Genomic DNA, 459783 nt, shown 5'->3' on the forward strand with positions numbered 1-459783 from the left:
CTGTTCACCAGCTGGTCATCCACGGTTGTCGCCGCCGCAGTGCTTGCCGGCATGGCCGTCTCGGTCCTGCCGGAATCGGCACTCAGGAGCGGCATGAAGGTGTTGACGCAGAACGACGGCTTCCCACCGCTTCCGCCGGTTCAGATCGGCCTGATGAAGCGTCCCGGACTATCGACATCGCTGATGAATGCGATCACCGACCACATTTCGGCTTGTCTGGACAATATCACGCAGAGCGTCGTCGAGGATGACCTGGAAAGCGACGTGAAGGCCTTGCCGCGTCAATACCCGCGCCTGAGGGCCGGAAACATGATGCCGGGCTGGTAAGGGCTCGCCCCCGGGACAGCCGGATGTCTCAGAACTCGAACAGCGATCTGCGGACGGCCGCGAGCCATTCGGAGATGTAAACCAGCGCCTCGGCCTCGCCTTGCGACATAGCATAGCGAATGGTAGCGCCGCTCAGATAGAGAAAGATCCGGATCCGGGCCTTGAATTCAGCGTGATGCTCCTCGGCCACCAGATGGATTAGCGAATCATAGATGATCTGAGAAACGTTCTGCAGGTGCTGGCTGTTGAGTTCGCGAAGATCGGTATCGGCCATACCGGCCATCCAGACCGGCAGATAGATCGGGTCGTCTCGATAGGTCTGGTAGAAATTGACCACGGCCGCTTCAGCGAGATCCAGAGCCTGCGCCTGCGATGGAGCATTCGCGAACATATCGCGCGCCATGGACTGGACGCGCGTCGTGTGCCGGTCATGCAACGCACGGATGATCGCCGCCTTTTCCGGGAAGAATTGATAGAGGGAGCCGATTGGAACACGCGCCCTGACTGCAATATCAGTCATCCTGAGCTTCGTGACGCCCTGTTCGGCGACGAGCGCGGACGCCGCCTCGAGGATTTGGTCGAGACGCTGGATACTGCGCTCCTGTTGCGGCGTCTTACGCAACTGCAGGCGCCCGCTTGGCTTCTTGGTACTCATTGCCCCCACTCCGGAACCCGCCATCGCGTCAGTTCATCACTGCGCCGTCCGGTGCACCTAGACGATGTTCTATTCCCTTTCCTTTAAAAGGGAAGTTCGGAGTTTAGCGATAGCCAAAACAGCAAGAAACGCACAGACGAACCGCTTCGCTTGATAACAAAGCCGGCGCCTCGACTTGCATCGAGACGCCGGCTTGGTCTTGCTTCACTTGCGCTTCTTCGGGGCCGCGATCGTCGCCCCCGAAGGAGACTGTCATTCCCCGATCAGGCGAGATCGAACCGGTCTGCGTTCATCACCTTGGTCCAGGCCGCAACGAAGTCGTGCACGAACTTCTCCTTGTTGTCGTCCTGGGCGTAGACTTCCGCATAGGCACGCAGAACCGAGTTCGAGCCAAGAACCAGGTCCACGCGGGAAGCCGTGTACTTGGTCGCACCGCTCTTGCGATCGCGGATGTCATAGGAGTTGCTACCGGTCGGGACCCAAGTATAGGCCATGTCCGTCAGCGTGTTGAAGAAGTCGTTGGTCAGCGCACCGACACGGTCGGTGAACACGCCGTGCGCCGTGCCGCCGTAGTTGGTGCCGAGTACGCGCATGCCGCCGATGAGCACGGTCAGTTCCGGGGCGGTGAGCCCCATCAGTTGAGCGCGGTCGAGCAACATTTCTTCAGGGCTGACGACATAGTCCTTCTTCTGCCAGTTGCGGAAGCCATCGGCGAGCGGCTCGAGCACGGCGAAGCCGTCCGCATCCGTCTGCTCTGCGGTCGCATCGCCACGACCCGGCGCGAAAGGAACTTCGACGTCGAAGCCTGCCGCCTTTGCCGCCAGTTCGACACCGACATTGCCGGCCAGAACGATGACGTCGGCAAGACTTGCGCCGGTTTCAGACGCAATACCTTCGAGGACCGCCAGAACCTTGGCAAGGCGGGCGGGCTCATTGCCTTCCCAGTCCTTCTGCGGAGCGAGGCGGATGCGGGCACCGTTTGCACCGCCGCGCTTGTCAGAACCACGGAAGGTGCGGGCGCTGTCCCAGGCGGTGGAGACCATCTCGGCGATGGTCAGGCCGCTGTTGATGATCTTGGCCTTGACCGCGACGACGTCATAGTCCGTGCGGCCGGCCGGGATCGGATCCTGCCAGATCAGGTCTTCGGCCGGAACGTCCGGGCCGAAATAACGCGACTTCGGGCCGACGTCGCGGTGGGTCAGCTTGAACCAGGCGCGAGCGAAGGCGTCCGAGAAAGCCGCAAAGTCGTCCCTGAACTTCAGGGAGATCTCGCGATAGATCGGGTCGACCTTCAGCGCCATGTCCGCATCGGTCATCATCGGCATGACGCGGATCGAGGGATCCTCGACGTCGACCGGCTTGTCCTCATCGGCAATGGTGATCGGCGCCCACTGGGAGGCCCCCGCCGGGCTGTGCGTCAGTGTCCATTCATGCTTGAACAGCATCTCGAAGAAGCCGTTGTCCCACTTCGTCGGCTCGGCAGTCCAGGCGCCCTCGATGCCCGAGACGACGGTGTCGCGGCCGATGCCGCGGCCCTTGGTGTTCATCCAGCCAAGGCCCTGGAATTCCGGGGCGGCGGCTTCCGGATCGGGGCTGAGGTTGCGCGGGTCGCCGTTGCCGTGAGACTTGCCGATCGTGTGGCCGCCGGCGGTGAGCGCCACGGTTTCCTCGTCGTTCATGCCCATGCGGGCAAACGTCTCGCGCATCTGCGCGGCGGTCGCCAGCGGATCGGACTTGCCGTTGACGCCTTCGGGATTGACGTAGATGAGACCCATCTGCACGGCGGCGAGCGGGTTTTCGAGCGTGTCCGGCTTGGTCACGTCACCATAGCGACCGTCGCTCGGTGCCAGCCATTCCTTCTCGTCACCCCAGTAGGTGTCCTTTTCCGGATGCCAGATGTCCTCGCGGCCAAAGGCAAAGCCGAAGGTCTTCAGGCCGGCGACGTCGTAGGCCATGGTGCCGGCAAGCGCGATCAGGTCAGCCCAGGAAATCTTGTTGCCGTACTTCTTCTTGATCGGCCAGAGCAGGCGGCGACCCTTGTCGGTGTTGACATTGTCCGGCCAGGAATTGAGCGGGGCGAAGCGCTGGTTGCCGGTGTTGGCGCCGCCTCGGCCGTCGGTGACGCGGTAGGAGCCGGCGGCGTGCCAGGTGACGCGGGCCATCATGCCGACATAGGAGCCCCAGTCGGCCGGCCACCATTCCTGGCTGTCGAGCATCAGCGCGCGAAGGTCAGCCTTGAGCGCCTCGACGTCGAGCTTCTTCAGCTCTTCGCGATAGTTGAAATTCGGGCCCAGCGGGTTGGTCTTGGTATCGTGCTGATGCAGGATGTCGAGGTTCAGCGCATTTGGCCACCAGTCCATGACAGACTTGCCCATGGCGGTGTTGCCGCCGTGCATTACCGGACACTTACCGGTCGATTTCACGTGCTCGTTCATATTGGCCTCCTGTTTTTGGTAGTAACAAGTAATCTGGTGCCCACAATCGCCGAAAAGCCTCATAATTTCCAATTGTATTTCGTGAGATTTTCGATAGTATTTTCCTATCATGATTAGCATTCGTCAATTGCGCTATTTCGAGGCGCTCGCCACCACCCTGCACTTCGGACGGGCAGCCGAAATTGTCCATGTCAGCCAGCCGGCTCTGTCCGCCCAGATCATGGAAATGGAAAAACATCTCGGCGTGAAACTGCTGGAGCGCACGCGCGCCAGCACGCTTCTGACCGACAAGGGTCATGAGGTGTTGAAGCACGCGCGCACGGTGCTGGCCGCCGTCGATCGGCTGGAGGAAGCGGCGCGACAGTCGTCCGGCACGCTGGAAGGACTGCTGCGGCTCGGCATCATTCCGACGGTTGCGCCCTATCTCGTGCCGAAAGTGGTGCCTTATCTGCGGCGCGCCCATCCCCTGATCGAGATCGAACTGAAGGAGGCCGTGACCGACAGGCTGCTCGGCGACCTGGCTGAGGGACGGCTGGATGCCATCATCGCCGCGATCCCGATCGAGATGGACAGCGTCGTGGCCAAGAGCCTGTTCGTCGATCGCTTCTACATGGCGATGTCGGCCAATGACAGCGACGTCCTGCTCTCCCCCATGACCGAAACGGAAGTCGATCCCGAGCGGTTGCTGCTGTTGGAGGAAGGTCATTGCCTGCGCGACCAGGCACTCTCCGTCTGCAAGGCGGCGAGCAAGCGGAGCCTTATTAACTTCGGCGCCACGTCGATGACCACGCTGCTGCAGATGGTGTCGAACGATATGGGCATGACGCTGATCCCGGAACTGGCCATCGAGACGGAAACGGCGCGCACGCCGATCCGCATCGTGCCCTTCACGGAACCGGCGCCATCGCGCGAGATCGGCCTCGTCTGGCGCCGTTCGAGCCCGCGGCGGGCAGACATGGAAGCTCTGGCCGAGGCGATCATCGCCAGCCGCGGGACAGCGATCGCGACCCGGCCTGCAAATCCGCTGTCCGGCAATCCCCGGTTATAAGAAAATCACGGTCTTCTTAAAACGCGACCGGCACCGATCTGCCCATTTTTGGGCCGAGCACCCAAACGGTCGTCGAAGCGGGCGGGTGTCGTTGCGGCAGCGCCGAAAAGCAGCCTAAGGTCCGGCCTGACAATCAACCTTGGGAGGATACATGCGTTCAGCATCGGGTTCACAGCTGCCTTCCACACGGCTCAGCGCGATCGTCTGCGCCCTTGCCCTCTGCCTCGCCCCCTTTTCGCCGGCTTTTGCCGACGAGGCCGAGGTCGACCAGCAGATCGACAATCTGCTGGGGGATCATGCGACCTTCAAAAGTACAATTCTCGACCTGCAGGAACGCGTCGCCAACGGGGATTCCATCGCCTTTTCCGCCTTCGTCGACTACCCGATCACCGTGACCGTCAACGGTGAACGCCAGACGATACGGTCGGCGGAGGAGTTCGAGCCGCTCTATCACGACATCGTCACGCCGGAGATCGCCGATGTGATCGTCAGCCAGGATTACGGCAACCTGTTCGTCAACGGCGACGGCGTCATGTTCGGCGACGGCGAGGTGTGGATGAACGGCATCTGCCTCGATGATGCCTGTGGTGAGATCGAGGCCCGGATCGTCACCATCCAGGCCGCCGAATAGGCAGAAGTCGCGATGCATTGGAATGACAAAGGGCGGCGCGGATTTCCGCGCCGCCCTTTGTCTCGGTCTGATTTGCCTGTCGATCAGGCGAGATCGAGCACGATGCGGCCGTCGATCTTGCCTTCTTCCATGCGATGGAAGATGTCGTTGATGTTCTCGATCTTGTCCCAGGAGAAGTGCGCGGCGACCTTGCCTTCGCCGGCGAAGACCAGCGATTCCTCTAGATCCTGGCGGGTGCCGACGATCGAGCCGCGCACCGTGATGCGCTTCAACACAGTTTCGAACACCGGCAGCGAGATGAAGCCCGGCGGCAGGCCGACCAGAGCCATCGTGCCCTTGGAGCGCAGGAAGCCATAGGCCTGTTCCATCGCCTTCGGCGAGACCGCGGTGACGAGCGCACCATGCACGCCGCCGGTCGCCTTCTGCACCTGTTCGATGGCGTCCTTGGCCGTGCCGTCGACGACGACATCGGCGCCGAGATCCTTGGCGAGCTTCAGCTTGTCCTCATGGATGTCGGCGGCGACGACGTGCATGCCCATGGCCTTGGCATATTGCACCGCCATGTGGCCCAAGCCGCCGATGCCGGAGATGACCACCCATTCGCCGGGGCGCACTTCGGTTTCCTTGAGGCCCTTGTAGACGGTGACGCCGGCGCACAGCACGGGAGCGGCGGGACCGAATTCGAGGTTGTCCGGCAGGCGGCCGACGAAATCCGGGTCGGCAAGGCCATATTGGGCAAAAGTGCCGTTGACCGAATAGCCGGTGTTCTGCTGGCTGCCGCAGAGCGTTTCCCAGCCGGTGCGGCAAGGCGAGCAGCAGCCGCAGGCGGTGTGCAGCCACGGAACGCCGACACGATCGCCTTCCTTGATGCGGGTGACACCGGCACCGAGCTTGGCGACGTAGCCGACGCCCTCATGGCCAGGAATGAAGGGCGGGCTGGGCTTGACCGGCCAGTCGCCGTTGGCGGCATGCAGGTCGGTATGGCAGACGCCGGTGGCCTCATATTTGACCAGGATCTGGCCCGGACCCGGATCAGGGATCGCCCATTCCTCGATCGTCAACGGCTTGCCGAATTCACGGACGACGGCGGCTTTCATCATTCCAGCCATGCGGATCTCCTCTGCTGGTGTCAAAGACTGCGACCGTCGCAGTTTGTGGACGGCCAGTTTCACGCGCAGAATACACGCGGGAGACGACGCGGAATTGACACGCATCAATTCCAGAAACGCTATGCATGGACAGTCGTCGCACATCTGCGACACCTGACATGCGCCGCCGATGCTGCGTCGCAACGCTAGGCGAGATTTTTCTTCAGAAACGCGACGGTGCGCGACCAAGCGAGATCCGCCGCCGCCTTGTCGTAGCGGGCGGCCGAGGTATCGTTGTTGAAGGCGTGGTTCACGCCATCGTAGACAAAGATCTCGGCGGTCTTGCCGTTCGCCTCCAAGGCTGCCTTGTAGGCGTCGATCCCGGCATTGATGCGCTCGTCGAGGCCGGCATAGTGGAGCATCAACGGCGCCTTGATCTTCGGCACGTCCTCTGCCGGAACCTGGGAGCCGTAATAGGCGACGCCGGCCCCAAGCTCCGGCGAAGCGACCGCCATGCGGTTCACCATGCCACCGCCCCAGCAGAAGCCGATCGCGCCGACCTTGCCGGTGACCTTTTCATGACCGGCCAGAAAGACCCGCGTGGCCTCGCCGTTGGTGACCGCGACGCTCAGGTCGAGGGTCGAGAACATCTCGCGCGCCTGGTCCTCGTTTTCGGGTGTGCCGCCATTGGGCGAGAGGAAGTCGGGCGCCAGCGCGACGAAGCCTTCGAGCGCCATGCGCCGCGCCACGTCGCGGATATGCGGATTAAGGCCGCGGTTCTCATGGATGACGATCACGCCAGGCAGCTTGCCGGCAGCGTCCTTCGGGGCCGCCAGATAGCCTTTCATTTCGCCGCCAGCGCCCGGATAGGTGATATCTTCGGCCGTCAGCCGCGCATCGGTCTCCTCGACCAGGGCCGCCTTGGCGCCGCTAGCCGCCAGCATCGGCGCAATCGCGGCGGCGGCGGCACCGGACCCGGCCAGCAGGCCGAGCTTTTCCATGAAGCCGCGACGGTCGAGTGTCAGGTGGGTGTATTCGTCATAGGCTTTGATCATCGCCTGGGTGATCTTCGGCGTTTCCATAATGACCTCCATTCCGAGACGGGACAGCCGGCGCGTCAGATGCACAGGCAACCGTCAGGAAGAATAGGCCAGCTTGCTGTCCGCGCCACCACACAAGTCCGTTACCCGCCGCGCGTGGCCGGCGTCTTGAAGAGCACCAGCCGTATGACGAGGATGACGGAAACGGCGAGGAACATCAGCTTCACGCGCGAAACCCAGGGAAGAAGATCGGGAAGGAGTGCCGAGAGGCCAGGGCCGGGCGTGGCCGGCGGGAAGTAGAGAAGAAAGCTCGCGTTCTCGACGTAGTCGGCGATCCCATAGGCGAGCGGCAACAGGCAGAGCAGCCGGGCATGGCGCGCCTCGAGCCGGCGGCCATAGAGCACGGCGCCGGGGGCAAAACCGCGCATGAGCAGGCAGAGAGAAAGCGTGAGGGTGAGCGGCAGGACAAGGTCCGGGCCAAGATACATCAATTGCAGCAAGTCGCGCGCATCGCCCCTCGACGGATCGGCAAGCGCATATTGCAGACCAAGGACTGCATCGCTGTCGTAGCCGGACAGCCGGGCGTCGAGGAAGCCCCCTGCCCCGCTCAAGCGCTGGAATTCCGGATCAAGCCCGAAGAACATCCAGGCCAGAAGGGCGCCCGAGAGGGCGAGCAACAGCAGGATCACCTTGTTCGTACCCATATGCCGCTCCCCTGCATCGGTTGATCCTCACGCACCGCCCGGATAGTTCGGGCTTTCGCGGGTGATGGTCACGCCATGCGGATGGCTTTCGCGCAGGCCCGCCCCGGAGATGCGCACGAAGGTCGCCTTTTCCTGGAAATCCTTGATGTCCTTGCCGCCGACATAACCCATGGCAGCCTTGAGGCCGCCGGCGAGCTGATGCAGCACGGCAGAGACCGGGCCCTTGTAGGGAACCTGGCCTTCGATGCCTTCCGGAACGAGCTTCAGGGTGTCGCGCACTTCCGCCTGGAAGTATCGGTCGGCCGAACCGCGGGCCATGGCGCCCACCGAGCCCATGCCGCGATAGGCCTTGAAGGAACGGCCCTGGTAGAGATAGACCTCGCCCGGGCTTTCATCGGTACCGGCGAGCAGCGACCCGACCATGACGGCCGATGCGCCGGCGGCAATTGCCTTCGCCACGTCGCCGGAGAATTTCAGGCCGCCATCGGCGATGACCGGGATGCCGTGCTTGTTGGCTTCCTCGACGGCGGCCATGACGGCTGCGAGCTGCGGAACGCCGACGCCGGCGACGATACGGGTGGTGCAGATGGAGCCCGGGCCGATGCCGACCTTGACGCAGTCCGCACCGGCGTCGATCAGGGCGCGGGTGCCTTCACCGGTTGCGACATTGCCGGCGATGATGCGAACGAGATTCGACATCTTCTTCACCTCGGCCACAGCATCGAGAACCTTCTGGCTATGGCCGTGGGCGGTGTCCACGACGATGACGTCGACGCCGGCCTCGATCAAGCGTTCGGCCCGTTCGCGGCCGTCGTCGCCGGTCGAGATTGCGGCAGCGACCCGCAGGCGCCCCTGCGCATCCTTGGCGGCATGCGGATTGAGCTGCGACTTCTCGATGTCCTTGACGGTGATCAGGCCGACGCAGCGGCCTTCGTTGTCGACGACGACAAGCTTTTCGATGCGGTGCGAGTGCAGCAGGCGCTTGGCTTCCTGCTGGTCGACGCCGTCCTTGACCGTGATCAGGTTCTCGCGGGTCATCAGTTCGTAGATCTTCTGGCCCGGATCGGAGGCAAAACGGACGTCGCGGTTGGTCAGAATGCCGACGAGGCGACCCGGGCGGCTGGCGCCCTCGACCACCGGAATGCCGGAAATGCCATGGGCGCTCATCAGGGCCTTGGCCTCGGCGAGCGTCGCTTCCGGGCCGATGGTCACCGGATTGACGACCATGCCGCTCTCGAACTTCTTGACCTGACGGACTTCCTCGGCCTGCTCGATGGGGGTCAGGTTCCGATGAATGACGCCCATGCCGCCGGACTGCGCCATGGCGATGGCCAGGCGGCTTTCGGTGACCGTGTCCATGGCGGACGACAGGATCGGCAGCGAAAGGTCGATGTCCTTGGCGATGCGGGTGGAAATATTCGTCTGACCCGGCATGATTTCCGAGTGCCCCGGCTGAAGCAGAACATCGTCAAAGGTGAGCGCTTCCGCGCCGGTTGCCGAGATTACAATCCGTGCCATTGCCAATTCCTTCAGTTGAATAGGCAGAATCCGCCGGCAAAAAGGAAATTTTTCCCCGGGCGCTCCTGCATGAAATGCTTGGAAGTTGGCGAGGGCAGGTAACACGTTCATGACGGGAAGGGAATAGAAAAACGACGAGGACCGGTCTGGATCCCGCTCCTTGGCAGAATGCAGGGCCTCGAGGATGGCTCCTCCCCGTTCGAGAGGAGCCAGATCCCGATCAGATGTCGAACTGATAGCTCTTCGGCACGTAGCGATAGCCGGTATCGAGTTTCTCGACATAGCCGACGGCGGGGAAAGGCATGTGATAGCCGATGAAGGCCAGCTTGTCGGTGGCGATCATGTCGAACACCCGCTTGCGGGTTTCAGCCGCCGCCGCCTTGTCCATGTCGAACCTCACCTCCCAGTCCGGCCGCTGCAAGGACAGCACGAAATGGTTCGCCGTGTCGGCGGCGAGCACCAGCTGGCGACCTTCCGATTCCAGGCGATAAATCATGTGGCCGGGCGAATGGCCGAAGGCGGCCATGCCGGTGATGCCGCTCACCACGTCCCCGCCGTCGGCGATGAATGTCATCTTCTCTGCCAACGGCTTGACATTGGCGAGCACGCCCTTGTGGCCACCCTCGGCCGGGGTGCCGGCGCGGGCCGGATCGACCCAGAAATCATACTCCGCCTGGCCGGCGACATAGCGGGCATTCGGGAAGGCCGGCTCGCCGCCTTCCATCAGGCCGCCGATATGATCGCCATGCATGTGGGTGATGACGACGATCGTCACGTCCTCGCGCTTGTAGCCGGCGGCCGTCAGGCCTTCGACGAGCCGGCCGAGGCCATTGGCGCGCCCGCCTTCACCAAGACCGGTGTCGAACAGGATGACGTCGGAGCCGGTATTGACCAGTACCGGGGCAAAACTGTTGACGAAATTGTCTGCCGGCAGGAAGTTCGCCTGCAAGAGATCGCCGACGGTTTCCGGCGTCTGGTCCGTGCCGAAGATTTCCTGCGGCTGGCCGGAAGCGCGCGCGCCGTCCTTGACCACCACGACCTCGAAACTGCCGAGCTTGAAACGATGCGTTTCCGGCGGCATGGCATGGTCGATGCTCATCGCCGTATCGGCGCCTTGCGCGAAGGCCGCCCTTGTCATCAGCGATGGCGCCGCCAGCGCGAGGCCCGCGCCGCCCAGAAGTACCCGTCTGTTGATCCCGATCATCCTTATCTCCTCTTGTCCTGCCCGCTGCATCCGCGCCGTCGCGAATATCCGAGGGTGGAGATAGACGCAGCAAACGCCAGGGAAAGACCTTTCACCAAGACGTGATCTATGAAACGCAATGCCGCCAACGGCATTGGCAGGCGGCGGGCGAACCGCTAAACCAGCGCCGCAACCGCCGTGCCCGTTCGCCCATATCGGCCAGTAAGACGAAGCTCGATGAACCGCATCACGCCCCTCATCCTCGCCGTGGCCCTGTTCATGGAACAGATGGATTCCACCGTGATCGCCACTGCCCTGCCGGCCATCGCCGGCGATCTTGGCGTCGAGCCGATCACGCTGAAGCTGGCGCTCACCTCCTACATGGTGGCGCTGGCCATCTTCATTCCGGTGAGCGGCTGGATGGCCGACCGTTTCGGGGCCAAGAAAGTCTTCCGCATCGCCATTCTCGTCTTCGTCGCTGGCTCTATCCTCTGCGCGATCTCCGGCTCGCTCGCAGCCTTCGTCGCCGCGCGCTTCCTGCAGGGGATGGGCGGAGCGATGATGACCCCGGTCGGGCGCCTTGTGCTGCTGCGCACCACCAAGCGCAGCGAACTCGTCTCAGCCATGGCACTGCTGACCATCCCGGCTCTCGTCGGCCCGCTCACCGGCCCGCCGGTCGGCGGCTTCATCACCACTTATTTTTCGTGGCACTGGATCTTCCTGATCAACGTGCCGATCGGCTTTCTCGGCGTATGGCTCGCGACGATCTACCTTCCTCATGTGCCGCCGATCAAAACCCCGCCGATCGACATCAAGGGGTTCCTCTACACCGCAATCGCCGCCTCCGGCGTTGTGTTCGGCCTGTCGGTCATGAGCCTGCCGGCCCTTCCGATCGGGATTGGCTTGGGCGCGACCGTCGCCGGTCTGCTGGCCGCCGCCCTCTATCTGCGCCACGCACGGCGACACCCTGCCCCGCTGCTCGATCTCGGCCTCTTTCGTGATGTCGCCTTCCGCACCTCGGCGCTCAGCGGCTCGATCTTCCGCATCGCCGCCGGTGCCATTCCCTTCCTGATGCCGCTGATGTTGCAGCTCGGCTTCGGTATGACACCCTTCGGTTCCGGTCTTGTCACCTTCATTGGCGCGATCGGCGCTATCACCACCAAGGTGCTTGCCCGCCGGGTTTTTGCCGCAGCCGGCTTCCGCAGCGTCCTGATCATCGCGGCCATCACGGGCGCCGCGACCACCGCGGCAAATGCCTTCTTCACGCCGGCGTCACCCATTGTCGTGATCATGGGCTTCCTGCTGGCCGCCGGCTTCTGCCGGTCGTTCTTCTTCACCGGCATCAATTCTCTTGCTTATGCCGAGATTGACGACAATCAGGCGAGCCAGGCAACCTCGATGAGTTCGGTTCTGCAGCAGATCAGCCTGGCGCTCGGCGTGGCAGTCGCTGCCGCCATCCTCGAGTTCGAGCACGGCCTTTCACGGCCGGGCGCTGTCGCTTGGCGATTTCCACCTCGCCTTCGCGGTGGTGGCGGGGCTTTCGCTGCTTGCCGTGATCCCGTTCCTCGGCCTGGCACGCGATGCCGGTTCGGCCGTTTCTGGCCATGGCCGGTACTCCGAGATCAAGGAGAACATCCCGGTTAAGTAAGGCGCGGGCTACTCTTGCGCAGCCTCCCGCTCATCTTGAATCTCGGCATCTTGCGCCAAGGCATCGTCCGCCCCGGCCTCTCCCGCCTCGACCGGCTTGCGGCCCTTGAAGCCCTTGGCCAGCAGAAACATTTCGACCGATTCGGCGCGCGACGAGGCAGGCTTGATATGCACCACCTGACGAAAGTTCCGCTTCAACAGATTGAGCAGGTCCCGTTCCGTGCCGCCCTGGAAGGTCTTGGCGAGGAAATGGCCGCCCTCGGCCAGAACCTCGATGGCGAAATGGGCGGCCACCTCGCACAGATGCATGGTGCGAATATGGTCGGTCTTCTGGTGCCCGGTGGTCGGAGCCGCCATGTCGGAAATCACCACGTCCGGCGTGCCGCCGACCGCTTCGATCAGCAGACGCGGCGCCTCGGGATCAAGGAAGTCGAGCTGCAGGATCTTGACCCCCGGCAGCTGCGTCATCTCGAGGAAGTCGATCGCCGCGACACGGATGTCGTCGTCGGTCGAGCCGGTGACATTGGCGGCGATCTGCGACCAACTGCCCGGGGCTGCGCCCAGGTCGATGATGCGCCTGGCACCCTTGAGGATCTGGTGCTTCTCGTCGATTTCCAGCAGCTTGAAGGCAGCGCGCGCACGGTAACCCTCCAGCTTTGCCCGCTGAACGTAAGGGTCGTTGATGTGGCGCTCGATCCAGCGTCGGGACGAGGCTTTGAGCTTACCCTTCTTGACCTTCTGGCCAAGCTTGCGCCCGGTGCGATTGCCTCCGATCGGTGGCTTGGTCATGGTCAGCGCTCCCTGTCGTGCGACGGGCGGCGGCGATTGCGTCGCCAGACCCCGTCGTCGGCCATCATGTCGGTCAATAGTCCCTCGCGCAGCCCGCGATCGGCGACGCGCATGCGGTTGGATGGCCAGCGGCGGCGGATCGCCTCGAGAATAGCGCAGCCGGCCAGCACCAGGTCGGCACGATCCGGCCCGATGCAAGGATTGGCGGCGCGCCCGTCAAAGTCCCAGGAGAGGAGCTTCGCCTGCATGGCGGACACCTCGTCATCCGACAGCCAGAGGCCGTCGACCTTGCGTCGGTCGTAGCGCGGCAGATCGAGATGGACGCCGGCCAACGTCGTCACGGTGCCGGACGTGCCGATCAGATGGAAATCTTCCGGCGGACGTCCGTTCAGGTCCGACAGCGGGGGGCAGTCGAAGCGGGCCAGCATGGCCTCGACTTCCTGCGTCATCGCCTCGAAGATTTCTGGCGTCACATGCTGGCCACCATGGCGTTCCGACAGCGTAACGACGCCGACCGGCAGAGAGGTCCAGTGGGTAATGTGATTGGCAAGCCGGCTCGAACGGTTCTCGCCGATCGAGATCACGGCGATCTCGGACGAACCGCCGCCGATGTCGAACAACACGACGGAACGGGCGTCCCGCCCGACCAGCGACGAACAGCCGGACACGGCGAGCCGGGCCTCGGTCTCCCGGTTGATGATCTCCAGTTCAAGCCCGGTCTCGACCAGAACGCGCGAGAGGAATTCCTCGCCGTTTTCGGCCGAGCGACAGGCTTCGGTGGCGATCAGCCGCATGCGGCGGATGTCGCGGCCGGAGAGTTTGGCGGCACAGACCTTGAGCGCCTCGACGGCGCGGTCCATGGCCTCAGCCGAGAGGCGGCCCTGCGTGCCGAGCCCTTCCCCGAGCCTTACGATGCGCGAGAAAGCGTCGACGACACGGAACTGACCGGGACGGGTTGGCTGGGCGACCAGCAGGCGGCAATTGTTTGTGCCGAGGTCGAGCGCGGCATAAAGATCGTCCGGCCAGGGTTCGGCGCCTGGCTGGCGGAAACGCTCGCTCCCGCTTGCCCCCCTGCGGGCACCCTGCGCATGATGGTTATTGTGGCTGGAAGGCGCCGCCGGAGGTGCGGCCGCAGATTTCGCCGCCTGAGCCGGAGCGGCTGGCGCCAGCGGCCGTCCCTGCGGACCGCGTCCACCGCGATTGCGCCGGCGCTTTTTGCCGGGCTTGGCATCGCCGGACGAAGCGGCAGGACCGGTGGCGGCCAACGGAGGGGCATGGTCTGGTGCAGAAGGGGCCAGAACAGCAGACGTTCCTTGCATTGAACGACCGCGACGCCGCCGCTTTCGCTTGCGGGCCGGGCCTTCGGGCTCGTCGATATCGGGACGCCGCGGCACGGGCGGCTCGATCGCCGCCACATCCAAAGCCGAACCGGCGACGCCCGAATGCTTCGGAACGCCCTTTCTGGCCTTGCCGCGCCGGCGGGAACCTCCGCCTTTGCGCTTACCCGTCGACGCCCCCTCGCTTGACGGCTTGGAGCCGCGATCGGGGTCTGTCACTGAACTTTTCCGTTGCACCGCGCAAGGCCCGACAAGGGCATGCCGCTGGCGCCATGTTCGATTTTCGTTGAAGAAATAATATCAGTGCCCGGCATTTTAGCCAAACTGTTTTTCGATGGCAGCGAAAGGGCAAGCCGCATCTCCCCCGACCTCCTGCCGCGATTGCCCCCACTCGACCCAAGCGGGTCACGCCGTCGGCCCGAAGGGGCGTTCAACGCCTCGCTATTTTTTTTCGAAACAGGTATTTGCAAGTGCCCGGCTTTTGTTTATAAGCCCGCCTCACCGACGGGTCGCGCACTCACGTGATCCACTGCTGGGGAATAGTTCAACGGTAGAACGACGGACTCTGACTCCGTTAATCTTGGTTCGAATCCAGGTTCCCCAGCCAATTCCACTTTATCAATCGTATCAAAATGTTAGCCGTTTGCGAGATATCGCAACCGGAACAGTTTTCCGGCGCATTTCTTCCCCATGTGCGGGCCGCTTGGAGCTGTACCGCCTCAAGGAGCGCGGCCGGCTGACACACCGAAGACGAGGCCCCATCGAATATTCCCGATCGGGACGAATCGGGTAGACATTGGGCGCTGCCTCATCATATCGTCCCGATCGGTTCTTTTTCGTGCAATTGCTCCCAAGACGTGCTTAGATCATCCCGAAAGGGACGAAAATGAACATCGTGAACGACAGCGTCGACCTGGGACGATTGATCCGCACGGAACGCAAGCGCCAGCATTTGACGCAGGAGCAGCTCGCAGCACTGGCGGGTGTTGGCGTGCGGTTCGTGCGCGAGCTGGAGGGTGGCAAGGAGAGCTGCCGCGTCGGCTTGGCTTTCATGGTGATGCAGACACTTGGTCTCTCGGTGTCAGTAGCCGGTCGAGGTGCCAGCTGATGAGCCGGGCCCTCGACGTCTACCTGCATGACCAAAAGGCCGGGGTGCTGGAGCAGGCCGACGACGCTCGCCTGGCCTTCACCTACGACAGCGACTATCTCGCTGGTGATGGCCTACCGATTTCCATCTCGATGCCGACACGTGAGGAGGCCTATGACGATCCGATCGCCCGCCCCTATTTCTCAGGCTTGCTGCCGGATGAAAGGGCCCGTCGCAGGCTGGCATCAGCACTGGGCGTGTCGCATGAAAACGCCTTCGGCCTTCTGGAAATCATCGGTGGAGAGTGTGCCGGCGCGCTTTCGCTGATCAGACAGGGGCAATCCCTTCCAGATCCGTCTGTTGGCAGTCCTGAGCCGCTCGACGGCCGGCGCCTCGCAGAACTCATTGCCCTCCTTCGTGAGCGACCTTTGCTCGGTGGCGAGCAAGGCGTGCGCCTCTCCCTTGCCGGCGCTCAGGATAAGCTTGCCGTATGCGTGGTCGACGGCGAGATTACCCTTCCCCGAGATGGCCGCCCGACGACGCACATCCTGAAGCCTTTCATCGAGGGGCTTGAGGGGACCGTCGAGAACGAAGTCTTCTGCATGATGCTGGCCCGCCGTGTCGGGCTTGAAGCACCGGCCGTAGCCAAGGGTGGAGCGGGCAAGACCGACTTCTTCCTGATCGAGCGCTACGATCGCATTACCGACAGCAACGGACAAATCAGCAAGCTCCACCAGGAGGATTTCTGCCAGGCGCTCAGCGTGCCCCCGGAGCTGAAATATGAGGAGGAGGGTGGTCCCGGCGTCGCCCGATCACTGGAGCTCATACAAAGCGCCACCCAGCGTCCTGCTGCCGAACGGTTGCGCTTCCAGCGCATGCTGATCTTCCACTACCTGGTGGGCAACGCCGACGCGCACGCCAAGAACTACGCCCTGCTCTACGGCCACAGGTCACCGGATCTCGCGCCGCTCTATGACGTTGTCTGCACGGCCGCATACCCACGTCTCTCGCAGAGCTTGGCGATGAAGATCGGTGGAAGGTCCATCCCGGACACCATTCATCTCGAGCACTGGCACGCTCTCGTTCCCTCGACACAGGCGGCGCGTCGATTGCTTGCCGCGGAACTTGCGAGGATGGCAAGCACCATAGAAGCGGAAGCGGATCAGTTGCTCGAAGAGCTTCGCGAACGGGACATCTGGCATCCCATCCTGAGGACCGTCCGTAAGATCATTGGAACACGCGCAGCATTGATCCTGCGGGTGCTCGAAAAGGCGGCAGGCCAATAGCGCCGTTCCTTCGTCGGTTACGGGGTGAAGGGGAAGGGCCGGGTTCGAGAATTCGCATGACGAGTCCACTAAGCACTTCCCCAGCGCGGCCATGGAAGGCGACCAGCTTCACCTGGCGAAGGGGAACGGCAGCGTTCCTAGGGATCGGTCGGGTGATCGGCGCCCACAGAGGAACACTGCTGCCGCGTATTGGAAATGCGGTAGCCCACAGTTTCCGTGAAGCAAGGAGAGACTGCGACTAGAACGCTTCCCCTCCCCCTTGGACGGCACCTGAGCGATGCTCGCGCCGTCGGCGCCGATCAGCGCCGATCAGCGCCGACGGCGGAGCCTCTTGAAGCGAGAAGTGCCAACGCCATCACCAGGATTATCAAGCCAATGGACGTGCTCAGCATTTCATCGCATGCCGCCAGCGCTGCTGGCCTAGTTCAAGCGCTGTCAGTCCGCCATGGTCGCGGCCGGACGCGTTCTGGCCGCCTCACCAAATTTAGCTCCGAAACGGAGATAATTGCCGCTAGCGCTTAGCGCATCTGTCTATCGATCAACGTCTCCAGAGCCTGCACCGCCAGCGGATAGCCCTGAGCGCCCAGTCCGGCCATGACCGTTGTTGCCGTCATGGAAACGTAAGAGCGGTGATAGATCGACTCGCGCCTGTGCACGTTGCTGATGTGGAACTCGATGATGGGTCCCTTGAACATCTTGAGGGCATCGAGAAGGGCCAGAGAGGTGAAGGTGAAGGCGGCCGGATTGATGATGATGCCGGCACCTTCGTCGATCGCTTCGTGGACCCAGTCGATCAGCTTTTCCTCGCTGTTGGTCTGGCGGAATTCCACCGGGCGCTCGCCGGCAGCGTCGCGGCACAAAGCCTCCACTTCCGCGAGCGTCGTGGTCCCGTAGATCTCCGGTTCGCGCTTGCCCAGCCGGTTGAGGTTGGGTCCGTTCAGAATGTAGATCGGCTTCATGATCTCTCCCATCAGCCTTGGTATCCGAGAAGCCGCGGCAGCCAAAGAACGCTGTCCGGCACGAAGGTGATGAAGGCGAGGCACAGCACCATCCAGAATAGGAAGGGTGCGGCATCGACGATGATGCCCTTGATCGGCGCTCCGGAGATCTTCGCCACGATGAACAGCAGCAGCCCGTAGGGCGGCGTCACCAAACCCAGCATGATGTTGACGACGACGACTACGCCGAAGTGGACGAGGTCGATGCCGAGTGCCTGGGCCGCCGGGATGAAGACCGGCACGATGATCAGCAGAATGGCCGTGCCTTCCAAGATACAGCCAAGGATCAACAGGATGATGTTCACGAGGATCAGGAAGCCGGTCGGGCTCAGGTCCCAGGCCGTCAGCATGACGCGGATGCTGTCTGGGATATTCTCGATCGTGATGACGTAGTTGAAGACCAGGGCGCCGGCGATCAGCATGCCGATGGATGCCGTCGACTTGGCACTGGCGGCAAGCGACCCGTAGAAATCCCGGACGCTGATGCTGCGGTAGAGAAAGATCGAAATGATTAGCGCATAGGCTGCCGCGATGGCGGCCGCTTCAGTCGGCGTCGTTATGCCCGAATAGATGCAGCCCAGCAGCACGACCGGCATCATCAGGGCGGGGAAGGCCCGTAGCGTGATGCGCGGGATCTCACGCATCGGCACCGGCTCTTCCACCGGGAAGTTCCGGCGCCGGGCCGTGATCACCACCTGCACCATCTGCATTCCGGCCATCAGGAGGCCTGGCACCATGCCTGCGAGGAAGAGGTAGCCGATCGAAGCATCGGACACGAGCGAATAGAGGATCATCGGGATCGACGGCGGGATGATCGGCCCGACCACGGCAGTCACTGCAGTCAAGGCGGCCGCAAAACTCGGCGTATAGCGTCCCTCCCGCGTCATCATGGTCTGCATCATCTTGCCGCTGCCGGCCGCATCGGCGATGGCCGAACCGGACATGCCGGCGAAGATGATGCTCTGCACGATGTTGACCTGGGCGAGGCCACCGCGGAAGCGGCCGACGAGGACGTTGCAGAAATTCAGGAGGCGTTCGGTCATCGAGCCGACGTTCATGAATTCGGCAGCAAGGATGAAGAGCGGCACCGCCAGGATGACGTAGTTGGAATACATGCCGTTCAGAAACTGCTCGGCGACGATCCCCATGTCCGCCCCGACGAGCAGAAGGTAGAGGATCGAGCCGCTGATCATCGACAGGCCGATCGGCAGGCCGAGGAAGGCAAGGACGGTGATGACGATGAGGGTGATGGAGAAGGGACTTGCGAAATTCATACGCCCGAGCCTGCCTTGGTTGGATCGAAGATGTCCGGCGCATTCCCTCGGACGGCTTGGAAAGCAAGCCACAGGTAGCGGATGATCGTGGCGACCGCGAAGATGACGTAGATGGAGTAGAGGTAATCGAAGCGGATCTTCAGATAGGCCGTGCTTTCCACCTTCATGAAGGTGACGTAGTCGATCACGGCCGGCAGCGAGATGCCGAACAGGAAGATCAGGGCCGCTGCGCAGATGATCTGCATGATGCGGCGGCTGTTGTCGCTGGCACCGCCCCAGATCAGGTCGAAGCGGATTTCGTCCACCTCGCGCACGACGAATGCCGATCCGAAGAGCACGATCCAGATCCAAAGCGCCACGCTGACCTCATGGGTCCAGCCGATCGACATGTTCAGCGCATAGCGAAAGACAATCTGCAGGATGAAGACGATGAACATCGTCAGCAGCATCAGGCACAGGAGGTTTTCCGAGCGCCGTCGCAGCCATCCGCCGATGGCCATCAGTCTTTGAGGCATGTCCATTTCTCCAGGAGGCAGCGAGGCGGATCTGAAGATCCCGCCTCACCGCTCTTTACAGTCCACGAGCGATAGTGGCTGCGGCTTTAGAGAGCCGCCACTTTCTCCAGGATACCTTCAGGCCAGGACTTCGCCAGATCGGAGTTCAGGTACTTCTCCTGGGCGAACTTGCGGAAGGCTTCCAGGTCGGGCTCGTAGATGTCGAGGCCGGCGGCACGGAACTCCTCGAGCAGGGCCTTTTCCTGTGCGACATGCTTGTCTTCGCTGAACTTCATGGCCTTGTCGGCTGCCGCCTGGAAGGCCTGCTGCTGTTCCGGCGTCATCGCGGTCCAGGCCTCTTTGGAGATGACGAGAAGGTCATATCCGATCAGGTGGGATGTCAGGGCGATCTGCGACATGACCTCGTAGAACTTCATGTTCTTGACGTTTGGCAGCGGATTGTCCTGGCCGTCGATCGCTCCTGTCTGAAGCGCGGTATAGACTTCCGCATAGGCGACCGGCACCGGATTGGCGCCCAGAGCTTCGCCGAGGAACTGCCAGGCGTCACCACCCGGCATGCGCAGCTTGATCCCGGCCATATCCTGAGGCGTCATGATCTTCTTTTCCGACTTCAGTCCCACCTGCCGGGCACCGAAATAGGTCGGACCGAGGATGTGGACGCCGAGCTGGTCTTCAGCCATCTTCTTGAATTCGGCACCGACGTCGCTGTTGAAGAAGGCGCTCAGATGGGCGGCGTCCCGGAACAGGTAAGCCGAGGTCAGCACCGACCATTCCGGGATCTGCTTGGAAATGTCCTGGGGGGCGATATTGCCCATCTGCAGGTTGCCGCGCTGGATGGCGACGAACTCCGTTCCCTGCTTGAAGAGATTGCCGCCGTAGTAAGGCTCAAGAGTGAAAGCATCCTTGATGTCGTCGGCCAGCATCTTGGTCATCTCGGCGCGGATGTCCTGCTCCGAGAACACGGCCGAGAACTTGAGCGTCGGCTTGTCTTGGGCGAACGCCGGAACGTTAAATGCGGCTACAGCCAGCATGGTTGCACCGATGAGATAACGGCGTGTGAGATTGAAGTTCATGTTTTCTCCTCCTGTTGTTTCTGCATCATCCGTTGATCGGATAACGTCCTCCAGATCAATGGCCATTCCTCCGGACCAAGACTGTCGTCAGAATGTACGGAATGGTTCGTTTAGTCAATTGGCCATCAGCCTTCCCGCCTGCTGCGGCATTGATCCCTTTGCATGTGGGCTCAAGCGATTGGCACTCCTTCCGGCCTGATCTGTTTCTTCAGCGCCGCGATCCGGAATATTGCATTCGCGGCGCCATAGCCGAGATATCCACTGCGCTGAACGATCTCGAAAAAGAAGCCTTCCCCGTAGGTGCCGCTATAGAGCTGGAAATATTCGCCATGCTCGTCGCGGTCATAGAGGATGTTCTCGGCCTTCAGCCGCTCGGTCAGCTCCGGATCGAGGCCGAAACGGGCTTCGACGTCGCCATAGTAGTTTGGTGAGATCGGCAGCGCCTTGAAACCGTTGGCACGAAGGGCCGCGGCCGTGGCGAAGATGTCCTCCGTACGGAAGGCAATGTGCTGGATCCCGGACCCGAACGTTTCGGCGATGAAATGGCCGGCGAGCGTGCGCCGGTTCTCCGCGCCGTTCATCGTGATGCGCAACGTTCCCTCACCGTTCTGGATAACCTGGCTGCGCACCACGCCCGACGGATCGATGATGTCGACCATCGGCGACTTTTCGGTCTCGAAGATCGAGGTGTAGAACAGGAGCCAGGTCAGCATCTCCTCGTAGGCCACCGTCTGCGCCACATGGTCGACGGCCAGCAGACACGCCGGTTCCGGAGCGGCTTCATCTTGCGCAGGCGCAAAATCGATGTCCCAGATGCGGCCAAGGTCCGTCTTGGCATCGAGAAGATAGATCAGGGCACCACCGACGCCGCGGATAGCGGGAACCTCGACCTCGCCAGGCCGGACGGGCTGGCTGAAAGGCGCAGCGCCAAGCGCCACCGCACGCGCCATGGCCGCCGCCGCGTCCTCCACCTGCAGGGCCATTGCGTAAGCCGATGCACCGTGAACGGCATAGGCGCTGCTGGCGAAGCCGACCTCCTCCCGGTTGATGAGGATGCGGACCTCGCCCTGCTGGTAGACGCTGACATTCTTCGTTTTGTGGGTGGCCGTCTTCCGGAAACCCAGCGAATGCAACATGGCCCGCAGAGGCTCGACATCGACCTTGCCGACCGAAAACTCGATGAAGGCGACGCCGGCGACCGTCGCGCGGTCCGGCATCAAGGGCACCGTCAGGCTTGCAGCATCCGGTCTTCTCCGAACCTGGTCGCCCAGATAGACCAGAGAACGATGGCCGTCGGCGGCAATGGCCTTGGGCGAGCCGCCGCGGAACTGGTCGTTGAAGATCTCCAAAGAGAGATAGCCGTCATATCCGGTTGCAGCGACGGCCGCGACGAAGTCAGCGACCGGTAGATCGCCCTCGCCGGGCATGTTGCGGAAGTGCCTGCTCCAGTAAAGCAGGTCCATGTTGATCAAGGGCGCGTCGGCCAGCTGAACGATGAAAATCTTGTCCTTCGGCATGGATCGGATGGAGCCGATGTCGATCTTGCGGGCAAGCGTATGGAAGCTGTCGAGAATGAGGCCGACGTTGGGATGATCCGCGCGGCGGACGATCTCCCAGGCGTCACGATGGTCGAAGATGTGTCGTCCCCAGGCCAACGCCTCGTAGCCAACCTTCAAGCCGCGCCTTGCCGCCCTTTCCCCCAGTTCGTGGAAGTCCGCTGCGGCACGATCGATGCCGCCGAGCGAGACAGGCGAGACGTTGGAGCAGACGAGAACCAAATCCGTCCCCAGCTCCTGCATGATGTCGAACTTGCGTTCGGCGCGATCGAAGGTCCGCGACCGGTGCGGCTCCGGCATGCCTTCGAAATCCCGGAAGGGCTGGAACAGCGTGATCTCCAGTCCGCAATCTCGAACCATGCGTCCGACATCGCGCGGACTGCCGTCAAAGGCCAGAAAGTCGTTCTCGAAGATCTCGACGCCGTCGAACCCCGCCTTGGCGATTGCCTCCAGCTTTTCGGGAAGCTCGCCGCTGATAGAGACGGTCGCGATGGAGGTCTTCATGAGGCGGCTCCCGAGGCCAGCGCAGTCTGTGGCGGAGCCTGGGTCAGTTCGGCAAAATGGCGCCCCATCCGGTCCGAATCTGGCTTGATACCGGTGAAAAGTTCAAAGGCCTTTACTGCCTGGTAGACCGCCATCCCACCGCCATCGAGCACCCTGCATCCGCGACGCCCCGCCTCAGACAACAGTTCCGTGATCAGCGGGAAATAGACGATCTCGGCCACCCACAGGGACGAATGCAGCAGATCGGCAGGCAAAGGCAGACCGGGATATTTCACCATGCCGGTCGGGGTCGCATGGATCAGGCCCGAGGCTCCCGCCATGGCCACCGGCAGTTCGTCTCCGGCCTCAACGAGGGCATGAGGAAAGTGTCTTTGCATCGTCTCCGCCAGCCCGTCAGCGCGCGATTGATCCTGATCGAAAATGGTCAGCCTGGAGGCGCCTGACCGCAGAATGGCAAAGGCTGTCGCCGCGCCAGCCCCGCCTGCGCCGAGCTGGACGACAGCATCAAGGTCGGCTCCCGGCAGTCCGAGGCGGAAGCTCTCGGCAAATCCCCACCAGTCGGTGTTGTGCCCGTGCCGCCTGCCGTCGCGAAGAATGATGGTGTTGACGGCACCCAGAACCGTTGCTTCCTCCGACAGCGTGTCGAGGAGACCGAGAACCGCCTGCTTGCAGGGATGCGTCACGTTCAATCCACCGAAGCCTCGGGCTTCGGCATCGGCGATCACATCGGGAAGCTGATCCACACCGACCTGGATCTGGTCGAGATCCAGAAGTTCGTACCGGTAGTCGAACCCTTGCGCGCGGCCCTCCGCGACATGCATCGCCGGCGTCAACGATGCCTGAATTCCCCTGCCGATAAGGCCGGCGCAAAAGGATGTCTTTTGTGATTTCATTTCGTATTCGCCGATGCCAGGAGCGCGGAGGATCCTGGGCGGACGGCGCTCCTCCCGAACAACCGGCGGCATTCAGCACCGCGCCCAATGCAATAATGTACGAACTAGTTCGTGTCAATTCGGACGACCATTGAAACCTGTTCGCAAGCCTCTTAAGACGTAACCATTGAAGAGCGAGCCGGCATGGGCTCTGCAGACCGACGGCGGACGAGTGATTGTGAGAACACCTGTGGAGCGCGAAGGCCGAAAGAACGACCCGGAGAAAACGAAGGACGACATCCTCACCGTCGCGACGGAGGAGTTTTCGGAATACGGGCTGTCGGGCGGGCGCGTCGACGCCATCGCAGAGAAGACCCGCACTTCGAAGCGGATGATCTACTACTACTTCGGCAGCAAGGAAGGTCTTTACCTGGCGGTGCTGGAGAAGGCCTACCGGAAAATCCGGTCGCTCGAGGCGGATCTGGAGTTGGCCGACATGCCACCTGTGGATGCGCTGCGGACGCTGATTGCCAGCACCTTCGACCACGATGAGAACAATCCGGAATTCGTGCGGCTGGTGAGCATCGAGAACATTCACCACGCCAACCATATGAAGCGATCCACGGAGATCGGCGAACTCAACCTGTCAATCGTCAGGATGATCAGCGACATCCTGGAACGGGGTCGCCGCGAAGGCGTGTTCCGCCGCGAGGTCGATGCCATCGACCTGCACATGCTCGTCAGCGCCTTCTGCTTCTTCCGCGTCTCCAACAGGCACACCTTCGGCACCATCTTCCACCGCGACCTTTCGGAACCGGTCCTCTATGCGCGGCACAAGCAGATGATCGCCGATGCGGTCATCGCCTATGTGACGCACTCGCCGGAAGAGCCTGCAGCCATGCCTTCAAAGGCATAGCGGTCGATGGTAGCGGTCGATGGTAGAAGTGTGCCTGGGCAGATATCCAGGCACACGTTTCTCACAGTATTAGCCCGCGCGATTGATCTGCTGTCCGATCGAGGCCCGTCACCAGCGCCATATGCTTCACCGATTTTGGCCGACGACAGCGCGGTGAGAAGATTACGCACCATGGCGGAATTGACGCGGATGTTGTCCGCTTCCGTCGCCTGCCGCAGTCAACTCGAGATGAAGAATTGCGACGGGTCGAGACCGGATAGCGCCGAGGCGAGCGAGGCAGGATCGAGAAGGTCGGCCGCCACAGATGCTTCTGAGGGTGTTGCGAAAGACCGCAACGTAGGCGCCAAGCGGAAATGATTTCCGCTCCGGGGCGATGAGAGCAGACTGTCCACAGCACACCTACTCTAAAAGGTGCGCCAAGAAGCGTAAAGGAGCGCGACGAGCGCAGGTATGACCGCGTTCGTCGGTTTCGTGCTGTTACCCTCTCAATGCAATCCGAACAGTCCGAGCAGTTCCTCACGCTGTCGAACAAACCCGGTAGCGCTGCGATCGCGCGGTCTTGGAAGGTTGATGTCGATCAGTCGAGGTTGGGCAGCCTTCTCTCGGGGCAGGATCAGAATCCGGTCGGCGAGGAAGATCGCTTCTTCGAGATCGTGGGTCACGAGCACCGTCGTTACGTCCTCCTCCTTCCAGATCCGGGCCAGTTCCTGCTGCATGCCGATCTTGGTCATGGCGTCGAGTGCGCCCAGCGGTTCGTCGAGCAGGAGGATCTCGGGTTGGACGGCAAGTGCGCGGGCGATACCGACCCTTTGCGCCATGCCGCCTGAGAGCTGGCGCGGATAGGCTGTTTCAAAACCCTTGAGACCGACGAGGTCGACATAGCGCTTTGATATGAAGCGCGCCTCGTCACGGGACAGGCCTCTCGTCTCGAGGCCAAAGCCGATATTGTCGATGACCGTCAGCCAGGGCAGCAGACGCGGCTCCTGGAAGATGACCGCCCGCTCCGTGCCGACGCCGCGGACGCGACGTCCGTCGATCAGTACGTCGCCGGCATCGGCCTCTTCGAGGCCCGCCAGGATCCTGAGAAGCGTCGTCTTGCCGGAACCGCTGGCGCCGACGATCGCAAGGCTTTCACCGGAGCGGATGGCGAGGTTGAGATCTTTCAGGACCGGGAGCGGCTGTCCGTTGAGGTTGAAGGTCTTGGAGAGGTGACGGATCGTCACCTCTCCGCGAATGGTATCGGACTGAGCGATCGCCATCTGTCAGTTGCTCGCCGTTTCGGAGGAGTAGAGAATATCCTTGGCGGACAATTGGCCTTCCTTCAGCTTGCCTTCGCGCACCAGGACGTCGATCCAGAACTGCAGGTCGCGCTCGACCGCCTTGCCGCCCGGACGGACGCCGTAGCCGCGGAAGTACTGGGCGATATCCGGGTTCTCGCCGCGCTCGGCCAGCGCCTTGGCCAAGATTGCTCTCGTTTCTTCAGGATGTTCGCGGGCATAGTCCAGCGCCCGCGCCGACTGCTCGACGAAGACCTTGGCGGCTTCGGGTTGCTCTTCGATGAAATCCCGCCGCAGCACGATGAAGCCACCGGCGATCTCGCCTAGAACATCCGTGTCGTCGAAGATGGCGCGCAGCCCACCCTTCTGCTTGGCCGCGCCTTCGAAGGTCGTCTGCCAGTAACCGAAGGCCGAAACTTCGACCTGGCCCGAGCGCAGGACCTGTTCGAGCTGCGGCCCCGGGACGACGATCTGGTTGGCGGCGTCCGACGGCAGACCGACGGAGTGCAGTGCCTCGCGGATCGTATAGTCGAGATGGGCCCCAAGCGTGTTCACCGCGATGGTCTTGCCGGCGATGTCCTTGATGTCGCGGATGGGGCTGTCTTCCAACACGTAGAAGATCGACTGGACCTCGTCGTTGATGCCGTTCGACGGATAGGCCGCGACGAAGTCGTTGCCGCCGATGATTGAGTTGAGAACGGCGGACGTCGCCGCACTGCCGATTTCGACATCGCCCGAGGCAAGCGCGATGAGAGAAGCCGGACCGCCCGTGGCATAGCCGACGTTTTCGATGGTGATGCCGGTGCCGTCGAAATAGCCGAGTTCGGCGGCGAGCTCATGGGCGGACAATCCGCCCTGGCTGGAGAGATAGCGGAACTTCACGTCTTCGGCCGCGAATGCGGAGCCCGAAAGGGCAAGCGAGAGTGCGGCGAAAAAGAGGAGCTTGCGGGAGTGGAGTGTCATGGGAGTTTCCTTGGATGAGGGTGTGACGGGAGGGATCGGATGTCTTGTCAGGCCCAGCGGCACAGGCGCCGCTGCAGGAAGACGAGGGCGGCGTTGGCGGCGAGGCCAAGCAGCGCCAGGAGCAGGATCGCCGCGAACATCAGCGGGATCTGGAAGTTGTATTGCGCGTTCATCACCTGGAATCCGATGCCCTTGTTGGCGCCGATCATCTCGGCCGCGATGAGCAGCAGTAGCGCGGTCGTCGCCGAGAGGCGCAGACCAACGAAGATTGCGGGCATGGAGGCCGGCAGAACCACGCGGCTGAAGATCTGAAGCGACCCGGCGCCATAGGTTCGCGCCATCTCGATCAGTTTACGGTCCACCTCCTTCACACCGCCGATGGTCGACAAGAGGATCGGGAAGAGCGTTGCCCAGAAGATGACGAATACCTTCGAGGACTCCCCGAGACCAAGCAGGAGGATGAAGACCGGATAGAGTGCCAGCGCCGAAGTCTGGCGAAAGAACTGCAAGAGGGGATCGAGTGCCTGCTCCACTGCCCTCACCTGCCCCATGAAGAGCCCGAGCGGGATGCCGAGACCGACGGCCGCGACGAAGGCGATGCCTGAGCGTTGCAGGCTGATGGCGATGTCGTCGGCGAAAGCACCTGATGCAATCGCGTTCCACAAGGCACCGAGGATCTGGTCGAGCGGCGGAAAGATGGATGCATTGACCCAGCCCAAGGTGGAGGCTGCCTGCCAGAGGACCAGGAAAGCGATCACGAGGCCGTAGCGGGCGAGGACCTGCGCGATCACGCCCGTCGCGTTGCTCAGCCAGCGCGGTGCGGGCTCGGCATCGGGGGAAAGACGGAAGCCATAGGCTCTTGCGTGATGGATATCTTCATAGGACATGGCGGACCTCACTCGGCAGCCTGCACGACCGAGCGATCGGCGGCATAGCGGTTGACGGGGAACGGCAGGCCGAGATTTTCGCGCAGCGTCTGGCCCTCATAGGCCGTGCGGAACAGGCCGCGGCGCTGGAAGCTCGGGGATCACCAGATCGACGAAGTCATCAAGACCCGCCGGCAGCCATGGCGGCAGTATATTGAACCCGTCCGCGGCTTCGTTCTCGAACCATTCCTGCAGCGTATCGGCGATCTGCGCGGGCGTCCCGACGATGGTGAAGTGCCCGCGCGCCGATGCGACCCACTGATAGAGCTGGCGTATCGAGAAATTGTTCTCGTCGGCGATCTGGCGGATCAGCGCCTGGCGGCTCTTCATGCCCTCGGTCGGCGGGGCCGGCGGAAGGGGACCGTCAAGATCGTAACCCCGGAGGTCGAGCGTGCCGCCCGTGAGACCGTTGAGCAGGCCGATGCCGTCCTCTTCCAGGATCAGTGCGGTCAGGCGATCGTATTTCTCGCGCGCCTCCGCTTCAGTTCGACCGACGAAGGGCGAGACGCCGGGCATGATCAGGACGTGATCCGGATTGCGGCCGAGGCCACGGGCGCGGTTCTTGATGTCGCGGTAGAATTCCTGCGCCGTCTCGATGTGCTGGTGCGCGGTGAAGATCACCTCCGCCGTCGACGCGGCAAGGCCACGACCATCGTCGGACTGTCCGGCCTGGACGATCACCGGATGTCCCTGGCGCGAGCGCGAGACGTTCAGCGGGCCCTTGACCTGGAAGTGCTCGCCCCTGTGATCGGCATCATGCAGCTTGGCGGGATCGAAGAAGACGCCCGTTTCCTTGTCGCGGATGAAGGCATCGTCCTCGAAGCTGTTCCAGAGCGTCTTGACCACGTCCACATGCTCGGCGGCGCGCTTATAGCGGTCGGCATGCGGCAGTTGCGTCTCGCGATTGAAGTTCTGCGCCGTGGCGTCGCCCGTCGTGGTGACGACGTTCCATCCTGCGCGCCCGTCGGAAATGAGGTCGAGCGAGGCGAACTTGCGGGCGGTGTTGTAGGGCTCCTCGTAGGTCGTCGAAGCCGTCGCGATGAAGCCGAGATGGGTGGTGAAGGGAGCCAGCGCCGAAAACAGCGTGACCGGTTCGAACCCGGCGACCCGTGCATTGCCCCCTTCGCGTGCGCCGCCGAAGCCGACAGCGAGACCATCGGCGAGGAAATAGGCGTCGAACAGGCCCCTCTCTGCCGTCAGAGCCAACTGCTTGTGGAACTCGAAGCTGACCGCCCCGTCGGCCGGCTGATCCGGATGCCGCCAGGAGGCGATATGCTGCCCACCGCCGGGAAGGAATGCTCCTAGTCTGATCTTGCGTGTCATGGCTGGTCCTCTCTCGCTGCTGATCGAATAGGGACAGCCTATATTGTCTATATTTTTTATAGAGAAATGAGATTGCAAAGTTTCCGGGGTTTGGCGAAGGAATTTGCAAGGGCGCCGGCATTCAGAGGCATGCCGGACGCAGACCAGTGATTGGGGAAGCTTCGCCGGCCGGAACGGCCTCAAGCGGCTTGCACGCTTAATTCAGAAAAACTATGTAATATGGCCAAAACAACCTCAGGGCCCTCGGCCGGATCTCTCTGCAATGCTCACCAACAAAGGCAAGTATGGTCTGAAAGCGCTCGTCGACCTCGCGGGGCTGGAGCCGGGGCAGACGGCATTCGTGACCGACATCGCGACACGCAACAACATCCCGAAGAAATTTCTCGACACCATCCTGCTGGAACTGCGCAATAACGGCTTCCTGCGCTCGAAGAAGGGGCCGCACGGCGGCTATGCCCTCTCCAAACCTGCCGACGAGATCATGATCGGTCAGGTCATCCGCGCCCTCGACGGGCCACTGGCGCCGATCCGATGTGCCAGCAGAACGGCTTTCGAAGCCTGTGACGATTGCCGCGACCCGTCCTCCTGCCAGATCCGGATCTCTATGACCCGGGTTCGTGATGCGATGGCAGCCGTGCTGGACACGATGACACTCACCCAGTTCGTGGCGTCGGAACAGCCGGATCAGGATCTCATCGCCGGCGAGTGATCGCCCAGACAGCGCAGATGCGCCGTGTCGAGCGCGCGGCAAAGTCGGTCGATATGTCCGAGGTCTATCCGTGGATCGTCTACCTGAATGCCGTCGATGAAGGACGCGGTCTTGTGGATCATCGCGTCCAAAAGTTCGAGTTCGACTGCAACCGACGGATCCGTCGCAGCGGTCAGGGCCTTGACGCCAGCTTGCCCGCGCGCGGCTGCGGCTTTCAGAAAAGCCTCCATCAGACGGGCAAGACTCTCTGCATTTGAACCAAGCGAAAGAATGTAGTCGGGGTGCACGGTCAGATCCGACGCTGCTCGTTCATCGCGCAATGACACCCGGGCATGATCGAGAATTGCGGCCACCGGTGCAGAACCTACAGCAGATGCCAACACGACTTGCCAGTCCGTCGAGCCGGTCTCGATATCCGATCTAGCGGGCTCCAGAGCGAAGGCAAGACCTGACCGCACTAGCCTCGGTAGGCCGGCGCCTGCGCGCCGATCAGCGAACTCGAAGACATCACCTAGTACCACACGTCCGTAGATCGCTTTGCGCTGCTCGTTGGACCCACTGGTTCGGAGCAGTTCCAGAGCGACGAGATGCCGGAGAAGTCGCTCCGCCGCCGCCGCATTCCACGTCGCGAGCCGGCTGACGGCGTCCGCAACGATGAGGTTCGATATATCCGGTCCGCCGAAGCTCTCGGGAATGGACATGGCGAGAAGTCCGCTCGCGGGGAGCTGGGAGGCCTGGTCCGTCTCGCCGCTGGCGGGCGAGTGTCCCAAACGATCGAGCGCAGCCACGACATCGGCCTCCCGCGTCAGGGCCGGAGGCACCGGCCGTAATCGATCAGCCATCGATACCATGGATCAGTCTCCTCCGGGAGCCGGTCGTTTCAGGCGACAGAGTGGTATCTCCCGTTCTGGTACAGCAGGGAGTTCCCGCCACCGAGACGGATCGACAGCACTCTGCCGATCACGATCACATGGCTGTGCCTTTCGATTGCTTCCTCGACTTCGCAGTCAAGCGCTGCGACCGCATCTTCGAGCACGGGCGCACCGCTGGCAAGCCGCGTCCACTCGGCTCCCAGATAGCGCTCGGATCCCCGAAGGCCACCCACGCCGGCGAAACGATGGGCCACCTCCTGGTGGTCGGCACCGATCACGTTGACGGCGAAGTGGCCATAGCGCTCGACCACGGGCCAGGTTGAGGAGGATCTGTTGAGCGACACCAGCATGCGCGGCGGATCGACGGACAGCGCCGTGGCGGATGTGACGGTAGCACCGGAGCGCTCTTCACCTTCACCGGCCGTGATCACACTGACACCGCCACCCAGCGTCCGGAGAGCCTCCTTCAGGCCGGCCGGATCGGCGGGACGGTCGTAGACAGGGCGGATGCGTGGCCCGCTGAGCTCGCTCGCGACAAAAACGTTCATCTCATCTCTCCGTGCAGACTGGATCTGAACAATGGGTAGCAACCGTGGAACCCGCGCGGTAGACAAACATTTTTAATCTACATATATTTTATAGAAAATATACCCATCAGTATTGCCGCCAACCGGAAGGAAGACTGCCATGTTGAAGATCAGGATCTCCTCGCCGAAACTGCAGTCCCAATCCGAGCGCCCGGCACACCGGGTCGCGATCATCGGCGGCGGATATACCGGCGCCATCCTCGCCAAGCTTCTGGTCGAGCGCGGCCTGCACGACATAGACGACGTCACAGTCTTTGAGCCTCGGCACCGACTGGGATCCGGCCTCGCCTACGACGTCGAGGACATCGACGTTCGCCTCAATGTCGCGGCCCACAGGATGCGCGCGATCCCCGGTGCGCCGACAGCCTTTCTCGACTGGTTGCAGGCGAGCGGCACACTCACCGTCGATCCGCAAGCGGTCACCCCGGAAGGCATCTTCGCCCGCCGCCGCGATTTCGGGCGGTTCATGCAGGCACAACTGACGCCTCACCTGGACAGTGGAGCGATCCGTCACGTGCGGCAGACCGTTCGAGCTGTCGAACGGCTAAACGAGCAGTGGCGGATCACCGGCTCCGGAGGCGCTCTAGTCCTTGCCGACATCCTGATCCTCGCCACAGGACATCCGTGCGCATCGAAACCTGCCGCAATCGATAGGCTCGATCCTCTCACGGCAGTCCGTGTCACCGATGTCTTTGCGCCGGACGCCTTCGCTCGTATCGGCAGATCCGACCCAATCTTGATCGTGGGTTCGGGCCTGACCGCTCTCGATGCGCTCAGCCGACTGGAGGCGCTCGGCCACGACGGGAAGATCATGCTTGTGTCCCGCTCGGGTCACATGCCGAGACCCCATGCCGGCGGCGGCTTTTCTCCCTTCGGTGACTTTCGCGGCACGGATCTGACCTCCGCCCGGAAGCTCCTCGTAAAGGTGCGCGAGACGATCGCGGCAGCTAAAGAGCAGGGCATTCCCTGGCAATCCGTTTTCGATGCTCTACGGCAGCATGCGCAGGATCTCTGGCAGGGGCTGCCCTTGCACGAGCGGCAAAAGTTTCTGCACCGCCTGCGCCGCTGGTACGACGTCCACCGCCACCGAATGCCGCCGCAAGCAGCCGCGGTACTGGAAAGGGGGCAGGATATGGGGTGCTTCACCACGAAGAGCGGCGACCTCACATCCGTCATCCGGGACGGGGACGACCTGCTGGCAGCGTTCGAAACCCGCGACGGCCGGACCGAGTTCCGCTGTCGCCATATCCTTTTGGCCACAGGCCCGGACTTCCGCGACTATGCTGCGCACCAGCGGTTCCTGCTCGCGATGAAACGGGAAGGCCTGATCCAGTCGGACCCGCTCGGTCTGGGGCTGGCCTGCGACACCGCAGGTCGAGCCCTCTCCGCCGCAGGCACCCCGAATACCAGCCTCTTCATCGCCGGCCCGCCGGCCCGCCCGGCATTCGGGGAGCTTACTGGCGTGCCCGAGATTGCGACCCAGGCTGCGAATCTGGTGCGCAGGATCATCCGCTGTTGCGCCCGAGAGACGAGAACCATCATCGTCAGCAAATCGGGGTGAGTGGTGGGCGCCTGCTTTCGGGTAACCAATGAACGAGGTTGAATGACCGGTTTGAGGGTGCAAAGCTGCCGAGCCTTTTATGGCCGGCTCACCGCAAACTTGAGGTCCGAAAGCGGAAATTATTGCCGCTCGACCGTCCTGTTGAGTGATGCCCAGGCGCAATCGGCGACGGAGGAACCTTCGGGCGAAGACAGGGTATTCGTCATGGCCGTGCGCCACGAGGTCGAGAATCTGATCCGCCGCGGAAGCATCTTCTATTGGCGGCCGCGCATCCCGGCCGCTTCATCCACTGCCGTCCAGGCAGCGGTCTTTCACTCAGCCTTCACTGTTCCGACCATAAAGAGGCGCAGATCCTCGGTCGAAAGCTGAACACGCACCTGGCCGAGCTGAAGATAGATTCGAAGGAAGCGATGGCCAGCAAGCAGCAGCCCCAGATCCTGTTCGAACACGTACGGGATGAAGAAGCCGACAGGCTCGATGACATCAGCACGACGGCCAGGCGCAACGGGCGCGGTGGCGATGTCGTAGCACACGTCTTCCTATGAATCAGGTCTCATTGAGAATTCACTGCGCGACGAGGTGACCCTCGCCGATGTCGACGAGATGCGCCCGTTCCGGACCTTCGCCGACCTTCCACACCGGGCTGGGGATCTCTCCTGCCAAGCGCAAGCTGGGCGCCCGTTTGCGACGCGGGTCCGGAACAGGAACCGCTTCCAGCAGGCGCCTGGTATAGGGATGCTGAGGATGGCCGAAGAGCTGCGCGCGGGTTCCCATCTCCACGATCTGGCCGAGATACATTACGGCGACGCGGTCGGAAATGTTCTCCACCACCGCCATGTCATGGCTGATGAAGAGGTAGGTGACGCCGCTTTCCTTCTGCAGGTCGCGCAGCAGGTCCAGCACCTTCGCCTGGATCGAGACGTCCAGTGCCGCAACGCTTTCGTCGCAGACGATCAGCTTCGGCTTCAGCGCTAGGGCTCGGGCGATGCAGATGCGCTGGCGCTGGCCGCCGGAAAACTGGTGGGGGTAGCGATTGTAGACGCTCGGCGACATCTCGACGCGTTCCAGCAGTTCGTGCACGCGGGCCCTCTGTTCGGCAGGTGCTCCGATCCCATGGATCACCAGCGGCTCGCGGATCAGCTCGCCGACGGTCATGCGCGCATCGAGCGCCGCCATGGGGTCCTGGAAGACGATCTGGAGATCGCGGCGAATCGCCTTGCGCCCGGCAGCGTTGAGATCATGCATGGCCTGGCCGTTGATCTCTATGCGGCCAGCATGTGGCACGAGCCCGACCAGCGCCTTCGCCATTGTCGACTTGCCGCAGCCGGACTCGCCGACCAGCGACAGCGTCTCGCCCCGGAAAATCTCGAGCGAGACATGCTCGACCGCATGGACCCGGGCAGCAACGCGGCCAAGAAGACCCTGACGGATCGGGAAGTTCACCGAGACATCATCATAGCACACGAGCACGTCGCGGGTTTCCGGTTCCGGCCGTGATGCCCCGGTGCCGATGCGCGGCACGGCAGCAAGCAGGTCGCGCGTGTACTGTTCTTGTGGGGCATCGAAGAGTTCGACCGTCGACGCGGCCTCAACCATCTTGCCCTTGCGCATGACGATGACGCGGTCAGCCATCTCGGCAACGACGCCCATGTCATGGGTAATCAGGATGACGGCCGTTCCGAGTTCCTTCTGCAGGTCCCGCAGAAGATCGAGAACCTCACGCTGCACGGTCACGTCCAGCGCCGTGGTCGGTTCGTCCGCGATGAGGACGGCGGGGCGCAGCGCAATCGCCATGGCGATCATCACGCGCTGGCGCATGCCGCCTGAAAGCTCGTGCGGATATTGCTCGAGCCGCTTTTCGGGCTGGGACAGGCGTACCGCCTTGACCGCTTCGAGCGCTCGGGCTCTCGCCTGCGAAACCGATAGCGGCTCGTGCGCGCGGATCGCCTCGATCAACTGGCGGCCGATGCTCATGACGGGATTGAGCGCTGTCATCGGTTCCTGGAAAATCATGGCGAGGCGCGCGCCGCGCATCGCCTGCATCTTCTTCTCGGGTAGTGTGGTCAGTTCCGTTTCGCCGAAGCGGATGGAGCCGCCCGTCACCCGGACAGCGGGTGCAGGCAACAGCCCCATGCAGGCCAGCGACGTGATCGACTTGCCCGAGCCGCTTTCTCCCGCGATCGCAAGCGTTTCGCCTCGATGAAGCTCAAAGCTGAGCCCATCGACCAGCGGTATGAGCCCCTGGTCCGAGCGGGCAGAGACTTGCAGGTCGCGAACCGACAAGACCACGTCGGCTGTTGCATCGACCACGGGAGAAAGCATGGCTGCGGTCATTCGAAGACGGCCCTTGGGAAGTAGAAGCTGACCACGACGTTCGGCATGTCGACGATTTCGGAAATACGAAGATCGCCACAGGTCGAGACGAGCATGTAGGCATCGACCGGATCCATACTCTGCGTCGTTGCGAGAAGATCGACCATGTTTGCGACAGCGTCCCTGGCTGCGGCCCAAAGGTCAGGACCGATACCGGTTGTGACCTCATAGCCCTTGGCGTCGAGGTGGCGCGTGACCGGGCCTGGCGTCGTGAAGCGCGGGGTCTTCAGCGGCTGGTCCTTGATGAGGTCGAGCGTCAGCACGACGTCGAACGGGCTTTCGATCGCGGTACCGCACACCTCGCCATCGCCCTGGGCGGCGTGGGTATCGCCGACCGAGAACAGCGCACCATCGACCTCAACCGGCAGATAGAGCGTCGTTCCGGCAGAGAGGTCACGGATGTCGAGATTGCCGCCAACGCGTCGCGGCGGGACAACCGTATGGTGACCCTTTTCAGCCAGCGCATTGCCGATGGTGCCGGCAAAGGGCTTCAGCGGCACGCGGCCGTTCTTGCCGAACAGGGCTGGCTCCATGCTCGTCGCGTCGAACTTCCAGACATTGAGTGCCGATTCGGTGAACTGATCGGCCAGGAGACCGAAGCCGGGAATATTGGCCGTCCAGCCGAAGCCCGCGCCGTCGCGAAGCTGCGGGGTGAAGCTCTCGATGGTCACCTTGAGTACGTCGCCCGGCTTTGCGCCATCGACGTAGATCGGGCCGGAGACCGGGTTGATCTTGGCAAAATCCAGCGCCTTCACGTCCTCGACGGTGGACTGGGGGCCGAGTTGGCCCCCAGAACTGTCAAGGCACTGGAACAGGATCGTCTCGCCCGGTGCAGCCATCAATGCAGGGGCAAAGGAATTGTCCCAGCCGAAATGGTGCTGATGGGCATGGATCGTGTGGTTGCAGTGCTTGCACATGGCTGCTTCACTCCTTGATGAAGACGTAGTCGTAGTTGACCGGGATCGATACCGGATCCACGTAAAGGGCGTTTTCACCGCCCATGCGGGCAGACTTCATCGTGTAGCGCTGTTCGTTGAACACCGGCGCCCATGGCGCGTCTTCCATCACCTTCATGTAGATCTCGGACCACTTGGCGAGACGCTCGTCCGTCTTGGCCGGATCGACGATCGAATCCGCTTCGGCTGCGAGCTTGTCGAGATCCGCGTTGCAGTACTTTGCCCAGTTCCAGCCGCCTTCGACTGCACCGCTGCAACCCAGGATCGGACCGTAGAAGTTGGCCGGATCCGGGAAATCGGCGATCCACGCCATGCCGCCCGACCAGATCATCGGCGCGTTGCCGGCGCCGCCGGCCTCGATCACGTTGGCCTGCGCCAGCGACTTGATCGATGCATTGATGCCGATGGCCTTCAGGTCCTGCTGGATCGCCTGGGCAATACGCGGGTTCGGGTCGGTGTTCATGACGAACAGTTCGGTTTCGAAGCCGTCTGGGTAACCAGCTTCGGCCAGGAGCTTCTTCGCGTCTTCCTGATCGAACTTATAGCCGTCATAGCCCTTGGTGTAGCCCGGCATTGACGGCGGAAGCGGCTGGGTGGCGGGAACCGCGCGGCCGTTGATGACCTGGATGATGCGGTCCTTGTTGATCGCCATGTTGACGGCACGACGGACTTCAACCTTGTCGAACGGTGCCTTTGTCACGTTCATGGTGACATAGCCCGTGTGCAATTGGCCACCTTCGACCACGAGGCTTTTCTGCGCCTCGTCCTTCATCACTTCCACGAACTTGGCCGGCGGAATGCCGTCGCCCGGAATGTCGACTTCGCCGTTCTGGGCACGCAGCAGCGCGACGACCGGTTCCTGGCCGACTTCAACCGTGAAGCTGTCGAGGTAAGGCACACCCGAGATCCAGTAATCGGCGTTCTTCTCGAACACGAGGCGCTGGCCGAGCGTCCATTCGGCCAGCTTGAATGCACCGGTTCCGACCGGCTTCTTGCCGAAGTCTGCGCCGGCTTCCTCGACCGCTTCCTTCGGCACGACAAACGAGAAGTTGAGCGCCATGATGTGCAGGAATGTTGCGTCCGGGCGCGACAGCTTGAAGACGACGGTGCTCGCATCGGGGGCAGAAACGCCCGAAACCGTCTCTGCCTTGCCCTCCACGACCGCGTCATAACCGTCGATCATGGCGAAGAAGCCCTGGCCCGGCGACTGGGTGGCAGGATTGATCACGCGGTTGATCGAGTAGACGACATCGTCGGCGACGAGCGCGCGGCCGTTGTGGAACTTGACGCCCGGACGCAGCTTGAATGTGTAGGTCAGGCCGTCCTCGGAAATCTCATGGCTCTCGGCGAGGCCCGGACGCAAATTCGTCGTGCCGGGCTCGTAGTCCATCAGGCCATCGAAGACCGACTTGATCATCGACCAGTTCTGCCAGTCATAGCCGATCGCCGGATCGAGCGTTGCGACGTCGTCCTTGTAGGTCACGACCATGTTGCCGCCGTGCTTCGGCTCCTGCGCCTCAGCCGGGGCAAAGGCCGGCAGGGCCATTAGCGTTGCGAGGGCAGTTGAGAGGATAAGCTTCTTCATAGGCCTTACTCCTGTTGGTTGAGGGTTTCAGCGCAGCTTGATGCGCGGATCGATGAGCGGCGAAATCAGGTCGGCAATCAGGTTGCCGATGACGATGCCGCAGGCTGAGACGAGCGTGACGCCCATGATGATCGGGATGTCGACACGTTGGATCGCCTGCCAGGCCAATTGGCCGATGCCAGGCCAGCCAAAGACGCTCTCGACAACGACGATGCCGGACATGAAAAGGCCGATGTCGATGCCGATCATGGCGATGATCGGGAGGATCGCGTTGGGCAGTGCGTGTCCGAGGATGACCTTGCTGCGACCGAGGCCCTTGGCGCGCGCGGTGCGGATGAAATCGGCACGCAGCACATCGACCATCGAGGATCGCATGATGCGCGAGTACCAGCCTGAGCCAAGAATGCCGAGTGTCACTGCCGGTAGCACAAGATGGGCGAACGTGCCGTAGCCACCAATCGGAAACCAGCCAAGCTTCACCGCAAAGACAAAGAGCAGCAGCAGGGCGACAACGAATTGCGGCGCGGAGACCGTCAGGAAGCTTGTCAGCATCAGGCCATTGTCGATCGCCTTGCCGCGATTGAGCGCCGCGATGATGCCGAGCGGCAGGCCGATCAGAAGCTCGCAGCCAATCGCCGCCACGAGCAAGAGCAAGGTTGCCGGCAGGCGCGAAAACAGCAGTTCGGCGACTTCCGTCTTCTGCAGATAGGAGCGTCCGAAATCGCCCTGAACAAGGTTCCACAGATAGTTGCCGTACTGGACGAGGAACGGCTGGTCGAGGCCAAGCTGCTGGCGGATGCTTTCCACCGTCGCAGCCGTTGCAGAACGACCGGCGATCTGACGGACCGGGTCTGCCGGCAGCACGTAGAGCAGGACGAAGGTGATGAACGAGACGCCGAGCAGGATAAGCGCCGACTGAACGAGGCGTCTCACGATATAGGCAGCCATCAGTCACGCCCCTGTTGTGTGGGATCGAGGATGTCGCGCAGCGCGTCGCCGACCAGGTTGAAGGCGAGTGCAAGCAGCAGGATCGCCGCGCCCGGAATGAAGACGAGCCATGGGGCCGACTGGAAGTAGGTTTGGTTCTCGAAAATGATGTTGCCCCAGGATGGGATCGGCGGCTGAACGCCGATGCCGAGGAAGGACAAGGTCGCCTCCAGCAGCACAGTGGTCGAAATGCCGAGCGTGCCCCAGACGATCAGCGTCGGAATGAGATGGGGCAGGATGTGCTTGAAGAGAATGCGACCGTGACCGGCGCCGAGCGTCTTTTCCGCAGCGATATAGTCACGCTCGGCCAGCGACGAGGTTTGCGTGAAGATCACCCGGGCCGTCTGCACCCAGTTTACGAATGCGATGACCATCGCGACGATCCAGAGCGATGGGGAGAATATCGCTGCGAGGCAGATCGCAAGCAGGAGTGCCGGAAATGCCATCATCAGATCGGTGAAACGCATGAGCACCGCACCGATCACCCCACGGAAATAACCCGCGGTGACGCCCACAAGCGTGCCGATCAGCAAAGCAACTCCATTGGCAACGAGGCCAATCACCAGCGAGGTCTGCGCGCCGTACAGGATGCGCGAGAACAAGTCGCGACCAAGAAGATCCGTGCCGAACCAGAATGTCTCATTCGGCGGCAGCGGCGCGCCTTCGATCGTCAAGCCGTCAAAGAACTGCTCGTAGGGATCGAACGGCGCAAGCCACTTGGCGAAGACCGCGCCGCCGACGCAGATGACGGTGATCAGCAGCCCCAGGAGTGCCAGCTTGCGCCCAGCCAGTTGACGCAGCACGGACGGCCCGCTCTCCGGAACCACCAAGGGTTCAGGCGAGATCGATGTGTCTGCCATCGTCAGTGCCCCTCTCATTCGCATGGTTTGCCACGAGCCGCTCCGCGGCGGTTTCGATTGTCACACGCCACGCCATCGCGGTCTGGCGCAAAAGGTCATAGGCCTCGGCCTCGGTCTTGCCCTTCATCACAAAGATCATGACGGCGCGCACGATCGTCTGGCGCGCCGAGAGGCGGCTTTGCAGATCGGCAATCAGCGCCTCGGATGCATTGGCGCGATCGAAATTGCTGCGCGCGACGAGCAGAGCGGCGTAGACGCCATTGTCGCTCATCGGCTTGAGGATCTGCGCGTGGGCTCCCATTTCCATTGCCCACCTCAAGCGGCCCGGCGCTTCCGAGCCGATCAACGCGATCATCGGCATCGGCGATTGACCAGGTGCCCAAGGGAACTGCTCGTCGTGTCCCATGTCGGCATCGTAGAAGATGAAGTCCGCCTCGATCGCCTCAGCCGGAAGTTCCGGCCAAGCCTCGCGCACTTCCAGCCCGATCACGCCGAGCTGGCGAACAAGCCCGTGAACCGAGGGGTGTGGCCGGTGCAGGATCCAGGCTGTTGCCCCGCCGAGGTTTTCCGTCCTGATGCGCGTCATGACACCACCTTCAGCCGGTACCCCGTCTGCGCAGGCTGCGAACGGTGTGTCAGATAGGGATCGGCGCGCATCGCAGGCAGCCGCTTGATCTCTCGGAATCGACCGTTCTCAAGCCGCGCAATGATGGCAGGCTGGCGCGCGTGCAGATGAACAGGGTCGAGCGGCGTCGGGCGGCCGCTGCGAAGCGCCGTATGTAACAGCTCCGCCAAAGGGGAGCTCTTCTGCCCCCGGGCGGCCATGAAGCAGCAATGCCAGTTCATGCACGGACTGGCGCGCCATCTCGTGAAACGATCCGCCGATGCCGCCGTCGGGCTCGAACCAGGGACCGGCCGAGACCACCCCTTCGGCAGCGTCGCCGGCCGCCTCGATTTCGCATTCGGTGAAGTTGCACGAGAGCACGGTCAAGCCATCGGCGAATTCAGCCTCCTGCTTCAACTGGGCAAGCCGGGCCAAGAACGCATATGAGCTGTCGCCAACGAGCGAGTTCAGGATGAAATCCGGCTTCAACGCCCTGATGTCGCTGATGATGTGATCGAGTTCCGTGTCACCAATTGGAAGGTACCGGTCGCCCAGCACCTGTCCGCCCGCCGCTGCGATCTTCTCGCGGGCGATCTGTGCCATCTCCCACCCCCAGATATAGTTGGAGCCGACGAGATAGGCGCGAGTGCCGAGCGTGGGCAGCGCCCAGTCCAGAAGCGGCAGCAGATGCTGGTTGGGACAAGAGTGCATGTAGGCGACCCGCTCAGACGCCTCGAAGCCCTCGTAGGGCACCGGGTACCACAAAATCCCGTCAAAGCGCTCAAGCTCCGGAATGACCTCCTTGCGGCTTGCAGATGTGATGCAGCCGAAGATATGGCGTGCTTGAGAACCACGCAGGATTTCACGGCACAGCGGCGCATAGCGGTCGAGCCGTCCGTCCGGGTCGCGCTCGGTGACGCGGAAGGAAACGTCGAGGCTCGGATCGGCGTTCACTTCCTCCACGGCACGAAACACGCCGTCGCGGCTTGCACGGGACAACGCGGCATACATGCCGCTGCGTGAGAGAAGTACGCCTATATCTACGACCCGTTTCATCGAAGTTCCAATACAAAAAGCCCCGAGCGATGCGCGTTGTGGACGCGATCGAAACGGGGCTCAGGTGCCGACTATTTATTTCAATCTAGCCTCGGATATTCCAGATTGGAAGCTTAATTACGGGATGAAGCGGTGAAATCGCACAATTACTTCTCGCCCACCTCCTGTTGCGCAACAATTGTGCATCTGCTGCCTTTTTGCCCGATACGCTTTCAGGAAGTGCGAGGGGTCACGCGATCGAGCTCCGAAGAGTGCAGTCATGATTTATGCTCCGCGGAGCCGGCGTCCCGCCGCTCCGCCCATATTGTTCAGGCGGCGTTCTTTATTTCGGCGGCGGTGCTCGCGGCCATGACGGCGGCAAGTACGTTGCGCACCTCAGGCCTCATGTCCGGGTTAAGGCGATAACGCACCCACTGTGCGTCGCGTCGGTCGACCACCAGGCCGGCCTGCTTCAACGTCTGCATGTGCCGCGACATGCGGCTCTGCGTGGCATCGAGCCGCTTCATCAGTTCGCAGACACAATGTTCCGAGCCGTCCCAGAGGATCGAAACCGCCGCCAGCCGGGTCGGTTCGGCAAGAGCCATCAGTGGAGGAAGTATCATGCATCACCTTTTGCGCTTATGCGCATAGACACTTATGCCTGCGATGAGGATTTTGCAAGGCGGCAGGACCCGCCAAACGGCCTGCGGACGAGGTGTTCCAGGCGCGGCACCCCTAGGCGACTTGGGCCTTGCGCAAGGACAGCGTGGGAGTACCTGCTTGCGTGAATGGCAAAAATGGTGAAACTTTCGCGGGAGAAGCAAAGGAGGTTTTACCGATGCGTCCGCAAAATCACGACATTCCTCAATGGAAACTGGTGCTGTTTGCGCTGATCCTGCTTCTCGGTGTCGCCCAGATCGTGTTGATCTTCTACATGCAAGGGCATTGATCGGCGCAAGTGATCTGCCGCCTATGATTGCGACTTCCGACGGTGATTTGCGCCGAGAAGCCGTGCTAAACAGGTTCTCACACATAAGCCGGAGCCAACTCCCGGTGAATGCGTCGGCTCCGCTTTCGGCAAGGATCAACAGAGGAGGCTAAGTTCGCGGGTTCGGGGCTCGTCCGCGCCGGGTGAACACGCTCGGGCAACGTCCATCTGGGCCGAGGCTTTGCACCAATGGGCGATCAGGGCAGGATCGGTCGGCAGGGCTGAGACGTCTTCTCCGGCGAAGGCGAGGAAGGCCGCGAGGTTGAGGCCATTCACGCCAATCAGGACGGGTAGCCCCATCTCAAGTGCTTCGGCGATCACGGGAACCAGGCCTTTTCCCTCGGCCTCGCGCTTGCCAAACTTGTTGACGATCAGCACTTCTGCGCCCGGCAGTCGCTGTTGAACTGCGACCACCGTCTGCTCCAGCGCGCCGGAGTCGAGCGTGCATCCTCGGGCCAAATCGCCACGGTCCTCGCTGATCCGGACGATCGGTCCATCGGGCAGGATTACCAGGTCCATGTCGCATTTGCGCCGATCTGGGCGTTCGTGGTTTGACTGCACGGTCCCGGCCAGCCGGACCCCGTCAGTCGCCAGCAGGTGCGCCACTTCAGCGATCAGGGCATCAGTGCGACCGCGGCCCTGCAGGGTGACATAGGCAAGTTTCATGAAGCTTCCCCGAGACGAAGGCGCCGCCCGGACCCGTTCCGGGCGGCGTAGGGTCTGGTCAGAGCTCGACTTCCCACGACTTGTAGGACACCGCTGCCGAGGCCGGGGTCGCATCCGAGATTTTGCGGATATTGGCCCAGGTGTGCTTGTAGTTCGGCAGGATCAGTTCGTTCACGCCCGCATTCACGATATTGCCCTGCGCCCCGTTCGGCGCGCCGAAGATCATGAAGGTCTCGTTGCGTTTCGCGGTCGGCTCGGGGTAGGCCAGCGCCTGCGTGGCCCCCACATCGTTATGCACCTCGACCATATCGCCCGCCGTGATGCCCAGATCAGTCATGTCCTCGGGATTGATCTGGATGAAGGGCACAGGGAAGCGGTCCATCACGAACTCGTTGGCCTGATCGAGGAACCAGTTTTGCCAGTTCATGTTGGCGCGGCCGTTGTTGATCAGGAAGCGATGGTTGGCCTGTTGCTGGGCCTTGCCCGCCGCCTGCCAGCCGCGCCATTCGCCCATGCAGAACAGGGCCTTTTTGTCCTCTCGCCCGTGCCGGGTGAAGGCGCCGTCCTCATAGAGTCGATTGGTCCCGACAAGTTTGCCATCGGCAAAACCGGTCACTGGCTCCAGCACCCCGTCATTGCCCATGGCGCGCAGGCGGTCATAGGTGACTTCCGGGTTGCCCTTGTTGTAACCGTCCATGAAGGCGTCTTCTTCGGTGGCCCAGTCATAGCCCTTGAACTGGTCGGCGTATTCGGTGCGGCCCTCTTCGCGCAGCACCCGCTCCAGCGCCTGCGCCAATCCGGCGGCAATCATGCAGTCGGGCTTGGCCGAACCGGGCGCGTCCATGTACTTTTCCGTCAGGCGCAAACGGCGCTCGCCGTTCATCGAGGTCAGGTTCATCTCGCCCGATTCCACTGCGGGCAGGATGACATGTGCGGCCTGCCCGATCTGGCTGTGGATGATGTCCACATCCACCACGAACAGACCGCCCGCATTGATCGCGCCGACGATGGCATCGACCATCTCTTCGCGCGTTGCCCCGGCCCGGGCGTCCATGGCTTCCTTCACCATGTTGGACCGGCGGTTGTAGACGCGCTTGAACTCGGAGGCGTTCAGCGTGGTCTTGAAGTGGTCGTTGGCCCAGATGTGATGCACCTTGCCGCCGCCCGCGATGATCATCTGGTCGAGGTAGGGGGCCGGCCGCCCAACATGGGCGTCCGAGGGGCGATAGTAACCCTCCTGGTGCCCACCCAGGCGACAGCAACCGCCGCCTTCGCGGCCCACATTGCCCGTGGCGAGCGCGATGTTCAGCAGACTGCCGATGGCCCGGTAGTTGTCGTTGCCCCAGATGATACCCTTTTCATAGCCGGTCACGCATTTGCGGCGACTGCCGTCGTCCTTGGGCTTGGCGATCCATTCGGCAGCCTGGATGATCTGTGCCTCGGTCAGGCCGGTGGCGGCGGCCCCGTCGGCAAGGCTCATCTTGCAGGCGACGCGAGCAGCCTCGAACGACCCAAGCGAGGCCGGATAGGCGCTGTCAGCCGCCACAGCCACATCGCCCTGAAAGGTCGATTTGGCGATGAAGTCGGCATCGACCCAGCCCTGATCCACAATATAGGTGAAGAGCGTGTTGTGCAGCGCCACGTCGGACCCGGTGGTGATCGGCAGGTGCAGCACGTTTTCAGCGCCGGCGACTTGCTCACAGCTGTCCACCGTGACCGTGCGGCGCGGATCCGAGATGACCACCTTCGCCCCGTTCTGCATGCCCTTGACCATATGGTTCAGGAACAGATTGGTCTGGCATTCCATCGGGTTGGTGCCGACAAGGAAGATCGTGTCGGTCACCTCGTAGTCGGCGTAGTTGTAGTTCAACTCGTCCACGCCCATGTCGCGGCTGGAGTGGACCTCGGACATATAGGCCGGGCGGTTGTGGATGCGGCAATGCTTGACCTTCATCGACTCGAAGTAAAGCTTGCCGGTGCCCCAGGTGTTTTCATAGCCACCCGCCGATCCGCCGTGGTCGAACATCGAGACGTAGAGATCGTTCTCGTTGTCCTTGTCGATCACCCGGGCGGTGACGCGGGCGACCAGATCCAGCGCATCGTCCCAAGAGGTCGGCTGCCAGGTGCCGTAGCGCCAGACCATCGGATCCGTCAGGCGCTGTTTCTGGGTGCCGGTGACGTCGGAACGCCGGTTCTCCGCCATCCGCGCGCCGCGGATCGAGCCGAGGCCTGAATTCACCTGACAGTTCACATCGGGTTTGATGACCAGATGCACGTCTTTGCCGTTCTGCTTGACGACATTGTACATGGACGGCGCGTACCAGGCTTCGGTTTCGGCAGCCTGCTGCCTGGACAGGTCTTCGCCGATCCAGTTGCTGTCTGTCGAGCCCTGGGTCTTCAGCGGCCAGGTGTAGGCCTTGTAGCCGCAGCCGACAATGCAGTAGTGGCAAGTGACGTTGTGTTCCTTGGCGCCCGCGGGAATGATCGGCAGACGGTCAATATTGCGTTTGTAAGCCATGATCGCGCCCTCACCCTTGCAGCACGTTGGACAGACGGCCATAGATCAGCTCGTCCGCGCCTTCGGCATAGATATCGCCCTTGTCGTCCACCCGCAGGGCGAATTGGGGCAGGTTCTGCGTGGCGTGGCCCCAGACCTGCTGGCCCCCCTTCTCGCAGTCGAACCGGCTGTAGTGACCGGGACAGTTCAGGGTTTTGTCGGCGGCGTGGTAGCTCATGTAGAAACCCTTGTGCGGGCAAAGCACCGAATAGGCCACGACATCGCCGTCAGGGCCCGCGCCGCCCTCGACAGGGCTGCCAACTTTCAACAGGATGCCGGGGCTATCGGCATCAGGATAGCCGATGTCCATCGGCTCGTTGACCTTCAGGTCCGAAAGATTGGCGAGCTTGGTGGAGGGATAGTCCACCATCGCGCGCGCCTGCTGCGCCTGTGCCTGCCCTGAAGGCATCACAGTTGCCGCCGCAGCCCCTGCCACGCCGAGAACACCTCCGCGTAGGAACTGACGGCGGCCTGCATCGACCAACCGATTGCATTTCATGGTATCTCTCCTCCCTAGACCCCAATTGGCCCAAGGATAGAGGAGGGGCAGGAGGCGAGGCAACGGCCCAACGAGCCCCGCTGCGCTGCGGGAAGCCGTTATAATTGCGCACAAATTTCAGGCGTTCGGATTTCCGAACATGAAATGCCGCCTATAAGCCCAGCTTCTGCATCTTTTCCCACAGCGTCGTGCGCGACACCCGGAGCAGCCTTGCCGCCTCACCGACCTGCCCGCTGGTCCGATCCAGCGCCGCGACGATTTGTGCCCGTTCCGCTGCATCGCGCACCTCGGCCAGAGACCGCAGCGTCGCGTCCGCCGCGCGCTCGGGGAAAATGTCCGAGGTCAAGACCATCTCGCCTTCGGCCGCCTCGATCGCCCGCATCAGCCGGGCGCGCACTTCGCGTCCGTTGTCCGGCCAGTCATGCGACCGGAGGGCATCTTCGGCCGCGGCGGTGATACCGATCAACGGAACGGCCCGGCGGGCGTTGAGGCCGGGGAACAGTTGTGCCGCCAGCCAGACCGCATCATCGGGGCGGTCCGCCAGTGGGGGCACCACGACTTCATGCGATCGAAGCAGCGCGACAAGGTCGGATCGGAGGGCTTGCGCATCCTCGGCGGCCTGCGGCCCAGCCGTGGCGATTAGCCGAAAGGGTGGGGCCGCCAAGGCTGTCATCAGAACATCTTGCGCAGCAGGCGCCAGTCGCGCGATCCCGACGATGACCAGCGAGCCATCGCGAACCTGCTCTATCGCTCTTTGCAACTCCTCGGCCCCGACCGTGTCGCGCAGGGCATTGCAGACCAGGAACGGTGCGACCTTGCGGTCCGACAGATCATGCACGCGCCTTGCCAGCCGCATCTTGCCAAGACCCGAGCCCCCCCGGATCAGAAGTGCTGTTTCGCGTAGCGCCGCCTCGGCCACCTGGCGGTCCACGGCACGCGCCGCGGCGCTGATGCCGGTTTCCGGGGGCATATCCTGATCCGCCCGGGGCCGCATGACCGTGGCCAAACGTTTGAGGAAAGCACCGATCTCGAACGGCTTGGTGATGTAATCCGCAGCGCCCGAGCGGATCAGCCGCACCGCCTGAGCAACCCCGCCCTGCCCGGTGATGAACAGAAACGGCGGCGGATGGCCGGTGCTGGTCAATGTGTCGTAAAGCTCTTCTCCCGTGCCGTCGGGGAGACGAATATCGCAGACTACCGCGTCCAGCACCTTACGCGGCGTGCGGATGGCGGGCAGGGCACGGGCGACCCCTCGATGCCATTCCACCTCGGCCCCCTCCAGCGTCAGGCGCTGGACCAGGGATGCGCCCATGATCTTGTCATCCTCTACCAGCACGATCCGGCGTCCTTCAAGCATGGTCGCCCCCGTGTGACGGCAGATTGACCCGAATAACCGTCTGACCACCTATCCGGTCGTGGTGCAGCCTGCCGCCAAGCCCCGCCACGATGTCATGTACCAGCCGAAGACCGACCCCGCCCCCCGGTGGCAAGGGGCCAGAGGCCAAAAGGCGCGCAAGATCGGCCTCGCTCATCGCGGCGCCGGTGTTGCTCACCGAAATCGACAGCCCATCGCCGTCATTCTCCACGTTCAGACCAACCTGGCCATTCTCCCCCGCCGCCGCTCCGGCATTCAGAAGCAGGTTCAGCGCCACCTGCCGCACGGGGGCTGCGGGTTGGCCGGCCAGCAGCGCCGCCCCCGCCGCAACCCGCCAGTCCAGCACCTGGCCGCGACCGTAGGCCTCGGGTTCAAACAGCAGACGCAGGTCCTCGAAGTCTTCGGGGCGCAGGGGTTGCCCGGCACGGTCAAGCCGGTTCTGGTCAAGGATAGCCCGCGTCACGTCGCGCAGATGACCAAGGCCACGCTGCATCAGTTCTGCCGATTGGCGCACCACATCGGGCCGTTCGGCATAGGTGTGGATGGTGTCGGCGGCATTCAGCAGGCCGCCCAGCGGATTGTTGATCTCATGTGCCAACGACGACGAGAGCCGCCCCAGGCTGACGAAGCGCTCCCTATCGGCCAGCCGACGTTCGACTTCAGCCCGTTCCTCCACGGCCGTCGTCATGCGGTTATAGGTCTCGATCAACCTCGCCAACCCCGGATCGCCATGGGGGATCTCGGACGTGGGAAGGGGGCGTGGAGCGCCGCCCGACGCATCCATCGCCTGCACCAATGCTCCAACGGGGCGCAGGATGCGCGCCACGGCGAACCAGCCACCAAAGGCCAAAACCGCCGTTGCCAAGGCGTTGCCGAACAGAAGCCACAGGGTCACCTCACGCCGCTCGGCCAGCAGGTCGGTCACATCCAGTTCCGTGACGATGCCGCCAACGGTACGGCCCTGATATAGCAGGGGCGCGGCCACCCGCAGGACGGGATTACCGGTCATCCGCACAGCGTCCGGAGCGACCGCCCCGCTCTGGAAATCCCTTGCATCCCCGCCAACAGGTGCGCGGCGCGGATCGGTTGCGGCCAGTACGCGAGCACGCTCATCCGCCACCACGGTCAGCAGAAGACGCTGCCCTTCGCTTCCCGCTCGCGCGCGGTCGAGGATGTCGTAGACCTCCCAGACATCCTGCCGCAGGACCGATGGGCCAAGGGCGACGGAAAGGCCCTCGATATGCAGCCGCGCCGTCTCGGACAGCCGGTCGTCCTGCACACGGCCAAGGGTGGAAAGCACGCTTTGGCTGGCCACCAGACCCAACAGGACCATCAGCGCGGATGTAATCAAGGGCACACGCAATGTGACGGGAAGGTTCCCGAAGCGGGACAGAGGCTTCATCCGCCCCCCATAACCGTCATGCGCGCGGCGATGCCGTCAAAGAGCGATGGCTCGGCCGCCGTGACACCATCGAGATATAAAAGCCGCAACACCGTTTGGCCCTGATCCGTCTGATCAAGGCTCTTGAGCGCCGCCGCGCAGGCTATGGTCCCGGCCTCGGCCATGCGGTCACTGCGGGCGACAAAGGGTGGAAAACCAAGCTTTTCAGACCGGTCGATGATCTTGATCCGGGCCGTGAGATCAGGCTCGACGTTGTTCAAGACCTCCCAGACATAGCCATCGACGCTGCCTGACCGCGTCAACCCTCCCGCGACTGCGCGGACAACATTGCGGTGGCCATAGGTGAAAATCGCCCGGGAAAAGAACTTGTCCGGCGCCTCGCCCATACGGGCAATATCTGATGCAGTGACCAGAAAGCCCGAATTGCTGTCGGGGTCCGAAAAGGCATGCGTGCCGCCACGCAAATCGGTTAAGCTCGTTGCGGGGTCATCTTCAGCCACAATCAGATAGGATTGATAGAGCGGCTCGCCCCGCCAGACGGGCACCCCAAGAAGCGACAGTTCCGCCCGGTGTTGCAGGAAGGGATAACCGCAAGTCCAGGCCGCATCGACCGACCCATCCAGAAGCGCGCCCGTGATCTCCTGATAGGTGCGCCTCTGCACAAGCTCGATCTCCTGTCCCATCGCGGAAGCAAGCGCCCCACGCAGGGCGGAAATCACGGCGGCATCATTGTCCAGAAAGACCGGGGTCAGCGCAAAGCGGAACGGCTCGGCCGTCTGCGCCCGCACCAAGGGTGCCGCACAGACAGCAGCCCCCATCATGATCGCGCTCCGCCGCGTGAGCATGTCATTCCCCCTCGAACCCAAGAGGACAAGCTCTCCTCGGTTTTAGCCCATCAACGCAGATTGCCCCTTGCGGGTCAGCGCGTCAAATCGCAAATCGACGTTACTCAAATGAAGGCACCCTTGCGACAGAGCTGGGACCAGCTTCCCGTTAGTTTTCAGGACCAGTATCAGCGCAAAGCCGCCATCAGCCTGGTCGTCTTCCGACGGCAATCTTGGTGCCGGAAACGGAAATCATTTCCGCCCCTCCCCCGGTTGACTGAGGCTCAAAAGCCGGGGCGCAAAGGTGGCACCCACGGTCGCTCGCGCGGGAAAATATAGGGGAATCAAAGGCTACCTTGCTAATCCCTTGAAATCATGGAGAAATCCAGGCTACCCAGCCAATTCCATCTTTGCACATAGTTTCAGATAGTCAGCGGCAGGTATGCACCTCTGTGCGCACCCCTGAAAGTACCTCTCTGTCGGTGCAGAGCTTCACCTGAGAAGCCGCCAACACTCCCCGCACAAAGAATTGGTAACGGCGGCAGGAATTCTACTGCAGACCCGTTGGAAAGACCAGGAAAGTGCCGCGGGACGAATGTTTGAGGCCTTGTTTTGCGGCCGAATCCCGGCCTCTGGTGCACCTATCGTTTTTTTGGCGTGGGGGGCTCGGATTGGCACAGTTACACAAGGGTACGTCGTTTGACCGCTACCCCGAGATTTTCAGAACGGCGCAAGCCAGAGTGGCCCAGAAATCCGGGCCGGGGTTAAATGGTTCATCCCTGCGAATCCTGTCGTTCGGCTGCTCTGACGGCGATGAGATGGACACGATCCGCGCATACTTTCCAGATGCGCAGATTTTCGGCTGTGACATAGACCTCGACGCGGCGAAATCTCGTGATCGGCTGCCAGGCCGGGTGTTCCTGAGCACCCGCGACAATGTCCTCGAGCATGGGCCCTATGACGTCATTTTCGCTTGCTCTGTCCTGTGCCGGCACCCGTTGCCGCGGAACAAGACAGTGCCCGACCTTTTTCCGTTCACGGAGTTTGTCGACCTCGCCACATGGATCGACGACGCTCTGGCAAGGGATGGACTGTTCTGTCTCTACAACGGCAGCTATCTATTCGAGGAACTGCCATTTGCGAGTGCTTATCGCCCCATCCGCTCGGGGCTAATCAGTGAGAACGGATTTCTGTCGAAATGGCACTCGACAGGGCAGCAAGTGACCAGACGCGTCAAGAAGCATGGCAAGAACCAACACGTCATCCTGCGTAGCGACCTTCTTGCCGGTGACGCTAGCCTGCGCGACTGCATTTTCGAGCGTTGTCAGGGGATGCCGATCGAGGTCGCCATTCCTGAAGCGCAGCTTTTGCCGGGAAATGTGACGCCAACCGCTCTGCCGCTGAACTGGCAAGCTCGCATCGCGCGGTTTCTGAAGCTCCGACCTCGAAGCTAGAGACTCAGGCCCCGATTTGACAGACAGACCAATCCACGCAAAGTGGCGTCTGCACGTGGATTGGGGTAAGCATCTCTCATCGATGATGAGGCAATAGTGAAGCAGGCGGGCAGCAAGTCGATGCGGCTAGGGAAGCGGTGGGTTGCGATTGCCCTCGTCATTGCGGCAGCGGCCGCCTATGCCGCGATCGAGCGGCCGTGGGTGACCAGGCAGGCGACCGTGGCCACCGAGACGCTGGCGCCGGGCCCGGTCACGCAGGTGCTCGCGATCAACGGACGCATCGCCGCACTGAAGTCCGTGACCGTGCGTGCGGCCGTCTCCGCGCAGGCGATGGCGCTCTATGCCGACGAAGGCGAAAGGGTCGCCGCAGGCAAGGTGCTCGTGACGCTCGACACGGCACTGGCCGATGCGCAGGTCGAACAGGCGAAGGCCGCGCTGGAAGCGCAGCAGGCCAGGCAGCGCCAGGCGCAAGGAGCGCTCGGGCGGGCTCGCGCGCTCGGATCCATCGGTCCGCGTGCCGACCTTGAGGATGCCGCGCTCGCACTTGAAGGTGCACAGCAAGATACGGTGCGGTTCCAGGCCGCGCTCGACCAGGCCGAGAAACAGGTGGCCCAGTATACGATCAAAGCGCCGATCAGCGGCGTCGTGCTCGCGCGCGGCGTCGACCAGGGACAAATGGTCGATCCCCAGACCGAGCTCTTCGTCATTGCCGACATGAGCGCGCTGGTGGTCGAAACCGACATCGATGAACTCTACTCGGCCCATGTCCGGGAAGGCCTGAGGGCGCTGCTGAGGCCGATCGGGTCCAGCGTGGCAAGAGGCGGAAAGGTGGTCTTCGCCGCACCGACCGTGGACAGCGCGACCGGCGGACGCAAGATCAAGATCGCCTTCGACGACGCCGTCGACTTGCCGGTCGGCCTGACGGTCAACGTCAATGTCATCGTCAAGGAGGTCGATCGCGCGCTTTCATTGCCGCGAAGCGCGATCGTGACAGAAGGCGCGCAAAGCCATGTCGTCGTCATCGCCAATGGGATGGCGGAACGACGCGACATCCGCTTCGACGATTGGCCATCCGAGCGCGTGATCGTGACCGAGGGCCTCTACGCCGGCGATATCGTCATCCTCGAGCCGGCGGCAGTGAAGCCCGGCGAGAAGGTATCAGCAGAGTAGAACAATGCTTTACTCTTTCAAATTCGCCTGGCGATACCTCGCTTCGAGCAAATTACAAACGGCGCTTCTGGTGCTGGGCGTGGCGATCGGCGTCTTCGTGTTCGTCTTCATCAGCGCACTGATCGGTGGACTGGGCAGCTTCCTCGTCGACCGCACGGTCGGCAACATTTCGCACGTGACGGTTGAGGCACCCAGCCGCGACGCCCCGCTGCTGGTCACGGGCCCGGCCTCCGCCCACGCCGTCTTCCAGCGAGCGGTGGGACAGCGCGAAGTGCTGCGCACGGCGGACGCCTTCCTGCCCGCGATCGAGGCACTCCCCGGCATCAGGGCCACGTCGCCGCAGATTGTCGGCAATGGCTTCGTGATCCGCGGGCAATCGCGCGCGCCGGTGGCCATCACCGGCGTTGCGCCGGAAAAGGTCTCGACCATCGCCGATATAGCCGGCAACCTCGTTGCAGGAGAGGCGCTCCTTACGAATTCGACCGTCCTCATCGGTAAAACGCTCGCAGAAGACCTCGGCATCGGGGTAGGCCAGTCGATCAACCTGCAATCTGACCGGGACGTCGAGCGCGCGCTCATCGTGGCCGGCATCTTCTCCTTGGGTGTGGACGCGCTCGACGCCAGGGCCGCCTTCATCAGCCTGGCTGCGGCCCGCACGCTCTTCGATCTCGAACAGGGGATCAGCCGGATAGAGATCAAGCTCGAAGACCTGAATGGGGCGGACGCCTATGCCCTGAGGATCGCGGCCCTGACCGGGTTGAAGGCGACGCCGTGGACCGAGGGGAACGCCCAATTGCTCGACGGCCTGCGGGCCCAGGCAAACTCCGGAGACCTCATCAAGGCCTTTTCGCTCATCACGATCGTGATCGGCGTCGCCAGCGCCCTGCTATTGTCGACCTACCGCCGGCGTCCCGAAATCGGCATCATGCGCGCTTTCGGCGCGAGCCGCGTGTTCGTTGTGGCCGTTTTCGTGATCCAGGGCACGCTGATCGGGATCATAGGGGGCGTGGTCGGCGCAGGGCTTGGCTATCTGGCGCTTTCCCCCTTTCCCATCCCTGAGAACGCACCGCGCGGCGGCCTACCCATCGACGTTCGTCAGGGGGCTTACGGGCTGGCGATCCTGTTGACGACCATCGGCGCCATGGTCGCGTCCATCCTGCCCGCCAGGGCAGCGGCACGGGTGGATCCGGTCGAGGTGATTGGCCAATGAGCACGCTGGTCGAGGTTCGGGAACTGGTGAAGACATTCGGCGAGGGCGAGACCGCGACGCCCGTGCTGCGCGGCCTCGACATGATGCTGGCGGAAGGCGACCTCGTCGCCCTGCTCGGCCCCTCTGGCTCGGGCAAGAGCACGCTTCTTTCCATCCTCGGCACGCTCATGCGGCCCACATCGGGTCGCCATGTGATGCTCGGCGAAGACATGATCCGCGCACGCGATGCGGAACTGACGGAGTTTCGCAACCGGCACATAGGCTTCGTCTTCCAGTTCCACCACCTGCTTCCCGATTTCACTGCTCTCGAAAATGTCATATTTCCAACGGCCGTCGCCGCCGGCCGCGAAACCCACGCCGCCAGGGCGCGGGGCAAGGAATTGCTTCACCGGGTCGGCTTGGCGGATCGCATCGATTTCCGCGCGACACAGCTCTCCGGCGGGCAGAAGCAGCGCGTTGCGATCGCGCGGGCTCTGATGAACGGTCCTGAACTCGTTCTTGCGGACGAGCCGACCGGAAACCTCGATCGTGAATCGGCGAGCCGGGTCATGGCCTTGATCAGGGAGATCAACGAGGAAGAGCGGACGACATTTCTCATCTCCACTCATGACGAGAAAGTCGCCGCGGCCTGCAAGCGCCAGATACAGCTTAACGACGGAACCACCGTTGCCTTTGAATAGTCCGCTAGAGCCCCTGACCGGAACATGACCCTTCGGCAGAAGCCGTGGCCGATGCGCCGCCCCCGTCCGCGAGACGGATTGCTGGCGGCGGCTTGCGCGGTTATCAAGGTAAGGCTTCGCAAACGATGTCGCGGAAGGGTCTTGCCTTGAGTTGCATCTTCCTTCCATCTTTCGTCACCGACACACCAGGATCAAGCCAATGCCGCACCCCATGACCCGCCATCCCATCCTTCGTTTCCATGGCGCCGCCGGCACGGTGACCGGATCCTGCTTTTTGCTCGATCTCGGCCAGGCCAAGGTGCTGGTCGACTGCGGTATGTTCCAGGGGTCGAAGAGCGAAAAGGAGTTGAACTACCGCGAGTTCCCCTTTGACGCCTCCGAGATCAACGCGGTCATACTGACCCATGCGCATATCGATCACTCCGGTCTTTTGCCGAAGCTAAGCAAGGCCGGCTTCGACGGGCCGATCTTTGCCACGCGCGGCACGGTGGACCTGTGTTCGGTCATGCTGCCGGATTCGGCGCATATTCAGGAGACCGAGGTCGACCAGCTCAACCGCCGCAACCAGCGCCGTGGCCGAAACACTGTCGAGCCGATCTACGATGCCGGCGATGCAGCCCGCGCCGTAACGATGATGCGCTCGGTGCCGATGAAGACCTGGCAGCAAGCGGCACCCGGCCTGCGTTTCCGCTTCTGGAATGCCGGCCATTTGCTCGGCTCCACCTCGGTGGAGATCGAGATCGAGACGCGCGAGAAGGTGCTGCGGCTGCTGTTTTCCGGCGACATCGGCCCGAGCCACAAGCTGCTGCAATATGATCCGGAAGCGCCGCAGGATTTCGACTATGTGATCTGCGAGAGCACTTATGGCGACACCGATCGCGACATCATCGACGAGCGCGCCCGGCGCCATGCACTGGAAGCCGAGGTGCACATGGCGACCAAACCCAACGGCGCTTTGCTCATCCCGTCGTTTGCCGTCGAGCGCACCCAGGAACTGCTGGCCGACCTCGTGCAACTGATGCGCAGCGGCGCGATCGAGACCTGCCCCATCCTCATCGACTCGCCGCTCGCCACCCGTGCCAGCGAGATCTTCCACCGCCATGCGCGCGAGTTGGAGAACGGCAAGCTTCTGGTCGAGGCGATGGAAGCGAACAATGTGCGCTTCACCGAGACGGTCGAGCAGTCCAAGGCGATCGACAACATGCGCGGCTTCCACATCGTCATTGCCGCCTCCGGCATGTGCGAGGCCGGCCGCATCCGCCATCGGCTGAAGAACTGGTTGTGGCGGGAAGAGGGAACGGTGCTGCTCGTCGGCTACCAGGCCACTGGCACCCTCGGCCGGATCCTCCAGGACGGGGCCTCGACGGTGCGCATCCAGGGCGACGAAATCACCGTGCGCGCCCGCATCCGCGAACTCGACATCTATAGCGGCCACGCGGACGGACGAGAGCTGACCGAATGGGTCAGAAACCGTCAGCCGATCAGCGCTGGAACCTTCCTTGTCCATGGCGAAGAGGGTGCCCTGTCCGCGTTCAGCCAGCGTTTGTCGGCGTTCCTGCCGTCCGAACGCATCATCGTGCCACGCATCGACGGCGCCTTCGAGCTCACGGCCGAAGGGGCCATCGACATCTCCGAAAGCAAGCCACCGCGCATAGATCCTGCCCGCCCCGGTCACAAGGACTGGCACAACGACCTTCAGTCGCTGGTGCTCGACCTGCAGGACGAACTGGCAAAGGCAGGCGACGACAAGGCCCGCAACGTCATTTTGCGCCGCCTGCGCCGTGCGCTCGAGGAATAGGGGGAAGGCCCATCGGCTCCTTATCCGCTGGGCATCGGCCGGGTCAGCACGAAGGCCGCGCAGGCGACAAGGATCGCTCCGACCAGAAGCTTCAGCCACAGTTGCGGCGGACCGGCGAACCAGACGATCAGATAGCTTGCCGTCATCAGCGAAACGGAGGCGATCTTGGCATTGCGCGAGATCGCGCCTTGCCTTCGCCAGTCGATCAGCGGCTGGCCGTAGCGCGGATGGTCAAGCAGCCATTGTTCAAAGCGCGGCGAGGAGCGGGCAAAAAGGGCGGCGGCGAGGATCATGAACGGCGTCGTCGGCAAGACCGGCAGAAATACGCCGACCACGCCGATCCCGACCATCAGCCAACCGCCCGCCAGCAAAAGGATGCGCATCGCTTCTCTCCATCATCTCTCGGGATGCCGCCCGGACCAACTCGTCCGACCTACGCTTGATACAGGCAAACGGATCATAAAGCACCGCAGCGCGGCAGAACCGCGGCAAGATGCGGCAGTGCGCCTTGCCCGGTCCCGGCGGCATCCCTTTGGCCAAGCAGCAAAGGCGTCGCGACGCGCATTGGTAGCATGCGGCCGATCTGCCGCAGCCGCAAGCCGCAGCAGCGGCCAATCTCCTTCAACACCCTGAGACCCGCGTCCTCACATTTCTGCAACGCGGGCCGGAAAATCGCCGATTGCGGCAATTTTTCGTTTGCACAACAAGGGGCACGATTGCATGGTCCCGGTCTCTTCATCCATACGGAATTCAAGGAAAATGACTGCAGATACCATCGTGCTCGGCGCCGGCATTATCGGCGTTTCCACTGCCATTCATCTGGCACGTCGTGGAAGGTCGGTGGTTCTGGTCGATCGCCGCGGCGCCGGCGAGGAAACCTCCTTCGGCAATGCCGGCCTGATCCAGCGCGAAGGCGTCGTGCCCTACGGCTTTCCCCAGGACCTCGGCCTCATTCTGCGCTACGGCCTCAACAACCGGATCGACGCCCACTATCACCTGCGCGCCATGACGAAGCTGGTGCCGTTCCTGTCGCGCTACTGGTGGCATTCGAACCGGTCGCGCCACGAAGTCATCGCCCGTGTCTATGCGCCGCTGATCGAGAATTCGATCAGCGAGCACAAGGAACTGATCGAAGCCGCCGGCGCCGAGCACCTGATCCGCAAGGACGGCTGGGTCGAGGCCTTCCGCAGCAATGGCGTACGCGATGTCGAATTCGCCGAGGCCGAACGTCTGGCCCGAGAATACGGTATCAGCTACACGCGTCTCGACAAGGCGGAACTGGCCCAGACCGAACCGCATCTGAGCCGCGACTTCATCGGCGGCCTGAAGTGGAACGACCCTTGGTCCGTGCTCGACCCGCATGGGTTGACCGCAGCCTATCTCAAGTATTTCGAAAGCCTCGGCGGCCGCTTCGTCATTGGCGACGCGACCACGCTCGTGCCCCGCTCCAGCGGTGCCGGCTGGCAGGTGAAGACAGACGACGGTCCGGTCGAGGGCAAGGACGTCGTCGTCGCGCTCGGCCCCTGGTCGGAGGAGGTCACCCGCAAGCTCGGCTACCGGTTCCTGCTCGGCGTCAAGCGCGGCTACCACATGCACTATGCGCCGGCCGGCAAGGCCAGGCTGAACAACTGGATGATGGACAAGGAGCGCGGCTATTTCCTCGCGCCGATGAACAAGGGCATTCGGCTCACCACCGGCGCGGAGTTCGCCTATCGCGATGCGCCGAAGTCGCCGGTCCAGATCGATCGCGCCGAGCGGGTCGCCCGGACCATCTTCCCGCTCGCCGAGCGGCTTGATGCGGAGCCGTGGATGGGCGCGCGGCCCTGCACACCGGACATGATGCCGATCATCGGCAAGGCACCGCGCCACCAGGGCATGTGGCTCGCCTTCGGCCACGCCCATCATGGCCTCACCCTCGGCCCCGTCACCGGTCGCCTGATCGCCGAGGCGATGACGGGGGAAAAGCCCTTCCTCGACATGACGGCCTATCGACCCGAGCGATTCAATCCGTAAACGGTCTCGATCAACAGATTCCCTGCCCTTGGCCCGTGAGCGGGCCAAGGGCATCACGTCCGAAACCCCGCGGCAACATTGCCTGAGGCCACAGGGTGGAAATGCGGGAAGTTCGGTGCTAAGCTTGTTTTCGGTCATATGACCAATTTTGCCGCCCCTGCGGGCGGCAGACCGGACAATAAGCGATGCACATGATGCGTCACCGGTCGAGGGGTTCGCAGGCATTGGCAAGGCTATGGTACGCTTTTTGATCTACAACGCGAAGTCCGCCCACCGCTAGCGGTGCATCTTTGCGCGCGTGTCTTCACGCCCCCCAGGATCAAATAGACCTATTCCTTTATGACGGTGCCTCATGGACATTGAAAATTACGCACGAAAGTTCTTTGCGGAAAACCCCGATATCGAAGTGCTGGAAGCCTTCGTCATCGACGTCAACGGCGTTCCTCGCGGCAAGTGGATCCCGCGCGAACGGGCGCTCGATGTCCTGACCCAGGGCATGGCGATCCCGCGCTCGGTTTATGCACTTGACGTCTGGGGTCGTGACGTGCACGCGGCCGGCCTTGCAGAGGGCACCGGCGATCCGGACGGCATCTGCTTTCCCGTGCCCGGCACGTTGTCGCGCGTCACCTGGCTGACGCGCCCGACCGCCCAGGTTCTGCTTGCCATGCGCAATCAGGACGACACCGGTTTCTATGCCGATCCGCGCCAGGTGCTCGCCACGGTGCTGGAGCGCTACAAGAAGTTGAAGCTCACCCCGGTGGTGGCCACCGAACTCGAATTCTACCTGATCGACCCGGTGCGCTCGGCGCTCGATCCGGTGCGCCCGCCGAACACGCGTGACGGGCGCTGGCACACCGGCCAGACCCAGGTGCTGTCGATCTCCGAATTGCAGGACTTCGAGGAGGTGTTCTACGGCATCGCGGCAGCAGCGCGCGCCCAGAACGTGCCGGCCGACACGACGCTGCGCGAAAACGGCCCCGGCCAGTACGAGATCAACCTGAACCACGTGCCCGATGCACTCGCGGCGGCCGACTATGCGCTCCTGCTGAAGCGGATCGTCAAGGGTGTCGCGCGCTGCAATGACCTTGACGCCACGTTCATGGCCAAGCCCTACGGCATGCAGGCCGGCAGCGGCATGCATGTGCATTTCTCAATCCTCGACGAGGACGGCAAGAACATCTTTGTCGGCGGGGACGGCCCCTCCGATAAGTTGATGCATTCGGTCGGCGGACTGCTCGAAGCCATGGGCGACAGCATGGCGATCTTTGCCCCGCACCAGAACTCCTATCGCCGGCTGACCCCCTCGGAACACGCACCGACCTATGCGTCCTGGGGTTTCGACAACCGCTCGGCGGCCGTGCGTGTCATCACCGCCTCCAAGCCAGCGACCCGCATCGAACACCGTGTCGCCGGCGCCGATACCAACCCCTATCTGGTCATCGCCATGATTCTGTCGGCGGCGCTGGCCGGCATGAGGGAGAAGACCTCGCCCGGCGGGGCTATTTCCGGTGACGAGCACGCCGTAAACCACGAACCACTGCCGACCAACTGGGACTATGCGCTTCAGCGCTTCGCCAAGTCGAGCTTTGCCTATGCGGCGCTTGGGCCTCAGTATCGCGGGCTTTATGCGGCCTGCAAGCATCAGGAACTGGCGGAATTCGCGCTTCGCGTGACCGACGTCGAATATGACGCCTACATCAGGACGGTGTAACATGAGCGACAAGAACAGGACTTCCGACACCAATCCGGGCCATGCCCCTTCCTGGTATGCCCATTCTGCCAATGACAAAACGGTGCGCCCGAGCCTCGAAGGCGAACACATAGCCGATGTCTGCATCATCGGCGCCGGCTTCACCGGCATCTCCGCAGCGCTTCAGCTTGCGGAAAACGGCTACAAGGTGATTGTCCTCGAGGGCGAGCGCGTGGGCTTCGGCGCCTCGGGCCGCAATGGCGGGCAGATCGTCAACGGTTACAGCCGCGACCTCGAGACCATTGCCCGGCGCTACGGACCGGAGAAGGCGCAACGCCTCGGCGAAATGTCGCTGGAAGGCGGCCGGATCATCCGCGAGCGCGTGGCAAAGTACAATATCGCCTGCGACCTGGTGGACGGCGGCTTCTTCGCCGCCTTCACCGACAAGCAGGTGCGCGAAATGGCTCATGTGAAGGCCCATTGGGAAACGCACGGCCATACCGGTCTCGAAATGGTCTCCAAGGCCGAGGTCGGCAAATATGTGAAATCCGATCGTTATGTCGGCGGCATGATCGACAAGCTCGGCGGCCATATTCATCCGCTCAACCTCGTGCTCGGCGAAGCGGCCGCGGTCGAAAGCCTGGGCGGCAAGATCTTCGAACAGTCGCGCGTCACCGGCGTAGACATGGGCGCCAATCCCGTGGTGCGCACCGCCAAGGGCTCGGTCACTGCGAAATATGTACTGGTCTGCGGCAATGCCTATCTCGGCAACCTGCTGCCGAAGATCACCGACAAGATGATGCCGGTCTCCTCCCAGGTGATGGCGACCGAACCGCTCGATCCCGCGTTGATCGAGGAAATGCTGCCGGCCAATTATTGCGTCGAGGATGCCAACTACGTCCTGGACTACTACCGCCGCACCGCCGACAACCGGCTGCTCTATGGCGGCGGCATCGGCTATGGTGGTCACGATCCCGCCAATCTCACCGGCGTCATCCGCCCCAACATGCTGAAAACCTTCCCGCAGCTTGCCAATACCAAGATCGAGTTCGCCTGGAGCGGTAATTTCGCCCTGACGCTCACCCGCATCCCGCACATGGGCAAGCTTGCCGACAACGTCTATTTCTCGCATGGCGACAGCGGCCATGGCGTGACCACGACACACCTGCTCGGCAAGATCCTCGGCGAGGCGGTCACCGGCCATTCCGGCCGCTACGATGTCTGGTCGTCGCTGCAAGCCCTCCCCTTCCCCGGCGGTACGACCTTCCGCGTGCCCCTCACCATGCTCGGCGCCTGGTGGTACGGCATGCGCGACAAGCTCGGCGTCTAAGGAGAACTCCATGCGCACAGTCACCGTCGCCGCGACCCAGATGGCCTGCACCTGGGACATTCCCGGCAATATCGCCCGCGCCGAAAGCCTGATCCGCAAGGCAGCCGCCGAGGGCGCCCAGATCGTGCTGATCCAGGAGCTGTTCGAGGCCCCCTACTTCTGCCAGGACCAGATCGGCGATTTCTTCGACATGGCGAAGCCCTTCGAGAACAATCCGCTGATTGCGCATTGTTCCAGGCTCGCCGCCGAGCTGGATGTCGTTCTGCCGATCAGCTTCTTCGAGAAGGCCGGACAGACCTATTTCAACAGCGTGGCGATCATCGACGCCGATGGCGTTGTGCTCGGCCTCTACCGCAAGAGCCATATTCCCGATGGCCCCGGCTATACCGAGAAATACTATTTCTCGCCGGGCGATACCGGTTTTCGGGTCTGGCAGACGAAGCACGCCCGCATCGGCGTCGGCATCTGCTGGGACCAATGGTTCCCGGAAGCCGCCCGCGCCATGGCGCTCCAGGGCGCCGAACTGCTGTTCTATCCGACCGCGATCGGTTCTGAACCGCAAGACCCGACCATCGACAGCGCCGCCCACTGGCAGCGCGTCATGCAGGGCCATGCGGCGGCGAACATCATGCCGGTGATCGCATCCAACCGCATCGGCACGGAGCCGTGCCGCAAGGGCACGGAACTCACCTTCTACGGCTCTTCCTTCATCGCCGACCAGACCGGCGAAAAGGTCGCCGAGGCGGACCGGACGAGCGAAACGGTCCTCACCGCCACCTTCGACCTCGACGGCATCGCCCGCCAGCGCAGCAACTGGGGCCTCTTCCGCGACCGCCGGCCGGAGCTCTACACACCGCTCTTGACGATGGATGGGCGGGTTTAGGGCGAGCTTTGGGTTGAGCCCCCTCACCTGCAATTTCTAGCACTTGGCTTGCGCCAAGACGCTGAAATTGCTTCCTCTCCCACAAGGGGAGAGGAGACTTTCCGCCCTGCGCGACGCCCCGCCTCTCCCCTTGTGGAGAGGTTACAAAATCAAGATCTTAGCGCAGCTAAGCCGTAGATTTTGTTGGTGAGGGGGAAGCGAGTTCCGTGTACTGCACCACCAGCACATTGTCGACGAGGCTCATTCGCTCCTTGCGCATTGCCCCTCATCCGCCTGCCGGCACCTTCTCCCCGTTGTGACGGGGAGAAGGGACAAGCGGCACCGCCGTGGCCGTCCCCTCTCCCCGCTTGCGGGGGTCCGAAGGACGGGTCGAGACACGCGGCTCGACCCCGGTCGGGTCAGGGTGAGGGGCAGCCCGCCCCCTACCCCAGCCCCCGCATCGCATCCGCGACAATCCCCTCGACGCTCTGGTCGATATCGACCGTCACCACGCCCGGCTCGCCGGTCGGGATTTCGAGGGTGGCGAGTTGGCTGTCGAGCAGGGAGAGCGGCATGAAATGGCCGGTGCGGGCGCCCATGCGTTCGGTGAGCAGGTCGCGGGAACCGTGCAGATAGACGAAGGCCAGCGCGCCGCCGGTCGCGGCGCGCAGGCGCTCACGGTAGATATTCTTCAGCGCCGAGCATGAGACGACGATGCCCTCGCCGCGATCGAGCGATGCGGCCATTTCCGCGCCGATGATGTCGAGCCAGGGCCAGCGGTCGGCATCGGAAAGCGGCGTACCCATGGCCATCTTCTCGACATTGGCCGCCGGATGCAGCGCGTCGCCCTCGATGAAGGCGAGGCCCAGCCGTTCGGCGAGCAGCGCGCCGACCGAGGACTTGCCGCAACCGCTCACCCCCATGACGATGATTGCCGCAGGGCGGCTGGTCGAAGATTCCCGCAAGTGCGCGTGCTCCCGTTACGGCGACATGCCGCGAGCCGCGACCTTACCGGGCGGTGCCGTGATTTCAACCCGCGACAGCCGGCCATCCACGACGCGCGCCGCGAAGGTCCGAATGCAGCCCCCAGGCTTGGGCTTGGGCTTGGTCTTGGGAACCATGCCCTAGCCGGCGCGGATCCCCGCCGCGATCTTCTCCGCCATGGCGATGACAGGCGCATTGGTATTGCCACCGACCAGGGTCGGCATAACCGAGGCGTCGACGACGCGCAGGCCTTCGACACCGCGCACCTTGAGATGGGGATCGACGACCGAGGCCTCGTCGCCGCCCATGCGGCAGGTGCCGGCGGGGTGATAGATCGTCTCGGCCCGCGCCCGGATCGCCGCCTCCAGCTCGGCATCCGAGCTTCCGGTCGAGTAGAGTTCGCGGCCGCGATAGCGGGCGAGCGGGGCGGCCTCCATGATGTCGCGCATCAGCCGCGTGCCGGCGATCAGGCCGTCGAGGTCGCGGCGATCGGACAGATAGGCCGGATCGATCAGCGGCGCTGCCATCGGATCGGCGCTCTTCAGGCCGACGCGGCCGCGCGAATGGGGCCGAAGCAGGCAGACATGGCAGGAATAGCCGTAGCCCATGTGCATGCGCCGCGCGTGGTCGTCGACCATGGCGACGACGAAATGCAGCTGGATGTCCGGGCGGTCGAGCGCCGGATCGGTCTTGAGGAAGGCGCCGGACTCGGCAAAGGTCGAGCGCAGGAGCCCGGTCCCCTCGCGCTTCCATTCTCCCGCCGCCTTGGCCATGGCCCTGAGGCCGGTAAAGCCAATGCCGAGCAGGTCGGTGTCGGAGGAGCGATAGACGCTGGTATAGTCGAGATGGTCCTGCAGGTTGGCGCCGACCTCCGGGCGGTCGGCAACGACGGCAATGCCGTGGCGTCGCAGTTCGTCGGCGGGGCCGATGCCCGACAGCATGAGAAGCTGCGGCGATTGCAGCGCGCCGCTGGAGACCAGCACTTCGCGGGCGGCCAGCGCGGTATGCTCCTGCCGGCCGATGCGATAGGCGACGCCGGTGGCGCGGCCCTTGGTCGTGAGGATACGGCTCGCCCGCGCGCCGGTGACGACGGTGAGGTTCGGCCGGTCGAGATGATCGTGCAGATAGGCGGCCGCGGCCGAGCAGCGCTCGCCCTTTTTCGGCCCCTTCCAGAATTGCGTCGCCTGGTAGAGGCCGAGCCCCTCCTGGTCCTCGCTGTTGAAATCGTCATTGGCGCGAAAGCCGCGCGATACGCCCGCCTCGATGAAGGCCTTGTTGATTGGCCGGACCCAGTCGGCATTGGAGACCTGCAAGGGGCCGCCCGCACCATGCAACGCGGACGCGCCGCGCTCGTTGTCCTCGGATTTGAGGAAATGGGGCAGCATGTCGGCGAAGGACCAGCCCGTGCAGCCCTGAGCCGCCCAGTGGTCGTAGTCCGAGGCGTGGCCGCGCACGTAGAGCATGGCATTGATCAGGCTCGAGCCGCCGAGCCCGCGGCCGCGCGGCTGATAGGCGCGCCGGCCGTTGAGTTCCGGCTGCGGCTCGCTCTCGAAGCACCAGTTGGCCGAGCGCAGCCGCCCCGGCACGATGGCCGCAGCACCCGACGGCACCCGTAGCAACAGGTCGCGGCCGTTGCCGCCCGCTTCCAGCAGGCAGACCTTGACGGCCGGATCCTCGCTCAGCCGCGCAGCCAGCACCGAACCTGCCGAACCACCGCCGGCGATCACATAGTCGAACATGTCCGGCGCTCCTCCCAAAGCCACACAGCAGGCGAATGACGACACCCTCTGCCTTCGGAACGACAGCATCTGTCTTCCGTTTACGTAAACGTATTTCGCTCCTTGCTGCACCTCAAGAGGCTGGATCGCGTTTGACCGGACTTTTTCTGCAAGACCGCGCCGCGCGCGCAACGAAAAACCCCGCCGCTTGGCAAAGCGACGGGGTCCTCATCGGATGTGTCTTTAATCAGGCGGCCGGGACAGAAACCGGCGGCACCGGAATGCTGTTTTGCCGCCCGAACTCGTTAATGCCGAGCAGGAAATTGATCTGCGGCCGCGTCTTGACCAGATCGTCGATCGTGTAGCCGGAGAGAACGTCGAAGAAGGCGTTGAGCGCCTTGCGCAGGGCCGAATTGAGGCCGCAGCTGTCGATCAGCGGGCAATCGCTGTCGCCGTCATCCTCGAAACACTCCGCCATGGCGAAGCTGTCCTCGGTAACCTTTACCACGTCGAACAGAGTGATCTTGTCAGCCGGTCGTCCGAGGCGGATGCCGCCGTTGCGCCCGCGCACGGTCTCGACCAGCCCGGCTTTGGTCAACGGCTGGAGAATCTTGAACAGGAAGAGCTCGGAGACGCCATAGGCCTTGGCGATTTCCGGGATGCGGCTCAGATGCTCTTTGTTGGCTGCCGCATACATGAGCATGCGAACCGCGTAATTCGTCTGTTTTGTCAACCGCATGCGGATCTCCCTAAACTCGTCTTATCGCTCATATAGCGGATTTCGTAGTTTTGAACAATTCCAAAATACTCAAGTTCTCGCTTCCCCTGTCCACAACGGCCAGCGACCGCATTGACAGCACCGGGTAAATCATGAATATCTCGCTCAACAAATATAGTTACTCATGCAAGGAGATACCATGCTTCCGGTCAAATATCTGCGCTCCGCGCTCCTGGGCTCTGTCGTATTCGCCGCAACGGCCGGAATGGCCATGGCCGATGGAGAGGTCAACATCTATTCCTACCGCCAGCCGGAACTCATCCAGCCGGTGATCGATGCCTTCACCAAGGAGACGGGGATTGCCGCCAATGTCCTGTTCCTCGACAAGGGCCTGGTCGAGCGCATTTCCGCCGAGGGCGTCAATTCTCCGGCCGACGTGATCCTAACCGTCGACATCGGCCGCCTCGTCGAAGCCAAGGATGGCGGGGTCACTCAACCGCTCGAAAACGAGAGCATCAACCAGGACATTCCGGCGCAGTATCGCGATCCGGCCGGCGAATGGTTCGGGCTCACCACCCGCGGCCGCGTCATCTATGCCTCGAAGGAGCGCGTATCCGAAACGGCGATCACCTACGAGGAACTGGTCGAGCCCAAGTGGAAGGGCCGGATCTGCATGCGTGACGGACAGCATTCCTACAACATCGGACTGTTTGCCTCGATGGTCGCCCATCACGGCGCCGATTATACCGAGACGTGGCTGGCTGGCCTGAAGCAGAACCTGGCCCGCAAGCCCGACGGCAACGACCGTGGCCAAGCCAAGGCGATCATGTCCGGCGAATGCGACATCGCACTCGGCAATACCTATTACGTCGGCCTGATGATGACCAACGAGAAGGATCCGGAAGAAAAGGAATGGGCCGCCGCCACCAAGATTCTCTTCCCGAATGCGGCCGACCGCGGCACGCATGTCAACATTTCCGGCATGGCGCTCGCGAAGCATGCGCCGAACAAGGACAATGCGGTGAAGCTCATGGAGTTCCTGTCTTCGGGCAAGGCGCAGGAAATCTATGCCGAGCAGGTGTTCGAATATCCGGTCCTGCCGGGCGCCAAGGTCTCCGATGTCGTCGCCTCCTTCGGCGAGATCAAGCCGGACGCCCTGCCGCTCGTCGACATCGCCGCCAACCGCAAGACGGCCTCCGAACTGGTCGACAAGGTCGGCCTCAACGACGGCCCGACAAACTGATCGGCTGCTGACAAAGACACATACACGAACGGGCCCGATCAACATCGGGCCCGTTTGCTATTCCGTCTCAAGCTGCCCTCCCATGCGGCGAGAAGGCAGCTTGAATGGTGACGTGACTACTTCATCGTCGGGATGGAGAACTCGGCGCCATCCTTGATGCCCGAGGGCCAGCGCGAGGTGACCGTCTTGGTGCGAGTCCAGAACTTGATCGAGTCGGTGCCGTGCTGGTTGAGGTCGCCGAAGGACGAGGCCTTCCAGCCGCCGAAGGTGTGGTAGGCGAGCGGAACCGGGATCGGAACGTTGATGCCGACCATGCCGATGTTGATACGGCTGGTGAAGTCGCGGGCGGCATCGCCGTCGCGCGTGTAAATCGAGACGCCATTGCCGTATTCGTGCTTCATCGGCAGCGAGAGGGCTTCCTCGTAGTTCTTGGCGCGAACGACCGAGAGAACCGGCCCGAAGATTTCGGTCTTGTAGATGTCCATGTCGGGGGTGACGTCGTCGAACAGGCAGCCGCCGACGAAGTAGCCGTTTTCATAGCCCTGGAGCTTGAAGCCGCGACCGTCGACGACGAGCTTGGCGCCTTCCTCGATGCCGCGGTCGATCAGGCCGAGGATACGGGTCTGGGCTTCCTTGGTGACGACCGGGCCGAAATCGGCCTTCTCGTCATTATACGGGCCGATGCGCAGCTTCTCGACCATCGGGGCGAGCTTGGCGATCAGGCGATCGGCGGTTTCCTCGCCGACCGGAACGGCGACCGAGATCGCCATGCAGCGTTCGCCGGCCGAGCCGTAGCCCGCGCCGATGAGGGCGTTGGCAGCCTGGTCGAGATCGGCGTCCGGCATGATGATCATGTGGTTCTTGGCGCCGCCGAAGCACTGGGCGCGCTTGCCGTTCGCGGTCGCCGTCGCATAGACGTAGCGGGCGATCGGGGTCGAGCCGACGAAGGAGACGGCGCCGATGTCGGGATGGTTGAGGATCGCGTCGACCGCGCCCTTGTCACCATTGACGACGTTCAAGACGCCGGCCGGAAGACCGGCTTCGATCATCAGTTCGGCAAGGCGGATCGGCAGGGACGGGTCGCGCTCGGAGGGCTTGAGGATGAAGGCATTGCCGCAGGCGATCGCCGGGGCGAACATCCACATCGGGATCATGCCGGGGAAGTTGAACGGGGTGATGCCGGCGCCGATGCCGACCGGCTGGCGGATCGAATACATGTCGATGCCGGGGCCGGCGCCTTCGGTGAATTCGCTCTTGGACAGATGCGGGATGCCGATGACGAATTCGCAGACCTCGAGGCCGCGGATGATGTCGCCCTTGGCGTCCTCGATCGTCTTGCCGTGCTCCTTGGAGAGCATTTCGGCCAGTTCGTTCATGTTGTCGTTCAGCAGTTGGACGAATTTCATGAAGACGCGCGCGCGGCGCTGCGGATTGGTGTTGGCCCAAGCCGGCTGAGCCTCCTTGGCGTTCTGCACAGCGGCGTCGAGTTCGGCAACGCTTGCGAGCGCCACGGTCGCCTGGACCTCGCCGGTCGCCGGGTTGAAGACGTTGCTCGAGCGACCGCTCGTGCCGGCGACGTGCTTGCCGCCGATGTAATGGCCGATTTCACGCATGGATGTGCCTCCTCAGGGTCTTTTGACTGGGTTCAAGTATGCGCCTTGATTTGCACAACGCAACAGGATGTTTTACGTATCCGTTGTGCGGAAATTGAAGTTCAACGGATTGGCATTCCCCTCCCCAACCCCTCCCCACAAGGGGGAGGGGCTCGGCTCGCATCAGTTGGATCGCTTGAGCAAGGCCTTCAGATTTTTGAGGGGCGGTCCTTCAGTCCGGGACAGGACCATGGATTTGAACCAATTAGTCCATTGACTACGGTCAAGAGGTGCAGGGGTGCGACGCTCGGTGCGTCACTATCCTTCACGGGCGTCAGAGGATAGTGACGCCCGCGCTCTAGGCTGGGTCAAGCCCCTCCCCCTTGTGGGGAGGGGTTGGGGAGGGGAAGTGACACAAACACAGGAGGTCCCCCATGAACTGGGATGACGTACGCATGTTCCTCGCGGTGGCGCGATCGGGACAGATCCTTTCCGCCTCGCGCCGGCTCGGCATCAACCATGCCACGCTATCGCGCCGCATCAGCGCGCTGGAGGAATCGCTGAAGACCCGTCTCCTCATCCGTCGCACCAACGGCTGCGAGCTGACGCCGGAAGGCGAAGTGTTCAGCCGCGCGGCGGAACGCATGGAAACAGAAATGCTGGCCGCCCAGTCCGACATCGGCCGGGTGGACAGCGCGGTCGCCGGCACGGTCCGGATCGGCGCGCCGGACGGTTTTGGCGTCGCCTTCCTCGCCTCGCATCTCGGCACGCTGACCAGGCGCTATCCGGCCTTGAAGATCCAGCTCGTCCCCGTGCCGCGTGCCTTCTCACTGTCGCAACGTGAAGCCGACATCGCGATTACCGTCGAGCGGCCGGAACAGGGCCGCCTCATCTCGTCCAAGCTCACCGACTATACCCTCGGCCTCTACGGCTCGAAGGCCTATCTCACGGAAGCCGGCGCGCCCGACGACATCGAGGCGCTACGCGCGCACACGCTGATCGGCCATGTCGAGGATCTCGTCTATTCCGCCTCGCTGTCCTATACCGGCGAGGTCCTGCGCGGCTGGGAATCCTCCTTCGAGATTTCGTCGGCCATCGGCCAGACGGAGGCCGTGCGCTCCGGCGCCGGCATCGGCATCCTGCACGACTATATCGCCAGACAGCATCCGGAACTGGTCCGCGTCCTGCCCGAGATCACTATCCGCCGCGCCTATTGGACCACCTATCACGAGAGCGCGCGCGAACTGGTGCGCGTGCGCACCGTGGTGCAATTCCTGCAGGAACTGATCGACGCCAACCGTCGGATTTTTGTCTGACCCCTGTTTCTCCCACGTTGCTGCAGCCGCGCGAGCGGCCTATACAACGAAGCGCGGGCGCCAGGCGCCCTCGCCTTCCACATCGCCGACAAACAGAGGAACGACGCATGGCCCGCGCGCGACGCTCAACCGGAAAGCCCGGATCGGTCGGCGCGTTTTTCGCCAGCCTTCTCCTCACCCTAGCCGCCACCGGCCTCTCGGCCGTCCCGGCTTCGGCCCATGCGCTGGGCGGCGTGATGGGCGGTTTCGGCAGCGGTTTTGGCCATCCGCTGGCCGGCTTCGACCACTTCCTCGCCATGCTGGCGGTCGGGCTCTGGGGCGCGCAGATGGGCGGGCGTTCCGTCTGGACGCTGCCCGCGACCTTCCCGCTGATCATGTGCATCGGCGGTATTTTCGGCATGCTCGGCATCGGGCCCGGCGCCACTATCGAAACCGGCATCGCGCTGTCGCTGATCGTGCTCGGCGGGGCGATCGCCGCGCGCTGGATCGCCCCGGAATGGGCGGCGCTCATGATCGTTGCGGTCTTCGCCTTCTTCCATGGCTATCCGCACGGCCAGGAAGCGCCGCGCGCCGTCGACCCGGCCGCCTACACCGTCGGCTTTGTCGTCTCGACCGGCCTCATCCACATCCTCGGCATCGGCGTCGGATTTGGTCTCGGGCGCTTCTATCAGGGTAAGATCGTGCAGGCGCTCGGCCTCGTCATCGTCGCCTGCGGAGTCTATTTCCTCGTCACCTGATCGGACGTGCGACCCAACGCCTTCCGTGGGCTCAGGCTTCGGAACGGACGACCTTGCGGCCCGGCAAAAGCCCGAGCACCAGAGCACAGCCGGCGATGATGACCGCGCCGCCGACCAGTTGGACGACGGACAGCGGCTCGCCGAGGAAGACCGCGCCGACCAGAACGGCAATCGCGGTCACGGCAAATTCCACGCTGATCGCCCGCGTCGCGCCGATCGAGGCAACCAGGCCGAAATAGAGCACATAGGTCATGGCACTCATGACCACGGCGGCGATCAGCAGATAGCCATAGTCGATCAGCCGCGGAACGTCCGGAACAGGCACGACGAAGAGCAGCGGCAGGGTCATCAGCCCGCCCATCAGGAAGGCGCCGATCGTCACCTCCCAGGCGCCGGTGCCCTTCAGCCTGTGGCTGGCATAATTGCTGCCGAAGGCGGCGCAGATGCAGGCGAACAGTGCACCGGCACAGCCGAGCACGAAGGCCGCATCGACCGGCACCGCCGGAAAGCCGACCAGGAGCACGACGCCGACGAAACCGATCAACAGGCCGGCGAGACGTTCCGGCGTGATCCGCTCCAGCCCCCAGACCTGGCCGATCACCATGGCGAACATCGGAATGGTCGCGACGAGGATGGCCGCCATGGCCGTGCCGATCAGCGGCGTGGCATAGGAAAGCCCGATCAACTGCCCGGCCACGGTCGTTGCCCCGACCACGGCGAACGGCCACCAGCCGGCACGGAATTTCAGGCCACGTCCCGTCGCGCGCGCCAGGACGAACAGCGTGATCCCGGCGATGAAGGCCCGAAAGGTCACCGCGCCGACCCAGCCAAAGGCCGAGACGATCTTCAGCAGCAGCAGAAAGGACAGGCCCCAAGCGACAGCCAGGAACACATAGGCAGCAAGATCCTTGGGCTTCATCGAATGGCCTGAAAAATCCGCGGGGCGGAGGTGGAGGGCAAAGGGTAGGACGTAAGCTGACTATCGCCGGCGGAGGATTCGGTCAAGGTGGGGGGAGGAACGCGAATAGCCTTCAGGATACGGGCCAACGAAGTCCCCGAACAGATCCCGCCGTCAAAGGCGACCATGAACTCAATAACCGGGGAGTAATGAAGAGAAAAATGGTACGGTTGGGGGGTCTCGAACCTCCGACCTCAGGTGCCACAAACCTGCGCTCTAACCAACTGAGCTACAACCGCACATCAGGCGCGAACGACGCCTTGAGGGGTCACATACGGAGAGTTGGCGGCTTTTTCAAGCCTTTTTTGCACCAAACGAAAAAAGGCCGGGACAATGCGCCCCGGCCTCAAGTCCTTGGGAGGACATGCGTCTTTTAATCAGACGGCCTTGAAGGTCGACATCGCCTTTTCGGCGGCATCCTTGCCCGGCTTGGTGACGGTTTCGGCCAGCTTCTTGGCGGCTTCCTGCATGGTCTTGGCCTGTTCGACGGTGACTTCGGCCTGCTTGCGGATGAAGGAGGTCTGCAGTTCGACGAGTTCGGCAATCGACTTCACGCCGAGCAGTGCTTCCATGTGGGAAAACGACATTTCGGCATTGGTGCGCAGCGCGTCGATGGCCTTGAGGCCGAGTTCGACGGAGCCGGCCTGTGCTGTCTGAAGCGTGGTCTCGACGGTCTTCGTCGCATCTTCGGTCGCGGTCTTCATCTTGGCATAGGCGTCCTTCGACTGGGCTGCGCCCTTTTCGGCGAAGTCGCGGAGGGTTTCGGTGACCTTTGCCGGGTCGAATGCGGTTGCGGAGAAGGCGAATGCGTCCTTGGCGGAATTGGCAGCCATTTCAATGATCCTCTTTTTGTGCGGGTCAGCGATAGGCGGGCCCGGTTGTGTCTGATGACCACCATATAGCACCGGCTGTTGTGCATTGCAATATATTTGTGCAGTGCAGCATTCATTTTTTTGCATTTCCTGATTAACCCTACTGGGCGAAACAGGCCCGTCTTGCTGGACCCGAAGGCCATCCACAGCTATTAAAAATCTGTTAATTTGCCGATGGTGACGGCAATTGCTATGACAGGTTCCACGATGCCCGCTCCATACCCGTTCATCGATGTCGCAGTTCACGACAGCATCCGCCCGCGCTTTGCCCGGGGCGAGGCGCTTGTCGTGTTTTCGCCTGCGCTCGACCGGGTGCTCTGGGCCAATGGCGCCGGCGCGCAATTCTTCGGCAATAAATCGATCTACGACTTCCTTGAGGAAGGCCCTAACCGCGGCGATGTTACCTTCCGCCAGATCGAAGGCGTCGCCCGCCAACTCGGCGCGATCGGCGACAGCCGCTCGCTTTTGTTGCGGATAGCCTCGGGCTTCAAGCGCGTTCCCGTGACCGCCCATACGGAAATGCTCGAGATCCGTGGCGGCGAGCCCGTCATTCTGCTTTCGGTCCCGCCGATCGAGAAGCCCGGCAGCCTCGCCGAGCGCGCCGCCGAAATGCTGACCGGCATTGATGATCCCGATACCCATATGGCCGTGCTCGACGGCGAGGGTTTGGCCATCGTCGCCTCGGCGAAATTCGCGGCCCTCGGCATCACCCCACAGACCGCCCGCACCCTTGTCGCGCTGGCCGGCGCCGATGGCGACCATCTCGTCAAGCGGCCGATCCCGACCGGGCGCGGCTATCTGCCGGCCGCCATCGGCAAGCTGTCCGACGATCCGGCGCTGCATCTCCTGTTTGCCGTCGAAACCATCCTCGGCGACATGGACCCGATAGAACAGTTTGACACCGGCGAGCCGGTGGTGACCATCGCCGCTGTCCCCGCCGCCGACGAAAAGCAAGCCGTTGAAACGCCCATTTCCCCCGAGGCCGCGACGGTTGTCGCTGCCGGTGTCGTTGCCGCTGAAGCCAGCTTTGCCGATGTCGTCGAGGCGATCGGCACAATCGTGGAAGTCGACGCCGACGAGATCGAGGTGCTGGACGAAGCCGGCGCAGAGGTGACGGCCGAAGCCGGTTCGGACGAGGCCGAAACCCTGAGCGAGGCAACGCTTGCCGAAGCGACGGCAGAGGTGGTCGAAACCTTCGAGGAAAGGGTCGGCTCGCTCGCAGACACGGGAGCCCAGGCAGTCGCCGGCACCGACGACCTGTTGCCTGACGACCACCAGGCGGCAGAGCCCCCCTCTCGCAACGCCGAGCTTCCCGATCACCTATGAAACCATGGCAGGCCCCGCCACAGATCCGGCTCCCTCAACCGGCGGGGAAACCGTAGCGCCCCTCTCCGACGCTTCGCCCGAGCCGGCCGCTGAAATCCGCGAGGAGCCAGAACCGGCTCAGGTCGCTGCCGCACCGGCTGCACTGTCGAGCGACACCCCAACCGTGGCCTTCGCCTTTTCGCCGGATCGCCGCACCACGCGCTTCGTCTGGAAGATCGATGCCGAGGGCCAATTCTGCGACGTCTCCGGCGAATTCGCCGAGGCCGTCGGCCCGCATGCCGCAGACATCAACGGCGTTGCCTTCGCCGACCTCGCCACCCAATTCAACCTCGATCCCGATGGCAAGATCGGCGAACTGTTGAAGAAGCGCGACACCTGGTCGGGCAAGACGATCTACTGGCCGGTCGAGGGCACGACACGGATGGTGCCGGTCGATCTCGCGGCCCTGCCGACCTATACCCGCAGCCGCGATTTCGACGGTTTCCGCGGCTTCGGCATCGTCCGATTGGCCGATACCATCGAGGATCCGAAGCGCACCGGCCTCACCTTCGCCGAGCCGGCCTCGCCGAGCGAACCGCCGGCGTCGGAGACCAGCAAGACTGTGGCGACCGACAGGCCGGCCTTCTCCCTGATCGACGAGCTGTCGAGCGGCGAGCCAGCCGAGGATCAAACAGCGGATCAAGCCGGAGAGCCGGGAAGCACTGAAGTTACCGCGACCCTTGAAGAGACAGGAGCCGCCGAGCCTGCCGCTGCTATCAAAGATTTGCCCGAGAGCGGCGACCCTGAGATCTTCGAGCCGCTCGAACAAACGCCCGAGACCGCTCGCAGCCTAGCCACGGAGCCGCCGGCGCTGCAGATCGTCGAGACGCCCGGCCGGCGCCATTCCGACAAGGTGGTGCAGCTGCAGGAGCGTCGTGTCCGCAGCAAGGAGGGCCTGACGCCCGGCGAACAGGCCGCCTTCCTCGAAATCGCCCGTAAGCTCGATCCACAGGGCCTGCGCGAAAAGGCCACCGAGGCACTGAACGAAATCCGCCGGAACGAGGCTGCGGCCTCAGCGGAGGATGCCGCCGCTGAGGAAGCCGCCGAACCTGCCATCACCGAAGAGCCGGCAGCCGAAATCGAGACCGCCGAAGTCTCGCCCGGCACGACCGAGGCGGGCAGGGTCGACATAGTCGAAACGCCCGAAGCCGCGACCCAGGCGGAGAAGGCCGGCCAAGAACCTTTTGCCCCGGACGCGGAGCCCGCGAGTGCGCCGACGCCAGCAGTCGCTGCGGCCGGAGAATTCGCCACGCTGCGCCTGAAGCGCGACAATGCGCTGTCCGCCGAGATCGTCGACCTGATGCCGGTCGCGCTTTTGATCCATGTCGGCGACCGCCTGATCCACGCCAACCCGGAGTTCCTGGCGCTGACCGGCTATGCCTCGGTCGAGGAGCTCGACACCGCCGGCGGGCTCGACGTGCTGATCCAGCGGCAGGACCTGGAGGGCGCCAGCGAAGAGGCCGGCCGGGTGGTGATCGTGCGCGCCGACGACCAGTTGGTGCCGGTCACCGCGCGCCTGCAATCGGTCCGTTTCGAGCGGGCGACCGCGCTGATGCTGGCGCTGATCCCGGCAGGCAGCACGGCGCAGGGCGCGTCCGAAGAGGCGGCAGGGATGGCCGCTTCGACCGTCATTCCGCTCGCCGTCGCCGAACCGCAGGGTGAGGCCCGCGCCGAACATCGCGCCCGCCTGCAGGTCGAGGTCGATGAATTACGTTCTATCCTCGAGACCGCGACGGATGGCGTCGTCATCCTCGACGCCAATGGCGACATCCGCTCGATGAACCGGGCGGCCAGCGCCCTTTTCAACTTCGATGAGGCCGAAACCCGCGGCAAGCCCTTCGTCATGCTGTTTGCCCATGAAAGCCAAAAGTCGATCCTCGACTATCTCGGCGGCCTGTCGGGCCACGGCGTCGCAAGCGTCCTCAACGACGGCCGCGAGGTGATCGGCCGCGAGGCCTCGGGCGGTTTCCTGCCGCTGTTCATGACGATCGGCAAGCTCACCTCGTCGAACGGCTATTGCGCGGTGATCCGCGACATCACCCAGTGGAAGCGGACCGAGGAGGAACTGCGCAACGCCAAGCGCGCCGCCGAAACGGCCAATGCCCACAAGAGCGACTTTCTCGCCCGCGTCAGCCACGAGATCCGCACGCCGCTCAATGCGATCATCGGCTTTGCCGACATGATGGCCAACGAGCATTTCGGCACGCTCGGCCATCCGCGCTACGCCGAATATGCCAATGACATCGTGCGCTCCGGCCGCCACGTGCTCGACATCGTCAACGACCTGCTCGACATTTCCAAGATCGAAGCTGGCGAGATGGATCTCGACTTCACCGCCGTCGGACTGAACGAGACGGTGCAGGCGGCTGTGTCGATCATCCAGCCGCAAGCCAATGGCCAGCGCGTCATCATCCGCACCGCGCTCTCGCAGGCCGTACCGAATGTCGTCGCCGACATGCGGTCGATCAAGCAGATCGTCCTCAATATACTCGCCAACGCCATCCGATTCACACCGTCCGGCGGCCAGATCATCGTCTCGACCGCCTATGAGGCGAACGGAAGTGTGGTGTTGAGGATCCGCGACACCGGCATAGGCATGACGCGCACGGAATTGGAACAGGCGATGAAGCCCTTCCGCCAGGTGCAGACCGGCCCCACCCACCGTGGCGACGGCACCGGTCTCGGACTGCCGCTGACCAAGGCCATGGTCGACGCCAATCGCGCCAATTTCTCCATTTCTTCATCCCCGAACGAAGGCACGCTGGTCGAGATCACTTTCCCGTCGCAGCGCGTGCTGGCGGACTAAGCCGGCGAGGCCGGTCTGCGGGGCTAGGCCGGCAACACGGGCAACACTCTCTTCCCTCGCTGGCCTGTAAGCCATCGCGCCTCAAACGGGGTGGTGGAGCGGCCGGTTGCCGCCAGGGTCGGGAGGATACCTCGGCCCCGCCGCTCCACCTTTGCCATCCTTGCGGTACCGGAGGGACTCAAGGCGCCGCCGCGCGCCTCGGCCCGCATCCAACCGCAGACGGCTTATCGGTCGCGGCCGTGCCGGCTTGTGCGCGCAGCGAAGGTGCGGAGGATGAAGACGAGAACGATTGCACTCATGTCGATGATCCTTGCGGACGCGTTGAGCCGGGCTTGTCGCGGGAGGCTCCTATTGCCTGCAGGTTGTGGAGCCGATCAACGCAGGGATCAGCCGCGCATAAGCATTTGCGGCCGCGCATAACTCTTTGTTTGCCGGAATGATGGCGCGGAGCGGCGTGTCTGCCCCTGCCAGCGGGGCACCACCAGGCCAGGATAAGGCCGCGAATACGAAGTCTACTCCCAGCCACCCTCGCGCCGGTGTCGGCCGGGCGGCACACCGAAGCGGCGGCGGTAGGCGTTGATGAAGTTGGACAGCTGGCTGTAGCCCACCATCCAGGCAAGGTGCTTGAGAGGAATGTCCTGCCTTTCTAGGACCATGACGTGCGCCATCTTCATCCTTGCCTCGAGCAGGACCTCGAAGACGGTCATGCCGTAGAGCTGGCGAAAGCCCTGATTGAGCCGGCGTGGGGAGAGCTTCGCCTGTGCCGCAAGCGCCTCGAGGCTCGGCGGAGCCCGCAGGTCCGCCACCAGTTGCTGGTGGGCGTCACGCACGCGGACGAGATCCCGGACATTGAGCGCGAAGGAGCGCGGCGGGCTGCCGGAGAGATGATCCAACTGATGCGCCAGAAGTTCCAGCGCCTTGCTCTCGCGCCAGAGCGTACCCATGCTTCCCCGATAGACCGGGTGCAGGAGGTCGCTTGCAGCGCGTGCCACGGCCCTGTCGCTCTCCAGCAGATGCGAAACAGGCAGTTGGCCATCATCCAGCACCGCGCGGGCCAGTGGCGGAAGCCCGTCCCGCGAGGCGAGGTGCTCCAGCGCTTCGGCCTCCAGGAGCAGGGTGACGGCGCGCCAGGGCTCGCCGGCTTCCAAACGATAGGCGATCTCGCGCTCGGCCAGGCTCAGCACATAGGGACGGCCGGGACCACGCCAGATCTGCCGCTCATTGCCCTTGGCCTCGATCGCCCCGGCGCCGCCCAGCATGGTGCCGAACACCAAGGTGCCGGCGGGAGAATCGCCCAATGCCCTCAAGGTCCAGGCATGGCTCGAGGTGCCCTCGACACGATAGAGAGCGATGCCCGGTCGAACAGGCACACGCTCGATGAAGCCCGCGAAGGGACCGTCGTCGAAGGTGATACGGCCATCGGGATTGAAGCCCTGCGCTTCGCTTTCCGCCGCCGTTTCGGCAACCCACGCTAGTTCTTTCATCGGATGGCCTCTGCCTGAATGCGTGTCGAAAAGATCACGCCCGGCTCATCTATTTTTTGGGAATGCCTTGCTGTCAACCGACACGGACGAGACAACGCGCCGGACGAGAATAGTCTTCAAGCGCCAACTAATGCCATCATAGGTAGTTGTCGACCCGCGCCATCAAAGCGTGGGGCGCTCCAATCCGCTGCCAATCGGCGTCCGGCCGTTCCCTTCCCGCCCGGTTTCGGCTAGACACGGGCACGGTCGCGAGTGGCGCGGCTGCGGTCGAATGAGAAACCGACGGAGACGGAGCCTTGGCAGCGGAAGCGCGCACTGCGCAGAGAAGGGATTACGGCCCCGTGCGGCGAAGATTGCCGATTTCGGCGATCGCCGCGCTCGTCGTCTCGGCCCTCGTCGCTATGCCGATCGTCGCCATATTCCTAATCGGCCTGACCGGCGGCAGCGACAACTGGCAGCATATGATCACCAATGTCGTGCCGCGCGCCACCAGCCGCACCCTGCTGCTGCTGGCGCTGACAGGTGCGCTCACGGCCTCCATCGGGATTGTCAGCGCCTGGCTGGTCGCGTCCTGTGACTTTCCTTTTCGACGCCTTCTCTCGGTGGCGCTCGTCCTGCCGCTTGCCATTCCGTCCTACCTCGCAGCCTATGCCTTCGGCGAGTTCCTCGATTTTACCGGGCCGGTGCAGACAACATATCGCAGCCTCTTCGGCTTTCAGTCTGCACGCGACTACAGCTTTCCCGACGTTCGCTCGCTCGGCGGCGCGGTCCTGGTGATGACGGCGGTGCTCTATCCTTACGTCTATCTCGCCTGCCGCTCGATGTTCCTGATGCAGGGGCGCGCTGCGGCCGATGTGGCACGCACGCTCGGCGCTGGACCGTGGCGAGTGTTCACCCGCGTGCAGATCCCCATGGCAAGACCCGCCATCATGGTCGGGCTGACGCTGGTGATGATGGAAACGCTGAACGACATCGGCGCCGTCGAATATCTCGGCGTCCAGACCCTGACCTTCTCGATCTACGACACATGGCTCAACCGCGGCAGCCTGGCGGGCGCGGCGCAGATCGCCTCCGTGCTGCTCGTCTTCGTGGTTCTGCTCCTGTGGATCGAACGCCAGGCGCGACGCAGCCAGCGGTTTGCCAGCCACAAGACGACAGCCGTCACCATTGATGCCGTGCGCCTGAAGCTCAAGGGCTGGCGCGGCTGGGCTGCGGTCCTGGCCTGCGCCCTGCCGGTCCTTGTCGGCTTCGTCGTCCCCTTCGGCGTCCTCGCCGGCTTTGCATTCCGCCGCCTTGACGACTTTGCAGAGCCGCGCCTCCTCAAGGCACTCGGCCACTCGGTGACCGTCTCCTCGGCTGCGGCACTGCTTACCGTCGTCCTCGGCTTCGTGCTGGCCTACGCCGCCCGGACTGAAAGCTCGCGGCTGACCGCGGGCGCCAGGCGGCTTGCCTCGCTCGGCTACGGCATTCCCGGCACTGTACTGGGCATCGGCGTGCTGATCCCGCTCGCCCGGCTCGACAACTTCGTCGACGGCGCCCTGCGATCCTCGTTCGGCGTCTCCAGCGGGCTCCTGCTGTCCGGCACCGGCTTTGCCATCGTCTATGCCGCAACCGTGCGCTTCCTGACCATGGCGGAGGGCACGATCGACGCCGGCTTCCAGAAGCTCTCGCCACACCTCGACATGGCCGCGCGCACGCTCGGCCGCAATGCCCTGCAGACCTTCCGTCAGGTGCTCTTGCCGAACATGCGGCCAGCGGTACTGACCGCCGCCCTGCTGGTCTTCATCGAGACTTTGAAGGAACTGTCAGCGACCATCCTGCTGCGGCCCTTCAATTTCAATACGCTGGCGACGCTCGTCTACGAGGACGCCTCGCGTTCCAGGGTACAGGATGCTTCGGTCGCGGCCATCATCATCATCCTGGCGGGTTTGATCCCGGTGATCCTGGTATCGCGCTCGCTCGACCGCCCGCGCTGATCCGAAGAGACGCAAAAAAAGGGCGGCTTGCGCCGCCCTTGATAAATCATGCTGTCCAACTGGAGATAGGGTGGATCAACCTCATGTGTCCGGAACCGAAAGGCTCAAAGCCGCACTCTCATGGTGGGCCTCCAACTTGGTCAAGGTATGCCAAATGCGGCTTAACAAGTCGTTACCCAGAGTGACGAATGTCACCCCGGGTGGCGCATTCTTGGCTGATGCCGCGCTCCTCGGCACTGGTTCCATGCAACTTCAGGATTTCAGCTCGGCGAGATCGGCGAACAGGTCGAGCGCTTCCGGATTGGCCAGCGCCTCCTTGTTCTTCACCAGTCGTCCGTGCACCACGTCACGCACCGCCAGTTCGACGATCTTGCCAGACTTGGTGCGCGGAATGTCGGCGACCTGAATCACCTTGGCTGGTAAGTGGCGCGGCGAAGCGCCCGTGCGGATGCGGGTCTTGATCGCCTTGACGAGATCCTCGTCCAGCACGCGTTCGCCGGCAAGCCGGACGAACAGTACGACGCGCACGTCGTCGTCCCAGTCCTGGCCGATGCACAGCGCCTCGAGCACCTCTTCCATCTGTTCGACCTGATTGTAGATCTCCGCCGTGCCGATGCGCACGCCGCCTGGATTGAGGGTCGCGTCGGAGCGTCCGTGGATGATGATGCCGTCATGAGCGGTCCATTCGGCAAAGTCGCCATGGCACCAAACATTGTCGAAGCGCTCGAAATACGCGGCCCGATACTTGGCTCCTCCCTCGTCGTTCCAGAACATGATCGGCATGGATGGGAAGGCCCTGGTGCAGACAAGCTCGCCCTTCTCGCCGCGCACCGGCCGGCCCTCGTCGTCCCAGACGTCGATCGCCAGGCCGAGGCCCGGACCCTGGATCTCGCCGCGCCAGACGGGTTTCAGCGGATTGCCGAGAACGAAACAGGAGACAATGTCGGTACCGCCGGATATCGAGGCGAGATGGATGTCGGACTTTATGCCCTCGTAAACGAAGGAAAAACCCTCCGGCGAAAGCGGCGAGCCGGTCGAGGTCATCATCCGCAGTGACGACAGATCATGGGTGGTCTTCGGGGTGAAGCCACCCTTGCGCACGGCGTCGATATACTTGGCCGAGGTGCCGAAGAAAGCGAACTGCTCCTCCGCCGCATAGTCGAACAGGACATTGCCGTCAGGATGGAAGGGCGAGCCGTCATAGAGGCAGAGCGTTGCGCCGGAGGCCAGCCCCGAGACCAGCCAGTTCCACATCATCCAGCCGCAGGTGGTGAAATAGAAGAACCGCTCGCCCTTCTCCAGCCCGCAGTGGAAGCGCTGCTCCTTGAGATGCTGCAACAGCGTGCCGCCGGCCGAATGCACGATGCACTTCGGCACGCCCGTGGTGCCGGAGGAAAACAGGATGTAGAGCGGATGCGAAAACGGCAGCGGCTCGAAGGCGATCTCGCCGGCCTCGTAGGGAGCGACGAATTCGGCGAGCGTCTTTGCCCCCGGCACGGCTTCTGCAATCGCAGGTGCATCTCCGGCATAGGCAATGACGACCAGCGGAACGCCGAGCTTGGCAGCGACCGCCTTGACCTTTTCCGACGTATCCTGCCGCTTGCCGTTGTACCAGTAGCCGTCCACGGCGAGGAAGAGCTTCGGCTCGATCTGGCCGAAGCGGTCGAGCACGCCCTGTTCGCCGAAATCGGGCGAGCAGGACGACCAGATGGCGCCGATCGAAGCAGTGGCCAGCATTAGCGCCACGGTCTCGGGCATGTTCGGCACCATGGCGGCGACCCGGTCGCCCTTGCCGATGCCCATGGCGCGGAAAGCCTGCTGCAGGCGCGAAACGGCATGGTGCAGGCGATCCCACGACCAGCGGTCCTCGGCCTGGTCCTCGCCGCGGAAGATCATCGCATCGTCGTCGCCGCTCATTCTCAACAGGTTCTCGGCAAAGTTCAGCCGGGCATCGGGAAAGAACCGCGCCTCCAGCATGATGTCGCCGTTTTCCAAGAGCCGCTCGCCCTTCTCGCCCTTGACGCCGCAATAGTCCCAGACGGCCGACCAGAAGGCGGCGCGGTCGTCGACCGACCACCGATGAAATGCATCGTAGTCGCTGAAATCACGGCCCGTTCGCTCGCCGCACCATTGCATGAAGCGATACATCGGCGAGCGCTTGACCTGATCGTCGCTCGGCGCCCAAAGCGGCATGTCGTTTTGCATTCATTCCTCCTCGAAAATCCCTGCCTGTATAGCAGTTTGCGACGCAATATAAAGTCCCGGACAGGGCAGCACGTTTGCATGCCGACGCCAATTCCTATATCCGGCAGGATGGATTGGACCGGGCCGGTGCCCGGCCGAAGGAACCTGGTGTTGCCCATGCCCGACAAGCGCAGTACAGGCGATGAAGCCCGGCGCCGTCCCCCGGTCGCGCGGCGGATCCTGCGCGCGTCGCTTGTGGTTCTCGCCGTCCTGGCCTTGATCTTCCTCGTCTCGCGTGCCGCCGCCCCCTATCTCGTCTCCTCGACCCTTGTGCGCTCCGCGATCGAGCGGGCCGTTGCGGGATGGACAGGCCATGACGTGACGATGTCCGGCACCCCGGAGATCGCCTTCTGGCCGCAGCCACGTGTCTCGCTCAATGGCGTCACGATCAGCAAGCCCAGCGCCGATGGGCCAAAGGTGCTCGGACGGATAGAGAGACTGTCGGCGGCCTTCGGCCTTTACTCGGCCATGCGCGGCCGCCCGGAGTTCGACGAATTCCACCTGCTGCGGCCGCAGTTCCGTGTCGACCGCGACCGCAACGGCAGGCTCGACTGGGCAAACGAAGGATTGCTGAGCGCGGCCGTTCGCCAGGTCCAGGCCCGCGACGGCGGCCAGACGCTAGCCCCGGAACTGGACGCCGCTGTCGGTGCAATCACCATCGAGGATGGCACGCTCGAACTCATCGACGAGGTCTCCGGCCGGGTCATTTCCGCGCGTGGCATAGCGGCTGACATTGCCTGGCCGAAGCTGTCCGGCGCCCTGCAGGCGACGGCGCGCATCGATCTCGGCGGGCTGCCCGTCAGGCTCAACTTCTCGTCACGGCAACCTCTTCTTCTGTTCGGCGGCAAGGATGCAACGATCAGCGCGGCGCTTGACGCGACCGCGTTCGGGGCACGCTTCAACGGGATTGCCAATCTGGCCGAAAGCCCCCTTCGGACGGGCACGCTCACATTAAGCGCCAAGGACGTGACGGCGTTCAGGGACTGGAGCGGCATTCAGCTTGCCGGCCTCGACAGCCTGAAACAGGCGCAGCTTTCCGCCGATCTTACGCTGGTCGGCGAGGAACTGCGCCTCGAAGGACTGGAATTCGATGTCAATGACACTCACGGAACCGGCATTCTGTCGCTTTCGCGTCCACCCGGCGGAAAGCCCCGGGTCAGCGGTACGCTGGCCTTCGACCGGTTGAACATCACCCGGCTGCTGTCCGCCTTCTCCCTCGACCTTCCCTCGACGGATGATGCAAGCGACCAGATGGAACGTCCGCCGCGCCTGTTGCAATGGCTGGATTTCGACCTGACGCTGTCGGCCGATCGCGCCGACCTGCCCCCCTTCGAACTGGGCGACGTGGCTGCCAGCATCCTCGCAACCGGCAAGACGGCACAGTTCAACATTGCTGACGCGGCGTTTGAGGGCGGAGACCTGACTGCAAGCTTCATCGGAACCGGCAGCGGTTTCTCCCGCGGCGGCGATCTGACGCTGGCGATCCGGGATGCCGATTTCGCCGCCGTCGCCGACCATCTTGCAATCGCCGGCCCGGTACCGCGCGGCAAGGCTTCGGTGGATCTTGCGCTGAAGACCCGCGAGCCTGTCTGGGCGACAGGCCTTGCCGACATGTCCGGCACCTTCGCCTTCACTTCTCAGGGCGGCACACTGACCGGCGTCAATGTGGCAGCGATCCGCGATCTGGCCAGGACGCGTGCCTATTTCCAACTGAGCGCCGGCGGCCAAGGATCGATGCCCTATGACCGGCTCGACTACCGTGCACGCTTCGCGAACGGAACCGCCGAAGTGCTGGAGGCCCGCCTTGCCGGTCGCGACGAAACGCTGACGGTCTCCGGCGTCGTTCCCTATGCCGATAACGCGCTCGCGCTTTCCGCCGAACTTGCCGCCAGCGACCGGACAAGGGACGAGGACCTTCCGCCCCTGCGTTTCTTCATCGGCGGCGCCTGGCCGGACCCGGTGCTCTCCCCCATCTCCCTGCCGCCGGAAAATCACCTCGAATGAGGCGAAAGTCCGTTGGGCGAGCGACCGTCAGGCCGCCTGGGCCGCCACGTGCTCGTCTCGCTGACGCTGCAGTTCGCGCCGCTTGGTGGTGATCGAAGCGACAATGACGCCGATTGTCACGAGACCGATCAGGATCGAGCAAACCGCATTGATCTCTGGCGTGACGCCAAGTCTGACCTGACTGTAGATCTTGATTGGGAGCGTGGTTGCGCCCGGACCGGTGGTAAAGGACGCAATCACCAGGTCGTCGAGCGACAGCGTGAACGCCAACATCCAGCCCGACACGACAGCCGGCATGATCAGCGGCAGGGTGATCTTGAAGAAGGTCTTGACCGGCGGTGAACCGAGATCGAGCGCCGCTTCCTCAAGGCTCGTGTCGAAGGTCAAGAGCCTCGACTGCACGACGATCGCCACGTAGCACATGGTGAAGGTAGTGTGGGCGATGGTGACGGTCATCAGGCTGCGGTCGATGCCGAGCGATACGAACAGCAAGAGGAGCGAAAGGCCGGTAATGACCTCCGGCATGACCAGCGGCGCATAGACCATGCCGGAGAACAGCAGCCGGCCGGGGAAGCGGCCATAACGCACCAAAGCCAGCGCGGCGAGCGTGCCGAGCACCGTGCCGAAAGTCGCGCTGAGCAGGCCGACACGGGCCGTCACCCAGGCGGCGCTCATCAATCCCTCGTTGGACCACAACTGGGCATACCATTTCAGCGAGAAGCCGCCCCAGACCGTGACCAGTCTGGACTCGTTGAAGGAATAAATCACCAGGATGATGATCGGGATGTAGAGGAAGGCGAAGCCGAAGGTGAGGACGGTCGCGTCGAATTTGCCCGGTTTCATCGTTTCGCCCTCACACCTTCTGTTGTTGGTTCTGGAAGATGGCGATCGGCACGACCAGCAAGAGAAGCAGCAATACGGCCACGGCGGAGGCGAGCGGCCAGTCGCGATTGCTGAAGAATTCGGTCCACAGCGTCTTGCCGATCATCAGCGTCTCGGCGCCGCCGAGCAGGTCGGGGATGACGAATTCGCCGGTGATCGGGATGAAGCAGATCATCGAGCCGGCGATCACGCCCGGGATCGACAGCGGAAAGGTGATCCGCCAGAAAGCCTTCCATGGCGGGCAGCCGAGATCGCTCGCAGCCTCGAGCAGCGTGCCGTCCAGTTTTTCCAACGCCGCATAGAGCGGCAGGACCATGAAGGGCAGGTAGGAATAGACGATGCCGATGTAGACGGCGATGTCGGTGCGGTAGATCTGCACCTGCTCGTCGGGGCCGTAGAGGCCGATGGCCTGAAGCAGTAGCGTCAACAGCCCTTCCGGCTTCAGGATGCCGATCCAGGCATAGACGCGGATCAGGAACGAGGTCCAGAACGGCAGGATCACCAGCATCAGCAGCGTGGGGCGGATCGAGATCGGGGCGCGCGCCATGGAAAGCGCAATCGGATAACCGATCAGGAGCAGCAGGAAGGTCGAGATCACCGCAATCTTCAGCGACGACAGATAGGCGTTCATGTAGAGAGAATCTTCCGTCAGGAAGACGTAGTTTTCGAAGTCCAACCCGGAAAAGAATGTGCCGATTGACGACAGCCCCTCGAACACGGGCACATAGGGCGGCATGGCGATCGCCGTATCCGACAGCGAGATCTTCACAATGATGAAGAACGGCGCCATGAAGAACAGCACCATCCAGACATAGGGTATGAGCACCACCAGCCAGCGGGCCGGTGACGATGTCGGTGTCGGGGCTAACGTGGCTTCGCTCATCGTCTCGTCCTTCAGCGCGTCAGAACAAGGCCGGCATCGACCGGCCAGCTGAGCCAGACCTTGTCGTCCACGGTGATCGGTCGGTCGACAAGACGGTGGGTATTCGCTTGGGCGGCGCGGAAGGTGCTGCCATCCTCAAGCTTGACAATGAAGACCGAGAAGTCGCCGAGATAGCCGATGTCCCAGACCTCGCCGAAAAGCGCGTTGACCGCACTGTCGGCCGGGGGGGCACTACCGATGCGGACCTTCTCCGGCCGGATGGCGAAGGCCACAGCGGCGCCGGGTTCGGCCTTGCAGGACGGCTGGTCGACAACCACCTTCAAACCACTGTTGCAGATCACCGTCGCCAGATCGCCCTCGGCAACCTTCTCGACCGCCTCGAGCCTGCCCTCGACGATGTTGATGTCGCCGATGAAGTCGGCGACGTAGCGGCTGTTGGGTGCCTCGTAGATCTCAGCCGGCGTTGCCACCTGCATGATCTCGCCCTTTTCCATCACCGCGATGCGGTCGGACACGGTCATCGCCTCTTCCTGGTCATGGGTGACGATCAGGAAGGTGGTGCCCAGCGTCTGCTGGATGTCCATCAGTTCGAACTGGGTTTCCTCGCGCAGCTTGCGATCGAGCGCGCCGAGCGGCTCGTCGAGCAAAAGGACCTTCGGCCGCTTGGCGAGCGAGCGGGCGAGGGCCACGCGCTGGCGCTGGCCGCCGGAGAGTTGGTTCGGCTTGCGCTTGGCGAACTCCTCGAGTTTCACCAGCTTCAACATCTCGGCGACACGCGCATCGATCTCGTCCTTCGGCAGGCGATCCTGCTCAAGACCGAAGGCGATGTTCTTGGCCACCGTCATGTGCGGGAAGAGCGCATAGGACTGGAACATCATGTTGGTCGGCCGCCGATAGGGCGGCACGCCGGAAATATCATTGCCCTGCAGCAGGATCCGCCCCTCGGTCGGCTCCTCGAAACCGGCCAGCATGCGCATCAGCGTGGTCTTGCCACAGCCAGAGGGCCCGAGCAGAGAAAAGAACTCCCGCTCATAGATGTCGAGGGTGAGATCCTTGACAGCGGTGAAGTCGCCGAAGCGCTTCGTCACGTTCTCGAACCGGATGAAGGGGACCGATGCGGGATCGGTCCAGGGCGAGAATTTGCGTTTTACCGGTCCCAGAGATTTCGCCATCGCCCGATCCAAATGCCTATTGAAAATTTAGCTCAAATAAACCGGGCGCCCTCAAGGCGCCCGGTTTGTCATGATCGGGTCAGTTCCCGGTCTTGATCTGGGTCCAGACGCGGTTCAAGATTCGCTGTTCCTTCGGCCCATAGGGCGAGATGGTGAAGAGCTTCTTGACCGTTTCCGCATCCGGATAGACCGACGGGTTCTTGAAGACTTCCTCGTCGAGCAATGCCTGGGATGCAAGGTTGCCGTTGGCATACTGCACGTAGTTCGAGGCCTTGGCGATAACCTCCGGCTTCATCAGGAAGTTGATGAAGGCATGGGCTTCCTCGACGTTCTTGGCATCCGCCGGGATCGCCAGGTTGTCGAACCACATATAGGTGCCTTCCTTCGGGATCACATATTCAATCTCGACGTCGTTCTTGGCCTCCTCGGCGCGGGCCTTGGCCTGGAGAATGTCGCCCGACCAGCCGATCGTCATGCAGATATCGCCATTGGCGAGATCATCGATATAGGAGGAGGAATTGAAGGTCTTCACCGACGGGCGGATTTTCATGTAGACGTCACCGCCGGCCTCGAGATCAGCAGTGTCCTTGCTGTCCGGATCCTTGCCGATGTAGTTCATCGAAATGGCGAAGGTCTCATCCGAGGCGTCGAGAATATTGACGCCACAACCCTTGAGCTTTTCGGCATTCTCGGGCTTGAAGATCGCATCCCAGCTGTCGACCTTGAAGTCGTCGCCGAGCGCTGCCTTCACCTTGGCGACGTTATAGCCGATGCCCGTCGTACCCCACATGTAGTTGACGGCATATTCATTGCCCGGGTCGTACTTTGCCAGCCGCTCCATGATATCCGGCCACATGTTGGAAAGATTAGGCAGCTTGGATTTGTCCAGCTTCTGGAACACGCCAGCCTGAATCTGGCGGGCGAGGAACGGGCCGGTCGGCACGACCACGTCATAGCCCGAGCCGCCGGCAAGCAGCTTGGTTTCCACGATCTCGTTCGAGTCGAAAACGTCGTAGACAACCTTGATGCCCGTTTCCTTGGTGAAATCCGCGAGCACGGACTCGTCGATATAGTCGGACCAGTTGTAGACGTGAACCACGCCCTCGGCGCTGGCCGTCGAAGCCATCGCCAGAGTGACCATCGCGGCGGATGCAAGGAAGCGGATTGTTTTATTGCGCATTTTCTCTCCTGTTCCAGCCTCCGGGCACGTCGCCCGATCAGCTATTCCCTCAGTTTTTTTTAACAGAGTAGAAAGGAAATGGACGAGCGACAAGGGGTAATCTTCGCAGTCGCAAACGGTGCGGGACCTACTGAAAATCGAAGGCGGAGAGCCCCGTCACCATCTCGTCGAGGCCGAGCGGGCGTGTCACCGGCGGCTCGGCGCGGGCAAGGCATCCCTGCCTTTCGCACAGCCGGCAGGCGGTTCCGACCGCGACCGGGCCGAGCGTCGAACCCGCGACCACCTGGCCGTAGACCACCTCGTCGCGGTGGGCAATGTCGCAGGCGACCAGCAGCGCCGTGCGCCGCACCCGCTCGCTGAATCCGGCCTGTGGACCGTCGAGCGTGCGCGACAGGGTAAGAAAGCTGGTACCGTCCGGCATTTCGACGTGATCGACCAGCACCTGGCCCGGCTGGGCGAAGGCCGCATGGATATTGAGCTTGGGGCAGCCGCCGCCAAACTTGGCCTGGGGATAGCCCAGTGCACCGGCCCGGCGGAAACGGTGGCCGGCATTGTCGACCTCGAGCATGAAGAAGGGCACGCCCGAAGCCCCCGGCCGCTGCAGCATGGTCAATCGGTTGGCCGCCTGCTCATAGGACACGTTGAAGCGCGAACGCAGCATATCGATGTCATAGCGGGCCCGCTGCGCCGCCGAAAGAAAGGCGGCGTAGGGCATGATGACCGCATGCGCCGCATAGCGCGCCAGTTCGAAACGGCCGAGGCGCTTGGCCTCGCCGGTCGAAAAGGCCAGGCCCTCGAGCGCGGCGGCAATCTCCTCGCCGAAGGCCAGCAGGCTCGCCTCCATCGCCACTTCGCGCAACTGGTCGAAGGGCGACAGCCGTTCCGACAGGAAGAGTCGCATCGAATGCCGGTCGTAGCGGCGGCGCAGGTTGGGCATGGTGTGGATCGGCAGGGTGCGAACGACGATGCCATGCTTGGTCCTCAGCCAGGCCTTCAGCGCCGGCGCCAGGTCCTCGCCGGGCGACAGGCCGAGCGAGGCATGGAAGGCTTCCGCCGCATCCTCGATCCGCGCATGGAAATTCGGCCGCATCTCGAACCTTTCGCGCACCTCGTCGATCGGCAGGCGCGTGCCGGAGATCGAGGTCTCGTGGCCCTCGCGCGCCAGCAGTTCGGCAAGATCGGTCAGCCTTGCTGCCTGCTCGCGATAGGCGCGGTAGAGCTTGACGACGCCCGCCGCCGCATTGGGCGCGGCTTCCGCCACCTCGATCAACTCCTGGTCGCCCGGCACTTCGCCGGCCAGGAGCGGATCGGCGAACACCTCGCGCAGATGGCCGGCCATCCCGCCCGCCTCGCCCTGCAGCTCGTCGAGATCGACCTTGTAGACGGCGGCCAGTTTCAGTAGCAGCTGCACCGTCAGGGGACGCTGATTGCGCTCGATCAGATTGAGATAGGAGGGCGAGATTTCCAGCGCCTCGGCCATCGCCGTCTGGGTCAGCCCCAGCCCGTTGCGGATACGCCGCACCCTTGGGCCGGCAAAGATCTTGTTTTCCGCCATCTTGACACACCTTTTACAACCTTGGCCGACAATCGGACCAGCGACAACATTAACAATTTTTACAAATTTACAGTGCCCCAATGTCAAAGGCAAGACATGCTAACCTCTTTCCGGGGATCGATTTCCCCATTTATCTGGACGTTTTGTGCAGTGCGCTGTAAATCCAGTCACATCGAAAGCGAAACTTCTGCCAGCAAAAGGACAGTGGCTTCGTGAACCAGAGCAAGATGGAGTTTGCTATGACCGATTTTTACAACATCATCCCGTCCGCTCCCAAGGGCCGCTATGACGGCATCGAGCGCCCCTACACCGCAGAAGACGTCAAGCGTCTGCGCGGCTCGGTCGAAATCAAGTATTCGCTCGCAGAAATGGGCGCCAACCGCCTCTGGAAACTGATCAACGAAGAGCCCTTCATCAACGCGCTCGGCGCGCTCTCCGGCAACCAGGCCATGCAGATGGTCCGCGCCGGCCTGAAGGCCATCTACCTCTCCGGCTGGCAGGTCGCTGCCGACGCCAACACCGCATCGTCGATGTATCCCGACCAGTCGCTCTACCCGGCTAACGCCGCACCTGAGCTGGCCAAGCGCATCAACAAGACGCTGCAGCGCGCCGACCAGATTGAAACCTCGGAAGGCAAGGGCCTCTCGGTCGATACCTGGTTCGCCCCGATCGTCGCCGACGCAGAAGCCGGTTTCGGCGGCCCGCTGAACGCCTTCGAGATCATGAAGGCCTTCATCGAAGCCGGTGCTGCTGGCGTCCACTACGAAGATCAGCTCGCTTCGGAGAAGAAGTGCGGCCATCTCGGCGGCAAGGTTCTGATCCCGACGGCGGCCCACATCCGCAACCTCAACGCCGCGCGTCTCGCCGCCGACGTCATGGGCACGCCGACGCTCATCATCGCCCGCACCGACGCCGAAGCCGCCAAGCTTCTGACCTCGGACATCGACGAGCGCGACCAACCCTTCGTCGACTATGACGCCGGCCGCACCGCGGAAGGCTTCTACCAGGTCAAGAACGGCATCGAGCCCTGCATCGCCCGTGCGATCGCCTATGCACCGCATTGCGACATGATCTGGATGGAAACCTCCAAGCCGGACCTGGAACAGGCCCGCAAGTTCGCCGAAGCCGTGCACAAGGCCCATCCGGGCAAGAAGCTGGCCTATAACTGCTCGCCGTCGTTCAACTGGAAGAAGAACCTCGATGACGCGACGATCGCCAAGTACCAGAAGGAACTCGGCGCGATGGGCTACAAGTTCCAGTTCATCACGCTCGCCGGCTTCCACCAGCTGAACTACGGCATGTTCGAACTGGCCCGCGGCTACAAGGATCGCCAGATGGCGGCCTATTCCGAGCTGCAGCAGGCCGAATTCGCGGCGGAAGTCAACGGCTACACCGCCACCAAGCACCAGCGCGAAGTCGGCACCGGCTACTTCGACGCCGTCTCCATGGCGATCACCGGCGGCCAGTCCTCGACCACGGCGATGAAGGAATTGACCGAAACCGACCAGTTCAAGCCCGCAGCCGAGTAAGCCTAAGGGCCTGCCCCTCACCCTAGCCTTCTCCCCGCTCGCGGGGAGAAGGGACTGCCAATACCCTGGATCAACAATTCAAGAACCCCGCATATAAGAGGAGAAATGCCATGACCCCGCAGACCCGAGTTAAGGAACGCGCTGAAGAACAGGCTTCCGCCATGACTGCCGACCAGCAGGCCATGATCCGCATGGTGGCCAACGACCTGCATCGCCTCAACCAGTCGGTCATGAAGGCGGTTGACGCCGGCGTATCGGTCGAGCTCGTCCGCTCCGCCCGCCATCACGGCGGCGACGGCAACTGGGGCGACCTGTTGATCCCGGTCATCGTGACCCAGGGCAAGTAAAAAAGCTTTACGGACCATTCGGGGCGTCAAAACCCCGGGTCGGCTCCCGCGCAATGATCGCTGGCTTCGGGGGGAGCTTCACGCGGTCGCTGCGCGGGATTTTCGTTTTCAGGGGCTAGAGGGCTTTAGCGAGCAAGCCTTCCGCCAAGGTCCGGAAGGCATCCACGGCCTTGGGCAGTACATCTCCCGGATTGTCGCTTGCGGCGATCCAGAGGGCTGCGTTGAGGGCTGCGCCGCTCAAAAGCCGCGCTGCCGCTTCGGCGTCGACGGGCTTGATCGTGCCTTGCGCGATAAGGCGCTCCACGACCACGCGGGTCGCCTGCAGGCAGCTGCCCTGGCTCGGCCACCGCGAGGGATCGCCAAGCACAGCAGGTCCATCCAGCAGGACGATGCGCTGCACCTCAGGGTCGAGCGCCATTTCGATATAGGCTACCCCTTCGTCCAATAGGGCCTGCCAAGCGCTGTCTGCGCCTGCTCCGCGCTCCTGCGCGCGCGCCGCCATCTCGGAATCGATCTGATGGACCACAGCGGCCAGAAGGCCCTTCTTGTCCCCGAAGTTATGATAGAGGGCACCTCGGGTCAGGCCGGCCTTGGCGGTAAGCTCATCCATCGACGCCGCTGCATAGCCCTGCTCGGCAAAGGCCGCTCGAGCCGCCGCAATGAGCTTGGCGCGGTTTTCCTCCATGGTCTCACTGCGTCGTCTTGCCATGCTGATCCTTGATTTCAGATACGCACCGTATGCCAATTGACATACGAGACGTATGCGCGTATTTCACATACGCCTCGTATGAATAATGCTGTTCGCGCCGCCTGCCAAGCCTTCCCCGCAGCAAAAGAATGACTGGAGAACCCTGCATGACAAGACGCCAAGCCATCTTTCCCGCCAATCGACACGCGCTTTATGAGGAGCACGGCTATTCCGCGGCGATCCGTTCCGATGACCTGTTGTTTGTGTCGGGACAGGTGGGAAGCCGGTCCGATGGCACGCCGGAGCCCGACTTCTCCGCCCAGGTCGAGCTCGCCTTCAGCAACCTGGAAGCCACGCTCCATGCCGGCGGATGCAGCTTCGATGATATCGTCGATGTCACGACCTTTCATACCGATCCGGAAACACAGTTCCCGGCCATCATGGAGGTCAAGCAGCGCGTCTTCAACCAGCGACCCTATCCGAACTGGACGGCCATCGGCGTCAACTGGCTTGCCGGTTTCGATTTCGAGATCAAGGTGATCGCGCGCGTCCCGTCCGCGCAATAGTTCGCAACACCGTGGCGCCGACGGGGCTCGCGTCAACCGAGCCTCGGTCGCCTGCCGGCGACAAGATCCGCGTGCGCCTTCATCGGCTTGCGCATCCGTTCGACCTCCGCGCGGATTTCCCGCTGGTGGCGGATCGTCATTGCCCGTCACGATCCACAGGCGGATTGGCCGTTGTCCGACCCCGGCAAGGACACGCGCAGCGCCCCGATGGCGCCAGCATGCGGATCGGGCTTGCACCCGGCCCTCCAATGACGACGACAATCGGAGCCCGGCCAGCGCCGGTCACTCGACGTTCAGCACGGCCGGCTACCGGTCCGCCTGAACTCAACCGGCGAAGGCGAGAGCCAGTGCGGCAAGCGCTGCGGAGGCGCCGATGCTAAGGAGGGTGAAGCGGACAAGCCGGGCGCGGTCTTCGTCGCGCGTCCTAGCAATGGCGATCACCCGTGGCTTGCTGTTCTGTCTGTTCATCGGCGCTATCCTGTACACTGCCGTTGAGGAAAACAATGCCGTCTCATGGCGGCAATCCGGTTCAATATCATGTCACATCCAGCTAAGGATGCCGGCATCGAACCAGAATGATCCTGGCACGTTAACAATAGCTAAAATATGGCGGAAAGCTTGGGCAAATTGCGTTCGATCACGCGATCTTGTTGCTTTGCATCAGAGCGGTTGTCCCGTTGGGATCAGACGCTCTCGCCCGCCGCATGGCCCGACGCCCAGGCCCACTGGAAATTATATCCACCGAGCCAGCCGGTGACGTCGACACATTCGCCGATGAAATAGAGGCCGGGGACGGTTTTTGCCATCATGGTCTTCGAATCCAGCCCTGCCGTGTCGATCCCGCCGAGGGTCACTTCGGCCGTGCGATAGCCCTCTGAGCCTGCCGGCTTGATCGTCCATGCACGCAGGAAGTTCGCCGCAGCCTCCAGCGCCTTGTCCGAAAGATCGGCGAGCGGTTTTTCGAGGGCCAAGCGCTCGGCAACATATTGCGCCAGCCGCTTCGGCAGGTGCAGCGCCAGCACCGTCTGCACCGCCTGACGGCCATTCTCCTTCCTGGCCGCCTTCAGCACAGCGGCGAAATCGACATCCGGTTCGAGGGAAAGCGTGATCTCGTCCCCCTCGCGCCAATAGCTGGAGATCTGCAGGATGACCGGACCGGACAGGCCTCGGTGGGTGAACAGCAGGGCCTCGCGAAACGCTGTCTTGCCGTGGCGCACCTCGGCATTGACAGAAACACCGGAAAGCGGCGCAAGCTCGGCCAGCAGCACCGGATCAAGTGTCAGCGGCACCAGCCCAGGCCTCGTCTCCGTCAGCCGAAGGCCGAACTGTTCCGCGACCTTATAGGCAAAACCCGTCGCTCCCATTTTCGGGATCGATTTGCCGCCGGTGGCGATCACCACGGAAGCGGCTTGAATTTCTCCGTCCGTCGTCTGGAGGCGAAAGCCCCCCTCGCCCTTCTCGACAGCGGAAATCTCAACTCCGAGCCGCATGTCGACCCCGCCGGAGCGCATCTCGTCGAGCAGCATGCGGATAATGTCTCGGGCGCTGTCGTCGCAGAACAATTGGCCGAGTGTCTTCTCGTGCCAGGCGATCTTGTGTGTCTCGACCATGGCAATGAAGTCCGCCGGCGTAAAACGGGCGAGCGCCGACTTCATGAAGTGCGGATTGCCGGACAGATAGTTCTTCGGGCCAGCATGAATATTGGTGAAATTGCAGCGCCCGCCGCCGGAAATGCGGATCTTTTCGCCCGGCGCCCGGGCATGATCGACGAGCAAGACGGTGCGGCCGCGCTGGCCGGCAGTCAGCGCGCACATCATGCCGGCGGCGCCGGCCCCTATGATAGCAAGATCAAATATATGCGCCAATTCTTGGCCCCTGCGTCAAAGAAACACTGTTTTTTCGATCGATCAGTCAAAGTCAATGCCGTTCCCCCCTCGCCAAACGCCGAACTCGGGTTATGATGCCGCCATCAACAAACAAACGGTGAGACATGCCTCCGAAGAAGAATATGCTCAGACCCAAAGGCGCAGCTGCGAAAAAGGCGAGCATTCCTCCGGACCCAAAGTCCACCCGTGGCGTCAAGACGTGGAAAGAGGCGACCGCCTGGCTGCGCGCCCGCGGCATCGAGGACATCGAATGCATCACGCCGGACCTCGCCGGCGTGCCGCGCGGCAAGATGATGCCGACCTCCAAGTTCACCGGCGATTCCTCGCTGGCGCTACCGTCGGCGCTCTACCGCCACACGATTTCCGGCGAATATCCGGAAGAAACCGAGAACTTCCGCTATGAACCGCGCGACAGCGACCTGAAGCTGGTGCCGGATCTGTCGACGCTGTCGGTCGTCCCCTGGGAGACCGATCCGACCGCCCAGGTAATCTGCGACGTCGTCGGCTCCGATGGCCAGCAGGTTTCCTATACGCCCCGCAACGTCTTGAAGAACATTGTAAAGCTTTACGACGACAAAGGTTGGAAGCCAGTCGTCGCGCCGGAGATCGAGTTCTATCTCGTTGCGATGAACGACGACCCCGACTATCCGCTGCATCCGCCGAAGGGCCGCTCCGGCCGCTCCATCCTCGGCGGCCAGGGCTATTCGATCGCGGGCATCAACGAGTTCGACGAACTGATCGACGACATCTACCACTTCTCGGAAAAGCAGGGTCTTGAGATCGACACCCTGATCCACGAGGAGGGGCCGGCCCAACTCGAGATCAACCTTCGCCACGGCGACCCGGTCGAGCTTGCCGACCAGGTCTTCCTGTTCAAGCGCACGATCCGCGAGGCGGCGCTGAAACACGGCATCTACGCCACCTTCATGGCCAAGCCGATGCAGGGTCAGCCGGGCTCCGCCATGCACATCCACCAGTCGGTGATCGACGTGGAGACGGGCAAGAACATTTTCTCCGACCCGGATGGCTCGCCGTCGAAGGAGTTCTTCCACTTCATCGGCGGCATGCAGAAATATGTACCAAGCGCGCTGGTCATGCTCGCTCCATACGTAAACTCCTACCGGCGCCTGACCCCCAATATGGCGGCGCCCGTGAACAATGCCTGGGGCTATGACAACCGCACCACGGCCTTCCGTGTGCCGGTTTCCAATGCCGCTGCCCGTCGCGTCGAAAATCGCCTGCCGAGTTCGGATGCCAATTCCTATCTCGCGCTTGCGGCCTCTCTCGCCTGCGGCTACCTCGGCATCATCAAGGAGATCGAGCCGACGGCAGCCGCCGAGGGTTCGGCCAACGAAGGTTCCGTCGATCTGCCGCGCGGCCTGCTCGAAGCGGTGTCGTTGATGGAGAACGAGCCGGATTTCCTCGAAGTCTTCGGGCAGGAGTTCATCGGCATCTATGCCGGCGTCAAGCGCGGCGAATTCGAGACCTTCATGCAGGTCATCAGCCCGTGGGAACGCGAATTCCTGCTGCTGAACGTCTGAGGGAAGGGGTTCCATGACCTGGCAAAGCCCGATCGCTCCGGGGATCTCCTGGTATCAATCCACCGTGACCGAGCGGCCGGAATATCCGGCCCTCGACGGATCGAAGACGGTTGACGTCGCCATTGTCGGCGGCGGCTTCACCGGCTTGCAGGCCGCCTACAACCTCGCAAAGGCCGGCCTCTCGGTCGTCGTGATCGAGGGCTGCCGAATCGGCGACGGCGCATCCGGCCGCAATGGCGGGCAGATGGGCACCGGCCAGCGCTGGTATCCGGAAGAACTGGAGGCCGAACTCGGCTACGAGCGCTCCAAGGCGCTGTTCGACCTGGCCGAGAACGCCAAGAAATACCTGATGGCCTTCGCGGAGGAAAACGGCATCGACATGGAATTCATGCCGTGCCAGATGAACGTCTCCCACAAGCCGGGGCACGACAAGGAATACCAGCGCACGGCGGAGATCGCCGCAACGCGCTATGGCTATCCGCATCTCGCCTACATGGACGGCAAGGAAACCGCGGAACGCGTCGGCTCGCAGCGCTTCTTCTGCGGCGTGCGCGACAGCGGCACCGGCCATATCCATCCGCTGAAGCTGATCGTCGGGCTCGCCAGGGCGGCCAAGGCTGCGGGTGCGGACATCCATGAGATGACCAAGGCTTCGTCGATCCGCCAGTCCGGGGGCAAGACCCTGATCGACACGCCGACCGGCACGATCACCGCGAATAAGGTGCTGATCGCGACCAATGCCTATATCGGCAATCTCGAGCCTGTGACGGCCGCCCATGTCATGCCGATCCGCTCCTTCATCGGCGCGACGGTGCCGCTCGACAAGTTCCCCTCCGTCATCCCGGGCAAGGAATTGATCGCCGACTCGCGCTTCGTCGTGCGTTACTGGCGCCGTACGCGCGACGGAAGACTGCTGTTCGGCGGGCGCGAGGCCTATACCTCGGACACGCCGCGTGACATTTCCACCCATATCCGCAGGCAGATCGCCGAGATCTATCCGGAACTCAAGGATATCGAGATCACCCATGGCTGGGGCGGATCGGTCGGCATCACCATGCCGCGCAAGCCCTTCGCCCGCGAAGTCATGCCCGGCGTGATCTCGATCGGCGGCTATTCCGGCCACGGCGTCATGCTGTCCAACTATTGCGGCAAGCTCTATGCCGACATGGTGACGGGCAAGGGCCGCGAGCTCAACCATCTGCTCGACCTGAAAATCCCGCCCTTCCCCGGCGGTTCGCGCCTGCGCACGCCGCTTCTGTTCCTGGCCCTCACCTGGTACGCGCTGCGCGACCGCTTCTGATTTTTGCGCTGCGGGCAGGTTTTCGCACCTGCCCACTGGCTTTTTTAAATCGATTAGATTACATCTGGCTTCAGTGATTTCGATTGAGAGAAGCCTGAATGAGCAGCCAGATCATCCCCGTCGAGCCGTTTGACTATGTCGTCTTCGGCGGCACCGGCGATCTTGCGGAGCGCAAGCTCTTGCCCGCCCTTTATCACCGCCAGCTCGCCGGCCAGCTGACCGAGCCGACCCGCATCATCGGCGCCTCGCGCACGCCGATGACGCAGGAGGAATACTGCCACTTCGCAAAGAACGCGCTGAAAGAACACCTGAAACCTGGCGAATGGGCCGATGACGAGGTGGCGAAGTTCTGCGCCCGCATCCATTATGTCTCGGTCGACGCCAAGTCGCCGGAGGGCTGGGACAAGCTGAAGACGCTGCTCGACGAGGGCAAGGATCTGGTGCGCGCCTTCTACCTCGCGGTGTCGCCCTCGCTGTTCGGCGACATCGCCGACAAGATCCGCGACTTCCAGCTGATCACCCAGTCGACCCGCATCGTCGTCGAAAAGCCGATCGGCCGCGACCTCGCCTCGGCTGATATCCTCAACGACACGATCGGCAAGGTGTTCAAGGAAGAGCAGATCTTCCGCATCGACCACTATCTGGGCAAGGAGACGGTGCAGAACCTGATGGCGCTCAGGTTCGCCAATGCGCTCTACGAGCCCTTGTGGAACTCCGCGCATATCGACCATGTGCAGATCACGGTCGCCGAATCCGTTGGCCTTGAGGGCCGCGTCAGCTATTACGACAAGGCCGGCGCACTCAGGGACATGGTGCAGAACCACATCCTGCAGCTTCTCTGCCTGGTGGCAATGGAAGCACCCAATTCCATGGATGCGGAAAGCGTGCGCGACGAGAAGCTCAAAGTGCTGCGCTCACTGAAGCCGATCACCCCGGCCAATGTGGAAAAACTCACCGTGCGCGGCCAGTACAAGGCCGGCGCCTCGGCGGGCGGCCCGGTCAAGGGCTATGCGGAGGAACTCGAAGGCCCTTCCGACACGGAGACCTTTGTCGGCATCAAGGCCGAGATCGCCAACTGGCGCTGGGCCGGCGTTCCCTTCTATCTGCGCACCGGCAAACGGCTCGCCGCCCGCATGTCGGAGATCGTCATAGCCTTCAAGCCAATTCCGCACTCGATCTTCGACGATGCCGCCGGACGGATCGAAGCCAATATGCTGGTCATCCGCCTGCAGCCCGACGAGGGCGTCAAGCAGTGGCTGATGATCAAGGACCCCGGTCCGGGCGGCATGCGGCTTCGACACGTGTCGCTCGACATGAGCTTCGCCCAGGCCTTCGACGTGCGCAATGCGGACGCCTACGAGCGCCTGCTAATGGACGTCATCCGCTCGAACCAGACGCTGTTCATGCGCCGCGACGAAGTGGAGGCCGCATGGCGCTGGGTCGACCCGATCCTCACGAGCTGGGAGGAGACCGGCCAGAAGACGCAAGGCTATACCGCCGGCACCTGGGGTCCGAGCCAGGCGATCGCGCTGATCGAGCGCGACGGCCGGACCTGGCACGAAGCGGACTAGGACGGACGCCATGCCCCATGTGATGCACCAGTTCGAAAGCCGCACCGCCCTTGCCGAGGCTCTGGCCGAAAAATCTCGTCCGTCCTTCAGGCGGCGATCGCCTCGCGCGGCTCCGCCTCGCTGGCGGTCTCCGGCGGATCAACTCCGACGCTATTGTTCGAAACGCTCTCCAGCCGTGCGATCGCCTGGGACAGGGTCACGGTCACGCTGGTCGACGAGCGCTTCGTCGGGCCGGATCACGGCCGATCCAACCATCTGCTGGTGAGGACCCACCTGCTGCAGAACGCCGCCGCCAAAGCTACCTTCGTTCCCCTCTACCATCCGGTGGCGAGCGCCGAAGAGGCGGCCGCCCTAGCGACGGCAGAGATTGCCACCTTCGGCAAACCGTTCGACGTCACGATCCTCGGTATGGGCAATGACGGCCACACCGCCTCGTTCTTCCCCGGCGGAGACCATCTCGCCGAGGCGCTGGACGCGAGCGCCCCACGCCGGGTGATGACGATGGAAGCGGAAGGGGCCGGTGAGCCCCGCCTCACCCTCTCCTTCTCCGCCCTCTGCGACTCGCGCCTGCTGGTGCTTCACATCGAAGGCGTGGAGAAGAAGGCGGTTCTCGACAAGGCCCTGTCCGGTACCGACGAGGCCGAGATGCCGGTCCGCGCCGTGCTTGAACGGTCAAAGACCGCACCCGACATCTACTGGGCGCCCTGAGCCGCCCCACCGCTGCCGCCCCGATCGCGGGACGGCTACCGACACGCCCGCGGGAAGCGGGCTTTCAGCGCGTCGATCGAGCCTGAGCCGTCGCGCGCGTTTTGAAGGAGTGACATCCGATGTCCGCAGACAGCCGTATCGAAGCCATCACCCGCCGCATCATCGAGCGTTCCAGGCCGACCCGTGAAGTCTATCTCGACCGTGTCCGCGGCCAGATCGGCAAGGGCGTGCACCGCTCTACCCTGTCCTGCGGCAACCTCGCCCATGGCTTTGCCGCCTGTTCGGTCGGGGACAAGGCGACGCTGTCCGGCGACGTCGTGCCCAATCTCGGCATCATCACCTCCTACAACGACATGCTCTCGGCCCACCAGCCGTTCGAGACCTATCCGGCGCTGATCCGCGCCGCCGCGGCCGAAGCCGGCGGCGTGGCGCAGGTAGCGGGCGGCGTGCCGGCCATGTGCGACGGCGTCACCCAGGGCCAGCCGGGCATGGAGCTGTCGCTGTTCTCGCGCGACGTGATCGCCATGGCGGCCGGCATCGGCCTCAGCCACAACATGTTCGACGCGGCCGTCTTCCTCGGCGTGTGCGACAAGATCGTGCCCGGACTGGTGATCGCCGCGCTCACCTTCGGCCACCTGCCGTCGATCTTCGTTCCCGCCGGGCCGATGACCACGGGGCTTCCGAACGACGAGAAGTCGCGCATCCGCCAGCTCTATGCCGAGGGCAAGGTCGGCCGCGCCGAACTGCTGGAGGCCGAGTCCAAGTCCTATCACGGCCCCGGCACCTGCACCTTCTACGGCACCGCCAATTCCAACCAGATGCTGATGGAGATCATGGGCTTCCACATGCCCGGCGCCTCCTTCATCAACCCGAATACGCCGCTGCGCGACGCGCTGACCAGGGAAGCCACCAAACGGGCGCTCGCCATCACCGCCCAGGGCAATGACTTCACCCCGGCCGGCGAAATGGTCGACGAACGCTCGATCGTCAACGGCGTCGTCGGCCTGCATGCCACCGGCGGCTCGACCAACCACACCCTGCACCTGATCGCCATGGCCCGCGCCGCCGGCATCCAGCTGACTTGGCAGGACATTTCAGAAGCTCTCCGACATCGTACCGCTGATTGCCCGCGTCTACCCCAACGGGCTTGCCGACGTGAACCATTTCCACGCCGCCGGCGGCATGGGCTTCCTGATCAAGCAACTCCTGAAGGTCGGCTTCTTGCATGACGACGTGCGCACGGTCTATGGCCAGGGCCTTGCCGCCTATACGATCGATCCGAGGCTTGGGCCCGACGGCACCGTCGAGCGCCAGCCCTCGCCGGAAGAGAGTGCCGATCCCAAGGTTCTCGCCCGCATCGAGGCGCCGTTCCAGTCGAACGGCGGGCTCAAGATGCTGACCGGCAATCTCGGCAAGGCGGTGATCAAGATCTCCGCCGTCAAGCCGGAGCGCCAGGTGATCGAGGCCCCGGCCATCGTCTTCCACGACCAGCAGGCGCTGCAGGACGCCTTCAAGGCCGGCGAGCTCGACCGCGATTTCGTCGCCGTCGTACGCTTCCAGGGACCGAAGTCGAACGGCATGCCGGAGCTTCATCGCCTCACCCCGCCGCTCGGCGTCTTGCAGGACCGCGGCCACAAGGTGGCGCTCGTCACCGACGGCCGCATGTCCGGCGCGTCGGGCAAGATCCCGGCGGCGATCCACCTCACGCCCGAAGCCGTCGACGGCGGCGCCATCGCCCGCATCCAGGACGGCGACATGATCCGCCTCGACGCCATTGCCGGAACGCTGGAAGTGCTGGTCGACGCCGCCGAATTCGCCGCCCGCCCGGCCGTCGTCGCCGATCTCTCGGCCAACGAATTCGGCATGGGCCGCGAACTCTTCGCGCCGCTCCGCCGGGTGGCAGGACCGGCGGACGAGGGTGCCAGCGTGTTGTATTAGGTCGGCGCAAGCCCTCTCATGCTGAGGTGCCCTCGCGAAGCGAGGGCCTCGAAGCATCCGGCCTGCGGACACAATCCAGCGAAGACGCCAGCTGCACCGACTCCGAAACGCAAGAAGCCGGCCATCGAGATGACCGGCTTCCTATTTTCGGGCGCATGCCCCGTTCACATCATCGCCACGTATTTCGGCAGTTCGTTCATCTTTGGCACCACGATCAGCGTCTTCACCTGACCGCGTTTGAAGGCGTTGAGGAACTTGTTGTAGTCCGCGAAGACCACGCAGCCGGAGGAATCTCCCGGCACCCGCAGGAGATAGGTGTGGGTAAGGAAACCGTCGCGGCCGTACATCTTGGCATCGCCGACCGGGGTCATGCGGATCGCCTCGATGCCATGGAAGCGGCTCTCGCGCATCCGCAGGCTGTAGACGTTGGGCGGAGTGGCTCCGCGGTTCCTGACGTGGACAAAATTCGGATTGTCCCGATACTTGCCGCGGCCGGAGCTCGCCTTCAGCTTTTCGCCGTTTGGCATGTGGACGACGCCGGCGGAAATGTCATAGACGGCAACGCCCCGGCCCGGCAACTTGGGCTTGCGGGAGAAGAGCGAGGGGCGCTCTTCGTCGCTGTCGGTCAGCGAAGGGCGATCCGGCTTGGCATAGGCGAGCAGGGTCGCCGGCTTCTCGGCCTTGGCCTTGTTCTTTGCGCCGGCCTCGGGCTTTTCGGTGACGCGCGCCGGTGCGTTCGGGCGTGCGGACGGCAGCGGCACATCGTCGGGCAGCGCGCTATGGTCTTCCGCTTGCGGCTCGGACAGCAGTTCGACAAAGGGTTGCTCGCGCGGGTCCGTGCCGGGGTTCACGATTTCTTTGGCCGGTTGCGGCGCGGCATAGGCAAGGGCGGCCGGCGCGCTCACGAGCGCTTGCGCATCGTCCGAGAGTTTTGCGCCGGGTGCGAGGGCCGCGGGATTGATCGAGGCGGTATGGATCGGCGCGCCGGTTGCGGCGATGCGGTTCTCCTCCTGCGGACCGAGCCCGGCGATCGCCTTGGCATTGCGTGCGGCAACCGACTCGGCCAGCGCCAGGCGCAGCATGTCGCGGGCCTTGGGATCGCGGGAGGCGCGCTCGCGCCGCTCCAGCATGCGGTCACCCTTGTCGACGGCGGCCAGCGCCATGGAAGCCGGAAGCATCAGCAGCCCGATCCCATCGGTCGCCGCGACGGCTTCGGCGATGCGGAGCCGGGCGACCTCGGCCTGGCTGACGGGCGCGTGCCGGTCGGTACGCTTCAACGCCTTGCCGACGTCGGCAGGGCGCTCGACCAGAGCCATGGCAGGCGGGGCCAGCTTCGGTTCCGATGTCAGGGAATAGACGCTGGCGATCCCGGCCGTCACCCAAAGGATGGCGGCCAGACCGACGCCGATGGCGACGGGGCTCTTGGAGGCCTTGCGGCCTTTTCCGGATCGGGATTTGATACCAGCGGACGGTCTGTCCTTGGTGTTTGTCTCGGTCGAGAACGCCATACTCTCACTCGCTACCAGAGGCCGGACGGCCGGGCGGGGTTGATCGCCGCGGCCTTTACACATCCGGTGAGCCGAGAGATCCTCTGTCAGGACCTCCGCTATTCCGGATGTCCTAAACTATGAAGAATCTTGGTAACCAAGAAGTTTACGCCGCGTGATTCTTTTATCGCTGGCAGAAATGGCGAGAAAAAGGCAAAAACTGACAACTAGACGGCGCGCGTAAGGCCGCCGTCGACACGGATGTTCTGGCCGGTGATATAGCCGGCACCCTCGGAAGCGAGGAAGGCCACGGTCGCGGCGATCTCCTCGCTCTTGCCGTAACGCTGCATCGGCACGCTGCCGCGCCGTTCCTCGGTTGCCGGCAGGCTGTCGATCCAGCCCGGCAAGACGTTGTTCATGCGCACATTATCGGCCGCATAGGTGTCGGCGAAGATCTTGGTGAAGGCCGCAAGGCCGGCGCGAGCCACGGCGGAGGTCGGGAACATGGCGCTCGGCTCGAAGGCCCAGGCCGTTGAAATATTGATGATTGTTCCGGATTTCTGAGACTGCATGACAGGCGTCACCAGCCGCGTCGGGCGGATGACATTGAGCAAATAGGTATCGATACCCTTGTGCCAGTCCTCGTCGGTGATTTCGAGGATCTGGGCGCGCGGTCCATGGCCGGCGCTGTTGACAAGAACGTCGATGCGGCCGAAACGCTCCATGGTGCCGTCGACGAGATGCTTCAGATCGTCGTTCGACTGGTTCGAACCGGTCACACCGAAGCCGCCGAGTTCGGCCGCCAGTGCCTCACCCTTGCCTGAGGACGACAGGACCGCGACCTTGAAGCCATCGCTTGCGAGGCGTTTTGCCGCAGCCGCCCCCATGCCACTTCCGCCGGCGGTGATAATGGCGACTCTTTGTTCGGACATGACAAATTCCTTCTGCTGAATGAGGGCGGGAGGATTTCGCCGTTTGCCGGCAAAGTCGAGTCAGAAATACGAAAGGCCGGTGAAGCTTGCGCTCCGCCGGCCTTTAATGTCGTGCATGGACCGTGCTTCGCCCGCCCTACCAGGAGCGGACGTCGAGCACCCGGTCCCTATGGGCGGGATGGGTCGAGAAGACGAAGATCCGGTCGAGCTCCTTCTTCGTCAGCAGGCGCAGGAAGCGCACTTCCGCGGTGTTGTTGGCAAAGGCCTTCATCAGCAGGCAGCCGACCTTGGTGATGCGGGCGTCGGGAAGATCGAGATAGAATTGCTGGGGCAGGTTATACTGGGTGAGCAGGCCGAGGACCGCACCACTCATGGAAATCTTGATTACGTCGCAGCGCCGGGCGGCCATGTGCATGACGCCCTTCTCGGTATATTCGATGCGCGCCGCATTCATCGTATCCTCCATCGCGAACCGCGCCTCGCGGTCGTACATGAAGGATTCCTCGCGTTGCAGATAATGGCTGCCACCGACCGCCTGTCTCATCTGATGTCCCTGCCCCTGGTTTCCAGTTGTTATGGAAGAGAGCCTAGCAGGAGGGAATTTAACAGATGGTGTTTGCGCCCTGCCGCCCTGTGGACAAGGCGATCCCGTCTGCGGTCAGGGCAAACGGGATCTTAATTTTCGAAGGTCACTTCCTGTAGGTGTGGCCCGATTCATCGAACAGATGCAGCTTGGAACGGTCGGCGGCAAAACGCAGCTTCTCGCCCTTCTTGACATCGACGATGCCCGGAAGCTTGACGACGATCGCCTGGTCCTCGACGGGTCCCTCGACATAGAGCAGCGTTACCTCGCCGAGCGCCTCGACGATGCTGAGCGTGCCCTCAAACAGGAAATCTTCGCCGGTGGCGATGTCGAGATCCTCTGGGCGGACGCCGAAGCTCGCGACCTTGCCCACATCGCTGGCCGGCGTCTCGATGTCGACAAGGACCGAAGTCCCGTCCTTGAGCGTCAGGGTGGTGGGATTGCCGGCCGAGGCGATGGTGGTCGGCATGATGTTCATCGACGGCGAGCCGATGAACTGAGCGACGAAGAGATTGGCCGGGCGCTCGTAAAGCTCGAGTGGCGGACCGACCTGCTCGATCCGGCCGTCGGACAGGACGACGATGCGGTCGGCAAGCGTCATCGCCTCGACCTGGTCGTGGGTGACATAGATCATCGTCGTGTTCGGCATGGACTCGTTGAGCTTGGCGATCTCGATACGGGTCGCGACGCGCAATGCCGCATCGAGGTTGGACAGCGGTTCGTCGAACAGGAAAACTTTCGGATCGCGGCAGATGGCGCGCCCGATCGCCACGCGCTGGCGCTGGCCGCCGGAGAGCGCCTTGGGCAGGCGGTCGAGATAGGGCGTGAGTTGCAGGATGTCGGCGGCGCTCTTGACGCGGCGGTCGATCTCTTCCTTGCTCTCGCCGGCGATCCGCATGCCGAATGCCATGTTGTCGTAGACCGTCATATGCGGATAGAGCGCGTAGGTCTGGAATACCATGGCGATGCCACGCTTCGACGGCGGCACGTTGTTGACCACATGACCGTCGATGATCATCTCGCCAGCGGTAATATCCTCGAGACCGGCGATCATGCGCAAAAGCGTTGATTTTCCGCAGCCGGACGGGCCGACGAAGACGACGAACTCGCCCACCTCGATCGTCAGGTCGATGCCGTGCAGGACCTTCACCTGCCCGTAGCTCTTATGGATATCCTTGAGAACCAGGCCCGTCATCTCTTTCCTCCCAATCAGGCGTGACGCGCGAAATGTGCGCCCCAGGCCGGCAGTTCGACCGCGTGATCTTCAATCTTGCCCGAAAAACCGTGTCCGTCGAGTGGCTGCCAGGAACCTGCCGGCACCGACAGGCGGGCGGGTTCGGCGCTCATGTTGAAGACGCACAGAACCGTCTCGTTCGCGAGCGAACGGCTGTAGACCAGCGCGGTCTCGCCAACCTCGTGAAACTCCATACCACCCTTGACCAACGCCGGATGGGCACGACGGAAAGCGAGGAAGCGGCGATAGTGCTCGAGCACGGAGTGGGCCTTGCCTTCCTGAACGCTCACCGCATTGATCGTGTGCTCGACCGGGATCGGCAGCCATGTCTTCGGCGCGGTCGAGAAGCCAGCCTGCTGGGCAACATTGTCCCAGACCATCGGCGTGCGGCACCCGTCGCGCCCCTTGAACTCGGGCCAGAACTCGATGCCGTAGGGATCCTGAAGGTCCTCATAGGCAATGTCGGCTTCGGTCAGGCCCAGTTCCTCGCCCTGGTAGATGCAGACCGAGCCGCGCTGGGTCATGAGGATGGCCGCCATCTGCTTGGCAAAGGCTTTGCGGTCGCCGACATCGGCGCCCCAGCGGGTGACGTGGCGGACAACGTCGTGATTGGAGAAGGCCCAGCAGGCCCAGCCCTCGGGGGCGGCCGCAGCAAAGGCCTTCTGGGTCTCGGCCACGATCTTCGGCGTCAGCGGTTCGGGCGCCAGAAATTCAAAGGCATAGCACATCTGCATCTTGTCGTTGCCGGAGGTATATTGCCCGACGATTTCAAGACCGTACTGGCTGTCGCCCACCTCGCCGACGGCGGCGATCGCCGGGTATTCCTCCAGCACGGCGCGGAAGCGCTTCAGGAAGGCCAGGTTTTCCGGGCGGTTCTTGTCGTAGAGGTGTTCCTGGAAATTGTAGGGGTTCACGGCCGGTGCGGTCGATGCATTGCGCCGCTCGGGCGCAAGCGCCGGATTGTCGCGCAACAGCCTGTCGTGGAAATAGAAGTTGATCGTGTCGAGCCGGAAGCCGTCAACACCGCGATCGAGCCAGAAGCGTGTTGCGTCAAGCACGGCATTCTGGACCTGCGGATTGTGCATGTTGAGGTCCGGCTGCGACGTCAGGAAATTGTGCATGTAATACTGCATGCGGGTCGGGTCCCAGTGCCAGGCGGACCCGCCAAAGATCGACAGCCAGTTGTTGGGCGGCGTGCCGTCCGGCTTCGGGTCCGACCAGACATACCAGTCCGATCTGGGATTGATCCGGCTCGACCGGCTCTCGACGAACCAGGAGTGCTGGTCGGACGTGTGCGAAATGACCAGGTCGATCATCACCTTGAGGCCGAGGCGATGGGCGTCGGCGATCAAGGCATCGAAGTCGGCCACCGTGCCAAACATCGGATCGACGTCCGTATAGTTGGACACGTCATAGCCGAAATCCTTCATCGGCGAAGTGAAGAAGGGCGAGATCCAGATCGCGTCAGCGCCAAGGGCGGCGATATGCGGCAGGCGGGCGGTGATGCCCTTGAGGTCACCGATGCCGTCGCCGTTGGAGTCCTGGTAGGAGCGGGGGTAGATCTGATAGATCACCGCGCCGCGCCACCAGTCCTTGTCCGGCACAGAGGTCGATTGGGTCATTGCAGTCATTGTCAGTCCTTGTCGAATGCTCTCAGGCGATGCCAGGCCATCTCAACCGCCCTTGACCGAGCCGGCGAGCAGGCCGCGGACCAGGTAGCGTTGCAGGGTGAAGAAGACGAGCAGCGGAACGATGATGGTGATGAACGCCGAGGCGGTGAGGATTTCCCAATTGCCGCCGCGCGATCCAAGCAATTCGCGCAGGCGCCCGGTCAGGACGATCGTCTCCTCGCTGTTGCCGAGGAAGACGGTAGCGACGAGCAGGTCGTTCCAGGTCCAGAGGAACTGGAAAATCGCAAAGGAGGCGAGCGCCGGATAGGAAAGCGGCAGCACGATGCGGATGAAGATGGTGAAATCGTTGGCGCCATCAACGCGCGCCGATTCCATGATCTCACGCGGCAGGCCGGCGATGTAGTTGCGCAGCAGATAAATGGCGAGCGGCAGGCCGAAGCCCATATGGGCGAGCCAGATGCCCAGATAGGTCTTGGCCGGAACGCCGAAGAAGGCGCCGATCTTGTTGTACATCTGCAGGAGCGGGATGAGCGACATCTGCAGCGGCACGACAAGCAGGCCAACGATCAGGGCGAGAAGGAGCGCACGACCGGGGAATTTCATCCAGGCGAGCGCATAGGCGGCGAAGGCCGCGACCAGGATCGGAATGATCGTCGAGGGAATGGCTACCGTCAGCGAGTTGAGGAAGGACTGGCCGATCCCCTCGGCCGTCAACACCGTGCGATAGTTGTCCAGGGTGAACCGCGGCGGGATCTCTGCCGTGTAGAAGATACGCATGCCGCGCGTGTTCTCAAAACGAACCGCCGATTCGATGCGAAAGTCGCCGTTCTCCTCGACGGTCAGTTTGGCACCATCGCCCGCATCCACCGCCTGACCAGGCTCATAGGCTGCCGGGTCACGGCTCGACGTGCCGAAGGCGCTGACAAAGCCCTTGCCGCCCTCAAGGACGTTGCCGGAAATGACGAAGGCACCATCCTGCTCGACCTGCCCCTCGGCGGCCGGTGCGCGATAGATGACGTTCTGGGTCGAGGTCGAAAGGGCCGTCCACCAGCCGGAGGCGACAATCTGATCCTTGTCGCGGATCGCGGTAATGAACAGACCGGCCGTCGGGAGGGTCCACAGGATGACCAGAAGGGCGACCGTGATATGGACAAACCAGGTGAGTGGTGAGCGCGCGCTGCTCTTGTACATGTCAGCGTCCCTCCATTTCACGGCTGGCGTTGCGGATGTTCCAGATCATGATCGGGACGACGAGCACCATGATGACGATGGCGATCGCGGCGCCACGGCCGAAGTCGCCACCGCCGCGGAACATCCAGTCGAACATCATGTTGGCCAGCACCTGGGTGTTCCATTGGCCATTGGTCATGGCCAGCACGATGTCGAACACCTTGAGCACAAGAATGGTGATCGTGGTCCAGACCACCGCGATCGTGCCCCAGATCTGCGGCACCTTGATCTTCATGAAGATCTGCCAGGGATTTGCCCCGTCGATGACGGCCGCCTCGATCGTTTCCTCGGGAATGCCACGAAGTGCTGCAGAAAGCAGCACCATGGCAAAGCCCGTCTGGATCCAGATGAGGATCACCATCAGGAATAGATTGTTCCAGAACGGCAGCGCGATCCAGATCTGCGGCTGGCCGCCAAGGGCCACGACGACTGCATTCAGCAAGCCGATCTGTTCGCTTGCGGCATCGCGATAGTCGTAGACAAATTTCCAGATGACCGAGGCGCCAACAAACGAGATCGCCATCGGCATGAAGATCAGCGATTTGGCGATATTGCCCCACCAGATGCGGTCTGTGAGGGCGGCGATGATCAGCCCGAAGAGCGTCGAGGCCGCCGGCACTACGATCAGCCAGAGCATGTTGTTGAAGATCGACTCGCGGAATTCGCGGTCGAAGAACATCCAGCGGTAGTTCGAAAGACCGACAAAACGGGTGCCGGAGCGGTCGAAGAGCGAATAGGCGACGGAAGAAAAGACCGGATAGACCAGATATATGCCGAGCGACAGCAGCGCCGGGGCAAGGAACAGCCAGGGACGGATCAAAGCGGAGCGCCGCAGGTTCTGCGATGCCCTTGCCTGGTCGGAAATATTGGCGGGAAAGAGCCGGTCGAGCAGGAGATTGCTGCCGTAGAAATATCCGATTGCGCCGACCACGCCGAGAACGATCGTCAGCAGGGCATACAAGAGTTGTTCCACCTTAAACCCTCCCCGTCACGCGCGCTTGTCCCCGTCACCACATTGCCGGTGCGCGTCTCTTGATCACACCACGCGAGGCCTTGCGGCCCCGCGTGGATCCTTGTCAGTGATCCTACTTCAGGGCATCCCAGGACTTCTGGATCTCGGCCGTGACAGCGGCTGCGGGCTTGCCGCCGACATAGTCGACCATGCCGGTCCAGAACGCACCCGCGCCGATCTTGCCCGGCATCAGGTCGGAACCGTCGAAGCGGAAGGTGGTGGCGCTTGTCAGGATGGCGCCCTGCTTCTTCAGGGATTCATTGGCGTAGGCCTCGGGGTTTGCACCCTTGAACGGAGTGAGGAACCCGGATTGAGCCATCCAGATCTCGTGGGCAATCGGGGTCTGAAGGAACTCGATGAAGGCCTGGGCGGCGGGGCTATCCTTGGTGATGCCGAAAAGCGTGCCGGCGCCGAGGACGGGCTTGCCGAGATCCTTGCCTGCATAGGCCGGGAAATAAAAGAAGTCCGCGTCGGCACCCAGTTCCGTGCCTTCCGGGAAGAAGGACGGAATGAAGGAGGCCATTTTGTGCATGTAGCACTTGGGCGGCGAGGTGAAGAGCCCCTTCGGGCTGTCGCGGAAATCGGTGGAGGCAACACCGGCCTTTCCGCCGTCGGCGAACTTGTCAGTCGTGGCGAACCAGCCGAATTCCTCGATCGCGCCGATGACCGCCGGGTCATTGAATGGGATCTCGTTGGAGATCCACTTGTCGTAGGTCTCCGGATCGGCGGTGCGCAGCATCATGTCCTCGACCCAGTCGGTCGCCGGCCAGCCGGTCGCAGCGCCGGAACCAAGCCCGATGCACCAGGGGGTCTCTCCCTCGGCGACGATCTGCTCGGTCAGGGCCTTCAGATCTTCCAGGGTCTCCGGCACTTCATAGCCGGCGTCCTCGAAGTTTTCGGGAACGTACCAGACGAGCGATTTCAGGTCGGCCTTGTAGGGGAAGGCAAAAAAGGCCGTGTTGCCGTCCTTGCCCTTGTAGGATCCGAGATCCACCCAGGAGTCGCCGGCTGCGTAGTTTTCCCTCAGCCATTCCGCCGTCTCCGCTTTCATTGGGGCGAGGAACCCCTTGGCCGCGAGGTCGGCGGCAAGACCGGGCTGCGGGAAAACGGCGATATTGGCCGCGCTGCCGGCCTGGGTGTCAATGACGATCTGCTGTTCGAAACTGTCGGAGCCGGCATATTCGACCCTGGCGCCGGTGGCATCCTCGAAATAGGCCAGAACACTCAAGACCAGGTCGCGGTCGGGACCCAGCCAGGGACCGAAGACCGACAACGTCTGGCCCTTTAGGTCATGGGTATTCTTGAATTCCTCGAAGCTCGCCCAATTGAACTTGGCGTCCTCGCCCGGCTTGAACTTCAATTCGGCCGCACCCGCGGCACCGGCAAGAAGGGCGGCCGCTGCGACCGTCATCAGGAAAATTCTCTTCATGTGATTTACCTCCCATCACATAACGGACGAGCAAGCCCCGTCTCGCAGTTTGAAAGCCAGATTATTCAAAGCGCTTTGACACAAAGTCATCACATCGAGTGGGAAAGCGAGTCAAGCATAATTCAGGAATTGCCGCAAATGGTTGCAACACTGCGGTGAAGAAATCGGCACATGCAATTCATTCGACCAATTTCCTGTTTGTCGCAGCGCCCGCGGCTGCTAGACCAATCCAAGCGCTTTGAACGCCGACGAGGCGGCATCCTTGCCAGGCAGTCCCAAGCGGCATGGGAGGAGTGACGCCGTGAACCTGAAGCAATTGTCGGAATTGCTGGGCCTGTCGCAGACGACGATCAGCCGGGCGATCAACGGCTATCCGGAAGTGAGCGAAGAGACGCGCCAGCGCGTGCTGAAGGCCGCCAAGGAAACCGGCTATCGGCCGAACCGCGCGGCGCAGCGGCTGGCGACCGGCAAGGCCGGTTCGATCGGCCTCGTCATGCCGATCGAACCGAACGACAGTTCCGACCTGCATTTCGCCGAATTCCAGCGCGGGCTTGCCGAAGAGGCCCTCAGGCACGACTTCCATCTGGTCATCATGCCGGCCTCGCCGCGCGACGAGGAGCAGGCGATCCGCTGGCTGGTGGCGAGCGGCAGCGTCGACGGCTATTATCTCGCCTATATGCGGGAGAACGACCCGCGCATCGCCATGGCGAAGTCCCTGCCCGTACCTTTCATCGTGCACGGCCGGTCCTACGGCACGGACAATGACTTTCCGTATCTGGACGTCGACAACGAGGGCGCCTTTCGCGATGCGGCGCGGCTCCTGCTGCAACTCGGCCACCGGCGCTTCGCGCTGTTGAATGGTCCGGAGGAGTTCGACTTCGCCATCCGCCGCAGGATCGGCACCATGGCGGCGCTCCAGGAAAAGGGCATCGACCTGGACGCAGGCTCGATGCGCCATACGGCGATGACCGACGAAGAGGGGTTTCGCGGCATGGCGGCGCTGCTGGAGCGGCCTGATCGGCCGACAGCGGTGCTCTGCGCTTCGACCGTTCTGGCGCTTGGCGCGGTCAGGGCGATCAACAGGGCGGGACTGAAGCTCGGCGAGGACATATCGCTGATCGCCCATGACGACGTGCTGCCGCTGCTGAAACCCGAGAATTTCACCGTGCCGTTGACGACGACCCGCTCGTCGCTGCGCGCGGCCGGTATCCGCATCGCCCAGAGGCTGATCGCGGCGATCAAGCGGACAGAGCCGCAACCGCCGGCTCACGAACTCTGGACCGCCGACCTGGTGATCCGCGCCTCGACGGGCCCTGCGCCGAAATAGGTACGGGCGCCCCGCCCCATCGCAATCGGATGTGGAGCCGTCAGAACTTCGGTGCGGGTTTGCCGTTCGAGCGGTAGGCGGCAATCACCGTATTGGCCATGAGCATGGCGATGGTCATCGGCCCGACGCCGCCCGGTACCGGGCTGATCGCACCAGCGACGGGCGCGCATTCGGAAAAGGCCACGTCACCGACCAGCCGTGTCTTGCCCTCGCCCTTCTCCGGAGCCGGAACCCGGTTGATGCCTACGTCGATCACGGTCGCGCCGGGCTTGACCCAGTCGGCCTTGACCATTTCGGCGCGGCCCACGGCAGCCACGAGGATGTCGGCATTGCGGGCGAGTGCGGCCAAGTCGCGGCTCTTCGAATGGCCGATCGTCACCGTGGCATTGGCGGCGAGCAGGAGCTGCGCCATCGGCTTGCCGAACAGGTTGGAGCGGCCGATCACCAAAGCGTTGAGACCGGAGAGATCGCGGCCGCGGATCTGGCGCACCAGGATCATGGCGCCTGCCGGCGTGCAGGAGACGAGACCTGTCTCGGCGTCGCCAGTGGCGAGCTTGCCGGCATTGACGACATGCAGGCCGTCGACGTCCTTTTCCGGCAGGATCGACTGGATGATCGGCTCGGAGTTCAGATGTTTCGGCAGGGGAAGCTGGACAAGCACGCCGTCGACTTCCGGATCCGCGTTCAGTTCGGCGACGAGCGCCATCAGCGTTTCCTGGCTGGTTTCCTCGGGAAGCGTGTGCTGCACGGACTTGAAGCCGCACTGCTTGGCCATCCGGCTTTTCGAGGAGACATAAGCATGGCTTGCCGGATCGTCTCCAACGATCACCACCGCAAGGCCGGGCCGGCGCCCGGTCTCTCCTTCCAGCGTCGCTGCTGCTGTTGTCACCGCCTCGATTACGGAGGCGGCTGCCTGCTTGCCATCAATCACCGTTGTCACGATAGCATCCCTCGCTTGCGTTTCCCGGCAATATAGCCGCCGCGTCGGGCCAGCATTTTGCCTCTCACCGCCGTATGGTGTCAAAAGCATGGTATTTGCAAGGGGAAACCGCAGCTTCCTGTGGCCTCCCTTGGTCTAGCTTCATCTCCGCGGCGAAGCTGATGTTCAGGAATGGCGTCGGGCCAGTCCGCAGGCGGATCCTAGCCGCCAACATGGCGGGGCAGACCCATGATCTTGAAGCGCGCGACATGGCCAAGGAAGACCGGAATGCCGACGACATAGCGGTACCAGAGCCGCTTCGGCTCCAGCCACAGCCGATAGACCCATTCGCAGCGGATGTGTCGCATCCACAGCGGCGCACGCGGAACCTGACCGGAAACGAAGTCGAAGAGTGCGCCGACGCCGATCACGAGGCGGGCATGCTCCGGGCGAATGTTGCGGTCGATCCAGATCTCCTGCAGCGGAGTGCCGAGGGCGACCAGAAGAATGTCGACGCGGGCGGTCTCGACATCATCCAGCACACTTGCGCAATTCTGCTTGTCGAAGTAGCCGTCGACGATTTCCACGAACTCGTGCCAGGGTGCGTGCCTGCGGAAATTCTCCGCGGCGTTGGCGAGCACCTCCGGGCGCCCGCCGATCAGGCCGATCCGCCGGGGCACCTCCATGTAGCTCAGCATGGCCGGGATAAAATCCGTGCCGTTGAGGTTGGCGCGGAAGCGCTCGCCATTCAGGATTTGTGAAGCGAGATCGACGCCAATGCCGTCGGGCAGCAGGACTGTGCGTTTCAGCGCCTCGCGATACTGCGGATCGGACATCATCAGATTGGCATTATTGGCGTTGAGGAACGCCATGTGAATCTGGCCGAACGGCAAGGCCGCCAGTTGGTCGACATGGAACAGCGCGCTATCCCAGGTGAGGTCATAAAGGGGGATGCCGAAGAGCGGCAAGCGCGGTTCCGGCAAGGCTGAACTGGTCGACAGGCTCATGACCACCCCGGACGCATTGCCGCCGCGGAACGTGACGGGCCTTCCGGCCGCCGGACATTTTCGGGCGTGCCGGCAATGCCTGCCAACAAATCCGCGGAAAATGCCGGGCGCGAGAGGAAGGGGAATGGCAACAGCATGACACCACGCAACGCAAGGAATGATAGGTGACTTGTATCGGCAGGATATCAAATCGGAGTTAAGCGTAGGTCTCGCATTTATCCGCGCGGATATACAAGGGCTTAACCATGCCGTATCGAGGCGTTAGAAAGACGCTCACAGGGGCGGCAGGCAGACCCGCTGCCTGGTTTCGTTCCCCCCACCTGGAGCCGCGATGCGCCGAAGTGGACGCCGGCCCGATCTGGCCGTCTACTCGACCTTGTCGCCCTCGATCACCTTGACCGGCTTGCCGGGCGGTTTGGCATTCCCTGTGCTCGTGGCCCGGACATCCTCCTTCGACAGGTAGTCGAGCTGCTCGATGAGCACCTCTTCGACGAATCCCTCGCCAAGATGGGCGTTGATGTCGGCCTTGATCCTCCCGCGGAAGGCGGCAACATCAAAGGCGGCCATGTTCGCAATGTCGACCATCTTGTTGCCGATCAGCAGGGTGAACAGCTCGTCGGTCATCAGCTCGGTCAACGGCAGTTCGACGCCCTTGATCTTTTCCTTGTCCATCATGAAGGAGATGCGGCCAAGGAAATAGCCGCGCACGCTACCGTCGGCGATCATCGGGATAGTGATCGCCTCGCCGCGCACCAGTTCGAGCTTCGCCTTCCTGACGTCCTCTTCACTGACTTCAGCGGGGGCCGTCGCCATGTGTACGGAGAAATAGACCGCACCGAGCGTCACAAGGCAGACCCACAATCCGGCGGCCAGAATCTTGACCATCAGACCTCACTGTAGAGAAACTGTTCCTGGGAATAGGTGCCGTCACCGTCGGCCTCCTGCACGGCATTCTTCAGGAGATCGGCAACCGCACGCACCGCATTCATATGCGCCTCGACACGGCGGGCATTGATCGCCAGTTTCTTCTTAAGGCCCTGCATCTGCTCGACATAACCTACCGCCAGCTCGCGCGGATCGGTGTCGCGACACAGCATGGTCAGTTCATAGAGGCAACGGCTCTTGTGGGCATTCGAGACCTTGAGGTCGAATTCCGGGTCCTTGCCGATGCGCTGATTTTCATTGTCGATGATCATCTCGAGGCGCCCGAGCACCGTCTTGATCCGATAATCGCTATTGATGATTTCCATGGTATTGCCCCGGATGAGTGTTGTTATGCTGTCGTTTCATCGGTCTCGGAGACGCCGAGCGTACGACGCTCCAGGTCCGTCACCATGTTGAAAGCCATGCGCCGATCGGTTTCATCGGTGACAGCGTTGACGAGTTTGTCGCCACGTTTGCGGGCCAGTTCCTCCGCATACATCTGATCGGCAATGCCGACGCCCCCGCTTTCGGCGATCACACCGCCGATCTGCTCGGCCATCATGCTTTTCCAGATCTCGCCGGCATTGCCCTTGCCGTAAACGGCTTCGCTGTCGTCCGGCATCATCGATTTGACGAAATTCTGCAGGACGACCGCCTCGAAGTCGCGGTAAACCTTCGGGGTTGCGCCCGCGGCAGTCTTCTGCACATTGCCGAGGCCGGCATCAAAGGCGGCGCTGTTCAGCACCTCGATCGCAGCACCGAAGCCGGCGCCCTTCTCGGCGAGACTGGTCGCGGCGAAGGCCGCACGATTGGTCTTCAGTTTCTCCTGGGCTGCCGCCAGGACCATTGGATCTGCGGCGCGGACGACGTCGAGCACGAGATCGCTCGGAGGTGATATAGCCACGGTTCCTGTCTCCGGTACTTTGGTTAGGTGATGATTATCACTCGTGAACCTTGCTGGAGGCTGTCGTGGCGAACTTCATGTCGACCAGATCATAGATGGCGTCGTCGTCCGCCGCGCGATCCTCGAACACGCGGGCGTCCTTCATGTTCTCTTCCAGCCGGTCGCCCTTGGCGCGTTCGCGCAGTACCATGATCTCCTGGCCATGCTGGAGGCTGGCGAGTTGCTTGTCGGCATTGGACAGACGGTCGAAGCGATCGGCATAATTCTGGGCGAACAGCCGATGGACTGGTTCGAGCGAGCCGATCGCCTGCATGACGGAGGACATCGATGCGGCATTCTCCTCGCGGCGCTGCGCGGTGAACGCGAGGTCGCTCTCGGCCATGCGCTCCATGTGGCGCTGGACTGTCACGAGCCGCTTCAGCTTTTCTGATTTTTTCGTCGGACCCATGGGCGCTCCTTGAACATCGCATTCATTCAGGCGTCAGCCCAGGAAGATGCGGGGAAAGTTCTCGGCAAACTGCCGGACGATCACTGCGATGGAGAAATACACGAGAAACAGACCGCCCATCAGAAGGTAGGGCGTCGAGATGAAGTAGATCGGGATCTGTGGCGCGAGCTTGTTGATCAGACCGATCGAGAAGTTGAACATGATGCCGAAGATGATGAAGGGGCTGGCGAGCCGCAGCATCAGGAAGAAGGTCGCGCTCAGGGTATCGGTGAGCGTGATCAGCATCTTTTGCACGTCGGGAAATATCCCGAGCGGCATCAGCCCATAGGAATCGATCAAGGCCCGCAGGACGACATGGTGGAAGTCCAGCATGAAAAGCAGAAGTAGCCCGCCGAAGCTGATCATGTTGGTCAGCTGGTTCTCGGGCGTATCTTCAATCACGTCCGGGGCACCCGGCGAGTTAAACCCGATCGACATGGAAATGGCGGAGCCGGCAAATTGCAGGCCAAGCACATAGAACCGCGGGATGATCCCGTACATCGTGCCTACCAGCAATTCGCCGATGATCAGGTAGATATAGGCATAGTCGCTACCCGACACCTTAGGATAGATCGTATCCCACAACATCGGCAGGATGGCCATCGAGATCGCCGCCGCCATCAGGAGCCGGAACAAGACGGGGATACGCGCCGAGGAGAAGCCCGGAAGCACCATGAAGCAGGCGCCGATCCGGCAGAAGGCCACGAACATGGCCAGAACTGTCCCCTCGGGGTCGGTGATCATGAAATGGAGCCCAGGATCTTTATCTCGATGCCCTTGGCCAGTTCGACATGCGACAGGACCGGAAGCGTGGCGAACAGACGCTCGATAATCATGCGCACATAGGAGCGCGTTTCCGGCGAAGTGACAAGCACGAAAGGCAGGCCACGGTCCATGAATTCACGGATAACCTTGCTCGCTTGCTCGGAGAACTCCTCGAGGCTGCGGGGATCGATGTCGAACTCGACGATTTCGCCCTTGGCGTCGCGCTTCAGCGCCTGGTGGAAGACGAGGTCCCATTTCGAGCCGAGGCGCAGCACGCGCAGCACGCCGTTGTCGGTCAGGTCGCCGCAAAGCTGCTGGGCCATGCGGACGCGCACATGCTCGACGATCTGCTCGGTCTTCCTGACATGGGGGGCGAGTTCGGCCACCGCTTCGAGAATCAGGTGCAGGTTGCGGATCGAGACGCGCTCGGCGAGCAGCAGTTTCAGAACCGCCTGCAGACCCGAATAGGACATGTGCGACGAGCAGATCTCGTCGGCGAGCTTCTTGTATTCCGGATCGAGCCGGTCGATCAGGATCTTGACGTCCTTGTAGGACAGGAGCTGCGGCAGGTTGTTGCGGATCACCTCGCTCACATGGGTGAGAACAACCGACACATTGTCGATCGGGTGGAATCCCTCACGTTTGAGTTCCTCGGTGAAAGCCTCGAGAACAGAGACCGCCGGCATGCCGAAGGCCGGTTCGCGGATCTCGTCGCCCGGAACCTTGGGCTTGCGACCCGAGCCGGTGACGACCAGCACTTCGCCGACGCGCAGCTGATTGGAGGCGACCGTGGTGCCATGGATGCGGATCTGGTAGGATTTCTCCTGGATGGCAATGTCATCGGTGACCTTGATCTCGGGCACGACGAAGCCGTACTGACTGGCAAACTTCTTGCGCATCTTGCCGACACGGAAGGCGAGTTCCTGGTGCGCGCCCAGCAGACGGGTCGACACCAGCTTGCCGAGCGCCAGTTCGATCTCGGCGGTCTTGAGCACGGACTTGACCGAATCCTTCTCGGCTTCCTTGGTCTGGATGACCTTCTTTTCCTCCTGCTCGCGCTTGACCTTGTTCTCAGCTTCGATCTGGCGCGGAATGAACCAGCTGCCGAAGGCCATGATGCCGCCGAGCGCCAGGAAAGGCACCATCGGCAGGCCGGGCACGATCGAGAGGAGGACCATCAACGCAGCGGCAACCGACAGGGCGCGCGGATAGCCGCTCAGCTGATTGACGACGGCCTGGTCGGTCGAGCCGGGTGTGCCGCCGCGCGAGACCAGAAGACCGGCGGCGAGCGAAACGATCAGTGCCGGGATCTGGGAAACGATACCGTCGCCGACCGACAGCTTGACGAAAACATCGGCCGCCTCGCCGATTTCCATGCCGTGGCGAAAATAGCCGATGATGATGCCGCCGACGATGTTGATGGCGGTGATGAGGAGGCCGGCGATCGCATCGCCGCGGACAAACTTCGATGCACCGTCCATGGCGCCGAAGAAGGAACTTTCCTGCTCGAAGCTCGCGCCGGCGGAACTGCGCCTCCTTGTCGTCAATCATGCCGGCGGACAGGTCGGCGTCGATCGACATCTGCTTGCCGGGGATGGCATCGAGAGTAAAGCGGGCGCCGACTTCCGCGATGCGCGTGGCGCCCTTGGTAATGACGATGAAGTTGACCGTCACCAGAATCAGGAAGACGATCAGGCCGATCACGAAGTCGCCGGACATGACCAGGCTTGAGAAGCCCGCGATGACGCCACCTGCAGCGTCATGCCCCTGATTGCCGTTGGAGAGGATGACGCGGGTTGTCGCGATGTTGAGCGACAGGCGGATCATCGTCGAGATCAGCAGAATGGTCGGGAAGGACGAGAAGTCGAGCGGTCGCTGGATCCACAGCGCAACCATCAGGATCAGCACCGAAAAGGCGATCGAGAAAGCCAGGCCCATGTCGATCAGGAAGGGCGGAATGGGCAGGAAAAGAATGCTGAGGATGACGACGATGCCGAGGGCAAAGCCGATGTCACGACCCTGCGGGCTGACCTTCGGAATAATGATTGCAGATGGTTGCGCCATTTATCGTTCCGTCTCTTCATGAGAGGTCGGCCGCACGACAAGGACATGCGGCCATGTTCACGTCAGCGATAACGGGCGAAGCTTGCGCGAGGGTGGCACTATCAACAGACGGCCTGGGATCGACCGGGACCGGTCAGAAACCGGTCTGGACGCGCGAAAAGACCAGATTGGCAAACAGCGCGATCTGACCTCCGACAAAGGGAGCGCTGATGCCGATGGTCACCAGGATGGCGACGATCTTCGGCACGAAGGTCAGGGTCATTTCCTGAACCTGGGTAAGCGCCTGGACGAGCGCGATGGAGACGCCGACAATCATGGCAGCAAGCACGGCTGGTCCGGAAGCGACGAGCACGGTCCACACGGCTGCCTGCATGATGTCGAGAGCGTCTGCCTCATTCATAACGAACGAATCCCCGTACCGGAGGGAGAATCACCCCTCCGGCGATTGGTATCACCGGTTCAGCTGCCCGTCGATGCCGGTGTCGGGGCGCCAACGCGAACACCCACAACAATCGGGATTTCCACGCCAGCGGCAGTCGTCGCAACCATGGTATCGCTATAGACGCGTACGGAGGCAATGACGCCTGTCTTCGTCCCGTCAGCGCTGGTGATCGTCTGGCCGATGTAGTTCGATGCATTCGTCAACGCGTTGCCGGTGATCAATGTCTCGAGATTGGCGTTGGTCTGGATCGTCTGCTCGACCTGGGAGAAGGTGGCCAGCTGGGCGATCTGTTCGCTGGCATCCATCGGGTCGGTCGGATCCTGGTTCTTCATCTGGGCGATCAGCAGCTTCAGGAAGGAATTATAATCCAGGGAAGCGCTCGCGGAGGCGCCTGCCGCTGTGGAGGCGGCCCCGGTCGATGTCGTACGGGGGGCCGAGGTAACACCGTCTACCGCCATGGTGCGATCTCCTTGCGAATCTGTTCGACTGTGGCCGGGGTCATTTCCTGGCTGTTGAGGATCTCATCCTCGAGTGCGTAGAGGCCGCGGATCGCCTTGAGCGCATCGAAAGCGCGGCCGGACGAAACCATGCCGTCGACCCGTTTCAGCTCGGCAAGGATCTCCTCGTTTTCGAAGCAGGTGAGCAGCATGATGATCGACTTGCGGAACATCGTCATCGACTGTTCGCGCCCGTCGGGATTGATCAGCATCATCTGGGCGATAAAGTAGAGCTGGCGGAGCGGCGTCGTTGCCTGTTCCGGCTGCAGGACGTGGTTCTCCAAAAGGAAGGTCACGTCGTTGAGGAATTCCAGCGCAACCTTGCGGTCGACGCGCAGAACCGCTCCGTTGATGAAAATCCGTTCGCCCGACTTGAGCGAGATGCGCAAAGTGCTCTTCATTTCAGTCCATCCCTGATGATGGTGGTCACGTCGATAATGCCCTGGAAATTGGTGGATTGGCGCTTCCGAATCCGGTCGCATTCCTTCAGAATCCAGATGGCGATTGAGATCAGATTGGCGCGCAATTCGGCGTCCAGCTGATTGTCCGGCTGTTGCAGATCCTCGATGAAGCGGATCCAGACCCGGCGAGTATAGAAAAGCGCCTCGATGGCTTCCCGGGTGTATCCCTCCTGGTCGCGCGCGAGAGCGAGCAACTCGATGCACCGCGACAAGGCCTGCCGTTCACGATCCTTGGCGTCCGCGACGCCATCCTCCATGATTTCGGCATATGAAAACTGGTACATTCATTTGTCCTTCATTTTCATTAGATCCCTTTGATCATCAAAGGTAGTTGACAAGGCTCAGCGCTTGGATCTTCGCCGTCAATGTGTAGGAAGCCTCGACCAGGGACAGGAGGTTGTTCACCCGGGTCGAAGCCTCGTAGGCGTCGACCTCGATCTTGCTCGAGAGCGAGGTCTCGATGATGTCGATCTGCACCTGGAGGGATGCGCTGGCCTTGTCGATACGAGCCTCCGACAGGCCGAGCAGGGTCCGGGTGCTGTTGATGCCGTTGATCGCCCGACCCGTGTAGGAGATAGCCTGCGAGGTTACGACGCTACGGGCCCCGTCTGAAAGGTTGAGTGCCAGCAATTCCCTGGAGACAACCGCAGCAAGGGCGAAATAGCGCATGCCTTCGCTATTGGCGGAGGCCGAGGTCTGGACGGACTCGCTCTGGCTGATCCGACTGGTCATGACCTCGTCGGTCGCGCTGGACCAGTTCGTGTTCCAATCGGTGCCGGTGTACATTGGCTCGACAACATTGATGATGAAGTCTTCCATGCTCGGAGCCGCGCCACTGGCGGCGATATTCACGGTCTGGGGATCGGTCTGCGTGAACCCGAAATAGGAGGAGAAGGCAGCGTCGAAGGCCAACTTCGCGGGGGATGTGTCACCGTATTCCGTCATCGGCTGGACGTCGGTGTTGATGCCGGAGAACAGGTACTCGCCACCGATGGAGGTGTTCGCCATGCTGGTGAAGGTGGCCAGTGAATTGGAGATCGTCTGAATCCCCGTCTGGAGATTGTTGAGATTGGACGTTCCTGAAAGCGCAATCAGCGCCACGTTCATCTCTTCGGCCGCCTTTGCCATCTGGTCGAGCGCCTCTTGCGAGGCCTCCAGCCGCTGGGTGGAGACTGCGTTGTTGTTCTTGATCGCCTGGAGCCGAAGACTGTCCCTCGTCAGGTCGACCACCATAGACGTCGCACCGCCGATCTCGGCACCGATATCGGCATAGATACCGGACGTAACTTCCTGTTGGGCCTTGATCAATTCGTTCTGGGCCTGACGGATGGTAAGGCGCATCGAAGTCTGAATGGAGAGATTGGAAATGTTCGCTGTGGACATGAGTTATCGCACCATTGCCAGAACAGATTGGAACATCTCGTCTATCGTCGCGACGAGCTTGGCGGTCGCCTTATAGGATTGCTCCACGTCTAGAAGGAGCGAAAGCTCCTCATCGAGACTGACGCCGGTGCTTGACGAATAGGACTGGAAGGAGCGCTCATAGAGCGCCACCTTGTTGTCCGAGGCGGTGGTCGCCTTGGAGCGCAAGTCCTCCAGCCAGCCAATCGAGCCGCTGGCAAATGTCATGACGCTCATCGACGTCTTCAAATCGGCCGTCGCGTCGAACGTGCGGTCGGCATCGAGCTGATCCGAGTAGCGCACCAACAGGGCCGTGTAGCCGGATGCGTTGCTGGTGTTCCAGGTGTAGGCCGCGCCGTTGATCCCGCCATCGCGCAACAGCATCGGATTGCCACCCGAAGACGTTATGACCGCGGTCGAGACTCGAATACTGCCTGCCAGGCCGGGTTCGACAATACCCGAGGTTAGGGCCGTGCCGCCGGACCAAGTGAAGAGGCCGGGCATGTCTGCGGCTACGCCGAGCGGATCCGTCTCGGCGAAGGCCTCGATCAGGCCGCGCGCGACTTCATCGAGTTGCGTCTGGAAGGTGGGGGCGATTTCGTCGCGCAGTTGGAGAAGCGCGCTCAGCGAGCCGTCAGCACTGGTATTGCCGCCCTGACCCGGCTTGATTGCCACGCCATCGACAAAGATGGAATTGCCGGTCACCGTGGCGTCATAGGCCAGCGTCCGATTGAATGTAACTGTCCGCGGTATGGTCTCGAACAGGGTGGTGCCCTGGGTCGTGTAGATCACCATATCCCCGTTGCCGCGGGCGTTGGCCTCGATGCCGATGATCTGGGAGATGTCCTTCAGCAGCGTATCTCGGGTGTCGAGCGCATTGTGCGCATCGGCCCCGATCGCCATGGCCTTGACCACCGTCGTATTGACGACCTCAAATTCGGCGAGGAGGCGGTTCAGTTCGTCTACCTGGCTCTTGATCTCAGCGTCGGCATCGACGCGAACCTTCTGCACGGTCTTGGCTGCTTTGTTGAGCGAATTTGCCACATCCTGCGCATCCGTAACCACGGTCGCGGCAAGCGTGAATTCACCCGGCGAAGCCGCAAGGGCGTCCAGACTGTTCTGCAATTGGGCCAGATAGGTCGAGGGAGACAGCTCGTAGTCATTCCCGCCGAGAGCATTGGAAAGCGTCGTCAATCCCTTTAGCAGGGCCTCCTGGGCACTGGAGGCCGAGCTCGCACTGGTGAGCTGGCGCAGCAGGGCCATTTGCTGCGCGCGCTCCGTATTGACCATCGACGCACCGTAGATGGTGTTGGTAACGACAGGCGCACGCCGCACATAGTTTGCATTTCCGTTATTGGCAATATTCGTCGTGATGACGGAAGTCTGTTCCCCCGTATTCCTGAAAATATTCTGTGCCGTATTAAGTGCAGAAGTAAGCGACATGTGGCTGCCTTAACCTTTCGGTTATCTCTTCAGGTTGACCAGAACTTCCATCAATTCGGAGCCGGTCTGGAATACCTTGGAGTTCGCGGTGTAGTTACGCTGGGATTCGATCATTGCGGTCAGTTCTTCCGCCACATCGACATTGGAGTCTTCAAGGGCGCCGGAAATGATCGAGCCGAAGCCGCTGGTGCCGGCATAGCCCATGACGATGACGCCGGAGGAGTTGCTCTGGGTGTAGAGATTGCCGGCGACCGGGTTCAGGTTGTCCGGGCTTTGAACGCTGGCAAGCGCCACGCGGAAACGGGGGGTCAGGTCCCCGTTGTCGTAGACGACCGAGACCACGCCCCCGGCGTCGATCTCGTAGCCGACGACTTCCGAGGCCGCATTGCCGTTAATCTCGCCTTCCTCGACCGAGAAATCGGCCGCAAGCTGGGTCGAAATACCCGTGCTGATCTCCATGGAAGCCATATTGGCACCATCGACGACGAAAGCCGTCGTGGTCAGAGAGGTCGGCGAGACGATCTGACCGTTGGCATCGAAGGTGACGGCGGTCGGCGGTACGACTACGGTCGCGGGAGGACCTGCATAGTTCGCCGTCACAGACCAGGCATTCACGCCGGTCTTCGTGTAAGTAAACTCGATCAAGCGGCTGTTGCCCTGACTGTCGTAGGCGACAAGCGACGTGGCTTCTGAATCACCTACTGCGGTACTGGACGGCAGGTTGACATTGAGTGCGCCAGCCGTGGATGCCGTTGCCGAGATCGAGGCCGAAGAAAGGTTGATCGGCTCAAGGCCATTGAAGCCATTGACGACGATGGTCGGGTCAGCCGTCGAGGAGTATTCGTAGCCCATCAGCGTGTAGCCTGCCGAGTTCTTCAGCGTACCATCATCCTGGATGACGAAGGAGCCGGCACGCGTCAGGTAGTCGACGCCGTCAGAACCCTTGACGATAAAGAAGCCGTCGCCATTGATCGCCAGGTCCGTCGAGGACGTGGTGTAGCTGAATGTGCCCTGGCTGGAGATCGAATAGCGCACGTTCGTCTCGACACCGCCCGAGTTATAGGCGCCCGCCGTGGTCGGCAGGATCATCGAGGAGAACTGCACCGAGGCCTTCTTGTAGCCGACCGTGCTGGAGTTGGCGATGTTTTCAGCCACTGTGCCAAGGCGATTCGCCTGGGCGTTCATACCGGACACACCGGTTCGCATCGTTCCGTAAAGGCTCATAGAAAATCCCCGTTTTCGTAGTCATTGCAGAGAATAGGAGGCGGGCCTTGCGTGAAGCTGTCTGGAAATCGCGGGCCTTTCCGAATTCGTTCGGAGGCCCGCCCGCGCGAGGCCAGGAGCTGAGAAATCAGCTCCAGTCGATGCAGTAGCCAAGGAAGCGCTTGGAATCGACCGGGTCGAAGCCGAGCTTCTTGCGCAGCTTCTTGCGCAGCTTCGAGATGTGGCTCTCGACTACATTCTCCTCGACCTCTTCGTCGAAGATGCCGTAAATCGCATTGAAGATCTGGGTCTTGGAAACGCGACGCCCGCGGTTGATGACCAAATATTCGAGAATGCGACGCTCGCGGCGTGGCAGGGGGAAAATCTCGCCGGTAATTTCCGGATCGCGACCATCCGAGAACACCCGGATCGGGCCGATCTCGGTGTAATTGGTGATCGCCTTCAAGCGCCGGCGGATTGCCGCCGCCCGCGCCAGGATCTCCCTCGGATGAACCGGCTTCCTGACGACGTCATCAACGCCGCAGTCAAATAGCGCCAGCGTGGCCTCAAGAGAAGGCTGATCACTGACCGCGATTACCGGTGCCTGTGACCGGTCACGAATTGCGCGTGGCAACTCATGCGTGCATTCGCCCTGCCCCAGCAGGAAAGCCTCGACAGCTGCGATATCGGAATCGGCCGCCGTATTGACCCACTCGCCGAACTCGACCGGATCAAATCCGGTCGATGGAATCCCCTCACGTCCAAATAGTGAAGTGTACCCGTCTTTCACGAGCTCTCGCTCGTCTACCACTACGATCATTCGTCCGCCTCCGAATCAGTGTGGTGCCTCGATGCACTATCGGTACGAATTGAGCGAATCACGGACAACTAGATGATGTTAATGGTAGGTATTAACAGTTGATTAATATTTTGGTGGCGATTTGATCTATATCTTGTATGCCTGGGCAAATATAGACACAACTATCTTGCTGAAAAGTTAACATATGGTTAACGCCGCTCCCGCGCCGCCCAAACTTTTCCACATTCCAGACACAATGTGCAAATCAGCAGTTTGGTACTTGTCTAGTCCAAAATCTTGCTATTCACCGCAAAATGTTCGGGCATTGCGGGTCCATTTTCCATAGCCCGTTGCCACCAGATTGGAGATCACCCGGCAGACATATCTCTGCTGCGCCGGGTCATTGTTCGGCCCTGCATGATATCTCGCCACCGCCATCGTCCAGGTTTCGTGACGATCGTGCAGGTTGCGAAGAAAGCGCGCTGCATATTCGACATTGGCGCGCGGGTTGAACATGGCTTGCACCGAGGGGAAATTCTCCCCGTGGAAGTGCTGATTGATCTGCATGCAACCGACGTCGATCAATTTGGAGCCTTGCCGGCGCGCCTCGATGAAGGCATGCAGGGCCTCGGCTTCGCTATCGAAAAACATGGATTTCCCCTCCACGTTCATCGCGAAGGGCTGGAGTGATCCCTTCCGCCCCGTCTCCGTCAAACCAACAGAGTAGAGGATCCCTTCCGGGATCGCGTATTTCGCTGCTGCTGCCTGGATCTCGCTTTCGCAAGCGCCTGCGGACGCAGCAGCCTCAGATATAGACGTGGTCAGGACGAGTAGCACCAGCCCCACCAGTGGCCGCCTGTACCGCACTCGTGTCATCTGCCGTCTTCCCCGTACCATTGGCGCTATCAGTCTGCATCGTCGCCGTGCGGCGGTCTCCGCTTCCGTCTCCGCCCTGTGCATCACGCTGCGCCTGCTGGCCGGAAGACTGCCCCTGCGCATTGGCCTGGCTGCTGTCAGCCCGTTCCGCCGCGCCGGTGGCCATACTGACCTGGATCTGGTCGACCGCGAAACCATGTGCCCGCAGTGCCTTGAGCATGTCGCTCTGGTCGTCGCTCAACTGCTTGTAGGCCGCATGCGTCTCAACGGTGATCTGCACCGACAGTTCGTCGCCGCTCAGCCGAAGCGTTGCCGTGACATTGCCGAGCTCGATCGGACTCATCTGCAGCTTCAAGGTATTGACGACCTTGCCGGAACTCGACTGGCTGGCAGCATTGGCGAGTTCCGAGCCAGGCAGCATTGCGCTTGCCCACTCCCCATCACCCATCATGGCGGAGGTGATCGCGCCCGCATTGGTCGAGGCCGGCGCGATATAGCGGCGCGCGTCGAGGACAGCGACGGTCTGGCCGCCCTCCTTGGCCGAGCCAATATCATATTTGACTGTCTCGCCGTCGGACTGGCCGACACGCATCGAGAGCGCCTGACCCTTGCCGTCTGCCCGCACAAAGCGGAATGAACGATCGGCGTCAGCGTTCGGGGTACCCGGTTCGGACGCTTCGACAGAAGGAACACCAGCGCTTGCTTCGATACGAGATGCCCGCGCATCAACCGCGGACACAGCAACGGCTGCCTGATCACCCGCCGCAAGACGGCCAGCCATCGTGCGATCGCCACGCGGCCCGGTTGACGCCGCCTGGCCGGCGGATGCCGCATTGTTGGACAACATCGTCAGAACATCGCCGAGTTCGGATATCGTGCCTGCGGGTGTTGCTGCATTCTCCGCCTTGGCTGTCCTATCGGCATCGCCGGACTTGTCCGCCCGGTCGGCCTTCTCAGTCTTTGCCACCTGCGCATGCTTGACAACCTGCGCCAACTGGCCCGCGTCTAGCGTTTCGACCGCGGGCGCGTTGCCGGCAGTCAAGACCTGACGGGCAAGGGTTTTCGCGGTTCTGGTCGCAATCGCATCGGCCGGCTTTTCGCCCGCTACCTGGCCGGCGACAGAGCCACCCGCAGCATCCCCTGCTCTTGGGTGGGCGTGGGTCGCGCGAGCGAGATCAATCAACGGTCGCGGCGTCTTGGCGGCCTTCGTGTCCCCAGCCTGCACTTCAGATCCGCTCGGGGCGTCGGACACAAGAGTCAGGTCAGCCGCAGCATCATCCCGATTCTGCCGGTGGCGGCCGCTTTGGCCGGCATTCGACAGGGCGTCGTGGAAACCGTTTCCCGCCTTGGTCTCGCCTCGCTGCGCTTTCGCGTTCCCGGCCAGGGAAGCCTCTGGAGCCTTGATATTCTGGGCTGCTGCGGGGTCGATCATCAGTTTGTGCCTTCTTGCTTCAGCAGGTCGTCGATCGCATCCAGTTTCGAACGACCGGTATCAACGAAGGAGCGGAACTCCGGGTCCGGATCCTTCGCGCCTGCCGTCTTCAGCTCAGCCGGGCCAGGCTGTGTACCAGCAGGAACCGAAGGGGGTGCTGTCGGATCCTGCTGCACGTCCTCGGAGATCGCCTCGCCAACGGATTCGTCGTTAGAAGGCACCACATTCGGCTCGGAATCTTGCGCCGGGCTGATCGGCTCCGGCTTGCGCACAACCTCCTCGGCAATCGCGGCGGCAGCGTCGCGTAGCGCACGGTCCGAGGGCGAGAGGATCTCGTCGGGAATGGCGGCGATAGCCGCGATCGCAGCACCAACTTCATTGGTCGGAATACCCGCGAGCCCGCCATAGAGGTTGGCAAGTGCATCAGCCCCCTCGGCGGTGCCCGACAGGAGCTTCGACTTGTCCGCAGCCTGACGCGCGAGTTCGTTACGCCCCTTGATCGCCGCCTGACGCGCGATCCGCAGGTAGACCTCTCGCTGACGGTCATTGTCCATATAGGCCAGCGTCGCCGTTATCTCCGAGCCGTCGAAGGCCTCATGGTGCTCGACCACGAGTTGGACGAAGAGATCGGCGAACTGGCTGGCATAGGGCGAATGCAGGAAGCGGCGCGCATAGCGGTTGGCATAGGCGGAGGCCTTGTCGACCATGCCGCCCTCGACCGCAACGGCCAGCGAGCGGCGCAATGCCGCCTCCTCGACGATCGTTCCCGGCGCGGTCAACCGTGCCCAGTCATAGAATTCGAGCGCCTTGGCGGGATCTCGCGGGATCATCACATTACCGGCCACGAGCGCCAGATAGGGGGCGATCCTGGTGTCGCGGTATTCCGCCACCATGTCGCCGAGTGTGTTGGCGATCAACGTGCCCTTGCCCGATAGGTACTTGCGCAGCGCGTCGGTGACGCGATTGTCGAAATTGCCGTCAATGTCGCGCGCAACGAGAAACTCCAGCGTCGCTGGATTGCCCCCACTCATCGCGTAGATCAGGCTTGCATCGACATTGCGGGGGTCTGCGAAAATCGCAGGCGCGGCGCCACGTAGACGCTTGTCGATCGTTTCCAGCATGAAGCGCTGCATTTCCGCGGCCGAGTGATCGCCAAGCACGACCAAATCCTGCACGAACTGCAGCGAACGCAGCACCTTGTAGGGCTCGACGCGGTCCAGTTCCTCGGCCGGCGCCGTCCCGGTCCAGACAAGACCGAGGAGCGAGAGAGCCGGTATCAGCCGCTGCAAATTCAGGCGCCCCATGTGATTATCCCTGGTCCGCCTGAATCAAAATCTCGATACGGCGGTTGGCGTCGGCAAACGGATCATCGGGGATCTGCAGGCGGCGGTCGGCGAAGCCGGAAACCTGCTCGACGCGTCCCTCCGCAAGGCCGCCACGCAGGAGCATGTAATAGGCGCTGTGGGCGCGTGCCATGGACAGGCGCCAGTTGTCGTTTTCGTTCCCCTTGAAAGGCCGACCGTCGGTATGGCCGCGGATCACGATCGGGCCCTCGCGCTGCTGCAGCAGCTTGCCGATCCGCTCCATCGCCACGACGAGTTCCTTGCGCGGTACGGCCGACCCGACATTGAACATCGGCGCATCAGACTGGTCGGATATCGTGACCAGCAGGCCTCCTTCGGCGGGGCTGACGATCAGGCCTTCGGCGAGCTTCCCCGAGACGCCATTGATTTCCTTTGCGATCTCGGCCTTGAGCACTTCCGCGGCTCGTTCCTTGGCCTGGTACTCCTCCTCGGCCGTCTTCGGCGCGGAGCCGACCTCGGTCTCGGTCTCGGTCTTCGTTTGGTCGGATTTTTCGCTCTTGCCAAGAGGCGCAGCCTCCGAGAGCGGATCGGTCGGCTTTTCCGACCTCTCGCCGGACACAGCCAGAGCAAGTTCCTGCGCAGCCTCGTTGGGATCGAGGTTCTCGACCGTGGTGGGAGTCGTATCCTGTATTCCGGGCTTGCCCTTGGCCGACTGCACCTGTTGCGTCCAGAAATCCGGATCGAACGGGTCGCGATAGGCCTCGCCGCCTTCCGCGCCGGTCGATGGCCCGGAATCGGCTGCACCGCCCTCGCCCTTGGCGCTGACATTGGCCTGCTGGCCGACTTCCTGGGCGATCTCGGCGAGCACGGAATAGGGGTTTTCGAAGAAATCAGCCTCCGAATAGTTGGTCTGGTCGCCGGAAGACGCGGTCTGGTCCTCTCCGGTTGCAGCCGCTGCACCGACGGTCTCCTGCTCTTCTTCGACCTGAGAACGCTCCTGGTTCTGCTCGCCCTCGGCCTGATCGACGGGTTTGTCCAACCCCTTTTCAGTCGGCTTTTCGTCCGAGAGGCTGATCGGGTTGAAGTAGCTGGCGACCGAGGCCTTCGTCTCTTCATTGGCCGCATTGACGAGCCACATCACCAGAAAGAAGGCCATCATTGCCGTCATGAAGTCGGCATAGGCGATTTTCCAGGCTCCGCCGTGATGGTCGTCATGACCGCCGCCGCTGTGGCGCTTGATGATGACGATCTCGTTCTTTCCGTGGTGATGATTTTCGCTGTCGCTCATCCCAGGACTTTCTTCAGGCTAGCGGCGAATGCCGAAATGCGGGTAACCAGCACGGTACCGTCGAGTTCTGCCGAGAGATCGAGGTCCTCGTCTTCGATATGGCGCAACCTTTCGACAGCTTCGGGCATGTGAGTGAGCAACTGATCGAACAAGGCCCGCGGCCCCTTCAATGTAATCGTACCTGCCTCGCCGTCGGAGATCGCGGCCTTCAGCAGGTCGGCAAGATCGGCCACCGCCCTTGCCACGACTTCCTGCGACAGGAATGGGCCAAACGCCTCGGCGGCGCGCTCGCTGACGGCAAGCGCTATTTCAGCCGCTACGCGGTCAAGGCTTTCGGCGAGCCGACTTGCGGTTTCGCCCATCAGCCGGGCCTCCAGCGCCGCCATCGCCTCGTCGTGGGCAGCCTGCATTGCGGCACGCTCGGCGGCATGCCTTGCGCTCAGTTCGCCCGTTGCGGCCTCATGGCCGGCGGCATAAGCCTCGCGGCGTTCGGCCTCGACGTCAATCGGCTCCGGCTCAGGCATGCTGGGGAAATCGGTGTCGAAGCCGGTGTCATCGAGAGAAACGAAATCGCCCCCGATGGCGCCCGAAGGCGCGCCTGCGGGCACGGAAAAATCCTTGAGGTAGTGGGCGAGCGGCATGCTCATCGACGAACGACTCCCGTGGCGAGAACTGCCGACATCCTGTCGCGGCGACAAAAGAATGACCTGAAACACCTAAATATATTCGGAACGCGCATAGTCATCATGCCATCCAGTGCCGGCTTCAGATCCCAGGATTGTGTTAGAATGCGCCTGGCGAAAATGCCATTTGCCTCGTCCGAGACTAGAAGCCCAAACTTGTGCGAGGATGAAGGTTCTGGAACCGCGTAGCTGATTGCGGCCTTGCGCCCCATTTTCGGCGATCGCCGCAGTCGCGCCAAGGGCACGGCTCCTTCCCCCCCGCCGGTCAGTCAACCTACTTGAAGAGCATAAGGATGTTTTCAGCATTCGAGTTGGCGATCGAAAGGGCCTGGATGCCGAGCTGTTGTTGCGTCTGAAGGGCCTTCAAGCGGGTCAATTCCTCATTGAGGTCCGCGTCGACCAGACGCCCCACGCCCTTGTCGATCACATCCATCAGGTTATTAACGAAGCTGTCCTGCATCTCGATGCGGCTGGTGATGGCGCCGAGCGTGGCGGCAAAGTCGGTCAACTGGCCCAGCAGGTCATCGATGACGCTGAGCATATCGCCCAATTCCTCGGTCGTCGTATTGACGTCGATCTTGATTTCCATGGCGCCTGCTGGGGGAGTGCCCATGTCGAGCAGGAAATATTCACGCGGTGTGCCGGTGGTGGGCATGACAAGCAGGTCTGCGTCGATCGCCTTGGTCAGGAAGCCGCGGCTGCTGTCCCCTGTGTCGATCAGGACGGACGTTTGGGTGTCGAAGTCCAGCGTGGTGACCTTGACGCTGCCGTCCGCTCCGCGGACGAAGGACGATACCACCTGCTTGATGCCCAAAGCACCCGCAGTCGTATTGTAAAGCCAGTTTTCGCCCGAGAACGAGGCGGATTGGGCCGAGGAAATCAGCTGATTCTTCAGCTGCTTCATTTCCTCATTGATCTTTTCCTTGTCGACGCCCGGCTCGCTGGCCGCGACCAGCTTGGCCTTGATCGTCGACATGACGTCAATGACGTTGTCGAGGGCGGTGTAGGCGGTATCGACAGTGGCTGCACCAAGTCCGAGCGCGTCCGAAACGGTGGAGAGCGCCGCATTGTCCGAGCGCATGGTTGTGGCGATCGACCAGTAACCGGCGTTGTCGGCCGCGGTTTCGACGCGGTAGCCGGACGAGACCCGGCGTTGCGCCATTTCCAGATTGCTATCGATGGAACGAAGCGTCTGGAGCGCAGCCATTGCCGCAGCATTGGTCATAATACTGGTCATCTGATGCCTCTAAGCGTTTGAATTGGCACATCCGGTGCGAGACCGACTGTAACGAGAGGCATCATGCAGACCACAGCTGGCGCGGTCCTCGTCACCGTTAACAAATCGTTAACGGAAACAGTTAACAAACGCGGACGCAGAATGGCAAGGCGGTTTGATCGGAAAGGGCGCGTAAACGGAAAAGCCAAAAGCTTCGCGCAAGCCAGAAAGGAAAATCCGCGCCCCTTTGGCAGGGACGCGGATCTGTACCGAAGACATCTGACACGTCATCAGCGCGGGACGAAGTCGCCCCTAGCCAAGGGCGCCGCTTACTGACGGAAGAGTGTCAGGATGCTTTCGGAAGCGGTGTTGGCGATCGACAGGGCCTGGATGGCGAGCTGCTGTTGGGTCTGCAGCGCCTTGAGGCGGGTCGATTCCTCGTTCATGTCCGCATCAACCAGACGTCCGATGCCGGAGTCGATCGAATCGGTGAGCGAGGCGACGAAGTTTTCCTGCATGCCGATCCGCATCGCGATCGAGCCGAGATCCGCGGTCGCGCTGATCATCGCTTCCAGAGCCACGTCGGTCGCCTGCACCATGGTCGCAAGCTCTTCGTTGGTCAGAGCGGTGATATCCACGGTATCAAGCGAGGCCGGTGCGACGACGACTGTTGCCGGCGGGATCGGAGTTACATCCACGACCCAGCTTGCCGCCGCAGGAACAGTGCTTGTTGCAGCAATTTCCTGACCGGGCGCGGTGGTCGAATCAACGGCCTTGACCCAAACGCCCTGAACCTTCACGTAATCGGCCGCGGGCACGGTGGTGTTGGCATAATTGCCTTCAAAGGTGGCACCGTCCGCGATCAGGGCGTCGATCGTGTAGGCCATCACTGTGTACTTCTGGGTAACGCCGCTCACGTTGATGTCCAGCGTGATGGATGCAGGCGTTACATTGAAGATGCGGTCGAGAATGCCAAGGTCTCCGCCATCATCGAACAGGACGGTATTGGCGGTCAGATCATAGTTGATCTTCTTGACTGAAACCGAGCCGTCTTCGGAGCGGATGAAAGAGCCCACGACGCTCTTCTGAACCGTGCCGCCTGCCGCCGTCAGATCGGCCTTCATCCAGTTTTCGCCGGAGAAAGAGGCCGAGGACGCAATGCTGCGGAGTTGCTCCTGCAGCTGGGAAATCTCTGCCTGAATCTTTTTGCGGTCGACACCTTCTTCGGTTGCGGCGACCATCTTCGCCTTGATTTCCTTGACGACTTCCACGGCGCCTTCCATTGCGGCGTAGGCCGTGTCGACCTTGGCGGCACCGAGGCCGAGGGCGTCCTGTACGGCGGAAAGCGCCATGTTGTCGGAGCGCATGGTGGTCGCGATCGACCAATAGGCGGCGTTGTCGGAAGCGGTGCCGACGCGCAGGCCGGACGACACGCGCGCCTGGGTATCCTGCATCTTTGCATCGATCGAACGGAGGGTCTGGAGTGCAGCCATCGCTGCGTTATTGGTCAAAATGCTGGTCACGGTCGTGTCCCTTAATGGCTAGTTTTGGGGACATCCCGGTTCGTCCGGGAACGATGACTTGGCGTAATGCCCTTAACCATTTCTTCGTCTTGGTTAACTCATCGTTACATGAGCTCATCTAAACGCGCCATGGTTAACGCATGGTTAATGGTGGTTAACAAAAAAAGCCGCCCCGGAGGGCGGCTTTCAACTGTCCTGTATCGCGTCTTAACGGAAGAGCGAGAGGATGACTTCCGAAGAAGAGTTGGCGATCGACAGCGACTGGATGGCCAGCTGCTGCTGGGTCTGCAGTGCCTTGAGGCGGGTCGACTCTTCGTTCATGTCGGCATCGACCAGACGGCCGATACCCTTGTCGATCGAGTCGGTCAGCTTGGCGACGAATTCCTGCTGCATGTCGATGCGCATGCCGATCGAACCGAGGTCGGCAGCAGCGCTCGTCATGTCGGTCAGGGCAGCATCGACGCCGGAGATGAGCGCGTCGAGAGCCGCATTCGAGATGCCGACGATGTTGATGTCCTTGATCGAGGTCGGGGCTGCTACGTTGGTAGCCGGAGCGTTGCCCGTGTCCACACCGTAGTAGACGCCGGCTTCGTCATGCAGGGCTTCCTGGCCGGTGCCGGTGACATCGATTGCCTTGACCCAGTTCGTGTCGTCGACCTTGACGTAGAAGTCGGTACCGCCGACATCTGCCAGCTGCGTGGTGACGCCGCCAACCGTATTGGTCGTAAAGGTCGCGTTCAGGGCGATCAAGTCATCGACGGAATAGGCGGCCACGGTGGCTGGCGAAGATGCACCGTCCGTGTTGACCGAGAGCGTCACGCTCTTCTGCGAGACGTTGTAGGTCTTGTCGAGAATGCCGAGGTTACCACCCGAGGTGTCGAACAGAACGTTGTCGGTGGTCAGGGCGTAATCGACCTTCTTGACCGAAACGCTGCCGTCGTCTGAACGGACGAAGGAAGCGACGATCGACTTGGTGGTCGAGACGCTCAGGTCGGACTGCAGCCAGTTTTCGCCGGAGAAGGAGGCGGCCTGGGCGATCGAGGTCAGCTGATCCTTCAGCTGGGAGATTTCTTCCTGGATCTTCTTCTTGTCGACGCCGTCTTCCGTGGCGGCGACGAGCTTGGCCTTGATTTCCTTGACGACTTCGATGGCCGAATCCATACCGGCATAGGCGGTGTCGACCTTGGCGGCGCCGAGGCCGAGAGCGTCTTCAACAGCGGCCAGCGCCATGTTGTCCGAACGCATGGTGGTGGCGATCGACCAGTAGGCAGCGTTATCGGAAGCAGAACCGACGCGAAGGCCCGAGGAAACGCGTGCCTGTGTCTCTTCCATGCCGGAGGAGATCGAACGAAGGGTCGAAAGTGCAGCCATGGCTGCGACGTTGGTCAGAATGCTGGTCATGTTTTTGGGTGCCCCTTGAATGGCTATGTGAAATAGGGACATTCCGGCCTTTGCCGGGAGACGACGCACAGCGTCATGCCTGCTAACCCGTTAATAAATATGGTTAACTCGCCGTCTCGATAGGCCTAGCTAACGCCTGTTTGGTTAACGAAGACCTAAAGGGCCGAGGCAAAACGGTACAGCTCAAGATTTTATTTTGCAGCTTTCGCGCGCATGCGCGCGTGCCAGAACATGCTTAAAAAAAGATGAAGCCGCACCCGTTTCCAGGTGCGGCTTTTTTGACGCGGACCTATCGAGGTCCAGATCGAGGTCCGATTAACGGAACAGCGACAGGACGTTCTGCGAGTCGTTGTTGGCGATCGACAGAGCCTGGATGGCCAGCTGCTGCTGCGTCTGCAGTGCCTTGAGGCGGGTCGACTCTTCGTTCATGTCGGCGTCGACCAGGCGGCCGATACCCTTGTCGATCGATTCGCTCAGCTTCTTGACGAACTCTCCCTGCATGTCGATGCGCATGCCGATCGAGCCGAGGTCGGCGGCGGCGCTCGTCATGTCGGTCAGAGCCTTGTCGACGCCCGAAATCAGAGCGTCAAGCTGCGTGGAGGCCATACCAACGATGTTGATGTCCTTGATCGAGGTCGGGGCTGCTACGTTGGTGGCCGGAGCGTTGCCCGTGTCCACACCGTAGTAGACGCCGGCTTCGTCATGCAGGGCTTCCTGGCCGGTGCCGGTGACATCGGTTGCCTTGACCCAGTTGCTATCATCGACCTTGACGTAGAAGTCGGTACCGCCGACATCTGCCAGCTGCGTGGTGACGCCGCCAACCGTATTGGTCGTAAAGGTCGCGTTCTGGGCGATCAGTTCATCGACGGAATAGGCGGCCACGGTGGCTGCGGAAGATACACCGTCCGTGTTGACCGAGAGCGTCACGCTCTTCTGCGAGACGTTGTAGGTCTTGTCGAGGATGCCAAGGTTGTTGCCCGAGGTGTCGAACAGGACGTTATCGGTGGTCAGGGCGTAGTCGACCTTCTTGACCGAAACGCTGCCATCGTCGCCACGGACGAAGGAAGCGACGACAGACTTGGTGACGCCAGCGCCTACGTCGGCCTGCAGCCAGTTTTCGCCGGAGAAGGAGGCGGCCTGGGCGATCGAGGTCAGCTGATCCTTCAGCTGGGAGATTTCTTCCTGGATCTTGTTCTTGTCAACGCCGTCTTCGGTGGCGGCGACGAGCTTGGCCTTGATTTCCTTGACGACTTCGATGGCCGAATCCATACCGGCATAGGCGGTATCGACCTTGGCGGCGCCGAGGCCGAGAGCGTCGGAAACAGCCGAAAGAGCCATATTGTCCGAACGCATGGTGGTGGCGATCGACCAGTAGGCAGCGTTATCGGAAGCAGAACCGACGCGCAGGCCCGAGGAGATACGCGACTGCGTGTCTTCCATGCTGGAGGAGATCGAACGCAGCGTGGAAAGAGCCGCCATTGCGTTGGTGTTGGTGAGAATGCTCGACATTAATTTGTCCCTTAAAACAAGATACGAATGGGGACATACCGGTGTGTAAAAAACCGGTCAGCGACGGTGCGGCATCATGCCATTTGGTATTCTTTGTTGTTACCAGACCCGTCGTGCGAGGACCAAGGTCGCAGCCAAATCTTGCCAACAGCTTAACCGCGCCCGGCGCGGGAGCGCATTGCAAAGTCTATGGTAAACAAGGAGATAATGGTTAACGAAGCACGACTTCGCCGCTTCAGGCGAAGGAGCGCACCAGGCTGCCGACAAGCAGGTTCCAGCCGTCGATGAGGACGAAGAACAGGATCTTGAACGGCAGCGAGATCGAGGTCGGCGGCAGCATCATCATGCCCATGGCCATGGTGATCGTCGCGACCACCATGTCGATGACCAGGAAGGGCAGGACGATCAGGAAGCCAATCTCGAAGCCGCGGCGGATCTCAGACAACATGAAGGCCGGAACGAGTACGCGGTAATCGACTTTTTCGTCGACCACCGGGGTCTGGCCGCGCTCGTTGGCGATGTCAACGAAGAGCTTCAGGTCCTTGTCGCGGGTATTGGCGGCCATGAAGGTGCGGAAAGGCTCGGCGATTGCCTGAACGGCCTCCGCTTCGGTCATGCGGTTTTCCAGCAACGGCTGGACGCCGTCGCTCCAGGCACGGTCCATGGTCGGCGCCATGACATAGAAGGTCATGAACAGCGCAAGGCTGGTCAGGATCATGTTGGACGGCGTCGAGGCCAGCCCCATGCCGGAGCGCAGGATCGAGAACGCGATCACGAAGCGTGGAAAGCTGGTGACCATGATGAGGATGCCCGGCGCGACCGACAGAACCGTGAGCAGGCCGAAGGTGCGGATGATCCAGGCGGCGACCGAACCGTCGACAGGGGTATTGAACAGGTCGGTGGGCAATTGCTGCGCCACGGCCAGTCCCGGCACCATCATCATGACGGCGGCAAGAAGGAGGAATCGAATCATTCGATTACAAAAGTCCTGAACATCACCTTCGATACGCGCCCTTCGGAGCGAAGGTCAACACGCTCCTGGATGTCATCCTTCAGATATTGGAAGCCGCGCGGCCCCTCGATCTGCTGCAGCGAGACGGTGCGGAGATAAGCCAGGATATCCTGGTGAATGTCTTCGGCGATTTTCACGTCGGGAGCGCCGTTGAAAAGCAGCGCCACTTCGAGACGGATCCAGTTCTCGGTGGGATAGGCAAGATTGGTGGTGATCGGCTCAAGCTGGACGATACCGTTCGCCTCGGTGGAAATACGGGCAAGCCCCTCTTCCGCCTTGCCCGCGCCCTGAGTGCCGGCTGCCCTCTCGGCTGCGGCCGCCTTGTTCGCGTCCTCCACCGCCGTGATCTTCGGCGCAAGCATGGAGCCGATCACCCAGCCTCCTCCCCCGCCAACGAGCGTCAGGATGGCAATCGCCGCGATCAGCATCACGGTTGCCTTCTTGCCCTTGGTCTCTGTGCCTTCGACCTGTTCCATCTGCCCTGCCGTCCCTTCCAGCTTGCCGGTTACGCGTCAGATCGGCGAGAAGAGGTCGACGACCTGCTGGCCGACCGGTGGCTGCTGGACTTCCGTCAGGCGACCGCGACCACCATAGGAGATGCGCGCTTCGGCGATACGCTCGTAAGAGATCGTGTTGTCGGCATCGACGTCCTGCGGGCGAACGATACCGGCAACGTTGAGGATACGGATCTCGTGGTTGACGCGGACTTCCTGCGAGCCGCTGATCAGGAGATTGCCGTTCTCGAGAATGCCGGTGACGACGGCTGCGACGAGCAGCGTCAGCTTTTCCGAGCGCTCGGTCGCGCCCTTGCCCTTGGTGCTGGTGTCGGAGCCGGAACCAAGGTCGCCGCTGGTTTCCGGCGGCTTGTAGCCGAAGAAATTGGCGCTGGTCGACCAGTTCATACCGCTTGAATTGACCCGGCTTCGGTCGGTCTTGTTCTCGAACGATGCCTTGTCGTTGATCTGGATGTTGACGGTCAGAATGTCGCCCACGTTCAGGGCGCGAGCGTCCTTGAAAAGCGCCGACTGGCTGTCGCTCCACAACGAATAGCCGCTCGCCATTGCCCGCGGCTGTTTCGGGTAGAGAGCCATCTGCGGCGTCTGGCTGTAGCGCAGGCCGCTGCCGATCGGACTCATCGACGGTGCGTTGCCTATTTCCTTCAGGGTCTGGCTCTGGCATCCGGCGAGGAGAATCACGGCCAGCAGAGCCGGGGTACGCTTGATCATGACGGGTCCTTGGAAGTGTATGGATCGGCGGCGCTCGACATGATGGCCGCGACCATGGCTGCCTTTTCGGCTTCCATTTCGCTGAGGATGAGGCTCGATTGGCGCGCCGGCAGCTTCATGATGATCGCCGCCGCCAGGATCGGATCGACCTCCTGCAACTGGGGCGCCGCGGCATCCGCCTTCATCTTCTTGTAGATCTCGACGAGATTGCCCTCGGCCTGCTTCATGAAGGCATTGCGGCGGCCCAGCCAATCCTCGTATTCGGCGCGGCGCTCTTCAAGCACGGCGATGCGCTGGTCGACATCAGCCTGAAGCTTCTCCAGCTCCTGCTTCTGCAAAAGGTAGCGCTGGTCGCGCGCCGGATCGGCAATGCTGGTGCAGAATTGCTGGATCTCGGCTTGCGAGGCGCTACCGAGTACGGCCTGCTGTTCCTGAGCGCTACCCGAGGCGAGCGGCAGGACCGCGATGCCGGCGACCAAGGCAAGGTTGCGCAGGCGAAGCGTGAAGATGGACGGGGTCAGACTTGACTTCATTGCAGGACGAGCTCCGCTTGCAGGGCGCCGGCCGACTTGATGCCCTGAAGGATAGCTATGACGCCGTCTGGCTTGACGCCGATATTGTTGAGACCGCTGACGAGCGTGCGCAGGTCGGGACCCTCGACGATGGCGACATTGCCGCCTTCCTTCTGCGCCAGGATGTCGGTTTGTTCCTGGACCGCGGTGCGGCCGCGGGAAAACGGTTCGGGCTGGATGATCTGCGGTGTCTCGGTGACCTGGACGGTGAGCGTTCCATAACTGACGGCAACCTTCGAGACCCGGACCTCGGCACCGATGACGATCGTGCCGGTACGCTCGTTGATCACGACCTTCGCAGGCGAATCCGTCTCGACCATAAGGTTTTCGATGTCCGCCATCAGGCGGGCGAGATCGGCTGTGCGGGGCTTCTGCACGATTACTTCCTGGCTGTCGCGCGCCTCGGCAATCGGCGCGCCGAACGTTGCCTGGGCAAATGCGTTGACGGTGTCGGCGATGCGGATCGAGGTGGTGAAGTCAGGATTGCGCAGTTGCAGGACGAGATTGACCGAATCCTTGAACTTGGAGGGCAGTTCGCGCTCGATGATCGCACCGTTCGGCACGCGGCCGGAGGTGGTGATGCCTTCCTGAAGATTGGCCGCCTGGCCCTGGGCATTGAAGCCCGAAACGATCACCGACCCTTGCGCGACCGCATAGATCTGGCCGTCGGCGCCGGTGAGCGAGGTCATGACGAGCGTACCGCCACGCAGCGACGTAGCGTCGCCGAGCGAGCTCACGGTCGCATCGATGCGGCTGCCCGGGCTGGAAAAGGGCGGCAGCGTCGCCGTGACCATGACGGCGGCAACGTTCTTGGCATTAGACTGGCCGCCCTGCGTCGAGATACCGAGGTTCTGCAGCATGGCACGCATGGACTGTTCGGTGAACGGCGAAGAGCGCAGGCCATCGCCTGTGCCCTGCAGGCCGACAATCAGGCCATAACCGATCAGCTGGTTGTCACGTCCCGACTGCAGCGAGGCGATGTCCTTGATGCGCGAACCAGCGGCCTCTACACCGATCACAGGGCAGAGCAGCGCCGCAAGAACGACGAGTGCGATCCTGGACAAACGGAAAGTCTTCATTTCGCCATCACCTGTACTGTTCCGTCCGCCAGCACGGTGCCGGTGACGATCACGCCCGAATCAAGATTGCGGACCCTGATGACGTCGCCGACCGATGCGTCAGAAAGCGGCGTGCCGGAAGCGGAGATCGTCATGCTGCCGAGGGTGAAGGTCAGCCGGATATTGGCGCCGCGGTTGATCGCATAGGGCGGCCTGAGGCTTGCGACAGGAATTGTCCTGCCGGGCAAAAGCGTGCGCTTGGAGATCATACCATCGACCTCCGCGATCGACTGCGCATAGCCGCCGGCGAGGTTCGGGTTGGTGACCGCGACCTCCTCGAGTTGGGTGGCCGACAGGGCTTCGCCGGGGTAGATCGTCTGGGTCGGCACCACCGCAAAGCCCTGCGCATAGGCGGCGTCCGATGCGACCCACAGGGAAGCGGTGGCAGCCATAACGGCCGCCATGCTGGCCAGGTGTCTCTTCATCCGGCGAAACCTCATGTTTGCCTGCCTCCGTCCTTACTTCAGGTTCTTGCTGACGATCTGAGCCATTTCGTCGGCGGTCTGAATGACCTTGGAGTTCATCTCGTAGGCCCGCTGAGCCGAGATCATGTCGGTGATTTCCTTGACGGAATCGACGTTCGACAATTCCAGGTAGCCCTGCTTGATATAGGCGAAGCCAGGATCCTCCGGCGCAGCCACGATCGCCTCGCCCGACGCCGCCGTCTCGGCGAACAGATTGTCGCCAAGCGGCTTCAGACCGGCTTCATTGGCAAAGTTGGCGATCGTCAGCTGGCCGACATCGGTGTATTCCGCGCTGTTGCCGATGCGGACCTGGACCTGACCGGACCGCGAGACGATGACTTCGCTCGAATCCTGCGGAACGGTGATGCCAGGCACAACAGCATAACCGTCGATCGTGACCAACTGACCGTCGGCATTGGTGTTGAATGCGCCGGCCCGGCTGTAGAGCGTCGTACCATCCGGCGATTCGATCTGGAACCAGCCACGGCCGACGAGGGCCAGGTCGAGTTCGTTCGAAGTCTGCGCGAGTTCACCCTGCGTGTGGATGTTACGCACGGCCGCAGTCTGCACGCCGAGACCGATATTGGCGCCTTCGGGCACGATGGCCTGGTTGGCACGGTTCGGGACGCCCTGGGCGCGCTCGGTCTGGTAGAGCAGATCGGTAAACTCGGCCCGCGCACGCTTGTAGCCGGTCGTGTTAATGTTGGCGATGTTGTTGGCAATGACCTCAAGATTGGTCTGCTGGGCATCCATGCCCGTGGCTGCGATGGCGAGCGCTCTCATGTGTTCGTCCTCAAATCCGCTAGATCTGCATCTTCGTTATCTCGAGATAGGCCGAGACAATTTTGTCGCGCAGGGCAATCGCCGTCTGCAGCGACTGTTCCGCCGCGAGGACGGCATCGACGACCTCACGCGTATTGGCCTTTCCGGTAATCCCCTCGAAGGAGGTCACCTCCGCCTGCTTGATGTTCTGCATCGTCGAGGAAGCCATGTCGCCGAGCACGCTGGCGAAGCTGAGACCGTTAGCGCTTCCCGGCGTCGATCCGACGGTGGTGGTGGTCGAGGAGACGGCATCGGTGGCAAAGCTGCCAAGGCCAGAGACCTTGGAGAGCGAGCCGACGTTCTGGATTTGATCGATCATTGCGAGGCCTTCAGAAGTGAAATGGTCTGCGAAATCAGTTCGCGCGTCTGCTTGACGGTCTGGAGATTGGCTTCATAGGTGCGGTTCGCTTCCCGCATGTCGCCCATCTCGATCAGGATGTTGACGTTCGGCATCTTGACGACACCGTTCTCGTCGGCGGCCGGATGGCCCGGCTCGTATTCCTCGATGTAGTCGGAATTGTCGACGCCGATCGTCTTGACCTTCACCACGTCGGCACCGCTTGCCCGGTCAAGTTCTGTGCCAAACGTTACCGTCTTGCGGCGATAGGGGTCCGAACCGGGGGTGTCACCGGTCGAACGGGCGTTGGCGATATTTTCCGAAACGATACGCAGGCGGGTGGACTGGACTTCCAGTCCGCTGCCGGCGATCTTGAGGGCTGCACTCAAAGGATCTGTCATTTTATCTCTTCACCGTCATCAGCATCATGCGATGGAAGGAAGCGACGAGGTTCGTGTTGAGCTCGTGCTGCCGCTTGATTTCGCCGGTCTTGGTCAGTTCCTCGGCAATCGAAACCGAATTGCCGGATTCCTGCATGCCGATCTCGTCGTTGAGTTTCGCTTCCCGGACCGCGATATTAGAGTCGCTGAGGTCGCTCAGCGCCATGTGATTGGGATTGGTCCGCGCCATTTGTACAGTGGCCGTGGTATCCAGAACCGCGCTGAAAGGGGTGATGTCCTTGGCCAGGTATTTCGGGGTGTTGGCGTTGGCAATATTGCTCGCCACGACCTCCTGACGTACAGATAGCCACTCGGCCTGTCTGGCTGCCAATTCGAAAAGCTGGATAGGCTGCATTACTTTTCTCCGCCATTTTCTGTCCCGAACCTAGAACCGTAAACTTGCGTGGGACTTGCGGAGGGAAAGTCCGGGATTTCAAGCCAAGAACCGACGAGGAGGCATGCGGAGCTTATGTCGTTCAAGGACCGAATCGACGCTGGAGAACGGCTTGCGGACTCCCTGGAGCGGTTCCGGGGGCAAGATGTGGTGGTCATCGCCCTGCCGCGCGGTGGTGTCGATGTGGCGCTGCCGGTCGCCCGGCGTCTTGGTGCGCCAATGACCCTGTTATTGGTGCGCAAGATCGGCCTGCCCAGCCAGCCGGAACTCGCCATGGGCGCGATCGTCGACGGGGAAAAACCGATCACCGTCCGAAACGAGAGCGTGATCGGCTTTTCAGGTGTCGGGCAGGCTGAATTCGACGCCGTTGCCCGCGCCGAACTTGAAGAGATCCATCGCCGCAACAGGCTCTATCTCGGCGGACGCAAACCGGTCCCGATCGAAGGCCGCGTGGCAATCGTCGTGGATGACGGCATTGCCACCGGTGCGACCGTTCGGGCCGCCCTCAAGGGGCTGAAGACGCGGAAGCCGGCGAAGATCGTGCTGGCCGTGCCTGTCGCCTCCAAGGATTCCTTGCACATGCTGGAAGAGGACGTCGACGAGGTCGTCGCGCTCGAGCGGTTGAGTGCCCTCGGCGCGATCGGCTTCAGCTATCTGCAATTCCCCCAACTATCCGACGCAGACGTAATCGCGGCGCTCGATGAAGCGGAGAAGGCTGGCAGAAACGCGTGAACCGCGGCCTCAACGCATGGGGAATCAGTTGTTCTCATAGATCTCGCCCGTCGATGTGACGATCACCCACTTGCCTTCGCGCTGCTCGAGCGTGGCCACCCGGCTGTTGTCCGGCAGGATCGAGCCGACACGAACCATGTACATGCCCGAAGTGTCCTCGATAAGGGCACGGCCGTTGGCGACATGCAGCAGGCGAAAGCCGCTCTGCCCCGGGAAGGGCTGGGCTTCGGGCATCAGATCGGCCGCGGCGTCTTCCGCACCAAGCTTCGATACGGTGGCTGTCACCAGCGGATCGACTTGGGTGGCGGTCGATTCGCCGCCTTCGTCATCCTTGTCGACCATGGCAAGGGGAGAGACGCTGAAGACGTTGCGGCCCGGTCCTTCGGGAAGATCGCGCGTGCGCTCCCAGTCGGCGACCCTAATACCGAATTTCTCCTCGTTGAAGAACACATACCAGGGGAAGAAGGCGGCAGCGCAGGCAAGCGCCACACCCGTGGCGGCGAGGATACGGTCAGCCGTGAATATCCGTTTGCGGGCCTTGGGCTTCAGCGGCACTACAGGCTCGTCAGCGTCGAAATCTGTCACGATCAGCCTCTCGTTCTCAAAGCCGCAGCCGGCTGGTTACCACCTTGCGCGGCCTTGAGTGCGTTTGCCAAGTCGGCATAGGCATCGGCGGCCGGCCGCTCGCCGGGCGTCTGTTTCAGGACCTCATAGATCACCGGAACCTGCTTAATCGCCATGTCGAGGTCCGCATCGCTGCCGGGGCGATAGCCGCCGATAAGGCGAAGATCACGTGTTTCCTCGAAACGGTGAATGAGCGTCTTCAGGCGTGAGACGAGTTTCTCCTGCTCGCCGGTCCAGGCCTTGCGCGCCAGTCGCGAGATCGAGGCGAGCGGATTGATCGGCGGGTAGCGGCCCTCGTCGGCGAGACTGCGGTCGAGCACGATGTGCCCGTCGAGAATGCCGCGGGTGGAATCGGCGATCGGGTCGTTGTGATTGTCGCCGTCGACCAGGATAGAAATGATGGCGGTGATCGTACCGGTTCCCTCTTCGCCCGGACCGGCCCGTTCGAGCAGACGCGGCAGTTCGGTGAAGACGGAGGCAGGATAACCCCGTGCGATCGGCGGTTCGCCGGCAGCCGTCGCCACTTCGCGAATCGCATGGGCAAAGCGCGTGACGCTGTCGACGATGAACAGCACGTTCTCGCCGCGGTCGCGGAAATGCTCTGCGATGGTCATGGCAGTCAATGGCGCCATCTTGCGCAGCATCGGGCTTTCATCGCTCGTGGCGACGACAGCGACGGCCTTCGCCATGTTTGGCCCAAGGGTATCCTCGATGAATTCCCGCACTTCACGGCCACGTTCGCCGACCAGCGAGATCACCACCTTGTCAAAGGCATCGGCGCGCGCCAGCATCGACAGAAGCGTCGACTTGCCGACACCGGAGCCGGCGAAGATACCGAGGCGCTGGCCGAGGCAGAGCGGCGAAAAAATGTCGATAGCGCGCACCCCGGTGCGAAAGCCCTGCTCGACACGGCTGCGCGTCATCGAAGGCGGCGCACTGTTCGAAATGGCACGGCGAACCGCACCGGGTGCCAGAGCCGGCCCCCCGTCGATCGGATCACCGAGCGCATTGATGGTGCGCCCGCACCAGCTGTTGTCAGGGGCAATGCGGAAGGCGCCCTTGCGGATCACCACATCATGGATGCCGATCGGCTCACCCGGTTCGATCGGGCAGACATAGGCGAGATCCGGCTCGACCCGTACGACCTCACCGAGATGCACCCCAGTGCGGCTGCGATGGGCAACAAACTCCCCGAGACGCAGATGGCGCGAAAGGCCGTGCACCGTATAATGGCCGGCCGCGATCGTGCGAACGTGGCCGCCATGCGTGACGGAATATTCCGGATTGGCATAGCGGGCGGCAAGCCCGGCCATCTGGGTAAGCTTGGGAGACAGCACGGGCATCTGCGACATTTCTTCCGCCATGTATGGAGGGCTTCAGCTCAGGTTGGGGATCAGTTCGATCCGCCGAGAACCTTGATGGCATTGCTGAGCGAGGACTCGCTGTCGCGCATCAGCGAGCTGATGCTCTCGAAAGCTCGGTTCACCTGGATGAGCTGGGTCATCTCGCTGAGACCGTTGACATTGGAATTCTCGAGATAACCCTGCATGATGGAAATCTCTGGATTGTCCACAACGGGCTGGGGCTGGTCGACGGTCGAGACACCGCTGTTTTCGAAGCGGATGAAACCCTTGGAAATATCGGCCGTGAAAACGCCGATGGTCGCCACCTGGCGGTCGTCCTGCATCAGCTTGCCGTCGGCGCCGACGCTCGGCGGACCACCCGCGCGGTTCAGCTGGATCGGCGCACCGCCGGCGTCGAGCACCGGATAGCCGCGAACCGAAACCAGTTCGCCGGTCTCTTTCATGGTGAAGCGCCCGTCGCGAGTGAGCACCTGGCCGGCCGGTGTATCGATGGCGAACCATGCATCGCCCTTGATGGCGAAATCGAGTGTATTGCCGGTTTGCGCAAGTTCGCCATTCTTGGTCGACAGGTAGTCGTTGCCCTGGTTAACGAAAGCGATCTTCGCGTTGATGTCGTTCTGCGTCTTGCTCAGCACCTCGTCGAATTTGACCTCGGTGGAGCGGAAACCAACCGTATTGAGGTTGGCCATGTTGTCGGCGATGGTCGTCAGACGGCGTTCGAGCGCCATCTGCGAGGACAAGGATACGTATAATCCGGATTGCACTTAGCTGCCTCCGAGCTTCAGGGAATTGATGGAAATGAGAAGGTCCGGCGAGATGCCGTAACCCGAGGAGGAACCGAAGACCGCCAGCGGATCATAACTGTCCGAAGGATTTTCAAGCTCCCACAATGCGGTGAAGCGCTCCAGGAACCTGCCCGTCTTCTCGGCGTCCTGGAAATCCTCGATATCAAGCATGCGCTTGATAAAGTCGGCCTGCCGGTCGATATCCGCCGCTGCGAACTCATCGGGCAACTGCAGCGCAGTGCGCACCACCTTGGCCAGCGCCTCGTCGGCCAGGATGTCCATGGCGGAGTTGATTTTCGACGCATTGCGTTCGAAGTAGAGTGCCAGGCGGACCCCCGTATTGTCGTTGCCTGCCTCTTGCTCCAGCGTCTCGCGCATATAGAGATCCACCACACCCTGCTGGGCCTTGCCGAAGGACGTCGCGGCAGCACCCTGGGCTTCGAAATTGAGCGAGGTGGCGAGATTGGCGTAGCGATTGTCGGACAACTGATTGGCGAAGGCATCGTCGCGGGAGACACCTTCAGTCAGGACCTTCCGGATGAAGGCCTTGGCATAGGCCATGTCTTCCAGTCCGTGCGCTTTGAGCGCATAGTTATAGAGACGCGTGTCCGCCATGAAATCGTCGACTGACTTGATGTCGCCGATCTTCGACAAATAGTATTCGGTTTCGCGCGCCACGTCCGGTGCCTTGGCAACGCGCTCGATCGATTTGTCGATGTTCTGCGTAATCAGCTTGTAACTCGTGTAGGTCGTCGTCACGGTCGTTGCGCCTTTCGATATGGACAATCGGAAAATGCGTCCGTTATCGCTCTTCTTGCGGCAAAAGGCTTGCGCGAAGCTGTCTGTAGGTTCACAAACCGTCAACGCTTGGGGTTCAGCCTCACGCAAGGCAAGGCCCGTATCGCTTGTGCTGAAAAGCAACGTTCAGATGCGGGCACAATATGAATATCATCATCGGACTCGTGATTACCTTTGGCTGCGTCCTCGGCGGGTTCATGGCCATGGGCGGCCACCTCGACGTTCTCGTGCAGCCGTTTGAGCTCGTTATCATCGGCGGAGCCGGGCTCGGCGGCTTCATCATGGCCAACCCGATGAAAGTCGTAAAAGACTCGGGCAAGGCGCTGGTGGAGGCCTTCAAGCACTCGGTTCCCAAGGAGCGGGCCTATCTCGACGTTCTCGGCGTGCTTTATTCACTCATGCGCGACCTGCGAACCAAGTCGCGCAACGAGATCGAAGCTCATATCGACAATCCCGAGGAATCCTCGATCTTCCAGGCTGCCCCGACTGTCCTGAAGAACAAGGACCTGACGGCGTTCATCTGCGACTACGTCCGCCTCATCATCATCGGAAATGCCCGCAGCCATGAGATCGAGGCGCTGATGGATGAGGAAATCAACACCATCCTGCACGACAAGATGAAGCCGTACCACTCGATCGTCACCATGAGCGACGCCTTCCCGGCGATCGGTATCGTCGCGGCGGTTCTCGGTGTCATCAAGGCCATGGGCAAGATCAACGAATCACCGGAAGTGCTCGGCGGCCTGATCGGCGCCGCACTCGTCGGCACAATGCTCGGCATCGTGCTTTCCTACTCGGTAACCAGTCCAATCGCCGCTCAGATCAAGATCGTCCGCACCAAGCAGCATCGGCTCTACATCATCGTCAAGCAGACGCTGCTGGCATACATGAACGGCTCCGTGCCGCAGGTCGCTCTCGAATACGGCCGCAAGACCATCTCCTCTTACGAGCGGCCCTCGATCGATGCCGTCGAGCAGGAAATGATGAACCCGGGCGGTGAGAACAAGGCGGCATGACGATGACCGAGCTCGAGACCAAACCTGCGCCCGCCATAAAACACGATCTGCTGGCCCGTCTCACGGGGGCGCTCGGAGACCGCGAAACGGTCGCCAAGATCTGCGCCGATTTCGGTGAGCTTTATACCGTATTCCTGCCAGACATCTTGCAGAGCGAGACCGGTCTTGTGATGGAGGTCGCTTATGCCGGTCATGAGAGCGGCATGATGAGCGACCTGATCGCCGACCTCGGCGATAATGTCGTTTTGGCAGATATGCAGCTGCGAAACTGGTGTCCGCATTTCGTCCTGGCCTGTGGCAACAGCTTCGTCATTACGCTGATGGAAAACCTGCTGGGTGCCCTGCCCGAGACGATCGAAGAACCGATCCACCGCCCCCTGTCGCGCATCGAACTCGATTTGTCCGCCACGGTGTTCGACAAGATCGCCAATGTATTGCGCTCGGGCGTCAACGCGCCAGGCGGATTCGAACCGATGATCGAAAAGCCGCACAATGCAGAGGACCGCCCGAAGCCCGAAGCGGATTACGTCGATCAGTTCGCCGCAACCGTCAAGATGCGTATCGAACTCGGTACGGTTTCGTCCGAATTCTACCTCGTCGTGCCACAGAAGGCGTTGCTGAAGTCCGTGGTTACGGTGCCGAAGTCAAAGAACCAGATGTCGCGCAACAAGAAAGAATGGGCCGAACAGATTGCCGAGCAGGTGCGTCGCTCGCAGGTCACCCTGCAGGCGAAGATCCGTCTGCAGACCTTGACGCTGAACACCATTTCACGCCTTGCGGCCGGCGACGTCATCGCCTTCCACGACAAGGGCGAGGTGATGGTGGACGTCAGCGCCAACGGAAAGGAAATGTACCGCTGCGAATTCGGACGGGCGGGTGAACACTATACCGTCCGGGTCAAGGACAACATCAGCAGCGAAGACGAGATACTGAAGCATTTGATGGGCTAAGCCATTTGGACCTGCCTTGGCGGCAAGGCAGGTTGAGGCAAGTTTCAACGGGAATAATCAATCCATGGCTACGAAGAAGACACCCATTATCGAGGACGACGCCCTGGCAATGCCGGGCAGCGATACCGATTTCGACCAGGCGATCGACGACCTGCGAGGCGTTCTGAAGAATGATGCTCAAGGCACGTTGCCCGATATCGGTTCCGATTTCGGCGGCGGGATTGGTGACGACTTCGCCATGGGCGACGACAAGTCCGACCCGCTTTCGGCGTTCGAAAGCGATTTCGGCGGAGGCGCGCTCGACAGTCCGTCGACGGATTTTGGCGGCAGCGACGCTTTCGGGGGCGGCTCCCTCGGGGACACTTCGTTTGGCGATACATCCTTCGGTGCAGCACCGAGCGCGCCGTCCGAACCAGGCAGCGCACTCAACGCCAACCTCGACCTCATCATGGACATTCCGATCGAGGTGCAAATCGTCCTCGGGTCGAGCCGTATGCAGGTCTCCGGTCTGATGAATCTCGAGGAGGGAGCCATCATCGCTCTCGACAAGAAGATCGGCGAGCCCGTGGAGATCATGGTGAACGGTCGCCGCATCGCGCGGGGCGAGATCACCGTACTCGAGAATGATGACACGCGCTTCGGCGTCAAGCTGATTGAAGTAATGGGTACCAAGATGTCCTGACCCGGTTCCAGGGCCAGAGAGGAAAGACCATGATGGACTTTGACGATTTCGGCGGCTCCATGACGGCAAAACCGCTGTCCCAGGCCGACAAGGCCGCGGCTGTGCTGCTGGCCATGGGCAAGGGCGTGGCGGGAAAGCTGCTGAAATACTTCACACAGGCGGAATTGCAGACGATCATTGCCTCGGCCCAGACGCTGCGCACCATTCCGCCGGACGAACTGCAGGAACTCGTGAACGAGTTTGAGGATCTGTTCACCGAAGGAACGGGCCTCATGGACAATGCCAAGGCGATAGAGAGCATTCTCGAAGAAGGCCTCACCCCGGAAGAGGTTGACGGCCTGCTCGGTCGCCGTACCGCCTTCCAGGCATATGAATCCTCGATCTGGGATCGCTTGCAGGACGCAGACCCGGACTTCATCGCCAAATTCCTGATGCGCGAGCATCCCCAGACGGTCGCCTATATCCTGTCCATGCTTCCGTCCTCCTTCGGCGCCAAGGTGCTGTTGAAGCTGCCGGAAAGCCGGCGCGCCGACATCATGAACCGCACCGTCAACCTGAAGAACGTCAGCCCCAAGGCGGCGCAGATCATTGAGAACCGCGTTCACCAGCTGATCGCTGAGATCGATGCCGACCGGAACTCGATGGGTTCGTCGAAGGTGGCCGAACTGATGAACGAACTGGACAAGCCAGATGTGGATACCTTGCTCAGCTCGCTGGAATCGATCAGCAAGGAATCCGTCAACAAGGTTCGTCCGAAGATCTTCCTGTTCGAAGACCTGCTGGCCATGCCGCAGCGCAGCCGCGTCCTTCTGCTCAACGACATCTCCGGCGACATCCTCACGATGGCGCTGCGCGGTGCCTCGGCGGAAATCAAGGAATGCGTGCTCTCGGCGATCAGCCCGCGCGCGCGCCGCATGATCGAATCCGACCTCCAGACCGGAACTGCGGGCATAAATCCGCGCGAGATCGCGATTGCCCGGCGTGCCGTCGCGCAGGAAGCGATACGTCTCGCCAATGCAGGTCAGATCCAGCTCAAGGAAACCGAGGGCGACCAGCAGGCAGCCTGAAGCCAGACTGACTGTTGATAACTAGACGCTTGCTGCGCCCGCCGATTGAATGCCAATCGGCGGGCGTTTAGCGTCCAGCAAAGATCGGCGGAATTGCCCGACAACCCGATATGCCGGCCAAGACTGTGACCGTATTGACTTGGCCGGACCAGGCCACGGACGGACGATGGCATCCGCCCCTTGTCCGCGTTTCTGGCAAACAAGGAAAAAGCCGTGTCCGACGATCAGGACAAAGACAGCAAAACAGAAGACCCCACCGAAAAAAAGATGCAGGACGCGGTAGAGAAGGGTAACACCCCGATCTCGCGCGAGGTGCCCATCTTCGCTGGGGCGCTCGCCTTCTACCTGTACTTCGTCTTCTTCCTGCCCTCAGGCGTGTCGCGAATCGCCGAAACGCTGCGCGACCTGTTCGAGCAGCCTGACCAGTGGCGAATCGATTCGGCGACCGACGTCGTCTCACTGTTCAGCCATCTTGCCTGGGAAGCTGCCGCCCTCCTTTTTCCAGCTTTCGCGCTCATCATGCTGTTCGGGGTGGGATCGAACCTGCTGCAGCACGTGCCGAGTTTCGTACTTGAGCGAATCAGGCCGCAGGCCTCTCGGATCTCGCTTTCCAAGGGGTGGACGCGGTTATTCAGCGCCAACGGCCTCGTCGAATTCGGCAAGTCACTGTTCAAGATCGTCATCGTCTCGACCATCATGGTGTTTGCCCTGAAGTCGGAGTATTTCGCCACGCTCGACGCAATGTTCTCGGATCCGCAGGTGATCTTCGTCAAGTTCGCAGCGATCACGAAGAAGATCATGATCGTCATCCTGCTGGCCACCTTTGTGCTGGCAGTCGTCGACTTCTTCTGGACCCGGCATCACTGGTACACCCAGTTGCGCATGACCAAGCAGGAGATCAAGGACGAACACAAGCAGGCACAGGGCGACCCGATCATTAAAGCGCGCCAGCGTTCGATCGCGCGCGACCGCGCCCGCCGGCGCATGATCAGCAACGTGCCCCGCGCCACGCTTGTCATCACCAACCCCACTCACTATGCGGTCGCGCTGCGCTATGTCAGGGAAGAAAACGAGGCGCCGGTGGTGATCGCCAAGGGCCAGGATCTGGTTGCTCTGAAGATTCGCGAGATCGCTCGCGAGAACGATATCCCCATTTTTGAGGATCCGCCGCTTGCCCGCTCCATGTTTGCGCAAGTCTCGGTCGATAGTGTCATACCGTCGATATTTTACAAAGCCATCGCGGAACTCGTCCATCGGGTTTACGCCGCGAAGGCGCAGAAGAGACGGGTGCGCTAACTGCGATGAAAAAATGCCCCTACACAACTCAGCGTGAACGCATCGTGGCCGAGGCGATCAGCCCCGTTGCCACCGAATTGCGGTTGCTCGACGCGGCGGACCTGATTTCCCTATTGCGCTTCGAGCTCTACGGGAATATCGCCGATCTCGTCTCCTCGGCGGCCGAGCTCTATTTCCATCCAGGCACGGTCAATTTCGGTGCCGGAGGCGAATACCGGCTCGAATGGGGCAGTGTCCCGGAGGTCGTTCTCGACCTGGAGATCAAGCCCAAGGATGTGACGATCTATGCGCAACTCTCGCTTGCCAGCGAACATGCCGGCCTCGAGATCAATCATATCGCCTTCCAGCAACCGTCTGGTGATCCGGATGAGAACACCCGCTTGCTGGAGAGCAGGTTGCGTGAAGCCCGCTTCGTCAAGTCGCGAAGCGATCAGCTTTACTCCTGAACCAGGCGGCTTTGCTCAGGTGATGTAGCCGAGGCGGATCGCCTTGGCGATCGCCTGGATTCGGTTGACCGAATCGAGCTTGATCGTCGCCGATCCGAGATAGGCATTGACGGTGTGTGCCGAGAGCTTGAGGTGTCCGGCAATCTCATCGCTGGTGCGCCCGTCGCCCGCCAGTTGCAGGCAGGCGATCTCGCGCTCGCTCAAGGCTTCCGACGGCATCGCCCGGCGCTCGTCGAGTTGCACAATTTCCGTCATGATCTTGCAGCATCGCCCATGCACGTCGAGAATCACCTCGCCGGGAATGTCGACCGCCCCGGTTGTCGGAAACATCATATAACCATTGCCGACGGCACCGAGCCGCACCGGGAACGCAATTCCCGAATAGGCCAGCACGCGCGGCTCCAGTTGGACGACGAACGGCACGAAATCCGAAGCCTCGGCAAAGCTGTCGCTCTGCTCGGCGCTCCACAACACCGGCAGGACCGACGTCTCGATGTGGCTGAGCAATGTCTCGGCATAGGCGGCGATGAAGGGCTCACTGCCCATTCCGTGCGCCGCTGGCCAGTTCTCGTATTCCGCCACCAGGCGGCGCTTCGAGAGCATGCCGGCCCCTGTCATCCGCAGCACGGCGAAACCACGCGCATGAAGCGCACGCTGCAGCGAAATCAGTTTGGGGAAGATGTCCGAGCGGGACGTCACCTGGCGGGAGGTCGATACCTTCAGATCCTCCCTTACGGTTTCGAACGGCCCCTCCGGATAGATCATGCCTGCCCTTCCCTTTTTGCTAGACGAGATTGTTGCGGACCGCGTAGGCGATCGCCTCGGAACGCGTCTTGGTCGCCGTCTTGCGCATGACGCTGGTGATGTAGTTGTTGATGGTGTTGCGCGAGATGCCGAGGATAGTGGCGATTTCGTCGCTGGTCTTGCCCTCGGCGATCCAGAACAGGCATTCGAGTCTCGCGTTCGGTCAGTTCAAAGTCGCGATCGCTCTTCTGCGCCTTGCGCGTCGACAGGCTGACGCAATAGCCGGCGAGCACCCCGACTTCGCGCAACAGCTCGGGGGATAGGACAAAATCTTCCTCGAACAACAACATCAGGGCCAGTCGGGTGCGGCCGACACATACTGTCAGCGAACAATACTGCCGGCTGATGCCCGGCGGAACGTCCGCGTCGTCGGGGAGCAGGCCGAACTTCGGCTGCAGCACCGAGAGGCATTTTTCAAGCTCGGTCGAGCGCGAATAGGTCGCGGCGATTTCGCTCTCCAGCCTGCGAACCAGGTCGAAGGACCAGTTGGACGACACGACGAAATCGAGTCCGTGCTCCTGAACCAGATCGTAGCGTGCGAGGAGATAATAGGAGGCCCCGACATAGTCGCTCAGCACAGCAAGGCTCGCGCTCATGTAACCGGCCTGCGAAGCGACCGCCAGCCTACGGATCAGTTGATCCCGTGACGACAGCCGCGGCGCGGCGTCGATCGGCGATGCCGACGCCTTTCCGCTCCCGGCCGTATCGTCGGCTAGCTCCGCATTCATTCTGTTGCCCCCTCAAGGACGAAACGTTTCGATCGCGATGGTTCGCGCCAAACACCCGGATTTCTGCCCCCGAATGCCGCTTCGTTCGTTCTTGTCAGCTAACGAATCATAGCCATTCTAGAAGATAAAGAGCCAAAGATCACAATCTCGAATCAATGCGTCCCCAACTTGCAGAATTTGGCGCATTCATGGCGGAGCCGCCACACCGATCCGTCGCGCGAGATCCGTCCGCCCGGACGGGATGCTTTTCCACGCAAAGAAAAACCGCGCCGGGGGTCACCGACGCGGTCTTGATGATTTCTGGTTGCCTCAGGCTGCCTTGTCGATGGCCCACTTGCGGAGGATCTTGGCTGCGCGCTCTTCCGAGAGTTCCACCATGCGAGACAGGCGGCGCTCCGGGCCCTCCCTGACGCGACGGTTGAAGCCGCCGGCAGCATCGTCGTCCATCGACAAGAGATCGTCGGTGCTGTCGAAGCCGAAGTCTGCGCCGAAGCCATCCATAAGTGCTCCGCCTGCCGGCCCGGCCAGAGCCGGCGAGAAATCCGGCAGCTCGAGCCCTGCTTCCTCTTCGGAACCACCAGCAATCGCGGCGGTCCCGCCGCCCGCGGCGCGAACCATCGGACGGATGCCCATCCAGATGATCAGGAAGGCGACCGCGACAAAGGCCAGCGAGTTGATGATGCCACCCAGATTGCGGTTCAGGGTCTCCATCATGCCAGGGCCGGATGCGGATTCCTGGAGCAGCTGGTTCTCGAGAAAGTCCATGGCGGTCAGAGTCACCAAGTCACCACGATTGGTATCGAGACCGGCCGCTGAGGTGACGATCTTCTGCATTTCTGCGAGATAGGCGTCGATCTTGGCCTGGTCGGCCGGTTCGCCGACCATGGTCGCGATGCGGCCCTTGTTGACGACGACGGCCACGGAGATCCTTTCGACGGTGAAGCTGTTCTTTACAGTCGCGACCGTCTTGCTGTTGATCTCGTAGTTGGTCTGCTCTTCCTTCTTGTCCTGCTCGTCGGAGGACTGAGGCCCGGCCGTCGCGCCCGCGACGTCGCCCTGCGGAATATTCTGTTCGACAGTCGCGGCATTGTCGGACTGCTTGCTTTGCGACTTCTGGTTTTCCTTGGTGACGCGCACCGAGCGCTCGACGCGCGATTCGGGATCGTAGATGGTTTCCTGGATCTGCTGCGTATCGGTGTTCAGCTGAGCCGTGACCGACGAGCGGAAGTTATCCATGCCAAGGAAGGGCGCTAGCGCCTTGTCGATATTGGATTCGATCTCCTGCTGCACCGACTGCACCACGCCGAGCGAGCGGTTAGCAGCGCCGCCGCTCTCGTCGCCCGAGGCGAGAAGCTGGCCGGTCGAATCGAGGATCGTTACGTCCTCGACGTCGAGGCCGGGGACGGAAGAAGCAACCAGGTGGCGGATCGATGCGGCCGACTTGCGACCGGTCTCGGTCGAGGCGCGAACCATGATGGAGGCCGTCGGTCTCTGCTCGCCGCGGCGGAAATTGCCCACGTCGGGCATGACGATGTGAACGCGTGCCGCGGCAATGCCGCTGATCTGCTGGATGGTGCGGGCTACTTCCCCCTCGAGGGCGCGCACCCGGGTGACCTCCTGCATGAAGGAGGTGAGGCCAAGAGAACCGACATTGTCGAACAATTCGTAGCCGGCATTGGCGCTGTTGGGCAGCCCGCGTTCGGCGAGAAGCAGACGTGCCTTACTGGTCATGCCGACGGGGACCCTCAGGCTCTTGCCATCGGTCCCGAGCTCGAAATCGATGCCAGCCTCGGCAAGGGCAATGCTGACCTGATTGATATCCGTGGTTTCGAGACCGACGTAGAGCGTCTCGTAAGCCGGCTTGTTGACGAAAATCGCCGCAGCGATGATGAGAGCGAAAGAAACTACGCCGACACCTGCCATTGCCAGGAGCCGGGCCTGCCCCAGCGACGCCAAGTTCTTAGAGACTTGAAGTAATTGATTTAACAGATTCATTCTGTCTCGCACCGTCAACAAGAAGGGTCTCGGGGCTTTTGCCCCTGGCGCGACATTAGGAATCGAAACTTGTGCGAACGTTTCGTGGCGGGGGAAATGCCGGCTTCAGCGCGGCAAATCGTCCCGAACCTTCAAAGATCCTTCGCGGAGCGCTGGCGCGCCCGCTTAAAAGAAGTCGAAATCGCCGGCCGCCTTGCTGAGCGGCTGGGAATGGCCGTGGCGCAGGCCGGCTCCCAGCGCCTTCTGCATCTCGGCGAGCTTCACCAGACTGAGTGCCGTGCTCATGTCGACCATCCATTCAGACGGAATCGACCCGGTGATCGTATCGATGAATTCGGCCAGGCCACGGGTCTTCTGGACAGCGAGGTCCATACCCTGCAGCACCTTGACGCTTTCTGGATGCTCCAGCACGTCGGAGCCCCCGAGCTTCCAGCAGTTGCGGCTCGATGCGCTCGATCAGATAGGCGACATCGTGCAGTTCCGACACGATGCGCATCATGATTTCCGGTAGCGCCTCTTCCACGATGGCCGTCTCCGCTTTGTTTTCGTATGGCATCCGGATTCCAATACCTTAAAAAAATTCGATTGAGCTCTCGACGGGCTTCGTAACCGGAACGGGACGCTGTTCCAGCGCCACTGTCTTTTGGGTTTCCGCTCCCGTCAGCGGATACTGCCTTGCCCGGCCGCTGACCGGCCAGAATTCCAGTTTGCGGCCATGCTCTCCGCCTGTCGAAGAGCCCACCACCTTGATGCCTTCGTCGCGTAGAAACTTCATCGCAAAAGCGGCATTCTGTTCGCCGACGTTGGAGAACGTGGCAATCGTCTTGGCGCCGCCGAATACCTTGGCCTCCAGCCGATCGCGGCGAGCGCCCTTCTTCAGCAGCCCGTTGATCAGGAGTTCCATCAGATGGACCCCGTAGCGGGTAGCATCCCCGCCTCCGGATCCCGCGTTGGCCGCGCCGGGCAGCAGGAAATGGTTCATCCCGCCAACACCTGCAATCGGATCCCGCAAACAGGCAGCTACGCACGAACCCAGGATGGTGGACAAGAAAACGTTAGGATCGTTGACGACCTTGTACTCCCCCTGGATGATATGCACGCGCCTAGCTGCACTGTCGTCTGTCATTTCAGCGCTCCGAATACCGCCTCGATGGCGGCCTTCATCTTCTCGATAGTGAAAGGCTTGGCGAGAACATTGTTCGCACCGAGCTGGGCTGCCTTCTGCACCAACGCGCGGTCCCCTTGGGCGGTCAAGATGATGAAGGCTGCCTTTTTGGTGTTCGGGTTGGTGCGAACATGCTGCAGGAAGACCAGGCCGTCCATCTTCGGCATGTTGAAGTCGGAGATGACCAGATGATGGGGCTGTTGCTCCATGATCCTCATCCCCTGCTCGCCATCGCCGGCGGCGGTGATCTGCTTGAAGCCGAGCTGCGTCAAGGCGTCACTCAACAGCAGACGGCTCGTCACCTGATCATCGACGATCAGAACTTTTATTTTTTCGGCTAGAGACATTTATTCGATACCTTCTTTTCGGGCAGCAGTGAGTTTGAGAATTTCCTCGCCGATGGAACCAAGCGGCAATTGCAGTTCGACGGCGCCTAATTCATGGGCGACGCGGGGCATCCCATAGACTACGCAGGTCTTCTCGTTCTGACCGATCGTGCGCGCACCGGCGTGGCGCATCTTCAGCAGTCCGGAAGCCCCGTCGCGGCCCATGCCAGTCAGGATGACCCCCACAGCATTCCGACCCGCCAGTTCCGCAACCGAATCGAACAGCACGTCCACAGACGGACGATGCCCGTTCACCGGCGGTCGTTCGACCAGCCGGCAGCTCGGCGCGGAGGCGTTAACCACCTGCAGATGGCGGTCACCGCCCGGGGCGAGATAAATCTTGCCAATCTCAAGTCTGGCTCCGTCGGTCGCTTCCTCGACGACCGGGGCGCAGAGACGATTAAGGCGTTCCGCAAAACTTTTGGTAAACGTCGGCGGCATGTGTTGGGTGATGACCGTCGGCGGGCAATTGCGTGGAAACTTCTGCAGGACCGTGATCAACGCCTCGACGCCGCCGGTGGACGAACCGATGGCGACGATCTTGCGGCCGACGCGAAAATCGTTCGCCGGGATCGGCGCCGCGGAAGCGGACGGTGCTGCGGCGCTATAGCGATGCTGCGACCGCGCTGCGGCCTTGACCTTCTCCGCGAGATCTCCGAACGGCCGTGCATCCCCCGGAACCGGCTTGCCAACGCAATCGAAGGCGCCGATCTCCAGCGCGGCAAGGGTCGCTTCCGCGCCACGATGGGTCATGGTCGAGACCATGATCACCGGCATGGGCCTCAGCTTCATGATCTTGTCGAGAAATTCGAGCCCGTTCATGTTCGGCATCTCGATGTCGAGCGTCACGACATCGGGATTGAGCTGCTTGATTGCGGCACGCGCTTCCATCGCATCCCCGGCCTGGCCGACGACGGTGACTTCCGGGTCCGAATTAAGCACAGCCGTAATCAGGCCGCGCATGGTCGGGCTGTCATCGACGACGAGGACGCGGGCGGGGCTGCTCATGCGCGCGCTCCTGCGAACTTGCCGGTATAGCGGTATGTCGTGATACCGATATTGTCGAAATGGTTTTTCGCATCGCCCGAAACGCGCTCGGAATGGCCGATGTAGAGATGGCCGCCTTCCGGCAGCAGTCCGGCAAAACGGGTCCAGATGCGCTGCTGCGTCGGCTCGTCGAAATAGATCACGACGTTTCGACAGAAGATGACGTCAAAATTGCCCTTGAAGGGCCATTGCGACATCAGATTCAGTTCGTTGAAAGTGATCAGCTTCTTGACGCGATCATCGACCTGGAACTTGCGGCGACCATTGACGTCGACTTCCTTGAACCACTGCTTGCGCATGGCGGGGCTCACGGTCTCCAGTGCCGTCTCGTCGTAGCAGCCCGCCCTGGCGAGGGAGAGGATCTTCGGATCGATGTCGGTCGCGAGGATCTTGAAGTCATAGTCGGCAATGTTGGGCATCAGCGACAGGACGGTGAGCGCGATCGAATAGGGTTCCTGGCCGTCGGAACAGGCGGCCGACCAGATGCGCACGCGGCCGCCGCTCCTGGCCCGATTGAGGAGCCCAGGCAGTACATCCGACTTTAGGTGGTCGAAATGGTGATTCTCGCGGAAGAACCGGGTAAAGTTGGTGGTCAGGTGCGACAGCATCTCGCGCCGCTCCTGGGCCCCCTCAGGCGAGGCGACCAGGCTGCAATAGGCGCGGAATCCCGACAGGCCGAGATTGCGGATATGTTTCGACAGCCGGGAATAGACCAGCGAAGCCTTGGATTCGTTGAGCGAAATCCCTGCATCCGAATAGATCATCGCCGCGATTTCGTTGAGATCTCGGCGCGTCAGCGGGTATTCGCCGCTGGCCAGGACTTCGTCATCCGATTGGCGGGAAGATGTCTTGAGGGCAACCGTCATGCGGCCTCGCTTTCGGCGTCAGGGAACAGAGCACCAAGCTCGATGAGACAAATCATCCGCTTGTCGATCGCGAGAATGCCGCGGGCATATTGCTTCTCGAGGTCGGAGGTTACCTCCGGCGTCGGCTGTATGTTTTCATCGCTGACCGTCAGTATGTCGGATACGGCCTCAACCAGCAGGCCCACCACCTTCGCGCCGACCTGCGCGACGATGATCACATGGCGGGTCTGCGGTTCGACCGGCTTCATGCCGAGCCGGATCGAAAGGTTGACGATCGGTAGCACGGCGCCGCGCAGGTTGATGACGCCAATGACGTAGGGGGGCGAATGCGGCAGAGGAGTCGCGGGAGTCCAGCCACGGATCTCGCGGACCGACATGATGTTCACGCAAAACTCCTGATCGCCGATACGAAAGGCGATGAGCTCGCGCCCTCCTTCGATCAAGTTTTTCACCGCATACGACATGATACTAACCTGCTGCAGCTAACGAGATTTCCTGCTTGAGCGACTGACCGCGCGAGGCAGAGACGACCGCGTCGACGTCGAGGATGAGCGCGACGCGCCCGTCGCCCAGGATCGTCGCCGCAGCGATGCCGGGCACGTGGGTGTAGTTTGCCTCAAGACTCTTAATAACGACCTGACGCTGGCCCTGAATGGCATCCACCATCAAGGCGCGCTGGCCGCCGCCTTCGGATTCGACCAGAAGGGCGACGCCTTCCATCGGATTGGCCTGGGTGTTGCGGAAGTTGAGGATGCGTCCGACGTCAACCAGCGGGCAGAAGCTGTTGCGGATCGAAATGAGACGCTGGTTGGCGCCGAAGGAATGGATGTTCGCGGATTCCGGCTGCAGCGTCTCGACGATCGCGGTGAGCGGCACAACGAGTGTTTGGCCGGCAACCGTAACCACCATGCCGTCGAGGACAGCGAGCGTCAGCGGCAGGCTCATGGTGAAAGTCGAGCCAAGCCCGGGGCGGGACGTGATCGAAATACGACCACCGAGCGCCTGGATCGATCGCTTGACCACGTCCATGCCAACGCCGCGACCCGAGATGTCGGAAATCTTGTCGGCGGTCGAGAAACCAGGCGCGAAGATCAGGTTGTCGATTTCTTCGTCTGTCAGGTTTGCATCGGCCGCGATCAGTTCGTTGTCGATGGCCTTCTGCTTCACGCGCTCGCGGTTGATGCCGGCACCGTCGTCGACCAGTTCGATGACGATACGGCCGGAGCGATGCTTCGCCGTCAGTTTGATCGTGCCTTCCGGGTCCTTGCCGGCGGCAGTGCGCTTTTCGGGGCTTTCAATGCCGTGGTCGACGGCATTGCGGATCATGTGGGTGAGCGGTTCCGCAAGCTTGTCGATGACCGTCTTGTCGACTTCGGTGTTTTCACCTTCGGTGACCAGGCGGATCGACTTGCCGACCATGTCGGCCACTTCACGAACGATACGCGACATGCGCTGGAAGACCGGCTTCACTGGCTGCGCGCGGATCGCCATGACCGAGTCCTGGATCTCGCGCGTCAGTTGCTGCAGTTCCTCGAGGCCCATGTTGATCGACGAGGTGCCGTTGTTGTCGTTCTCGATGACGCTCTGCGACAGCATCGCCTGGTTGATGACGAGCTCGCCGACGAGGTTGATCAGCCGGTCGACGCGATCGAGGTCAACGCGGATCGTTTGGCCAGCGGCGGCATTATTCTGGGCGGCGGCTGCGGCAGCAGCAGCGGCTGCAGGCGTTTCCTTCTTCTCGTGCTTGGCAGCACCGGCGGCGAGCTTCACCACATTGCTGGCGGTCTCGGCCGCTTCTACGGCCTCTGCAACGGCATCGTCGCCTGGGCCGTCGAGGATCGACAGATCGAAGGGAACCGGGACCATCGGCGGCTCTTCGCCGGCCGGCGCTGCCACGGTTTCTTCATGCAGCTTGATCTCCAGGTCGCAATCCCACTCGGCGAATTCGAAGACCGAGTGGATGCCCTCCTCACCCTTTTCGGTGGCGATCTGGACCTTCCACGAGAAATAGGCGCCTTCCGGATCAATATCGTCGAGCGACGGCAGGCTATCCATGTCGCAGTGGATGCTCATCTCGCCGATGCGCGACAGGTCGCGCAGCAGGAGAGCGGCTTCGTTGCCCTTGGCGTAGAGTTCGCGCCGCGGCTTGAAGGAAACGTCAAAGGTCGGAGGAACGGTCGTCGCCTCGCCGCCGAAGTCGTCGTCGAAGGAGAACGGGATCGGCTGGAAACCGCTGTCGTCGCTCGGTGCGGGCGCAGCTGCAGCAGCGGCCGTCGGCTTCGGCGCCGAAGCAGGCGCGGCGGTGCCGGCCTGCGGCAGCTCGCCATTGGCCAGCGCCTCGAGCTCCTTCACGAGGCCGCTCGAGCGGGACGGATCGACGCTGCCGCCATCGCGCGAGGCGCTCACGAGATCGGCAAGAATGTCAGCCGACTTGAGCATGACCTTCATGACTTCCAGGCCGGGCTCGAGCTTGTTGGACCGAACGCAATCGAGAGTCGTTTCGAAGACGTGCGCGAAGGCCACCAGGTCGTCGAGACCGAAGGCACCCGCGCCGCCCTTGATCGAGTGCACGGCCCGGAACACGGCGTTGACAGTCTCCGGATCGCGATCTCCGTCATTCATTTTCAGAAGACCGGATTCCAGCTCGGCGAGTTGCTCCTCGCATTCCTGGAAGAAGATCTCTTTGATTTCGTTCATATCCATAGGAGAAAATCCCGGCTTAGGCGGTTACACGCTCGATGGCATCGATCAGTTTGGTCGGATCGAAAGGCTTGACAATCCAGCCGGTCGCGCCGGCCTGGCGGGCGCGGTTCTTCTTCTCCGCGTCGCTCTCCGTGGTCAGGACGAGGATCGGCACTGCGCGGTACTTTTCGTTGCGCCGGACACCTTCGATGAAGCCGAAACCGTCGAGGCGCGGCATGTTGATGTCGGTGACGATAACGTCCGGATTGCATTCCTCGAGGACTTCCAGGCCCTCGACACCGTCCTCGGCCTGGATGGTCTCGAAGCCCGCATTGTTGAGGGTGACCAGCAGCATGTTCCGGATTGTCCTGGAATCATCCACGGTAAGCACTTTTTTCTTCATTGCCTGATCTCCTTGGCGAGCAGATGATCTACGTTCACGCCTATCAATTGAAGTGTCTTGAGGAAGGCATCGGAAGCTTTGACATAGGTGAACGGCTTCTTGTCCGCTTCCCATGCCCTGGCCCCGGCTACCAGGATCTGCGCGCATTGCGCGCCGACGCGCTCGACACCCGAGGCATCGATCGCTACCGCGCCGCCGCGCAGGGACATGAGGTTGGCCTTTAGGTTGGAGGCCTCGTTCAGGTCGAGCACAGCGGACAGTTTCAAGCTCTTCTGTTCGCCCTTCTTTGCTGCCATCAGTTCTTTCCTTGTCTGGAGGGCCCGCCGCAATCCGACCGTTCCTTCCGAACGACGGAAACTTGATCCGTCTTCCCGAAGGTCGCATTGCCCGCCCCGCTACGTCCTGTGTATCTCAAGTTGGTAAACAATCCCCTCAACCTCCAAGGCCTGCAATCCGGACCGAAAATCCAAAACCGTCCTCGAAATCCGCCTCCCCCGACTCCGGTGGCATGGCGGTGACGGAGGGCTTTATCTGATGCTGTGCGGCCGGCTCAATCCGACGCTCGGGGCTCGCCGGCGGCGATCCACGCGCCTGACGCTCGAAATGGAATTCCCTGACCGTGCGCCCGAGCTCCAGGATCACCGTGTGGAGGTCATCCGATCCGTTGCTTGAGCGGCGCGCGAATTCGGCACTTTCGGCAATCTCGCCACCAAGGCCCAAGATAAGGCCCGAGATGGAGGCGAGTTCGCCGGCCTGACCGTCCGTAGCGCGTGCGATGTCGGACACCGTCTCGCTGATGCCGCCGACCTGGTTGACAATGTCGCCGATCGCCTTCTGGGTGCGCGCGACTATGTCCACGCCGGTGTCGACCTGCGACTTGGTGGTGGCCACCAGCGTCTTGATCTCGCGCGCGGCGTCGGCTGAGCGCTGGGCCAAGGCACGAACTTCTTGGGCGACGACCGCAAATCCGCGACCACTGTCGCCGGCACGCGCCGCCTCGATGCCGGCATTGAGCGCCAGGAGATTGGTCTGGAAGGCAATCTCGTCGATCGCACCGATGATCCGGCCGATCTGTTCGGCCGAGGCCTCGATGTCGGACATGGCGGTGATCGCCTTTCCGGCGACCGTGCCGCTCGCCTCGACCGCTTTCTGCGTCACCGAGACCTGTTCCTCCGCCAGCCGCGTTTTCGACGCGCTGTCGCGGACCCCCGCCGTCACGGCTTCGAGCGAACCGGTCGCTTCGCCGAGACGCACCGACTGGTTCTCCGCCCTGGCGGCATAGTCGTTTGCCGCGACCACGAATGCTCGTGTCCCTGTCTCGGCGATCTTCACCCTTTCCTCGGAGAGAATGAGGGCCGTTTGCATCTGCTCGAGCGCGCCGTTGAGCGTCTCGGCCAGATCGACATAGTGCTCGGGTACATCGTCCGAAATGCGGGCGGTGAGGTCACGCTCGGCAAGCGAACGGAACACCGGGCCAAAGATATCCACCACTTCCAGCCGGTCGCGATCCCGCTGCGCGGCGAGGTCGCGGTGGTGCTTCACCCGCAATTCGTTGAAGCGCAACGATACGGCGATTTCGACATCGACCATGACAAGCCGGACGAGCGCGCCGACGAGTTCGCCGATTTCGCGCTGGCGCTTGCGGTTGCCCGGCAGCAGTCCACGGCCGGCCAGATCGCCCATCACCGCCTGAAGCAGGTGTTCCATGACGACGGAGTGGCCGGCAATGTGCCAGCGGGGATCGAGCCCCATGCGGCTTTCGGCATCGGAAAGGACCTTGACGCGTTCGGCATAGAGGGCATCGAAGCGGGCGTCCGTCAGCACATCCCAATGGGAGGCGAGCAGGTCGTGAAGGCGCTCGAACTGGCGCTCGCTGGAAAAGTTACGCGCGGCATCGGGGAAGGTCTGCAGCCGCTGAAAGAAGTCGCGAAGCCCGGTCTTGAGGTTTGGCTCGAGAAGATGACGATACTGGCGCAGCAGATCGCAATCGGCCTCACCGAGGCCGGCAAAGCGCAGCCGGTCACGCAGGCTTCCCGCCTGTGCATTTGCCGTCCGATCTGCCGGCGAAACCTGCCCCACTGCCAATCCCCGCACCCAGCCGCTCCCTTACGGAAGGCGACCCGTTGAATTTCCCCAGGTATCTCGACGGGATTGCGGATTCGGAGCCTGTCAAAGGCGAGCTCAAAACCTATCCGCATCCACCGAAGGTTCTTCCCGGAACCACTTCAATGAATACCTCATACCGGATCGAAACCGGTACGGCGGGACGGCGTCATGCCCGACGGTAACCTGCCTTCAGCAGATCCCACTCCGACGTATGCATCAATCTTTATGGTTAATGTCTTGCTTGAAGGTTAATAAATCTTCAATCGCGCGCAAAGGCGCCCGAAAGACAACAGAAAAAGGGCAAGCTCTGCTCGTCTGGGTACGACAACCATTCTTGCTGGCGACGGGTCGGATAACCGCAGGCGCAATGCGCGGGAAGCGGCCGATGACCGGAACAAAGAAATGCCTTGTCCGTTCTCTCGCAGATGAAGGAGATGGGCTTTGGCAGCGCGGGCAATCTGGAGAGGCAATCTTGTCGTTGGTGAACTCGCCTGCCCGGTGGCGCTCTATTCGGCTGTCACCGCGCAGGAACGCGTCTCGTTCCACATAATCAACCGCGATACCGGCCATCGCGTGCGCCGGGAATATGTCGACGCCGACACGGGCCGCAGCGTCGATAATGAAGACCTGGTCAAGGGTTACGAGACCAGCGAGGGCCAGGCGATCATCCTGACCCCAGAGGAGATCCGCGACCTCGTGCCGGAGGCCGACAAAACACTCGTAATAGAAAGCTTCATTCCCTGCGACGAGGTCGACACGGTCTTCTTCGAACGTCCCTACTTCCTTGCTCCCGAAAACCGCCAGGCACTTGAGGTCTACGACCTCGTGCGCGAGGCGATGAAGGCGAAGGGCGTAGCCGCCCTGGTGCAGACCGTGCTGTTCCGTCGCGTACGATCGCTGTTGATCCGCCCGCACGGAAACGGGATGATCGCCACCACCCTCAACTTCGACTACGAAGTTCGCCCGGAAAAAGAGATCCTGGGAGGAATTTCTGCGGTCAAGATCGAGGGAGAGATGCTCGATCTTGCGCGCCACATCATTGAGACAAAGACCGGAGAATTCGATCCAGCCGAGTTCGAGGATCACTACGAGGAGGCCGTGATCGAGCTGATCAAAGCGAAGATTGCCGGCCGCAAGCCCAAAAGGTTGCCGAAGCGAAAGGCATCGAATGTCACCGACTTGATGGAGGCGCTGCGCAGGAGCGCCGGCGTGAGCAAGAACGTCAAGTCCGAAGGCACGGGGAAAGAGCCACAGATGCGGAGTTCCATTGCCAAGACAAAACAGAGCAAGAGCACGCCCAGACGAAAGGCCAGCTGATCCATGACGCTCGACCTCTATCGGAGAAAGCGGGATTTCAAGGCGACGCCGGAGCCCAAGGGCAAGGCCGGACGCCGCGGCGGCAACAGTTTTGTTATCCACAAGCATGCCGCCCGTCGGCTGCACTATGACTTGCGGCTGGCGATGGACGGCGTCTTGAAGAGCTGGGCAGTGACCCGGGGCCCGAGCCTGATTGCCGGCGAGAAACGCCTAGCCGTGCATGTCGAAGACCACCCGCTCGACTACGGCGACTTCGAAGGCACGATCCCCAAGGGCCACTACGGCGCGGGCAGCGTGATCGTCTGGGATCGCGGTACCTGGACGCCGATCGGCGACTTGAAGCGGGCCTATCGCAAGGGACACCTCGAGTTCGAACTTAAGGGAGAAAAGCTCTCCGGCCGCTGGCACCTCGTGCGAATGGCAGCCAAGGAGGGTGAAAGTCGCGAAAACTGGCTCTTCATAAAAGCCGACGATGACGCAGCCCGCAGCGACAAAGAGCCCGACATCCTCGAAGACCGGCCGGAGTCGGTGAAAACCGGCAGGATGATCGAGGAGATCGGGGACAATCCGTTGTCGGCGAAATCCAAGCGTTCTCCCGGAGGGGCCAAGGCGTCCAAAAACGCGGCATCCAAGAGCGCGGCCTCAGGCGAACCGGATCCGCCGCCGGCCCAGGAGATCGCGGCAGACAAGATCAAGAGCGCGGTACGTGATGAAAAACCGGACTTCGTAGAGCCGGCGCTCGCCACCCTGGTCAAGGCAGTGCCGAAGGGCAGTCGATGGCTGCATGAGATCAAGCTCGACGGTTATCGCATACAGGCTCACCTGGACAACAGAAACGTCAGGCTGCTGACGCGCACCGGGCTCGACTGGACGGCACGCTTCGGCACGCAAATCGTCGACGCGGTTCTCGCCCTCCCGGCCCGTCAAGCGATCATCGACGGTGAGATCGTGGTGGAGAGTGGTTCGGGGGCGAGCGATTTTTCGTTGCTGCAGGCCGATCTCGGTGAGGATCGCGGCGACCGCTTCGTCTTCTACGCCTTCGACCTGCTGTTTCTCGACGGCTTCGATCTGCGCGCCGCAGCCCTCTCCGAACGCAAGGGCGCACTGAAGCGATTGATGGAAGCCGCGGATGCGCGGCTGAAGTATAGTGAACATTTCGACGAGAGCGGCCACCTTGTGCTGAAGCATGCCTGCCGGCTGAGCCTCGAGGGAATCATCTCCAAGGTGGCGAATGCCCCCTATCGCTCGGGCCGCGGGCGCGACTGGGTCAAATCGAAGTGCTCGGCCCGCCAGGAAGTGGTGATCGGCGGCTATGTTCCCTCCTCGGTCTCCAAGAGCGCGATTGGCTCGCTCGTAATGGGAACCCATGACGGCGGCAAGTTCGTCCATATCGGGCGCGTCGGCACCGGCTTTTCGGAACAGGTGGCGCGACAACTGATGCGCCGGCTCGAGCCTCTCCGCCAGGAGACGAGCCCGTTTGCTGGCCGTCTCACCAGTGCGCAGTCGAAGGACGTCGTCTTCGTCAAACCCGAAACCGTGGCAGAGATCGAATTCCGCGGCTGGACGGCCGATGCCCATCTGAGGCACGCTTCCTTCCGCGGCCTACGCGAGGACAAGGCGGCAAAGGATGTCGTACGGGAGAGCGAGATGAAGCCTGCTGCGGCTGAACCGAAACGGACCGTCACCCTGTCTCATCCCGACCGGGTCTACTGGCCCGACGCCGGCGTGACGAAGGCGGGGCTTGCCGATTATTACACCGAAGTCTGGTCGAAAATCGCCCCGTTCGTCGTCAATCGCCCGCTGGCGCTGCTGCGCTGTCCGGAAGGCGTCAGTGGCACTTGCTTCTTCCAGAAGCATGCCTGGCGCGGCATGCGCAAGGGCATCCTGCTGGCGCCCGATCCTGCAGCACCCGACGATGAACCCAATGTCGCCATCAACGACCTCGATGGACTGCTGGGGCTGGTACAGGGCGGCGTGCTGGAGATCCATCCCTGGGGTGCGACGCTCGACACGCTGGAAACGCCCGACATGGTCAATATCGACCTTGATCCCGGCCCCGGCGTCTCCTGGGAACGCGTCATCGCCGCTGCCTTTGAAGTTCGGGCGCGGTTCGAGGCGATTGGGCTCACCGGTTTCGTCAAGACTTCCGGCGGCAAGGGCCTGCATGTGGTCGCCCCGATCAAGCCGAAAACCGAATGGCCGCAGGTGAAGGCGGCGATGAAGGCACTGGCCGACGGCATGGCTAAGGACAGCCCTGCAGACTTTGTCTCGACGATCAGCAAGGCTAAGCGCAAGAACAAGATCCTGATAGATTACTTGCGCAACAGTCGCGGTGCGACCGCAGTCGCCCCTTATTCGCCGCGCGCGCGCGCCGGCGCGCCGGTGTCGATGCCGCTTTCCTGGGACGAGCTCGGCCCCGGCATCGGGCCGGCGCATTTCACCATCGGCAATGCAATCACCCGGCTATCCGGTCTGAGTGCGGATCCCTGGGGCGATTTCCGCAGGGCGGAGGCCGTACTGAAGCCGACTTCATTGTCTGGCAGAAAGCGCACCTAACCTTCTGCTTCCGGCTTCTTCTCCGAGGCAAGACTCTTGCGCAGGGCCGTCATGATGTCGATGACATTGTCGCGGCGGGGCGGCTCCGACTTTTTTGGCTTGGCGGGTTTCGCGACCTGCTTGCGGGCCTTGATCAGCGCGTGCAGCCGATCCTCGACCGGGTCCTGGACGAGGTCGGGCGACCAGTCGTCGAGCCTTTCACCGATCAGTTTCTTCATCATCGTCAACGCCTTTGCCGATGGTGCTTCCTTCCCCGCGTCCCCGAAAAACTCCTCGCCGGCGCGCACCTCATCGCCGTAGCGCAATGTCCAGGCGAGCATGCCGCGGTCGCGTGGCAGCAAGAGGACAGCATGTTCGCGCCGGTAGAGCACGATGCGGGATATCCCAGCGGTCCCTGCCTTCGCCATGGCTTCGCGGATCACCGAAAAAGCCTCTTCGCTGACCTTGTCGGCAGGTGCGAGATAATAGGGGGAATCGTACCAGATCCATTCGATCGACGAGGCGGGAACGAAGCGCTCGATGTCGATGGTGCGGGTGCTTTCGAGCGCGACCTCGTCGAGTTCTTCATCCTCGAAGAGCACATATTCGTCCTCGTCGCGTGGGTAGCCACGCATCTGGTCTTCCGCGTCCACCGGCTTGCCGGTGACCGCATCGACATAGCGGCTTGCGACACGGTTGCCGGTCTCGACATTGATGTTGTGGAATTGAAGCTTCGCGCTCTCCGTCACGACCGGCGTCATGGAGACCCGGCAGGTCACGAGCGACAGCTTCAGATAGCCCTTCCAGAACACGCGCCGTGCCATGCTTATCCGCCCTTTTCATGGTCGATTGCCTGCGATGCGAGCAGGTTTCGGCAGTCAACGCCCGAGGAAGTTTGGGGTTCCTCAAACTGTTGTCATTTCGCTGGTCCAAACTGGAACCGATCGCCTCGAAACGCGTTCGATCAGAGGCGACAAGGGAGATTGAAATGGCAAACGAAGACACCGCCTGGATAGCCAGACGTGCCTATGCGCTCTGGGAGGAAGAGGGCCGGCCAGATGGTCGCCACGACATTCATTGGCAGGATGCGCAGCGGGAATGGGAAGCCTTGCAGTCAGGTGCTAGCGCCACGACTGAAAATGCCGAGCGGCGCATCAGGGAGGCACGGCAGGAAGCGCCGACCGATATACCGACCTCGGAATCGGCAGCTGTGGTGAGGCCACCTTCGCCCCGCGGCCGCCGGAAGGACTAGTGTCGCGATGGGACCGACCCCCGCCACCCCGTTTCCTTCGGCCCCTCAATTCATTCCGGCATCTCGAGAGAGCGTCCGCCCCTCCGAGCCTACGGGCGTTCGATCATCCGTTCCTGCCCGTCCCCGCCTCAGCGTTCTCGCCGTTGCCTCCGAGATCTATCCTCTGGTCAAGACTGGCGGTCTGGCGGATGTGACCGGCGCCCTGCCAAAGGCCCTGTCCGCCTTGCGAATCGACACGCACAGCCTCGTGCCTGGATATCCTGCGCTGCTGGGTCCCGCCCGACGGCACCCGCCGCTGATGGAGTTCGACAACCTGCTTGGCGAGCGTGCCACGCTGCGCCATCTCGAAATCGATGGCCTCAGCCTTCTCGTGCTGGACGCGCCGCAACTCTACGACCGCGACGGCGGGCCCTATGTCGATCCGAACGGCGCGGACCATTCGGACAACTGGAAGCGCTTTGCCATCCTGTCGCTGGCCGCCGCGGAAATCGCGGCCGGCGTGCTTCCCGGATGGCAGCCGGATATCGTCCACACTCACGACTGGCAGACGGCGCTGACCTCGGTCTACATGCGCTCGCTCGGCTGTGACGTGCCCGTCGTGCTGACGATCCACAACCTGGCGTTCCAGGGCCAGTTTTCCGCCGACGTACTCGGCGCCATCGGCCTGCCGCCCGGTGCCTACAGCCTCGACTGCATGGAATACTACGGCGACATCAGCTATCTGAAGGGCGGGCTGATGACCGCGGACCAAATCACGGTCGTCAGCCCTACTTATGCGCGCGAAATCTTGACGCCGACCTTCGGCATGGGCCTGCAGGGCGTATTGAGAAAAAGATCGGACCATTTGCTTGGCATCGTCAACGGCATCGATCAAGACGTCTGGAATCCGGTCAACGATCCCCATCTGGCTGTGCCCTATGACACCCGATCGATCCAGTACAAGAGGCGAAACAAGCCCGCGCTACTCGCCCGCTTTCAACTGGAACCCGGCGAAGGGCCGCTGTTCTCGGCTGTCAGTCGCCTTACCTGGCAGAAGGGGATGGACCTGCTGGCGGAAGTGGCGGACGAGATATTCCATGCAGGCGGAAGACTGATCGTACACGGCCAGGGCGACCATGAGATAGCGGCGGCGCTCCAGCGAACAGCGGACCGTCATCCCGGGAAGATGGCAGTGGCAATAGGCTATGACGAGCCGACAGCTCACCTGATCCACGGCGGTTCGGACGCCATCATCCAGCCATCCCGATTCGAACCCTGCGGTCTGACCCAGCTCTATGCTTTGCGCTACGGTTGCGTGCCGGTGGTTTCACGTACGGGCGGGCTGTCCGAGACAATCATCGATGCCAATGACGCGGCACTCTCCGCGCGCGTCGCGACCGGCTTCCAGTTTCATCCGGTAACCGCAGAAGGACTGCGCCATGCGATCCGTCGTGCCTGTGCGGCCTACCGCCATCGCAGTCACTGGTCACGGCTCCAATTACAGGCGATGCGCGCCGACTATTCGTGGGATCGCAGCGCCGAAAGCTATGCGGCGCTCTATCAGCGGCTCGCTTCAACTGTACCCAACAGCCTGACCTGATCCGCAGATGCCGGATGCAGCAAAGCCCGGCAGATTGCCGGGCTTTGGCAGGCAACTATCGGTGGGCCTCACTTGGTGGTCCTGCCGGCTCCTTCACCCGACCTTCAACACCGGTCGGTCTGGGGTGTTGGATCTCGATCAATTGCCTTCACAGGCACGCAGTCTGTGGCGCGGCCACCGCAGATCCGCAGCATGGTCTTGTCATCTCCATAGCTCCTTGGCAGGATTGTCAAAGGGCTCGGGCTGACGCGCCGCCAGACTTCTTTCCAAGTCTACGACGTCCTCGCAATCTGCGGGTACCGGGTCGCCGGCGATCGCTTCAAGCACTTCGGGCTTCAACGCACCATGGCGGATCGCCCATTTCAGCGTCTCGCGCGTCTGACGCTCGGCTTCCAGCTGCGCATACAGCGCAATGATCAGCCGATCACGGGGATCGGGATGCCGTCGCCAGCGCGGCGGCCGAACTGTCTCGGTCACGGTGAAACCTCCAGAAGGTCTTTTGTTTTGCGAGAGTAAGAACTTTTCCGCCGCGTCATTGTTCCCTTTTGGTGGCGCCTGGCCCACGATGAGGCGTCCAAGCTCAGGAGCGCGAGATGACAGATATCGCCAGACAGGAGATTGAAGGCAGACTTAACGCCCACAGGGAGATCCTGGTTTCTCTGCTTGCAGCGGCAATGCTCGGACCGGAGACCGTTTCCGGCCTGATACGAAACCTGGAGCAAGAGATGCTGCCGAAGGACGGCGCCGAAGATCCCGGCCTGACGCCCTCAGCAGGCTTTGCCTCCGGGGCGGAAAAGGCGGACGAGATCCGGGCGATACTGACAACAGCAAGTGAACGAGCCGAAGCCCTTAGGCGCATCGGCGCCTGAGTGCCCGGGCTATCGCCGCCGCCGATCATTCTGGAGCAGAACGGTCCGTCGGGTCATAGTTGACGTCCCAGTCCTTGGGCGGATTTTTCTTGCCCGGCGGCCACTTGTTCACCGTGGCATCGTCGGAGCCGGTGATGGCAGTCGGCTTGGCGCTTGCCACGCCATCGTTGTCGCCGCCATGTTGCGTGCCGACGAATTGCGGCGCCGCGTCCGTGCGAATATCGCCGGCGGCATCGTAGGTGTAGGACTTCTTGGGCATGGGAACCTCGCATCGATCCATGGATCGTCTCGTGATTGACAAGTCGCGCCGTCGTCGGCGCCTACTGTCAAACCGACGAGCAGGGGCAAAGGTTCCTTGTGGGGAAAGCCGAAACCCTGGCAGTGGTGCTAATGCTCGCCGTGAGCCTGCGGATTCTCGATGGCTGAAAGCGGCGCACTCAGGGTCCAGCGCAGTCCTGTGTCCTCGAAGTCTATGACCACTCTTCCGCCAAAGGCCGAGGCCGCGTGACGCTCAATCACCGTCGTGCCGAAACCCTGCCGTGACGGCTTCACCACCGGCGGACCGCCCGCCTCGATCCAGCGCAATTGGAGATTTCTGGCGCCGTCCTCCCCGTCGATAACCACCCATTCGATCAGCACGCGTCCTTCGGCAACCGAGAGCGCACCGTATTTTACCGAATTGGTCGCCAGTTCGTAGAAGATCAGGCCGAGGTTTTGCACGGCATTTGCATTGGCCAACAGATCCTCGCCGCGTGTCTCGATCCGGCTCATCGAGCCCACCACAGCTGATAGCTGCAGTTCAATCACCGTGGACAGCGGAATGCCGCCCCATTGCTGCTTAGCGAGCGCCTCGATGGATTGCGCCAAGCCTGAGAGCCGCCCGCTGACGGCCTTCTGCAGTTCATCCACGCTGTCGGTGCCGCGCGCCAGCTGGCGCAGCATGGCCTGCACGAGGGAGAGGATGTTCTTGGTCCGGTGCACCAGTTCCTGCAGGATAAAATGAATGCGTTCCTCAGATTGGGCACGATCGAAAGAAGCGTTGGACAGCGCTATCGCAACCTGATTGGCCTCGGTGACCTTGGTCATTTCCGGCGAGACGATCTCGCCCTGACCAATGCGCCCTGCCATATTGGCGATCTGACGGATCGATCGCCGTAGCTGTTGCGCTGCCACAAGGACTATGCCCAGGCTCACGGCAAGCAAGGCAAGGCTGCCGTAGATCAGACTCTGCCAGGTGCTGGCTAGCGATGCCTGCGCAGTCGAGACTGGCCCCCATACCGCCACGCGCCAGGGCCAATCTCCGACACGAGCATAGCCGAGCATGGTCTCCTGACCGCCATGGTCAGTGACGGCGCTCTGATTGGAGCCGACCATCAGCTTCACCAGGTGCTCGGGAAACTGGTCTCCCGAAGGAATATTATCCGACCCGCTCGAGACGATGACCTTGTTGTCGACATCGATAACCGCCGCGGACCAGGCGGGCGGCAGGATATCCGTCGATGTCAGGCTGACCAGATCTCCGGCATTCTGTGTCAGGACAAGCGCCGCGCCAGAGGCCGACAACCGGGGCGAAAGTGGCTTGACGACGTTGAAAACCCACTGCCGGCTCGTTGCACCGAAGAAGATGCCGGATGCCTCGATGTTGCCGGAGGCAAGAACGGCGTTGAGCGTCTTGAGATCCGTCATCCGCTGCAAGGGTACGCCAAAGGGGACCCGGGTGTTGAGCTTCTGGTTGCCCTCTTTATCGACCAGCAGAACGTAAAGCGAGCCTGTGCCGAGGCTCGACGCGGTGCGCTGGTGGAAAGCTCTAAGGTCACCGGCGTTGAGTTCGGCTGCACCCGCCAGAAGTCGGAGCGTCGTCTCCATATCTGCGAGCTTGCGCTCGAAATTGCGGCCGATGGTCTGGGCGTCCTGCGCCGCCTCCTGGCGCAATGCTTCATATTCGCTTCGCTCCAGCTGCCACAGCAAGAAGATCACGAAGCCGAGCAGCGGCAGAGTCGCCAGGATCGCCATGGCGACCAGATATGCCCCGATCGAGGCGGTGGGAAAGAACCGCGAGAGCCTACCCATCCCTGTATAGGATCCTCATCGAAACGAGGAATGAGCGCTGACCTTCAACAATTTCCATGGTCCGCCTCCCTCACTCAGAGTCTCTATCCTCTTGAGCAATATCGCATGTTCCCCTCGCTGCCAACCGGCGAGAACGTGCCCGGCGGAACAATCGGGCCGCAGGATGGGTTTTGGCTGGACAACGATGAGCCAGGACTGACCATAGCGCCAAGCCCACCCGGCCAACCACGCCGAAAGAGGAGCGACCATGAACAAGGCGACGGACAAGAGTGACAAGGCCGTGAAACGCCAGCGGGACATCCAAAAGGACGTCGCCGCCGACGACGCGCTTGAGACGGCGGAAAAGTCGGATAGCGGCGCGGTGCAGACTGGCGCGCGCCACTATCCCGAACCGCCGTTCCCAAAGCAACACAAGCCAAAGCCAGGCATGGAACAAAGGCTTGATCCGGCGCCGATGTACGACGCGCCGTTCTACAAAGGATCCGGCAAGCTGTCCGGCATGGTGGCCCTGATCACCGGCGGGGATTCCGGTATCGGGCGGGCGGTGGCAGTGCTTTTCGCCCGCGAGGGTGCCGATGTCGCGATTGCCCACCTGGCGGAGGATCGCGATGCCGAAGAAACCCGCAAGGCCGTCGAGGCGGAAGGTCGGCGCTGCCTCGTCAGCCGCGGCGATTTGACTGATCCGGCCTATTGCAGCCAACTTGTCGGGGACGTCGTGAGTACATTCGGCAAGCTGGACGTGCTCGTGAACAATGCCGCCTTTCAGGTGCATTCGAAGCGGATCGAAGACCTGTCGGACGAGCATTTCGATGAGACGATCAAGACCAATCTCTACGGCTATTTTCACGTCACCAAGGCCGCCGTGCCACATCTGAAGAATGGCAGTTCGATCATCAATACCGGCTCGGTGGTGGGCATCAAGGGCAGCGACAACCTGCTCGACTACGCCATGACCAAAGGCGGCATTCATTCCTTCACCCGGTCCCTTGCCGCGAATCTGATCGAGCGTGGTATCCGGGTGAACGCCGTTGCCCCGGGCCCGGTGTGGACCCCCCTCAACCCGTCCGATCGCGAAGCCGAGGATGTCGCCCAGTTCGGCAGCCAGGTGCCGATGAAGCGGCCTGCCCAACCGGAGGAATTGGCACCTGCCTATGTCTTCCTCGCCTCCCCCCAATGCTCGAGCTACATCTCCGGCGAAATCCTGCCCGTCATCGGCGGCTACTGACGAAAAGTGCCCGACGCGCGGAACAAGGCCTCTCCCGGCGCGTTTCCGCGGATTAACGGGCGATGGAGAGGTCAATGGTATTCAAACCGCAGCGTTTTCACGACGAGAAGCCGGTCGTGGAACTCGAACACCGCAATGAAGAACCGCTCGAGACAGCGGTAGCGCGTCAATTGGCCATCTCTCAGGGGATGGACGCGAGCGGGATCTCGGTCACGGCCTCCGGCGCCACGATTTTCCTGTCCGGCAAACTCATGGACGCGGCAGAAATAGACAGGGTGTTGGAGATTGTTCTCGCTGTGCCCGGCGTCGAAAAAATCACCCACGACTTGCAGGTCGATTAGAGAGCGCGGCCAAGCCGTAGCACGCCGAATGGAACCGCTCAGCCGCCACAACGGCTGCAGGCGTCTGTGCTATTCAGCTGGTGGTCGCGACGGGCGATCTGAGGCGCGCCAGTTCCTAGCGCATATCGGCCGCGGAGCTACGCGGCTGATAGAGAACCGCCGTACCAGCAATCGCCAGCATTTGCCCGTCGAGATTTTGTCGTCGCAGCACGAAGGAGCGCCGTTTTGCCACCGTCTGCATGTGGCGTTGCGCTGCCTCGACAGCCATCCGGTAGCTCGGATAGGTCGGCGACTGCACCCCCTCCGAGAGAAAAACCCATCCATATGCATGCGGAACGATGTCGCAATAGACTTCAGCCATGACAAAACTCCTCCCAATTCCGGCAAACGCCCGAGAGCAGCCGATGGTTCCCTCACCACGGCCGATTTCCGGCTTCCCCAAGCACTCGGTCGATTGAACACGCGTCAGGCGCGTGTTGCGACCGGGCTGCCGAACCTCGTTGACATTGCCCGATGCAGGCCGCTGAGGCGGCTGGCAAGAGCTGCCGGGCTTTGCGGCGCATAGCCGACGTCGATACGCGGCAGCAGCTGAGGATGCTCCAGGTGCGCGGCGAACAGATGGCCGGCGCGGGTGGTAAAGCTCGCACGGTACCCGGCCAGGGCCGCCAAATGCGCTTCTCGCTCGCCACAGGCGCCCGGGGTGCCATAGGGATAGGCCAGGTAGCGGACCGGCCGGCCGAGCAGTTCCTCCAGATAGGCTTTGTTGGCCTTGAATTCCTCCAGCACCACCGCCTCATCCAGCCCGGAAAGAAAACGGTGGCTCTGCGTATGGGCACCGATCTCGACCAGAGGATGAGCGGCAAACTCCCGCAGTTCGGCTTCATCCATCGCATATCGCGCCACCAGGGAAGCGATATCGATGCCTTTGGCCGCGAACACCGGCGCCAATGCATCCGCCCGCGTCTGATCGGTGCCGATCCAGCCCGTGACCGTCCTCATGGTCGACATCTTGCTGGCGAGGTCCTCGCACTTGAAACTGCGGCTCATCGCAGGGAGGTCCAGCACGTCGCCGGTCTTGATGATCTCGCGCAAACCCAGCCACCAGGCATAGATGCGGCGTGTGATCATGCCTGTCGGAACGAAGAGCGTCATGGGTGCCTGCGCCCGTTCGAGGACCGGCAGGGCATTCGTGCGATTGTCGCGATAGGCGTCGTCGAAGGTCAGGAGGGCGAAGGGTGCGCTTTCCGGCTCCGCCAGACGGCGAAGCCCCTCGTCTATCGTCACGATGTCACGGCCATCGGCGCGCACGGCATCGATGATCCTGCCCAGTTGGGCTGCGCTGCAGCCGGTCCTCAATTCGGCGTCGACGTCCGGATGGATCTCGTGAAACATCAAGGCAATGCCCTTGCCGCGATAGGCGCGGGCGACAAGCGGGCCAAAACCGGTGCGGTAGGCCGCTTCCTCCGACAATCTGAAGAGCTTCGGCCTGGCTATCGCGGTGAGGCGCCGCGGCAAAGCCGAGATCGGCTCCTGTCGCAGATTGCGCAGTAGGTTCTTAACATTGTTCAGAAAGAAAGACGTCGGCATGAGACTACCCGCGTAAGGATCTGACTGTCTACAACGACAGATATACGGAATCGAAAGAAATGATTCCTTAATATGCCGGTCCTCGAACGGGGTAGTATTAATGACAGATCCACTGGTGTCCGTTGTCATTCCGTGTTTCAACACGAAGGACTGCGTCGTACATGCGGTGCAAAGTGCGCTCGCGCAGCAAGACATAGCGGTCGAAGTCATCGTCGTCGATGATGGATCGACGGACGGGACCGCGGCGGAAGTTGAACGGGCTTTTGCGGGAGATGCACGGGTGCATGTCTTGCGACAGCCGTGCAACATGGGCCCGTCGGCTGCCCGCAATGCCGGCTTTAAGGTCGCGCGCGGTACATGGACGGCCCTGCTCGATTCCGACGACCTCTGGCGCGAGAACCGGCTGCAGCGGCTCTTGATGCATGCCGATGAGGCGGATTTCATTGCCGACAATCTCATGGGCTTCGATGCCGCGGCGGGCGCGGAAACGGGCGCAGTCTACACAGGTTTATCCGATCGCTTTCTCACCATGACGGACTTCCTGCTGCCTTCGGCGCCCGACCGCCACGACTTCGGCTATCTGCAGCCGCTGGTTCGCACCGACTTCATTCGGCAGCATCACATCGCCTACCGCGAGGACGTGAAGGCTGGCGAGGATCTCCTGCTCAACCTGCAGATCCTTGCTGCGGGAGGGAAAGCCTATTATGTCGACGAAGCCCTCTATATCTACACGACGCCGGTCGGCGCCATCAGCAGACTTGCCTCGCCCCATTCCCGCAGCACGGCCGACACGCGCCCGCTCATTGCTGCGCTCGAAGACGTTCGGAGCGAATTCGGGCCTCGCTTAACCAAGGAGGAACGGGAGGCCTTCGAGCTGCGCCTCGCGGATCTCCGTGCCAAGGCGCCGATCGGACGGTTTCACCGCGCCCGGGCTCAGGGCAAGTATCTCGACATGGTCAAGCTTTTCCTGACCGAGCCGGTGCTTCGCCGCAGGGTCATCGGACGATTACTGCGGAGAGCCGAGGGGGATTCGCCACCGCAAGGCAGGCGGAACGAAGCTATCGGCGGAGCGCCTCGGCCTAGGCGCGATTATGATATGTGAACGTCTGCGGATAGCGGACATGCAACAGGATGACCATGGCCACCTTCATAAGTTCGTCGGCTTTCAGCACCCTTGCCGGCATCGCGTCCCTGACGTTCGGTTTTGCGGGAAGCGTGATCGTCGCGCGACTGCTGGGGCCGCAGGGATCCGGCGAAGTCGCCTTTGCGCTGTTCATCGCCATGACCGGCTCCACGCTGGTCGGTCTCGGCATACCGAACCTGCTGTTGCGCTACATACCGACCTATGACCGGCCAGAACATCCCGGCGGCGGCATGGTGCGGGTGCTTCTGCCGTATTTCCTCTTCCCGACAGTTTCTACCGCAGCGGGACTGGTCGGCTATGCGCTGTGGCTGCAGGTCACCAATCACGCCACGGACCACGCACCGTCCACATGGGCGATGACCAGTCTCGTCCTCCTGTCCTATGCGATCGCCAGCCTTTCGGAGAGTGCGGCCCGCGGCCTAAACCGCTTTGCCGACACAACCAGGCTTACGTTGATCGGCTGTCTCGTCCAGGTTCCCTTGATCGCCGTCGGGGGCTATTTCTTCGGTGTCGCCGGCGCCCTTGTCGGACATGTTGCCCGCCACCTTCCGCAAGCCATTGGACTATGGCGCTATGTCGCCCAGAGGCCCGATCCGGGCATCGTCATTACGCCGAAGATGAAGGCCCTCAGCCGGGACAGCTGGTTCTCCGCGGCCGTCGGAATGTTCATCTGGACACGGATGGAGTTCTTTTTCCTGGGCCTCTATTTCGGTACGAGCGAAATCGGGCACTACGCCGCAGGACTGACACTCGCCGGCCTGGTTGTTCAACTTCCGACCCAGATGCTCGGCGGCTTGACCCCCCATATCGGTCGTCATCACGACAAAGGCGATTTCGATCAAATCCGACTGACCTATCACCGGATCATGCGGTGGCTGAGCCTGTTCATCTTTCCCATCTGTTTCGGCGGCGCCGCCATCATGGGCGAGTTGTTGCCGCTCCTGTTCGGATCCGAGTTTCGCGAGGCAGTGCCGATGGCGCAGGTTCTTGTGGGGTTCGCCTTCGTCACCGCCTTTTCCACCGTTCCAACGATCATGATCGGTGCCTGCGAGCGCAGCGGTTTCTTCATCTACGCCTCGCCGATCACCGCCGCCATTTGCATGCTGGCCTTTGCGCTGATCATCCCCGAAGGCGCAGGCCTCGGTTCGGCCTGGGCCCGCACTGGCGTTCACGGCATCTGGCTGGTTTGGCTCATCGGCTTCTGCTGGATGCGCCTGAGCATCCGCCTCAATCTGACGGATCTGCTGCTGATCGCATTCGCCGCGCTTGTCTGTGCTGCGGTGGCCTATGGCATTCTGCAGGAGATCCAGGGCTTTGGCGGCATGCTGCTGGCGGTCGGTTGCGGCGCCCTCGTCTATGCCGTCGCCATTCGCCTGCTCGGGGTCGTACCGCGCAATGATGTCGTTGCACTGGCGACCAATCTTCCCGCCAAGCTCCCACCGCGGCTGTCAGATCTGGTCTATCGCCTGCTGCTGCTGCTTGTTCCCGCCCGCCGCTCGGATGGCTGAAATATGATGCAAACCTTGCCGATTGCCTTCAGCGGATGCGCCGGGCATGTGACTCTGCCGGAAGCGGCCGCCAGGGGGTGGACGGGCATTGTTGTGTGCCGCAGCTGGGGTTTCGACGAACTTTGCACCCGGAAATTCCTCCGATGCCTGGCTGACGCCATGGCTGCCAAGGGATTCCCGGTCCTGCGGTTCGACTATCCGGGCACCGTCGATTCCCTTGACCTCTCCAAGGCCGAAGATCTGGTCTCCTGGACGGATGCGGCCATGGCGGCCTGCGACACGTTGAAGGCCGCGGCCGATTGCCGGAAGGTGGTCGTCTTCGGCCTCGGCCTCGGAGCGCTGATCGCCGAGCGCGCGGCGCGCCGGCGGGACGATGTTGCGGGGCTTATTCTGGCGGCACCGATCGCCAGCGGGAGACAATTCCTGCGGGAAACCGGCCTGCGCGCCAAAGTCATCGTCGAGGGGCTAGGACTTCCCGCCGATGCCTTACCCAGCTCTGAGATATCGATCGCCGGACTGACCCTTTCGCGCGGTATTGCCGATGATCTTCGGACGACCAGTATCGACACGACGCCGCTGCAAAGCCCCCTTCCCTGCCTGATTGCCGCCCGCGCGGCCGCCCCGTCCGACAGCCAACTGGCCGAACGGTTCGGCTCAAGTGGCCTTCCTGTCACTGTGCTCCCCTTCGATGGCTACGAGAAGCTGATGGAGGACCCCACCGCGTCTGTCGTGCCGCAAGATCTGATCGAGCGGATCGCCGAGTGGTGTTCGGCGACATTCCCGCAAGATGGGACTATCGAACGCGCGTCGCCTTCTCCTCTCCCGGAAAGGCAGCTCGCAGGCGACGGATTCACGGAAGAGGGGATCGTCTTTCGAGCCGAGGCACCGCTCATGGGTATATTGTGCCGGCCTATTTCCTCAGATCCGGCGGCGTATGACGACAGGGTCGCGGTCTTTCTCAACTCCGGCTACGACCACCACGGCGGCTGGGCCCGATGCTGGGTCAATACTGCGCGCGCGCTCGCCCGCCTCGGTATCCCATCCCTGCGTTTCGACCTTTCGAATATCGGCGACAGCCCGGCGCGTGCCGGCGAGCCGCAACAGGTCCTCTATACGGAAGGACCGATCCGTGACATCTCGGATGCGCTGGACTATCTCGATGCCGCCTGCCCCGGATCATACATGCTCATTGGTCGGTGCAGCGGCGCCTATAGCGCATTCCACGCCGGACACCGGGATACCCGCGTGACGGCGCTCGCGCTGATCAACCAGTTGCGCCTCATTTGGGATCCGGAGGAAAGCCTGATTGACGTGGCCCGGATGGGCCCCCGACCGGTCGCTGAATACAAGCGGCGGCTGACCGACCCGAAGACCTTCAAGCGCCTCATCGCAGGAGAGATCAGTATCCGCGGCGTCCTGCGCGGCCTCTCCATTCACGTGGTGTCGCGGCTGTCGCATGCCCTGGCCCCGGCCTTTCCGAAAATGACCAAATACGGGCGATTTCGCGCCGAATGCCACAGGATTTTTCGCGATCTTGACCGCCGACAGGTCGCGATGAATTTCCTCTGCAGCGATCGCGACGAGAGCCTGGAACAACTCGCTCTCTATTTCGGCAAGGATCGGGTTGGGCTTGGCAAGTACCAACATGCGCGTGTCGACATCCTGCCGGACGCAGATCACAATATCACACCGCTCCCCGCTCAGCGAGGCATGCAGCAGTGGCTGTGCGATCTCGTCACACGGACACCGCAAGCCTGACCATTGACCGTGGCGAGAGGAACTGACCCATGGGGTGGGACTGCTCCTAATTGTGCCTGACCTGGTCGAAAATTGATAAAAATGGTGCCCGGAGGCGGATTTGAACCACCGACACGCGGATTTTCAATCCGCTGCTCTACCAACTGAGCTATCCGGGCATCAGGCTCTTTTCAAAGCCATCCGGCGGGGTTTCCGACCGGCGGGGGATAAGTTTCCCCCGGAAGCGAGGGCGTTATAGCATCTTGTTTCGGCATGTCCAGCGCCTTTCGGCACTTTTTTGACAGCTTTGCGAAAACACCCGAAACGCCAATCAATTGAAAGGCTTCCGACAGGCTGGCCTTGCCCCTGTCGGGGACAGAATCAGTCGCGATCCTCACCCTCGGCCTTCGATTCGTCCTCGACGACGGGGATGGCATAGGCGCCTTTGAGCCAGCGCGACAGGTCGAGATTGCGGCAGCGCTCGGAGCAGAAGGGATAGTGCTCGCGTTGCGAGGGCCTGCGGCATTCCGGGCACGGACGGGCCTTGCGCAGCGGTTCCACCTTGGCGGTTCGTCCGTTATCCACCTCGGCCATGGCTCAGCCCTCCGTCCAGCCGGACTGCACGGAGAACCCCTCGCCGGTGAGCAGTTGCAGCGTCTCGAGCAGGGGCAGTCCCACAACATTGGTGTAGGAGCCGACGAGTTTCTGCACGAAGGAGCCGGCAATGCCCTGGACGGCATAGCCACCGGCCTTGCCGCGCCACTCACCCGAGGCAAGATAGCTTTCGATGTCGAGTCCGGACAAGCGCTTGAAGCGCACCTTGGTCTCAACGACCTTGTGCCGCACGGTGCCGCCCGGCGTGATCAGGCAGACGCCAGTGAAGACCCAGTGGCTGCGGCCCGAAAGCAGATGCAGCGCCGAGGAGGCTTCCTCGAGATATTCCGCCTTGGGCAGGATGCGGCGGCCGACGGCGACGACGGTATCGGCGGCGACGACATAGCTGTGGTTCCAAGCCGGGTCATGGCGAATCTCGTCATGGGCGGCCTGGGCCTTGTCGGCCGAGAGGCGGCGTGCCAGCGAGCGGGGATGTTCCGACTTCTTGGGCGTCTCGTCGAGATCCATCGGCATCAGGCGCGCGGGTTCTATCCTCACCTGCTTCAGCAGGTCGAGGCGGCGCGGCGACCCGGACGCCAGTATCAGCTTCTGTCTCAGTTCCATCGACCCTCTCGCAGCCTCAGTCGGTAGCCGGCGACTACTTGAAACGATAGGTGATACGGCCCTTGGTCAGGTCATAAGGGGTCATTTCCACCAGAACCTTGTCGCCGGCGAGCACGCGGATACGGTTCTTGCGCATGCGGCCCGCGGTGTGAGCGATAATCTCGTGCTCGTTTTCCAGCTTCACCCGGAACGTCGCATTGGGCAGCAATTCGGTGACGACGCCGGGAAATTCGAGGACTTCTTCTTTTGCCATTGAGCGGTTGTCTTTCTTGGATGTTGGCCGGGATCCCCGATCCGGGGCCCGAAAATGTGGGCGGAAACTACACAATCACCACGGTTTTGTGAACCTTGTAGATCGGGCTTTTCGAATTTGTTTCAAACACTCGCCTGCGAAGGGCTTTCCCGGGACGCGAGGCGCTCCTCGATCAGCCGTTTCAGCCGGTCGCGCACTTCGCGATAGGCACCGAGGATCTGCTCGCGCGTGCCAGTCGCCACCGTCGGATCGGGCATGGGCCAGTAGACCACCTCGACCGCGGAGGAGCGGGTGAGTTCCAGCGCCGCATGATGCGCCTCCGGTGCCAGCGTGACGACCATGTCGAAATAGTCGTCCTCGAGCTCGTCCAGCGTCTGCGGCTGGCGCCTGCCGAGCGACAAGCCGATCTCGTCCAGCACGGCATCGACAAAGGGGTCGCGCTCGCCCGCCCGAACGCCAGCCGAGGCGAGATAGGTGCCGGCCGGCAAGAGCGTCCTGGCGATCACCTCCGCCATCGGCGAGCGGATCGCGTTCATGCCGCAGACGAACAGGATAGCCCCCGGCAGACGCCCATGGGTCTCAAGATCCGCGTCCGTGGCCATCAGGCTACCCGCGCCAATAGAGAACGCAGACCAGGGTGAACAGCCGGCGGGCCGTGTCGAAGTCGAGCTTGATCTTGCCCGACAGCCGATCCATCAGCGTCTGCGAACCCTCGTTGTGAATGCCGCGGCGTCCCATGTCGATCGCCTCGATCTGCGACGGCGTCGAGGAACGGATCGCCTCGTAATAGCTCTCGCAGATCATGAAGTAGTCCTTGATGATCCGGCGAAAGGGCGTGAGCGACAGGATATGTGTCGCGACCGCCTCGTCGCTCTCGGTCCTGATCGAGAAGACCAGCTTGCTGTCGACCAGCGAAAGCAACAGCTTGTAGGGGCCGCCCGCATGGCCGACCGGTTCGAAACTGTTTTCCTCGATCAGGTCAAAGATGGCGACGGCGCGTTCATGCTCGACGTCCGGCGTCGAGCGGCCGATCGTCTCGTCCAGCACAACATCGCAGAGCCGGAAGTCGCCCTTCGCCATCGGTCAGCCTTCGAGGTTCAACCGGATGGCGACAGAGCGCGCATGGGCGTCGAGCCCTTCGCTCTTCGCCAGCGCGATCGCCGCTGGGGCAAGCGCGCGCAACTGGTCCGGCCCGAGCCGCAGGATCGAGGTGCGCTTGACGAAATCGAGCACCGCGAGACCCGAAGAGAAGCGTGCCGAACGCGCGGTCGGCAACACGTGGTTGGAGCCGGCGACATAGTCGCCGATGGCTTCCGGCGTGTGGCGGCCGACGAAGATGGCGCCGGCATTGCGCACGCCGGCCATCAACGCGTCCGGATCGTCGACGGCAAGCTCCAGATGCTCGGCGGCGATGCGGTTGGCGAGCGGGACGGCATCGGCGAGAGACCTGACCAGGATGACGGCGCCGAAATCGCGCCAGCTGGCCGCAGCCGTCTCGGAGCGGCTGAGTGATTTAAGCTGCCGCTCGACTGCGGCCATGACCGCGTGGCCGAGGTCGGCATCGTCGGTGATCAGGATCGACTGGGCGCCCGGATCATGCTCGGCCTGGGCCAGCAGGTCGGCGGCCAGCCAGTCGGGATTGTTGTTGGCGTCGGCAATCACCAGCACTTCGGACGGCCCGGCGATCATGTCGATGCCGACCGTGCCGAAGACTTGGCGCTTGGCGGCCGCCACATAGGCATTGCCCGGACCGACGATCTTGGCGACCGGGGCGATGGTCTCGGTGCCATAGGCAAGGGCCGCCACCGCCTGGGCGCCGCCGATCCGATAGATTTCCTCGACGCCGGCAATTTTTGCCGCAGCCAGGACCGTCGGATTGATCTCGCCGCCGGAGGCGGGGACGACCATGACGATGCGCTCCACGCCAGCGACCCTGGCCGGCACGGCATTCATCAGAACCGAGCTCGGATAGCTCGCCGTACCGCCCGGCACATAGAGGCCGACGGCCTCGATCGCCGTCCAGCGCGAGCCGAGGCCGACCCCGAGCGCATCCTCGTAGATGTCGTCCTTCGGCATCTGGCGGGCATGGTGCCTTTCGATGCGCTCGGCGGCAAGCCGCAGCGCATCCATCACCTCGGGCGAGACGCTGGCCGCCGCTTCGTCAATTTCCGCGATCGCGACGCGCATAGGCGTCTGGCTGAAATCAATGCCGTCGAAGCGAAGCGAATATTCTGCAAGGGCGGCATCGCCGTGCGCCCTGACATCGGTGATGATCGCCTTCACCACGTCATTGACGTCGTCCGACACTTCGCGCTTCGTCGTCAGGAAGGCGGCAAACGTCTCACCAAAACCCTCCGATGCCTGATCCAACCAGATCGCCACGTCCCCTGCTTCCTTCCATTTCCTGTCTTGCGCACCCTGTCGGCCGCGCCGGTCAATCCCCCGGATGGCCGGGTTTCAGGCTGGTTTCCCATGCCCCGCCGGTATCTGCAAGCTGTGCCTCGATACATTCGACGTCGAGCGCAATCATGCCACCGCCCGAAAGGACGAGTTCGACCACGCCTTCCGGCCCCTCGCCCTCGACGCGAAAGCGGATTGCAAGCAGCGAGAGCACGTCGTCACCCTTGCGGCGATCGAAACCGATCGAGCGGACCGCGCTCACCCGCTTGAAGGACAGCACGGCACGGCGGCGCTCGTAGCTCTTGCGCTTTTCGCCGGCCCCTTCCCATACGAAGCGGTTGACGGCAAGCCCAAACAGGCCGGGACGCGGCTGGAAAGTGATGTCGGCCACCTTGAACACCGCGTCCTGCATATGGGCGGACATGACCGCGAGGTCGTCGGTATCGAGAGCGAGGAGCTTCAAGCTTGTCATGTCGTCATTGTCCGATCGGCCAGTCGATTGCGCGCGGACCCGATATGGGGCGGTGGAATATTCGACACCGCCTCGCAGCCCCGCGCTTCATCCTTTCGACATAGGTCGCCGCAAAGCAAGAGGCAACCGCTCGCAGGCCCGCAAGCGCCAAGAAACTCAGTCCGTAATGCGTTCGACCACCGCGCCGCAGCGCGTCAGCTTCTCTTCCAGTCGCTCGAAACCGCGGTCGAGATGGTAGACGCGCGACACTGTGGTCTCGCCCTCGGCGGCCAAGCCGGCAATCACCAGCGAAACCGAGGCGCGCAGGTCAGTCGCCATCACGGGAGCGCCGCGCAGGCGGGTCACGCCCTCGATCCGCGCCGTCTGGCCGGAAAGCGTGATGTGGGCCCCGAGGCGGGCCAATTCCTGCACATGCATGAAGCGGTTCTCGAAAATCGTCTCGGTGACATGTGAAACGCCGTTGGCGCGCGTCATCAGGCCCATGAACTGGGCCTGCAGGTCGGTCGGGAAGCCGGGATAGGGCTCGGTGACCACATCGACCGGGCGGATCTCATTGCCATGGCCAACGACGCGCAGACCCGACGGCGTCACCGTGATTTCCGCGCCGGCGCGGCGAATGGCTTCTAGTGCGGTGTCGAGCAGGGCGAAGTCCGTGCCCTCCAGCGTCACGTCGCCGCCGGTCATAGCGACCGCCATGGCGTAGGTGCCGGTCTCGATTCGGTCCGGCAGCACGCGGTGGCGGGCGCCCGACAGACTGTCCACGCCTTCGATGGTGATGGTCGCAGTGCCCGCGCCGGAGATCTTGGCGCCCATGGCGTTCAGGCAGTTGGCGAGATCGACCACTTCCGGCTCGCGCGCCGCATTGTTGATGATTGTCGTGCCGCGGGCGAGCGAGGCCGCCATCAGCATGACATGGGTCGCGCCGACCGAAACCTTGGGGAAGGTATAGGTACCACCGATCAGGCCGCCTTTGGGGGCGGTGGCATTGATATAGCCGCTGTCGATCTCGATCGTTGCGCCAAGCGCAGTCAAGCCCTCAATGAACAGGTCGACCGGACGCGTGCCGATGGCGCAGCCGCCCGGCAGCGAGACACGCGCCCTGCCCTCGCGAGCCAGCAGCGGGCCGATGACCCAGAAGCTGGCGCGCATCTTCGAGACCAGCTCGTAAGGCGCTGTCGTGTCGACGATGGTGCGGCAGGTGAAATGAATGGTGCGCGAATAGCCCTCGTCCTGGCACTCGCGCCGGCCGTTGACCGAGATGTCGACGCCGTGATTGCCGAGGATGCGCAGCAGAAGCTCCACGTCGGCGAGATGCGGCACATTTTCCAGGGTGAGCGTGTCGCTGGTCAGAAGCGAGGCGATCATCAGGGGCAGTGCGGCATTCTTGGCGCCGGAGATCGGGATCACCCCGTTGAGCTGGTTGCCGCCGACAATCCTGATACGATCCATGTAAGCCTACGCTACGGGTGAATACCCGCCTTTCCTGATCATGGGTGGAAAATCCGCCACCCGGTCGGGTGGGCTCTTTAGACGAAAAGCTGACCGGGTTCAATTCACCCGTTCAGCAAGGGTTAATCATCGCGATCCGGCGATTTTGCGGCAGGCAGGCCTTCGGCGTCATCGGCGGCTCCCTGGCGACGTGCCCGCTGCTGAAGCTTGCGGCGCATGAGGTTCTCGCGCAGCTTGTCGGCCGCGCGCGCCTTGCGCTGGGCTGCCGCCACATCTGCATGGCGCAGGCGCTGGCCGGCGTTTCCGATGCCCGGATCGTCCCCGCCCTCATCCGCCGCGGCCGGCGGCCCAGTTTCGTCGCGTTTTTCATTCATGCGGCGGTGATAGCCGAATTCCCGGATGTCCGGAAGGGTCATTGACAGGATGCGCATTTCTTCGAGCAAGTTCGTTTTGCGGCTTGCATCCCCCCTGAAGCTGTGGCAATAGGCGGCTCGCTCGAGACGGCGCGGACGCGCAGGGCCTCGCAAGCTGCTATAGCTCAGTGGTAGAGCACTCCCTTGGTAAGGGAGAGGTCGAGAGTTCGAGTCTCTCTAGCAGCACCACTTTTCCTTGTTTATTCACAAGGACTTAGCGCAAAATCAATGGGTTACAGTTCCGTTTGCTACAGCACACTGCTACAGCGGAGCGATGAACGACATGCCCTTGCCCTCTCGTCTGATCAAGCGTGGAAACGTCTACTGGCTCAGATGCTCCATCCCCCGCGACATCAAAAAATCGTATCCGAAGACGGAAGAGACGTTCTCGCTTGAAACGCGGGATTATCAGGAAGCGCTCAAACTCCTGAGGAAAGCGTCCGCCGAAGTCGACGACCGTTTCGACGAGCATCGGCATCATCTGGCCCGGCAGCAAGAACCCGCGCTCCCCGAGCTGTCTGACGCGCAAATCAAGCACGTCGAGGATGTCTACTACGCTCATCTGCTGGACGAGGACGAAGAGGTCCGCCTCGACGGGCTGAGCGACACAGACTTCGACGCATACGAAGAACTTGTCCACAACATGGAAGCAGTGGAGCGACGGTCGCTCGCGCGGGGGGCTCCTCCCGCCTTTGCGTTGTCAGAAGCCGAAGAGGTCCTGAAGTGGAATAATGTCGACCTGAAGCTCGACCCCGCATCCCCGAGTTGGCCGAAGCTGATCCGTGCAATCCTCAGCGCGGGCGTCCGCGCCGCAGCGGCCAAGAGACAGCGCAACGAGGGAACGCCGGTCGAAACTCCAGCGATGCCACAAGCCAATCCAACGCGCACCGCCCCCTCGGCCTCGATGATCATGGAAGCCTGGGTTGCGGAAAAGAGCCGCGCCAAGGGCGGATGGACCCCCGCAACGGCGAAGGCCAATCGCCTGTGGACAGAACGCTTCATCGAATTGGTCGGCGACAGGCCGCTGGGCGAATACGCCAAGGCCGATGCCCGCGTTTTCAAGGCAACCCTGCTGGTGCTACCGCCGAACTGGACCAAGACGAAGGCTCTTGCCGATCTGACGATGGAGAAAGCCGCGAAACGCGCCGAGGCACTGGGCCTTGAGCCCATGGCGGGCAAGAACGTCAACAAGGTGCTGGGCTTTGTCCGTTCCTTCTGGAATTGGGCTGAGGCGAATTACGACGATGTCCCAAGCAATCCGTTCGACGGTCTGAACGTCAAGATCAGCGGCAAAGCTCGCGACGAGCGGCATCCCTTCACGGTGGCGGAGCTTTCGACCATCTTCCGCTCGCCGATCTACACCGGCTGCAAGAGCGTCCGATACCACAACACGCCGGGCGATCTGGTCCCGACTGACCAAGGCATCTACTGGGTCCCGTTGATCGGCCTCTTCACCGGTTGCCGGTCGGGCGAAATCATCCAGTTGCGCACCGAGGATGTGAAGATCGAAAGCGACATCGCCTATATCGAGGTCACCGACGAGGGCGCAGACATGAGCTTGAAGAATAGCGGCTCACGTCGGCGCATCCCCATCCATCAAACGCTCAAGGACATCGGCTTCCTCCGCTTCGTCGAGCGGCAGCGCAAACTGAAGCATGTGCGCCTGTTTCCCGACCTGCCGAAGGCTGCGGACGGCACCTACTCGACGGCCTATGCCACCAAGTTCGGCAACACGCTGAAGGCGCTGAACATCAAGCATGGCCGGATTTCCTTCCACAGTTTCCGCCACTGCTTCGAGGACGGCTGCCGAAACAGCCGCATCCCTCTCGATTTCGTCAACGCGCTGCAAGGTCATTCTCAGCAAGGCATGGCAGGACGCTACGGCCACGGGCTCTATGGACTGCAGTTGCTCAGCGAAGAAATGGCAAAGTGAGCTATGACGGGCTGGATCTGCGGCACCTTACCCGCGCATCACGGTTGGGGGGAGACGCTCACTAGCGCAAACCAAGTTTCCCCAGCTCGGCTGTGATGCTCGCCAGTTGGTTCTCGCACTCGCGGATGGTGTTGAGCGCTGCCTCTCGCCGGGTTTCGAGGCGCTTGCGGTCTTCCCGAAGGATCTCCATCCGCGTCGACACGGGAACCGCCGTTACTGGCACTGAAACGACCTCTCCGGGCTTCTGCGGCACCGGAGGCAACTCCGCCTTGTACTTCTTACGCTTCTTAAGGAGGATCTTCTCGAACTCGGGCTGTGTGCGAGCCCACCGCAGCGGGCTTCCTGCTCTCTGTACCTGTGCGTCCAAGGCGCGAAGCTTTTTAGGCGGGTTTGGAACCTCACGCTTGAGAAAATGTGCATCGAGTACGCTGTGGACGTAGGCAACGCGCTGAGCATCCTCTCTTGCGGCCCTGACCGCCTTCGTTTCGAACTTTGACGCTACCCCGGGCCGGGAGACTACAGGAGCCGGCTTCGGCTTCTTTGGAACCCACGGTTTCGCGTCGTCTCCCACTGGCCTTGCTGTCACGCCGGTAAACCAGCCGGAGTCACGGCCAACGATCGTGTGTCCGCCTATGTAGTGTTTTGCCATCCCTCTCCCCTTTCACCCGAAGTCTAAACCTCTGCCTTCTCCCGCAGCCCTTCCCAGAGCTGCCCCGGCCCGAGCAGGATGTCCTTGATCCCGTCCCGGACACGTTGTGAGTCCAGCGCCTGTTTGCTCATCGCAGAATGGGCCTCGAAGGCATCCATGATCGCGTCGAGGATGGCCCTGGAAAGATCCGGCGAATTGGCGAACTGCTCCTTGGTGTTGTGCTCCGCTTGACGGGCCAGGGTTTCCGATTCCAAGAGCTTCCCCTTGAGGACGCTGTTCACATAGATCACCTGATCGTCGTCGGTCAGTTCGCCCTGGAACAGGTCATTGACCTTCGCCACAATCTCCGCCAGCAGCGCCTTCTCCTTGTCCTGCACCGATCCTGAGCCGGGAGCTTCGTATGGCCGTAGTGGCTCGGACATCCCCGACAGAGCGAGATCGCGCTGGCCTTTGGTCGACAGCTTGTGATGCGTCAGCTTGATCTGGGAGACGTCCACCGTGTCCCGTTCGCGGCCGAAGTCGAGCAAGGGGATCAGCCGCTTGTAGAAGATCGACCGCTTCTCGATGTCGGTATTGCCGTAGTCGAAGATCTGCGACAGGAAGGCATAGACCCGGATGAAGGCTCCCATGTCGGCACGGAACAGCAACAAGGCATCCATCTCGTCCTTGGCGTCCTTTGCCGCCTTGGCGTCTTCCTTGGACAGAGCCACCCGGCGGCGCTCCTGTGCGCCCTTGTAGGCTTTCAGCAACCGATCAGCGACCGGCATGATGGCAGCCACGAGATCCCCTTGCTTGGACATGGGATCAAGCTCGGCCTTCACCACGCGATCCACCTCGAAGCTGTCATAGTAGCCCGAGGCGTCGAGCTTGGCCCTCAGGTCAAACACGAGGTTCGGATCGGTCACCCCGGCCAGTTCCGCCGTCTCATAATAGGTCTGGAAGGCTTTCAGGATCTCTTCGGAGCCGTTGACGAAGTCGAGGACATAGGTCGTGTCCTTGCCCGGATGCGCCCGGTTGAGGCGCGACAGGGTCTGCACGGCCTGAATGCCAGCCAGGCGGCGATCCACATACATGCCGCAGAGCAGCGGCTGGTCGAAGCCGGTCTGGAATTTATTGGCCACCAGCAGGATATGATATTCGGGCAGCTTGAACGTCTCGCGGATGTCGCCGCCCTTCAGACCCGGGTTCAGTTCCTTGCTGGTCTCCAAGAAGGGCTCGGGGCCGCTCTCCTTGTCATTGACGTCCCCCGAGAAGGCCACCAGCGTCCCGAGGTCATAACCCTGCTCGTGGATGTATTTCCGCATGGCGATCTGCCAGCGTACGGCCTCGACGCGGCTGCCGGTCACGACCATGGCCTTGGCCTTGCCATCGAGCAGCGGCTGCACGTTGGCCCTGTAGTGCTCGACGACGATCTGGACCTTCTGGCTGATGTTGTAGGGGTGGAGCCGGACCCAGCGCATCAGCGCCTTCACGGCCTCCTTGCGCTCCACCTCCCGGTCATCCATCTCCCCGTCGGCATTGGCCAGCTTGAAGGCGAGATCATAGGGCGTGTAGTTCTTCAGGACGTCGAGGATGAAGCCCTCTTCGATCGCCTGACGCATCGAATAGACGTGGAAGGGCTGCGGCTTGTTGGTGCCGCTTGCCGGTTCTGCCGGGTTGGGCCGACGCCCGAACAGCTCCAGCGTCTTGCCCTTGGGGGTCGCTGTGAAGGCCACATAGGTGATGCCGCTTTCGCTGGCCCGGGCCGTCATTTGGGCGGCAAGAACGTCTTCGCTGCTGACCTCGCCGCCATCGCCCAGTTCCGCCATTTCCTCAGCCGAAAGAACCTGCTTCAGCTTCGAAGCCGTCTCGCCGGTCTGGCTGGAATGCGCCTCGTCGGCAATGACCGCGAACCTCTTGCCCCCGGTGGCCGCCAGCTCTTGCCCGGCTTCCATCAGTGCCGGGAACGTCTGGATGGTGCAGACGACGATCTTCTTGCCCCCGGCCAAAGCCTCGGCCAGCTTGCGGCTCTTCGCCCCGCCCTCGCTGGTGATGGTCTCGACCACGCCCGTCGTGCGCTCGAAGCCGAAGATCGCCTCCTGAAGTTGCGTGTCGATGACGTTGCGGTCAGACACGACGATGACGGTGTCGAAGATCTTCCGATGCTGCTCGTCATGCAGATCGGCGAGGAAATGCGCGGACCACGCGATGGAATTGGTCTTGCCCGATCCTGCCGAGTGCTGGATCAGGTATTTGCCCCCGGCCCCTTCGGCAAGGACTGCAGCCTGGAGCTTTCGCGTGGCGTCGAGCTGATGGAAGCGCGGGAAGATCAGGCTGACGATCTTCTTCTTCTTGTCCAGTTCGGCGACGATGTAGCGCCCGAGGATTTCAAGCCAGGAATGCCGCTCCCAGATTTCCTGCCAGAGATAGGCCGTCGGATGGCCGCTCGGGTTCGGCGGGTTGCCCTTTCCGCCGTCATTGCCCTTGTTGAACGGCAGGAAGCGCGTGTCCGGTCCCTGGAGCTTGGTCGTCATCATCACTTCGGCATTGCTGACAGCGAAGTGGACGAGAGCGCCGCTCGGGAAGGTGAGCAGCGGTTCGGGCGCTTGGCCCTTGGAGTTTGGCTGCCGGTCGAAGCGGTATTGGTCCACAGCGTCCTGAACGCTTTGGGTGAAGTCGGTCTTCAGCTCGACGGTGGCAACGGGAACGCCGTTGAGAAAGAGAACGAGATCGATGCAGTTCTCGTTGGCCCGGGAATAGCGCACCTGCTGCACGACCCGCAGCCGATTGGCATTGTACCGCGCCAGGATTTCCTCGTTCAGCCCGAAGGCCGGTTTGAACACGGCAAGCTTCAGCGGGGCCCGAAGGCCGATCAGTTCGACCCCATGGCGAAGCACGTCCAGCGTTCCGCGCTCATCGATCTGCTTGCGGATGCGGTCGAGCAGCATGGTTTCCGCAACGGAGCCGTGGTTCTTCGCGAGCGTCTCCCATGCCTTGGGTTGCGAGGCCTGAACCCATGTCACGACATCCGGCGGAAATAGCGCCCGGCTGCGGTCATAGTGCGCCGAATCGCCAACCGCGTGGAGCCAGCCATGGCCGGCCAGATGGCTGCAGATTTCCGTCTCGAAGCTTACTTCCTTGTGGATGCTCATTGGGCGGCCTCTTCCTGCAAAGATCCATCAAACAAATGGGGTGAGACAATTCATTGATAAATATGGATATTATTCTTGGATGGATCGCACTTTATCGCCGTTCATCAAATAACCATCAAAGAACTCAAGCCCAATAAGGCACATAACGGGCGTTCCGTTTTCCTTGGCCTGGATCGTATGGTTTGATCACGCCAGCGTCCAAGGCATCCCGAATGATCCTCGACGCAGTAGCGGCATTTTGCTCCTCGATTCCAAAGCGCTCCCTTAGAGAGGTATTGGTCATCGTGTCGCGCATGACATATCTAAGACTTGCATGAAGGTAACAGGCATGGACGCGTTCTCCACGATCCATCTCCCTCAAGTCCTTGTGGGCGAAGAGTACCGCTCGGAAGGCATCGCCGCTCAACTCCCAGATTGGTGGTGGTAGCTGGAACATCTCAGTGTCACCGACGACCCTATCAACACCGCTGCCTCGCTCTTCGCAAAGACCAATTCGACGCATAAAGGCTGCAAGTGCTTCGTTCCGTGACCGTGGAGCCTGATCAAGCAGGCGCTGTATGTCACCCAAAGGGCGCCCAGGATTTGTGATTTCTATTCGGTCCTCGAACACCTCCACCATAGGGCCTGCCCCCGTTATCGAAAAATCCTGATGAATAAGGGCATTGGCAATCAATTCTCGAAGGGCCCGTTCCGGATACATCGCGACATCTTTGCGCAGCGCAGTTCCGACCACTTCGTTGCGAGGTAGAAGAGCATTGAGGAACAAGACAAGTCCCTCGAATCCTACCGCATATCCTTTTTGGCCTTCTTGTTCGCGTTCGGTCTCAGTGCGACCGCGCCCCTTGTAGACGATGAGCCGCAGGGCTTTTCTAGCGACAGTTGGAAAGGCGTTAAGGTTGTGAGCCAACAGGATTGCTCCCAAGTTGGTGATGTCCCAGAAGCCTGCATCATTGCGGCGGATGAGGTCGTCGTCCTGGAGAGCATGAAGGATACCGGTATGGTCTGATGGCAGCGGCAAACCGAGCAATTTGAAATAGTCAGGGTAGTTCAATAGCTGCAATACTTCCGCCACAGCCTGCCCCTGCAGCGCAATTTGCCGCTCGAAGGGTGTCCGCTCAAAGCCCCGCCAGAGCTCGCGCTCCACCTGCGGCAGGTCTCGTAGCGCCCTGTTGACTGATCCAATCCGAATGAGTTCGCTACCTGAGAAAGCCGTGGGCCTGTCGTTGGCCGCTGGAATCTCGAGCAAAACGAGGGGCAACTCCTCGCAGATGAAGCTGGTGAAGCGGATATGGATGCGCGGTGCCAGCATTTGCACCAGCCAGCTTTCCAGATCCTGATTGCCCTTTTTTGCGGTGCCCGGCGCAAAGGTCGTACCAACTAATCTATGGGTTTCATCCTCAACACCCCAGAGGAAGTACGCCATCTCCTTTCCAGCAAGCGCCGCCGCGTTCGACAGAGCCGCAATGGTTTGGCCGATCATTTGAGGATCTGAATTGTTGTGCTTGAACTCCACCCACGAAGTCTCGGACGGCAAGCGTCGCAGTTCGCTGATCAGCCCATGCAGATGATCTTCCCGTTCAGCCATGACTGCTACATCCAATCGCCAGATTGAAAGTCATGCGGTGTTCTCCACTTCAGCCAAGCTGCGGACATCTATCTGGCCGCTTACTGCTGTCGAGATCAGTGCCTGGCGCTTCTCCTTCAATAGGTTGATAAGTCGCTTCTGCTCCTCCAGCAGCGCATCAATCTTGGCGGTCTCGCGGTCGAGGAAAGAGGCAATGGCCCTCTGTTCGGCCAACGGGGGATAGGGGATCTTGATCTTCACTAGATCCCCGGAATTTATTGCCGGATAACTCACGCCAACAGAACGCGCGATAACCTCAGACACGAACGACTCTGCTTGAACCACATAACCGAGATACTCCGAGGTCACAGTTCGTGGTCGGAGAACCGCAAATCCAGTCGATACAATTAGATTCTCAGGTGGATCCACGACCGGTGCGATGGCTCGCAGATATGTTCGGACCGTTGACACCACGACATCGCCCGCTTGCACTTTTCGTCGCGCTCGCGAAGGTGCCTCGGAAAAGGTCATTTCGGTGACATCGGTGATCCCTACGCCAGCCGTAACGCCCGATATTTCCAGATAAACTATTTCTTTCTCCGGATCTGTCCCTTCGCCTAAGACCTCGTCGTTACATGTTGCAACTGCCCACAAAGGTGGGTGCTGCCATTGCTCAGGCAATTCTCCGAACCCTTTGTTCTCAGCGTTGTTGCATTGACGGTCGGTCGGTTCGTTCATGCTGCCAGTTCTCCAATCATTGCCATAATCCTGGCCGTCACCTGCTTCAGATCTGCATCGATCTCATCGAGCGGTCGCGGCGGCTCGAAGACGTAGAAGTGACGGTTGAACGGGATCTCGTAGCCAACCTTGGTCTTCTCGTGGTCGATCCAGGCGTCGCCGGCGTGAGGCAGAACCTCCCGGGCGAAATAGTCCTCGACCTGCTCTGCCAGCGGCACGTTCTCGGTATGGCGAAGCGAGCTATCCGCCTGTGGCTGGCCCTTGGCCTTGCCCCGCGTTCCGACCACGACCTTCCCCTGTTCGTCCAGCAGCGGGCGTTCCACCGTGATGGTGCGATAGCCGAAGGCCTCGTTGGGGAATACCCGGGACAGCGGCGCAAGCTTGACCTTACCGCCCTCAGGCGCGACCGGCGGCGCGTCTCCTGCGGTCACGACTTCGCGTCCGATCTCCTTGCCGCTGGCATCGAGGACGGTCGCAATCTGAGCCTCGGTGAAGCTGCCGAACAGCCGGGTGATGGTGGCGATGTCCGCCTCGCCCATTTCCTTGCGCTTGGAGCCGAGGCTCTTGCGCATCTTCTGCCAGAAGGACGAGCCGTCGATCAGCTGGGTCTTGCCCCTACGGTGCGCTGGCTTGCGGTTGGACAGCACCCAGACATAGGTGGAAATGCCGGTGTTGTAGAACATGTCCGTCGGCAGCGCGATGATGGCTTCGAGCAGGTCGTTCTCCAGCACGTAGCGCCGGATCTCGCTCTCTCCACTTCCGGCCCCGCCGGTGAACAGGGGCGAACCATTGAGGACGATGGCAAAGCGGCTGCCGCCATCGACCGCCGGGCGCATCTTGGCAATGAGATGCAGCAGGAACAGCAGCGAGCCGTCCGACACACGGGGAAGGCCGGGGCCGAAGCGACCGTTGAAGCCCTTCTGATCGTGCTCGGCGCGGATCTCCTTCTCGACCTTCTTCCATTCGACACCGAAGGGCGGATTGGACAGCATGTAGTCGAACTTGGCGTCGGCATGGCCATCATCGGACAGGGTGTTGCCGAAGACGATGTTACTGACGTCCTGCCCCTTGATCAGCATGTCGGCCTTGCAGATCGCGTAGGATTCGGGGTTCAGCTCCTGTCCGTTCATAACCAGACGCGCCTGTTCGTTATGCTCGGCGAGATATTCCTCGGCAATCGACAGCATCCCGCCGGTTCCCGCCGTCGGATCGTAGATCGTGCGGACCACGCCCGGTTTGGACAGGATGTCGTCATCCTCGACGAACAGCAGATTGACCATCAGCTTGATGACTTCGCGGGGCGTGAAGTGCTCCCCGGCGGTCTCGTTGGACAGTTCGGAGAACTTGCGGATCAGCTCCTCGAAGACCAGGCCCATCTGGTGGTTGCTGACCTTGTTCGGATGCAGGTCGATCCGGGCGAACTTCTCGGTCACCTGATAGAGCAGCTTGGCCTTGGCCAGCCGGTCGATCTGGGCCGCAAACTCGAAGCTCTCGAAGATGTCGCGCACGTCAGCCGAGAAGCCCTGAATATAGGCGTAGAGGTTGGCCGCAATGTTGTCCTGGTCGCCCATCAGCATCGGCATATCGAGCTTGGAGATATTGTAGAAGGTCTGCCCGGCCTTGCGCAGCAGGAACGGCTCGGGGTTCACTCCGGCGGCGGTCTTGGCCTCGTATTCGGCCAGCACCGCGTCCTTGGTCGGCTCCAGAACGCAATCGATGCGGCGAAGCACGGTGAAGGGCAGGATCACCTTGCCGTAATCGGCTTGCTTGTAGTCTCCCCTGAGCAGATCCGCGACCGACCAGATGAATGCCGAAAGTGCCTGTTGGTTCATGCCCGTACCCCGTATGCGTGTGCTTCGTCCTTTATGGCCGTCGTCAACGGGTTGCACAAGGCGAGGCGGGTATTTCAGAGGTCGCGAATGTTTGGGCTACGCGGTCAGCGCCTGAGCGGCATGTCCTTCACAGCGGCATCGATCGCTGCCTCGTTAAGGTTCTGGTAGAAATGCGGGATACTGCGTGGACGTATCCCATGCGTATGTCGAATGCGCTTGACGTCCATCAGCAGTTGCCCGACGAGCCCCCCGAAATCTTCGTACCTACTGGAAATGCTGCCGTGGTCGCTGAGAGCGCCATCCAACTCGCCAGCCAGGTAACGCGCCTGGACCCCACATTTGATAGCCCCGTCGGACAGGGCTGGGCGATTGACCAGCAGCTCCAGGGTGTCTCTGCATCGCTGAAGCTCAAGCCGGTGAGTTCCAAGTCCCTTGGCGAAATTCGTCAAAGCTTCATGATCAATGTCTCGGCGCTTGATTGCGGAGGCCAGCTTGTCCCAAGTGATCAGCACATCTTCGGCACATGAAATTGTCTCGTGGGTCTGCTCCTTGCGCTGGGCTGTCCGCTCCCGTGCATCTCTGCTGACCTGCCACACACCCCAGAAGACTGCGGCGAATGAGGCGAAAGCGCCAACCCAAGACGCGAGCGCCTCATGTGAAATCAAAGTTCGAAGCAGGTCTTCCATTGTCCCCCCATGCCAATCAGCAACCGCTTTGTTACGCGAGCCTGAGTGGGATTTCCAGCGGGTCAAGCCTCGAGAATTTCTGGTGCAAAACTTCGTCCGACCCATCGGATATGCGGCAACGCACGGTTCCCCCCGGTGGGGTACCCTGTCTCAGGTCGACCGCTTTGTGATTGCGTCCCAATCGAATTTGTCAATCACAACGAACGTTGACATTAGACAAATCGCCTGAAATGCTCGCGCCATCACCGGAGATCGAGCCATGCAGCAATACGTCATTTACACTCGCGTCAGCACCGAGGATCAAGGCCGAAGCGGTCTCGGGCTGGAGGCGCAGGAGCGCGACATTGCCGTCTTCCTGGACAAGTTCTCTGAGGTCCCCTTCGAAATCATCGGCGAGTTCCGCGACGTCCAGTCCGGCAGCGATGCCGACCGCCCCGAGCTGGCCAAGGCTCTGGAGCTGGTGCGGCGGACCGGAGCCGAACTGCTGGTTGCCAAGCTGGACCGGCTGAGCCGCAAGGTCTCGTTCATCGCCACGCTGATGGATGACAAGCGGGTCAAGTTGCGGGTCGCCCAGATGCCTCAAGCGGACAAGTTCCAGCTGCACATCTACGCGGCCCTTGCCGAGCAGGAACGGACGTTCATTTCCGAGCGGACCAAGGCAGCGCTCAAGGCAGCCAAGGACCGAGGCGTCCAGCTTGGTGGCTTGCGCGACAAGACGATGAAGCGAAACGAGGCAATCCAGACCAAGGCCAATGCCGAGGCCGAGCGGCTCATCAGGATCATCGGTCCATTGAAGGCCTCTGGCCAGACCCTGAGCGCGATTGCCGAGACGCTGGACACGATGCTGGTCCCGACGTCGCGAGGCGGCAGGTGGACGGCCAAGCAGGTGTCGCGGGTCTTGGAGCGGGTCGAGGCCTCTTAAACCCGCCGCCCCCGCCGAGACCGGCAGCCAGATCGTCACAGTCCATCGTTGCCCGTCCAGGCTCTGCCGGATGGGGGCCACAATAGATGCTTTCGCCAAATCGTCTCGCTCACAACGAAACGCATTGGTCGAAGGCATGTCCGCGCCAGATGTCGATAACCTTCCCGTTCACAAGACGAGATGAAGGCACCCATCACCAGTGCTCCCGTGTGCGATCCTTCGACACCGGGCCCGCCACCAGACATCGCGACCATCCAGCAACAATGATCAAGAGGCGTTCGCCAATCCTACGGCGACGGCTCTCGCTTGGCGACAACAACAGGAGAAGAATGGAATACATAGAAGAGGTCATCGACCGTAAGACAGGTGAACTCGTCACCATCTCGAAAGGTGACTGGGTCACGATCACCGAGCTTGGGGAGCTGCATGGAATCGGACCACGAAAGCTCCGGGCTGTGCTTCGCCAACTCGGCTTCCTTCAGCTCGAATATGGCGGCAACATCCAACGCCACCGCCTCGCACCATGGATCACCCAGAGGGGCTGGGGCAAGCGACTGAAGCGTTCGGTCAAGGGAAGACATCAACCCTTCGATGTGGTCGGGCCAGATGCCCGGGCATGGATTGAACAACGCCTGCCCACGGCGCTTGCACAGCTCGAACTTGAGGTCTCCGATCAAGCCAGCCTTGCTCGCTCCGCCCTGGACGACTTCAAGGCTGAACGCAACTCCTATCGGGCTCGGCTCGGAAGCTGCGAAATGTCGGTCCAGGAAATGGTGTCCTGGCTGGCGGACCATTGGCCGGACCTCAGCCAATCCGAAGTGGCTTTGGTCTTGGATGTCAGCCAACAACTGGTCAGTCGGTTTCTCGGTTTACGGACCAAGCAGCTTCAGGAAGCCAAAGCTCGACGCGAGGCAAGGCCCGGGATCTCGACAGGCGAGGCCATTGAGATCGAACCCGTAGTGAACGCCTAGGCTCATTACTTAAGCCCACAACACCCCAGAAAATGACCGAGTAGCGCAAGCCCGGTCGACCCGGCCCAGCTTGGCACCATTCAGTGCCGGGCCATCAACCACGCAACCAGCAACAATCAAAGGAACCCCATGAACGTTGAAACCAAAAGCAAGAGCAGGATCCACGATGGCCGTCACTACCTGATCCACACGGACGGCGCGTGTCGTCCCAATCCCGGCCCAGGTGGCTGGTCTGCAATTCTCCAGCTGAAATCCGACGAAGACGTAATCAAGGAACTCGAACTCTTCGGGAGCGAGCCTGCCGAGACGACCAACAACCGAATGGAGATGATGGCCGCGCTGAAGGCTTTGGGCAAACTCCGGGAGAAGGACATCCCGATCATCGTTCGGAGCGACAGCAAATACCTCGTGGATGGAATGTCCAACTGGATGACAGACTGGAAGCGCTACGAATGGCGGGGCAACAAGGGGAAAGGTAAGCCAGTACGGAACCAAGACCTCTGGCAGGCACTCGACGCCATGACCTGCACACGGGGACCGATCACCTGGGAGTGGGTCCGAGGACATGCGGGCGATCGGCTGAATGAGAGATGCGACAGGCTCGCCAATCGGGCAATCGACAAGGCCATGAAGCTGGTAACCGCTGCCTGATCGAAGGATGCAGCTGGCCCCAACCGGGGTCGGCTGTGTTCACCCTCTTGGCTGCACATCGGTGTCGTGGTTACTCTGTCCAGAGACAAGTGCTCCTGACCTTGATCCTATCGCGCCGAGGGTCGCAAGACAGACGAGATGTCGGTTCTGATGTGTCTGGCGACAGCGGTCAGACGAGCAGAATGTTGTCATTGGTAAGATTGCTGCCACCTCGCCACAAATAAACGCAGGGACAATCCGGATAGTCCAGAGATGCCGCGTTGGGCGCTTCGATCCTTGGAATACCCGAGAGCTTGTAGTGCCCGACAAGAACCGGAGGAGCGGCTTGAGGGTATATCTCGTCGGAGATGCTTGGCGGCAGATCGTCCGGCGGCAATTCCGTGACGGAAGACACCGAAAGCGCCACATCACGCCAGGTTCGGCCACCTGCTCTCCACCAAGCCAAGCGCACTTCAGTCCGTCTGTGTTGTCTGGAATCCAAGAAGGACCGACCATCAGGAAGCGTCGCCTCCGGCCCCGAGACTAGGAGCTTGACCGCTCGCCCGAATGGCGTCGTCTCCCCGGCGATCTCCGGCAGATCCGCCAACTGAAGTCTTCCGTCCGGACGACGCTCGGCGACAACCGCGACAGCATCATCATTCCAGCAAGCGTGGACAAGGCGCAGACCTTCTACCTCAACCCATAGAGGCAACTTCAAGAACCACGAGGTCCAGTAAAGTGCTTCCGACGTTCCTATGCCGAAGCGCTCGATAAAGCTCTGGTGTTGATCCCGGTTGTTACCCGTATGGGCTCTGAGCGGCTGTCCGTCGCTGTCGGTCCGATGGAAGAGAATGGCATTCAGCTCATGGTTTCCCATAATCGTCACTGCATTGCCTTGTTCAACCAGCGTCCTCACAGTGGTCAGAACTTCAAAATCATCGGATGCTTCAGCACGAGGACCTGCATCGATCAGGTCGCCGAGGAAAGCAATTCTAGCGTCACCGGACTTGGCGGCGAGACTTCTATGGAGGCGACCGGGATCAGCGTGAAGATCGGGCACCACTTTGATCATTCGAGCACTCCAACCTCCCGCAATGCCAAGCCGCTACTGGCTCCAACCCGTCAAGCTTCCAGCTATAGCAGTCGTGTCGATTCGCGCAAATTGCGAGGCAGCGACCTCGGCTACACCTTCAAGCAGCTTGCAAATGCTACAGCGCCCTGCTACATCAGATTCTCCCAAGCGGACGCCAACCTATTGATTTAATTAGCAATGTGAGCCGAATTAAGAAATTTCGAGTCTCTCTAGCAGCACCACTTTTCCTTGTTTATTCACAAGGACTTAGCGCAAAATCAATGGGTTAAAGTTCCGTTTGCTACAGCACACTGCTACAGCGGAGCGATGAACGACACCGTTGGGACTGTGGTGTGCGGTTTGCCGAAATGCGTCTCTTTGCGCAATTTGGCCTCAAGCAACCGCCTGCAGTTCTCGAATAACCCCCGCTTCACTTTTTCGCGTCGCCGTCTGGCTTCGGGTAATATGCAATCGTTTCTGGTGCATTCGACCCGCCAGTGATGACAAAGCTAATTGCCTGATCGAAGGTCCAGTCGGTAAAGGTAATCTTCCTGACCGGCACGATTTCGATGTAGCCGGAAGTCGGGTTGGGTGATGTCGGAACATAGACCACGGCCAGTTCCTCGCCGGTCGCTTCGTCCTTCAACATGCGCGTCACCAGACCGATGGTCTTCATCTCGGGCGAGGGGAAATCAATCAAAACCACGCGGCGCTCCCCGCCATCGGTGGAACTTCCGGCCACAGTGAGGAAACGCTTCGTTGCCTGATAGATCCTTTCGACAAAAGGAATGCGGCCAATGATCCATTCGAAGATCAGGATCAATCGCTGCCCGATCACCCGGCTGGCACCCCAGCCCAACATCCACAGAAGACCCAGCACCAGAAGCGCGGCCAAGATGGATAGGAATGTTTCATTCTGAAGCCAGGCAGCCAGAACACGATGTTCCGGTCCAAGTGCTCGGGCGGCTCCCGTCACCCAAGGCCGTCCGACCCGGGCGAGCTGGCCAAACAAAAAGTCGAGGATGATCCAAGTGATCGCCAGTGGCGCTATTGTGAGCACACCGATCAGAATGTATCGCCCGGCAGATTTCATGCGGTGCGGTGTTTCAGATGAAGCCATGGCTGACGCTCCCCCACTTTCAAATCAACCGAGCAAAACTCGCCATTTGCATAAATACGATGTCTACGAGGTTTAAGAACGATAGACGACAAGGCCGAAGTCCACAGTCATGCAACAACCAAGTCCAGTATTTATCAGAAGACGGCAGGACTACGACGGCTAACGGTTTCCTTACAAGGACAAGGCGGCGTCAGATCAAGCTGGCCCAGCGTGGAACATGAAGGCTGTCGGGGCAATTGGCTCAGCCTCGAAAGATCAGAGCGACCCTTTCGCTACTGCTTGTAGATCCATACACCGTCAGAAACTGCCAAACGCTGTGCCCAGCGCCACCAGGACCACCAAAGCGAGCACAGGGATCGCCACGGCGACCACGAAAATGTCACGGTAGGCTTCCCGGTGCGTCAGACCGCAAATTGTCAGCAGCGTGATGACCGCACCATTGTGCGGCAGCGCATCCAGTCCGCCGGTCGCCACTGCAGTGACCCGGTGCAGAAGGTCAGGCGATATTCCGACTGCCTGCCCCATGTCCAAGTATGTCTCGCCGAGCGTCGAGAGCGCAATCGACATGCCCCCCGAGGCGGACCCCGTCATGCCCGCCAGAAGGCTGGTGCCGACAGCGAGCGAGACCAGCGGGTTGTCGCCACCCACGGTCACCACCCAGTCGCGGATCACGCCAAAGGCCGAAAGCGATGCGATCACCGCGCCGAAACCCACAAGGCTTGCCGTGTTGAAGATCGGCTTGAGCGCATCCTTGGCGCCTTCGTCCAATGTGGCAGCCAGTCCGCCCGCGAGCCGCCGCCAGTTCAACGCCACCAGTGCCAGCGACGCCAGCGTCAGTGCGGCGATGATCGACCAGACCCCGCGTAGCGCGCCCACATCCGTTGCGCCGAACTCGGGCTGGCCCAGATAGTCGGTGTCCATGGCCGGGATCAGCACGAAGGTGAAGGCGAGGTTCAGTGCCAGCACCAGCACCAGCGGTGCCGCCGCAACTGTCAGTCCGGGTGCCGAGCCGCCGTCCATTTTCGTGTCATCTTCCGACGCGCTGCCGTAGCCTGACCCCAGCGCCCGCGTGCGGTACTCCAGCCAACCCCATCCAAGCCCCAGCATCAGCGCCCCGGTGATGAGCCCAAGCCCCGGAGCGGCAAAGGGCGTCGTGCCGAAATAGGGCATCGGTATTGCGTTCTGGATTGCTGGCGTTCCGGGCAGCGCGGTCATGGTGAAGGTGAAGGCGCCAAGCGCGATGGTGGCCGGGATCAGCACCTTGGGCAGGTCCGCCTCGCGAAACAGCGCCGAGGCGATGGGCCAGACGGCAAAGGCAACAACGAACAGCGACACTCCGCCATAGGTCATCGCGGCACAGGACAGGATCACCGCCAGGATGGCGCGGTTTGGCCCCAGCCCGCGGATGATGCCGTCGGCCAGAACGCGCGCCGAACCTGAGGCCTCCATCAACTTGCCGAACACCGCGCCCAGCAGGAACAGCGGGAAATACTGGATGATGAACCCACCCGTGGCCTGCATGAAGACCTGCGTATAGCTGGCCAGCAGCGGGCCACCCTCGGCCAGCAACACCGCCAGCATGGCCATTGCCGGGGCCAGCAGAAGCAGGCTGAGCCCGCGATAGGCCAGAACCATCAGGGTGCCCAACCCCAAAAGGATGATGAAGATGCCGGTCATGATCTATACCGCACGGTTTGGTGCTGCCGCAGGATCATCAAAGAAGGCTGCCAGATCGAAAGACGACTCCCTGCCAATCTTGTCGAAATGCGCCTCCAGCCAAGCCTCGGCCCAGCCGCGTCCGCGTTCGAACAGCAGCCGTAGATAGGGCCATTCTGCGTTCATTTTGCTTGAGGCGGCCAGATCCTGCACCTCGGCATCAGTATGGATCAGGTGAATATGGGTTTGCCCCGCCGCGCCCAGATCGATGCCTTTCGTTGCCACGATTTGCTGCATCAGCGCAATGGCGCGCAACTCCTTGATGAGAGCGGTATTGAAGCTGATCTCGTTCACGCGGTTGATAATCTCGCGGGCCGAGGTGGGGGTGTCGTGGCGCACGATCGGGTTAATCTGAACGATCACGATATCGGGGCTGGCGGGGCTTGTCACCAGCGGCATCAGAGCAGGGTTGGCGCTAAAACCGCCATCCCAATAGGGTTCACCATCGATGACTACGGCCGGATAAAGCTGTGGCAGGCAGGCCGAAGCCATCACCGCGTCAAGCGTCACATCCCCGCGCGAGAAGATGCGTGACCGCCCTGTTCGGACGTGGGTGGCCGTGACATGGACAGAGATCGCCTTGCAGCGGTTCACGTTGTCGAAGTCTACTTGTCGATCCAGGAGGTCGCGAAGGGGATTGAGGTTCAGGGGGTTCATTTGATAGGGCGATATCGCCCGGCTCAACCCTTCAAAGAAAAGATATCCGGGCGAAGCATCAAGGCTGAAACGCCCCAGCATCCGGTCAAGCGGGCTGCGTTGCAATGGGGAAGTGATCGCCGCCAGGCTGATCGCGCGCCAGAAACTCTCAAGTGCTGCCCGCGCGCCGTCGCGCCCTCCGCGTTCAAACCCATCAGCCAGCACTGCGGCATTCATCGCACCGGCGCTGGTGCCGCTGATCTCGGCGATCTCAAGCCTGTCGTCTTCCAGTAGACGATCAAGGACGCCCCATGTCAGCGCCCCATGCGAGCCACCGCCCTGAAGCGCCAGATTGATCTTCTTTCGGGTGCCAGATTGGCCCATGTCGCCTCCCATGCTGCAATGCAGCAAGGATATCCGGAAAGGCGTTGAAGGGCAAGGATGACGCTGCCACGGCTGCGGCACAGGATCGTTGATCCATTCACCGGTGGCGTTGCAACGATCAGGCCCGGTACTGGAGGCCCCGCACGCTCGTGGTTTCGCGGCGGGGTCTGAGCCGGGGCGAGAAGGAGTGCAGGACAGGTATACGGCTCCCGACGAATCCGTGCCATAAGCACGATGCAACCGCACGATTAGAAGGTCCCAATGCCGAGCGGCGACGACAAGGATAAGAGTGGGCTCCGCGGCATTCGCGCCAAGCCCGCCCCGCCGAAGAAGAGCGCAATGCTTCTCTTCGCAGCTCTGCTTGCCGCCTTCACCTGCGCAATAATCGCCACCCTGCTGCTCGCAAACGACATGCGCAACCTGCGTATCCTGCTCGACCGCTACGACCTGGAATGGCTCATTGTGGAGACGCCGCCTCAGCCTCCCGGGACGCGCGCCGTGACGGGCCGGCGGCTCGCGGCGGTTCCCTTGACGATCCCCGCGCAATTCTTTGCCGGACCGGAGATGGCGGCCCTCGGCGCCTTCGTGCGAGAGGTGCGGGCCAACGGCGGCGAACTCTGTGCCGCCTTCCAGGCCGCCGGCGTGGACAATCAAGGCTGGCAACAGAGCCAATTCGACCGCAAGACCTTCGAGTGCCTGTCCGAGACGCTGCTACCGGCAAAAGCGGAAGGGGCGCAGAATGCCTCCTTCTTCTTTATCATCAAGGGCACCCCGGAGGGCGAAGTCAGTTCGATCCGGATGAAGCTCGTCGCGCCGGAGAACGCGGACGGCGAGACCGTGCATCGCCTGTTGATCAAGACACTCGAGCAGTTGATCGAAAAGACGCGATGGCTGGATCTCGCGCCCGCCCTCGCCAGCGCCGAGGCTCTTGCCGACTTCACTGCCGTGCGTTTCGGCCTTTCTTTCCGCTTTACCCACGAGTTCAGCGCGCCGCGCAGCTACAATCTCATCATCCTGCCGACCGTGAGAGAGCCGGCCGTCAGCCGCAGCCGCACCTATTTCGACTCGCCGCAATGGCTGAAGCTACCCGCCGTCATTGCCCGGCTGCCCGGATTTCTCCTGCCACATATTGTCGCAACGGCGCCGATGCCCTCCGCTCCGTGATGTCGGTGCTGGCGCTTGAATATACATATTGATATCATTATGTGTCGGTAAGAAAGCCTCGACTTAACCGCCGGCGGTGAAAGAACGCGCTGAGCGTCAGCCCCGAATGTTTGGTTACCGCCACTTGAACGAAGGAATCCATTCGATGCATATCCGCCCCGTCACGCGCAACTACCACGTCACCGGCCAGCTGAAGCCGGCCGATCTCGGTAAGGTCGCCGAGCAAGGCTATGCCGCAGTCATCTGCATGCGGCCGGACGGCGAGGGTTGGGGACAGCCGAAATTCTCGGCGATCGAGGAGGCGGCAAAGGCCGTGAATCTCAAGGTCCATTACCTGCCCGTTGGCGGCTCCGCCGTGCCGATGGAGCAGGCCCGCAAGCTGCGCGGACTGCTCAAGGAAACCGAGGGCCCGATCCTTGCCTTCTGTGCTTCTGGCGCGCGTTGCGCCGGCCTCTACCAGATGGCGGAACAGATCGGCGGCTGAGCGCTGCCGATCCGCAAAGGTAGAGAGCGAAGCCGTGCCACGCAGATGGGAATTTCTGCGCCTTGCGCAGAAGGGCACTCGCCGCCGGTCGTTTGATCAGCGTACGTTGGGGCGCGGGCCCCGGGATGTATCGGGGGAGAGGCGCTCTTCCCAAGCCAGGGCCGTCTTGATCATGAGATCGAGATCGGCGTAGCGCGGCACCCAGCCGAACTTCTGGCGAGCCAGCGCAGGGTTGGCAACGATAAAGGCCGCGTCACCGGCGCGGCGCGGGCCATGATCGATCGTAAACGAGCGACCCGAGACCCTAGCAACCGCGTTCAGGACATCGAGCACCGAATAACCCGTACCATAGCCGCAATTGGCGACCAGCGACGGCTCACCGCGGCGGAGATAGGCGAGTGCCTGCAGATGCGCATCAACCAGATCGCTCACGTGAATATAGTCGCGCACGCCCGTGCCGTCAGGCGTGGGATAGTCGTTCCCGTAAACCGAGACCGAGGGCCGCTTGCCGAGAGCCGTCTCGCAGGCGACCTTGATCAGATGAGTCGCGCGGTCGGTCGATTGGCCGGCCCGCCCCTCCGGATCGGCGCCGGCAACATTGAAATAACGCAGCGCGACGTAACGTAGACCATGGGCTTGCGCGGTGTCACGCAGGATGAGTTCGCTCATCAGCTTGGACTGACCGTAAGGGTTTTCCGGCAGGACAGCATCTGTTTCCTTGACCGGCTCTGCGACCGCAGGCGTTCCGTAGACAGCGGCGGTCGACGAGAAGATGAACTTGTCGATCCCGGCCTTCACTGCAGCAGACAATAGCGCGCAGGTATTGCCCGTATTGTTTTGGTAATAGGCCAGCGGATTGGATACCGATTCCGGCACGACGATCGATGCGGCGAAGTGAATGATCGCCTCGATCTCGTTCTCCGCAAAAATCTGCGCCAAGAGCTCGGCATCGCCAACATCGCCGAGATAGAACCGCGCTTCAGGCGCGACCGCCCAGCGGAAACCAGTCGACAGCCGGTCGATCACCACCACGTCCTCGCCCGCATCCAGCAGAGCCCAGACCATGTGGCTTCCGATATAGCCGGCCCCACCCGTCACCAAGATCGCCATGTTCGCACCTTCCGCAATTTTCTTACAGGGATGAACCTAGGCAATCTCACATGGGACATTGCCCGCCAGACATAGACCTTTTTTATACTGATAACACTCAATTCCAAACCTGGAAAAGACCGCATCGCGGCCTTCGCCACATCCATCGACCGGGGCGAAGGACCGAGCGCCCCGATGACGGCCGTCAGAGCGCCAGGATGTAGCGGCATAGACGGTCAGCGGCTTCCTCGATCTGCTTCGGATCGCGCAGGAAGCAGGCGCGCAGGAAGCTCTCCCCGCCCTTGCCGAAGGCCGATCCCGGCGCGAGCGCCACGCCGGTGCAATCGACAATGTCGAGCGCCGCCTGGCGGCTATCGGTGATGCCGTCGATCTTGAGGAAAGCGTAAAGTGCCCCATCGGGCTTCAAGGTCTCGACACGGTTGGTGGCGATGAGCGCATCGCAGAGCAGATCGCGCGACGTCTTCGCGCGTTCGAAATTCTCGCGAACGAAGTTGTCGCCCTGGTCGAGCGCGGCCACCGCGCCGCGCTGCATGAATTGGGCGACGCCGGAGGTGGAATATTGAATGAGATTTTCGAAGACCTGGCCCGTTTCCGGCGGCGCCACGATCCAGCCCACCCTCCAACCGGTCATCGACCAGTTTTTGGAGAAGGAGTTGGCGAAGATCACCCGGTCGCCCTCGACCATCACATCCATGAAGGACGGCGCGCGGTGTCCGCCGCCGTAGTAGTAGAGCGCATAGATCTCATCGGCGAGGATCCACAGGCCGTGGCGGCGGGCCAATTCGAGAATGGCCTTGAGGTCCGCATGCGTCGCCGTCCAGCCGGTCGGATTGGAGGGCGTATTGATGAACATGCCACGCGTCCTCGGAGTGACCGCCTTTTCCAATAACTCCATGTCGAGCGTCCAGCGACCATTGGCGAAGGTCAGCGGAACGCCGACCGAGCGGCCACCGGCAAGGTCGATGGCTGAGACGATGTTGGGCCAGGCCGGCGATAGATAGATCATCTCGTCGCCTGGCTCGGTGATCGCCTGGACGCTGAGCGCGATCGCCTGCATGCCCGAGCTGGTCACGTAGAAATGCTCGGACGAAAGCTCGACGCCGAAATGGCGGGCATAGTAGCGCGACAGCGCTTCGCGCAATTCGGGAATGCCACGCTGCCAGGTGTAGAACGTTTCGCCACCGATAAGCGCGTCGCTTGCCGCGCGATTGATGAAATCGGGGCTAGGGAGGTCGCCTTCCCCCGCCCAGAGCGGCAGAAGACCGTCGCGCCCACGGGCGTAATTGATGATCTCGACGATCCCGCTTTCCGGTGCGGCAAGGGCCCGCGGGCTGAGATCCTTCACAAGCGACATGGACAAGCCTCTCCAGTTCGGCAATTGTTCAAAAACAGTGGTCTAGCCGATTGCGCCGGGAAAATCCCATGACAATCCGTGAGGGCAGAATCGATTTTGGTGATGGATACGCGAACGCCCGCCCCCGGCACTGCCGGGAGGCAGGCCTCCATACGGTTGCCGAGGTCAACGCGTTTTCAACAGATCGCGGATCTCGGTCAGAAGCTGGACGTCGGCCGGCGGCGGGGCGGCTTCGGCCTCCTTCTTCTCCTGCTTCTCGAGCGAGGCGCGCAGCGAATTCACGCCCTTGACCATGAGGAAGATGATCCAGGCGAGGATCAGGAAGTTGATGATGACGGTGATGAAATTGCCATAAGCGAAGACGGCGCCCTGCTCACGGGCTGCGTCAAGCGAATTCGCCGTCACGTTCGAGGTCAGCGGCAGGAAATAGTTGGAGAAATCGAAGCCGCCGAACAGGACGCCGACCAGAGGCATGACGATGTCCTGGACAAGCGAGTTGACGATCAGGCCGAACGCGCCGCCGATGATCACCCCAACTGCGAGATCCATGACATTGCCACGGGCGATAAAGGTCTTGAACTCGTTCAGCATACCCATCTCCTTCAAAAAATCGACAAGCTGCGCTCATCTTCATCCTAGCGTCCCGCCGTGTCCATGAATAGCGAAACCTCATTCATTCGAAAACAGCGAAATTGCGTGGCCTTCCGCTCCTCGTTCGACTTAAGATCAACATTCAACATGATTTTAAAAGGCGACGACTTCCCCTAAGGTTCCCCGCTCAATGGAACGCCGTCAATGAGGAGTAAGCGTGCTTCCAGGATGGGTCATCTTCGCCTCGGCCTTCGCCTATCTGCTGCTATTGTTTGCGGTGGCTAGCTACGGCGACCGCAAGAGCCGCGCGCATGGCGTGCCCGAGAAGGGCCGGCCGATCGTCTATGCGCTCAGCCTTGCCGTCTATTGCACCTCCTGGACCTATTTCGGCGGGGTGGGTCTGGCTGCCGAACATGGCCTCGAATTCACTGCCATCTACATCGGCCCCATCCTGATGTTCACGGTCGGCATGCCGGTCGTCCGGCGGATCATCGATCTCGCCAAGGCGGAGAAACTGACGTCAGGCGCTGACTTCATCGCCGCCCGCTACGGCAAGAATCCGATCGTCGGCATGCTGGTCACGATCATCTGTCTCGTCGGAACCATCCCCTATATCGCCCTGCAGCTGAAGGCAGTATCCAGCTCCGTTGCCGCCATGGTCGACCCGACGGAATACGGCATCGGCACGGGCAACCTCTATTTCATCGACCTGCCGCTGGTCGTCGCCTTCGTGCTCGCCTGCTTTGCCGTCGTCTTCGGTACACGCCACACCGATGCCACAGAACACCAGGATGGCCTGATCCTCGCCATCGCCATGGAATCGGTGGTCAAGCTCGTGGCGTTCTGGACGCTGGGCATCTACGTCGTGTTCTTTCTGTTCAATGGACCGACCGACCTGTGGCAGAAGGCGACCGAAAACGAAGCCGTCATGACGGCATTGTCCTATCAAACGCCGCTCAGTCGGTGGATCCTGCTGATCGCCCTGTCCGCCTTTGCGATCATTATGCTGCCGCGCCAGTTCCATGTCACGGTCGTGGAGAACCGGACCAGTCGCGAGTTGAAGCTCGCGGGCATCCTGATGCCGCTCTATCTGGTCGCCATCAACATCTTTGTCCTACCCGCGGCGATCGGCGGGATCATGACCTTTTCCGGCAGCGGCGATGCCGACCTCTACGTGCTGTCCCTGCCGCTGCACAACGAGATGCCAATCGTCTCGCTGATCACCTTCCTCGGTGGCTTCTCTGCCGCGACCGCCATGGTCATCGTCGCCTCGGTGGCGCTGGCGATCATGGTATCGAACGACATGATCCTGCCGATCTTCCTCCGGCAGAAGCTGCTGACGAGGCCGAGCCACCGCGACGATTTCGGCAAGACCCTGCTGCACATCCGCCGCTCGGCGATCTTCGCGGTGATGCTGCTCGGCTACGCCTATTACCGCTCGGCCGACAATACGACCGGTCTGGCCTCCATCGGCCTGCTGGCCTTCGCGGCAATCGCCCAGATCGCCCCTTCCTTGTTTGGCGGACTGTTGTGGCGCCGGGCCAACGCCCGCGGCGCGATCGCCGGTCTGTCCTCCGGCATCTTCGTCTGGGCCTACCTGTCCTTCCTGCCGAGCCTTGGAACCCAGGACAATTCGCAGATCGCCTCCTCCATTCTCGGCTTCCTCTTTCCCGGCATCACCATGTTCAGTCCGGAACATGCGGATCCCCTGGTCAATTCGACGCTGCTCAGCCTGCTGATCAACACGGCTGCATTCATCATCGGTTCGCTCAGCCGCAATCCCCGCCCTGTCGAGCGGATCCAGTCGGGCATTTTCGTCAAGCGCCATCCGCGGACCCAATTCGCCACCCGCGGCTGGAAGACCCGGGTGACCGTCGGCGACCTGAAGGCCGCCATCGCCCGCTATCTCGGCGACGAACGCATGATGCGCTCCTTCCGCTCCTACGAGCAGGCCGCCGGCCGGCGGCTGGACGACGACAGCCCCGCCGACATGGCCTTCATCCATTTCTCCGAACAGTTGCTCGGCAGCGCGATCGGCTCGTCGTCGGCACGGCTCGTCCTATCGCTGATCCTGCAGAAGGCGGAGGATACCTCCGCCGACACCGCCTGGCTTCTCGACCAGGCCAGCGAAGCCCTCCAATACAATCAGGACATGCTGCAGACTGCGCTGGCGCAGATGGATCAGGGCATCGCCGTGTTCGACGCGAGCAACCGCCTGACGATCTGGAACCGCAGGTTCCGCAGCCTGCTGGACCTGCCCGAGCATGTCGGCCAGGTGGGCTTCCCTCTTAGCGAGATGATCGCGATCCTGGCGCAGCGCGGCGACGTCCCGGCGGCTGAGCAGGCGCAGCTCGTGCGGCGATTCCACCAGTTCGACAAACCGTTCCGCCTGGTTACGGCGGCCGGGGAGCGCATCATCGAGGCGCGCTGCAATCCGATGCCCGACAAGGGTTTCGTCGCGACCTTCACCGACATCACCAGCCAGGTGGCGGCCGACAAGGCCTTGAAGCAGGCCAACGAGACGCTGGAACAGCGCGTTGGAGAGCGCACAGCGGAGCTCACGCGGGTCAACCATGCGCTCGCGGAAGCGCGCGCGGCCGCCGACGAAGCCAATATCGGCAAGACCCGGTTCTTCGCCGCCGCCGGCCATGACATCCTCCAGCCGCTCAATGCGGCCCGCCTCTATTCATCGTCACTGGTGGAACGGCTGGGCGATTCGGCCGACAGCTCCATGGTGCGCAACATCGATTCCGCGCTGGAATCGGTCGAGACCATCCTTGGCGCCGTGCTCGATATTTCCCGGCTGGATACCGGCGCGATGAAGCCGCGGCTGGCGCCGGTGCCGCTTCAGGGCTTGCTCGAGCGCATCGAAACTGACTTTGCACCGATCGCGCGCGAAAAGAACCTCAAGCTTATCGTCATGCCGACCTCACTCACGGTGCGGTCCGATCCCAATCTCCTTCGGCGCCTGGTGCAAAACCTCGTATCCAACGCCATCAAATACACCCCGTCCGGACGCGTACTCGTCGGCGCGCGGCGCAAGGGCCAGGAAGTCGTCATCCAGGTCATGGACAGCGGCATCGGCATTCCTTCGTCGAAATTCCGTACCGTATTCAAGGAATTCGCCCGGCTCGACGAGGGCATGCGCACCGCTTCCGGCCTCGGCCTCGGCCTTTCAATCGTCGACCGCATTGCCCGTGTACTCCATCACCCGGTGCAGCTCTTCTCCAAACAGGGCAAGGGCACCACGTTCCGCGTCGTCATGCCGCTCGACAAATCGGCACCGGTAGCGGCCTCGCCGTCGGATCTGCCAGCTGGCGGCAAGGGCGCCGTGCCGCTCAAAGGCCTGCGGGTTCTCTGCATCGACAACGAACCCAACATCATCGAGGGTATGGAACTGCTGCTCTCCGGCTGGGGCTGCACCGTCATCTCGGCAGGCTCGGTCGAGGCCCTGGACGGTGTCATCGCGGCAAACAAGTTGCCGCCCGACGTCATCGTTGCCGATTACCATCTCGGCGATGGAAGCGGTATCGGCGCTATCCTGCGTTTGCGGGCGCTCTATGAGAGCGACGTTCCGGCCCTCCTCATCACCGCTGATCGCACGGCAGAGGTCAGGGCGGAAGCGGAGCGGCAGAATATCGCCGTGCAGCACAAGCCTGTCCGTCCAGCGGCCCTTCGCGCCTTCATCACCCAGGTCTCGGGAGGCAAGAGAGACGCGGCCGAATAGCCCTCGGCGTAGTTGACACATATCAATGCGCAAGGATCGCGTTCCAGCGAAGCTGTATTTGTCGGAAAAGGTTCCGGCCTAGTCCCAGACTGGCGATAGCCATTCCTGTGAGGAGGACTGAGATGGATAGAAAAGCCTGGCGGGCGATGGTCCTCGGGATCGCTTGCCTGGTCGGTATCACTCCGGCCACAGCAACATCCGTTGTGCATCCGGTTTACGGTGGCGCTGCGAAGGAAACATCACATACCGGCGCCTTCCTGCCGTCCGCACCGGTCGGCGAGAGCGAAGTCCTGCTGGCACAATGGGCGCCGCCACCTCCACCCCCATCTGGATGGCGACCGCCGCCACCTCCGCCGCCGCCAGGCTGGAGACCGCCGCCACCACCTCCGCCACCGGGTTGGAGACCGCCTCCGCCCCCGCCACCAGTGTGGAGACCCCCTCCGCCCCCGCCACCGGTTTGGAGGCCCTTGCCGCCCCCTCCACCGGTCTGGGGCTCAAGTTCCGCACACGTTCGCTGGTGCATGAATCGCTATCGATCCTACAACCCGCGGACCGACACCTACCTGGGTTTTGACGGGCGTTACCATCGTTGCAGAAGCCCCTACCGCTGAGGCAATGGGTTGGCGGGCACCTCAATAATGGCCGTCGCATCATCGAATGCGGCGGTCATACTGTCTCGTGAGACCGCTTCCGCTCTGCCTGTGCCGCTCGTCGGTCAGCGCGTTAGGGCAGCAATCTGCGGCGGACGCTCGGGCGTGGACCATGCAGCGCGAAGATCCTGCTCCACCATGTCACGGCCCAACATCTCCCAACTGTCCCGTCCGGCCCGCACATAGCGCACAAAGGCGAACCCGGTGCGTCCACGCAGGGCGGCGGCCACGACTTCGTCCGGCAGGATGAGCCGCCGGTCATAGACACGGCGCGCCGGCAGCCGCATCTCCGGCAGCACCGTGTGGACCAGTTCCGTGCAGAAGGTGCAGGCGGAGGTGTCGAGATCGAAATAATAGTCGAAGGGCATGCCGACGCGTTCGTAGAACCCCGTCAATGCCTGCCGCCGACGGGCGGTGCCGAGGCCGGTCGGCCGCAGGAGCGCAATGGCATCCGCATCCAGTGCGGCGGGCGCCGTGGAAAGATGGACCCCCTTGTTGTCCGCCTCGATGAACAGCGCGCCGCCGCGGATCGCCGCATGGTGTTTCCGGACCGCCGGATGATCCCACACGCCCGCCCGGCGCAACTGGCTTTCCGTCCCGACATAAATAGCCACGTGACCGAAATGGCCCGGGATAGCATGTCCCGAAAGGCGCCCCTTGTTGCTCACCGCAATGATATCCAGCGGCCGAAGGTCGGCAAGGATGGCGTCGATCGCGGATTCATGGCGCAACAGATTACCCTTGCGCCAGACGAGAGCCGCGACCATCTGGCCAATAGTGGGCGCAAACGGCTCTGCCAGGGCAACCAGGCCCTTCGGGTAGCGCTCGGGCTTCTGGCAGCAATCGCCGAGCCCAAGGTTGGCGAACTGCGGCGCCGGCGTTTCCGCCTTGGGGACCGTCGTGCAGGCGGAAGCGACGAGCATCATCGAGATCGCAAGGGCGCGCGTCGCCCACCGATAGAACGTGTCAGGCGCCATCGGCAAGCCTTCGGCAAGCGGCGCACATGGCAAAGCGGCGCGAAAAAATCATTGTCATGCAGAAACCAGGCCTGTCCCACCCTTGCACGAACCCAGATCCGTGCTCCGGCACCCTTCATTCAATCCCATGCAGATAACTAATCCGGCGCGCGCCGCAAATCAATCGTCGGAGCAGGCAGGATTGCCGCCGCAGAATTTGCGGTGTCGGTGGATCACCAGGATTTCAGCGCCCTGAGAGTCGGCGTCTTCTTGAACATGTGCTCGTCCATGCGGGCAAGCAGGCGGTCGAGCAATTCGACGGCCTGGCCGACGGCCGGTCCCTTGTTGAGCATGACACATTCCGCCCGGGCGGCCATGGCCGCATCGGTCATCTCGCCACGGGTTGGAATCCCTTCCCGCACCAGGTCCTCGAGCACCTGCGTGGCCCAGACAGCGGGAACGGAGGCCGCCTCGCTGATCCACAGGATCTCCTCCTGCATTTCCGCCAGCCGTTCAAAGCCGATCTCGGCGGCAAGGTCGCCGCGTGCGATCATCACACCGAAGGGACCGCGTCGGCGCGCCCGGGCGATCAGGGCCGGCAGATTGCGCACCGCCTCAGGCTGCTCGATCTTGGCGATCAACCCAAGCGTTCGGCCGGCCATACCGTGGTGCGCCAGCATGTCGTCGAGCAGATCGATGTCTTCCGGGCGGCTGACGAAAGAGTAACCGATCGTGTCGGCGCACTCGATCACGGTGACGAGATCGGTCTCGTCCTTGGCCGTCAGCGGCGAAAGGCCGAGTGCGGTGTCGGGCAGGTTGATGCCCTTTTCCGGCTTCAGTTTCGTGCCGCGGGCCTTGGTCTTCTCGACCCGGATCACCGCCTCGCCGTCTCCTAAGCTTTCCACCAGTGCTTCCAGCTTGCCGTCGTCATAGCGCACCCGATCGCCGATCGAAAGGCGCGTCACCATTTCAGGCAGTGAGACGCCCGCCGAATAGAGCACCTCAGCACAGGTCCTAGGTAAACCCGAGGCCACGAGGCGGATCCTGTCTCCTGGCTGGAGCCGCGATTTCTTGTCGGGCATCTGCACGGCAGCTGTGCGGATCTTCGGGCCGGCAATGTCCATCAGCACGGTGATGTCGCGGCCCGTCGCGGCACCGGCGGTACGCGCGAAACCGGCCATGGCGCGCCACGCGTCTGGCCCGTCATGCGCGCAATTGATCCTTGCTACGTCCATGCCGCGCCGGGCAAGGTCCAGGATGAAGTCCGGGCCTTCCGCCGCCTCGCTCGGCAGCGTCACCATGATCCGCGTGCGCCGGTTCGCCGGCGGCCGGCCGAACAGGGCTGCCGACGCCTCTTCGAGCCGCGCCTCGCCGAGGAAGAAGTCCTCCGAGGACATCGCCACCGGGCTCTCAACGCCGGCAAGGGCGGCCAGCGCGACGATGACGGCATCCAGCGTCGGCAGAACGCGACTTTCGAGGCGGCCGAGCGACGACAGCCCGAACCGCATCAATCGGCGCTGGAGCGGGCGGAGGTCATGGTGGCGCAGGCTGAGATAGTGGGCCAGGTTGACGAGTGCGGGGTCGGCATGCGCGACATCGCCGCCTGTGAAGCTCTCGCTCAACGGCGTTGCCGCCTGAATGACCGTGGCGCGCAGCGCCAGCATTTCCTCGAGCAGAGCGGTGGCTTGCAGCGTCTCTTGACGGAAATCCTGGCTGTTCATGCGCTACGTCCCCTGTTGCCTCAATGTCCTGCCGTCGAGCGCATGATGCGCGCCTGCCCATGGGCATATCGGAGCCGAACTGCCATTGATTCTAACCAACGCACTTGACCGATATGTGACGGGTGTCATTCGTGCCGACTTGCCAGCGGACGGCGGTGCCCCTTGCTGCCTCCGGCCGATAGAGCCGAGCAGGAGTCCGCTCTGAATTAGCCGTTCGAGCATTCGCCGGCTGCGGCGATGCTCAACCCGTTTAGAGGCGCAGCGCCCAGACCATCGCTTGACTGACGGTGTCTGCCGGCGCTGAAAGCCGTGCCGAACGGACGGGATCGAAGCCAGTAATCCGCTTGGTGCCGGCGAACCGACCATCATCGGCGAAGACCTCGATCGATCCGTAGTCGAGGAAAATGCGCAGCCGCCGCACCCGAGCGCCTTCGACGATATAGCGCGGATGGTCGGCGCCCGGGCTTTCATAGCGCAGCCAAAGCCCCGTTTCGTCCTGGACAAGGCCGAGGCCGACACCCGGATGCTCGAGTTCAAGGTCGAACGGCACGCCAGCTTCGGAGAATTCGATCAGAAACTCGACCGCACCGTTCGAAAACGTCACCCTCTCGCCCGCCGCCAGGCGCGTTCGGTCAAGCACATGGCTGCGCAAACCCTCCGCCGCCTCGATCGGCGGCGTGAGCAACTGCCCATCCTCTAGCCTCAACGTGCGCGGAAGGGTCATCGCCGAGGGGAAGTCGATGGTCGGACCGGTATCGGCCCAATTGCCGAGCCAGCCTATGCCCACCGGCGTGGTGCCGTCCATGAAGGCCTGGAAGGCATAGTTGTCGGTGCCGAAATCAAGTTCGCGCGTGAACTCGCGGGAAAAGGTCCGGCCATCGAACCAGCCGACGTCGACCAAGGTCAGGTTGCGGCGCCCGGTCCGCTCGTCCTTGCCGTTCATCAGGCCGTAGCTCAAGGCCCAGCGCGTCGCGGGGTCCGTCGCCTCGCCGTCAAGCGGCAGAAGGCATGGGCATTCGATCGCCGTCGTCTGGTGGCGGGTCTCGATCAGCAGCTTGCCGAGATAGGTCCAACCTCCGGCCGCCTGTGTATCTTCGGTTTCGTAGAGCAGGATCACGCCGCCTTCGACGCTCTGGCTGCCAAGCAGCATCTTCCAGCGCCCATCGGGCCCCCTGAATACATAAGGGTCGCGGAAATCGAGCGTCAGTCCCTCCCCTTCGGGCCGATGCGGGAGAATGACCGTCGCTTCGCCGGCGGTGAACAGATCGGCAGAGACCGCCGACATCTGGATCTCCTGTTCGGGCATCCGGTCGCTCACCTTCTCGGTGAAGAAGACCCGGATGCCCGGGCCGCTCGGGAGCGGAATTGCCGAGCCCGAAAACGCGCCGCCGCGCTTGTCAGGCCGGGCGACGACTTCTTCCGAAGGGAAGAGGAAAACCGGCAGATGACGCCAGCGCAGATAGTCGGACGAAACCGCATGGCCCCAGTGCATGTTGTTCCACATCCGCCCGTGCGAATAATGCTGGTAGAACAGGTGCGGCCGCCCGCCGAAACGCCCGAAACCGTTCGGGTCGTTCATCCAGCCGAAGGGCGGACGGAAATGATAGGAGGCGGGCAGATTGGGCGCGGCATTGGCCGGGTTGGTGTGCAGCACCGTGATCCCGGTCTCCAGCACATCGGCGGCAGTAAACCAGTAGGCGACCGAAACCGAGGTCTCTGCTGTGTCATAGCGAAGCTCGATGTGCCCGCCGCCGAACACGTGGGAAATGCGGAAGGAATTCTCCTCGGCATTGGCCACCTGGACCTCGCCGAACTTGCCGTTGGCGCTGAAGAGCGAAACTGAACCGGGCGTTCCCGGGTTAACGGCCTTCAGCCAGAGATGCAGGGTGGCATTGACCGGAAGGTCGGCGGAGATCACCCGCTGGGTGTCAGTGTCGCCCTCCCGTGCTAGGCCGTTTTGCCAAATTGCCTCACCGGCCCGGTCCGGGGTATCGCCATTGTCCGCCGCCATGGCTCTCTTCCTTCCGTCTGGTGTCTTCTTTCGTCAACGATCCCGCCGCCCGGCCGGTTCCTTCAGCGTTGCAGCCTTACCGTCTCGCCGATGCGCATTACGCGGGACTGGCGATAGCCGTCACTTGCGGCGAGAAAACGGTCAGCGGGCGCACGCAGTGCTTCGGGCGAGAGCGCAAAGGTGCCCCAATGGATACCGATACCGAGCGATGCGCGCACGTCGCGCAGGATATCGGCGGCATCTTCCGGCGTCGAGTGCATGTCGGCCACCACCGGCGTGGGCTCGAAGGCGCCGATCGGCACCAGTGCCAGATCATAGGGACCGCGGGTCCGGCCGATCTCGCCGAACACTAGGCGATTATAGGCACTGTCGCCGACAAACAGCGCCGAGCGTGCGGCGATGCGGATATCCCAGGAATAGGCGTCGCCGTCGGGCATGGCGAGCAGGTTGCGGCGGGTGCCGTGCACGGCTGGAAGCGCCGTGATCCGCGCACGGCCTGCGACAACCGTCTCGCCGACCAGCGGATGTTCGACGGTGGCAAAACCGGCGTTCTCGGCATGGCGCTCCAGACCGTCCGGCAGGAAAATGCGGGCTTTTGGGAAGCGCGCGGCAATCGCCTTGAGCGTCGGCGTGTGCAGATGGTCGTAGTCGCCGTGCGAGATCATGACGATGTCGATCGGCGGCAGGTCGTCGAGGCCGATAGGCGGCGTTGCGTGGCGGTGGGGCAGCGGGCTTTCGAGCGAAAAGCCGACAGGAAAGACCGGATCGGTCAGGATGGTCACGCCGCCGAGCCGCAGCAAGACCGAGGAATGACCGAGCCAGGTGACGCTGTCGCCGCGGATGCGCAGGCCGGCGAGCGCCTGCTCCCGGCCGAGCACGAGGCCGTCATCCGCTTCTGCGCGGCGGACATAGAGGCCGGTTGCGATGTTGAGGTGATGCAGCGCCAGGCCGGCGGAGCGCAGGCCGGGCGGCAGGAGGCCCGGATGGGGATCGGCATTGTCGCCCTCCTTCGTCGCGTGGCAGCCGGACAGCACCGCGACGATCAGGGCGGCGACCAACAGGGTCGAAAGTGCGCCCGACATGGCGCGTGGGGGCACGGCAGGGCACGTCTGACGCCGACGGTCGCCGCCCGCACTCTCCTCGGTCAGCATGGGTTTCGGGCCCGCTGCCAACGTCAGCAGCGGGGCAGCGATCCACATGCGCAGCAGCCGAGCAACCAACGCGCGCGGCAGGCCCATAGGTCGATCGCCTGTACTTCCCGCGGCGTCAGCCCGCCCCTGCCCCTTGCCCATGCCATTCCCCAAAAGCCCCTGCATTTGCCGGGGTATTCCCGCTCCATAGAGCCGCATCGCCTTGGCCTTTGCAAGCAGGATCCGCTTGTCGCGCTCTCCTCCTTTCGTCCGTCACCGAACCGTCACCGTTTCTTCATCGGCCTGTGACCGACGCAATCTATGGCGATTGCGTGCAATCATCCGGACCAGGAGCCGCCATGCGCTTGACCGCCCCGATTCTCGCCGCCTTTCTCTCGCTTGTTCCGCTTCTGCCCTCGGACGCCTCGATCAGCTCGACCTCGCCGGTCGGCCAGGCCGGGCTGATCCGCGCGCGGCTTGCGGACGCCAACCGCTTCCGCGACCATATCATGGTGGTGGCGCATCGGGCCGGCTGGAAGGAAAATGGCCAGGTGGTGCGGGCGGAGAATTCGAAGGCGGCGATCGATCATGCGGCGGCGATCGGGGTGGAAATGGTCGAGCTCGACGTGCGCCGCTCGAAGGACGGCGTACTGGTCGTGCTGCATGACGAAACGCTCAATCGGACCACGACTTGCCGGGGCGAGGTCTCCGACGCCATGCTGGCGACGCTCAAAGCCTGCCGGCTGATCGTCGAGGGGACCGGGATTGTCACCGACGAGACCGTGCCGACACTTTCCGAGATGCTCATCCATGCCCGCGGCCGCATCCTCGTCAACATCGACAACAAGCTCGAGCCGGAGGACCTCATCGAGATCGTCGAGACGGCGCGCGGGCTCGACATGGCCGACGGCATCCTGATCAAGACGGCGATCTGGAACGACGAGCGGCTGGACCGAGCCCGCGCCGTCATCGACACGATCGGCCCGGACGTCGCCTTCATGCCGATCCTCGCCGACGACGCGGTGCGTGACGCCGCCTTCGTCGACAGGGTGGCGCAGACATTCTCGCCGCAGGCCGCCGAGATGATCCACTGGCGCCGCACTGAAGCCGAGCCGCTGACCGAGGCCGGCGGGCCGCTGTTTTCGCCGCGCGCCCGGGCCGTGGCGGTGCGCGGCAATTTCCACATGTGGGTCAACACCTATCCGATCACCGACCGGCCCGAAGGCATGGTGGCCGGCGGGCGCGGCGACGGACTGGCCCTTGCCCAGGGACAGCCCGAGGCGGTCTACGGCTTCTGGATCGAGCGCGGCGCGACCATCATCCAGACCGACGAACCGGAGGCGCTGATCGGCTGGCTCGACCGGCAGGGCTATCGCCGGCACTATGGCGGCGGCGATAGCGAGGGTTCGGCCGACGGCACCGCGCCAGCCCCCGCCTGTGCCGCAACGTCTCGCGACACATCCAACGACGGAGGCAGGGCTATCATGGCTTCGGTTTCGCGGAGGTGAAGAAACGCGACGAGATTTTCGCCATGCCATTGATTCCGTTGAATGTGCCGGAAATAATCCCCCAAGAGCGTGGACGTGGGTCGCCCCGTGACGTTTTCTTCTCCATCAGCTAGGCTCCGCTTCCCGACCACAGACGGAGTATTCCCATGCTACGCGGCTTTGCAGCGCTGCTGTTCTTCCAGCTTCTCGGCGAAAGCCTGGTGTTTCTCACCAAGGTATCCGTGCCAGGCCCGGTGATCGGGCTTGTGCTTTTGTTTTTCGCCCTGCAGGCGGGCAAGCGCTTCGCCAAGGCAAGCTTTGCGGGCGTCGAGGGCGCGGCCAATGCGCTGCTGGGCAATCTCGGCCTGCTGTTCGTACCGGCGGGCGTCGGCGTCGTGGCGCTGTGGGACGTGGTGCAGGCGCAGTGGGCGGCGATCAGCGTCGTTCTGGTGGTCTCCGCCGTCTTTACGCTGGCGGTAACGGTCTGGACCTTCATCGCGGCTCGGCGGCTGCTTGCCCAGGGGGCGGACAGCGAATGAGGAGCCCGGTCGAACTCTGGGTCTATCTCTCGGCATCGCCGCTGATCTGGCTGACGCTCACCGTCTGCACCTGGATCGCGGCCTCCGAACTATCGCTCCGGCTGAACCGCAACCCGCTGGTCAACCCGGTATTGACCTCAACGCTGTTCCTGTCGTTAGTGATGACCATTGCCGACATTCCCTACGCGCAGTTCTTCGCCGGCGCGCAATTCGTCCACTTCCTGTTGGGTCCGGCGACGGTGGCGATCGCCATACCGATGTTCCGGCAATGGAAGCGGGTAAAGCAGCTCTTGCTGCCGATCGCGGCGGCGCTGATCGTCGGCTCGCTGGCGGCGGTCGGCTCCGTCGTGGCGCTGGCCTATGCGGTGAGGCTGCCCGAGGACGTGATGATCTCGTTCCTGCCGAAATCGGCGACCGCGGGCGTTGCCATGGCGATCTCCGCCTCGCTCGGCGGCAATCCCTCGCTGACGGCGGTGCTCGTGCTGCTCACTGGCATCACCGGCGCGCTGATCGTCACGCCGTTCATGAACCTGATGCGCATTCGCGACTATGCCGCGCGGGGCTTTGCCGTGGGGCTTACCTCGCACGGGATCGGCACGGCGCGCGCCTATGAGGTGGACGAAACGGCCGGGCTGTTTGCCGGGATCGCCATGGCACTCAACGCGGTGGCGACCTCGGTGATCGTGCCGCTGGCAGCGGCGGTCCTACTGGGATGAAGGGGGTAGATTTGTTGGGTAATGGGTTGGTATCGTTGGTGTGCACGTGCCCCGCGCCCTGACGCAAAAAATCCGGCAGCTGGCCTTGGCCAGATGCCGGATGACGTGTCGCGATGAGCGTTGAGGCGCAGCCCCTCATCCGCCCTTCGGGCACCTTCTCCCCGCGGGCGGGGAGAAGGTGACGGCCTCAGGCGGCCTTTGCACTTTCGCCATAAGGATCGAACCGGCCGTAGAACGTCTCGCCCTTGGCGGCCATTTCCTTCAGGAGCGGGGTCGGCTGGAAGTGGTCGCCGTACTGGGCGGCCAGCGTCTCGCAGAGTTCCACGAAGGTCCTGACGCCCATGCCGTCGATGTAGCTGAGCGTGCCGCCGGTATAGGGAGCGAAGCCGAAGCCGAGGATGGAGCCGACATCGGCTTCGCGCGGATCGGTGACGATGCCTTCTTCCATGGTGCGGGCGGCCTCAAGCGCGATGGTGACGAGCAGGCGCTGCTTGAGCACTTCGACGTCGACCTCATCTGCCTTCTTCTGGGCAAAGAGGTCCTTGAGGCCGGGCCAGAGGAACTTCTTGGCCGGCTTCGCCGGATATTCGTAGAAGCCCTTGGCGTTCTTGCGGCCGCGGCGGTCAAGCTCGTCGACCAGCTTGTTGATCAGCGCCATGTGCTTCGGATCGACCGAGGCCTCGCCCAAATCGGCGATCGAGGCCTTGAGGATCTTCTGGGACAGATCGATCGCCACCTCGTCGTTGAGCGACAACGGCCCGACCGGCATGCCGGCCATCTTGGCGGCATTCTCGATCATGATGGCCGGCACGCCCTCGATCAGCATGTCATAGGCTTCGTGGATGTAGCGGAAGACGCACCGATTGACGTAGAAGCCGCGGGTGTCGTTGACGACGATCGGGGTCTTCTTGATGGCCGCGACATAGTCGAGCGCGACGGCCAGCGCCTTGTCGCCGGTTTCCTTGCCGAGGATCACTTCGGTCAGCATCATCTTCTCGACGGGCGAGAAGAAATGCACGCCGATGAACTGGGCCGGGCGCTTCGAGTTCTTGGCGAGACCGGTGATCGGCAGGGTCGAGGTGTTGGAGGCGAAGATCGAGCCCTCGGGGAGCACGGCTTCGACCGCCTCGATGACGGCCTTCTTGACGTCGCGGTCCTCGAACACGGCCTCGACGACGAGGTCGGCATCCGACAGCGCGGCATAGTCGGCGGACGGGGTGATGAGGGAAAGCAGCTTTTCGCCGTCTTCCTTGGACATGCGGCCCTTGCCGACGGCGCCGGCGACCAGGCCCTCGGAATGGGTCTTGCCCTTGGTGGCGGCCTCGATGTCGCGATCGATCAGGGTGACCGGGATGCCGGCGGCGGCCGTCACATAGGCGATGGAGGCGCCCATGAAGCCGGCGCCGACGACGCCGACCTTGTTGAACTCCGACTTCGGCACGCCGGCCGGGCGGCGGGCGCCCTTGCCGAGCTCCTGCATCGAGACGAACAGCGAGCGGATCATCGAGAAGGCTTCGGTGGTCTGGACGATCTCGGTGAAATAGCGCTGCTCGACCTTGAGCGCTGTATCGAAGGGCAGCTGAAGGCCTTCATAGACGCTCTTCAGGATGGCGAGTGCGGCCGGATAATTGCCGGCGGTTTCGCGGCGCAGGATGGCGGATGCGGCCGGCCAGAGCTGGGCGGCTGCCGGGGTCCAGATACCGCCGCCGGGGACCTTGAAGCCCTTTTCGTCCCACGGGGCGACGGGCTTCAGGCCGTCCTTGATCATCTGTTTTGCGGCCGGGATCAGCTGGTCAGGCTCGACCACCTGGTGGACGAGGTTCATCGCCTTGGCGCGCGAGGCGGTGAGCGACTGGCCGGTAGTCATCATCTGCAGGGCGTCCTGCGTGCCAGCAAGGCGCGAGACGCGCTGGGTGCCGCCAGCGCCGGGGAAGATACCGACCTTGACTTCGGGAAGCGCCATCTTGACCGACTTGGCATTGGAGGCGACGCGGCCGTGGCACGACAGCGCCAGCTCGAAAGCGCCGCCCATGCAGGTGCCGTTGATCGCGGCGACCCAGGGCTTGCCATTGGTCTCGACCTTGCGCCACAGCCAGGACATGCGGCCGGCGGCATCGAACAGCTTCTTCACGGCGCCCGCCGGATCCTTGGCCTTTTCTTCCTCGAGCATGGCGAACATGCCCTTGATCATGGTGAGATCGGCACCGCCGGAGAAGGTCGACTTGCCCGACGTGAATACCACGCCCTTGACGGCCTCGTCGGCGACGGTCTGGTCGACGATCTTTTCGATCTCGTCCATCACCTCGACGGTGAAGACGTTCATCGACTTGTCGGGCATGTTCCAGGTGACCAGCGCAATGCCGTCGGCGTCGGTCTCGATGGTGAAGTTCTTGTAGGTGCTCATGTTGGGATTCCTCTTCCCTTGAAATTCGCGAAGTCGCCGCCGCTCCGAAACAGGTGCGATCCGGCGGGGTTTAAGCCCCTCCCCCTTGCGGGGAGGAGTTGGGGAGGGGAATTTGCTGCAAAGATCCCTCCCGCCTGCCGGTCACCCTCCCCACAAGGGGGGAGGGTTAAGACCCCATCAAACTCTCTCGATGATCGTCGCCGTGCCCATGCCAGCTCCGATGCAGAGCGTGACGAGGGCGGTGTTCAAGTCGCGCCGCTCCAGTTCGTCGAGCACGGTGCCGAGGATCATGGCGCCGGTGGCGCCGAGCGGATGGCCCATGGCGATCGCGCCGCCGGCGACGTTCATCACGTCGTGGCTGACGTTGAAATGCTGCATGAAGCGCAGCACGACGGCGGCGAAGGCCTCGTTCAGCTCGAACAGGTCGATGTCGGAGATCTTCATGCCGGAACGCTTCAGGAGCTTCTCGGTGACGTCGACCGGGCCGGTCAGCATGAGGGCAGGATCGGAGCCGATATTGGTGAAGGCGCGGATGCGGGCGCGCGGCTTCAAGCCCATCGACTGGCCGCCGGCCTTGGAGCCGACCAGCACGGCGGCGGCGCCGTCGACGATGCCGGACGAATTGCCGGCATGGTGGATATAGTTGATCTTCTCGATCTCCGGATGGGCCTGGATGGCGACGGCTTCGAAGCCGCCCATTTCGCCCGGCATCTGGAAGGAGGGGTTGAGGCTGGCGAGCGACTGCATGTCGGTGCCCGGACGCATGTGCTCGTCACGGTCGAGAATGATGAGGCCGTTCTGGTCCTTGACCGGGATGACCGACTTGGCGAAATGGCCCTTTTCCCAGGAGGCGGCGGAGCGCTTCTGGCTCTCGACGGCATAGGCGTCGACGTCGTCGCGGGTAAAGCCATACTTGGTGGCGATCAGGTCGGCTGAGACGCCCTGCGGCATGAAATAGGCCGGGAAATTGACCGAGGGGTCCATGTACCAGGCGCCGCCGGACATGCCCATGCCGATGCGCGACATGCTCTCGACGCCGCCGGCGATGACGATGTCGTCGGAGCCGGCCATGACCTTGCCGGCGGCGAGGTTGATGGCGTCGAGGGCTGAGGCGCAGAAGCGCGAGATCTGGATGCCCGGGGCGGCAAAGGCATAGCCGGCTTCGAAGGCGGCGGCCTTGGGGATGACGGCGCCGGCTTCCATGACCGGGTCGACGCAGCCGAAGATGATGTCGTCGACGGTGGAGGTGTCGAGGCCGTTGCGGTCGCGCAGGGCTTCCAGCGTCTTGGCGGCAAGGCGGGGCGTCGGCACTTCGTGCAGCGAGCCGTCCTTCTTGCCACGGCCGCGCGGCGTGCGCACGTGATCGTAAATGAAGGCTTCAGTCATGTTTTCTCTCCCTTGGTAGCAACCGGGTTGCCGTGGAATTCTCTTGGACCGACGGGCTGGCCCGGCCTTTGCTTCAAGCACCCCCTCACTTGCGATTTCTGACACTTAGCTGAGGCTAAGATGTTGAAATTGCTTTCCCTCCCACAAGGGGAGAAAAACCGCCGCCGCAAACTCGGCACACCCTCTCCCCGTGTGGGAGAGGTTACAAAATCGGCAGCTTAGCGCAGCTAAGTGCCAGATTTTGTTGGTGAGGGGCGTCCTCAGCGAATATCAGAACGCTTCCGCCGCCATTTCCATCACGCTGTCGGCGCCGGCCTCGATGCGGATCTTGCGCAGTGCGGTCTCGGGCATGATCTTCTCCATGAAGAAGCGGCCGGTGAGCAGCTTGTTCTTGAAGTAGTCGGCATCGCCGGTGCCGGACGCCAGGCTTTCGTTGGCGGCCTTAGCCATCTTTGCCCACATGTAGCCGAGCACGACGAGACCGAACATGTGCATGTAGTCGGTCGAGCCGGCGCCGGCATTGTCGGGCTTGGCCATGGCGTTCTGCATGAACCACATGGTTGAGGCCTGCAGGTCGTTCAGGCCCTTCTTTAGCGACTTGGTGAAGAAGGCGAGGTTCTCGTCGGCGCGGTTTTCCTCGCAGAAATCGCCGATTTCCTTGAACATGGCCATAACGGCGCGGCCGCCATTAGCGCCGAGCTTGCGGCCGACGAGGTCGAGCGCCTGAATGCCGTTGGCACCCTCGTAAATCATCGCGATGCGGGCATCGCGGACATACTGGCTCATGCCGTGTTCTTCGATATAGCCGTGGCCGCCGAAGACCTGCTGGGCCATGACGGCATGGTCGAAGCCCTTGTCGGTCAGAACCCCCTTGAGGATCGGGGTGGCGAGGCCGAGGAGGTCGTCAGCGATCTGCTTTTCGGCCGCGTCACCGGAACGATGGGCGATGTCGGACTTGAGTGCGGTCCACAGCGTGAAGGCGCGGCCGGCTTCGGTGAACGACTTGATCGTCAACAGAGCGCGACGGATGTCCGGGTGGACGATGATCGGGTCGGCCTTCTTGTCCGGCGCCTTGACGCCCGAGAGCGAGCGGCCCTGGATGCGCTCGCGCGCATAGCTGACGGCATTCTGGTAGGCGACCTCGGCGATCGACAGGCCCTGGAGACCCACGCCGAGGCGGGCCTCGTTCATCATGACGAACATGGCGGCAAGGCCCTTGTTCTCGGCGCCGAGCAGGTAGCCGGTCGCCTCGTCATAGTTCATCACGCAGGTCGAGTTGCCGTGGATGCCCATCTTGTGCTCGAGGGCGCCGCAGGTCACCGTGTTACGCTCGCCGACCGAACCGTCTTCGTTGACCATGAACTTCGGAACGATGAAGAGCGAGATACCCTTGGTGCCTTCTGGCGCTCCCTCGATGCGGGCGATCACCAGATGGATGATGTTGTCGGTCATGCCGTGTTCGCCGGCCGAGATGAAGATCTTCTGGCCGGAAATCTTGTAGGAGCCGTCGCCCTGCGGCACGGCCTTGGTGCGCAGCAGGCCGAGGTCGGTGCCACAATGGGGCTCGGTCAGGTTCATCGTGCCGGACCAGGTGCCTTCGACCATCTTCGGCAGGTAGGTCTGCTTCTGCGCATCCGAACCATGCACGAGAATGGCGGCGATCGCGCCCTGGGTCAGGCCCGGATACATCATCAACGCCATGTTGGCCGACGACATGTATTCTCCAACGGCAGCGTGCAGCGTGTAAGGCAGGCCCTGGCCGCCGTATTCCGGCGGAACGGCAAGTCCGATCCAACCACCCTGGCAATAGGCGTCATAGGCTTCCTTGAAGCCCTTCGGCACCGTAACGGCTCCATCATCGTGGCGCTTGCAGCCTTCCTGGTCGCCCGAAAGGTTGAGCGGGAAGAGTTGCTCCTCGGCAAGCTTGGCCGCTTCCCCGACGATCGCCTCAATCATGTCCGGCGTCGCATCCTCGAAACCGGGCAAGTTGTGGTAGCGGTCGAGGCCGAGCACATTGTTCAGCACGAAAAGCGTATCATTTACCGGGGCCTTGTAGACAGGCATGGATCTTCTTCCTCCGAAACTGGGTGCCGGACGGGGTCCGGGTGGGTTCAGTCTATATAAAATATTGACGTTTGCGTAAACGTCAATATTTGCCGCCAAGCGGTTTTTTTGGCCATTTCCGATCGCGCACTGCCCCTCCCCAAGTGATCCCGGGTCCTTCAACAGTCGGAATATTTCGCAAAGGTTAAAAGTTTTCCAGCCGGGTTAACGGCTTGTTTACCACGTTTCGTGAATTGTTACGGGTGAAAGGTGATGATCCGCATTGCGTCGCGGCGACATCCGGTTGTCCGGCCCAAGTCCCTGCAATGCTTCCGTTCCCGAGCAGACCGGACGGAGCGACCATCGCCGAGCCTTACCCTCCCCCGGGCCTCCGGGCCGGGACGACCTGAACCGAAGCGAGCAAGACCATGAACGGATCGCGATCTACTCCTTCCCGCCCGGGCGGCGCTACATCGCTAGACGCGCTGAACCGCACGATCGAGGGGCTGGAAGCCCGCATCGAAGGCCTGATGGGAACGACAGCGCGTCCGCGCCCGGCCGAGGAGCCGCGGCGCGAGGGGGTGCGCGAGCGTGTCGAGGAGCGGCTTTCGCGCACCGATCGCGATCATCGCGCCGATCCGCTCGCAGAAATCCGCCAACGCCAGCGCCAGCTCGATGAAAGCCGTCCACGCCCCGGCGACCGCAAACCCTTGCCCGCGCAAGGCGCCGACCGCATGCCCGACCGGTTCACCGATCGCGCAGAACCTTATATTGCCCCGCCGCAGCCGCGCACGAGCACACAAGCATCGGCTGCCTATCCGGCAAACGCCATCACCCAGGAAATAACCCAGGCCCTGCTCGGACTACGACAGGAACTGAAGCAGGACATCTCCGAAGGGCTGGCGCGTGAAATCAGCGGGCTGCGCACCGAAATGCGCGGCATCCGCACCATTGCCGAGCAGTACCGTCCGTCGGAGGACATGCGCGAGGACATCGCCCGCCTTGCCGACAGCATTCACCACCTGGACCAGGTCAGGGCGCCGGGCGCCGAGGGTCTGCGGGCCGAATTCGAGGACCTGCGCTCGCTGATGGATGGTCTGGCACGGGAAGATTCGGTGCGCCAGATGGAGAGCCGCTGGGAGCAGATCGAGGAGCGCCTTGAGGACATCGACCCGGCAGCCTTGAGAGAAGAACTCGTGCGGCTTGCCGAACGGCTTGACGACATCAAGGCTCATCTCGGCACAATGGGCGACAATCGCGCCATCCATGCGCTCGAGGACAAGCTGGTAACGCTCGCCGCGGCGCTTGAACATATCGGCGCCCATATCGATCCGAGCGAGCGGATGATGCAGGAGCAGTTCGCCGGCATCGACATGCGGCTTGACGAGATCACCCGGGCGATTGCCGCCGGGAGCCGGCTTGTCGCCAACGGGCCGGACAATTCGACCTTCCAGCGCATCGAGGACCGGATCGGCGGCCTTGCTCGGCAGATCGAACTGCTCGCGCATAACCCGCACCCGGAGACGGCTTCGTCCGGCGACCTGGGGGACCGGATCGAAGCGCTTGCCGCGCGCATCGAGGAACTGACCGCAGAACAGGCCGCAAGCCGGCTCGAGGAACGTCTCGACCACCTTTCGCAGCTGCTGGAGCGCACTCAGAAGCCGCTGCCACAGCCGGAGCTGACGAGCTATCTGGCCGACATCTCGCGTAAGATCGACGCGCTCGATCACGGCGAAATCAACGACAGACTGGCCGACCGGCTCGATATGCTGGCGCGGCGCATCGAGGAAATCGACGTTTCGGAACCTGCGCCTGCACGCATCGACGACAGCGTGCTGCGCCACTTCGAAGAGCGCCTCAATGCAGTTGTCGACCGGCTCGAAGAGACCAACGTCGCGCCCGCCGGAGACAATGCGAGCCTGCGCGGACTCGAAGAACAGATCGCGCATCTCTCGGCGCTGATCAGCAACCCCTCCGCCGGACCCGACGCCGACAATCCTTTTGCCGGCCGGGTTTCGGCGCTTGAAGACTATATGGCGACCAGCGACGAATACATCATCGAAGCGGCCCGGCAGGCCGCTGAAACGGTCATGGAAAGCTACGCCCGGCGGGCGCCGGTGCATGGGAGCGGGACGGCCGAAGTCGCAGCGCTTTCGGAACTTTCGGACCACCTGCGTCACCTGCAGGACTTCAGCCGCAATTCCGAGGAGCGCACCCAGCGGACCTTTGAGGCCCTGCACGACACGCTGGTGCAGATCGCCACCCGGCTCGACCAGATGGGCGAAGGCAGCGAGCACAACGCACCCGCGCCGGCAATGCACGAGGCCCTCTCTTCCGAGCCCGTCCCGCCGGTCGCGACGGCAGCCAGACAAACTGCCCCGGAGGTTGCTCTGCCGGCGGTCGCCCCGCATAAAGTCAACGGGCACGCGCTCAGCCATGATCAGGCCGATACGCTGACGACCGACGCGGCCATCGACGAAGGTTTCCGCGCCGACAGGAAGGCCGAAAAGCCACGTCTGCTCGCCGGACTGGGCAGGCGTCTGCTGCCGGGTCCGAAGAAGGAGGAGCAGTCCGCCTCCGGCCGACGCCACATCGATGAAGCCCCGTCGATCGACCCTACCGAAGTACTGCCGCCCGACGAAGCCAACGAACTGCTGGAGCCCGGCTCCGGCGCGCCCGATGTCCGTAAGATTCTGGAGCGTGTGAGAGCGAGCCAGGCCAACCAGGGTGCGAATGCAGGTTCCGGTGACAACGATGACCGCGCCGACTATATCGCCGCTGCGCGCCGTGCCGCCCAGGCCGCCGCGATGGAAATGGAATACACACCCAGAACCGTCGCAACCGCGCAGGAGAATGCGCAAGAGAAGGCATCCCGTATTACCCGCTATCGCCGGCCGATCATGATGGCGGTCGGCGCGATCCTTCTGGCTGCGATGGCCATGCCACTCGTCAACACGCTGACGCGCGGCGAGAACTCGCCGGCAGCGCTCGAGGCTCCCCAGCCGGACGAAAGCAGCATGGCACCGACCGCTGGTGGTGCGGAAACGGCCGCGCAGAGCACTGCCGCGCCTTCCCTTGTGGATGTATCCGTGCTCACCGCGGGGCCTGCCGCGACCGAACCGACGATCATGGCCGACGCTACGGCTCAGGCGAGCACAACCCTGATCGATCGCACGCCGCTCGGCGAAAGCGATCCCCAAACACTGAAGCCCGCCGGCGACGTTCAGGTCGATGGTTTTGCGGCTGCACGGAGCGCATCGTCCGCCGTCGCGGCCACGGACGCCGCTCCGGACGCCGAAGTCGCAGCCCAACCGGCGACGACGGTAGCCGCCGAGATTATCGTTCCGGCAGAAATCACCCCGCCGTCGCTGGTGCTTGCCGCCAAGCAGGGCGATCCCCTGGCCCTCTTCGAAATCGGCGCGCGCTATACCGACGGCCGAGGTGTTCCGGGCGATTTCGCCGAGGCGGCGAAGTGGTACAAGCTCTCCGCCGACAAGGGTTTCGCCCCGGCCCAGTATCGCCTCGCCAACCTGCTTGAAAAGGGCGCCGGCGTTCCGCGCGATATCGTGACTGCCAAGGCGCTCTACCAGCAGGCCGCAGATGCCGGCAATGCGAGCGCCATGCATAATCTCGCCGTTCTCCATGCCTCGGGCAGTGACGGCGTGCAGGATTACACCAAGGCGGCGGAATGGTTCGGCAAGGCTGCGGAACACGGCATTTCCGACAGCCAGTTCAACCTTGCCATCCTCTATGCCCGCGGCAATGGCGTGCCGCAGGACCTCAATGCCTCCTACAAGTGGTTCGCGTTGGTTGCCAAGGAGGGCGACAAGGACGCTGCGCAGAAGCGCGACGAGGTGGCCAATGCGATGAAGCCGGAACAGCTGGCACAGGCGCGCGCCGAGGTCGACCTGTGGAAGGCAAAACCGCTCGACGTCGATGCCAATTCGGCCAATGTGCCGGACGAATGGGTCGGCAAGGGGCTGAAGACCGCCAGCGTCGACATGAAGAAGGCGATCCGCAACATCCAGGCGATCCTGAACAAGAACGGCTTTGATGCCGGCACGCCGGACGGCGTGATGGGGAATCAGACGGTTTCCGCCATCAAGGCCTTCCAGACGTCGATCGGCCAGGACCCGACCGGCCAGGTGACCGACAAACTGGTGAACGAGCTTCTCGCACGCAACAAATAGGCGGCGACCGTCATAAAAAGGGAAAAAAGCCGGCGTATGGCAGGCTTCATAATTGACTCGCTCCGCCTGCGGGCGCAAGAAGGAACTGATATAGGTCAAGTCCGATCAAGGACTTGAGCCTGTTTCGCTTTCTGCCGAACACAGGTGGCATTCCCGACTTGACCCCCTATTGAGCCCGCTCCGGCGGGCCGACGCATTTGAGGTCCGAGCGTGACGATCTACCTGCCGATCGCAGAACTTTCGGTGAATATTTTCATCATTCTCGGGATGGGTGCGGCCGTCGGATTTCTGTCCGGCATGTTTGGCGTCGGCGGGGGCTTTCTCATCACGCCGTTGTTGATCTTCTACAATATTCCCCCCGTTGTCGCGGTCGCGACCGGTGCCAACCAGGTCGTTGCCTCATCGGTTTCCGGGGCGATCAGCCATTTCCGCCGCGGCACACTCGACATGAAGCTCGGCCTCGTACTGCTTGTCGGCGGTCTGGTCGGCGCATCGATCGGGGTGCTGATTTTTTCCTGGCTCAGGCGCCAGGGTCAGCTCGACCTGGTGATCTCGCTGCTCTACGTCATCTTCCTGGGAACGGTCGGCGTGCTGATGCTGATGGAGAGCCTAAACGCCATGCGGCGCGCGGCGAGGAACCAGCCGATCAGCCGGAAGCGGCCGGGCCAGCACAACTGGGTGCACCGCCTGCCCTTCAAGATGCGGTTCAAGAAGTCTAAGATCTATCTCAGCGTCCTGCCGATCATCGCGCTCGGGTTTGCCGTCGGCATCCTGACCTCAGTCATGGGCGTCGGCGGTGGTTTCATCATGGTCCCGGCGATGATCTATCTCTTGCGCATCCCGACCAATGTCGTGGTCGGGACGTCGCTTTTCCAGATCATCTTCACCACCGCCTACACCACCGTGGTGCAGGCCGCGACCAACTACTCGGTCGATATCGTGCTGGCCTTCATCCTGATGCTGGCCGGCGTCGTCGGCGCGCAATATGGCGTTCGGGTCGGCCAGAAGCTGCGCGGCGAGCAGTTGCGTGCGCTGCTCGGCCTTCTGGTTCTGGCGGTCGGCCTGCGGCTGGCGGTCGAACTGGTGCTGACGCCGGACGATCTCTATTCCCTCGCGATCGGAGGCTGAAGATGCAGTCCTTGCTGTTCGCAGTCCTGATTTTTGCCGGCAGCCTCCTCTGCGGCCCGGCCTTTGCACAAGTACCGCTCGCAGCCGACATGACCGGCAAGGAAGATCTCGAGATCGGCACTTCGACGAGCGAGATCGCCATCACCTCGGATTTCCGCGGCGCCGACCTCACGATTTTCGGGTCCGTGATCAACAGCGACGCGCTGCTTCTCGCCATCGGCCAATATGACGTGGTGGTGACGCTGGAAGGCCCGCGCGACGACGCCACGGTGCGCCGCAAGGAGCGTCTGTTCGGCATATGGGTCAACCGCACCTCAATGACCTTCGAGCGCATGCCGACTTCCTATTCCCTGGCGAGCACGCGGGCGCTAGCGGATATCACCAAGCCACAGACGCTGACCGAGCTCGGCATCGGTATCGACCATCTGGCGCTGACCCCGACCGGCTATCTCAGCGGTGCGGCCAATCTCACGGAATTTCGCCAGGCCTTTCGCCGCCTCAAGCAGGCCGGCGGTTACTACCAGGGCCAGGACGCCGGTGTCCGTTTCGTCAGTTCGAGCCTGTTCAAGGCGACGCTCAGGCTGCCGGCCAGCATACCCGACGGCGTCCATATCGTCCGTGCCTACCTGTTCAAGACAGGCGAATTCATCGCCGAGCGGGACCTGCCGTTGCGGGTCATCAAGACCGGGCTCGAGGATTCGATCTCGCGGGCCGCGCATGAGAGCCCGCTCTCCTACGGCCTGTTCGCCGTCCTGCTTGCCGTGATCACCGGATGGGGCGCAAGCCTTATCTTCCGGCGCGACTAAGACCCTTTCGCCGCGTCCATCCTGGCCCTGACCTCGAGATAGGCTTCGGTCAGCCGCGCCAGGGCGGATGGCGTGTCTGCGGGCATCGGTACACCGAGGTGAAGCGCGCGCAGCTCGGCCATGAAATCCTGCCAGAGCGACCGCCCGCCCTGTTCCAGCAGTTCGGCACGGATCGCCAGATCTTCCGAGACGGGCAGATGCTTTCTCCCCCAGGCGCCCATTTCGGCAAGGAGCGGCACGAGGTCGATCGACATTTCGGTGAGGCTGTAGATGCCTTTCTGCTTGTGGGTCGGATCGTCGGCGCGGCTGAGCAGCCCCTTTCCGACCAGCTTTTTCAGGCGGTCAGTGAGGATGTTGGAGGCGATACCCTCCTCGGAATTCTGCAAAAGTTCGCGGAAATGGCGGCGGTTGCCGAACATCACATCGCGGATGACGATCAGGCTCCAGCGGTCGCCGAGAACCTCGAGCGTCAGGTTGATCGGGCATCCGGAGCGGTGGGGGTCGGACATGACATCTCCTCTCGACCAGTTGCGATCTGCCATCAGTTGAGCTAAAAGACAACTGATTGCATATTGCAAGCGGTTTTGAGCATCTATACGGGAGGACGCCATGCGCAAACTGATCATCTGGAATCTGATGACCCTCGACGGCTATTTCGAGGGAAAATCCCCCTGGGATCTTGCCTTCCACGAGCACGTCTGGGGCGGGGAACTGCGGGCCTATTCACTGGAGATCGGCCGGGATGCGGACCTGCTGGTCTTTGGCCGAAAGACCTATGAGGGCATGGCGGCGTATTGGGTCGACGCCGCCGAAGAACTCGAGATCAAGGAATATATGAACGCGATCGCCAAGATCGCCGTATCGCGGACGCTGACGCATGCCGACTGGAACAACACCCGCATCGTTCGCGACATCGTCGGCGAACTCACCACGCTGAAAGCGCAGCCCGGCAAGGACATTTTCGTCTTCGGCAGCGCCGAGTTGACGGACAGTTTGTTGAAGGCAGGCCTGGTCGACGAGATAAGGCTCTGCATCGTGCCGGTGGTGCTCGGCGGCGGCAATCCGCATTTCAAGCAGGCCGAAACGCCACGCGTCTTCACGCTGCTCGAGACCCGGCCGCTGAAGACCGGCGGGGTGGTCCTGCGCTATGCCCCTGCCCCGGCGGAAAGCTGACCTCAGCCGATGAGGTTGGAGAAGCGCACCGAATAGACCCGGTCGCGGCCGAGCAGATGGGCGATGAGGGCCGTGCGGTCGAACAGGCCTGTGAAGGCCTTGTGGCGAAGATCGAGGCCGCCGGTCAGTACGCCGAAGGCCGGCATCATCAGGCGCGTGCCATCGCTGGCGAAGCAGGGACGGCGCACCGATTTTTCGCGGCGGCGCACGGTGGCGCAGGGATGCAGGTGGCCGGCCACCTCGCCCCTGGCGGCGGCAAGGCTCGGCTCGTGGCGGAAGGTCAGTCCGCCATAGGCGAGTTCGTCGACCGAAATGCCGGGCAGGTTGGACGTGCCGTCCGGATCGTGGTTGCCGTTGATCCAGATCCATTCGCGGCCGGCCGCTATCAGCGTGATGCGCTGGCGGAAGGCCTCGGGCATCAGCACCGAGCCGACCGGATCGTGGAAATTGTCGCCCAGGCTGACGACGATCTTGGGATCATGGCGGACGATCACCCCTTCGAGGATCTTCAGGGTCGCGAGCGTGTCATAGGGCGGCAGAAGCTGGCCGCGGCGGGCGAAGGCGGCGCCCTTTTCCAGATGCAGGTCCGAGACGACCAGCATGGACAGATCGGGAAGATAGAGCGCGCCGGACGGATCGCAGACGGCGCTCACGCCTTGAAACGCGATCTCCACCGGGGGTGGCGTCTCGTCGGCGGCAAGGCGTCGTGCTGTCAAACTGGTCATTCCGTGTTCCCGGCCGCTTGGGCGGCGATACTTGTTTCGAGGCTTTAACACCCCCTCTGGCCTGCCGGCCATCTCCCCCACAAGGGGGGAGAAAACGCGTGGCGCCCGCTCGGCCCATTTCGCGTCCAAGACGTTTCAAGGCCAGATGGACAGCGAGGCATTGCCGCGGGTTAAGTCCCTCCCCTTTGTGGGGAGGGGTTGGGGAGGGGTCTTCACCCCCACACGCTGCCGCATCAACCTTACCCCATGGCTTCGGCGATCAGATCGTCGGCGGCCTCTGCCAGCACATGTTCGTGAGCCTCGCCGACGACCGGTTCGCGGCCGATCTCCAACATCACCGGCACGGCCAGCGGCGAGATATGCTCCAGCCGCTTGTGGGTGATGTGGCCCCTGATTCTCTTTAGCATATCGGCAAGCCGGGCAATATCGAGAAGACCGGCGGCGGCATCCTGTCGCGTCGCCTGCATCAGGATGTGGTCGGGCTCATGGCTGCGCAGCACGTCGTAGATGAGGTCGGCCGAGACGGTCACCTGCCGACCGCTCTTCTCCTTGCCCGGATGGCGCTTCTCGATCAGGCCGGCGATCACGGCACAGGTGCGAAACGTGCGCTTCAGCATCCAGGATTCGGCAAGCCAGGCCTCGAGGTCGTCGCCCAGCATGTCCTCGTCGAACAGGTCGGCAAGGGCCAGGCGCCCCGAGGCGATCATCGTGCCCATGTCTTCCAGCCCCCAGACGGCGAGGGAATAATCGGTGGCGACGAAGCCGAGGGGCTTTGCCCCCATGCGCTCCAGCCGGCGGGTGAGCAACATGCCGAGCGTCTGGTGGGCAAGCCGGCCCTCGAACGGATAGGCGACGAGGAAGAAGCGGTTGCCCCGCGGAAAGCTCTCGATCAGCAGTTCGCCGCGCTTCGGCAGGAGCGATTTCTCGCGCTGGAGCTCCAGCCAGTCGCGCACCTGGTCCGGCAGGCCCCGGCGGCGCTCCGGATCGTCCAGCATGGCGCGCACCTGTTCGGCGAGATAGGTCGAGAGCGGAAACTTGCCACCGGCATAGGCCGGGATCTTGGGGTCCAGCGAGAAGGCATTGGAGACGAGGCATTCATTGTCGCGCAGGGCCTCGAAGCGCAGCACCTTGCCGGAAAAGAGGAAGGTGTCGCCGGGGCTCAACTGCTCGAAGAAATATTCCTCGACCTTGCCAAGCATCATGCCGCCGCGGCCGAGCGAGCCCAGATGGTTGCGCTTGACGAGGCGCACATTGAGCATCGGCGCCTCGACGATGGTGCCGAGGTTCAGGCGATATTGCTGGATGACCTGCGGATTGGAGACGCGCCAGCGGCCGTCTTTCGTCAGCCGAATGCGGGCATAGCGTTCATAGGTCTTCAGCGTGTAGCCGCCGGTGGCGACGAATTCGACGATGCGGTCGAAAGTCTGGCGCGGCAGCGCTGCATAGGGCGAGGCGGTCACCACCTCGGCATAAAGATCGTCGGCGAGAAAGGGCGCGGCGCAGGCCATGCCGAGCACATGCTGGGCAAGCACGTCGAGCGATCCCTCCCCGACCGGCGGCGTGTCCTGGGCGCCGAGATAGTTGGCGTCAAGCGCGGCCTGGCATTCCATGACCTCGAAGCGATTGGCCGGAACGAGGATCGCCCGGCTCGGCTCGTCCATGCGGTGGTTGGCGCGGCCAATGCGCTGGGCCAGGCGCGAGGCGCCCTTCGGTGCGCCGACATGGACGACGAGATCGACATCGCCCCAGTCGATGCCGAGATCGAGCGTCGAGGTGGCGACGACGGCCCTCAGCTTGTTGTCGGCCATGGCCGCTTCCACCCTTCGGCGCTGGGCGACGTCGAGCGAGCCGTGATGCAGCGCGATCGGCAGGTTGTCGTCGTTGATGGTCCACAATTCCTGGAACAGCATCTCGGCCTGGGAGCGGGTGTTGACGAAGATCAGCGTCGTCTGGAAATCATTCAGCACCGCATAGAGTTCGGGCATGGCATAGCGGGCGGAATGGCCCGACCACGGGATGCGCTCCTCGGTCGTCAGGATGGTGATGTTCGGCTTCGCGCCGCCCTCGACCGCGATCAGCCCGGCGTGACGCTCGCCCTCGGGCAGCTGGGCGACCAGCCAGCGCTGCAGGTCGAGCGGTGAAGCGACGGTGGCCGAAAGGCCGATGGTGTTGAGAGACGGGGCGAGCTTCCTCAGCCGCGCCAGGCCGAGCGACAGCAGGTGTCCGCGCTTCGAGGTGACGAGCGAGTGCAGCTCGTCGAAGATCACATAGCGCAGGTCCTTGAAGAAGCGCTCGGCGTCATTGGCCGAGATCAAAAGCGCGAGTTGTTCCGGCGTGGTGAGTAGGATGTCTGGCGGATTGAGCTTCTGGCGCTGGCGCTTTCCGCTCGGCGTGTCGCCGGTGCGGTTCTCGATCGAAATCGGCAGGCCCACCTCGGTGACGGGCTTCATCAGGTTGCGCTCGATGTCGACGGCGAGCGCCTTCAAGGGCGAGATGTAGAGCGTGTGGATGCCGGTAAATGGCGTGCCCGGGGCAGGACGGCGGCGCTCGGCTAGATCGGTCAGCGAAGGCAGGAAGCCCGCGAGCGTCTTGCCGGCGCCGGTGGGGGCGATCAACAACAGGCTCTCTCCGCCGCGCGCGCGGGCGAGGAGTTCCAACTGATGGGCACGCGGCTGCCAGCCCTTTTCCGCGAACCAGCGGAGGAAGGGCTTGGGCAGAAGGGAGATGGCGCGCTCGCTGTTGGACACAGCGTAAACCTAGCGGAGTCGCCTCAAAAGAGAAGCGCCGTTGACGGGCGAAAGAATCATGGATATATTTTATCCACGATGGGAGCATGACATGAAACTAGGTGACGGCGTTGAACAGGCCATCCACAGCATGACCATGCTGGCCACCCTTCCCGAGGACGGCATCCTTTCGGCGGCAGCGCTTGCCGAGTTCCACGGGGTTTCGCCGAGCTACCTGCTGAAACATCTCCAGGCGCTGTCGAGCGCTGGCCTGGTCGACACCGTTCCGGGGCCGAAGGGTGGCTATCGCCTGGCACGCAAGCCCGAGGCGATCAACCTGCTCGACATCGTGCTTGCCGTGGAGGGGCCGCAGCCGGCCTTCCGCTGTCGCGAGATCCGCCAAAGGGGGCCCGATCCCCTCCCCCAGCGGTACTTCGAGAAACCATGCGGGATTGCCGCGGCGATGCTGGCGGCGGAGCGGGTCTACCGGGCCGAGCGCAAGAAAACGAGCATCGCGGATCTGATCTCGGATCTGAGGGCGAACGACGACGGAGGGATCGCGGCACGCGGCTGCGCCTTCCTGGAAATCCACGAACGCAAGACCGTCCGCTGAAGGGCGAATCGAAAGGAAGACAAGATGCATCCGCGCCTCGACATCGCAAAGGCGGCTCCCGCCGCCTACAAGGCCGTGCTCGGCCTGGAAAACTATGTGCAGACCAGCGGGCTTTCCCGCGCCGAAATCCACATGATCAAGCTGCGCGCCTCGATCATCAACGGCTGTGCCTACTGCGTCGACATGCATGTGAAGGAATCGCGCCATGACGGCCTGTCCGAACAGTGGATCAACATGATGTCGGTCTGGCGGGAATCGCCCCTCTACACGCCGCGCGAACGCGCCCTGCTCGGCTGGGTCGATGCCGTGACGAACATTGCCGGCACCGGCGCGCCTGACGAGGTCTTCGAAGCGCTGAAGGTGCATTTCACCGACAGCGAGATCGCCAACATCACCGTGGCGATCGGCACGATCAATGTCTGGAACCGGATCTGCGTCGGCTTCCGGACCATGCATCCGATCGACCAGCCGGCCGTTGCCGCCTGATCAGCCGATCTCCACTCTTGACGCCGAAGGACCGTTACATCGCGATGTAGCGGTCCTTGCGGTGGTTGATGGCGAGCGTGAGGTTGAGCACCACGGCGCCGACGACCGAGCAGAAGATGATGAAGGGCGTGGCGACGAAGAAGGAGAAGATCAGCACCGTGCCGTCGAACACCAATTGCACCAGGCCGGCGCGCCAGCCGAAGCGATCCTGCAGGTAGAGCGCCAGGATGCCGAAGCCGCCGAGGCTGGCCCGGTGACGGAAAAGCGCCAAGAGGCCGGCGCCGATGACCAGCCCGCCGAAGATCGCCGCGACCAGCGGGTCGATGTGGGAGAAGCCGATGGCCCGCGGCACCGCTTCCGTCAGGAAGGAGGTGAATGCCACGGCCAAGAAGGTCTTCAGCGTGAAGCCGAACCCGAAGCGGCGGAAGGCCAGCCAGTAGAAGGGCAGGTTGATGATGAAGAACAAGAGGCCGAAGGCATAGCCGGTGGCATAGTGCAGCAGGAATGCGACGCCGGTGGTGCCGCCGGTGAGCAGGCCGGCGCTCGACAGGAGAAGCACGCCGAGCGAGGCCATCATCGAGCCGGCCGCGAGACCCTGAACGTCGTCGACGAGCGAATGCCGCTCCGAGGAGGAGGTCAACATGTCCTTCAGGCGGGTCTTCACTTCGACATTGGCCATGTCACATCCTGCCGTTCAATGCGCTTGCTTGCCCAGTCGGTAGCGCGCCGCCGCGCCGATCTCAAGGGGTATGCCGCCGAAAGCCTCAGCGCAGGGCGATGTAGCGATCGGAACGGTGGTTGATGGCGAGAAAGAGGTTGAGCACGACGGCGCCGAGCACCGAATAGGCGACCACCTGCGGGCTGACGACAGCAAAGGCGGTGGCCATGACGACGAGGTCGAAGGCGAGCTGGACAAGCCCGGCGCGGATGCCGAAGCGATCCTGCACATAGACGGCGAGAATGCCGAGCCCGCCGAGTGAGGCGCGGTGGCGGTAGAGCGCCAGAAGGCCGAAGCCGAGCAGCAGGCCGCCGAGCACCGCGGCCCAGACCGGGGCGATGCTCTCGATCACCAGGAAGCGGCTTTCGATTTCGACGAGGAACGAGGTGAAGCCGACGGCGGCAAAGGTCTTCAGGGTAAAATCGAGCCCGACGCGACGCAGCGACAGGATGTAGAACGGCAGGTTGAGCACGAAGAAGAGCAGGCCGAAGCTCAGGCCGCTCCAATAGTGCAGGACGAAGGCCAGCCCCGCCATGCCACCGGTCAGAAGGCCGACCTTGGCAAGCAGATAAAGGCCGAGCGCGGCGATCATGCTGCCGGCGATCAGACCCTGCAGATCCTCGGCCGCCGTGTGGCGGGTGGGGTTGGCATTCCAGATGCCCAGCATGCTTGTTAAATGTGCCATGACACGTCTCCGAAAAGGCCTCCCGCAGTGCGAAGAGTACGCCAGAAATGTAGAGACGCAAGGCCGATAGGTAAGGAATGCTGACCTATCGTGAAGTTCGCAATTTTCGATCCAGTCAGCGCGGCCGCATCGCAACAAACAGGATGCCAAGAACCGGTTTTCCGCCATCCATGCGAATGGTCGTGCGCTCGACCTCAAGCGTCTCGAAGCCGGCGCTGGCAAGGGCGCTGCGGACATAGGTCTCCGAATGGGCGTAGCGCAGCGACGGCGCGAGGTGAAAACCGTCGAGCGTACCGGCATCTTCGACCGAAAAGGCGAAGAGTGCCCCAGGGGCGGCGAGCGCAAAGGCAAGGGCGAAGACGTTCGACAGGCCGCCGAGATAGATCAGCACGTCGGCGGCGGCGATGAGATCGGCTCGGCCACCCGGTCCTTCATCGGCAAAGAGACCTGACAGTTCGGCCTCAAGCGACAGGTCGGCGCGAGCCAAAAGGTCGTAGCTCCCCTTCTCCCCGGCCTTGGCGAGCATGTTGACCGAAAGGTCGAAGCCTTCGAGCCGCCTGACGATGGAACGGATCTCCACGCCGAACAGGCCGGTGCCGCAGCCGAGGTCGACGGCGCAGCCGAACGGGCCGCCCTCGCCCCGCACCTTGCGCACCAGCCCCGCGAGCTTGTCCGGCACGGAATAGTCGAGCCGCTCGACCAAGGCCGCCTCGAAACGGTCGGCATAGTGGTCGAACAGGGCCTCGACATAGCGGCTCGGCGGCTTGTCCGGCGTTGCTCCGGCGCCGAGAAGCGCCAGTTTCAATCCGGCTCCGAAGATGTCCTGTGGATCGAGCGCCAGCGCCTGTCGCAGGGCATCCGCCGCTTGTGCGGCAAGACCGGCCTTCTGGCGATATTCGCCGAGGCCCAGCCAGCCGGCTACCCAGACGGGCACCCGTTCCAGCGCCTGCTCCATCAATTCGGCCGCCGCCGCAGGATCGCCACTTTCGGCGAGCATGCGGGCATAGTCGGCGCGACGGTCGGCAATGGCGTCGCCGGAGCGAAACTGGGTCGATTGCATGGTGAAATCCCTTGGATCAAGCGGCACTTGACCGAAGGGCCGAAAAAACACAAGAGCTAAATTGTCCGGGGCAAACGCGCGCGGCTGCGCGCCTCGCTTGCGGGAAACGGCGCCTCTTCCTATGTGAAGACAAACAGGAGATTGCCATGGCCGATCAGGTCAACAGATTTCTCGGCGACACGCCGGGCCGTACGATCATAAAGCTCGTCGTCGTATCGCTGATCGTCGGCTTCATCATGCATGTGTTCGGCATCTTTCCGGCCGACATCCTCGAAGGGATCCGGCGCTTCTTCATCGACATCTGGTATCGCGGCTTTGCGGCGCTCGGACGGGTCGGCGACTATCTGCTGCTCGGTGCGACCGTGGTCATCCCGGTCTTCATCGTCCTCCGCCTGATCAGCGCAAGGAACTGACATGTTTCCGGCGACCGACCAGCCGCTGGTGCGGCGAAGGCTGATCCTATTGGCCTGCGGCGGGCTCGTGGCCACTCTTGCCGGCTGCCGCAGCACGGACATCCTGCCGACCGGTGATGACCTGGCCGAGGTGCAGACAGAGGGCGCCTTGCCGATCGTCAACGAGGTGCGGGCGAAGAAGGGGCTTTCCACACTTGCCAAGAACCGGGCGGCCGAGACCGCCGCCATCGTTCAGGCGAAACGCATGGCCAGAGCCGGGAAGATGTCGCATCTGATCGGCTTCAACGACAGCTTCCTCGACCGCATGAAGGCAACCGAAGTGCCGCTGCCGGCGGCCGAGAACATTGCCACCGGGCAGGCCAGCGTCGAGCGCGCAGTTCAGGCCTGGATCAATTCCCGCCGCCACCTCGACAACATGCTCGGCAGTTATCAGGGCCTCGGCGTCGCCGTTGCGCGCCACCCCTCTTCCGCCAACCGTCCCTATTGGGCCATGGTGCTTTCCGCCTGAGCGATTCGCGCCCCGGCGTGAACTTATGTGGGCGAAAGCATGGACAAGAGAAGCCAGCCGGTTCAGATCATCGATGTGACGCACCGCTCGGTGCTGGCGATCGCCGTGCCGATGACGCTTGGTTTCGTCACCACGCCGCTGCTCGGCCTCACCGATACTGCCGTTGTCGGCCGAACCGGGGAAGCGGCCGCCTTGGCAGGACTTGCCATTGCCGCCGCCCTGTTCGACCTGATCTTTGCCAGCCTGAATTTCCTCAGAGCCTCGACCACGGCGCTGGTCGCGCAGGCCCAGGGACGTGGCGACAGCGAAGAACTGTTTGCCGTATTCTGGCGCTCGATGGCTCTTTCGGTTGCCATCGGACTGCTGGTCCTCGCGCTTTCGCCGCTGATCATCTCCGGCGGCCTGTCCCTGATGGGCGCCGAAGGTGGCGTTTCGGACGCGGCGGCCACCTATATCGCGATCCGCATCATCGCCGGGCCGCTGACGCTCTGCAACTTCACCCTGCTCGGCTTCGTGCTGGGGCGCGGGCTTGGGTCGGTCGGGCTCGGGCTACAGATCCTTCTGAACGGCACCAATATCGTCATGTCGATCCTGCTCGGCCTGTCCTTCGGCTGGGGGATCGTCGGCGTCGCCTGGGGAACCGTGATCGGCGAGACCGTGGCTGCTCTCGCGGGGCTCGCCTTCGTTTTCTGGCGCTACGGACCGGAGGCCATGCCGCGGCTATCCATGCTGACCGACGCGGCGAAGCTGAAGCAGTTGTTTCACCTCAACCGCGACATCCTGATCCGAACTTTCTCGCTGATCACCGCTTTCACCGTCATGACCCGGGTTGGCGCCGGCTTCGGCCCGGTGACGCTGGCGGCCAATGCCGTGCTCTTGAATTTTTTCATGATCTCGAGCTTCTATCTCGACGGCATCGCCACTGCCGCCGAGCAGATCGCCGGCCAGACGGTCGGGGCGCGTTATCGCCCGGGCTTCGAACGTGCGGTCAAGCTCACCGGCATCTGGTCGCTGGCGCTGGCGCTGGCGAGCCTTGCCTTCTTTCTCGGACTCGGGCAGTCGATCATCGGCTTCATCACCACGGCGCAGGATGTTCGGGAAGCGGCGGAACTCTACCTGCCCTATGCAGCGCTCACCGCGCTAACCGGCGCACTGGCCTTCCAGATGGACGGCATCTTCATCGGCGCCACCTGGTCGCGCGAGATGCGAAACATGATGATCGTCGCGCTGTCCGGCTATCTCGCGACGCTGGCTGCCCTGGTGCCGTCATTGGGTAATCACGGGCTGTGGATTGCGCTCAACGTGTTTCTCGCGCTCCGCGGCCTGCTGCTGCTGTCGCGGCTCAGACCGAAGCTCGATCAGACCTTTGCGGCAAGCCAGTAGTCGAGGCGGGTGTCGCGCAGGTCGCGGATCGAGGCGACCTTCTCACGGTCAAGCCACTGCGACAGGCCCCGCACGATGCGTCCCGGCAGGCCGGGACCCTCATAGACCATGCAGGAATAGAGCTGCACCAGATCGGCGCCGGCGCGGATCTTTTCCAGCGCCGTCTCGGCCGAGGACACGCCGCCGACGCCAATGATCGGCATGGCCGGACCGACGCGGCTGCGCATGCGCGCAAGCACGGCGGTCGACTTGTCGAACAGCGGCTTGCCCGAAAGCCCGCCCGCCTCGCCGGCCAGACGCGGATCGGACAGGCCGTCGCGGGAAAGCGTGGTGTTGGAGACGATCAGGCCGTCAAGCTGGTGCGCCAGCGCTTCGGCGGCGATGTCGTCCATGCCCTCTTCGGTCAGATCCGGCGCGATCTTCAGGAAGACCGGGCGGCGCACGCCCGCTTCTGCTGCAATCTCGTCGCGCGCGGCGAGCACCGCAGACAAGAGGGCCGACAGGCTTTCGCGGGCCTGCAGGTCGCGCAGGCCGGGCGTGTTGGGCGAGGAAATGTTGGCGGTGAAATAGGAGGCAACGCCGGCAAAGCGGCGGATGCCTTCGACATAGTCGGCGATGCGGTCGGCGCTATCCTTGTTGGCGCCGATGTTGACGCCGACAATGCCGGCGGGCCGGCGAGCCAGCAGCCGGGCAAGAGCCGCCGCATGGCCTTCATTGTTGAAGCCTAGCCGGTTGATCACGGCCAGGTCTTTTTCCAGACGGAAGATGCGCGGCCTGGGATTGCCGGTCTGTGGCTTCGGCGTCAGCGTGCCGACCTCGGCAAAGCCGAAACCGAGACGCAGTAGGGCGTCGGGCACTTCGGCATTCTTGTCAAAGCCCGCCGCCATGCCGAGCGGGTTGGGGAAGGCAAGGCCGGCGACTGTGACGGCCAGGCGCGGATCAGCATTCAGCGCGCAAGCCGGCACGAGCCCGGATCTGAGCGCCGCGATCGACATGCCGTGGGCCGTCTCCGCATCGAAGAGGAAGAGGCCGCGGCGGGCAATCGTCTTGAAGGCATCGATCATCGTTCCATCTCCGGAAAGACATGCTGGCCGTTCTCACCGCGCGGAAGGGGCTTTTCCCACAGGACAGCATCGAGCGGCAGATTGGCATAGAGGTGCGGGAAAAGATCGCCGCCGCGCGACGGCTCAAAGCGCAGCGCCTCGCCGAGCGACGCGGTATCGACGGCGACCAGCAGCAAGCCTTCGGCGCCGGCAAAATGTCGTCTCGCGGTCTCCAGCGCCTGGGCGGCAGTGGAAAAATGGATGTAACCGTCCTGAAGATCGATCGCGGCCCCGCGAAATACTCCCTCGCGGCGCGCGTCCTGCCATATTTCGCGCGGCACAATCTTGTATATGATGCGATCCAAGGGCTTGTCCTTTCGTCAGCGGCGAGTTCGTGCTGGCGGTTTGCCGCAAACCGACGGGCTTGTCCACGCTTGATCCGCGCGGTGGCCTGATCGGCGACATAGTGGACCGGCCCACGACGAATTCGAGGAGACCGAAAATGCGACCTATGCCGACAACCCTTTTCCTCATGCTGGCGGCAAGCCTTGCCACACCAGCCCTTGCACAGGAAGCTGACATTGCGCGCTTTGCGCTGGAGAAGACGGATAGCGGCTTCGTGCGCCTCGACCGCAAGACGGGGGCGCTGACGCTTTGCCAGGAAAAGGGCGGGGACCTCACATGCCGGATGGCCGCGGACGAACGCGCGGCCTATGAGGAGGATCTCTCCCGACTGGAAAAACGCGTCGAGACACTGGAGCAGAAACTCGTCGCCGGACGGCCACTTGCCAGTGGCGAGCCGCTACCCTCCGAGGAGGAAGTGGAGCGGTCGATCGGCATCATGGAACGCTTCATGCGCAGCTTCTTCGGGCTGGTGCAAGAGTTCAAGCAGCAGGAAGACGGCGCGACGCCCAACAAAACATAGACTATTGTTTAAGTTCACGGCAGTCGTTAAAAAGAGAAAGAGCCGCTAATGCGGCGTACAAGACTTCGCTCTTGGGAGGGGGCTTCGACATGACGGCATCGACCTTCATCATTGCAGACGATCATCCGCTCTTTCGCGGCGCCTTGCGTCAGGCCGTCAGCAGCATCGAGGGTGAGCAGACGATCATCGAGGCCGGTGATTTCGAAGCCGCACGCAAGGCCGCATCCACGCATTCCGACGCAGAACTGATGCTGCTCGATCTTTCGATGCCCGGCGTTTCCGGATTCTCCGGCCTGATGGCACTTCGTGCCGAATTCGCAAGCCTGCCGATCGTCATCGTCTCCGCCAGCGACGACCCCACCACCATTCGCCGTTCTCTCGAGCTCGGCGCATCGGGCTTCATTTCCAAATCGTCCGGCATCGACGACATCCGTGCCGCCATCCAGTCGGTGCTTGACGGCGACATATGGACGCCGGAATTCTTCCAGGGCGGCCAGGAACAGGATCCCGACGTCGCGGACCTGATCAACCGGCTGAGAACGCTCACGCCGCAGCAGAGCCGCGTGCTCGGCATGCTGGGCGAAGGCCTGCTGAACAAGCAGATCGCCTACGAACTCGGCGTGTCCGAAGCGACGATCAAGGCGCATGTGTCCGCGATCCTGCTGAAGCTCAAGGTGGACAGCCGGACCCAGGCGGTCATCCAGCTCGGCAAGATCAACATGGCCATGGTCGCCTGACGCGGCTATGCGGAAGCCGGTCGACGGCAAGGATTTTATTCCTTTTCGTCTTTACGGACAGGACTAGATTCGTTAATGTTCTGACATCTTGCCGGGACAAGGCAGCGATTGCCATCGTCGCCGGCCCTGGAGCATGAGCGACGATGCTTTCACACGACACCATCTGGGCCGCGATCGACCGGCTCGCCGAGCGCCACCAATTGACCCCGTCGGGGCTGGCGCGCAGGGCTGGGCTTGATCCGACATCCTTCAACAAGTCAAAGCGGACGGGTCCGGATGGGCGCATGCGCTGGCCGTCGACCGAATCCATTTCCAAGGTGCTGGACGCGACGGGCACCCCGATCGACCGTTTCATGGACCTCATCCAGCCGGGGGCCGGCGATTCCGTGCCCAATAGCGCCTTTCAGCAGCAGACCGGATCGATCCCGCTGCTCGGCTTTGCCCAGGCGGGTGCGGGCGGCTTCTTCGACGACGGCGGCTTTCCCGCCGGCCAGGGCTGGGACGTGGTCGAGTTCCCGGCCTCGCCGGCGCGCAAGTCCGGCGTCTATGCCTTGGAGGTACAGGGCGAGAGCATGAAGCCGCTCTATCGCGATGGCGACGTGCTGATCGTAGAGCCCGGCGCCCAGGTCAGGCGCGGCGACCGCGTGGTGGTCAAGACCCGCGACGGCGAGGTCATGGCCAAGGTTCTGGCGCGCCAGTCGGCAAAGTCGATCGAACTGATGTCGCTCAATCCCGAGCATCCGAACCGCAGTCTCGACATGGTCGATGTCGAGTGGATCGCACGGATCATCTGGGCCAGCCAGTAGGAACATCGACCTATGCGTCCTTTCGGCACTCTCGTGACCGGCCTTGCCGGCCTTGCTCTCTGGGCCATGCTGCTTAACCTTGCAGGCCGCAATGTCGACGATCAGCAAAACGAAGCCTTCGAGATCGAAAACATGCCGACCGAATGGGCAGAGCCCGCGACGGCGGTTGACTCGACGACAGCGACAGACGGCATTGCCGAAACCCCGCTGTCTGCGACAGAGACCACCTTGAACCCAAGCCCGCCGTCCGCTCAGGAAGCGGAGCAGTCGGCCGGCGCAGCGGATACGGGAAATGCCGATCCGCGCGTGCCAAACCGTCCCGGCGTGCGTCCGGTCAATCCAGAACTTTTTGCCGCCCCCTTCACGGAAGGAGCCGGCCCGCTCGAACGGATCGAGCCGCGGTCGCCGGTCGCGGACAAGGAGCCAGAGCGCGTCAAGGTCGTGCTGTTGCCGCGACCGGAATTGGTCGAGGCGGGGCTGATCGCTTTTGGCGGCCGCAATCTGAAGCTCGTCGACATCACCACCACCGACCGGATGCGCGTCTGCCCGACATCGAAGGGCGGCGACTGGCCTTGCGGCATGATGGCCCGCACCCAGCAGCGGCTCTTTCTGCGCAACCGCACCATCGCCTGCGAAGCCGACAACGCCGATTGGCAAGGCACGATCGAGGCGCACTGCCGGATCGGCGAACTCGACATCGCGAAATGGCTGGCCGAGAACGGCTGGGTGGAGGTGCCGGAAGGTTCGCCATTCACCGCGCTGGTGGAAAAGGCACGCAGCGAGCGCCTTGGCATTTTTGGCGACGACCCGCGCTGAGGCAGGGCGGCTTGAAAGCGCTGTCGGCAACCCGTAAACTGCGAGGAAACAACGAGGAATACCCCACAGATGAAAACGCCCGTAACGCCGCATGACGCAATGATCTTCGTCATGGTAATGGCTTCCGCCGTCGACAATTCGATGAACGCCAAGGAGCTTCGTCGGATCGGCCAGTTGATCGACATCCTGCCGATCTTCAACGACTTCGACAAGGACGGCCTGATCGAGGTCTCCCAGCGCTGCGCCGACATTCTGGCCGGCCCGGAGGGGCTCGACATCGCGCTCGAGGTCATCCGTGACGCCTTGCCGGCGCGCTCCTACGATACGGCCTATGCGCTTGCCGTCGAGGTCATGGCCGTCGACATGTCAGTGAGGCCTGAGGAGATCCGCCTGCTGCAATTGCTTCGCGACCGGTTTAAACTCGACAAGCTGACCTGCGCGGCGATCGAGCACAGCGCAATCGCCCGGTACCGTCCGCTCTGATCAGAAACGGCCATGCCCCGGTCCGTGCCGGGCATGGCCTGTCAGAAAAGTCCATAGGGGAAGTAGCGCAGATAGATTTCCTGGAGCCGGCCATTGCGCGACAGCGCCGCCAGGGCACTGTCGAGGGCCGAAGCCAGAACCGGATCGTCACGGCGCAGCATGATCGTCAAGCCCTCTCCCAGGAAGCGCTCGGACAGATAGGCCTTGCCGAACAGCGCGCAGCAGCCAGCCGCCGCCTCCCCGGATGTCCAGAAGGATAGTTGCAGGGAATCGGCGAACACGGCCTCGATCGTCTTCGCCTTCAGTTCCTCCAGCATCTTGTCGCGATTCTCGAAGCCGACCGGTTCGATGTTCGGGAAGAATGCCTTCAGCATCGCCTCGTGGGCCGTCCCGCTGACCACGCCCACGCGACGACCAAACAGGGCATCGGCGTCCTCGCCCAAAAGGGCGGCGTCCTTGTTGCGGGCAAAGCGCGCCGGCAACTGCATATAGGGCCGGCTGAAGGAGAAGCGGCTGCGCAGATCGTCGCTTACCGCAATCCCCGCCAGCACCGCATCGCCCTGGCCACCGGACAGCGCGGCCTCCAGCTCGGCAAAGGGCAAGGCCTGGATCTGGCATTTCGCCTCGATGGTGAGTTCAGCACAAATGGCGCGCGCCAGTTCGACATGGAAGCCCGAGAGCCGGCCCGTCTGGTCGGCGAAATTGAAAGGCGGAAAATCGGTCGTCGTCAGGAAGCGCAGGCGCAACAGGCTGGACAGGTCCGGACGCGGCAGGCGTTCACGGGCGTCGAACAGCACCGGCAAGTCCCCTGCCGCAGATTGGCGGGAGGGCAGGCCGGCCGCAAGAACTGCGCACGCCAGCACAACTAAAAAGCGCGCCCCCCTGAAATACAGGGATGAAACTATTGCGTGTATCATTATGATCCGCTTCCGGGGATAGCTGGGACGTCATCGACTGGTGACGGTGTATCAGAATGATGCAGCTCGGGGAATATGGTGGTTGCCCGCAGGCGGCCGCCGGGGGAACTCATGCGCCGTCGCCTTTAGAGCCTGCCCCGGGGGAACCGGTGGCGGAAAACGCCTCTCTTGTCGCGCTGCGCGAAGAAGCGCTGGTCCTAAAGTCTCTCGGCCTGTCGAAACCGCTGATTTCCCGCATGGCGGTGCGGGCCGCCGCGTGCGGCACGACAATCGAGGAGGAGTTGCTGGCGAGCGGCCACGTCGAGGAACAGGCCTACTACGGTTCCCTGGCACGGCTTGCACGCCTTGACTTCGTCGACACCATCCCCGATGGGGCCGTCATCGACAATCGTGGAATAGACAGCCAGTTGGCACGCCCTACCCTTATCCGGCTCCACGATCAGACGCGTCCGCCGCGGACCCTTATCGCGCCCGAAGCGCGGCGCATACACCACCTCCTTGCAAGCCTTGAGCGCCGACCCGGGCTTCGCCGGTCACTGGCCATTGCCTCCGCCTCGACCATCCGCAGGGCTGCCTGGCAAGCAGGTGCTGAGCGGCGCGTGCGCGCAACCGTCGGGGCTTTGTTCGAAGAGAAGCCCGATTTTTCCGCCCGCACCGTTCTGACGGGGCGACAGGGCTTCTGGGCAGGCCTGGCCGTCAGCGCAACCGCCGTCTGCATCGTGGCGCTACCGGGCATGGCGGCAAAGGGGCTTCATCTTGCGCTGTCACTGACCTACCTCGCAGCGCTCGGCCTGCGTGTGGGGGCGCTCATACATCCTTGCCGCCCGCGGCCGGGTCATGCCCTGGCGCCAGCACCTGTGACCGAGGAAGCTCTGCCCATCTATACCGTGATGGTGGCGCTCTACCGTGAGGCGGAGATTGCGCCCCAGCTTCTCGCGGCGCTCGAACGCCTCGACTGGCCACGCACGCGCCTCGACGTCAAGCTGGTGTGCGAAGCCGACGACACCGATACCCTGGCGGCGATCCGGGCGCTGAACCCGCCCCGTCATGTCGAGATCGTCGAGGTGCCCGCAATGGCGCCGAGAACCAAGCCCAAGGCCCTCAGCTACGCGCTGGCGGGTGTGCGCGGCGATTACCTGGCGATTTTCGACGCCGAGGACCGGCCGCATCCCGGCCAACTCAGGGAAGCCTACGAGACTTTCCGTTCATCGCCCGACGAGATCGCCTGTCTCCAGGCACCGCTGATCATCGCAAACCTGCATCAGTCCTTCACCAGCGCGCTCTTCGCGCTCGAATATGCCGCGCTGTTCCGCCGCATGCTGCCGGTGCTCGCCCGTTTTCGCATGCCGCTGCCGCTCGGGGGCACATCGAATCATTTCCGCACCGGGCCCTTGAAGAACGTCGGCGGATGGGATCCCTACAATGTCACCGAGGATGCCGATCTCGGCATGCGGCTGTACCGGCTTGGTTACCGGTCCGGGACCATCCGGTGTCAGACGCTGGAGGATGCTCCGACCAACCGACACATTTGGCTCGGTCAGCGCACCCGCTGGTTCAAGGGCTGGCTGCAGACCTGGCTGGTGGTCATGCGCGATCCGTCGCGCACGATCCGAGAAATGGGGTCTTCCGCCTTTGCAGCCTTTCAGCTCTTGATCGGCGGCATGCTCATATCGGCTCTCGGTCACCCGCTGATCATGGTCTTTCTCGTCTCCACGGGTGTGGCCATGCTGCAGACGCCGGCCGAGGCTGTCGGGGTCTTCGAGACGGTGCTTTTCACGATCGACATCACCAATATCTTCGGCAGCTATGCCGTCTTCGTGGCCCTCGGCCTGACGGCGATGACCAAGCACGAACGGGACCGGATCGGTTGGCGCTGGGCGGGCGTTCCCCTCTACTGGATGATGACGTCCTTCGCCGCCTGGAAAGCGGTCTTCGAACTGCGCTCGAAACCTTTCTTCTGGAACAAGACACCGCATCAGCCGCGCCAAGCTGCCGATACGGCAGAGAGAGCCGTAGAGACGCGACAGACGGGCGCGCCGGCCCTTGCAGGCGAGGTCCCTGCTTGACCCCGATCCAGTGAGGGAGCACATCTGCGGTGCTGGACAGGCCCATGTGCCGGTGCAGCTATTGGGGTGACTGGCCATCAAGGAGACCGCGGCTTGGCGGCGACGGATGAAAAGAGTGGAATGGCCCATTGGCGCAGGCTGCCCGGCGCGATCTGGGCGATCGGCTTCGTCTCGCTTTTCATGGATATTTCCTCCGAAATGATCCACGCCGTGCTGCCGCTCTACCTGGTGACGGTGCTCGGCACCTCGACGCTGACGGTGGGCATCATCGAGGGGATCGCCGAGGCAACGGCAGCGATCACCAAGGTGTTTTCCGGCGCGCTCAGCGACTGGCTGGGCAAGCGCAAGTTTCTGGCGGCGCTGGGTTATGGCCTCGCCGCCCTCACCAAACCGATCTTCCCGCTCGCGCCGAGCGTGGCCTGGCTGATCGCGGCCCGCTTCATCGACCGTATCGGCAAGGGCATCCGCGGCGCCCCCCGCGACGCGCTGGTTGCCGACATTTCCCCACCGGACCTACGCGGTGCGAGCTTCGGGCTCAGGCAGTCGCTCGACACGCTGGGTGCGCTGCTCGGGCCGCTGCTCGCCATCGCGTTGATGTGGGCCTTCAGCAATGATTTTACCCTCGTCTTCTGGATCGCCGTCATTCCCGCCGTCATCTCCGCCGGGTTGATCATCGTTGCGGTGAAAGAGCCGAAGCGCGAGGCGCCTGTGCGCAAGGTGCGCATGCCGCTCAGCCGCAGCGAACTTGGTCGGCTCAGCGCCAACTACTGGTGGGTGGTCGCAGTCGCTTCGGCCTTCACCCTGGCGCGGTTCAGCGAAGCCTTCCTCGTGCTCAAGGGACAGGATATCGGCTTGCCGCTCGCGTTGGTCCCGATGGTGATGGTGGTGATGAACGTCGCCTACTTCATCTCCGCCTATCCGGTCGGCGCGCTTTCGGACCGAATGAGCCGGACAAAATTGCTCGTCATCGGCTTGGTCCTGCTTCTCGCCGCCGATCTCGTGCTTGCATTTTCCTCGGCGCTAACCGGTCTGTTGCTCGGCGCCACGCTCTGGGGTTTGCACATGGGATTTACTCAGGGAGTGCTTGCGACGCTCGTCGCCGATACCGCGCCGGCCGAACTGCGCGGCACCGCGTTCGGCGTGTTCAACCTGATGACGGGGGTGGTGCTTCTGGCCGCGAGCGTCATCGCCGGCTTGCTGTGGGATGCGACCGGCCCGATGGGCACATTCCTCGCAGGCGCGGGCTTCACACTCGTGACGCTTGCAGGACTGGCGTGGCTCGAAGCCCGGCGCCGGCGCAACGGAAGCGGGACTGAAACCGGAAATTAGCTGGGCAATACGGTGAAGATAGGAGTGGCTGGAGCGGGTGAAGGGAATCGAACCCTCGTATTCAGCTTGGGAAGCTGCTGCTCTACCATTGAGCTACACCCGCGCGGCCCGCACAGTTCCAACAGTTGCGGCGCCCTGTCAAGGGAGAATGCGGCGCGCTGCGCAAGGAAGATGTTAACCTCCGCTCGTGACAATGGCGGGATATTTCCAGTCTTTTTCCCTTCGGTCAGCCATCATGCATGCCCTGCGCAACCTGCTTCAATCGCGACGTTTCGAAAACACGATTACGTTTCTGATCCTCTTGAATGCCATCACGCTGGGTCTCGAGACGTCACCCGTGATCATGCATCACTTCGGAACCGCGCTTCACGCCGCCGATCAGACCCTGCTTGCCATCTTCATAATCGAATTGCTCATCAAGCTCCTGCTCTATCGCCGCAATTTTTTCCGCGAACCCTGGCGGATCTTCGACCTGCTCGTCATCGCCATTTCCGTGGTGCCAAGCACCGAAAGCATCTCAATCCTGCGCGCCTTGCGCGTCATCCGGCTTTTCCGTCTGATCTCGATGGTGCCGTCAATGCGCCGGGTGGTCGGCGGGCTATTCTCCGCGCTCCCGGAATGGGATCGATCTTCCTGCTGCTGAGCCTCGTCTTCTACGTCTCCTCGGTCGCAGCGACCAAGCTGTTCGCCGCCGATTTTCCCGAACTTTTCGGGACGATTGCCGCCTCGGCCTTCACCCTGTTCCAGGTCATGACGCTCGAAGGCTGGACCGGAGAAGTGGTGCGACCGATCATGGCCGTGCATCCGCTCGCCTGGGTGTTCTTCATCCCGTTCATCATTGCCACGTCGTTTACCGTGCTCAACCTGTTCATCGGCATCATCGTCTCGTCGATGCAGGCCGAGCATGAAATCCCGACGCAGGTCGGCCAGGAACAGATGATCGAGGACCAGAGAAAGATCCTGTCCGAGCTGCAGGAACTGCGGCGCGAACTCGCGACGTTCCGGCGCGAGCGTGGGTCAACCCAGCCGGAAATGCTTTGATAGTTTCAGGCCCTGCGCCTGGTAGTTGGAGCCGAGGCCGGAACCGTAAAGGCCTTGCGGAAGCTGCTGCATGTGTTCGTAGACCAGACGGCCGATCACCTGACCGTGCTCGAGGATGAAGGGCACTTCGTGGCTGCGCACTTCCAAGACCGCCCGGCTTCCCGAGCCGCCGGCGGCGGCATGGCCGAAACCGGGGTCGAAGAAGCCGGCATAATGCACGCGGAATTCGCCGACCAGCGGATCATAGGGCGTCATTTCCGCCGCATAGAGCGGCGGCACGTGCACAGCCTCGTTGGAGACGAGGATGTAGAACTCGTCCGGATCGAGGATCAGTTCGTCGGCACCGCGGCTGTAGAGCGGCTCCCAGAAGTCGAGCACGTCGTGCGCGGCCTTCTTGTCGACGTCGATCACGCCGGTATGGTGCTTGCCGCGATAGCCGATCAGGCCGTCATCGCCGGTGCCTTTCAGGTCGATCGACAGCGCGATGCCGCCGCCCGAGACGTTCGGCGCTTCGCTAGCAACCAGCGTCTCTGTCGCATGCAGGTCGAGCAGTTCACGCTCGCCGAGCAAGGCCTGGCCGACGCGGAAGCGGATCTGCGACAGGCGCGAGCCGCGCCGCACGATGACCGGGAAGGTGCGCGGGGAGATCTCCAGATAGAGCGGCCCCTTGTAGCCGGCCGGGATCTTGTCGAATTCCTGGGCATAATCGACCATGACCCGGGTAAAAATGTCGAGGCGGCCGGTCGAGCTCTTCGGATTGGCGGATGCCGACATTTCCGCCGGCAGATCGAGGCTTTCCATCAACGGAACGATATAGACGCATCCGGTCTCGAGCACGGCGCCGTTTTCCAGGTCGATCTCGTGCAGGGTCAGCCGCTCGAGCTTGTCGGCAACCGTGTGGGCGCGGCCGGGCATAAAGCTCGCGCGCACGCGCAACGCCTTCGCGCCAAGGCGGAGGTCGAGGCTGGCCGGCTGGATCTGATCATGGTCGAGCATCTTCTCGCTCATTAGCCGGCCTTCGCCGAAGAGCGTGCCGATGGCACTGTCCGAGAGAATGCCCGTGGTCCTGGTCATCTTGTTTCATCCTGTTTGGGCCCGACAAAACCAAAGTCGAGGAATTGACGCAAGTCCGTGTTGGGCGTATGGCAGGCTTATCCCGTGGTGATTTGGCCGGTCGGCTTGCAGCCACGTTAAACAAATGGCTAAAGAGACCGGGTGCTAGAAACCGGTCCGATTTCGCGACCGGTTTTTTTGTATGCGAGAGGCTTAAGTGGCATGAGCAAGAACTGGCGTCCGGCAACCCAACTGGTCCATGGCGGAACCCTGCGTTCGCCCTACGGTGAAACGTCCGAGGCAATCTTCCTGACCCAGGGTTTCGTCTATGAGACCTCGGAAGCGGCAGAAGCGCGCTTCAAGGGTGAGACGGACGGCTATATCTACGCTCGCTACGGCAGCCCGACCAATGACATGTTCGAAAAGCGCATGTGCCTGCTCGAAGGCGCCGAAGACGCCCGCGCCATGGCCTCGGGCATGGCCGCCGTCGCGGCCGCCGTGCTGTGCCAGGTGAAGGCCGGCGACCATATCGTCGCGGCGCGCGCCCTGTTCGGTTCGTGCCGCTATGTCGTCGAGACGCTGGCGCCGCGCTACGGCGTCGAGTGTACGCTGGTCGACGGCCGGGATCTGAAGAACTGGGAAGCGGCGATCCGGCCGAACACCAAGGTAATGTTCCTCGAAAGCCCGACCAATCCGACGCTCGAAGTCGTCGACATCGCCGGCGTCGCCAAGCTCGCCGACCAGGTCGGCGCCACGCTGATCGTCGACAATGTCTTTGCCACCCCCCTCTTCCAGAAGCCGCTCGAACTCGGCGCCCATGTGGTGGTCTATTCGGCAACCAAGCATATCGACGGTCAGGGCCGCTGCCTCGGCGGCGTCGTGCTCTCGTCGAAGGACTGGATCACCGAGAACCTGCAGGACTATTTCCGCCATACCGGTCCGGCCATGTCGCCGTTCAACGCCTGGACGCTGCTGAAGGGCGTCGAGACCCTGCCGCTGCGCGTCAAGCAGCAGACGGCCAATGCCGCAGCGATCGCCGACTTCCTGGCCGAGCAGCCGCAGGTCGCCAAGGTGATCTATCCCGGTCGCGCCGACCATCCGCAGGCCGACATCGTCGCCAAGCAGATGACCGGCGGTTCGACGCTCGTCGCCTTCGAGATGAAGGGCGGCAAGGACGCGGCCTTCAAGCTGCAGAACGCGCTGGAGATCGTCAAGATTTCCAACAATCTCGGCGATGCCAAGAGCCTGATTACCCATCCGGCCACGACGACGCACAAGAACCTGACGGACGAGGCACGGGCCGAACTCGGCATGTCCGGCGGCACGGTACGTCTTTCCTGCGGCATCGAGGATACGCAGGACCTGCTTGAGGATTTTGCCCGCGCCATGGCAAGCGTCGGCGCCTGAGCGCCGTTCCTGGCCTGCAATGACCTAGAAAAGTCCGGGCACGCGGCTTGCGCGCTCGGACCGAGGTCCTTAACCCCAACGGTTAGCATTAACAACAAAATGTGCGCGACGCCGGACGCTTTGGCAGGCCGGCGCGCTTGTATTTTTTCCTCATCACGCCATGCTGTAAGCTATGTTTAGTGATGCTTTGAAAAGGTCCAGTGCATGTACCGCGCCGTGACACGCGACATCGAGGTCAGTGTCGAACCCTATTACCTGGAGGAGCAATCCGATCCGGAAGACAGCCGCTATGTCTGGGGCTATCGCATCGTGATCGCGAACCACTCCGCGGCATCCGTTCGCCTCATGCACCGCTACTGGAACATCACCGACCAGAACGGCCAGGTCGACGAAGTGCACGGGCCGGGCGTTATCGGCGAGCAACCGCGCCTGAGACCCGGCGATACCTATGAATATTCCTCGGGCTGCCCGCTCGACACGCCGTCTGGTATGATGTTCGGGCATTACCAGATGGAATCCGATGACGGCGAGATCTTCGACGTCGCCATACCGGCCTTTTCGCTCGATGCACCGGGAATGCTGCGCGTGCTGAACTGACAACGGCAGGGCCTTCGCCCTGCCGTCACCCTATTTCACATTCTCGCCCTTGCTCAGGCGTTCACGACTTCCGCCGCCTCGTAGCGATAGGTGGTCGAGCAGAACTCGCAGGTCACCGTAATGGCGCCATCCGTCTGGCTGGCATCGATCTCTTCCTGAGAGAAGCTCGACAGCACGCCCTTGATCTTTTCGCGCGAGCAACTGCAGCGATCGTAGACGGCGTGAGGCTCGTAGACCCGAACGCCGCGCTCGTGGAACAGACGGTAAAGCAGCCGTTCCGCGCCGATTTGCGGATCGGTCAGCTCGTCGGCGTCGATCGTGTCGACCAGCATGCGCGCTTCCGCCCAGGCATCGTCGTCCGAGTGCGGTCTCTCTCCATTGTCGCCATCGCCGCCATGCAGGTCGGAATGGCGTATGCGCTCCGGTGCCTCGGGCAGGAACTGCGCGATCAGCCCGCCGGCCCGCCAGGTGCGGCGCGGCCGACCTTCCTCGTCGCGATCGAAGAACTCGGCGGCACCGAGGCGAACCCGCGTCGGGATCTGCTCCGACTGGCGGAAATAGACCCCGGCGATGTCCTCGAGCGAGGCGCCGTCGAGCGGCACGATGCCCTGATAGGGCTGCATGAAATTGCCCTGGTCGATGGTGAGCGCCAGCACGCCCGCACCCAGTAGCTGTTCAGGCGAGGTGAGACCGGCAGCGACCGCTTCCGCCAACCGCTCCTCGTCGAAGCGGGCATAGGCTCGGACGTTTTCCGGCGAGGCGAAGTCGGCGACCAGCAGGTCGACCGGACCGTCGCTCTTGGTCTGCACGGTGAACTTGCCCTCGAATTTCAGCGAGGTGCCTATCAGCACCGTCAGCACGATCGCCTCGGCCAGCAGCCGGGCTACCGGCTCGGGATAGTCGTGGCGCGCGAGAATGGTATTCAGCAAGGGACCGATCTGCACGGCGCGACCGCGCACGTCGAGCCCCTCCACCTGGAAGGGCACAACCCGGTCATCACCGGCGAAACCGAATTCGCCAAGCTCGGCAGGCCTGTTCGTCATCATTTCACTCCTGGCGCCTTGGCGCTCGAACATAGCGAGGCGCAAGGCCTCTTTTTCAACGGCACACATGGGAACCGGACGGAAAAAGATCAAGCGTGGCAAGAGGACAGGCCTCGCCGCGCAATCCGTCCCCCTTTTTGCGCCGGCGTTGATCAGATAGCGCCGAGGCACCACGCCAGGATGGACTTCTGGGCATGCAGACGGTTTTCCGCCTCGTCGAACACGACCGACTGAGGGCCGTCGATCACCTCGTCGGTCACCTCCTCGCCGCGGTGGGCGGGCAGGCAGTGCATGAACAGCGCGTCCGGGGCCGCCTGCTTCATCAGCGCCGCATTGACCTGGAACGGCTGAAAGACATTGTGGCCGCGCGCCTTGTGTTCCTGGTTCATCGAGATCCAAGTATCGGTGACCACGGCATCCGCACCGGCAACGGCGCGCTCCGCGTCATGGCACAGCATGATCTCGCCGCCATTGTTGCGCGCCCAGTTGAGGATCTTGTCGTCCGGCTCGGAACCAAGCGGCACGGCCATGTTCATCCGGTAGCCGAAACGGGCCGAGCCCTCGACCAGTGAATGCAGGACATTGTTGCCGTCGCCGGTCCAGGCAACGGTCTTGCCTTTGATCGGGCCGCGATGTTCCTCAAAGGTCATCACGTCGGCCATGATCTGGCAAGGGTGGGTGCTGTCGGTCAGCGCATTGATCACCGGCACCGTGGCGTGCTCGGCCATTTCCAGCAGGCGCGAATGATCGGTGGTGCGGATCATGATCGCGTCGACATAGCGCGACAGGACCTTGGCCGTGTCGCCGATTGTTTCGGCGCGGCCGAGCTGCATTTCGGTGCCAGACAGAAACAGCGTCTCGCCGCCGAGCTGGCGCATGCCCACATCGAAGGAGACGCGGGTGCGGGTCGACGGCTTTTCGAAGATCATCGCCAGCATCTTGCCGGCAAGCGGCTTTTCTGCCGCGCCGGCCTTGGTCGCCTGCTTGCGGGTTTTCGCGTCCTCCAGGATCAGCCGGAGGTCGGGTGCCGTCATGGCGGAGAGATCGAGAAAATGCTTCGGAGATGCCATTCTTGCTTACCTGCCCTAGTTCGATGACGCCGATGCGAGCTTGCTATGCAAATGCTCGGCCGCCTGTTCGATACGCTTCAGCCCCTCCCGCGCCTCGTCGACGGTGACGATGAGCGGAGGCAGAAGGCGAATGACATTGTCGCCCGCGGGAACGCCGAGAACATGTTCCTCGCGCATTGCCATCAGCAGGTCGGTGTTCGCCACCTTGGCCTTGATGCCGAGCATCAAGCCCTCACCCCGGATTTCCTCGATGATGTCGGGATAACGATCCTTGAGCGAGGCGAGACCCTGGCGGAAGATCAGCGCAACGTCGCGTACATGGTCAAGGAAGCCATCGGCCAGCACGACGTCGAGCACGGCATTGCCAACAGCCATGGCGAGCGGATTGCCGCCATAGGTCGAGCCATGGGTACCCGCCTTCATGCCACTGGCCGCTTCTTCCGTCGCAAGGCAGGCGCCGAGCGGGAAACCACCGCCGATGCCCTTGGCGACGGCCATGATGTCCGGCGTGATGCCTGCCCATTCGTAAGCGAACAACTTGCCGGTACGGCCGACGCCGCACTGGACCTCGTCAAGGACAAGCAACAGGCCGTTGTCGTCACAGATCTGGCGCAGCGCCCGCAGGAATTCATTGGAAGCGGCGCGCAAGCCGCCCTCGCCCTGCACCGGCTCGATCAGGATCGCGGCCGTTTCCTCGGTGATCGCCGCCTTGACCGCATCCAGGTCGCCGAACGGGACCTGGTCGAAGCCGGGCGCCTTCGGGCCGAAGCCCTCCAGGTATTTCTCCTGGCCGCCGGCCGCAATGGTGGCGATCGTCCGGCCATGGAAGGCGCCTTCGAAGGTGATGATATGGAAGCGCTCGGGATGGCCCTTGACGAACTGATAGCGGCGCGCCGTCTTGATCGCACATTCGAGCGCCTCGGCGCCCGAATTGGTGAAGAAGACCCGATCGGCAAACGTCGCCTCGGTCAGGCGGCGACCGAGCGTCTCCTGGCCAGGAACGTCATAGAGGTTTGACAGGTGCCAGACCTTGCCGGCCTGCGTCGTCAGTGCCTCGATCAGATGCGGATGGGCATGGCCGAGCGAATTGACCGCGACGCCAGCTGCGAAGTCGAGATAGCGTTCGCCACCCTCGGTCAGGAGCCAAACACCCTCTCCTCGCTCGAACCGCAAGGGCGCGCGCATATAGGTCTGATAGAGGGGCGAGGCTTCGACCATGATAAAACACTCCTTCGGGAGGGCTTGACGGGACTACGGATGCTTCTGATTTCGCGGGCGACCGCGGCCCCAAAAAATCAAAAATGCCGCCTTGCGGCGGCGGGGGCACTATCAGCATTTCGGCCTTGCCTGTCAACGAAACAGCGCGCCGCACCTGAATTTTCGACCGCGCAGGCAAGACGATCGAGACTCGACCAAAAGCACGGACGCGACGCGCCAGGGTAGCAAGTTGGGGAAAACTCCAAAATCAATTCGCGATGATTCGCCCAACTCTTGTCACGGAGTCAGCCCGGCACTAGGTTAACAGTCAATAAAGAAACTGCATGCGGCGGAACCAGTCACCGACAGTATCGAGGCGGGTTTGTTTCGGATCATTCCGAAGCAAGGGTGAACGATTCTGCCATCATGCATCGCGAGCGGCGGAGAGATAACGGCATGAACTGGACGGATGAACGCGTCGAGAAACTGAAGCGCCTTTGGGCCGAAGGCTTGAGCGCGAGCCAGATCGCAGCACAACTAGGCGGCGTCAGCCGCAACGCCGTCATCGGCAAGGTTCACCGGTTGAACCTTCCGGGCCGAGCCAAGGCCGGCGGCAATTCCGCGGCGACGCGGGCCGCAAAGCGCCCGGCATCGGAACCGCGCACGCCGAGCTATGCTTCGCGCGTCACGACCCGCACGGTCACCCGCGCCGCTGGCGCCAACATGCTCAAGGAAGAGGTCGAGATCGACGGCGTCGAAGAGATCAAAATCTCCCCGGCCGGCAATGTCATCCTGCCGATCTCGCGCAAACTGGTACTGACTGAACTCACCGAGCGCACCTGCAAATGGCCGATCGGTGACCCGATGAAGGACGATTTCCACTTCTGCGGCTGCGAATCCGCCGACGCCTCGCCCTATTGCAGCTACCACGCCAAAATGGCTTACCAGCCGGTTGGCGAGCGTCGCAAGGCAGCCAATTCGGCAGCGCGCTGAGCGCTGTCTCTCCCCGCATCGAAACGCAAAACGGGCCACAGAGGCCCGTTTTTTGTTTGACTGCCAGAAACGGCCCAGCCGTCAGGCTTCCATCGAATAACCGGCGCCGCGGACCGTACGAATGACGTCCTGCGAATTGGCAAAATTGAGCGCTTTGCGCAGGCGCCCTACGTGTACGTCGACGGTGCGCTCATCGACATAGATGTCGTGCCCCCAAACCCCGTCCAGCAATTGCGAACGCGAGAAGACGCGGCCGGGCGATGCCATCAGGAACTCCAGCAAGCGGAATTCTGTTGGACCGAGTCGCACTTCCCGGCTCTTGCGGTGGACGCGATGCGTTTCGCGGTCGAGTTCGATGTCGCCGCAACGGAGCACGCTGGACAAGACTTCCGGACGGGCGCGCCGCAGCATGGCCCTGACGCGCGCCATCAGTTCCGGTGTCGAAAACGGCTTGACGACATAGTCGTCCGCCCCGGTCGCAAGTCCGCGGACACGCTCGCTCTCTTCGCCACGCGCCGTCAGCATGATGATGGGCAGGCGCTCGGTTTCAGGACGCATGCGCAGACGACGGCAGAGCTCAATTCCGGATACGCCCGGCAGCATCCAGTCGAGGATCAGGAGGTCGGGGACCCGCTCCTGCAGGCGAAGTTCCGCTTCGTCACCCCGTAATATCGTTTCGACCTCGTAGCCCTCCGCCTCGAGATTATAGCGCAGGAGTACGCTCAGGGCTTCCTCGTCCTCGACGACAGCGATCTTTGGCAGCATCGGTATCGATAACCTTTCGAATGCGGTCGGATTACTCGGTGATGGCGCCGACGGAAGAGGTCAAGTCATCCTTCGGGCGCTCGCCTTCGGGCTGGGCACCCGTGGCCATGTAATAGATCGTCTCGGCGATGTTGGTCGCATGGTCGCCGATGCGCTCGATGTTCTTGGCGCAGAAGAGAAGATGGGTGCAACTGGTGATGTTGCGCGGATCTTCCATCATGTAGGTCAGCAGCTCGCGGAACAGCGAGGTGTACATGGCGTCGATTTCCTCGTCCCGGTCGCGGATGGATTTCGCCTTTTCTGCCGACCGGGTGTTGTAGACGTCGAGCACTTCCTTGAGCTGGATAAGGGCCAGTTCGCTCAAGTGCTCGAGACCGCGGGCCAGCTTTCGCGGCACGCCGGTCGTCTGAATGGCCATGACGCGCTTGGCATTGCTCTTGCCGAGGTCGCCGACCCGTTCCAGGTCGTTGGCGATGCGCAGCGCGCCGATGATCTCGCGAAGGTCAGCTGCGACCGGCTGGCGGCGCGCGATGGTGACGATCGCCTTGTCGCCGATCTCCAGCTCGGCGGCATCCATCAGCACGTCGTCGGAAATGACCTTCTGTGCCAGCGCCGCGTCGGAGTTGACCAGCGCACGCACGCTGTCGGCCACCATCTGTTCGGCAAGGCCGCCCATCTCGGTGATGCGGCGCATCAGGTATTTCAGTTCTTCGTCATAGGCCGTGTAGATATGCGATGGCGACATGTTCGTTGTCCTTGAATTTGGTATCCGCCCGGAAGGAAGCGCCGGCTCAGCCGAAACGGCCCATGATGTAGTCCTGGGTACGCTGATCGTCCGGATTGGTGAACATCTTGTCCGTGTCGTTTTCCTCGACCAGCAGGCCAAGGTGGAACATTGCGGTGCGCTGCGACACGCGGGCGGCCTGCTGCATCGAGTGGGTAACGATGACGATGGTAAAGTTGGCGCGCAGTTCGTGGATCAACTCCTCGACCTTGGCGGTCGCGATCGGGTCGAGCGCCGAGCAGGGTTCGTCCATCAGGATCACTTCCGGGCTGACGGCAATCGCGCGGGCAATGCACAGACGCTGCTGCTGGCCACCGGAGAGGCCGGTGCCGGACTCCTGCAAGCGGTCCTTGACCTCGTTCCACAGACCCGCCTTCTGCAGGCTGGTCTCGACGATCTGGTCCATGTCGGCCTTGTTGCGGGCCAGACCATGAATGCGTGGGCCGTAGGCAATGTTTTCGTAGATCGACTTCGGGAACGGGTTCGGCTTCTGGAAGACCATGCCGACACGGGCACGCAGCTCGACCACGTCGATCGAAGGATCGTAGATATCCTGATCATCAAGTGTGATGCTGCCGGTCATCCGGCATCCGTCGATTGTATCATTCATGCGGTTGAGCGTCCGCAGGAATGTCGACTTGCCACAACCGGAGGGACCGATCAGCGCCGTCACGGTGTTGAGCCTGATACCCAAATTCACGTCGAAAAGGGCACGCTTTTCGCTGTAATAAACTGAAACGTCTTTTCCGACCATTTTAAATTTAGCGTCAGTCATCTTCTTATCCAGCGCCTGTTCAACTGCTGCTTCCGACATCACGTTCATAAGCCTTACTCCATCTACCATCGGCGCTCAAAACGCTGCCGGAGGAAAATTGCGATGCCATTCATGAGCACCAGAAAGCCCAGGAGAACGAGAATCGCGGCGGACGTCCGGGCGACGAAACCTCGTTCCGGACTGTCGGCCCAGATATAGATCTGGGTCGGAAGGGCGGTCGAGGCTTCGAACAGTCCGTCCGGTGGGCTTGTGATGAAGGCGTTCATGCCGATCAACAAAAGCGGCGCCGTTTCGCCGAGCGCCTGGGCAAGGCCGATGATCGTGCCGGTCATGATCGTCGGCATCGACAATGGCAGGATGTGATGGAAGATCGCCTCGTGTTTGGATGCGCCGACGCCGAGCGCTGCCTCCCGGATCGACGAGGGGACGGATTTTAGCGAGGCACGGGTCACGATGATGATCGTGGGCAGGGTCATCAACGACAGCACAAGCCCGCCGACCAAGGGAGCCGAACGGGGCAGGCCAAACCAGCCGAGGAACACCGCGAGGCCTAGCAGACCGAAGACGACCGAGGGCACGGCGGCAAGGTTGTTGATGTTGATCTCAATCAGGTCAGTGAACTTGTTCTTAGGCGCAAATTCCTCGAGATAGATGGCTGCGGCAATGCCGACCGGCAGGCTGATTACGAGACATACCAGCAGCAGCCAGAAAGAACCGGATATCGCGCCGGCCAAGCCAGCCAGCTCTGGAAACCGACTGTCGGAATTGAAGAACAGGCCCCAGTTGAACGGCCGGGAAATAACACCGCTGGACACGAGTTGGTCATACCATCCGATCTGCTGATCGTTCACCCGGCGCTGGTTGGCCGGCGTGTTACGGTCGATCTCGCCCTTGGAAAGCTGATCAAGAGGGTCTGACAAGGGGATCAAATAGGTGTGCTTCTTCTCCAGCAGCGACGGATTTGCCATTACCGCATCGCGCACCAGGAACGGCGCCGAGGAAGTGAACATGTTGAAATAGTCGCGCTCATCCGAGCGCGGCAACTCGCCGATCCGTTCGCGCATCGCGTCCCGCACCAGATTGCGCCAGTTGGCGCCCATGAGATCTTCGCGGTCGAGTTCCTGCGAGGAAAGATCGATCTCGATCGAGACCATGGTCTGGGTAAAGGCCTTGTAGCCGGTGAACGTCAGGGTACCGATCAGCAGGGCCAGAAAGCCGAGGGCGAAGGCAATAGCGACCATACCATAGATCTGCAGCCGACGATCGGCGGCATAGCGCCTTTTCCGCAGGGACTTCATGGCATCCGACTGCCAGTCGATGCCGCGCGAACCGGAAGTAGCTTCAATGGACATCAGTACTTCTCCCGATATCTGCGAACAGTTTGCAATGCGATCAGGTTGAGGCCCAGGGTGATGATGAAGAGAACCAGGCCGAGCGCGAAGGCGGCCAGCGTCTTCGGATTGTCAAACTCCGAGTCGCCAATCAGCAAAGTGACGATCTGCACGGTAACCGTGGTGACAGAATCGAACGGATTGAGGGTCATCTTGGCAATGAGACCGGCCGCCATGACGACAATCATGGTTTCGCCGATCGCCCGGCTGAGAGCCAGAAGCACGCCACCAACGATGCCGGGGAGAGCCGCTGGCAAGAGGACCTTGCGGATTGTCTCGCCCTTGGTCGCGCCGAGCGCATAGGATCCGTCGCGCATGGCGCGGGGGACAGCGGCAAGGGCGTCGTCGGAGAGCGACGAGATAAACGGAATGATCATCACACCCATGACGGCGCCGGCAGCCAGCGCGCTGTTCGGCGCGGCATCCAGGCCCATGGCTATGCCAAGCGATCGAACCAGGGGCGCAACAGTCAGGACGGCGAAGAAGCCGTAGACGACCGTCGGGATACCCGCGAGGATTTCCAGCAGCGGCTTAACCACTGCGCGAAAGCGATGATCCGAATATTCCGTGAGATAGATGGCGGAAAGAATGCCGGTCGGCGTTGCAACAATCATTGCAAGGCCGGAAATGACGAATGTACCAAACAGCACGGGGATCACGCCGAAAGCGCCTACACCCGCAACCTGGTCGGCACGCAGGGCAATCTGCGGCTCCCAGCGCAGGCCGAAGAGAAACTCGGTGACCGGAACCTTGGCGAAGAATTGCATGGCCTCGAACACCAGAGAGCCGACGATGCCGGCAGTCGTCATGATGGCGACCAGCGACGAGAACATCATGAAATAACCGACCGAACGCTCGACACTGTGGCGCGCGCGATACCGCGGCGAAATCACCCTCATCCCGAAGAACGCGCCAATCGCCATAAAGGATGCCACGACGGCGATGATGGCGATATTCGCGATGTTTCTGAGAGACTTCATGTGCTCGACGGCCGCAAGAACCTCGGGCGTCGGTTCCTTGAAGAGGTTGCCGGAGGCAACCTGCCTAATCTCGCTAATCAGAATGGATTTCCTCGCGCCTTCGAGCGCTTCGGATCCGGGCACCGACGCGAGAACGAGCATGTCGATGATGCTGTCCTGTCCGAGAAGCCAAAGGATGAGGAAGATGAAGGCGGGAATTCCCGTCCAGATCGCGGCATTCAGACCGTGGTAGATCGGTCGCGAGTGAACTTTCACCTGCGCGCCGGAATAGATCGACTTTGCCCGCGCCGTGGCGAAATAGGCCACGACAACCGCCGCAAGTGCCATCATACCAAACAGATAGCCCGACATAACGCCCCCAATCAAAACAAGGAACGGCTGCCCGCCATGATGGCGGGCAGCCTTATAGAGAGGGCCGATTACGAGCCGAACTTCTTGCCTTCGATGACAGCCTTCTGAACTTCCTTGAGAAGTTCCGGTGCAAGCGGGGTGAGACCGCGCTCGGCCATGTAGCCGTCGGCACCGAGAGCCGCATCAGAAACGTACTCTTCGAGGAATTCCTTCATGCCCGGGATAACGTCGCGGTGGGCGTTCTTGACATAGAAGAACAGCGGACGGGCAACCGGGTACGAACCATCAGCAATGGTGTCGAAGGTCGGTTCGACGCCATTGACGTGTACACCCTTGAGCTTGTCGGCGTTTTCGTAGAGGAACGAATAGCCGAAGATACCGAGCGAGTTCGGATCGGATTCGAGACGCTGAACGATGAGGTTGTCGTTTTCGCCAGCTTCAACGAACGGACCGTCCTGACGCATGCGCGAGCAGACCTCGTTCCACTTCTTTTCGTCGGCCTTCTTCAGGTCGGCCATGCCCTCGAGCTTGCCGCAACCGTCATGCATGACGAGTTCGACGAAAGCATCGCGGGTACCGGAGGTCGGCGGGGGGCCGAAAGCGACGATGTTGATGGCCGGCAGCGATGCGTCAACGTCAGACCACGTCTTGTTCGGATTGGCGACGAAACCACCCTTGCCATCCGGAAGTTCGGCGGCCAGCGCCTTGAAGATCTGCTCTTCGGTCAGGTTCCAGTCGGCGGCATTGGCACGCGAAACGGCGATGGAAAGACCGTCATAACCGATCATGGCTTCGGTGATGTCGGTCACACCGTTGTCGGTGCACAGCTTGACTTCCAATTCCTTGATGGCGCGCGAAGCGCCGGTGATGTCAGCGAAGTCAGGGCCGATGCCGCCGCAGAACGCCTTGAAACCGCCGCCGGTACCGACCAACTCGACAACCGGAGCCGGCTTACCGGACTTGTTGGCAAATTCTTCAGCCGCAGCCTGAGAGTAAGGGAACACGGTCGAGGAACCGGTTACCTTGATCTGGTCACGAGCAACTGCAACGCCTGCGAAGGCGACCGAGGCAACAAGGGCTGCTGCCGAAAGTTTCAAAACGTTCATCTGGAATTCTCCCGTTATTGGGCTGTTGGGTCGATGCGACCATGTTCAGCGGTGACCGCCGAAGATCAGCACGCTGTTCATAGCGGCCCTTCCCACAAGCTTTTATGTCAGTTCGATGAAACATTTGTGACAATTCATCTCTTTGATTTTGTTTGTATATTCCAAACGATTTCCGCAATTTCCGGATTTATATGTCAAAAACGGACGGTAAACTCGGTTCCCTGGTCGATTTCCGACTTCACGATGAGCCTTGCCCGGTGACGCGTGAGGATGTGCTTGACGATCGCCAGGCCCAGTCCGGTCCCCTTTTTCGAGCGACTGTCGGTCACGCTCACCCGGTAAAATCGCTCTGTCAGGCGCGGCACGTGCTCGGACGGAATTCCGGGTCCGTGGTCGATGACGCTGACCTCCACCGAGCCGCCACCCGGATTGCGAACATGAACGTCGACGGTCTTGCCTTCCTGCCCATATTTGCAGGCGTTCTCAATCAGGTTTTCGAAAACCTGGACCAGTTCATCCCGATCCCCGAGAACCTCCACCTTCTCCTGCGGCATATGCAGGCGGATCTCCACATCCAGTTCCGCGGCCAGCGGCGCCAGGCTGTCGCGGACATGGCCTATGACGGGCACGAGATCGACCATCTGGTCGGGCGCGAGATGAGCCTTCAGTTCCAGGCGGGACAACGAAAGCAGGTCATCGACGAGGCGGCTCATCCGGTTCGCCTGTTCGAGCATAATGGTGAGAAACCGCTCCTGGGCCTTGGGGTCGCCGCGCGCCGGGCCCTGCATGGTCTCGATGAAACCGCGTAGTGAAGCCAGCGGCGTGCGCAGTTCATGGCTGGCGTTGGCAACAAAATCGCTGCGCATCCGATCGATCCGGCGCAGTTCGGAAATATCCTTGAACGACAAGAGGAACAGGTCCTCCTTCGCGCCTTCGATATGCAGCGGCGAGGACCGCACAATATAGACGCGCTCGGAGGGAAGTCGTTCGGAGTGCTCGATCTGGTTCGGCTCGTCCGTGGCGATCGTCTCACGCACCATGTCCAGGACGCCGGGGGAGCGGAAGCGCGCCGAGATATGCAGGCCCGGCTCCAAAGCGCCGAAGGCTTTCTCGGCGGCAGGGTTCTGATCACGTAGCGCCGCATCACGGCCTAGGACGAAAACCGGCAGGTCTATGGCGTTCAGAACCGCCGCGACGACCTGTCCTGTGCCCTCAACTTCCTCGGCGGCAACGGATTCGGCGGCGACCGCGGGCCGGCTACTCTGGGTTTCTTCCCCGCTTCGCAACAGAATTGCCAGGACGGAAAGCGCGAAAAGAATGCCTGCGAATGCCGGCTGCGCTCCCGAAAGATAGGCGGCGAGCGAAACCAGCGCAGCGGCGGCAAGATAGATCCAGCCGGAAACCATTCGCCACATCAGAAGCTCGCCAGCCAGTCGTTTTTCCACTCAAGATCCCTCTGCCCTCCGTGCCTGCAACCGAATACGAACCTGCCATCCTAGCGATGATTCATGACAGATGTTTGCCAACCTTGCCATCGTTCGTCAGGGATTTCCGCACGAAGCCGCTTGCCACGGATATCAGCAAGGGCTTGAATTCGTGCGGCAAATATGTCCTCACTGACATTGCCGGCACGCGCTGCGGCAAGCAGGAGAAGAGCGATGGACATGGAAATCGAAAGCCGGATCGTCGAACTGACGCTCGACGGAGAGAAACGCAGGTTCGACATCGACGACCCGAAATTGCCGAAATGGATCGATGACAAGTCCCTGGCCTCCGGCAGTTTCCCTTATGACAAGAAGATGGATGAGGAAGAATACGAGGATCAACTCAAGGACGCGCAGATCGAACTTGTGAAACTGCAGTTCTGGCTGCAGCGGACAGGCCAGCGTTTCATGGCGCTTTTCGAAGGGCGCGATGCCGCCGGCAAGGGCGGCACGGTCAAGAACATCCTTGCTTACATGAATCCGCGCTCCGCCCGAGAGGTGGCACTGCCGAAGCCGACGGAAACAGAACGCGGTCAATGGTATTTCCAGCGCTATGTCAGCCATTTTCCGACCGCCGGAGAATTTGTGCTGTTTGACCGCTCCTGGTACAATCGCGCTGTAGTCGAACCCGTCAACGGTTTCTGCACAACCGAGCAATATGAGAAGTTCCTCGCGGAGGCACCGCGCTTCGAGAGGCTGATCGAGCAGGACGGGATCCACTTCTGCAAATTCTGGCTGAATATAGGCCAGGAGATGCAAATCGAGCGTTTCCACGACCGCCGGCACGATCCACTGAAGATATGGAAACTGTCGCCCATCGACATCGTCGCGCTCGGCAAGTGGGACGAGTACACCGAAAAACGCGACCGCATGTTGAACGAAACACACACCGCCTACGCCCCGTGGACGATCGTAAAGGCCAATGACAAACGCCGGGCCAGACTCAACGTCATCCGGCACATCCTGCGCTCCATGGATTATGACGGAAAAGACGATGGCAAGGTCGGCAAGCTGGATCCGAAAATCATCGGCTCAGGCCCGGATTTCCTCAACGGAAAGCAGAAATGAGCGGCCGGGCGATCACTCGCCCGGCAGGATGCGCACGGAATAGAGGTTGACGCCGCGTCCCGTGCCACCGAGGTCTCCGTTCAGCAGCAGTTGGCCGGACGTACCGGGGGCCATGGCGCGCTCGAACGATACCCGGAAAAGCACATCTGTCTTTTCCGGGTTCACTGTGAAGCGGTGGCGTGCGCAATCACCGAGACGACCGAAATCGCAGGAGACCGATATCTGCACCGGCTTGTCGTCTGCCGATTGCAGGGTGAGCGCGATGGTCGAGGTCCGTCCCGCCATTTCCCGCAAGATATCTGTCGGAACCGTGATTTCCGCACTGCCATCGGCATCGGCACTGCGGGAAACGATCTGTATGGCCGTCCCGTCGCTCGCGGCCACGACATCCACCAGTGCATTGCCGCGGGCTCTGATCGCGGAAATCTGCTTGGGCTCGAACACCTGGATCCAGCTGTCGGAAAAACCGCTCTGAGCGTCGAGCGTGCGTGGTGCGGCCGAAGATTCCGCTGTCGGCTCCGTGGTCGCATCGGCGCCAGTGAAATCCTCGTCCTCGGCACGCGGCGGCGGATTGGGAACGCTTGTGTCACGTTCCTCCACCGACAGCATTATACCTGATGTATAGATCCACCACGCGCCCATACCCAAGGTGGCAAAGACAACGGACAGGATAAAGAGGCGCGAGTAGAGACCGCGCCGCGGCTTGCGAGGGCGCATAGGCGCCTCGGCGCGAACCTCGAGCACACGGTCGACCTCATCGCCCGGCGGAAGAGGATCGGGCCGGCCGACGGCCGGCTCGGCCCGGTGGTCGCGGGACGCGGTCAAACCCTGGTCGACCGCGGCCGACGGCGGGGCTGCGTGCAACTTGTCGACGATCGGCGGCTCGGCACGGGGTGACGGCGCGCCGGGCGGAACGGCTTGCGCAACCGTGGGAGGAACGGGGGCCGCTGCTCCGGTCTGACGCGTCGGCGTGTCCGCGGCACCGACGGCATGGTCGAGGCGATGGCGTTCTTCCTGCTCGATCGCATGGATCAGCGTCTCGAGGCGATGGCGCTGTTCGGCGACCGTTTCAGGATCGTTGACGTTCTGCTTGCGCAACCCACTTTCCAGCGCCTGGCGCGCCGACTGATAGATCCGGGCGCGGGTCTCCGCATTGGTGCGGTCCGAGCGCTCGAGAGCGTTTCTGATTGCCGTTTCCAAACCGTTCAAAGGCGATCCTGCTCCTGCCGGCGGCGACATCGCGCCCATGGTTCCATGCTCTTGACAATTCGGTAGCGGCTGGAGGCGCGATCCGCAAGCCCTGCCGCCGTGGTTACGCCGGATACGCAGAAGAAAGTGGCGATCACGAGGACGGTCCGCATTCGGGCCTTTGATCAGGGGAACAATATCGAGCCGAAGGATGGCGGCGCGTCTGCCTCAAACCCTGCAGTCGGTCTTTCCCTCGCGCTTGCATTCTGCTAGTTTATTGACGTTTCCGTAAACGTAATATCTAGTGAGGTTTCCATGGCTCTTCCGCCGGTCCTTTCCGAACATCTCAGGCTTCCGGTGGTGGCCTCGCCACTGTTCATCATCTCCCATCCCGCGTTGACGCTGGCGCAGTGCAAGGCCGGCATCATCGGCTCCTTCCCGGCGCTCAACGCCCGCCCGGAGGCCCAGCTGGACGAATGGCTGGCGCAGATGACCGAGGAACTGGCGAGCCACAATGCCAAAAACCCGAAGCGCCCGGCCGCGCCCTTCGCCGTCAACCAGATCGTCCACCCCTCCAACAAGCGGCTGGAGCATGATCTGACGATGTGCGTGAAATATAAGGTGCCGATCGTCATTTCCTCGCTCGGCGCCGTGCCGGAAGTCAACGCCGCCGTGCATTCCTATGGCGGCATCGTGCTGCACGACGTGATCAACAACCGCCACGCCAATTCGGCGATCCGCAAGGGCGCCGACGGCCTGATCGCGGTTGCCACCGGCGCCGGCGGCCATGCCGGCACGCTGTCGCCCTTCGCGCTTATCCAGGAAATCCGCGAATGGTTCGACGGGCCGCTGCTTTTGGCCGGTGCGATCTCAACCGGCAGCGGCATTCTCGCCGCCCAGGCGATGGGCGCCGACATGGCCTATATCGGCTCGCCCTTCATCGCCACGACCGAGGCGCGGGCGTCTGACGCCTACAAGCAAGCGATCGTCGAAGCCCATGCCAACGACATCGTCTATTCCAACTATTTCACCGGCATCCACGGCAACTACCTGAAGTCGTCGATCATCGCCGCCGGTATGGATCCGGACAACCTGCCGGTCGCCGATCCGTCGAAGATGGATTTCGACAAGGCGACCACCGGCGCCAAGGCCTGGAAGGACATCTGGGGTTGCGGCCAGGGGATCGGCGCGGTCAAGGCGGTGGAACCGGTCGCCGCCGTCGTCGATCGGCTGGAGAGCGAATACAAGGCCGCCCGCGCCCGCCTCGCCCTCTGAGACGCACTTCGACGTCCGCAGCCGTGGAAGCGGGAAAACCGCAAGCGCCGAAATTCCCGGCTTGAAATTCCGGCGCGATGCCTGTATCAGCGCCTCCAGATCAACGAACCGCACGCGTTGCGGTTCGCGTTGGCCGCTTTAGCTCAGGTGGTAGAGCACATCATTCGTAATTACCGGGTCCGCTCGGGAATGATGTTCGAAGCCAGTGGGTTGGAGCGTGAAGGAATAAAATAGTAGGGCGATAGTAGGTTGCCCTGCGCTTGGTGAGCCGCTTTAGCTCAGGTGGTAGAGCACATCATTCGTAATGATGGGGTCGCAGGTTCGAGTCCTGCAAGCGGCACCACTCCCCCAATGTCCAGCCCGGATACTTAGAGTATCCGTTTTGATCAAGCGGGTTTTGGGATCCATTTCCTGTTGTTTCGCAGAAGTGCGTTTGCCAGGAGGATGAGCTTTCGCATGATGGCTGTAATGGCGACCTTGGGTGGCTTTCCTGTTTTGACGAGGTCGTCGTATTTTGCCTTGAGATCTGGGTTGAAGCGGCAAGCGACGAGGGCGGGCATGTAGAGCGCGTGGCGGACGATGGCCCTGCCGCCAGCAATGAAAGCGCGTCCGGTCCATCGTCCGGACTGGCGGCTCACCGGCGCAAGACCGGAGAGTGCGGCTGCGGCTTTCTCATCCAGTTCGCCCAGTTCAGGCATCTCGATGAGAAGTGTAAAAGCCGTGACCTGTGACACGCCCGGAATTGAGACGAGGATGTCGAACCTAGCCTTGCGGGATGCGTCCTCGGCAATCAAGGCCATGATGGCTTCGTCCACGGCCTTGATCTGGCGCTCGATCTGCCTGAGCCTTTCGACGTTGTGTTTCTTCAGCAGCGGGCTGGAAAGGTTCTTGGCCCTGTTCTTCGCGGCGGTCCTGTCTTTGACGAGCGCCAGCCGCGCCATATGCAACTCTTTCAGATCATTATGGTCTTGTGTATTGGCCTGCAGGATGCGCGGTTCAAGAAGCGTCCCGTAGCGGGCCAGCAGTTCGGCATCGATCCGGTCCGTCTTGGCAAGCCTGCCGGTGGCTTCGCAAAAGCGCCGGGCAAGGCGGGGATTGACCTTGGAGAGCGGCAAGCCATTTGCGGCCATGAAGCGCTCGAAGGCCTTGTGGTAGGGGCCGGTGGGTTCATAGACGATGCGCTCCACGCTCTTTGCGCCGATCCATTTGAGAATGGCCGCAAAACCCTTGCGGTCATTGCCCACCCTCAAGTTTTGACCGTCTGGCAGGCTGTGCAGGTCGATATGGTCTTTCGAGATGTCCGCGCCGATGGTAATATCCGTCATCTTTTCCGCCTCCTATGCTTGTCATCCGAGCCCGAAACTCGGGTATCCGTTCAGGACGATTGGAAAAGATGGGGGCGATCACACTCTAGCTCGGCCCGGCACTCGATGAATGGCGGCCTGCATTTCCACGATCCGTCCCCCATCGCCGGAAGAGGATGGCCGTCCTCTCCGGCGCTTCCTTATCTCACGAAGAAGCACAAATAGTCATAAGACAAGCAATTCATGATTTGACGGAAGCATAGCCAGCGTTGGCGAGATAGTTCGCGCATTCGTCGGGGTGGATTGTTTCAACCAGCGTGCCGATGTGACGCCAGGTGTCGTCAATGGTGCGCTTTTGGGCGAGCCGCATCCAATGTTTGATCTTGGAAAAGGCCTGCTCGATCGGATTGAGATCGGGCGAGTAAGGCGGCAGGAACCAGAGCCGCGCACCGGCGGCTTTGATGCTCTGACGGATGGCCGGCGACTTGTGACTGCCGAGATTGTCCATGATGACGATATCACCGGGCTTTAGGACGGGAACCAGTTGCTGCTCGACATAGGCGCGAAAGCACTGGCCGTTGATCGGCCCGTCGAAGACGCAAGGCGCTGTCATGCCATCGTTCCTCAACGCACCGAGGAAGGTCAGCGTGCGCCAGTGGCCGTGTGGCGTGAACCGATCCGGTCGCGCGATAGCGCTGCGACCACTTCACCACCGAAGAGACGGCGACTTCGAAACGCGCAGCCATTGCACGACTGCTTTCGCCGCTCAACACCGCTGCAACAACGCGCTCACGCAGATCATTCGATAATGGTGCGGTCATGAGATGCTGGCCTCCATCCAGCCAGCACCAGTGAATCAGAACAAAGGTGTTTTGGGAATCCGACCCGATTCAAAAAAGGACGGAAAGGCTCTAGGTTGGCCACGCAGCTTCGGGCCGACCAGGCCAATTCGACGGAAGAGCGGTAGCGGGATACGCTAGAATTTAGCTACTTGCTCGGCATGAAAGTTCCAGAATGCCTCGGAAAAATGGTCCAGCAGAGTGGATGTCGGCCGGTTCGAAGGCTTTACTTCGAGGAATCCGGCCTCGACGGAGGGGCGGAACGGCCGCATAACCGCGCCGCGACCGCTGAACTCACATGCTGAGGTCGGGTCGATGATGGCTATTCCTGATCCTTCGCTCACCAGGGTCAAGGCCGTGTGAGAGAGGCGGACTTCAATGGCGGTCGAGCGCTGGATGCCGGCAAGCGCGAGATCGACGCGCATAGAAAACAAGGATCCGGACTCCAACGAGATCATGCGTTGATCCAACAGATCGTGCGGCTCAATAAAAGCCTTTCGCGACAACGGATGATCTGTGGGAAGCGCCGCCACGGCGTCCAGAGGGCAATTGCGGATGGTGAGGCCCGGCCTGTCCAAGGGCCCCTCCGCATAGCCAATGTCGGCCTGCCCCGACATCACCGCTTCCGTGACCATCACCGACGGCATGCTTCGCAGCGATGCCCGCACGTCAACCTTGTCGCGGAGAAAGCGGGCAAGGAAGCGGGGTAGGATGCCGATGCCCAACGCGGGCATGGCAGCGATCCGCAAACTGCCGGCGGACTGGCGGGCGATATCGCCCACCGCCGTTGCTATCTGATCCAGCCCAGCGAAGGCGCGATCGACCGCCTTCATCAACGCGATGGCCTCCTGGGTCGGGATGACACGGTTTCCCTGTCGGATGAACAAGCGCAGCTTCGTCGTGTGCTCGAATTCACGGATCAGTCGGCTGACGGCGGGCTGCGTCACGGTCAGCAGTTCCGCCGCCGCCGTCACCTTGCCCGTCAACATGACCGCTCGAAACGCTTCTACCTGTCGCAGATTCATGAGCCACCATAAGATTCAGTAATTCTTGGCGTTCGATTTCGAATTTTACAACTACGCTTTTTGCGTGCAATCCATCAACAGATTAATCGTTTTGGATCCTATCAAGGTGCTCGATTGTTGAACCGTACCATCTCTACCCATTTTGATCATTTCACCGTCAAGTACCTCGTCGCCTCCGGGTTTATGGGGCTCGCGAATGGTAGCTTCGACGCTGTTTTCAACTTTTTCCTAGCGACAAAAGGGCTAAGCAAGGCCGAAGTCGGAACGATTTATTCCATTTCAATGGTTGGGATGTCGATTGCGGTTATCCTACAGGGTATGGCCTCCCGCCGATTTGGCTTGCGTCTGGTTCATCGTGTCGCCGCACTTCAGTTTGCGCTTGCCCTGTTCGTTATCCCCTTTTGTGGGACGGTTTTGACAACAGGTCTAGTGTTGAGCGTAGTGTCGGGGGGATTCGTCGGCATGCTTTCGACAGGAGCTGCGATCTTTGGGAATCGCGTTGCCCCGGACGCGCGTGTCCGGTTGTTCAGCGCGTTCTTCGTCTCCTATTTAGGTTGCGCGATGGTTGGATCGCTGGCCGCCGCCGGCTTCGCCAATATATCGCTCTGGTCCGCCCAAGGGACCTATATCGCCGTGCTCTTAGCCGCCGGCGTTCTGGCGCTGATCATGTGTTTCTTCCGCGAAACCTCGATCGGCATGAACCCGATGGAATTGCCGCAACGGCATAACGCGGTGCAGGGAAGCGCCCGCCCGGACTGGTTTCCGCTGTCGACGCTGTTTGCTGCCTCCTTCATGATGGGTGGCTCAATCCTGCTGGTTTTCCGGTTCTCCAATCTCATTTTCACGGACGTCTATCAGATGTCGGTCGGCGACACGGCAGTGGTCCTAGGGGTTGAAAAGCTCTTCGCGTTGGCCGGAGCCCTGGTGGCACCGGGCCTCAAGCAGCGCGTTTCTCACCGCTTGTTAATCGGCACTTTGACTGTTGTCGCCGTGGCATCGCTTTTGCTGCAGGCCGCATTGCCGACCTTGGGTTTGTTCCTGCTCGGCTACTTCCTGCGCATTACGCTCAACTACACAACGATGCCGATCCTCGACGCTGTAAGTATTTCGGCCTTCACCAAGGGTCAGTCCATCGTTTCAACCAGCACGCGTCAGCTCGCCTTCTATGCCGGCGGCGCGGTTGCCGCGATCGCCTATGGCGCGCTTTTGCAGGCTGGTGACGCCGCATCTGCGGTGGCGCTAGCTGCAGTCATGGCAGCTCTGGGCGGAGCCCTACTTCTCCTGGTGCGCGAGCATTTACCGGTAGCCGGGGACTCGCCAGCCGAAGAGTCGCCAACGGCAAGCGCTCGGACGTGAGCAGTTGGCCCTGAAACACGAGAATGCCGGAGGAAAACAATGAAGCATCTACTGTTTGTCGCAGGTTTTGGTGGCCCCCCCCTGGACTTCGGGCTGCCCCGAGTTCAAGGCTCTTGGAAAGCTGCATGTTCTTTATTCTGACACACTGGCGAAATCCAAAATCGAGGCGATCGGTAGACACGCGGATGTCCAGCTTGCTCGACCGTTCGGCAGTGAAGCCGAGCTGGAGCAGCATATCCTGGAGGCGATCGATAGCTATCGTATCGACGCCGTTCTGACCCTCGACGAATTTTCGATCGGCCCAGTGTCGCGGTCCGCGCACGAGCGCGGCCTTCGCGGCGCCGGCCCTCATATTCATCTGGCGCGCAACAAATGGGCAATGCGCAACGCATTCGAGGCTGCCGGGGTACGTAATCCTCGCTTCCGTCGGGTCCGAAATTTGCACGACCTTGAAACCGCCGCCGCTGATCTGCGCCTGCCGGCCGTGCTGAAACCCACGGAAGGGGCGGCCTCCATCGGCCATACCATCCTACGGACAGGCGACAACCTGCAAATCGTCTGGGAACATGGCAGTGCGTTCCTGCACACGCTCGCGACTGGGCGAACAGTGGGGGCAATAGAGGGCTTTTCCGAACCGGAATTCATTCTGGAGGAGTTTATTGAAGCATCAACAGCCTCCTGGTACGACGATGCCACCTTTGGCGATTTGGTCAGTGTCGAGGGGTTAGTGGTCAGGGGCGTCTACCACCCGATCGCCGTCACCTCAAAATATCCGCTGGCGCCCCCCTTCACCGAAGTCGGACAGATTACGCCTTGCGTACTGCCTCTAGCCAAGCAGTTGCCGATCGTCGATTTCGCCCGACGCGCGGTGGACGCGCAGCAGCTCGACACCTGTGCTACGCACACCGAGATGAAGTTGCAGGCAAATGGCGAGCTCTGCATGGTGGAATCGGCGGCCCGCACGCCAGGTGCGCTGATGACACGGCAAATCCTTGAGGTTTTCGGTGTCGATATGATCGACCTGCTCAGCCGGGCACTATTGGGTGAAACGATTGACGTACCAGCCCTCCAGTACCAGCCGGTCCATGGCGCGGCCGGACCAGTTGCCATCATCAGCCTCACGCCCGGGGGCGAGCCCTGGCGGCATTATCCCAGGATCAACAAAGCACTTGACCTCCGGAGCTATCTCAACCCAGCCGTGGAGTTCGAGATTGCCTGGGGAAGCGATTACGAGGACGGCGAACCCGTCAAACCCTATGATCCCAAACTTGGAACGCCCAATTACATCGCCAATGTCTTTCTGAAGGCGCCGACTGTGGAGTTGCTGATCGAAGCGCAACAAGTCCTGATGAACCAATCCGAGCACATCTTCGCGGCCCAGAGTTGGAGACCGGCACTGGCCCTGAAGACGACCTGAGCGAAGCGCCCTCACCACATCAAACTACAAGAGCCATCCCCGCAACAGGGGAGCGGCACCCGCCAGGGGTACGCCGTCGGGGGAGTCATTTCTTTCGCGTCCTGCAAGGTCGCGGCTTTGGCAACAGAGGAGAAGCTGAAATGAATGTTCAACATTTCGCGGAAAACGATGACAGGGGCGGAGCCGTCAACGGCGAGACAAGCCTTCTACTACCCGTCGGTGGCGCCCCATACTGGACCCAAGCAGAAATTGACAGCCCGGGAGGAGCCCCACTTGCCCCTTGGGCTAGGGCCAGCCTGAAGGCATTCCGGCAGGTGGTCTCGAATCCGGATTTCCCCTGCACATTCGCGACGACGTCGGAACAGCAGGAGCAGTTGGTCTACGCCTTTGTTGAAACCACTTACGAAGCTAAGGACATCACCGTTATTCGCAAGGCGATCATCAAGTATCTGGATGCCTTGGACGGGATGCCTCAGAAAAAGGCCGATTATCATGTGCTGGTAATATTTGTCAGTCCGGTTCCCGGGTACTCGCTGGCGCATTACGCTGAAATGACCCAGAAGTTGCTCCAATCGCTGCACGAAAGCGATGTCGCGCCTTGGCCGGCTGAAGTTCCCACGGATGAGGACGATCCGCACTGGTCGTTTGCCTTTGCCGGCCGTGCGCTGTTCGTCAATGTCTCCACACCGGCCAATATAGCTCGCCATTCCCGCAATCTTGGTCCCAGCATGACCTTGATGATCTCGCCGCGCGACGTGTTTGACCGCGTCGCCGGACCGACGGACAAAGGGCGCAAGGTGAGATCCATCATCCGTGCCCGCACCGAGGCCTTCGATAAGGGGCTTGCCTTCGCCCCTTGGAGTTCTTTTGCCTATGGTCAGGGTGCAGTTGGAACGGAGAGATCTCAGTATATCCTATCCGATGACAATGAAACTCCGATAAAACTCTCGATCCAGCAATGTCCTTTTAAATGAATAAAGCATATTTGGAATGGTAGATTCGATTTCTACTAAAATATAAATCCGGAATAACCACGTTGAAGGCGGTTTCTCATGTTGAATTTTGACGAACTTTCGCAATTCAACCGTAATGGATACACGGTTTTGGATAGTATTATCCCTAACGATGTTTTGGAGGACATTCAGCGCGCCGCCCGTCAGATGTCCGAGACCGAACCTTTGCGATCCTCGTGGAACGAACGATCGTGCTTCCGTCGGGAAGCGTTTTGCCGTCTGCTCGATGCGCCGGAATTGATCGAACTGGCGGTCCAACTCATCGGAGAGGATGTGCAGTTGCTCCAGTTCGATATGTTGCGGACTCGTTCGGGCGATGCGGAGCCGGAATGGCATCGCGACGTCGAATTCGCGGCGGGCAAGACCCTCGCGGTCAGCATCGCGATCTACCTGCAGGATACGCCGGCCCGTGCCGGTCCGTTGCGGCTGGTGCCTGGCTCTCACCGGCAGGACGACGGCCCGCCCCGATCGCTAGGTGATCTGGAGGGGGGAATTGCGGTTCCGGTACCGGCGGGGGCGGCTGTAGTGCATGACGCGGCTCTCTGGCATGCCGGAACTATTGACGGTCCTTCAGTCGATTGTTGGGCGCTGTTCCCTATTTTCGGGAAGTTTTGGATCAAGCGCCGGGACCTCGGATGCACCCAGCCGCCGCCAGCGCGCATTCTCGGCCTGACGGATCCATTGAAGCGGCAATTGCTTGGTTTCGCGCTTCGCCCCGGTGTCCAATCCTATCTTGGAGATCCTGATCAATATAACCGACGCGGTGATCCAGGGCTCGATTTCGCGCAGCATTCGTAGGCGGTCAAAGATTCGCAACAGGGTCGCAAGGGCCCGGAACTACCCAAGGGAGTCAACAGTGAATATTCTCGGCCTGAATTACATATTCCATGACACATCTGCCTGCGTGATCTCCGACCACATGGTGAAATGCGCCATCGAAGAAGAACGGTTGCTTCGACAGAAGCATACCCCGGTCTTTCCCTATCGTGCAATTGCCAGATGCTTGGCACAAAGCGGGCTGACTCACGACGACCTCGACCACATCGCCGTCTCGATTAATCCGAACGTGGCGATGCCGGAGAAGATTCAATATGCGGCCAGCCTGCGACCGGCAGTCCGGGATTTCATGTTCACGGAAATCGAGGAACAGAACGAGAAGCATCTGACATTTTGGAAATGGTACAACGCGCTTTGGCCGGAGGACAAGCAGAAACGTCCGCGCGTCCATTTCGTGGACCATCACCATTCCCACGCTGTTGGCTCGTTCCTCGTTTCCCCCTGGGAGGAGGCGGCCTTGCTCGCAGTCGATGGAGGAGGGGAATGGCGAACTCTGTGGATGGGGCAAGCCAAAGGCGGCGCGGTGGAGCAGTTCAGCGAGACCCTCTTCCCCCATTCCCTTGGCACCTTCTATTCCGCCGTTACGGAATTCTGCGGCTTCAAGACCGAATATGACGAAGGCAAGACGATGGGGCTCGCGCCGACCGGCGATCCCAAGCGGTTCTTCGAGGTCGTCGATGGCATGGTTGATGTCGATGACGAGGGCGCGGTTCGACTCGATCCCTCTTGGTTCGAGTTGCCAGTGTCCATTAACGGGCGCTATTGCAGCGCGAAAATGATCTCGGCGCTAGGCACGCCGCGCAGTCCCCGGGAGCCGATCGCGGACCACCATCGCGACGCCGCCGCCGCATTTCAGGCCGTTCTCGAAAAAAAGATCCTGAAGATCACGGCGATGCTGTCCAAAAAGACTGGTATGCGTCATTTGGTGCACTCTGGGGGCGTTGCGCTTAATAGCGTCGTCAATGGGCGCATTCTTCAGGAAGGACATTTCGACGACATCTACATCATGCCAGGGGCGGGCGACAGCGGCACCTCCATCGGCGCCGCGGCCTGCGTTTACAAGCAGGTGCTGAAGCAACCGGCCAAGCTCCACCATGCCGATCCGTTTATCGGTGATGCCTATTCCCACCAGGAAATCGAGGCCTTCCTGAAGCAGGCCAAGATCCGCTATCGCCGGAGCACCGATGTCTGCGCCGAGGCAGCCGGAGCCCTCCACAAGGGCGACATCATCGGGTGGTTCCAAGGCAAGATGGAGTTCGGTCCGCGTGCCCTCGGCGGTAGAAGCATTCTCGCCGATCCGACAAAAGCAGGCATGAAGGACAAGATCAACGCTGAGGTTAAACACCGGGAGGCGTTCCGGCCCTTCGCACCCTCGGTGCTGGAGGAGCGCGCGACCGAGTACTTCGAATCGACAGTGCCGGTGCCGTTTATGCTAACCGTTTTCCCCGTCGTTGAAGCAGCAAGAGCGACAATTCCTGCTGTTGTTCATGTCGATAATACAGCGCGACTCCAGACAGTAGCAAAAGATAGCAACCCCAAATATCATCGACTGATTGAGGAGTTCTCCAAGCTATCTGGTCATCCAGTCATCCTCAATACCAGCTTCAACGTCATGGATGAGCCGATAGTGGCAAGCCCCTACGACGCCGTCAGATGCTTCTACTCGACGGGAATTGATACTCTATTCATCGGGGACTTCGTGCTCGAAAAAGCCCCAATTAAAGAGCGCGCGACCAGCAACATCCGTGAACTAGCGGGCAGTGAGCACTTCGTCTGATCCCTAAAAGGTCTAACGGTCCGGTTGAGGACATCCTTGGCCGCATCAAACCTATCAATTCTATCTAAGCCGCGGCTTGGGTTTTCCCACAGCTTCACCAATGCCTATAGGAAAAGAGCTCAGATGTTTAACTCTGTTTCAATTATTGGTACCGGCCACTGCGGTTGTGCTCTTGCGGTTGATACACTGTCGCGTGGCCTGGGGGTGCTGCTTTACGCTCATCCAGAACATGCGCGAAACCTCAATGCGATAGCGCAGCAAGGCTACTTAAATTCGGCGATGCAGATCGAGGGGCAATTTAAGCCAAGGTTAACTCAGAACATCGCGGAAGCCGTCAAATTCTCGAAATGCCTCATCATTACGACACCATCATTCGGGCACGACACAATTGTTAACGAACTAAAGTCATTTGACCTAAGTGACCATGTCCTTGTTGTCATAAGTGCGAACTTCTTCTCACTTGCATACATGAACGAGCTCAATGCTCGTTTGATCCTTGAAACAAATGCCGCTCCTTACGCGTCGCGGTTCGTAGATGGGGAAATCCTGGTTCTCGGGATCAAGAAAAACTTACAAATTGCAGCTTATCCAGCTGACATATCAGCTGACGACCGGAACGCAGTCGCTAGCGTTTTTTCCATGTCGCTCGAGTGGCAAGACAATGTATTGGATGTTGGACTCCAATCAAACAATGGTGTTTTCCACCCCGCTACCACAATATTGAATACCGCCCGTATAGAGCTTACCAAAGGCGATTTTTATTTTTACAAAGATGGAATTTCGACATCGGTCGGACGAATCATTGAATCTGTAGATCAGGAGCGACTGGCTATCGCCAATGCTTTTGGATACCGCCCGCAAACCTTGCTGAGCGAGATGATCAGCTTCTATGGCGGCGAATACAAAAGTTTCTCAGATTTTGCCTGTCATAGCGCTGTCCACAATAGGACAAAGAACACACCCAGCAGCATGGCAGAAAGGTACATCACTGAGGATGTGCCGTTCATCATGGTGCCATGGCACGAGCTTGGCCGAGTGGCAGGCATACAAGCACCTACCATGAGAAGCATCATCGAGTTTTCATCAATCATCAACAATGAGAATTATTTCCTCCACGGGAGGAACGCGAGAAAATTGAAAATTGAAAATCTCTCGATAGAAGATATTGTCCGCATAATAAAAGGAGGAACTTTTACGGCAGGAAACAGGCAGACGCATGCGGCATAAATATATGGGCAATACTATGTCTGACAAAATTAATCAGAACAATCAAGAAATCCACATAGAAAACCGATGGTCAAATGCAAAAGCCATTTCATGGGTCACGGTAGGAACCGGACTGTTCGCAATAATATTTTCATCAGCTAAATTTGCAGACGGAAGTATTTCAACATTTCAGATATTGTTCTTTAGATACATTGGCGGTCTTTTATCTCTTTTCTTGATAGCTTCTGTCTCCGGTGGACTGCGCTCCTATCATAGTTCAAAGCCGTTCCTCTATTTTCTCAGAGCAGGCTTTGGTGCCACGGGCGCAGGAGCCATCATGTTCGCATCTGCTAACATGCCAATCGTCGATGCCACCGCATTAGGACTGCTCTATGTTGTTTTCATTGTACCTCTCGGCGTAATCTTTCTGAGCGATAAGATCACACGACAACATCTTTTCGGGATCACCCTTTGTGGAGGAGGTACCGCGATAATAATGCTTTCCCGTGGGGCTTTTTCGTCCATAGATGCTGCGTATACTATTCCAGCAGCGGTTGCGATACTGGGAGCAGCTCTTCTCGCCCTTGAAGGGTTCATGATTAAAGTTCTTTCATATGTCGATAAACCACTCACGGTTCTGTTGTATACGAACGCATTTGGGCTGTTCATAACAGGAGCTTTTGCCGCTATGTCTTGGACAGGCATTTCATTGATTAATTCATTTCCATACCTTATTCTTGGCGTTGTTGCTATTTCTGCACAATATTGCATAGTTCGAGGATATAAATTAGCTGCATTGTCGATCGTTGCCCCAGTCGATTACAGTTGGCTGATATTTACAGCATTGATTGGATATATATTCTTCAACGAAGTTCCAACAGTTCCCGTGATCGTAGGATCATGTATCCTGGCCGTTGGCGGAACTGTCCTTGCTATAATTCGATCCACTTCTCCGAGTGTAGAAGCGAAAGATATTGGCCGCCTCCAATCTGTGGACTGACTCAGAAACGCTCGGCGCTGAGACTGCTCAGAACGCTTTTGCAGGCCAATCCAAAGCCGCGGTCGGATGCTGTAATACCGTGAGCGTCCGGTGAGCCAGTTTTGGTTAGGTGGGGAACTAGCGCAAGTTACGACACAGATGATTCATTTGTGACGCAACAGGGTATGTATGGCCAAGGTTGAGATCCTGACGGGTGCCAAGCGACAACGTCGATGGGCCACAGAACTGAAGCTTTCGATATTGCAGAAGCTTTCGGCGTAGATGGTACCGTTTCGGATGTAGCACGCCGGCACGACGTCCTTCCGCAAGCAGATCTATGCCTGGCGAAAGAAGTTATCGCCACACGAATTGAAATCTCCGGCACTGTAAACTTATGGGTGTCGGATCAAGGCAGGACCGTGAGGACTATGATCAGGCGGCCTGAAGATGAGCGATTTCACTCAACATCTGCGTCCCGGCCCCTCGCAGCTCACTTGCACATGCTGCAGATCGGTGCTGTGCAGATCTTCCAGGACCCGATGGTAGCTGGCACGAACGACATTCAGGAATTGTCCAAGACCCATGATGCCGTGTCGCGGGCCAAAACCGAGCTGTGGCACCGTATCCTGACCCACTACCTGCCGCTCTACTTTTCGGAAGCTGACCGTTTCCACCGCAGTTCACGCACCGATTGGTTCTTGGCCTTCCTAGAGATGTTTCCATCACCACATATGATCACGGTCATGACGAAGGACGAGTTCATCAAGACCGCATGGGAAGTGGTTGGCGGAAAGTGGAGAAGTCTCTCTTGTTGTCAGATATTTACGAGACAGCAAAGGCATCAGCAGGATTGCCCGTGTCGCCAAATTCAGACGCCATCCGCATGTTCCGCATGATGCTGGCCGAAGGACGAAGCCTGATCCGGCAGCGCAACGCCATCGAAGACAGGGCAGTCGAATTGCTGGGCGATCGGCCCGATTATCAATTGCTGCGCACCATTCCCGGCATCGGGCCAATCAATGCCCTGACCATACTCGCCGAGACGGGCGATCTGCGCCGCTGCCATCATCACCGTCAGTTTCTGAAGTTCTGCGGCATGGTTCTGGCTACAGTCCAGTCCGGCATGTTTCGCGGTCGAAGCAAGATATCCAAGTGCGGCAATGCTCGCCTGCGGCGCACTTTATGGCTGGCAGGGCAGACGGCGGTACTGAAGAAGGCCAACAGCTTCCGCGACAAGTTTGAGCGCTACATCGCGCAAGATCGTCACAACCCGGATTTGCGCCGCAAGGCCTACACCGCCATCGCCGCAAAGATGGCACGCACCATTCACGCCGTGATCAAATCCGGCGAACCCTATCGTCCCTCCTTCGAGGGGACGAGCCCAGGCGGAAGGACCCCTCTCTGTAGAGCCGTGGAGGCAGCTTCCTGACCTCGTAGATAATGTTCGGGCCTTCCGCTTAGGATTTAGGATCTCGTCTTAAGGACGGTGAGGGCGGCAACCAGGCCGACCCTGTATTTGCTATGGAAGAGACCACTTCTTGACGGCGGAGCCCGCCTGGGTAACTATTCAACACGTATCCGGTCCCTCGGATGCCCCGTGACCTGACGCCCTAAACCGCGTTTTGTTCCCGAGCTAGGACGTTATCCACACGAATGGCGAATGGTCTGCCTCGCCATTCGATCATCTGGTTCAGGCTTCGGATCACACGTTCAGCGGGCCGCGAAAAGTCTACTTCGATGCCCAGCCCCTCGCGGTTGAAGTCGTCCAAGACATTCAACAGCCGGAATTGCCGACCATCCTCCAAACGATCCGCCATGAAATCCATGGACCAGACCAGGTTCGGCTCATCCGGCACAGTCAGAGCGTCGGGCTTGTCCCGCTTCAAACGCTGGCGTGGCTTGATCCTGAGGTTCAACTCCAGCTCGCGGTAGATGCGGTATACACGCTTGTGGTTCCAGCGATGTCCTCGGACATTCCGCCGGTAAAGGAAGCACAGGCCAAAGCCCCAGGTCTTCTTTGCCCGCGTCAGTCCGATGAGGAGATCGGCGATCTGCTCGTTCTCGTCGTTCAGCTTGGCGCTGTAACGATAGCAGGTCTCGCTGACCTCGAAGGTCCGGCAGGCAAGCGCAATGCTCACCCCGTACAACGCCACTGCTTTCCCGGCCATCTCTCGGCGTTGAGACGGCCGTGTTATTTCTTCCCAAGGCTTCCTTCAGCAGTGCTGCCTGCATGATCATCTCGGCATACATCTTCTTCAGCCGCCGGTTCCCACCCTCCAGAGCCTTCATCTGGCGGATCATCGAGGCGTCCATGCCGCCATACTTCGAACGTCACTTGCAAAAGCTAGCAGTGCTCATCCCGTGTTCCCGGCATAACTCCGGCACAGGAATGCCGCCTTCTGCCTGGCGCAGGATGGCAGGATTTGTGGTTCGGTAAATCTGCTCGTCTTCATCAAAATCTCCTCGATCATAAAGCCCGAGAAAATTCTACTTTTGAAGCCCGTTATTTACCGGGGGGATTACCCCGCCATTGGTGACGACGCCGAAAGCGCGGCGGTTGTGGATGACGACCTCCTCGACGCAGACGCCTTCCTCGATCTTCGCGCCGAACATGCGGGCGCCCTTGGCATAGGCCATGGTGAGCGAATAGGGATCGATATAGCCGTCGCCGGGAATGAAGACCGCCCCCTCGATGCCGTCCCTGATGATGTAGGGGAAGCGCGCGGCTGCCTCATCGGCCGACAGCGAATGGCATTCGACGCCGAAGCTCTTGGCCTGGGTCATCGAACGCCGGATCTCGCTCCACCGCTCGGGGCTGCCGGCCAGGCGCAGCGAGCCGACCTTCTTCCAGGCGATGTGCTGGCCGGTTTCCGCCTCCAGCCGGTCGAAGACGTAGACCGAATTCTTCATCAGCCGGGTCAGGTTGCGCTTGCCGCGCAATTGCCCGACCAGGCCCGCCGCATGCCAGGTGCAGCCATGGGTCAGCATGGCCTTTTCCACCAGCAGCACGTCCTTTGCCCCGTCACGGGCAAGATGGTAGGCGACGGAGGTGCCGATGGCCCCGCCGCCGATGATCAGAATATGCACATGGCGATCCGCGCGGAATGTCATCTTCAAGTCCTCAGGCCTTGATCTTGTCCATGGCCGGGTCGAACATCGGCCCGAAGTGAAGGGTCGCCGGCGTCTTTTCCGCCGCAACGACGAGTTCGTAGGTTCCGCTGGCGAGATAGTCGTCCGTCACGCCGGCCGGATTGCGGACGTAACCGAAGCCGATGTTCTTGCCGAGCGTATAGCCGAAGCCGCCGCTGGTCAGGTAACCGACGGGTTCGCCATTCCTCAGGATCGTCTCGCGGCCGACCAGGACGATCTCGGGATCGTCGACCGTGAAGCCCATCAGGCGTTTGGTCAGCGTCTGTCCCTGGAGCCCCTCGAGCGTCCGGCGACCGAGGAAATCGGTGTTCTTGCGCAGCTTCACCGCCCAGCCGAGGCCCGCCTCGAAGGGCGTGTCATTGGGCGTGATGTCGGAGCCCCAGGCGCGGTAGCCCTTTTCCAGCCGCAGCGATTCCAGCGCCCGGTAGCCGATCGGGCGGATGTCATGCGCCTTGCCGGCTGCCATCAGCGCATCGAAAACCGCGCCGAGAGCGGCGATCGGAATGTGCAGTTCCCAGCCGAGTTCGCCGACATAGGTGACGCGTAGCGCCCGCACCGTCGTGCCGGCAATGGCGATCTCCCGCACATGGCCGAAGGGGAAGGCCTCGTTCGACACGTCGGCGGTGGTGACGGCGGCAAGCACCGCACGGGCCTTGGGGCCCATCAGCGACAGCGTGCCCCAGTCCTCGGTAATGTCGACAAAGCTGCAGTCGAGGCCGGCGGGAATGTGGTCGACGATCCAGCCGAAATCATGGGTGCGGAAGCCCGTGCCGGTGACGATGTAGAACCGGTCCTCGGCGATCCGCGCCACGGTCAGATCCGCCTCGATACCGCCGCGGGTGTTGAGGAGCTGGGTGTAGGTCAGCCGGCCGACGGGCTTGGATACGTCGTTGGCGCAGATCCAGTCCAAGGCCTTGAGGGCATCGGGACCGGATAGTTCGTATTTCGAGAAGGAGGACTGGTCGAAGACGCCGACCGCCTCGCGGACATGGGCGTGCTCCTCGCCGACCGGTCCGAACCAGTTCTGCCGGCCCATCGAATAGACGTCCTTCGGCTCGGTGCCGGGAGGGGCGAACCAGTTGGGGCGCTCCCAGCCGAGCTTCGAGCCGAACACGGCGCCACGGCTCTTCAGCCGCTCATAAAGCGGCGAGACGAGACGCGGCCGGCCGCTTTCATATTCCTCATGCGGAAAGCCGATCGTGTAGTGCTTGCCATAGGCTTCCAGCGTGCGGTCGAGCACCCACTGACGGTCGCGATGCATGCCGGCGAAGCGTCGGATGTCGACCACCCAGAGATCGAGCGGCGCCTCGCCGTCGACGACCCATTGCGCCAGCACCCAGCCGGCGCCACCGCCCGACGCGATGCCGAAGGCGTTGAAGCCGGCGCCGACGAACATGTTCTTGCATTCCGGAGCCACGCCGAGGATGAAGTTGCCGTCCGGGGTGAAGCTCTCCGGCCCGTTGATCATCTGCTTGACGCCGACCTTCTCGAGCGCCGGAATGCGTTCTATGGCCTGCATCATATGCTGTTCGAAATGGTCGAAATCGTCGTCGAACAGTCTGAACGCCCATTCGTTCGGCACGTCGCCGGTGGTCCAGGGCTGAGGGTTCGGCTCATAGCCGCCCATGACGAGGCCGCCGACCTCTTCCTTGAAATAGGTCCGCCGGTCCGGGTCGCGGATGGTCGGGGCGTCGGTCGAAAGGCCCTCGATCTTTTCGGTGATGATGTACTGATGCTTAACCGGCTGCAGCGGCACGTTGATGCCGGCCATGTCGCCCACCTGCCGCGCCCACTGGCCGGCGCAGTTGACCACCTTCTCGCAGGCGATGTCGCCGAGCGTCGTCTTCACCTTGAGAATGCGTCCGTCCTTCATCTCGAAGCCGGTGACGCGAACATTCTCGACGATCTTCGCCCCATGCATGCGGGCGCCGCGGGCGAGCGATTGGGTGATGTCGGAGGGGCTCGCCTGGCCGTCGGTCGGTAGCCAGCTGGCGCCGACCAGATCGTCGACATTCATCAGCGGCCACATGCGCTTCACCTCTTCCGGCGAGACGAGATGCATGTCCATGCCGAAGCTGCCGGCGGTGGTGGCCAGCCGCTTGAATTCGGTCCAGCGGTCCTGGTTGGTCGCGAGCCTCAGGCAACCCGTCATCTTCCAGCCGGTGGCAAGCCCGGTCTCGGCCTCCAGCCCCTTATAGAGGTCGACCGAATATTTGAGCACCCGGGTGATCGAGGCGGACGAGCGCAACTGGCCGACGAGCCCCGCCGCGTGCCAGGTCGAGCCGGATGTCAGGCCTCCCTGCTCCAGCAGGATCACGTCCGCCTTGTGGTCGCGGGCGAGATGATAGGCGGTGGAGCAGCCGATGATGCCGCCGCCGATGACGACGATTTGGGCGTGGGAGGGTAAGGTCATGATGCGTGTTTCCCGTAGATCGTGTGATAGTGATCGAGCGCTTCTTCGAGGCGCTTCAGATTGTCCGCCGTGTATCCGACATAGTCGGCCCCGGGCGCGTCGAGGTAGAGTTCGGAGACCATGCTCCACATCGCCTCGCGCAAAAGCGAGGCGCATTGCATGGCGGCCATGGAGCGGCGCATGCCGGCCGATGGCGCGCCGTCGAGATAGCTCTCGAGGAATTCTTCCGATTGCTCCGGCGTCAGCCCCGCATTGGAGGTCGCGCCGGCAAGGTCGAACATCGCGGTGGAAAAGCCCGCATATTCGAAGTCGATCAGCCAGAGGCGGTCGCCGTCATCGAGAATGTTCGACGGCAGAAGGTCGTTGTGGCCAAAGACGATCGGCAGGGGGATCTGGACCGCCTCCAGTTCGTGGGCCAGCGCCAGATAGCGGGGCAGTTCGGCCGTCATGCGGCTGCCGCCGGCCGCCAGTGTGCGCGCATAGTCGCGGATGACGTGGAAGGCCCAGAACATGAAGCCCGGCCCGGAGACATGCCGTGGCATCTCGGTGTGGAAGCGCCGGAGCAGCCGGGCGATGCGGCGGCGCTTGGCGGCGACGTCCGCACCGGACAGTGTCTTTGCTGCCAGGAACTGCGTAACCATGATCCCCGGCGCGGCATATTCGACGCGCGGGGCAAAGCCTGCGGCGTGGGCGGCCTGCGCCGTCATCGCCTCACGATCGCGGGAGACATGGTGGAACGGATAGTCGACACCGAAGCGGACGACATGGCGACCGCCGGCATCAGCGACCACGAAGCTCTCGTTGCTCAACCCACCATGCAGCGGCTCGATGGAGATCGGGCCGTTCCAGCACGGCAATCCCTGTATCCGGTCTTCGATCCTTGCGTCCCTCATCGTCATGCGGCGTGCTCCCGAAGTCGGGCCGCACCTGCGGAAATCAGGCGGTCGGCAATGATGGCGATGAAGGCGACGGCAAGCCCCGCGACCAGCCCGCGGCCGGTATCGGCCTTGGTGAGGGCGATATAGACCTCCTGGCCAAGGTCGCGCGTGCCGACCAGCGCGGTGATCACCAGCATGGAAAGCGCGAACATGATCGTCTGGTTGAGGCCGAGCAGGATTTCCGGCAGAGCCAGCCTCAACTTGATCTTGGTGAGGCTCTGCCAGGGGGTGCAGCCCATCGCGCGGCCGGCCTCGATCACCTTCGGATCGACGCGCTGGATGCCAAGCGCGGTGTAGCGAATGGCGGGGGCGATCGAATAGGCGACGACGGCGACCATCGCGGTGAAATCGCCGACCCGGAACAGCATGACGGCCGGCATGAGGTAGACGAAAGACGGCAGGGTCTGCAGCGTATCGAGGACCACCTGGAGCCATTTCCACAGGCGCTGCCGCTCAGCCGCCAGGATGCCGATCGGGATGCCGATCAGGCTGGCCACGATGACCGAGATGCCGCAGAGATAGACGGTGATCATCGCCTTTTCCCACTGCCCGGTCACGGCGATGAGAAGGGAGAGGATGCCGGCAATCAGCGCCAGCCGCAGGCCCCCGAGCCGGTAGCCAAGCAGCGCCAGAACGGCAACGACGCCCGGCCAGGGCAGTTCACCGAGGAAGCGCTTGAAGGGGATCAGCAGGTTGAGCAGCACGGCATTGCGCAGCGCCTCGAGGGTGTCGAAGAACCGCACGTTGATCCAGCCGACGATGTCGTTCCACAGGCTTCCGGTCGAAAGCACCCATGCATCCGGGTAGGATCTGACGGCCGGCCAGACGAGACCCAGCACGAACGTCACCGCCACAAAGGCGAACGCGGCGGCGACATAGGGGTGTCGGGCGACCAGGTTTCCTGTAGCTCCCGGCTGCGATTGCCCGGCCTTGCGGGCAAAGGCCTGGCTCAGGCGGTCGAGCGCCACGGCGAGCGCGACGATGGCGAACCCCGCCTCCATGCCGGCGCCGATGTCGAGGCGGCGAAGTGCTGCGAGCACGTCGAAACCGAGGCCGCCCGCCCCGATCATCGAGGCGATGATGACCATGTTGAGCGAGAGCATGATCACCTGATTGACGCCGACCATCAGCGCGTCGGAAGCCGATGGCACCATGACCTTCCAGGTCATCTGGCGCCGGGTGCAGCCGACCATGTAGCCGAGATCGACGATCTCGGAGGGCACGGCGCGAAGGCCGAGTATGGTGATGCGCACCATGGGCGGCATGGCATAGATCAGCGTGCCGACGATCGCGGCGGTCGGGCCGAAGCCGAAGAAGAACAGGATCGGCACGAGATAGGCGAAGATCGGAATCGTCTGCATGAGGTCGAGCAGCGGATTCAGCAGCCGCTCCAGCCAGGACCAGCGATAGGCGGCAAGCCCGAGCAGCAGGCCGAAGACCACGCCGATCGGCGCGGCGACGAGGATCGAGGCCAGCGTCACCATGGCGCTTTGCCACTGACCGAAGACGGCCAGGAAGCCGAAGCAGACTCCGACCAGCAGAGCGAGGCGCAGTCCGCCAGCGTAGTAGCCCATTAGGCCGATCGCAAGCACCACGCCCAGCCAGGAGACGGGCGGTAGAACCTGGATCGCGGACGAGCCCTGGCCATCGAGCAAACCGGTCGACAGCAGGCTCAGCACGATGCGGTATGGCAGGTCGATCACCTGGGCCACGAAGCGGGTCAGGTCGGTGAAGCTGAACAGGCCGAAATGCGCCTCGTCGATCAGCCACTTCATCCAGCCGCTGATGTGCCGCGCGGCGGGCAACTGCCAGGCTTTCGGATAGTCGAACATCCACTTGTCGAGGCTCGGGCCGAGCCACCAGCCGAGAAGAGTCACGCCCACGGCAAGGGCCAGGATGGACGGCAGCAGGCGCCCGCGGGCGTCGCCGGACCGACCCTCGTCCTCGCGGAACATGCCGATGATTCTTCGGGTCGATGCCATGCCCTCACCCCTGCATCATCAGGTTGACGACATCGTCTCGGTGGATCATGCCGACCGGATCCCCCTCCCCGTCGACGACCGTGATCGTCTCGCCCGCGGAGGCAAAGAGCGGGGCGATATCGGCGACGGTCGCGCGGGCCGACACGCGCACGGTGGCGGCCGCTCCCTCTGACGGTTTCATGATCGCTGCCACCTTCACCACCTTGGCGCGGGCCACGCTCCGGGTGAACTCGGCGACATAGTCCGTGGCCGGCTCGAGCACCAGTTCCTGCGGCGTGCCGCACTGGACGATCGCGCCGTCCTTCATGATCGCGATCCGGTCGGCCAGCCGGATCGCCTCGTCGAAGTCATGGGTGATGAAGACGATGGTCTTCTTCAGCACGGACTGCAGCCGGAGGAACTCGTCCTGCATCTCGCGGCGGATCAGCGGGTCGAGCGCCGAGAACGGCTCGTCGAGGAACCAGAGTTCGGGCTCGACGGCAAGCGAACGGGCGATGCCGACGCGCTGCTGCTGGCCGCCCGAGAGCTCGCGCGGATAGGCGCCTTCCTTGCCGGCAAGGCCGACCAGCTCGATCATCCTTCGCGCCCGCTCTTCGCGCGCGCTGCGTTCGATGCCCTGGACTTCGAGTGGGAAGGCGACATTGGCAAGCACGGTCAGGTGCGGCAAGAGGGCGAAATGCTGGAACACCATGCCCATCTGGTGGCGGCGGATGTCGATCATCCGGCTTTCGCTCGCCGAAAGCAGGTCCTCGCCGTTGAAGAGGATTTCACCCGAGGTCGGCTCGATCAGCCGGGAAAGGCAGCGCACCAGCGTCGACTTGCCCGAACCGGAAAGCCCCATGATGACGAAGATCTCGCCGGTCGCGACATGCAGGTTGACGTCGCGCACCGCACCGACAAGTCCGGCGGCGGCAAGGCTCTCGATGCTGGGTGATCCATCGGCGGCACGCACGGCTTCGCGGGCGCCGGCGCCGAATATCTTCCAGACATTGCGGCAGACGAGTTTGGCTTCTGCAGGCATGAGTTTTCCCGTCGAAGGCGGAGGCTGGCGAGACGCGTGGAATAGACGGCCGCCCTCACCGCGCAGCGGCGAGGACGGCCAAGCTGCCTATTTCTTGATCCATCCGGACCAGCGGGCCTCATTGGCTCCGATCCACTCGGCGACCACTTCGTCCACCTTCTTGCCGTCGAGGTCGACCTTGGTGATCATCGCACCCATTTCGTCATTGTTGATATTGAAGGCCTTGATCGCGGCATAGGCGCCCGGCCACTTGTCCTTCATACCGGACCAACCGACCTTCCAGATCGGACCGAAGGGCTTGCCGCAGTCATGCGTCGCATCGGGATTGAGGCCGGCTGCGGCATCCTCGTAGCATTCCTTGGAATAGGTCGGGAACTCGACCCATTCGCCCTTGTACTTGGCCGGCGCCCAATGCGGGGCATAGATCCACAACACGATCGGCGCCTGGCGCTGGTAGGCGCTTTCCAGTTCGGCAAAGAGGGCGGCGTCCGTGCCGGCATGGACGACTTCGAAGGGCAGATCGAGCGCTTCGATCCGCTCCTCGTCGAAACCGCCCCAAGTGACGGGGCCGCCGAGATAGCGGCCCTTCGGCGCCGTTTCAGCCGTCGAGAAGGCTTCCGCGCAGGCAGGGTCCTTCAGCGCCTCCCAGTTCGGCAGGCCCGGGCATTTCTCCTTCATATACTCCGGAAACCACCATTCCTCCTTGGCGAGCATGCCGGTCTCGCCGAGGTTTTCGACCTTGCCGGTCGCAGTCCCGGCATCCAGCGCCTCGCGGCCCGTCGTCTCCCAGATCTCCATGGCGACGTGCAGATCGCCGGATTCCAGCCCGGCGAACTGGGCAAGGTAGTCGGCCTGGACATATTCGACCGAGTATCCGGCCTTCTTCAGTACCTCACCCATTAGCTGTGTGGTGATCAGCTGGCCCGTCCAGTCGTGGAGCGTCAGCTTGATTGGGTCTGTCAATTCCTGTGCGATTGCGGGGGCGGCCAGACCGGCACTCGCAAGCATCAGGCATGTGGCGGCGATTCTTGGCAGTTGGGTAAGGTGGAGCATGCGAGTTCTCCCAGTAGAGCCCGTTGAAACATGATTGGAACTGGCTGGGCACCGGGTCGTCGTTCCCCGTACTTTTCGTATCTCGTGACGACGGTGCGCAGGTCAATCTCATGTCAGCATCCGCCGGATGTCAATGTTGCTTTGTGGTATTTTGTGTTTTTATGACCGAATATGCAGCGATTGCCGGATCGACCGGCCTCCGCTATCAGCTTTGCCATCATTTCAAGGGGCTGGCCCATGACTCCATCGAGACGACACCGCGACATCTTCCGGCTGCTGCAGCGCGACGGGACGATCACGGTTTCCGAACTGGCAAGCAAGTTGGGCGTCTCCCTGGAAACCGTGCGGCGCGACTTAAAGCCGCTGGCCGGGAACGGCTCGGTCATCAAGATGCATGGTGCGGTCGGGCTGCCGTCGGTCGCGGGAGAAGCGCCGTTCGAGAAGCGCATGCGCGAGAACAGCGACGCCAAGAAGGCGATCGCGGAATCGGTCGCGGCGACCATCCGCGACGGCGATTCCATCATGATGGACACCGGCACGACGACGAGCTTTCTCGCCCGCGCGCTTTTGTCCCGCCGCCGTCTGACCGTGGTGACCAATTCCTCCGACATCGCCCGGACGCTCGCGACCGTCAACGACAACAGGGTCTACATGGCCGGCGGAGAGTTGCGCAGCGACAATGGCGCGGCGTTCGGAGCGACGGCGATCGAATTCGCCAGCCGGTTTTCCGTCACCCATGCAATCATCTCGGCCGGCGCCGTCAACAGCCGGGGCGTCATGGACTACGATCTCGAGGAAGCAGAATTCGCCCGCATAGTGCTGAGCCGCGGCAAGCGCGCCATCGTTATCACCGATTCCTCGAAGTTCGGCCGCGAGGGACTGGTGCTGGTCAGCGGCTTTGCCGCCGTCACGGAAATCGCCACGGACAAGCTTCCGCCCAAAGACATCACAGACGCCCTCGACGCCGCCGGCGTCGACCTGCTGCTCGCTTGAGCAGCGGTCGCATCAGTTCCGGGGCCTCGCCCGGCACCGGCAACGAACATGAAAATGGGCATCACCAGCTGCAGCGGACGAAGGTCGCGAAAGCCGTTCGCCACCCGCAAGAGCGTTATAAGGGCCGCCGTAGGGGCCCCGGCATAACGCAGCCGCAGCACCGGGAGGCCGGGACCGCCATGGGATAGCTGCGGTCAATGATATGCTGCCGCCGTTTCAACCGACTCGGGGAGCAAGTCAAGGAACAGTTCGTAGGGCTCGATGTGTCGCAGGATATAACGCCTGTTCGCGTCATTGGTCGGAATGGTAAGATTGTCCGGTCGGGTACCTGCCGTTAAACCCCAGAGGGATATCAAAGGCCGCAAGGAGGCAAAAGGCGTCAAATGCGGTCGGCATCTTCTTGCCAAGCTGGGGGCATCCACACACGTACCGCCCCGATCTGTTGCGCAGACCTGAAAGCTCCGTTTTCGCAAGTTCAATCGCAAGGAGATGCACCTATGTCATCTGCCTTCCCTCCGTGAGCGCCCCACCGCGCTAAGCAGGCATTTTAACGATGTCGGCCGAAGGGGTGCCGGTCTGAGCGGTGAGCCTTCCGTCACGCCCGGCAGATCCCACCATTCGCCGCTCATCTTCTAAAAGTACGATCCTGATTTGCAGCGAAGATCGCAGGACGTCCGTGCTGGCGTGCTTCGACCGGAGAAGGCCCAACGCACAACGGCATCAAGGAGAGTAAAGCGGAGGGTTATCCATGAGACGAAAGCTCTGGATCAGCGATTCACTCGCAAACGCCGTTTGATAGAGTAACGGGGGGAATACAGAAGAACTGATCAAACGACGTTTTCAAATCCCCCGATATGGACGTCCAACTCAGAGCGCTAACGTCGACTGTTCCTGAGGCAGGAAGCCCGGAATCTGTGGGCTGGCCATCCCATAAGGAAACCTCGGAAGTCTGCACCAAAAGGGGCGGTGTCATCACTCCTGATCATCGGCATCGTTCGGCACGTCAAGACCGATATGGGTCTTCTTGCGGAACTCCCGCTGAATAGCCCCTGAATTTGTAGACACCTTCTTTCCTAATTTTGAGGCAAGAAGATCATCATGAGCAAATTGAATTTCAGCGAAGAGTTTAAGCGGGACGCGGTGCGTCAGATCACGGAACGGGGCTATCCGGTTGCGGAAGTTTCGCAGCGGCTGGGTGTGAGCCCGCACTCGCTTTATGAGTGGAAGAGGTTCTCCTCGGCGTCTGGCAATCAGGGCAGCGACCAGGCCGACGAGATAAGGCAGCTTAAAAAAGAACTGGCGCGTGTCACCGAGGAGCGCGACATCCTAAAGAAAGCGACCGCGTTTTTCGCCAAGGATGCAAAGTGAAGTACGCGCTCGTTGCAAAGCATCAACAGCGGTTTTCGGTGCGGACGATGTGCCATCTTTTGCGCATTCATCCCAGCGGCTTTTACGCTTGGCTGCGGACACCCTTGAGCAAGCGGGCTTGTGAAGACGAACGGCAAATTGGTCTTCTGCGGAAAGCCTGGGAGGAAAGTGGCAAGGTCTACGGCTACCGCACGCTTCACGACGACCTGCTCGACCACGGCGAGACATCCTGCCCCAACCGGGTTGCCCGCCTGACACGGATTGCCGGGATAAAGGCTCAGATCGGTTACAAACGCCGTCCTGGAATTTACGGCGGCAAGCTGTCCATTGTCATCGACAGCACTCTGGATCGGCAATTCGACGTCGCGGACCCGGACAAAGCCTGGGTCACCGACATCACCTACATCCGAACCAACGAAGGCTTCGCCTATCTCGCGGTGGTGATCGATCTCTATTCCCGCCGCGTCATCGGCTGGTCGATGCAGAGCCGACAGACAACGGATGTCGTGCTGCAGGCGTTGCTGATGGCTGTCTGGAGACGAAAGCCAAAGGAAAAGGTTCTGGTGCATTCGGATCAGGGATCGCAATTCACCAGCATGGACTGGGCATCCTTCCTAAAGCACCACAATCTGGTTCACTCGATGAGCCGACGCGGTAATTGCCATGATAACGCTGTAGCCGAAAGCTTCTTCAATCTGCTGAAGCGCGAGCGGATACGGCGAAAAGTCTATCGGTCACGAGACGAAGCCAGGCAGGACGTATTCGATTACATCGAGATGTTCTACAACCCGAAACCCAAACATGTCAGAAACGGAATACTGTCACCTGTCGAGTTCGAAGAGCAGCAGAAAACGTAACCCGAGGGTGTCTACCAAACGCGGGGCTATTCAACTCGACACATCCCCCAGTCTCTCCTCAACCTTCCATTGGTCCGGATGAGCGCTCGGCTTCGAACTTGGCGGCTTCTTCGACGACGGACAATCGCCAGTCCACCGGCTCTCAAAAGATGGTGAGGCCGTGGGAGAGGTAGTCAGCGGGAATGTTGGAGAATGGATCGACATGGATCACCAGGATCCACAATCCGGCGAGTGCAGTAATCGAGAAGATCGTGCATGCGAGTCTCCCGGCCGCTGGGCGGTCGATATGCAGAATGGCGACCGTGACCATGGTCAGGAAGGTGAACGACAGCAGCAGATACCATTTCGATGGGTCGATCAGGCTGACATTGATGCCGAGCCGCGCATTGCGCGCATCCTGAAGCTCGTCGAAGTCGCTGACGATCTTTGCCCCGACGGCCGCAGGAATGGTGGATCCCACGGTCCTCAGAACAGTCATTCGGATATCCTGGACCGCGGCATCGACGCGCGGATCGCCGAACGCGGCGCCCCGGTGGCCAACGCCTTCAGTGTCTTTCACAAGACGCACATAACGGGTGACGCTGTCATGCAGTTGAGGGATGTCGAGCGCCGATGGTGCCGCCACTCCGAGCAGCCTCATCACTGACGACCGTTCCGCAGCAATGACCTGGTCGGCCCTGTTGCCGAGGCTCCACAGGTCGGAGGCCGCAAAGCCCAGCGAGAGCGCCCAGGCGGTTGCGACCACGCCCATGAAGGCGGGAACCGGAACGTACCTGTCGCCCGGACCCAATGCTCGGGGCCCCCATCTGAACACGAAAAGAGCAACGACCAGACATGAGCCGACGAAGAGGATCGTCGTCAGGAGAAGCAGCGGTTTCGGAAGCAGCAGAATGTGTTGCACGACGCTTCTCCGGTCAGTGTTGAACAATGAGCGGACTATGTGCGACACCCGCATGCTTGCGGATATTGGTTACGGCCGCAGTCAGGCGATCATTGCCTGCGACAACCTTGCGCCCAGCCGCCACCAGCCGGTCCACCTGCGCGGTTTCCAGGGTCAGGCGTGTCGGGATCAAGTTGAGATCCCGCGTGGTTTCCGGGTCGACGCCGGCAAAGGAGAGATGCTCGACCATCGCGTTGACGTCGCGACAGTTCCAGCCGGCCGTCGTTCCGCAAATCCGCCTGACTTTCTCGAGCGACAGGCTGCAGCGGTATCTGACGAGTTGGTCCCGCCATATCGACACTGCCTGACGCAGCGCGTCGATTTCATCGCGCAAGGCTGCCGACATGCTTGTGTCGGTTGCCGCCTTAAGGAGCGGTCCGATGGGGAGATTGTTCATGTTGCGACCCCATGTCTCGGTCTGGCCACGTCCGGCATCGGCAATCACGAAGATGAAATGGCGCAACTTCACGGCCTCTTCCGCCGACAATGGACCATGCGGGCTGTCGGCTGCGGCACGTTCGAGCACAAAGCCGGTAATGCCGAGATTGTCCGTCAGCCCGCCGTCCAGCAGTCTGACATAGTTCAGATCGGATTCATTCTGATAGGCGTTCAGCGCCTCGGCATAGGCCCGCAGGCGGATTGAATGACGCGGGTCCGCAAGCGCCCGTGTCAGCCATTGCGGTCGCTCATAGTGGCATTGCGCCCGTTTCGTCTGCAGAACGACCGGGCTGAACACCACCGGAAATGCCGCCGATGCGGCGACGGCGTCGGAGATGCGAACCTTGTCCAGGTCGCTGCAGAGCGCGGCAAAGGTGTCGTATGTGAACAGAAACGGCGTCCGATTGTAGATGTCGGAGGCATTGATCCAGACCGTCGGTGCATTTGGCCATCTGAAGCTGGAAAGGTCGGCCTCGTCGAAAAGATTGTTATCGAGCCAGCGTGCAAATGTGCTGCGATCGTTCACGCCGCCGGACAGCGCACGAGACAGCGTGATCGGCGACATCATGCTGGTTCGCATCGTGGCTTCCGGGTCCTGATAGAGGAACCGCCGGTCCAGATCACGATATCCGTCTCGTCCCTTGTAACCGAAATAGGCCGCGACCACAGAACCGCCCGATACTCCGGAGATCATTCTGATGTTGTCGACCATCGAGCGGCGATAGGGGACTTCATCGACGACGATGTCGTCCAGCGCGGTCAATACGCCATAGGAAAATGCCGATGCCCGCATGCCGCCGCCCGAAAACGCGAGTGCGACGACGGTGGATCCATCGTCGCCGCCGTCGGCTATGAATCTCGGCGTGGGCGGCGGAGCATCCGAACCGGCAAGGTTGATGGGACCGACATCCTTGGCCGCGCAGCCGTAGAGACACGCCAACGAGGCAATCAATGCACAAATAGACTTCAACCCGGTCACGTTTCTCCCCCCGCGAGAACTCAAAGGCCACCCATTGTAGTGATGTCAAACCTGCTAACAAATCCTTTCGTTTCGTTCCTGTCCCGAAACGTCAAGGTGCAAGCCGCCCTTGAGAGGGCTGGAAAGTTTCGTTCGGCAGGCGGTCGGAGACGGACTTCACGAACTGCAAGATGAGTTCTGCGATCTTGATTATTGCCGTAAATGGACGCCAAGACCCCCTTGATCGAAAAGGATACTCCAGGGCACGCATGCTCCCTCGGCGCCGCATAGGGTGAGGAAAAACCTGATGCAAGGTATTGTTCGCTGAGCGAACAATTCAACATCCTGATCTTGGCGGGTTTGGAAGACTGAACTACCAGTTACGCGTCAACGGGTACGATAGGAGGTCGCTATCTGGCTGACAGCCATTTCCGACAACGAGCGGATAGCCGCACACCCGCTGCAAGATACGCGGACCTCAGGGAGGATTACATGACCAAGTTCACCAGAAGACATTTCCTTGGCACTACGCTGGCAGCCGGCGCCATGACGATTTCGGCTCCTGCCGTGCTACATGCCGCACGCGTTACAAATCTGCGCTTTGCCAATTTCGCCGGCCCCAACGCCTTCATGTCGACCGACATCTTCCGTCCGTGGTTCGACAAGATCGAGGCCGCTTCTGAAGGCACGCTGAAGATCGATATGTATGACGGCGGTTCGCTTGCGGCTGCAGCGGATGTCTATGACGCCGTGCGCAAGGGCGTCGCCGATCTGGGATGGGGTGTTACCAGTTATACGCCGGGCCGCTTCGTGGCTGCCACGGTGTGCGAACTGCCCTTCGAGGCGCCCAGTTGTGCTGCCGCCTCGGCGGGTCTCTGGTCAACCTACGAGGCCGGTCTACTCGATGGCTTCAAGGGCGTCGAGATCATGGCTGTGATGTCCTCCGGTATCCAGCTTGCGCATGCTACCAAGGACTTCCGCATGCCCGCGGACCTCAAAGGCGAGCGCGTGCGCGCCGGGGGTGCTGCCGCTGCGCGCATGTGGGAGGCGTTCGGCGCCATCCCTGTTTCCCTTCCCGCCTCTGATATCGCCGAAAGCCTTTCAAAGAACACGCTCACCGGTTCGATGAACGACTGGAATGCCCTGCAGACATGGGGGATCATGGAGTTCGTTCGTTATCATGTTGATGTGCCACTCGGCTCTTCTCCCTGCTTCCTGACGCTAAACAAGGATACATTTGCGGATCTTCCCGAGCCCGCCAAGGCGGCGATCAAGGCGCATTCCGGCCCCGTCTTCAACGCGCATTGGGCTGAGAAGCTGGATGGCGAGAACGCCAGGTTGCGGGCAGAAGTGGACAAGATGAGCAATCATGCCATCCATGTACCGGATGCGGCCGCCGTCGCCGAAGCGCATGCCTTCCTCGAACCCATGCGAGCCGCCTGGATTGAAGCGACGCCGAACGGCCAGCAGGTACTTGACCTCTTCCGAAAGAGCGTCGAGGAGTTTGCCAAATCATGAGCGGCGGCGTCGCAACTGAATGGCTCCGGGAGAAATCCCGGAGCCAGACGTTTTTCGGGAGGTTTGGCATGACGAAATTGTCGTCGGGTTTGATGTATGCGGCCATGGTCGGCCTGATGTTGCTGGCTGTGGCAACAGTGGTGGATGTCGGCGGACGCAAACTTGTCGATGGTTTCTCCGTTCGCGGCATTTATGAACTGTCCAGTTTGCTCATGGCCGTGATTGTCGCCATGAGCGTGGCACCCGCCTTCCTTCAGCGCCGCAATCTTACACTCGATCTATTCCTGCCTCGAATGGGTGACGCGCGCGTGCTGGGACTGTTCGCGGCGGTCCTGGAAATGATATTCCTGTCGCTCGTCGCTTGGCAGATTTATCTGCGCGGCGTCGATGCTGTTGAATTTCACGAGACGACGAGCCTGCTGGAAGTGCCCGTCGCCCCCTTCTGGTATGTCACGAGTTTTGCGCTGGTCTTCGCCACATTGGCGCTGGCATGGCAAACGTTGCGCAGTTTAGGCGCATTGCTTGAGGCGCCGCGCCGGCAGGTGCTGCGCGCCGTTGTTTCTTTCTCTCTCATCGTCCTGATCGCTGGTCTTCTTATCTGGCAGGTTGCATCCGGTGATCTCGGTCCCGGCTGGCGGGCGACGGCTGCCTTCGTTACGCTTTACCTTCTGCTACTTGGCGGTCAGCCGATCGGTATAGGGCTCGGACTTTCAGGCTTTGTCTTCCTGCTGGTCGATATAGGTTCGCGACAGGCTTTTGCGGTCGTCGGCAACGAAGCGATCAAGGCATTTTCTTCCACCAGCCTTTCGGCGATCCCGCTTTTCATGCTGATGGGGGCATTCGCTGTGCGCGCAGGGATGGCCCGCGATATTTTCAGCGCCGCAAGCGCCTTGACCGCGGGGCTTCGCGGCGGGTTGCCGGTGGCCAGCATTCTCGGCTGTGCCGCCTTCGGAGCCATTTCAGGGTCTTCTATCGCCACCACCGCCACGTTTGGCAAGGTCGCCTTTGGCGAAATGAAGGCGCGCGGCTACGACACGGCGCTGGCCACCGGTTCTCTGGCCGCAGGCGGAACGCTGGGAGCGTTGATTCCGCCGTCGGTGGTCCTGATCATCTATTGCGTTCTGGTCGAGGTCTCGATCCTCGATGCCTTCATGGCCGCGTTGATACCGGGGCTGCTGGCGGCGGCGCTCTATGTCGTGGCGATTATGATCAGCATTCGTCTGCGCCCGGAGCTTTCGCCCGCGCCGTCGGGCTTCGACACAAGGATGTTTTTGCGCGCCCTTCTCGCTGCATGGCGTCCGATCCTATTATTCACCCTGGTCCTTTCGGGGCTTTACGGCGGGGTCTTCACCACACAGGAAGCGGCGGCAGTCGGTGCAGTTCTGGCGCTGGTCTTTGCTCTCTTCAGCCCTGAGTTCACGCTGCGCGGTTTTTGGAACAGCCTCGCCGAGGCGGCGGTCAACTCGGCCGCGATCTATGTCGTCGTCGCCGGGGCAAACATGTTTGCCGCCTATCTGACGATGACGGACATCACCACGACTGTGTTGACTGTGGTCGATCTGAACACGACCCCCTACTGGTTGATACTGCTGTGCATTGTCATCATGTACCTGATCCTGGGTAGCGTGTTCGATACGATGGCGGCGGTTCTCGTTACGGCGCCTTTCATCATTCCGCTGATTACCGCGATGGGATACGATTTGATCTGGTGGGGCATCGTCATGCTGTCACTGGTCGAAATCGGCATGATCACGCCACCAATCGGGATGAATGTGTTCGTCATGCAATCGGTCATCGCGCGCGAGGTGCCGCTTTCCACCATCTTCCGCGGTACGGTTCCCTTCCTCATGGCAGATGTGGTTCAACTCCTGCTACTGATCCTCTTCCCGATAATCTCGCTTTGGCTGCCAGGGGTATTGTGACATGCCGGAAAAAAGAGTTGCCCTTGTTGTCGGCGCCGCAAGCGGTATCGGCGCCGCGACAGCGCGGCGGCTGGCGCGGGACGGGTTCCGCCTCGCCGTCGCCGATCGGGACCAGGCGGCGTTGGCAGGCGTTGCCACGGAGACTGGCGCTTGCGCGTTCCCGGTCGATATCGCTGATGAAGCCTCGGTGACGACACTCTTCGATGCCGTGGAAGCGGCATTGGGGCCGGTGGCAGTCCTTGTCAACACAGCGGCGATATCGCCAATGAAGCCAGGCGGCGGCATGCTGGGCATGGCCGATACGTCATCGGATGTCATCCGGCGCGTCATGGATATCAACGTCTTGGGGGCGCTTTGGCTCAGCCGGGAATATTCTCTCAGGGCCGACCGTGTCGAAAGAGGAGACGGGCGGGTCGTTCTGCTTTCCTCCTCGGCGGCACGGCTTGGCGGTATGCGCTCGGCGGTGGTCTACAGCACATCCAAGGGCGCAATTCAGTCCCTCGTCAAGGGACTGGCGCGGGAACTCGCGCCCCGCGCCATCACTGTCAATTGCGTGGCGCCTGGACTGGTGGATACACCTATGTTGCGCGCCGGTCTCGATCCGGCACAGGACGAGGAAGCCAATAAGGCCGTCCCACTCGGGCGCATCGGCACAGCGGATGAAATGGCCAATGCCATTGCCTGGCTGGTTTCCGATCAGGCCGCCTACATGACCGGCGCGACGCTGGACGTGAATGGCGGCTACCATATGCTCTGAGGGTTTCATGAAGAGCTGGCATCAGTCCAGCGTCGACCTGGACAATTATCCGCTCTATCGCCAGTCGATGCAGCGGAACTACGATGCCGTCCTGCCCGCTGGTACCGAGGTGCACTTCACAGGGGGTGCCGCTTTCGACCTGGTCAGGCTTGTCCCCGAGCAGCCGGTGGCTAAATCTGAAGTTGCGGCGGCAGCGCGGCTATGTCCACCGCCGCGGCTGCGGCGCATGCCCTGAGATCATCGAGATGCCGCTCGGCGATCTCGGCCGGCGTCGCGGATGAACGGAAGAAGATGATATTCACTGCGCCATAGAGCCTTCCGCCTGCATGCAGCGGCACGGCGATGGCGCTGATGTTTTCCTGGCTTTGCCCAACCGACAACGCATAACCGAGCCGGTATACTTCCTGTGCTGCCTTCGCGACGCGCTCAGGATTGGCAATCATGTCCGCCTCCCGGGGATTCTTGGTCCGCAGGATAAGGCTTGCCTGACGGATTTCCTCCTCCGACATTGCACTCAGTATCGCCTTGCCAAGCGAGGAATACATCAGCGAACGCTCCTTGCCGACCATGCGACTGTGAACCGACATCGGGCTTAGCCTGTGGGTTGAATGGCGTATGCGTACGGCCCCGAGATGGAAGCTGGCGAAATCGCTCGGCCAGAGGATCTTCGCCGTGAGCGCCCGCATATGCGGCGCAACGGCCTGCGCTACCAGGTCGTCGGTCTTCAGTCCTTCACCGAGACGATGCGCCTTCGATGTGAGCGCGAGAAGCCGATCGTCCTCGCGCCGGGTGACGTAGCCCAGCCGGATCAGTGTCTCGGCGATCCGGTAAAGCGAACTGCGGTCTATACCCGTCATGTCCCTGAGCTCGCTTATCGAGGCCCACCCCGTGTCGCTTAACGCCTCGAGCACGGTCAGGCCGCGAGCGATGGCCTCGACTGGACGGTAACTCTCATCTGGAGTGATTTGCATACATGAACCTCGATCGACCGGAGGCCGGAGCTGATCGGGATACTTGGCGTCTAACCGGATCACGGTCAAGTCCGCCGCCTACAGGTCAGCGCGCCCGACCGTTTGCGGCGGTCGCATCGGCGCTCTGTTCGCCTAACGAACTTCAGAGACTCTGCGCTTGAGGATGAGTGTGGTTTTGAGGAAGTTGAAACATCTGCAAAATCAAGCCGCTGCGAGATGCACGGCGGCGTGTCCGGTGCGAAGATGTGTTCGCCCGCAAGGCACTATCGGTAAGGGAGGAAGGAATGCTTGTTGGATCAGTGTGCATGTCGCACAGTCCGCTGATCGACCGGAACCGGGCGGATTCCGGCGTCGAGGCTCGCTTCAATGCGGCTGTGGATACGGCCGCGCAGTTCGTCAAAGAGACGCGGCCCGATTTGGTGGTGATCATTTATCCTGACCACGTCAACGGCTTTTTCTACAACCTGCTGCCGTCGTTCTGTGTCGGTATCGCGGGCAAGTCGATCGGCGACTTCGGCACAGCTGTCGGGGCGTTGGACATACCGGAAGTGCGCGCGCTGTCGCTCGCCCGTTCCGTTCTCGATCAGGGCGTGGACACTGCCATTTCATACCAGATGGATGTGGATCATGGCGCGATGCAGCCCTATGAATATCTGACCGCGCATCTTGACGTACCCGCGATCATTCCCGTTTTTGTGAACTGCGCCATGGCGCCACGCCCAACCTGGGAACGGGTCCGCGCGCTTGGCCGCGCTATCGGTCACTGGGCAAGAGAAGAGGCCGGTGAGCGGGTGCTGATCATCGGTTCTGGCGGACTGTCGCATGATCCGCCCATTCCCAACATCATGACGTCTCCGGCCGCTGTGCGCCGGCAGCTTATTGAGGGCAATGCGCTCAGCCATGCCCAGCGTCATGCCCGCCAGAGCAGGGCAATGGCCGAGGGGCCGGCACTTGCTGCCGGAAAGTCCGAAATCCTGCCGCTCAATCCAGAATGGGACCGTCGCCTGATGGCGGCTCTTGTGGCGGGCAATCTTTCCGTTCTGGACGAAAGCCCGGATGAGCTAATTACCCGTACGGGCGGTCGCGGTGGCCATGAGGTACGCAGCTGGGTTGCGGCTCTGGCCGCCATGGGTGCGGGATACCGGGGCGAGGAGCTCTTCTATGAGCCGATTGATGAGTGGATCACCGGCATGGGCATCATGACGGCCCGTCCGGGCTGAACCGCGACGCCGCACCGTCGCCACCTGCCAGGGTGGGCGGCACACTTCCCAATCCATTACAGGAATAGATGATGTCCGAATTCCACAATTCCGTTTGGAGCGACCTGACCGGCGTTTCATTCTCGCAAGGTTTTCTCGATGCAGGGGGTATCCGCACCCGGTTCATTGCCTCTGGCTCGCCCGACAAGCCGCTTCTGCTGCTGCTGCATGGCACGGGCGGCCATGCCGAGGCTTACAGCCGCAATCTCGGCGCGCATGGCGAGCATTTCCACACGGTCGCCATCGATCTGATCGGTCATGGCTGGACCGATAAGCCTGCGAAAGGTTACGAGATCGGCGACTATGCAGCCCATGTGCTGAAGGTCATGGATGCGCTTGGCCGCAAGCGCGCGTCGATTTCCGGGGAATCGCTTGGCGGCTGGGTCGCAGCCTATATCGCCATCCATCATCCTGAACGTGTCGAGAAGCTGGTTCTGAACACGTCCGGAGGCTGGACCGCTCACCCGGAAGTGATGAACCGCCTGAAGACGCTGTCCATGGAGGCGGTCAATGACCCCAATCCGGAGCGTATCCGCCAGCGTCTGGAATTCCTGATGCACGATAAGTGCAAGGTGAATGACGATCTGGTGGAAACCCGCCGCGCCATATATGCGCAGCCCGCGCTGAAGGCGGTCATGCCGGAAATTCTCTGCCTTCAGGAAATGGAAATTCGCCGCCGCAACATGTTCACGCCCGAGCAGACGTTGCATATCAAGGCGCCCACGCTGGTGCTCTGGACCTCGCACGATCCGACCGCCACCCCGGAGGAAGGTCGAAACATTGCGTCCTCCATTCCGGGTGCGAAGTTTGTCGTGATGAACGAATGTGGGCACTGGCCCCAATTCGAGGATGCACCATTGTTCAACCGGATTCATCTGGAGTTTCTTCGTGCCGAGTGAACTTGAAGCAATTGCCGCCGCCCTGCGTGCGGCCGAATCCGATGGCCGGCCGATTGCTCCGGTGCGCGACAGAATCACCACCGCCAGCGAGGCCTATGAGGTTCAGGAGATCAACACGCGCCTGCGCATTGCATCAGGCGGGCGGTTGGTTGGCCGCAAGATCGGCCTCACCAATCCGGCCGTTCAGAAGCAGTTGGGTGTCGACCAACCCGACTACGGCATGCTCTTCGCCGACATGGACATGAACCACGGCGCCGAGCTGCCCTGGTCGCAGGGCGCGCAATGGAAGGTGGAAGCCGAGCTTGCCTTCATTCTGAACCGGGAACTGCCACATGCGGACTGTTCGATGGCCGAGGTTCTTCGCGCGGTGGAATATGTGGTTCCATCGATCGAGATTGTCGGTTCGCGCATAGCGGACTGGGATATTCGCTTCGTGGATACCGTCGCCGACAATGCATCCTCCGCCTTCTTCACCCTTGGCCCTTCGGCGCGACGGCTGTCGGGAACCGATCTTCTCGATTGTCGCATGGAGATGACCTGTGGTGACGAGATCGTCAGTCAGGGCACAGGCCGCGCCTGCCTTGGCTCGCCGTTGAACGCGGTTTTGTGGTTGGCCCGCACCATGGCTTGCGTCGAGCGACCACTGGCTGAAGGTGATGTGGTGCTGTCCGGCGCGCTTGGTCCCATGGTAGCCGCCCGTCCGGAGGCTCGTTTCACGGCCCGCATCGAAGGCTTCGGCGAGACCGCCATCGCCTTTGGCGCTCGCTAACGGCCGACCCCGGCCTTGTGCGTGGATGGTCGCGGGCCAAGACAGCGACCATCCTGTTCTCATCGAAAAATCGCGTCACCACGTAGGCCACGCTTTGGTGGACGCAGCGGTGGTGCTCTTTGACACGAAGGAATGCGATGAAGCCTGAACTTCTCGTAGTCGTTCCACCGCGCCCTCGCCAGATGGCGCAACTGGAGCGGGATTATGTTTTGCACCGGTATGACGGGCTGGCGCCCGAGGCGGCCCGCGAGCTGCTCCTGGATGTGGGGTCGCGCATACGCGGCGTGGTCATTAGCGGCGGCGTTGCCTTTGGGCAGCGCGAACTGGAACGGATGCCGTCGCTCGAAATCGTTGCCAGCGCCGCTGCCGGTTACGAGGAGATCGACAGTGATTTCGTGCGCGCGCGCGGCATCCGGTTCACCACCGGATCGCTGACTGCCTGCGAGGACGTCGCCGATATGGGCATGCTGCTGCTGATGGCGGCGCGGCGACAATTGCTGGCTGGCGACCGCTGGGTGCGGTCGGGCGAATGGGAACGGCAAGGCATGATGCCGCTCGCCCGTTCGAATGCAGGCAAGAAACTCGGTATCGTTGGCATGGGGGTGATAGGTCGGCGCATCGTCCCGCGTGCCCTTGTCTTCGGGCAGGAGGTCGCTTATTTCGCCCGCTCGCCGCAGCCCGCGGTCACGGCCCGGTTCGAGCCTGATCTTCTCGCCCTCTCAAGCTGGGCCGACGCGTTGATCGTTATCGTGTCCGGCGGGCCGTCCACGCGCAATCTGATCGATGCGCAAGTGATCGGCGCGCTGGGGCCGGATGGTGTTCTTGTGAATATTTCGCGAGGCAGCGTGGTAGACGAGGAAGCGCTGATCGCGGCGCTTTCCACAGGCGGCCTTGCTGCTGCCGGGCTGGATGTCTTCGCCTCGGAACCCGCGCCGGATCCGCGTCTTCTTGCCCTTGCGAATGTCACGCTCATGCCGCACCACGCATCGGGTACCGTGGAAAGCCGGGATGCGATGGACCAGCAGGTCGTTGACAATCTTGCCGCGCATTTTGCAGGCAAGCCTCTTCTGAGCGCCATCATCTGATAACCGGAGCTGCATCGGTCATGTCCGACTTCCTGAACGAACTGCCCGAGGGCGTCGCCATCATCGATGCCGATGTCATGGAACGCTATCTCACCGATTTCCGCCGCAAGTATACAGGCAGGGCCATGGCCGTGCTGCGCCCGCGTTCAACCGAAGAGGTGGTGTCCTGTGTGCGTCTTTGCGCCAAGCATGGTGTGTCGATCGTGCCGCAGGGCGGAAATACATCCTATTGCGCCGCCGCGACGCCGGACGGTAGCGGCAGCCAGGTCATTTTGTCCTTCGAAAGAATGAACCGCATACGTGAGATCGACAGATTGAACCGCTCGGTTACGGTGGAGGCCGGCGTGATCCTCTCAAGCCTGCAGGATGCCGTTGCCTCCGTCGGGCTTGAGTGCCCACTGTCCCTTGGGGCGAAGGGAAGTTGCCAGATCGGCGGCAATATTTCGACGAATGCCGGAGGCATGAACGTTATCGGTGCAGGCGTGACACGGGACCTCGTGCTTGGGCTCGAAGTTGTCCTTTCCGATGGCCAGGTTCTGGATACGCTGGAGCCGTTGCGCAAGGACAATTCGGGCTATGCCGTGGATCAGCTTTTCATCGGCGCAGAGGGAACGCTCGGGCTGATCACGGCCGCGACCCTGCGCATGCGCCGCCTTGCTGAAAAGTCAATGACCGCGTTTCTTGCCTGTCCCTGTCTCGAGAGCGTGCCGTCCATGCTGGATCGCGTCCAGGCTGCGACCGGCGACGGTGTGAGGATCTTCGAGTATATCGGTCACGACGCGATGGACAGGCTGCTGTCGACGCGGTCGGAATTGCGCCTGCCGCTAGAACGCAAAAGCCCACACTATCTTTTGGTCGAGGTGGCAACAGGCACAAGCGCCATGCCGCTCGAGCATGTTTTCGAGGCACTCGTTGGGGACTTCATGGAAGAGGGGCTGTTGACGGATGGGGCAATCGCCGCCAGCGATACCCAGCGTCTAGCGCTGATGGATTTACGCGAAAGCATTCCCGAGGGCGAGGTGCTGTCCGGCGGTTCCGTGAAGCACGATGTCGCGGTGCGTCCGTCACGTATCGCCGATTTCATAGAGCGAGCATCGGCGATCGTGCTTGAGCGAGGGTGTGGAGCGCGTCTTTCGGTCTATGGTCATGTCGGCGACGGCAACGTGCACTTCAACGTTTTGCCCGCACCCGATAATCCCGTTGTGACCAAGGAATGGATCGAGACGGAATTGTCGCCATCAATCTACAGGCTGACAAGGGAGATGGGCGGCACCTTCAGCGCCGAATACGGTATCGGTCAGGCAAAGCTTAGCCTGAACGCAGCCTATGGCAATCCGGTGAAGAGCGAACTGATGCGGCGTATCAAGCGCGGCATTGATCCTCAAAACCGTTTCAATCCCGGAAAGGTCGTCGCCAGGGACGCGTGATCTGGCCTTATCTTCCTGTCGCTTGGCTCGTAATGGGGTTCTTCCTTACTCGAGTGGTGTGGAGGGAGTATACGTGCCATCGGCAATTCAGGTCCGACCGCCGCGGCATCCCGCTTCAGCTGCCGCAGGATGGAGTTGTCGCTGCGCTCCCCAGGACGGCCGCCCGTGCTTGCGCCAGCAAATTGACAATCTCGACTACCCTCGTCGTCTGTTGCGAATAAGCGGAGACAACTGTCGTCAGGCATTCCGTGAACGTCTGGAGTAAACATGAACGATGCGCATATCGCCAGCGGCTCAGTGCGCGCTTGACCTCCACGGCGTGTCCTTGAATCGGCAAGTCAGTCGTGATCTGTGAAGAATGACCTCGAGCAGCTGTTCGTCCGATAACAGGAATAGGTTAAAGCCGCTACTCGGCGAGCTCTGAAGCACTTCGCACCTGCGCCGTTCAGACACCAATGGAAGATACAGGATCAAAAGCCCTGGCGGCGCAATTCTGTCGCAATACGCTCACGCGATGCCATATCTCGCGTCGAAAATGCGCTAAAGTAGTGCGCCGAATTTGCATCTGGCTTGAGACGGCGGACTTTCTGTCGCCAGCGGGCCGCCTGTTCATGACGCTCGGCCAAGCCGTTCGCGACAAGTGCAATCATGGCAATGAGATAATGTGCGCCGGGCGTGGTAGCCGCGCGGTCGGCCCAGGCGGCTGCGGCCTCATAGTCCTCTTGCTGGATCAGCATCAGCGCCCGAACACCGTGAATGCCATAGAGCAGCGGGTCGAGCGGACTCAGATGCAGCGAGGTGTTTAACGCGGCGTGTGCGCCAGGCGCATTTCCTGCAATCATTGCCGTGAAACCGGCGGCGTAGAAGCCTTGCGCATAGTTCGGATTTAGTGTCGTCGCGCGTGCCAACCATTCGGCGGCGATATCGGGCTCGTCGGACAGCCAAAATGTGCGCCCCATGGTGAAGTTCGCAAAGGGGTCGAGGGGGTCCAACTCCAAACTCCGCTCGGCATGCTGCCGCGCGTTGCGTGCAGCCAATGCCGGATCCGGCGTCAAATGCAGGAACGCTTCCACAAAGCTGGTGAAAGACAGGCCCGCATGGGCGCGCGCGAATTGGGCATCCGCCGTAACAGCTCGTTCGAAGCAGCATTTCGCCAACGCAGTGTCGGTTTCCGTGAACCGATAAAGATGACCGAGACCGATGTGGTAGTTCGCCCAGGCGTCCAGTCCGGCCGGATCGCGCAATCGTGCGATGCGCGCCTCGTTGTCGGGTATGTGCACCTCAAGCGCCGACACCAGGTGCGCCACAATTCGCGCCCTCAGATCGGGAGCCGCATCAACGGCAGCCGCAAGCCTGTCTGCCCAGATGATCTCGCGCGAGCTGGCGTCGGTCAGCTCAAGGGTCACCGCGATGTTACGACCGGTATTTTCGATGGCCCCGGACAGGACGTAGCGCGCTGCAAGTGCTGTCGATACAAGATCAACATCTGCGGCGACCTGTCGGAAGCGAAAGGTCGATCCCCGGGCGATGACGGCAAGCCATCGAAGGCGCGACAATGCCTCGATGATTTCGTGCGGGATCGCGTCGCCAAGTATGGCGAGTTCCGGCACCACGCCAAGCCGCTGAAAGGGCAGAACAGCGATCGAGGGACGCTCGCCGGGACGACAGGATGGCCGGTGGACCATATCCCCTGGAGTCGCATGCAAGAGTGGTGAAGTCGTCAGTACCTCGGGAATGAAGCGGAACCCTCGGCCGTGAATTGTGCGTATCATGGCCTGTTGCGTACCGTCGTCGCCGAGGGCCTTGCGGGCTGAGCGGATGCGACTGGATATGCTGGCGTCCGAGACTGCCTCACCTTGCCAGACAGCGGCGACAATCTCGTCCTTGGTGACCATGTGGTCACGGTTTCGGACAAGATAAATGAGCAGGGAAAGCACCTGTGGCTCAAGCCGTACCGGCTCATCTCCACAGCATAGCTGAAATCGATCCGCATCAAGTCGAAAGTCGCCGAATGACCAAGCCATGCGACAACATACAGCAGAAAACCCGGATTCTACAGGAAATCTTCAGAACTCCGTCAAGCTTGCTCGAAGCAGATGCCACAAGATCAGCGGGTACAACTGTCTCAACCATGGCAGGACTCAAGCAGAAGTGGAGCAAACGATGCAAGAAAACGCGATAGAGATAAGACGGTTCGAAACGCCTGATCAACGCCTCGATATGAAGGAGCGTGGGGGCATCTCAATTCTCAAGATGGCCGACGGCAGTGCGGGGATGCACGCGATTTTCGAGCCCGGCTGGACCTGGGAGGCCGACGAGAAACCGTTGCTTGGCTCGCCCGACGCCTGCCCGATGCGACACACGGGCTACTGTATTTCCGGAAAGCTCGTCGTCCGCATGATCGACACCGGCATCGAGACGCACATAAGCACCGGTGATTTCTTTGAAATACCCCCAGGGCATGACGCCTATGTCGATGGTGGCGATCGGGTGGAGCTGATCCTGTTCGCGCCGCCCGAACACCAACACTGAGCGGATGTCATTCGCGCGAATGTACTGGGGCTGATCAAGAAAACGGGGAGAAGCAATGGACAAGATGATAGTAGGCACAACGCAGGGGCGTGGCAGACTGTTTGCCAGCATCCCCGGGACTGTGGCGATACCGCCGCAATTCGGGTCAGCAGTATCGTCCCGGCCGGTGTTGATATCGGACCGCTCACTCTGTCGGTGTTGCCTCAATCGTATTCCTTGAGGAATTCCGAGACGGTTTGCAGGCAGAGCTCCTTTTCCTCCACGTGGGGCATGTGGCTCGATTGCTCAAAGACCACCCAGCGACAGCCGGGGATATTCTCGACATAGGGGGCGACCACCAACGGCGTTGCCTCGTCATGGCGCCCCGAGATGCGCTTCTTCCCATTGTCGGCCGCGTTCAGCAATCACGTGAGAGCGGAGTCAAGAATTGCGTTACCGATCATGAACTGAGACCCAATTACCACCCGTTTTTGGGGATCAGCGCACTTACAGAAGCAGTCGCGCGACTTCCCGGCCATCGATTGCCTCGATGCGATAGCGATCGTGCGGAGTTCCCCCGGTGGTTTCGGCGGCAATCATGGCGTTCACGACGGCTTCTTCGATGCATTGGACTGCGGCGCTATAGGTAGGATCGAGGATCTCGTCGTTGACCATTTCGAGAGTTAACACCGGGCCGGCCTTGTGGCGCATTGGATGGGGATTGGCGGTCGAGAAGGCGAGGAAGATGTCGCCGGAATTGTTGCCGCCGATGGTGCCGTTGCGGCCGATGCCGATGGCGCCGCGCCGGGCGAGCTTCTGCAACTGGTGGGGCGCGAGCGGCAGGTCGGTGGCGATCACCACGATGATCGAGCCGCGCTCGGAAAGGCCGGGATCGTTCTGCTTCAGCAGTTTGCCGACCGGCGCGCCGCCGATCGTCAGCCAGTCGCGCTGGCCGTGATTGGCCTGCACCAGGGCAGCGACCGTGTAAGGCTCGCCGTCGAGTGCGATCCGTCGCGAGGCGGTGCCGGTGCCGCCCTTGAAGCCGTAGGCGATCATGCCTGCGCCGCCGCCGACATTGCCTTCCGCGACCGGGCCGGGTTTCGCGCCGTTCAGTGCCGCAAAGACATGATCGACGGTCACATGCTGGCCGTTGATGTCGTTGAGCAGCCCGTCATAGGTTTCGGCCACCACCGGCATGATCCACAGATGCTCGTCGCCTTCGTAGGTCGCGGCATATCGGTCGATCATCCAGCGCACCGCGCCGTGATGGGTGATGCCGACGCTGTGGGTATTGGTGATGAGCACCGGACCGACGAAATAGCCGCCGTCCTCGATCCAGTGCGATCCGGTCATCTCGCCATTGCCGTTGAAGCGATGAATGCCGGCAAAGACGGGAACGGGTTCATCGGCCGTGGCATGCGGCAGGATGGCGGTGACGCCGGTGCGCACCGGCAGCTTGCGGCCGGGCCGGGGCGTTTCCTCGCGGATGGTCGAGAAGCCGACATGGAGACCGGCGACGTCGGTAATGGCGTTGAGCGCACCGGGCGTGCCGTCGAAGGCAATGCCGAAATCGCGGGCGCGCTTTCTGCCGGGTGCGGTCGTGTCGTCGGTCATGGCGTCGCTTCCATTGGCAACCCGTCTTCTCTCAGCACACCGTGAGCTTCACGCCGTTGCTGTCCAGGCTTTCTTTCAGTTCGTCGCCCGGCGCCTGGTCGGTGACGACATGGGCGATGTCGCGCCAAGGCGCATAGCGTGCAGGGAACAGCCGGTCGTGCTTGGAATGGTCGGCGACGACGACGGTGCGCGCGGCACGGGAAACCATGGCGGTATAGACCGCGCCGCATTCGAGAAGCGCATCCGAAGGGCCGTCGGGACCGAGCCCGCTGGCGCCGAGGATGGCAAAGTCGGCGTAGAAGGAATTGAGGAACGACACTGCATGGGCGCCGACGGTCGCGCCCTCGGTGGCGTGATAGTCGCCGGGCAGCATGACGACCTTGATGGTCGGATTGATGGAGAGCACGGTGGCCACGCCGAAGGAATGGGTGAGCACGGTGATGTTCTTCATCTCCACCGCGATGCGCCGGGCCGTGTGCACCGTCGTCGAGCCCGAGCCTATCATCAGCACCTGCGCGCCCTTGAGGATCTGCACCGCCGCCCTGGCAATCCGCTCGCGCTCGGTGACGAAGAGGGTGTGGCGCTCGGTGACCGATGGCTCGGTCGAAAGCGAGCGCACGGCGCCGCCATAGGTACGGTTGAGCAGGCCCTGCTCGGTCATCTCGTCGAGGTCGCGGCGGATGGTCTCGGTCGAGACATCGAGCCTTCGGGCGAGTTCGGCCACGCGCAGGCTCGGCGCCTGGTTGAGTTCGGTCAGGATGCGCTCCTGGCGCACGCTCTTCGGTTTCTTCATCGCCGCTTGCTCCCCTGCCGTCCGTCCGTCTTTTCGTTCACCCATTCCCGCCCGCCGGCGAGCACCGCGTCGTAGACCGCGCCGCCGATCGCCCGGCCGACATCGGTGTGAAGCCCGGCATAGGTCTGGCGCCGATCGGCGACCGGGCAGGCGACGGCGATGCAGTCGGTTCCCGTGCCGGTGACCACGAGACCGTCCCTGGTCCAGTTGAGATCGATCACCGCTGCGGTGCGCGCCTCGGTGGCGATCGACAGGGCCTCGATCAGGCCCGCCTCGTCGAGCGGCTGATCGATATGGGCAACGAGATTGATCGTGCCTGTCCGCCCGGAAAGGGGCGTGTCCGCGCCGACGCGGCCGGCGTTGGCAAGGCCGACGGTCGCCAGACAGAAGCCGGTCGCTTCGCCGCTTTGCCGGACGGCCTGATGGTGTTTTGTCACGTCGCGCGATGTCATCATCTGCACCGCATCGCCGTAGCCCGCCGCCGTCAGCCGGTCGCTGAGCAGGGCCGCCGGATCGACGCCGATCGGCAGGTCCGTTTCTGACACTTCGAGCCAGGCGACGGCGTCGGCGCGGACAAAGCCCGGCCGCGTCAGGGACCAACTGAGCACGGCCTGTTCCGCGGCGAAGCGGACGGCAAGGGTCTTGTCGACACAGAGGATTTCGGGCGCTTTCATTGGCCAAGTAGTGTCAGGAAGGGCGAAGCTGAACAAGTCTCGGCCGTATGCCATCCCCGACTGTCTCATCCTTGCGCGGGCGGCAGATAGCCCACCAGCTCGTCGGTGTTCATGACATTGGCGTAGATCATGTGGATGCGCTCGAGCTCGCTTACATGCAAATCCATCGAGCCTGCCGCGCAGGCGTCATCGACAACGATTACGTCGAAGCTTTCGTCGGCGAGGCTGCGCACGGTCGAGGAGACGCACTGATCGGTGAAGATGCCGGTGCACACAACGTGGGTGATGCCCATGTTGGCAAGCATGAGCCGCAGGTTGGTGCCGGTCAGCGCGCTGTCGGTCGTCTTGGTGACGACGATCTCGCCGCCGAGCGGCGCGATCTGTGACAGGATCTGCGAGGCCTCCTCGTCCTTCGGCAGCAGCAGGTTGTTCCAGCCGGGCTTCTTCTGGCTGAGCGAGCGGTCGCGGCCATCCGTGCGCTGGCAGGCGATGCGGGCAAAGAGCACGTCGAGACCGAGCGCCCGGAAACGCTCCAGAAGGCGCTGATTGTTGGGGATGACGGTGCCATGCATGCGCTCGTGGAACGGTGTCCAGGCGTGATAGCGGGCAAGGTCGCTGGCCGACAGGGTCGCAGGGTCCGGGCGATCGAGATAGGTGTTCTGCATGTCGATGACGAGCAGCGCCACCTTGCCCCTTTCGAGCACCGGATCCTCAGGCTCCGGTGCGCCCTGGTAGTAGAAGGAACGGCGTTCGGTCTTCCAGCTCATGCGATGATCCTCATGCTTCCGCCTGGCGGCGACGCACCAGCATGATGACAAGTCCGCCGGCAAGCAACAGGGCGGCAGCCGAAAGCGTGCTCATGGTGCCGAGCGCCGGCACCATCGGCGAATAGCCGGCGACCATCTTCGAGTAGAGCCATTTCGGGATCGTCGAGTCGACGCCCGCGGTATAGAGCGACAGCGGGAAATTGCCCCAGGAGAGCAGGAAGGCGAAGAGCGCGCCCGACCAGATGCCCGGCCAGAGGATCGGCAGGGTGATTTCGCGCAGGATGAACCAGCGGCTGGCGCCAAGGTCGCGGGCGGCCTCTTCGAGTGTCGGGTCGAAGGAGTAGACCTGGATGGCTATGACCAGGGTGACGACCGGCACGATCCAGACGAGATGGGCGACGACGGCGGTCTGCCAGCTCGGATTGATGCCGAGTGCATTGAACCAGAGCAGAAGGGCCAGCCCCAGCACCGGCTGCGGAAAGAAGACGGGCAGAAGGATCGCCTTCTGGAACAGCTTGCGGCCCTTCCAGTCGTAACGGGCGAAGGCGAGCGCCCCGAAGAAGGCGAAGACCACCGAGACCAGCGTGACGATGAAGGCGATCAGCAGCGAGTTCTGTACCAGCGTCTGGATTTCGTATGAGGCCAGCGTCTTGCCCCACCATTCGGTCGAGAAGACGCGGATCGGGAAGGCGAAGTAGCGTCCTTTCGACAGGCCGGCCAGCGCGCCGCAGACGATCGGCAGGTAGATGGCGAGAACGACGAAGGCGGTCCAGAGCTTGACGAAGGCGCGGGCGCGGATTTGCGAGCGGGTTTCCATGTCTCACTTCTTTCCGAGAATGCGGTCGAGATCGAGCTTCGACAGGACGTAGAGGGCAAGCCCGCTGACGATGATGACGAGCAGGATGGCGAGCGCCGAACCCAGCGGCCAGTTCTGCGCATAGGTAAAGGCGACCTCGATATCCTGGGCGATGGTGATGACCGACTGGCCACCGAGGATCTTGGATTCGGCGATGGCGCCGGCGCCGAGCACGAAGGTGAGCAGCATGCCGATCAGGATGCCGGGCATGGCGAGCGGCAGTTCGATCTCGCGCCAGATCATCAGCCGGCCGGCACCAAGGTCGCGCGCCGCATCGACCAGATCCTTGGGGATCATGGCGATGCCGAGCGACATCGGGAAGAGCATGAAGGGCAGGTAGACATAGAGCATGCCGAAGAGGATGGCGCCGGGCGTGTAGAGCACTTCCGGGCCGCCGGAAAAGCCGAGCCATTTCAGCCCGCCGTCGAGCACGCCGTTCTTGATGAAGAACAGCACCCAGCCATAGAGACGGACGTTTTCCGAGACGAACAGCGGAAAGACGAAGAGCACGCCGATGAAGCCAGACCATTTGCCGAACATGCGGTTGAGGCCGTAGGCGATCGGATAGGCGATCACCGCCAGAAGCACCACGGTGGCGAATGCATAGGCGAGCGACCAGGCAAACGACATCCATACGGTATTGGAGGTGTCAAAGATCGCCGCGAAATTGGCCAAGGTGAAGGAACGGAAGACGTCGAAGCTTTTCGGCGTGGCAAAGGCGTAAGCCGCGACCGTCAGCAGCGGGGCGAGGAAGCCGAGCACCAGCAGGATGACGACAGGGCCGGCGGCGCGCAGGCCGGCGGGGATTGCGGGCAGCGCACTTGTGCGGCTTGCCCTATCCTCGTGAGTAACAGCCGCCATGTCAGTCTCCCACCACGATGGCATCGCGGGCATCCCAGCCGATGGTGACGGTGTCACCTGCGGAGATGCCGGCAACCGCCGTGCGTGCCGCCTCGACGAGGTAGATCCGTTCGCCCGAATGCACCTGATACTGCATGCGCGAGCCGAGCGAATATTCGTTGTAGATCTTGCCGGTGATCAGGTTGTCGGCGCTCGATGGGCCGGTGACGAAGCGCATGGTTTCCGGCCGCACGATGACGGTGGCCGTGTCGCCGATCGCCTCGTTGACCGGGGCCACCGTCATCGGCTTGCCGTCGGTCAGGGTCCAGGCGCCCTGACCCTCGCGCTTCACCTCGAAACTGTTCACTTCGCCGAAGAACTCGGCGACGAAGCGGGTTGCGGGCCGGGTATAGATCTCCTCCGGCGTACCGATCTGCACGAGGCGACCGCGGCTCATGACGCCGACGCGGTCGGACATCACCATGGCTTCCTCGAGCGAATGGGTGATGTAGACGAAGGTCTTTCCGCTCTCGCGGTGCAGGTCCTTCAGCTCCTTCTCCAGTACCTTCTTCAGCTTGTAGTCGAGCGCCGACAGCGGCTCGTCGAAGAACAGCACGTCCGGGTCGTAGGCAAAGGCGCGGGCCAGCGCCACGCGCTGCTTTTCGCCGCCCGAGCAGCGCATCACGTTCTTGGAATAGTAGCTCTCGGGCAGGCGCACCATGCGCATCAGCTCGAGCGCACGGGCCTTGCGCTCGGCGGCCGGCATCTTGCGGACCTTCAGCGGGAACTCGATGTTCTCGCCGACCGTCTTGTGCGGGAAAAGCGCCAGCGACTGGAAGACAAGACATGTCGGCCGCTTGTCGGCCGGCACGTCGTTGATCAGTTCGCCGCGCAGCGTGATGTAGCCTTCCGACGGCAATTCCATGCCGGCGAGCATGCGCAGAAGCGTCGTCTTGCCGGACCCGGAGGGTCCGACAATGGTGACGAACTCGCCCTCCTTGATGTCGACATTGATGCCGTCGACCGCGGCGAAGTCGCCGAAGGTCTTGCGGACATCGACCAGCTGCAGAACCGGTGCCGTTGTAGCCTGGACTGCGTCTTCGGTCTCCGATTTCGTGTCGGTCAGGGTGGGCGAGATCATCGCAAGGCTCATTTCGTTTGCTCCGTCGGGACAGGACCGGCTCAGCCGCGCAGGCGCTTGGCCGCCGTCATCAGTTCCAGTGCCTTGTCGTAGTCTGGCACGATGTCGTACTCGGCCGAACGGGCCATGTCCTCTTCAAGGCTGTCCCACTGGATGGCGTCCAGTTCGTCCTTGGTGAAGAGTTCGAAGCACTTCGGATTGCCCATCTGGCTGACCGGGTTGAAGGTGCCCTCGGCAAAGGCGACCGTGTGGGCGACTTCCGGGTCCTGGACGTATTTGAGGAATTCGATGGCGAGCGGCGACAGGTCCGGATTGTTGACGGTCGAGGTGATCTCGATCCAGGAAATGCCGCCCTTGCCGTCGATCGGGCCCTTGAGCGGGGTGATGGCGCGCAGGTTCGGATAACCGTCGGCGCGGGCCGGCGAGACGGAATAGGTGCCGCCGGTCATGTAGAGGTCGATTTCGCCGGAAACCAGCGCCTGGTTGAGCGAGGCCATGTCGCCGACCATCTTGGCGCCCTTGAACACCTTCTCGGCGGTCGCGGAGAAGGTCTTGAACTCCTCTTCCGTGTGTTCCTTGAACGGGTTGATGCCGGCGATCAGGAAGATATTGAACACGTTCCAGTCGTCGGATTCCTGGATGCCGTACTTGCCGGCGAGGGCCGTGTCGTTGAACAGGTCCCAGCCCTGTTCTTCCGCCGTCGCCTTGCTGACCTTGTCGGTGTTGACGACGAAGCTGTAGGGCCCGAAGCGCTGGGCCATGCCGAGCAGGTCCTTGCCGTCGTCACTCATTGCCCAGCGATACGGCGCCTTGAAGTCCGGCAGCATGGTGTCGAAGTAAGGCTCGAACTCGGCGCGCGGCAAAGGCTTGATGAGGCCGGCCGGTGCCATGACCTTGCGGGCCCAGGGATTGTTGACGTTGATGAGGTCCCAGATCTTGGTTTCGCCGGCGCGCAGGCGGTTGATCATGGTCGGGTCGTTGGTCAGGCTTTCGGCCTTGACGGTCGCCGACTGGCTGGAGCGGAACGGGTCGAGCACCTGGGCGGAATTGTAGCCTTCCCAGCAGAGGATGTTCAGTTCCTTCTCGCGCGCGGCGAAGGCGCGCGTGGCGCTTGCCAGAGGACCGGAAAGGGCGGCGGCGCCCATCATCTGCATCATGTTACGTCTGGAGAGTTTCATCATTATCGTTCCCCTGTTTTTGGCCGGCTGTGACGGCTTGTGAACTTATAATGTTGGAACTGTGTCGTAAAAATGTGTGGTTTACAACATCTATTTTCTTCTTCATTGTGCATTGCGCAATGGGGATGAGGCAAGCGAAATGACGCCTGCCGGCGTCCTGCATCCGCCGCCGAATTCCGCCTAATGTACGAGAATTACTTTGCATTTCTTTTGGGCAATCGCCGATGCAGGAGTGGCTAGGTTTTAATCTCGCGCAAAAAAATCGGGCAATATCGGCGGCTGAGCCCCCTTGGTCCAGAACAACGAAGTGAGCCAGAAATGTTGAAGTCGCTACAAGGTAAAACAGTTATCGTCACGGGTGGCAGCCGCGGGATCGGCAAGGGCATCGCATTGCGCTTCGGGGAGGCCGGGCTGAACGTGCTCGTCGTGTCGCGCAGCCAGGCGGATGCTGACGCTGTCGCCGCCGAGATCGGTCCGAACGCCTCGGGATATGCCGCCGATGTCAGCACGGAAGAAGGCTGCAAGGGCATGGTCGAGGCGGCCGTCGCCCGCTATGGCGGCGTTGACGTGCTATGCGCCAATGCCGGCATCTTCCCGGCCGCCAAGCTCGGCGAAATGACGGCGGCCGATTTCGACCACGTCATCTCGACCAATCTCAAGAGCACCTTCCTCAGCGTCTCGGCGGTGCTGCCGGCGATGACCAAGGCAGGCTCCGGCCGCATCATCATCACCTCATCGATCACCGGACCGATCACCGGTTATCCGGGCTGGTCGCATTACGGGGCGAGCAAGGCAGGCCAGCTCGGCTTCATGCGGACGGCTGCGATCGAGCTTGCGCCGAAGAAGATCACCGTCAATGCCGTCATGCCCGGCAACATCATGACGGAAGGCCTCGAGGGCAACGGTCCGGAATATATCGCTTCCATGGAAGCCTCGGTGCCGCTCCGCCGCCTCGGCACGCCGGCGGACATCGCCAATGCCGCCCTGTTCTTCGCCTCCGAGGAAGCGGCCTATATTACCGGCCAGTCGATTGTCGTCGATGGTGGCCAGATCCTGCCGGAATCGCTTGGCGCGCTCGAAGCTATGGGTTGAAAATGGAAAAAGCCGGGCACGATTGTCGTGCCCGGCTTTTTCGCAAGGTGTGCGGGCGCTTCAACGCGCCTTGAGAATGGTGTCGAGCGTGCCGGTGAAGAGATTGGCATCCTCTTGTGAGAAACACAGCGGCGGGCGGATCTTCAGCGTCGCGCCGTATTTGCCGGCGGCCCCGATCAGGATGCCGTTGTGCTTCAGCTGGTTGATCGCATGGGTGGCGAGCGCCGTGTCCGGCTCTCCCGTCGCCGGGTCGACGAAATCGAGGCCGATGAACAGGCCGGCGCCGCGAACCTCGCCGATTTCGGAATGGGTGCCCTGCAAGGCCTCAAGCGACTGCTCGAAATAGCCGCCGACGGTGGCGGATCGCTCGACCAGTCCCTCGTCCTCGATCACCTGCAGTACGGCATGGCCGGCCGCCGCGGCCACCGGATTGCCGCCGAAGGTGTTGAAATAGCCGGTCTCCTCGCAGAACCGCTTGAGGAACTCCGGTCGGGTGACGACCCCGCCCATGGGAAAACCGTTGCCCATGGGCTTGCCCATGGTGACGATGTCGGGCGTCACGCCGTGGCGCTCGAAACCCCACAAGCCGCCGCCGGTGCGGCCAAAGCCGGGCTGGACCTCGTCGGCGATCAACAGGCCCCCGGCGCGGTGCACGACATCGGTCGCCCCTTTCAGGAAGCCGGCCGGATCGGCATAGATGCCGTCGCTTGAGAAGATCGTGTCGATGATCAGTGCGGCAAGGCCGATGCCGCGCGACTTCAGCTCGGCGATCGCCTGTTCGACCGAGGCGGCGAAACTCGCCTCGACGCTCAAGCCGTCGCGGGGGGCGGGCGCCGGGATGATTGCCACGAAGGGCGCGGGCTTGCGCTTGCGCAGCGAGGAGGGGGAGATCTCGGTCACCAGCGCCGTATTGCCGTGATAGGCGGCCTCGGTGACGATGAAGCCTTCCGCGCCGGTGGCGATGCGGGCGATGCGCATGGCGAGATCATTGCTCTCGCTGCCGGTGCAGGTGAGGACGACATTGCTCAGGCTATCCGGAAACTTTGAGAGCAGCTTTTCGGTATAGGCCTCGACGACGCGGTTGAGGTAGCGCGTGTGGATGTTGAGTTCGCCGACCTGGCGGGCGACCGCCTCGACCACGTGTGGGTGGCAATGGCCGACCGAGGGCACGTTGTTGTAGACGTCGAGATATCGGCGCCCGCCGGCGTCATACATATAGGCGCCCCGGGCGCGCACCATCTCGATCGGCTGCTCATAGAAGAGCACGGAGGAAGCGCCGAAGGCGGCCTGGCGTTTGGCGACGCGCTCGGCGAGTTCGGCCGGAAAGCCCTCGGTGCGAGTGGCATCAAAGCGGTTGAGGTCGAGAATCTCCTTGGTGGCAACGCTCATCGGGCTCTCCTCAACGGTGTTCGGTCAGATAGCGCTCGGCGAGCGCCACGGTGCCGTCGGTATAGGTCGTGCCCATGGACTGTGCCGTCGGCGTCTCGGCATGCGAGGCGATCCAGGCGGTGAGCTGCATGCGGCGGAGCATGATGAACATCGGCAGCGCCGCCTCGTGTTCGGCGTCGAGCGGTGCGACGCGCCGGTAGCCTTCGAGCCAGGCCGCCATCAGGTCGGGAATGAAGGGCTCGTGCTCCATGAAGCTGATCGCGGCGGCAAAGTCATAGGCGAACCAGGACAGGCCGCAATCGTCGAAATCGATGACGCCGAGCCGGTCGCCCTCGACCAGCAGGTTGGCGGCGCGCATGTCGCAGTGAACGAGGCCAAAGCGATCGGCGCCGTAGCCATAGGTCGCGGTCTGGGTTTCGAGCAGCGCGTGGGTACGCTCGAGGATCTCTCTGCCCTCCGGCGTCAACCCTAAGGCTGCGCGCCAGTCGCCCCAATAGGCACCTTCGCCGAGAATGCGCTCGAAGTTCCAGGTCTTGCGGGTGAAATTGTCCGGGCGCTTCCAGTTGCGGCTGTGACCGTGCAAGCGGGCGTTGATCTTACCGAGCGCGCCATACCACCTGACCAGATCGAACTCGGCATCCGGCTCCTCGCCGGACATGTATTCGAACGCGACGGCATGGCGGATCGTTTCGCCGTCGGAAAAGCTCTGCAGCAAGCCGCCGCCTCGTCCTGCCAACGGCCGAGGGGTGGCGACGGTCCCATCCCGTCGCAGCGCTTCGATCCAGGCGAGTTCAGAGAGGATCTCAGGTTCCGAATGATAGTCTGGCCTGTGAACCCGCACGATGAGGTTCCGTCCCAGCGCCTGGTCATCAATACGGAAGGTGGCGTTTTCCGAGATGGTCAAAAGCTCTACACTGGCATTCGGTGAGATTTCCCAGATTGGCATCAGGTGCCTGACGCCATTGGTGAGTCTGGAGAGAAATTCTGCGTTGTACAACACGTTGACGTTCCATGTGGTCATTAGAGTTGCAAGTCCAACATTAAAACGTGACAAGTGCAACAAAAATCTCTTGTTGGGCATTGGGCTGCTGCCGCTTTGCCCATAAACGGGTTCTTCCTCACCTTGTGTGGTTCGTTTGTTGGTTTCCGCGCGTATAGCGACACCGCTGTGGAACGTGAATGGCTCTGGCTATGATAGACAAACGACTGTTTTCCGTACGCCTTCCCCTGCCCCACCAGATCGCAGTCCGCTGGGTGAAACTTTTGTAAGATAACTATGTCAGAAAATCTATTGACCGGAAAACGGTAACCACGCACTATCCTGACATGCTGATAGGATATGCCCGCGTCTCGACCGCCGACCAGAATCTCGACATGCAACGGGACGCGCTGGAGCGCGCCGGGTGCGAGAAGATCTTCGAGGAGAAGAAATCCGGCAAGGCGGGCAGCAAGCGCCCCGCGCTGGAAAGCGCCCTCGCCTATCTGCGGCCGGAAGATGTGCTGGTGGTGTGGAAGCTCGACCGGCTGGGTCGCTCCCTGGTCGAGATGATGCGCACGATCGACAAGCTGCGCGCCGACGGCATCAAGTTCCAGAGCCTGACCGAGCAACTGGACAGCGAAAGCGCGCAAGGCCGGTTCTTCCTGCAGATCCATGGCGCCATGGCGGAATATTTCCTCGACCTCAACCGCGAGCGCACCATGGAGGGCCTCAAAGCCGCGCTGGCGCGTGGCCGCAAGGGCGGGCGCCCACCCAAGCTGACCGAAGACGACAAGAAAGCCGCCCAGGCCATGCTGGCGGCTGGCGACATAGCGGTGGCCGAGATCGCCCGACGCCTCGGCATCAGCCGCGTGACCTTCTACGACTATTTTCCGCAGGCCCGGGCGCGGGCGAAGAGCGCGCAACCAGCGCCCTCCGAATGACGCCGTCAGGTTGCCGAAAGGCCCCCCAACGCGGCCAAACCCTTGGCATGCGGGAGGATGAAGACGAAAAGCCGATGGAGAACTTGCTGCGACCGCGAGGGCCAATGCTTGAAAGCGGGCCCCCCTATTGCCGCCGAACAAGCCGGCATTCGGGGCCAGGGAACCGCTAATTGCAAGCAATCGGTTCTTTCAATCCGCTTGCGCTAGAAGCGCACGCGGATTGTCGCCTTGGCCCCGCCGGACTGATCGCCATTGCCTTCCATGCCATAGAGCAGCGTCAGGTCGAGATCCCAGTTGGTCTCGGTGCCAATTTCGATTCCAGCGGTCGCGGTGCCGAACAGGCCCTCGCCGTCCATTCCGGCGAAGCCGCTGGTGATCGCCAGCTTCGGCGTGATCGTGACCCCGTCGTCCAGAAGATAGCGTCTTGAAACTGCGGCGCCCAGGCTCATGCGCATCTGCTCTTCAGTGAAACCATCCATGTCGATGGTGGACCCGCTGCCATTGGTCACGCTGTAGTCATCAACCGTTTCGGACAAGTAGACGGCGCGGAGGCTGGGGACCAGGAGCGTGTTTTCGTCCAGCTGCCATTGTCCTTTCAGCTCCGCGTCGAAAAGGAGGCGCCGGGTATCGAAGCTGCCGTCGAAGAAGGTCGTGTCGATATCGTTCCACGAACCGCCGTAGAGCAGGCTCGTATCGAGGAATACGTTGTCGGCGAGCGCGATCGAGGCATAGGGGCCTGCCAGCCAGCCGTTGCCGACAAGCTTCGCGTCGCCATCCGTCGGGTCGGTCATGCGGTCGAAGTGCATGGAGAAGCCGATCAACACCTGCTCACCAATCATGTAGTCGGCGCCTGCGGAGAGCATTGCGAAGGTCCCCCACTGATCGCCATCCTCCTCGCTTCGGTGCATCATCAGTGAACCGTCAATCCAGAAATTAAACGGCAATGGCACTGAACCTGCGGCGTTACCCTTGGCCGCTTGCCGGGCTGCATCGATCTGGGCGAGGCTGGTCGAAAAGCCAAAGGTCATGGCTTCGTTTGAAGGCGAGATCCGGGTGGTGACCGGTTCCTGGGCCGCGGCCATCGCACGCCGTTCGGACAGTCCCGGCACCTTGATCGAGGAGGAGAGCAAGCTCTGGCGCGTGCCGACGAAATCTCGGACCAGTCCGTCTATTTCGCTTCGTACTGTGTCTTCGTCATGGCTGAGACTGAAGGTCACCTTCGCGACGTTCGACGTGCCGAGGCCGCTTTGAAGCACATAGCCGACGGAGACCGAACCCGAGAAGCCGACGGCCGGTGTGAACTTGAGATAATAACCGACGGGAGTGACGCTCCCCAGTGCCGCGACCTCGCCCTGGATGATCTCGGCTTTACCGGCATTCGCGGGCGAGACTGTGCGGATCGCAGCCCCAGTGAAGGGGCCGCCGGTCGCGCCGCGATTGAGATAGACGAGCGGCGGCGCGCTTCCCGGCGGGACAATGATCGTCTGGTCGCCGACGGTCACGTTGCGCGCGGAAACGTCCAGATCATAGCTCCCCTCTCCGGTCTGGCCGAGCGAGTCCCGCGCCTCGATGACGAAACTGTAGCGCTTCACCTCCGCGTCGTCCGCGAGCGGTCCGCTCAATGCGCCCGTCGAGACATTGAGGATCATTCCTTGCGGAAGTGTACCGCTCTTGAGGCTGTAGATGATTCCGCCCGTGCCGCCGGTGGCAAGAACGGAGGCGCTATACGCTTCGCCTGCCATGGCCGCGGGCAAGGAGGCGCCGGAGGCAGGCGCAAATATCAAGACGGCGGGGGGCGGTGCGATTGTCAGGGCATAACTTGCCGATCCGGTGGCGCCATAGGTGTCCGTCGCTGCAATGGTGAAGCTGAAGGCGCCGGTCGCGCTCGGGGTTCCCGAAAGGACACCGGTTGCGGTGTTGAGCGCAAGGCCGGTCGGCAGGGTGCCGCTTGTCACTGCAAAGGAATAGGGACCCGTACCGGAGGTTGCAGCAAAGCTCAGGCTGTAGCTGTCGCCGACCCTGCCCGCCGTCAGACCGCCGGACGAAGGCGTCAGAACGAGCACAGGGGCGGTGACCGTGATACTGACGGTCGCAGCCGCCGAGGTTCCGGCGACATTGGTGGCAGTATAGGTAAAGCTGTCCGATCCGGAATAACCGGCGGCCGGCGTGTAGGTGATTGAGGTTCCCGAGGCGACCGCAACGCCATGGGACGCAGCCGAGGCTACGGCAGCACTGGTCGGCGCACCACCGGTGATGTTCAGTGTGATCGGATTGTTGGAAGAACCTGTCGCGACTGTTGCAGAAACCGGGTTCGCGATTGGAGCTATGGGATTGACGGCGAAGGTGCGTGACACCTGGGTGGCGGGCAGATAGCTGGTATTGCCCGCCTGGTCGGCATTGATGGTGCACAAACCAGTCGACACGAAGGTCAGGTCACCGCCGCTGGTGATGGTGCAGACGGACGGTGTGCTCGAGGTGAAGGTCGGCGTCAGGCCGGAACTCGAGGTTGCCGTCAGCGTCGGCGTTGTGCCGAAGTTCTGGCTGCCCGGGTTGGCGAAGGTAATGGTCTGGCTGGAAGCCGGCGTCACGCTGTTGGAGGCCGCAGACGACGAGCCGGTGCCGGCGATGTTTGTGGCCGTGACCGTGAAGGTATAGGCCGTGCCGTTGGTCAGGCCGGTGAGGATGATTGGAATTGCCGCACCGGTTGCGGTGATACCGCCCGGGTTGGACGTCACCGTGTAGCCGGTGATGGCGCTGCCGCCATTGCTTGCCGGCGCCGTGAAGGCAACACTTGCCTGGGTGTCTCCGGCCGTGGCCGTGCCGATCACTGGTGCATCGGGAACGATCGGATTGACGGTGAAGGTGCGCGACACCTGGGTGGCGGGCAGATAGCTGGCATTGCCGGCCTGGTCGGCATTGATGGTGCACGAACCCGTGGACACGAAGCTCAGGAGGCCGCCGGCGGTGATGGTGCAGACGGTTGGCGTGCTCGAGGTGAAGGTCGGCGTCAGGCCGGAACTGGCGGTTGCCGTCAGGGTCGGGGTCGTGCCGAAGTTCTGGCTGCCCGGGTTGGCGAAGGTAATGGTCTGGCTCGTCGCCGGCGTCACGCTATTGGAGGCCGCAGACGACGAGCCGGTGCCGACGATGTTTGTGGCCGTGACCGTGAAGGTATAGGCCGTGCCGTTGGTCAGGCCGGTGACCACGATGGGACTTGCTACATCGGTTGCGGTGATACCGCCCGGGTTGGACGTCACCGTGTAGCTGGTGATCGCGTTGCCGCCATTGCTTGGCGGCGCGGTGAAGGCGACACTTGCCTGTGTGTCTCCGGCCGTCGCCGTACCGATCACCGGCGCACCCGGAACGGTCGGACTGACTGTCATTGTATAGGCGCGGCTGCCGGTATGGCCATTGGCATCGGTTGCGGTCGCCACGAAATTAAATGTACCGGCAGCCGTCGGTATCCCGGAAAGAACCCCTACGGAGCTCAGGCTCAGTCCGCCTGGCAGTGAACCCGCTGTGACCGCAAAGGTGGAAGGCGAAGCCCCACCTGTTGCTGTCAGTGTCTGGCTGTAGGCGGCGCCAAAGGTTGCATTGGGAAGGGAACTTGGTCCGACGATAACAGTCGGTGCCGCAATGGTGAGCGAATAGGATCGAGACGCTGTCGCAGAACCCGCATCCGTGACCGACACCGTGAAATTGAAGGAGCCGGACGTCGTGGCGGTGCCAGAGAGGACGCCGCCGCTGGAAAGTGTGATGCCCGCAGGAAGCGCACCGGCCGACACTGAGAACGTGTATGGCGCCGTCCCGCCGCTTGCCGCAAGGTTCACAGGGCCGTAGGCGACCTGGTAGACGGGATTGGAAAGGGTTGAGGGCGTGATCTCGATCGGGACGTAGGCGACCGTGTTGTCCGAACTGGTCGACGCTTCGTTCTGGAAGCCGGCAAGGCTGGTCGCGCTCCCGGCGGGAATCGATGCAATGACCGATCCGGCCTGGGTCATGCCGCTGACGGCGACCGTATAGGAACTGCCGGAGCCGCTGACGGATGCGCTGGTGGCGCCCGCCGTGCCCGAAAGCTGGACATCGCTTGCGCCAAAGCCCGTCACGCTTTTGTCAAAGAGCACGTCGAACAGGACCGGAGAGCCTGCAGTCGGGTCCGCCTGGGCGGCGGCCTGATTGATGGTGACGGTCGGCTTGGTGTCGACGGGATGATCCGCGCCGGTCGTGGATCCCGCGCTGCAGCCGCTGCCGCCGGCATAGGTGGCGCTAACCGCATGGGTTCCGATCGGCAGGGTCGATGTCTGGAACGTGGCGAAGGAGGCCGAGCTGACAGGGGCCGTGGGCGCAAGCGCAAGCGTGGCCGACTGTGAACCGATCGAGATCGTGACATTTCCTGGAGGCGACTGGCCCGCGTTGCAGCCCATCGACGAAACCGTAGCAGTGACGGCGACTGTCTCGCCCGGCAAGGAGGGGCGCGGCGTCGATGAGAGCGAAATGATAACTGGCCCACCCGTCGCGGCCTTCACGACAATCGTGTTGCTCGTGGTCGAAAAGGTGCCCGCTCCACCGATCCGGGTGCCCGAGATCTGAACGAAGTCGGAAAACTGCCCGGACATCGCGTCCAGGGCGTCAACCTGATAGGAGCCCGTGCAGGTCAGCGTGTTGGGCCACTCGAGACCGGCTCCAACACTGGGACAGGAGACGCTCACGCCCTTGATGGCTGTGGTGGCGGCATTGATACCGGTGATGGTGTAGGACCCGGGATTGAGGACATAGCTGAAACTGATGGTATCGCCAGCCACATTGAAGGTTGTCGGATTGGCAGAGATCGTGACGGATTGCGCCATCGCGGTGGTCGCTGGAACCGCAAGGAGTGCGGCAGTTACACCGAGAAACCTGGCCAACCGGCAGAAGAACCGAAATGCGGTATTCGCAAATCCGGTCCTATCGTTCGCGTTGTCGGCCATGTTCACTTTCCCCCAAATTCATGAATCCAAACGGATTTCGTCAGGGGGCAGCTACGGCCGCGAGCGTTGGAAGGTCAACCGACTTGAGGGACCATTATTGGGTAGAATTGTTGTTGCCGATGCAGGTGTCGCAATGCTCCCACGGGTGGCTATGCGAGCACCGAAGCAGCGCCACCCGCTGATGGAGCGGATGACAGGGATGGCATTCTGGAAGAAAGCATAGGTGAAGCAGCTTGATAGGTCGGCGTCTATCGCAATTTCCCTGGGCGGTTCCTGCCCTCGCCAGCGCCGCCCTACGGATCTTTCCCCATGTCGTTTCCCCTTCCAGGCCCCCTGCCCGCAATTCAAGGCTACAGGCGCAATGTCGGTTCACACAAGTCTAAGCTGTCGTTCGGGATTTGGATTCAGTTGGCGCCGAATTAAGTCTCTGTGTGATGGCGCCGTCGAGAATACCGCGCTGCGACCGAAGAGGTTCGCAGATCAGGAGGCGCGATGTGACGGCAATGCAGGAGCCGCAAGTTCGGGAAGGTGCAACCTTGTCTCGTCTGCAATCATTGCATATGTTGCAATCATTGATGACAGGAGACTCATATGGCGAGCGTCACCATTCGCAATCTGGATGAGGGACTGAAGCAGCGGCTGCGGCTGCGCGCGGCAACCCATGGGCGCTCCATGGAGGATGAGGCGCGCGACATCCTGCGCACGGCGCTGTCGGCCGAGAGCCGGCGTACGGGCAATCTTGCCGAGACGATCCGCGGTCGTGTCGCAGCACTCGGCGGCGTCGAGCTGGAGATCGCCCCGCGCGAGCCGATCCGCGAAGCGCCGGTCTTTCCCGAATGATCATCCTCGATACCAATGTCCTGTCCGAACTTCTGGCACCGTCCCCTGCCCCGGCCGTCCTCGCCTGGCTTGCCGCCCAGCCGGCCCAGGCGGTCTTCACCACGGCCATAACCGAGGCGGAAATTCTCCATGGACTGGCGCTCCTGCCGGAAGGGCGCCGGCGCCAGGCGCTCGAGGCGGCGGTGAAGCCCATCTTCGCCGAGGATCTCGCCGGTCGCGTCCTCGCCTTCGACCCTGACGCGGCACAAAGCTATGCGGCGATTGCCGCCCGCCGCCGGGCCATCGGCCGGCCGATCAGCCAGTTCGACGCGCAGATCGCCGCAATTGCCGCCTCGCGCGGGGCATCCGTCGCCACCCGCAATGTCGCCGATTTTGCCGAGACCGGCGTCGATATCGTCAATCCCTGGGATTTTCGCAGTCTCGATTGAAGCCTTCTCAAGAGCGGCCATATCGTGTTGACAGCTGTCAACCGCGTCGAAGCCTCTCGTCGAGGCGTGCCGCGCGTGCCCCGTCTCCCGGCGGAACGGCTGCCCCGCGATGCCAGAAACCGTCCACAGATGACAAATTCCTCAGGACGGTATGCCCGCCGCCTGCCTTGAGGTGCAGCGCGGCAACGGCCCGGCGCTCGCTGTAGACAGAGGCGGCCGACCCGGACCATGATGCCGCTCGAGCGCTCCCTGCCCTACCCGACTACACAAGCCAGAATTCATCACCATCCTGAATCGGTCAGGCCTCACCGATTCGGATTAGTCGTTGGACCGCCGCGCGGCGCACGGGCATTCTACTTCGATGATGTCGAGCCAAGAGCCCCTTCTTCTCACCCGCACGGACCCCACCCGCAACATGGCGCGTTTCTATGTGCTGTCGGTCGAACCGGCACTGCTTGCCGGCGTCGCGCTCCTGCGCCAGTGGGGGCGGATCGGCACGCGCGGTCGCACCCGTGTCGAGCTGTTTGCCAATGAGGCCGATGCGATGGAAGCGCTGATGCGCCTCGCCGCCGCCAAGACCCGTCGTGGTTATCGTGCCGCTCATTCGAGTTGACAGCTGTCAACGGCCCCGCCGACCGGTCCAAGGGCTCACTCTGACGCCGAAAATCGTCTCATCGGCGTGGCGGAGCTGTGTGCATGGTCGCACGCTTGGGGCGCGAACACCATTGAACGGACCTTGGCTGTCGGCTTTCGTTGTGGGCGCCCGATTGCTATGGTCACAAACTGTCAACGGATAGCCTGGGCCGATGTCTGCGATGCGAAGAACGAATCTGACGAGACTGCCGGCGCCATACCTGAAGCGTCTCTGGGTGCGGGAGGATGCCGGTCTGGGCGAGCAGTATCCGTTCAACCTGCCCTGGCTCGACAAGGATTTTTCCCTCGATTTCTCCACGCCGGTGACGATCATCGTCGGTGAGAACGGGACCGGAAAATCCACCCTGATCGAGGCTCTCGCCGCGTTGTGCGGCTATGACGAGGCCGGGGGTGGCAAGGGCTACAGGCCGGTTGATCATTCCCGTGCGCTGGACCGCAGCGGAGCCCTGCTTGCCAACGCGCTGCGTGCGGCCTGGTTCCCAAAGGTCACGGCTGGCTGGTTCTTTCGCGCTAAATCCTTCTTCTCCGTGGCGCGCTTTCTCGACGAAGCGGCCCGCGAGGCCAATGCCGCGCCGCCCGACTTCCTGTCCTGGAGCCATGGCGAAGGCTTCGTGCGCTTTTTTTCAGAACGCATGAGCAAACAGGGAATTTACTTTCTGGACGAACCTGAGAGCGCGCTTTCTCCGAGGCGCCAACTGGAACTGCTGCGCCTTCTGCATGAGATTCAAGGATCGGCCAAGGCACAGATCATCATGGCGACGCATTCGCCCATCCTTATGGCGGTCCCTGGTGCTCGGCTACTGGAGATTGCTTCTGCGGGCATTGCGGACACCCACCTACGTGATACGCGGCATTTCAAGCTCTATAAAGACTTCACCACCGATCCAGGCGACTTTGTGGACCGTGCGTTGCGCGACGTGATTTGAATGCTCGCCGAGAGCGTCAACGGCGCGATTTAAATGGCGGAAGTTTGTTGCCGGTTAGACGGCAGCTTTCGCGAAAGGGTTGGGGCTGTGAACGTCCGAAATTCGCCGCCATGACCGCTTGGAACGATGTCCTCCTTTGGCGCAAAACGGTCACAGCGCTCCCTGGCCTGCGGCATATGCTACCGAATCCGGAACTGGCACACCGCTCGTATTGCAAGCGTCTTTCAAGACGCCCGTATCGATCCTGCCGTCCTGTTGACAGCTGTCAACTCGCTCCCGAGCGCCTCGGATCGAGAGAGAGACATGAAGAGATCAGGATGGATTGCATCCTCGCAAGGAAAGCGGGCAGGGGTGCAAAGGCGGGGAAGAACTTTGCCGAAAATCCTTATCTTTCAACGAGGATGACCGCGCGTTTTCCCCGCTTTTCCGGTTGGTGCTAGAGCGTTTCCGTCCTTTTTTGAATCGGGTCGGATTCCCAAAACACCTTTGTTCTGATTCACTGGTGCTGGCTGGATGGAGGCCAGCATCTCATGACCGCACCATTATCGAATGATCTGCGTGAGCGCGTTGTTGCAGCGGTGTTGAGCGGCGAAAGCAGTCGTGCAATGGCTGCGCGTTTCGAAGTCGCCGTCTCTTCGGTGGTGAAGTGGTCGCAGCGCTATCGCGCGACCGGATCGGTTCACGCCACACGGCCACTGGCGCACGCTGACCTTCCTCGGTGCGTTGAGGAACGATGGCATGACAGCGCCTTGCGTCTTCGACGGGCCGATCAACGGCCAGTGCTTTCGCGCCTATGTCGAGCAGCAACTGGTTCCCGTCCTAAAGCCCGGTGATATCGTCATCATGGACAATCTCGGCAGTCACAAGTCGCCGGCCATCCGTCAGAGCATCAAAGCCGCCGGTGCGCGGCTCTGGTTCCTGCCGCCTTACTCGCCCGATCTCAATCCGATCGAGCAGGCCTTTTCCAAGATCAAACATTGGATGCGGCTCGCCCAAAAGCGCACCATTGACGACACCTGGCGTCACATCGGCACGCTGGTTGAAACAATCCACCCCGACGAATGCGCGAACTATCTCGCCAACGCTGGCTATGCTTCCGTCAAATCATGAATTGCTTGTCTTATGACTATTTGTGCTTCTTCGTGAGATAAGGAAGCGCCGGAGAGGACGGCCATCCTCTTCCGGCGATGGGGGACGGATCGTGGAAATGCAGGCCGCCATTCATCGAGTGCCGGGCCGAGCTAGAGTGTGATCGCCCCCATCTTTTCCAATCGTCCTGAACGGATACCCGAGTTTCGGGCTCGGATGACAAGCATAGGAGGCGGAAAAGATGACGGATATTACCATCGGCGCGGACATCTCGAAAGACCATATCGACCTGCACAGCCTGCCAGACGGTCAAAACTTGAGGGTGGGCAATGACCGCAAGGGTTTTGCGGCCATTCTCAAATGGATCGGCGCAAAGAGCGTGGAGCGCATCGTCTATGAACCCACCGGCCCCTACCACAAGGCCTTCGAGCGCTTCATGGCCGCAAATGGCTTGCCGCTCTCCAAGGTCAATCCCCGCCTTGCCCGGCGCTTTTGCGAAGCCACCGGCAGGCTTGCCAAGACGGACCGGATCGATGCCGAACTGCTGGCCCGCTACGGGACGCTTCTTGAACCGCGCATCCTGCAGGCCAATACACAAGACCATAATGATCTGAAAGAGTTGCATATGGCGCGGCTGGCGCTCGTCAAAGACAGGACCGCCGCGAAGAACAGGGCCAAGAACCTTTCCAGCCCGCTGCTGAAGAAACACAACGTCGAAAGGCTCAGGCAGATCGAGCGCCAGATCAAGGCCGTGGACGAAGCCATCATGGCCTTGATTGCCGAGGACGCATCCCGCAAGGCTAGGTTCGACATCCTCGTCTCAATTCCGGGCGTGTCACAGGTCACGGCTTTTACACTTCTCATCGAGATGCCTGAACTGGGCGAACTGGATGAGAAAGCCGCAGCCGCACTCTCCGGTCTTGCGCCGGTGAGCCGCCAGTCCGGACGATGGACCGGACGCGCTTTCATTGCTGGCGGCAGGGCCATCGTCCGCCACGCGCTCTACATGCCCGCCCTCGTCGCTTGCCGCTTCAACCCAGATCTCAAGGCAAAATACGACGACCTCGTCAAAACAGGAAAGCCACCCAAGGTCGCCATTACAGCCATCATGCGAAAGCTCATCCTCCTGGCAAACGCACTTCTGCGAAACAACAGGAAATGGATCCCAAAACCCGCTTGATCAAAACGGATACTCTAGCCAACGGTTTGTCCCTGAGACAGGGGTGACGACCTCTTGCCGAACCTGTCATTACGCCTGTACCCGCCGCGCAGCGATCTCGGCACGGCCCGCCCGACCGGACGACGGCCGCGAGACTGCCGCCGATGGCGATCAGGACAGGGTCATCATAACCGATGCTTGCGATTCCTTCGGCCATGTTCTTCAGCGTGCCACGCCATTGGCGTTCCGCCGGGCGGCTGACCTTGCTGACGATGACGACGGGGGTCGCGGGGGATGCGCCTTCGTCGATCAGCCGCGCGGCGATCAGCGGTGCGGTTCGGCCGCCCATGTAGAAGACGTTGGTCGTGTGCGGATCGGCGAGCGACGACCAGTCCATGTCCTGCGGCAGGCCGCCATCGCGCGAATGTCCGGTAACGAAACGCACCGACTGCGCATGATCGCGATGGGTGAGTGAGATGCCGAGGCGGGCGGCCATCGCGTTGGCGGCGGTGATTCCGGGCACGACATCGACCGGAATGCCTTCCTCTTGCAGCCGTGCGATCTCCTCCCCTGCCCGGCCAAAAATCATCGGATCGCCGGATTTTAGCCGCACCACGCGTTTGCCGGCCTTGGCCAGGCGGACCATCATATCGTTGATGTCCTGCTGCTTGCAACTCGCCCGGCCGCCGCGCTTTCCGACCAGCAGGCGCTTTGCCTCGCGGCGGGCAAGCTCCAGCACCTCTTCGGAGACGAGATCGTCGAACAGGATGACATCGGCGGCCTGAAGCGCGCGCACGGCCTTGAGCGTCAAAAGCTCGGCATCGCCGGGGCCGGCGCCGACGAGCGTCACGCGACCGGTGGCCGGCGCACGGCCGAGCCTTTCGGCATCGGCGAGAAGCGTCCGGTCCACGCCCTCCTCCGGCGGCTGGTTTCCGGCAAAGGCCCGGTCGACGAAGCGCTCCCAGAAGGCGCGGCGGGACGCGCCGGGGGCGAGCCTGTCGCTGACCCGCTCGCGCAGCGAATGGGCAAGCTCGGCCCATTGTTTCAGCGCCGGCGGCAGCAGCGTCTCGATGCGGCGGCGGATCGCCTGGGCGAGGATCGGGGCGGCACCATCGGTGGAGATCGACACGATCACGGGCGAGCGATTGACTATCGAACCGAACTGGAACTGGCAATAGGCCGGCTTGTCGATGACGTTGACCGGCACGCCGGCAGCAACGGCGGCGGTGAAGAAGGCGCGGGCTTCGTCTTCCGTCTCGCAGTCGGCAAGGGCGAGAGCAGCGCCTCGGAAGCTTGCGTCCGACCAGACTGCGTCATGATGCAAGACAAGACCGCGCGACGCAACGTCGTTGCCGCTCCTCCGACTGCCACCACCTTCTCCCCGTTCCGACGGGGAGAAGGAATCCGTGGCACCGACGACGCTCCTTTCGCTTTCTCTCCGCTCGTGGGGAAAAGGTCCCGGCGGGGGGATGAGGGGCATTTCCGCCATCAGCCCCTGCATGACATCCGATACAGCATCCTCGGCGCAATAGACATGCACCTCCGCCCCGCAGGCGGCCAGCAGTTCCGCCTTCCAGGCGGCGGCGTCCGAGCCGCCGGCGACGACGACGCGCTTGCCTTCCAGCGACCAGAAGACCGGCAGCTTGGCGAGCGGAGCCATGCGGGCGGGCGCGGGCCTTGTACCCTTGTCATTCAGCGGCAGCGACCTGGCATCCATCAATGATCCCCCTGATTTCAGCGCGGCAGGAGCCGCAATTGGTGCCTGCATAGAGCGTGGCGCCGATCGCCTCGACGGTCAGGCAGCCGCCGCGCACGGCGCCGGCGATCTGGTTGACGCCGACGGAGAAACACGAACAGACGGTGGCGCCCGGATCGCTTCGGCCGGCACCCGGGCGGCCGGCGACGACGGCGAAGCGGGTGCGGCTGTCGGCATGCGGTTCGGACAGCTGCCCGATCGCCCAGTTGCGCGACACAGAGACCGGATCGGGCGCCAGGAACAGGGCGAGCAGCAAGGCATTGCTGTCAAAGAAGGCGATGCGGGCCTCCCCGCTGGCACGGTCACAATAGCCAAGGCTTGCGGCGGCATCGGGCAAGGCGAAATGGTCCCGGCACCAGGCCTCGACATCGGAGAGCGGCGCGTCGAAGGCGAGTTCGACGCGCCAGCCGCCCTCGGCCCGGGCGAGCGCCCAGTAGGTCGCGTCGAGGCCGGAGGGCTTCACCGCACTGACGGCAAAACCATAGGCGCCGGCGGCAAAGCGGCAGGCCGCGACCGCGCCATGCTTGGAGGCCGGCTGGCCGGAGATGGGATCGGTGATCGACGGCAGCAGCGTATCGACGCGGGCGCGGGCAGAGTATTCGTCGGTCCAGTGCATCGGCACGAAGACCCCGCGCCTCGCCTGCCGGGCGGTGAGCAGGGCCCGTACGATGACGTGGCCATGCGGGCTTTCGAGCTGCACCAGATCGGCGTCGCCTATGCCGAGATTGGCGGCGTCGTCGGGATGGATCTCGACGAAGGGTTCGGCCAGATGGGCAGACAGGCGGGTGCTTTTGCCGGTGCGGGTCAGGGTGTGCCAGTGATCGCGCACCCGGCCGGTGTTGAGCACCAGGGGGAAGTCGGCGGAGGTCCGGACCGGCACGTCGGCCTCGACCGCGACGAAGCGGGCCTTGCCATCGGCATGATAGAAACGACCATCGGCGAAGAAGCGGGTTTCCTGCCGTCCGGTTCCCGCCGGTTGCGGCCACTGGAAGGGCTCGAGCCTGGCAAAGCCGGTCTCGTCGATATCACCATAGGCGCCGATGTCGAAGTCGCGAACGCCGTCGTTCTCGAAGCCCGAGAGTGTCGCGTGTTCGGCGAAGATCTCGGCCGGCGAGGCAAAGGCGAAGGCTTCGGCAAAGCCCATGCGGCGGGCGACCTCGGCCAATTGCCACCAGTCCGGCCGGGCATCGCCGGGCGGGGGAAGAAAGGTCCGCTGGCGGGAGATGCGGCGCTCGGAATTGGTCACCGTGCCGTCCTTCTCGCCCCAGCCGGTGGCGGGAAGCAGGACGTGGGCGAGTCTTGTGGTGTCGGTTTCGCGCAGGATGTCGGAGACGACGACGAAGGGGCAGGCCGTGATCGCAGCCTTGACCACATCGGCATCCGGCATCGAGACCACCGGATTGGTCGACATGATCCACAGCGCCTTGATGCGTCCGTCGGCGACGGCCTGAAACATCTCGACGGCCTTGTGACCGGGCCTGTCGGCCATCGTCGGCGCATTCCAGAAGCGCCGTACGCGGTCACGGTGTTCCGGGTCTTCGATCACCATATGGGCGGCGAGCATGTTGGCGAGGCCGCCGACCTCGCGGCCGCCCATGGCATTGGGCTGCCCGGTCAGCGAGAAAGGCCCCATGCCGGGCCGGCCAATGCGGCCCGTCGCCAGATGGCAATTGATGATGGCATTGACCTTGTCGGTGCCGCTGGACGACTGATTGACCCCCTGGCTGTAGCAGGTGACGGTCTTTTCCGTGCGTTCGAACAGGGAGAAGAATTCACGGATCTGCATGGCCGGCAGGCCGCTCGCCTCGATCAAGTCGGCCATGGTGACGGACGAGGCCGCGGCAAAGGCCTCGGGAAAGCCGTTCGTATGGGCGCCGATATAGGTCTGGTCGAGCGCCGGGCTTCGGGCGAGATGGGCAAGCAGGCCGTTGAACAGCGCCACGTCACCGTCGGGGCGCACCGCCAGATGCAGGTCGGCGATGTCGCAGGTCATGGTGCGGCGCGGGTCGATGACGACAATCTTCATGGCCGGGCGCTCAGCCTTGGCGGCGACGATCCGCTGGTAGAGCACCGGATGGCACCAGGCGAGATTGGAGCCGGTGAGCACGATCAGGTCGGCCAGTTCTAGATCCTCGTAAGTGCCCGGCACGGTGTCGGAACCGAAGGCGCGACGATGGCCAGCGACGGACGAGGCCATGCAGAGGCGCGAATTGGTGTCGATATTGGCCGAGCCGATGAAGCCCTTCATCAGCTTGTTGGCGACGTAGTAATCCTCGGTCAGGAGCTGACCCGAGACGTAGAAGGCGACGGCGTCGGGGCCGTATTCGGCGATGGTATCTGCGAACCGGGTTGCGACCAGGTCCAGCGCCGCGTCCCAGTTGACCGGCGTGCCCGCGATCTCGGGTGCCAGCAGACGACCGTCGAGATCGAGCGTTTCGGCCAGCGCCGATCCCTTCGAGCACAGGCGGCCGTAGTTGGCCGGATGGTCCGGGTCGCCCTTGACGCTTACGTGGCCGGCATCATCGACCCTGGCAATCACGCCGCAGCCGACGCCGCAATAGGGACAGGTGGTTCGGGTTTCAGTGGGCATTCACAGCGACCCTCACTTTTCTCAACTGACCCTTGCCCCTCATCCGCCTGCCGGCACCTTCTCCCCGTTTGGACGGGGAGAAGGGACGTGTGGTACCGTCGGCGTTCCATCCGCCTTCTCCCCGCCTGCGGGGAGAAGGTCCCGGCAGGGGGATGAGGGGCACTGTCCGAAGGGCGCTCGCCATATCGCCTACTCCGCCGCCATCATCAGGCTTTCCAGCGCGATCGAAAGGTGCCCCCCCTCGTTGCGCACGGGGATGGTTCGGACCTCGCCCTCGTCGGCGCCGAGCGCGCGGCCGGTTTCGAGCGAGATCACCCAGTTGTGCAAGGGGCAGGTCACGGCCTTGCCGTGGACGATACCCTGGGAGAGCGGCCCGCCCTTGTGCGGGCAGTGGTCCTCGATGGCGAAGACCTCGTTTTCGGCCGTGCGAAACACGGCGATCTTGCCCTCCGGCGTCTTGACGCAGCGGGCGCCGCGAAGAGGGATTTCGTCGATATGGCCGATGGTGATCCAGGTCATGGGTTTTCGTTCCTTGTTGGTCGTAAGACCCCTCCCCAACCCCTCCCCACAAGGGGGAGGGGCTTGCCCGCCCGGTGCCAGCCTCCCGATTGTCGCGAGGGTAGCTGCGCGTGGTCTCCCCCCTTGTGGGGGAGATGGCCGGCAGGCCAGAGGGGGTTCGTTCCGGCTATTCCGCCGCCGCCGAATAGCCGACGGTCGCCATCGGCTTGAACTCGTGCTTGTCCTTGCCCGACACGCGCTCCGACCAAGGGTCGACCTGGGCAAACTTCTGGGAGAAGACGAAGCGGTCGTAATAGGCCTTGCGCCTTTCCGGGTCGGTCATGATCTGCCGGCGGATCTCGTCCAGGCCGACGCGTTTCGCCCATTTGTAGATGCGCTCGAGATAGCGGGCCTGCTCGCGATACATCTGGGTCAGCGCGACGATATGCTCGAGCGCCTCGTCTTCGGTCTTCACCAGCCCCAGGACTTCCGTGCCCTTGATGTCGAGGCCGGCAGCACCCGCGAAGTGGATCTCGAAACCACTGTCGATGCAGATGACGCCGATGTCCTTGCAGGTGGCTTCGGCGCAGTTGCGCGGACATCCCGAGACGGCGAGCTTCAGCTTGGCCGGCGTCCAGGAGCCCCACATGAATTTTTCGATGCGGATGCCGAGGCCGGTCGAATCCTGCGTGCCGAAGCGGCACCAGTCGGAGCCGACGCAGGTCTTCACGGTGCGCAGGCCTTTGGCATAGGCCTGGCCGGAGACGAAGCCGGCCTTGCCGAGATCGGCCCAGACGGCGGGCAGGTCTTCCTTCTCGATGCCGAGCAGGTCGATGCGCTGGCCGCCGGTGACTTTCACCATCGGGATTTCGAACTTGTCGACGACATCGGCGATGGCGCGCAGTTCCGCCGCGTTGGTCACGCCGCCCCACATGCGCGGTACGACCGAATAGGTGCCGTCCTTCTGGATGTTGGCGTGGACGCGCTCATTGATATAGCGCGACTGGTAGTCGTCGGCATATTCGTCCGGCCAGTCGCAGACGAGGTAGTAGTTGAGCGCCGGACGGCACTTGGCGCAGCCGCAGGAGGTCTTCCACTCCAGTTCCTGCATCACCGCGGGAATGGTCTTCAGCCCCTTGGCCTTGATCAGCCGGCGGACATCGTCATGGCCAAGCTCGGTGCAGGCGCACATCGGCTGGACGGCGGCGGGATTATAGGCATCGCCCAGCGTGATGGTCATCAGCTGTTCGACAAGGCCGGTGCAGGAGCCGCAGGAGGCCGAGGCCTTGGTATGGGCGCGGACATCGTCGAGCGAGGTCAGGCCTTTGGCAGTGATAGTCTTGACGATCTTGCCCTTGCAGACGCCGTTGCAGCCGCAGATTTCCGCATCATCCGGCAAGGCTGCAACGGCCGCCATAGGGTCCAGCGGGCTGCCCCCCTGATAGGCCTGGCCGAAGATCAGGGTGTCGCGCATTGCGGAGATGTCGGTGCCCTTCTTCTTCAGGTCGTTGAACCAGGCGCCGTCGGCCGTTTCGCCATAAAGCACCGTGCCGATAATACGGTTGTCCTTGATGACGAGACGCTTGTAGACGCCGGCTGTGGCATCGCGCAGCACGATCTCCTGGCGGTCGTCGCCATCGGCGAAATCGCCGAGCGAATAGAGCTCGATGCCGGTGACCTTGAGCTTGGTCGGCGTGTCGGAATGGACGAAAGCGGGCGTGCGGTCGCCGGAGAGATGCGAGGCGGCGATCCGCGCCATTTCGTAGAGGGGGGCGACGAGGCCGTAGACCATGCCGCCGACTTCGGCGCATTCGCCGAGGGCGAGAATGTCGCCGTCCGAGGTCTGCATGCCGGCGTCGACGACGATGCCGCGGTTGACGGCGAGCCCCGCCTCCCTGGCAAGCCCGACATTCGGGCGGATGCCGACGGCCATCACCACCAGCGTCGCCGGGATGATCCGGCCGTCGTCGAGTTCGATGCCCTCGACCTTGCTAGTGCCGATGATCGCCTTGGTGTTGGCCTTGCAGATCACCTTGATGCCGCGCTCCTCGATGGCCTTCTGCAAGAGGTAGCCGGCGGCCGGGTCGAGCTGGCGCTCCATCAGGGTCGGCATGACATGCAGTACGGTCACATCCATGCCGCGTGCGCTGAGGCCAGCGGCGGCTTCGAGGCCGAGCAGGCCGCCACCGATGACCACCGCCCTGTCCCGGGACTGGGCGGCCAGCAGCATGGCCTGCACGTCATCGAGGTCGCGATAGGTGATGACGCCCGGCAGATCGTTGCCGGGGACGGGAATGATGAAGGGCACCGAGCCGGTGGCGATCACCAGCTTGTCATAGCTCTCCGTCACGCCGTGGTCGGAGGTGACGGTCTTCCTGTCCCGGTCGATCGCGACGATCTTGTGGCCCTTGTAGAGCATGATGCCGTGGTCGACATACCAGCCGTCGCCATGGATGACGATCTGCTCGTAGGTCTTCTCACCGGAGAGAACCGGCGAGAGCATGATGCGGTCGTAGTTGACGCGCGGCTCGGCGTTGAAGATCGTCACGTCGTAGAGGCCGGGGGCCTTTTCGAACAGTTCCTCCAGCATGCGGCCGGGGGCCATGCCATTGCCGATGATGACGAGTTTTTCTGCCATGGTTCTTACTCCGCGGCTTCGACGAAGCGGTGACGTTCGTAGAGGAACTTCAACACGGCTTCGCGGGATTTGAGATAGGTGCGATCGGAGGCAAGCGCGATGCGATCGCGCGGCCGCGGGATCGGGACCTCCAGCACTTCGCCAATTTTGGCGGCCGGGCCGTTGGTCATCATGACGATGCGGTCGGACAGGAGCACGGCCTCGTCGACGTCATGGGTGATCATGATCATGGTGTTGCCGAGGCGCGCGTGGATCTCCATCACCGCGTCCTGCAGATGGGCGCGGGTGAGCGCGTCGAGCGCGCCGAAGGGCTCGTCGAGCAGCAGGATTTTCGGCTCCATGGCAAGCGCGCGGGCGATGCCGACACGCTGTTTCATGCCGCCGGAGATTTCCGCCGGGCGCTTGTCCCTGGCATGCGCCATCTGCACGAGATCGAGATTGCGCATGACCCAGTCATGCTTCTCGGCCCTGGACTTGCGGCCGGAAAACACCTTGTTGACGGCGAGATTGACGTTTTCGTAAACGGTGAGCCAGGGCAGCAGCGAGTGGTTCTGGAAGACGACGGCGCGTTCCGGGCCGGGTGCGTTGACCTCCTGGTTCTCCAGCAGCACGGCGCCGGAGGAGACGCTCGTCAGGCCGGCGATCAGGTTGAGCAGGGTCGACTTGCCGCAGCCGGAATGGCCGATGATCGAGACGAACTCGCCCTTGTCGATCGTGATCGTCACGTCCTTGAGGACTTCGGTCCTGGTGCCGGCGCGTTCGAAGTTCTTGTCGATATGGTCGATCTTGAGATAGGCGTTCATGGATGTCGTCTCCTCAGTTGGCCGCTGTGCCGCGGGTGACGACGCCGCCCAAGAGGGCGACCAGCTTGTCGAGGACGAAGCCGGTCACGCCGATATAGGCGAGCGCCACGATGATGTCGGAGAGGCGCGACGAGTTCCACGCATCCCAGATGAAGAAGCCGATGCCGACCCCACCGGTCAGCATTTCGGCCGCGACGATGGCGAGCCAGGAGAGGCCGACACCGATGCGCAGGCCGGTGAAGATGTAGGGGGCGGCGGCTGGCACCATGATGCGGACGAAGAATTCCAGCGGGTTGAGGCGCAGCACGCGGGCGATGTTGCGATAGTCGTCGGGAATGTTGCGCACGCCGACGGCGGTGTTGATGATCACCGGCCAGATCGAGGTGATGAAGATGACGAAGATCGCCGAGGGATTCGAATCCTGGAAGGCGGCGAGCGACAGGGGCAGCCAGGCAAGCGGCGGCACGGTGCGCAAGATCTGGAAGATCGGGTCGAGCCCGCGCAGCGCCCAGACCGACTGGCCGACGACCGCGCCGAGCAGGACGCCGACCACGGCCGCAAGTCCGAAGCCGATCGCCACGCGTTCCAGCGAGACGAGCACCCGCCAGGCGAGGCCAATGTCCTGCGAGCCGTAGTTGAAGAAGGGATAGGCGATCAGGTCGAAGCTGTCGATCCAGACCTGGGATGGCGGCGGCAGGCTGGAGCCGGGCTGCGAACAGGTCAGCTGCCAAAGCGCCAGCAGGAGCGCGGCGACGACGAGCGGCGGCACGACGTTGCGGGCGACGCTTGCGCCGATGCGGCTCAGATCGAGCTTGCGGGCCGGGCGTTTCACCATCTGCACGACAGTGCCGTCCCTGGTCGTCAGGGCGGGGATCGGTACCTCGGTCTTGCGGGCGGTTGCGGTCATGGTCTGGTCCTCTTGCGAGCGGTGTCGGTTGTCGTCGGGGATTGCCCCTCATCCCCCTGCCGGGACCTTCTCCCCGCAAGCGGGGAGAAGGAGTTTGGGGTACGGCCTTGGTCCCATCTCCCCTCTCCCCGGGGAGAGGGTGGCGGCAGCCGGGTGAGGGGTCGGCGCGTCACGCGCCGGCCTTGATCGTCAGGCTGTCGAGATAGGCCTGCGGGTTCTCCGGATCGAAGACCTTGCCGTCGAAGAAGGTTTCGACGCCGCGCGAGGTGGAGGTCGGGATGTCGGCTGCGTCGAGCCCCAGATCCGCGGCGGCGGCGCGCCAGATGTCCTCGCGGTTGACCTTGTCGACCAGCGCCTTGATGTCGGTGTCGGGCGCGAACTTGCCCCAACGGATATTCTCGGTGAGGAACCAGGCGTCGTGGCTCTTGAACGGATAGGAGGCGTGGTCCTGGAAGAACTTCATCTCCAGGCCGGTGTTCTCTTCCACCCGGCCATTGCCGTAGTTGATGTTGCCCTTGAGGCGGCCTGCAACGTCCTTCGGCGGCACATTGAACCACTGGCGCTTGCCCAGCATCGCCGCCATTTCCTCCTTGTTGTCCATGCTGTCAGCCCAGATCTGGGCTTCGATGACGGCCATCATCAGCGCCTTTGCGGCGTTGGGGTTCTTCTCGATCCAGTCGAAGCGCAGGCCGAGCGCCTTTTCCGGATGGCCCTTCCACAGTTCCCCGGTCGTACAGGCAGTGAAGCCGATGCCCTGGTTGACCAGCTGCTCGTTCCACGGCTCGCCGACGCAGAAGGCATCCATGTTGCCGACCTTCATGTTGGCGACCATCTGCGGCGGCGGCACGACGATGGTTGAGACGTCCTTGTCCGGGTCGATGCCGCCGGCGGCGAGCCAGTAGCGGATCCACAGATCATGGGTGCCGCCGGGAAAGGTCATGGCGACCTTGATGTCGTTGCCAGCCGCCTTCTTGGCGGCGAAGGCTTCCTTCAGCTTCGAGGCATCCAGGCCGACGCCGGTCTCGGCATATTCCTTGGCAACCGAAATGCCCTGGCTGTCGAGATTGAGGCGGGCGACGATCGACATCGGCACCGGCACATTGTTCTGCGTCACCTTGCCGGTGGAGATCAGGTAGGGCATGGGGGTGAGGATATGGGCACCGTCGATACCGTTTGCCTCGCCGCCAAGCACGAGATTGTCGCGGGTGGCACCCCAGGAGGCCTGCTTCAGGACCTCGACTTCGGTCAGGCCGAATTTGTCGAACAGGCCTTTTTCCTTGGCGATGATCAGCGGCGCTGCATCGGTCAGCGCAATGTATCCGAGCTTCAACCCGGCAACCTCGGGGCCCGCACCGGCGGCAAAGGCGCCCGACGGCAGAAGTGCGCGCGCGGCGCCGATCACGGCGGCGGCAGCGGAGGTCTTGAGAATGCTGCGGCGGCTGATGCCCATTCCTGTAGTCTTCGTCATGTGCTGTTCCCTTTGCTGGAGACGGAGAGCCGGAAAACGAAAAAACGCCGCTCGGTGGATGCGTCAGCGGGGGAGGAGGAGCCCCGGACAGCAAAAACCTTGCGACGTCGATGTCTGATGTGAACGCGCGCTGTGCGCTCATCTGCGTCCGGTCGCCATTGACCGGTGCATGTTTATCGAAGCAATCGGCGTGCCAGTTTGACGCGCCACGCGTATCTCATTGTTTCAGCTTAAGGAATATTCGTTGAGCGAGCTGGACATCGCGCCTGCCTTGAAAAAGGCACTGCCGAACATTTGTGCGACTGCTCTCGGGATGGAAGAAAGACGCTGGTGAATTGTGCACTGCGCTCGCCGTCAGGCGTCCTCGTCCGTGTCATTCGAAGCGCCAAGCGCCCGCACCGGGAAGGTGGCGACATAGGCGGCAATGCGGCTCGGATCGAAGACATGGCCGTCCATGAAACGATCGTCGGGGGCGACGCCTTCCGGCCGCACATCGGCGTCCGCTGGTCCATTCGGGCTGCCGAGGGCGGCACGATAAAGATCCGGCCGGTAGGCGGATGCGGCCATTCTTGCACCGTCCTCGCTGAATTCCGCCTGCCCCCAGCGGATCATCTGGCTGTAGATCCACAGCGCCTGGCTCGGCCGCGGATCGTTGGCGTGGTCGCGATGAAAGACAAAGTAGTCGGGGATCGTGCGGCGATGGCCCTTGGCGTCCAAGCTGAACTCGCCAGCGAGGACACGCCGGATAATGCCGACGGGCGCGGCGATATAGCGGGGCTCGGCGAGCAGCGCTGCGAGCGTATCATGGTTTGCCCCGTCGTCGCACCAGCGCGCCGCCGCATCGAGCGCGACGATCAGGCGCGACACCGTCTCGGGGTTGACGTCCGCCCAATCCGGGCGCATGCCGATCACCTTTTCCGGGGCCGAGGGCCAGATGTCCTGCTTGGCCGCGACGATGCGACCGACACCGCGCTCGGAGGCCACCATGTTCCACGGCGCGCCGACGCAGAAGCCATCGATCGCGCCGGCAGCCAGCGCATCGGAGGTGAGCGGCGGCGGCACGACGACCAGCTTGACGTCGCGGTCGGGATCGATGCCGCCGGCGGCCAGCCAGTAGCGGAACTCGTAGTTATGGGAGGAGAAGGGATAGGTCATACCGAGGGTCGGCGGCTGCACCCCCCTTTCCCGCATGTCGGCCAGTACCGAGGCAAGGGCGCGGGCATTGTCGAGCGCCGATGCCCCATCGTCGAGGCCGGTCAGTGCCTGCATGCGCTCGAAAAGCCGAAGCGACAGTGTGATGGCGTTGCCGCCGCGGCCCAGAGAGAAGGGCGTGATGGTCGGCGACGGGTTGGAGCCCAGGCCCAGCATGGAGGCGACAGGCATGGGCGAGAGCATATGGGCGATGTCGAACTGGCGGAAGGCCAGCCGGTCGCGGACATTGGCCCAGGAGACATCGCGCACCAGATCGAGCGTCAGGCCTTCCTTGGCGGCAAAGCCGAGTTCGGCCGCGACGATCAGCACGGACGCATCCATCAGCGGGATGAAGCCGGCGCGCAGCACTTTCGCGCCGCCTGCAACGCCGATCGCCGGCAGGGGCAGGCTCGTTCCGCTATCGCTCGGTCGCGTCATGTCATTCACTCCAGCTTCTCCGGATATCGACCTGTGTCAGGGTCTCCATCACATCAGCAATCCTGCCGCCGTCACTACACTCTGGGCGATGTCGGACAGCTTCTTCTTCTCGTTCATCGCCGTCTGGCGCAGCAGAGCGTAGGCCTCCTCTTCGGAAAGGCCCCGCATCTTCATCAAGATGCCCTTGGCACGTTCGATCACCTTGCGCTCCTCCAACGCATTGCGGGCGTCGACCAGTTCGCGCTGCAGGCGGCTGAAGGCGTTGAAACGGCTGACCGCCATGTCGAGGATCGGCTTGACCCGCTCCTTCTTCAGCCCGTCGACGATATAGGCCGAAACGCCGGCATCGACGGCGGCCTCGATCGAGGCGGTGTCGGAGCGGTCGACGAACATGGCGATCGGCCGCCCGACAGTCCGAGTCAGTTGGAACAGGTGCTCCATCATGTCGCGGTTCGGGTTTTCGAGATCGATGATGATGACGTCGGGTTTCAGGTTCTCGATGATCCGGGCGATGCCGTTGACCTCGTGCACGACCGTGACGCGCAGGTGCCCCGCCTCCCGCAGGCCTTCCTCGATTATGGAAGCGCGGATGGCGTTCTCATCGATCACGAGGACAGTGAGGTCGGAGTGCAACATCGCCTATTGATGCCGCAGCGCAAAAAGCTTGGCAAGCAAAATGCCCAGAAAATATGCCGGATCAGGTTTGCTTATATTTTAAGCAAGCACCACGCACCTCTGCCGCCTCTTGCGCACGCTTCACTGAGCCAGTCACGAAGCCCTGCTATTCGGCGCGGCCGACACTTTCATAGACGAAGCCGTGATTCCGCGCTTCCGCAAGGGTGTAGATGTTACGCAGATCGACAAGAACCGGCGACTTCATCACAGACTTCAACCGCGCAAAGTCGAGCGACCGGAACTGCTTCCACTCCGTAATGATGACCAAGGCATCGGCATCGGCCGCGACCTCCTCGACATCGTCGCAATAGTCGAAGCTCGGGCATGACATGGCGCGCCGCCGGCATGCCCTCCGGATCATGAGCCTTCAGCAGGGCGCCCTTGTCGAGCAGCGCCTGGACAATCGACAGCGCCGGGGATTCGCGGATGTCGTCAGTGTCGGGTTTGAAGGTCAGGCCGAGGATGCCGATCGTCTTGCCGCGCAGGTCGCCGCCCACCGCGCGCTCGACCTTGCGTGCCATGGCGCGCTTGCGCGTCTCGTTGATTCCGACGATCGTTTCGATCAAGCGGATCGGGGCATTGTGGTCCTGCGCGGTCTTGACGAGCGCCAGCGTATCCTTCGGGAAACAGGAGCCGCCATAGCCCGGCCCCGCATTGAGGAACTTCAGCCCGATGCGGCTGTCCAGTCCCATTCCTCGGGAGACATCCTGTACATTGGCGCCGACCTGCTCGCACAGATCGGCGATTTCGTTGATATAAGCCAGCTTCAGCGCGAGGAAGGCATTGGCGGCATATTTGGTGAGTTCCGCGGTGCGCCGCGAGGTGAAGAGCACCGGATGCCTGACCGGATCGAGCGCGCCATAGACCTCCGCCATGATGGCACGTGCACGATCGTCATTCATGCCGACCACAACGCGATCCGGCGCCATGAAGTCGTCGATGGCCGCGCCTTCTCGCAGGAATTCAGGGTTGGAGACGACAGCCACGTCGGCATCCGGATTGGCGTCGCGGATGAGCCGCTCCAGCTGATCCCCGGTGCCGACCGGCACGGTCGACTTGGTGACGATCACCGTGAAGCCCCGCACGGCAGCGGCCACTTCGCGTGCGGCGGCGAACACATGGGCCAGATCCGCGTGACCATCGCTTCTGCGCGCCGGGGTACCTACCGCAATAAATAGAACATCAGCATTGGCGACGGGATCGGCGATCTCAGTGGTGAAATGCAGGCGCCCGGCAGAGACGTTTTTTTGAATCAGATTATCGAGACCCGGCTCGAAGATCGGCACCTCACCCCGATTGAGCTGGGCGATCTTTTCCGACGCCTTGTCGATACACACCACAACGTGGCCGAACTCGGCCAAGCAAACACCCGAAACCAGCCCGACATATCCCGTGCCAATGATTGCTATGCGCACGCCTGACTCCATCTGCCTGGATCGGCCGGAAGTGTTTCCATCCAAATTTCCCTGTGCCTAGACAAGAGACGGAGAATTGGGAGAGGAAGAAAAAGGCCGACGGTTGTGCCGTTGATTTGGATGATTTCGGGAGAATACCTACCGCATCGCAAAACGAAATCCAAGATCGGTCACCGCGTCGGAGCGCAGCACGGAATTCCAGGTCAGACCACAGTCCATTACAACGACAAAGGCCCCGCCGGAGCGGGGCCTTGAATTGGCAGAATCAATCAGACCCAGTAGGGCGGAACGCCATAGTAGTCGTAGACCGTGCGGCCATTGTCGCGATACCATTCGCGATCATCATCGCGAAGACGCGGGGCGCCCTCGACCTGTTCCTTCGTCAGGTCGATCCGGTAACCGTCCAGCGTCTCGTCATAGGTCAGCTTTTCCCACGGCAACGGATAGTAGTCATCGCCGATACCGAGGAAGCCGCCGAAGCTCAGCACTGCGTAGGCGACCCGGCCGCCGTGCTTTTCGAGCATGATCCGCTTGACCGAACCGATGCGTTCTCCGTCGACACCATAGACGGCGGTCCCGTCAACCTTGTCACTGGCAATCAGGGAGGCCGTGTCCTTGACGTAGGGATCGCGGCTTTTCGCTTGAGAATTCTGATGCATATCGCACCTCCTTTTTTCTGGTGTGGCGATGAAAGGGAAACGGTGAGCCGGACCGAAAGTTCCCCACAGCAGATGCCGGGAGGGAGCATTCTTCGAAAAGCCAAGGCGCCGGGAGGACCGGAGGAATATTGACGCTTACGTCAAGGTTATATAGAGCTTAGCACTTGAACCGGAATGCCAAACGCTTAAGCTCGCTAAAAGCATCTGGGAGGAATGCATGTCCGCCGCGAACGATGGACATGCAGCAATGGACGTCGGGAGGGAATACATGACGGACGCAACGAGCCGGCTCAGTGGCCGGGCAAGTGAAAAGATTTGGCTTGCTTCATATCCTCCCTCCGTACCGGCGGATATTGCGCCCCATAGTCACCCGTCGCTGGGAGCCCTGTTCGAAGCGAGCTGCGCCACCTACGCCGATCGCCTGGCCTTTTCCAGCATGGGCCGGGGAATGACGTTCCGGGAACTCGAGGCGGAATCGCGCAAGGTCGGCGCCTGGCTGCAGTCAAAAGGTCTCGTGAAGGGCGACAGGGTGGCGGTGATGACGCCGAACATCCTTCAGAACCCGGTCACGGTCTACGGCATTCTCAGGGCCGGACTTACGGTGGTCAACGTCAACCCGCTCTACACCCCGCGCGAACTGGAACACCAACTGAAGGACTCCGGCGCCAAGGCGATCATCGTGCTGGAGAATTTCGCGGGCACGGTTCAGCAGGTCCTGCCCAACACACCGGTCAAGCATGTCATCGTCGCCACCATGGGCGACATGCTGGGCTTGAAGGGCCATATCGTCAATTTCGTCGTCCGCAAGGTGAAGAAGCTCGTTCCCGCCTGGTCGATCCCAGGACACCTCAGCTTCAAGCGTGTGCTGGCCGAAGGCGCCCACCAGTCCCTTAAGCCGGTTGACGTCGTCGCAGATGACGTCGCCTTCCTGCAATATACGGGCGGCACGACGGGCGTTTCCAAGGGTGCGACCCTGACCCATGCCAATCTGCTTGCCAACAAGCAGCAGATTGCGCTCTGGCTGGAGGCAGCCTTCGCTGTCAAGGGACGGCCGGAGGTCATGACCTTCATCTGCGCCTTGCCGCTCTACCATATCTTCGCGCTCACGGTGAACTCGCTGATGGGCATCGCGACCGGCAGCCATAACGTGCTGATCGCCAATCCGCGCGACATTCCCGCCTTCGTCAAGGAATTGCAGAACCACAAGGCGCATATTTTCCCGGGCCTCAATACGCTGTTCAACGCGCTGATGAACAATCCGGATTTCAAGAACCTCGATTTTTCCTCGATGCTGCTGGTGCTGGGCGGCGGCATGGCCGTGCAACGGCCCGTTGCCGAACGCTGGTATGAGATGACCGGCTGCCCGATCACCGAAGGCTACGGACTGTCGGAAACATCGCCGGTAGCCACCGTCAACCGTCTCGACACCACGGAATTCAGCGGCATGATCGGTCTGCCGCTCCCCTCGACGGACATTGAAATCCGCGATGAGGACGGGGCCACCCTGCCGATCGGCGAAGTCGGTGAGATCTGCATTCGCGGACCGCAGGTCATGGCCGGCTACTGGCAGCGCCCCGAAGAGACAGACAAGGTCATGACCGAGGACGGCTTCTTCCGCTCGGGCGACATGGGCCTGATGAACGAAGCCGGCTACGTCAAGATCGTCGACCGAAAGAAGGACATGATCCTCGTCTCGGGCTTCAACGTCTACCCCAACGAGATCGAAGAAGTGGCCGCAATGCATCCTGGCGTGCTCGAATGCGCTGCGATCGGGGTTCCGGACGCCCATTCCGGCGAGGCGGTGAAGATCTTCGTGGTCAAGAAGGACCCGGGCCTCACCGAGGCCGATCTCAAGGCGCATTGCGCCACCAACCTGACCAACTACAAGCGCCCGCGCTATATCGAATTCCGCAGTGAATTGCCGAAATCGAATGTCGGCAAGATCCTGCGGCGCGAACTGCGCGACAGCGAACTGGCCAAATAGAACGGCCGCAGGCGACAACTGCTCCTACCCACCCGGGCCGCCCTTCGGCAGCCCGGGCGTTTTCCTGTGCGCTTGATCGCTCGCGCCGCCCAGAATAGTGTCGCCAGCATCTCCGCCAAATCAGGGAAACGAAGATGCAGGCAATCATCGACAAACTCACGAGCACCGCCACGGCTACAAGGGCCGAGGATCTGCGCGCCGCCTTTGCCGCCGATGCCGGGCGCTTCACCCGCTTCAGCGCCGCACACGACGATCTGTTGATGGATTATTCGAAATGCGCGGTAAACGGGGAGATCATGGGCCTGCTCGAAGAGCTTTGCGCCGACGTCGCCGAAAAGCGCGATGCGATGTTTGCCGGCGAGCCTATCAACTTCACCGAGGGACGTGCAGTCCTCCATACGGCCTTGCGCAACAGGTCGAACACGCCGGTCATAGTGGACGGCCGCGACGTCATGCCCGAGGTGAATGCCGTGCTTGCCGCCATGGGCCGCTTTGCCGAGGGAATCCGCTCGGGCACGCTCACGGGCTCGACCGGCAAGGCGATCACCGATGTGGTCAATATCGGCATCGGCGGTTCCGACCTGGGCCCGGCGATGGCGACGCTGGCGCTCGCTCCCTTCCATAACGGCCCGCGCCTGCACTTCGTTTCCAATGTCGACGGCGCCCATATCAGCGACACGCTGAAGATCCTCTCCGCCGAAACGACGCTTTTCATCATCGCCTCCAAGACGTTCACGACGATCGAAACCATGACCAATGCGCAGACGGCGCGGCGGTTCGTTGCCGAAAAGCTCGGCGAGGCCGCGGTCGGCAAGCACTTCGCCGCGGTTTCGACCGCGCTCGATAAGGTCGCCGCCTTCGGCATCGATCCCGAGCGCGTGTTCGGTTTCTGGGACTGGGTCGGCGGGCGCTATTCGATCTGGTCGGCGATCGGCCTGCCGCTGATGATTGCCATTGGCGAAGACGACTTCGGACGCTTCCTCGACGGCGCCCATGCGATGGACCAGCATTTCCGTAACGCGCCCTTCCGGCAGAACCTCCCGATGCTGCTCGGCGCGATCGGCGTCTACCATCGCAACGTGCTCGGCTACCAGACGCGGGCGATCCTGCCCTATGACCAGCGGCTATCGCGCTTTCCGGCCTATCTGCAGCAGCTGGACATGGAATCGAACGGCAAGAGCGTCACCATCGACGGCAAGCCCGTTGCCGGCAGTTCCGGTCCAGTGGTCTGGGGCGAACCGGGCACCAATGGCCAGCACGCCTTCTACCAGCTGATCCACCAGGGAACGAGCATCATTCCGGCTGAGTTCCTGATCGCCGCGCGCGGCTTCGAGCCCGATCTGAGACACCAGCACCAGTTGCTGATCGCCAATTGCCTGGCGCAATCGGAAGCCCTGATGAAGGGGCGCACGCTCGCCGAGGCCAAGTCGCAGCTGACGGCCAAAGGAATGGACGAAGCCGAGGCTGAGTCCATCGCCCCGCACCGCGTATTCTCCGGCAACCGTCCGTCGATCACCTTCGCATACGACCAGCTGACACCCTATACGCTCGGCCGACTGATCGCACTCTACGAGCATCGCGTGTTCGTCGAAGGGGTGATCTTCCGGATCAACTCCTTCGATCAATGGGGTGTCGAGCTTGGCAAGGAACTCGCAACCGGCCTGTTGCCGGTGGTTGAAGGCAAGGTGGCCGCGACTGGTCATGACAGCTCGACCGCCGGCCTGGTCGCGACGCTGCTTTCGAGGGCGAAATAGCCACGCGACGGGTGCAGGAGGCTCGCGTCAGACGAGCCCGATTTCGTCGGCATAGGGTGGATTGGCACCGGCGCGCGAGACCGTGACGGCCGCCGCCCTGGCGCCCAGTTCGAGGGCGGAGCGAACCGCCGCCTCGTCCAGCGCCGCGACCTTGGCCTTGGCCAGCAGATCCTGGCGCTTCAGCGACGCCAGGATACCCGCATCAAAGGTATCGCCCGCACCTACGGTATCGACCACTTTGACCCGCTCGCTCGGCACAGTGACCTTGAAACGATCGGTATAGCCGGTCGCTCCATCGGCTCCGCGGGTGATGACGACGAGCTTGGCGCCCATGTCCAGCCAATGGCGGGCACGGTCGTCGATACCGCCGGGCAGACCGAACCACTCAAGATCCTCGTCGGAGAACTTGAGGATGTCAGTCATGGCGGCCATGCGGTTGATCCGCGCCATGTGCGCGGCCCTGTCCTTGATGAAGCTCGGGCGGATATTGGGATCGAGCGAGATGACGCGGCTCTGATGCTCGCGCACCATCAGCGCCTCGTAGGTCGAGCCACATGGTTCGGGAATGAGGCTGATCGCGCCAAAATGAAGCGCCTCGCATTCCTCGCCCAAACCCGGCAGATCGGCTGGCGAGATCATCCGACCGGCGGTGTTCTCGTCATAGAAGGCGTAGGTTGCATGGCCACCGACGAGCTTGACGAAGGCAATCGTCGTGGGCCGCGACGACGTCGCGCAGAAACTGAAGTCGACGCTGCTGGACCGCAGCCTCTCGCGCAGAATGTCACCCATCATGTCGTCGGAGAGCCCGGTGAAAAAGCCGGTCGGAACGCCAAGCCGGCCGAGTGCGATGGCGGTGTTGAAGATCGCACCACCAGCGTGCGGCGCGAAAGCCCGCTCGCCGAGCGTCGATTCGCGCGGCAACATGTCGATCAGCGCTTCGCCACAACACAATATCATTCGACCTCCTCCATTCCCTCTATCCGAAGTCGGGTTTAAATCGATTTAGTGCATTCGATCGCGGAAGGCCAGTCCACCTCAGCCAAGCGAAGCGACACCGCCGTTGCGGGCCGACCAGGCCAGCGGCGCATCGAGGAAAGCTCCGACCTCCGACAGCGTCTTTTCATCGAAGAGCCTCTTCTCACGGGCGACAGCGAGCACTTCCCGCCAGGTGGCGATGTGGTGCAGCATCACGTTGCCATTGGTGAAACGCTCTTCTGCCTCGGGGAATATGCCGTAGTAGAACAGCGCGACGCCGTGATCGACGACACCGCCGGCCGCACGGATCGCATCGATGAACTTGAACATGCTGCCGCCGGCAGTGGTCAGGTCCTCGATCACCAGGACACGTGCGCCTTCCGGCATATGGCCTTCGATCTGCGCATTACGGCCATGGCCTTTTGGCGCCTTGCGCACGTAGATCATCGGCAGACCGAGGCGCTCCGCGAGGAAGGCGGCAAAGGGAATACCTGCGGTCTCACCACCAGCCACGACGTCGAACTGCTCGAAGCCGGCATTGCGCATCACCGTGGCGGCGGCGAAGTCCATGATCGCCGAGCGGATGCGCGGATAAGAGATCAGCTTGCGGCAATCGATATAGACCGGGCTCATCATGCCGGAGGACAGCTTGTAGGGCTTGTCGGCGGAGAAATGCACCGCCTTGATCTCCCACAGCATCTTCGCCATCAATTCAGCCATCACGGCAGGTTCGGGAAAGGTCGTCTGGATCATTTCGGCTCCTATCGCGTTACGGCACCCGAAAGCGGCCAATAGCAGCAACGCGGCGAGCTGGCCAGCGCCAGAGGAAAATTGCGCAGCGCTCGGCGCAGATTGAGACAATGGCGCAAAGGTGGACTAGATTGAATCGCCAATCTCTTCAAACAGAACCGTATCAACCACATGTTTGTCCGGTTCGCGGCACAGCATTCTGAAATCAACAGCAGGCCACAATGTCGGACCTTATTGTAATCGGCGACAAGGCACGCATCGACACCAATACCCCCGCAAGCTAAGACAGGAAAACCAAAATGAACTCTATCGCCATTCAACCGCTGATCGCACTGATCGCCGGCATCCTTATCCTGGTCATGCCGCGCCTGCTCAACTACGTGATCGCGATCTATCTGATCATCGTCGGCATTACCGGCCTGTGGCCAGACCTGCTGGGCAGCGTCAAGCTTTGATCCATTCAGGAATGTCCGGGCCGAGGGTCCGGGCATTCCTGGCGGATCGACCCGAAGCCTGTCGCGACCGTCCAGATCGGCTCCGCAGGCTCTGGATCTCTGGTTTTTTCGCGTGTACGCGACCCAGACACCGGTGCGTCGACCGGGAAGAATGCCTCAGCTCACTTCCCAGAAGATCTCGAACATCGGATCGAAAACCGTTACGGGGCCGGCTCCGGTCTCGATCTTTGCCGCATAGGAAATCGGCGTGTCGCGCCTGACCAACGTGATTGTGTCGGCATTCGGCGACAGCCCGTACCAGGCCGGGCCGTTCAGCGAAGTGAAGGCTTCCAATTTGTCGAGCGCGCTTTCCTGCTCGAAGACATGGGCGAGGCAACTCATGGTGTTGATCGAGGTGTAGATGCCGGCGCAGCCGCAGGCGCATTCCTTCAAGGGATCGACATGCGGAGCGGAATCGGTGCCGAGGAAGAAGCGGCGATCGCCGGAGGTGGCGGCAGCGCGCAACGCCAGGCGATGGCTCTCGCGCTTGGCGACTGGCAGGCAGTAGTAATGCGGCTTGATCCCGCCGACCAGGATGGCATTGCGGTTGATGATCAGATGATGGGTGGTGATCGAGCCGGCAATGTTGCGCTCGGCCGAACGGATATAGTCGATTCCGTCCGACGTGGTCACATGTTCCATCGTGACCTTGAGTTCCGGCAGGCGCCGGCGCAGCGGATCGAGCACGGTATCAATGAAGACCTTCTCACGGTCGAAAATGTCGACTTCGGGCGTCGTCACCTCGCCATGTACGCAGAGCGGCAGGCCGATCTTCGCCATGCGCTCCAGCACGGGCATGGCCTTTGCCATGTCGCGCACGCCGCCATGGGAATTGGTCGTGGCGCCGGCGGGGTAGAGCTTCACGGCGGTGATGAGGCCGCTCTTTGCGCCCTCCTGCACATCGTCTGGGCTCGTGTCCTCGGTGAGATAGAGGGTCATCAGCGGCTCGAAGCGATCACCCTGTGGCAGGGCCGCCATGATGCGGTCGCGATAGGCGCTCGCGTCCGCCGTCATGACGACGGGCGGCACGAGGTTGGGCATGATGATGGCGCGCGCGAAATGCCGGCTCGTATCGCCAATCACCCCTTCGAGCATCGCGCCATCGCGCAGATGCAGGTGCCAGTCATCGGGGCGGCGAATGGTGAGCGAGCGCATGGCAAACCTCCGGGGCATGGGTCTTTGCCCGGAGATAGCATGTTCCCGGTGTAGGGCAAACCTGCCTTTAGGCGACTTTTCCGGAAAGAGCGGCAAGCGTCCTTTCCGCTTCCTCAAGTTGTTCACGCCGATCGTTTTCCATGATTGCCCTGATCTTCGGCAGTGCGCGCTCGAAGGCCGCCACGCAATCCGGATCGAACTGCGTGCCCGCACGACCGACGATGTGCTCAACGGTGCGTTCGAACGACCATGCTGGCTTGTAGGGCCGCTCGGTCGTCAGAGCATCGAAGTTGTCGGCAATGCAGACGATGCGGCCCGAGATCGGGATCGCCGCGCCGGCCAGGCGATTCGGATATCCCTGACCGTCCCACCGCTCGTGATGGCTGGCGGCAATTTCCGATGCGAGCTGTAGCAGGGAGGAGTGCGAGCGGGCGAGGATGTCGCTGCCGATCTGCGCATGCGCCTGCATCTGCCGGTACTCGGCCTCGGTGAGGCGACCCTGCTTCAACAAAACCGTATCCGGCATCGCCACCTTGCCAATGTCGTGCATCGGAGCCGCGAGGCGGATGTCGCTGCAAAACTGTCCCGGAAGGCCGACCTCGATCCCGATCGCTTCGGAATAGGCGGCTACCCTGAGCGTGTGGCGCGAGGTTTCCGGGTCCTTATAGCCGGCGGCGAGCGTCAGGCGGTGGATGATCTCCTGTTCGCGCTGGCGCAATTCGAAAACCGCGCGGTCCACCTCGCGACGCAGCCATTCGGCCTGGTCCGCGAGTTGGCGCCGGGCCCGGGCAAGCGACACGATGTTCTGCACACGCACCTGAAACTCAACGGGATTGATCGGCTTCGTCAGGAAGTCGATGGCACCGGCGTTGAGCGCCGCCATGCGTGTCGTCATGTCCTTGTCGGCCGTGACGAAGATCACCGGAACCTGGGCATATTTCTCGAAGCGCACGATCTCGGTAAAGAGCTCCACGCCGTTGTAGACCGGCATCTGATAGTCGATGATCGCGATGTCGAAATCGAGTTCAGGAAGAGCGGACAGGACCGCGTCGGGGCTTGCGAAAGCCAGAGCCTCGCAGCTGTCCAGCTTGCCGACGAGTTTCGTCAACAGCTTCAGGTTGGTGCTGTTGTCATCCACCAGCAATATACGCATAGATGCCTCCTTCACTCTCAAGCTACCAATTTGAATTTCAGGGTTTCGATTTCGCCGCTCAGCTTGTCGACGTCGGCGGCCGACGGACGATGGCTGCGCAGCGCATGGGCAAGGTCGGCAATGTCGTTCAGGCCGACATTGACCGCAGCGCCCTTGATCGTGTGCAGGGCGCGATCGATCTTCTCGGGGTCGTGATTGGCCAGCGCGACATGCAGATCCTGGATCAGGCTGGTCGCGTCGTTGAAGAAGGATTCGACCAGTTCGCGGAACACGTCCTCGCCCAGTGCATCGACGAGTTCGGACTGACGCGCCTCATCAAGGCCCTCAATCGCCAGCGGGGGAAAATCCACGTCGTCGATGATGATCGGTTCCGGCAGGCCGATGTCGTTCGACATGTCCCGGTCCTGCCCGTTCACCGGAACGTTCACGATCGAATGTATCACGTTGCGCAGCCTTTCCATCGTTACCGGTTTCGATTCGAAGCCGGCCATTCCTGCCTCGATGCACCGTCGGCGGTCGTCGTCGGAGGCATTGGCCGTCATCGCTATGATCGGCGTGGCAGAGCACAGCCCGCCTTCGGCGATGATACGGCGCGTCGCCTCGATGCCGTCCATGACTGGCATCTGCATGTCCATCAGGATGACGTCGAAAGTCTGTTCCTTGGCGATCGAGACGGCCTGCGCCCCGTCGCCCGCGACGACGACTTCCTGCCCGAGCCGGTCTAGGAAACGGGTGGCGACCAACTGGTTGACGCGATTGTCCTCGACCAGAAGGATGCGCAGACGCGGCAGCGGCGCCTTGTTCTGTCCCGTCGCCTGGCGGCGGACCTCGTCCTTGCCGACGGCGACGACGGCAAGCTCGAACCAGAAGATGCTGCCGACGCCGACAGTGCTGCTCATGCCCAGCTCGCCGCCGAGCTTCTCGACGATCTGCTTGCAGATGGTGAGGCCTAGGCCGGTGCCGCCATATTTGCGGCTGATCGAGGCATCGACCTGCGAGAACGGCTTGAACAGCTTGGCCAGCCCCGCTTCGTCGATGCCGATGCCGGTATCCTCGACCTCGAAGCGCAGCATCAACTTGCCGTGGCGGTAGAACTCGCGAAGACGCAGCGTCACCGTGCCCTTGCTGGTGAACTTGACCGCATTGGACAGGAGGTTGAGCAAGACCTGACGCAGCCGGGTCGGATCGGTGCGCACATAAAGCGCATCGAGGGAATAGGGGATGTCGAGAACGACCGTGTTGCCGTAGTCGTCGGCGCGGCCGCGGATGATGCTGACCGTGGTTTCGGCCAGCGCGCGAATGTCGACCGCACGCTCTTCGAGTTCCAGCTTGCCATGTTCGATCTTGGAGTAGTCGAGGATCTCGTTGATGACCTCCAGCAGGGCCTCGCCCGAGGAGCGAATGGTCTTGACGCTGGAAAGCGCATCTTCGGGAAGCTCCGAGAACTCCAGCAGTTCCGACATGCCGAGAATGGCATTGAGCGGCGTGCGGATCTCGTGGCCCATCGTCGCCATAAACTGCGACTTGGCGCGGTTGCCGGCATCAGCCGCCTCATAGGCTTCCGTCAGGCGACGGGCCATTCCTTCTAGCTCGCGTCCCGCCTTGCGCACCGACTTCAGCTGCCGGCGCAGAGTCACGACCAAAAATACGACCGAGATCATGAGCAAAGCGAGCATGATGGCCGCAGTTCTCTCCAGTTCGAGAATGGTGGTGCGCGCATCGGCCCTTTCGGCATTGAGTTGCCTATTGGTTTGAACTAGGAGATCTCCGGTCAGCTTCGCCAGACCCGTCAGGGCGACGTCAACGCCCTCGAGTTCGGCGGCGCTCGGCATCCTGCTCAAGGCATCGCCGTCGAGGGCTGACTGGAGGCCGACGACTGTCTTCTCGATCTCACGGAGCAGTTGGAGAATCCTGGGGTCATTGGTAAAATAGCCGCTAAACTGCGATTCCTTCACCTGCTGAGCGCGTTCAAAAAAGATATCGTTGCGGAGGGTGAGATCATCACGCAGCGCCTTGCTGGACGGTTGACGGCGCAGTTCGGCAAGGCCGTCGCCGAGGGCGCGCGCCTCGCGATCCAGCTGGTAGACCGACCACACGGCGTTCTCGCGGACACCGTCCTGGAGGAAGCGGAATTGGCGTGAGATATCGACGAAGAGCCCAATCATCACGAGCAGAAGCACGGCTGACAGGATCTGCAGGATCAGGGTGGTGCTCCCCGCCTTGCGCATGATGTCGCCGGTTCTGCGGACCCGTGTCACCCTACGACCTCCATTTCCTCGATCTGCCAGACCGAACATTCACAATCCTTCTCGCCGCGACGCAGACAATCCTGGTCGATGGGACGGGCGAGCATCGACTGTGCCGGGGCTTCCGGTACGTCGAGCGCAACAACCAGGCCAGCGGTGAGCGCTGCGGTGAAGAGGATGGCGAACAAGGATTTCATGCGTGCAACCGTCAAGTCGTGTCTATCTCAGCCGGCCATGGTCGCAGGGCTAGTACCATGTCGCAGACAGGACGAAAGCAGCGAGCGAAAGGCCACAGCCTCTACCGGTTTGGTGAGAAAGTCTGTCACGCCACTTTCCCGGGCAGCTTCACGCAGGCCAGGTTCCTGGTCGGCCGTAACCATGACAACGGGGATGTCGTCATAGCGTGCCATCATGCGGATCGCCTTGACGAATTGAAGGCCGCTCATTCCGGGAAGCACGTGGTCGACGATTAGCATGGCGAAGAGTCTGTTGTGGCAAATCGTCAGAGCCTTTCCGGCATCCGCCTCGATCACGATTTCATCATCAGTCACCTTCTTGGCGAGGTGCTTCAGAATCATCGCATTGGTCGGATTGTCTTCTACGATCAGAATGGCCATGCCCGAATTCCCTTGCCCGCAAACCGTCTCTCTTGGAGCGTTTTCTAGCAAGGCGAGCCTGAGATAGATTGAACCATTTCGGTTCAATTTTACCGATCGCAGCCTTAGGTCGGTCTTAATTATTTAGCGATACCCAATAGATTGTGTTTCACAGACCGGCTGCCGGTGGGCTGGCCCCCGTCGGCTCCCTTGATGGCTGGTCGATCACCCCTCAAGTGCGCGGGAAATGCGACGGGATAGCTCGACGGGATTCTTCAATATGATGGCGCGACTGGTCCGCTCGATCACCTGCTCGCGGATCAGGCGCGACATCTCTCGCGATACCGTTTCGCGGCTGGATCCGATATGCTCGGCGAGTTCGGCATGGACGAGCGGCGGCGAGATGATCCGCTCGCGACCGCCATCGGCGCGCACTCGCGAGAGACGCAACAAAGCATTGTATAGGCGGTGTTTGGTGTCGAGAAAGGAGAGCTCTGCGACACGCTCGTTCATCGAACGGATGCGTCGCGACAGAACCTGCATCAGCGCCAGGCACACTTCGCGACGCGCCAGTAGGACGTCATGGAAAACGGCATAGGGGATGATGGTGACCGCGGTGTCGCTGACCGCCATCAGGCTCGCCGAACGGGCCAGGCCATCGATCGCCGACAGTTCACCAAGAAGATCGCCTCGGCGAAAGGTGCCCAGGATAGCCTCTTTGCCGACGGTGAAGCGCAGCACCGCGCGGATCTCTCCGCTCTGCACGACGAAGACGTCATTCGAGCGATCCTCGAAGTCGACCAGGGTTTCACCGGCGCATAGATTTCTGGTAAGGCAACGCGAAAGCAGTTCATTCTCTTCTGCGACAGTCAGGCTGGCAAATATCGCGGTACCACGCAGCGTGGAAAGACATTGCGCGTTATTTGGCAATACGGTTGCGACAGTCAATTGAACTTCCACTTTTCTTGTTTTTGCAGCGGCGAGGGCGAAGTGAATACGATTGCTTCTTATGCCTCTAACCATTGGCGACGCAAGCCGCACCAGACCAGGAATCTGTCGAAGTATTACCAGGAGGTTAATTTACACCGCTCGAGACGAGCTCATTATCCAATGGACCCCGCCGAAGGGCCCCAAACATCGGTCAGGGCAAAACCGTCCGCCAGCGGGTCGAACGGATCGAGCGCCACCTGATGCAGACCGAAGGTGAAGCCACGGCCGCTGATCGTCGGGATGACGGCGGGGCGACCAGCAACCTCGGTCACTTCCTTGAGACCCACCTCGAACTCCGAACCGATGATCGAACGCGATTTCAGCACGTCGCCGACCTTGACCTTGCCGCGCGCATGAAGTGTCGCAAGATTGGCCGAATTGCCGGTGCCGCAGGGCGAGCGATCAACGCGGCCCGGCCACATCGTCGTGCAGGTGCGGATCGCGCCGTCGGGATCGACATCGCGGAACATGACATAGGCGACGCCGGAGATCGCGGGGATTTCCGGATGGACGACGGGAATGCGTCGGTTGATCTCCTCCTTCAGGATCATGCCCGCCTCGACCAGCCCACGGGCATTGGCCTTGTCGATCGTAAGCCCGATCTGGCCCACATCGACCAGCGCATAGAAGATGCCACCGTAGCTGAGGTCGAAGGTGATGCGACCCCACAGCTCGGTCTCGAGACTGACGTCCAACTCATGCACGAAGGACGGCACCATGGTGAGTTTGACCCGCTCGCAGCGACCGTCCCGGCAGGTCGCTGTCGCCGTCACGAGGCCGGCCGCGGTGTCGAGGACGACCGTGGTTTCCGGTTCGGTCATTTCCACGATGCCGCTTTCGAGCAGGGCCGTCGTCACGCAGATCGAGTTCGATCCGGAACTGGCATGGGCCTGGTCCGGCTGGAGAATGACGAAGCCGGCATCGGCTTTCGGATTCTTGGCCGGCAGGAGGAGGTTGACGGAGCCGATCGGCGCGCCGCGCGGCTCGAGCACGAGAAAGCGGCGCAGTTCCTGGCCCTTCGGGTCGTTGTTCAGCCAGTGCAGTTGTTCGGCAATCGTCTCGCCGGGGATCTTCGGCACGCCGCCGACCGCCACCTTGCCGATCTCGCCCTCGCAATGGACGTCGATCATCTGCAGGGTCCGCTTCCATCTCATGGTATTGCTCCGTCCGTCAGGGATTCGTGTCACGGCGCGACAGCGCCGTCAGAAGTTCAAGGTTTGCCGTATCCTTGCGGGCGAGCGCGGCGAAGGCGGCGGCGCGGTCGATGATGGCGCGCTGCGAGCCGAGGGCCTCAACCGCCTCCTTCCGGCTCACCCGGACAAAACGCAGGCGGCTGCCGACCGGGGCCTGGCCAAGCCGCCAGAGATCAGCCTCGATCACATGGGCGATCTTCGGATAACCGCCGCAGGTATTGGCCTCGGCCAGCTGGATGATCGGCTGGCCAGACGGCGGCACCTGAACGGTGCCGGGCATGATGCCGTGCGAATGCAGTTCGAGTTTTTCCCGGAGCTTCAATTCGGGGCCGGACAGGCGGTAGCCCTGGCGGTTGGCATCCTCGGTGACCTGCCAGGCGGCAGCTTCCAAATCATTGATCGCGGCCTGATCGAAGGCATCGTATTCGGCGCCCGGCAATACGCGAATGGGAGACTCCTCCATGTCGGCTGTATCTCGTCCAATCTCCTTGGGGTCGAGCCCGAAGCCCGCAGGCAGACCGGCGACCGTCGCAGGCGCAAAGCCTGTCTCCAGCCGGTCGCCCCGGCGTAGGCCCCTGCCCTCGAGCCCGCCCCAACGGCTCTTCAGGTCGGTGGACGCCGAGCCGAGCACGGCGGGAACGATCAGACCACCGGCGATGGCGACATAGGCCCGCGCGCCGCGACCTGGCAGGCCGAGTTCGAGTATGTCGCCGGAACGCACGGGCAGCGCCCACCAGGACGGATAGCGAATGCCGTTCACGGTCATCAGCACATCGGCGCCGGTCACGGCCACCAGCGCCGCGCGATCGAAGCGCAGACGAAAGGGAAAGATCGCCACCTCGATGGCGGCCGCGTTCGCATCATTGCCGACCAGACGGTTGGCGAGTTCCAGCGCCGGCGCATCCATGGCACCGGAGCGCGAGACGCCGGCGTCGAGATAGCCGAGGCGGCCGAGATCCTGCACCGAATTGGCCGCACCCGTCGTCAGGATCTCGATCATGCGCGGATCTCCTTGACGACGAAACGGATACGGTCACCGGCACGAAGGGCGGCCGGAGGTTCGCGCAGCGGATCGAAGAGATGAAAATCGGTATGGCCGAGAATGTGCCAGCCGGAGGGCGCCGTCAGCGGCATGATGCCGGCCTGGGCGCCGCCGATGATGACCGAGCCTTCCGGAACCCCCATGCGCGGCACGGCCCGCCGCGGCAGCGCGAGCATAGGATCGAGTCCGGAAAGATAGACGAAACCGGGCATGGCCCCGACGGCCGCGACCGAATAGACGGGCGCGGCGTGCATCGCGACCAGGCGTTCTACCGTCAGGCCCTTTTCTTTGGCGACATCGGACAAATCACTTCCGTCATTGCCGTAGACGACAGGGATCTCGACCAGACGGCCGGCAGCCGGTGCGGCAGCCGTCTTCGTCCATTCGGAAAGCAGATGAGCTTCAAGCTTGTCCGGATCCAGGCGGAGGGGATCGAACAGGATCATCAAATTGTTCATGCCTGGCGCAACCTCGCGGACGCCCGGCAGCGTCTTCAGCTCTTCGGTGAAGACCCAGATGCGTTCCTGCAGCGAAGGATCGAAGACCGGACCGGCTACATCGAACAGGAGCGTCCCCGCCCCTTCCGCGCTCACCTTCGGTTTGCCCCCGTGCTCTTGCATGCCCGCCTTCATCGTTGTCGCCCGCCTTGTGATATATCAGAATGCAGTGGAGAGCCAAAGCATTTCTTCGTCCGGCCATTGTGCATTCGCTTTGGCTCGACCTACAATCCGGAAAGACTGAAGCATAAGGAGCGTAAGCGGCATGGCACTCAGCGTCGACCTCAATTCCGACATGGGCGAAGGCTTCGGCGCCTACCGCATGGGTGACGACGATGCGATGCTGTCGATCGTCAGTTCGGCCAATATTGCCTGCGGCATGCATGCGGGCGACCCCGAGATCATGGCTTCGACCTTTGCCATCGCCAAGGCGAAGGGCGTCGCCGTCGGCGCGCATCCGGGCTTCCCCGATCTCTGGGGTTTCGGGCGGCGCAACATTCCCTTTTCCGCCGGCGAGATCGAGCGGCTGGTCGCCTATCAGATCGGTGCGGCGCAGGCGCTTTCGACCTATGCCGGGCACCCGATCACCCATGTAAAGGCGCATGGCGCGCTCGGCAATCTCACCCAGCAGAACGAGAGCGTGGCGCAGGCCGTGAACAACGCGATCAAGGCCGTCGATGCGAAGCTTGTCTGCCTGACCATCGCGCTTGGCCACCAGGAGCGCCTGGCGCGCGAGATGGGGCTGGAATGCCGCTCGGAGATCTTCGCCGACCGGGCCTATACCGACGAGGGCTTCCTGGTGCATCGCAGCCAGCCCGGCGCCGTAATCCACGATGCGGATACAGCCGCGGCCCGCGTGGTGCGCATGGTGAGGAACGGCGCGATCGAGACGATCACGGGCCGCGTCATCGTCACCCCGATTGACTCGATCTGCGTGCACAGCGACACGCCGTCTGCCGTCGACATCGCCCGGACCATCCGCTCGGCGCTGGAAGCCGACGGCATCGCCATCGCCAACTTCCTGCGTTGACGGAGCCGAGATGGACCTTTCGACGATCGAGAGACTGATGCAGATGCTGGAGAACTCCACGCTCAACGAGTTGGAGGTCAGCGAGAACGGCATGCGCATCCGTCTGGCCAAGACCGCAGGCCGCATTGCCGGGGTAGCGACGACCGGCCTGTTGCCGCACGACACGCCGGAGGCCATGGCGGCTGCCGAGATCGCCGCGCTGATGGCGCTACCCGAGATTGCCGATACCGACGAAGCTGTGATCGTTGCCGGTCTGTCCGGCACATTCTACCGCGCGCCTGCGCCCGGCGCGGAGCCCTATGCGCAGGAAGGAGATCTGATCGAGGAAGGCGAGACGCTTGCCTTAATCGAGGCGATGAAGATGCTCAACCCCGTGGAGGCGACGCGCAGCGGTCGCATCGTTTCGATTCTCGTCGCGGATGGCGAGCCGGTGACGCCGGGCACGCCGCTCATCCTGCTTGCCTCGGACTGACGCGCATGTTCGACAGCGTGCTGATCGCCAATCGCGGAGAGATCGCCTTGAGGATTCTCAGGGCCTGCCGCGACCTTGGCCTCAAGACCATCGCCATCCATTCGGAGGCCGACCGCAACCTCCGCCATGTGGTGCTCGCCGACCAGGCCTTGTGCATCGGGCCGGCGCCGGCCGCGCGCAGCTATCTCGACCATAACGAAATTCTGCTCGCGGCCCACCTGACCGGCGCGGGCGCCATCCATCCGGGCTACGGTTTCCTTTCCGAAAACGCCAACTTCGCCGAAATGGTCGAACGGGCCGGATTGACGTTCATCGGCCCGCCGTCGGCGGCGATCCGGGTGATGGGCGACAAGGTCGCCGCCAAGCGGGCGATGATCGCGGCCGGCGTGCCCTGCGTTCCCGGACCCGACAGCGCCCTGCCGGATGACACAGTGCGCATTGCCGCGATCGGGGTAGAAACCGGCTATCCGCTGATCGTCAAGGCATCTGGCGGCGGTGGCGGGCGCGGCATGCGCATCGTTCGCGATCCAGACGCCCTCCTCGGGGCGGTCCAGATGGCGCGCGAGGAGGCGGGGCGGGCCTTCGGCAATCCGGAGGTTTATGTCGAGCGTTTTCTCGAATTCCCCCGCCATGTCGAGATCCAGGTGCTGGCCGACAATCACGGCAATGCAGTTCATCTTGGCGCGCGCGACTGCTCCACCCAGCGACGGCACCAGAAACTGATCGAAGAGACACCACCGCCCGGCATCGATCCGGCCGCCATCGATGCGATCGGAAGGCGCTGCGCGGCGGCGTGCCAGGCGATCGGCTATCGCGGTGCCGGCACGTTCGAATTCCTCTACGAGGACGGCGCGTTTTACTTCATCGAGATGAACACCCGGGTGCAGGTCGAGCATCCGGTCACCGAAGAGGTCGCCGGCGTGGACATCGTCCGCGAACAGCTGCGCATCGCCATGGGAGAAAAGCTCGGCCTGGCGCAAGATGAGGTGCGCCTCAGTGGCCATGCCATTGAGTGCCGGATCAATGCCGAGCACGCCTTCAACTTCACGCCGTCGCCCGGCAAGGTGACGCGTTTCATAGCGCCCGGCGGACCGGGTGTACGGCTCGATACCCATCTCTATCCCGGTTACGAGATCCCGCCGAACTACGATTCGCTGATCGCCAAGCTGATCGCCCACGGGCCGACGCGCGACACGGCGATCGCCCGCATGCGCCGGGCGCTTGGCGAACTGACCATCGAGGGCGTGGAGACGTCGCGTGCACTTCACCTGATGCTGCTCGACGAACCAGGTTTTTCTGCCGGCGGCTTCGACATTCATCATCTTGAGCGGCTGATGGCCGACGGATTCGGGAGACCGTTATGAGCAGCGCGTGGATCGAAACCGTCCTCGAACTGATGCGCCGTCATGGCATCGCGGAATTCGAATATGAGGACGCCAACCGGCATGTCGCCGCAAGCGAGGGCGAGGCGTTCGACCTTGCCCAACCAGCGCACCAGCGCGCACCGCCGCCACACGCAGGCGCGACCGTCATGGCGCCGCATATCGGCATTTTCCAAGCAGCACAGGCACCGGATGGCAGGGAAGCCCCGCTGCCGCGCCTTGTAAAACAGGGCGAGATCGTCGGGTATCTCAAGGCAGGCGCCCTGCTGCGCCCGATCGTCGCACCGTCAGACGGCGTGCTGTCGCACCAACTTGCCGACGACGGCATTCTCGCGGGCTACGGCACACCGCTTTTCGAGCTCCACACGGCCGCATTCTAGCGTCCGCATCTGCGGGCTTTCGACGCAGCTGGATGGGGGCTCCACCTAGGGCCTGTCAGGTACGAGAGCAGTCCCGGCAGCGCCGATCGTATTGCCGGCGGAATGGCCGAGCAGCAGCCACTGTCTGCCGTAGTTGCGCCGTGTCCTTGGATCGAAGATCGAAATCGGTGCGCTGATTACCGTGCTCGCTGCGTGACCGACGGTGTTGCCGGCACCGATTGCCACCGCGCCGAGGCTCTCGCCGAGCCCGACCGCGGACTCAGTAACGGCCTGGCCTGCGACCAGCCGGTCGCCGATCAGCCGCACGACTTCGGGGCTCTCGGCGAACTTGCCGTGATTGAGCGGATCGCCGGATTTCAATTTGGTCAGGTCGAGCACGGTAATTCCAGCCGCTTCCAACTGGCTGCGATAAGGCTCCGTGCTCACATCGATGTGGCCGAGGCGCTCGACATTGCCGGAAATGCGCTTCGACAAGGTGAGGGCCCGGTCGTCGCGCGAGACGAACAGGGTGAAGTGCGGCCCCTTACCGGCAAAAGACTGATATTGCTGACCGAAAACGTCGACGTCGAGATCGGGTGCGGCAAGGATCACATTGCCGATCTTCGGATCTATCCGGCCATGGCGGATCGCCATCTGGCGCAGTGATTCCACGGCAAGCCAGGTGCCCATGGAATGGGCCATCACGGTCACCTCGCCGACTGCCGGATTGCGGGCGATCTGCGTCAGCAGATCCTCCAGCGCATCGCGTGAATAATTGGTGCTTTCCTTGTCGTAATTATAGTCGAAGATCGAACCCCGCGACGGCCAGGTGAAGACGACCGGCACGACGTCTGCCTTGGAATCATGGACAATCTGGGCGAAGCGATAGACAGCTTCCTCGTAGCGATTGTTGAAACCGTGTACGAAGACCAGCACGCGCCAACTCTTGGGCACATGCCCCTTCAGCCAGGCCTCGCCTTCCTTTTCATCGGCGATCGCATCGACAGCAACCGTCGTGAATTCCTTCTGCGGATCAGCCGGTAGGCGCTTCGGCCACTGGACCTGGCCGATCTCGCGATTGGCGTCAGGCGGTATGGAGATCGTCACTGCGTCGATCATCAGGCCGGAGCCGCGCTCGCCGGTGAAGAGGATCGCCTTGTCGAGTGCCGGCGCCCGAGTCGTGGCAGCGATCAGCTCGACCTTGGCCGTGCCGTCTGCCCTATGATTGGTGGGCTCCATCACGCCGATCGGCCGGCCGGCACAAGCCGAGAGAGCAAGCAGTAGACCGACGACAAATGTGGCGCGGCGGAACGCAGACGCCGGGGCCAGGCCCAAGGGCCGCAGCAATCCGGCAGTATCGGTGCTATTCGGATCCACGACTTCTCCAACGCCAGAACTATGACAGCCACTCCTGGCGTCTTACCGGGCCTGGAGCCCCGTTTCCAGTCTTTCCGCGCCAGAGCCCGGGATCGAGGCTCAGGCAGAGCCGAGTTGCGCGCGCGTCCAGTCGACGATCTGGTCTGCAGACATTGCGCCAGAGACCCGGCCGATTTCACGGCCGCCCTTGTACAGGAGCATGGTCGGGATACCCCGAATGCCGAGTTGGGAAGCAAGTTCCGGCTCGTTTTCGGAGTTCAACTTGAGCAGCCTCACCTGAGGCTCCAGAATACCGGCGGCCGCCGCAAAAGCCGGCGCCATCATCCGGCAAGGCCCGCACCAGGGCGCCCATACGTCGACCAGGACCGGAATGTCGTTGCGGTTCCTATGCCTGTCGAACGACGCGGCATCGGCATCAGCCGGATGCGCATCGAACAGCGCATGGCCGCACTTGCCGCAGCGCGCCTCGGAAGCCGGACGATTGGCAACTAGACGATTGACGGCAGAACACTGCGGACAAACGATCTTTTTGTCTTCTTGCATCTTGCGTATTCCTGCCGTTTCAAGCCCCATCAGACGGGTTCGCGGGCTTGACAATATATTCGGAATAACGTAGATACGCAAGAATGAAAGTTGACCCCGATTCCATGCAGGATGCCGCGGACGACGCGAGCGAGTTGCTGAAAGCACTCGCCAACCGTCATCGGCTGCTCATCCTCTGCCAGCTCATCGACGGCGAACGTTCGGTCGGCCAACTTGCTGAATTTCTCGGCATTCGCGACTCGACGGTATCGCAGCATCTGGCACTCTTACGACGGGACCGGATAATCGCCGGCCGCCGGGACGGGCAGACCATCTGGTATCGTATCGAGAGCGAGCCGGCGCGCAATGTCATCACTGCGCTCTACGGCAGCTTCTGCGCCGTCTAGGTTGCTACGGCGCGAACCCAATCCCCGACAGGCGCCCATGGGCGCTCCGACCCGCCTCAGGCGGGCCGCATCGTACCCTTTTCGCGCAGGTTCACATGCCAGGAGAGCGCCTCCTCAAGCACATGCGGCGTGTGTCCGCCACGCTTCACCGCCCGATCGTAATAGTCCTGCAACGGATCGCGATAGTCCTTGTCGACGCAATTGGCGATGATCACCGCCGCCCGTTCGCGCGGCGCAAGGCCGCGCAGATCGGCAAGACCGACTTCCGTCACCAGGATGTCGGTATCATGCTCGGTATGGTCGACATGACTGACCATCGGCACGACGGAGGAGATCGCGCCGTTCTTGGCGATGGACTTGGTGACAAAGATCGACATGAAGGCGTTGCGGGCGAAATCGCCCGAGCCGCCGATGCCGTTCATCATGTGCGTGCCGCCGACATGGGTCGAGTTGACATTGCCATAGATGTCGAACTCCAGCGCTGTGTTGATACAGATCAGCCCGAGGCGCCGGATCACTTCCGGATGGTTGCTGATCTCCTGCGGGCGCAATATCAGACTGTGCTTGTATTCCGAGAGGCGCGGCAGGACCTTCTTGTACATTTCGGCCGACAGCGTGATCGACGAGCCAGACGCAAAGGTCATCTTGCCGGAATCGATCAGCTCGAAGGTCGAGTCCTGCAGGACCTCCGAATACATCTTCAGGTCGTGGAAGGGCGTGTCGATGAAGCCATGCAGCACGGCATTGGCGATCGTGCCAATGCCGGCTTGCAGCGGCTGCAGTTCGTAGCCAAGGCGCCCCTGCTTGACCTCGTTCAGCAGGAAATCGCTGAGGTGGCCGGCAATGGCATTGGTGTCGGCATCCGGGGGCAGGATGGTGGATGAACTGTCCTGCTTCTCCGAGACGACGATGGCGATGATCTTCTCCGGCGGGATCGGGATGAAGGGCAGGCCGATGCGGCTTTCCGGGGTGACGATCGGGATCGGCATCCGGGTCGGGCGGCGGGACGGAATATAGATGTCGTGCAGCCCCTCCAGCGTGGCCGGCTGCGAGATATTGATCTCGATGATGACCTTGTCGGCAAGGATGGCAAAACTCGCCGAATTGCCGACCGAGGTGGTCGGCACGATGCCGCCGGTCTCGGTGATGGCGACCGCCTCGATGATGGCGATATCGACCGGCTTGATCTGCTGAGTGCGCAGCTGCTCGACCGTCTCCGACAGGTGCTGGTCGATGAACATCACCTCGCCGGCATTGATCGCCTTGCGCAGACCCGGATCGGACTGGAAGGGAATGCGGCGCGCCAGCACATGCGCCTCTGCCAGCGTCTTGTCGAGATCGTTGCCAAGGGAGGCGCCGGTCATCAGGGTGATCTTCAGCGGATGCGTCTTGGCGCGCTCGGCCAAGGCCAGCGGCACCGCCTTCGCTTCGCCGGCGCGAGTGAACCCGCTCATGCCGACCGTCATGCCGTCCTTGATATAGGCTGCGGCGTCTTCGGCGCTGACCAGTTTGTCGAGCAACGGCTTAAATCTGATCCGGTCACGCAGCATAATTCATCCTCATGAGACAACGGCCTTCGCCCGATCGAGTTGTGACGGGCAGAGGCATGGCTTAAAGGCCCCCAGCGCGGAAACGCAACCGTTCTTCCGTCGCATCACACAATTATCTGCCATGCGTTTTTCGCATACCGCTGAAACCTGGCCATACACGCGGAGACAGCACGCCGACCATCATCTCACCCCCCAGATCAAAGCCGGCACGGGCATAGATGAATATAGCGCAGCAATCGATTGACCCCATATCCCTGTCGCGAGAGAGTGCGCTCATGGATCGTTTGCTGGAGAGTCAAAAACGCGCGCCGGAACGATGGCTCAGGTTCATCTGCGCCACGGCGATGCTCCTTGCGGCAGGTGTGCTGCCGACCCTGGCGCAGGATGGTACGAGTACCTTTCCATCCACGGAGGAAGGTCTCGACGAGATGTTTCCGCCGACGCCGGACGATGCCTATCCGATGTCGGACCCGGAGCCTCCGCCGGATATTTTCGGGCCGTTCATGCCCCCTCCACTCGCCGACACCTCCGACAGTCCCGTTCGGGACGACCGCTCCCTGGAGCAGCGCATCGCGGACTCGACGAAGCACCAGAACGCGCTCATCGAACGGATCAGGGCGCTGCTGAAGCAGAGCAACGTTTCCGTCGTTCCGCCGCCATCCTACGAGCTTGAATGCAACGAAGATCCGGTCGTCGAACTCCTGACCGAGCAATTGGTCCAGTCCTATGTGAAGCAGGGCGGCGACCCCGAGCTGGGCCTTCTCGAACAGCTGATCACCGTGCGCAGGGAACTTGCCATGCTCGGCGTCGTGCCGGGCGACAGCTACCAGGCGCAACTCGCCAATCGGCTGCTGGTGAAAGCGCAGACACTGATCAAGACCTACGGCAGCCAGCGCGACAAGGTCCTGGCGATCCTCGGCCTGGCCCACAAGGCGGCCAATGTGCTCCAGCTTCTCGGAGATTCGGAGATCGAGCAGAAATTCTTCAGCGAGATCGCCGGATGGCTGTCCAAGCTCGTTCCCGACATGCTCAAGGACATCAGGACCCAGCATGACTACCGGCTGGTCAATGCGGTCTTCACCCTGACCCGCGTGATCAACTCATCCGGAAAGCTAAGCGGACAGGCGGACCCCAGCGAAATCCTGCGGCAGATCGAGGAGGCGATGCGTTTCGACCTCTCGCTGGCACTTGATGCGTCTGGCGGGGCCCACGTGTGGGCTCTCACGGGCGAGTTCTCGCTCATCCCGACGCTGGCCACGGGCAAGAACAAGCTCCTCCAGCTGATGTATATCGGCGAGGGACAGGGAACCTATGCCAGTTACACCTACAAGAACGGCACGCAGACGATGCAAGCCCCGGATTTTCCGGTGATGGCCAAGGTCATGGACTTCGATCCCTGCAAAGGCACAGCGGTGCTCTTTCTCGACCGCTTTTATGCGCAGGAGGGCGAGACCTATCGTCGGAAGGACACGACGGACAAGGCGCCAATCGTCTGGGCGGCCTTCGCCAACGCCTTTCGCGAGCAACAGGTCGACCAGGGGTTCGAATTCGAGCTTCCCGTCAAAACAAAGACCGAAAAGGCGGTCGATACCGTCTTTGATCAGAGCGCCAAGGGATTCACCGGGAAGTTCACGGTGAAACTCACCCATAACCCCAAGTGAGGCGAACTCGAGCCAGGACAACGTCTGACTGAAGATGGGAAGACACGGCCAACAGTCCACCGGGCGGCGACAAACACATTAGATCAACTCAAAGGAAAAATGGCGCACCCGGAACAATTCGAACGTCCGACCCCCAGATTCGTAGTCTGGTGCTCTATCCAGCTGAGCTACGGGTGCGTACCGGTCCGACTGTTGTCGGCGGCGTGGCGATCCTCTAAAACGTGCCGCGCAGGATTGCAAGCACCTTTCCGAAAAAAGAGTCATTTTGCCGTCATATCCGATTGCTCCGTGTCGATTGCGGCAATGGCCAAGTCAGGCGCGAGCCCGCCAATCATCAAGAGCGACAGGGCGGTCGGGAATTTCGATGCGGAACAGCGTGCCTGGCGCCGGCTTCTCCACAAGGGCGATCGTTCCGCCGTGCGCGAGCACGAGTTCACGGGCGATCGCCAGGCCAAGACCGATGCCGCCGGAGCGGGCCGAGCCGCGGAAGGGAGTGAACAGGTTTTCCCGCGCCTTTGGCGGCAGACCGGGACCGGTGTCGTCTATCACAATGGCGACGACGCTGCCGATGCGCTGGCCGGACAGCGTGATGCGACGCAAGGCGGCCGGATCGCCGATGCCGTGATTGGCCAACGCCTGCACGGCATTGCGGCAGATGTTGTGAATAACCCGGAACAACTGCTCGCTGTCGGCGTCGACCTCGATGTCTCCGTCGACCATATCGATGAAATCAATCCCTGTGTCGGGATCGATCGCGAGTATATCGCGCACTTCCTGGCAAATTTCGGCCAGGCGGAAGCGACGGCGCCTGGGCTCCGCCTCCGAGGCCTGTCCGTAGGCAAGCACTTCGTTTGTGTAGCCGACCGCGCGGTCGATGGTGCGCACCAGTTTCGGGGCGAATCCCTTGACCATGGGGTCATCGACATCGACGAGACGGTCCGACATCAACTGGGCCGAGGCCAGAATGTTGCGCATGTCGTGATTGATCTTCGACACGGCGAGCCCCAGGTCGGCCAGATTGCGCTGCTGTTTCAAGGTCTTCTGCAACTGTTCCTGCATCAATGCGAGGTGCCGGCCCGCGAGCGCGATCTCGTCGTCGCCGGGCGCCGATGGCAAGATACGGGCCGGATCCTCGGGATTCTCGGCAAAGGACTGCATGCTCCGCGTCAGCCGACGCATCGGCCGGATCATCATGCGGTTGATTGCGATGTAGATCAGCGAGGCTGTGATCAACGAAATCAGCAGTGACACGGAGAAGACGCTGCCCGCATAGGCGAGCATCGCATGCCTCAGGCTTTTCTCCTCCATCACCAATTCGATGATCATGTCGCTCTCGCCGACGGGCCCATAGACGCGCAGCATACGATCGCCGCCAAATGCCAGGGTGTAGAGGGCGTCACCGATCGCCTGCAGAGCCGGCACATTGGAAAGGTCGTACTTTGCATCCACCTGTGGCGGCATGCCGTCAACCGCAAGCAGCCGTGATGTGCCGTCCTTGCGCAGTACGATTGCCTTGGTGCCGGTCGCCATCAGCGTGTCGTCCTGCACCGCGCGCGGCAATTCGGCCGGCTGCAGGCCGTCGATCACGACACCGGCGGCCGCGGCCGTATTCAGTCGATCCTCCAGCCAGCGCAGACGCATGGAGGCAACCGACGGCACGAAGATCAGCACTTCGGCGATCATCACGAATGCCATGGTCAGCCACAACAGCTTGCCCGACAGGCCACGCAGACGATGCGGCATGACCGATGGCTCACTCGTTTCGGCTTGCCGACCGGCTTCGGTCAGTCGCGCCATCATCCACTCCCGTCGTCATCCTGGTCAGGATCGGATGTTCTCCGGTCCGTTCGGCAATTTGCAGTGCAACCATATTAGCCGAAGGGAGAGAAATGGCCAATGGCATCTCCGACGCCGTCGATGCCTGCCTAGGCTTGCCAGGCTGTGCCCCAAGCACAAACGCCGCGACCCGAGGGTCGCGGCGCCCATTCAAAATCCGGTTTGGGCGTCGATCAGAACTCTTCCCAGCTTTCCGTTTCCTGGACCTTGGCGGCGGCGGCACGACCACCACCGAATGCCTTCGCCACAGATCCCATCATCTGGCGGGCCGGAGACGGTGCAGGCTTGTGCTGGGTCGGCCGTGCGACGACGGGTGCCGCATGGGAACGTGGCTCCTCACCGGTGCGGAACTGGGCCACAAGGGCTGCCAGGCCATTGGCCTCGCCCGACAGTTTGTGGGTCGAGGCCGAGGTTTCCTCAACCATCGCCGCGTTCTGCTGGGTCACCTGGTCCATCTGGTTCATGGCAGTAGCGACCTCCGCCAGTCCCGTGGACTGTTCCTTTGAGGCTGCGGCGATCGAATGAATGTGATCGTTGATCTTGAGAACGCGAACCTCGATTTCCGACAGCGCCTCGCCGGTGCGCTGCACGAGCTTCACGCCGCCGGAAACCTCCTCGCCTGACTTGGTGATCAGCGCCTTGATGTCCTTGGCCGCATTGGCCGAACGTTGAGCCAGTTCGCGCACTTCCTGGGCGACGACGGCAAAGCCCTTGCCTGCATCACCGGCACGAGCGGCCTCGACACCGGCGTTCAGCGCCAGCAAGTTCGTCTGGAAGGCGATTTCGTCAATCACGTTGATGATCTGCGAAATCTCGCGGGAGGCCTGTTCGATCCGCCCCATCGCATCGACCGCACTGGAGACGACGACCGCCGACTGGGCTGCACTTTCCTTGGCTTCGGTCACCATCAGACTGGCTTCCTGGGCCCGCTCGCTCAATTCGCGCACGACAACGGTGATCTCGTCGAGTGCGGCCGAAGTCTCTTCCAGCGCGGCAGCCTGTTGTTCCGTCCGCTTGGCCAGATCGTTGGTCGCCGTCGTCAGTTCTTCGGTGTTGCCGTTGATGGTGTCCGTCTTGCCACGGATATCGGTCATCGTGTGGCGCAAGCGCTCAAACGTGGCATTGACATTGGTCTGCAACTCGCCAAAGGCACCGCGGAAGTCGCCGCTCATGCTCTGCGTCAGGTCGCCGGCCGACAGGCTGGCGATAACCCGGCGGGTTTCCGAAATGCCAAGATCGACCGAGGCTAGCAGTGCGTTGATGTTGGAAGCGAACTGATTGAGGTTGGCGTCCTCGTAGTCCTTGTCGATGCGCCGGCCGAAATCCCCGGCCACGGCCGAAGCGACAACGACCGACATGCTCGACTGCAGATCGTCGCTCTTTGCACGCATCGCACTTTCCTGGGCGTTCATCCGCTGCACGGCAAGGCCGTTCCGCTTGAAAACTTCGACGGCCGCGGCCATCTCGCCGATCTCGTCGCTGCGGCCCTCGTAGGGAATTTCGGTGCCGAAATCGCCCTCGGCCACCTTCTTCATCGCCGCGGTCACATTGCGGATCGGCCGGCTCAAGTGATTGACACCGATATGGATACCAAGACCTGCGCCTGCCGCTACAGCAACCACGGTGAAGCCGGAGATCAGTGAGAGCATCAAGGTGCGGAACGCATCCAGCGAGTTGACCAGTTCGGCCAGCCTGGCCTTGTCTGCATCGACCACGGCGTCAATCTCGGCCTGGAAGGCCTTGCGGTTGGCGCGATTTCCTTCATTGTTGCCCTGTTCGTTGGCCGCGGGGGGACCAACTTCCCGCCCTAGGCGCACCGTTTCGGAACGGAACTGGCGGAACTCCGCCGCGCGCGCCATCATGGCGTCAAAGTCCGCTGCCTGCTCTTGCGGCACCAGAGGTTTCCATCTGGCGATAACCTCATCCATCAGATCCAGGTTCTTCATCAGCCCGCTGGCAAAACCCTCGGCCTTCTCGGTGCTGGGAGCACCGTAAATTCCACGGGCCTCCATTACGACGGCCGTCACCAGGCGGTTCAGGCGCTCACCGAAATAGACACGCTCCGATGCGATACCCAGTTCATGAGACTTCGCCCCATATTGCGTCGTTACGAAAACCCCCATCGTGCCGATGAGGACTGCCGCGCAGCCAAGAATTGCCACCAATGTATAGATTTTTCCGCTGATTTTCACGGACTTGCTCCTCAGGCGATAGGGGAGCTATTTCCCCCTGATTTTGAGTAATTTAGCGATGGCTCGTTAACGAATACTTGATCTGCTAAAATATAATCGCTTCGCCATGTTCGGCACCCGACAGGCACGCTTCTGACAATGTTCCGGATCAATTTCCGTGAAAACAACACCTCGCCCCCCACTTGCAAGCGGCCGATTGCAGGTCCGAAGACCCTTGGAAGGGGGGAGGATGGTTAATCGCGTAATGCTAGTTTTCGCCTAGCCCTTCGCATAAGACTTCAGCCGCATCTTCAGCGGTAATTGACTCGCCGAGTCTTCGTCCGTATAAGCCGCGCACGTCCGGACCGAAAAACCCGCAACGACGGGTGGAAAGCCGTGCGCAATCCAACGCTCTTGCAGAAATGCAAACCCAAGAAGGGCCGCACACCGCGGTATTAAATAAATGACGAAGCGTACCTTTCAACCTTCCAAGCTTGTTCGCAAGCGCCGCCACGGCTTTCGTGCGCGTATGGCCACCAAGGGCGGCCGCAAGGTTCTCGTTGCCCGCCGCGCTCGCGGTCGCAAGCGTCTCTCGGCCTAAAGGCCGAGTTTGCCCGAGACCGGGCGAATGACTGACACTGAAAAGAAACAAACTGTCGGGCGGCTGAAAAGCCGGCCGCAGTTTCTTGCCGTGCGCGCCGGCGAAAAGCGCAAGGGCGGGTTGTTCCTCCTCGAGGTTCTCGACCGCCAGCAGCCCGACACCGAGCCCAGGGTCGGTTTTACCGTTACCAAGAAGCATGGCAACGCCGTCGAGCGCAACCGCATGCGTCGCCGCCTGAAAGAGGCGGTACGACTGAATGCGGCGTTTGCAATGCAGCCCGGACACGACTATGTCATTGTCGCCCGCAGGGACGTGCTTAACGCACCCTTTGCGCGGATTGCCGCGCAATTGGCCGAGCGGATCAAGGCCAGACCAAAACACATACGGTCCCCCGCGACCAATTCCAGGAAAGTATGATGCAAAACAACCGCAATTACTTCATCGCGATTGCCCTGTCTGTGCTGATCGTCCTCGGCTGGCAGTATTTCATCATGGGTCCCCGGATCGAAGCCCAGCGGGTGGCTGAAGAGGCGCGACTTGCGCAGCAGGCCCAGACGACCCAGGCGCAGCCGAATGCCGCCGCTCCGGCCGGCACGATTTCCGGCAACCTTCCCGGCGGCAGCGCCCAGGCGACCGCCGAGACCAATCGCGAGGAAGCGATCGCCAGATCTACCCGCGTGGTGATCGACACCCCGGCACTCACTGGCTCGATCAATCTCTCCGGCGCTCGGTTCGACGACCTGAAGCTCAAGGAATATCGCGAGACCGTCGATCCGACGAGCCCCATCATTACGCTCTTCAACCCGGCTGACACCAAGGACGGCTATTTCACCGAACTCGGTTATATCGCCGGGGAGAACGCCGGTGCTGTTCCCGGTCCGACGACCGTCTGGACGTTGGCAGAAGGCGACAAGCTGACACAGACAACGCCGGTCACGTTTTCCTTCACCAACGAGGCAGGCCTCACCTTCCTTCGCAATATCTCAGTTGACGAGCATTACCTGTTCACGGTCGAGGACACGATCAGGAATGATGGGACGACCGCCGCTTCGGTCGCGCCATACGGCCGCATCACCCGCTACAACAAGCCCACGACCGCCTCCGTCTACGTCCTGCACGAGGGCTTCCTTGGTGTGCTCGGCGCCGAGAATGGACTTACGGAAGAATCCTACGGCGACATCGAGGATCAAGCGCTGGCGGGCGCAAAGGCTACCGGCGGCTGGCTCGGCATCACCGACAAATACTGGGCAGCAGCACTTGTACCCCAGCAGACGCTGGCCTTCGAAAGCCGGTTCTCGCACTTCACAGACGGACAGCCGCGCTATCAGGCCGACTTCAAGAACGACGCGATTAGCGTCGCACCGGGCCAGAACACCACGGTCAAGCAACTCGTTTTCGCCGGTGCCAAGGAGGTTCCGGTGGTCGACAATTACGAGGCTGCCTATTCCATCCCGAAGTTCGACCTGATGATCGACTGGGGCTGGTTCTACTTCATCACCAAGCCGATGTTTAAGATGATGGACTATTTCTATCGTCTAGTCGGCAATTTTGGCGTCGCCATCCTGCTCACCACGATCGTGGTCAAGCTGATCTTCTTCCCGCTCGCCAGCAAGCAGTATGCCTCCATGGCTAACATGAAGCGTATGCAGCCGAAGATGGAGGAGCTGAAGGCCAAACACGGCGACGACAAGATGGCGCTGCAGCAGGCGATGATGCAGCTCTACAAGGACGAGAAGATCAACCCGGTGGCCGGCTGCTGGCCGGTGCTGCTGCAGATCCCGGTCTTCTTCGCGCTCTATAAGGTCATTTACGTCACCATTGAAATGCGCCATGCGCCGTTCTTCGGCTGGATCCAGGACTTGTCCGCACCCGATCCGACCACCTTCGTCAACCTGTTCGGTCTCCTGCCGTTCGAGGGTCCGACTTTCCTGCATCTCGGCGTCTGGCCGATCATCATGGGTGTCACCATGTGGCTGCAGATGCGCATGAATCCGACCCCGCCCGATCCGACACAGGCGATGCTGTTCAACTGGATGCCGCTGATCTTCACATTCATGCTGGGCACCTTCCCGGCCGGTCTGGTCATCTATTGGGCCTGGAACAACACGCTCTCGATTGCACAGCAGTCCATCATCATGAAGCGCCAGGGCGCCAAGATCGAACTGTTCGACAATATCAAGGGCATGTTCCGGCGAAAGCCGACGCAGACGAAGTAAGTCAGAAAGCCCCGGTCTCCGGGGCTTTCGTTTATGCCCACGACCTTGCGAGCTTCGATGGCCGTCTCAAGTTCCTCTCCCGTCCCGCCCGCCCGCCCCTGGCTCGGCATTGCTCTGGTACTCGGCTCAGCCACGGCCTGGAGCTATGGCGGCGCGATCCAGCGGTTCATCGGCATGAGCGATGGCTGGGCCATCGTCTTCTGGCGATGCCTGATCGGCGGCCTTTTCCTCTTGAGCTTCATGCTCATCCGGGACAAGGTTGCTGGAACGATCCGACTGTTCCGGGCGATGGGGTGGCCCGGGCTGATGATCGCGGTCGGCTTTGCCGCCGTATCGACCTGTTTCGTGCTGGCCGTGAGCATGACTGCGGTTGCCAATGTCGTGCTGTTCATGGCGGCCATCCCGCTGTTTGCCGCGCTGCTTGCCCGCATCGTGCTCGGCGAACCGATTACGGCAGTGACCTGGGGCGCCATCGGCGCCGTGATCGTCGGCGTGGCGATCATGGTGTCGACCTCGATCGGCGAAGGCGGTTCGCTGGTCGGCCTCGGGCTCGCGGCCTCGATCCCGGTAATCTTCGCCTGCATGACCGTGCTGACGCGACGGCATCCGGAGATCCGCATGACACCGGCCGCCAGCACCGGCTGTTTCATCGCCTCGGCGATCGCGGCCACCCAGACCACGAGCTTTGCCGTGAGCCCGCCCGATCTGGCGCTACTGTTCGCCTTTGGGGCTCTCAACCTCGGGCTCGGCATGGCGATGTATGTGACCGGCGCGCGCATGATCCCCTCCGCGCTTGCAGCACTTCTCGGTACGGCGGAGATGATCCTTGCCCCGGTGTGGATGGTTCTCCTGCATCACGAAGTGCCGTCGGGCCGGACGATGATCGGCGGGGGCATCGTGCTTGTGGCGCTGTTCACCTATCTTATCGGCCATATGCGCCGCGAACTGGGGCCGCGCGTGCCCACCGCGTCTTGACTTTGCCGGTCAAAACCCGGATTTCACAGGACATGCGAAAGGCGACCCCATGACAGACAACAACCAGAAGACCGATCAGCCTCTGTTCGGCCGCCCGTGGATCTTCATCCGCGGCGTCCCGTCGATGCAATTCCTTCCCCCCGAAGGACCGCTCGAAGTGGCCTTTGCCGGCCGCTCGAATGTCGGCAAGTCGTCGTTGATCAATGCGCTGGTAGGTCACAAAGGACTGGCTCGCACGTCGAACACGCCGGGCCGCACTCAGGAACTTAACTATTTCGTTCCTGACGGCTATTCGGGCGAAGCGGGCGACCTACCGCCTATGGCGCTGGTCGACATGCCCGGCTACGGCTATGCGCAGGCGCCGAAGGAAAACGTCGACGCCTGGACCAAGCTGGTATTCGACTACCTGCGCGGCCGCGCGACATTGAAGCGCGTCTACGTGCTGATCGACAGCCGCCACGGCATCAAGAAGAACGACGACGAAGTGCTCGACCTGCTCGACAAGGCGGCGGTGTCCTACCAGATCGTGCTGACCAAGACCGACAAGATCAAGGAAGCCGGCGTGCCTCGCCTGATCGCGGAAACGCTCGAGAAGATCAAGAAGCGCCCGGCTGCCTATCCCTTCATTGTCGCCACCTCCTCCGAAAAAGGAAATGGCCTCGACGATTTGCGCGCGGCAATCCTCGAGGCCATCGGCCAGGCAACCTGACGCAGTACACCCGACCTAGACATCGCCCCGCCAGAGGCGAGGCAGCAGCGTGGCTCAGGCCTTCGGCAGCAGAACCTTGTCGATCACATGGATCACGCCGTTCGACTGTTTGACGTCGGCGATGGTCACGGTGGCAACGCCGCCGGTCTCGTCGGTGAGCGTGATCTTGTCGCCGTCCATCTTGGCCTGGAGCACGCAGCCGCCGACCGTCTCGACCGCATGTGTGCCACCGCCATCAGCGATCAGCTTGGCGACGGCAGACGACATGGCTTCGGCCGCCACGACGTGGCAGGTCAGAACCTTGGTCAACTGGTCCTTGTTCTCGGGCTTCAGTAGCGTGTCGACCGTGCCGGCCGGAAGCGCGTCGAAGGCAGCGTTCACGGGAGCGAAGACAGTGAACGGGCCTGCACCCGAAAGCGTCTCGACCAGGCCGGCAGCCGTGACGGCGGCAACCAGCGTCGTGTGATCCTTCGAATTGACGGCATTTTCGACGATGTTCTTGTCTTCCGCCATGGCGGCGCCACCGACCATCGGGTTTTCGGCATGGGCGGCGACGGTACCGGCGGCGAGTGCGACGGCAAGGGTGAGCGGGCGAAGGGTGGTCTTGAACATTTCGGTTTCCTCTGTCCTGGTGTTCTAGATCCGTCCTCGGCGGCAGGATTGCCATCCGGGCGGTTGTTTCGATCCCGTTGTCGGGGAACACTACAAAGGACGAGGGCTGGGCAGAGAGAGTTTCAGTTGCCCCCAAAAAATCGGAAATTATTCTCTATATATCTGATATCTTTACTTTTTCTATTGAAACAACGTGCGGAGAGGCACGCCGTCACAGATGCGCCGGCCCAAGCGCGATCACTGGACCGGTCGCCTGGCCGGTCGGGGAGCCGCCGAAGGGCTCGAGGCTGACGGCGAGAATAACGCCTTCGGCGAAGCGACTACGCAACGTGTCGGGGACGATGATCTCCCCTTCCCCGGTCTGCGGCAGGACGCCCAGAGAACGTGGCGTCGACTCACCCTCGATCAGCCAAAGTTCGAGCGATCTCTGCTGCTGCTCGCCGGTTGCTACCGGCGTCACCTGAAGTCTGCCGGATCCGCTGTCATAGCGGGCGACGAGACTGATGACGCTGTCCTTGCCGGCGAGTTCGGCCACCAGCGGCTGCCCTGCGGGCAAGCTATCCCAGAGCCCCGCTTCAGCTCCCGCGAGGACGGCGGCGACGGCGACGCCGGAAAAGGCGAGGCCACGCCAGAGGGCGAGCGAGTTCCACAGGCCACCCAACGCTGCCCAAGACGGATTCCGCCGTGGCTGGCCATAGATCTTGCCCTCGATCCTGGCGAAGAGCGCTTCGGGCGGCAGTTCGACGCCGTAGTCCTCGTTGAACTGCGAGAGATTGTCCTCCCAACGGCGGACGATGGTGGCGAAGGACCGGTCGTGGCGCAGCCGTTCCTCGACCTGCATGCGATCCTCGACGCCGAGGACGCCGAGCACATATTCTCCGGCGATCACTTCGTCGCGGGAGCGGTCACCCTTGCTCTGGTCTGGCGTCGTCATCCATGCACTCTCTCAATTTCAACAGGCTGCGACGCAGCCATGTGCGCATCGTGTTCAGCGGCACCGCGAACCGATCGGCCAGCTCCTGATAAGACAATCCCTCCACATAGGCATGCCTCACGGCGCGCGCACGGTCAGGATCCAACTCTTGCAGACAGCTGTCAATCCGCTTTCCTTCCGAGCGCAGCAACGCGCTTTGTTCCGGGTCTGCCGCGCTGTCGGCGAGGTCGATAACAGTCTCCAGCTCTTCCGCCGGCGGGCGTCTCACCCGCAGGCGGTCAATGCAATGATAGCGCGCGATCGCAGCGAGCCATCCCATGGATCCATTGCCGGACGAAGCAAAGCTCTCGGCCCGCTGCCAGATCTTCACGAATATATCCTGCAAAGCTTCCTCCGCATCGGCCCTGTCTCGCAATATACGAAGGCAGATGGCAAAGAGTTTCGGTGATATGCGAGCGTAGAGCAAAGAAAATGCGGAGCGGTCCTTGAGGGCCACCCGGCTCAGCAATACGGCGATTTCGTCGTTAGGCATCGGCTTTCAGGCCCTCTCCTCCAGACAGCCCTCCCCGCGGGCGCAATTTTATCGTGTCCTATCAGCGACTACGCCGTCCGTTCATCGCCGGATCATCGGCGACGCTTATCTTTCCCCGGATTATTCCATCGCAGACGATCTTGCGTTACAAGGCCGCGAACCAATCACGAGGGCATCCGATGACGGCATCCGAAAGCGAAACCCAGGCGCGGCTCCTTGCTCAGGCCCTGCCCTTCATGCAGCGCTACGAGAACAAGACCATCGTTGTGAAATATGGCGGCCACGCCATGGGCAATGCCGAACTCGGCAAGGCCTTTGCCGCCGATATCGCGCTTCTGAAGCAGTCGGGCGTCAACCCGATCGTGGTCCACGGCGGCGGCCCGCAGATCGGCGCGATGTTGACGCGGATGGGCATCGAATCGAAGTTCGAGGGGGGGCTGCGCGTCACCGACCAGAAGACCGTCGAGATTGTCGAAATGGTGCTGGCCGGTTCGATCAACAAGGAAATCGTCGCCCTCATCAACCAGACGGGCGAATGGGCGATCGGCCTTTGCGGCAAGGACGGCAACATGGTCTTCGCCGAAAAGGCCAAGAAGACCATCATCGATCCGGATTCCAATATCGAACGCGTTCTCGACCTCGGCTTCGTTGGCGAAGTGGTGGAAGTCGACCGCACGCTCCTCGACCTGCTCGCCAAGTCCGAAATGATCCCGGTCATCGCGCCGGTCGCGCCTGGCCGCGACGGCCACACCTACAACATCAATGCCGACACCTTTGCCGGCGCCATCGCCGGGGCGCTGCGGGCGACCCGCCTGCTGTTCCTCACCGACGTTCCGGGCGTGCTGAACAAGAACGGCGAGCTGATCAAGGAACTCTCGGTCGCGCAGGCCCGCGCGCTGATCAAGGACGGCACGATCTCCGGCGGCATGATCCCCAAGGTCGAGACCTGCATCGACGCGATCAGCGCCGGCGTTCAGGGCGTGGTCATCCTCAACGGCAAGACGGCGCATTCGGTGCTCTTGGAAATCTTCACCGAGCACGGTGCCGGCACGCTGATCGTTCCCTGATCGAGGCTTTGCCGGTCTGGTCCCAAGCGGTCAGAGGGCAAACAGCCCCACCGGCCGCATCTCGCCTTCGTGGCGCAGGAGAAATTTTTTGCGCCACAGCCCGCCGCCATAACCGGTGAGCGAACCGTCGGAACCGATGCAGCGGTGGCACGGGATGACGATGGCGATCGGATTGGCGCCATTGGCCTTGCCGACCGCGCGCACGGTTTCCATTCCACCGACATTCCTGGCGATATCGCCATAGGAACAGGTTTCGCCGAGCGGCACCTTCAACAGCTCCGCCCAGACCTTCTGCTCGAATTCGCTGCCGGCCGGCGAGAGCGGCAGGGTGAAGTCGAAGAGTTCACCGGCGAAATAGGCCTTGAGTTCCCGGCGCATCGCCGTGGTGATCGCGTTGCTTGCGGCGATGACATCGCGGCCGAGTCGACGGCGCTGCCGCTCGAGCCTGTCGGCCGGCGAACCGTCATCCTCGAAGCCCAGAACCCGCAGATGCGTATTGTCGGCGACGGCAACCAGGTCACCGACCGGCGTGTCGAACCATTCGCAAAACAGCGCTTCCGTCATCTGGATCAAGCCTCCCGCCTGTCGAGAAAGCAATGATAGAGAGCCGATCCGGCTCCCGCAATCGGTGCGGACAGTCCGAAATCGGGCCAGCGCTCAGACGACGAGCAGCAACAGGACCCCGGCGACGATCAGAACGCAGCCGGCGACCTCCAGCCGGTTGATCTTCTCCTTGAAGAAGAAGACCGAGGAGGCGAAGGTGAAGAGCATCTCGACCTGGGCCAGCGCCTTGACGACGGCCACCTGCTGCAGGGTCATCGCCGTGAACCAGCCGAAGGAGGCGGTCGCGCCGACGAAGCCGACGAGAATGCCGATCTTCCAGGCGGCCCCGACACGGCGAAGCTCGGCGCGATCGCGCCACAGCATCCAGAAGAGCATGGCGAAGGTCTGCACGAGAATGACCACGACCAGCGTGTAGCTTGCCTGCATGACACTGTCGGGTGCGGGCAGGCTCGGCTGCAAGGCGAGCGACGCGGAACGGTAGGCAATGCCTGAGATGCCGAAGAACAGACCGGACAGCAGGCCGATCAACGCGGTGCGGCTGACGACCGAGGTAAAAAGTGCCGGCAAGGTCAGCGTCGTGCGCGCCACCGAGATCAGCATGACGCCGAGCACCGAGACGAGGATGGCCATCAGGGTCGGGACGGTGATCGTCTCGCCGAACAGCACCAGCGCGATCATGGCGGCCTGGGCCGGCTCGGTGCGCGAATAGGCGGTGCCGACGGCGAAATTGCGGAACGAGAAGAGATGGACCAGCAGGAAGGTCGCCGAGATCTGGGCAAAGGCGCCGATCACCGCCCATAAGGCGAAGGCGCCATTCGGCACCGGCAGTGGCCGGCCAAGGCCATAGTGCAGCACAGCCAAATAGACGAGCGCAAAGGGCACCCCGTAGCCGAAGCGCACGAAGGTCGCGCCCGTCGTGCCCATTCGGCCTTTCAGGTGCTTTTGCAGGACGGAGCGCAGGTTCTGTAAGAATGCGCTGGCGAAGGTGATGAGAATCCAGGCGGGCATGGGAGGCTGTTATCACCCGGCGGCGGGGAGCGAAAGCCGGCTGGGTTGGGGAAAGCGACGGATTGCTCAGAACCGTCCGGGCGAAAAGACTGTCGGGGCGAGCCCGGCTCGGGTAAAGCCCGCCGGAACCTCGCTTCCGATCAACAGGCTGGCGGCGAGCGCGCCGAGCGCCGGCGAACTGAGGATGCCGTAGCCGCCCTGCCCGGCCAGCCAGAAGAAGCGGGGATTGTCACTGGCCGGCCCGACCACCGGCAGGCGGTCGGGCGCGAAGCTGCGCATGCCGGCCCAGGTCCTGGCGATCCGCCTGACCTCCATGGTGGTTGCGGTTTCCAGATGATGCGCCGCCCAGGCGACGTCGATCTCTTCTGGCTGCACGTCGCCCGGCTCGCAAGGGGTCTCGTCGGCCGGCGAGACAAGCAGGCGGCCGGCATCGGGCTTGATGTAGAATTCGTCGTCCAGTTCGTTGATCTCCGGCATGGTCCGGGTGTCGACGCCGTCCGGCAGGTCAACGAGGATCGCGGTTCGCCGATGCGGCACGATGCCGATCGGCGCGACGCCGAAAAGTCCCGCCGTCGGGTCGGCCCATCCGCCGGTGGCGTTCACCACGAGCCGCGCGGAAATGGTCTCGCCTTCGGTGTCGATCAGCCAGTGGCGCCCATCGTCGCGTGCAGCCATCACACCGGCCTTCTGGCGGATATCGACGCCGGCGCGGCGGGCGCCCTTCACATAGCCCTGCAGCAGGCTTTCCACCTCGATGTCCCAGAATTCCGGATCGTGATAGGCTCCGGCGAGATAGGACGGGTCGAGAATCGGCGCCATGGCGACGGCCTCGTCGATCGACAGACGCGTGAGCTTGTCGCTCTTTGCCTGTTCGACGGTGAAATGGGCCTCGAACCGCTCCAGTTTTTCCGCATTGGCGATCATCAGCCCGCCGCGGGGCACGAGCAGGGGCACGCCGGTGAAGCCCTCGGGCGGATGGTCGAAGAAGTCGCGGCTGATGGCGGCGAGCGTGCAGACTTCGGGGCTGTTATAGCGCAGCACGAATTCCGCCGCCGAGCGGCCGGTCGAATGGTAGCCGAGGTTCTCTTCGCGCTCGATCACCACGACCGAACGGCTGGCGCCGAGGAAATAGGCGAGCGAGAGGCCGGCGATGCCGCCGCCGAGGATGGCGATGTCATAGGTCTGCATGCATGGTTTTCCCGAATGAAGGTCGCATGCTAGCCGGGGAGGATACCCACATTCAAATTTATAGTTACAAAAGCAAGCATCAACCAAATTGATGTTCGGTTTCATCCTCGAACAACTCAAGGCCCTCCATCACAGCCACAAGAGCCTGTTCGGCCGGATTGAGCATGGCGTTGGGATTGCTGATCAGGAAGACCTCGCTGACCGGCAGGTTGCCGTAGGGCGGCAACTGCCAGAGCCGGCCTGCCTCGACCCAGGGCCGCACCAGATGATTGGGCAGCATGCCTATGCCGATGTTGGCGGCGACCATGCGGATCACCTCCTCGACATGGCTGGATACCGCGCGCACCTCCTGCCCGAAGGAGCCGACGGCGCGCACGGCCGTCACCGCATTCATGTGCTGGCCACCGAGCACGTCGGCGGTGAAGGCCACATAGGGATCGCCGCGCAGGTCGTTGAGCGAAGCGCCCTCCACGCCGAACAGCCGGTGGCCGGCACCGCAGTAAAGCGCGTAGCGCTCCAGCTTGTAGGGGACCTTGGCCAGGTGATCGGGAATGATGCCGTCACAGATGCCGATGCTGGCAATGCCGCGCTCGACCGAACTGATGACGTCCGCCGTGGTCTCGATCGTCACGTTCATGGTGACCTTCGGATGGGCGATGAAGAAGCGCGCGGTCCGCTCGTCCCAGCCGGGGTGATGGACGTGGGAGACGGCATGGACCGAGACATGGCCGGAGATATCGGCGCCGGCGCCTTCGAGCGTGTCCGGCAGGCGAACGACGGCGGCGAAGATGTCGCGCGCCTGGCGATACAACCGCTCGCCGGCCTCCGTCATTTCGAAGCGCCCCGGACGGCGATCGATCAGGCGATGGCCGGTCGTCTCCTCTAGCCGTTTCAAGGCCATGGAGACAGCCGGTTGCTGCAACAGCAGACGACTGGCGGCGGCGGTGATCGATCCTTCCTCGACCACGACAGCGAAGGTTCGTAGCAGATTCCAGTCGAGATTGTGGGCGAAGCGTTCGAGCCGTTTGTTGGCCATTAGGTCGTCCCGCTGAAAGGCGCTTCACAATAAATCACGTTGATATCGACTATTGCAACTATCTATTTCGCTGATGCTCAAGCGCTGCATAGACTGGCCGGCAAGGCGTCGCGAAAGGCGTCACCACAAGGGGAACGATCATGAAGAAAACCATTCTGGCTCTGGCCTTTACGGCCCTGACAGCGCTTTCCGCCCAGGCTGCCGACAAGCTGATCATCGGCACCGAAGGCGCCTATCCGCCCTTCAACTTCGTCGCCTCGGACGGCAAGGTCGGCGGCTTCGACGTCGAGATCGGCATGGCGCTGTGCGCCGAGATGAAGGTCGAATGCGAGGTTGTAACCCAGGACTGGGACGGCATCATCCCGGCGCTGCAGGCAAAGAAGTTCGACTTCATGATCGCCTCAATGTTCATCACGCCGGAACGGGCCGAGAAGGTCGCCTTCACCAAGTCCTACTACAAGGCGCCGATGACCCATATCGCCCAGAAGGGCGCCAACATCACGGACTTCTCCAACGAGGGCCTGAAGGGCAAGGTGATCGGCGCGCAGTCCGGCACGACCCAGGCGGAATATGCCACCGCCACCTATCCGGACCTGGACATCAAGCTCTATCCGACCCAGGACGAGGTCAACATGGACATGATCAACGGCCGCATCGACGTACAGATCGGCGACATGCTGCCGATGATGGACTGGCTCTCCAAGGGCGACGGCGCCAAGTGCTGCGAGCTGGTCGGCGCGCCGATCGCCGATCCCAAATTCATCGGCGAAGGCGCCGGCATTGCGGTGCGCAAGGAAGACACCGACCTGCTGGCCAAGCTGAATGCCGCGATCGACGCGATCCGCGCCAACGGCAAATATGCGGAGATCAACAAGAAGTACTTCCCGATCGACATCTTCGAAATGAAGTGATCAAAGCCGATCGCGCGATTGGTAACCGATCCCCTCGCCGGCTGGCGCCGCGAGGGGATTTTCATATTCGGGAATTCGGGCAGGAGCGGTCCGCCCGGCTTCAGCGATCGCGGCACTCCGTCTTGCCAAATCCGGCGGCCGTGTCATAACGCCAGCATGACCGACAAAGCTCTTCTTCCGCACCGAGACGACTTCGCCCATGTCCATGATTGGGTGTTCGACCTCGACAACACGCTCTATCCGCATCACATCAATCTGTTCGCGCAGATCGACCGCAACATGACGGCCTATGTAGCGCAACTGTTGCAGATGGAGCCGGCCGAGGCGAAGGTGTTGCAGAAGAAATACTACCACGACCATGGCACCACGCTTGCCGGCCTGATGCAGCATCACGGCGTCGATCCGAACGACTTCCTCGAGAAGGCTCATGCGATCGATTATTCGGCGCTCCTGCCCGACGAGAGCCTCGGCGCAGCCATCAAGACCTTGCCGGGCCGCAAGTTCATCTTTACCAACGGCACGGTCGCCCATGCGGAAGCTGCCGCCCGGGCGCTTGGCATTCTCGACCATTTCAACGACATCTTCGACATTGTCGCCGCCGGCTACCAGCCGAAGCCGGCCGGCACCACCTATGACAAGTTCACCAGCCTGAACCGCATCGACACACGGCATGCGGCCATGTTCGAGGACCTGCCGCGCAATCTGGCGGTGCCGAAGACGCTCGGCATGAAGACGGTGCTGCTCGTGCCGCGCAATCTCGGCGACGTGGTGCTGGAAAGCTGGGAACTGGCGGATAATTCCGATCCGGCAAACATCGATTTCGTCACAGACGATCTCGCAGCCTTCCTCGGCCGTCTGGTAGACGCCTCGGCTTGACATTTTTCAAACATTACAAAAGCTTCACCCAGCTTACCGATGTTTAAGTAGGTTCTTGCATTCGGCCGCCCTAGTTTCCTCCCATCACCAGATGATGAAAGGAACTTTTCCATGACTGGCAAGACACTCACCCTCGCAGCCATCGTCGGCAGCCTCCTGATTGGCACCTCGGCTTCGGCCGTTCTCGCCCAGCAGGGCATGGGCCGCGGCCCGGGTGGCGAAGGCAGGTTCGTCCACATGTTGCAGGAATTCGACACCAACAAGGACGGCAAGATTTCCAAGGAAGAGGCTGAAGCCGCCAGGGACAAGATGTTCACCACCATCGACGCAGACAACGATGGCGTGCTGACGCCGGGCGAATTCCGCAAGCACCGCGAAGCCATGCGCGCCGCGCGCCAGGCGGAAATGCAGGCCAATGCACCGGCGCAGAACGGCCAGGGCCAGGGCCAGGGCCAGGGCAATGGTCCCGCCGCGGGTGAGGGTCAAGGCCAAGGTCCCCAGGACGGCACCGGCCCGATGAACGCTGAGCCGCCGCGTGACGGAACGGGCAACCAATTCGGTTGGGGCAGGCATGGTCAGCGCGACGACAATGACGGCCCCCGTCAGGGCAAGGGCCGCGGCTGGGGCGATAGCGACGGCCAGCGGTACGGCATGCACCATGGCGGTGGCCACGGCATGCGCGGTGGCGATCGCGGTCCCGGCATGGAACGCGGCGGACCAATGGGCGATCGGATGGGCGCAATGGGTCCGCGCGGCATGATGCGCATGGCCGACGCCGACGAGAACGGGCAGATCAGCAAGGAAGAAGCAGCAGCCCTCACCGACAAGATGTTCACGCAGATGGACACCGACAAGGACGGCTTCATCACGGCCGACGACCTGCCGAAGCGCGGTATGTGGGGCCGTTAAGGTTCCAAGATTAGCCAGATCTACAGGGCCCGCAGCATATGCTGCGGGCCTTTCGCATTCAGTGCTCGTAGTGGTCGGCGATGATTTTCCAAGCTTGATCTGCAGTCTCGACGAAATGCAGCAATTGCAGGTCATCCGGCGCGATTGTGCCGAAATCCGCCAGCGCCTCGAAGTCGACGATACGCCGCCAGAATTCCTCGCCAAACAGGATCAGTGGGATCGGCGCCATGCGCTTGGTCTGGATCAGCGTTACCGACTCGAAGAACTCGTCCAGCGTCCCAAAGCCGCCCGGGAAGATGGCGATTGCCTTGGCGCGCATGAGGAAATGCATCTTGCGAATGGCGAAATAGTGGAAGTTGAAGCTTAACTCCGGTGTCACATAGGGATTCGGCGCCTGTTCGTGCGGCAGAACGATGTTGAGCCCGATGGTCGGTGCTCCGACCTCCGCGGCACCGCGATTGCCGGCCTCCATCACCCCCGGGCCGCCACCCGTCGTCACGACATATTCCCGATGATCGTGGATGGCCGCGTACTCGCCGCACAGGCGGGCAAATTTGCGGGCTTCCTCGTAGTAGACCGATGCCGCCATGAGATTGGCGCGCTGGGTTTCGTTGCGCGCCGCCCAGGCATCCTTGCCGGGCTCGGGGATGCGTGCGCCGCCGAACATGACCACCGTCGACTTGATGCCGCGCTCGGCGAGAATCATCTCGACCTTCAGCAGTTCGAGCTGCAGCCGCACCGGGCGGAGTTCCTCGCGCATCATGAAATCGTCATCGACATAGGCAAGCCGGTAGGACGGCGATTCGGACTGCGGCGTGCGCGGCACTTCGGCTGCGCGCCTGTGGTCGGTCCTGCTGTCCTTCAGCGGATCCCAGACACCGTCCTTGCGCCTCTCTTGTCCATTGGTGGGCTTTGCCATCTGTCATGCCTTTCTTTGCCGCGATCGGAGACGGCGAATGCGCCGGCGGATGTTTTCAACCCCGGGCGAATGCGCTAGAGCAGTGACCAGTTCCCGATTGCGAATGCGGATATCGTCCGGGTCAACGATAGACAACGAAGTTTAAGGAATTCAGATGAACGCCACGGATCTCAGCGCCCTCGAACACGTCATCGAAGCGGCTTTCGAAAACCGCGACACGGTCACGACCATGACGCGTGGCGACATCCGTGATGCCGTCGAAACAGCCCTAAACCTTCTCGACAGCGGCAAGGCACGCGTTGCGACCCGCGGCGAGGACGGCAACTGGACCGTTCACCAGTGGCTGAAAAAGGCCGTTCTCCTGTCCTTCCGCCTCAATTCGATGGAAGTAGTCAGCGGCGGTCCGGGCGGCGCGACCTGGTGGGACAAGGTCCCCTCCAAGTTCGAGGGTTGGAGCACCAATGAGTTCGAGCGCGCCGGTTTTCGCGCGGTACCGAACGCCGTGGTGCGCCGCTCGGCCTATATCGCACCGAACGCCATCCTGATGCCGTCCTTCGTCAATCTCGGCGCCTATGTCGGCGAGGGCACCATGGTCGACACATGGGCAACCGTCGGCTCCTGCGCCCAGATCGGCGCCCATGTGCATCTGTCCGGAGGCGTCGGCATCGGCGGCGTTCTGGAGCCGATGCAGGCCGGCCCGACGATTATCGAGGACAATTGCTTCATCGGCGCCCGTTCCGAAGTCGTCGAAGGCTGCATCATCCGCGAGGGCTCGGTGCTCGGCATGGGCGTCTTCATCGGCAAGTCGACCAAGATCGTCGATCGCGCCACCGGTGAGATCAGCTATGGCGAAGTGCCGCCCTATTCCGTCGTTGTCGCCGGCTCGCTGGCCTCCGACAAGATAATGGCGAACGGTCAGACGGCGCCCAATCTCTACTGCGCCGTGATTGTCAAGCGCGTCGACGCGCGGACCCGCTCGAAGACCGGGATCAACGAACTTCTGCGGGACTGATCAGGATGCAGTCTCCCGCCCGGCGGCCGACCGTCAGCTGGCTGTTGTTCAGCCCCTCCGGCCGCGCCGGGCGGCAGGTGTTCATTCTCGGCTGGCTGTTCTGGGTGATGATCAACAGCTACACCATCGCCTCCCTCGCCCTCCACCAGGAGGACGCGGAACTGTTCCGGTTCTTTAGCTTCCTGTTCTTCACCGGTCTTGCAGCTTCTCTTGTCTCCACCATCATGCTCAGCATCAAACGCCTGCACGACATGGGCTTTCCGGGCATCCTGGTCTTCGTGCTTTTCGTTCCGGCCGTATCCTTCATCATGCTCTTCGTGCTCTGCCTCTGGCCATCGCGCCCTGGCACCAATCCTTACGGCCCGGCGCCCGACTGGCCGCAAACCTGAGCCCGCAGAATGGTGACAGCTGCCGGCCGATCGGCTAAACCTATCCCATCCTTCCAGACGGTCGCGGCAGCAGCGCTTCCGGACCTCCCAAAGCGCCCGAGATCATGACCGCCACCAATCCCGTCGAAGTCCTCCAGGCTCTCATCCGCTGCCCCTCCGTCACGCCCGCGGAGGGCGGGGCACTCACCGTACTACAGGACCTACTGGAACCGCTCGGCTTCAAGGTCGAACGCACGACCGCGCGCGAGCCCGGTACGCCTGACATCGAGAACCTCTATGCCCGGCTCGGCGACCAGGGTCCGCATCTGATGTTTGCCGGCCATACCGATGTCGTCCCGGTGGGCAGCGAGGCCGACTGGAGCCACCCGCCGTTTGCCGCCGAGATCGCCGATGGCATGCTCTACGGTCGCGGGGCCGTCGACATGAAGGGCGGCATTGCGTGCTTCATCACGGCACTGGCAAGACTGATTGAGGAAAAGGGTCCCCCGAAGGGTTCGGTGTCGCTGCTCATCACCGGCGACGAGGAAGGCCCGGCGGTCAACGGGACGGTCAAGCTGCTCGAATGGGCCAAGGAGAAAGGCGAGCACTGGGACGCCTGCCTGGTCGGCGAGCCGACCAATCCGGACCAGCTCGGCGACATGATCAAGATCGGCCGGCGCGGCTCGATCTCGGCAACGGTGACGGTGCGCGGGGTGCAGGGGCATGCAGCCTATCCGCAGCTTGCCGACAATCCGGTGCGCGGCGCGGTGCGCCTTGCCGACGCGCTGATGCATCCGCATTTCGACCACGGCACCGACAATTTCCAGCCGTCCAATCTAGAAGTCACCTCTATCGACGTCGGCAATAATGCAACCAATGTCATTCCGGCCGCCGCGAGCTTCAAGTTCAATATCCGCTTCAACGACCTGTGGACGCCTGAGAGTGTGCAGGCAGAGATCCTGCGCCGGCTGGACGAAGCAGCCACCGACAGCCATCTCCGTCCCGGTCGCGATCCGGTCGCCTATGACATCGTCTGGTCGGAGCGGCCGAGCCAAGTCTTCCTGACCCGTGACGATGCGCTGATCGGCTCCCTGTCGCGCGCGATCGAGACGGTGACGGGCGCCACGCCGCAACTGTCGACCACCGGCGGCACGTCGGACGCCCGCTTCATCAAGGACTATTGCCCGGTTGTGGAATTCGGCCTGGTCGGCCAGACCATGCACATGGTCGACGAGCGGGTCGCGGTTCAGGATCTGGAAACGCTGAGCCGGATCTACAAGACCTTCATCGACCAGTGGTTCGCGAATGCCAACGCTTAAGGAAGTAGAGTTCTATCTCACCGGCCTTTGGCTGCTGTTCACGCAAGACCCCAAGGGTGTGAACTATCTTGATTTTTCCGACCGCGGCGCGTTGCGCTCCTTCTGGGCGGCCGTCTTCGTCCTCCCGACTACGCTCCTGACCTTCGTCTGGTGGCGGAGCATCTATCTGCAGGCCCAGCCGGAAGGCGCAGAGGTCGGTTCGTTGTTTTTCTTCCGGCTCGGTCTCGTCGAAATTGCCAACTGGATCGTTCCCCTGGTGCTCGTCGGCCTGCTTTGCTGGATGGTGGGGATTGGTGAGAAATTTCTTTCGATCGTCGTCATCTCCAATTGGCTGACGTTGCCCGCCTCCTATGCCTACGGCTTCCTGCTCCTGATGATGCTGCTGGTTCCCGGCCTCACTGGTCTCGCCGTCATCCTGTCCTACGGACTCGCCGTCGCACTTGTCATGGCGCTTTTCCGTATCTTGCGAATGGTATTCGGCGACCACGTGCTCACCATCGCGACGGTCACGATGGTCTTGCTCGTGCCGGCAATGATCCTATCGGGTGTGCTGGAACGCTATCTCGGTATCTATCCGGGCTGAGCGGTTCAGATCGAGCGCTGGTTGACCCGCTTCGACAGTTCCGCCGCCGTCTCGACCCGCTCGGAATAGCGCTCGACCAGATAGTCCGAGCGCTCGCGCAGCAGAAGGGTGAACTTGACCAGTTCCTCCATCACGTCGACGACGCGCTCGTAGTAGGACGACGGTTTCATCCGGCCCGCTTCATCAAACTCACTGAAAGCCTTCGGCACGGAGGACTGGTTGGGGATGGTGAACATCCGCATCCAGCGGCCGAGCACGCGCATCTGGTTGAGCGAATTGAAGCTCTGCGAGCCGCCGCAAACCTGCATGAGCGCCAGTGTGCGGCCCTGCGTTGGGCGGACAGCCCCGATCGACAGAGGCAGCCAGTCGATCTGCGTCTTCATCGCGCCCGACATGGCGCCATGCCGCTCGGGCGAGCACCAGACCTGGCCCTCCGACCAGAGAGACAGGTCGCGCAGTTCCTGCACCTTGGGGTGCGACGCCTCGACCTCGTCGGCGAGCGGCAAGCCGTGGGGATCGTAGATGCGGACCTCCGCGCCATAGCGGCGCAGGATGCGGGCCGCTTCTTCCGTCAGAAGCCGCGAATAGGAGCGCTCCCGTAGCGAGCCGTAGAGCATCAGGATGCGCGGCGGATGTGTCTTGCGCTCCGGCTGGAACAGGCGAGCCTCGTCAACCGGCCGGAACTGGCTGTCGTCGATATTCGGGGTATCGGTATCCGCGACGCTCATTCGGCCGCACCGCTCGTCTTGACGACCTCACCGTCTTCCTTGGTGTAGCTGTCGACAGGGTTCTCCAGAATCTCCAGAACAGCCTCCGACGGCCGGCAAAGGCGCGTGCCCTTATCCGTCTCGACGATCGGGCGGTTGATCAGGATCGGATGCGCCATCATCGCATCGACCAGTTGCTCGTCGGTCAGTGTGTTGTCGTCCAGGCCAAGCTCCTCGTAAGGCGTGCCCTTCTTGCGCAGCAGTTCGCGCGTCGGAATCCCCATCTTACCGATCAGCTCGACCAGCCGCTCACGGCTCGGCGGGGTCTTCAGATATTCGATCACCAGCGGCTCCTCGCCCGACAGGCGGATCATCTCAAGCGTGTTGCGGGAGGTTCCGCAGGCGGGATTGTGATAGATGGTGACGGCCATGGGGCTCTCCATATTTCGAGATTTCTTGAAATATGGATATGTCATTTCGGATGGCCTGACAAGCACGCAGCGAAATGTCGCTGCCGACTTTCTCAATGTTGCTCGTCGCGCGGATAATCCACCTTGAGGAAGAACAGCCCCTCCGGTGGGGCGACCGGCCCGCAGGCCGCGCGGTCGCGCGCCTCGAGCGCGGCCCGCACGTCATCCGCCGTCATCCTGCCTTCGCCAGCCAGCTTGAGCGTGCCGGCAAAGGAGCGGATCTGATTGTGCAGGAAACTCTGCGCCGTGGCGCGAATCTCGATCAGGTCGCCGTCCCGCGTCACGTCGAGCCGGTCGAGCGTCCGCATCGGGCTATTGGCCTGACAACGGACGGAACGGAAAGTGGTGAAGTCGTGGTGGCCGATGAGCCGCTGGGCGGCCGCGTGCATGGCTTCGTGGTCGAGCGGCTTCGATACCCACCAGGCGCGCTCGGCCTCGAGCGCGAGGCGTGCTGGCCGTGTGATGATGCGATAGAGATAGTGTCGGCGGATCGCGGAAAAGCGCGCGTCGAAACTGTCATCGACGCAACAGACGTCAAGCACAGCCACCCGTTCGCCGGCCTGCGCCAGATAGGCGTTCAGCGCATTGCGCAGCGTGTAGGGGACCCAATCGCGTGTCAGGTCGACGTGGACCACCTGCCCCATGGCATGCACGCCGGAATCGGTGCGGCCGGCGCCGCGCATCAACACGGTTTCGCCGGTCAGCGACAGGGCGGCCTTCTCCAGCGCCGCCTGCACTGAGTGGCCGTTGTCCTGGCGCTGCCAGCCGACATAAGGCGTGCCGTCATATTCAACGGTCATTTTGAAGCGCGGCATTAATTCAGGACCGTTCCGGGCGAGACGGGCGTACCGCGCAGGAAATCGGCCGCATCCAGCGGCTTGCCGCCGGCCTTCTGAAGTCGCGTCAGCCGCACGGCCCCGCGACCGCAGGCAATGGTCAGCGACGGATCGAGGACCGCGCCGGGGACGCCTACGCCATCGGCCAGGGCAGAGCGTAGAACCTTGACCCGCTCCGGCTTGCCGTTCACCTCGAGCTCGAACCAGGCGCCGGGAAAGGGCGACAGGCCGCGGATATGATTGTGCACCTGCGCGGCGTCGCGGGAAAAATCGATGCGCGTCTCACCCTTGTCGATCTTGGCCGCGTAGATCACGCCCTCCTCGGCCTGCGGCACGGTCTGCAATGTACCTGCTTCGAGCCCGGCCATGGCCTCGACCATGGCTTCGGCGCCGACGGCGCTCAGGCGATCGTGCAGTTCCCCGGCGGTCATGTCCGGCCCGATCGCCACCTTGCGGGTCAAGGCGACGGGGCCGGTGTCGAGGCCCTTGTCCATCTTCATCACCATCATGCCAGTCTCCGCATCGCCGGCCATGATGGCGCGCTGAATCGGGGCGGCACCCCGCCAGCGCGGAAGGAGCGAGGCGTGCCCGTTGTAGGCGCCGAGCCGTGTGCCGGTCAGGATCGCTTCAGGCAGGAGTAGACCATAGGCGACGACGACGGCGACATCGGCGTCGAGGGCACGGAAACGCGTGCGGTCTTCCTGTTCACGAAAGTTCACGGGATGAAGGACCGGCAGGGCGAGCCGCTCGGCGGTGAGATGAACCGGGGACTTCTGCAGATCGAGACCGCGGCGCCCGCCCGGACGGGGTGGCTGGGTATAGACGGCGACGATGTCGTGACCGGCGGCGGCGAGCGCTTCCAGCGTGACCACGGAAAACTCGGGCGTGCCCATGAAGATGATGCGAAGTGCCATAATGGTTTCCGCCTCCCTTCGGCGCGCCGCCCTACCCGTCCGGCGCCAGCCGCCGGCCAAGGATCAGAGCGCTTTCGTCCTTGCCGCCTTGGTGAACTTCTTGATCACCATCTCACGCTTCAGGCGGGAGATATGGTCGATGAACAAGATGCCGTTCAGATGGTCGATTTCATGCTGCAGGCAGGTGGCGAGCAGCCCTTCGGCTTCGGTCACTTGTTCCTTGCCATCGCGATCAATCGACTTGACCGTTACAGAAGCCGGACGCTCGACCTCGGCATAGTAGTCAGGGATCGACAGGCACCCTTCCTCATAGACCGAACGCTCATCCGACGACGCTATGATCTCGGGATTGATGAAGACCAGCGGCCGCTTGCCCTCGTCTTCCTTGGAGATGTCGATCACCAGCAGGCGGCGCGGCACGCCGACCTGAATGGCGGCAAGCCCGATACCCGGCGCTTCGTACATGGTCTCGAGCATGTCGTCGACGAGTTTGCGAAGGTCGGCATCGACACGCTCGATGGACGTGGAAACCTGGCGCAGCAGGGGATCGGGGAGGATGATGAGAGGCTTTATCGTCATGGCGCTCCCATAACGCATCTTTTCCGGCGATGGAATCGAAAAACGCGGACATGGCCCGCGTTTCCGGCAAGTCGGCGGTGGACGATGGAGATCAGGCAGCATGCCTTCGGGAGGCGGGCCGGCGCGCGACCTCGTCCGCGCGTTCCGTGCCGCCGCGCGTGCTCAACTGGCCGAGCAACTGCACGAGGCCGGCAACTTCGCCCCGCAGACGCTGCGTTTCGGCGGAGGTCTGCTCCACCATGGCCGAATTCTGGTGCGTGAGCGTATCCATGCTTTGCGTCGCCTGGTTGACCTCCTTGAGGCCGGTCGCCTGATCCTTGGCGGCGGTGGCGATCTCGGAAACGATGGAGTGGATCGTGTCGATGCGGCTGATCATGTCGGCAAGTGCCGTGCCGGTGTTCGAGACAAGCCCAACGCCTTCGTTGACCTGATGGCTGCTCTGGGAGATCAGCCGCTTGATTTCCTTCGCTGCATCCGCGCTGCGCTGGGCAAGCTGGCGGACTTCCTGGGCGACCACGGCGAAACCCTTGCCGGCGTCACCGGCACGCGCCGCCTCGACACCTGCATTCAGCGCCAGGAGATTTGTCTGGAAGGCAATCTCGTCGATGACGCCGATAATCTTGGAGATTTCGGTCGATGACTTTTCAATCTCGGCCATGGCAGCAATCGCCTGGGCGACAACGTCACCGGAACTGCGTGCCTGCTGCTGGGTGTCGTGCACCGCCATCGAGGCGCGTTCCGCATTGGTCGCCGTCTGGCCGACGCTCACTGATAACTGCTGCAGGGCCGATGAGCTTTCCTGCACGCCCGCCGCCTGCTTGGCCGTGCTGACAGCGATGTCGTCGGACGCCTTGGCGATCGTATCGGTGCCGTTCAGAATCTCCTCCGAGGCGCGACGAATGGAGGCGAAGGACTCGCTGAGCCGCACGACGGTCTCGTTATAGTCGAGGGCCATCTGCTTGAAATTGTCCGGGAGGTCGGTGGTCATCTTGCTTTCAAAGTCACCGCGGGCGAGCGCTTCGAGGCCACGGCGCAAATGCTCCATGGCGACCCGCTGGTCGTCCTCGAAGCGTTTGCGTTCTTCCTCCAATACCTTGCGCCGCTCATCGAGTTCGGCAAGATAGACCGAGATCGCGTAGTCCATGTCGAGCATGGATGCCTTGATCAGGGCGCCGAGCTTTTCTCCGAGGGCCTCTGCATGATGCTTTCCGAAGGGAAACGGCCAGTGCTTGACGAGGACGCCCGACACCAGTTCGGTCATCAGCTTGGAATAGCCGCCGATGTACCAGCGAGGTTCGAGGCCGATGCGCGCGTGGGTCTTGCCCACGGTGGTGACGCCGTTGACGTAATCGCTGTCAAAAGTACCCTTGGAGAGTTTGTCCCAGTGCACCATCTGGGCATTCTTCGCCCCGGTCATGTGCTCCTTGCTGCTGAAGAAGCGGGCGAGCTGCGGCGTGGCGGCGACCTTGGCATAGAATTTGTCGAGCGTGCCGCCGAGAAGCTCCCCAAGAGTTGGACGCAGCGAATTCAACGTTCTGGACGTCTTCTGGTCAATTTCGAGAAATGCGAGACGTTCGGTCAGGTTCTTGTCTTTTTCTGCACTCATTGGATCTCGCAATGCCTTCTCGGAGCGGGGACGCACCCCCGAATTTCAGAAATACTCCACAACAATTCGTGAAATTCCTAAATGGAGCATGAACGCGGCCTGCGAGAAATCGCGATTTGGCAAGTCATTGCTTACACTGATCGGCCGGATTATCTGGACGAGTGCCGGGCCGGCATTGTCGGCGATGCCCGCATTGGATCGCTCCTGAGCCGCGCGCTAAGAAAACAGGCCTTGGCCTTGCGGAGATCGCGGGCGCAATGCTGCTTCGGCTCGAACTCTTGCCTCGCGACGGCGCAGGCAGTCAAATGTTCCTGATTTGATCTATCGCTGTTTCGCGAATCTGCTAGTCTTCCACGCCATGAACAGTACCGACCTCACCGCGCTGGCCATCGGCACCTTCGGCCTTTCTCCGATCGCCCTTGCCAGCATCGTCGCAGCATCGCTGCTGACGGCGTTGTTTCTGCTCATCCTGTCCATCCACCGCGCCGGCCGCAGTCGTGCGGAGATCGCGATGGACGCGGCGCGGCGCGAGGCCGTGGCCGAGGCCCGGCTCGCGGAATTGTTGAGGGCCCAGGCGGAGATGCAAGGGCGGCTGGCCGCAATGTCCGATGTGTTCGGCAAGCGGCAATCCGAACTCAACCAGACGATCAACCAACGGCTCGACGGCCTGACCCAACGCCTCGGCACGACGATCACCGAGCAGACCAAATCGACACATGAGAACTTGCGCCAACTGCAGGAGCGGCTAGCGGTGATCGATGCGGCACAGAACAACATCCAGTCATTGGCCAAGGACGTCGTGGGTCTCCAGGCTATTCTGTCCAACAAACAGACGCGCGGCGCCTTCGGCCAGTCACGCATGGAAACGATCGTCGCCGACGGGCTGCCAATGGGCGCCTATACTTTTCAGTCTACGCTTTCAAACGGCATGCGCCCCGACTGCACGATCCGCATGCCGAACGGCTCGCCGCCGCTGGTGATCGACGCCAAGTTTCCGCTCGAGGCCTGGAACGCCATTCGCGACGGGCAGACCCCGGAAGAGAAGAAGGTGGCCGGCCAGAATTTCCGGCGCGATATCGAGGTGCATATTCGCGACATTTCGACGAAATACCTGATCGCCGGCGAAACCCAGGACATGGCCTTCCTGTTCGTTCCGTCGGAATCGATCTTCGCCGAGATCCACGAACATTTCGAAGCGATCGTGCAGAAGGCCCATCGGTTGCGTGTCGTGATCGTCTCGCCATCCTTGCTGATGCTGTCGATCCAGGTGATCCAGGCAGTCCTCAAGGACCAGCGCATGCGCGAACAGGCTCACCTGATCCAAGGCGAGGTCGTTCATCTGATGGAAGACCTAGTCCGCCTCGACGAACGCACCAGAAAGCTGCAGGGTCATTTTCTGGCGGCCCAGAAAGACGTAGACATGATCCTTACCTCCGCCGACAAACTGACAAAGCGCGGCGCCAAAATCGAGGCACTCGAGTTTCCGGCGGCTTCGGCGACAGCGCCGGACGAAGGCCAGAGATCGGTGGAAAGCCGGACTGGCCTCCTGAAACTGAGGATCGTCGACGATGAATAAGGCTGGCTTCTGACGGGACGGACACCAAGGACGGAAACACGCATGATCACTGTATTCGGCTCCATCAACATGGATCTCATTGCCACGACGCCTCGGCTCCCGAAACCCGGCGAGACGGTAGCCGGCACAGACTTTGCGACCGCTGCCGGGGGCAAAGGCGCCAATCAGGCGCTGGCCGCCCGCCGTGCCGGATCCGCCGTGCGCATGGTCGGCGCCGTGGGTCAGGACGAATTCGCAGGCCCCGCGCTCGCCATGCTGGAAGAAGCAGGTGTGGATCTCGTCGGGGTTCAGCATATCCAAGGACCGACCGGTACCGCCCTCATCCTGGTCGGCGGCGACGGCGAGAACATGATCACGGTCGTGCCCGGTGCCAACGGCATGAATCGTGAGAGCGACGCCGCGGCAGCGGTGGCGGCGATGCAGCAGGGAGATTTCCTGATGTTGCAGTTGGAAGTCCCGGCCGCCGGGGTCGAGCGCGCGCTGGCAGACGCCAGGTCGCGCGGCGCTTCGAGCATCCTTAATATCGCTCCGCTGACGGATGATGCCGTCCGCCTCGGACAGATGGCCGATATCGTCATCGCCAACGAAACCGAGTTCGAGCTTTACGCGGGCCGTGGCGCCATTGGCATGCAGGAGCGCGAGGAGGCGCTCATGCAACTTCACCGGAAGACGGGGCAAACGCTGATCGTCACGCTCGGCGCAGAGGGTGTTATCGCCGTCCGGAATTCCATGCTCCATCGAACCAAGGGCCTGGCCATTCGTCCGGTCGATACGGTTGGGGCTGGCGACACATTCTGCGGCTATCTGGCCGCGAGCCTGGACCAGGGGCTCGACTTCGAGGCCGCGCTGCGCCGTGCGGCGGTTGCCGGTTCGCTCGCATGCCTCCAGCATGGCGCGCAGCCGTCGATTCCGAGCGCGGACGAGGTGGAGCAGCACCTAGGGCAGGTGTAATCTGCTCGAGGGAGCCGGAACGTTGCCCTGACCCATGCTGTCGCAGGATCAGAGGCGAGCGAAGCGATCGATCAGGAGATCGAAAAAGCCGTCTGCATCGACATGGCGCATGACGCGTGCGTTCGGCGCGCGGTTTGAGACCCGCCACCAATCGACTACCGTCATACCGAGCGTCAGTTCCGATTGCGTCTCGATCTCGACATTGCAATGGCGACCGGAGAAGAGTTCCGGCATCAGCAGATAGGCGATCACGGTCGGGTCATGCAGCGGCCCGCCGTCGGAGCCGTATTTTTCCTCGTCGAAACGCTCGAAGAACTGCAGCCACTCGACCATGACCTTTGCAGGCCGGGTGCCAAGCGCGGAAAGGCGCGATACACGGGCCTTCGTGGTCATCAACTGGTGGGTGACATCGAGCGGCATCATGACGAGCGGAATGCCCGCCCTGAAGACGATATCGGCAGCCTGCGGATCGACGTAAATGTTGAACTCGGCAGCGGGCGTGATATTGCCTCCTTCGGAGAAACCACCGCCCATCAGCACCAGTTCGCGGATGCGTGGCGCGATGTCCGGCGCTTTCCTGATCGCCATACCGAGATTGGTCAGCGGTCCGAGGGTGCACAGTGTCACGCTGCCTTCCGGCTCGCGGCGCAGCGTCTCGATGATAAAGTCGACGGCGTGCTGTGGCATAACCTGCATCGTTGGCTCATCGAGAACTGCGCCATCGAGCCCCGTTTTGCCGTGAACGTGCTCGGCGGTGACCAGCGGACGCGCGATCGGCCGGTCGGCGCCTTCAAAGATCGGGATGTCGGTGCAGTCGCACAATTCGCAAACGATCCGTGCATTGCGGCTGGTGAGCCTCAGCGGCACGTTGCCGGCAACGGTGGTGATCCCGAGGATCTCGAGTTCGTCATGACTGGCAAAGGCAAGCATCAGGGCTGCGGCATCGTCCTGCCCCGGGTCGGTATCGATGATGATTTTTCTGCGTTCCGTCATGCCTGCCGATCCTGTTCAAAAGGATCGCCAGATGAGCCCGACGACCGGTTTTGTCAAGCACGCGTATGCTTGCACCCAGGGCCTCCGCCGCCCATATTTATTCTCATGAAGCTTCACCGAGCCCGAGGGCGGCGCGCATTGCGTAAGGATGGTCGATGAGAAACACAAGGACGACAGGAAACCCTTTGCTTATCGGTCTCGGGATTACCGAACCGGTACCGGGGCAGATTGCCCGAGCCAGCGACGGCTATCCGCCCTACAATATCGAGCGCGTTCGATCGGACGCCGCCAACGAGGATGATCGGCTTCGTATAACGCTTGCTGTCGCGGGGTTTGGCGAGGACGAACTGGAAGTCTCCGTCGAGGCGGGTCACCTCATCATCCGCGGCCGGCAGGCCGAGCGCGTCGAACCGGAATACCTGTTTCGCGGCATTGCGGCGCGCCATTTCCAGCGCGTTTTCCGTCTGGAGAAGGGCATGGACGTGCTGAGCGCGAGCTTGCGCAACGGTCTTCTGTCAATTGATCTGATCCGTCCCATCTCGGCGCAAATGGTGCAAAAAATTAACATCTCGTCTGCACAGTAGGGTTAACGGCATGATCGTGCCGTAGCTCCCTCATTGGTGGAGGACCGGAATGTTGATGAGAGAAGTGAACGCGCGTCTTACCCAATCCGAACTGGCCCATCTTGGTGCTGGTGAAGTCGGATACATTCGCAAGATGCGTTCCGAAGAAGTGTCCCGCTGCTTTCCGGAAGCGCCGGATATCGACCCCAGCCTCGACCTCTGGGCGCTGTTCGGCGCCGACGGGACGCCGATCCTCCTGACCGACAACCGGTCCAGCACCTTTTACAAGGCAGCCGAGGACGACCTCAAGACGGTCAGTCTTCACTGACCGTCCGTATCAAGTCTTGCGGAATGTGAGATAGGCCGAGGCGCGGCCTTCGCGTTTGGCCTTTGCCTCGTAGCGTGTCCCCGGCCAACCGGGAAATGGGGTCAGCCAGTCGGTTGCGTTGCGCGCCGTCCATTCGAAGCCGCCGTGCCGCAGGCAATGCTGAAGCGTCCAGTTGACATAGGTATCGATGTCGGAGGCGAAGCAGAACAGCCCGGCCGGCTTCAGCACACGATGGAAGCGGTCGAGATTGACCTGCGAGACGAAACGCCGTTTCCAGTGCTTCTTCTTCGGCCAGGGATCGGGATAAAGCAGGTCGATCTGATCGATCGAGCCCTCCGGCAGCCAGTCGAGCAGCTGGGTGGCGTCATCGTCATGAACACGGATGTTATTCAGCCCCTCCGCCTCGACCACGGCCAGGAGCTTGGCCATGGAATTGACGAAAGGCTCGACACCGATGAAGCCGGTATCGAGATTGGTGCGGGCACGGTGCGCCAGGTGTTCGCCTCCGCCGAAGCCGATCTCGAGACGGACCTTTTGCACGGCGAGCGGAAAGAGCGTCTTGATGTCGCCCGGCGCCTTAGACGCCAGGTCGATCTTCAGCGCCGGCAGGAGGGTTGCCATTCGCTCGACCTGCTGGTCGCGCAAAGGCTTTCCCTTGCGCCGACCGAAGAAAGCCTCGGTCGACCTTGTCCTGCGTTCCGCTTCCGTCATCCAACTTAAGCCCTGAGAGCATCCTTGAGCGGCTTGACCAGATCGAGCTTCTCCCAGGAGAAGGAACCGTCACGGCCAGCCTTGCGGCCGAAGTGGCCATAAGCGGACGTCTTAGCATAGATCGGCTTGTTCAGGTCAAGATGGCGGCGGATACCCGACGGGGATAGATCCATAACCTGGCGGAGCGCCGCCTCCAACTCGTCCTCGGTCACCTTGCCGGTGCCATGCAGGTCGACATAGATCGACAACGGCTGGGCAATACCGATCGCGTACGAAATCTGGATGGTGCAACGGTCGGCGAAACCGGCAGCCACGACGTTCTTGGCAAGGTAACGGGCGGCGTAAGCCGCCGAACGGTCAACCTTGGTGGTATCCTTGCCGGAGAAGGCGCCGCCGCCATGGGGGGCCGCACCGCCATAGGTATCGACGATGATCTTGCGGCCAGTAAGGCCGGCGTCGCCGTCCGGGCCGCCGATGACGAACTTGCCGGTCGGGTTGACGTACCACTTGCAGTCGTCGGCAATTTTCAGGTCGCCGAGCGCCTCGCGGATATAAGGCTCCACGACCGAACGAACCTTTTTAGAGTCCCAGCTCTCATCGAGGTGCTGGGTCGAAAGCACGATCGACACCACTTCGAAGGGTTTGCCGTCGATGTAACGAACGGTCACCTGGCTCTTGGCGTCGGGGCCAAGCTTGCCGGCATCCCCCTCACCCTTCTTGCGGGCGGCTGCGAGCAGCTGGAGGATGCGGTGAGCGTAATAGATCGGCGCAGGCATCAGGTCGGGCGTCTCGCGGCAGGCATAGCCGAACATGATGCCCTGGTCTCCGGCGCCTTCGCTATTGTCATGGTCGGCGGCCTTGTCGACACCCTGGGCGATATGAGCCGATTGCGAATGCAGAAGCACGTCGATCTTCGCGGTCTTCCAGTGGAAGCCCTCCTGCTCGTAACCTATGTCACGGATCGCCTTGCGCGCAGCCGACTTGAACTTCGAGGGATTGATAACCTGCTTGCCATTCTTGTCGGTCTTCATCAGGCTGTCGGGGAGGCGAACCTCGCCAGCAATCACGACGCGGTTGGTGGTCGCCAGGGTCTCGCAGGCGATTCGCACGTTCCAGGGGTCTTCACCGGTCTTGGCGGCTTCCCGGTAAACCAGATCGACGATTTCGTCGGAAATGCGGTCACAGACTTTGTCCGGATGACCTTCGGACACAGATTCGCTGGTGAAAAGATAGTTTTCGCGCATGCGGGATTCCCCTCAAAGAACAGGCATCGCCCTTGTTAGTCAGTTCACGCGCGAAAAACAAGGAGACAACGACATAAATATATCTTTATGTCGACATTTCACTCTGTCCAGCCAATAAAAAAGCGGCCGAACAGCCGCTTCTTTCAACTCAAGCAATTCTGGGCATCCCGGCGGTCAGTCCGCGTCGGCTTCCGCCGCCAACGCCTTGACCAGGTCGACCAGTTTGCGACGAACCTTTGGGTCCGTGATCTTCACGAAAGCGCGATTGAGCTGCAGACCTTCCGACGAGGACAGAAAATCGACCACGTAGTTGGAGCTCGACGCCTCGGCCATTCCGGCAGCGCCCGATGACTGATCGCCTGGTGCGTCTTCGAAGAAGAAGGAAACCGGGACATTCAGAATATTCGAGATGTTCTGCAGGCGGCTGGCGCCGACACGATTGGTGCCCTTTTCGTATTTCTGGATCTGCTGGAAGGTGATGCCGAGGCTCTCGCCCAGTTTCTCCTGGCTCATGCCCAGCATGGTGCGGCGAAGGCGAATCCGGCTGCCGACATGAATGTCAATCGGGTTCGGCTTCTTCTTATTCTCAATCATGTTGCAATCCTGACAAGTGTTGGCAATCCCACCATAACCCTCTGCTCCGGACGGACCATAACGTGGCGTTGCACACGCCAATCAGGAGCTTAGAGCATACGTAGCGACCCGTGGTTAAATCCACTATGCAATTTTAGGGGTTTTTGGTCAATTCGTCCTGAAAATAAAACCCATGCGTGAAATCAGCGCAGCCGATGCCACAACAAGCATAACCAACCAGAAGTTTAGTGAGCGATCCGTATTGTCCCAACTTGAAGCATAAACAACACCAAAGGTTGCATCGACAGCCCCTCGTACGTCCAGCGCCATGCCGGAAATAATTCGCCCCCGGCGATCAACAATGGCCGAAATTCCATTATTGGCGCTGCGAATGAGCGGCAGACCGGTCTCCACTGCGCGGACTCGGGCCTGAAGGAAGTGCTGATAGGGGCCGGGTGTAGCACCAAACCATGCATCGTTCGTCAGGTTCACGATTGCTCCGGCCTTGCCTGCCGGAATGTCGATCTCGTCAGGGAAAATGATCTCGTAGCAAATCAGCGGATAGAGGCCGAGACCCGAAGGAAGGGAAAGCAACATGCGCTCCGAAGCCGGCGAGAATCCGCCCGGCAGGCTGATGAGGTTGTCGAAACCCATGGAGCGCAGCAGTTGTTCAAAGGGAAGATACTCGCCGAAGGGCGTGAGGTGAACCTTGTCGGACGCCGATAGAATCTGCCCCTTGTCGTCGATCACGTAGACCGAATTGTAATAGCGTGGCGCTTGCCCTGCGCCCAGGTCCTCGGCGCGCACGGCACCGGTAACCAGCACCTGCCCGTCCTTCAACACATCGGCGATCCGCGCGAGTGCGTCTGGATGCTCGGTCAGGATGAAGGGTATGGAAGTCTCCGGCCAGACGATGATATCGGGTTGCCGATTTCCGGGCTCGACCGGCTGGGCGGACAGTTCCAGATGCTGATTGAATATATCGATCCTGTCGGCGTTTTCGAGCTTCCGCACCTGGTCGATCACCGGCTGCACGAGCCGCACCGTCACTGTCTTACCGCCCTCGGGCAGAGGCTGTTGGATCACATAGGCGCCGTAACCGAGATGGGCGGCGAACAGCAGCCCCGCCAGGAGAAGTCCTGGCCCCAGCCCCTTGCGGGTTCCGAGGAGGGCCGGCGCAGAGAAGACAAAGACGGCCAGCGTGCTCACGCCGAACAATCCCAGCGGGGCTGCCGACTGCATCATCAGGGGGATCGGCATGGCCGCATAGCCAATGGCATTCCAGGGGAAACCGGTGGCCAGGAAGCTGCGCAGCCATTCCGCCAGGCCGAAGCCTGCGGCGAGCGCCGCGATCCGCCCCATACCGTCGGACCAGACCAGCCGCGCCAGCATGGTCGCCGCTCCATAGAACAGCGCAAGCACCGCCGGCAACCCCAACACTGCCAGCGGCAGCGCCCAGGCAAATTCCTCCGCCTCGAGAAGCAGCGCATTGCCGAGCCACCACAGGCCTGCGGTAAAATAGCCAAAACCGAACAACCAGCCGGTGACGAAGGCAGAACGCAAGCCGAAGGAATGGGCACGATCGGGGCTGCCAGAGGCTCCATCCAGCATCCAGACCAGAATCGGAAAGGAAATGAACAGGACTGCGAAGAAGCCGACAGGCGGCAAGGCCAGCGCGCCCAACGCCCCGGCGAGAAACGCTAGAAACGCGCGTTTCGCCCCTCCGAGCAGCATGATCCTGCCGGCCAGCTGTTCCATGCCCATTGTTTTCCCCTTGCCCCGAATCAATCCGCCCGCAGTGTTCCAAAAAACACCGGACTTGTCGTGCGGATAGCAACGGATTGCCGGGACCCGGAAGGTCAGGCCTTGCCGTCAATGTCCATGGGAGGGGCTTCGTCGAGGATAACAGGATCGGCAGCCGTTGCAGTCTTCACCTTGGCGGCCTTGGCCGGAGCCGGAACATCGCCGTCGCCCTTCGTGACGCGCCGACGTGCCGCCGGCCGCTTGCGCACGACACGCACGCGCTTGATACGACGGGGATCGGCATCGAGAATATGAAATTCGAAGCCAGGCAGCGCCTGAACCACCTCGCCGCGGACCGGGATCCGGCCCAGAGCGGCGAATATCAGACCACCCAGTGTATCGACGTCGTCGAGTTGATCACGAACATCGAAATCGGAACCGATCGCAGCGGCAATCTCCTCCAGTTCGACCCGCGCATCGGCCACCAATACGTCATCCGACATGCGGCTGAACATGGCCTCCTCGTCATCATGCTCGTCTTCGATATCGCCGATGACCATTTCCACGACGTCTTCATGGGAGACCAGTCCGTCGGTGCCGCCATATTCATCGATCACCAGCGCGATCTGGGTGCGGGCGGCCTGCATGCGGCTGAGAAGATCGGAGGCGAGCATGGAGGGCGGGACGAAGAGGATCGAGCGGACGATGCCGCATTCGGCGACAGTCTTCGAAAGGTCGACACGCGCCAGGTCGAAATCTGTCTTGGCGGCGCGTGATGGCTTCTCCGCCTTCTCGGCTTTATCCGCCGCAGCCTTGTCGGCAACCGACTGGGCCGTTCGCGATCCATTGCGCCGCTTGTTGCGCGCCTGTTTGGTCACATAGGAAAGAAGGTCGCGGATATGGACCATTCCACGCGGATCGTCGAGCGTTTCGCAATAGACCGGCATGCGCGAACGACCGGATTCTTCAAAAAGAACCATCAGTTCACCAATGCTGATGTTCTGATCAACAGCCTCGATATCGACACGCGGCACCATGACGTCCTCGACACGCACCTCGCGGAAGCGCAGGATGTTATGCAGCATCGCTCGCTCTTCGGGGGTGAACACATCGCTCGTGCCAGCATCGGCCTTGAGGGCGTCGTGCAGGTCCTCGCGCAGGCTTGAAGTCTGCGGCCGCCGCAAGATTCGGGCGGCACGTGTCCAGAAAGAGGTGTGTGTGCGGCCGGAATTCTCCGGCCTCGAAGAACTTCCACCCTCTTCCGAAGAGGAGCCCTCTGATCCCTCATTGGCCTCAGGGGCCAGTCTCGTCGCAAAATCGTTCATCATTCCAAACTGTCAAACCGGGTCATGCCCCGCATAGGGATCAGATAGTCCAAGTGAGGCCAAAATGCGAGTCTCAAGGCTCTCCATTCTTTCCGCTCCCTCGCTGTCCATGTGATCATAGCCGAAGAGATGCAGAAAACCGTGGACCATCAGATGGGTCAGATGGTCCGTGAAGCTCTTGTCGAGATCCACCGCTTCGCGCTCCACCGTCTCGCGCGCCACGATGATGTCGCCGAGCATCGGGCCGGGCTTGCCGCCGGGCGACAGCGGAAAAGCCGGGAAGGACAGAACATTGGTAGGCTTGTCCTGTCCGCGCCATTCGGCGTTGATTTCACGTACCTGTTCGTCGCTCGAAAAAACCAGCGAGACCTCGATCGGCATCGCGGGAAATGGCTGATTTTCCTCACTCCGCAGATACTCGGCCGCCGTCTCGAGGACGCGCCCCGCCAGGCCTTCGAGTTCGGCTTCTCCCGCCCACCCGTCGGCTTCGACGGCAATCTGTATGTCGAGTTTCGGCATCATTGCTATCCGGCCTAACGGTCGGTCTGCTCGCTTTCGTCCTGAACCGCATATTGCGCGTCATAGGCCCTAACGATGCGGCCAACCAGCGGATGGCGCACGACATCGGCGTCCTTGAAGCGCACAAACGAAACGCCGTCCACGCCCTTCAGGATCTGCAGCGCCTCGACAAGGCCGGACTTCACACCGCGCGGCAGGTCGACCTGACTCGGGTCTCCGGTGACGATCATCCGCGCATTCTCGCCGAGACGCGTCAGAAACATCTTCATCTGCATCGACGTGGTGTTCTGCGCTTCGTCGAGGATCACCGCAGCATTGGCCAGCGTGCGGCCGCGCATGAAGGCAAGCGGCGCGATCTCGATCACGCCGGCGGTGATCGCGCGTTCGACCTTGTCGCCGGGCATCATGTCGTAAAGCGCGTCATAGAGCGGCCGAAGATAGGGATCGACCTTCTCCTTCATGTCGCCGGGCAGAAAGCCGAGACGCTCGCCTGCCTCGACCGCCGGACGGGACAGCACGATACGGTCGACCACACCACGCTCCAGCAATTGCGCCGCATGAGCTACTGCCAGATAGGTCTTGCCGGTGCCGGCGGGGCCGACGCCGAAGACCAGTTCGGAGCGCTCCAGCGCCCGCATATAGACGTCCTGCGTCGGCGTGCGGGCCGAGATCGTCTTTTTGCGCGTGGCGATCTGCGCCATCGAAAGTTTAGCCTTGCGCTCCATGGTCGGCAGCGTCAACTGATCGTCGGCAGCCACCGCCATGCGGATCGCACCTTCGACGTCGGATGCTTCCACCGAGCCGCCGCTCTGCAGCCGTGCATAAAGGAAATCCAGCGCACGCCGCGCCTGGTTGGTGGCGAGCAGATCACCGGAAATCGACACGGAATTACCGCGCGCCCGCGCTTCGATCTGCAGCCGATCTTCCAGCAGCTTCAGGTTCTGGTCGAACTGACCGAAGAGCTCGCTTGCAAATCGATTGTTCTCGAACGTCAAGATGAAGTGATTGGCGTCGGTCACGGGGGCAGGGAGGTTGCGGGCGGATGAAGAGATCACTTCTTGTGGGTTCAAGCGATCAGGCTCCTGTTCGGTCAGGTTCTGGCCCTCACTCTAACCCTCTGCCACCTCGGCAAACAAGCTGTTCGGGCCGGCTGCGGTGATTCGTACATTGATAATGTCACCGATTTTCGACGCATTTGCATCAACATTCACAGACTGCAGCCAAGGAGATCTACCGATCAACTGACCGGGCATGCGGCCGGGTTTTTCCAGAAGTAAGTCGATTTCTCGTCCGATCAAGGAGCGGGAGAAATCCTGCTGCTGTTTTAGCAACAATTCCTGCAGCCGGGCCAGGCGCTCGACCTTCACCTCTTCCGCCACATGATCGGGAAGATCCGCACCCGGCGTGCCGGGCCGTGTCGAATATTTGAACGAATAGGCCTGGGCGTAGCCGACGGTTTCGACCAGATCCATGGTCGCCTCAAAATCCGCTTCCGTCTCGCCGGGAAAGCCGACGATGAAATCGCCGGACAAGGCGATATCCGGCCGGACGGCACGAATGCGCTCGACGAGTGCGATGTATTCGGAAGCCTTGTGGCGGCGGTTCATCGCCTTGAGGATCCGATCCGAGCCGGACTGCACAGGCAGGTGCAGATAGGGCATCAGTATCCTGAGATCGCGATGCGCCTCGATCAGCCGGTCGTCCATGTCACGCGGATGGCTGGTCGTGTAGCGCAACCGGGCAAGGCCGGGGATCTCCGCCAACCTGTAGAGCAGGTCGCCCAGACCGATGGCCCGGCCCGCCGCGTCCGTACCGTGCCAGGCATTGACGTTCTGTCCGAGCAGGGTCAGCTCGCGCACGCCCGTGGCGACCAGCTTCTCGGCTTCCGAGACGATCTGGGTTATCGACCGGGAGACTTCCGACCCACGCGTATAGGGCACGACACAGAAGGTGCAGAACTTGTCGCAGCCCTCCTGCACGGTGAGGAATGCGGTCACGCTGCGCAGCCTGCCCTTGACCTCGGTCGGGTCGGGAAGATGATCGAACTTGTCTTCGAGTGCATATTCGGTATCGACCACCCGCTCACCGGTACGGGCGCGGCGCAGCGCCTGCGGCAGGCGATGATAAGTCTGCGGGCCGATCACCACATCGACGGCAGGTTCCCGTCGGGCAATCTCGTCGCCTTCCGCCTGGGCGACACAGCCGGCGACGCCGATCATGAATTCGCGGCCCTCGGCGGCACGTGCCTTCTTCGTTTCGCGCAGCCGACCAAGCGCGGAATAGACTTTTTCGGCCGCCTTCTCGCGGATGTGGCAGGTATTCAGCAGCACCAGATCGGCATCGTCCATGTCCTCGGTCGGCACATAGCCTTCGGCGGCAAGCGCGTCGGACATGCGGCCGGAATCATAGACGTTCATCTGGCAGCCATAGGTCTTGATGAAGACCTTGCGTTCGCCAACGGCTGCGCCCTCTTCCGGTTCACCCGGCGTGGCAAAAAATGCGATGTCCTGTGTCATGCGGGCTATCTAGTGGTTTTTGCCGACGGATTAAACCGAAAAGTGTTGACGTAGTTCAACGCCAGAGCCGGCCGCGCAGATGGTCAAGCAACATGTTGCGGATTCGTTTTTCCACAAGTGCTGCTACCTGCTTGCGATTTCCGCCCTGGCGGTACTCGACGACCTCGCCGAAGCTGACGTCGACATCGATCGCCCCGGCCTTCAATACACCAAGGAGATGCGGCACCATACGGACGTCGCCAGGCCAGCCGGCGATCGGACGGTGATAACGTCCCATCGGCATACCATGCACGCGAGTATAGGCAATCGCCACCGGCTGGACATAGACGACACCCTCGGGCGCCAGCGGCAGGGCGGCGGCGGCGGCACCGAACAGGGAGGTCTTCACGTCGAGAACACGGTTGCCATCGGAGGTCGTGCCTTCGGGAAACAGCACGACGATCTCGCCGTCGGCCATACGTTCGGCAATCTCGCTCACCTGGTCGCCGGTGCGGCGTTTCTGTTCGCGCACCACGAAAATGCTTTTCTGCAGCCTGGCGAGCAACCCGAAGACAGGCCAGCGTGCCACTTCCGTCTTGGCGATGAAGACGACGTCGGCGATCGCTCCGAGGACCAGAATGTCCTTCCAAGACGCATGGTTGGCGGCAATCATCAAAGGACGATGGCGTTCGAGCGTGCCATGAGTCTCGATCCGGATGCCGATCAGGCGACACGCGACACTGTGCCAGACACGGGGAAGCCGGCGGCGGAGCCTCCAGTCGAACCGCAGAGCCAGAAGCTGGATTGGCGCAAGGAGAAGCGTCATGATCACGATCGCCAGCAAGACAAGCGCGACCCTCAACCAGTTGATCACGCGCCCACCCCAAATGACCGACGCATCGTTCAGCCTTCGTCCTTGGCAAGCGGAACGCCGTAAAGCTCAAGCCTGTGGTCGACAAGCCGGAAACCGTGTTCGCGGGCGATTCGCTCCTGCAGTGCCTCGATTTCCGGAGAGTGAAACTCGATGACCACTCCGGTCTTCAGGTCGATCAGATGGTCATGATGCTCTTCCGGCACTGTCTCGTAGCGCGAACGGCCATCGCGGAAGTCATGACGCTCGATGATACCGGCATCTTCGAACAACTTGACCGTGCGGTAGACGGTGCTGATCGAAATCTTCGCATCGATCTTGACCGAGCGCCGGTAGAGCTCCTCAACATCCGGATGGTCGGCAGACTCCTCGAGAATCCGCGCAATGATCCGGCGCTGCTCCGTCATGCGCATGCCGCGCTCGACGCACAATTCTTCCAGCGATTTGGGTGCTTCGGTCATGACCACAAGGTTCCCGCGCATGTCGGACGTATGTCAGAGGCAACTATCGAAGATCGCGCCGCATGACAAGCGCGGAGGATCGCCGTCCACTTGCGTCGGCATAATAGGCAGGCCGCTCGCCAGCCTTGTGGAAACCGAGCTTGCGGTAGAGGCCCAGGGCCGGCTCGTTGGCGTCATCGACTTCAAGGAACATGGCCTCTCCGCCCCGATTGCCGGCCTCGCGCATCGCCGCCTGCATCAACCGCCACCCGAGACCGGAATGGCCGGATTTTTCGCTGACGGCAATGGTGAGGATCTCGGCTTCACCCGCCGTTTCACGCGCCAGCACGAAACCGGCGAGCGGCGCCTTGAAGATTAGCGTATTGGTCTGCCAGACGACGAAACCGAAAGAATTCGGCTGCAGCAAGAGGCTGAGGAATTCGCCGTCGTTCCAGGCCTTCGAGAACCGCTGGGCATGCAATTCGGCCACGGCGGCGCAGTGTTCCGCTGCCATCGGGACGATTTCAAACTCCGGTTTACGCTTGAGATAGGTGTCCAGCATGGATTTCACGCCCGTGAGACTGCAAAACCCGTTTGCGGTTTTGCATCGGGTCCGCGCAAGTATAGCGGCTTCGGCTTGCCTGCAGCTTTCGCTTCGGCGCCAAGCTGACCAACGATGGAAATCGAGAAGCGGTCCGTTTCCGTCACCGCCGCCGGATCCGACAGCAGAGGTGCCGCAGAACCCGTGACCCGCCATTCCCCGGAAGAGGCGAGCACCCTGAAGCCATCGAGGGAAACCATTTCCGCTTCGCCAAGAGGCTCCAGCGTGGCCGAAAAGCGCTGGAGATAGATTTCACCGCGCTTGGCATCCATGGCTGCGATTACGGGAGAGCCTTCCTTGGGTGCCATGTGGGCGAGAACGGGAAGCGTCGAAACGCCGATGGATTCGACCCCGAGCGACAACGCAAGGCCACGCGCCGCTGCAACGCCCACCCTTATCCCGGTAAATGAACCCGGCCCTATCGTCACAGCGATGCGCTCGATCGCCGAAAGCTGACATCCGGCGGCCTCCAAAGCCGCATCGATCGTCGCCATCAGCTTTTCCGCATGCCCACGACCGATCATCTCGGTCGATTCGCCTAGCAGGCGTTTGGCCTTACCGTCATAGACGGCTGCGGAACAATCGACCCCGGCCGTATCGATCGCCAATACGATCATTCCTCGCTCCCATCCGGCCGCGATCAGACCGCTTCGACTTCCTGGACCTCTGGCACGAAGTGGCGCAGGAGGTTCTGCACACCGTGCTTCAACGTCGCGGTCGAGGACGGGCAACCCGCGCAGGCGCCCTTCATGTTGAGATAGACCTTGCCGTTCTTGAAACCGCGAAAGGTGATGTCGCCGCCGTCCTGGGCAACGGCCGGGCGAACCCGGGTTTCTAGCAATTCCTTGATGGTCGCGACAATGGTCTCGTCGCCGGCATCGAAGAACTCCTCTTCGCCGTCCTCGTCATTGGCGGCGGCAACCGAGCCCATGACCTTCGCGCCGCTCATGAAATGCTCCATGATCGTGCCGAGGATCGCCGGCTTCAGGTGCTGCCATTCCGGGCCGTCCTTGGTGACGGTGACGAAATCATAGCCGAAGAAGACCCCGGTCACACCGGGGATCGAGAAGATGCGGGCCGCCAGAGGCGAGACGGCAGCGCTGTCGGCGTCTCGGAATTCGGCGGTGCCGGATTCCATGACCACCTTGCCGGGCAGGAACTTGAGGGTCGCCGGGTTCGGCGTGGCTTCGGTCTGTATGAACATGGGAACCTCCGAGCGGCTTCAAGGACCGCCGTTCAATTTAGAATGCTTCAAAAGAAAATAGGCCCGAACGCGACGGCCTTCAAGCTTGATTTGACATTTGCCACGAAGCGGATCAGCAGAGCGCGTCGATTTCCTCGTTGGTAAGCGTATCGGGCAGGACGGTGACCGGGATCGGGTAGGCCGCACCGCGCCCGGCGATCATCGACACCAGCGGTCCAGGTCCCTCCTTGGTGGAGCCCGCAGCCAAGACGAGGATCGCAATATCGCGGTCTTCCTCGATCAGGGTATTGATCGCAGCGGCGGCATTGCCCTCACGGATGACAATTTCCGGCTCGATACCGATGGTCTCGCGCACAGTCTGTGCCGCCTTGGCCATCACGGCCTCCGCCTCTTCGAGCGCTTCGGCCCGCATGATCTCCTCGACCCCCAGCCATTGCTGGAAATCCCCTTCCGGGATCACGTAGATCAGCAATAGGCCGCCATTCGAGTTCTTGGCGCGGCGGCCCGCGTAATGCATCGCGCGCAAGCATTCCGGCGTATTGTCGATCACCGCCAGGAACTTGCGGCGGTGACCCTCGAGGCGTGACAGGCGTGTTGAAACCATAGGGTACCCCGCCGCAGAATGGGTTTAACTTCGGCCGTTCCTACGGCTGGCGCCGAAACTCCAGCCGTCCGAATTTCGGCGACTTTACTGCACGAAACCGAGAATGTCGCGGACTTCCTTCATGGTTTTATCCGCTCTTGCCCGCGCCCTTTCGCCACCGTCGCGCAGGACGCTGTCGATATACGTGGTGTCGCCCATCAGGCGGCGCATTTCGCCATTGACCGGCGACAGAACATCGACCGCAAGCTCGACAAGCGCCGGTTTGAACACCGAGAACTGCTGGCCACCGAATTCCTTCAGCACATCGCCCTTGGAGCGATCGGAGAGCGCCGCGAAGATGCCGACGAGGTTGTCCGCTTCCGGACGCCCCTTCAAACCTTCCGTCTCGCTGGGAAGCGCATCCGGATCGGTCTTGGCCTTGCGGATCTTCTTGGAGATCGCCTCGGCGTCATCCATCAGGTTGATACGCGACAGGTCGGACGGATCCGACTTCGACATTTTCTTGGTACCGTCCTTGAGGCTCATCACGCGGGGCGCCGGCCCCTCGATCAGGGGCTCGACCATCGGGAAATAGGCATGCACCGGCTCCTCACCAACCTTGATGTCGATGCCGAAGCCCGTGCGGCGGATATGCTCCACGAAGTCGAGATTGAACTTCATGGCGATGTCGCGGGTCAGTTCCAGATGCTGCTTCTGGTCTTCGCCAACCGGAACATGGGTGGCCCGGTAGACGAGAATGTCTGCCGCCATCAGGCTCGGATAGGCATAGAGGCCAAGGGACGCGTTCTCCCGGTCCTTCCCCGCCTTGTCCTTGAACTGCGTCATGCGGTTCATCCAGCCAATGCGGGCGACGCAGTTGAAGATCCAGGCCAGCTCGGCATGCTGGGGCACCGCCGACTGGTTGAAGACGATATGGCTCTTCGGGTCGATGCCGCTCGCCAGGAAGGCGGCGGTGATCGAGCGGATCTGGCTCGGCATGTCGTCATGGACAAGCTGTGCCGTCAACGCGTGCAAGTCGACGACGCAATAGATGCAATCGTGATGTTCCTGGAGCGCGACGAACTTGCGAATCGCACCGAGATAATTGCCGAGATGGAGGTTGCCGGTCGGCTGAACGCCGGAAAAGACCAGCGGCTTGAACTCACCCATGATTGTCCTCAACAGGCTGGTGGAGGGCCCGATCTGTCGATCGAAATATGCCAGCGGCTTATGCACCCCGGCCGGTCGACAATCAAGGGTCAGATTGGCTCCGTCGCACTCCGATCTAGAGCAGAGTGCGACTGCCAAATGCGATCGAAAACAGACGGGACTACAAGTTGTGATTAACGCGAATTAAGAATTAAGGCATCAGGAATCCTAATATGGAGCAAATGCCTCCTTATTTACGTCACTTTTGGGAATGAAATGCCCTCTTGCATCCTAGATAACCTTTCATGACGAAAGGTCCTTCCCAGGGGGGGATATCATGCACATTATTTTTCGCGTCGCGCTTGCCTGCCTCTTGACGCTCAGTCTCAATACCGCAGCTCTCGCTGGAGAGGGAGAGAAGCGCCGCGTGGTCAAGCTGAAGCACGACTACACCGCCGCCTACACCCTGCAACGTGTCAGCGTCCGGGCCAATTGCTTTCCGACGGAACTCAGGCGGATCCTCGCCCATATCGCGGCGAAGACCGGCCGCAAGCCGATCATCACGTCGGGCCATCGCCCGCATTCCGGCAAGTCGCAACACAGCCACTGCTATGCGGCGGACATTCGCGTGCCGGGCGTCTCTGAGAAGCGTGTGCTCGCAGCCGCGGCCAGCGCTCCGGGCATCGGCGGCGTCGGCCGCTACTGCAACGGTCTTGTCCATGTCGACATCGGCCCCAAGCGCACCTGGAGCCACTGCCGGCGAGGCTAGGCTTTGGGCTTGCGCTTCAGGTTCCGCCGCAGCATGCCGATGTCGGCGCCGCCGATTGCGAAGGCGATGGTGAAGTAGACGACCATCGCGATGGCCACCATGCCGCCGAGTGCCGCCACCTGGTGGAGCACTGACACCTCCGGCGCGAGCCAGGCCGACCAATAGCCGGACAGGTAGACCAGCGTGACCGCCATTATCGCCGCAGCGAATATAAGGCGCAGCGTGCGGGTGAACAGAGCCCATTCCCAAGTGAGGTGGCCACGGCGATGGAGCGTGATAAAAAGCAGGACGGTGTTGATCCAGCCGGCAGTAGCTTCTGCAATCGCAATGCCACGTTCGGCGAGAATGGGGAACAGCGAGATCGCCAGGGCGGAATTGATCATCACGGAGACGCCCGTGAAGCGCATCGGAGTGCGGGTATCCTCGCGTGCATAGAAGCCCGGCTGCAACGCCTTGATCATGACGAAACCCGGTAGACCGATGCCATAGATGGCGAGGATCCCAGCCACGACAACGGTATTCTCCTGCGAAAACGCGCCACGCTCGTAGAGCACGCGGATGATCACGTCGGACAATACCCAGAGGCCAGCCGCAGCCGGCAGCGTCAGGAACAGCACGAATTCGATCGACCGGTTCTGGATGTTGCCAGCCTCTTTCACGTGCCCGCCCTTCAGCGCGCGCGCGAGTTCGGGCAGCAGCACGACGCCCACCGCAACGCCGACGACGCCGAGCGGCAGCTGGTAAATGCGATCGGCATACTGAAGCGCGGCAATGGCACCTTCCTTACCCGAGGCGATCGCCTGACCGATTATCTGGTTGATCTGGGTGATCCCGCCCGTCACCGCCGCCGGAACGGCGAGTATCAGCAGGCGCTTCACGTTCGGTGTGATACGCGGGAACCGGAAGCCGATGCTGATGCCGGCATGGCGCACGCCGGCATAGACGACCGCCATCTGCAGCACCCCCGCGGCGAGAACGGACCACGACAGGTACCATGCTGTCATTGCCGGGTCGGCACCGGTGTAGAGCGCCCAGAACAGTGCACCGATCATCAGGACATTGAGGAAAACTGGAGCGATGGCGGCCGCGAAGAAGTGATGCAGCGAATTCAGCATGCCGGACAGCATGGCCGTCAGCGACATGCACATCAGATAGGGGAACATGACCGCGGCGAGGCGAACGGTCAGGGAGTATTTGACCGGATCATCGGAAAAACCCGGCGCGATCACCCATCGCACCAGGAGCGGCATGGAGAGTTCCATGACGATGGTGATCAGCATCAGGACCGAAAACAGGACGCCGAAGACCTCCTCGGAAAAGCGCTTGGCCCCCTCGACACCGTTCGCCTCGATCTCCTTGGCGAAAAGCGGCACGAAGGCGGCGTTGAAGGCGCCTTCGGCAAAGAGCCGTCGGAAGAGGTTGGGGAAACGGAAGGCGGCATAGAAGACGTCGGCCATCGGGCCGGTTCCGAGCGCGGCCGCCATCAGCGTTTCGCGGGCAAAGCCGAAGACGCGGCTGCCAAGCGTCGCACCGCCGACCGTGGCGAACTTCTTCACCAGTCCCATGGTCAGACCCTGGCCTTTTTCTGGACCTGCGGCGCGATGATCCCGGACGGCATCCGGTCACGTAGCTCATCGCCCTGCTCGGCCATGACCCCCTTCAGCTGCGTGGCGATGCTCGCCTGGCGATTCTCGTTGGTGACCTTCTGCCCGACCAGATCCGTGACATAGAAGGTGTCGATGACCTTCTCGCCGAAGGTGGTGATGCGGGCAGAATGGATGTCGAGCGAAAGATCGGACAGCACGGCGGTGATTTCTGCGAGCAGGCCGATGCGGTCAAGGCATTCGACCTCGATAACGGTGAACTTGTTGGAGAGCGTGTTCGAGATCGTCACATGCGGCTGGACCGGGAAGGTCTTGTTCTTCTTCTTGCCCTTGCTGCGGGTGGCAATCACTTCGGGCAGTCGCTTGTGGCCGGAGAGAACATCCTCGATCATCTTGCTGATCGTTGCGGCGCGGCGCATCTCGTCCTCATCGATCGGGAACTCGCGGTTGATCAGAATGGTGTCGAGCGCGCGGCCGTCGGAGGTCGTGAAGATCTGCGCATCGGCAATGTTGGCACCCGCTGCCGCGCAAGCACCGGCGATGATCGACAAGAGCCGCGGATGGTCGGGAGAGAGCACCGTGATCTCGGTGATTGCGTGAAAGGAATGGGTCCTCACCATGGTCGCAAGCGCCTTGCCTGCAAGGTCCGATTCGCGGATGAAATGCGCGTGGCGTACCTGATCCTCCAACTCCACGGAAAGCAGGTAAGGCTCGTAGTGAAGTCTGGTATAGGCCTTCTGGTCCTTCTCACTCCAGTCGCCAAGTGCCTGGGTCAACATTTCGGCCGCATGCTTTGCACGATCCTTGCGCGACACTTCGGAAAAGCCGCCAGACAGGAGCAGTTCGGTTTCGTAGTAGAGCGTCCGCAGCAGCTGCCCCTTCCAGCCGTTCCACACGCCCGGCCCCACCGCACGAATGTCGCAGACGGTCAGCACCAGCAGCATCTTCAGCCGATCGAGCGACTGAACCTTCTCGGCGAAGTCGGTGATCGTCTTTCGGTCATGCAGGTCGCGCGTCTGGGCGACCATGGACATCAGCAAATGCTGCTCGATCAGCCAGGCGACCAGTTCCGTCTGCTTGGCACTGAGGCCAAAGCGCGGGCAGAGCTTTCGCGCCACCTTTGCGCCGGCGATTGAATGATCCTCCTGTCGCCCCTTAGCGACATCATGCAGCAGGACAGCCACATAGAAGGCTTGGCGATCCTCGATGCTTGGCAGCACCTTGGCCGACAGAGGATGGATTTCCTGCGCGTTGCCTTTATCGATCTCGGCTAGCACCTCGACGGTGCGGATCAGATGCTCGTCGACCGTATAGTGATGATACATGTTGAACTGCATCATCGAGACGATCTTGCCGAATTCGGGGATGAAGCGGCCGAGAACGCCGGCCTCGTTCATCCGCCGCAGCACGAAGCCCGGATCACGGCGCGACGTCAGGATAGCAAGGAAAAGCCGGTTCGCCTCCTCGTTCTCGCGGAAATCGTGGTCGATCAGCGCCAGCGAGCGGGTCACGGCCCTCAGGGCGTCGGGATGGAATTCCAGCCCTTTCAGGTCGGCGACGTGAAAGAGTCGCATGATCGACACCGGATCGCGCTTGAAGACGTCCGGATCGGCCAGAGCAATGCGGCCGCGGTCCTCGATGAACTCCGGCGTACCGGGGATCTTGCGGGCGCGATTGGCAAAACGCCCGATCACGCCGCTCAAGCCCGGCGCGGCCTTGGCCTGCTGCTCCTCGAGCGTCGCACAGAAGATCCGCGTCAGGTCGCCGACATCCTTCGCCACCAGGAAATAGTGCTTCATGAAGCGCTCAACGGCGGAAAGGCCGGGGCGCGGCTGGTAGCCGAGATTGCGGGCGATCTCGGGCTGGATATCAAAATGAAGGCGTTCCTCCGGCTTGCCGGTCAGGTAGTGCATGTGGCATCGCACCGCCCAGAGGAAGTCGTCGGCCTTCTCGAACAGACGCCATTCCTGGCGGGAAAGCACGCCAAGCCGGACGAGATCGCCGGCGTCGCGAATGTGGTAGCGATATTTGGCGATCCAGAACAGGGTCTGCAGATCACGCAGGCCGCCCTTGCCTTCCTTGACGTTGGGCTCGACGAGATAGCGACTGTCACCGGACTTTCGGTGGCGTTCGTCGCGCTCGGCCAGCTTGGCGGCGATGAATTCCGGGGCGGTGTTACTGGTCACTTCCTGGTCGAAGCGGCGCTGTAGTTCTGTGACGAGTGCCTCCTGGCCGCAGACGAAACGGGTCTCCAGAATGGCGGTGCGGATCGTCATGTCGTCCTTCGACTGCCGCATGCACTCATCCACTGTGCGGGTTGCATGACCCACTTTGAATCCGATGTCCCACAACAGGTAGAGCATGAATTCGACGGCCTTGTGCATGTCGGCCGTCAACTTGGGTGGTGTCAGGAACAGGAGGTCGATATCCGAACCCGGCGCCAGCGTACCTCGGCCATAGCCACCAACCGCCGAGACGGCAACCATGTCGGCCTTGTCGCGATAGACATGGCGCACGATCACATCGAAGATCGCCGAGATCAACTGGTCCTGAATCCACGAGATCCGCCGGGCGCAATTGATCCCGCTGCCATCCTGGAACAGCTTTTCCCTGGCCAGTTCCCGGCCGTCGGCGCTGACCTTCTTGAGGATCGGCAACAGCCCGGCCCGGATGTCAAGCAGGTGACCGGAATGTGCGAGCGCGACGGCCTCGCAATCGGCCTTGAGGGCGGCGACGTCGAGCAGGTCGCCGTATTCGAGTTCGGTCATGGCCATTGCTGCGGCATGCTTTCTTCGGCTTATCGGCCTGCCCTAAGGCCGGCGACGGATGGCGCTATAACGCCTTTCGGGCGCCTTGGACAGGGATATTAGCCCTCAAGGCTTGCCAAGTTGTTTCCTCAAGTCATAGAGGGCGTCGAGTGCCTGGCGCGGCGTCATGTCGTCGAGATCAAGGCCTTTCAGCATTTCCTCGACCTTGGAAGACCCCGCCTTCTTTGCCTCCTCGCGACGCACGGCGACCTGGAAAAGCGGCAGGTCGTCGATCAGCGAACTTGCCGGGTTCTTGCGATCGGCATCCTCCAGGCGGGTCAACACATCGCGCGCCCGCGCCACGACCGAGGCCGGCAGGCCGGCGAGACGCGCCACCTGGATACCGTAGGAGCGATCCGCGGCGCCTGGACCGACCTCGTGCAGGAAGATGACGTCATTGTCCCATTCTTTAACCCGCATGGTGACATTGGAAAGGCGGCCAAGCTTTTCCGAAAGCACCGTCAGTTCGTGGAAATGGGTGGCGAACAGCGCGCGGCAGCGATTGACCTCATGCAGATGCTCGACCGCCGCCCAGGCGATCGACAGGCCGTCGAAGGTCGCCGTACCGCGGCCGATCTCGTCGAGGATGACGAGCGAGCGCTCGGTCGCCTGGTTGAGGATGGCCGCCGTCTCGACCATCTCAACCATGAAGGTGGAACGGCCGCGCGCCAGGTCGTCGGAGGCGCCGACGCGGGAGAACAGGCGATCGACCACGCCGATATGGGCGGCGCCCGCCGGCACGAAGGAGCCCATCTGCGCCAGGATGGCGATCAGGGCGTTCTGGCGCAGGAAGGTCGATTTGCCGCCCATGTTCGGGCCGGTCAGCAGCCAGATCGCCCCGTCCGAACCGGTCTCGGACGGCGAGAGATTGCAGTCGTTAGCGATAAACGGGCTCGCCGACTGGCGGCGCAGCGCCTGTTCGACCACCGGATGCCGTCCGGCGACGATTGAAAACATCGAACTGTCGTCGACCAGCGGCCGGCAATAGCCCTGCTCCTCGGCAAGGGCGGCAAGCCCTGCCGCGACGTCGATCACCGCCAGCGCGCGCGCCGCCGCCTTGATCGGCTCGGCGGCGGCGACAACCTCCGCCGTCATCCGCTCGAAGGCCTCGAGTTCGATCGCCAGCGCCTGCCCGGCGGCATTGGCGATTCGGGTCTCGAGATCAGCAAGCTCGGTCGTGGTGAAGCGCATGGCGCTTGCCATAGTCTGGCGGTGGATGAAGCGGGCCTTGGCCGCCTCCCCTTCCGTCATCGTCCCGGAATTGCCGGCGGTCACTTCGATGAAATAGCCGAGCACATTGTTGTGCTTGATCTTCAGCGACTTGATGCCGGTCTCCTCGGCATATTGCAGTTGCAGACCGGCAATCACCCGGCGCGATTGGTCGCGCAGCGCCCGAACCTCGTCAAGCTCAGGGACGGCACGAGCCTTGAGGAACCCGCCGTCACGCTTCAGTAGCGGGAGGTCTTCGGAGAGCATCGCGCCGAGCAGGTCGGCGAGGCCGTTGGGCAGAGCCTCGAGATCGACAACGGCTGCGGCCAGTTCTTGCGGAAGCGCCGCAGCGCCAAGGAGAGCCGCGACTTCGCCGGCCGTGGCGATCCCCTGCAGGATGGCGCCGAGGTCGCGCGGGCCACCGCGTTCGAGCGCCAGCCGCGAGAGCGCGCGCGGCATGTCCGGCACGCGCTTCAAACCATCGCGCAGTCGGTCGCAGAGCGACGGCTCGGACAGCATGAAGGCGACGGAATCCTGGCGGCCGGCAATCGCATCCGGGTCGGTCAACGGTGACATCAGCCGCTCGGACAGGAGGCGAGCGCCGCCGCCGGTGACGGTCCGGTCGATCGCCTTCAGCAACGACCCGTTGCGATCGCCCGACAACGTCTTCACCAGCTCGAGATTCGCGCGGGTGGCGGGATCGATGAACAGGGTCGAGGCGGCACTCTGGCGCTCGGGTAGCCCGAGCGGCGGGCGCTCGGAGATCTGGGTCTTTTCGACATAGGCAACGGCGGCGGCCGCAGCGGCGATCTCGGCACGGCTGAACGTGCCGAAACCATCCAGTGTTTTGACGCCGAAATAGCGGGCGATGCGACCTTCCGCCGTGGCGCTGTCGAACAGCACGGCCGGCTGCGGCACCACCACGCGCCCCAGCACGTCGAAGGCGGGTTTCAGCTCGGGATCGAAGAACAGCGTATCGGCGACGATCAGTTCGCGTGGCTCGATCCGCAGGATATCCGCGAGCAGGCGGCCCTCGTCAGTCTCGGCAAGACGGAAGATGCCGGTCGAGATGTCGATCCAGGCGATCGCCAATTGCGGGGTCGCTCCGCCCCGGATGCGGGCAAGCGCCATCAGGTAGTTGGATTCCGATGGCGACAGCAGCCTTTCCTCGGTCAGCGTGCCGGGGGTCACCAGACGCACAACGTCGCGCTTGACCACAGATTTCGACCCGCGCTTCTTCGCCTCGGCCGGATCCTCAATCTGTTCGCAAACCGCCACCCGAAAACCGAGCGAGATCAGCTTCTGCAGGTAGTCGTCGGCAGCATGGACCGGCACGCCGCACATTGGAATGTCATGGCCGAGATGCTGGCCGCGCTTGGTGAGCGTGATGCCGAGCGCCCGCGAGGCTTCGACCGCATCCTCGAAGAACAGCTCGTAGAAATCACCCATCCGGTAGAACAGCAGGCTGCCCGGATTGTTGGCCTTGATCTCGATATACTGTTCCATCATCGGGGTTGCCGACGCGCGACTTTCCTCCGAGGCAAGCTCGGCGGTGTTCAGGACCTCATTGGTGGGGGCGCTGTTGATTGTCACTGTCTAACGTTTTCTTGAAGAGGAAGTCGTGCAACACTAACGACCTAAGGCAAGCAAAAACAACCACCAAGGACGGCCAAGGCAAGGCTGCCCACAACAAGGTTCGAGGGAACATGGCAAGCAAGGATGGCAAGGAGCGCAGCAGGACGTCGGTGACCGAGCAGGAAGCGCTCGACTTCCACTCGCAGGGGCGGCCCGGCAAGCTGGAGATCACTCCGACCAAGTCCATGGCCACCCAGCGCGACCTCTCGCTCGCCTATTCGCCGGGCGTCGCCGTGCCGGTCAAGGCGATCGCTGCCGATCCCGCGACCGCCTACGACTACACAACGCGCGGCAATATGGTCGCCGTCATCACCAACGGCACGGCGATCCTCGGTCTCGGCAATCTCGGGGCGCTTGCGGCAAAGCCGGTCATGGAGGGAAAGGCGGTGCTCTTCAAGCGCTTCGCCGACGTCGATTCGATCGATCTCGAAGTTGATACCGAGAATGTCGAGGAATTCATCAACTGCGTGCGGTATCTGGGGCCGTCGTTCGGCGGGATAAACCTCGAAGACATCAAGGCGCCCGAGTGTTTCATCATCGAGAGCCGCCTGCGCGAGCTCATGGACATTCCCGTCTTCCATGACGACCAGCACGGGACCGCGATTATCGCCGCGGCCGGCCTGCTGAACGCACTCGAACTGACGGGACGCGACCTCAAGACGACAAAACTCGTCTGCAACGGCGCCGGTGCTGCCGCGATCGCCTGTATCGAGCTCATCAAGGCGATGGGTTTCAATCCTGCCAACATCATCCTGTGCGATACCAAGGGCGTGATCTACCAGGGCCGCATTGAGGGCATGAACCAATGGAAGTCGGCGCATGCGATCAAGACCGACCGCCGCACGCTCACGGAAGCCATGGAAGGCGCCGACGTCGTGCTCGGCCTCTCCCAGAAGGGCGCCTTTTCCACTGACATGATCCGCTCGATGGCGGCGAACCCGATCATCTTCGCCATGGCCAATCCCGACCCGGAAATCACGCCGGAAGAGGTCGCCGAAATCCGCGCCGACGCGATCATGGCGACGGGCCGCTCGGACTATCCGAACCAGGTCAACAATGTGCTCGGCTTTCCCTATATCTTCCGTGGGGCGCTTGACGTGCGTGCCTCGCAGATCAACGACGCGATGAAGATCGCCGCCGTCCATGCTCTGGCAAGCCTCGCGCGTGAGGATGTGCCTGACGATGTCGCCGCCGCCTATCAGGGCAACCGGCCGCGCTTCGGACCGGAATACATCATTCCCGTGCCCTTCGACCCGCGCCTTATCTCGGCCATTCCGGTGGCGGTTGCCAAGGCAGCGATGGAAACCGGTGTCGCTCGCAAGGCAATCGACGATCTTGATGCCTACAGCCGCGAACTTTCCGCCCGTCGCGACCCGATCGCCGCCACCACCCAGAGGCTCTACGAGCGCATCCGGCAGAACCCGCGACGTGTCGTCTTCGCCGAAGGCGAAGAAGAGCAGGTCATGCGGGCAGCGATCTCCTTCGTCAATCAGGGGCTCGGCACCGCCATCCTGCTCGGCCGCGACGCGCCGCTCAAGGAAACCGCCGAACGCGCCGGCATCGATCTCGACCGTCCCGGTATCGAAGTGGTCAATGCGCGCATCTCAAACCGTGTCGAGGCATATACCGAATATCTCTATTCCCGCCTGCAGCGCAAAGGCTACCTCCTGCGCGACTGCCAGCGTCTGATCAACACCGACCGCAACCATTTCGCCGCCTGCATGGTGGCGCTGGGCGATGCCGATGCCATGGTGACGGGCACGACGCGCAACTACTCGACAGCGCTTGAGGACGTGCGCCGCTGCATCGACCCCCAGCCGGGCCATCGGGTGATCGGGGTCTCGCTGGCCCTCACGCGCGGCCGCACGGTTTTGGTCGCCGACACAGCCGTGCACGACATGCCGACTGCGGAAGAACTCGCCGACATCGCCGAAGAGGCCGCCGGCCTTGCCCGTCGTCTCGGCTACGAGCCGCGCGTAGCGCTTCTCGCCTACTCAACCTTCGGCCATCCGACCGGCGAGCGCTCCGAACGCTTGCGCGAGGCGGTGAAGATTCTCGACAAGCGCCGGGTTGATTTCGAATACGACGGCGAGATGGGTGCGGATGTCGCGCTCAACGCGCATCGCATGGAGCAATATCCGTTCTGCCGTCTGTCTGGCACTGCCAACGTGCTCGTCATGCCGGCAATCCACTCGGCCTCGATCTCGACCAAGATGCTGCAGGAACTCGGCGGCTCGACGGTAATCGGCCCGCTACTCGTCGGGCTGCAGAAATCGGTGCAGATCGCCCAGTACGGCGCCAAGGACACGGACATTGTCAACATGGCGGCAATCGCCGCCTACAACGCCGCTGAATGAAGCAAAAGAAGACCGCTTTGCCGACACGACAAAGCCCACCGAACTTCAGGTTCGGCGGGCCTTTTTTTGCCCACTGACCGGCGTTAAAATCAGCTGGCGAAACGGCCCGCGTCAGCACCGTAGTGATTGCGATAGCGATCGGAGATGCTGGAAATCGGCAGCACGATCAGTGTGTCGGTGGTGTTGAAGGCGTGATCGACCACCGCCCCCTCGCCGATCATCGCACCGAGACGCAGATACCCTTTGATCAGCGGCGGCATGGCGGCAAGCGCCTTGCGCGGGTTGATTGCCTCGATCGGCATCAGGTCCATTTCGCGATATAGTTCCGGGCGTGCTCGGACCGCCCATTCGTCGCGGGCGACCGCATTGTGATAAAGGAAGGAAAGCGCCAGCGCGTGCTCTTCCGGTCGAATGCCAGGAAAAGATCCGCAACCGAACATGGCATCGACACGATGCATGAGGGCATAGGCCCAGCAGCCCTGCCACAACAGTTCGACGGTGCGCTTGCTGCGGTATTCCGGCAGGACGCACGAACGACCAAGTTCCATGAATCGCTTGTCCGGATGGCGTGCCATGAGGGCCTCGACATCGAACTCTGTCGCCGAGTAAAAGCCGCCATGGTTTCGCGCCACGTCATGACGTAGCAGCCGGTAGGTGCCGACGATCTGATCCTCCGGATCCCCTTCGACCGAGCGGTCCAGCACCAGGAGATGATCGCAGACCGGATCCCAGGCATCAATGTCACGCTTGCGGCGTGCCGAGTCCGGGGCGATTTGTGCGCCCATTTCCTCAATGAACACGCGGTAGCGAACCGCCTGGGCGGCATCGATCTCGCGTTCGTTGCGGGCGATCCTGGTCTCAAGACTGCCGATGCGTCCGAGCAGGTTTTCCCACGGCCTGGCCGCCGCACCACTGGACTGCGCGGCACCATCAACCAGGGACACTCGATCCAAAAGTTCAATGCTCATAGCGACTCGTCCGATTGCGTTTCAGGGCCATAAACCATGTATCTGCGACAAGACAGTGACAGGCCACATGCCCCGCGCAGCACGCATTCACCCAGTCCGGCCTGTTTGGGGCGCCATGGAATATTGGGCTACTCATCATAGTTTACGCTTTCGAGGCCCTGTGCGCCAGTATCTCATCTATGAAGATAAGTACGGCTCCGACACTGATGAGACTATCGGCAAGGTTGAAGACAGCAAAGGACCAAGTCTGGGTGTAGAAGAGTACGTAGTCGACAACATGACCATAGACGAAGCGGTCGATGATATTGCCGAGCGCGCCAGCGATGATCATGGCGAAACCGAGATGGGCGATATGGTGTCCGGGGCCGGTGCGTCCCCATAACCAAAGGACGAAAGCGACGATCACGATCCTCAGCCCGACGATGAACCAGCCATGGGCATCGGCCAGCATGGAGAAGGCGACGCCGAGATTGTGCGTGCGATAAAGCGCCAGCATGGGCATGACCGGCACGGCCTCGTGCAGCGGAAGGTAGAGTTCGACCGCGAGCTTGATCGCCTGGTCCAGCAGCAGCGCCACGACGATGAAGATGGCCGCCGGCAATGGCCGGCTGAAGGGCGCGAGAAATCCGTTCATTTGGCGGGGTCGAGGTTCAGCAGATGCCGGCGTACTTCGAACAGCATGACGCCGGTCGCAACCGCCAGGTTGAGGGAATCGGCACGGCCGACCTGTGGAATACGAGCCAGCGCATCGGCGGCACCCGCCAACTCATCCGGCAGGCCAGACTGCTCGTTGCCCATCATCAGGATCACCGGCTTGCTACGATAATCGATCGTGCGGTAGTCGACCGCACCGGCCAGATGGGTCGCGACAAGCCGTGCACCGCTGTCCTTCTTCCAGCGCAGGAAATCGGCGGGCGTCGCCTTGACCAGCGGTACGGCGAAGAGCGAGCCCATCGTGGCGCGGACAGTCTCCAGCGAAAAGGGGTCGGTGCAGTCGCCAACCAGGATCACGCCCGAGGCGCCAGCCGCGTCGGCGGTGCGGATGATGGTGCCGAGATTGCCCGGATCGCGAACGCGGTCGAGTGCCACCCAGGTCTCGGCTCCGGCCGGCCGCACGTCCTTGAGCGCCATCCAGCGCTGTTCGAAGACGCCGGCGACCATCTGCGGATTGTCGCGCCGGGTGATTGCCGACATGACCTTCTCGCTGACCTCAAGCACCAGGCCGCCAGAAGCTATCGTGCGGGCGGCGACCTTCTCGACGATGGGCTTGCCCTTGGCCGCCTTGGAATAGACCAGGGTGCGGATCGTCCAGCCGAGTTCGAGCGCATCGATAACCAGCTTCAGGCCTTCCGCCATGAAGTTTCTGTTCTCGTCGCGCGCCTTCTTCAGCGACAGCGCCTTGATGTCCTTGATGATCGGGTTGGCAAGGCTGGTGATTTCCTTCACCTGGCCGACGCGGCGTGGGCCGTCGTTACTGTACTCGTCGCTCATTTCGGCACCCAGCGGCTGAAAAGGGAAGTCGAGAGCGCCCGGCCGGGGGTCTTGCCGTCAAGGCCGGCCTCGCGAATCACCAGTTCGCCCGACTCGACCAGTCCACCCTTGCCACGCATCGTCTCGCGCATCAATTCGTGGATCGAATAGAAGCTGGCGCGGATCGAATAGGCGGTCAGCACCAGGCCGAGCGCCTTGGGCGCCAGGAGTTCGCGGCAGATGTCGAGCATCAGCGGCAGGTGCTCGAACAAGTGCCAGACCTCGCCGTTCGGCCCGCGGCCGAACTTCGGCGGGTCGGTCAAGATGATATCGTAGCGATGGCCGCGGCGTTCCTCGCGCTGGATGAACTTCATTGCGTCGTCGCAGATCCAGCGGATCGGCGCCTTGTCGAGCCGGCTCAACGACTGGTTCTCGCGCGCCCAGCCGATCGCCTTCTTGGAGGCATCGACATGGGTGACCTCGGCACCGGCTGCGGCCGCAACCAGGGAGGCCACGCCAGTATAGCCGAACAGGTTCAGCACTTTCAGCGGCCGACCGGCCGTCTCGATGCGTTCCTTCATCCAGCTCCAATGGGCGATCTGCTCGGGGAACACGCCAACATGGCGGAAGGAGGTGAAGCGACCGAGGAAATCAACGCCGAGCAGCGAGAGAGGCCAGGTCTCGCCCAGCGCCTCGCGGGGAAACCGCCACCGCCCCATGCCGTCCTCGTCCGTATCACCGGTAAAGATCGCGTCGGCCCGCTCCCAGACATGCGCCGGCAGCGCTTTCGGCCACAGGGCCTGGCCCTCGGGCCTGACGACCCGGTAGGGGCCGTACTGCTCGAGCTTTTCGCCAGCGCCGCTGTCGATCAGGTGGAAGTCGCCGGCACCCTGAGATTCGAGGATCAACGGAACGCGCTCGGCCGGGCGTTCTCCGGTCCGCACCATCAGCGTGCGTTGGGGCTCGGCGAGCACCTTCACGGGTTCCGATACGGAAGGGATTTCCGCCGGCCGCGGCGCACGCGTCGCACCTTCGGGACGCCGATCGCCATGCGGCTTGAAGGGCGCTGCCTTCTCCGCCTCGCGCGGGCCGCCCTTCACGGGCCTTTTCGCCTTGCCGACTTTTCCGGCGGATGCCTTCTGCATCGGCCGGCGTTCCTTGTTCTTCACACGCTGATCCTGCTTGTCCTGAAACTGAGCGAAACGCCTTAGCACCGCAGAACAGCAGGGAAAAGCGCTTTCACGTCTCCCCTGAGTCGCCCGGTTCGTGCTGCAGTGTCACTTCGCCGATATCTGCGGCAATCCCTGAGTGGCCAGTTGTTCGGCGCGACCCTTTTGACGGTCTGCTTCCGCTTGCCAGCGCACCGCCTGGCGGGTTTCGGCGCGCGCCTTCTTGCGATACTTGCCCTGGGCGAGCCAAGTCGCTGCCGAGCCGAGCAGCAGGCCGAGCATCAGCGCCAGAAACAGGAAGACGAAGAATGGGGCGGTAAGCGACAAGAGCGCGTCGTCCGGCTTGAAGGGATTGAGCGCGAGCGTTACGGCCTGTCGGTTGGCGACCGACAGCACGATCAGCACGATCGCGAGGGGGATGAAGACAACCAGACTGACCACTTTCTTGACCATAGCGCATTACTCCTAGGCGGCTCACCGCCATACACCCCGCCCTGAGGTCGGCGGGTGCCTACAAGTTAAGCCCGGTCAGGGGCTTTTCAATCGGTCCGGGCCAGCAATCGCTTATTCGTCGCCTTCGTCAGCCATGCCGGGATTGAGCCGCTCGCGCAATTCCTTGCCGGTTTTGAAGAACGGGACCCACTTCTCTTCGACGAAGACGGTCTCGCCGGTGCGCGGATTGCGCCCCGACCGCGAGGGACGGTTCTTCACGGAAAATGCGCCGAAGCCTCGCAACTCGACGCGATTGCCCGCCGCTAGCGCGTCGGTGATCTCGTCCAGCACCGCATTGACGATATTTTCCACGTCACGATGGTAGAGATGCGGGTTACGCGCCGCGACAATCTGCACTAGTTCCGACTTGATCACGCGCGCCCCCTGAATGGTTGACTAGAACCTTGATCGCTCCAAACGTGCCAAACCGAAAAAGCACCGTCAAGGAACAACTTAACCGGCCCGAGGCGATCCGCTCGGCCGCCGGTAAAACACCACAATGTCGCGCGATAATCAACCGTCACGCTCGTATGGCGACATCTTGAGCATTCGAGTGAGACATGAAGGAGCCCGCGACGTCACGTCTCCGGTGCTACGGCTCCTGCTTGTATTCGCTGCCGCAATTTCCATATTGGCAAGCGAATGCAATAATGCGAAATGTCAGCCGGATTACTCCCCATGCGTTTCCGGGCGGGCCAACCCGAACAGGCTTCACATATGCTGAATCGCGTAGACCATAGTGCGACGACCGCTGGCGGCCGGCCAGACGGCGATGCCTATCGCCTTGCAGTCAGCCATTCCGCGCGGGTCAAGCGGCTAAAAATCCTGCTTCCTCTTACTGCCCTACTCATCTCGCTGGCGTTCGTCGCCGTTTCGGTGGTCCGGGCTTTTCTGCCGGAAAACCTGCAAATTGCCTCGGCCAAGATCGAGAACGGCAAGGTCGTGATGGAAAAACCGGCGATCGCAGGGCGAAACGAAGACGGCATCAGCTATTCGATGCGCGCCGAACGGGCACTTCAAGACATCAAGAACCCCAATATGATCACCCTTGAAACCATCGCCGCTGCAGTGCCGTTGGATGACAAGATCATCGCCCGGGTAGAGGCGCTCAGCGGCATCTTCGACCGCTCTTCCGATCTCCTCGACATGGACAAGCCCTTCACCATCAAGCTTTCAACCGGCATCGAAGCCCGTTTCCAGTCTGCGCATCTCGATATCAAGGGCGGCAAGATGGAGACGAACGAGCCGGTCTCAATCAAGGCTGATGAAGCGTCCATTGTTGCACAGTCGCTCAAGATAACGGATAAGGGACGCATCATCAGTTTTAAGGGCGCCGTTCGGGTGAACATCGAACCGTCCGCCATCCGCAAAACGGGCAATTGAGAGCCGGGCCAGCCATGATTTTCGAACGCACATCTCTTCTGCCGACGGGCCTGTTGATCGCAACGGGCCTGGCGCTCATGAGCGTCTCCCCGGCTGCATTCGCCCAGGCGACCAACAGCAATCTGAACGGCCTCAAGCTTTCAAACGATCAGCCGATCCAGATCGAGAGCGATGCGCTGGAGATCCGTGAGCAGGAAAAGACCGCGCTGTTCTCCGGCAATGTCAAGGTCGTGCAGGGCACGACCACGCTGCAGTCCGGCAACATGACCGTGCACTACCGCGGCGAAGGCACCAGTGTCACCGGCGGCAATGCCGATATCGAAAAGATCGACGTGACCGACAAGGTTTTCCTGTCTTCGGGAACACAGCAAGCGACGGCGGACAAGGGTACGTTCAATCTCGACTCTCAGATCTTTGTGCTGGAGGGCGATCGGGTCGTGCTCTCGGAAGGCCAGAATGTCTTCGTCGGCTGCAAGCTGACAGTGCAGATGAATTCCGGGGAGGCGAAGCTCGATAGCTGCGGCGGCCGAGTTCAGATCCAGCTCGATCCTAAGTCCCAGAAGAAATAGTAGCAGCATCGGCCCCAACGTGAAGATTCCCGTCGTCTCAGACCTGATCGGCGCAAAGCCGGCGCCGCAGCCTAAGCCCGCGGAAACGCGCCTGGACAAGACGCGCTACGAAGGCACGCTGATCGCTCATGGCCTGACCAAGAGCTATAACGCCCGGCGCGTCGTCAACGGCGTTTCGCTTGTCGTGCGGCGCGGTGAGGCGGTCGGCCTTCTCGGCCCGAACGGTGCCGGCAAGACGACCTGCTTCTACATGATCACCGGCCTCGTTCCGGTCGACGCCGGCACCATCGCGATCAACGGCAATGAAGTCACCGGGATGCCAATGTATCGGCGCGCGCGTCTTGGCGTGGGCTATCTCCCGCAGGAGGCTTCCATCTTCCGTGGGCTGACGGTCGAGGAGAATATCCGGGCGGTTCTCGAACTGCATGAGAACGACCGCCAGAAACGCGATGCCAAGCTCGACGAGCTGCTCAACGAATTCCACATCGAGAAGCTGCGCAAGACGCCCGCCGTGGCCCTTTCGGGTGGCGAACGCCGCCGCCTCGAAATTGCCCGCGCACTTGCGACCGATCCGACCTTCATGTTGCTCGATGAGCCCTTCGCCGGCGTCGATCCAATATCGGTATCCGACATCCAGAACCTCGTCCGTCACCTGACGGCCCGCGGCATCGGCGTGCTGATCACGGATCACAATGTCCGCGAAACCCTCGGGCTGATCGACCGCGCCTACATCATCCACGCCGGAGAAGTGCTCACCCACGGGCGCGCCAACGACATTGTCAATAATCCGGACGTGCGCCGCCTCTATCTGGGCGACAAATTCAGCCTCTGACCCCCCCTACTTAAGAATTGCGCCCGCGCCCGACGGTTCGGCTTGACCAAACCTCGCAAAAAAGCAATTTTTGGGCCAAGTGGATTTCAACGCAATTCCCCGCGACATCACGCAGGGAATTCCGAGGGAATATAGGGGAGTTTCGCGTCCGTCATGGCTTTGTCGGCCAACCTGTTCCTGCGCCAGCATCAGTCCCTGGTCATGACACCGCAACTGATGCAATCCATCCAGTTGCTGCAGATGACCCATCTCGAGCTGATGAGCTTCATCTCGCAGGAGGTGGAGAAGAACCCGTTGCTCGATATGGCCACGGATGAGGGGGAACAAGCGGCTGAGCCGCGGACCAATGGCGGTGACGAGATGTCTTCCGCCACCCAGAACGAAAGCAGCTCCGGTGAGGAAGGCGGCGGGTCGAGCGCCTCCCTTGACAGCGAATGGTACGAGCCGGGCCACGGAAACAGCCTCAACGACCGCCTCGATGCTAATTTCGATGCTGCACTATCCGACGAGGGCACAGCCATACGCGCGGACGCCCCGGAACTGCTTGGCCAATGGAAGTCCATGCCCGGGGGCGGATCGGAATCGGGGGACAGTTACGATCTCGACGATTTCGTCGCGGGCCAGATCAGCATCCGGGACCACCTCAATCAGCAGGTTCCTTTCGCCCTTGCCAAGCCGGGCGATCGCCTGATCGCCGCGGTCCTTACCGATCATCTCGATGAGGCCGGCTACCTGCGCGTCGATCTGTGCGAGATCGCCGCGCGCCTCGGCGAGGCACCCGAGCGCGTGTCAGCCGTTCTGGAAACGCTACAGGGCCTTGATCCGCCCGGCATATTTGCCCGTTCCTTGAGCGAGTGCCTTTCAATCCAGCTGAGCCAGCGCAATCGGCTCGATCCAGCCATGCAGGCGCTGGTCGATAACCTCGAACTGCTCGCCAAACGCGATTTCTGCAGTCTCAAGAAGCTTTGTGGGGTCGATGAGGAAGATCTCATCGACATGCTGTCCGAGATCCGCAAGCTCAACCCGAAGCCGGGCAGCGGATTTGAAAATACCATCCTCGAATCCGTCATTCCGGACATCGTCGTGCGTCCCGCACCGGACGGCAGCTGGCGTGTCGAACTCAATTCCGACGCCCTGCCCCGCATTCTGATCAACCAGAACTACGTGACAGCCGTCGGCAAGGGCAGCAAGGCCTCCGACAAGGACCAGGCTTTCCTGTCGGAATGCCTGCAGAATGCCAGCTGGCTGACACGTAGCCTCGACCAGCGCGCCCGCACGATCGTCAAGGTGGCGAGCGAGATCGTCCGGCAACAGGACGCCTTCCTCCGGTACGGAGTCGACCACTTGCGGCCGCTCAACCTCAAGACAGTGGCCGATGCGATCAAAATGCATGAATCCACGGTCAGTCGCGTGACCTCTAACAAATACATGCTCACGCCGCGCGGCCTGTTTGAGCTCAAGTATTTTTTCAGTGTCTCGATCAATTCGGCTGAAGGCGGCGACAATCACTCGGCCGAGGCGGTGCGGCACCGGATCCGCACCATGATCGCCCAGGAAAGTGCGGATGCCGTATTGTCGGACGACGACATCGTGCACACGCTGAAATCGACCGGCGTGGATCTGGCGCGCCGGACCGTGGCAAAATACCGCGAAGCGATGAATATACCATCATCGGTACAGCGTCGCCGCGAGAAGCGGGCGATGGCCAAAGTTGCGGCAATTTAGGATTGTGCAAACGCCGCCCAGGTTGAGGAAAGGTTAAGAAGGCGTTGACTTTTGGAAATGGCAAGGCTAGAAGCCCGCCCCGATCGATACCGGTACACAGACGTTCCAACTTATCCCCAGCCAACGCCCGGCACACAGAACACGAACCCGACATTAGCGCTTGAAAAGCTTGGATGCGGAAAGGGCTTGGCGTAAACTGATCAACGCCAACCAATGATAAGAAGGGAAACGCCATGAGTGTTCGTGTATCCGGCAAACATATGGAAATCGGCGATGCCTTCCGACAGAAAATCGGGACGCGGGTCGAAGAGGCCGTCACGAAATACTTCGACGGAGGGTATTCGGGCCAGATCACGGTGACCAAGTCGGCCGCTGGTGCAGCGCAGTTTGTCGCGGATTGCCTGTTGCACATCGACGCCGGTGCCAATCTGCAGGCCACCGGCTCGGCCAATGATCCGCAGATCGCCTTTGACATTGCCGCGGACCGTATCGAAAAGCGGCTGCGCCGATACAAGCGGAAGCTCAAAGATCACCATGCTACCAGTCAGGCGAACTCGTCTGTCGAGATCGCCTATACGGTCATGGATGCGGTACCGGACGAGCATGAGGAAGTGCCTGAGGACTACGCGCCGACGATCGTGGCGGAGAGCACCAAACAGCTACGCACCATGTCGGTCGCAAATGCCGTCATGGCACTCGACATGACGGATGAGCCAATCCTCTTGTTCCGCACTCCGGGCAAGCAGGAAGTGAATATCGTATACCGCCGCAACGACGGCAATATCGGATGGATTGATCCCGCCAACATCAGGGGCTGATCAGCCCAAAGGCAAGCGGCGGATCGCCGCCGCTTGTTTCATTCTTGTCTCGGCGGCATGAAGGATTTAGAAATGGCGTTGGCAGATTTGCTGCAACAAGATGCGGTCGTTCCCGCCCTTCGGATAAATTCCAAGAAACAATTGCTGCAGGAACTGGCGGCCAGAGCTTCTAAACTGACAGGCATTCCCGAGAGGGAAATCTTCGACGTGATCCTGCAGCGCGAGCGGCTCGGCTCCACCGGCGTCGGTAATGGAATCGCCATTCCGCATGGTAAGCTGAATAGCATCCATGCCATCACTGGCATTTTCGCACGTCTCGAAACACCCGTCGATTTCGAAGCGCTGGACGATCAGCCGGTCGATCTCGTCTTCCTGCTGCTTGCGCCGGAAGGTGCTGGCGCCGACCATCTCAAGGCACTGTCGCGCATCGCGCGCGTCCTGCGCGACCAGGATCTTGTGGCCAAGCTTCGGGCAACCGATTCCGCGTCGGCCATCTTTGCCTTCCTCAACGAGGAACAGGCGTCGAACGCTGCCTGACGGTGTCAGGCATGGCCCCAAGAAAAAAAGCGCCCGTCGGGCGCTTTTTTCATTCAATCGTCGAGAGTGGCGACTCAGGCGTTCTTGCCATCCACAGCATCTCCGTTGCCCTCGGCCTTCGGGCCACCCTTGGCGACGCCGACCATGGCCGGACGCAGCACCCGGTCGCCGATCGCGTAGCCGGCCTGAACCACCTGCACAACGGTGTTGTTCGGCACATTCGGATTGGGAACCTCGAACATGGCCTGATGGAAGTGCGGATCGAACTTCTGGCCTTCCGCATCGATCTTGCGAACGCCGTGGCGCTCAAGCGTCGTGAGCATGCCGCGCTCGGTCATCTCCACACCTTCGACCAGAGCCGAAAGACCGGCGTCGGCGGCGGCACGGGCTTCATCCGGCAGCGCTTCGAGCGCGCGGCGCAGATTGTCGGAGACCGCCAGCATGTCGCGGGCAAAGGCGGTGACGGCATAGGTCTTGGCGTCTTTCAGTTCGCGCTCGGTGCGGCGGCGAAGATTGTCCATGTCCGCGGCGAGCCGCAGGAAGCGATCGCGCAGTTCGGCGTTCTCCGCCTTCAGCATCTCCAACGGGTCGACCAATTCATCGCCGGCCATGTTGTTGGCCGCGTCCTGCGCCATGTCTGCTGCGGCCGTTTCGCCAGCCATTGCGTCAGGTCCGTTGTTGTTGGCTTCGTCGGTCATGACGTCCTCCGAGTGACAGTTTCTGGAATTCGTGCCCGATATCAGGGTTTAAGGTGGAAAAATCAAGGCTTGGGCGAAAGAAGTCTGGCGTCTGGCGGGCTATAGCCCCGTCCGTGACAAACGGGCCATCAGTTGGGCCGTATAGTCGACCATCGGCACGATGCGGGAATAGTTGAGCCTTGTCGGGCCGATAACGCCGACCGCGCCGACGATCTTGTCTTCGCCGTCACGATAGGGTGCGACAATCAGCGATGAACCGGACAGCGAAAACAGCTTGTTTTCCGAGCCGATGAAGATCCTGACGCCCGGACCGCTTTCGGCAAGATTGAGGATCTCGATCAGGCTTTCCTTGCGTTCGAGGTCGTCGAACAAAAGCCGCAGCCGGTCGACATCTTCGGAACCCGCCAGGCCTTCCAGCAGATTGGCGCGGCCGCGCACGATGAGCCGGGTCGGCTTTTCCTCGTCGCTGCCTCCCGACCAGACGGCCAGGCCCCGCTCGACCAGATCCCGCGACAGCGTGTCGAGCTCACCGGCCACCTGTTGCTTGAGCCTGACGAGCTGAGTGCGCAATTCGGGAAGCGTCTGCCCCGCCAGATTGGCGTTGAGGAAATTCGCCGCCTCGGTCAATTGCGAGGCCGTAATCCCGACCGGCAGGTCGATGATACGGTTCTCGATCTGATTGTGCTCGCCCACCAGCACCGCGAGCGCCTTGGTCGGCTCGAGCCTGATGAATTCGACATGCTTGAGGATGGGGTCGTTCTTGGCCGAAATGACCAAACCGGCACCGCGCGACAGACCGGACAACATGCGGCTTGCCTCGGTCAGCAGGCTTTCCATCGGCTGGGCCGGACCCGGCGGGCGGATCTGTCGCTCGATGCTGCCGCGCTCTTCGGCGCTCAGATCGCCGACCTGCATGAAGGCGTCGACAAAGAAGCGCAAGCCCTGTTGCGTCGGCAGGCGACCGGCGCTGATGTGCGGCGCATAGATCAGGCCCAGATCCTCGAGATCGGCCATCACATTGCGCACCGATGCCGGCGATAGCGACGTGGAAAGAAGCCGGGACAGGTTGCGTGAGCCGAGCGGATCGCCGGACTCGAGATAGGTCTCGACAATGCGACGAAAGACCTCCCGGGAACGATCATCCAGGGAAGCAGCCACGTCCTTGGACAGTGACGTCGGTGATTTCATTCGTCGCACGGGTATGGTTTGTCTGTCATTGGTTGCAAATATAATCACTCCGCGACCGATCACCAATGGGAATCTCGACAAGTTCCGGGCGAATGGCCCGCCGGCATGGTTTTTCTTTGCAAATCGCCATCACGGACCGTAGAAGGCCTTTAACAATCCTAGGAGTGGGCAATGCGGCCATCAGGCAGAAAAACCGACCAAATGCGCAAGGTTTCGTTCGAGCGCAATTTTTCCAAGCACGCGGAAGGCTCCTGCCTGGTCAAGTTCGGCGACACGCACGTGCTGTGCACCGCCAGCCTCGAGGACAAGACCCCTCCGTGGCTGCGCAACAGCGGCAAGGGTTGGGTCACGGCCGAATACGGCATGCTGCCGCGCGCCACCGGCGACCGCATGAGGCGCGAGGCCGCAGCCGGCAAGCAGGGCGGCCGCACCCAGGAAATCCAGCGGCTGATCGGCCGCTCGCTGCGCGCCATCGTCGATCTCGAAGCACTCGGCGAGCGCCAGATCACCCTTGACTGCGACGTCATCCAGGCCGATGGCGGCACCCGCACGGCCTCGATCACCGGCGCATGGATCGCGCTGCACGATTGCCTGAAGTGGATGGAAACCCGCAACATGGTGAAGGTCGAGAAGGTCCTGAAAGACCATGTCGCCGCCATTTCCTGCGGCATCTTCGCCAGCCAGCCGGTGATCGACCTCGACTACCTGGAAGATTCGGCAGCCGAGACCGATGCCAATTTCGTCATGACCGGTTCGGGCGCGATCGTCGAGGTGCAGGGCACTGCTGAAGGCGCGCCGTTCTCCGAGGACGAATTCCTCACCCTGATGCGGCTTGCCCGGGGCGGCATCGGCGAACTGGTGCAGATGCAGAAGCAGGCCCTGCTCTAGGCGCGATAGACCAGAGGAACGGGAGCCGTGACGCAGCCCTTGGAAGGTATCCTGGAAACAGCAATTTACGCCGTTGACCTCGATGCGGCGGAAGCCTTCTACGGCGGCGTTCTGGGTCTGGAAAAGGCAACCCGCCACGGCAACCGTCACCTCTTCTACCGCTGTGGAGGCGGCATGCTCCTGATCTTCAACCCGGACGAGACGGCGGAGCCCGTTCCGGCCGGTGCTCTTCCAGTTCCCAGCCATGGCGCGACCGGTCCCGGCCATGTCTGCTTCCGCGTGCGCGGCGAGCGGATGGACCGGATCATCGAACGGCTGCAGGAGGCCGGCGTTGCCATTGAATCGGACTTCCGCTGGCCGAACGGGGCGCGCTCCGTCTACTTTCGCGATCCGGCTGGCAACAGCCTGGAATGCGCAGAGCCCAGGCTCTGGAACCTCGAATAGGATTTGACCGCATGCGCAAGCTCGACACCCGCACGATCGTCGTCGCCAGCCACAATGCCGGCAAGATCGCCGAGATTGCCGACCTGATCGGTCCGTTCGGGTTTTCCGCCCGGAGTGCGGCCGAACTGAAGTTCGCCGAACCCGACGAGACCGGCACGACGTTTGAGGAAAATGCCACAATCAAGGCGCTGGCTTCCGCTCGCGCTTCGGGCATGCCGGCGCTGTCCGACGATTCCGGCCTAGTCGTCGATGCGCTGGACGGGGCGCCCGGCGTCTACACCGCCAACTGGGCCGAGCGCGAGGACGGCAGCCGCGATTTCGCCATGGCGATGGAGAAGGTCGAAAAGGCCCTTGCCGAACGCGGTGCGACCACGCCCGAACAGCGCAGCGGGCGTTTCGTCAGCGTGCTGTGCCTTGCCTGGCCCGACGGCCACACGGAAATGTTCCGCGGCGAGGTCGAGGGCACGATCGTCTGGCCGCCGCGCGGCACCAAGGGGTTCGGCTACGACCCGGTCTTCCAGCCGGAGGGTTTCGACACCACCTTCGGCGAGATGTCCTCGGAAGAAAAGCATGGCTGGAAGCCGGGCGATGCGCAAGCACTGTCCCACCGGGCACGCGCCTTCAAGATCTTCGTCGAAACCTGCCTGGAGGCCTGAACCGCCGATGCCAGAGGCCCAGCCGTTTCTCCTGCCCGATACCGGCGAACCGGGCTTCGGCGTTTACGTCCATTGGCCGTTTTGCGCGGCCAAGTGCCCATATTGCGATTTCAACAGCCACGTCCGCCACCAGCCGGTCGACCAGCCGCGATTCGTCTCGGCCTTCCTGCGCGAAATGGAGGAGATGCGGCGATTGAGCGGGCCCAAGACCGTCACCAGCATCTTCCTCGGCGGCGGCACGCCTTCGCTGATGGATCCGGCAACCGTCAGCGCGATCCTCGACGGCATTGCCCGCCAGTGGCACGTGCCCGACGGTATCGAGATCACCATGGAAGCCAATCCGTCGAGCGTCGAGGCCACCCGCTTTCGCGGCTATCGCTCAGCCGGCGTCAACCGCGCCTCGCTCGGCGTGCAGGCGCTCAACGATCCGGACCTGAAATTCCTCGGCCGGCTTCACGATGTCGAGGATGCGCTAAAGGCGATCCGCCTGGCACGCGAGATTTTTCCGCGCATGTCCTTCGACCTGATCTATGCCCGGCCGCACCAGACGGTCGAGGCCTGGGAAAAGGAACTTCGCGAGGCGATGTCCTATGCGGTCGACCACCTGTCGCTCTACCAGTTGACGATCGAGGAAGGCACGGCCTTCTACGGCCTGCACAAGGCCGGCAAGTTCATCGTGCCGGACGAGGAGCAGGCGGCGCTCCTCTACGAGGCGACACAGGAGATCACGGCGAGCGAAGGGCTTCCGGCCTACGAGGTCTCCAACCATGCCCGTCCGGGCGCGGAAAGCCGGCACAACCTGACCTACTGGCGCTATGGCGACTATGCCGGCATTGGCCCCGGCGCCCACGGCCGGCTGACGCGTGGCCGCGACAAGCTTGCGACCGCGACCGAACGCAATCCAGAAGGCTGGCTCGCCGCCGTCGAGCGCGACGACCATGGCATGGTCGACCAGGAATTGCTGGGATCGGACGAGCAGGCCGACGAATTGCTTTTGATGGGGCTCCGGCTGCGCGAAGGCGTGGACCTTGCCCGCTGGCAGCAGCTTTCCGGCCGCGACCCCGATCCGGCGCGCGAGCAGACTTTACTGGAACACGGTTTTATCGAACGATTGGGCAATTCGCGGCTGCGCTGCACGCCCAAGGGGATGCTGATCCTCGACGCCGTGGTGGCCGATCTCGCCTGCTGAGAAGGCTTGAAACGAGGAGAGGACGCCATGCCGGTCGATGCCGCCTTTGCCCGCCACGACATGGCGATCCTCTATGACAGCTTCAACACTCATGGCGCCGATGGCGATTTCTACCTGAGCCTGGCTCAAAGCCCCTGCCGCATTCTCGACCTTGGTTGCGGCACCGGTTCCGTCGCGCTGCGTCTCGCCGATCTCGGCCACCACGTCACGGGGCTCGATCCCGCGCCCGGCATGCTCGACGTCGCCCGCCAGAAGGACAAGGCGGGCACGGTCCGCTGGCTTGCCGGGGACGCCCGCGACTTTGCCCTTGGCGAGACCTTCGACCTGATCATCATGACCGGCCATGTCTTTCAGGTCTTCCTCGACGACGCCGAAACGCTTGCCGTCCTGTCCAATGCGCGCAGGCACCTGGCGGACGGTGGGCGGCTCGTGTTCGAAAGCCGCAATCCGCCGGCTAGGGCGTGGGAAAGCTGGACCGAGGAACTGACGCGCGAACGGACCGATGTGCCAGGCATCGGGCCGGTCGAGGTCCACTATCAGGTGCGGGAGGCATGGGGAGATTTCGTCCGCTTCGACGCCGTCTTCACCCTGCTGGAGAGCGGCGAGCGCCGGATCAGCGAAAGCACGCTGCGGTTTCCGGGCCGGGACACCATCGCCCACCTGCTCGAGGCCGCCGGCTTCTCCTCGGTCAAATGGCTCGGAGACTGGGACGGAACGCCGCTTCACCCGCACAGCCCCGAGATCATCGTCATTGCCTGAGCCTGACGCAGTTGTCGGAGACGACCCCTCGGTCAGCCGCGCGCCCAGACATGCAGCCATTCGGTCGGCTCGCCGTCATAGCCGCCGCCGGACGCCGTCTCTATCCGCGGCGTGGTAAAGCCTGCCAGACGATAGGCTTCCGTCAACCATTCCTGGTCGGGCCGATTATAGTAACGACCGAACCGATCCGCTCCCTCCTCAACCCCTGCCTTGAAACTTGCATGGAAGTGTCCGCCGTCCTTCAGCGCACGGCGGATACGGCGGAGGACATCGGGAAGCTCGGCGCGGGGCACATGCAGCAGGCAAGCATTGGCCCAGACGCCGTCATAGGCCGTCACCTCGTTTAGGTCGGAAAAGCGCATCACGCGCACGGGACGGCCGAGCCGTGCCTCCGCCTCGCGCGCCATGGCGGCTGATCCATCCGTCGGTGTCACGGCATAGCCGCGTTCGATCAGCCATGCGCTGTCCGCGCCCGCGCCGCAGCCGAGTTCCAGGATCGTGCCGCCCGACGGAAGCAGGTCGGCGAAAGCCGCCAAGCGCGCGACCGGAGCATGGCGTTTCCGGGCCGCATAGGAGGCCGCATTCTCGTCATAGAAGGCGATCGGCTTGTTCGTTGAAGTGCGCAAGTCCCGGCTCGGCGATCGACCGCAACGAGAAAGGCCGGCGTTTCCGCCGACCTCGTTCCTCATGCATTATTCTCGTTGATCAGCCGCTTGAGCAGTTCGATCTCGTGGCTGAGCTTGGTGTCCTCGCCGACCAGTCCCTCAATCTTGCGTACCGCATGCAGCACGGTCGTATGATCGCGTCCGCCAAATCGGCGGCCGATTTCCGGGAAGGAGCGCGGCGTCAGCGTTTTGGCCAGATACATGGCGATCTGACGCGGCTTGACGATCACGCGCGTGCGCCGGTTCGACACCAGTTCCTGACGCGAGACATTGTAGTGGCGCGCGACGATGCGCTGGATATCCTCAATGCGGACCCGCTTCTGTTCGGATGCACCGACCAGATGGGCAAGCAGTTCATCAACCCGCTCGACCGACAAATTCGGCTCGAAGGAGCGGCGAAAGATCAACTGGTTGAAGGCGCCTTCCAGATCCCGGCCGCTGCTCACCACGCTGCGGGCGACATGCGACAGGATCTCCAGCGGAATATCGAGCGAGGCATCGTCCTTCTTGGCAGCTTCCAGCCGGCTCTTCAACATTTCGAGGCGCATTTCGTAGTCTGGCGCTTCCATCTCGATGGCGACGCCGCCCTGCAGGCGCGAGCGCACACGCGGATCGAGCGATTCCAGTTCCCAAGGCGCGCGGTCGGCTGCGACAACCACTTGTTTGGCGCTGTCGAGCAGCATGTTGAGGAGATGGCAGAACTCGTGCTGAATCATCTTGCCCTGCAGGAACTGCATGTCGTCGATGATCAGAAGATCGATATGGCGCAGCGTGTCCTTGAGTGTCAGGGCGTCGTTGTCGCGGATCGCGGTGGCAAAGCGCCACATGAAATATTCCGCTGTCAGATAGACGACGCGCGGCGCGCGCGGGCTGTGGAGGGCGGCATTGGCGATCGCCTGCAGCAGGTGGGTCTTGCCCAGCCCGACGGAGGAGTGGATGAACAGCGGATTGAAGCGAACGGCACCCGCGCCGGCTTCGGCAATCGTCTTGGCCGCGGCGAGCGCCACCCGGTTCGACGCGCCTTCGACATAGTCATCAAAAGTATAGCGCGAGTCGAGCGGCGAGCCGAAGAGTGGGCCGTTCGGGGCGCTACGCGTCCCAGCCATGTTGCCGGCAGATGTCACGAACTGACCGATCGGCTGCGCCGAGGGCTTGCGGGTCGGCGCGGCAGGAGCCGTTTCCACAGCAGGACGTTCGTCGACTGTCGGCGCCTTCTGATGACGGCTGGCGCTACGCACCAGAATCTCGACCTTCAGAATGGCAGGGTCTTCCTGTTGGAAAATGCTGGTGATGAGATCCAGATAACGGTTGTTGATCCACGATTTCAGAAAGGTCGTCGGCACCGTCAGGCGAACAAGACTCTTTGAGGCGGAGTGCAACTTCAGTCGACCGAACCAGCTTGCGTAGACATCAGGACCTACCTGTGCCTTCAGCCGCAGGCTGAAGCGTTCGAACAGAACATCGTACTTCATCTCGGAACCGTCCCCTGCCGCGTCAGAACATGCGGTGCCGAGCGCCGTTTGTGCCTGGTCCCCGTTCCCCCGCGCACCGGCCATCACTGTATTCATCTGCATTTTGCCGCCTTTTTCACTTCTACGTGCCATCGGGCGCCAAGCGCCCGATAGTCAATTTCATCCCCGTGCGGTGTGGCGGACCGCGCCTTGAAAGGCCGGCGACCACACTCCCCTCAATCGCATGTCCTCCCCAGCCAAAGGATCCCATGCGATACGGAACGCAGCCGCTGGTCCAGCCACATGCATTCCGCGCGGTTACCGGCCTGCCTTTCATCCTCGATATGAAAGACCATGCCGGCAGTGGCGCTTCTGTTCCCGTTCCCGTTCCCCTACCCCGACTGATCACCGGCGCGTTCGACAAAATTATCCTTCGCGGAAACCATGAGATTCCCGGCGCAAGGCCAAATGTGTCTGAAGAAACGGAATTGAAAAATTCCGCCCCAAGCGACGATGGGTGGCCCTGACACGCAAATTGCCAGTTCAGATCACCCCCGGAGGTCAACTCCACGCCCCTTGTTGGACGGTATTAAGGCAGGATCAAAAGTGAAGATCAACTGTGATTTTTACGCAAAATTAAGTCGCGGCCATTGACTCCGCCCCCCTCATCAGACCGTCACAATTGCCGTCTGGAGAATCGCTTTTGAATCAACGAGATTCAAAAAAGCCTGAGGACAACCAGGGGAAAATGGCCTGAAAATAAAAATTCGCTTGACTCAAAACCGGGGCCGCCTGCCGTTAAGTGAAGCCGACCGCCGCCGGCATTCCTCCTGCAACCATCTGATTTTATTGATTTTTTTGTGTCATTCGGTTGACATGTAATTGTCAAATGCAACGACGCAAAGAGCTGAACGTCAAAACAGTAGAAAAAGCCCGGCTATGCAGCCAGGCTAATTTAATTATGACAGAAATGGGGCGAAATTTAGATCGCCAACGCCTTTACGCGGCTCGCAAGACGCGAAATCTTGCGCGAAGCCGTGTTGGCGTGAACCACGCCCTTGCTGGCTGCACGCTGCAGTTCCGGCTGTGCCGCCTGCAGAGCGTCCTTGGCGAGGGCGGCATCACCGGAGGCGATGGCCTCCTCCACCTTGCGGATGAAACCGCGAACGCGGGAACGGCGAGCCTTGTTGACTGCAGTACGGCGAGCGATCTTGCGGGTCGCCTTCTTCGCCGAAGTTGTATTGGCCATGGATGCCTCTCTTCGAATTCAAACCAAAACCCGCCACCGCCGCGTCGGGTCGTTGCGACCTGCCATATCAGCAATTCGGGAGCTATTCTCGGAAGAGCTATTGGCTCTCCCAACCGTGGGCGGGCATATAGCCCGAAAGCGGAGGGTCGTCAACGCGCAATTTGCAGGAAATCGCGCGTTGCGAGTCCCTTAGCGGTTCTTGAACACCGGCTTGCGCTTCTCGGTGAAGGCCGCCATGCCTTCCTTCTGGTCCTCGGTGGCGAAGAGCGAATGGAAAAGACGGCGCTCAAAGCGCAGCCCCTCGCTCAGTGTCTGTTCGAAGGCCCGGCTGACCGTCTCCTTGACCATGCTGACAGCGGTCTGCGAGAAACCGGCAATCTTCTCGGCGGCGGCAACCGCCTCGTCAAGCAGGCGCTCCTGATCCACAACACGCGCAACCAATCCAGCGCTTTCGGCCTCGTGGGCGTCCATCAGCCTTCCGGTGAGGCAGAGGTCCATAGCCTTTGCCTTTCCGACCGCGCGCGTCAGGCGTTGCGTGCCGCCCATGCCGGGGATGACGCCGAGGGTGATTTCAGGCTGGCCGAACTTTGCCGTCTTGGCGGCGATGATGAAATCGCACATCATGGCAAGCTCGCAGCCGCCACCCAGCGCGAAACCGGATACGGCAGCAATCATCGGCTTGCGGAAGCCCGCTATGTCGTCCCAGCCGCTGAAGAAATCAGCGCGATAGGCATCGACGAATTCGAGCGACTGCATCTCCTTGATGTCAGCGCCGGCGGCAAACGCCTTTTCCGAGCCGGTCAGCACGACGGCGCCGATGCCTGCATCCGCCTGCAGTTCGCCGAGCAGCTGGCGCAATTCGATCAGCACGGTCGAGTTGAGCGCATTCAGCGCCTGCGGCCGGTTCAGTGTGATGATCGCCACGCGGCCGCGGGTCTCCACCAGGAGGGTTTCATAGGTCATCGGTATCTCCCGTTTGTTCTTAAAAGTCTATTTCTGGCAGTGGTGGCAATAGAATGACGAGCGCCCGCCCTGCACCATTCGTTCGACCGTACCGCCACAGCCGGGCGTCCGGCAAGACTTGCCCTCGCGGTCATAGACGCAGAAGCTGTGCTGAAAGTAGCCGAGTGTTCCATCGGTCTGGATATGGTCGCGCAGCGACGAACCACCCGCCGCGATCGCATCGGCGATCACCGCGCGGATCGCATCGGTCAGTGCCTGAAGCGCTTTCTTCGGCCGACCGGACGCCGTCACAAGGCTCGCGGCGGTGCGCCTGGGCGAAAGATGTGATCGCCACAACGCCTCGCATACATAGATATTGCCAAGTCCGGCGATAACCTTCTGGTCAAGCAGGGCCGTCTTCAAGGGCTGCTGCTTGCTGGCGAACCGGCCCGCAAGATATTTGGCATCGAGCGCATTGCCGATCGGCTCCGGGCCAAGATCGCGAAAGGCAGGATAGGCATCGAGCTCGTTGCGCAATGCCAGATCCATGAAACCGAAGCGGCGGGGGTCATTATAGATCACGCGGGCGACACCCCTGGCCTGCGACCGTTCCAGATGAAAGATGACGTGGTCGTGTTTTTCGTCTTTCGACCGGGCGTGGTGAAAGTCTCCGGGCTGGTCTGCCCCTTCCCCTTCCTCGATGCGGAACGAACCGGACATGCCGAGATGGCAGATTACCGTCGTCCCGTCGTCCAGATCAATCAGCAGATACTTGGCGCGGCGGGCGAGACCGATGATCTGCCGGCCGGTCAGCCGTGCGACGAAATCGCGCGGCAAAGGAAAGCGCAGATCGGGACGGCGCAGCTCGACGCGCCGCATCACCGCCCCTTCCATGGTCGGCGAAAGCCCTCTTTTGACCGTCTCTACCTCTGGCAATTCCGGCATAGCATCCCATCTTTCCGTTTGAACGGCGCCTGAAACGACTGTAGACCAGCGCAAGAGCCGGTCCAGGCCGGAGATAGCGCGCCTAGGGCGATTTCGCTATGGTCTTTCGACCGCATGAGACAATGGAGTGATCAGATGGCCGAGAGCCGCACTTCCGCCGAGGGCGGCATGGAAACCTCCTACGGCTTCCGCGAGGTCGCCGAAGGCGAAAAGCAGGTTCTGGTCAACGAGGTCTTCCACAAGGTCGCCAAGCGTTACGACATCATGAACGACGTCATGTCGGCGGGCCTGCACCGCATCTGGAAGGATGCGATGATCGCAGCGCTCAACCCGCGCAAGGATCCCGCCTACACGGTCCTCGACGTCGCGGGCGGCACCGGCGACATCGCGTTTCGCATCGTCGAGGCTTCCGGCCGGCTGGCGCATGCCACCGTGCTCGATATCAACGGCTCGATGCTCGGCGTCGGCGCCGAGCGGGCAGAAAAGAAGGGGCTTTCGAACAACCTCACCTTCGTCGAGGCGAATGCCGAGGAACTGCCCTTTGAGGACAACAGCTTCGACGCCTATACGATCGCCTTCGGTATTCGCAACGTGCCGCGCATCGACGTCGCCTTGAGCGAAGCCTATCGCGTGCTGAAGCGCGGCGGGCGCCTCCTGGTGCTTGAGTTTTCCGAAGTCGAAATGCCGCTGCTCGACCGCTTCTATGACCAATGGTCATTCAAGGCCATTCCGCAGTTCGGCAAGATGATCACCGGCGATGCAGAGCCCTACCAGTATCTGGTGGAATCGATCCGCAAGTTCCCCAACCAGCGCGACTTTGCGGCGATGATCACCAAGGCCGGCTTTTCCCGCGTGACCTTCACCAATTATTCCGGCGGCATCGCGGCGCTGCATTCCGGCTGGAAACTCTGATTTTCATGAGCACTGTCGGAGCATATTTCCGCCTGGCGCGGGTCGGCTGGGTGCTGGTCAGGGAAGGCGTCATTTCCGCCTTGCCCTCCGAGGACCTTCCGCCGCTCGTTGCCTTCGCCAAGAGCGCGGCCGGCCTGTTGGCGCGCAAGCGTGCCAAGCGTGAGCAGCGCTCCGACCGGCTGGCCCGCGCCGTCGAGCGGCTGGGCCCCTCCTATGTCAAGATCGGCCAGTTCCTGGCGACCCGGCCGGACGTGGTCGGCGCAGAATTCGCCGAGGACCTCGCCGGCCTGCAGGACCGCATGGCCTTCTTCCCGACGGAGGCTGCCAAGGCGACGGTGACAGGATCCCTCGGCCGTTCGATCGACGATCTCTACGCCTCGTTCGGCGAGCCGATCGCCGCAGCCTCGATCGCGCAGGTCCATCCAGCGGAAGTCGACACTCCGGATGGCCGCAAGAAAGTCGCCGTCAAGGTCATCCGGCCCGGCGTGCGCAAGCGTTTCGCCGCCGATCTCGAAGCCATGTATCTCGTCTCCCGCCTGCAGGAGCGTTTCCTTCCGCACACGCGGCGCTTGCGGCCGGTCGAGGTGACCCGCACGCTTGAGCAGACCACCAAGGTCGAGATGGACCTTCGGCTCGAGGCGGCCGCCCTTTCGGAAATTACCGACAATACCAGGGATGATCCGGGCTTCCGGGTGCCGATCGTCGACTGGGAGCGCACCGGTCGCGACGTCGTCACCATGGAATGGATCGACGGCATCAAGATGGCGGATGTCGAGGCGCTGAAAGCGGCCGGCCACGATCTCGACACGCTCGCCGACACGCTGATCCAGTCCTTCCTGCGCCACACCCTGCGCGACGGCTTCTTCCATGCCGACATGCATCCCGGCAACCTGTTCGTCGCGCCCGACGGCATGATCGTCGCCGTCGACATGGGCATCGCCGGGCGCCTGGGAAAGAAGGAGCGTCGGTTCCTGGCCGAGATCCTCTATGGCTTCATCACCCGTGACTACCTGCGCGTCGCCGAAGTGCATTTCGAGGCCGGCTATGTGCCGTCCCACCACAATGTCGCAAGCTTTGCCCAGGCCATCCGGGCGATCGGCGAGCCGATCCACGGTCAGCCGGCCGAAACCATCTCGATGGGCAAATTGCTCACCCTGCTGTTCGAGGTCACCGAGCTTTTCGACATGGAAACCCGGCCCGAACTCGTCATGCTGCAGAAGACCATGGTCGTGGTCGAGGGCGTGGCGCGCATGCTCAATCCGCGCTTCAACATGTGGAAGGCCTCGGACCCCGTCGTCTCCTCATGGATCCGCGACAATCTCGGGCCGAAGCGTATCGCTGGTGACGTCAAGGATGGCGTTCGCGCGGCGTTCAGGCTGGCGGAGGCGTTGCCCGAGATCGCTGCCAAAACCGAAAAGCTGCATGACGAAATCGTCCATATGAGTGAGAACGGGCTGAGGTTCGACCCGGAGACGGCCGAGGCGATCGGCCGTTCGGAGGCCCGCCACAGCCGGTTCGGGCGGCTGGCGCTTTGGGTGATTGCGGCGCTCCTGCTCTTGATCGCCGTCAAAATCGGTTGATTTGCCGCTCAAACATTTCTACCCCTTGCGAACGGCCTGTTGCTCCATTCACCTCGCAATGGGCGGACTCTCCGGCACTTTCGATATCCGTATCGCCCGCCTTCCATTTCGATCTGACGCATCTGCGCTCCATTCGCGCGCCATGACCCGGGAAATGCCATGTCGCCCACCAATGCCAATTTCGTCCGTACAACCTTTCTGATGCTGATCGTCGGGACCATTGTCCTGACCGGCATCATTCTGTCCTCGCTCTGGCTGGTTGACCGTAGCCGCGAGACCTTCAGCTATATCGTCCACGAACGCGACATCCGCCGCGCATCTGCCGACCTCTTGCAGACGCTCGTCGATGCGGAGTCCGGCCAGCGCGGCTTCATCCTGACGCAGGATGAGAACTTTCTCGATATTTATCGGAAATCGATGGCAAACGTCCGCGAACACCTGGCCACGGTCGCCCAGTTGGTTCAGGGCCGCGCGATCAAGGAAGAGCGGATGCCAACGCTTCAGCGCCTTATCGAAAGCAAGCTGGAGGAAATGGCCCAGACCGTCGATCTGACACGACAGGACCGCCAAGACGAGGCAATCGAGCTGACCAAATCCGAGCTCGGCCGCGAACTGATGGACGAGATCCGGGAAATTCTCAATTTTTTCCGGACGCAGTCGGACATCAACGTCGACAATGGCGTGGCGGAACAGCTTAAGGCAATCAACCAGCTGAGGTGGTTCACCATCGGCGGCGGCATCGCCATCCTTGCGGTCATGGGAGGAGCGATCGCGATCGTCACGCAGCATGTCCGGGCACTCTCCAACGCTCGCAATGAGGTCGAACTGCTCAATGCCGGGCTGGAGGAACGGGTGAACGAGCGCACCGAGGATCTGATGCGCGCGAACCAGGAGATCCAGCGCTTCGCCTATATCGTCACGCACGACCTTCGCGCCCCGCTCGTTAACGTCATGGGCTTTACCGCCGAGCTCGACACCTCACTCAAGGCTCTGCAGACCTATGTACTGGCGGAGGGGGACAAGCTGACGGAGGACCAGATCAAGGAGGCGCGGCTGGCAGCCGCCGAGGATCTGCCCGAAGCCATCGGCTTCATCCGCTCGTCGACGAAGAAGATGGACGGCCTGATCAACGCCATTTTGAAAATCTCGCGTGACGGTCGGCGCCCGCTGAAACCGGAGCCGATCGAATTAAAGAGCATGCTGGAGGCGACGAGCGCCAGCGTCCATCATCAGATCAGCGAAAGCAATGGTTCCGTGCAGCTCGACGTTCGCGTCCCCATGATCAACACGGACCGTTTTTCGCTGGAACAGATCCTTGGTAACCTTTTCGATAATGCCGTGAAGTATAAACAACCAGAGAGGCCGTTGAACCTCGCGGTGCGTATCATGCCGGAAGGTCGAAACATGGTGCGCATCGAAGTCGAGGACAACGGCCGCGGTATTGCAGACGAAGATCATGAGCGCATTTTCGAGCTTTTCCGTCGGGCCGGACAGCAGGACAAGTCGGGTGAAGGCATCGGCCTTGCGCATGTGCGGTCCCTGGCCCGGAACCTCGGCGGGGAAATAACCGTTAGGTCCAGGCTTGGATCGGGGTCCACTTTCGTTCTGCGCCTGCCATCGGATTTGTCGCGAATTGTACGGAGTTGAGAGATGAAAGCCGTCGGAAAAGAAGTGACCATCGTCATGGTCGAGGACGACGAAGGCCACGCGCGCCTGATCGAGAAGAACGTGCGTCGTGCCGGCGTCAACAACGAGATCATCCCGTTTGCCAACGGAACGGAGGCGCTTGACTTCATCCTTGGCAAGGATAGAAGCGGAACGGTATCAATTGATCGTTATTTGCTGATCTTGCTTGATCTCAACTTGCCGGATATGTCCGGCACCGATATTCTCGAAAAAGTCAAATCCAATCCGCATACGCGCCGGCTTCCGGTTGTTATCCTGACAACGACCGACGACGAGCGCGAAATCCAGCGATGCTACGATCTCGGGGCGAATGTCTACATCACCAAACCAGTCGATTATGACAATTTCGCCAATGCGATCCGGCAACTGGGGTTATTCTTCTCAGTTATGCAGATCCCTTAATGCCGGGCTTTGCCGATGAGCATCCGGATACTCTATCTGGATGACGATGCGGCCATCGTAAGACTGGTATCCAAGGCTGTGGAACGCCTTGGATACCAGTTGACCCGTGCCGAGACGCCCGAAGAGGCACTCACCTTGCTTGAAGCTGAGAGTTTCGACGTCATGGTGCTCGATCACTACCTCCAGAGCATCACCGGCCACGAGGTACTGAAGCGTCTGCGTGCCCGCGATATTTCCGTACCGGTCGTATACGTGACCGGGTCCAACGAGGCGCAGATCGCCATTGAGGCGATGAAGGCAGGCGCCTCGGACTATGTCATCAAGGCGGTCAGCGACGACTTCATGCCTCTCCTGATCAGCGCCATCGAACATTCAGTGGCGAACGCACAGCTGCGTGTCGCCAAGGAACGGGCCGATGAGGAAACCCGGCTTGCCAAGGAACGCGCCGAGGCGCTGCTCGCCGAGGTCAACCATCGTGTGGCCAATTCGCTGGCGCTCGTCGCCAGCCTGCTACGCCTGCAGATTTCCAATTCCAGGAGCGATGAAGTCAAAAGCGAGCTTGCCGAAACCCAGGCGCGGATCACCGCGATCGCCGGCATGCATCGCAGCCTCTATACGTCCGACGACGTGAGCCGGGTTGAGCTCGACCGTTACCTCTCCACGCTGACGAGCGAACTGTCTGGATCATTGCAGAATCCGGAAAAGCCGCTTCATCTTGTCCTTGATGCCGATCCGATCAGCATCACGGCGGACCGTGCCGTCTCCGTCGGGATGATCGTCACCGAGCTCGTCACCAATGCCTTCAAGTACGCCTATCCGGATCGGAGTGGCGGAGAGGTCCGCGTGCGGCTCAAGCGCACCGGAGAGAACGAGGCCCTGCTCAGGGTCGAGGACGATGGCGTCGGCATCCAGCCGGGCAGCGCGCCGACCGGCACCGGGCTCGGCAGCCGGATCGTCAAGTCCATGGCCGCGACGCTTGGACCGGGCCTGTCGCATCTGGAGACACCGAACGGGACGATTGTCGAGGTGCCGCTACAGATCCTCATCGCCCCTGCCGCGCGCAACTGACCCTTGATCCCTGCGTCATCGGCGCTTCCTGGCGGCGATTTCCCCGATCCAAAAATTCGGATAGTGTCGCCACGACTTCAGGAGGTTCCACAGCCATGACCTTGGCGGACAAACGCATCATCCTCATCATCTCGGGTGGAATAGCCGCCTATAAGAGCCTGGATCTCATCCGGCGGCTGCGCGAGCGCGGTGCAGCCGTCCGGCC

The 459783-nt window shown here is 62.0% G+C and carries 411 protein-coding genes, 7 tRNA genes, 17 pseudogenes and 1 riboswitch (2 of these 436 cut by a window edge); of the genes and pseudogenes, 162 read left to right on the forward strand and 273 right to left on the reverse strand.

The features are described 5' to 3' along the window. Positions 1-327 carry the 3' end of a LysR substrate-binding domain-containing protein gene (locus ACWPVA_RS12865; protein ID WP_454288067.1) on the forward strand. 627 nt of this gene lie to the left of the window's left edge, so 327 of the gene's 954 nt are visible here — the last part of the coding sequence; its start codon lies beyond the left edge, outside the window; its stop codon occupies positions 325-327. A 28-nt stretch (positions 328-355) separates the two neighbouring features. Here ACWPVA_RS12865 and ACWPVA_RS12870 read toward each other — a convergent pair whose 3' ends face one another. Together ACWPVA_RS12870 and katG are read right to left on the reverse strand one after the other, a co-directional pair. Beyond that, a complete protein-coding gene (locus tag ACWPVA_RS12870) occupies positions 356-982 on the reverse strand; it encodes a TetR family transcriptional regulator (protein WP_454288068.1) in 627 nt (208 codons plus the stop codon). 263 nt (positions 983-1245) lie between these two features. Next, on the reverse strand, positions 1246-3417 hold the full coding sequence (katG, locus tag ACWPVA_RS12875) for a catalase/peroxidase HPI (protein ID WP_454288069.1): 2172 nt from the start codon (positions 3415-3417) through the stop codon (positions 1246-1248). Positions 3418-3526: 109 nt separating this feature from the next. On the opposite strand from katG, the gene ACWPVA_RS12880 reads away from it, so the two are divergent. Further along, positions 3527-4465, forward strand: a complete 939-nt coding sequence (locus tag ACWPVA_RS12880) for a LysR substrate-binding domain-containing protein (RefSeq protein ID WP_454288070.1) — start codon at positions 3527-3529, stop codon at positions 4463-4465. 151 nt (positions 4466-4616) lie between these two features. After that, a complete protein-coding gene (locus tag ACWPVA_RS12885) occupies positions 4617-5096 on the forward strand; it encodes a hypothetical protein (protein WP_454288071.1) in 480 nt (159 codons plus the stop codon). Between the two features lie 83 nt (positions 5097-5179). On the opposite strand, the gene adhP is transcribed toward ACWPVA_RS12885, so the two are convergent. The 5 genes from adhP to ACWPVA_RS12910 form a co-directional block, all read right to left on the reverse strand. Beyond that, on the reverse strand, positions 5180-6205 hold the full coding sequence (gene adhP / locus ACWPVA_RS12890) for an alcohol dehydrogenase AdhP (RefSeq protein WP_454288072.1): 1026 nt from the start codon (positions 6203-6205) through the stop codon (positions 5180-5182). A gap of 185 nt (positions 6206-6390) precedes the next feature. Beyond that, a complete protein-coding gene (locus tag ACWPVA_RS12895; RefSeq protein WP_454288073.1) occupies positions 6391-7266 on the reverse strand; it encodes a dienelactone hydrolase family protein in 876 nt (291 codons plus the stop codon). Between the two features lie 101 nt (positions 7267-7367). After that, positions 7368-7928, reverse strand: coding sequence for a hypothetical protein (locus ACWPVA_RS12900; protein ID WP_454288074.1), 561 nt, complete (start codon positions 7926-7928; stop codon positions 7368-7370). A 27-nt stretch (positions 7929-7955) separates the two neighbouring features. Then, complete coding sequence (gene guaB / locus ACWPVA_RS12905; RefSeq protein WP_454288075.1) at positions 7956-9446, reverse strand: IMP dehydrogenase; 1491 nt, start codon at positions 9444-9446, stop codon at positions 7956-7958. Between the two features lie 220 nt (positions 9447-9666). Then, positions 9667-10650, reverse strand: coding sequence for an MBL fold metallo-hydrolase (locus ACWPVA_RS12910; RefSeq protein ID WP_454288076.1), 984 nt, complete (start codon positions 10648-10650; stop codon positions 9667-9669). Positions 10651-10866: 216 nt separating this feature from the next. On the opposite strand from ACWPVA_RS12910, the pseudogene ACWPVA_RS12915 reads away from it, so the two are divergent. Further along, positions 10867-12277: pseudogene (locus tag ACWPVA_RS12915) on the forward strand (DHA2 family efflux MFS transporter permease subunit). Positions 12278-12285: 8 nt separating this feature from the next. Here the strand turns inward: ACWPVA_RS12915 and ACWPVA_RS12920 are convergent. Together ACWPVA_RS12920 and ACWPVA_RS12925 are read right to left on the reverse strand one after the other, a co-directional pair. Then, entirely contained in the window at positions 12286-13065 is a 780-nt protein-coding gene (locus tag ACWPVA_RS12920) for an RlmE family RNA methyltransferase (protein ID WP_454288077.1), read from the reverse strand. 2 nt (positions 13066-13067) lie between these two features. Then, complete coding sequence (locus ACWPVA_RS12925; RefSeq protein WP_454288078.1) at positions 13068-14621, reverse strand: Ppx/GppA phosphatase family protein; 1554 nt, start codon at positions 14619-14621, stop codon at positions 13068-13070. A gap of 314 nt (positions 14622-14935) precedes the next feature. Here ACWPVA_RS12925 and ACWPVA_RS12930 point away from each other — a divergent pair. From ACWPVA_RS12930 to ACWPVA_RS12940, 3 genes are all read left to right on the forward strand, one after another. Further along, positions 14936-15009, forward strand: a tRNA-Gln gene (locus tag ACWPVA_RS12930). Positions 15010-15288: 279 nt separating this feature from the next. After that, on the forward strand, positions 15289-15510 hold the full coding sequence (locus ACWPVA_RS12935) for a helix-turn-helix domain-containing protein (RefSeq protein WP_454288079.1): 222 nt from the start codon (positions 15289-15291) through the stop codon (positions 15508-15510). Beyond that, a complete protein-coding gene (locus ACWPVA_RS12940) occupies positions 15510-16775 on the forward strand; it encodes a HipA domain-containing protein (RefSeq protein WP_454288080.1) in 1266 nt (421 codons plus the stop codon). The genes ACWPVA_RS12935 and ACWPVA_RS12940 overlap by 1 nt, the downstream gene beginning before the upstream one ends. A 518-nt stretch (positions 16776-17293) precedes the next feature. On the opposite strand, the gene ACWPVA_RS12945 is transcribed toward ACWPVA_RS12940, so the two are convergent. The 6 genes from ACWPVA_RS12945 to ACWPVA_RS12970 form a co-directional block, all read right to left on the reverse strand. Then, on the reverse strand, positions 17294-17734 hold the full coding sequence (locus ACWPVA_RS12945) for a type II 3-dehydroquinate dehydratase (protein ID WP_454288081.1): 441 nt from the start codon (positions 17732-17734) through the stop codon (positions 17294-17296). An 11-nt stretch (positions 17735-17745) separates the two neighbouring features. Next, complete coding sequence (locus tag ACWPVA_RS12950) at positions 17746-19047, reverse strand: TRAP transporter large permease (protein WP_454288082.1); 1302 nt, start codon at positions 19045-19047, stop codon at positions 17746-17748. Next, on the reverse strand, positions 19044-19562 hold the full coding sequence (locus tag ACWPVA_RS12955) for a TRAP transporter small permease (RefSeq protein WP_454288083.1): 519 nt from the start codon (positions 19560-19562) through the stop codon (positions 19044-19046). The genes ACWPVA_RS12950 and ACWPVA_RS12955 overlap by 4 nt, the downstream gene beginning before the upstream one ends. An 86-nt stretch (positions 19563-19648) precedes the next feature. Then, positions 19649-20635: a TRAP transporter substrate-binding protein DctP gene (gene dctP / locus ACWPVA_RS12960; protein WP_454288084.1), complete on the reverse strand. Its 987-nt coding sequence runs from the start codon at positions 20633-20635 to the stop codon at positions 19649-19651. Positions 20636-20805: 170 nt separating this feature from the next. Beyond that, positions 20806-22695, reverse strand: coding sequence for a bifunctional sugar phosphate isomerase/epimerase/4-hydroxyphenylpyruvate dioxygenase family protein (locus tag ACWPVA_RS12965; protein WP_454288085.1), 1890 nt, complete (start codon positions 22693-22695; stop codon positions 20806-20808). Continuing rightward, entirely contained in the window at positions 22692-23588 is an 897-nt protein-coding gene (locus tag ACWPVA_RS12970; protein WP_454288086.1) for a shikimate dehydrogenase, read from the reverse strand. Before ACWPVA_RS12970 ends, ACWPVA_RS12965 begins: the two co-directional genes overlap by 4 nt. Before the next feature lie 217 nt (positions 23589-23805). Here ACWPVA_RS12970 and ACWPVA_RS12975 point away from each other — a divergent pair, with 217 nt between their 5' ends. After that, complete coding sequence (locus ACWPVA_RS12975) at positions 23806-24483, forward strand: TetR family transcriptional regulator (protein WP_454288087.1); 678 nt, start codon at positions 23806-23808, stop codon at positions 24481-24483. 100 nt (positions 24484-24583) lie between these two features. Here ACWPVA_RS12975 and ACWPVA_RS12980 read toward each other — a convergent pair. From ACWPVA_RS12980 to ACWPVA_RS13000, 5 genes and pseudogenes are all read right to left on the reverse strand, one after another. Continuing rightward, positions 24584-24785: pseudogene (locus ACWPVA_RS12980) on the reverse strand (NAD-dependent dehydratase); the annotation flags it as partial. Between the two features lie 183 nt (positions 24786-24968). Then, positions 24969-25742: an ABC transporter ATP-binding protein gene (locus tag ACWPVA_RS12985; protein WP_454288088.1), complete on the reverse strand. Its 774-nt coding sequence runs from the start codon at positions 25740-25742 to the stop codon at positions 24969-24971. A 3-nt stretch (positions 25743-25745) separates the two neighbouring features. Next, the gene (locus tag ACWPVA_RS12990; RefSeq protein WP_454288089.1) at positions 25746-26723 is read right to left on the reverse strand and encodes an ABC transporter substrate-binding protein; all 978 of its coding nucleotides are present in this window, start codon (positions 26721-26723) and stop codon (positions 25746-25748) included. Between the two features lie 47 nt (positions 26724-26770). Then, positions 26771-27610 carry an ABC transporter permease gene (locus ACWPVA_RS12995; protein ID WP_454288090.1) on the reverse strand — a complete coding sequence of 280 codons (840 nt, stop codon included), beginning with the start codon at positions 27608-27610 and terminating at the stop codon, positions 26771-26773. 8 nt (positions 27611-27618) lie between these two features. Beyond that, positions 27619-28972, reverse strand: a pseudogene (locus tag ACWPVA_RS13000) (LLM class flavin-dependent oxidoreductase). A 262-nt stretch (positions 28973-29234) separates the two neighbouring features. Between ACWPVA_RS13000 and ACWPVA_RS13005 the strand changes: the two are divergent. Beyond that, positions 29235-29681 carry an Rrf2 family transcriptional regulator gene (locus tag ACWPVA_RS13005; RefSeq protein ID WP_454288091.1) on the forward strand — a complete coding sequence of 149 codons (447 nt, stop codon included), beginning with the start codon at positions 29235-29237 and terminating at the stop codon, positions 29679-29681. On the opposite strand, the gene ACWPVA_RS13010 is transcribed toward ACWPVA_RS13005, so the two are convergent. Next, entirely contained in the window at positions 29657-30532 is an 876-nt protein-coding gene (locus ACWPVA_RS13010; RefSeq protein ID WP_454288092.1) for a hypothetical protein, read from the reverse strand. The two genes, ACWPVA_RS13005 and ACWPVA_RS13010, sit on opposite strands and share 25 nt — an antisense overlap. A 29-nt stretch (positions 30533-30561) precedes the next feature. Further along, complete coding sequence (locus ACWPVA_RS13015; protein ID WP_454288093.1) at positions 30562-31101, reverse strand: flavin reductase family protein; 540 nt, start codon at positions 31099-31101, stop codon at positions 30562-30564. Positions 31102-31240: 139 nt separating this feature from the next. On the opposite strand from ACWPVA_RS13015, the gene ACWPVA_RS13020 reads away from it, so the two are divergent. Then, positions 31241-32701, forward strand: coding sequence for an FAD/NAD(P)-binding protein (locus tag ACWPVA_RS13020; protein WP_454288094.1), 1461 nt, complete (start codon positions 31241-31243; stop codon positions 32699-32701). Between the two features lie 311 nt (positions 32702-33012). Here the strand turns inward: ACWPVA_RS13020 and ACWPVA_RS13025 are convergent, their stop codons facing one another. The 9 genes from ACWPVA_RS13025 to ACWPVA_RS13065 all read right to left on the reverse strand — a co-directional run bounded on the left by ACWPVA_RS13025 (position 33013) and on the right by ACWPVA_RS13065 (position 41724). Continuing rightward, positions 33013-33234 carry a hypothetical protein gene (locus ACWPVA_RS13025; RefSeq protein WP_454288095.1) on the reverse strand — a complete coding sequence of 74 codons (222 nt, stop codon included), beginning with the start codon at positions 33232-33234 and terminating at the stop codon, positions 33013-33015. 31 nt (positions 33235-33265) lie between these two features. Next, positions 33266-35035: an ABC transporter ATP-binding protein gene (locus ACWPVA_RS13030; RefSeq protein WP_454288096.1), complete on the reverse strand. Its 1770-nt coding sequence runs from the start codon at positions 35033-35035 to the stop codon at positions 33266-33268. Further along, positions 35032-35991 carry an acetamidase/formamidase family protein gene (locus ACWPVA_RS13035; protein ID WP_454288097.1) on the reverse strand — a complete coding sequence of 320 codons (960 nt, stop codon included), beginning with the start codon at positions 35989-35991 and terminating at the stop codon, positions 35032-35034. The genes ACWPVA_RS13030 and ACWPVA_RS13035 overlap by 4 nt, the downstream gene beginning before the upstream one ends. Positions 35992-35998: 7 nt before the next feature. Next, positions 35999-37615 carry an ABC transporter substrate-binding protein gene (locus tag ACWPVA_RS13040; protein WP_454288098.1) on the reverse strand — a complete coding sequence of 539 codons (1617 nt, stop codon included), beginning with the start codon at positions 37613-37615 and terminating at the stop codon, positions 35999-36001. 27 nt (positions 37616-37642) lie between these two features. Further along, entirely contained in the window at positions 37643-38563 is a 921-nt protein-coding gene (locus ACWPVA_RS13045) for an ABC transporter permease (RefSeq protein ID WP_115671824.1), read from the reverse strand. Further along, entirely contained in the window at positions 38563-39462 is a 900-nt protein-coding gene (locus ACWPVA_RS13050; RefSeq protein ID WP_454288099.1) for an ABC transporter permease, read from the reverse strand. Before ACWPVA_RS13050 ends, ACWPVA_RS13045 begins: the two co-directional genes overlap by 1 nt. Then, positions 39437-40048 carry an ANTAR domain-containing response regulator gene (locus ACWPVA_RS13055; protein ID WP_454288100.1) on the reverse strand — a complete coding sequence of 204 codons (612 nt, stop codon included), beginning with the start codon at positions 40046-40048 and terminating at the stop codon, positions 39437-39439. Before ACWPVA_RS13055 ends, ACWPVA_RS13050 begins: the two co-directional genes overlap by 26 nt. A 108-nt stretch (positions 40049-40156) precedes the next feature. Continuing rightward, a complete protein-coding gene (locus tag ACWPVA_RS13060; RefSeq protein WP_454288101.1) occupies positions 40157-41122 on the reverse strand; it encodes a transporter substrate-binding protein in 966 nt (321 codons plus the stop codon). A gap of 308 nt (positions 41123-41430) precedes the next feature. Next, entirely contained in the window at positions 41431-41724 is a 294-nt protein-coding gene (locus ACWPVA_RS13065; protein WP_454288102.1) for an ArsR/SmtB family transcription factor, read from the reverse strand. 128 nt (positions 41725-41852) lie between these two features. Between ACWPVA_RS13065 and ACWPVA_RS13070 the strand changes: the two genes are divergently transcribed. Then, positions 41853-42050, forward strand: coding sequence for a hypothetical protein (locus ACWPVA_RS13070; protein ID WP_454288103.1), 198 nt, complete (start codon positions 41853-41855; stop codon positions 42048-42050). Positions 42051-42185: 135 nt separating this feature from the next. Here the strand turns inward: ACWPVA_RS13070 and ACWPVA_RS13075 are convergent, their stop codons facing one another. From ACWPVA_RS13075 to ACWPVA_RS13100, 6 genes are all read right to left on the reverse strand, one after another. Continuing rightward, the gene (locus tag ACWPVA_RS13075) at positions 42186-42755 is read right to left on the reverse strand and encodes a DUF2478 domain-containing protein (RefSeq protein ID WP_454288104.1); all 570 of its coding nucleotides are present in this window, start codon (positions 42753-42755) and stop codon (positions 42186-42188) included. A 58-nt stretch (positions 42756-42813) separates the two neighbouring features. Then, the gene (locus ACWPVA_RS13080) at positions 42814-45273 is read right to left on the reverse strand and encodes an arsenate reductase (azurin) large subunit (protein WP_454288105.1); all 2460 of its coding nucleotides are present in this window, start codon (positions 45271-45273) and stop codon (positions 42814-42816) included. 10 nt (positions 45274-45283) lie between these two features. Then, a complete protein-coding gene (locus ACWPVA_RS13085) occupies positions 45284-45811 on the reverse strand; it encodes an arsenate reductase (azurin) small subunit (RefSeq protein WP_454288106.1) in 528 nt (175 codons plus the stop codon). A gap of 151 nt (positions 45812-45962) precedes the next feature. After that, positions 45963-47168 carry a sigma-54-dependent transcriptional regulator gene (locus ACWPVA_RS13090; RefSeq protein ID WP_454288107.1) on the reverse strand — a complete coding sequence of 402 codons (1206 nt, stop codon included), beginning with the start codon at positions 47166-47168 and terminating at the stop codon, positions 45963-45965. Next, entirely contained in the window at positions 47161-48588 is a 1428-nt protein-coding gene (locus ACWPVA_RS13095) for an ATP-binding protein (protein ID WP_454288108.1), read from the reverse strand. The genes ACWPVA_RS13090 and ACWPVA_RS13095 overlap by 8 nt, the downstream gene beginning before the upstream one ends. Then, positions 48585-49307, reverse strand: a complete 723-nt coding sequence (locus tag ACWPVA_RS13100; RefSeq protein WP_454288109.1) for a PhnD/SsuA/transferrin family substrate-binding protein — start codon at positions 49305-49307, stop codon at positions 48585-48587. The genes ACWPVA_RS13095 and ACWPVA_RS13100 overlap by 4 nt, the downstream gene beginning before the upstream one ends. 776 nt (positions 49308-50083) lie before the next feature. Between ACWPVA_RS13100 and ACWPVA_RS13105 the strand changes: the two genes are divergently transcribed. From ACWPVA_RS13105 to ACWPVA_RS13125, 5 genes are all read left to right on the forward strand, one after another. Further along, entirely contained in the window at positions 50084-50866 is a 783-nt protein-coding gene (locus ACWPVA_RS13105; protein WP_454288110.1) for a hypothetical protein, read from the forward strand. 96 nt (positions 50867-50962) lie between these two features. After that, complete coding sequence (locus tag ACWPVA_RS13110) at positions 50963-52036, forward strand: efflux RND transporter periplasmic adaptor subunit (protein ID WP_454288111.1); 1074 nt, start codon at positions 50963-50965, stop codon at positions 52034-52036. Between the two features lie 4 nt (positions 52037-52040). Further along, on the forward strand, positions 52041-53246 hold the full coding sequence (locus tag ACWPVA_RS13115; protein ID WP_454288112.1) for an ABC transporter permease: 1206 nt from the start codon (positions 52041-52043) through the stop codon (positions 53244-53246). Beyond that, positions 53243-53926, forward strand: coding sequence for an ABC transporter ATP-binding protein (locus ACWPVA_RS13120; protein ID WP_454288113.1), 684 nt, complete (start codon positions 53243-53245; stop codon positions 53924-53926). Before ACWPVA_RS13115 ends, ACWPVA_RS13120 begins: the two co-directional genes overlap by 4 nt. A gap of 211 nt (positions 53927-54137) precedes the next feature. Further along, positions 54138-55724, forward strand: coding sequence for an MBL fold metallo-hydrolase RNA specificity domain-containing protein (locus ACWPVA_RS13125; RefSeq protein WP_454289587.1), 1587 nt, complete (start codon positions 54138-54140; stop codon positions 55722-55724). A gap of 20 nt (positions 55725-55744) precedes the next feature. Here the strand turns inward: ACWPVA_RS13125 and ACWPVA_RS13130 are convergent, their stop codons facing one another. Further along, positions 55745-56107 carry a YbaN family protein gene (locus ACWPVA_RS13130; protein ID WP_454288114.1) on the reverse strand — a complete coding sequence of 121 codons (363 nt, stop codon included), beginning with the start codon at positions 56105-56107 and terminating at the stop codon, positions 55745-55747. A 376-nt stretch (positions 56108-56483) separates the two neighbouring features. Between ACWPVA_RS13130 and ACWPVA_RS13135 the strand changes: the two genes are divergently transcribed. The 4 genes from ACWPVA_RS13135 (at position 56484) to aguB (ending at position 61640) form a co-directional block, all read left to right on the forward strand. After that, positions 56484-57737, forward strand: a complete 1254-nt coding sequence (locus tag ACWPVA_RS13135; protein ID WP_454288115.1) for an NAD(P)/FAD-dependent oxidoreductase — start codon at positions 56484-56486, stop codon at positions 57735-57737. 352 nt (positions 57738-58089) lie between these two features. Further along, complete coding sequence (locus ACWPVA_RS13140; protein WP_454288116.1) at positions 58090-59448, forward strand: glutamine synthetase family protein; 1359 nt, start codon at positions 58090-58092, stop codon at positions 59446-59448. Between the two features lies 1 nt (position 59449). Then, positions 59450-60757: an NAD(P)/FAD-dependent oxidoreductase gene (locus ACWPVA_RS13145; RefSeq protein ID WP_454288117.1), complete on the forward strand. Its 1308-nt coding sequence runs from the start codon at positions 59450-59452 to the stop codon at positions 60755-60757. Positions 60758-60767: 10 nt separating this feature from the next. Beyond that, positions 60768-61640 (forward strand): N-carbamoylputrescine amidase, encoded by an 873-nt coding sequence (aguB, locus tag ACWPVA_RS13150; RefSeq protein WP_454288118.1) that lies wholly within the window; start codon positions 60768-60770, stop codon positions 61638-61640. Between the two features lie 422 nt (positions 61641-62062). Here the strand turns inward: aguB and ACWPVA_RS13155 are convergent, their stop codons facing one another. The 3 genes from ACWPVA_RS13155 to rirA all read right to left on the reverse strand — a co-directional run bounded on the left by ACWPVA_RS13155 (position 62063) and on the right by rirA (position 65060). Further along, on the reverse strand, positions 62063-62542 hold the full coding sequence (locus ACWPVA_RS13155; protein ID WP_454289588.1) for a gluconokinase: 480 nt from the start codon (positions 62540-62542) through the stop codon (positions 62063-62065). Between the two features lie 201 nt (positions 62543-62743). Further along, on the reverse strand, positions 62744-64342 hold the full coding sequence (locus tag ACWPVA_RS13160) for a GMC family oxidoreductase (RefSeq protein ID WP_454288119.1): 1599 nt from the start codon (positions 64340-64342) through the stop codon (positions 62744-62746). Between the two features lie 226 nt (positions 64343-64568). Continuing rightward, positions 64569-65060 (reverse strand): iron-responsive transcriptional regulator RirA, encoded by a 492-nt coding sequence (gene rirA, locus ACWPVA_RS13165; RefSeq protein WP_454288120.1) that lies wholly within the window; start codon positions 65058-65060, stop codon positions 64569-64571. 244 nt (positions 65061-65304) lie between these two features. On the opposite strand from rirA, the gene ACWPVA_RS13170 reads away from it, so the two are divergent. Next, positions 65305-66282: a Fe(3+) ABC transporter substrate-binding protein gene (locus ACWPVA_RS13170; protein WP_454289589.1), complete on the forward strand. Its 978-nt coding sequence runs from the start codon at positions 65305-65307 to the stop codon at positions 66280-66282. A 116-nt stretch (positions 66283-66398) separates the two neighbouring features. On the opposite strand, the gene ACWPVA_RS13175 is transcribed toward ACWPVA_RS13170, so the two are convergent. After that, positions 66399-67895, reverse strand: coding sequence for a CoA-acylating methylmalonate-semialdehyde dehydrogenase (locus ACWPVA_RS13175; protein WP_454288121.1), 1497 nt, complete (start codon positions 67893-67895; stop codon positions 66399-66401). 413 nt (positions 67896-68308) lie between these two features. On the opposite strand from ACWPVA_RS13175, the gene ACWPVA_RS13180 reads away from it, so the two are divergent. Continuing rightward, the gene (locus tag ACWPVA_RS13180) at positions 68309-69190 is read left to right on the forward strand and encodes a LysR family transcriptional regulator (RefSeq protein WP_454288122.1); all 882 of its coding nucleotides are present in this window, start codon (positions 68309-68311) and stop codon (positions 69188-69190) included. A 107-nt stretch (positions 69191-69297) separates the two neighbouring features. Beyond that, positions 69298-69927: a HupE/UreJ family protein gene (locus ACWPVA_RS13185; RefSeq protein WP_454288123.1), complete on the forward strand. Its 630-nt coding sequence runs from the start codon at positions 69298-69300 to the stop codon at positions 69925-69927. A 31-nt stretch (positions 69928-69958) separates the two neighbouring features. On the opposite strand, the gene ACWPVA_RS13190 is transcribed toward ACWPVA_RS13185, so the two are convergent. The 3 genes from ACWPVA_RS13190 to ACWPVA_RS13200 all read right to left on the reverse strand — a co-directional run bounded on the left by ACWPVA_RS13190 (position 69959) and on the right by ACWPVA_RS13200 (position 71718). Further along, positions 69959-70846: a DMT family transporter gene (locus ACWPVA_RS13190; protein ID WP_454288124.1), complete on the reverse strand. Its 888-nt coding sequence runs from the start codon at positions 70844-70846 to the stop codon at positions 69959-69961. Positions 70847-71047: 201 nt separating this feature from the next. Next, positions 71048-71124, reverse strand: a tRNA-His gene (locus ACWPVA_RS13195). A gap of 138 nt (positions 71125-71262) precedes the next feature. After that, positions 71263-71718 (reverse strand): phasin, encoded by a 456-nt coding sequence (locus tag ACWPVA_RS13200; protein ID WP_454288125.1) that lies wholly within the window; start codon positions 71716-71718, stop codon positions 71263-71265. Between the two features lie 246 nt (positions 71719-71964). Between ACWPVA_RS13200 and ACWPVA_RS13205 the strand changes: the two genes are divergently transcribed. Together ACWPVA_RS13205 and ACWPVA_RS13210 are read left to right on the forward strand one after the other, a co-directional pair. After that, positions 71965-73083, forward strand: coding sequence for a hypothetical protein (locus tag ACWPVA_RS13205; protein ID WP_454288126.1), 1119 nt, complete (start codon positions 71965-71967; stop codon positions 73081-73083). A gap of 4 nt (positions 73084-73087) precedes the next feature. After that, the gene (locus tag ACWPVA_RS13210; protein WP_454288127.1) at positions 73088-75928 is read left to right on the forward strand and encodes an ATP-binding protein; all 2841 of its coding nucleotides are present in this window, start codon (positions 73088-73090) and stop codon (positions 75926-75928) included. Between the two features lie 512 nt (positions 75929-76440). On the opposite strand, the gene ACWPVA_RS13215 is transcribed toward ACWPVA_RS13210, so the two are convergent. Beyond that, positions 76441-77412, reverse strand: coding sequence for a helix-turn-helix transcriptional regulator (locus ACWPVA_RS13215; RefSeq protein WP_454288128.1), 972 nt, complete (start codon positions 77410-77412; stop codon positions 76441-76443). A gap of 401 nt (positions 77413-77813) precedes the next feature. Between ACWPVA_RS13215 and ACWPVA_RS13220 the strand changes: the two genes are divergently transcribed. Then, positions 77814-79388: an ABC transporter permease gene (locus tag ACWPVA_RS13220; protein WP_454289590.1), complete on the forward strand. Its 1575-nt coding sequence runs from the start codon at positions 77814-77816 to the stop codon at positions 79386-79388. 252 nt (positions 79389-79640) lie between these two features. Here the strand turns inward: ACWPVA_RS13220 and ACWPVA_RS13225 are convergent, their stop codons facing one another. Beyond that, the gene (locus ACWPVA_RS13225; RefSeq protein ID WP_454288129.1) at positions 79641-81593 is read right to left on the reverse strand and encodes an acetoacetate--CoA ligase; all 1953 of its coding nucleotides are present in this window, start codon (positions 81591-81593) and stop codon (positions 79641-79643) included. 156 nt (positions 81594-81749) lie between these two features. On the opposite strand from ACWPVA_RS13225, the gene ACWPVA_RS13230 reads away from it, so the two are divergent. Further along, positions 81750-83636 carry an AsmA family protein gene (locus ACWPVA_RS13230; protein WP_454288130.1) on the forward strand — a complete coding sequence of 629 codons (1887 nt, stop codon included), beginning with the start codon at positions 81750-81752 and terminating at the stop codon, positions 83634-83636. Between the two features lie 27 nt (positions 83637-83663). Here ACWPVA_RS13230 and ACWPVA_RS13235 read toward each other — a convergent pair whose 3' ends face one another. The 5 genes from ACWPVA_RS13235 to ACWPVA_RS13255 form a co-directional block, all read right to left on the reverse strand. Beyond that, complete coding sequence (locus ACWPVA_RS13235) at positions 83664-84479, reverse strand: ABC transporter permease (protein WP_454288131.1); 816 nt, start codon at positions 84477-84479, stop codon at positions 83664-83666. A 10-nt stretch (positions 84480-84489) separates the two neighbouring features. Then, complete coding sequence (locus ACWPVA_RS13240) at positions 84490-85401, reverse strand: ABC transporter permease subunit (RefSeq protein ID WP_454288132.1); 912 nt, start codon at positions 85399-85401, stop codon at positions 84490-84492. An 11-nt stretch (positions 85402-85412) separates the two neighbouring features. Further along, positions 85413-86573 (reverse strand): ABC transporter ATP-binding protein, encoded by a 1161-nt coding sequence (locus ACWPVA_RS13245; RefSeq protein ID WP_454288133.1) that lies wholly within the window; start codon positions 86571-86573, stop codon positions 85413-85415. 79 nt (positions 86574-86652) lie between these two features. Continuing rightward, positions 86653-87714, reverse strand: coding sequence for a polyamine ABC transporter substrate-binding protein (locus ACWPVA_RS13250; RefSeq protein ID WP_454289591.1), 1062 nt, complete (start codon positions 87712-87714; stop codon positions 86653-86655). A 166-nt stretch (positions 87715-87880) separates the two neighbouring features. Continuing rightward, on the reverse strand, positions 87881-89308 hold the full coding sequence (locus tag ACWPVA_RS13255; RefSeq protein ID WP_454288134.1) for a helix-turn-helix domain-containing protein: 1428 nt from the start codon (positions 89306-89308) through the stop codon (positions 87881-87883). 239 nt (positions 89309-89547) lie between these two features. On the opposite strand from ACWPVA_RS13255, the gene aceA reads away from it, so the two are divergent. Together aceA and ACWPVA_RS13265 are read left to right on the forward strand one after the other, a co-directional pair. Beyond that, the gene (aceA, locus tag ACWPVA_RS13260) at positions 89548-90837 is read left to right on the forward strand and encodes an isocitrate lyase (protein WP_454288135.1); all 1290 of its coding nucleotides are present in this window, start codon (positions 89548-89550) and stop codon (positions 90835-90837) included. A gap of 110 nt (positions 90838-90947) precedes the next feature. Continuing rightward, a complete protein-coding gene (locus ACWPVA_RS13265) occupies positions 90948-91184 on the forward strand; it encodes an SMc00767 family acetate metabolism repressor (RefSeq protein ID WP_454288136.1) in 237 nt (78 codons plus the stop codon). A 115-nt stretch (positions 91185-91299) separates the two neighbouring features. Here the strand turns inward: ACWPVA_RS13265 and ACWPVA_RS13270 are convergent, their stop codons facing one another. Further along, positions 91300-91893 carry a TetR/AcrR family transcriptional regulator gene (locus ACWPVA_RS13270; RefSeq protein ID WP_454288137.1) on the reverse strand — a complete coding sequence of 198 codons (594 nt, stop codon included), beginning with the start codon at positions 91891-91893 and terminating at the stop codon, positions 91300-91302. A gap of 146 nt (positions 91894-92039) precedes the next feature. On the opposite strand from ACWPVA_RS13270, the gene ACWPVA_RS13275 reads away from it, so the two are divergent. Continuing rightward, on the forward strand, positions 92040-92438 hold the full coding sequence (locus tag ACWPVA_RS13275; RefSeq protein ID WP_454288138.1) for a RidA family protein: 399 nt from the start codon (positions 92040-92042) through the stop codon (positions 92436-92438). 324 nt (positions 92439-92762) lie between these two features. Here the strand turns inward: ACWPVA_RS13275 and ACWPVA_RS13280 are convergent, their stop codons facing one another. Both ACWPVA_RS13280 and ACWPVA_RS13285 read right to left on the reverse strand, forming a co-directional pair. Further along, the gene (locus tag ACWPVA_RS13280) at positions 92763-92906 is read right to left on the reverse strand and encodes a hypothetical protein (RefSeq protein WP_454288139.1); all 144 of its coding nucleotides are present in this window, start codon (positions 92904-92906) and stop codon (positions 92763-92765) included. 215 nt (positions 92907-93121) lie between these two features. Next, positions 93122-94303: an NAD(P)/FAD-dependent oxidoreductase gene (locus ACWPVA_RS13285; protein WP_454288140.1), complete on the reverse strand. Its 1182-nt coding sequence runs from the start codon at positions 94301-94303 to the stop codon at positions 93122-93124. A gap of 125 nt (positions 94304-94428) precedes the next feature. Here ACWPVA_RS13285 and ACWPVA_RS13290 point away from each other — a divergent pair, with 125 nt between their 5' ends. From ACWPVA_RS13290 to edd, 5 genes and pseudogenes are all read left to right on the forward strand, one after another. Continuing rightward, positions 94429-95865 carry a glutamine synthetase family protein gene (locus ACWPVA_RS13290; protein ID WP_454288141.1) on the forward strand — a complete coding sequence of 479 codons (1437 nt, stop codon included), beginning with the start codon at positions 94429-94431 and terminating at the stop codon, positions 95863-95865. A gap of 13 nt (positions 95866-95878) precedes the next feature. Then, complete coding sequence (locus ACWPVA_RS13295) at positions 95879-97165, forward strand: NAD(P)/FAD-dependent oxidoreductase (RefSeq protein WP_454288142.1); 1287 nt, start codon at positions 95879-95881, stop codon at positions 97163-97165. Positions 97166-97263: 98 nt separating this feature from the next. Continuing rightward, positions 97264-98736, forward strand: coding sequence for a glucose-6-phosphate dehydrogenase (zwf, locus tag ACWPVA_RS13300; protein ID WP_454288143.1), 1473 nt, complete (start codon positions 97264-97266; stop codon positions 98734-98736). Positions 98737-98746: 10 nt separating this feature from the next. Then, positions 98747-99444, forward strand: a pseudogene (gene pgl / locus ACWPVA_RS13305) (6-phosphogluconolactonase). A gap of 119 nt (positions 99445-99563) precedes the next feature. Then, positions 99564-101382: pseudogene (gene edd / locus ACWPVA_RS13310) on the forward strand (phosphogluconate dehydratase). 164 nt (positions 101383-101546) lie between these two features. On the opposite strand, the gene ACWPVA_RS13315 reads toward edd, so the two are convergent. The 8 genes from ACWPVA_RS13315 to ACWPVA_RS13350 form a co-directional block, all read right to left on the reverse strand. After that, the gene (locus ACWPVA_RS13315; RefSeq protein WP_454288144.1) at positions 101547-102890 is read right to left on the reverse strand and encodes a DUF2778 domain-containing protein; all 1344 of its coding nucleotides are present in this window, start codon (positions 102888-102890) and stop codon (positions 101547-101549) included. Positions 102891-103096: 206 nt separating this feature from the next. After that, the gene (locus tag ACWPVA_RS13320) at positions 103097-103801 is read right to left on the reverse strand and encodes an SDR family oxidoreductase (protein WP_454288145.1); all 705 of its coding nucleotides are present in this window, start codon (positions 103799-103801) and stop codon (positions 103097-103099) included. 136 nt (positions 103802-103937) lie between these two features. Then, positions 103938-104294: a hypothetical protein gene (locus ACWPVA_RS13325; protein WP_454289592.1), complete on the reverse strand. Its 357-nt coding sequence runs from the start codon at positions 104292-104294 to the stop codon at positions 103938-103940. Between the two features lie 196 nt (positions 104295-104490). Further along, entirely contained in the window at positions 104491-105579 is a 1089-nt protein-coding gene (locus ACWPVA_RS13330; protein WP_454288146.1) for an ABC transporter ATP-binding protein, read from the reverse strand. Between the two features lie 14 nt (positions 105580-105593). Next, complete coding sequence (bglA, locus tag ACWPVA_RS13335) at positions 105594-107249, reverse strand: beta-galactosidase BglA (RefSeq protein ID WP_454288147.1); 1656 nt, start codon at positions 107247-107249, stop codon at positions 105594-105596. Between the two features lie 42 nt (positions 107250-107291). After that, positions 107292-108440 carry a carbohydrate ABC transporter permease gene (locus tag ACWPVA_RS13340; protein WP_454288148.1) on the reverse strand — a complete coding sequence of 383 codons (1149 nt, stop codon included), beginning with the start codon at positions 108438-108440 and terminating at the stop codon, positions 107292-107294. 1 nt (position 108441) lies between these two features. Next, entirely contained in the window at positions 108442-109452 is a 1011-nt protein-coding gene (locus ACWPVA_RS13345) for a carbohydrate ABC transporter permease (protein WP_454288149.1), read from the reverse strand. A 112-nt stretch (positions 109453-109564) separates the two neighbouring features. Then, positions 109565-110920 carry an ABC transporter substrate-binding protein gene (locus ACWPVA_RS13350; RefSeq protein ID WP_454288150.1) on the reverse strand — a complete coding sequence of 452 codons (1356 nt, stop codon included), beginning with the start codon at positions 110918-110920 and terminating at the stop codon, positions 109565-109567. Between the two features lie 301 nt (positions 110921-111221). Here ACWPVA_RS13350 and ACWPVA_RS13355 point away from each other — a divergent pair, with 301 nt between their 5' ends. Continuing rightward, entirely contained in the window at positions 111222-112247 is a 1026-nt protein-coding gene (locus ACWPVA_RS13355) for a LacI family DNA-binding transcriptional regulator (protein WP_454288151.1), read from the forward strand. A gap of 40 nt (positions 112248-112287) precedes the next feature. On the opposite strand, the gene folD is transcribed toward ACWPVA_RS13355, so the two are convergent. The 35 genes and pseudogenes from folD to flgB all read right to left on the reverse strand — a co-directional run bounded on the left by folD (position 112288) and on the right by flgB (position 143141). After that, positions 112288-113187: a bifunctional methylenetetrahydrofolate dehydrogenase/methenyltetrahydrofolate cyclohydrolase FolD gene (folD, locus tag ACWPVA_RS13360; protein WP_454288152.1), complete on the reverse strand. Its 900-nt coding sequence runs from the start codon at positions 113185-113187 to the stop codon at positions 112288-112290. A 200-nt stretch (positions 113188-113387) separates the two neighbouring features. Further along, positions 113388-114173, reverse strand: coding sequence for a WecB/TagA/CpsF family glycosyltransferase (locus ACWPVA_RS13365; RefSeq protein ID WP_454288153.1), 786 nt, complete (start codon positions 114171-114173; stop codon positions 113388-113390). A gap of 366 nt (positions 114174-114539) precedes the next feature. Continuing rightward, entirely contained in the window at positions 114540-115058 is a 519-nt protein-coding gene (locus tag ACWPVA_RS13370) for a hypothetical protein (RefSeq protein WP_454288154.1), read from the reverse strand. Continuing rightward, entirely contained in the window at positions 115058-115423 is a 366-nt protein-coding gene (locus ACWPVA_RS13375) for a hypothetical protein (RefSeq protein WP_454288155.1), read from the reverse strand. The genes ACWPVA_RS13370 and ACWPVA_RS13375 overlap by 1 nt, the downstream gene beginning before the upstream one ends. A gap of 23 nt (positions 115424-115446) precedes the next feature. After that, positions 115447-116001: a rod-binding protein gene (locus ACWPVA_RS13380; RefSeq protein WP_454288156.1), complete on the reverse strand. Its 555-nt coding sequence runs from the start codon at positions 115999-116001 to the stop codon at positions 115447-115449. A gap of 37 nt (positions 116002-116038) precedes the next feature. Further along, entirely contained in the window at positions 116039-116449 is a 411-nt protein-coding gene (locus ACWPVA_RS13385; RefSeq protein WP_454288157.1) for a hypothetical protein, read from the reverse strand. A gap of 33 nt (positions 116450-116482) precedes the next feature. Beyond that, positions 116483-117232, reverse strand: coding sequence for a flagellar biosynthetic protein FliR (fliR, locus tag ACWPVA_RS13390; protein ID WP_454288158.1), 750 nt, complete (start codon positions 117230-117232; stop codon positions 116483-116485). Then, positions 117229-119317, reverse strand: a pseudogene (gene flhA / locus ACWPVA_RS13395) (flagellar biosynthesis protein FlhA). The gene fliR and the pseudogene flhA overlap by 4 nt, the downstream one beginning before the upstream one ends. Positions 119318-119450: 133 nt before the next feature. Next, positions 119451-119717 carry a flagellar biosynthesis protein FliQ gene (fliQ, locus tag ACWPVA_RS13400; protein WP_454288159.1) on the reverse strand — a complete coding sequence of 89 codons (267 nt, stop codon included), beginning with the start codon at positions 119715-119717 and terminating at the stop codon, positions 119451-119453. 59 nt (positions 119718-119776) lie between these two features. Continuing rightward, on the reverse strand, positions 119777-120217 hold the full coding sequence (gene flgD / locus ACWPVA_RS13405) for a flagellar hook assembly protein FlgD (RefSeq protein ID WP_454288160.1): 441 nt from the start codon (positions 120215-120217) through the stop codon (positions 119777-119779). Then, positions 120208-120657: a flagellar biosynthesis repressor FlbT gene (gene flbT, locus ACWPVA_RS13410; RefSeq protein ID WP_454288161.1), complete on the reverse strand. Its 450-nt coding sequence runs from the start codon at positions 120655-120657 to the stop codon at positions 120208-120210. The genes flgD and flbT overlap by 10 nt, the downstream gene beginning before the upstream one ends. After that, positions 120654-121001, reverse strand: a complete 348-nt coding sequence (gene flaF, locus ACWPVA_RS13415; RefSeq protein WP_454288162.1) for a flagellar biosynthesis regulator FlaF — start codon at positions 120999-121001, stop codon at positions 120654-120656. The genes flbT and flaF overlap by 4 nt, the downstream gene beginning before the upstream one ends. 37 nt (positions 121002-121038) lie before the next feature. After that, complete coding sequence (locus tag ACWPVA_RS13420) at positions 121039-122100, reverse strand: flagellar hook-associated family protein (RefSeq protein WP_454288163.1); 1062 nt, start codon at positions 122098-122100, stop codon at positions 121039-121041. 3 nt (positions 122101-122103) lie between these two features. Beyond that, positions 122104-123561, reverse strand: a complete 1458-nt coding sequence (gene flgK / locus ACWPVA_RS13425; RefSeq protein ID WP_454288164.1) for a flagellar hook-associated protein FlgK — start codon at positions 123559-123561, stop codon at positions 122104-122106. Positions 123562-123582: 21 nt separating this feature from the next. Beyond that, positions 123583-124785, reverse strand: a complete 1203-nt coding sequence (locus tag ACWPVA_RS13430) for a flagellar hook protein FlgE (protein WP_454288165.1) — start codon at positions 124783-124785, stop codon at positions 123583-123585. 127 nt (positions 124786-124912) lie between these two features. Continuing rightward, positions 124913-125584 (reverse strand): transcriptional activator Rem, encoded by a 672-nt coding sequence (gene rem, locus ACWPVA_RS13435; RefSeq protein ID WP_454288166.1) that lies wholly within the window; start codon positions 125582-125584, stop codon positions 124913-124915. Positions 125585-125863: 279 nt separating this feature from the next. After that, on the reverse strand, positions 125864-126439 hold the full coding sequence (locus ACWPVA_RS13440) for a transglycosylase SLT domain-containing protein (RefSeq protein ID WP_454288167.1): 576 nt from the start codon (positions 126437-126439) through the stop codon (positions 125864-125866). Further along, complete coding sequence (gene fliK, locus ACWPVA_RS13445) at positions 126369-127871, reverse strand: flagellar hook-length control protein FliK (RefSeq protein ID WP_454288168.1); 1503 nt, start codon at positions 127869-127871, stop codon at positions 126369-126371. Before fliK ends, ACWPVA_RS13440 begins: the two co-directional genes overlap by 71 nt. Further along, a complete protein-coding gene (gene motC / locus ACWPVA_RS13450; RefSeq protein ID WP_454288169.1) occupies positions 127871-129175 on the reverse strand; it encodes a chemotaxis protein MotC in 1305 nt (434 codons plus the stop codon). Before motC ends, fliK begins: the two co-directional genes overlap by 1 nt. A gap of 4 nt (positions 129176-129179) precedes the next feature. After that, positions 129180-130463, reverse strand: coding sequence for a MotB family protein (locus ACWPVA_RS13455; protein WP_454288170.1), 1284 nt, complete (start codon positions 130461-130463; stop codon positions 129180-129182). After that, entirely contained in the window at positions 130460-131110 is a 651-nt protein-coding gene (locus tag ACWPVA_RS13460) for a GTPase (protein ID WP_454288171.1), read from the reverse strand. Before ACWPVA_RS13460 ends, ACWPVA_RS13455 begins: the two co-directional genes overlap by 4 nt. A 310-nt stretch (positions 131111-131420) precedes the next feature. Continuing rightward, positions 131421-132383 carry a flagellin N-terminal helical domain-containing protein gene (locus ACWPVA_RS13465; RefSeq protein ID WP_454288172.1) on the reverse strand — a complete coding sequence of 321 codons (963 nt, stop codon included), beginning with the start codon at positions 132381-132383 and terminating at the stop codon, positions 131421-131423. 308 nt (positions 132384-132691) lie between these two features. Then, positions 132692-133885: a flagellin N-terminal helical domain-containing protein gene (locus ACWPVA_RS13470; RefSeq protein ID WP_454288173.1), complete on the reverse strand. Its 1194-nt coding sequence runs from the start codon at positions 133883-133885 to the stop codon at positions 132692-132694. A 207-nt stretch (positions 133886-134092) separates the two neighbouring features. Further along, a complete protein-coding gene (locus ACWPVA_RS13475) occupies positions 134093-135286 on the reverse strand; it encodes a flagellin N-terminal helical domain-containing protein (RefSeq protein ID WP_454288174.1) in 1194 nt (397 codons plus the stop codon). A gap of 315 nt (positions 135287-135601) precedes the next feature. After that, positions 135602-136795 (reverse strand): flagellin N-terminal helical domain-containing protein, encoded by a 1194-nt coding sequence (locus tag ACWPVA_RS13480; RefSeq protein ID WP_454288175.1) that lies wholly within the window; start codon positions 136793-136795, stop codon positions 135602-135604. 235 nt (positions 136796-137030) lie between these two features. Then, positions 137031-137768 (reverse strand): flagellar type III secretion system pore protein FliP, encoded by a 738-nt coding sequence (fliP, locus tag ACWPVA_RS13485; RefSeq protein WP_454288176.1) that lies wholly within the window; start codon positions 137766-137768, stop codon positions 137031-137033. Further along, a complete protein-coding gene (locus ACWPVA_RS13490; protein ID WP_454288177.1) occupies positions 137765-138283 on the reverse strand; it encodes a flagellar basal body-associated FliL family protein in 519 nt (172 codons plus the stop codon). The genes fliP and ACWPVA_RS13490 overlap by 4 nt, the downstream gene beginning before the upstream one ends. Positions 138284-138319: 36 nt before the next feature. Further along, entirely contained in the window at positions 138320-139033 is a 714-nt protein-coding gene (flgH, locus tag ACWPVA_RS13495; RefSeq protein WP_454288178.1) for a flagellar basal body L-ring protein FlgH, read from the reverse strand. Beyond that, the gene (locus ACWPVA_RS13500; RefSeq protein ID WP_454288179.1) at positions 139030-139566 is read right to left on the reverse strand and encodes a MotE family protein; all 537 of its coding nucleotides are present in this window, start codon (positions 139564-139566) and stop codon (positions 139030-139032) included. Before ACWPVA_RS13500 ends, flgH begins: the two co-directional genes overlap by 4 nt. After that, positions 139563-140684 carry a flagellar basal body P-ring protein FlgI gene (locus tag ACWPVA_RS13505; protein WP_454288180.1) on the reverse strand — a complete coding sequence of 374 codons (1122 nt, stop codon included), beginning with the start codon at positions 140682-140684 and terminating at the stop codon, positions 139563-139565. Before ACWPVA_RS13505 ends, ACWPVA_RS13500 begins: the two co-directional genes overlap by 4 nt. Then, positions 140681-141163 (reverse strand): flagellar basal body P-ring formation chaperone FlgA, encoded by a 483-nt coding sequence (gene flgA, locus ACWPVA_RS13510; protein WP_454288181.1) that lies wholly within the window; start codon positions 141161-141163, stop codon positions 140681-140683. Before flgA ends, ACWPVA_RS13505 begins: the two co-directional genes overlap by 4 nt. Positions 141164-141181: 18 nt before the next feature. Next, a complete protein-coding gene (flgG, locus tag ACWPVA_RS13515) occupies positions 141182-141970 on the reverse strand; it encodes a flagellar basal-body rod protein FlgG (protein WP_454288182.1) in 789 nt (262 codons plus the stop codon). A gap of 19 nt (positions 141971-141989) precedes the next feature. Further along, the gene (locus tag ACWPVA_RS13520; RefSeq protein ID WP_454288183.1) at positions 141990-142328 is read right to left on the reverse strand and encodes a flagellar hook-basal body complex protein FliE; all 339 of its coding nucleotides are present in this window, start codon (positions 142326-142328) and stop codon (positions 141990-141992) included. Further along, positions 142325-142747: a flagellar basal body rod protein FlgC gene (gene flgC, locus ACWPVA_RS13525; protein WP_454288184.1), complete on the reverse strand. Its 423-nt coding sequence runs from the start codon at positions 142745-142747 to the stop codon at positions 142325-142327. Before flgC ends, ACWPVA_RS13520 begins: the two co-directional genes overlap by 4 nt. A gap of 1 nt (position 142748) precedes the next feature. Continuing rightward, entirely contained in the window at positions 142749-143141 is a 393-nt protein-coding gene (gene flgB, locus ACWPVA_RS13530) for a flagellar basal body rod protein FlgB (RefSeq protein ID WP_454288185.1), read from the reverse strand. A gap of 114 nt (positions 143142-143255) precedes the next feature. On the opposite strand from flgB, the gene ACWPVA_RS13535 reads away from it, so the two are divergent. Further along, the gene (locus ACWPVA_RS13535; RefSeq protein WP_454288186.1) at positions 143256-143912 is read left to right on the forward strand and encodes a phosphoribosyltransferase; all 657 of its coding nucleotides are present in this window, start codon (positions 143256-143258) and stop codon (positions 143910-143912) included. A gap of 24 nt (positions 143913-143936) precedes the next feature. Here the strand turns inward: ACWPVA_RS13535 and ACWPVA_RS13540 are convergent, their stop codons facing one another. From ACWPVA_RS13540 to ACWPVA_RS13555, 4 genes are read right to left on the reverse strand one after another with little or no spacing between them, the layout of a single operon-like run. Beyond that, entirely contained in the window at positions 143937-144497 is a 561-nt protein-coding gene (locus ACWPVA_RS13540) for a flagellar protein (RefSeq protein ID WP_454288187.1), read from the reverse strand. A gap of 2 nt (positions 144498-144499) precedes the next feature. Beyond that, a complete protein-coding gene (gene fliI, locus ACWPVA_RS13545) occupies positions 144500-145900 on the reverse strand; it encodes a flagellar protein export ATPase FliI (protein WP_454288188.1) in 1401 nt (466 codons plus the stop codon). Positions 145901-145929: 29 nt separating this feature from the next. Next, on the reverse strand, positions 145930-146664 hold the full coding sequence (gene flgF / locus ACWPVA_RS13550) for a flagellar basal-body rod protein FlgF (RefSeq protein ID WP_454288189.1): 735 nt from the start codon (positions 146662-146664) through the stop codon (positions 145930-145932). Further along, positions 146665-147444, reverse strand: coding sequence for a DUF1217 domain-containing protein (locus ACWPVA_RS13555; RefSeq protein WP_454288190.1), 780 nt, complete (start codon positions 147442-147444; stop codon positions 146665-146667). A 182-nt stretch (positions 147445-147626) separates the two neighbouring features. Here ACWPVA_RS13555 and motA point away from each other — a divergent pair, with 182 nt between their 5' ends. From motA to ACWPVA_RS13585, 6 genes are all read left to right on the forward strand, one after another. Beyond that, the gene (gene motA, locus ACWPVA_RS13560) at positions 147627-148499 is read left to right on the forward strand and encodes a flagellar motor stator protein MotA (RefSeq protein WP_454288191.1); all 873 of its coding nucleotides are present in this window, start codon (positions 147627-147629) and stop codon (positions 148497-148499) included. Continuing rightward, positions 148496-149449, forward strand: coding sequence for a FliM/FliN family flagellar motor switch protein (locus ACWPVA_RS13565; RefSeq protein WP_454288192.1), 954 nt, complete (start codon positions 148496-148498; stop codon positions 149447-149449). The genes motA and ACWPVA_RS13565 overlap by 4 nt, the downstream gene beginning before the upstream one ends. 64 nt (positions 149450-149513) lie before the next feature. Beyond that, positions 149514-150131, forward strand: a complete 618-nt coding sequence (gene fliN / locus ACWPVA_RS13570) for a flagellar motor switch protein FliN (protein ID WP_454288193.1) — start codon at positions 149514-149516, stop codon at positions 150129-150131. 29 nt (positions 150132-150160) lie between these two features. Then, complete coding sequence (gene fliG / locus ACWPVA_RS13575; protein WP_454288194.1) at positions 150161-151198, forward strand: flagellar motor switch protein FliG; 1038 nt, start codon at positions 150161-150163, stop codon at positions 151196-151198. 213 nt (positions 151199-151411) lie between these two features. Further along, positions 151412-152494: a flagellar biosynthesis protein FlhB gene (gene flhB / locus ACWPVA_RS13580; RefSeq protein ID WP_454288195.1), complete on the forward strand. Its 1083-nt coding sequence runs from the start codon at positions 151412-151414 to the stop codon at positions 152492-152494. A gap of 5 nt (positions 152495-152499) precedes the next feature. Then, positions 152500-152940, forward strand: a complete 441-nt coding sequence (locus ACWPVA_RS13585) for a hypothetical protein (protein WP_454288196.1) — start codon at positions 152500-152502, stop codon at positions 152938-152940. Positions 152941-152955: 15 nt separating this feature from the next. On the opposite strand, the gene visR is transcribed toward ACWPVA_RS13585, so the two are convergent. The 13 genes and pseudogenes from visR to ACWPVA_RS13650 form a co-directional block, all read right to left on the reverse strand. Next, positions 152956-153705 carry a transcriptional regulator VisR gene (visR, locus tag ACWPVA_RS13590; RefSeq protein ID WP_454288197.1) on the reverse strand — a complete coding sequence of 250 codons (750 nt, stop codon included), beginning with the start codon at positions 153703-153705 and terminating at the stop codon, positions 152956-152958. A 19-nt stretch (positions 153706-153724) separates the two neighbouring features. Then, positions 153725-154472: pseudogene (gene visN / locus ACWPVA_RS13595) on the reverse strand (transcriptional regulator VisN). A 309-nt stretch (positions 154473-154781) separates the two neighbouring features. After that, positions 154782-156467: a flagellar basal-body MS-ring/collar protein FliF gene (fliF, locus tag ACWPVA_RS13600; protein WP_454288198.1), complete on the reverse strand. Its 1686-nt coding sequence runs from the start codon at positions 156465-156467 to the stop codon at positions 154782-154784. A gap of 165 nt (positions 156468-156632) precedes the next feature. Beyond that, positions 156633-157023: pseudogene (gene cheT, locus ACWPVA_RS13605) on the reverse strand (chemotaxis protein CheT). A gap of 15 nt (positions 157024-157038) precedes the next feature. Next, positions 157039-157593, reverse strand: a complete 555-nt coding sequence (cheD, locus tag ACWPVA_RS13610; protein ID WP_454288199.1) for a chemoreceptor glutamine deamidase CheD — start codon at positions 157591-157593, stop codon at positions 157039-157041. After that, a complete protein-coding gene (locus tag ACWPVA_RS13615) occupies positions 157590-157979 on the reverse strand; it encodes a response regulator (RefSeq protein ID WP_454288200.1) in 390 nt (129 codons plus the stop codon). Before ACWPVA_RS13615 ends, cheD begins: the two co-directional genes overlap by 4 nt. Beyond that, positions 157980-159026, reverse strand: a complete 1047-nt coding sequence (gene cheB / locus ACWPVA_RS13620; protein WP_454288201.1) for a protein-glutamate O-methylesterase CheB — start codon at positions 159024-159026, stop codon at positions 157980-157982. It abuts the gene before it with no gap. Beyond that, positions 159023-159931 (reverse strand): protein-glutamate O-methyltransferase CheR, encoded by a 909-nt coding sequence (cheR, locus tag ACWPVA_RS13625; RefSeq protein WP_454288202.1) that lies wholly within the window; start codon positions 159929-159931, stop codon positions 159023-159025. The genes cheB and cheR overlap by 4 nt, the downstream gene beginning before the upstream one ends. After that, the gene (locus tag ACWPVA_RS13630; protein WP_454288203.1) at positions 159928-160395 is read right to left on the reverse strand and encodes a chemotaxis protein CheW; all 468 of its coding nucleotides are present in this window, start codon (positions 160393-160395) and stop codon (positions 159928-159930) included. The genes cheR and ACWPVA_RS13630 overlap by 4 nt, the downstream gene beginning before the upstream one ends. A gap of 4 nt (positions 160396-160399) precedes the next feature. Next, positions 160400-162634, reverse strand: a complete 2235-nt coding sequence (locus ACWPVA_RS13635) for a chemotaxis protein CheA (protein ID WP_454288204.1) — start codon at positions 162632-162634, stop codon at positions 160400-160402. 16 nt (positions 162635-162650) lie between these two features. Then, positions 162651-163016, reverse strand: a complete 366-nt coding sequence (gene cheY1, locus ACWPVA_RS13640) for a chemotaxis response regulator CheY1 (protein WP_006726298.1) — start codon at positions 163014-163016, stop codon at positions 162651-162653. Next, positions 163013-163312: an STAS domain-containing protein gene (locus ACWPVA_RS13645; RefSeq protein ID WP_454288205.1), complete on the reverse strand. Its 300-nt coding sequence runs from the start codon at positions 163310-163312 to the stop codon at positions 163013-163015. The genes cheY1 and ACWPVA_RS13645 overlap by 4 nt, the downstream gene beginning before the upstream one ends. A gap of 136 nt (positions 163313-163448) precedes the next feature. Then, entirely contained in the window at positions 163449-165110 is a 1662-nt protein-coding gene (locus ACWPVA_RS13650) for a globin-coupled sensor protein (RefSeq protein WP_454288206.1), read from the reverse strand. 453 nt (positions 165111-165563) lie between these two features. On the opposite strand from ACWPVA_RS13650, the gene ku (ACWPVA_RS13655) reads away from it, so the two are divergent. Together ku (ACWPVA_RS13655) and ligD are read left to right on the forward strand one after the other, a co-directional pair. Further along, entirely contained in the window at positions 165564-166439 is an 876-nt protein-coding gene (gene ku / locus ACWPVA_RS13655) for a non-homologous end joining protein Ku (protein ID WP_454288207.1), read from the forward strand. 3 nt (positions 166440-166442) lie between these two features. Beyond that, positions 166443-168995, forward strand: coding sequence for a DNA ligase D (gene ligD, locus ACWPVA_RS13660; RefSeq protein WP_454288208.1), 2553 nt, complete (start codon positions 166443-166445; stop codon positions 168993-168995). Here ligD and ku (ACWPVA_RS13665) read toward each other — a convergent pair. Next, positions 168992-169798, reverse strand: coding sequence for a non-homologous end joining protein Ku (gene ku / locus ACWPVA_RS13665; protein ID WP_454288209.1), 807 nt, complete (start codon positions 169796-169798; stop codon positions 168992-168994). The two genes, ligD and ku (ACWPVA_RS13665), sit on opposite strands and share 4 nt — an antisense overlap. A 164-nt stretch (positions 169799-169962) precedes the next feature. Between ku (ACWPVA_RS13665) and ACWPVA_RS13670 the strand changes: the two genes are divergently transcribed. Beyond that, the gene (locus ACWPVA_RS13670; RefSeq protein ID WP_454288210.1) at positions 169963-170226 is read left to right on the forward strand and encodes a DUF2934 domain-containing protein; all 264 of its coding nucleotides are present in this window, start codon (positions 169963-169965) and stop codon (positions 170224-170226) included. Between the two features lie 7 nt (positions 170227-170233). After that, a complete protein-coding gene (gene glgA / locus ACWPVA_RS13675; protein WP_454288211.1) occupies positions 170234-171805 on the forward strand; it encodes a glycogen synthase GlgA in 1572 nt (523 codons plus the stop codon). A 201-nt stretch (positions 171806-172006) separates the two neighbouring features. Here glgA and ACWPVA_RS13680 read toward each other — a convergent pair whose 3' ends face one another. Beyond that, positions 172007-172282, reverse strand: coding sequence for a hypothetical protein (locus tag ACWPVA_RS13680; RefSeq protein ID WP_454288212.1), 276 nt, complete (start codon positions 172280-172282; stop codon positions 172007-172009). Positions 172283-172398: 116 nt separating this feature from the next. Here ACWPVA_RS13680 and ACWPVA_RS13685 point away from each other — a divergent pair, with 116 nt between their 5' ends. Next, positions 172399-172674, forward strand: a complete 276-nt coding sequence (locus tag ACWPVA_RS13685; protein ID WP_454288213.1) for a hypothetical protein — start codon at positions 172399-172401, stop codon at positions 172672-172674. Positions 172675-172699: 25 nt separating this feature from the next. On the opposite strand, the gene ACWPVA_RS13690 is transcribed toward ACWPVA_RS13685, so the two are convergent. Then, entirely contained in the window at positions 172700-172933 is a 234-nt protein-coding gene (locus ACWPVA_RS13690; RefSeq protein ID WP_454288214.1) for a hypothetical protein, read from the reverse strand. Positions 172934-173061: 128 nt separating this feature from the next. Then, positions 173062-174744 carry a sensor histidine kinase gene (locus ACWPVA_RS13695; RefSeq protein ID WP_454288215.1) on the reverse strand — a complete coding sequence of 561 codons (1683 nt, stop codon included), beginning with the start codon at positions 174742-174744 and terminating at the stop codon, positions 173062-173064. Between the two features lie 247 nt (positions 174745-174991). Between ACWPVA_RS13695 and ACWPVA_RS13700 the strand changes: the two genes are divergently transcribed. Continuing rightward, the gene (locus tag ACWPVA_RS13700; RefSeq protein ID WP_454288216.1) at positions 174992-175969 is read left to right on the forward strand and encodes an SDR family oxidoreductase; all 978 of its coding nucleotides are present in this window, start codon (positions 174992-174994) and stop codon (positions 175967-175969) included. A gap of 74 nt (positions 175970-176043) precedes the next feature. Continuing rightward, on the forward strand, positions 176044-176310 hold the full coding sequence (locus ACWPVA_RS13705) for a BON domain-containing protein (RefSeq protein WP_454288217.1): 267 nt from the start codon (positions 176044-176046) through the stop codon (positions 176308-176310). Between the two features lie 115 nt (positions 176311-176425). On the opposite strand, the gene ACWPVA_RS13710 is transcribed toward ACWPVA_RS13705, so the two are convergent. Continuing rightward, positions 176426-176671 carry a hypothetical protein gene (locus ACWPVA_RS13710; protein ID WP_454288218.1) on the reverse strand — a complete coding sequence of 82 codons (246 nt, stop codon included), beginning with the start codon at positions 176669-176671 and terminating at the stop codon, positions 176426-176428. Positions 176672-176775: 104 nt separating this feature from the next. Next, on the reverse strand, positions 176776-178026 hold the full coding sequence (locus tag ACWPVA_RS13715; protein ID WP_454288219.1) for a polysaccharide deacetylase family protein: 1251 nt from the start codon (positions 178024-178026) through the stop codon (positions 176776-176778). On the opposite strand from ACWPVA_RS13715, the gene ACWPVA_RS13720 reads away from it, so the two are divergent. From ACWPVA_RS13720 to ACWPVA_RS13730, 3 genes are read left to right on the forward strand one after another with little or no spacing between them, the layout of a single operon-like run. After that, positions 177998-178999 (forward strand): glycosyltransferase family 2 protein, encoded by a 1002-nt coding sequence (locus ACWPVA_RS13720; RefSeq protein ID WP_454288220.1) that lies wholly within the window; start codon positions 177998-178000, stop codon positions 178997-178999. The two genes, ACWPVA_RS13715 and ACWPVA_RS13720, sit on opposite strands and share 29 nt — an antisense overlap. 35 nt (positions 179000-179034) lie before the next feature. Continuing rightward, entirely contained in the window at positions 179035-180549 is a 1515-nt protein-coding gene (locus ACWPVA_RS13725; protein WP_454288221.1) for a lipopolysaccharide biosynthesis protein, read from the forward strand. A gap of 6 nt (positions 180550-180555) precedes the next feature. Then, on the forward strand, positions 180556-182307 hold the full coding sequence (locus tag ACWPVA_RS13730) for an alpha/beta fold hydrolase (RefSeq protein ID WP_454289593.1): 1752 nt from the start codon (positions 180556-180558) through the stop codon (positions 182305-182307). A gap of 82 nt (positions 182308-182389) precedes the next feature. Here ACWPVA_RS13730 and ACWPVA_RS13735 read toward each other — a convergent pair. From ACWPVA_RS13735 to murA, 9 genes are all read right to left on the reverse strand, one after another. Beyond that, positions 182390-182465: transfer RNA gene (locus ACWPVA_RS13735), tRNA-Phe, on the reverse strand. A 202-nt stretch (positions 182466-182667) separates the two neighbouring features. Beyond that, complete coding sequence (yacG, locus tag ACWPVA_RS13740) at positions 182668-182880, reverse strand: DNA gyrase inhibitor YacG (RefSeq protein WP_454288222.1); 213 nt, start codon at positions 182878-182880, stop codon at positions 182668-182670. A 3-nt stretch (positions 182881-182883) separates the two neighbouring features. After that, complete coding sequence (locus ACWPVA_RS13745) at positions 182884-183504, reverse strand: Maf-like protein (protein ID WP_454288223.1); 621 nt, start codon at positions 183502-183504, stop codon at positions 182884-182886. Positions 183505-183538: 34 nt separating this feature from the next. Next, a complete protein-coding gene (infA, locus tag ACWPVA_RS13750) occupies positions 183539-183757 on the reverse strand; it encodes a translation initiation factor IF-1 (protein ID WP_004435948.1) in 219 nt (72 codons plus the stop codon). A gap of 122 nt (positions 183758-183879) precedes the next feature. Beyond that, entirely contained in the window at positions 183880-184359 is a 480-nt protein-coding gene (locus tag ACWPVA_RS13755; RefSeq protein ID WP_454288224.1) for an arsenate-mycothiol transferase ArsC, read from the reverse strand. Between the two features lie 4 nt (positions 184360-184363). After that, positions 184364-184837 carry a UPF0262 family protein gene (locus ACWPVA_RS13760; RefSeq protein WP_147178302.1) on the reverse strand — a complete coding sequence of 158 codons (474 nt, stop codon included), beginning with the start codon at positions 184835-184837 and terminating at the stop codon, positions 184364-184366. A 3-nt stretch (positions 184838-184840) separates the two neighbouring features. Further along, positions 184841-186139 (reverse strand): histidinol dehydrogenase, encoded by a 1299-nt coding sequence (gene hisD / locus ACWPVA_RS13765; RefSeq protein ID WP_454288225.1) that lies wholly within the window; start codon positions 186137-186139, stop codon positions 184841-184843. A gap of 52 nt (positions 186140-186191) precedes the next feature. Then, positions 186192-186629: a DUF2948 family protein gene (locus ACWPVA_RS13770; RefSeq protein ID WP_454288226.1), complete on the reverse strand. Its 438-nt coding sequence runs from the start codon at positions 186627-186629 to the stop codon at positions 186192-186194. Between the two features lie 156 nt (positions 186630-186785). Continuing rightward, on the reverse strand, positions 186786-188078 hold the full coding sequence (murA, locus tag ACWPVA_RS13775; RefSeq protein ID WP_454288227.1) for a UDP-N-acetylglucosamine 1-carboxyvinyltransferase: 1293 nt from the start codon (positions 188076-188078) through the stop codon (positions 186786-186788). 44 nt (positions 188079-188122) lie between these two features. On the opposite strand from murA, the gene ACWPVA_RS13780 reads away from it, so the two are divergent. From ACWPVA_RS13780 to ACWPVA_RS13790, 3 genes are all read left to right on the forward strand, one after another. After that, the gene (locus tag ACWPVA_RS13780) at positions 188123-188497 is read left to right on the forward strand and encodes a hypothetical protein (protein ID WP_454288228.1); all 375 of its coding nucleotides are present in this window, start codon (positions 188123-188125) and stop codon (positions 188495-188497) included. Between the two features lie 108 nt (positions 188498-188605). Further along, positions 188606-188680, forward strand: a tRNA-Thr gene (locus ACWPVA_RS13785). A 94-nt stretch (positions 188681-188774) separates the two neighbouring features. After that, positions 188775-190424 carry a DUF6538 domain-containing protein gene (locus ACWPVA_RS13790; RefSeq protein ID WP_454288229.1) on the forward strand — a complete coding sequence of 550 codons (1650 nt, stop codon included), beginning with the start codon at positions 188775-188777 and terminating at the stop codon, positions 190422-190424. Between the two features lie 61 nt (positions 190425-190485). Here ACWPVA_RS13790 and ACWPVA_RS13795 read toward each other — a convergent pair whose 3' ends face one another. From ACWPVA_RS13795 to ACWPVA_RS13820, 6 genes are all read right to left on the reverse strand, one after another. Beyond that, complete coding sequence (locus ACWPVA_RS13795; protein WP_454288230.1) at positions 190486-191073, reverse strand: hypothetical protein; 588 nt, start codon at positions 191071-191073, stop codon at positions 190486-190488. A 23-nt stretch (positions 191074-191096) separates the two neighbouring features. Beyond that, positions 191097-194204, reverse strand: coding sequence for a type I restriction endonuclease subunit R (locus tag ACWPVA_RS13800; protein WP_454288231.1), 3108 nt, complete (start codon positions 194202-194204; stop codon positions 191097-191099). A gap of 124 nt (positions 194205-194328) precedes the next feature. After that, a complete protein-coding gene (locus ACWPVA_RS13805; RefSeq protein ID WP_454288232.1) occupies positions 194329-195789 on the reverse strand; it encodes an ATP-binding protein in 1461 nt (486 codons plus the stop codon). A 30-nt stretch (positions 195790-195819) separates the two neighbouring features. Next, on the reverse strand, positions 195820-196506 hold the full coding sequence (locus ACWPVA_RS13810; RefSeq protein WP_454288233.1) for a restriction endonuclease subunit S: 687 nt from the start codon (positions 196504-196506) through the stop codon (positions 195820-195822). Further along, on the reverse strand, positions 196503-198338 hold the full coding sequence (locus tag ACWPVA_RS13815; RefSeq protein ID WP_454288234.1) for a type I restriction-modification system subunit M: 1836 nt from the start codon (positions 198336-198338) through the stop codon (positions 196503-196505). Before ACWPVA_RS13815 ends, ACWPVA_RS13810 begins: the two co-directional genes overlap by 4 nt. A gap of 104 nt (positions 198339-198442) precedes the next feature. Next, positions 198443-199024: a hypothetical protein gene (locus ACWPVA_RS13820; RefSeq protein WP_454288235.1), complete on the reverse strand. Its 582-nt coding sequence runs from the start codon at positions 199022-199024 to the stop codon at positions 198443-198445. Between the two features lie 259 nt (positions 199025-199283). Between ACWPVA_RS13820 and ACWPVA_RS13825 the strand changes: the two genes are divergently transcribed. From ACWPVA_RS13825 to rnhA, 3 genes are all read left to right on the forward strand, one after another. Next, positions 199284-199946: a recombinase family protein gene (locus tag ACWPVA_RS13825; RefSeq protein ID WP_454288236.1), complete on the forward strand. Its 663-nt coding sequence runs from the start codon at positions 199284-199286 to the stop codon at positions 199944-199946. A 329-nt stretch (positions 199947-200275) separates the two neighbouring features. After that, entirely contained in the window at positions 200276-200917 is a 642-nt protein-coding gene (locus ACWPVA_RS13830; RefSeq protein ID WP_454288237.1) for a hypothetical protein, read from the forward strand. 129 nt (positions 200918-201046) lie between these two features. Then, positions 201047-201568, forward strand: a complete 522-nt coding sequence (rnhA, locus tag ACWPVA_RS13835) for a ribonuclease HI (RefSeq protein WP_454288238.1) — start codon at positions 201047-201049, stop codon at positions 201566-201568. Positions 201569-201737: 169 nt separating this feature from the next. On the opposite strand, the gene ACWPVA_RS13840 is transcribed toward rnhA, so the two are convergent. The 4 genes from ACWPVA_RS13840 to ACWPVA_RS13855 form a co-directional block, all read right to left on the reverse strand. After that, the gene (locus ACWPVA_RS13840) at positions 201738-202619 is read right to left on the reverse strand and encodes a metallophosphoesterase (protein WP_454288239.1); all 882 of its coding nucleotides are present in this window, start codon (positions 202617-202619) and stop codon (positions 201738-201740) included. Positions 202620-203049: 430 nt separating this feature from the next. After that, positions 203050-203739, reverse strand: a complete 690-nt coding sequence (locus tag ACWPVA_RS13845; RefSeq protein ID WP_454288240.1) for a DUF502 domain-containing protein — start codon at positions 203737-203739, stop codon at positions 203050-203052. Positions 203740-204036: 297 nt separating this feature from the next. Continuing rightward, positions 204037-205416, reverse strand: coding sequence for a GntP family permease (locus ACWPVA_RS13850; protein ID WP_454288241.1), 1380 nt, complete (start codon positions 205414-205416; stop codon positions 204037-204039). Between the two features lie 3 nt (positions 205417-205419). Then, a complete protein-coding gene (locus ACWPVA_RS13855; RefSeq protein WP_454288242.1) occupies positions 205420-206475 on the reverse strand; it encodes a patatin-like phospholipase family protein in 1056 nt (351 codons plus the stop codon). A 261-nt stretch (positions 206476-206736) separates the two neighbouring features. Here ACWPVA_RS13855 and ACWPVA_RS13860 point away from each other — a divergent pair, with 261 nt between their 5' ends. Both ACWPVA_RS13860 and ACWPVA_RS13865 read left to right on the forward strand, forming a co-directional pair. After that, positions 206737-207639: a DUF6030 family protein gene (locus ACWPVA_RS13860; RefSeq protein WP_454288243.1), complete on the forward strand. Its 903-nt coding sequence runs from the start codon at positions 206737-206739 to the stop codon at positions 207637-207639. A 145-nt stretch (positions 207640-207784) separates the two neighbouring features. Then, positions 207785-208123, forward strand: a complete 339-nt coding sequence (locus tag ACWPVA_RS13865; RefSeq protein WP_454288244.1) for a beta-lactamase hydrolase domain-containing protein — start codon at positions 207785-207787, stop codon at positions 208121-208123. Between the two features lie 96 nt (positions 208124-208219). On the opposite strand, the gene galE is transcribed toward ACWPVA_RS13865, so the two are convergent. The 3 genes from galE to mscL form a co-directional block, all read right to left on the reverse strand. After that, positions 208220-209233 (reverse strand): UDP-glucose 4-epimerase GalE, encoded by a 1014-nt coding sequence (gene galE, locus ACWPVA_RS13870; RefSeq protein ID WP_454288245.1) that lies wholly within the window; start codon positions 209231-209233, stop codon positions 208220-208222. Between the two features lie 184 nt (positions 209234-209417). Beyond that, positions 209418-210587 carry a pyridoxal phosphate-dependent aminotransferase gene (locus tag ACWPVA_RS13875; protein WP_454288246.1) on the reverse strand — a complete coding sequence of 390 codons (1170 nt, stop codon included), beginning with the start codon at positions 210585-210587 and terminating at the stop codon, positions 209418-209420. 165 nt (positions 210588-210752) lie between these two features. Further along, entirely contained in the window at positions 210753-211178 is a 426-nt protein-coding gene (gene mscL, locus ACWPVA_RS13880) for a large conductance mechanosensitive channel protein MscL (RefSeq protein WP_454288247.1), read from the reverse strand. 217 nt (positions 211179-211395) lie between these two features. Between mscL and ACWPVA_RS13885 the strand changes: the two genes are divergently transcribed. Beyond that, entirely contained in the window at positions 211396-214905 is a 3510-nt protein-coding gene (locus ACWPVA_RS13885; RefSeq protein ID WP_454288248.1) for a PAS domain-containing hybrid sensor histidine kinase/response regulator, read from the forward strand. A 146-nt stretch (positions 214906-215051) separates the two neighbouring features. After that, on the forward strand, positions 215052-215516 hold the full coding sequence (locus ACWPVA_RS13890; RefSeq protein WP_454289594.1) for a BA14K family protein: 465 nt from the start codon (positions 215052-215054) through the stop codon (positions 215514-215516). Between the two features lie 104 nt (positions 215517-215620). On the opposite strand, the gene ACWPVA_RS13895 is transcribed toward ACWPVA_RS13890, so the two are convergent. From ACWPVA_RS13895 to ACWPVA_RS13910, 4 genes are all read right to left on the reverse strand, one after another. After that, complete coding sequence (locus ACWPVA_RS13895; RefSeq protein ID WP_454288249.1) at positions 215621-216532, reverse strand: YiiX/YebB-like N1pC/P60 family cysteine hydrolase; 912 nt, start codon at positions 216530-216532, stop codon at positions 215621-215623. A gap of 212 nt (positions 216533-216744) precedes the next feature. Continuing rightward, positions 216745-218232 (reverse strand): pyruvate kinase, encoded by a 1488-nt coding sequence (locus tag ACWPVA_RS13900; RefSeq protein ID WP_454288250.1) that lies wholly within the window; start codon positions 218230-218232, stop codon positions 216745-216747. A gap of 250 nt (positions 218233-218482) precedes the next feature. Further along, the gene (locus ACWPVA_RS13905; protein WP_454288251.1) at positions 218483-220243 is read right to left on the reverse strand and encodes a GH32 C-terminal domain-containing protein; all 1761 of its coding nucleotides are present in this window, start codon (positions 220241-220243) and stop codon (positions 218483-218485) included. Positions 220244-220305: 62 nt separating this feature from the next. Next, entirely contained in the window at positions 220306-221481 is a 1176-nt protein-coding gene (locus ACWPVA_RS13910) for an MBL fold metallo-hydrolase (protein ID WP_454288252.1), read from the reverse strand. Positions 221482-221732: 251 nt separating this feature from the next. On the opposite strand from ACWPVA_RS13910, the gene ACWPVA_RS13915 reads away from it, so the two are divergent. The 3 genes from ACWPVA_RS13915 (at position 221733) to ACWPVA_RS13925 (ending at position 224115) form a co-directional block, all read left to right on the forward strand. Further along, positions 221733-222881 (forward strand): glycerophosphodiester phosphodiesterase family protein, encoded by a 1149-nt coding sequence (locus tag ACWPVA_RS13915; protein WP_454288253.1) that lies wholly within the window; start codon positions 221733-221735, stop codon positions 222879-222881. Positions 222882-223027: 146 nt separating this feature from the next. Beyond that, the gene (locus ACWPVA_RS13920) at positions 223028-223399 is read left to right on the forward strand and encodes a CidA/LrgA family protein (protein ID WP_454288254.1); all 372 of its coding nucleotides are present in this window, start codon (positions 223028-223030) and stop codon (positions 223397-223399) included. Continuing rightward, positions 223396-224115, forward strand: a complete 720-nt coding sequence (locus ACWPVA_RS13925) for an LrgB family protein (RefSeq protein WP_454288255.1) — start codon at positions 223396-223398, stop codon at positions 224113-224115. Before ACWPVA_RS13920 ends, ACWPVA_RS13925 begins: the two co-directional genes overlap by 4 nt. Positions 224116-224302: 187 nt before the next feature. On the opposite strand, the gene ACWPVA_RS13930 is transcribed toward ACWPVA_RS13925, so the two are convergent. The 3 genes from ACWPVA_RS13930 to ACWPVA_RS13940 all read right to left on the reverse strand — a co-directional run bounded on the left by ACWPVA_RS13930 (position 224303) and on the right by ACWPVA_RS13940 (position 229969). Next, complete coding sequence (locus tag ACWPVA_RS13930) at positions 224303-226519, reverse strand: FAD-dependent oxidoreductase (protein ID WP_454288256.1); 2217 nt, start codon at positions 226517-226519, stop codon at positions 224303-224305. 177 nt (positions 226520-226696) lie between these two features. Further along, positions 226697-227905, reverse strand: coding sequence for an acetyl-CoA C-acetyltransferase (locus tag ACWPVA_RS13935; protein WP_454288257.1), 1209 nt, complete (start codon positions 227903-227905; stop codon positions 226697-226699). A 270-nt stretch (positions 227906-228175) separates the two neighbouring features. Continuing rightward, positions 228176-229969 (reverse strand): acyl-CoA dehydrogenase C-terminal domain-containing protein, encoded by a 1794-nt coding sequence (locus tag ACWPVA_RS13940; RefSeq protein ID WP_454288258.1) that lies wholly within the window; start codon positions 229967-229969, stop codon positions 228176-228178. Between the two features lie 407 nt (positions 229970-230376). Here ACWPVA_RS13940 and ACWPVA_RS13945 point away from each other — a divergent pair, with 407 nt between their 5' ends. The 3 genes from ACWPVA_RS13945 (at position 230377) to ACWPVA_RS13955 (ending at position 236072) form a co-directional block, all read left to right on the forward strand. Then, positions 230377-234138 (forward strand): peptidoglycan-binding protein, encoded by a 3762-nt coding sequence (locus ACWPVA_RS13945; RefSeq protein ID WP_454288259.1) that lies wholly within the window; start codon positions 230377-230379, stop codon positions 234136-234138. 210 nt (positions 234139-234348) lie between these two features. Next, complete coding sequence (locus tag ACWPVA_RS13950; RefSeq protein WP_454288260.1) at positions 234349-235266, forward strand: sulfite exporter TauE/SafE family protein; 918 nt, start codon at positions 234349-234351, stop codon at positions 235264-235266. Between the two features lie 2 nt (positions 235267-235268). Further along, entirely contained in the window at positions 235269-236072 is an 804-nt protein-coding gene (locus ACWPVA_RS13955) for a TIGR02186 family protein (protein WP_454288261.1), read from the forward strand. Here the strand turns inward: ACWPVA_RS13955 and ACWPVA_RS13960 are convergent. Next, entirely contained in the window at positions 236069-236581 is a 513-nt protein-coding gene (locus ACWPVA_RS13960; protein ID WP_454288262.1) for a winged helix-turn-helix transcriptional regulator, read from the reverse strand. The genes ACWPVA_RS13955 and ACWPVA_RS13960 overlap by 4 nt on opposite strands. 100 nt (positions 236582-236681) lie before the next feature. Between ACWPVA_RS13960 and ACWPVA_RS13965 the strand changes: the two genes are divergently transcribed. Next, positions 236682-237245: a dihydrofolate reductase family protein gene (locus ACWPVA_RS13965; RefSeq protein ID WP_454288263.1), complete on the forward strand. Its 564-nt coding sequence runs from the start codon at positions 236682-236684 to the stop codon at positions 237243-237245. A gap of 2 nt (positions 237246-237247) precedes the next feature. Here ACWPVA_RS13965 and pdeM read toward each other — a convergent pair whose 3' ends face one another. Further along, on the reverse strand, positions 237248-237970 hold the full coding sequence (pdeM, locus tag ACWPVA_RS13970) for a ligase-associated DNA damage response endonuclease PdeM (protein ID WP_454288264.1): 723 nt from the start codon (positions 237968-237970) through the stop codon (positions 237248-237250). Positions 237971-238209: 239 nt separating this feature from the next. Beyond that, positions 238210-240717, reverse strand: a complete 2508-nt coding sequence (locus ACWPVA_RS13975; RefSeq protein WP_454288265.1) for a ligase-associated DNA damage response DEXH box helicase — start codon at positions 240715-240717, stop codon at positions 238210-238212. A 91-nt stretch (positions 240718-240808) separates the two neighbouring features. On the opposite strand from ACWPVA_RS13975, the gene ACWPVA_RS13980 reads away from it, so the two are divergent. Next, on the forward strand, positions 240809-241309 hold the full coding sequence (locus ACWPVA_RS13980) for an RrF2 family transcriptional regulator (protein ID WP_454288266.1): 501 nt from the start codon (positions 240809-240811) through the stop codon (positions 241307-241309). 24 nt (positions 241310-241333) lie between these two features. Beyond that, entirely contained in the window at positions 241334-241795 is a 462-nt protein-coding gene (locus tag ACWPVA_RS13985; RefSeq protein WP_454288267.1) for a carboxymuconolactone decarboxylase family protein, read from the forward strand. A 34-nt stretch (positions 241796-241829) separates the two neighbouring features. Here ACWPVA_RS13985 and ACWPVA_RS13990 read toward each other — a convergent pair whose 3' ends face one another. From ACWPVA_RS13990 to ACWPVA_RS14000, 3 genes are all read right to left on the reverse strand, one after another. Continuing rightward, positions 241830-242474, reverse strand: a complete 645-nt coding sequence (locus tag ACWPVA_RS13990) for a YitT family protein (RefSeq protein ID WP_454288268.1) — start codon at positions 242472-242474, stop codon at positions 241830-241832. Between the two features lie 85 nt (positions 242475-242559). After that, on the reverse strand, positions 242560-243198 hold the full coding sequence (locus ACWPVA_RS13995; RefSeq protein WP_454288269.1) for a YitT family protein: 639 nt from the start codon (positions 243196-243198) through the stop codon (positions 242560-242562). Positions 243199-243313: 115 nt separating this feature from the next. After that, positions 243314-244258 (reverse strand): class I SAM-dependent DNA methyltransferase, encoded by a 945-nt coding sequence (locus tag ACWPVA_RS14000; protein ID WP_454288270.1) that lies wholly within the window; start codon positions 244256-244258, stop codon positions 243314-243316. Between the two features lie 146 nt (positions 244259-244404). Here ACWPVA_RS14000 and ACWPVA_RS14005 point away from each other — a divergent pair, with 146 nt between their 5' ends. From ACWPVA_RS14005 to ACWPVA_RS14015, 3 genes are read left to right on the forward strand one after another with little or no spacing between them, the layout of a single operon-like run. Beyond that, the gene (locus tag ACWPVA_RS14005; RefSeq protein WP_454288271.1) at positions 244405-244671 is read left to right on the forward strand and encodes a DUF6460 domain-containing protein; all 267 of its coding nucleotides are present in this window, start codon (positions 244405-244407) and stop codon (positions 244669-244671) included. A 1-nt stretch (position 244672) separates the two neighbouring features. After that, on the forward strand, positions 244673-245179 hold the full coding sequence (locus ACWPVA_RS14010) for a CAP domain-containing protein (RefSeq protein WP_454288272.1): 507 nt from the start codon (positions 244673-244675) through the stop codon (positions 245177-245179). Between the two features lie 39 nt (positions 245180-245218). After that, positions 245219-246562 carry an MATE family efflux transporter gene (locus ACWPVA_RS14015; protein WP_454288273.1) on the forward strand — a complete coding sequence of 448 codons (1344 nt, stop codon included), beginning with the start codon at positions 245219-245221 and terminating at the stop codon, positions 246560-246562. Here the strand turns inward: ACWPVA_RS14015 and ACWPVA_RS14020 are convergent. Together ACWPVA_RS14020 and ACWPVA_RS14025 are read right to left on the reverse strand one after the other, a co-directional pair. Continuing rightward, positions 246538-247626 (reverse strand): quinone-dependent dihydroorotate dehydrogenase, encoded by a 1089-nt coding sequence (locus ACWPVA_RS14020; protein WP_454288274.1) that lies wholly within the window; start codon positions 247624-247626, stop codon positions 246538-246540. The two genes, ACWPVA_RS14015 and ACWPVA_RS14020, sit on opposite strands and share 25 nt — an antisense overlap. Next, the gene (locus tag ACWPVA_RS14025) at positions 247623-247970 is read right to left on the reverse strand and encodes a DUF952 domain-containing protein (RefSeq protein ID WP_454288275.1); all 348 of its coding nucleotides are present in this window, start codon (positions 247968-247970) and stop codon (positions 247623-247625) included. Before ACWPVA_RS14025 ends, ACWPVA_RS14020 begins: the two co-directional genes overlap by 4 nt. Positions 247971-248107: 137 nt before the next feature. On the opposite strand from ACWPVA_RS14025, the gene ACWPVA_RS14030 reads away from it, so the two are divergent. From ACWPVA_RS14030 to ACWPVA_RS14050, 5 genes are all read left to right on the forward strand, one after another. Then, complete coding sequence (locus ACWPVA_RS14030) at positions 248108-248530, forward strand: hypothetical protein (protein ID WP_454288276.1); 423 nt, start codon at positions 248108-248110, stop codon at positions 248528-248530. 89 nt (positions 248531-248619) lie between these two features. Further along, entirely contained in the window at positions 248620-249267 is a 648-nt protein-coding gene (locus tag ACWPVA_RS14035) for a response regulator (RefSeq protein WP_454288277.1), read from the forward strand. Positions 249268-249410: 143 nt separating this feature from the next. Next, positions 249411-250073: a S24 family peptidase gene (locus tag ACWPVA_RS14040; protein WP_454288278.1), complete on the forward strand. Its 663-nt coding sequence runs from the start codon at positions 249411-249413 to the stop codon at positions 250071-250073. A 12-nt stretch (positions 250074-250085) separates the two neighbouring features. Beyond that, the gene (locus ACWPVA_RS14045; RefSeq protein ID WP_454288279.1) at positions 250086-250889 is read left to right on the forward strand and encodes a hypothetical protein; all 804 of its coding nucleotides are present in this window, start codon (positions 250086-250088) and stop codon (positions 250887-250889) included. A gap of 69 nt (positions 250890-250958) precedes the next feature. Then, positions 250959-251372 carry a tellurite resistance TerB family protein gene (locus ACWPVA_RS14050; RefSeq protein WP_454288280.1) on the forward strand — a complete coding sequence of 138 codons (414 nt, stop codon included), beginning with the start codon at positions 250959-250961 and terminating at the stop codon, positions 251370-251372. A gap of 41 nt (positions 251373-251413) precedes the next feature. Here ACWPVA_RS14050 and ACWPVA_RS14055 read toward each other — a convergent pair whose 3' ends face one another. Then, complete coding sequence (locus tag ACWPVA_RS14055; RefSeq protein ID WP_454288281.1) at positions 251414-252289, reverse strand: transporter substrate-binding domain-containing protein; 876 nt, start codon at positions 252287-252289, stop codon at positions 251414-251416. 56 nt (positions 252290-252345) lie between these two features. Between ACWPVA_RS14055 and ACWPVA_RS14060 the strand changes: the two genes are divergently transcribed. Together ACWPVA_RS14060 and ACWPVA_RS14065 are read left to right on the forward strand one after the other, a co-directional pair. Then, a complete protein-coding gene (locus tag ACWPVA_RS14060) occupies positions 252346-254355 on the forward strand; it encodes a glycosyltransferase family 2 protein (protein ID WP_454288282.1) in 2010 nt (669 codons plus the stop codon). A 120-nt stretch (positions 254356-254475) separates the two neighbouring features. Then, entirely contained in the window at positions 254476-255684 is a 1209-nt protein-coding gene (locus tag ACWPVA_RS14065) for an MFS transporter (protein ID WP_454289595.1), read from the forward strand. A gap of 29 nt (positions 255685-255713) precedes the next feature. On the opposite strand, the gene ACWPVA_RS14070 is transcribed toward ACWPVA_RS14065, so the two are convergent. Continuing rightward, positions 255714-255787: transfer RNA gene (locus tag ACWPVA_RS14070), tRNA-Gly, on the reverse strand. 132 nt (positions 255788-255919) lie between these two features. On the opposite strand from ACWPVA_RS14070, the pseudogene ACWPVA_RS14075 reads away from it, so the two are divergent. Beyond that, positions 255920-256725 (forward strand): annotated as a pseudogene (locus ACWPVA_RS14075) (ion transporter). Here ACWPVA_RS14075 and ACWPVA_RS14080 read toward each other — a convergent pair. After that, complete coding sequence (locus tag ACWPVA_RS14080; protein ID WP_454288283.1) at positions 256702-257799, reverse strand: 2'-deoxycytidine 5'-triphosphate deaminase; 1098 nt, start codon at positions 257797-257799, stop codon at positions 256702-256704. The pseudogene ACWPVA_RS14075 and the gene ACWPVA_RS14080 sit on opposite strands and share 24 nt — an antisense overlap. A 74-nt stretch (positions 257800-257873) precedes the next feature. Next, a riboswitch (SAM riboswitch) is annotated at positions 257874-257952 on the forward strand. 48 nt (positions 257953-258000) lie between these two features. Between ACWPVA_RS14080 and ACWPVA_RS14085 the strand changes: the two genes are divergently transcribed. Then, positions 258001-259185, forward strand: coding sequence for an O-succinylhomoserine sulfhydrylase (locus ACWPVA_RS14085; RefSeq protein ID WP_454288284.1), 1185 nt, complete (start codon positions 258001-258003; stop codon positions 259183-259185). A gap of 204 nt (positions 259186-259389) precedes the next feature. Next, positions 259390-259782: a Co2+/Mg2+ efflux protein ApaG gene (apaG, locus tag ACWPVA_RS14090; RefSeq protein ID WP_454288285.1), complete on the forward strand. Its 393-nt coding sequence runs from the start codon at positions 259390-259392 to the stop codon at positions 259780-259782. A 53-nt stretch (positions 259783-259835) separates the two neighbouring features. Here the strand turns inward: apaG and ACWPVA_RS14095 are convergent, their stop codons facing one another. From ACWPVA_RS14095 to ACWPVA_RS14105, 3 genes are all read right to left on the reverse strand, one after another. Continuing rightward, on the reverse strand, positions 259836-260825 hold the full coding sequence (locus ACWPVA_RS14095) for an Hsp33 family molecular chaperone (RefSeq protein WP_454288286.1): 990 nt from the start codon (positions 260823-260825) through the stop codon (positions 259836-259838). A gap of 152 nt (positions 260826-260977) precedes the next feature. Continuing rightward, positions 260978-261895 (reverse strand): ornithine carbamoyltransferase, encoded by a 918-nt coding sequence (gene argF / locus ACWPVA_RS14100; protein WP_454288287.1) that lies wholly within the window; start codon positions 261893-261895, stop codon positions 260978-260980. Positions 261896-261910: 15 nt separating this feature from the next. After that, positions 261911-263113 carry an acetylornithine transaminase gene (locus ACWPVA_RS14105; protein WP_454288288.1) on the reverse strand — a complete coding sequence of 401 codons (1203 nt, stop codon included), beginning with the start codon at positions 263111-263113 and terminating at the stop codon, positions 261911-261913. 435 nt (positions 263114-263548) lie between these two features. Here ACWPVA_RS14105 and ACWPVA_RS14110 point away from each other — a divergent pair, with 435 nt between their 5' ends. After that, complete coding sequence (locus ACWPVA_RS14110) at positions 263549-264085, forward strand: GcrA family cell cycle regulator (RefSeq protein ID WP_454288289.1); 537 nt, start codon at positions 263549-263551, stop codon at positions 264083-264085. Between the two features lie 81 nt (positions 264086-264166). On the opposite strand, the gene phoB is transcribed toward ACWPVA_RS14110, so the two are convergent. The 7 genes from phoB to phoR form a co-directional block, all read right to left on the reverse strand. Beyond that, on the reverse strand, positions 264167-264850 hold the full coding sequence (phoB, locus tag ACWPVA_RS14115; RefSeq protein ID WP_454288290.1) for a phosphate regulon transcriptional regulator PhoB: 684 nt from the start codon (positions 264848-264850) through the stop codon (positions 264167-264169). Positions 264851-264881: 31 nt separating this feature from the next. Then, positions 264882-265595 carry a phosphate signaling complex protein PhoU gene (gene phoU / locus ACWPVA_RS14120; protein WP_454288291.1) on the reverse strand — a complete coding sequence of 238 codons (714 nt, stop codon included), beginning with the start codon at positions 265593-265595 and terminating at the stop codon, positions 264882-264884. Between the two features lie 46 nt (positions 265596-265641). Beyond that, on the reverse strand, positions 265642-266457 hold the full coding sequence (pstB, locus tag ACWPVA_RS14125) for a phosphate ABC transporter ATP-binding protein PstB (protein ID WP_454288292.1): 816 nt from the start codon (positions 266455-266457) through the stop codon (positions 265642-265644). Positions 266458-266471: 14 nt separating this feature from the next. Continuing rightward, complete coding sequence (gene pstA, locus ACWPVA_RS14130) at positions 266472-267761, reverse strand: phosphate ABC transporter permease PstA (RefSeq protein WP_454288293.1); 1290 nt, start codon at positions 267759-267761, stop codon at positions 266472-266474. Further along, a complete protein-coding gene (gene pstC / locus ACWPVA_RS14135) occupies positions 267761-269131 on the reverse strand; it encodes a phosphate ABC transporter permease subunit PstC (RefSeq protein WP_454288294.1) in 1371 nt (456 codons plus the stop codon). The genes pstA and pstC overlap by 1 nt, the downstream gene beginning before the upstream one ends. 68 nt (positions 269132-269199) lie before the next feature. Then, the gene (locus ACWPVA_RS14140) at positions 269200-270237 is read right to left on the reverse strand and encodes a substrate-binding domain-containing protein (protein WP_454288295.1); all 1038 of its coding nucleotides are present in this window, start codon (positions 270235-270237) and stop codon (positions 269200-269202) included. A gap of 194 nt (positions 270238-270431) precedes the next feature. Then, a complete protein-coding gene (gene phoR / locus ACWPVA_RS14145; protein WP_454289596.1) occupies positions 270432-271652 on the reverse strand; it encodes a phosphate regulon sensor histidine kinase PhoR in 1221 nt (406 codons plus the stop codon). Positions 271653-271895: 243 nt separating this feature from the next. Between phoR and ppk2 the strand changes: the two genes are divergently transcribed. Beyond that, complete coding sequence (gene ppk2, locus ACWPVA_RS14150; RefSeq protein WP_454288296.1) at positions 271896-272789, forward strand: polyphosphate kinase 2; 894 nt, start codon at positions 271896-271898, stop codon at positions 272787-272789. A gap of 12 nt (positions 272790-272801) precedes the next feature. On the opposite strand, the gene ACWPVA_RS14155 is transcribed toward ppk2, so the two are convergent. Continuing rightward, positions 272802-273998, reverse strand: coding sequence for a hypothetical protein (locus tag ACWPVA_RS14155; RefSeq protein WP_454288297.1), 1197 nt, complete (start codon positions 273996-273998; stop codon positions 272802-272804). A gap of 294 nt (positions 273999-274292) precedes the next feature. Between ACWPVA_RS14155 and ACWPVA_RS14160 the strand changes: the two genes are divergently transcribed. Together ACWPVA_RS14160 and ACWPVA_RS14165 are read left to right on the forward strand one after the other, a co-directional pair. After that, complete coding sequence (locus ACWPVA_RS14160) at positions 274293-275252, forward strand: NAD(P)H-dependent flavin oxidoreductase (RefSeq protein WP_454288298.1); 960 nt, start codon at positions 274293-274295, stop codon at positions 275250-275252. 267 nt (positions 275253-275519) lie between these two features. Further along, positions 275520-275595: transfer RNA gene (locus ACWPVA_RS14165), tRNA-Thr, on the forward strand. A gap of 43 nt (positions 275596-275638) precedes the next feature. On the opposite strand, the gene ACWPVA_RS14170 is transcribed toward ACWPVA_RS14165, so the two are convergent. The 3 genes and pseudogenes from ACWPVA_RS14170 to ACWPVA_RS14180 all read right to left on the reverse strand — a co-directional run bounded on the left by ACWPVA_RS14170 (position 275639) and on the right by ACWPVA_RS14180 (position 278420). Next, positions 275639-276577 carry an IS110 family transposase gene (locus tag ACWPVA_RS14170; protein ID WP_454286697.1) on the reverse strand — a complete coding sequence of 313 codons (939 nt, stop codon included), beginning with the start codon at positions 276575-276577 and terminating at the stop codon, positions 275639-275641. 220 nt (positions 276578-276797) lie between these two features. Beyond that, positions 276798-277377: pseudogene (locus tag ACWPVA_RS14175) on the reverse strand (IS630 family transposase). Positions 277378-277532: 155 nt separating this feature from the next. Beyond that, the gene (locus ACWPVA_RS14180) at positions 277533-278420 is read right to left on the reverse strand and encodes a LysR family transcriptional regulator (RefSeq protein ID WP_454288299.1); all 888 of its coding nucleotides are present in this window, start codon (positions 278418-278420) and stop codon (positions 277533-277535) included. Positions 278421-278537: 117 nt separating this feature from the next. Here ACWPVA_RS14180 and ACWPVA_RS14185 point away from each other — a divergent pair, with 117 nt between their 5' ends. From ACWPVA_RS14185 to ACWPVA_RS14220, 8 genes and pseudogenes are all read left to right on the forward strand, one after another. Next, complete coding sequence (locus ACWPVA_RS14185) at positions 278538-279776, forward strand: MFS transporter (protein WP_454288300.1); 1239 nt, start codon at positions 278538-278540, stop codon at positions 279774-279776. Positions 279777-279831: 55 nt separating this feature from the next. Then, complete coding sequence (locus ACWPVA_RS14190) at positions 279832-281193, forward strand: ATP-grasp domain-containing protein (protein WP_454288301.1); 1362 nt, start codon at positions 279832-279834, stop codon at positions 281191-281193. Between the two features lie 140 nt (positions 281194-281333). Next, complete coding sequence (locus tag ACWPVA_RS14195; protein ID WP_454288302.1) at positions 281334-282167, forward strand: YqcI/YcgG family protein; 834 nt, start codon at positions 281334-281336, stop codon at positions 282165-282167. Positions 282168-282245: 78 nt separating this feature from the next. Then, positions 282246-283004, forward strand: a complete 759-nt coding sequence (locus tag ACWPVA_RS14200; protein ID WP_454288303.1) for a phytanoyl-CoA dioxygenase family protein — start codon at positions 282246-282248, stop codon at positions 283002-283004. Between the two features lie 58 nt (positions 283005-283062). Continuing rightward, entirely contained in the window at positions 283063-284820 is a 1758-nt protein-coding gene (locus ACWPVA_RS14205; RefSeq protein WP_454288304.1) for a carbamoyltransferase family protein, read from the forward strand. A gap of 123 nt (positions 284821-284943) precedes the next feature. Next, a complete protein-coding gene (locus tag ACWPVA_RS14210) occupies positions 284944-286047 on the forward strand; it encodes an NAD/NADP octopine/nopaline dehydrogenase family protein (RefSeq protein WP_454288305.1) in 1104 nt (367 codons plus the stop codon). Continuing rightward, positions 286037-287026 carry a DMT family transporter gene (locus tag ACWPVA_RS14215; protein ID WP_454288306.1) on the forward strand — a complete coding sequence of 330 codons (990 nt, stop codon included), beginning with the start codon at positions 286037-286039 and terminating at the stop codon, positions 287024-287026. The genes ACWPVA_RS14210 and ACWPVA_RS14215 overlap by 11 nt, the downstream gene beginning before the upstream one ends. 473 nt (positions 287027-287499) lie before the next feature. Continuing rightward, positions 287500-288434, forward strand: a pseudogene (locus ACWPVA_RS14220) (transposase); the annotation flags it as partial. Between the two features lie 211 nt (positions 288435-288645). Here ACWPVA_RS14220 and ACWPVA_RS14225 read toward each other — a convergent pair. The 7 genes and pseudogenes from ACWPVA_RS14225 to ACWPVA_RS14255 all read right to left on the reverse strand — a co-directional run. Continuing rightward, a pseudogene (locus tag ACWPVA_RS14225) lies at positions 288646-289458 on the reverse strand (transposase); the annotation flags it as partial. A gap of 34 nt (positions 289459-289492) precedes the next feature. Further along, the gene (locus ACWPVA_RS14230) at positions 289493-290116 is read right to left on the reverse strand and encodes an NAD(P)/FAD-dependent oxidoreductase (protein ID WP_454288307.1); all 624 of its coding nucleotides are present in this window, start codon (positions 290114-290116) and stop codon (positions 289493-289495) included. A gap of 10 nt (positions 290117-290126) precedes the next feature. Further along, positions 290127-292568: a GcvT family protein gene (locus ACWPVA_RS14235; protein WP_454288308.1), complete on the reverse strand. Its 2442-nt coding sequence runs from the start codon at positions 292566-292568 to the stop codon at positions 290127-290129. Then, entirely contained in the window at positions 292565-293467 is a 903-nt protein-coding gene (locus tag ACWPVA_RS14240; protein WP_454288309.1) for a phosphotransferase, read from the reverse strand. The genes ACWPVA_RS14235 and ACWPVA_RS14240 overlap by 4 nt, the downstream gene beginning before the upstream one ends. Further along, positions 293464-295461 (reverse strand): ABC transporter permease, encoded by a 1998-nt coding sequence (locus ACWPVA_RS14245; protein WP_454289597.1) that lies wholly within the window; start codon positions 295459-295461, stop codon positions 293464-293466. Before ACWPVA_RS14245 ends, ACWPVA_RS14240 begins: the two co-directional genes overlap by 4 nt. A 31-nt stretch (positions 295462-295492) precedes the next feature. After that, a complete protein-coding gene (locus tag ACWPVA_RS14250) occupies positions 295493-296509 on the reverse strand; it encodes a quaternary amine ABC transporter ATP-binding protein (protein WP_454288310.1) in 1017 nt (338 codons plus the stop codon). Between the two features lie 87 nt (positions 296510-296596). Beyond that, complete coding sequence (locus tag ACWPVA_RS14255) at positions 296597-297517, reverse strand: ABC transporter substrate-binding protein (protein WP_454289598.1); 921 nt, start codon at positions 297515-297517, stop codon at positions 296597-296599. A 282-nt stretch (positions 297518-297799) separates the two neighbouring features. On the opposite strand from ACWPVA_RS14255, the gene ACWPVA_RS14260 reads away from it, so the two are divergent. Continuing rightward, positions 297800-298555 carry a DeoR/GlpR family DNA-binding transcription regulator gene (locus ACWPVA_RS14260; protein ID WP_454288311.1) on the forward strand — a complete coding sequence of 252 codons (756 nt, stop codon included), beginning with the start codon at positions 297800-297802 and terminating at the stop codon, positions 298553-298555. A gap of 1098 nt (positions 298556-299653) precedes the next feature. Continuing rightward, positions 299654-300780, forward strand: a protein-coding gene (locus ACWPVA_RS14265; protein WP_454288312.1) for an IS3 family transposase whose coding sequence is annotated in 2 segments (ribosomal slippage) — positions 299654-299894 and positions 299894-300780 — 1128 coding nt in all. Because the reading frame shifts where the segments join, the coding sequence is not laid out codon by codon here. Positions 300781-300922: 142 nt separating this feature from the next. Here ACWPVA_RS14265 and ACWPVA_RS14270 read toward each other — a convergent pair. Both ACWPVA_RS14270 and ACWPVA_RS14275 read right to left on the reverse strand, forming a co-directional pair. Continuing rightward, positions 300923-301681: a bestrophin-like domain gene (locus ACWPVA_RS14270; protein WP_454288313.1), complete on the reverse strand. Its 759-nt coding sequence runs from the start codon at positions 301679-301681 to the stop codon at positions 300923-300925. Positions 301682-301694: 13 nt separating this feature from the next. After that, positions 301695-303137, reverse strand: coding sequence for a patatin-like phospholipase family protein (locus ACWPVA_RS14275; RefSeq protein WP_454288314.1), 1443 nt, complete (start codon positions 303135-303137; stop codon positions 301695-301697). Between the two features lie 471 nt (positions 303138-303608). Here ACWPVA_RS14275 and dctP (ACWPVA_RS14280) point away from each other — a divergent pair, with 471 nt between their 5' ends. The 3 genes from dctP (ACWPVA_RS14280) (at position 303609) to ACWPVA_RS14290 (ending at position 307313) form a co-directional block, all read left to right on the forward strand. Beyond that, positions 303609-304634, forward strand: coding sequence for a TRAP transporter substrate-binding protein DctP (gene dctP, locus ACWPVA_RS14280; protein WP_454288315.1), 1026 nt, complete (start codon positions 303609-303611; stop codon positions 304632-304634). A 68-nt stretch (positions 304635-304702) separates the two neighbouring features. Beyond that, on the forward strand, positions 304703-306556 hold the full coding sequence (locus tag ACWPVA_RS14285) for a TRAP transporter large permease (RefSeq protein WP_454288316.1): 1854 nt from the start codon (positions 304703-304705) through the stop codon (positions 306554-306556). Position 306557: 1 nt separating this feature from the next. Next, a complete protein-coding gene (locus ACWPVA_RS14290; protein WP_454288317.1) occupies positions 306558-307313 on the forward strand; it encodes an SDR family NAD(P)-dependent oxidoreductase in 756 nt (251 codons plus the stop codon). A 170-nt stretch (positions 307314-307483) separates the two neighbouring features. On the opposite strand, the gene ACWPVA_RS14295 is transcribed toward ACWPVA_RS14290, so the two are convergent. Further along, a complete protein-coding gene (locus tag ACWPVA_RS14295; RefSeq protein ID WP_454289599.1) occupies positions 307484-308347 on the reverse strand; it encodes an IclR family transcriptional regulator domain-containing protein in 864 nt (287 codons plus the stop codon). Positions 308348-308568: 221 nt separating this feature from the next. On the opposite strand from ACWPVA_RS14295, the gene ACWPVA_RS14300 reads away from it, so the two are divergent. The 5 genes from ACWPVA_RS14300 (at position 308569) to ACWPVA_RS14320 (ending at position 313723) form a co-directional block, all read left to right on the forward strand. Then, positions 308569-309504, forward strand: coding sequence for a 3-carboxyethylcatechol 2,3-dioxygenase (locus ACWPVA_RS14300; RefSeq protein WP_454288318.1), 936 nt, complete (start codon positions 308569-308571; stop codon positions 309502-309504). Positions 309505-309575: 71 nt separating this feature from the next. Then, on the forward strand, positions 309576-310442 hold the full coding sequence (locus tag ACWPVA_RS14305; RefSeq protein WP_454288319.1) for an alpha/beta fold hydrolase: 867 nt from the start codon (positions 309576-309578) through the stop codon (positions 310440-310442). After that, positions 310432-311211: a 2-keto-4-pentenoate hydratase gene (locus ACWPVA_RS14310; RefSeq protein ID WP_454288320.1), complete on the forward strand. Its 780-nt coding sequence runs from the start codon at positions 310432-310434 to the stop codon at positions 311209-311211. Before ACWPVA_RS14305 ends, ACWPVA_RS14310 begins: the two co-directional genes overlap by 11 nt. Before the next feature lie 182 nt (positions 311212-311393). After that, positions 311394-312296 carry a 2-hydroxyacid dehydrogenase gene (locus tag ACWPVA_RS14315; RefSeq protein ID WP_454288321.1) on the forward strand — a complete coding sequence of 301 codons (903 nt, stop codon included), beginning with the start codon at positions 311394-311396 and terminating at the stop codon, positions 312294-312296. 20 nt (positions 312297-312316) lie between these two features. After that, complete coding sequence (locus tag ACWPVA_RS14320; protein WP_454288322.1) at positions 312317-313723, forward strand: FAD-binding oxidoreductase; 1407 nt, start codon at positions 312317-312319, stop codon at positions 313721-313723. A gap of 101 nt (positions 313724-313824) precedes the next feature. Here the strand turns inward: ACWPVA_RS14320 and ACWPVA_RS14325 are convergent. Continuing rightward, positions 313825-314087 (reverse strand): annotated as a pseudogene (locus ACWPVA_RS14325) (ISL3 family transposase); the annotation flags it as partial. A 106-nt stretch (positions 314088-314193) separates the two neighbouring features. Next, complete coding sequence (locus ACWPVA_RS14330; RefSeq protein ID WP_454288323.1) at positions 314194-315747, reverse strand: winged helix-turn-helix domain-containing tetratricopeptide repeat protein; 1554 nt, start codon at positions 315745-315747, stop codon at positions 314194-314196. A 139-nt stretch (positions 315748-315886) separates the two neighbouring features. Here ACWPVA_RS14330 and ACWPVA_RS14335 point away from each other — a divergent pair, with 139 nt between their 5' ends. Then, positions 315887-316255: a hypothetical protein gene (locus ACWPVA_RS14335; RefSeq protein WP_454288324.1), complete on the forward strand. Its 369-nt coding sequence runs from the start codon at positions 315887-315889 to the stop codon at positions 316253-316255. 203 nt (positions 316256-316458) lie between these two features. Here ACWPVA_RS14335 and ACWPVA_RS14340 read toward each other — a convergent pair. From ACWPVA_RS14340 to ACWPVA_RS14380, 9 genes and pseudogenes are all read right to left on the reverse strand, one after another. Next, positions 316459-316626 (reverse strand): annotated as a pseudogene (locus ACWPVA_RS14340) (alpha/beta fold hydrolase); the annotation flags it as partial. Between the two features lie 115 nt (positions 316627-316741). Beyond that, on the reverse strand, positions 316742-317848 hold the full coding sequence (locus ACWPVA_RS14345) for a DmpA family aminopeptidase (RefSeq protein ID WP_454288325.1): 1107 nt from the start codon (positions 317846-317848) through the stop codon (positions 316742-316744). A gap of 31 nt (positions 317849-317879) precedes the next feature. Further along, complete coding sequence (locus ACWPVA_RS14350; RefSeq protein WP_454288326.1) at positions 317880-318641, reverse strand: DeoR/GlpR family DNA-binding transcription regulator; 762 nt, start codon at positions 318639-318641, stop codon at positions 317880-317882. Further along, positions 318638-319315 carry an adenosylcobinamide amidohydrolase gene (locus tag ACWPVA_RS14355; protein ID WP_454288327.1) on the reverse strand — a complete coding sequence of 226 codons (678 nt, stop codon included), beginning with the start codon at positions 319313-319315 and terminating at the stop codon, positions 318638-318640. The genes ACWPVA_RS14350 and ACWPVA_RS14355 overlap by 4 nt, the downstream gene beginning before the upstream one ends. 65 nt (positions 319316-319380) lie before the next feature. Next, the gene (locus ACWPVA_RS14360; protein WP_454288328.1) at positions 319381-320082 is read right to left on the reverse strand and encodes a cysteine hydrolase family protein; all 702 of its coding nucleotides are present in this window, start codon (positions 320080-320082) and stop codon (positions 319381-319383) included. Between the two features lie 10 nt (positions 320083-320092). Then, a complete protein-coding gene (locus ACWPVA_RS14365) occupies positions 320093-320899 on the reverse strand; it encodes an ABC transporter permease (RefSeq protein WP_454288329.1) in 807 nt (268 codons plus the stop codon). Positions 320900-320902: 3 nt separating this feature from the next. Then, on the reverse strand, positions 320903-321799 hold the full coding sequence (locus ACWPVA_RS14370) for an ABC transporter permease (protein ID WP_454288330.1): 897 nt from the start codon (positions 321797-321799) through the stop codon (positions 320903-320905). A gap of 1 nt (position 321800) precedes the next feature. After that, positions 321801-322931 carry an ABC transporter ATP-binding protein gene (locus tag ACWPVA_RS14375; protein ID WP_454288331.1) on the reverse strand — a complete coding sequence of 377 codons (1131 nt, stop codon included), beginning with the start codon at positions 322929-322931 and terminating at the stop codon, positions 321801-321803. A gap of 29 nt (positions 322932-322960) precedes the next feature. Next, the gene (locus tag ACWPVA_RS14380; RefSeq protein ID WP_454288332.1) at positions 322961-324100 is read right to left on the reverse strand and encodes an ABC transporter substrate-binding protein; all 1140 of its coding nucleotides are present in this window, start codon (positions 324098-324100) and stop codon (positions 322961-322963) included. Positions 324101-324415: 315 nt separating this feature from the next. Here ACWPVA_RS14380 and fabG point away from each other — a divergent pair, with 315 nt between their 5' ends. Next, positions 324416-325189: a 3-oxoacyl-ACP reductase FabG gene (fabG, locus tag ACWPVA_RS14385; RefSeq protein WP_454288333.1), complete on the forward strand. Its 774-nt coding sequence runs from the start codon at positions 324416-324418 to the stop codon at positions 325187-325189. Between the two features lie 60 nt (positions 325190-325249). On the opposite strand, the gene ACWPVA_RS14390 is transcribed toward fabG, so the two are convergent. Together ACWPVA_RS14390 and ACWPVA_RS14395 are read right to left on the reverse strand one after the other, a co-directional pair. Next, positions 325250-326578, reverse strand: a complete 1329-nt coding sequence (locus tag ACWPVA_RS14390; protein WP_454288334.1) for an aspartate aminotransferase family protein — start codon at positions 326576-326578, stop codon at positions 325250-325252. Positions 326579-326588: 10 nt separating this feature from the next. Further along, positions 326589-327578, reverse strand: coding sequence for a phosphotransferase enzyme family protein (locus ACWPVA_RS14395; RefSeq protein ID WP_454288335.1), 990 nt, complete (start codon positions 327576-327578; stop codon positions 326589-326591). 326 nt (positions 327579-327904) lie between these two features. Between ACWPVA_RS14395 and ACWPVA_RS14400 the strand changes: the two genes are divergently transcribed. Next, a complete protein-coding gene (locus ACWPVA_RS14400; RefSeq protein WP_454288336.1) occupies positions 327905-328498 on the forward strand; it encodes a recombinase family protein in 594 nt (197 codons plus the stop codon). 203 nt (positions 328499-328701) lie between these two features. Here the strand turns inward: ACWPVA_RS14400 and ACWPVA_RS14405 are convergent, their stop codons facing one another. After that, positions 328702-333342, reverse strand: coding sequence for a putative Ig domain-containing protein (locus ACWPVA_RS14405; protein WP_454288337.1), 4641 nt, complete (start codon positions 333340-333342; stop codon positions 328702-328704). On the opposite strand from ACWPVA_RS14405, the gene ACWPVA_RS14410 reads away from it, so the two are divergent. The 7 genes and pseudogenes from ACWPVA_RS14410 to ACWPVA_RS14440 all read left to right on the forward strand — a co-directional run bounded on the left by ACWPVA_RS14410 (position 333314) and on the right by ACWPVA_RS14440 (position 338579). After that, positions 333314-333685, forward strand: a complete 372-nt coding sequence (locus ACWPVA_RS14410; protein WP_454288338.1) for a hypothetical protein — start codon at positions 333314-333316, stop codon at positions 333683-333685. The genes ACWPVA_RS14405 and ACWPVA_RS14410 overlap by 29 nt on opposite strands. 368 nt (positions 333686-334053) lie before the next feature. Then, a complete protein-coding gene (locus tag ACWPVA_RS14415; RefSeq protein WP_454288339.1) occupies positions 334054-334302 on the forward strand; it encodes a FitA-like ribbon-helix-helix domain-containing protein in 249 nt (82 codons plus the stop codon). Then, positions 334299-334730 carry a PIN domain-containing protein gene (locus tag ACWPVA_RS14420; RefSeq protein ID WP_454288340.1) on the forward strand — a complete coding sequence of 144 codons (432 nt, stop codon included), beginning with the start codon at positions 334299-334301 and terminating at the stop codon, positions 334728-334730. The genes ACWPVA_RS14415 and ACWPVA_RS14420 overlap by 4 nt, the downstream gene beginning before the upstream one ends. Positions 334731-335094: 364 nt before the next feature. After that, positions 335095-335343 carry a WGR domain-containing protein gene (locus tag ACWPVA_RS14425; RefSeq protein WP_454289600.1) on the forward strand — a complete coding sequence of 83 codons (249 nt, stop codon included), beginning with the start codon at positions 335095-335097 and terminating at the stop codon, positions 335341-335343. Positions 335344-335536: 193 nt separating this feature from the next. Beyond that, on the forward strand, positions 335537-336310 hold the full coding sequence (locus ACWPVA_RS14430) for an AAA family ATPase (RefSeq protein ID WP_454288341.1): 774 nt from the start codon (positions 335537-335539) through the stop codon (positions 336308-336310). 530 nt (positions 336311-336840) lie between these two features. After that, positions 336841-337420: pseudogene (locus tag ACWPVA_RS14435) on the forward strand (IS630 family transposase). 220 nt (positions 337421-337640) lie between these two features. Beyond that, positions 337641-338579 (forward strand): IS110 family transposase, encoded by a 939-nt coding sequence (locus tag ACWPVA_RS14440; RefSeq protein ID WP_454286697.1) that lies wholly within the window; start codon positions 337641-337643, stop codon positions 338577-338579. Positions 338580-338718: 139 nt separating this feature from the next. Here the strand turns inward: ACWPVA_RS14440 and cysG are convergent. The 11 genes and pseudogenes from cysG to ACWPVA_RS14495 form a co-directional block, all read right to left on the reverse strand. After that, positions 338719-340275: pseudogene (cysG, locus tag ACWPVA_RS14445) on the reverse strand (siroheme synthase CysG); the annotation flags it as partial. Then, positions 340247-342904, reverse strand: coding sequence for a nitrate reductase (locus ACWPVA_RS14450; protein ID WP_454288342.1), 2658 nt, complete (start codon positions 342902-342904; stop codon positions 340247-340249). The pseudogene cysG and the gene ACWPVA_RS14450, both read right to left, overlap by 29 nt. A gap of 189 nt (positions 342905-343093) precedes the next feature. After that, positions 343094-343423, reverse strand: a complete 330-nt coding sequence (gene nirD / locus ACWPVA_RS14455) for a nitrite reductase small subunit NirD (RefSeq protein ID WP_454288343.1) — start codon at positions 343421-343423, stop codon at positions 343094-343096. A 166-nt stretch (positions 343424-343589) separates the two neighbouring features. After that, positions 343590-346040: a nitrite reductase large subunit NirB gene (gene nirB / locus ACWPVA_RS14460; protein ID WP_454288344.1), complete on the reverse strand. Its 2451-nt coding sequence runs from the start codon at positions 346038-346040 to the stop codon at positions 343590-343592. A gap of 5 nt (positions 346041-346045) precedes the next feature. Then, positions 346046-346843: an ABC transporter ATP-binding protein gene (locus tag ACWPVA_RS14465; RefSeq protein WP_454288345.1), complete on the reverse strand. Its 798-nt coding sequence runs from the start codon at positions 346841-346843 to the stop codon at positions 346046-346048. Positions 346844-346856: 13 nt separating this feature from the next. Continuing rightward, positions 346857-347750: a nitrate ABC transporter permease gene (gene ntrB, locus ACWPVA_RS14470; RefSeq protein WP_454288346.1), complete on the reverse strand. Its 894-nt coding sequence runs from the start codon at positions 347748-347750 to the stop codon at positions 346857-346859. 169 nt (positions 347751-347919) lie between these two features. Next, positions 347920-349218, reverse strand: a complete 1299-nt coding sequence (locus ACWPVA_RS14475) for a CmpA/NrtA family ABC transporter substrate-binding protein (RefSeq protein WP_454288347.1) — start codon at positions 349216-349218, stop codon at positions 347920-347922. A gap of 354 nt (positions 349219-349572) precedes the next feature. Further along, complete coding sequence (locus ACWPVA_RS14480; protein ID WP_454288348.1) at positions 349573-350847, reverse strand: CmpA/NrtA family ABC transporter substrate-binding protein; 1275 nt, start codon at positions 350845-350847, stop codon at positions 349573-349575. A gap of 48 nt (positions 350848-350895) precedes the next feature. Next, complete coding sequence (locus tag ACWPVA_RS14485) at positions 350896-351483, reverse strand: ANTAR domain-containing response regulator (RefSeq protein ID WP_454288349.1); 588 nt, start codon at positions 351481-351483, stop codon at positions 350896-350898. A gap of 145 nt (positions 351484-351628) precedes the next feature. Then, positions 351629-352937 (reverse strand): annotated as a pseudogene (locus ACWPVA_RS14490) (UDP-glucose dehydrogenase family protein). A gap of 269 nt (positions 352938-353206) precedes the next feature. Further along, positions 353207-353596, reverse strand: coding sequence for a PRC-barrel domain-containing protein (locus tag ACWPVA_RS14495; RefSeq protein WP_454288350.1), 390 nt, complete (start codon positions 353594-353596; stop codon positions 353207-353209). A gap of 268 nt (positions 353597-353864) precedes the next feature. On the opposite strand from ACWPVA_RS14495, the gene ACWPVA_RS14500 reads away from it, so the two are divergent. Continuing rightward, a complete protein-coding gene (locus ACWPVA_RS14500; RefSeq protein ID WP_454288351.1) occupies positions 353865-355580 on the forward strand; it encodes a long-chain-fatty-acid--CoA ligase in 1716 nt (571 codons plus the stop codon). A gap of 134 nt (positions 355581-355714) precedes the next feature. Then, on the forward strand, positions 355715-357334 hold the full coding sequence (gene pgi / locus ACWPVA_RS14505; RefSeq protein WP_454288352.1) for a glucose-6-phosphate isomerase: 1620 nt from the start codon (positions 355715-355717) through the stop codon (positions 357332-357334). Between the two features lie 27 nt (positions 357335-357361). Here the strand turns inward: pgi and ACWPVA_RS14510 are convergent, their stop codons facing one another. Together ACWPVA_RS14510 and ACWPVA_RS14515 are read right to left on the reverse strand one after the other, a co-directional pair. Beyond that, positions 357362-358291, reverse strand: coding sequence for a carbohydrate kinase family protein (locus ACWPVA_RS14510; protein ID WP_454288353.1), 930 nt, complete (start codon positions 358289-358291; stop codon positions 357362-357364). A gap of 78 nt (positions 358292-358369) precedes the next feature. Next, a complete protein-coding gene (locus ACWPVA_RS14515; RefSeq protein ID WP_454288354.1) occupies positions 358370-359062 on the reverse strand; it encodes an orotate phosphoribosyltransferase in 693 nt (230 codons plus the stop codon). Between the two features lie 296 nt (positions 359063-359358). Between ACWPVA_RS14515 and ACWPVA_RS14520 the strand changes: the two genes are divergently transcribed. Beyond that, positions 359359-359514, forward strand: coding sequence for a DUF3096 domain-containing protein (locus tag ACWPVA_RS14520; RefSeq protein WP_454288355.1), 156 nt, complete (start codon positions 359359-359361; stop codon positions 359512-359514). 156 nt (positions 359515-359670) lie between these two features. Here the strand turns inward: ACWPVA_RS14520 and pyrC are convergent, their stop codons facing one another. The 9 genes from pyrC to pxpB form a co-directional block, all read right to left on the reverse strand. Then, positions 359671-360708 (reverse strand): dihydroorotase, encoded by a 1038-nt coding sequence (gene pyrC / locus ACWPVA_RS14525; RefSeq protein WP_454288356.1) that lies wholly within the window; start codon positions 360706-360708, stop codon positions 359671-359673. A gap of 67 nt (positions 360709-360775) precedes the next feature. Beyond that, complete coding sequence (locus ACWPVA_RS14530) at positions 360776-361861, reverse strand: HD domain-containing phosphohydrolase (RefSeq protein WP_454288357.1); 1086 nt, start codon at positions 361859-361861, stop codon at positions 360776-360778. Positions 361862-361878: 17 nt separating this feature from the next. Continuing rightward, the gene (locus ACWPVA_RS14535) at positions 361879-364119 is read right to left on the reverse strand and encodes an ATP-binding protein (RefSeq protein WP_454288358.1); all 2241 of its coding nucleotides are present in this window, start codon (positions 364117-364119) and stop codon (positions 361879-361881) included. After that, on the reverse strand, positions 364116-364304 hold the full coding sequence (locus ACWPVA_RS14540; protein WP_454288359.1) for a hypothetical protein: 189 nt from the start codon (positions 364302-364304) through the stop codon (positions 364116-364118). The genes ACWPVA_RS14535 and ACWPVA_RS14540 overlap by 4 nt, the downstream gene beginning before the upstream one ends. A gap of 27 nt (positions 364305-364331) precedes the next feature. After that, complete coding sequence (locus tag ACWPVA_RS14545; RefSeq protein WP_454288360.1) at positions 364332-364724, reverse strand: response regulator; 393 nt, start codon at positions 364722-364724, stop codon at positions 364332-364334. Between the two features lie 204 nt (positions 364725-364928). Beyond that, positions 364929-365651 (reverse strand): Crp/Fnr family transcriptional regulator, encoded by a 723-nt coding sequence (locus tag ACWPVA_RS14550; protein ID WP_454288361.1) that lies wholly within the window; start codon positions 365649-365651, stop codon positions 364929-364931. 155 nt (positions 365652-365806) lie between these two features. Then, on the reverse strand, positions 365807-366847 hold the full coding sequence (locus ACWPVA_RS14555; RefSeq protein WP_454288362.1) for a 4-hydroxyproline epimerase: 1041 nt from the start codon (positions 366845-366847) through the stop codon (positions 365807-365809). A 16-nt stretch (positions 366848-366863) separates the two neighbouring features. Then, entirely contained in the window at positions 366864-367886 is a 1023-nt protein-coding gene (locus ACWPVA_RS14560; protein WP_454288363.1) for a 5-oxoprolinase subunit C family protein, read from the reverse strand. Next, positions 367883-368548, reverse strand: a complete 666-nt coding sequence (gene pxpB / locus ACWPVA_RS14565; protein ID WP_454288364.1) for a 5-oxoprolinase subunit PxpB — start codon at positions 368546-368548, stop codon at positions 367883-367885. Before pxpB ends, ACWPVA_RS14560 begins: the two co-directional genes overlap by 4 nt. Positions 368549-368690: 142 nt before the next feature. On the opposite strand from pxpB, the gene ACWPVA_RS14570 reads away from it, so the two are divergent. From ACWPVA_RS14570 to ACWPVA_RS14585, 4 genes are read left to right on the forward strand one after another with little or no spacing between them, the layout of a single operon-like run. Next, entirely contained in the window at positions 368691-369455 is a 765-nt protein-coding gene (locus ACWPVA_RS14570; RefSeq protein ID WP_454288365.1) for a LamB/YcsF family protein, read from the forward strand. A gap of 10 nt (positions 369456-369465) precedes the next feature. Beyond that, positions 369466-369927, forward strand: coding sequence for an acetyl-CoA carboxylase biotin carboxyl carrier protein (gene accB / locus ACWPVA_RS14575; protein WP_454288366.1), 462 nt, complete (start codon positions 369466-369468; stop codon positions 369925-369927). A gap of 5 nt (positions 369928-369932) precedes the next feature. Further along, positions 369933-371291, forward strand: a complete 1359-nt coding sequence (accC, locus tag ACWPVA_RS14580; protein ID WP_454288367.1) for an acetyl-CoA carboxylase biotin carboxylase subunit — start codon at positions 369933-369935, stop codon at positions 371289-371291. After that, a complete protein-coding gene (locus ACWPVA_RS14585) occupies positions 371288-371689 on the forward strand; it encodes a hypothetical protein (RefSeq protein WP_454288368.1) in 402 nt (133 codons plus the stop codon). Before accC ends, ACWPVA_RS14585 begins: the two co-directional genes overlap by 4 nt. A gap of 45 nt (positions 371690-371734) precedes the next feature. Here the strand turns inward: ACWPVA_RS14585 and ACWPVA_RS14590 are convergent, their stop codons facing one another. Then, a complete protein-coding gene (locus ACWPVA_RS14590; protein WP_454289601.1) occupies positions 371735-372997 on the reverse strand; it encodes an alpha/beta hydrolase in 1263 nt (420 codons plus the stop codon). A 147-nt stretch (positions 372998-373144) separates the two neighbouring features. Beyond that, on the reverse strand, positions 373145-373588 hold the full coding sequence (gene trxC / locus ACWPVA_RS14595; protein WP_454288369.1) for a thioredoxin TrxC: 444 nt from the start codon (positions 373586-373588) through the stop codon (positions 373145-373147). 83 nt (positions 373589-373671) lie between these two features. On the opposite strand from trxC, the gene ACWPVA_RS14600 reads away from it, so the two are divergent. Continuing rightward, positions 373672-373974 carry an ArsR/SmtB family transcription factor gene (locus ACWPVA_RS14600; RefSeq protein ID WP_454288370.1) on the forward strand — a complete coding sequence of 101 codons (303 nt, stop codon included), beginning with the start codon at positions 373672-373674 and terminating at the stop codon, positions 373972-373974. A 56-nt stretch (positions 373975-374030) separates the two neighbouring features. On the opposite strand, the gene ACWPVA_RS14605 is transcribed toward ACWPVA_RS14600, so the two are convergent. Next, positions 374031-375524, reverse strand: a complete 1494-nt coding sequence (locus ACWPVA_RS14605) for an acetyl-CoA hydrolase/transferase family protein (protein WP_454288371.1) — start codon at positions 375522-375524, stop codon at positions 374031-374033. Positions 375525-375799: 275 nt separating this feature from the next. On the opposite strand from ACWPVA_RS14605, the gene ACWPVA_RS14610 reads away from it, so the two are divergent. Then, positions 375800-377185, forward strand: a complete 1386-nt coding sequence (locus ACWPVA_RS14610; protein WP_454288372.1) for a hypothetical protein — start codon at positions 375800-375802, stop codon at positions 377183-377185. Between the two features lie 100 nt (positions 377186-377285). On the opposite strand, the gene ACWPVA_RS14615 is transcribed toward ACWPVA_RS14610, so the two are convergent. The 3 genes from ACWPVA_RS14615 to ACWPVA_RS14625 all read right to left on the reverse strand — a co-directional run bounded on the left by ACWPVA_RS14615 (position 377286) and on the right by ACWPVA_RS14625 (position 381213). Then, positions 377286-377362 (reverse strand) — tRNA-Arg (locus ACWPVA_RS14615). Between the two features lie 135 nt (positions 377363-377497). After that, complete coding sequence (locus tag ACWPVA_RS14620; protein ID WP_454289602.1) at positions 377498-378928, reverse strand: ATP-binding protein; 1431 nt, start codon at positions 378926-378928, stop codon at positions 377498-377500. Positions 378929-379194: 266 nt separating this feature from the next. After that, positions 379195-381213, reverse strand: a complete 2019-nt coding sequence (locus ACWPVA_RS14625) for a methyl-accepting chemotaxis protein (protein WP_454288373.1) — start codon at positions 381211-381213, stop codon at positions 379195-379197. A 442-nt stretch (positions 381214-381655) separates the two neighbouring features. Here ACWPVA_RS14625 and rpmH point away from each other — a divergent pair, with 442 nt between their 5' ends. From rpmH to yihA, 5 genes are read left to right on the forward strand one after another with little or no spacing between them, the layout of a single operon-like run. Continuing rightward, positions 381656-381793: a 50S ribosomal protein L34 gene (gene rpmH / locus ACWPVA_RS14630; protein ID WP_115668606.1), complete on the forward strand. Its 138-nt coding sequence runs from the start codon at positions 381656-381658 to the stop codon at positions 381791-381793. Between the two features lie 27 nt (positions 381794-381820). Beyond that, complete coding sequence (gene rnpA / locus ACWPVA_RS14635; RefSeq protein ID WP_454288374.1) at positions 381821-382210, forward strand: ribonuclease P protein component; 390 nt, start codon at positions 381821-381823, stop codon at positions 382208-382210. Then, the gene (yidC, locus tag ACWPVA_RS14640) at positions 382207-384009 is read left to right on the forward strand and encodes a membrane protein insertase YidC (RefSeq protein WP_454288375.1); all 1803 of its coding nucleotides are present in this window, start codon (positions 382207-382209) and stop codon (positions 384007-384009) included. The genes rnpA and yidC overlap by 4 nt, the downstream gene beginning before the upstream one ends. A gap of 33 nt (positions 384010-384042) precedes the next feature. After that, entirely contained in the window at positions 384043-384984 is a 942-nt protein-coding gene (locus ACWPVA_RS14645) for a DMT family transporter (RefSeq protein ID WP_454288376.1), read from the forward strand. Positions 384985-385033: 49 nt separating this feature from the next. Next, positions 385034-385693, forward strand: a complete 660-nt coding sequence (yihA, locus tag ACWPVA_RS14650) for a ribosome biogenesis GTP-binding protein YihA/YsxC (RefSeq protein ID WP_454288377.1) — start codon at positions 385034-385036, stop codon at positions 385691-385693. Positions 385694-385747: 54 nt separating this feature from the next. Here yihA and ACWPVA_RS14655 read toward each other — a convergent pair whose 3' ends face one another. From ACWPVA_RS14655 to ACWPVA_RS14665, 3 genes are all read right to left on the reverse strand, one after another. Beyond that, the gene (locus ACWPVA_RS14655) at positions 385748-386305 is read right to left on the reverse strand and encodes a fasciclin domain-containing protein (protein ID WP_454288378.1); all 558 of its coding nucleotides are present in this window, start codon (positions 386303-386305) and stop codon (positions 385748-385750) included. Positions 386306-386516: 211 nt separating this feature from the next. Next, positions 386517-387239, reverse strand: a complete 723-nt coding sequence (locus ACWPVA_RS14660) for an anti-sigma factor (RefSeq protein WP_454288379.1) — start codon at positions 387237-387239, stop codon at positions 386517-386519. Continuing rightward, complete coding sequence (locus tag ACWPVA_RS14665) at positions 387211-387771, reverse strand: sigma-70 family RNA polymerase sigma factor (RefSeq protein ID WP_454288380.1); 561 nt, start codon at positions 387769-387771, stop codon at positions 387211-387213. Before ACWPVA_RS14665 ends, ACWPVA_RS14660 begins: the two co-directional genes overlap by 29 nt. Positions 387772-387950: 179 nt before the next feature. Here ACWPVA_RS14665 and argB point away from each other — a divergent pair, with 179 nt between their 5' ends. Next, the gene (gene argB, locus ACWPVA_RS14670) at positions 387951-388838 is read left to right on the forward strand and encodes an acetylglutamate kinase (RefSeq protein WP_454288381.1); all 888 of its coding nucleotides are present in this window, start codon (positions 387951-387953) and stop codon (positions 388836-388838) included. A 30-nt stretch (positions 388839-388868) separates the two neighbouring features. Here argB and ACWPVA_RS14675 read toward each other — a convergent pair whose 3' ends face one another. The 4 genes from ACWPVA_RS14675 to ACWPVA_RS14690 form a co-directional block, all read right to left on the reverse strand. Beyond that, a complete protein-coding gene (locus ACWPVA_RS14675) occupies positions 388869-389402 on the reverse strand; it encodes a methylated-DNA--[protein]-cysteine S-methyltransferase (RefSeq protein ID WP_454289603.1) in 534 nt (177 codons plus the stop codon). Between the two features lie 93 nt (positions 389403-389495). Then, on the reverse strand, positions 389496-390410 hold the full coding sequence (locus ACWPVA_RS14680; RefSeq protein WP_454288382.1) for an EamA family transporter: 915 nt from the start codon (positions 390408-390410) through the stop codon (positions 389496-389498). Positions 390411-390476: 66 nt separating this feature from the next. Next, positions 390477-391598, reverse strand: a complete 1122-nt coding sequence (locus ACWPVA_RS14685; protein ID WP_454288383.1) for an NAD(P)/FAD-dependent oxidoreductase — start codon at positions 391596-391598, stop codon at positions 390477-390479. A 79-nt stretch (positions 391599-391677) separates the two neighbouring features. Then, positions 391678-392634, reverse strand: a complete 957-nt coding sequence (locus tag ACWPVA_RS14690; RefSeq protein WP_454288384.1) for a LysR family transcriptional regulator — start codon at positions 392632-392634, stop codon at positions 391678-391680. A 140-nt stretch (positions 392635-392774) separates the two neighbouring features. Between ACWPVA_RS14690 and ACWPVA_RS14695 the strand changes: the two genes are divergently transcribed. From ACWPVA_RS14695 to ACWPVA_RS14705, 3 genes are all read left to right on the forward strand, one after another. Next, positions 392775-393545, forward strand: coding sequence for an ABC transporter substrate-binding protein (locus ACWPVA_RS14695; protein WP_454288385.1), 771 nt, complete (start codon positions 392775-392777; stop codon positions 393543-393545). A gap of 156 nt (positions 393546-393701) precedes the next feature. Beyond that, entirely contained in the window at positions 393702-394421 is a 720-nt protein-coding gene (locus ACWPVA_RS14700) for a pyrimidine 5'-nucleotidase (protein WP_454288386.1), read from the forward strand. 111 nt (positions 394422-394532) lie between these two features. Continuing rightward, complete coding sequence (locus ACWPVA_RS14705) at positions 394533-395330, forward strand: EF-hand domain-containing protein (RefSeq protein WP_454288387.1); 798 nt, start codon at positions 394533-394535, stop codon at positions 395328-395330. Between the two features lie 58 nt (positions 395331-395388). Here the strand turns inward: ACWPVA_RS14705 and ACWPVA_RS14710 are convergent, their stop codons facing one another. After that, complete coding sequence (locus tag ACWPVA_RS14710; RefSeq protein WP_454288388.1) at positions 395389-396249, reverse strand: LOG family protein; 861 nt, start codon at positions 396247-396249, stop codon at positions 395389-395391. Between the two features lie 154 nt (positions 396250-396403). Between ACWPVA_RS14710 and dapD the strand changes: the two genes are divergently transcribed. The 4 genes from dapD (at position 396404) to ACWPVA_RS14730 (ending at position 399531) form a co-directional block, all read left to right on the forward strand. After that, positions 396404-397261, forward strand: a complete 858-nt coding sequence (gene dapD, locus ACWPVA_RS14715) for a 2,3,4,5-tetrahydropyridine-2,6-dicarboxylate N-succinyltransferase (RefSeq protein ID WP_454288389.1) — start codon at positions 396404-396406, stop codon at positions 397259-397261. 5 nt (positions 397262-397266) lie between these two features. Then, the gene (locus tag ACWPVA_RS14720; RefSeq protein ID WP_454288390.1) at positions 397267-397650 is read left to right on the forward strand and encodes a DUF805 domain-containing protein; all 384 of its coding nucleotides are present in this window, start codon (positions 397267-397269) and stop codon (positions 397648-397650) included. A gap of 104 nt (positions 397651-397754) precedes the next feature. Beyond that, complete coding sequence (gene dapE, locus ACWPVA_RS14725; protein ID WP_454288391.1) at positions 397755-398948, forward strand: succinyl-diaminopimelate desuccinylase; 1194 nt, start codon at positions 397755-397757, stop codon at positions 398946-398948. Further along, entirely contained in the window at positions 398935-399531 is a 597-nt protein-coding gene (locus ACWPVA_RS14730) for a hypothetical protein (RefSeq protein WP_454288392.1), read from the forward strand. Before dapE ends, ACWPVA_RS14730 begins: the two co-directional genes overlap by 14 nt. Positions 399532-399536: 5 nt before the next feature. Here the strand turns inward: ACWPVA_RS14730 and arsH are convergent, their stop codons facing one another. The 6 genes from arsH to ACWPVA_RS14760 all read right to left on the reverse strand — a co-directional run bounded on the left by arsH (position 399537) and on the right by ACWPVA_RS14760 (position 404643). Then, entirely contained in the window at positions 399537-400259 is a 723-nt protein-coding gene (gene arsH, locus ACWPVA_RS14735) for an arsenical resistance protein ArsH (RefSeq protein ID WP_454288393.1), read from the reverse strand. Further along, positions 400256-400669, reverse strand: a complete 414-nt coding sequence (gene arsC, locus ACWPVA_RS14740) for an arsenate reductase (glutaredoxin) (RefSeq protein ID WP_454288394.1) — start codon at positions 400667-400669, stop codon at positions 400256-400258. Before arsC ends, arsH begins: the two co-directional genes overlap by 4 nt. Before the next feature lie 92 nt (positions 400670-400761). Beyond that, positions 400762-401523 carry a tRNA pseudouridine(38-40) synthase TruA gene (gene truA / locus ACWPVA_RS14745; protein ID WP_454288395.1) on the reverse strand — a complete coding sequence of 254 codons (762 nt, stop codon included), beginning with the start codon at positions 401521-401523 and terminating at the stop codon, positions 400762-400764. Further along, positions 401523-402458 (reverse strand): methionyl-tRNA formyltransferase, encoded by a 936-nt coding sequence (fmt, locus tag ACWPVA_RS14750; protein ID WP_454288396.1) that lies wholly within the window; start codon positions 402456-402458, stop codon positions 401523-401525. The genes truA and fmt overlap by 1 nt, the downstream gene beginning before the upstream one ends. 63 nt (positions 402459-402521) lie before the next feature. Continuing rightward, complete coding sequence (gene def, locus ACWPVA_RS14755; RefSeq protein WP_454288397.1) at positions 402522-403037, reverse strand: peptide deformylase; 516 nt, start codon at positions 403035-403037, stop codon at positions 402522-402524. Between the two features lie 91 nt (positions 403038-403128). Beyond that, positions 403129-404643 carry a methyl-accepting chemotaxis protein gene (locus ACWPVA_RS14760; RefSeq protein ID WP_454288398.1) on the reverse strand — a complete coding sequence of 505 codons (1515 nt, stop codon included), beginning with the start codon at positions 404641-404643 and terminating at the stop codon, positions 403129-403131. 358 nt (positions 404644-405001) lie between these two features. On the opposite strand from ACWPVA_RS14760, the gene ACWPVA_RS14765 reads away from it, so the two are divergent. Beyond that, positions 405002-406219, forward strand: a complete 1218-nt coding sequence (locus ACWPVA_RS14765; RefSeq protein WP_454288399.1) for a DNA recombination protein RmuC — start codon at positions 405002-405004, stop codon at positions 406217-406219. A 42-nt stretch (positions 406220-406261) separates the two neighbouring features. Then, on the forward strand, positions 406262-407170 hold the full coding sequence (locus ACWPVA_RS14770; protein WP_454288400.1) for a ribokinase: 909 nt from the start codon (positions 406262-406264) through the stop codon (positions 407168-407170). Between the two features lie 48 nt (positions 407171-407218). On the opposite strand, the gene ACWPVA_RS14775 is transcribed toward ACWPVA_RS14770, so the two are convergent. After that, positions 407219-408163 (reverse strand): nucleoside hydrolase, encoded by a 945-nt coding sequence (locus ACWPVA_RS14775; RefSeq protein ID WP_454288401.1) that lies wholly within the window; start codon positions 408161-408163, stop codon positions 407219-407221. Between the two features lie 155 nt (positions 408164-408318). Here ACWPVA_RS14775 and ACWPVA_RS14780 point away from each other — a divergent pair, with 155 nt between their 5' ends. Both ACWPVA_RS14780 and ACWPVA_RS14785 read left to right on the forward strand, forming a co-directional pair. Continuing rightward, entirely contained in the window at positions 408319-408747 is a 429-nt protein-coding gene (locus ACWPVA_RS14780) for an Hsp20 family protein (RefSeq protein WP_454288402.1), read from the forward strand. A gap of 49 nt (positions 408748-408796) precedes the next feature. Then, positions 408797-409054: a BQ00720 family protein gene (locus tag ACWPVA_RS14785; RefSeq protein WP_454288403.1), complete on the forward strand. Its 258-nt coding sequence runs from the start codon at positions 408797-408799 to the stop codon at positions 409052-409054. A 9-nt stretch (positions 409055-409063) separates the two neighbouring features. Here ACWPVA_RS14785 and trmB read toward each other — a convergent pair whose 3' ends face one another. From trmB to trpS, 15 genes are all read right to left on the reverse strand, one after another. Next, positions 409064-409765 carry a tRNA (guanine(46)-N(7))-methyltransferase TrmB gene (trmB, locus tag ACWPVA_RS14790; RefSeq protein ID WP_454288404.1) on the reverse strand — a complete coding sequence of 234 codons (702 nt, stop codon included), beginning with the start codon at positions 409763-409765 and terminating at the stop codon, positions 409064-409066. A 5-nt stretch (positions 409766-409770) separates the two neighbouring features. Continuing rightward, on the reverse strand, positions 409771-411009 hold the full coding sequence (metK, locus tag ACWPVA_RS14795) for a methionine adenosyltransferase (protein ID WP_454288405.1): 1239 nt from the start codon (positions 411007-411009) through the stop codon (positions 409771-409773). A gap of 174 nt (positions 411010-411183) precedes the next feature. Further along, the gene (locus ACWPVA_RS14800; protein WP_454288406.1) at positions 411184-411603 is read right to left on the reverse strand and encodes a helix-turn-helix domain-containing protein; all 420 of its coding nucleotides are present in this window, start codon (positions 411601-411603) and stop codon (positions 411184-411186) included. A 147-nt stretch (positions 411604-411750) separates the two neighbouring features. Then, a complete protein-coding gene (gene lnt / locus ACWPVA_RS14805) occupies positions 411751-413340 on the reverse strand; it encodes an apolipoprotein N-acyltransferase (RefSeq protein WP_454288407.1) in 1590 nt (529 codons plus the stop codon). A gap of 101 nt (positions 413341-413441) precedes the next feature. Continuing rightward, the gene (locus ACWPVA_RS14810; protein ID WP_454288408.1) at positions 413442-414650 is read right to left on the reverse strand and encodes a transporter associated domain-containing protein; all 1209 of its coding nucleotides are present in this window, start codon (positions 414648-414650) and stop codon (positions 413442-413444) included. 12 nt (positions 414651-414662) lie between these two features. Then, the gene (gene ybeY / locus ACWPVA_RS14815; protein ID WP_454288409.1) at positions 414663-415169 is read right to left on the reverse strand and encodes an rRNA maturation RNase YbeY; all 507 of its coding nucleotides are present in this window, start codon (positions 415167-415169) and stop codon (positions 414663-414665) included. Positions 415170-415183: 14 nt separating this feature from the next. Then, on the reverse strand, positions 415184-416239 hold the full coding sequence (locus ACWPVA_RS14820) for a PhoH family protein (protein WP_454288410.1): 1056 nt from the start codon (positions 416237-416239) through the stop codon (positions 415184-415186). A gap of 39 nt (positions 416240-416278) precedes the next feature. Further along, positions 416279-417685: a tRNA (N6-isopentenyl adenosine(37)-C2)-methylthiotransferase MiaB gene (gene miaB / locus ACWPVA_RS14825; protein ID WP_454288411.1), complete on the reverse strand. Its 1407-nt coding sequence runs from the start codon at positions 417683-417685 to the stop codon at positions 416279-416281. 55 nt (positions 417686-417740) lie between these two features. Further along, complete coding sequence (locus ACWPVA_RS14830) at positions 417741-418538, reverse strand: lysophospholipid acyltransferase family protein (protein ID WP_454288412.1); 798 nt, start codon at positions 418536-418538, stop codon at positions 417741-417743. Positions 418539-418567: 29 nt separating this feature from the next. Beyond that, positions 418568-418996 (reverse strand): Fur family transcriptional regulator, encoded by a 429-nt coding sequence (locus tag ACWPVA_RS14835; protein ID WP_454288413.1) that lies wholly within the window; start codon positions 418994-418996, stop codon positions 418568-418570. A gap of 43 nt (positions 418997-419039) precedes the next feature. Continuing rightward, complete coding sequence (locus ACWPVA_RS14840) at positions 419040-419537, reverse strand: GNAT family N-acetyltransferase (RefSeq protein ID WP_454288414.1); 498 nt, start codon at positions 419535-419537, stop codon at positions 419040-419042. Between the two features lie 5 nt (positions 419538-419542). Further along, positions 419543-420193 carry a tRNA (adenosine(37)-N6)-threonylcarbamoyltransferase complex dimerization subunit type 1 TsaB gene (gene tsaB, locus ACWPVA_RS14845; RefSeq protein WP_454288415.1) on the reverse strand — a complete coding sequence of 217 codons (651 nt, stop codon included), beginning with the start codon at positions 420191-420193 and terminating at the stop codon, positions 419543-419545. 23 nt (positions 420194-420216) lie between these two features. Further along, positions 420217-420780, reverse strand: coding sequence for a NifU family protein (locus ACWPVA_RS14850; protein ID WP_454288416.1), 564 nt, complete (start codon positions 420778-420780; stop codon positions 420217-420219). 112 nt (positions 420781-420892) lie between these two features. Next, positions 420893-421384 (reverse strand): universal stress protein, encoded by a 492-nt coding sequence (locus tag ACWPVA_RS14855; RefSeq protein ID WP_454288417.1) that lies wholly within the window; start codon positions 421382-421384, stop codon positions 420893-420895. Between the two features lie 84 nt (positions 421385-421468). After that, positions 421469-422533: a tryptophan--tRNA ligase gene (gene trpS / locus ACWPVA_RS14860; protein WP_454288418.1), complete on the reverse strand. Its 1065-nt coding sequence runs from the start codon at positions 422531-422533 to the stop codon at positions 421469-421471. 316 nt (positions 422534-422849) lie between these two features. On the opposite strand from trpS, the gene ACWPVA_RS14865 reads away from it, so the two are divergent. After that, positions 422850-423281 (forward strand): YcbK family protein, encoded by a 432-nt coding sequence (locus tag ACWPVA_RS14865; RefSeq protein WP_454288419.1) that lies wholly within the window; start codon positions 422850-422852, stop codon positions 423279-423281. Here the strand turns inward: ACWPVA_RS14865 and murJ are convergent. The 3 genes from murJ to mutS all read right to left on the reverse strand — a co-directional run bounded on the left by murJ (position 423278) and on the right by mutS (position 430494). After that, positions 423278-424846, reverse strand: a complete 1569-nt coding sequence (gene murJ / locus ACWPVA_RS14870) for a murein biosynthesis integral membrane protein MurJ (RefSeq protein WP_454288420.1) — start codon at positions 424844-424846, stop codon at positions 423278-423280. The two genes, ACWPVA_RS14865 and murJ, sit on opposite strands and share 4 nt — an antisense overlap. Before the next feature lie 2 nt (positions 424847-424848). Next, positions 424849-427659 carry a [protein-PII] uridylyltransferase gene (locus ACWPVA_RS14875; protein ID WP_454288421.1) on the reverse strand — a complete coding sequence of 937 codons (2811 nt, stop codon included), beginning with the start codon at positions 427657-427659 and terminating at the stop codon, positions 424849-424851. 99 nt (positions 427660-427758) lie between these two features. Continuing rightward, positions 427759-430494: a DNA mismatch repair protein MutS gene (gene mutS, locus ACWPVA_RS14880; RefSeq protein ID WP_454288422.1), complete on the reverse strand. Its 2736-nt coding sequence runs from the start codon at positions 430492-430494 to the stop codon at positions 427759-427761. A 113-nt stretch (positions 430495-430607) separates the two neighbouring features. Here mutS and ACWPVA_RS14885 point away from each other — a divergent pair, with 113 nt between their 5' ends. Beyond that, on the forward strand, positions 430608-432893 hold the full coding sequence (locus ACWPVA_RS14885) for an NADP-dependent malic enzyme (protein WP_454288423.1): 2286 nt from the start codon (positions 430608-430610) through the stop codon (positions 432891-432893). An 89-nt stretch (positions 432894-432982) separates the two neighbouring features. Here the strand turns inward: ACWPVA_RS14885 and ACWPVA_RS14890 are convergent, their stop codons facing one another. From ACWPVA_RS14890 to ACWPVA_RS14915, 6 genes are all read right to left on the reverse strand, one after another. Continuing rightward, entirely contained in the window at positions 432983-433861 is an 879-nt protein-coding gene (locus tag ACWPVA_RS14890) for a GNAT family N-acetyltransferase (RefSeq protein ID WP_454288424.1), read from the reverse strand. 142 nt (positions 433862-434003) lie between these two features. Continuing rightward, positions 434004-434495 carry a signal peptidase II gene (lspA, locus tag ACWPVA_RS14895; protein WP_454288425.1) on the reverse strand — a complete coding sequence of 164 codons (492 nt, stop codon included), beginning with the start codon at positions 434493-434495 and terminating at the stop codon, positions 434004-434006. Next, on the reverse strand, positions 434492-435352 hold the full coding sequence (locus tag ACWPVA_RS14900; RefSeq protein WP_454288426.1) for a TrmH family RNA methyltransferase: 861 nt from the start codon (positions 435350-435352) through the stop codon (positions 434492-434494). The genes lspA and ACWPVA_RS14900 overlap by 4 nt, the downstream gene beginning before the upstream one ends. After that, on the reverse strand, positions 435349-436500 hold the full coding sequence (locus ACWPVA_RS14905) for a class I SAM-dependent methyltransferase (RefSeq protein ID WP_454288427.1): 1152 nt from the start codon (positions 436498-436500) through the stop codon (positions 435349-435351). Before ACWPVA_RS14905 ends, ACWPVA_RS14900 begins: the two co-directional genes overlap by 4 nt. Before the next feature lie 108 nt (positions 436501-436608). Beyond that, the gene (locus ACWPVA_RS14910; RefSeq protein WP_454288428.1) at positions 436609-436953 is read right to left on the reverse strand and encodes a DUF1049 domain-containing protein; all 345 of its coding nucleotides are present in this window, start codon (positions 436951-436953) and stop codon (positions 436609-436611) included. A 111-nt stretch (positions 436954-437064) separates the two neighbouring features. Further along, positions 437065-437367, reverse strand: coding sequence for an integration host factor subunit beta (locus tag ACWPVA_RS14915; protein ID WP_028738774.1), 303 nt, complete (start codon positions 437365-437367; stop codon positions 437065-437067). Between the two features lie 342 nt (positions 437368-437709). Here ACWPVA_RS14915 and lptC point away from each other — a divergent pair, with 342 nt between their 5' ends. From lptC to ptsN, 6 genes are all read left to right on the forward strand, one after another. Further along, a complete protein-coding gene (gene lptC, locus ACWPVA_RS14920; RefSeq protein WP_454288429.1) occupies positions 437710-438375 on the forward strand; it encodes an LPS export ABC transporter periplasmic protein LptC in 666 nt (221 codons plus the stop codon). Then, a complete protein-coding gene (locus ACWPVA_RS14925; protein WP_454288430.1) occupies positions 438372-438944 on the forward strand; it encodes an LptA/OstA family protein in 573 nt (190 codons plus the stop codon). The genes lptC and ACWPVA_RS14925 overlap by 4 nt, the downstream gene beginning before the upstream one ends. Positions 438945-438987: 43 nt before the next feature. Beyond that, positions 438988-439776: an LPS export ABC transporter ATP-binding protein gene (lptB, locus tag ACWPVA_RS14930; protein ID WP_454289604.1), complete on the forward strand. Its 789-nt coding sequence runs from the start codon at positions 438988-438990 to the stop codon at positions 439774-439776. A 153-nt stretch (positions 439777-439929) separates the two neighbouring features. Continuing rightward, on the forward strand, positions 439930-441501 hold the full coding sequence (rpoN, locus tag ACWPVA_RS14935) for an RNA polymerase factor sigma-54 (protein WP_454288431.1): 1572 nt from the start codon (positions 439930-439932) through the stop codon (positions 441499-441501). Positions 441502-441734: 233 nt separating this feature from the next. After that, positions 441735-442319, forward strand: a complete 585-nt coding sequence (gene hpf / locus ACWPVA_RS14940) for a ribosome hibernation-promoting factor, HPF/YfiA family (RefSeq protein ID WP_454288432.1) — start codon at positions 441735-441737, stop codon at positions 442317-442319. Between the two features lie 72 nt (positions 442320-442391). Then, complete coding sequence (gene ptsN, locus ACWPVA_RS14945; protein WP_454288433.1) at positions 442392-442856, forward strand: PTS IIA-like nitrogen regulatory protein PtsN; 465 nt, start codon at positions 442392-442394, stop codon at positions 442854-442856. Positions 442857-442930: 74 nt separating this feature from the next. Here ptsN and grpE read toward each other — a convergent pair whose 3' ends face one another. Both grpE and hrcA read right to left on the reverse strand, forming a co-directional pair. Next, the gene (gene grpE, locus ACWPVA_RS14950; protein ID WP_454288434.1) at positions 442931-443554 is read right to left on the reverse strand and encodes a nucleotide exchange factor GrpE; all 624 of its coding nucleotides are present in this window, start codon (positions 443552-443554) and stop codon (positions 442931-442933) included. Positions 443555-443653: 99 nt separating this feature from the next. Further along, positions 443654-444742 carry a heat-inducible transcriptional repressor HrcA gene (gene hrcA, locus ACWPVA_RS14955; RefSeq protein WP_454288435.1) on the reverse strand — a complete coding sequence of 363 codons (1089 nt, stop codon included), beginning with the start codon at positions 444740-444742 and terminating at the stop codon, positions 443654-443656. Between the two features lie 171 nt (positions 444743-444913). Between hrcA and rph the strand changes: the two genes are divergently transcribed. From rph to ACWPVA_RS14980, 5 genes are read left to right on the forward strand one after another with little or no spacing between them, the layout of a single operon-like run. Beyond that, positions 444914-445630 (forward strand): ribonuclease PH, encoded by a 717-nt coding sequence (gene rph / locus ACWPVA_RS14960; RefSeq protein ID WP_454288436.1) that lies wholly within the window; start codon positions 444914-444916, stop codon positions 445628-445630. A gap of 27 nt (positions 445631-445657) precedes the next feature. Beyond that, the gene (locus ACWPVA_RS14965; RefSeq protein ID WP_454288437.1) at positions 445658-446074 is read left to right on the forward strand and encodes a VOC family protein; all 417 of its coding nucleotides are present in this window, start codon (positions 445658-445660) and stop codon (positions 446072-446074) included. 11 nt (positions 446075-446085) lie between these two features. Next, positions 446086-446730, forward strand: coding sequence for an RdgB/HAM1 family non-canonical purine NTP pyrophosphatase (rdgB, locus tag ACWPVA_RS14970; RefSeq protein WP_454288438.1), 645 nt, complete (start codon positions 446086-446088; stop codon positions 446728-446730). Positions 446731-446737: 7 nt separating this feature from the next. Further along, positions 446738-447919, forward strand: coding sequence for a radical SAM family heme chaperone HemW (gene hemW, locus ACWPVA_RS14975; RefSeq protein ID WP_454288439.1), 1182 nt, complete (start codon positions 446738-446740; stop codon positions 447917-447919). Positions 447920-447946: 27 nt separating this feature from the next. Continuing rightward, positions 447947-448678: a class I SAM-dependent methyltransferase gene (locus ACWPVA_RS14980; RefSeq protein ID WP_454288440.1), complete on the forward strand. Its 732-nt coding sequence runs from the start codon at positions 447947-447949 to the stop codon at positions 448676-448678. 32 nt (positions 448679-448710) lie between these two features. Here ACWPVA_RS14980 and ACWPVA_RS14985 read toward each other — a convergent pair whose 3' ends face one another. From ACWPVA_RS14985 to mutM, 5 genes are all read right to left on the reverse strand, one after another. Further along, the gene (locus tag ACWPVA_RS14985; RefSeq protein WP_454288441.1) at positions 448711-449304 is read right to left on the reverse strand and encodes a class I SAM-dependent methyltransferase; all 594 of its coding nucleotides are present in this window, start codon (positions 449302-449304) and stop codon (positions 448711-448713) included. A gap of 59 nt (positions 449305-449363) precedes the next feature. Further along, positions 449364-450917, reverse strand: a complete 1554-nt coding sequence (dnaA, locus tag ACWPVA_RS14990; RefSeq protein WP_454288442.1) for a chromosomal replication initiator protein DnaA — start codon at positions 450915-450917, stop codon at positions 449364-449366. Between the two features lie 859 nt (positions 450918-451776). Then, on the reverse strand, positions 451777-452043 hold the full coding sequence (gene rpsT, locus ACWPVA_RS14995; RefSeq protein WP_454288443.1) for a 30S ribosomal protein S20: 267 nt from the start codon (positions 452041-452043) through the stop codon (positions 451777-451779). A 189-nt stretch (positions 452044-452232) separates the two neighbouring features. Continuing rightward, positions 452233-453006 carry an enoyl-CoA hydratase gene (locus ACWPVA_RS15000; RefSeq protein WP_454288444.1) on the reverse strand — a complete coding sequence of 258 codons (774 nt, stop codon included), beginning with the start codon at positions 453004-453006 and terminating at the stop codon, positions 452233-452235. Between the two features lie 27 nt (positions 453007-453033). Next, the gene (gene mutM / locus ACWPVA_RS15005) at positions 453034-453930 is read right to left on the reverse strand and encodes a bifunctional DNA-formamidopyrimidine glycosylase/DNA-(apurinic or apyrimidinic site) lyase (RefSeq protein ID WP_454288445.1); all 897 of its coding nucleotides are present in this window, start codon (positions 453928-453930) and stop codon (positions 453034-453036) included. Positions 453931-454065: 135 nt separating this feature from the next. Between mutM and ubiE the strand changes: the two genes are divergently transcribed. The 6 genes from ubiE to coaBC form a co-directional block, all read left to right on the forward strand. Beyond that, positions 454066-454842, forward strand: coding sequence for a bifunctional demethylmenaquinone methyltransferase/2-methoxy-6-polyprenyl-1,4-benzoquinol methylase UbiE (gene ubiE, locus ACWPVA_RS15010; RefSeq protein WP_454288446.1), 777 nt, complete (start codon positions 454066-454068; stop codon positions 454840-454842). A gap of 5 nt (positions 454843-454847) precedes the next feature. Next, positions 454848-456422, forward strand: a complete 1575-nt coding sequence (gene ubiB, locus ACWPVA_RS15015) for a 2-polyprenylphenol 6-hydroxylase (protein WP_454288447.1) — start codon at positions 454848-454850, stop codon at positions 456420-456422. A gap of 159 nt (positions 456423-456581) precedes the next feature. Further along, complete coding sequence (locus tag ACWPVA_RS15020; protein WP_454288448.1) at positions 456582-458069, forward strand: sensor histidine kinase; 1488 nt, start codon at positions 456582-456584, stop codon at positions 458067-458069. 3 nt (positions 458070-458072) lie between these two features. Next, complete coding sequence (locus ACWPVA_RS15025) at positions 458073-458510, forward strand: response regulator (protein ID WP_454288449.1); 438 nt, start codon at positions 458073-458075, stop codon at positions 458508-458510. A gap of 15 nt (positions 458511-458525) precedes the next feature. Then, the gene (locus tag ACWPVA_RS15030) at positions 458526-459578 is read left to right on the forward strand and encodes a sensor histidine kinase (RefSeq protein ID WP_454288450.1); all 1053 of its coding nucleotides are present in this window, start codon (positions 458526-458528) and stop codon (positions 459576-459578) included. Between the two features lie 95 nt (positions 459579-459673). Continuing rightward, positions 459674-459783, forward strand: the 5' end (the start) of a protein-coding gene (gene coaBC, locus ACWPVA_RS15035; protein ID WP_454288451.1) for a bifunctional phosphopantothenoylcysteine decarboxylase/phosphopantothenate--cysteine ligase CoaBC. Its footprint extends 1102 nt past the window's final position; the window shows 110 of its 1212 coding nt (coding positions 1-110); it begins with the start codon at positions 459674-459676; its stop codon lies beyond the right edge, outside the window.

The sequence above is a fragment of the Rhizobium arsenicireducens genome, assembly GCF_964021225.1.

Coding starts and splice junctions, on each gene's coding strand:
- ACWPVA_RS14350 (WP_454288326.1), bottom strand. CDS start 318,641: ATGAAGAAACCGAAGAGCGTGCGCCAGGAGCGCATCCTGACCGAACTC.
- ACWPVA_RS14685 (WP_454288383.1), bottom strand. CDS start 391,598: ATGCAGACCTATGACATCGCCATCCTCGGCGGCGGCATCGCCGGCCTC.
- ACWPVA_RS14365 (WP_454288329.1), bottom strand. CDS start 320,899: ATGGAAACCCGCTCGCAAATCCGCGCCCGCGCCTTCGTCAAGCTCTGG.
- ACWPVA_RS13055 (WP_454288100.1), bottom strand. CDS start 40,048: ATGACGCGCATCAGGACGGAAAACCTCGGCGGGGCAACAGCCTGGATC.
- ACWPVA_RS14240 (WP_454288309.1), bottom strand. CDS start 293,467: ATGACGATGAGGGACGCAAGGATCGAAGACCGGATACAGGGATTGCCG.
- ACWPVA_RS14110 (WP_454288289.1), top strand. CDS start 263,549: ATGAACTGGACGGATGAACGCGTCGAGAAACTGAAGCGCCTTTGGGCC.
- pgi (WP_454288352.1), top strand. CDS start 355,715: ATGCAGGCAATCATCGACAAACTCACGAGCACCGCCACGGCTACAAGG.
- ACWPVA_RS12885 (WP_454288071.1), top strand. CDS start 4,617: ATGCGTTCAGCATCGGGTTCACAGCTGCCTTCCACACGGCTCAGCGCG.
- ACWPVA_RS14210 (WP_454288305.1), top strand. CDS start 284,944: ATGTTTAACTCTGTTTCAATTATTGGTACCGGCCACTGCGGTTGTGCT.
- ACWPVA_RS14415 (WP_454288339.1), top strand. CDS start 334,054: ATGGCGAGCGTCACCATTCGCAATCTGGATGAGGGACTGAAGCAGCGG.
- ACWPVA_RS13350 (WP_454288150.1), bottom strand. CDS start 110,920: ATGAAGAGAATTTTCCTGATGACGGTCGCAGCGGCCGCCCTTCTTGCC.
- ACWPVA_RS13720 (WP_454288220.1), top strand. CDS start 177,998: ATGACAGATCCACTGGTGTCCGTTGTCATTCCGTGTTTCAACACGAAG.
- ACWPVA_RS14900 (WP_454288426.1), bottom strand. CDS start 435,352: ATGAGCGACGAGTACAGTAACGACGGCCCACGCCGCGTCGGCCAGGTG.
- rpmH (WP_115668606.1), top strand. CDS start 381,656: ATGACGAAGCGTACCTTTCAACCTTCCAAGCTTGTTCGCAAGCGCCGC.
- ACWPVA_RS14315 (WP_454288321.1), top strand. CDS start 311,394: ATGGCGCAACTGGAGCGGGATTATGTTTTGCACCGGTATGACGGGCTG.
- ACWPVA_RS14850 (WP_454288416.1), bottom strand. CDS start 420,780: ATGTTCATACAGACCGAAGCCACGCCGAACCCGGCGACCCTCAAGTTC.
- ACWPVA_RS14050 (WP_454288280.1), top strand. CDS start 250,959: ATGAAAACGCCCGTAACGCCGCATGACGCAATGATCTTCGTCATGGTA.
- ACWPVA_RS14215 (WP_454288306.1), top strand. CDS start 286,037: ATGCGGCATAAATATATGGGCAATACTATGTCTGACAAAATTAATCAG.
- ACWPVA_RS14095 (WP_454288286.1), bottom strand. CDS start 260,825: ATGACGAACAGGCCTGCCGAGCTTGGCGAATTCGGTTTCGCCGGTGAT.
- ACWPVA_RS14560 (WP_454288363.1), bottom strand. CDS start 367,886: ATGATCGAGATCCTGACGACGGGTGCGGCCAATTCGGTGCAGGATCTC.
- ACWPVA_RS13845 (WP_454288240.1), bottom strand. CDS start 203,739: ATGGCTTCATCTGAAACACCGCACCGCATGAAATCTGCCGGGCGATAC.
- ACWPVA_RS12880 (WP_454288070.1), top strand. CDS start 3,527: ATGATTAGCATTCGTCAATTGCGCTATTTCGAGGCGCTCGCCACCACC.
- dapD (WP_454288389.1), top strand. CDS start 396,404: ATGAACGCCACGGATCTCAGCGCCCTCGAACACGTCATCGAAGCGGCT.
- ACWPVA_RS14605 (WP_454288371.1), bottom strand. CDS start 375,524: ATGCTGCGTGACCGGATCAGATTTAAGCCGTTGCTCGACAAACTGGTC.
- ACWPVA_RS14080 (WP_454288283.1), bottom strand. CDS start 257,799: ATGACCAGGACCACGGGCATTCTCTCGGACAGTGCCATCGGCACGCTC.
- ACWPVA_RS13115 (WP_454288112.1), top strand. CDS start 52,041: ATGCTTTACTCTTTCAAATTCGCCTGGCGATACCTCGCTTCGAGCAAA.
- ACWPVA_RS13090 (WP_454288107.1), bottom strand. CDS start 47,168: ATGCTTGAAGGACGCCGGATCGTGCTGGTAGAGGATGACAAGATCATG.
- ACWPVA_RS14875 (WP_454288421.1), bottom strand. CDS start 427,659: ATGGCCATGACCGAACTCGAATACGGCGACCTGCTCGACGTCGCCGCC.
- ACWPVA_RS13710 (WP_454288218.1), bottom strand. CDS start 176,671: ATGGCTGAAGTCTATTGCGACATCGTTCCGCATGCATATGGATGGGTT.
- ybeY (WP_454288409.1), bottom strand. CDS start 415,169: ATGCCGAAACTCGACATACAGATTGCCGTCGAAGCCGACGGGTGGGCG.
- ACWPVA_RS13865 (WP_454288244.1), top strand. CDS start 207,785: ATGCATATCCGCCCCGTCACGCGCAACTACCACGTCACCGGCCAGCTG.
- ACWPVA_RS14425 (WP_454289600.1), top strand. CDS start 335,095: ATGTCGAGCCAAGAGCCCCTTCTTCTCACCCGCACGGACCCCACCCGC.
- def (WP_454288397.1), bottom strand. CDS start 403,037: ATGACGATAAAGCCTCTCATCATCCTCCCCGATCCCCTGCTGCGCCAG.
- ACWPVA_RS14320 (WP_454288322.1), top strand. CDS start 312,317: ATGTCCGACTTCCTGAACGAACTGCCCGAGGGCGTCGCCATCATCGAT.
- ACWPVA_RS13770 (WP_454288226.1), bottom strand. CDS start 186,629: ATGACAAGCTTGAAGCTCCTCGCTCTCGATACCGACGACCTCGCGGTC.
- ACWPVA_RS13370 (WP_454288154.1), bottom strand. CDS start 115,058: ATGGTCAAGATTCTGGCCGCCGGATTGTGGGTCTGCCTTGTGACGCTC.
- rpoN (WP_454288431.1), top strand. CDS start 439,930: ATGGCTTTGTCGGCCAACCTGTTCCTGCGCCAGCATCAGTCCCTGGTC.
- ACWPVA_RS13240 (WP_454288132.1), bottom strand. CDS start 85,401: ATGAGCGAAGCCACGTTAGCCCCGACACCGACATCGTCACCGGCCCGC.
- rnhA (WP_454288238.1), top strand. CDS start 201,047: ATGAACGTTGAAACCAAAAGCAAGAGCAGGATCCACGATGGCCGTCAC.
- ACWPVA_RS13685 (WP_454288213.1), top strand. CDS start 172,399: ATGACAGATATCGCCAGACAGGAGATTGAAGGCAGACTTAACGCCCAC.
- ACWPVA_RS13800 (WP_454288231.1), bottom strand. CDS start 194,204: ATGAGCATCCACAAGGAAGTAAGCTTCGAGACGGAAATCTGCAGCCAT.
- ACWPVA_RS14770 (WP_454288400.1), top strand. CDS start 406,262: ATGATCACTGTATTCGGCTCCATCAACATGGATCTCATTGCCACGACG.
- ACWPVA_RS14765 (WP_454288399.1), top strand. CDS start 405,002: ATGAACAGTACCGACCTCACCGCGCTGGCCATCGGCACCTTCGGCCTT.
- ACWPVA_RS14335 (WP_454288324.1), top strand. CDS start 315,887: ATGCAAGAAAACGCGATAGAGATAAGACGGTTCGAAACGCCTGATCAA.
- ACWPVA_RS13280 (WP_454288139.1), bottom strand. CDS start 92,906: ATGAACAGACAGAACAGCAAGCCACGGGTGATCGCCATTGCTAGGACG.
- ACWPVA_RS14620 (WP_454289602.1), bottom strand. CDS start 378,928: ATGCCGCATCGTCTGCGTGGCCTGTCGGGCAAGCTGTTGTGGCTGACC.
- ACWPVA_RS12965 (WP_454288085.1), bottom strand. CDS start 22,695: ATGAAGACCTCCATCGCGACCGTCTCTATCAGCGGCGAGCTTCCCGAA.
- ACWPVA_RS14530 (WP_454288357.1), bottom strand. CDS start 361,861: ATGCGTATATTGCTGGTGGATGACAACAGCACCAACCTGAAGCTGTTG.
- ACWPVA_RS13480 (WP_454288175.1), bottom strand. CDS start 136,795: ATGTCGAGCATTCTCACCAACACCAACGCAATGGCGGCTCTTTCCACG.
- ACWPVA_RS14085 (WP_454288284.1), top strand. CDS start 258,001: ATGAGCAAGAACTGGCGTCCGGCAACCCAACTGGTCCATGGCGGAACC.
- trmB (WP_454288404.1), bottom strand. CDS start 409,765: ATGACGGAAGCGGAACGCAGGACAAGGTCGACCGAGGCTTTCTTCGGT.
- ACWPVA_RS13760 (WP_147178302.1), bottom strand. CDS start 184,837: ATGGCGAAGGGCGACTTCCGGCTCTGCGATGTTGTGCTGGACGAGACG.
- ACWPVA_RS13945 (WP_454288259.1), top strand. CDS start 230,377: ATGAACGGATCGCGATCTACTCCTTCCCGCCCGGGCGGCGCTACATCG.
- ACWPVA_RS14510 (WP_454288353.1), bottom strand. CDS start 358,291: ATGATATTGTGTTGTGGCGAAGCGCTGATCGACATGTTGCCGCGCGAA.
- ACWPVA_RS14475 (WP_454288347.1), bottom strand. CDS start 349,218: ATGACGAAGACTACAGGAATGGGCATCAGCCGCCGCAGCATTCTCAAG.
- ACWPVA_RS12955 (WP_454288083.1), bottom strand. CDS start 19,562: ATGCCTCAAAGACTGATGGCCATCGGCGGATGGCTGCGACGGCGCTCG.
- ntrB (WP_454288346.1), bottom strand. CDS start 347,750: ATGACCGCAACCGCCCGCAAGACCGAGGTACCGATCCCCGCCCTGACG.
- ACWPVA_RS12950 (WP_454288082.1), bottom strand. CDS start 19,047: ATGAATTTCGCAAGTCCCTTCTCCATCACCCTCATCGTCATCACCGTC.
- ACWPVA_RS13120 (WP_454288113.1), top strand. CDS start 53,243: ATGAGCACGCTGGTCGAGGTTCGGGAACTGGTGAAGACATTCGGCGAG.
- ACWPVA_RS13670 (WP_454288210.1), top strand. CDS start 169,963: ATGGCAAACGAAGACACCGCCTGGATAGCCAGACGTGCCTATGCGCTC.
- guaB (WP_454288075.1), bottom strand. CDS start 9,446: ATGGCACGGATTGTAATCTCGGCAACCGGCGCGGAAGCGCTCACCTTT.
- ACWPVA_RS14655 (WP_454288378.1), bottom strand. CDS start 386,305: ATGTTCAAGACCACCCTTCGCCCGCTCACCCTTGCCGTCGCACTCGCC.
- ACWPVA_RS13015 (WP_454288093.1), bottom strand. CDS start 31,101: ATGAACGTTTTTGTCGCGAGCGAGCTCAGCGGGCCACGCATCCGCCCT.
- ACWPVA_RS14040 (WP_454288278.1), top strand. CDS start 249,411: ATGCTTTCACACGACACCATCTGGGCCGCGATCGACCGGCTCGCCGAG.
- ACWPVA_RS12920 (WP_454288077.1), bottom strand. CDS start 13,065: ATGACCAAGCCACCGATCGGAGGCAATCGCACCGGGCGCAAGCTTGGC.
- ACWPVA_RS13325 (WP_454289592.1), bottom strand. CDS start 104,294: ATGTACGACCGCGAGGCGCGGTTCGCGATGGAGGATACGATGAATGCG.
- ACWPVA_RS14245 (WP_454289597.1), bottom strand. CDS start 295,461: ATGTTCCGCGAGGACGAGGGTCGGTCCGGCGACGCCCGCGGGCGCCTG.
- dapE (WP_454288391.1), top strand. CDS start 397,755: ATGACCGCCACCAATCCCGTCGAAGTCCTCCAGGCTCTCATCCGCTGC.
- ACWPVA_RS15000 (WP_454288444.1), bottom strand. CDS start 453,006: ATGACCTATGAAACCCTCCTGGTGGAGACCCGCGGCCGCGTGGCGATC.
- ACWPVA_RS13565 (WP_454288192.1), top strand. CDS start 148,496: ATGACGATGACCGAGCTCGAGACCAAACCTGCGCCCGCCATAAAACAC.
- ACWPVA_RS13265 (WP_454288136.1), top strand. CDS start 90,948: ATGACCCCGCAGACCCGAGTTAAGGAACGCGCTGAAGAACAGGCTTCC.
- ACWPVA_RS13010 (WP_454288092.1), bottom strand. CDS start 30,532: ATGGTATCGATGGCTGATCGATTACGGCCGGTGCCTCCGGCCCTGACG.
- ACWPVA_RS12895 (WP_454288073.1), bottom strand. CDS start 7,266: ATGGAAACGCCGAAGATCACCCAGGCGATGATCAAAGCCTATGACGAA.
- ACWPVA_RS14520 (WP_454288355.1), top strand. CDS start 359,359: ATGAACTCTATCGCCATTCAACCGCTGATCGCACTGATCGCCGGCATC.
- rnpA (WP_454288374.1), top strand. CDS start 381,821: ATGACTGACACTGAAAAGAAACAAACTGTCGGGCGGCTGAAAAGCCGG.
- phoU (WP_454288291.1), bottom strand. CDS start 265,595: ATGTCGCCATCGCATATCTACACGGCCTATGACGAAGAACTGAAATAC.
- ACWPVA_RS13200 (WP_454288125.1), bottom strand. CDS start 71,718: ATGGCTGCCAATTCCGCCAAGGACGCATTCGCCTTCTCCGCAACCGCA.
- hrcA (WP_454288435.1), bottom strand. CDS start 444,742: ATGAAATCACCGACGTCACTGTCCAAGGACGTGGCTGCTTCCCTGGAT.
- cheR (WP_454288202.1), bottom strand. CDS start 159,931: ATGACGGTTGCCCTCAAGACATCTTCCCGCCAATCGGATGACGAAGTC.
- metK (WP_454288405.1), bottom strand. CDS start 411,009: ATGCGCGAAAACTATCTTTTCACCAGCGAATCTGTGTCCGAAGGTCAT.
- ACWPVA_RS14680 (WP_454288382.1), bottom strand. CDS start 390,410: ATGCCCGCCTGGATTCTCATCACCTTCGCCAGCGCATTCTTACAGAAC.
- ACWPVA_RS13990 (WP_454288268.1), bottom strand. CDS start 242,474: ATGGCCAATGTCGAAGTGAAGACCCGCCTGAAGGACATGTTGACCTCC.
- fliF (WP_454288198.1), bottom strand. CDS start 156,467: ATGAATCTGTTAAATCAATTACTTCAAGTCTCTAAGAACTTGGCGTCG.
- ACWPVA_RS14355 (WP_454288327.1), bottom strand. CDS start 319,315: ATGAAAGCGCCCGAAATCCTCTGTGTCGACAAGACCCTTGCCGTCCGC.
- ACWPVA_RS13125 (WP_454289587.1), top strand. CDS start 54,138: ATGACCCGCCATCCCATCCTTCGTTTCCATGGCGCCGCCGGCACGGTG.
- ACWPVA_RS14540 (WP_454288359.1), bottom strand. CDS start 364,304: ATGAAATCCTTGTTCGCCATCCTCTTCACCGCAGCGCTCACCGCTGGC.
- dnaA (WP_454288442.1), bottom strand. CDS start 450,917: ATGCAGATGAATACAGTGATGGCCGGTGCGCGGGGGAACGGGGACCAG.
- lspA (WP_454288425.1), bottom strand. CDS start 434,495: ATGAACGGATTTCTCGCGCCCTTCAGCCGGCCATTGCCGGCGGCCATC.
- ACWPVA_RS13210 (WP_454288127.1), top strand. CDS start 73,088: ATGGCAGGCCCCGCCACAGATCCGGCTCCCTCAACCGGCGGGGAAACC.
- ACWPVA_RS14065 (WP_454289595.1), top strand. CDS start 254,476: ATGGCCCATTGGCGCAGGCTGCCCGGCGCGATCTGGGCGATCGGCTTC.
- ACWPVA_RS14480 (WP_454288348.1), bottom strand. CDS start 350,847: ATGACGCGACCGAGCGATAGCGGAACGAGCCTGCCCCTGCCGGCGATC.
- hpf (WP_454288432.1), top strand. CDS start 441,735: ATGAGTGTTCGTGTATCCGGCAAACATATGGAAATCGGCGATGCCTTC.
- ACWPVA_RS14430 (WP_454288341.1), top strand. CDS start 335,537: ATGTCTGCGATGCGAAGAACGAATCTGACGAGACTGCCGGCGCCATAC.
- ACWPVA_RS13965 (WP_454288263.1), top strand. CDS start 236,682: ATGCGCAAACTGATCATCTGGAATCTGATGACCCTCGACGGCTATTTC.
- ACWPVA_RS14420 (WP_454288340.1), top strand. CDS start 334,299: ATGATCATCCTCGATACCAATGTCCTGTCCGAACTTCTGGCACCGTCC.
- ACWPVA_RS13420 (WP_454288163.1), bottom strand. CDS start 122,100: ATGTCCACAGCGAACATTTCCAATCTCTCCATTCAGACTTCGATGCGC.
- ACWPVA_RS13365 (WP_454288153.1), bottom strand. CDS start 114,173: ATGAGCCTGTCGACCAGTTCAGCCTTGCCGGAACCGCGCTTGCCGCTC.
- ACWPVA_RS13790 (WP_454288229.1), top strand. CDS start 188,775: ATGCCCTTGCCCTCTCGTCTGATCAAGCGTGGAAACGTCTACTGGCTC.
- ACWPVA_RS13460 (WP_454288171.1), bottom strand. CDS start 131,110: ATGAGCATGCCGCTCGCCCACTACCTCAAGGATTTTTCCGTGCCCGCA.
- rem (WP_454288166.1), bottom strand. CDS start 125,584: ATGATCGTAGTGGTAGACGAGCGAGAGCTCGTGAAAGACGGGTACACT.
- aguB (WP_454288118.1), top strand. CDS start 60,768: ATGCGCACAGTCACCGTCGCCGCGACCCAGATGGCCTGCACCTGGGAC.
- ACWPVA_RS14785 (WP_454288403.1), top strand. CDS start 408,797: ATGTTGATGAGAGAAGTGAACGCGCGTCTTACCCAATCCGAACTGGCC.
- ACWPVA_RS13465 (WP_454288172.1), bottom strand. CDS start 132,383: ATGACCAGTATTATGACCAATGCTGCGGCAATGGCTGCGCTCCAGACG.
- ACWPVA_RS13895 (WP_454288249.1), bottom strand. CDS start 216,532: ATGGCGCCTGACACGTTCTATCGGTGGGCGACGCGCGCCCTTGCGATC.
- fliP (WP_454288176.1), bottom strand. CDS start 137,768: ATGATTCGATTCCTCCTTCTTGCCGCCGTCATGATGATGGTGCCGGGA.
- ACWPVA_RS14170 (WP_454286697.1), bottom strand. CDS start 276,577: ATGACGGATATTACCATCGGCGCGGACATCTCGAAAGACCATATCGAC.
- ACWPVA_RS13615 (WP_454288200.1), bottom strand. CDS start 157,979: ATGTCTCTAGCCGAAAAAATAAAAGTTCTGATCGTCGATGATCAGGTG.
- ACWPVA_RS14450 (WP_454288342.1), bottom strand. CDS start 342,904: ATGCCCACTGAAACCCGAACCACCTGTCCCTATTGCGGCGTCGGCTGC.
- murA (WP_454288227.1), bottom strand. CDS start 188,078: ATGGATCGTATCAGGATTGTCGGCGGCAACCAGCTCAACGGGGTGATC.
- flbT (WP_454288161.1), bottom strand. CDS start 120,657: ATGAAGAGCACTTTGCGCATCTCGCTCAAGTCGGGCGAACGGATTTTC.
- ACWPVA_RS14730 (WP_454288392.1), top strand. CDS start 398,935: ATGCCAACGCTTAAGGAAGTAGAGTTCTATCTCACCGGCCTTTGGCTG.
- ACWPVA_RS13135 (WP_454288115.1), top strand. CDS start 56,484: ATGACTGCAGATACCATCGTGCTCGGCGCCGGCATTATCGGCGTTTCC.
- fliG (WP_454288194.1), top strand. CDS start 150,161: ATGATGGACTTTGACGATTTCGGCGGCTCCATGACGGCAAAACCGCTG.
- accB (WP_454288366.1), top strand. CDS start 369,466: ATGGACCTTTCGACGATCGAGAGACTGATGCAGATGCTGGAGAACTCC.
- ligD (WP_454288208.1), top strand. CDS start 166,443: ATGACGCTCGACCTCTATCGGAGAAAGCGGGATTTCAAGGCGACGCCG.
- ACWPVA_RS14555 (WP_454288362.1), bottom strand. CDS start 366,847: ATGAGATGGAAGCGGACCCTGCAGATGATCGACGTCCATTGCGAGGGC.
- ACWPVA_RS13080 (WP_454288105.1), bottom strand. CDS start 45,273: ATGGCTTACAAACGCAATATTGACCGTCTGCCGATCATTCCCGCGGGC.
- ACWPVA_RS13855 (WP_454288242.1), bottom strand. CDS start 206,475: ATGGGCCAATCTGGCACCCGAAAGAAGATCAATCTGGCGCTTCAGGGC.
- ACWPVA_RS14140 (WP_454288295.1), bottom strand. CDS start 270,237: ATGAACGTTTTGAAACTTTCGGCAGCAGCCCTTGTTGCCTCGGTCGCC.
- ACWPVA_RS14885 (WP_454288423.1), top strand. CDS start 430,608: ATGGCAAGCAAGGATGGCAAGGAGCGCAGCAGGACGTCGGTGACCGAG.
- ACWPVA_RS14020 (WP_454288274.1), bottom strand. CDS start 247,626: ATGATCGATGCCTTCAAGACGATTGCCCGCCGCGGCCTCTTCCTCTTC.
- trpS (WP_454288418.1), bottom strand. CDS start 422,533: ATGGGTGAGTTCAAGCCGCTGGTCTTTTCCGGCGTTCAGCCGACCGGC.
- ACWPVA_RS13910 (WP_454288252.1), bottom strand. CDS start 221,481: ATGGGCCTGCCGCGCGCGTTGGTTGCTCGGCTGCTGCGCATGTGGATC.
- ACWPVA_RS14380 (WP_454288332.1), bottom strand. CDS start 324,100: ATGATGAAACTCTCCAGACGTAACATGATGCAGATGATGGGCGCCGCC.
- ACWPVA_RS13890 (WP_454289594.1), top strand. CDS start 215,052: ATGGTCCTCGGGATCGCTTGCCTGGTCGGTATCACTCCGGCCACAGCA.
- hemW (WP_454288439.1), top strand. CDS start 446,738: ATGCCAGAGGCCCAGCCGTTTCTCCTGCCCGATACCGGCGAACCGGGC.
- nirD (WP_454288343.1), bottom strand. CDS start 343,423: ATGACCTGGATCACCATCGGCCATATCGACGAAATCCCTCTTCGCGGC.
- truA (WP_454288395.1), bottom strand. CDS start 401,523: ATGCCGCGCTTCAAAATGACCGTTGAATATGACGGCACGCCTTATGTC.
- ACWPVA_RS12910 (WP_454288076.1), bottom strand. CDS start 10,650: ATGATCGGGATCAACAGACGGGTACTTCTGGGCGGCGCGGGCCTCGCG.
- ACWPVA_RS13075 (WP_454288104.1), bottom strand. CDS start 42,755: ATGAAACTTGCCTATGTCACCCTGCAGGGCCGCGGTCGCACTGATGCC.
- ACWPVA_RS14910 (WP_454288428.1), bottom strand. CDS start 436,953: ATGGTCAAGAAAGTGGTCAGTCTGGTTGTCTTCATCCCCCTCGCGATC.
- ACWPVA_RS12945 (WP_454288081.1), bottom strand. CDS start 17,734: ATGAAGCCGATCTACATTCTGAACGGACCCAACCTCAACCGGCTGGGC.
- ACWPVA_RS14330 (WP_454288323.1), bottom strand. CDS start 315,747: ATGGCTTGGTCATTCGGCGACTTTCGACTTGATGCGGATCGATTTCAG.
- flgA (WP_454288181.1), bottom strand. CDS start 141,163: ATGAGGTTTCGCCGGATGAAGAGACACCTGGCCAGCATGGCGGCCGTT.
- ACWPVA_RS13825 (WP_454288236.1), top strand. CDS start 199,284: ATGCAGCAATACGTCATTTACACTCGCGTCAGCACCGAGGATCAAGGC.
- ACWPVA_RS13315 (WP_454288144.1), bottom strand. CDS start 102,890: ATGGCGTTCTCGACCGAGACAAACACCAAGGACAGACCGTCCGCTGGT.
- argF (WP_454288287.1), bottom strand. CDS start 261,895: ATGGCATCTCCGAAGCATTTTCTCGATCTCTCCGCCATGACGGCACCC.
- ACWPVA_RS13815 (WP_454288234.1), bottom strand. CDS start 198,338: ATGAACCAACAGGCACTTTCGGCATTCATCTGGTCGGTCGCGGATCTG.
- ubiB (WP_454288447.1), top strand. CDS start 454,848: ATGAGCACTGTCGGAGCATATTTCCGCCTGGCGCGGGTCGGCTGGGTG.
- pstA (WP_454288293.1), bottom strand. CDS start 267,761: ATGTCCATTGAAGCTACTTCCGGTTCGCGCGGCATCGACTGGCAGTCG.
- ACWPVA_RS14015 (WP_454288273.1), top strand. CDS start 245,219: ATGGACAAGAGAAGCCAGCCGGTTCAGATCATCGATGTGACGCACCGC.
- arsC (WP_454288394.1), bottom strand. CDS start 400,669: ATGGCCGTCACCATCTATCACAATCCCGCCTGCGGAACCTCCCGCAAC.
- ACWPVA_RS13045 (WP_115671824.1), bottom strand. CDS start 38,563: ATGGCTGCCTATATCGTGAGACGCCTCGTTCAGTCGGCGCTTATCCTG.
- ACWPVA_RS14585 (WP_454288368.1), top strand. CDS start 371,288: ATGAGCAGCGCGTGGATCGAAACCGTCCTCGAACTGATGCGCCGTCAT.
- ACWPVA_RS14060 (WP_454288282.1), top strand. CDS start 252,346: ATGATGCAGCTCGGGGAATATGGTGGTTGCCCGCAGGCGGCCGCCGGG.
- pyrC (WP_454288356.1), bottom strand. CDS start 360,708: ATGCGCTCGCTCACCATTCGCCGCCCCGATGACTGGCACCTGCATCTG.
- ACWPVA_RS13050 (WP_454288099.1), bottom strand. CDS start 39,462: ATGGCAGACACATCGATCTCGCCTGAACCCTTGGTGGTTCCGGAGAGC.
- pstB (WP_454288292.1), bottom strand. CDS start 266,457: ATGAACGTGATGTCGGAAGCAGCAGTTGAACAGGCGCTGGATAAGAAG.
- ACWPVA_RS12995 (WP_454288090.1), bottom strand. CDS start 27,610: ATGTCCTATGAAGATATCCATCACGCAAGAGCCTATGGCTTCCGTCTT.
- ACWPVA_RS13475 (WP_454288174.1), bottom strand. CDS start 135,286: ATGACCAGCATTCTGACCAACGTCGCAGCCATGGCTGCACTTTCGACC.
- ACWPVA_RS13940 (WP_454288258.1), bottom strand. CDS start 229,969: ATGCCTGTCTACAAGGCCCCGGTAAATGATACGCTTTTCGTGCTGAAC.
- galE (WP_454288245.1), bottom strand. CDS start 209,233: ATGGCGATCTTGGTGACGGGTGGGGCCGGCTATATCGGAAGCCACATG.
- ACWPVA_RS13840 (WP_454288239.1), bottom strand. CDS start 202,619: ATGATCAAAGTGGTGCCCGATCTTCACGCTGATCCCGGTCGCCTCCAT.
- ACWPVA_RS14010 (WP_454288272.1), top strand. CDS start 244,673: ATGTTTCCGGCGACCGACCAGCCGCTGGTGCGGCGAAGGCTGATCCTA.
- ACWPVA_RS14610 (WP_454288372.1), top strand. CDS start 375,800: ATGGATCGTTTGCTGGAGAGTCAAAAACGCGCGCCGGAACGATGGCTC.
- ACWPVA_RS14160 (WP_454288298.1), top strand. CDS start 274,293: ATGGCTCTTCCGCCGGTCCTTTCCGAACATCTCAGGCTTCCGGTGGTG.
- fliN (WP_454288193.1), top strand. CDS start 149,514: ATGGCTACGAAGAAGACACCCATTATCGAGGACGACGCCCTGGCAATG.
- ACWPVA_RS14000 (WP_454288270.1), bottom strand. CDS start 244,258: ATGCAATCGACCCAGTTTCGCTCCGGCGACGCCATTGCCGACCGTCGC.
- ppk2 (WP_454288296.1), top strand. CDS start 271,896: ATGGACATGGAAATCGAAAGCCGGATCGTCGAACTGACGCTCGACGGA.
- ACWPVA_RS15030 (WP_454288450.1), top strand. CDS start 458,526: ATGAGCATCCGGATACTCTATCTGGATGACGATGCGGCCATCGTAAGA.
- fmt (WP_454288396.1), bottom strand. CDS start 402,458: ATGGCACTTCGCATCATCTTCATGGGCACGCCCGAGTTTTCCGTGGTC.
- ACWPVA_RS14515 (WP_454288354.1), bottom strand. CDS start 359,062: ATGATCCAGACGACCTTTCCCGAACCTGCCGTGATGGCTGAATTGATG.
- ACWPVA_RS14780 (WP_454288402.1), top strand. CDS start 408,319: ATGAGAAACACAAGGACGACAGGAAACCCTTTGCTTATCGGTCTCGGG.
- aceA (WP_454288135.1), top strand. CDS start 89,548: ATGACCGATTTTTACAACATCATCCCGTCCGCTCCCAAGGGCCGCTAT.
- miaB (WP_454288411.1), bottom strand. CDS start 417,685: ATGACACAGGACATCGCATTTTTTGCCACGCCGGGTGAACCGGAAGAG.
- ACWPVA_RS14800 (WP_454288406.1), bottom strand. CDS start 411,603: ATGATTGAGAATAAGAAGAAGCCGAACCCGATTGACATTCATGTCGGC.
- ACWPVA_RS13955 (WP_454288261.1), top strand. CDS start 235,269: ATGCAGTCCTTGCTGTTCGCAGTCCTGATTTTTGCCGGCAGCCTCCTC.
- ACWPVA_RS13085 (WP_454288106.1), bottom strand. CDS start 45,811: ATGAAATGCAATCGGTTGGTCGATGCAGGCCGCCGTCAGTTCCTACGC.
- ACWPVA_RS13440 (WP_454288167.1), bottom strand. CDS start 126,439: ATGACACGAGTGCGGTACAGGCGGCCACTGGTGGGGCTGGTGCTACTC.
- ACWPVA_RS13705 (WP_454288217.1), top strand. CDS start 176,044: ATGGTATTCAAACCGCAGCGTTTTCACGACGAGAAGCCGGTCGTGGAA.
- ACWPVA_RS12870 (WP_454288068.1), bottom strand. CDS start 982: ATGAGTACCAAGAAGCCAAGCGGGCGCCTGCAGTTGCGTAAGACGCCG.
- ACWPVA_RS12935 (WP_454288079.1), top strand. CDS start 15,289: ATGAACATCGTGAACGACAGCGTCGACCTGGGACGATTGATCCGCACG.
- ACWPVA_RS15025 (WP_454288449.1), top strand. CDS start 458,073: ATGAAAGCCGTCGGAAAAGAAGTGACCATCGTCATGGTCGAGGACGAC.
- phoR (WP_454289596.1), bottom strand. CDS start 271,652: ATGTGGCGAATGGTTTCCGGCTGGATCTATCTTGCCGCCGCTGCGCTG.
- ACWPVA_RS13535 (WP_454288186.1), top strand. CDS start 143,256: ATGTCGTTCAAGGACCGAATCGACGCTGGAGAACGGCTTGCGGACTCC.
- ACWPVA_RS14045 (WP_454288279.1), top strand. CDS start 250,086: ATGCGTCCTTTCGGCACTCTCGTGACCGGCCTTGCCGGCCTTGCTCTC.
- ACWPVA_RS14465 (WP_454288345.1), bottom strand. CDS start 346,843: ATGAACGCCTATCTCAAGATCGACCATATCGACAAGAACTTCGAACGC.
- ACWPVA_RS13130 (WP_454288114.1), bottom strand. CDS start 56,107: ATGCGCATCCTTTTGCTGGCGGGCGGTTGGCTGATGGTCGGGATCGGC.
- visR (WP_454288197.1), bottom strand. CDS start 153,705: ATGATCTATCCGGAGGGGCCGTTCGAAACCGTAAGGGAGGATCTGAAG.
- ACWPVA_RS14390 (WP_454288334.1), bottom strand. CDS start 326,578: ATGAGCGTTGCCACCAAGGAGATTCTCGACCTCAACCGCTTTGATGCC.
- ACWPVA_RS14055 (WP_454288281.1), bottom strand. CDS start 252,289: ATGATACACGCAATAGTTTCATCCCTGTATTTCAGGGGGGCGCGCTTT.
- ACWPVA_RS15020 (WP_454288448.1), top strand. CDS start 456,582: ATGTCGCCCACCAATGCCAATTTCGTCCGTACAACCTTTCTGATGCTG.
- ACWPVA_RS13860 (WP_454288243.1), top strand. CDS start 206,737: ATGCCGAGCGGCGACGACAAGGATAAGAGTGGGCTCCGCGGCATTCGC.
- ACWPVA_RS14810 (WP_454288408.1), bottom strand. CDS start 414,650: ATGAACGATTTTGCGACGAGACTGGCCCCTGAGGCCAATGAGGGATCA.
- ACWPVA_RS14700 (WP_454288386.1), top strand. CDS start 393,702: ATGACCGACAAAGCTCTTCTTCCGCACCGAGACGACTTCGCCCATGTC.
- ACWPVA_RS13500 (WP_454288179.1), bottom strand. CDS start 139,566: ATGAAGTCAAGTCTGACCCCGTCCATCTTCACGCTTCGCCTGCGCAAC.
- ACWPVA_RS14405 (WP_454288337.1), bottom strand. CDS start 333,342: ATGGCGCAATCCGTCACGATCTCTGCCAATCCGACAACCTTCAATGTG.
- ACWPVA_RS13820 (WP_454288235.1), bottom strand. CDS start 199,024: ATGGAAGACCTGCTTCGAACTTTGATTTCACATGAGGCGCTCGCGTCT.
- ACWPVA_RS14570 (WP_454288365.1), top strand. CDS start 368,691: ATGGCACTCAGCGTCGACCTCAATTCCGACATGGGCGAAGGCTTCGGC.
- ACWPVA_RS13795 (WP_454288230.1), bottom strand. CDS start 191,073: ATGGCAAAACACTACATAGGCGGACACACGATCGTTGGCCGTGACTCC.
- ACWPVA_RS13430 (WP_454288165.1), bottom strand. CDS start 124,785: ATGAGCCTTTACGGAACGATGCGAACCGGTGTGTCCGGTATGAACGCC.
- ACWPVA_RS13730 (WP_454289593.1), top strand. CDS start 180,556: ATGCAAACCTTGCCGATTGCCTTCAGCGGATGCGCCGGGCATGTGACT.
- adhP (WP_454288072.1), bottom strand. CDS start 6,205: ATGGCTGGAATGATGAAAGCCGCCGTCGTCCGTGAATTCGGCAAGCCG.
- ACWPVA_RS13215 (WP_454288128.1), bottom strand. CDS start 77,412: ATGAAAGAACTAGCGTGGGTTGCCGAAACGGCGGCGGAAAGCGAAGCG.
- ACWPVA_RS13385 (WP_454288157.1), bottom strand. CDS start 116,449: ATGGGTCCGACGAAAAAATCAGAAAAGCTGAAGCGGCTCGTGACAGTC.
- ACWPVA_RS13005 (WP_454288091.1), top strand. CDS start 29,235: ATGCTCACCAACAAAGGCAAGTATGGTCTGAAAGCGCTCGTCGACCTC.
- cheY1 (WP_006726298.1), bottom strand. CDS start 163,016: ATGAAGAAAAAAGTGCTTACCGTGGATGATTCCAGGACAATCCGGAAC.
- trxC (WP_454288369.1), bottom strand. CDS start 373,588: ATGCAAGAAGACAAAAAGATCGTTTGTCCGCAGTGTTCTGCCGTCAAT.
- ACWPVA_RS14440 (WP_454286697.1), top strand. CDS start 337,641: ATGACGGATATTACCATCGGCGCGGACATCTCGAAAGACCATATCGAC.
- yidC (WP_454288375.1), top strand. CDS start 382,207: ATGATGCAAAACAACCGCAATTACTTCATCGCGATTGCCCTGTCTGTG.
- ACWPVA_RS13245 (WP_454288133.1), bottom strand. CDS start 86,573: ATGGCGAAATCTCTGGGACCGGTAAAACGCAAATTCTCGCCCTGGACC.
- ACWPVA_RS13375 (WP_454288155.1), bottom strand. CDS start 115,423: ATGGAAATCATCAATAGCGATTATCGGATCAAGACGGTGCTCGGGCGC.
- ACWPVA_RS14865 (WP_454288419.1), top strand. CDS start 422,850: ATGCACATTATTTTTCGCGTCGCGCTTGCCTGCCTCTTGACGCTCAGT.
- ACWPVA_RS13930 (WP_454288256.1), bottom strand. CDS start 226,519: ATGAGCACCTACAAGAACTTCACCATCGAGACCGACGCCGACGGCATT.
- ACWPVA_RS14035 (WP_454288277.1), top strand. CDS start 248,620: ATGACGGCATCGACCTTCATCATTGCAGACGATCATCCGCTCTTTCGC.
- mutM (WP_454288445.1), bottom strand. CDS start 453,930: ATGCCGGAATTGCCAGAGGTAGAGACGGTCAAAAGAGGGCTTTCGCCG.
- glgA (WP_454288211.1), top strand. CDS start 170,234: ATGGGACCGACCCCCGCCACCCCGTTTCCTTCGGCCCCTCAATTCATT.
- ACWPVA_RS13095 (WP_454288108.1), bottom strand. CDS start 48,588: ATGAAGCCTCTGTCCCGCTTCGGGAACCTTCCCGTCACATTGCGTGTG.
- tsaB (WP_454288415.1), bottom strand. CDS start 420,193: ATGATCGTATTGGCGATCGATACGGCCGGGGTCGATTGTTCCGCAGCC.
- ACWPVA_RS13185 (WP_454288123.1), top strand. CDS start 69,298: ATGGCCCGCGCGCGACGCTCAACCGGAAAGCCCGGATCGGTCGGCGCG.
- ACWPVA_RS14200 (WP_454288303.1), top strand. CDS start 282,246: ATGTTGAATTTTGACGAACTTTCGCAATTCAACCGTAATGGATACACG.
- ACWPVA_RS13060 (WP_454288101.1), bottom strand. CDS start 41,122: ATGAAACGGGTCGTAGATATAGGCGTACTTCTCTCACGCAGCGGCATG.
- ACWPVA_RS13700 (WP_454288216.1), top strand. CDS start 174,992: ATGAACAAGGCGACGGACAAGAGTGACAAGGCCGTGAAACGCCAGCGG.
- dctP (WP_454288084.1), bottom strand. CDS start 20,635: ATGAACTTCAATCTCACACGCCGTTATCTCATCGGTGCAACCATGCTG.
- ACWPVA_RS13630 (WP_454288203.1), bottom strand. CDS start 160,395: ATGTCGTATGCGGTGAAAAACTTGATCGAAGGAGGGCGCGAGCTCATC.
- rdgB (WP_454288438.1), top strand. CDS start 446,086: ATGCGCAAGCTCGACACCCGCACGATCGTCGTCGCCAGCCACAATGCC.
- ACWPVA_RS13455 (WP_454288170.1), bottom strand. CDS start 130,463: ATGAGCGACAGCGAAAATCATCACCACGGAAAGAACGAGATCGTCATC.
- ACWPVA_RS14005 (WP_454288271.1), top strand. CDS start 244,405: ATGGCCGATCAGGTCAACAGATTTCTCGGCGACACGCCGGGCCGTACG.
- ACWPVA_RS14695 (WP_454288385.1), top strand. CDS start 392,775: ATGAAGAAAACCATTCTGGCTCTGGCCTTTACGGCCCTGACAGCGCTT.
- ACWPVA_RS13980 (WP_454288266.1), top strand. CDS start 240,809: ATGAAACTAGGTGACGGCGTTGAACAGGCCATCCACAGCATGACCATG.
- ACWPVA_RS13755 (WP_454288224.1), bottom strand. CDS start 184,359: ATGGCCACGGACGCGGATCTTGAGACCCATGGGCGTCTGCCGGGGGCT.
- ACWPVA_RS13490 (WP_454288177.1), bottom strand. CDS start 138,283: ATGGAACAGGTCGAAGGCACAGAGACCAAGGGCAAGAAGGCAACCGTG.
- ACWPVA_RS13900 (WP_454288250.1), bottom strand. CDS start 218,232: ATGAACAGCCAGGATTTCCGTCAAGAGACGCTGCAAGCCACCGCTCTG.
- ACWPVA_RS14835 (WP_454288413.1), bottom strand. CDS start 418,996: ATGACCGAAGCACCCAAATCGCTGGAAGAATTGTGCGTCGAGCGCGGC.
- ACWPVA_RS14400 (WP_454288336.1), top strand. CDS start 327,905: ATGCTGATAGGATATGCCCGCGTCTCGACCGCCGACCAGAATCTCGAC.
- grpE (WP_454288434.1), bottom strand. CDS start 443,554: ATGACCGACGAAGCCAACAACAACGGACCTGACGCAATGGCTGGCGAA.
- fliR (WP_454288158.1), bottom strand. CDS start 117,232: ATGATCACCGACCCCGAGGGGACAGTTCTGGCCATGTTCGTGGCCTTC.
- ACWPVA_RS13330 (WP_454288146.1), bottom strand. CDS start 105,579: ATGACGGGCCTGGTTCTCAAGGATATCCATAAGAGCTACGGGCAGGTG.
- ACWPVA_RS13020 (WP_454288094.1), top strand. CDS start 31,241: ATGTTGAAGATCAGGATCTCCTCGCCGAAACTGCAGTCCCAATCCGAG.
- ptsN (WP_454288433.1), top strand. CDS start 442,392: ATGGCGTTGGCAGATTTGCTGCAACAAGATGCGGTCGTTCCCGCCCTT.
- ACWPVA_RS14720 (WP_454288390.1), top strand. CDS start 397,267: ATGCAGTCTCCCGCCCGGCGGCCGACCGTCAGCTGGCTGTTGTTCAGC.
- fabG (WP_454288333.1), top strand. CDS start 324,416: ATGTTGAAGTCGCTACAAGGTAAAACAGTTATCGTCACGGGTGGCAGC.
- flgG (WP_454288182.1), bottom strand. CDS start 141,970: ATGAGAGCGCTCGCCATCGCAGCCACGGGCATGGATGCCCAGCAGACC.
- motC (WP_454288169.1), bottom strand. CDS start 129,175: ATGGGGCGCCTGAATTTGCAGCGGCTGATACCGGCTCTCTCGCTCCTC.
- ACWPVA_RS13140 (WP_454288116.1), top strand. CDS start 58,090: ATGGACATTGAAAATTACGCACGAAAGTTCTTTGCGGAAAACCCCGAT.
- ACWPVA_RS14710 (WP_454288388.1), bottom strand. CDS start 396,249: ATGGCAAAGCCCACCAATGGACAAGAGAGGCGCAAGGACGGTGTCTGG.
- flgC (WP_454288184.1), bottom strand. CDS start 142,747: ATGACAGATCCTTTGAGTGCAGCCCTCAAGATCGCCGGCAGCGGACTG.
- ACWPVA_RS14375 (WP_454288331.1), bottom strand. CDS start 322,931: ATGAGCCTTGCGATGATCTCGCCCACCCTGACCGACACGAAATCGGAG.
- ACWPVA_RS13985 (WP_454288267.1), top strand. CDS start 241,334: ATGCATCCGCGCCTCGACATCGCAAAGGCGGCTCCCGCCGCCTACAAG.
- ACWPVA_RS13875 (WP_454288246.1), bottom strand. CDS start 210,587: ATGTCGCTTGTGAAGGATCTCAGCCCGCGGGCCCTTGCCGCACCGGAA.
- ACWPVA_RS14180 (WP_454288299.1), bottom strand. CDS start 278,420: ATGAATCTGCGACAGGTAGAAGCGTTTCGAGCGGTCATGTTGACGGGC.
- ACWPVA_RS14290 (WP_454288317.1), top strand. CDS start 306,558: ATGCCGGAAAAAAGAGTTGCCCTTGTTGTCGGCGCCGCAAGCGGTATC.
- flgH (WP_454288178.1), bottom strand. CDS start 139,033: ATGATCAAGCGTACCCCGGCTCTGCTGGCCGTGATTCTCCTCGCCGGA.
- katG (WP_454288069.1), bottom strand. CDS start 3,417: ATGAACGAGCACGTGAAATCGACCGGTAAGTGTCCGGTAATGCACGGC.
- rirA (WP_454288120.1), bottom strand. CDS start 65,060: ATGCGGTTGACAAAACAGACGAATTACGCGGTTCGCATGCTCATGTAT.
- ACWPVA_RS13745 (WP_454288223.1), bottom strand. CDS start 183,504: ATGGAACTGAGACAGAAGCTGATACTGGCGTCCGGGTCGCCGCGCCGC.
- ACWPVA_RS14645 (WP_454288376.1), top strand. CDS start 384,043: ATGCCCACGACCTTGCGAGCTTCGATGGCCGTCTCAAGTTCCTCTCCC.
- ACWPVA_RS13520 (WP_454288183.1), bottom strand. CDS start 142,328: ATGATCGATCAAATCCAGAACGTCGGCTCGCTCTCCAAGGTCTCTGGC.
- ACWPVA_RS14705 (WP_454288387.1), top strand. CDS start 394,533: ATGACTGGCAAGACACTCACCCTCGCAGCCATCGTCGGCAGCCTCCTG.
- ACWPVA_RS14545 (WP_454288360.1), bottom strand. CDS start 364,724: ATGGCCATTCTGATCGTAGAAGACAATCCGACCAATGCGATGATTCTG.
- ACWPVA_RS13290 (WP_454288141.1), top strand. CDS start 94,429: ATGCCTCCGAAGAAGAATATGCTCAGACCCAAAGGCGCAGCTGCGAAA.
- ACWPVA_RS14030 (WP_454288276.1), top strand. CDS start 248,108: ATGCGACCTATGCCGACAACCCTTTTCCTCATGCTGGCGGCAAGCCTT.
- accC (WP_454288367.1), top strand. CDS start 369,933: ATGTTCGACAGCGTGCTGATCGCCAATCGCGGAGAGATCGCCTTGAGG.
- ACWPVA_RS14260 (WP_454288311.1), top strand. CDS start 297,800: ATGACTCCATCGAGACGACACCGCGACATCTTCCGGCTGCTGCAGCGC.
- ACWPVA_RS14600 (WP_454288370.1), top strand. CDS start 373,672: ATGAAAGTTGACCCCGATTCCATGCAGGATGCCGCGGACGACGCGAGC.
- ACWPVA_RS13920 (WP_454288254.1), top strand. CDS start 223,028: ATGCTACGCGGCTTTGCAGCGCTGCTGTTCTTCCAGCTTCTCGGCGAA.
- ACWPVA_RS14360 (WP_454288328.1), bottom strand. CDS start 320,082: ATGAGCTGGAAGACCGAACGCCGTTCCTTCTACTACCAGGGCGCACCG.
- ACWPVA_RS13190 (WP_454288124.1), bottom strand. CDS start 70,846: ATGAAGCCCAAGGATCTTGCTGCCTATGTGTTCCTGGCTGTCGCTTGG.
- ACWPVA_RS13030 (WP_454288096.1), bottom strand. CDS start 35,035: ATGACCGCAGCCATGCTTTCTCCCGTGGTCGATGCAACAGCCGACGTG.
- ACWPVA_RS13255 (WP_454288134.1), bottom strand. CDS start 89,308: ATGGCGGAAAACAAGATCTTTGCCGGCCCAAGGGTGCGGCGTATCCGC.
- ACWPVA_RS14285 (WP_454288316.1), top strand. CDS start 304,703: ATGACGAAATTGTCGTCGGGTTTGATGTATGCGGCCATGGTCGGCCTG.
- zwf (WP_454288143.1), top strand. CDS start 97,264: ATGAGCAGCCAGATCATCCCCGTCGAGCCGTTTGACTATGTCGTCTTC.
- fliK (WP_454288168.1), bottom strand. CDS start 127,871: ATGATCGACCCCGCAGCAGCCCAGAATATCAAGGCTCCAGAGGCTTCC.
- ACWPVA_RS14105 (WP_454288288.1), bottom strand. CDS start 263,113: ATGGTCGAAGCCTCGCCCCTCTATCAGACCTATATGCGCGCGCCCTTG.
- ACWPVA_RS13225 (WP_454288129.1), bottom strand. CDS start 81,593: ATGCAAAACGACATGCCGCTTTGGGCGCCGAGCGACGATCAGGTCAAG.
- apaG (WP_454288285.1), top strand. CDS start 259,390: ATGTACCGCGCCGTGACACGCGACATCGAGGTCAGTGTCGAACCCTAT.
- ACWPVA_RS14500 (WP_454288351.1), top strand. CDS start 353,865: ATGACGGACGCAACGAGCCGGCTCAGTGGCCGGGCAAGTGAAAAGATT.
- ACWPVA_RS13340 (WP_454288148.1), bottom strand. CDS start 108,440: ATGTACAAGAGCAGCGCGCGCTCACCACTCACCTGGTTTGTCCATATC.
- ACWPVA_RS13065 (WP_454288102.1), bottom strand. CDS start 41,724: ATGATACTTCCTCCACTGATGGCTCTTGCCGAACCGACCCGGCTGGCG.
- ACWPVA_RS14660 (WP_454288379.1), bottom strand. CDS start 387,239: ATGACGACGCCAGACCAGAGCAAGGGTGACCGCTCCCGCGACGAAGTG.
- ACWPVA_RS13935 (WP_454288257.1), bottom strand. CDS start 227,905: ATGACTGAAGCCTTCATTTACGATCACGTGCGCACGCCGCGCGGCCGT.
- ACWPVA_RS13170 (WP_454289589.1), top strand. CDS start 65,305: ATGGCCATGGCCGATGGAGAGGTCAACATCTATTCCTACCGCCAGCCG.
- ACWPVA_RS13270 (WP_454288137.1), bottom strand. CDS start 91,893: ATGGCAAGACGACGCAGTGAGACCATGGAGGAAAACCGCGCCAAGCTC.
- ACWPVA_RS13320 (WP_454288145.1), bottom strand. CDS start 103,801: ATGTCCGAACAAAGAGTCGCCATTATCACCGCCGGCGGAAGTGGCATG.
- ACWPVA_RS14665 (WP_454288380.1), bottom strand. CDS start 387,771: ATGCCTAACGACGAAATCGCCGTATTGCTGAGCCGGGTGGCCCTCAAG.
- ACWPVA_RS14485 (WP_454288349.1), bottom strand. CDS start 351,483: ATGTTGCACTCCGACCTCACTGTCCTCGTGATCGATGAGAACGCCATC.
- motA (WP_454288191.1), top strand. CDS start 147,627: ATGAATATCATCATCGGACTCGTGATTACCTTTGGCTGCGTCCTCGGC.
- lnt (WP_454288407.1), bottom strand. CDS start 413,340: ATGGAACAGCTGGCCGGCAGGATCATGCTGCTCGGAGGGGCGAAACGC.
- ACWPVA_RS14690 (WP_454288384.1), bottom strand. CDS start 392,634: ATGGCCAACAAACGGCTCGAACGCTTCGCCCACAATCTCGACTGGAAT.
- ACWPVA_RS13220 (WP_454289590.1), top strand. CDS start 77,814: ATGCCGATCGTCGCCATATTCCTAATCGGCCTGACCGGCGGCAGCGAC.
- ACWPVA_RS14675 (WP_454289603.1), bottom strand. CDS start 389,402: ATGACGGAAGCGCTGTTTTGCGAATGGTTCGACACGCCGGTCGGTGAC.
- mscL (WP_454288247.1), bottom strand. CDS start 211,178: ATGCTGAACGAGTTCAAGACCTTTATCGCCCGTGGCAATGTCATGGAT.
- ACWPVA_RS13230 (WP_454288130.1), top strand. CDS start 81,750: ATGCCCGACAAGCGCAGTACAGGCGATGAAGCCCGGCGCCGTCCCCCG.
- ubiE (WP_454288446.1), top strand. CDS start 454,066: ATGGCCGAGAGCCGCACTTCCGCCGAGGGCGGCATGGAAACCTCCTAC.
- ACWPVA_RS13205 (WP_454288126.1), top strand. CDS start 71,965: ATGCCCGCTCCATACCCGTTCATCGATGTCGCAGTTCACGACAGCATC.
- ACWPVA_RS13295 (WP_454288142.1), top strand. CDS start 95,879: ATGACCTGGCAAAGCCCGATCGCTCCGGGGATCTCCTGGTATCAATCC.
- yacG (WP_454288222.1), bottom strand. CDS start 182,880: ATGGCCGAGGTGGATAACGGACGAACCGCCAAGGTGGAACCGCTGCGC.
- ACWPVA_RS13160 (WP_454288119.1), bottom strand. CDS start 64,342: ATGTTCGACTATGTGATCGCCGGCGGTGGTTCGGCAGGTTCGGTGCTG.
- ACWPVA_RS14370 (WP_454288330.1), bottom strand. CDS start 321,799: ATGGCGGCTGTTACTCACGAGGATAGGGCAAGCCGCACAAGTGCGCTG.
- dctP (WP_454288315.1), top strand. CDS start 303,609: ATGACCAAGTTCACCAGAAGACATTTCCTTGGCACTACGCTGGCAGCC.
- flgD (WP_454288160.1), bottom strand. CDS start 120,217: ATGGCGGTAGACGGTGTTACCTCGGCCCCCCGTACGACATCGACCGGG.
- ACWPVA_RS14235 (WP_454288308.1), bottom strand. CDS start 292,568: ATGACCTTACCCTCCCACGCCCAAATCGTCGTCATCGGCGGCGGCATC.
- rpsT (WP_454288443.1), bottom strand. CDS start 452,043: ATGGCCAATACAACTTCGGCGAAGAAGGCGACCCGCAAGATCGCTCGC.
- ACWPVA_RS13995 (WP_454288269.1), bottom strand. CDS start 243,198: ATGGCACATTTAACAAGCATGCTGGGCATCTGGAATGCCAACCCCACC.
- ACWPVA_RS14305 (WP_454288319.1), top strand. CDS start 309,576: ATGTCCGAATTCCACAATTCCGTTTGGAGCGACCTGACCGGCGTTTCA.
- ACWPVA_RS12985 (WP_454288088.1), bottom strand. CDS start 25,742: ATGGCGATCGCTCAGTCCGATACCATTCGCGGAGAGGTGACGATCCGT.
- ACWPVA_RS13155 (WP_454289588.1), bottom strand. CDS start 62,542: ATGGGGGTGAGCGGTTGCGGCAAGTCCTCGGTCGGCGCGCTGCTCGCC.
- flgB (WP_454288185.1), bottom strand. CDS start 143,141: ATGCAGCCTATCCAGCTTTTCGAATTGGCAGCCAGACAGGCCGAGTGG.
- ACWPVA_RS13635 (WP_454288204.1), bottom strand. CDS start 162,634: ATGGATATGAACGAAATCAAAGAGATCTTCTTCCAGGAATGCGAGGAG.
- arsH (WP_454288393.1), bottom strand. CDS start 400,259: ATGAGCGTCGCGGATACCGATACCCCGAATATCGACGACAGCCAGTTC.
- phoB (WP_454288290.1), bottom strand. CDS start 264,850: ATGCTGCCAAAGATCGCTGTCGTCGAGGACGAGGAAGCCCTGAGCGTA.
- ACWPVA_RS14855 (WP_454288417.1), bottom strand. CDS start 421,384: ATGGTTTCAACACGCCTGTCACGCCTCGAGGGTCACCGCCGCAAGTTC.
- ACWPVA_RS13145 (WP_454288117.1), top strand. CDS start 59,450: ATGAGCGACAAGAACAGGACTTCCGACACCAATCCGGGCCATGCCCCT.
- ACWPVA_RS13915 (WP_454288253.1), top strand. CDS start 221,733: ATGCGCTTGACCGCCCCGATTCTCGCCGCCTTTCTCTCGCTTGTTCCG.
- ACWPVA_RS14195 (WP_454288302.1), top strand. CDS start 281,334: ATGAATGTTCAACATTTCGCGGAAAACGATGACAGGGGCGGAGCCGTC.
- ACWPVA_RS13690 (WP_454288214.1), bottom strand. CDS start 172,933: ATGCCCAAGAAGTCCTACACCTACGATGCCGCCGGCGATATTCGCACG.
- ACWPVA_RS12970 (WP_454288086.1), bottom strand. CDS start 23,588: ATGAAATCACAAAAGACATCCTTTTGCGCCGGCCTTATCGGCAGGGGA.
- ACWPVA_RS12940 (WP_454288080.1), top strand. CDS start 15,510: ATGAGCCGGGCCCTCGACGTCTACCTGCATGACCAAAAGGCCGGGGTG.
- ACWPVA_RS12990 (WP_454288089.1), bottom strand. CDS start 26,723: ATGACACTCCACTCCCGCAAGCTCCTCTTTTTCGCCGCACTCTCGCTT.
- fliQ (WP_454288159.1), bottom strand. CDS start 119,717: ATGAATGAGGCAGACGCTCTCGACATCATGCAGGCAGCCGTGTGGACC.
- ACWPVA_RS13585 (WP_454288196.1), top strand. CDS start 152,500: ATGAAAAAATGCCCCTACACAACTCAGCGTGAACGCATCGTGGCCGAG.
- cheD (WP_454288199.1), bottom strand. CDS start 157,593: ATGACAGACGACAGTGCAGCTAGGCGCGTGCATATCATCCAGGGGGAG.
- ACWPVA_RS14300 (WP_454288318.1), top strand. CDS start 308,569: ATGCTTGTTGGATCAGTGTGCATGTCGCACAGTCCGCTGATCGACCGG.
- ACWPVA_RS13645 (WP_454288205.1), bottom strand. CDS start 163,312: ATGGCAGCAAAGAAGGGCGAACAGAAGAGCTTGAAACTGTCCGCTGTG.
- ACWPVA_RS13040 (WP_454288098.1), bottom strand. CDS start 37,615: ATGAAGAAGCTTATCCTCTCAACTGCCCTCGCAACGCTAATGGCCCTG.
- ACWPVA_RS13175 (WP_454288121.1), bottom strand. CDS start 67,895: ATGCGTGAAATCGGCCATTACATCGGCGGCAAGCACGTCGCCGGCACG.
- ACWPVA_RS14775 (WP_454288401.1), bottom strand. CDS start 408,163: ATGACGGAACGCAGAAAAATCATCATCGATACCGACCCGGGGCAGGAC.
- bglA (WP_454288147.1), bottom strand. CDS start 107,249: ATGACTGCAATGACCCAATCGACCTCTGTGCCGGACAAGGACTGGTGG.
- ACWPVA_RS13850 (WP_454288241.1), bottom strand. CDS start 205,416: ATGACCGGCATCTTCATCATCCTTTTGGGGTTGGGCACCCTGATGGTT.
- rph (WP_454288436.1), top strand. CDS start 444,914: ATGCGGCCATCAGGCAGAAAAACCGACCAAATGCGCAAGGTTTCGTTC.
- ACWPVA_RS14890 (WP_454288424.1), bottom strand. CDS start 433,861: ATGAGCATTGAACTTTTGGATCGAGTGTCCCTGGTTGATGGTGCCGCG.
- ACWPVA_RS14980 (WP_454288440.1), top strand. CDS start 447,947: ATGCCGGTCGATGCCGCCTTTGCCCGCCACGACATGGCGATCCTCTAT.
- ACWPVA_RS13250 (WP_454289591.1), bottom strand. CDS start 87,714: ATGGTCACTCTGGCGATGGCTTCGACGGCCAGCGCCGAGGGCGTGGTT.
- ACWPVA_RS14250 (WP_454288310.1), bottom strand. CDS start 296,509: ATGCCTGCAGAAGCCAAACTCGTCTGCCGCAATGTCTGGAAGATATTC.
- ACWPVA_RS14230 (WP_454288307.1), bottom strand. CDS start 290,116: ATGACATTCCGCGCGGATCGCCATGTGCATATTCTGATCATCGGCGGC.
- ACWPVA_RS12900 (WP_454288074.1), bottom strand. CDS start 7,928: ATGGGTACGAACAAGGTGATCCTGCTGTTGCTCGCCCTCTCGGGCGCC.
- flgK (WP_454288164.1), bottom strand. CDS start 123,561: ATGTCGCTTACTTCTGCACTTAATACGGCACAGAATATTTTCAGGAAT.
- ACWPVA_RS13505 (WP_454288180.1), bottom strand. CDS start 140,684: ATGAAGACTTTCCGTTTGTCCAGGATCGCACTCGTCGTTCTTGCGGCG.
- ACWPVA_RS13275 (WP_454288138.1), top strand. CDS start 92,040: ATGACAAGACGCCAAGCCATCTTTCCCGCCAATCGACACGCGCTTTAT.
- yihA (WP_454288377.1), top strand. CDS start 385,034: ATGACAGACAACAACCAGAAGACCGATCAGCCTCTGTTCGGCCGCCCG.
- pdeM (WP_454288264.1), bottom strand. CDS start 237,970: ATGACCAGTTTGACAGCACGACGCCTTGCCGCCGACGAGACGCCACCC.
- ACWPVA_RS13715 (WP_454288219.1), bottom strand. CDS start 178,026: ATGACAACGGACACCAGTGGATCTGTCATTAATACTACCCCGTTCGAG.
- ACWPVA_RS14840 (WP_454288414.1), bottom strand. CDS start 419,537: ATGCTGGACACCTATCTCAAGCGTAAACCGGAGTTTGAAATCGTCCCG.
- ACWPVA_RS13960 (WP_454288262.1), bottom strand. CDS start 236,581: ATGTCCGACCCCCACCGCTCCGGATGCCCGATCAACCTGACGCTCGAG.
- pstC (WP_454288294.1), bottom strand. CDS start 269,131: ATGTCGGGCTATCTGTTTGGTATGATGGCACTTGCGGCGGTTGTCGTG.
- ACWPVA_RS13725 (WP_454288221.1), top strand. CDS start 179,035: ATGGCCACCTTCATAAGTTCGTCGGCTTTCAGCACCCTTGCCGGCATC.
- ACWPVA_RS13810 (WP_454288233.1), bottom strand. CDS start 196,506: ATGAACGAACCGACCGACCGTCAATGCAACAACGCTGAGAACAAAGGG.
- argB (WP_454288381.1), top strand. CDS start 387,951: ATGACGGCATCCGAAAGCGAAACCCAGGCGCGGCTCCTTGCTCAGGCC.
- ku (WP_454288209.1), bottom strand. CDS start 169,798: ATGGCACGGCGCGTGTTCTGGAAGGGCTATCTGAAGCTGTCGCTCGTG.
- murJ (WP_454288420.1), bottom strand. CDS start 424,846: ATGGGACTGGTGAAGAAGTTCGCCACGGTCGGCGGTGCGACGCTTGGC.
- ACWPVA_RS13695 (WP_454288215.1), bottom strand. CDS start 174,744: ATGGGTAGGCTCTCGCGGTTCTTTCCCACCGCCTCGATCGGGGCATAT.
- ACWPVA_RS13035 (WP_454288097.1), bottom strand. CDS start 35,991: ATGTGCAAGCACTGCAACCACACGATCCATGCCCATCAGCACCATTTC.
- ACWPVA_RS13235 (WP_454288131.1), bottom strand. CDS start 84,479: ATGAAACCGGGCAAATTCGACGCGACCGTCCTCACCTTCGGCTTCGCC.
- lptC (WP_454288429.1), top strand. CDS start 437,710: ATGCTGAATCGCGTAGACCATAGTGCGACGACCGCTGGCGGCCGGCCA.
- fliI (WP_454288188.1), bottom strand. CDS start 145,900: ATGGCGGAAGAAATGTCGCAGATGCCCGTGCTGTCTCCCAAGCTTACC.
- ACWPVA_RS13925 (WP_454288255.1), top strand. CDS start 223,396: ATGAGGAGCCCGGTCGAACTCTGGGTCTATCTCTCGGCATCGCCGCTG.
- ACWPVA_RS13830 (WP_454288237.1), top strand. CDS start 200,276: ATGGAATACATAGAAGAGGTCATCGACCGTAAGACAGGTGAACTCGTC.
- nirB (WP_454288344.1), bottom strand. CDS start 346,040: ATGGCAGAAAAACTCGTCATCATCGGCAATGGCATGGCCCCCGGCCGC.
- ACWPVA_RS14255 (WP_454289598.1), bottom strand. CDS start 297,517: ATGCTTGCGAGTGCCGGTCTGGCCGCCCCCGCAATCGCACAGGAATTG.
- ACWPVA_RS13805 (WP_454288232.1), bottom strand. CDS start 195,789: ATGGCTGAACGGGAAGATCATCTGCATGGGCTGATCAGCGAACTGCGA.
- infA (WP_004435948.1), bottom strand. CDS start 183,757: ATGGCAAAAGAAGAAGTCCTCGAATTTCCCGGCGTCGTCACCGAATTG.
- pxpB (WP_454288364.1), bottom strand. CDS start 368,548: ATGCAAGAGCACGGGGGCAAACCGAAGGTGAGCGCGGAAGGGGCGGGG.
- cheB (WP_454288201.1), bottom strand. CDS start 159,026: ATGAGCAGCCCCGCCCGCGTCCTCGTCGTCGATGACAGCCCGACCATG.
- ACWPVA_RS13180 (WP_454288122.1), top strand. CDS start 68,309: ATGAACTGGGATGACGTACGCATGTTCCTCGCGGTGGCGCGATCGGGA.
- ACWPVA_RS13905 (WP_454288251.1), bottom strand. CDS start 220,243: ATGGCGGCGGACAATGGCGATACCCCGGACCGGGCCGGTGAGGCAATT.
- ACWPVA_RS14495 (WP_454288350.1), bottom strand. CDS start 353,596: ATGCATCAGAATTCTCAAGCGAAAAGCCGCGATCCCTACGTCAAGGAC.
- ACWPVA_RS14760 (WP_454288398.1), bottom strand. CDS start 404,643: ATGAGTGCAGAAAAAGACAAGAACCTGACCGAACGTCTCGCATTTCTC.
- flaF (WP_454288162.1), bottom strand. CDS start 121,001: ATGTACCAGTTTTCATATGCCGAAATCATGGAGGATGGCGTCGCGGAC.
- ACWPVA_RS14345 (WP_454288325.1), bottom strand. CDS start 317,848: ATGACCGACGACACGACCGCACCCGGCAGAAAGCGCGCCCGCGATTTC.